The organism is Dermatophilaceae bacterium Soc4.6 (assembly GCA_039889245.1).
Lineage (GTDB): Bacteria > Actinomycetota > Actinomycetes > Actinomycetales > Dermatophilaceae > Lapillicoccus.
In genome coordinates this window covers 970,085-1,431,457 of record JAZGVH010000002.1, presented here as the reverse complement: position 1 = coordinate 1,431,457, position 461,373 = coordinate 970,085, and the positions used below count along the sequence as shown (strand labels likewise).

The following is a 461,373-nucleotide window of genomic DNA, read 5'->3' as shown; positions in this document are numbered from 1 at the left end:
CCCTGACCAGCGTGATCGCATTGGCGGCGTTCGGGTTACCGGCCGCGCCGGCGAACGCGGCGGCTCAGTCGCTGCGCCTGGCGGGCACGTCGTCGGCGCAGACGGGCAGCTTCGCCCCGGCAGGAGCCGGAGACATCACCCAGGTGGAGTTTCCCGGGCAGCTGGATTCGGCTCAGGGCCCTGCCCCATATTCGGGTTCGATCGTCAATCGGAGCAACTCGGGCGGCAGCGGGCCGGGGGTCACGGTCCACAGCGGGCAGAAGGCCAAGTCCGCGCCTCAGCTCGGGTCGAGCTTCGAGGGGCTGAACCTGTACCAGCAGCGGTTCGCCCGCGGAGGCAACCAGTTCACCGTCGAGCCCCCGGACCAGGCACTGTGTGTGGGCAACGGGTTCGTTCTCGAGGCCGTGAACGACGTCCTCAACGTGTACAGCCCGTCGGGGCAGTCCGTACTCCCGGACAACACCGCAGTCAACGTCGTCGCCGGGTTCCCGCGCGATGTGAACCATGCCGTCGACCTGAACTCCTTCTACGGGTACGCTCCCGCGATCAACCGCACGACCGGAGTCCGGGCACAGTTCGTGACCGACCCCAGCTGTCTGTACGACGCAGTGACGCAGCGGTTCTTCGTCACCGCGCTGACCTTGGAGACGAACCCCAACGGATCGTTCACCCTCGCGAACCACCTCGATATCGCTGTCAGCCAGACCTCGAACCCGACTGGATCGTGGAACATCTACCGGCTGGACGTCACCGGTGACGGGTCGAACCCCGACCCGGCCAACGCCTGCCCGTGCCTCGGCGACTACCCCCACATCGGGGCCGACGCCAACGGTTTCTACGTCACCACCAACGCCTACCCGTGGGCCGGCAGCGGGTTCGACGGGGCACAGATCTACGCCCTGTCCAAGGCCCAGCTGGCCGCGGGCGCAGCGAACGTGAACCTCGTTCATGTGAACACCTTCGGCACCGTCGCAGTTCCCAGCGACGTCGGCGCGAGCCAGCCGGGCTTCACGGTCTGGCCGGCCCAGTCCCCCGGCACCGGGTCGTTCGAAGCAGCCGCGAACGGCACCGAGTACCTCATGAGCTCGAACGCTGCCGACGAGGCGAAGCGACCGGTGGCCGGGGTCGGCGGGGACCACACCTCCCGCCAGATCGTCGTGTGGGCGCTGACGAATACCTCCTCGCTGAACACCGCCTCACCGTTGCTGAGTCTGACCAACCAGGTCATCGGCGCAAATCAGTACGCAGTACCGCCCACACAGCAGCAACCCGGTTCGGGAACGGCTCCCACCACCGCCACCCCTCAAGGGCGCTGCATCAACGACACCGCCACCGTGTTGTTCACCGGGCAGCTCGGCTGTTGGCGGCTGCTGGTCGGCGGCGAACCCGCCCACAACGAGGTCATCTCGCGCCCCGACAGCAACGACACCCGGATGCAGCAGGTGACGTACGCCAACGGCAAGCTTTGGGGCGCGCTGGACACCGCGTTGAATCCCGACGGTGGACCCCAGCGCGCTGGCCTGGCCTGGTACGTCGTCAAACCCGATGTCTCCACCGGGACACTCGCCGCGAAGATGGCGCTCCAGGGGTACCTCGGCGTCGCCGGGGCCGACCTGACCTACCCCGCCATCGCCGTTACCCCCTCCGGGCGCGGCGTTATGGGCTTCACCTACACCAGTGACAGCGTTTACCCCAGCGCCGCCTACGCCCCCATCGACGCCGTCGTAGGAGCCGGACCATGGTCGATCGCAGGCCCGGGTGGCCAAGGGGCCGCAACCCATGACGGCTTCACCGGATACCAAGCCCAGGTCGGCAACCCACCCCGCACCCGGTGGGGCGAATACGGCGCCGCTGCTGTGGATGGCAAATCCGTATGGATCGCCAGCGAATACATCGCCCACGCTTGCGACTTCCCTATCTGGGTGGTCCCTTCTTCGCCAGCGGAACCGGAGACAACGTCCTCGGCACCTGCGCCGGGCCCAACCACGGGCCGGGCACCCGGACGGCACTCGGCAACTGGTCCGCAACTGGTCCACACGGATCAGCCAGCTCACCCCCTAACCTCCGAACCCGGCTCAGGGGGCCTGAGGTGGGAGCCGGGATGACACGCGGGGAGCGGGGCGATCAGACGGGGGTCCGGGACTCGTGTCTGGCCAACACGCACCGTCCGCATTGTGCTCAGTCACCAGACTTCACTGCCGGACTGCCGGACTGCCGGACTGCCGGACTGCCGGACTGCCGGACTGCCGGACTGCCGGACTGCCGGACTGCCGGACTGCCGGACTGCCGGACTGCCGGACTGCCGGACTGCCGGACTGCCGGACTGCCGGACTGCCGGACTGCCGGACTGCCGGACTGCCGGACTGCCGGACTGCCGGACTGCCGGACTGCCGGACTGCCGGACTGCCGGACTGCCGGACTGCCGGACAGGGGACTGCCGTGGCGGTCTGGCCCCGTGTCCGCTCAGAAGGTCTGGGCGGGTCCCGCTGGGGGGCGACCGAGTGCTCAGGCGGCATCCCGGGAAGTCGTTGTTGAGTCGTCCGGTTGGAGCGCTTCCGTAGCAGCCCTGGCCAGGATCTCGGGCATGGGCAGGTAGTGGGCGCCCGTGTAGCGGTGACGGCTGCCGGTGAGTACCCACGCGGATCCGCGTCGGTTCCCGATGTCTGGGTCCAATCGAATGTTCTCTCTGACCGCGAGACGCCGAAGGATGGCGCTGATCACATCTTCGTGGGTGCAGATCACGGTGCCTCTGCCTCGGGCTCGATCGACAAGGTCCAGGCTGTCGGGCAGGCGACCGTCACTCAACGAGTCATGGACCTCGATGGCCAGGGACTGCCGGTCGGCCAACGGGCCGATGGTGTCGACACATCGTCGCGCGGGGGCGGACAGTACGCGGTCGATCTGGAACAGGGAGGATAGGCTGGTGAGCGACCGCGCGACCTGTTCGCCGTCGGCCGTGAGTGGTCGCGTGGTGTCGTTGAGCGGCCACCGTCCTCGGGGGGTAGCCGCTGCGCCTCGCACGAGCAGGACGGGCCGCGGCCGTCGCTTCGGGGTCACCTTGAGTTCTGCGTGCAGCAGCGCGGCAAGAGCGAGGGGGATGGCTCGTTCCCTGGGTTTGGTGAGGATGGCGGCGGCCTCGGGCAGGTCAAACCAGCGGACTCCGTCGATCTCTTTGTTGGCGCGAAACTTTCCTCGGGTCGGTGTGACGGCCCAGTAGTAGGTGGTTTTCGCTTCGCCGGATCGGGTGAGGTATTCGAGGGTGGGCAGTGTCCAGCTCAGGCGGCAGCCGAGGCCGGTCTCCTCGCGCAGTTCTCTGGTGGCGCAGGCCGGGGCTGACTCTCCGAGATCGAGGTTGCCCTTCGGGATTGCCCAGTCGCCCGGTTTGCGTCGGTGAACGAGCAGGACCTGGGGCTCGCCGGCGGAGTCGACGCGCCATGGCAGCGCACCAGCACTGACGTTCGGGGATGGAGCCTTCATCCGCTGGCCTCCGTCACGGTGGGCAACAACCTCAGCGAGGGGATGGGTTCGTTCGGGGTGACGTGTTGGAGACGGTCGAGCCGGCTGTAGAGCCTGCCGGCCTGGACCAGCTCGTCGTGCCGGCCGGTCTCGACGACCCTCCCGTTGTCGATGACATAGATCCTGTCGGCGCGCCGCAAGGTCGACAGGCGGTGGGCGATGATGAACACGGTGCGTCCCTTCATCAGCCGGTCCAGGCCCCGCATGACGTACTGCTCGGAGATGGCGTCCAGGCCGGACGTGGGCTCGTCGAGGAGGACGATCGGGGTGTCTCGGACGAAGGCGCGCGCGATCGCGATCCGTTGTCGCTGGCCGCCAGAAAGACTCGTGCCGCGTTCCGCGACAGGGGTGTCGTAGCCGAGGGGGAGGTTCCGCACAAACTCCTCGACGTGGGCGGCGCGAGCGGCCGTGAGTACTTGATCACGGGTCACGTTCTCCGCGCCGTAGGCGATGTTCTCGTAGATCGTGCCGCAAAAAAGGATGGAGTCCTGCAGCACGAGGGAGATTTGTTTGCGGACGGTAGCCAACTGCAGATCTCTGATATCGATGCCGTCCAGGAGGACGGCGCCTTGTGTGACGTCGTAGAGGCGGGGGATCAGGCTGATGATGGAGGATTTCCCGGCACCGGTCGGTCCGGTGATGGCGATTACCTCACCTGGCTGCGCATGAAGGTCAACGTCGCTGAGTACCGCACTGTCGGCGTCGTAACCGAAGCTGACTCCGCGCAGGCGGACCGCCCCGGTGAGGGCGGGCGCCGGCCGTGCCGAGGGAAGGTCGACGACCATAGGGGCCGTGTCGAGAATTTGGCTGAGGCGTTCAGCACTGGCCTGGCCTCTGCTGATGACCGTCGTGAGCTTGGCCAGAGCTTTCATCGGGTCATACAGCGCCTTGAGGTAGGCCAAGAACACCAGGAGCAGCCCGAGGCTCATCGTGTCGGCGAGCACCCGTTGAGCGCCCACCCATAACACCAGCACAGTGCCGGCTGCGACGATGACATCCACCAAGGGTGAGAGCGCAGACTGGAGCTGGACGACTCGTAGACCAGCATCCATGCGGGCGAGGTTCCGGAAACGGAAACCGGCCTCATGTCGGCCCTCGGTATTATAGGACTGCATCACCCGCACCGAGGAGAACGTTTCGCTGACCGTGGACGCGATGTCGCTGTCTTTGCTTCGGGCCGCCCGTGAGGCTGCCTTGATGCGGCGTCGATACAGGACCACGGTTCCGAACAGCAATGGTGCCACGGCCAGCGCGATCAACGCGAAGGTCGGGTCGACGATAAAACAGATCGTCGTGATGAAGGCAAGGACAAGCACGTTAGGAACCAGGACCGACAGCGACGAGACCAAAAGACCCTGGACGTAGTCGACGTCCGTCGTGGTGCGGGTGAGGAGGTCACCAAGGCGCTGCCGGTCATGAAAGGATAACGACAACCGCTGCAGGTGGGTGAAGACCTCGGCTCGGATCGCGGCGGTCACCCGCTCACCGACACCACCCAAGACTCGGCTTCCCCAGTACGTCGCCACGGCGTTGAGGACGGTGAAGCCCACTAGGGAGGCAAGACACAAACCCAAGAGCGCAGGTCGGCCGAGAGTCGAGAGCCCAAGGCGGTTGAGGATCGCGTCACTGTTCGCATTCGTGGGTTTTTTGAGAATGTCGTCGACGATGATTTTTAGCGGCCATGGCAACGCCACGTCCATGGCCGCAACGAGCGCCACGAGGCCCGAACCGATGACGAGCGCACGAGAATGGGGCGACATGGCGCTCCGGAATTTCCAACAAGTTCGTAGCAACGCAGGGCCTCCGTTATAGGGGTGAAGCCCTCGCGGACCCCCATGTCTGGAGGGGGTAACAGGCCCACTACATACACAAATCATACCAAAAGGGTCATGACAGGGTCGGAGGCGTCGACGATAACTGGCCGTTCGGCTATGCGGGGCTCATCTGGTCGGTGGTCTTGTTGCGACGCAGATCGGGCAATCCCGCCGGACTGGACGCTGAGGTCTTGGGCCGACAACATGGCGTCGTTGTGCGACATCGTGGGCAGACTGAGGCCCGTGGGTTCTGGGGCTGTCACGGGGTGTTGCCGTCGCGCCGACGTGGGGTAGCCGCCTGGGATAGCCCGCCAAGATGGTCCTGTGCGGCGGGGGTCACGAAGCGCCCGGGAGGGGGACCCGCGAACTTGGGGAGCGACTCTTCGCCTCACCCGGGCCCCACGAGGACACCCATGGCGCGCAGGATGCCGTTGCGCTCGGGAAGGGACCCGGGAGACCGGCGCGTGACCATGGCCCGGATCTGTCCCGGATCTGTCCCTGCGCTGCCCCGCCGTCGGACACGATGGACACGCACTTCCTTTCCCCTGATGGCGTGCACGACGAGTCACGCGCTGACCCAAAGGGTATTGCCTAAAACCTAGAGGATCTTCTAGAGTTGTGCAATGACGAGTATGAGCGTGTCTGAGGCGTCTCGGCGGCTGGGCGTTGGGGTCCAGCGGGTCCACCAGCGCATTGCCGATGGGTCGCTGCCGGCGCAGCGGGTGGGATCGCAGTGGGTCATCGAGGAGCAGGCCGTGAGCGGGCTGGACCGCCGGGGCGCTGGTCGTCCGCTGTCGCCGGCGTCCGTTTGGGCGGTGCTCGTCATGGCTGCGGCGGCCCATGCCACCGGGACGGAGGCGGACAAGAACGGGTCAGCGCAGATGGGACCGGCGCAAGTCGGTGGTGCGGAGTGCGGGCAGACACTCAGCGACGCCGTCCGCGCGCTGACTCCGACCGCGCGTTTCCGGGCGCGGGCCCGTCTGCGGGACCTGGCAGCTCGAGCCCGAGCCGCTGAGCTGGGCGACGCGGCTGCGGAGGAGACGGTGGCTGAGCTGGCCGCGGACCTGCGTCTGATGTTCCGGCGGCGGGCGGACCGGGTGGTGTACCGGGTAGCACCCGCTGACCTGGCGGACCTGCGTGCCGACGCCAGGGTCGACCTGGCGGGGGTGTCGCTGCCGGAGTCGGGTCTGGCGTCGGCCGACCTGGTGGAGGGGTACGTCGCTGATGACGAGCTGCCCGATCTGGTGGCCGAGTTCCTCCTCGTGCCCGTGTCTCCCGTGTCCCCCTCGTCCTCCGCGTCCACACGCGAGGGGAACGTGATCCTGCACGTGCGCGACAGTGGGCGCGTGCCGCGCGAGGTCTCCCGCGCCGTTCTGGTTGGTGGGGGGCTGCTGCTGGCGGTGGACCTGGCCGAGCACCGGACCCCGCGCGAGCAACTGAAGGCAGCGCAGGTCCTGCGCACGGTGAGCAAGCGTGTGGCCCAGTCGGTGGCCGCGAGCGGGCGAGCGCGGAAGCCCGACGTGGATGAGACGGGGCGGGTCGATGGCGGGGCCTGAGATTCGTGGGGTGGGCCCGGTGTCGATGCCGGTGATGTCCGCCGCGCAGTCCGCGTCGTGGCACGGGTTGATGGACGTGTACGAGCAGGTCTCGAAGGGGTGGACGCTGGTCGGTGGGCAGATGGTGCATCTGCACTGCGCCGAGCGTGGCTCGTCGCCGGGACGGCCCACGGACGACGTCGACACGGTCGTCGACGTGCGCGCCGCTCCGGGCATGCTCGAGACGTTCACCCGGGCCCTGCTCGGTCTGGGGTTCACCCCGGACACCTCAGGGGATGGGCTGCAGCACCGGTGGCGTCGAGATGCTGCGCAGCTCGACGTCCTGCTACCGGACGGCGTGGGGGAACGCGCCTCACGACGATCCGGGGCCGGAGGCGCACCGAGCCTGTCCACACCCGGTGGCACCCAGGCGTTGCACCGCAGCGAGACGGTGCGTGTCGTGGTGGACGGCAGGACGGGCACAGTCGTGCGCCCGAACCTGGTCGGAGCGCTGGTCATGAAGGCTGCGGCACACACCGCCGTCGGGGACGCGGCACGGGGCCGGCACCGCCAGGACTTCGTGATGCTGGCCGCCCTCCTGGAACGGCGCGACTTCCAAGGCGCGCAACTGGGCCACAAGGACCTGAAGCGCCTTCGTGACATGGTGGGACGCTGTCGGGTCGACCCGGTCGCCATAGCGGTAGAGCTCGCCTCAGATGGCCTCGACCGCCTCGAGATAGCGGCCGGTCTAGGCACCTGAGCCTCAGCGGCTGCGGCCAGGCGCGGAGAATGTTCCAGACCGCCGCCAGTATGGACTGGTGTGTGCCCCCGGCAAGATTCGAACTTGCGACACCCGCTTTAGGAGATCAAATCAGATCGAAGTCTGGGCCGGTACATGACCTGCCGCAATGCTCGAATCAAGCTGTGACGCAACGAATCCCGGTTCTTCAGTGGATGACACCAGCTGACTCTTATTGCCAGCGTTTTAGGTCCTCTCACGGAACATCCACGGAACGTCACCCACGAGTTCGAGGCTGGGCCACCTGACGTTGTGGGCGCCGAAAGTCACCTCGAAGCCGCCCCCAAACCACGGGGTCAGCCTGGCCGAGTGACACGCTCCTTACCCGCCGGAAGGGACGGCCCGCCCTCGTGGTGGAAGGGGACGGCCGCCCAGGCCCCACGGCGGTGTAACGGTCGCCCTCGCGTGTGTACAACGGCCACCCTCGCGGGGGTATCGAAAGGCTGCACTCGCGGCGGTGTGGGATAGCCGCTCTCGCGGCGGTGTGGGATAGCCGCACTCGCGGCGGTGTGCAGCGGCCGGCAGCTCCCCGCACTCATGCCAAGGACAGGGCGGTGATGGCTCTTGCGCCCAGGCGTCGCGGACGCCACAATTGTGTCCATGTCTGTTGAGCCCCTGCGCGACGTCCGCAACCACTTCAGCGAGGTCGTGGACCGCGTCGAGCACGAGCACGAGCGCGTCACGGTGACACGCAACGGGCGTCCCGTCGCCGTGATCATCAGCCCGGCCGACCTGGAGGAACTGGAAGAAACCCTCGCGGTCCTGAGTGATCCCGACGCCCTCGCCGACATCCGCGAAGCCGACGCGGCATATGCCGCCGGTGACGTCGTTCGCGGCTCCGAGGCCGTGCGCGCGCTGCGGTCGTGAGCGACAGCAACTACGAGCTGGTCCTGACCCCTCCAGCGACCCGGGCCATCCAGTCTGGCCTGCCTGAGGGGGTGTCGGCGGCCGTCATCGAGTTCCTCACCGGCGCCCGCGTCGACAATCCCCACCGAGTGGGCAAACAGCTGCGCGGCGACCTCGAGGGCATCCTCGCCGCACGCCGAGGCACCTACCGCGTGCTCTACCGGGTCAACGAGGTCACACGGGAAGTCGTGGTCCTCCGTATCGAGCATTGGCGCGACGCCTACCGACCCAGGTGACGGCAACGGCCGCGATGTGGGAGTACCACTCGCGGCGGTGTGGGACAGCCGCACTCGCGGCGGTGTGGGACAGCCGCACTCGCGGCGGTGTGGGTTAGCCGCACTCGCGGCGGATAGACGCAGGTTTCAACCGGCGCCAACCTCCAAGGGGCACCTACGTTGTCACACGCAGCCACACGGCTGAGCGTCCTGTGCCCTGCGGCTTGAGGCGTCCTTCGTCCTTCAGCTCATTGAGGACGAGTCGGATGGTGGGGTCGCTGATTCCGGGTAGCGCGGCCCTGATGTCGGAGATCGCAAAGAGGGGCGCCCCATGCCTCAGGACGTGCTCACGGACGCGTTCCGATTTCGTGCCTCCAGACCTATCGGCGGCCACCCCCTCAGCGAATCGGGTGTAGCCGCGAGCGAGGAGTGTGCTGAAGTACGCGAGCCAGGGCCACGGGTCGTTGGCGTGGTCGTTCCAGTCGTGGGTTGAGTCGAGCAACGCCTGGTAGTAGTCGTCGACGGATTCGGCGATGAGCTGTTCGAGCGACACGAAGCGGCCCACTCCATACCCGGCTTCGGCGAGAAGGGCGTTCGTCAGTGCGCGCGCCACCCGACCATTGCCGTCGTCGAACGGGTGGATGATGAGTAGATCCAAGACGAATATTCCGACGAGGAGCACTGGATGGTGTTGGTTTGCCTTGACGGCATCGGCGTAGCGGTCGATGAGGTCAGCAACGTAGTCCTGGGTGCGAGCTGCAGGGACGGGCTTGAACCGGACGGTTTGGACCCCGTCGGGAGACCGGTCGACGACAAGGTTGTCGTTCTGCTTGAAGGTCCCACCGGTGGTCCGGGTGTCCGCGAAAAGCAGTCGGTGCAGGTGAAGGAGCAGGCCGACGTTCAGGGGGCGCCAGTCCTCGGCGAAGAGGTAGTCGAGGGCAGCGCGGTAGCCGGCGAGTTCTTGTTCGCTGCGGGTGCGCAGCTCGATCGGCTTGTTGGCGATGATGGCGGCCGCACGGCTGCGGTTCCTGACGACGACGCCCTCAAGGGCAGACGACGCAGTGATGCTCGCGACCCGAGCGCGGTTGGCCAGCCCCGTCAGTAGGTCGGGCACCTGGTGGAGGTACAGCCCCTCGCTGCCTTGGCCCCGGTCGACGTCGCGCAACGTCATGACCACGGGCGCTGGCACAGCACCGAGGACTCGGTCCAGGTCGGCGAACGAGTGCACTAGAAGCCCTCACAGACGGTCTAAACTACCTATTGCGGCGGTCGCTTATGTAGTTTATACCCTTCATGAGGGTCTAGTGGTACCTCTCGAGCCGGCGTGCCAAGCCGCTGTCCACCCGGCTGGCTCGATGTGCTCACCGGGCGGTCGACTGGCGACGGAGTGGGTGAGCCGCACTCGCGGCGGTGTGGGACAGCCGCTCTCGCGGCGGTGTGGGACAGCCGCTCTCGCGGCGGTGTGGGACAGCCGCTCTCGCGGCGATAGGACGCAGGTCGGAGATAGCCGCGCGCAGGCAGCCTTGCGGGGGGATCCTTGAATTGTCGGTGGCCGTCAACCTCGTGCTTGGCGCGCGTTCGACCTAGCCTTGACGGCCGTGGCGATGTCTTCCGGCGACCCAATGCTGATGCGCTCGTCGATGAGGCTAAGCAGGCGGACCGGACGTCCAGCGGCCGACGCGGCTTCAATCTTGTGGTGACCGTCGAGCAAGAAGTGGCTGAGCACCCAGTGCTCGTAGTAGTCATCACCCTCCTCCATCGCGGGCTGGACCACATCGAGCAGCGAGTACGCCACAGCCGTAGGCAGCGTCGCGCCGCTCGCCCCGTACGCAGCGAGACGCCCGCTCTCGTTCCACGCGGGAGGAACCATGGGAACGACGAACTCGTAGAGATGCGCCTGATTGCCCATCGGCGTCTCGAAGGTTCGGTAGTAGAGCGAGCCCGGGCTCTCAGGCACGCCGAGAACTGGGTCGACACCCCAGGTAGCGACTTGCTCGTGGCTGAAGTAGTCGGAGGGGTCCCCGGGCGTGACGAGCTCCGGCACCACTTCGAGCAAGATCGCCGTATAACGGGACGCGGGCAGGGCCTGCCCGTAGACCCGGAGTACTTCGTCGTCGATGTCGTGCAGGCCGGTGTTGAGCCGTGCGTTGACGAGACCCAGCTCGGCGTTCTCGGGCTCGCTCAGCCTCTGGAAGATTGCCGGACACGTCCCGCACCACAGGGCGAGCTCAAACACGGGAACGCCCCGCAGGGTCAGTCGCCGGGGTGGGAACGCGGTCCCGGGCGGGGGTTTCGGTGTTGGGACGGCTACGAGGGCGAGCTCATCCTGAACCCCCAACTCAACGCCTCGCCGCACGTCGATGACCACACCCTGACCATACGGGCCGCCGCCGCGTCGCGGCGCGGATGCTGGCACTGCCGTGCCGCACACGATGGTGACATCGGCGTGGGGATGGCCGCACTGCTGGTGACTATCCCGCTCTACGCGACCTGCGGAGAAGCCGGACGAACGCACTCGAAGCCCCTCGAAGGCGAATGGATGCTCCGAAATTTGGTCGCCGCGAGCGAGACGTCCGAGCAGGATGAGCAGATGCAGACTGTCACGCTCTGGCGCCCGACGGGACCAGCCGAGCTTGCCCTCGTGGAAGCCTCCGGTTGGCGCGCCTGGCCACCGCGGCTACCGGATCAACCCATCTTTTACCCCGTCTTGAACGAGGAGTACGCGACCAAGATCGCCCGTGACTGGAACGTCAAGGCCAGCGGAGTGGGGTACGTGACGCGCTTCGAGGTCGACAGGTCCTACCTTGAGCGGTACGACGTCCACCAGGTCGGCGGCCACACCATCCTCGAGTACTGGATCCCCGCCGAGGACCTCGAGGACTTCAACCAGCACATCGTCGGCACCATCGAGCTCGTTGCCGAGTTCAGATAGCGCCCGACAGGCGGCGGAGTGGGACAGCCGCACTCGCGGCGGAGCGGGATAGCCGCACTCGCCCCCCTCTGATTGCGGTGTGATTATGAGCCCCGTCGCCCGTCCGGAGCCCGGGAGGTTGGCTTCCCACGGTCAGTGGTAGATCAGGACGTAGGTGGTCCAAAGGCCCACAGCGACGACCGTGCCGGCGGCCGCGGCCGCGAGCCGTGGCCAGCGTGGTCTGGCGGCCCCACGCCCTGCCTGGACGAGGTTCCACACGCCGTAGACCAGGAAGCATCCAATGGCCACGGCGATGCCGATGACGAGGGTGCGGTCGTGCCGCCAGCCGTAAGTGGCAGCTGCCGAGATGCCTGCCAACAGGGCCAGGCTCAATCCGACGGCGACCGCCTCGCCTACGACCTCGCCGAAGAACTCCCCAATCCCCCGGCGCACTCGATCCCCCCGGTGCGCGCGATGCTTGCGCACCGCTGGCGTTGGGCCGGGCTCCGCGGGAGGCAGCACGTCGCTCACGCTGTTCCCTCTCTCGTGTTGGCCGTACCAGGTTGGCACGCCGTCCACTGTGCCGGTACGTAATCACACTGCAATCAGAGGGCGGCACTCGCGGCTACTAGAGACTGGCGGCAGGACCGGTGTCTGGCCAGACTCGGTCTAGGTGACCGGCGGGCAGCTCTCCTTGCGGCTGCCCACTAGCGGAATCGGTGTGGCTCACCATCGGTCTGCAGCCCGCCGGTCACCGCTGACGAGGCGTGGCTCAAGAAGGGACTGCCCTGCTCGTAGTAGCTCGTAGTAGCACTGCCCACCTCGCCGTCCCCTCATCGGCACGTACAGGCGGGAGCGTCACATGGAGCACCACAGATATATCGAGGAGCACGTCGTCATCGGGGTTGACCCGCACAAGCTGTCTGCGACCATCGAGGTCGTCAACGGCCGGGAGCAGCTGCTCGGCGCCGGGCGGTTCACAACCGACGCGGCGGGATATGCGGGCATGCGCAGGTACGCCAAGGCGTGGCCCGAGCGGGTGTGGGCGGTCGAGGGCGCGAACGGCGCCGGTCGCCCGCTGGCTCAGCGGCTGCTCGAGGACGGGGAGGACGTTGTCGACGTCCCGGCCAAGCTGGCGGCTCGGGTGCGGCTGTTCGATACCGGTCACAACCGCAAGACCGACGCCCTCGACGCGCACTCGATCGCGGTCGTCGCCGTCCGCACCGAGGGGCTGCGGGTCTTGAAGGTCGACGGGGAGCTCGAGGCGCTGCGGATGCTCGCCGACCGGCGCGAGGCCCTGACCCGCCGCCGGGTGGAGACCGTCAACCGGCTCCAGGCCCTGTTGGCTGAACTCCTGCCGGGACAGGCGAAACGCGACCTCTCCACCGCCCAGGCCAAGGCCCTGTTGGCGATCGTCCGCCCCCGCGACATCGCGGGCCGGACCCGCCGGCGGATCGCCGTGGAGGAGCTGGCCGAGCTGGTCGCGGTCGAGGTCAAGATGAAGAAGGCCACCGCCGAGCTGAAGACGATCGTCCTGGCCCGCAGGTCACGCCTGATGGACCTGCACGGTGTCGGGCCCGTGGTGGCCGCGCGGGTCCTGGCCGACGTCGGGGAGGTGGCCCGGTTCGCTGACCGCAACCGGTTCGCCTCATGGACCGGGACCGCACCCCTCGACGCGTCGTCCGGAGAGCAGAACCGGCACCGGCTCTCCCGCGCCGGGAACCGGCGGATGAACCACATGATCCACATCGCCGCGGTCACCCAGCTGCGCCAGGACACCGACGGTAGGGCCTACTACCGGCGCAAGCGCGCCGAGGGCAAGAAGCCGCTCGAGGCGCTGCGGTGCCTCAAGCGCCGGATCTCCGACGTCATCTATCGCCAGCTCCTCGCCGACGCCGAACGCGACGCCGAGCAAGCCGGCGGCACGGGTCCGGGAGGGCACTGCGGGGCGTCTCAAGAATCCAGCGCGGTCGACCTACCCCCGCACATCGACACTTCGGATCAGCCACTTCCCGGACCCGCAACACCGACGCTACGCCCGACCCCAGCCCCACGGAAGACCCGCCAGCGCGCCCTCGTCTCGACCCCTTGACAACAGAAGGGAGCCGGAGTGGGACAGCCGCACTCGCGGCGGTGTTGGGCGGTCGCATTCGCGGATAGAGACGGCGCCAGCACGACGCTGTGCGCGCCTTGGACGAGGCAATGACGTCGTGCAGGCAAGCGTAAATGGAGCGCGTCGCCACTTTCCCTTCTGACCTAACTAACTAGGTCAGCGGCGGGCAAAAAAGACGTCTGGGTCGTTGCGTCCACGCGGGTGGGTGAAGTTGGTGACCCGATCACGGTTGTCACCCCAGGCGAGGTACTGGTGGGTGCCGTCGGAGACGTTGGCGATGTAGTCGCCCATGTACCCGAAGGCGATCTGCGGGTCGAACTGGGGGACGGTATGCACGCCCGGGAACGACCTCGTCGTGACCGCCTTCGCGGTGAAGTGAATGCCGCTGTCGGAGGAGTCCGCGAGGACGGTGTCGAGGGTGTTGTCAATGTTGCGCTGGTAATAGGCCAGGTGCAAACCTGCCGCGTCGACGGACAGGGCAGGCTGGATCTCGTCGCCGCTGCCGCTCGTGGCGTCGCCGGGGCGCCACGTCGCGCCGGCGTCGCTTGACGTGGCGAGACGGATGTGACTGCGACCGCTGGCTCCGTCGTTCCAGGCCGCCCACAGCGTCTTCCCGCGCAGGGCCAGCGTCGGGAACTCAACAGTGCGCACGAATTGCCCGGGCCCGAGCTGGAGCGCGCCGGTCGGTGTGGCGGGGGTGATGGAGGCGATGGTCACGGCCGGACCGAAGGTGAAGCCGCCGTCGGTGGAGGTGAAGATGACCTCCGTAAAGGTGGGGTGGCCACCGGTGCAGGTCGGGTCATCCACGACGATCTTCTCCGCGGCGACGTACAGGGTGCCGTTCGCGGGGTCGACCAGGGGCTGGGCGCCGATGTACTGGGTGAAGCCGCATGAGTTCGGGTCGTTGACGATCTTGTCGGCGTAGTGCAGCGACCAGCTCGCGCCGTGGTCGCGGGAGGTGGCCACCGGTAGCCCGGTGGATGCGCTCACGGGGCTGTCCGAGGAGAAGTCGATGGAGAAGTCGTCCCACGCCACGTACAGGTTGTCTCGAGCGGCGACCTGAGGGTCCCGTCCAGCCGTGATGGCTTCCTTGTCGCCGAAGTAGAACAAGTGGTCGTTGTTCGGCGAGGCCAGCGACGGTTCGGACCAGGTCCTGCCGCCAGTGAGAGAGCGAGCAACCCCGATCTCGAGGTTGCCGACGTTCCCTCCGAACGTGAGCGTGGAGTAGTACATCCGTCCCGCCCGGTCCGCGGTCAACCACGGGTCGCCGAAGTTGACGAAGTTCTTCGGATTGGGCAGCGTCCCGCCGTCGGTGAACGTTTTGCCGCCATCGGTGGAGTAGCCGTACCCGCTGAAGTCCAGCCCATCGGTCAGCGCTAACAGTGCCTGTTGCGAGTCGTTGAATCCGACCGCCACCTTGGTGCCGGCCACGGCGACCGCTGTCTCGCTTTGGGTGGTCTGGTCAACCTGAAACCGGTCCGCAGCAGGGTCATTGACCCGCACGTTCGCCAGGCCTGCCCGAGCCCGCACCGCCGCGGCACCCGCCGCGCGAGCACCGGCCCCGTCGGCGCCAGTGGGCATGGCCCGCCCGGGGCTCTGTTGCTCGCCCGCGGCCAGGTGCAGCGCCCGGGTGAGCGCCGGCGTCGCGAACCGGTCGCGGTGGTGGGCCAGCAACGTCTTGGCTAGCACCTCCCGGGTCGGCTTCGGGGTCGGCACGGTCGCCGAACCCAGATCAGCCGCCACCGCGAACAGGCCAGCCACCAAGGCCACCACAGCCGCACCGGACAACACCACCGACCGACGCACTCGTCGTCGACTCATCTGACACCTCACCTTAGCCAGCGAAGACCGCCGGCACGCTGTTCCACTGCGGGGATCAACCATCCCGCTCCCCCCGCCCCGACACAAGGGGCGCAACCTGTCCAATACCGGCTTCGATGCAGACCATCAAGCACAGAGGTTGCAGCCTGGCGCCTCCACGGAGGCACCCGAACGAGCGTCGGAGGCGGGCGATCCGGCTGACGCTAGAAGCGCCGAAGGACCCGACCTTGCGCTCAGGTGGGCTGGACCCTCAGGTGTCCGGATGGCGCCGTCATCTAGCACCCCCTGGGGCGAGTGCCAGACCGGGTTCGTACGACTGAGGGAACGGCATTAACAAACAGACCGGGCTGGCTGCACTCGCGGCGGTGTGGGACAGCCGCACTCGCGGCGAAAGGACGCATGGACGATCTCCCCGTCCAGCGAGCTAAGTCTTTAGAAGATTTCGGGGCACGTGGCGGTGGGCGACCAGGACCAGGCGAGCGAGGCGGCTGCGAGGGCGCCCGGAGTGTGTTCGTGGACGCGCCCGCCCAGGGCGAGATCTGCCAGCTGCGTGGCGCCGAGGTGGACCGCGCCGAGGTCGGCGATATCGAGCGACAGGTCGGCGTCGTCACGGGTGGGCCTGGCCACGCCGGGTTCCCACGCCTCGTCCACGCTCACGCGCCACCGCCCGGCGTTGTTGGGCAGCACGGTATCGGTGACCTCGAGGACCAGGTCGATGGGGGCCGCGAAGGCACGCTGTCCGAGAGCACGGGGGAGGTCGACGAGCCGGACCCACAGGGCGTCGTCGATCGTGGCGTGCAGGTGGCGCAGGTCGACGAGCAGGTGCGCCAGCGGATCGGGGAGGGGCCGGTGAGCCGACAGGGTCCGCATCAGGTCGAGTCCGAGCAGGTGGCGCCACAGCTGTGCGTGCGTCGCCGGGTCTGCTGCGCTGATCTCTTGGACCTCCACCTCGCCACCCGGCGTGTCGGGGGACTGCCCGGGCCGGATCCGGTAGGCGATGTACCCGACCGGTCCCTCGGGACCCAGGGCGACCACGACCTGCGGCTCGCCGTCCTCGAGGCGCATCATGAAGTTCCAGCGGCTCTCCGAGCGCGCCAGCACACCCGGCCTCGCGCCGACGATCGTGTCGTGGACGATGGCGAGGTGGGGCAGGGCCTCGCCCACGGACAGGTGCGTCAACCGCGCCGAGGACGACGCCGCGAGGGCCTCTGCCCGCGGCGAGAGCCTCGCCCGGGCGAGGTCGAGCGTGATGCGCGAGCGCCACGTCGCGAGCCCGTACCCGAAGCGCTGGTAGAGGGCGGGGTCAGTGGTCCATAGGGCAGCGACGGCCTCTCCACCGTTCACGAGCCCCTCCAGCTGATGACGCATCATGGAAGCCATCACGCCGCGCCGGCGATGAGTGGGCTCGACAGCCACCAGGTGCACGCCGGCGACGGGCACGAGAGCTCCTCCCGGCATAGTCATCGTCAGGGAGTAGGCACTGGTCGTCCCCACGATCTCGTCCGAGTCGGTATCGACGGTTACGACGGTGCGTTCCAGCTCGATGGCGCGATCGGCGAACACCGCGTCCGCGTCCTCGGTGCGCGCTCCCCACCCGAAAGCACGCCAGAACATGTCCAAGGCGGGTCCACGATCCCCAGGGTCCATCGGCCGCAGGGCATAGGACGACTCGGCACTTAGCCTCGGTAATTCACCGGGGTCCTCGGGTGATGGCTTCTGGCGTTGATGCCCGGTTCCGGGTTTCGGGCGTGGTGGTGTGCCGCGGTGGCGCTGCGGGGCGGGTCTCCGGGTGGTGCTTGCTCGTGGGCGGACGGGTGAGGTCCGGGCGTCAGGTCCGCAGCGGTGTGAGGCGGCCGAGGGCGGTGAAGACGGCGAGGACGTCGTGGGCCCAGGGCCAGGTCGCGGGGAACCGCAGGCGGCGTTGGCGGGCGCCGTGGGTCAGCCGGGCGGGGACGTGCAGCAGCCGGTACCGCAACGCTTTCGGCTCGCACGCCTTCAGGGTCGGGGGCAGGGCGAGCAGCCGTAGCCACGCGATGAGGTCAGCCGCGATCGAGGTCGCGAGGAGCCAGGCCTGGTTGATCGCGAACTCGCGGGAGGGGAACCGGCCGATGCCGCAGTCCTTGGCGTGCCGGATCCGAGTCTCGATCCGGGCGTGCGCCCGATGACGGGCCTCGAGGAACGACACTTGACCGCCCGCAGCGAGAGGGGTATTGGAAGCAACGGCTTGATAGCGCCACCCGTTCTCCTCCTCGAACAGCGACAGCGCGGCGCCGGGGTGGGGGTGCTCACGGCGGATGATGACCCGCATCCCATCGGGCCACTTCGTCAGGTCGAGCATCCCGGTGATCTCCACCACGTCACCGTTGAGTCGGGCCTCGCCCTCAGGGTCGACCGCGGGCGCCCACGCAGCCTCGGGGACCTGTCCGATGGCGGTGCGGACCTTGTCGGTGACGGCGAACCCGACCGAGTACTCCACCGTGCGACCGCGTTTCGCGTTCAGCTCGGTCAACCACTCGAGCAGCCCGTGGGACGCGCCGGCACCATCGGCGCGGATCAGCAGCTTCTTCCGATGGGCCGCAGGGACCTGCGCGATGGCCGTGGTCAACACCGCGACGTGATCCGCGACGGTGTTCGAGCCGGCCCTGCCCTCGCGCAGCATCAACGCCAGCGACTCCTGGGTGTTGTCGCACCAGACACTGATCGGGTGGTAGCCGAACCCTCGCTTGAACGTGGAGGTCGCTCCTTCCTTCTCCAACTCGCCCACGTTCGTTCCAAGGTGTGCAAGGTGCTGCCTGCAGTGCCCGGGTTCGCCGCGATGGGTCAAGCCGGGTTGGTGGTATGGCGGTGGAGGCGGTCGCGGGCGACGTTGTCGGCGGCGTATCGGGCGATGCCGGTGCCGTTCATGCCGAGGGCGGCTGCGGTGAGCTTGGGGTCGAGGTCGTTGACGAGTTCGGTGAGCCGGGTTTGTCGGCAGGCGGCGGGGGTGGTCCCGGCTTGGGACAGGAGGCGGGTCAGGTAGCTGCTGGCGGCGGGGGTGTCGCGGCTGGCGGTGATCCGGGTGACGATGACGTGGGGGTTGAGGGTGGCGGTGGCCTCTCGCTCGGTGAGGCAGGCCTGCAGTGCGGCCCAGGTGGGCGGGTCGAGCGGGGTGGGGAACGGTCGACGCAGCAGTGTCACGGTGCGCTGGGTGTGGTCGATGTCGGTGAGGGTTAGGAGACGGATCTCCGCGTTGGACGCCGCGTGCAGCAGGGCGAGGAGCCCGACGAGACGTTCGCTGGGTGGGGTCGTTTCGAGGGTCCAGCGGGCGAACAGTGCTCGTTGGGTTCCGACCTCGAGGACGGTGCCGGTGAACGCGGGTTGCGCTCCGAGGGCCAGCGGTCGAGTGGCGTCGGTCAGGACGATCTTGTGGGCCTTGGCCCAGGTGAAGAACCGGCGCAGGACGTAGGTCTGTTGGTGTCGCGCAGCGGGCGTGCGGGCGAGGAAGGACTCGAGGTCTTGCGTGGTGACCTCGGCCCAGCCGGTCACAGTGCGGGTCCGCAGCAGGTGGCGGGCGAGGGCTTTGACGATCCGCAGCCGGGTCTCGAGGGTGACGTCGCTCAGAGTGTGCCGCCCGGTGCGGCGGCGCCGGTCCTGCTCGTTCATCTGAGTGTCGTTAAACGCGGCGACGGCCTCGCGCAGGGGGACGTCGATGTCCGCGAGGTGCTGGGCCCGTCGGGCTGCCGCACGCTGCTGCGGGGCATCGGGCGGTAGGGCCAGCCCGCGGTCGGTGAAGTACGCGGTCAGCACCCTGACGGTCGTCGAGCTCAGCTGCGGTGGGGCCAGGTTCATCAGCTGGTGCGGGCCGAGGGCCGGGTCGGCGAGCAGTAGTCGCCCGGTCTCACGCAGGACCGTGACGGCCCCACCGGGGTGGAACCGGGCCGCCGCGAAGACGGCCAACGAGGGCCACCATGGCGGCACGGCCGCGAGCCGGGTTTCCAGTCGGGTCGCCATCGACGCGGCGTAGCGGAAGGGCCGGTCGGGGTCGGCTTGGGCGCACCGGTTACACAGTCCGTGACCGACGTTGCGTCGCTGCTGCCCGCAGCGACGGCAGACGCTGGTCTTGGGTGGCCGGGGTGGGCGGGCGGCGCGCAGGCACCCGGCGCAGCGGTCGCCCTCGCCTAGGTGGCGTGCCCGTCCACAGGTCACGCACTCTCGTTTGAGGGCGGCGCGTTCGGTGCGGCGGTGGCAGGTGTGGCACCGGATCCGGTGCCGGAGCTTCACCGGCGCGGGACAGTCCGCACAGGTGCGGTACCTGCTCATAGCGGCGGCATGGACCGGCCGCGGGCGACTTTCGGTTCGGCTTTCTTCGAGGCAGGTTTCGGGGCCGCCGGCGCCTGGGCGACGGGGGTGGTGTCGACCTCGATCAGGTCGTTGGGGGTGCACTCCAGCGCCGTGCACAGCGCCGCCAGGGTCTCGAGCTTGACCTGGCTGGGCTGCTTGCTGAACAACGCGGAGACCGACGCCGCGGACAGGTGCAGCCCGGCACGCTCCGCCAGCAGCCGCCGAAGCTGCGCCCCGGTCCAGACCTCCCGCTGCGCCGCGGCCATCCGCAGCCGCCACCTAATGTGCATCCGGATCCCCTTCCAGCCCAGACCTTCCCGGCCCAGACCCTTCCACAGCCGAAACGTGCTGGGCAGCGTCGTCCTGGCCGGTCAGCTCCGACAGTGTGCCCGAGATCGCGCGACGGTAGGCGTCCTCGATGAACGTGGCCGAGGGAGTGACGTAACGCATCGTCGTCCCGACGTGCCAGTGCCCGAGCATCTGCTGGATCGCGACGAGGTCGACGCCCCGCTCGTAGTTGCGCGTGGCGCAGGCGTGACGCAGGGTGTGGGGGCTGAACCGCACGAGGGCCGGTGCGCCTGGGCGGGCGTCACCGCGGGCTTGCTGCTCCAGGTCCAGCAGGTGGGCCAGACGGTTGCGGATCGTGCCGCGGTGGATCCGCCCGCCCCCCTCGTCGCAGAACAGTGCCGGCCCATCGCCCAGACGAGGGGCGATGTCCTGCAGATACCAGCCGAGGATGAGGTCGAGCCCGTCCAGCATCGGAACCCAGCGTGGCCGCGGGCCGGAGGTCTTGGCGCCCTTGCCGAAGCGGACATGGATCTTCCCGAAGGGCCCGCGGCCGAAGTGCACGTCGGCGCGGTCCAACGACGCCGTCTCCTCGGCTCGCAGCCCCGCGAGGTACAGGGTCCGGAACAGGGCGTAGTCGCGGCCGGCGGCCGTGTACTTACGGGCTCCCGCGACGCGGTCCTTGAGGAAGTCGAAGAACTCCTCCATCCGCTGCGGGTCCGGAGGTGCCGTCGCGGACGGCGAGCTCGAGTCGACATGCCGGGCGGCGTTGAACTCGTCGACCGGGTCGACAATCCGGATCCCGAAGGCCGCCTCGATCTCGCTGGACTTGCGCGCCGTCAGGTAGGCGTGGAAGCCCTTGAAGGTTTGGACGTAGCCGCGGCGGGTCGCCGCCGACAGGCCCTGCCCCACCAGCCCGGCCACCACCCGGTCGACATCCTCACGGGTGACCTCCCACGCTGGTCGGCCGCACGAGACGAGGAACCGCTCGAGGACGCCGGCACCGTTGTCCATGGTCGTTTGCGCGAAACCCCGAGCCACCTGTGAGGCCTCGAACGAGCGCAGGCACGCGTCCTGGAAAGCCACCGGGTCGACCTGCGGCCCCGCGACCGGTGCGGTCGGCGCACCTCCACGCAGGAGGCGGAGACCGTCAGTGACCACACACACCTTCTTCCTGGTTTGTATCCGAAGGTGTCACCTTACATACCGAGACCGAGCCTTGAACATCGCAGAACCATCAACAGCCCCATCGCCGCAGGTCGCAACACCTTTGGGGGCCTAGCAACCTGTGCCAATACCAGTTGAGTGCGCCGTGACCAACGTGGCGTCGACGTCGAGGACCACGACGTCACCCAGGTCGCTGTCCGCGACCTTGGACGAAGGCACCCCGCCCGGCAGCTGGGACCACACGTGCGCGCGGACCTTCGCCCTCGCCTGGTCGATCCGCTTCGCGACAGCCGGGGTCAGACCTTTCAAGGTGCGCCACACCGTCGGGGCCGACGCGACCGACCCGAGGGCGTCGCGTTGGTGGCGCAGGGTGTTGATGTCCGCGATCGCTTCCCCACCACCCGCGATGAGCACGGCCACGTCGGCCAGGACCCTCCCGCGGTCGTGTCCCGGGGTGAATCCCCGCCGCGCCATCGCCGTGGACAGCGCCCCGGTCAGACCGACCCGGTCGGCCATCAGGCGGGTCGCGACGTTCCCCGCGTGCGCCACGACCCCCGTACCGTCCGCGGACACCGCCAGCCCCGCCGACCACCGGCTGGCCTTGCTCCCGCCCGCGGCTCGAGCCTTCTTCCGACTCGCGCGCCGGGTCGCCTTCTTCGTCGCTGCCGCCGTTGTACGCTTCACCTGCGGAGTGCCTTCCACTCGAGCCTACTGTTCCCTAGACAAGTCCAGTATCTCGTTGTGAGACAGGCACTTTCGCGTTTTCAGACCGCGTGTCGCCTCAACCTCGGTGAACGGGCGAGGTTAGGGACATAAAGCCCTGTCTACCAGCCCCGTCCAGCAAATACCGGAAAGCAGCTGGCCGGAGAAGGGAGACCCGACCAGCCCCGCTGAATCAGCAACACGCCTATCCCGATCGGCCGCGGAGGGGGTCTCTACGCGGCCGAAGGGAACAGCCGCTCTCGCGGCGGTAGGGGGCGGCCGCACTCGTCGAAGGTTCCGGCCAGGGTGCACGTGACAAGCTTGGCCCCCCTCCCGGCAACGAGTACCCCGACGTCCTCTTCTAGGCGGAAGCTCCGTCAGTGGCCGAGGTCGCCGGGGTGGGACGGCGGGAGGGTGTGGCGGGTCCGGAGCCCGGGTAGGCACTGCCCATGACGGATGTAAGCAACGAGAACATGCCCACCGAGCCCCACAACGGCATCGACGCCGCCGCAGGCCAGGACGCCAAGGCCTTCGAGCGCAACCAGAGCAACCCCATTGCCCGGGCCTCCGACGGCGGTGCGCCGCCGTCCGAGGCTCTCCAGCTGGGCGAGCTGCCCGAGCGGGGTGGCACGGGCGCCGGCAGTCCCACCGCCGGGGTCGAGATTAGTGCCGAGGATCTGGAAGAGGCCGTGCCCGGCGACACCGGACCGGAGCACCCCGGGGTGCGCCGCCAGTCTTAACCCGGTCGTCTGGGAGTCGCCCACGCTGGTGGCATCACGGCCCTTGACTGGCGTCCCGACGTGGAGCGGCTGACGAGATTTGATTTCGCGTGTCCAGCTTGGAAAGCGAGCCTATCCACGGTTGAGCTGCTCGGGGAGTCGTGCCGCCAGTGACCGCTGATGCTCGGCTCTGACCGCAGGTTGGGGCCTGCGTCCACAGGCGGCGGTGTGGGACGGCCGCTCTCGCGGCGGTGTGGGCTAGCCGCTCTCGCGGCGGAGTGGGACAGCCGCTCACGCGGCGGTGTGGGGCACGTCGGGGGGCCCTCGCGGATCCCGGCACGGTTGAATCCGCCTCACTGACCTTGTGCGCTGACTGCACCCATGCTCCAGGGATGCGACGCTGTGGCCGTGACGGATCTCGTGGGTGACTGGCGCGAAGCTTGGGCGCAATGGGCTGCGGCAAGCGCATCGGGGGGCTCAGTCGTTGCCCGCAACCTCATGATGGATCGAATCTGGGCTTTGGGCCGGGAGATAGCCAGGAGCCCTGATCTACACGAGTCGATGGAGGGGCTGTGCGCACCGGGCCAGGAACCCGATGTCCGGCTACACGCCGCTCTCGTCCGGGAACACTGGGACTCCGGCGGTTCGGCCGAGACTCTGATCGAGATCATCAGTGACTCGGGCGCATCCGTTGAGCGGCCCGTGACCATGTCCAGTGCGCTGTCCGTCAGCACAACGACGACAGCCAGGTCGGCAGCCTTGTGCCTCTACAACATAGACCGGGGGTCCGGCAACGTGGGCGCCGCTTCGTGATCGCTCCGCCAGCGTCAACCAGACGATGGGGGGTGTCCGCAACCTTTCCGCTGATCGGCATGAACAGACATCGGCGTAGCCCTTCTTTCTGGAATGGGGGCTGGTTCCTGAGCCATGTCAGACGCCGGCGACGTAGGCGGTAAGGAAGTGGACGCCGTGGCCGGTCGAGGTTGCCGCGGGCGCGGTCGTAGTGCTCGGTCGTGCGGGGGTCGGCATGCCGGGCGAGGATCTGCGCGTCGCGGAGGGGGACGCCGGCGTCGAGGGCGTTGGTGATCGCGGCGTGCCGCAGGGAGTGGGGGCTGATGTGGCGGGGGATGCCGGCGGCAGTCGCGATGCGGGTGACCATCCGGTAGACGTCGCGCCGGTCGACGGGCCGACCTGAGAGGGGACGCAGGATAAGTGGGCCGGTGGTGCGTTGTCCGCGGCAGGCCTCGAGGACCCGCAGCACGGGGACGGTGACCGGCATGGTCGCGGGCTTGTTGCCCTTGCCGACGAGGTGCAGGACGCGGTAGCCGCGCAGGGTGTCGGCGTAGTCCTCGATCCGGACGGCGGCGGCTTCGGAGGCGCGGAGGGCGTTGATGCCGAGGAGGTAGGCCAGGGCTCCGTGGTGGACAGTGATGGTGGGGGCGACCTGGAGGAACCGGATGAGCTCGAGCCGGTCCAGGCCGTGGGTGCGGGACTCGTCCTCGTGCACCTTCGGGAGCCGGGCGTAGACGGCGGGGTCGGAGGTGATGAGGCCGTCGATGTGGGCGAAGCGGAAGTAGCCGCGGACGGCGTGCATCATCGTGTTGATCGTGGAGTCCATCAGTGGTCGCTCGCCAAGTTGGCGGATGTACAGCTCGACGTGGGCGCGCTGGATCCCCACGAGCGGGTCGAGTGCGTGGGTCTCGCACCAGGTGAACCATTCCCTCAGCTGGTACGCGTAAAGGGTGTGGGTGCGCCCGCTGTAGCGCGCGAGGTAGGACACGGCCGCCAGCTGCGCGGTTGACATCGTGGCGGGCTGAAAATGGCAGGAGGGTGGTGGGGCTGGGCATGACGTCACCTTTCGCGGCGACCCGACCGACCGCCCAAACCAGCTCGCCGCCAACACGGCCGGGCACCTGGACGAATCGACGCTAGACCCCATCCCGGTTCGTGGCCGCGTCCACACGCGGCGGTGTGGGACAGCCGCTCTCGCGGCGGTGTGGGGTCGGCCGCTCTCGCGGCGGTGTGGGGTCGGCCGCTCTCGCGGCGGTGTGGGACGGCCGCACTTCGCGTCGGTGCTCCACCTCCGGCATTGGTGACGGACTGGCATTGAACCGGTTCTATGCGTGGGTAGCAGGCATGATGTGAATATGACTAACGCTTCAGGCGACGTCGCCCGCCCGCCTTCGCATGATCATCAAGATCGGACGTTGCGGACGGCCGAGCTGGTCACCCAGCTCCACAAGATTGTGCGCGAGTTGGAGGAGATGCATCCTGGCAGGAGGTTCCCGATCGACGGCCACCTCGTGGGGTCCATCGGGGAAGCTGCGGCGGAAGCGCTCTTCGACCTCCATCTCGTCAAGCCCTCGGCGACTGGCCATGACGCGATCGCCGGGGATGGTCGCCACGTCGAGATCAAGGCGACCTACGGCACCCGGTCTGTCGCCATCAGGGAAACGTCTCACGCAGCAGCATCAGCGCTCATCGTGCTGAGACTTTCCGGCTCGCCTCAGGTGCGGCACGAGGTCGTGTTCAATGGTCCACTCGCGGTTGCGCTGCGAACCGCTGGCGCTACGCAGAGCAATGGGCAGGCGAAGATGAGCCTGTCGCGCCTACGCGCACTGGACGCCACCGTGGCCTTGAGTGAGCGGGTACCGCTTCGCCAAGACCGTTCGATTGTCTAGGACGCTGCTGAATAAGGCGTGTCGTCCTGGTCGCGCTGGTCGGGGGTTGGGATCATGTGTGGATGCAGGGTCGTCCGCTGGATGCGCGTGAGCTGTTGGATGCTGAGTCGGTCGCGGGGCATCTGATCGACAAGGGCAGTGTGTTCGGGTTGTTGGCGCAGCAGCGGCGGGTGTTGTTCCCGGAGGTGATGTTCGCTGATCTGTTCCCGACCCGGTTGGGTCGCCCGTCGGTGCCGGCGGATGTCGCGGCGTCGGTGATGGTGTTGCAGTCGTTGCATGGGCTCTCGGACCGGGAGGCGATGGCGGCGTTGCGTACGGATCTGCGGTGGAAGGTCGCGTGTGGCCTGCCGGTCGGGCATGGCGGGTTCGACCCGTCGACGTTGACGTACTGGCGGAAGCGGTTGGCGGGGAGCGCGGCGCCGCATCGGATCTTCGACGCGGTCAAGGTGGTGGTCGCCGAGACGGGGGTGTTGACGGGGAAGAACCGGCGGGCCCTGGACTCGACCGCGTTGGATGATGCGGTCGCGACGCAGGACACCGTGACGCAGCTGGTCGCGGTGATCCGTAAGGTCGTCCGGCAGGTCCCCGGCGCGGGCGAGGTCGTCGCGACGGTGTGCTGCGCGCATGACTACGACGACCCGGGTAAGCCCCAGATCGCCTGGGACGACCGCGAGGCGCGGGCGGTGCTGGTCGACGCGTTGGTGCGTGACGCCCTCGCGCTGCTGGAGGTCGTGTCCGGGTGGGACCTCGACGAGGTCGGCGCGGAGGCGGTCGCGTTGCTGGCGTTGATCGCGGGGCAGGACGTCGAACCTGCGCCCGGGTCGGACGGGACCGACGGCCGGTGGCGGATCGCGCGGAAGGTCGCCCCCGATCGGGTCATCAGCATCGTCGACCCCGAGGCCCGGCACATCCACAAGACGGTGCACCGGCGTCAGGACGGCTTCAAGGCGCACATCGCGGTCGAGCCCGAGACCGGGATCACGACCGCGTGCGAGCTGACCAAGGGCGCGGGCCCGCTCGCGCCGGACGGGGCGACCGGGATGCGGCTGATGGACGCGGACGACACCCTGCCCGCGGCGGCCGATCTCCCCGACGGGCAGGTCGTCGACGTCCTGGGGGACAGCGCCTACGCCACCGGTGACGCGCTGGAGAAGATCACCGCGGCGCGGCGGCGTCCGCTGGTCAAACCCGGCCCCCTCAAGCCCGCCGTCGAAGGCGGGTTCACCCAGGACGACTTCACCGTCGACGAGCAGGCCGGCACCGCGACCTGCCCCAACGGCCTGACCCGCCCCATCAGCAAGAGCCGGACCGTCACCTTCGGAATCGGGTGCGTCGGCTGTCCGCTGCGGGCCCGGTGCACCACCGCGAAGCGGGGCCGGATCCTGCAGCTGCACCGGCATCACACGCTGCTGCGCGAGCATCGTCAGCGCGCGAAGGACCCGGCCTGGCAAGCGGACTACCGCCAGCACCGACCGATGGTGGAACGCTCGATCTCGTGGCTCGTGGCCGGGAGGAACCGCCGGGTCCGCTACCGCGGCGTGCGGAAGAACAACGCCTGGCTCCATACCCGCAGCGCCGCCCTGAACCTACGCCGGCTGCTCAACCTCGGCCTGACCCGCACCGACGGAGCCTGGGTCCTGGCCTGAGCCCACGAACGAGGCAGAACCCCCCGTCCACCACCCCTGCAGGCCCCACACAGGCCCCGCACTCCCTCACACCAACCGGAACATCATTCTGGTCTCGCGAGGAACAAGCCCTCCGGGGTGCCCTGAGCGCCCCAGTCGGCACCCTGCCGTCCCCTGAATGACGACCGCGACCCACGAACGAGCCTTGTTCAGCAGGGTCCTAGAGCCCTAGAGCCCTAGGGCACATGCGGCGGTGCGGGAGACGGCACCCTCGGAGGTGGGACGGGCGCAGTCGAGGCCACCCAAGGCGGATAGATGTTCCGTAATCAGGTCGACGCGAACGAGACGTCCAAGCAGGATGAGCGGATGCAGACTGTCACCCTCTGGCGCCCGACGGGACCGGCCGAGCTTGCCCTCGTGGAAGCCTCCGGTTGGCGAGCCTGGCCACCTCGGCTGCCGGATCAACCGATCTTCTACCCCGTCTTGAATGAAGAGTACGCGACCAAGATTGCCCGCGACTGGAACGTGAAAGCCAGTGGAGTGGGGTACGTGACGCGCTTCGAGGTCGACCGGTCCTACCTCGAGCGGTACGACGTCCATCAAGTCGGCGGCCACACCATCCTCGAGTACTGGATCCCAGCCGAGGACCTCGACGACTTCAACCAGCACATCATCGGCACCATCGAGGTCGTCGCTCAGTTTAGGTAGCGCCCGACACGCGGCGGAGTGGGGCAGGGTCCTTGTCTGCGGACCGGGCCAGCCTTTCGAGGCAGACGGGCCGGCCCGGGTTCTTGCGAGTGGCTGCGGATCGGCTAGGTATGTTCTACCGTCCACAGGAAGGGCTCAGGGCGGACCAGACCCCGAAGATGGCCTGACTGCCCGCGCGGCAGTACCTTACGTCTCGTGGAGTCAGGAGCGCTGTGAGGGATGTCGGCTGGTTCGGCGGCAGCGAGCCGAGGTCCAAGGACGAAGATCGGTTCCTGAAGCATCTACGAATCCGCGCATCGGGTTGGTCCGTTCCTGGTTTGCTGGCTCTTCACAGTTGAGGGTGTAGGTCCCTCGCCCGGGTGGCTCGGCGCGTCGGTCCCGGGGTAGGTGTCGAGGTCTTCCGATGATGAGGGTTCCTACACACCGCATCTGGAAGACCTCGACGTGCCTGACGCTACCTTCGCTGCCCCTGACCTGACCACCTTCACCCGCTTGGACGAGCTCGGACTCGAAGTGACCGGGCAACGTCTCGAACCTGGCCGGGCGGTCCTCGCGTGCCGGGTCGTGGAACCCGACCGGTGGTGCCACCGCTGCGGGGGCGAGGGCGTAGCCCGCGACACCGTGGTGAGGCGGTTGGCGCACGAGCCGCTGGGGTGGCGTCCCACGACGTTGCTCGTGACGGTCCGCCGGTATCGGTGCACAGGGTGCGGGCAGGTCTGGCGCCAGGACACGAGCGCTGCGGCGGAGCCGCGGGCGAAGCTGTCGCGGCGGGGGTTACGGTGGGCGTTGGAGGGGATCGTGTGTCAGCACCTGACCGTGTCCCGGGTCGCGGAGGGCTTGGCGGTGTCGTGGAACACCGCGAACGACGCCGTCCTGGCCGAGGGCCGGCGGGTCCTGATCGGCGACCCGGCCCGGTTCGACGGCGTGCAGGTCGTCGGGGTCGACGAACACGTGTGGCGGCACACCCGGCGCGGGGACAAGTACGTCACCGTCATCATCGACCTCACCCCAATCCGTAACGGTACCGGCCCTGCTCGGCTCCTGGACATGGTCGAAGGCAGGTCCAAGCAGGCGTTCAAGCAGTGGCTCGCGGCCCGCTCCCAGGGCTGGCGCGACCGGGTGGAGGTGGTGGCGATGGACGGGTTCACCGGGTTCAAGACCGCCGCCAGCGAAGAGCTGCCGAAGGCGGTGGCCGTGATGGATCCGTTCCATGTCGTCCGCTTGGCCGGCGACGCACTCGACACCTGCCGTCGCCGGGTCCAGCAGGCCGTGCACGGCCACCGAGGCCGAAAGGAGGACCCGCTGTTCAAGGCCCGCAGGACCCTGCACACCGGCAACGACCTACTCACCGACGCTCAGCGGGAACGACTGACCGTCTTGTTCACGAACCGCAAGCACGTCGAGGTCGAGGCCACCTGGGGCATCTACCAGCGGATGGTCGCCGCGTACCGCGACCCCGACCGCAAGCACGGACGCGAACTGATGACGACGCTCATAGCCTCGGTCAGCGACGCCGTCCCTGAAGCGCTGACCGAGGTGAGCAAGCTCGGCCGCACGCTGGCCAGCAGGGCCGACGACGTGCTGGCCTACTTCGACCGGCCCGGGACCTCGAATGGACCTACGGAAGCCATCATTATCTGGAGCCCTCCGGAGGGTGTGTCCGACGTAGCTCACGAGGCCGATCCGGTGCGTCAGCGACACGTTATCTGGAGCATGTCTTCGACGTCCCCCACGTGGCTGGCGGGTCGGAGTAGAAGAGTAGGTATCCGGCTGGAAGCCGGTGCAGGCCGACCTCGAGGTGGCGGTGCTGGTGAAGGCGCAACGGGTGCTCATGCCGGTGACGGGGGTGGAGTCGTGGACCGTCGTCGACGACGACTTCGGTCCGGTCGAGGCGGCGGAGCGGTACCTGGCGTTCCTGTCCTCGATCGAGCGGTCGCCGAACACGGTGCGGGCGTACGCGCACAGTCTGGCGTTGTGGCTCGAGTTCCTCGCCTTGAGACGCGTCGACTGGGCCAGCGCCGGAGTCGAGGACGTCTCACGGTTCGTGTCGTGGCTGCGGGCACCGGCCGCGAACGTCATCGTGCTGGATGCTGCAACGGCCCGCCGCAGCGAGGCCACCGTCAACCGTCACCTGGCGGGCGTGTTCGGCTTCTATGACTTCCACGCCCGCACGGGTGTGGCCCTGGCTGAGTCGTTGGTCGCGTGGCGCCGTGTACCGAGGGGGTCGTTCAAGCCGTTCCTGCACCATGTCACCAAGGGACGCCCGATCGCGACCAGACCCGTCAAGCTCAAGGCACCGAGGCGGCTGCCGTCCACGCTGAGCGTTGAGGAGGTCGCGGTGATCCTCGGCGCCTGCACGCGGCTGCGAGACAGGTTCCTGCTCGCGCTGCTGGCCGAGACCGGGATCAGGGTGGGTCAAGCGCTCGGGCTGCGCCACAGCGATCTGATCTCTCGTCGGTGCGAGCTGCGGATCGTGCCGCGTGACGACAACGCCAACGGCGCCCGCGCCAAGACCAAAACCGTTGCCGTGCTGCCCGTTTCAGCGCCGCTGGTGCGCCTGTACAGCGAGTACATGCACACCGAATACGGCGACCTGGACAGCGACTACGTCTTCGTCAACCTGTTCGCGGCACCGGTCGGGCGACCCCTGCGGTACGACGCGGTCGCGAAGCTCGTGGCCCGCCTGCGGGCCGGGACCGGGATCGAGTTCAGCCCCCACATGCTGCGCCATACCCGGGCGACGGAGCTGATCCGGGCCGGTGTCCCGATCGAGATCGTCTCGAACATGCTGACCCACCGCTCGGTCGTGACCACGAGCGAAACGTACGTCCATCTCGGTGTCGAGGACGTGCGGGCCGAGCTCGTCCGCGCGGGATTCTGGGTCGAGCGGCCAGCCACTCGCCCGGTCCTGCAGGCGGACCCGTCATGACCATCGCGCTGCACGCCAACCGGGCTGGCGCGCTGAGCCTGCTGGACAAGCTGGGAGCGGCTGTCCGACCGGAGTTCGCGGTCGACCTGATCCACATCGATCCCACCCACCCCGTCTTCGCGCGCGGGCAGTGCCGCGTCACCGACTGCGAACGCGGCGCCTGGACCAAGTTGCTGTGCAACAGCCACTACGGACGGTGGGTCCACGAGGGCCGCCACGACCTGGACCTGTTCGCGGCCACGACCGGCCCGGTGGTCGGCGGTCACAGCGACCGGATCGACGCGTTCGATCTTCGCGGGTTGCCGTTGCAGCTGCGGTTGGAGGTGGCCTACTCCATTCAGATCCGCCACGATCATCGAACGATCCGCCTCGTCCCGATGATGATCAACCGCCTCGTGAGGCTGGTCAGTACCGCCAGGGTCGACTCGCTGCTGGACCACGGGCTGGAGCGCTGGACCTTGCTGGCCCTCGAGCACGGCCTGACCGACACCGGTGGCCGGGCGATGGGCCAGCTGCGTTTCGCGTGGCGGCAGGTGCTCGACCTGGACGAGGGCATCGACGCCGAGGCCGAGTTCGCTCGAGACACCTGGCGGGCAGCCGCACTCGGGGCGCGACCGTCGCCGAAGAAGGTCCCACCCATTCGGTTCGACCACATCCCACAACCGTGGCTGCGTGAGGCGATCAAGCGAGCCTGCCGCTACCGGCTCGGCGCCGGTAAAGCGTTCGGATCGGTCAGCATCGACGAGCGTGCCCTGCGCTGGTTCGCCGGGTTCCTGCATCACCATCACCCGGACGTCGATGATGCCAGCGGGATCAGCCGGCAGGTCCTGGAGCACTACCTGTCCTGGCTCACCGCGGCGCCGCAGTTGTCGGGCAACACGACGAACACCTACCTGGTCATCCTGCGCAGCTTCCTGCAGGCCTGCCACCGCCACGACTGGATGCCCGGCCTCTCCGGTCACGCCGCGCTGTACCTGGACGAGCTGCCACCGCGGCCGCGTCCCCTGCCACGGTTCATCCCCGAGTTCGTGATGGCCCAGCTCGAGGACCCCAACAACCTCGCCCTGCTCCCCGACGAGACCACCCGACACCTGCTGATCCTCATCCAGGAGACCGGCCTACGCGCCAATGACGCCTGCCTGCTCGAGTACAACCCCGTCATCGTCGACAGCGCCGGCTGGCCCTGCCTGAAGTACGTCAACCACAAGATGTCCACCGAGCAGCTCGTCCCGCTGTCGCAGCGGGCCGCCGACGCCGTCCGCGCCCAACAACTGCACCTGAGCAGCCGCTGGCCAGCCGGATGCCCGAAGCTGTTTCCCTCGCCTCACGCCAATCCCGATGGGGCCCAACCATTCTCCTACGCCACCCTGCGCCAGCGCCTAGCCGACTGGCAGGAGAAGATCAGTCTCCACGACGAAGCCGGCCAGGCCGTGTCCGTCACCGCGCACCAGTACCGTCACACCCTCGGGACCCGGTTGATCAACGCCGGTGTGCCGCAGCACGTCGTTCAGAAGATGCTCGGCCACGCCTCACCCCAGATGACCGCCCGGTACGCCACGATCCACGACGCCACCGTCCGCGCGGCCTTCGACGACTACCAGCAGCGGCGCGTGGACATCCACGGTGACCGCCTCCCGTTCGACCCCCACGGTCCCAGCGCCGACGCCGAGTGGATCAAGCACAACCTCGCCCGGGTGCAGGCCAGCCTGCCGAACGGCTACTGCGGACGACCACCGCAGCAGGACTGCCCACACCCCAACGCCTGCCTGACCTGCCCGGACTTCCAAACCACCACGACGTTCCTGCCGATCCACCGGCGCCAACACGACGACACCCTCGAACTGATCGACCTGGCCGAGCACCGCGGCAACCACCGGCTGGCCGACAACCACCGCAAGGTCGCCGACAACCTCACGAGGATCATCTCCGCGCTGGAAACCCTCGAGACCCTCGGGATCCATGACGCCCCAGCCGGACAGGACACCCCCGATGCGCGCTGACAACACCACAGCCCTCACTGCCGCGAGCCGGCACCGAGCCGAATCGGCTCGGGAGCGGGCCCGCGCGGCCATCCATACCCTCGACCACGCTGGCACCCCCATCACCTACGCCGCCGTCGCTCACACCGCCGGCGTCTCGCGGACCCTGCTCTATCGCGATCCCCAGCTCCGCGAGCAAATCAACCGGCTTCGAGCTCCCGCCACCCGCAGCCCCCGTCAACCCGCAGCCCAACGGATGAGCCAAGCCTCCCGCGACGAACAGCTGACCACCCTCCGCCAGGAACTCCACACCCTGCGAGCAGAGAACCACGCGCTCCGCCTGCAACTCGCCACCCGCATCGGGCAGGACCGCACCGCCGGCCGCGACGCCCCCGTCAGCGACATGTAGCCGACGCAGACATGCAGGTCACCGGCCACATCCGACCAAGTGCTCCAGATAACCGTCAATGGTCGACTCGAGCATCTGCGTGGCTCCGCCCTCGGGTTCCGCAACCTCACCAACTACATCGCCCGATCCCTGCTCGAGAGCGGCGGCTTCAGACCGCAACTACACCCTGCTTTGTGAAGAGCCGGTTTGCTTCCGGCGGCTTCTGGGTGCTTGGCCGTGCTGACTCCGCTCATCGTCACGGTCAGCCACCCCGCTCTTGAGGGCAGCTTCGGACTGACCGAGCTCCAGGTTGGTTACTGGTCTGCTACGTCCTGGGGACTCAAATTAGAAGGTGAATGGGGCGATGGCAGCCTCTTGGACAACGGAGGGGATGACACCGACCTCCGTGTGCAGGGTGTTCGGGAAGACCCGGAATTCTTTGCCGCACTAGCGGCGGATTGGCTCGAGGCGCAACTGCTCCGGCCGGTCGAACGTGCGGAATGGCTTAAGGGCGCGAGGGTCGTGGCTTACCGAGTTCGCTTAGCTGGCGGTGGTCAGACGCTGGCCACACAAGGATCGTGGCTGAGGACACGTCGTAGCCCCAACCGGACAGTTGCTTTGAGCTAAAGGCGGCTCCCGGGTCTGCATGGACACGGTGGGCACTCGTCCCGCCGCTCGCCCTGCACCTCGCCGGTTACCCCGGGCTGAGCTGTCGACGGGCCGCTCTCGCGACGCAGTGGGACGTCCGCTCTCGCGGCGGAAAGACACGGCCGCTCTCGCGGCGGAAAGGGGCTACCTCGACGAGCGCTTGGAGCCGGCTCTAGCGTGGCGGGGTGATGTTCAGTCGAGACCTTCGCAAGCGGGTTGCCGGCGGCGGCGTCACGGTGTCGATCCGGCTGTGGAGCAGGCCGCAGGTCAAGTTCGGTGGCCGCTACCGGACCTCCGGCGTCGTCCTCGCGATCGACTCCATCGAGGTGCTGCCCTTCTCGGCCGTCACCGACGATGATGTGGCCGCGTCAGGCGAGGCCGATCTTGAGGCTCTTCGTGACCGGGCCGCCCACTCTGGCCCGATCGGCGATGACACCCTCGTCCACCGAGTCGAGTTCCACGTCGTGTAGCGACTTCGCGGCGGCTAGACGCAGGTCCGGGTGTCCGGCTCATGCCCAAGATCGGCGGGTGCCTAGTCCGACTTACGACCCCAAAAGCGGCGCTTTGGACTTGGTGTGCCAGCGTCCGGCCACGGGCTGAGCGCTTCCGCACGTTGGCCGAGCGCGGCATCCGCGTCCTGCGAGCCCTCCAGTTCGTAGAAGCGCTCATCGAGCATCCCCAGCACGTCGTCGGCCTCGGAGGCATCGTCGAGCACCTCCGCCCGTTCATCGGCAGTCGAAGGGTTCGCAGTACCGAAGATGTCCAAGGCCTCAACCAGAACCTGTCGCCAGGGCTCACCCAGGGCGCCATCGACGATCGCAAGTGCATCGGGCGCCGTGTCTGCGCCCCAGAAGCGCAGGTAAGAGTCAAACCCTCCCGAGTTCACCGCTTGGCGAAGGTCGCACACGGCGAGCAGTTGCCGCTGTTCGTCACTGAGAGGACGATGGCAGCGGCCACGAGAAACTGCCCGGAGGCGGCCATATAACTGCCCGGTAGCGGCCACGAAAAGTGCCCACTGACGGTCACGGGATCTGCCCGACACGAGTTCGTTGGCCTCACCGCATGTAGCGGTTGAGGCCCCTCCTGGGGTGCGGTGGCGGTGCTGATGCGCCGACCGCCCCCAGGAGGGACACCATGAAGTCTGCCGAGGAGATCATGAACATGTTGGAAGCCTTCGACCTGACGGGGTCGTTGCGGGACGCCGGGGAGTTGTCCGGGGTCTCGCACCACACCGTCGGCCGGTACGTCGCCGCCCGCGAAGCGGGCGCCTTGTCTGACCGTCCCGCCGCGAGACCGCAGCTGATTGAGGAGTTCCTCCCGAAGATCGAGGAGTGGATCGAGCGGTCGAAGGGCAAGCTGCGCGCGGACCGGGCTCACGAGAAGCTGCTCGGCCTCGGGTACACCGGGTCCGAGCGCATGACCCGGCGGGCGGTCGCGGCGGTGAAGCGGGACTACCGCCTCGGCCGGGTCCGCGTGCACCGCCCCTGGGTGACGGAGCCGGGGATGTGGCTGCAGTACGACTTCGGCGACGGCCCCGTCATCGACGGCGTGAAGACCACGTTGTTCATCGCGTGGTTGGCGTGGTCGCGGTTCCGGGTGGTCCTGCCGATCCGGGACAAGACGATGCCGTCGGTGATGGCTGCGCTCGACGTGACGCTGCGCCGGCTCGGTGGGGCCCCGACGTACGTGTTGACCGACAACGAGAAGACGGTCACGACGGAGCACATCGCCGGGATGCCGGTGCGTAACCCGGGGATCGTCGCGTTCGCCCGGCACTACGGCGTCACGATTCACACCTGTGTACCGGCGGACCCCGCGTCGAAGGGTGGGTCGGAGTCGTCGGTGAAGATCGCGAAGGCCGACCTGGTCCCGAAGGACACGAACCTGCGCGAGGAGTACACCTCGTTCGCCGAGCTCGAGGCTGCGTGTGAGGAGTTCTGTGACCACGTCAACACCCGGGTCCACCGGGTCACTCGTCGGGCCCCGGTCGAGATGCTCGCCGAGGAATGCACCCGGCTGCACCCCATCCCCACCGTCCCGCACACCGTCGCGTTCGGCGTGACCCGCACGGTCCCGCCGAGCACCCCGATGGTCTCGTTCGAGGGTGGGCAGTACTCCGTCCCGGCCCGGTTGCTCGGTCAGGTCGTGTGGGTCCGCGTCCACGGGCAGGGCGCCGACGAGAAGGTCGTGCTCGTGCACGTCGGGCTGACCGGGCCGGTCGAGGTCGCCCGTCACGCCCGCGCCACTCCGGGCAGCCCGAAGATCAACGACGACCACTTCCCCCACGCCCCGGTCGGATCGCTGGAGCGGAAACCGTTGGCCCGTAACACTGCTGAGGTCGAGTTCCTCGCCATCGGTGACGGTGCCCGGCTGTGGCTGAGCGAGGCCGCGGCCGCGGGGACGACGAAGATCCGGGTGAAGATGGCCCAGGCCGTGACGTTGGCGAAGTTGTTCGACAGGAAGGACGTCGACTGGGCGTTGGGCCACGCCGCAGTCCATGCCCGGTTCGCCGAGGCCGACCTTGCGTCCATCCTTGACCACCACCAGCACACGAGCAGCGGCACGCGGAACGCTGCGGTCAGCCGCGCGGGGGAAGACGGGTCCTTGACCCAGGGCACCGCCAGCTGGGCCGCGCTCGGCGCTGCGCCGGCGTCGCTTGCGCCGACAGGCGGCGACCTCGCGAGCACGGTCGACGATGGTCGACCGGAGGTGACCTCGTGAGCCGCGCGACGACGACACCCACGGTCCCGGCGCTCGGTGTCCCGGCCCCGCCGCCACTTCCCGACGACCTCGAGACGCTGCTGCGACGGCTGCGGTTGCCGCACATCCGCCGTCACGCCCCTGAAGTCGTCGCGACCGCGAAAGCCCAACGGTGGGAACCGGTCGAGGTCCTGCGGGCCCTGCTCGGTGAGGAAGCCGCCGGCCGGGAACGCTCAGCCCTCGCGACCCGCCGCAGCACCGCCGGGTTCCCCACCGGGAAAACGTTCGACGTGTGGGACCCGCAGGCCTCCTCGATCCCGGCGCCGACCCAGCAGGCCCTGCGGACCTTGGAGTGGGTCCACCGGCGGGAGAACCTCGTCGTGTGCGGGCCCTCCGGCACGGGCAAGACGTTCCTGCTCGAGGCCCTCGGCCAGCAAGCCGTCGAGGCCGGGCTGAAGGTCGCGTGGTTCACCCTCGAGGACCTCGGGATCCTGCTGCGCCGGCACCGTGCGGACGACACGGTCACCCGTGCGATCGCCCGGGTCCTGCGAGCAGATCTCGTCGTGGTGGATGACATTGGCCTGCTCCCGGTGGCGAACGACGCCGCCGAAGGGTTGTACCGGCTGGTCGATGCCGCGTACGAGAAGCGGTCCATCGCGATCAGCTCGAACCTGCACCCGGCCTCGTTCGACGAGCTGATGCCCAAGACCCTCGCGACCGCGACCGTCGACCGGCTCCTGCACCACGCCCACATCTGTCAGACCACCGGCGACAGCGTCCGCCTCACCCAAGCCCTCGCCGGCCAGGGGGTGAACCCGCTGACCTGACCCCCAACACCGGACCGACGGTGGCCAGCACTGGGCAGATCCCATGGCCACCACCGGGCAGTTCTCGTGACCGTCACCGGGCAGGTCTCACGACCGCCCCTGGGCAGATCTCAATGGCCCTTGACACCAAAGTCGCCGGCCCTTCGGGGCCGGCCCTTCATTGAGGCACCCCGAACGCCTCCGTGCCGGTGTTGTAGAAGATGGTCGCCGGCCCTTCGGGGCCGGCCCTTCATTGAGGCTGCATCTCCTCAGCGGAGAGCTGGATGACCTGAGGTCGCCGGCCCTTCGGGGCCGGCCCTTCATTGAGGCAGGCTGTGGCACTCGGTGGGCCCGGTCCACCAGTGGGTCGCCGGCCCTTCGGGGCCGGCCCTTCATTGCGGCCGGGTCCACGTCAGCGACGCCGCGACCTGCGCGTAACCCGGTCGCCGGCCCCTCGGGGCCGGCCCTTCATTGAGGCACGATCGAGTTCATCGGGTCGTCCGTCGCCCTTGGCACGTCGCCGGCCCTTCGGGGCCGGCCCTTCATTGAGGCGTCATCTGCCGCAGGAACGTGTTCGCGGTGCCGGGGATGTCGCCGGCCCTTCGGGGCCGGCCCTTCATTGAGGCGCAGACGGGGCCGCCGCGAACGACTGGGCACGCAGGGGGTCGCCGGCCCTTCGGGGCCGGCCCTTCATTGAGGCCCGCGGCACTACGGCCTCGGTGTCCTCCTGTCCGACGACGTCGCCGGCCCTTCGGGGCCGGCCCTTCATTGAGGCCTCCTCGACCAGGTCCGTGGCCGGTGGTCCTTCACCGGTCGCCGGCCCTTCGGGGCCGGCCCTTCGTTGAGGCGCAATGGAAATGGCCGACCTCGAACGGTGGCTTATGTCGCCGGCCCTTCGGGGCCGGCCCTTCATTGAGGCCCGTCGGAGTCGACGACCTGACGACCGAACGACTTGGTCGCCGGCCCTTGTCAAGGACAGCCCTTCGGGGCCGGCCCTTCATTGAGGCCCGTGGCAGGGCACGAAGACCAGCCAGTACGGCCAGGTCGGGTCACCGGCCCTTGACACCTTCGGGGCCGGCCCTTCATTGAGGCCCCTCCTGTAGGAGACCATCGGCGTAGGCGTAGGCCGCGTCGCCGGCCCTTCGGGGCCGGCCCTTCATTGAGGCGTCGCATGGGTCACCCGGCGAGATCAGCTCAGCTGCAACGTCAAGAGCGCCGGTTCGTAGACGATCGTCTACGAGACACCCGGCTGGAGTCTTGGTGTCTGTGACTGGCAGCGGTAGGTGGCGCGCTTCTCGCATCGCTATGTGGCCGACGGCCGGTGCTGGCCTTGCAGGTGGGGGCGCAGGACCTCCCACCGTTGCTGCGCGACCGCGTGCTGCTGGGGACTGAGCCCGGTCAGCGACATGGCCTTCGCACCCCGCTCACCCAGATGGAGCCGGGACGTCGAGGCCGGCGGCTGCCAGCTTGTGGTGCTGGCGCACTGCGCGGTAGACGGTGGAGCGACCGATGCCGAAGAGCTCGGCGAGCTCGCCCGGGGAGTGCTCACCGCTGGCGTGCAGGGTCACGAGGTGGGCTTCCTGGCGGGGGCTGAGCTTGGGCTGCTTGCCCTTCAACCGGCCTTTGGCCTTGGCCACGGCCAGGCCTTCGCGGGTGCGCATCCTGATCAGGTCGGACTCGAACTCCGCGACCATCGCGAGCACGTTGAACAGCAACCGCCCAATGGGATCAGTGGGGTCGTGGCGCGCGCCACCGAGGTCGAGGGCGACCTGGCGTTCGGTGAGCTCGGCGAGGATGTCGCGGGCATCGGGCAGGGAGCGAGCGAGGCGGTCGAGCTTGGTGACGACCAGGACGTCGCCGGCACGGCAGGCAGCCATCGCCTCACGCAGACCGGGCCGGGCCCGGTTGGTGCCGGTCAGGCCGTGGTCGACGTAGATCCGGTCCGCCTCGACGCCGAAGCGGATCAGGGCCTCACGTTTGGAGGTGAGGTCCTGCCCAGGTGGTGGAGACCCGCGCGTACCCGATCTTCAGTCCCGACATGACCGCCAGTGTGTGCCGCAGGAACCCCCTCTGCGGGACTTCTCACCGGACGGGTCTTACGGGACTGTCGATGTGACCGTGTCCAGCCCGAAGCGAGGGGAGAGCCGCGGCCCGGCTCATCGTCCCGTAAGACGTTCGCCTATCGGGACAGCAGTCAGAGCTGCGACGCGTTAGGTTCCGTGAGACCCCTCGCTCCAAGGCGACCACGTCTTGGCCTGCCTGCGACCAAGGCAGTTGCCGTCGCCGCGGTGTCCCGGTTGAGTTCCCTAACTACGGCTGTGTCGGGCGGTTGGGTCTGCTTGCTTCACGACGTATCCGGATGGCTACGATCCCAAAGATCGCCGTCATCACGACCTCGATGACGGTCGTGATGACGATCCAACTCACCTTTTGGGAGACAAACGCTCCCCGTAGCATGAAGAAGGCGTTCACCTGCGTACCGGCATAGACCAGAAGGCGGCTATCTGATATGCACGGAATAGCCTTGAGAGCGCAACCCCCCAATAATAGATTCATTATTGAAGCCGCCAAAGTAGTGGCGAGCATCTCGACGGGTCACAATTTCTATTCCCGACCTGATAGTAAACCCCCTGCCACCATAAGATATTGACCGAATGTCTTCTCGATGGATAACTGCTCCCCGAAGGATAAGCCCTAGGCCGAATCTAGGTCGAAACTGAAGTTGGTCACGAGTGACTTCCAGTCGAACAAGCGGCCCGCTAAATCCTATTCCTCGCCTGAACCAACTGCCCACGAATGTGAGGGTTGGCTGGGTATTGGGAGATTCCGAGGTCATCGCACGAAACTGCCTTCGAACGTATTGCTTGAATGCATACGTGGATGTTACATCAGTCCTTGTTGTTGTGTTAGTGGCTGGCCGCTGCACTGGAGGACGCGCTGGCTTGCCTGCGCCGCGGGGACACGCTGGTTGGTCACCAAAGCTGGGCCGGCTGCGGTTCCAGGACGCCCTGCGCCGGGCAAGAACCGGTTCTACAAGCGGGTGCCGAAATTCCTCGACGAGGGACGCGCGGATCTGTTCACGACCTTCTGAGCAAGAGACACGACCCTCCTATCCATGGGCACCGCACGAACCGCGCTGACGTCCTGCTGTCCCGGTGGACGATCGCCCTACGGGACAGGCTCACTGGGCCCAGAGGGTGCCGCTAAAGGTTCCTCAGCCAGTTAGGGGAGGGCTCAGTGGAGCTGGACCGAACGGTGCAGTACTCACGAGGAAAGCAGTGCTCTCCGACTGGAGGTCGTCGTCGTGGACTACGGCGGCCGCCTGTCGTCCACCCCCGGGGGAGGATGCAGGCTGACCTCGGGGCGTGGCGTCGTGGCAATCGCAGTGCCGGTCGAGCTCGTCGTAGATGGGTCGGTCAACCAGCTGTCGTCTGAGGACCTTCGCCTTGCCGCGGTGGCTGGCGTCAGGGTGTCTCGCGTGGGGTAACCCGAGGCCGGTGAGCAGGATGACGACAAGGCGTCGGGGGTTGAACCTTGGGTCGTCGCGATCACCGATGCAGAGGTTACCGACGCCGTGGAGGAGCTCCAGCGCCCCGATGTCGGTGCGGAGCTCCCCCGCCTCGGTTGCTGCCTCGAGGAGGACGTGTTCCGGCCTGAGTGGGTCGCCCACGTCAAGCCGGTGACGGTCCTGTCCGACCTGGAACGGCTCGTCGACGAGCTGCGGGGCCTGGAGGGCCAGGTGGAAGGGGCCATCCACACGGCCCGCCGTCACGGTGCGTCGTGGAGCCAGGTCGGACGTGTCCTCGGTGTCAGCAAGCAGGCCGCCCAGCAACGGTGGGGGTAGGGGTCCAGACCGTCCGTCCAGACCGTCGACAACGCACCGCTTGCGGCTGGCCAGCGTGGCAGAGACCGACCGGTGCGGGCGGGCGCTATCCACAGCCGCCACCTTTCCTGGCGGATATCCACAGGGCACGTGAAGGTTGACGCGCGACACGGAGAGCCGGGTGCAGAATTGGTGGTGCACTAGCGCCCGGCGGCCCGCCGCTCGGGTTCACCGGTCACACCCACGGGCCGCCCCTTGACGCACTCCAGCGTCGGCCGGGGCCGGGTGGGGGGATATCGCCACCTGTCTGGCCCGCACGCCCATGTCGGCGGGGTGGACGAGAGACGGAAGGCATCTCGACCGGTGGTCCTGGCGGCGGCCCGCAGGGGAGTGCTGCGCGCCGGCCGGGTTCGGCGTCGAGGCGGGTGCCGGTGATGCATCTGGTGCAATACGCAGACTAGACAGTGACATAGTCTTGATTATCGGCACGAATTTGTTCCTCGCGCTAACGCAGTTAGTGCCCGCTTCTGATAACGCCCTGCTGGCGAGGCGGCCGGCTCACTGTTGGCGGCCACGATGTCAGCCCCAAGCTGTTCGAGACGCTCCACCCGCGCAGTGAACGGGCAGCACCTCATGGTAGGACGGGCAGTCTGTTGCGAAGTAACTGTCCACTCGGAGCGACGGGGCGGCATAAGGGAGCAAGAGGTGGCGGCGGGAAGAGGCGGCCGAGGCCTCGACCCAACTGGCCCGGAGGCAGCACCATGACCGCTAGTAACCCATCCACCTTTGAGGACGCGACGGGCGAGGCTGCCCACCTTTGGTCTGTTCAGGACCTGTCGCGCTACCTTCAGATCCCGGTCGGCACGATCTACCAGTGGCGGCATCGCGGTGAGGGCCCGCCGGCGCTGCGGTTGGGTAACCATCTGCGATGGGAGCCTGATGCCGTCTACCGTTGGGTCACGAGCAGGCGATGATCGCCCTCCCGATGTCCAGAACTTCTCAAACCGGGGGCTCGCCCTGAGGCGGTCAGAGAGGAGATTGGCGTGGCTTCGGTAGTGAGACGGCCCAACGGCCGGTGGCAGGCCACGTACCGGGTCAGGGGTCGTGAGTTCTCGCGGACGTTCGACCGCAAGTCTGACGCGACGGTGTGGGCGCAGGCTGCGACTCAGGAGGTTCTGCGTCAGTCCTGGGCAGACCCGCGGTCCTCGAAGATGACGGTCTCTGCGTGGATGAACAGATGGCTGCCCACCCGCGAGGCAGACCTGCGAACGACCTCCTACGAACGGCTGACCTCGATCTGCGAGCAGCACATTCGCCCCACGTGGGGGAACCGCGCGCTGGACGACGTGTCCAACCTGGAGATTCGCGAATGGGTGGTGACGCTGCAGCACGACCTCGCCTCCCGGACCGCCCGCAAGGTCGTCCTGGTCCTGCGTCAGCTGCTCGACGCCGCGGTCGACGACCGTCGGTTATCGGTCAATCCCGCTGCCCGCGTCCCGCTACCCCCCAACCAGGGCAGCGACCGCGACTGGATGGACCTTGGGCAGGCGGAGGCCATGCGTGACACCATTCGGCCTGAGTTTCGGGTGGTGGTCCTCCTCGGGTACTGGTGCGGGCTGCGGATGGGCGAGATCGCCGCCCTGCGTCGCAGAGACGTCGATGTCCTGCGCTCGAGGATCAAGGTGGAGCGCACCGCTCAGCAGACCGCGGACGGCGTGACCTTTGGGCCCCCCAAGACCCGCGCTGGTCGGCGGGCTGTTCCGGTCGCGCGCACCGTCATGCAGCAGATCGTGGAGCACCTGGCGCTGCACACCGGACCGGAGCCGGAGGCGTTGGTCGTGACGACGTCGACTGGGACGCCCATCCTGCGTCAGAACTTCATCCGACGGGTCTGGCAGACCGCCGTCCGCGACGCCGGGCTCCCGCCAAGCCTGACCCCGCACAGCATGCGGCACGGGTTCGCCTCACTCCTCATCGCCGGCGGTTTCTCGCTCAAGGAGGTCTCGCAGTGGTGCGGACACGCGTCCACGGGGGTCACCCTCTCGGTGTACGCGCACGTCGCTGCAGAGTCCGAGGACGACGCGCCGGACCGCCTCGAGGCGTTGATGAGCCGGGGCCCGAGGGCCCGGCCAGAGCGGGGCAGCTTGACAGACCACGGAATTTCCACGGAATCTGTCACCAGTGGGCTCTCCCTGAGCATGGTCGAGGAGATGTCCTGACCGGCATCAGTGCAGGTCAACGGCCTGCAGCAAGTGGTGCCCCCGGCAAGATTCGAACTTGCGACACCCGCTTTAGGAGAGCGGTGCTCTATCCCCTGAGCTACGAGGGCGGGGAGCGGACGGTCCGGGCCGAGAGCCCCGCGGGCTCCGGGTGCGCTGACCGCGCGAGGTCGAGGATATCCGACCGGGGCGGTCGCCGAGCCCCCGCCCCAAGCCACCGTCATGCGCCGTCACGCGAGGTCACGCCAGCCCACGGCGCCTCCACGGAGTGCGGAGAACGAGACGGGCGGGTGGGGGAGCACCCCACCCGCCCGTGCCGGCATACGGGGTCCTACTGCTTGTTCGCCGCGGCGATCGAGAGCGCCAGGGCGTCGACGACGGGGGAGCCGAGGCCGCTGGCCGCGTCCCACCCGGTGCCGGCGGTGAAGCCGCCGAGGCCGAAGTCGGAAGAACGAGTCACGAAGACCTCCCCTTGGTCAGGGCCCCGGCGTCCGGTCGGTCGGCGGTGCCACCCTGATGGGGTAGAACGACCAGAGGAATTGGCCGTCAAGAAGTTGCTTGGCAAAACCTTTGCCAAGTGCGGAGGGAGTTCGCTGACCAAGCCGGACAAACCGGCCGCATGAAGGGTGGGGACCGTGCCGGAACGCAACCGGGTCACGCCCCTCGGTGACGTCGTCGCCATCGACCTCCGCGGCGCCTGGACCGGCAACCGCGGCATCATCCACGAGGGCTCCAGTGGTTCCAGCGGTCATCACATCGTCCGCAGCCACACGACGACGGCTTGGATCGTCTGCGCCCTCAGCTACCGCGACCAGGTCGCTCCCCGCTGGGAGCCCGGCCGGTGGACCGCCCTCTTCTTCCACGACGAGGCGGTCGCCCTCGCCGCCGGGCACCGCCCGTGCGCCCTGTGTCGGCGGCCCGCCTTTACGGCCTACCGCGACGCCGTGCGCACGTCGTTGGGCGAGGCGGATCTCGCTGCGCCGCAGCTGGATCGGCACCTGCACGCCGAGCGGCGCGACCCCGCGACGAAGCAGCGCCGGCAGCACACCGAGCCGTGGGCCGGGCTGCCCGACGGTGCCTTCGTCGTCCACGAGGGGCAGCCGTCGCTCGTGCTCGGCGACGGCCTACGAGTGTGGACGACGCGGGGGTATGCCGAGCAGCAGCCTCGCCCTCGGCGCGGGCTGGCCGCGGCCGTCACGCCCCCGACCAGCCTGGCCGCTCTGCGAGCGGGCTACTCCGTGCAGATCGGCGCCTCCTGAGCGAGCGCCCTCAGGCGGCCGCCGCGAGGTCGCTGGTCAGCGTCACGTCCGAGGCTGCCGGAGCCGTGATCGTCACCGGAGCGCCCCAGCCCGAGTAGGTCGTGACGATCGACTTGCCGGCGATCGTGAGGGCCATCTTCTGGGGGAGGCCCTGGCTGTCGATGGTGTAGTCGAAGGTCACCGCCTGCCCGCCTGCCTTGGCCAGGGAGGGCTGCTTCTTGGCCAGCTCGGCGAGCTGCGCCGCGCTCAGGTCGACCGTGTAGGTCGTCGACGTGGCACTGGCCGCCGTGACCTCGGCCTTCGCGTCGGCGAGGGAGGACAGCCCGGTCGCCGGGTCGGACGACGCCGACGACGACTGCAGGCTGGTCACGAGCGGTCCGAGCTGCTTCGACAGCTTGTCGGTGCCACGGGGGTCGATCTTCAGCCACCGCGTCTTGGCGCCCAGGGTCTTGGCGACCCCTCCGCCGAGGTAGGCCTGCTCGTCGACGACGAGCACCTCGACGCTCATGCCGGCCACGTCGACCGACTCGCGCACGCTCTGCGCGTGCAGGTCGAGGTCGATCTGCACGGCGCCCATGCCGGCCACCGACGAGGTGACGTGCACGGTGCCCTTCGACGTGCTCGCTGCCGCCACCGCCTTGCTCACCACGGCGAAGTCGACGGTGTCGCCGACCGTCACCGGGGCCGTCGTCGCGGCCGTCGTCGTCGCGCCCGCGACGGGTGCGGAGGCGGAGGCGGCGAACGCCGTCGATCCGCTGCTGCTGGCCGACCCGCACCCGGCGAGGCCGATCGTGGTCAGGAGGACGGCGGCAGACAGGACGGACTGCTTCATGGGTGGCCTCGACGGTCGCAGGTGATGGCGGTGGAGCAATTCTGCCTGCCACCGCACCATCGCGTGGGAAAACCACGTCGAAGACGGCGTGCGGGCACGACAGAGCCCCGCGGTGGCGAGACCGCGGGGCTCCGGCTCGAGTCTATGGGGCGCCCGCCCCGAGCGGGCGCCGACTCAGCTCGCGGCCTGCAGGGCCTTGACCTCGTCGCGGGCAGCGACGACCTCGCCGTGCTGGCGCTGGATGACGGTGCGGAAGCCGTCGCTCAGGTCGTCTTCCTTCAGGGCCTTCTCGTACTCCGACACGGTGTGGTTGTCACCCGAGACGGCGGCGTCGAGCACACCCGAGGGCTTGTCGCCCGTGAGCGCGTCCTTCAGCGACAGCCAGCCACGGTGCACCGCGGCGACAGCGGAACCGCTCTCGTCCACGTCGTCACCGTAGGCGTGGCCCAGGCCGACGATCTCCTGCGCGAAGGCCGCGCGCTGCTGCTCGAAGCGGCGCATCGTCTCGGCCCACTCCGGGCGCTCGCTGTCGGCCAGCTTCTCCGCGGAGGCCGCGTAGCCCTTCTGGCCGTCCTTCAGGGTCTCGACGAGGTCCTTGGCGATCTTGGCGTCAGCGCTCATGTCCATCTCTCCTTCGTGCTGCCACGCGAGGTTGTGGTCAGCGTCGATGGTTCACCTACCCGGGCGGTGGGGCGGCAAACGCCCTCGGACCCGAGGCCTGGGTCACACGGGCCTCACACGCGGGCGTCAGCGCTGCGGGTGGACCCGCAGCCCTCAGGCTGCGCGACGTCACCCGTCGCGTCGGGGTCACGCCCAGGGCCGCTACCGTCCCTTCGCCGACCGCGAGAGCATCCTGTCGGCCGTCGTGGCCCGGCCCGCCCGGCCCCGACCTGCCGAGACCATTCAGCCGGCGGTCGAGCGCACCGTCGAGCGCGCCGTCGACCCGGTCATCGCCGGCGTCCTCGCCTCACGCAGAGCTGGTAGCCGGCCTCACGGTTGGCGGCGCACGGGGTTGGCTGTCGGTGGCGGGGGGCATGGTGACCGCATGACGCAGCAGACCCCCACCCAGCCCACCCCCGAGCAGCCCACCCCCGACGCGAGCACCGAGCCGGAGATGCTCGGCGCCACCGACGCCACCACGTCCACCGACGACCCCTCCCTCGAGAAGGACCCGTCCGACTGGGTCAGCGGCGGCGACCCCATCACCGAGTCGCAGAAGAGCTATCTGGACACCCTCGCCCGTCAGGCCGGCGAGGAGCTGCCCGCCGACATGACCAAGGCGGAGGCGTCGCAGCACATCGACCGGCTGCGCAGCGCGACCGGCAAGGACTGACCCGGCCCCGACGACCCGGCCTCCGGCGCGGTGCTCAGGGCAGCGCGACCCGGGCCCGCAGCACCAGCTCGAGCTCGAACCGCACCTGCGGGTCGTCGAGCGCGTCGCCGAAGAGCTCGCGCAGCTGACCGACGCGGTAGCCGACGGTCTGGGGGTGGATGCCCAGCTCGTCGGCGACGGGGGTGCGCTGACCCCAGTGCCGGAGCCACGACAGCAGCGTCGTCTCGAGCTTGTCGCGGGAGGCGCCGCGCAGGGTCGCCAACGGGGCGAGCCGCTTTGCGCCGAGGTCGTGCAGCGCCCCGGCCTCCGCGCCGAGCACGATGTCGGTCAGGTGCTCCTCGACCCACAGGGCCCGCCCGGGCTGAGTGGGGTCCTCGGCCCCGAGCACCGTCATGGCCGTCGTGGCCAACCGCAGCGACTCCGGCACGTGGCGCCAGTCCCGGGCCGGGCCGACCACCGCCAGGCGACCCTTGAGGGCCGACTCGAGCTGCCGCCGCGCCTGCGCCGACTGCGGGGCGGGCACCAGCCCGACGGCGTCGGTCTCGCGGGCCATGACGATCGAGCGCGGTCCGAGCGCGAAGCGTGAGCCGGTCGCCTCGCCCGAGGGCAGGATGACGGCCACCAGGGTCGCGGGCAGCGACCACCCGGCCGCGGTCGCCGCCTGCTGCACCGCCACCTCGTCGGCCTGCCCGCGCAGGATCAGCTCGAGCACCTCGACGCGGCGCCGGTCGGTCTCACCGGCCCGCTCCGACTGCTCGAAGGCGAAGCCCTGTGCGCTCGCGGCCGACACCTCCTCGATGTAGACCAGGATCGACTCGCTGAGCGCGATGAGCATCGGGGCGTCGTGCCCGCCGGCCATCGCCGCCTCCGAGAAGCGCCGCACCGTCACCCGCGTGCCCAACCGATAGGCCGCGAGCAGGCTGTCGAGGGTGCGGCCCTGGCGCACCTCGCCGCGCCCGAGCGCGACGTAGACGTCCCTCGCCTGCTCTGACAGCGCGTCGCGCGAGGTGCCCGGCAGGGCGAGGAAGCTGGTGAGGGCGACCTCGGTGCCCCGGCGCACGGCCTGCCCGAAGCGACCCTCGAAGGGCCTCGCATAGACCGGCACGCCGTCGCGGATCCCGGCGATGATCTCCTCCACCAGCGCGGGGAGCGTGGGGCGCAGGAGAGTAGCGATTTCAGCGGGGAGTGCCAACCATGGTGGCCGTGAAGAACCTGTGACCACGGTCTCATCCTCATTTTTATCTTCTCGAAACAGTCTAGACGTCCACACTGTATGCCGCTGCACGAGATCCACGGGCCCCTCTGCTGCGAATATTGCTATGTGAGCAGATTCCGTCCCCTAACCAGCGTCGCCCGGGTCTTCACGACCCCGCACGCCCCGGAGGACTTCCTGCGCCTGGTCAACCCCCTCTCGTCGGCCCGGCAGCTGCGGGGGGTCGTCACCCGGGTCGATCGCGAGACCCCCGACTCCGCCACCATCCACTTCCGTCCCGGCCGCGGCTGGCACGCCCACCAGGCCGGCCAGTGGGCCCGCATCGGCGTCGAGATCGACGGCGTACGCCAGTGGCGCTCCTACTCCCTGACCACCGCGGGCGGCGACGACCCCGCGATCACCGTCACCGCGATCGGCGCCATCTCGCAGGCGCTGGTGCACCGCACCCAGCCGGGTGACGTGCTCTTCCTCGCGCCGCCGCAGGGCGACTTCGTGCTCCCGGAGCACCCGCGCCCCCTGCTGATGATCACGGCCGGCAGCGGGCTCACGCCCGTCATGTCGATGATCCGCACCCTCGTGCGGCGTCGCGCCGACGCCGACGTGCAGCTCGTGCACTCGTCGCGCACCCCGCAGACCGCGCTCTTCAAGGACGAGCTCGACGAGCTCGCCGCCCTCGACCACGGCCTGACCGTCCACCACTGGACCACCGGCGAGCGCGGCCGTCTCGACCTGACGACGACCGCCGACCTCGACGCGCTCGTGCCCGACTGGCGCGAGCGGGCGACCTACGTCTGCGGGCCCACCGAGATGATCGACGCCGCCGAGCTGCTGTGGAAGGGCGCGGAGGTCGAGCACCACCTGGTCATCGAGCGCTTCGCCGCCGTGGTGGCCCCCGGCGCCGGCGGCGAGGGCGGCCGGGTCGTCTTCGAGAAGTCCGACCGCGAGATCGACGTCGACGGGTCCACGACCCTGCTCGACGCCGGTGAGGACGCCGGGCTCATCATGCCGAGCGGGTGCCGCATGGGCATCTGCCAGAGCTGCCTGGTGCCCCTGCAGTCCGGACGGGTGCGCGACATCCGCTCGGGCGAGGTGCACGGCGACCAGGGCGAGCTGATCCAGACCTGCGTCTCCACCGCGGCCGGCGACGTCTTCCTCGACGTCTAGCGCCCCCACCCCACTTCACGCCTGCCCACCCGCAGCGGCACTGACGCCGCCCACCACTCGTTCCCCCGACGTCCGATCCCCAAGGAGATCCCATGACCGCCATCGCCGAGCGACTCGACACCCCGAGCGCCACGCCCACCAGCGAGCCCAAGGTGCGTCCCCGTCGCGCCCTCTTCGAGGTCGAGGGCAGCCCCCTCATGCGCCCCACCGCCGCTGCCCACCTCAGCGACGACGACGTCGCGGCCCTCGGGGCCGAGCTCGACGCGATCAAGGAGGCCGTGATGGCCGACCGCGGCGCGAAGGACGCGGCCTACATCCGTCGCGTCATCCGCGCCCAGCGCACCCTCGAGCTGGCCGGACGGGCCAGCCTCGTCTTCGCGAGCTTCCCGCCGGCCTGGATCGCGGGCGTCGGCATGCTCTCGGTCGCCAAGATCATCGAGAACATGGAGATCGGGCACAACGTGCTCCACGGCCAGTGGGACTGGATGCGCGACCCCGACATCCACTCCACCACCTGGGAGTGGGACTTCGTGACCCCCGCCGCGTCGTGGAAGCACACCCACAACGACCTGCACCACGTGTGGACCAACGTCGTGGGCAAGGACCGCGACGTGGGCTACGGCATGCTGCGCATGAGCGAGGACCAGGTGTGGCAGCCGTGGAACCTCGGCAACCCGCTCTACAACGCCCTCCTGGCCCCCGTCTTCGAGTGGGGCATCGCCGTCTACGACCTCGAGATCGAAGAGGTCGTCAGCGGCAAGAAGTCGAAGACCGAGCTGCGCCGCGACCTGCGGGCGGTCGGCCGCAAGGTCGCCCGGCAGTTCGGCAAGGACTACTTCGCCACCCCGGCCGTCGCGGCGCTCACCGGCTCCTTCGTGCCGGCCCTGCTCGGCACCCTGACCGCCAACGCGATCCGCAACATCTGGGCGCACGCCGTGATCTTCTGCGGCCACTTCCCCGAGGGCGCCGACACCTTCACCGAGGAGATGATCGAGGGCGAGACCCGCGGTGACTGGTACGTGCGGCAGATGATCGGCTCGGCCAACATCGAGGGCTCGCAGGCCATGCACTTCATGACCGGCAACCTCAGCCACCAGATCGAGCACCACCTCTTCCCCGACCTGCCCAGCAACCGGTATGCCGAGGTCGCCCCGAAGGTGCGCGAGATCTGCACCCGCTACGGCCTGCCCTACAACAGCGGCCCCATCCACCGTCAGGTCGGCTCGACCTGGGCCAAGATCTTCCGCCTGGCCCTGCCGCCCAAGGGTCGCTTCGGCCGCCGCGCCGCCACGACCTGAACGCCGCACCCCGGGTCGTTCGTTAGCCTGCCGTGGTGAGCCCCACCGACGACGACCCCCGCCGGAGCGCCGGTGGTCCGGGTGCGCCCGGGGCACCGGCGTGGCCCGCGCCCTTCCGCACCACCCTCGTGCGCGACGCCGTACGCGGGTGGCAGCGGGCCCTGGCCGACGTCGGCGGGCCCAACACGCTGTTGTGGTTCCGGGACCTGCCGCTCGGCACCCTCGACCTGACGACCGCCCACCCGAGCGGTGTCTCCAAGCTGCTGGCCGGCCGTCCGACGACCGTCTCCGACCTCGTGCGCGAGCGCAGCGCGGTGTCCAAGGCCCGGGCCCGTGCGCGGGCCATCGCCACGACCTGTGACCGGGTGCTCGAGCAGCGAGGGCTGCACGTCGGCTTCCTCGCGCTCGGGCTGGCCACGTGGGGCACCGGGGGGCGCTCGCCGCAGGCGCCGGTCCTGCTGCGCCCGATCATCCTGCGCCCCCACGGCACCGCCCTGGTCGGGCCGCTCGACCCCGAGGTCGAGCTGCAGCTCGGCTCCGAGGTCGAGGTCAACCCCGTGCTCGTGCGAGCCCTGCGCGCCCAGGCGGGCATCGAGCTCGACGAGGCCGCGCTCGCTGCGAGCGCGGTCGCCTCGGGCGGCTTCGACCCCCGCCCGGCGTATGCCGTGCTCCAGGTCGTGTGCGCCGACCTGCCCGGCTTCGCCGTGGCGCCCCGGCTGGTGGTCGGCACCTTCCCGCACAGCAAGCTGGCCATGGTCTCCGACCTCGCCGACCACGCCGCCGACCTGACCGACCACGACGTGGTCGCCGCGCTGGCCGGCGACGGGGACGCGCGGGCGGCGGTGCGGGCCGCCACCCCCGACCCCGACCCCGATCCTGACCGCGACCCGGGCGCCGAGCGGCTCGTCCTGCCCCTCGACGCCTCACAGGGCGACGTCGTCGACGCCGTCGTGCGCGGCGCGAGCCTCGCGGTCACGACGGCGCCGGGCACCGGCGCGACCCAGACCGTGGCCGCGCTCGTGGCGGCCCTGGCCGGCGAGGGCCGCTCCGTGCTCGTCGTCTCGCCCCTGCGCCGCGACCTGACCGACCTCGTCGCTCGGCTCGGTCCGCTTGGTGACCTCGTGCTCGACGCCGCGTCGGCCGGCACCGACCGCCGGGCCACCCTCCAGCAGGTCGTCGACTCCTTCGCGAGGGTCGTTGACCGCCGCGACCGGCAGCTCGAGCAGCCGGTGCTCGCCCCCGACCCGGGCGTGCTCACGGCCCACCGTGACGTGCTGCGCGACCACGTCGCGGCGCTGCACGAGGTGCGCTCGCCGTGGGGCGTCAGCGTGCACCAGGCCCAGTGGGCCATCGCCGAGCTCGCCCTGCGCACGCCGGCCCCGTCGTCGCGGGTGCGCCTGCAGGGCCAGACGCTGCTCGAGCTGCCGCGGGCCCGGCTCGACGAGCTGGCCCAGCGTCTCACTGAGGCCGCCCTGGTCGGCGCCTGGTCCGGCCGCGCAGCCGACGACCCGTGGTACGGCGCGCACGTGGCCACCGACGTCGACGCCGAGCGCGCGCAGGAGGTCGTCACCCGGCTCGCCGGCGGGGGTCTCGACCGGGCGACCGCCGCGCTCGACGTCGTGCTGCAGGCCTCGTCGCTGCCCCGCGCGGCCACGGTCGACGACTGGGCCCACGCGCTCGGCATCATGGCCGGGGTGCGCGACACCCTCGAGGTCTTCCGCCCCGAGGTCTTCGACACCCCTCTCGACGAGCACGTCGCCGCCACCGCCTCGGCGCAGCAGCGTCGCGACGAGCCCCCGGCGGGCGCCGCGCTCGGCACCTTCACCCGCGCCCGGGTGCGGGCCCAGGCCCGTCGCCTCCTGCGCCCGGGCCGCCCACCGGCCGACCTGCACGCCGAGCTGGTCGCGGCCCGTCGGCACCGCCGGGCCTGGCACGAGCTGGTCGGCGCCGGTGGCCGCCCCGAGATCTCGCCGCAGCTCGACGAGGCCCTGCAGACCTACGAGCGGCTCCGCGCCGACCTGGGCTGGCTGGGCGAGCTGCTGTCGACGACCCGGTCGGGGGGAGTCGACCTGCTGCGCCTGACGCTGGCCGAGCTCGGCGACCGGCTGGCCGCGCTGGCCGAGCACACCGACCGGCTGCGCATCCTGCCGCAGGTCATCCCGATCGTCGACGAGCTGCGGGCCAGCGGCCTCGGCGACGTCGTCACCGACTTCGCCGCCCGTGGGGTCGGCGCCGACGAGGTCGCGGCCGAGCTCGACCACGTCTGGTGGGTCTCGATCGTGCGTCACGTCACGCGCACCGACCCCTTCTACGCCGCGCACGATGGTGAGCGCCTGCGCGCCGCGGCCACGGGCTACGTCGCGGCCGACACCGCGCACCGGGCGGCGACCGCGGCCCGGGTCCGCTCGGTCGTCGACGGGCGCACCCGTGCGGCCGTCTCGGCCGAACCCCGGGTCGCCGCCGGTCTCCTCGCCGAGGCCGACGACTCCGGTCGCCCGCGCGCGGTCCGCGACCTGCTCGTCACCAGCGGCCCGCTGCTGCTGGCCACCCGCCCCTGCTGGGTCCTGAGCCCGTATGCCGTCGCCGAGACCGTGCCTCCCGGCCCCCTCTTCGACGTCGTCGTCATCGAGTCGGCCGGGCTGCTCACGCAGCAGGAGGCGATCTCGGCGCTCACCCGGGCCCGGCAGGTCGTCGTGCTCGGCGACCCGGCCGGGCCGGCGCCGACGCCGTTCACCACCTCGCCGCCCGCGCCACCCGCCCTGCCGTCGAGTGCGTCGCAGCAGGCGGACGGGTCGACCGACGAGCCGGTCGCACCGGTGGCCCCGGTGGCCCCGGTGGCACATGCGGCCCCTGCGGCCCCGGTCGGTGCGGTCGAGCCGGTTGCCGGTGACGCGGCACACGGGATGCGCTCGGCGTTCGACGCCCTGGCCGAGGTGCTGCCCACCCGGCGCCTGGTGTGGGACCACCGCAGCACCGACGAACGGCTCCTGCGCGCTGCCGACCAGGCGGCATCCGGTGAGTGGCTGATGACCGCGCCGGGCGTGCGCGAGGAGTCACCCGTGCGGGTCGTGCGGGTCGAGGGGGTGGGGCTCGTCGTCGCCGGCAGCGAGACCGCGATCGAGTCGACCGAGGCCGAGGTGTCGCGGGTCGTCGAGCTCGTGATCGAGCACGCCCGCACCCGACCGACCGAGTCGCTCGGGGTCATCGGGGTCACGGCGGCGCACGCGGACCGGCTGCGGCTGGTGCTCGCCCACGAGCTGCGCGAGCTCGACGACGGCGAGGGCTTCTTTGCGCAGGCCGGCGGCGGGTCGTCCGAGGCCTTCGACGTGCGGGGTCTCGACGACCTGGGCCCGTCGCGGTGGGATGCGGTGATCCTGTCGGTCGGCTACGGCAAGACGCCTCACGGCCGGGTGCTGCACCGCTTCCCCGACCTGATGGCTCCCGGTGCCGACCGACTGCTCGTGTCGGCGACGTCGAGGGCCCGCACCCGGCTGACCCTGGTCACTGCCCTCGACGCCGACGACCTCGACGTCGAACGGCTGCGCGACCCGGGCCCGCTGGCGCTGCGGCGGCTGCTGGTCGACCTCGAGGCGGCCGCGACCGACCCCCGGGCAACCGGCGACCGGGCCCGTGACCCGCTGATGGCCGACCTCGGTGACCGGCTGCGGCGCGAGGGCCTGCAGGTGCTCGAAGACGTCGGCTCCGGCCGGCACGTGATCGACCTCGTCGTCACCGACCCCCGCCACCGCGACCTGCCTCCCGTCGCCGTCGAGGGCGACGGCGCCTCGTATGCCGCCATGACCGGCACCCGCGAGCGCGACCGGCTGTGGGAGGAGCACCTCACCGGCCTCGGCTGGCGCTTCGTGCGGGTGTGGTCGACGGACCTCTACCGCGACCCGGCCCGCGAGGTCGCCCGCGTGGTCGCGGCGACGAGGCCGCCCCCGCCCGGCTCGGGCGAGGGGGATCCTGGAGGGGCGCCGGGGGTGCCGTCGTGAGCGAGGAGGCGACGGGCGCGAGCGGTGACGCGGACCGGACGCTGGACGGTGCGGCCGACGGTCTGGCCGACGGTGCGGTTGCGCGGCGGCGAGGACCGCGGCGCGCGACCCGCGGGCCGACGGGGACGCCCCTCGACCAGCCGGTGACCGACGACCCCACCCTCGACGACACCGACGCCGGTTGGGGTGAGCGGGTCGACGATGCCGCCCACCAGCGTTGGCTCACCGAGCAACGCCCACCCCACTGGGGCTGACGGGCCGCCGCACACGTCGACACATGAAGCCTTGTGCGCGCCGTTCGGGGGCTGGGCGCCGCACAGGTCGACACCTGAAGATGTATGCGCGCGGGTGCTCCGTCGGCCGTCGCCGCGCCTGCCGCTCCTGGTCCCGGGCATGACAACGGGGTGGGAACGACGCTGTTCCCACCCCGTCAGTCGGGGACCGCTGCGGCGGCGTCGATCAGGACTTCGAGAGGTCCGTGCGGTCGGCGATGGTCTGGCCACGCAGCAGGTCGCGGATCTCCTGCAGGAGGATGACGTCCTCGGAGGGGGCGGCTGGCTCGGGCTCCTCGCCGCTCTTGCGCATGGACATGATGCGGTTCATCGGGACGACGATGAGGAAGTAGACCACCGCCGCGGTCAGGACGAAGACGATGATCTGGCTGATGATGCCGCCGAAGTCCATGAAGGTCTTGGGATTGCCCGCACGCAGGGTGGGGCCGAAGCCGCCGGTGCCCGAGGAGCCCACTGCCGCCAGCAGGGGGTTGATGATGTTGCTGACGAACAGGTCGACGACCTTGGCGAAGGCCCCACCGATCACGACGGCCACCGCGAGGTCGACGACGTTGCCGCGCAGGAGGAAGTCCTTGAAGCCTTTGATCATCGCTGGTGCTGCCCTTCGCTCGGGCCACCCGACGTGGGTGGTGGTCGGCCAAAGGCTAGCCCCGCTGGAGGTCCCCGGGTGACAGGCTTGACGCAACCCGTGGCTGACCACCCTTCCGTCCCGTGATGAGAGGAAGGTCCCTCGCTCGAGGAGCGACGTCACCGGCCTCCGAGTGCCACGACGAACCCGGTCAGCCCACTCGGCCCGCCCATCGCACCGGCCACGGCGCCGGCCTCCGCCCGGGTCAGGCCCACGACGAGCCGTGAGCCGGCGCCACCGGCCGAGGTGGCTCCGAGCAGGGCGCTGCCACCAGCCACGGATGGGGACTCGCCGCTCGCGGTCACGGACAGCACCGGGGCCGCCGCCGCCACGCTCGCGCCCGTGCCCGGTGCCAGCACGGTGACGGTGTCGCCCGCCCGCAGGTCGACCAGCAGCCCCTCGTCGACGAGCGGGATGCTCATCGCGACCAGCGCCGGGCTGAGCCCGGTCAGGCTCGCGGCCCCCCGGAAACGGCTCGTGGTGAGCACCTCACCCACCCCGACCGGCCCTGCAGTCACCTGACCCAGGGCGTCGGCCGGGCCGGCCAGCGCCGACGCCGGTCGTTGCGAGCCCGGCCGACTCTCGACCCGCACGTCGTCGGCCCCCACCCGGGCCCCCAGCGCGAGGTCGTGCGCCGCCACGACGACCGACACCCCGGAGTCGACCGGTCGCGGCGCCACCGCCGACACGACCAGCCAGGTCGCCGCGCCGGCCAGGACCGCCGCGACCACCCGTCGGGCCTGCGCCCGACGCCACGCCGCCCGCCGGGTGGTGCCGGCGCGCGTCCCCCCGGGCAGCCGGGGCCACCCCACACCCCGGGGCTCGGGCTCCGGGTCGAGACCGAACCGGCCGGCCGCCCGCCCGGCCTCCAGCCCCCGTAGGCCCCGCGGCACCCGCGGCACCCGTGCCAATCGCGCCATGGGAGCCACCCTCAGGGCAGCTCGAAGGGCAGCGTCAGCCCGTCGAGCGAGCGACGGCAGGCACACGTGGCCGAGGCGTCGTCCTGCGGCGGGGGCAGGGTCGGGATGGTCTGGGCCAGCACCGACTTGAGCGCCTCGATGTTCTGCCCGAAGACCTCGAGCACCTCGGCGTGCGTCACCCCGGTGTCGCCCTCGACCCCGGCGTCGTGGTCGGTGACGAGGGCGACGTGGCTGAAGCACAGGGCCAGCTCGCGCGCGATGGAGGCCTCCGGCATGCCCGTCATCCCGACGATGCTCCACCCGGCCTGCTGGTGCCAGTGGCTCTCGGCCCGCGAGGAGAACCGCGGCCCGTTGACGACCACGAGGGTGCCGGAGCCCTCGACCGGCATGCCCGCCCCCGCGGCGGTGCGGGTGACCGCCTCGCGCAGCCGCGGGCAGTAGGGGTCGGCGAAGCCGACGTGCACGACCGGACCCTCGGCGTCGTAGACCGTGTGCGCGCGGCCCCAGGTGCGGTCGACGACCTGGTCGGGCACGACGACCGTGCCCGGCCCGAGCTCGCGGCGCAGCGACCCGACCGCACACGGTGCGAGCACCTGCCGCACCCCGACCGCGCGCAGCGCCCACAGGTTGGCCCGGTAGTTGACCCGGTGGGGCGGGAAACGGTGGCCCTGACCGTGACGGGCCAGGAACGCCACCCGACGTCCCTCGACCTCACCGATGACCAGGTCGTCGCTCGGCGACCCGAACGGGGTCTCGACGCTGACCCGCTCGGCGTCGGTGAAGAACTCGTAGAACCCCGAGCCCCCGATGATGCCGATCTCGGCCAGGGGGGCGGTGGCGGTGGTGGGGGAGGCGCTCGACGTCATGGGCCGACCCTACGGCCGGTGGCGGCTGCACACGGTGGGGAGCTCGTCGCCTGTGGACGGCCGCCGGGGCGCAGGGGGCTGTGGAGGACCGGGTCAGAAGTAGTCGCGCACGTGCACCGCGCCCGTTCCACCCCAGCCGCCCGGCAGGAAGGCGTCGTCCATGGGCCCGTGCAGGAGCCCGGCGAGCCGCAACGAGGCCGGGGACTCGACGCCCGCATAGGCCAGTGCCAGGCCGCGGGGGCTGAAGGTGGGCACACCCGGGGCGGGCTGGTCGTCGAGCCGGGAGCAGGTGCCGTCGGCGACGGCATACGTGCCGTCCATGACACCGAGCCGGTCGCCGGAGACGGCGAAGCGAGCCTCGCCGCTCGGCGCGAGCGCGCTGACCGCGGCGGCGACGTCGTCGACCCTCAGCATGTAGGGGCGGGACTCGGCGACGGTGCCCATCGACCCCGGCAGGTGCCGGCGGGCCGCGTCGACGCCCGACGTGCGCACCCGCAGGGTGCCGACCACGCTGGAGAAGGACGAGAAGAACGACCAGAGGCTGACGTGCGCGCGGTCGTCGGTGGCCAGCAGGTCGTGCACCGTGATCACGGCGTGGCCGTCGTAGCCTGGACCGCGCGTCCACGACGTGTAGCCGACGACCGCGCCGCCCTCGTCGAGCGCGAGGGTCGTGCCGGTGGAGGCCGCGAGCAGCTCGCTGTCGTCGGCCCCGAAGGAGGGCCCGCGCCGGGTCAGTGGCCCGCACTGCGCCGCGGCCCACGTGTCGTAGACGGCGCGCACGGCGGCGACGTCGTCGACCTCGGCCCGCCGCACCGTGATCGCCGGGCTCGGCCGCAGCCGGTCGAGGCCGGCGACCGGCACGTCGACCAGGTCGTACGACGTCACCACCTCGTAGCCCAGCGAGCGGTAGATGCCCGTGGCGGTCGGGTAGAGCGTCGAGAGCACGCAGGTGCCCTCGGCCCGCTCGGCCTCGAGGGCCGCGCCCAGCAGACCGCCGAGCAGCCCCTGGCCGCGCCGCTCGGCGGCGACGGTGACCGAGGCGATGCCCGCGGTCGGCACCTGCGCACCGGACCACCAGGAGTCGTAGCGGCGCACGGCCAGGTGAGCGACCGGTCGGCCCTGGTCGAACGACGCCCAGCGACGGCGCCCGGGCGCCTCGAGCGGCGGCGGTGCGGCGTCGCCCGGGTAGGGGCCGAAGGCCTCCTGCGCCAGGGCCAGCAGCGGGCCCAGGTCGTCCCGGGTGACAGGCCGGATCTGCGTCATACCGCTGCCGCCCCCACCGCTCAGGAGGCGGCTGGGGTGCTGCTGGACGAGCCCGACGAACCCGACGACGCGCTCGTGGTCTCCGTCTTCTTCTCGGGCTTCTTCTCCGTCTTCGTCTCGGTCTTGGTCTCGCTCGTCGAGTCGCTCTTGCCCTCGCTCTTGCCCTCACCCTTGGGGCCGCTCCCCGAGCCGGTGCTCGCCGCGCGGGAGTCGTTGCGATAGAAGCCCGAGCCCTTGAAGGACACGCCGATCGAGCCGTAGACCTTGCGCAGGCGGTCACCGCACTCGGGGCACGCGGTCAGGGCGTCGTCGGTGAACTTCTGCACGGCGTCGAACGCGTGAGCGCAGGCGGTGCAGGAGTAGGCGTAGGTGGGCACGAGGTCCTCCGGTGATCTTGCTGGTCAGGTGCCGCGAAGCGACGACCCGAGTGTACGAGGACTCGCGTGAACACCCGACCGCTGGTCACGACCCGGGCGGCTCGGCCCACCCGGCGAGGCGGCCGGCGCGGTCGACGGCCCGCACCCGGGCCTCGGCGGCCGCCCGCGCCGACGCGGTCGCGACGATGAGCAGCTGGTCGCCGTGCCGCAGCGCGGTGCGGGGGGTGGGCGCCAGGCCGACGCCGTCGCGCACGATCAGGGTGACGGTCGCCCCGGCGGGCAGCCGCAGCTCGAAGACCTCGACGCCGTGGATCCGCGACCGCTCCCCGACCGTGACCTGCACGATGTCGGCCCCCATCTGCTCGAGCGGCGTGGTCTCCACGTGCAGCGCCCGCTGCTGCACCGACTCGACGAGCCCCAGCCGGCGGGCCACCCACGGCAGGGTGGGCGCCTGCACGAGCGTGAAGATGACGACGAGCACGAAGACGAGGTCGAAGACCCACTCGGTGCCGGGCGTGCCGAGCGTGGTCGGCACCGTGGCCAGCACGACGGGGACGGCGCCCCGCAGCCCCGCCCACGAGAAGAAGACCTGGTCGCGCCAGCCGATGCGGAAGGGCGTCAGCGACACCACCACCGACAGGGGGCGGGCGACCAGCAGCAGCACGAGGCCGACGACCAGTGCGGTCGGGATGCGCTCCACCAGCCGACCGGGCGACGCCAGCAGCCCGAGCAGCACGAAGAGGCCGATCTGGGCGACCGACCCGATCGCCGACGAGAAGGCGTGCACGGCGGGGCCGTGCGGCAGACCCATGTTGCCGAGCACGAGGGCCGAGAGGTAGGCGGCGATGAAGCCGCTCGTGTGCGCGGAGTCGGCGACGGCATACGCGAGGACCGACAGGGCGATGACCCCGATCGAGAACAGGCCCGAGGACGCGCCGGCTGCGCGGCGCAGGAACAGGCCGCCCAGCCGGCCCAGGAGCAGGCCGACCGCGGCCCCGCCGAGCAGCTCACCAACCGCCTCGAGCACGACGAGCCACCACGGCAGGGGGGTGGCCCCGGGGACCGACGCCGTCGCCAGGGTCACCACGAGGATGACGACCGGGGCGTCGTTGAATCCCGACTCGGCCTCGAGCAGCCCCGTGAGCCGCCGCGGCAACGGCACCGTGCGCAGCACCGAGAAGACGGCGGCCGCGTCGGTCGAGGTCAGGATCGCCCCGACGAGCAGGGCGACGGTCCAGTCGAGGTGCAGCAGGTAGCGGGCGGCGACGCCGACGACCGCCACCGACACGACGACCCCGACGGTCGAGAGCACCGCCGCCGGCGCCACCGACCTGCGGATGCCGGACCAGCGGGTGGTCAGGCCACCCTCGGCCAGGATGAGGATCAGCGCGGCGTAGCCCAGCACCTGGGTCAGCGAGCGGTTGTCGAAGCGGTTGCCGAGTCCGCCCTCGCCGATCGCCAGCCCGATCCCGAGGAAGAGCAGCAGCGCCGGCACGCCCGAGCGCAGCGAGAGCCGCACGGCCACGACCGCCACCAGCAGCACGATCGAGCCGAGCAGCAGCGACCGGGTCAGGTCGGGGGGACCGTACGCCCCGGGGAGCGCGGCCGGCAGCGCGCCCGGCAGCGCGCCCTGGAGCGCGACCGGGAGCGCGAGCGGGATCAGGTCGGTCACGGCAGGCCTCCTGCGTCGGTCGTCGGTCTGTCGTCGCGCCGCATTAGTCTCGCAGGGTGGAGCGAGCGAGAGTCCTGCGGAGGGTCGGCCTGGGTGTGGCCACCCTCCTCGTCATCGTGGTCGCGCTCGCTGCGGTGGCCGGCACCGCGATCGTGCGGCAGTCGTTCCCCCAGACGCGCGGCGAGATCGAGCTCAACGGGCTGGGGGCGCGGGTCAGCGTGCTGCGTGACGCGCAGGGCACCCCGCAGATCTACGCCGACTCGACCGACGACCTCTTCCGGGCGCAGGGCTTCGTCGCGGCGCAGGACCGCTTCTTCGAGATGGACTACCGCCGGCACGTCACGGCGGGCCGGCTCTCCGAGCTCGTCGGGTCGGCGGGCCTGCCGGCCGACCGGGTGGTGCGCACCCTCGGGTGGCGCACGGTCGCCGAGGCCGAGCTGCCCGGTCTGGCACCCAGCACCCGCGCCTACCTCAACGCCTACGCCGACGGGGTCAACGACTACATCGCCCGCGCGGGGGGCTCCAACGCCAACATGGCGCTGGAGTACGTCGTGCTGGGCCAGCAGATCAAGGACTACACCGTCGAGCGGTGGACCGCCGTCGACTCCCTGACCTGGCTCAAGGCGATGGCCTGGGACCTGCGCAGCAACTACGACGACGAGCTCGCCCGCGCGCGCCTCGGCACGACCTACTCCCAGGCCCAGCTGAAGGTCATCTACCCCGACTACGCGGCCGCGGGCCACGACCCGATCCTCTCCGGCGCCGACTGGGCCCCCGCCACGACCGCGGCGGGTTCGGCGGTGCCGCAGGCCCTGCGCCGGGCGACCACGACCGCGACGACGACCGCCCCCGCGGCCTACGGGCAGGTGGCGCCCAGCGTGTATGCCGGGGTGCAGCAGGCGCTCGACGCCGTGCCCACCCTGCTCGGTCACGGTGAGGGCATCGGCTCGAACTCGTGGGTCGTCAGCGGCGAGCACACGACCACGGGCAAGCCGCTGCTGGCCAACGACCCGCATCTCGCGACCTCTCTTCCCGGGGTCTGGTACCAGACCGGTCTGCACTGCCGCGTGGTGACGGCGACCTGCCCCTTCGACGTCTCGGGCTTCTCCTTCGCCGGTCTGCCGGGCATCGTGATCGGGCACAACGGCTCCATCGCCTGGGGATTCACCAACCTCGGCCCGGACGTCTCCGACTTCTACCTCGAGAAGGTCACCGACGGCACCTACCTGCGCGACGGCAAGCAGGTGCCGCTCGAGACCACGATGGAGACGATCAAGGTCGCCGGTGGCGCCGACGTGCCGCTCACCGTGCGGCGCACGGTGCACGGCCCGATCATCAGCGACGTCATCGACTCGGCGGCGCAGGTCGGGCGTCGGGCGCTGGTGCGCCTCGCCCCCCAGCAGGACACGTACGCCGTGTCGCTCGCCTGGACGGGGCTGGTGCCGTCCACCACAGCCGACGCGATCTTCGCCCTCGACCGCGCGACCGACTTCACGCAGTTCCGCGCTGCGGCAAAGCTCTTCGCCGTGCCGTCACAGAATCTCGTCTACGCCGACACGGCCGGGCACATCGGCTACCAGGCTCCCGGTCTCGTGCCCGTGCGGTCGACCTCGGTGCCCAACACCGTGCCGGGCTACTGGCCGGCGCCCGGGTGGGACAGCTCCTACGACTGGCGTGGCTACGTGCCCTTCGACCGGCTGCCGTGGTCCTACGACCCGACCGAGGGCTTCATCGTCACCGCCAACCAGCAGGTGACCGCAGCGCGCGGGGGGCCGTTCCTCACCACCGACTGGGACCTCGGCTTCCGCTCGCAGCGCATCAAGGACCTGCTCCAGGCCCGGCTCCGAGGCGGCGGCAAGGTCTCGCCCGACGACATGCGCTCGATCCAGCTCGACACCCGCAACGACTTCGCCCCGACGCTGGTCAAGGCGCTGCTGTCGGTCGACCTGCTGAGCCATGCCGGCGAGGAGCCCGGGGTCGACAACACCTCCAACGAGCAGTTCGCCCAGCAGGCCCAGGCGCTGCTCGCCGACTGGGACTTCACCGAGCCGGCCGACCGCAGCAAGGCGGGCGTGCGGGCGTCGTACTTCAACGCCGTCTGGGTGCGCCTGCTGCAGTACACCTTCAACGACGAGCTGCCCGACGGCATCCAGGCCGCTGGCGGGTCGCGCTGGATGGTCGCGGTCACCACGCTCCTCGACCAGCCCAACAACCCCTGGTGGGACGACAAGCAGACCCCGGGGGTCGTCGAGGGGCGCGACGAGATCCTCAAGAAGGCGCTCATCGGCGCGCGGCTCGACCTGACCCGGCACCTGGGCAAGGACCCCGTCACCTGGTCGTGGGGCTCGTTGCACGAGGTCACCCTGACCCACCCGGTGCTGGGTGGCCCGACGGTGCCGGCCTTCGTGCGCTCGGTCTTCAACCGAGGCCCCATCGGCCTGCCCGGCGGCACCTCGATCGTCAACGCCAACAGCTACAACGCGGCCGCCCGGGCCCCCGGCGCGGCCCCCACCGACATCAGCGGCTCCACCTTCAAGGTCACGAGTGCCCCGTCGATGCGGATGGTCGTCGACCTCGGTGACCTCGACGCCTCCACCTGGGTCAACCAGACCGGCAACAGCGGCCACCCCTACGACGCGCACTACATCGACCAGGCCGACACCTGGGCTTCTGGCGGCAGCTATGCCTGGCCGTCGACCCGGGCTGCGGTCGAGCGGGCGGCGGAGGAGACCCTCACCCTCGTGCCGAGCGGGCACCTGCAGGGGGGCTGAGACCGGCCAGCGCGGTCAGACCAGCACGCGTGAGTCGAGGGGTGGGGTGGGCCTCAGGGTGACGAAGCCGCCGTCGGCGGTGACCACGCCGTCGACGGGCCGGTCGAGCGGCGACGCCGGCAGCAGTTCGCCGGGCGCTCGCAGCTCGCCGTCGTGCAGCAGGGTGACGACCAGGGCTCCGGGCCGCCGGTGGACCAGGGCCCGGTCGTAGGAGCCGCCACCCTGCCCGAGGCGTGTCCCGACCCGGTCGACGGCCAGCCCGGGGGTCACGACCACCACCGCGGTGGCCAGGGCGTCGGCCCCCAGCAGGTGTCCGTCGAGGTCGCACCACTGGAGCGAGCGGTCCTCCAGCAGCCGGGGCAGGATCACCTCGTGCCCCACGGCCGCGAGCGCCGCGACGAGGCGCTCGGTGGGCGGCTCGACCCCGTACGACTCGTAGGCCGCGACGCGCCCCACCCGACCTGCCCCATGCCGCGCCACCAGTCCCACGACGTGCCCGGCCAGCGCCTCGGCGTCGGCGACGAGGTCGCGGGTCGACACCAGCTCGCGTCGGCGCCCCCGCGCCGTGCGACGGACCACGCTCTTGTCCGCCGCCACCTGCTCGGCCTCGTCCGCCACGCCCACGAGCCACATCGTAGGGTGGGCGCCATGAGTGCTGAGGGTCTGGCCGATGCGACGACGCGGATGCGGGAGCACGGGGAAGACGATCTCGCGGTGCGGGCCTTCGAGGCGAGCTATGTGAGGCTCGAGGAGATCCTCACGACCGGGGCGGGCGGGGTGATCCCCGAGGACACCATCGACCCGCTGACCGACGTGCCCGCGCTCGCCGACGTGGCCGACGTGGCCGACGACGACGACCTCGCGCGGGCGCTGGGCCTGGTCGCCATCGTCAAGCTCAACGGCGGCCTCGGCACCTCGATGGGCATCACCGGCCCCAAGTCGGCCCTCGAGGTCAAGGACGGGCTGAGCTTTCTCGACGTGATCTGCCGGCAGGTGCTGGCCTTGCGCGCGCAGCACGGGGTCGACCTCCCACTGGTGCTGATGAACTCCTTCCGCACGCGCGAGGCCTCCCTCGAGATCCTCGCGCGCTACCCCGACCTCGCTGTCGACGGCCTGCCGCTCGACTTCGTGCAGAGCGCCGAGCCCAAGCTGCGCTCCGACGACCTCTCGCCGGTCGACCACCCCGCCGACCCCGAGCTCGAGTGGTGCCCGCCGGGGCACGGCGACGTCTACGTCTCCCTCAAGAGCTCAGGGCTGCTGAAGACGTTGCTGGACAAGGGTTTCCGTTACGTCTTCCTCTCCAACGCCGACAACCTCGGCGCCACCTGCGACCCGCGGATCGCGGCCTGGCTGCTCGCCAACGACATCCCCTACGTCGCCGAGGTCTGCGAGCGCACGGTCAACGACCGCAAGGGCGGCCACCTCGCGGTCCGCAAGAGCGACGGCCAGCTGGTGCTGCGCGACAGCGCGATGGTCAAGGAGGGCGAGGACGAGTTCTTCCAGGACAACACCCGTCACACGACCTTCCACGCCAACAACCTGTGGGTGGACCTGCGGGCCGTCGACCGGCTGCTCGCTCAGAGCGAGGAGCACGGCGAGGTCGGTCTGGGGCTGCCCGTCATCGTCAACCGCAAGACGGTCGACCCCAGCGACCCCGACTCCACCCCCGTCATCCAGATCGAGACGGCGATGGGCGCCGCGGTCGAGCGCATCGAGGGGGCGCGGGCGCTCTTCGTGCCGCGCACCCGCTTCCGTCCGGTCAAGACGACCAACGAGCTGCTCCTCGTGCGCTCCGACATCTTCGAGCTCGCCGCCGACTCCACGGTCGTCAGCGTGATCCACCACGCCGAGCCCTACGTCGACCTCGGCCGGGCCTACAAGCTCGTGCCGGGCTTCGAGAAGCGCTTCGCCCACGGGGTGCCGTCCCTGCGGGCCGCGACGTCCTTCGTGGTCACGGGCGACGTGCACTTCGGCGCCCACGTCGTGGCCGTCGGTGACGTGGTGGTCGACGGGGCCCGGACCCCGCAGGTCGCTGACGGCACGACCCTGGGCGCCTGATGCGCTCGGTCGCGGAGCACCTGGCCACCGTGCTCGCCGCGGTGCGCCCGGGTGAGCCGGTGCGCGTGCCCATCGAGGCCTGCCTCGGCCTCGTGCTCGCCGAGGACCTCGTCTCGCGGGTCGACCTGCCCGGCTTCGACAACTCCGCCATGGACGGGTATGCCGTGCGCGCCGCCGACGTCGCGTCGGCCCACCCCGACGACCCGGCCAGCCGCGTCTCCCTGCCGGTGGTGGGTGAGGTGCCGGCCGGCGGGGTGGCCGACCGCGAGGTCGGGCCCGGCGAGGCCGTGCGCATCATGACCGGCGCGATGATGCCGGCCGGGGCCGACACGGTCGTGAAGGTCGAGGACACCGACGGTGGCACCGTGACGGTCGAGATCCGCGCGTCGGCGCCGGTGGGGCTCTCCATCCGCCCGGTGGGTGAGGACGTGCGGGCGGGCGCCATCGTGCTGCACGCCGGGGAGGTGCTCGACGCGCGCCGGGTCGCCCTGGCGGCGGCCACCGGTCACGGCGACGTGCTCGTCCACCCCCGCCTGCGGGTTGCCGTCGTCTCGACGGGGGCCGAGCTGGTGCCCCCGGGGCAGCCGCTCGCCCCGGGCCAGATCCACGACTCCAACTCGCACATGCTCGCTGCCGCGGTGGTGGAGGCCGGGTGCACTGTCGCCGAGCGCCTCAGCGTGGACGACGACGCGGCCCTGGTGCTCGCCACGGTCGACCGGCTCGCAGGCGAGGTCGACGCCATCGTCACCAGCGGCGGCGTGAGCATGGGCGCCTACGACGTCGTCAAGGAGTCGCTGCGCGCCCGCGGCGACGTCGAGTTCCTCGGCGTGGCGATGCAGCCGGGCAAGCCGCAGGGCTTCGGCCTCCTGGGCGAGCGCCGGGTCCCGATCTTCACGCTGCCGGGCAACCCCGTCTCGTCCTACGTCTCCTTCGAGGTCTTCGTGCGCCCCGCGCTGCGCACGATGATGGGGCTCTCGCCGGCGACCCGCCCGGTGCTGACGGCGCGGCTCAGCCACGACCTGCGCTCGCCGGCCGGGCGCACCCAGATCGCCCGCGCGGTCGCGACCCGCACCGCCGACGGCTGGGAGGCCGACCCCGTGCAGGGTCAGGGGTCGCACTTCGTGGGCGACCTGTCGCGGGCCAACGCCTTCGTGATCGTGCCGGCGCCGGTGAGCCGGCTGCAGGCCGGGGACGAGGTCGACCTGTGGCTGCTCGGCGGCGACGAGGGCAGGATCGGCGCGTGGTGAGCGAGCAGCCTCGCCTCACCCACGTGCGGGCCGACGGGTCGGCCCACATGGTCGACGTCAGCGCCAAGGCGGTCACCGCCCGCGAGGCGTCGGCGGCCGGCCGGGTGCTGCTGTCGCCGGCGGCGGTCGCCGCACTGCGGGCCGGCAACGTGCCCAAGGGTGACGCCCTCGCCGTCGCCCGCATCGCCGGCATCCAGGCGGCCAAGCGCACCCCCGAGCTGATCCCGCTGGCCCACCCCATCGCCGTCCACGGCGTGAGTGTCGACCTGAGCGTCACCGACGAGGGTGTCGACATCGTCGCCACCGTGCGCACGGCCGACCGCACCGGCATCGAGATGGAGGCCCTCACCGCGGTGAGCGTCGCCGCGCTCGCGCTGGTGGACATGGTCAAGGCGGTCGACAAGCACTCGCGCATCACCGACGTGCGGGTCACCGCCAAGTCCGGTGGGCGCAGCGGTGACTGGCGTGAGGAGGGGTCGTGAGCAGCGCTCCCTACGACGCCGTGGTGGTCGTGGCCTCGAACCGCGCCTCCGCGGGCGTCTACGAGGACCGCACCGGCCCCCTGATCGTCGCGGCGCTGCGCGGCTGGGGGTATGCCGTGCCCGACCCCGTCGTCGTGCCCGACGGTGAGCCGGTGGCCCAGGCCCTCGCGGCCGCGGTGGCGGGGCACCCGGCCGTCGTGGTGACCACCGGCGGCACCGGCATCTCGCCGACCGACGCGACCCCCGAGATGACCCGTCGCATCATCGAGCGCGAGGTGCCCGGGGTCGCCGAGGCGATCCGGGCGGCCGGGGTGGCGAAGGGGGTGCCGACGGCGGTGCTGTCGCGCGGCCTGGCCGGCACCGTGGGCACCACGTTCGTGGTCAACCTGCCCGGCTCCACCGGGGGCGTCAAGGACGCTCTCGCGGTGCTCGAGCCCATCCTCGGTCACGCCGTCGACCAGCTGCGCGGCGGCGACCACCGGTGAGGCGGTGGCCCGCGACGCTCGCCAGCCAGGACGGGCTGCGGCCGGCGATCGTGCTGCGCCCGCTGACCCGGCGTGACCGTCGGTCGTGGGATGCGGTGCGCCGGGTCAACGCCGAGCACGTGGGGCAGTGGGAGCCGACGATGCCCGACGGCGAGCCGCTGCGGATGACCTTCCGGCAGTATGTGCGCAGCCTCGACCGCGAGGGCCGGGCCGGGCGGATGTACCCCTTCGCCATCGAGGTCGACGGTCACCTCGCCGGGCAGATGCACCTCTTCGGCATCGTCGACGGGTCGCTGCTGTCGGGGGCGGCGGGCTACTGGGTCGCGCGCCGGTTCGGGGGCTCCGGGGTGGCGACCCGGGCACTGGCGATGGTCTGCGACTTCGCCTTCGGCGCCGCCGGCCTGCACCGGGTCGAGGTCAACATCCGGCCCGAGAACGCCGCGTCGCTGCGGGTCGTCGAGCACCTGCGCTTCCGCGACGAGGGCGTGCGCCGGCACTACCTGCACATCAACGGCGAGTGGCGCGACCACCGCACCTTCGCCCTGACCCGTGAGGACCTCGACACCGCGACGGCGATCCGCCGGTGGGCGGGAGCCTCCGAGGCCGGCCCCCCGGGTGGCTCGGACGCTGTGCAGCCCGAGTCGTCTGCGCGCCACGACTGACCAATGCGTCCCTCGGACCACGAGTCACATGGGCCACATGGGCGACACACCGGCCGGGGTCCGTCGTTGAGGCCGCCCGAGCCCCTAGCGTCGGGACCGTGCAGCCCGGCAGCCTGATCTTCCTCGTCATCGTGGCGGTGTGGGCGGTCTATCTGGTGCAGCACTGGATCCGCCGCCGCGACCACCTCGCGACCGCCCGCTCGGTCGACCGCTTCAGCGACGCCATCCGCGTCCTCGAGCGGCGGACCACACCCATGACGAGCACCACCAGCTCGTATGCCGCGTCTGCCGCCACGGGTCCCGCGCTCGTCGGACGACCCGCACCCGGCGGGCGCAGGGCTGCGGCCCGGACGCCGTCTGGGCCGCGCACACCGCCCGTGCGGCGACCCGGCCGGACCGCCGCGCGACCCGGTGTGCTGGCCCGCCGCATCCGCGGTCTCGTCGTGCTCGCGGCCCTCGTCGCGCTGCCGCTGACCGTGCTGCTGTCGGCCGTGAGCGTCCTGCCGTGGGGCTCGGTGCCCGTGGGGCTCGCCGGGCTCGCGGTCGTCGTGGCCTGGACCCGGGCGTCGGTCCGTCGCGAGCAGGCCGTGCGTCGAGCCGCCCGCGTGGGCGAGCGGCGACGCGTGCGGGCGCCGCGCCAGGCGACCGTCGACGCGGTCTCGAGCCCCACGGTGTCGCCGAGTGCTCCGGCGGTGCCCGGCGTGGTCGAGCCGGACGGTCAACAGCAGCAAGAGGTCGAGCCGGTCTCGGCGGAGCCCGCGCTCTACGACCTCATGGCCGTCGACGAGGCCGTGCGCGTCGCCGCCGCCGCCGCGGTCTTCGCTCAGGAGTGGAGCCCGGTGCCGGTGCCCACCCCCACCTACATGCTCAAGGACAGCGCACCCCGCATGCTCGACTGGGACGCCGCACCCACGATGGTGCCCGTGCCGATCGAGGTGGAGGACGACGAGCTCGAGCAGCTCATGGCCGCCCGCCACCGCCGCATCGTCGGCTAGCGGCTAGCGGCTAGCGGCTAGCGGCTAGCGGGGCTCCGCGCTCCCTCCGTGGTCAACCCGCCTCCGCGACCGCGCCCTCGGGCTCCGGGGTCGACAGCAGGTGGGTGCCGACCGCGTTGACCACGGCGGCGACGGGCACGGCGAGCAGGGTGCCGACCAGGCCCCCCACGATCGAGCCGGTCGCGATGGCCAGGATGACGGCCAGCGGGTGGATCTTGACCGAGCGGCCCATGATGAAGGGCTGGAGCACGTGCGACTCCAGCTGCTGCACCCCGATGACGACGCCCAGCATGATCAGGGCGGTCACCGGGCCCTGCGCCACGAGGGCCAGCAGCACGGCGACGCCGCCGCTCAGCAGGGCACCGACGATGGGCACGAAGGACAGCAGGAAGACCAGGACCCCGATGGCGAGGGGGAAGGGCACCCGCAGCCCGAGGGCGCCGATGGTGATGCCGACCGCGTCGACCGCCGCGACCAGCACGGTGGCGTGGGTGTAGGCGGTGAGCTGGCCCCACGCGACGTGCCCCGACGAGTCGATCCGGCTCCGCGCCCGACGGGGGAAGAGGCGCACGACCCAGGCCCAGATCGACGGCCCCTGGTAGAGGAAGAAGAAGAGGGTGAAGAGGCTGATGAAGAGCCCCGCCACGACGTGCGTGGCCGTGACCCCGGCCTTCGCGGCGTACGAGCGCAGGTCGGCGCTGCTCTGGAGCGACGACTTGAGCTGCTCGACGTAGGCGTCGAACTGCGTGTCGGTGACGTGGAAGGTGCTGCGCACCCAGTCGCGGATCTGGGTCAGTCCGCCCGCCGCCTGAGAGGCCATGTCGCCGAAGCCGCCGCTGATCTGGCTGCTGACCAGCGTCACCAGCCCGGCGATGACCAAGAGGGTGGCGAGCAGGGTCAGCCCCGCGGCCGGCCCGCGCTTCATGAAGCGGCAGAGCCAGCGGTGCACGGTGCCGAGCAGCGCCGTCAGCAGGGTCGCGACGGCGAGCGGGACGGTCACCTGGGAGAGGGTCCCCAGCACGTAGGCCACGGCGACGACCGCCACCGCGATGACCAGGCCGCGCCAGGCCCACTCACTCGCTGCTCGCACGGGTCCGGGCACGGGGGAGGGGCTCGTCGACGGCATGACCCCACCGTAGGCCGGCCCACCCCGGCGGCCCGACGAGCCGGTTTCATCGGGCCTGTCTGCCGGTGTTAGAGTTTCGGTCGCACCTCGGGGCTGTGGCGCAGCTGGTAGCGCACTTCGTTCGCAATGAAGGGGTCAGGGGTTCGAATCCCCTCAGCTCCACCGAGAGCGACGCCCACCGGACCTTGTCCGGTGGGCGTCGTCGTGTGCCTGAGCGCGGCCGTTCAGCCCTTCGGGGTGACCGGTGGAGCTCCGGCCGACGCCCGGCGACGGCGCACGACGAAGATCGGTGCGAGCAGGGCGACGAGGACGATCGCGGCCGGCAGCGCACCGAAGGGGTCGGTGGGGACGGCGGCGGTGAACTGCACCGGCTCAGCACGGCGCCAGCTCGCGGCGTCGCTGCCGCCCAGGGCGACGACCGCGCCGCCGTCGGCTCCCTTCTGGGCGGTCACCGCGCCCGGGGGCACTGCTCCACCCGGCGTGGCGCCTCCCGAGGTGGTGGTCTGCTTGCCGGTGGCCGCGGACGTCGTGGACGGGGTGGTCCGACCCTTCCCTGACGTCACGGGCGCCGTCGACCCCGTGCCCGCCGCACCGGGAGCGCTCGACCCGGTGCTCCCGCCGGTCGACGGGGCGCTGCCCTTGCCGCAGACGAAGGGGTCGCAGGGGCTGGTGGAGCCGGCTCCGAGCGAGCCCTGGAAGCGGGGGTTCGAGCAGTTGGACGCGGTGAGCGCCGTGGGTGCGGCACCGGTCAGTCGCCCGACCGAGTTCATCATCTCCTGGCTCAGGTTCGGCGGGAGTGGTGAGTAGCCCAGGGCGGCCATGCTCACCTGACCGTCGCAGGCGATGTAGCGCATCCACTTGGCGAGGGTGCCGCTCTTGCCGGCGTCGGAGTAGGGCCCCTGGCACGTCGGTCGGCTGCCGGTCACGGCGCACTGCGTCGTCATGTAGGAGTAGGCCGAGATGGGGTAGGCCTGCGGGTTGGTGCTGGCGTAGACCGCGCTGAGGTCCTGGCTGAGGTCGGGCCGCAGCTTGGCTCCCACCAGCGCCGTGGAGATGTTCTGGGCGTAGGGCAGGACGTACTTCCCGCCACCGTTCTGGATCCACGCGGTCGAGGCCCCGTAGACCTTGGCGTAGGCGAACTCGTCGAAGCCGATCGACCATTTGCCCGCCGGGCTGGAGAGGTACTGCGCGATCTGGTCGGAGTCGTTGAGGACGATGTTGTGGGGGATGTAGGCCGGGTTGGTGCAGGTGATCTGGACTGGCCGCTGGGCCACGCCGGCGCACCCGAACTGGCGGAAGCGGTTGGTGTACTCCGCGCCCAGGGTGGTCGCGTTGAAGTCGTAGAACAGGGCCGTCGTGCCCGACGGGTTGTTGCGCAGCACGACCCGGATGGGCTGGGAGGGGAAGTGGATCCCCTTGTTGGTGGCCACGATCGCCGGGTCGTCCCACGTGGTGATCTCGCCGGTGAAGATGCGGGCCACCGTCTTGCGGTCGAGGTGCAGGTAGTCGACCTTGCGGCCGGACGACTCCGAGATGTTGTACATGATGGCCACCGCACCGGCCACGTCAGGCACGTACTGGAAACCACGCGGGGGTGCGCCCACACCGATCGACGTGAACTCGGCCTCGGTGCCGGCGAAGTCGACGGTGTTCTGCGAGTAGAGGTTGAGTCCCGTGGGGGAGCCGGACGGCGTGTAACCGATCGACATGCCGAGGGTCTGGCCGTCGGCCACCCACTTGCGCATGGCGACCCCCACGTAGGTCGAGCCGGAGCCGCTGATGGGGGCCAGGGACTCGGCGTGCGAGGAGGTGGCGGGGAGGCACAGCGCCAGCCCGGCCGCGACGGCGACGATGAGTCGGCGACGGAAGCGGTGGGTTCGACTGATGGTCATGGGTGCTCAGATCCTGGGTCGGGCGGGCTGGGGTCGTGGGCGGCGGGTCAGCCGAAGCGGCCGTTGACGTAGTCGTTGGTGCGGGAGTCGACCGGTCGCTCGAAGATGTCGGTCGTGAGGCCGTGCTCGATGACCCGTCCGGGCTCGTTCTCGGCAGCGAGGAAGAAGGCGCAGAAGTCGGAGACGCGCTGGGCCTGCTGCATGTTGTGGGTGACGATGATGACGGTGACGTCGCTAGACAGCTGCTGGATGGTCTCCTCGATGCGGCGCGTCGACGTCGGGTCGAGGGCCGAGCACGGCTCGTCCATGAGCAGCACGTTGGGCCGGACGGCCAGGGACCGGGCGATGCACAGACGCTGCTGCTGACCGCCGGAGAGAGCGCCGCCGGCGGAGTCGAGCCGGTCGCGCACCTCGCGCCACAGGCCGGCCCGTTCCAGGCTCTGCTCGACCAGGGCGTCCTTGTCGGAGCACTGCATCCCTCCGAGCTTGAGGCCCGAGAGCACGTTGTCGCGGATGCTCATGGCGGGGAAGGGGTTCGGCTTCTGGAAGACCATCCCCACGCGGGCGCGCACCTGCTGGGCGCGCATCTGGCGGGCGTAGATGTCGTCGCCGTCGAGCAGCACCTCACCCGAGAGCGTTGCCGAGGGCACCAGCTCGTGCATGCGGTTGAGGATGCGCAGGAAGGTCGACTTGCCGCAGCCGGACGGCCCGATGAGCGCCGTGACCTTGTTGGTCGGCATGACGAGGTTGACGTCCTCGAGCACCAGCCGCTCGCCGAACCAGGCGCACACGTCGACCGACTCGATGCTGGCGGCCCCCTCGGGGGGTCCGCCGATGAACCGGATGGCGTCGAAGCGCTCGCGCGCGGTGGCCGGTGGGGCCGGGTCGGTGAGGGTCACGGGGGTCCTTTCGTCGGCGGACGAGGCGAGGTCGGGCGGGGCGGCGAATGCGGGCTGTGGTCGCGCGAAGGAGGGCATCGACGACCGGAGCCGGCGCAGCCGGCCGCTGCGTCCGACGGCCTGCCGGCCGAGGGAGCGCGCGATGAGGAAGAGCACGACCACGACGCCGATGAGCACGAGCGCCCCGATGTAGCCGCGGTCGCGCTCGTTCTCGGACGGCTGCTTGACCAGCCGGTAGACGTAGAGCGGAAGGCTCTCCTGCGGCCCGTTGAACGGGTTGGCGTTGATGATGGTGTTGCCGAAGGCCGTGAACAGCAGCGGTGCCGTCTCGCCGACGATGCGGGCCAGGCCGAGGACGATGGCCGTCGTGACCCCGCTGCGCGCGGTGGGGAGCACGACGCTCCATACCGTGCGGGCCCGGCTCGCCCCGAGGGCGAGGGACGCTTCACGCAGACCACCGGGCACGAGCCGCAGCACGACCTCGACGGTGCGGGTGACGGTGGGGAGCATGACGAGCGAGAGGGCCAGCGAGGCCATGAACCCGTTGAAGTTGAACAGCTCCCAGCCTCCGGGGCGGCTCACGACGAGGGCGGAGTAGATGAAGAGGCCGGCCACGATGGAGGGCAGGCCGCTCATCGCGTCGACGATGATGCGCACCCACCGGCGCATGCGGCTGCGGGTCTCGTTGAGGAAGACGGCGGTGACGACGCCGAGGGGGAGCACGAAGACCAGGGCGACCCCCGCCTGCTCGAGCGTCCCGATGATGGCGTGCAACCCCCCGCCGACCTCCGGGGGCGACTCGGGCGTCACCCCCCGCAGGTCGTGGGTGAAGAAGCTGAGCGTCAGGTGCGGCAGGCCGCGGACGGTGACGTAGGCGAGCAGGCTGATGAGCGGCACCAGCAGCAGCACGGCGCCGGTGGTCAGCACGATGGTGACGACCCGGTCGCGGGCCGCCAGCACCCCGAGCTGGTCGCGGGTGACGGCGTAGGTCATCGCCAGAGCGAGGAGGTACCAGACCACCAGGTCGGCCAGCCACCCGGGAGAGTCGACCAGCACGTGCATCAGCAGTGCCGTCAGCATGGCGGCCGACAGGGCGCAGCCCGCCACCAGCAGGATGTCGGGCGTGGTCCACAAGGCCGGCCGGACCCGGGTGCGCACCGTCGGCGGTGCGGCCCGGAGCGGTGGGCTGGGGGGCGGTGGCGCCGTGACGACCCGCGTGACGTCGGTGGTCGTCATGGCTCAGGCCTCCAGGCCGGCGCCGGAGCGGCTGCGGGCGATGATGATGCTGGCGACGAAGTTGGTGGTCAGGGTGAAGGCGAAGAGCACGAGCCCGGCCGCCAGCAACCCCGAGAGGGCCAGCCCACCCGCGCCGGCGTTGGTCGCGATGAAGCCCGCGATCGTGGAGCCGCCGTACTGGAAGATGTGGACCGCAGCGCTGGGCGCCTGCGGGAGCAGGAGCGAGACGGCGATGGTCTCGCCGAGGGCCCGGCCGAGGCCGAGCATCGAGCCACCGATGATGCCGCCGCTGCCGAAGGGGATGACCACCGCGCGCAGCATGCCCCACCGGGTCGACCCCAGCGCCAGGGCCGCCTCCTTCTCGCCCGAAGGCACCTGCATGAAGACCTCGCGCACGACCGACGTGATGATCGGCAGGACCATCAGCGAGACGACCAGGCCCGCGATGAAGTAGGACGAGATCAGGGGCGCCGTGTCATCCACCCGGAAGACCGGGATGAAGCCGAGGCGGGCCGCCAGCCACGACGTCACGGACGGCAGCAGCGGGGACAGGAAGGCGAAGCCCCAGAGCCCGTAGAGCAGGCTCGGCAGGGCGGCGAGCAGGTCGAGCAGGCCCATCATCGTGGCCCGCACCCGCCCCTGGGCCACGTCGGTGATGAACAGGGCCGTGAGGATGCTCACCGGGACGGCGATCACCACCGCGATGACGGCGACCACCACCGTGCCGATGAGCAGGCCCAGCACGCCGAGGACCGGCGGCTGCGACACCGTGAAGCTGACGGTGGAGAAGAACGACCACCCGCTGGCCGAGAGAGCCGGCCACGCCTGGCGCACCAGGAAGACCGCGATCAGGGTGAGCAGCGCGAGCACGACGACCCCGGAGGTCGTGGTGAGACCGGCGAAGACGCGGTCGGCACCCGACGGCCTGTCATCGGGCCGGCGACCGGCGTGCCTGGTGCGCGAAAACGTCCGCGAGGGAAGGGGAGTGGCAGCCACGATGGCTGAGTCTCCGGCCCTTCGAGGTCTCGCGGGGGCGTCGAAAGTGAACGCCCGATGACGTCACGGACAACCAGTGGCAACGGTGCACGCAACGTCCGGGCGCAGGGGGTCGTATGGGTCACGAGCGGCTTGACCACGTGTCGAGAACGCCCCCACCATGGCGGTGCGCCCCCTTGACGCAGGTGAGTCAGCGCGCCGTCCGACCCCTCCACGAAAGGGATCCCCGATGACACCTCGCGGTGCCATTTCTCTTGCCCGCACACGCGGCCCGAGGTCGCTCCTCGTCGTCGTGTCGCTCCTCGGGCTGGCGGCCGCGGGGGTGGTCGCACCCGTCGGTGCGGTGCACGCCGCGACGGTCGTCGCGCCCGCCGCCGCCGGCGAGACCACGACCTTCGCCGACCCCGCGAGAGGGAGCGCGCTCACGGTCGAGGTGACCCCGGGTGACTCCTCCACCTGGCGGCAGGGCGACATCATCACGGTCCACGTCAGCGGGATGACGCTCTTCTCCAAGCTGAAGATGATCGGCACGTGCCCGGCCGACATGCCCCCGGTGGGCGAGAAGCCCCCGACCGGCCGCCGGGACCAGCACGTCATCAACCCGGACCTGCTCTCCACCGCCTGCGGCAGCAGGTTCTCGACGGCCATCCCGGGCGGTGCCGACCTCACGGGTGACACTCCGGCCCTCTCGACGAGCGTCGTGGAGGCCTACGGCCGCAAGGACGGCACCCTGGACGTGAGCTTCCGGGTGGGCAGCGGCGAGCAGCAGAACACCGCCGCACCCATCTACTACTTCAACGACACCGGAGCCGAGACCCAGGGCAAGCTCACCTGCGACGAGACGCACCCCTGCGCGGTCGGGTTCGAGCTGGACCGAGGCGACGGGTCGTTCTTCTCCAACGTCTCGGACCTCGCGATCGCCCCGGCGAAGGCATCGAGCTTCGACACGGGCTCGTGCACCGGCCTGGATGCCGCGCAGACGCTGACCGCCATCGGCCCCGAGCGGTTGCAGACCCCGCTCTCGCTGCTCGACCGTGGCTTCTGCGGCACCCACACCTCACCGATCCCGGTCTCCTTCCTCTCCAGCGAGATCGGCGAGGCAGGACCCACCGGGGTCTCCACCGTGGGCACCACCGCCGACCTGGCCTTCATCGGGTCGCCAGCGCTCACCACGACACCGCTGACGGCCGGCCAGGTCGCGATCCCGATCGCCATCAACGCCGCTGCCGTCGGCCAGACGGGAGGCATCTCCTCGCCGTCGGTCACGGGGGGCCAGCTCGCCTACAACCCGGCGACGCTGCCGCGCATCAACCTGGCGCCGTCCGACGTCGCCGGGATCATCCTGCACAGCTATCCCACCGCCCCCTACGACTCCAACTCGCCGAACCCGTCCGTCAACCCGCTGGGCAGCAGCATCGCCGGGCGCCCGGGCAACGAGGGACTCGCGGGGTTCGACCCGGGCTACGCGGGCCTGCCGTTCGGTCAGGTGACGACGCCGGTCTACGGGGTCGGGCAGAACTCCGTCGCCGTCTCCCTCTCGGACTACCTGCTCTCGACGGCGGCCGGCTCCTGGGTCTACCCCGACAACGCCTACAACAGCCAGCTCAAGCGGGTGGGCAAGCCCGTGGGCGCACTGACGGCCTTCGACCCGCTCATCGACCTGGCTGACACCGCACCGCACCTGACCTCGCAGATGTCGTCCATCAACTCCGTCTACAGCGTGATGGCCACCAAGGACTCGCCGTTCTTCACGCTGCCCGAGGGCTTCACCTCGGTATGCCCGCTGTCCCTCGACCCGAGCCCCTTCGCGGGCAACCGGTGGGCCAAGAACGGCTGCGTACGCTTCGTCGTCCTCGACGCGGCCTCCGCCACCTCCGTCGGCCTCGACACCGCGGGCTTGGGGTCGGGCACCTCCGCCGACGCCTACGTCGCGCCCTCTGCCGACACCATGCGGGCCGCGGCGACCGCAGCCTCCGGCACCCTGGGCAGCAAGGGGTACTTCGAGACCACCGCCCCCGGCGCCTACCCCCTCACCTTCGTGGAGTACGCCGTGGTGTCGACCAACGCCCTCGTCGACGACGCCTGCGCGCCGCGGACCGCGCAGCAGAAGATGCTCCGGGACTTCCTGTCCTACACCACAACCAGCGGGCAGGCAGCACTGCCGGCCGGCCTGGCCGGGCTCACCCCGGACCTGGCCGCCCGGGCGAGCGCGGCCATCGCCAAGATCGGCACCACGACCGTGGCCCGCTGCACGAAGGCCCCTGCGCCGGCCACGACCCCGACACCCCGGGTGACACCGACGCCCCCGCCGCCGGTGGTCGACAACGGCGTGACCGGTGGTGGCTCCTCGGGTTCGGGGGGCGACGTGACGTCGGGCTCGCCGCCCGCGGCCGCGGGCGACGGCGCCTCGGGCGCCACCGGGAACACGGCCCTCGGCGACAACGCGAAGGAGAAGCCGGTCATCCTCGGCAGCAAGCAGGTCGCCCTCCAGGACGCCACCTTCTCCGGCGCGAGCGGCGCGTCCCCGGTGTCGGCGATGGTCGGTCTGCTCGTGCTGCTCGTGCTCGTGGGGGTGGGCGCCGCGTGGGCCGCCGGGGCCCTGGTCCTCCCTGGGCTGGGCAGCCGCGTCCCGCCGGGCTCGTCGACGGCGACCGGCGGTGGGCGATGACGATGGCCGAGGTCCGGCGCCGACCCGCCGACCACTCCGCCGACCACTTCGCCGGGGCCCGCCGCGCCCAGCCGTTGGTGGCCGCCGACGGCAGGGCACCCACCGACCTGCGCAGCTGGGCGGTCCGTGGCCTCGTGCTCCTCGTGCTGGTCGTCGCTGCCCTCGGCGTCGTGGCCTACCCGGTCGGCACGCTCTTCGAGTCGCGGTCGCAGGTGCAGCTCACCCGGGACCTCCAGCTGTCGGTCAACGAGGCCTACGGCGCCGCCAACGACAGCCTCGACGGTGCCGTGGCGCCCACGCGGGCGGTGCCGATCGGTGACCCCCTGGCCCTGCTGCAGATCACCCGGCTGCGTGAGCAGCAGGCCGTCGTCGAGGGGGCGAGCGCGTCCGTCCTGCGCGGAGGGGTCGGTCACGTGCCGGGCACTGCCGCGCCGGGGCAGCCGGGCAACGCGGTGCTCGTCGGTCGTCGCACGGCCTTCGGCGGCCCGTTCTCGTCGCTCGAGACGATGCACGCCGGCGACCCGATCATCCTGCAGACCACGCAGGGCAGGGTGGTCTACGTCGTCGAGAAGGTGACGCACGACCGGGTGTCCGACACGCTCTACGACCCCACGCCGACCGACCAGCTGACCCTCATCACGTCGGACAGCGCCCTGCCGTGGAACGCGACCCAGGCGACCATCGTCGTCGCCGCGCTGCGTGGCTCGGCCTTCGTGCCCACGCCGCAGAACGGCTTCTCGACCGAGCAGGACGGTCGTCACGGCGAGGCGTCGGCCTGGGCCCTGCTCGTGCTCGAGGCGCTCGCGCTCGTCGCCGGGGTGCTAGGCGCCGTCGTGGCCTATCGTCGCTGGTCGCGCTCGATGGCCTACCTCGTCACCACGCCCCCGCTGATCGCGCTCGTCGTCTTCACCGCGCTCACGGCCACGCGACTGCTCCCCGGGTGGGCCTGACCGGTGCGGGGGGCCGCATCCCTCCCCGGTGAGCCCGAGGTGGTCGTCGAGGGGAAGGCGCCCACGGTCTCGCCGGCCCGCTTCCAGGTCTACGTCAGCCCCACCAGGTGCTTCTGGCGTCTGATCGGGCGCAACAACCGGGCCTACGCCCGGTCGGCCGACCTGTCCGGAGCATTCGCCTCGGCGGAGGAGGTGCGGGACCTCGCCCTGCTGGCCGCACGGGTCGCGGCCGACGGGAACGTCGACCTGATGAGCACCCGCGGCCGAGAGTGGGAGTGGTCCCTCACGGTCGACGGGGTGACCCTCGCACGCTCCAACGGCACCTACGGTCGGCGGGTCGAGTGCCTGGCCAGCGTCGACCGGTTCCGCCTGGTCGCCCCGAGGGCGCCGGTGACCTTCGTCAGATTCATCAACCGGGAAGCCGTGCGCATCGCACCGTCTGCGTCGGTTGCGCGCTTTCGTCCCGGTCAGCCGCCCCAGACCAGTTGACGGACGCGACCAGGTGGCGGGGCGGCCACGGGCTGGACATCGGGCGTTAACCCTGACCGGCCAACGGAGTTCACCACTCACTGGCCCACTTGTCCCGGCGGCAGGAGCCGCCCCCACCGCGATCTTGAAGAGGAAACCCTCATGCGCTCCATTCGTATGACGATGCTGACGACAGCGGCTGTTGCGGCTGCTGTCGCCGTCGTCGGCGTCGCCCCCGCCATCGCCCTCCCGAAGTCCGACAAGGTCGCCGACACCCTGACCTTCGTCGGCTCCGACACGACCCAGTTCTTCGACGACGCCCTCTGCGCCGCGGTCAACAGCAACCTCAAGGGCGACAACCCGAAGCCCACCACGGGCACCAAGGACACCTGCGTCAACGTCCACGCCTTCGCGGCCCCCGGTGACCCGGTCACGGTCACGGCTCCCGCCGACGCCTACAGCCCGGCCTGCACGTGGTTCATCACGCCGAACCTCGCGCCGACCGGCGCCACCTGCGCCAGCGGCGGCCAGGAGACCGCGCCGACCGGATCGGGTGCCGGTGCCGCCCGCCTCGAGCTGAACCCCTCCGGCGACGCCTCGGTCGACGTCAGCCGCGCCTCGTCCTACCAGTGCAACTCGACGACCCGACCCAACCTCGAGTGCTACGATTACGGCCGTGACGCCGTCGGCTACGCCACCAAGAAGGGTGCCATCACCCTGACCACCGACCAGGTCAAGGGCATCTACACCTGCTCGATCACGAACTGGAGCTCCATCGCGGGCGCCGGCACGGGCACCATCGAGCGCTTCTTCCCGCAGGCCGGCTCCGGCACCGGGTCGTTCTTCGTCTCCAACTTCCTCGCCGGCGTCGACCCCCGCCTGAGCACCAGCTGCCCGGCCACCCAGGTCGCCGAGAACGACGGCACCCCGATCAGCGCCAACGGCATCGTGCCCTTCTCGGCCGGCGCCTTCATCGCCCAGGGCAACGCGGTCATCCCCGACTCGCGCAACGGCGTCAGCATCGGCAAGGTCAAGGTCGGCACCACCACCTACGCCCCCGTCTCCGGCAGCTCCGGCGCCTACAAGCCCAACACCTCGGCCTACAACGAGGGGTCGGCCTACCCGGGCGCCCGCTACATCTTCCACAACATCGACAAGACCGCGAAGTCCTACCTCGCGGCCAAGCGCTTCGTCGGCTTCGACGCGGCCGGCCAGAGCAAGCTCTGCGCCAACGCCTTCGCCACCACCCTGAAGAAGTACGGCTTCCTCCCGCTGGCCAAGCAGGCCACCACGGGTGCCTGCCGCCTCAACGTCGCCTTCTGAGCGCCCTCACCGGCAGCTCCCGACCCACCACGCATCGCCCCGTCCTGCCTCGGCAGGGCGGGGCGATCCGTCGTCCGGCTCTCGGCCCAGCGGTCCTAGCGGTCCTGGTCGTCCTGCCCGTCTTGCTCGTCGTCCTCCCGGTCATCCAGCCACGGCGGTGGGGGGCCGGGACTCAGGGCCGGGTCGTCCTCGGCGAGGGTCCGCACGGGGCCGGGCGTGGTCGTGGGTCCCTCGAACCGGACGGTGACGAGGCGACGACCCGAACCCCAGACCCACCCGGCCCCCAGCTCGTCGTGCACGACGTCCTGGCCCGGGCGCCACCGCCGGGTGGCCAGCGGGCCGTCGAGCGCAGCATCCGGGCTGGGGGAGGCCGGCTCGCTACCCACAGGTCTGCCCTGTTCCTCGCCCGGCGCGTCCACGACCGGGGGCTGTGGCACCGGTGGGTCGTCGGTGAAGAGCTCGGTCTGGACGAAGTCGCGCAGACCGGAGACCCCGACCCCGAGCAGGCGCACCCCGCCCTCGGTGGGGGCCAGGGCCAGCAGGCGGCGAGCGGTGGAGGCGATGACGTCGACCTCGTCGCTGGCCTGGGCGAGCGTGGCCGAGCGGGTGGCGGTGGTGAAGTCGTGGCGACGCACCTTCAGGGTGACCGTGCGGCCCGCCGTACCGGCATCGCGCAGGCGGTGCGCGACCCGGGCTGCGAGGCGGTCGATCTCGGCGTGGAGTCGCGGCACGGCGGTGACGTCGACAGCGAAGGTGTCCTCGGCCGAGACCGACTTGGCCTCGCGGTGCGGCTCGACCACCCGGTCGTCCTGGGCCCGCGCCAGCCGGTGCAGCCCGCCGCCGTGGGAGGTGCCGAAGAGCTGCACGAGGGTCGAGGGCTCGACGAGGTAGAGGTCGCCGACGGTCGCCACGGAGATGGAGCGCAGCTTCTGCTCGGTGGCCGGCCCCACGCCCCCCAGCCGGGTGACGGGCAGCGGGTGGAGCATCTCGAGCTCACCCCCCGCCGCGACCACCGTCTGGGCGTCGGGCTTGCGCAGGTCCGAGGCCGTCTTGGCCACCAGCTTGCTGGTGCCGATGCCCACCGACGCCGTGACCCCGCCGGTCGCGACCGCCACCCGTTCGCGCAGGTCGCGCGCGAGGCGCTCGAGGCCCCGTGGCGACAGGTCGTGCCCGCCGGCGGCCAGGTCGACGTAGGCCTCGTCGATGCTGACCTGCTCGACCAGGGGTGACAGCCCGGCCAGCAGCGCCATGACCACGCCCGAGGTCGTGCGGTAGGCCTCGAACCGGGGCGAGAGGTAGGCCGCACCGGCCGGCAACAGCCGCCGGGCCTGCGCGGTCGCCATCGCCGAGTGCACCCCGAAGCGTCGGGCCTCGTAGGAGGCCGTCGCCACCACCCCGCGCCCGTCGACGCCCCCGACGACCACGGGACGACCCCGCAGGCTGGGCTTGTCACGCTGCTCGACGGCCGCGAAGAAGGCGTCGAGGTCGAGGTGCAGGATGCAGGCCACCGGGCGACCCGCAGGGGTCGTGGGCACCGTCACCGCTCCACGATGCCATGCACAGGGAGGGAGAGGTAAACCACAGGTAGTTCAGATCCCGGACGACTTGTGTCGCGAAGGACAGGGCGGACATACTGGGGTCACGACGCGCTCGCTCGAGGGACCCGTGGGGGGTGCCGAAGGGCGTGGGGCCGTGGGGGCTCCGTGTGTCGTCGAGGTAGCAGCAGTGGGTGGGGTTTGGGTCCCCGTGAGGGGGGTCGGGACCCCACCCATCCCTGTCTGCGTCAAGAACGCGTGAAGACGCTGGACGGGTCATCCCCCGCGGGGCTCCCATGAGGGTATGGACCGCCTGCAGACCCGCCCCGACCGCCGCCCCTGGCTCCTGCTCCTCGCCGCCGTCACCCCGCTCGTCGTGGCTGGACTCCTCTCGCTCGTGCGCGACCAGGTGAGCGCGGCCGGAGCGGTCCTGGTGCTCGTCCTCGTCGTCGTGGGTGCGGCCAGCACCGGAGACCGGATGGGGGGCCTGCTCGCCGCTGCGTCGGCCGGCCTCTTCTTCGACACCTTCCTCACCCGTCCCTACGGCACCCTAGCGATCAGCAACCGCGACGACGTCGAGGCCTTCGTGCTGCTCGTGCTCGTCGGTGTCGCCGTGACGGAGGTGGCTCTCTGGGGTCGCCGCCAGCAGGCGCGCGCGAGCCGCATCCACGGCTACCTCGACGGCGCGCTCGCGGCCGCCGAGGTCGTCGCGGGCAGCGTCGCGAGCGACGGGAGCGGGGGCACCTCTGGCCCCGACGCCCTCGTCCGCGTCGTGACCGGCGAGCTCACCGACCTGCTCCGCCTCGACGACTGCCGGTGGGAGCCCGGGGTGGCCGTGGCCCGCCGCACGACGGTCGAGCCCGACGGCAGCGTGCTCCGGGCCGGGCGCCCCTTCGACGTGGCGCGGCACGGCCTGCCCACCGACGACGAGACCGCGCTCCCGGTGCGGGTGGGTGGCGTCGTCACCGGCACCCTGCTGCTCGTCACCGCGACCCGGGTGCGGCGTCCCGCGCCGGAGGAGCTGCGGGTCGCCGTGCTGCTCGCCGACCAGCTCGGCCGGGCCCGGGTGGGAGCCGGGCCGGCTCGGTAGCCCGGCCCGGCTCGGTAGGCTGACGGGCATGCCTGGCGCGACCGACCCACTGCTCGCGACCACCGAGGCCGAAGGGGTCCGGGCCGACCGCACGACCCGCGCGGTGAGGGCGACGTACGCCTCCTTCATCGTCTGCGGTTTCGCCATGGCGAGCTGGGCCGCCCGTATCCCGCAGGTGCGGGACGAGCTCGGCCTCAGCCCGAGCGCGCTGGGGCTGGTGCTGCTCGCCATCGCGGCCGGCTCGATCGTCGCCCTCACCGCCGCGGGCACCCTCGTCGGGCGCCTCGGGTCGCAGCGGGTCGTCGCCACCATGGCGTGGATCCTCGGTGCCGGCCTGCTCGGTGTCGCCCTCGGCTACCGCTGGGGGGTCGTGCCCCTGGTCGCCGCGCTCGTCGTCTTCGGCTTCGCCATAGGTGCGTGGGACGTCGCGATGAACGTGCAGGGCGCGCTGGTCGAGCGCGCCCTCGGCCGCTCGATCATGTCGCGCTTCCACGCCGGGTGGAGCGTGGGCACCGTCGTGGGGGCCCTGCTCAGCGCGGCCCTGGTCGCCCTGCACGTGCCGGTCTCGGTCCACCTCGCCGCGGTGGCCGTGCTCGTCGTGGCGCTGGTGCCCGTGAGGGTCCGGGGCTTCCTGCCCGACGACCACGGGGTCCCCGAGGCCACGCACGCCCAGCCCGACCGCACCCTCTGGGCGGCCTGGCGCGAGCCGCGCACGGTGCTGATCGGGGTCTTCGTCCTCGCCTTCGCCTTCGCCGAGGGCACCGGCAACGACTGGATCGCCGTGGCGGCGATCGACGGCTACGGGCTCTCGCCGGCGGTCGGCACCCTCGGATTCGCCCTCTTCCTCGCCGCGATGACGGCTGGTCGGTGGGTCGGGCCCGACCTGCTCGACCGCCACGGACGGGTGCTGATGGTGCGCGTCACGGCCGGTATCGCGGTCGTGGGGCTGCTGCTCTTCGTCTTCGCCGGGCACCCGGCGCTCGCCTTCGTCGGCGCGGTGCTGTGGGGGCTGGGTGCGTCGCTCGGCTTCCCGGTCGGGATGAGCGCCGGCGCCGACGAGCCTCAGCATGCCGCGAGCCGGGTCAGCGTCATCGCCTCCATCGGCTACGTCGCCTTCCTCGGCGGGCCCCCGCTGATCGGCTTCCTGGGCGACCAGGAGGGGGTGCTCAAGGGCCTGACCGTGGTGGCCGCCCTCATGGCCCTGGCGATTCTCGTCTCGGGGGCGATACGCCCCCCGGAGCCACGCCGCTAGACCCAGCTGGGGAACCACATGTGCGCGCGCCAGAAGTCCTGCGGCACCACCTGCGCGGTGTAGATCGGGTAGAAGAACGCGAAGAGCGAGACCGTGAGCACGCAGAAGAGCCCGGTGACGAGCAGGCCCACCTGACGGCGCTGACGGGTCGCTGTGGGCGGGCCGATGGCCAGGCCCAGCACGTAGGTGCAGGCGAGCACCACCCACGGCACGAAGGCGACGGCGTAGAAGCTGTAGATCGTGCGCTCCTGGAGCGCGAACCACGGCAGGTAGCCACCGACGAAGCCCGCGAGGATCGCGCCGGCCCGCCAGTCGCGACGGAGGGCCCACATGAAGACGAGCACCACCAGCGCGAGGGTGCCGCCCCACCAGACCGACACGGTGCCGATCGAGGTGATGGCCTTGGAGCAGACCTCGACCGTGCAGCCGTCCATGCCCTTCTTCGGCCCCTCGTAGAAGAACGAGGTCGGTCGACCCTGGATCATCCAGCTCCAGGGGTTGGTCTTGTAGGGGTGGTCGGACTCCAGGTGGATGTGGAAGTCGAGGATCTGGGCGTGGTAGTTCCACCACGAGCGCACGGAGCCCGGGATCCAGCCCCACCTCTGCGAGCCGTGGGTGTCGGCCCAGTGCCGGTTGTAGCCGGTGCTGGTGGCGAACCAGCCCCACCAGCTGAGGCCGTAGACGACCGCGGTCGTCACCACCAGCTGCGCGAAGGCCTGGGGCGCGTCGCGCACCAGCCACGCGACCTTCCAGCCGGGTATGCCGGCCGTCCGGCGGGCGCCGAGGTCCCACAGGACGGTCATCAGGCCGAAGGCCACGACGAAGTAGAGCCCCGACCACTTGGTGCCGGTCGCGAGACCGAGGCTGATGCCCGCCACCCACCGCCACGGCCGCCACCCCATCGACGGGCCGAAGCGGGTCAGCTGCGAGCGGGGGACCTGCCCCACCCTTTGCGCCAGGACGGCGCGCGAGTGGTCGCGGTCGATCAGCAGGGCGCAGAACGCGCCGAAGCCGAAGAACATGACGATCAGGTCGAGCAGCCCCGTGCGCGAGTGCACGAAGTGGTGACCGTCGAAGGCGAGCAGGATCGCGGCGACCGTGCCGAGCAGGGAGGAGCCGAACATCCGGCGGGCCGCCCGCCCGACCATCAGGATCGACAGGGTGCCGAGCACGCACACCGAGAAGCGCCAGCCGACGCTGTTGGTGATGCCGAAGAGCTGCTCGCCCCAGCCGATCAGCCACTTGCCGACCGGTGGGTGGACCACGAGGTCGCCGACCGTCGGGTCGTAGACGGTGCTGACCCGGCCGGCGGTGAAGTTCTGGTCGATCTGCTTCGCTGCCTCGAGTGCGGGGTCGTTCTTCATCTCGACGCCGAAGAGGATCATCGACCAGCCCTCTTTGACGTAGTACGTCTCGTCGAAGACCAGCTGGTGGGGGTTGCCGAGGTTCCAGAAGCGCAGGAAGCCGCCGATGGCGGCGACGACGAGCGGCCCGAGCCAGCCGAGCAGCCGGTCGCCCGGCGGGGTGCCGAGCAGGCGCGCCCGCAGGCGCGCCGTCCGGGCTGGGGGGCTGTGGCGGGAGGACCCGGCCTCCTCGTCGGGCGGCGAGGTGCGCTCGAGGGTCACTGCAGCCACGTGAGGTGGTCCTTCAGCAGGGTGTAGCCGACGAAGGCGACGACATCGAGGATGGTGTGGGCGACGACGAGGGGCCCGACGCGCCGCCACCGCAGGTAGACCAGCGAGAAGACCACCCCCATGACGGCGTTGCCGACGAAGCCGCCGAACCCCTGGTAGAGGTGGTAGCTGCCGCGCAGCAGGGACGAGGCGGCGACGACCACGGGCACCCGCCAGTCGAGCTGCCGCAGCCGGGTGACGAGGTAGCCGACCACGATCACCTCCTCGAGCACGGCGTTCTGGATGGCCGACAGCACCAGCACGGGGATGGTCCACCAGGCCCCGCCGAGGTTGGCCGCCGCGACCTGGGTGTTGAGGCCGAGGGCGCGGGCCACGACGTAGAGCCCCAGACCGGGCAGGCCGATGAGCGCGGCGAGGCCGACCCCTCCGGCGACATCGAACCGGGGGCGGCGCAGGTCGAGACCGAGGAAGCGGCTCGGTGACCAGCGACCCTCGGCGACCGCCGGAACCGGCGGCTCGGCGCGGCGCAGCAGGTAGAGGGCGGCGGCGACGGGCACGAGGGCGACGGCATACCCCGTCAGCTGGTAGGCGAGGTCGAGCCACGGGCGGTCGGGGGTGACCGAGCTGTTGAGCGTCGAGGTCTGCTGCGCCAGCGCGACGGCCTTGGTGAGCCGGTCGATGATGGCGAGCACCGCATAGACCCCCGACGCGCCGAGGGACAGGCCGAGGACGACGAGCACCTCGCGGCGCAGCAGGGGGCGGCGGGCGGCGGGCACCGGGGCCGGGCCGCGCTCGGGCAGCCCTCCGGCACCCACCTCGGGAGCCGGGTCGGCCGTGACAGACATGGGCGAGACTCTAATTGGCCGCGCTGGGTGTCGCGGGCACCGGGCCGAGCAGCAGCGGCATCAGGCCGTGGACCTGGTCGGCGAGGGTCGTCATGACGGTCTCGTCGCCCGCCGTGAAGCCCAGCAGGGCCTGCTGGAAGAGGCCGTCGAGCATCCCGTATGCCGCGTCGGGCCCGGCCAGCACCGGCCGGCCGCAGAGCTCGCCGTAGCGGCTGACCACCCGCCAGATCATCTCCTCGAGGGTGCGGTCGATCATCGTCACCGCCTCGCGCAGCGACTGCTCGAACATGCTCTGGCTGCGCAGGTCGTACCACAGCCGGTGCATCGGGGCCTCGTCGCGCAGGGTCTGCACGAGGGTGGCCGCGAAGCCGTCGAGCAGCTCGTCGGCGGTGACCGAGTCGCGCACGACAGCGTCGTAGCGGTGTACGCAGCGGGCCTTGTAGTGGCGCACGCAGTAGACGATGAGCTCGAGCTTGTCGTGGAAGTAGTAGTGGACGACACCGTGGCTGAAGGCCGAGTTGGCCGCGATCTCGCGCAGGCTGGAGCGGGCGTAGCCGAGCTCACCGAGGGTCGTCAGGGCCGACTCGGCCAGCTGGTCGCGGCGCTCGTCGAAGCGGTCGGTGGGGCGCCGGGCGCGCGCCGCTGTCGGCGCCGTGGGGGTGGCGGTCATGGGTGCTCCTCGCGGTTCGACCCCGATCGTCCCACGCCGGGACGACGTTCAGGCTGGCTCTGACAACTGTCCAGAGAAGTCTTGACACTCGTCAAGCACCCGTGCCACCGACGGTCCGGGTCCAACGGCGCAGGGCTCGCCGTCGACGGCGGGGTGGGGATGTGACGATGAGCGACACCAGCGGCGCCGGTGCTGAAGTCGCAGATCAGGGCGTCGCTGCTGGAGCCCCGGGAGGGGCCCACGGGGTGAGCCACGGCGTCGCCGGCCAGCCCTCGCGGCCGGCGAGCAGCTCGTACATGGTCGCGCCGTCGATCGACTCGCGCACGATGTCGGCGTGCCCGGCGTGCCGGGCAACCTCCTCGATGAGGTGGAACCACACCCAGCGCACCGACCACGCCTCGACGTCCCGGGGGAACCACGGGGCGTCGCGGGGCACGGGCACCGGCGTGTCGAGGTCGAGCTCGTCGACGAGGGCCTCGGTGCGCGCGGTCATCGCGTCGAAGGCGGACATCAGGTCGGAGAGGGTCTCGCCGTGCGGGTCCCAGTCGCTGCCGTAGGCGGCGGCCGCCTCCTCGAGCGGCCGGGCGTCGGACACGTGGGGTGCCGGGGCGGCAGTGGCCCGGCGCACCCAGGCGGTCTCCATGACGGTCAGGTGCCTGAGCAGCCCGGCGATGGTGATGGCGCTCGTGGAGGGAGCGCTGTGCGCCTGCTCGTCGGTGAGGCCGTAGGCGGCGCCGCGCACGCCGTCGTGCTGCTGGGCCAGGAAGGCGCGCAGGGCGGCCTTCTCGGTGGGGACGGGCGGCGGCATACCGGGCATGGCTGGTCCTTCGTCTGGAGGAGGGGCGGAGCCACCCTCCCGCACCCGCGCCTGGGTGGCCAGACAATCACCCCCTTCCGCCGCCCGGGGGTGATTCTTTGATACCTCAGGGCGCGTCCGAGCACCCGGAGGCGCGGGGATCAGCTGAGGACGTCCTTGCGCCGGAAGATCGTGTAGCCGAGGCCGACGAAGACGGTGGTCCACAGCAGCGACCACACGGTGCCGTGGCGCAGGCCCGACCAGTCGACGCTCGGTGTGAGCAGGTCGAACCAGGCGCGTTGGTAGTACATCGGCAGGCCGTTGCGCAGCGACCCGAGGTTGTCGATCTGCCCGAGGATGGCCGAGACGATCGTGACCATCACCGCGCCCCCCACGGCCCCGAGCGGGGCGTCGGTGCGCACGCCGAGGGCGAAGGCGATGGCCCCGACCTGCAGCAGGGTGATGACGAGGAAGACGGCGATGCCGACGAACCTCCAGCCCAGCACCTCCCAGCCGAGGGTGCCACCGGCCGGGTTGGTGAAGGTGCCCCAGCCGTAGAACACCCCGCCGACCAGCAGCGACCAGGCGACCAGTAGCGCCACCGCGCAGGCCGTCGTGGCCAGGGCGACGACGAGCTTGCTGGTGAGCAGGCGGGCCCGTGGCACCGGGGCGACGAGCAGGTAGCGCAGGGTCGCCCACGACGCCTCCGACGGCACGGTGTCGCCGACGAACAGCGCGGCCAGCACCACGAGCAGGAAGGAGGCCGACGCCGAGATCGCGAAGACGGCGAAGTTCGCGGCGTTCGCCGTGGCCAGCGAGACGAAGCTCGTGGTGGTGGTGGGGTTCGACGAGCTGGGGCTGGACCCGCCGATGGCGAAGGCGCCGACGACGACGAGGGGCAGGGCCAGGATGAGCGCGAAGGACCACAGCGTGCGGCGTCGGCGCAGCTGCCGACCCAGCTCGGCCCGCCAGGTCAGGGGTCGACGGGGCCGGTGGCCGGTGGTGGGTGCGGCGCTCATCGGGCCCGCACCTGACGCAGCCGGTCGGTGAGCGAGGCGGAGTCTCCGCCGTCCGGCTCGTCACCGCCCGGCACCCCCCCTGCAGCGGCCGCGATCACGCCGAGGAAGACCTCCTCGAGGTGCTTGCGGCTGCTCACCCCGACGACGTCGAGCCCGGCGTCGGTCGCGGCCCGCACGACGTCGGCCCGGGGCAGGGTCGCCGTCGTCACGAGCCGGGTGGTCGCGCCGTCGTCGGTGGCCTCGACGGTCGTCACGCCGGTGGTGGCGCGCAGCCGGGCCACGGCCTCGCGGACCGGCTCACCCGTCGGGACCCCGTCCCGGGCGGACTCGTCGTGGGACAGCACCTCGAGCACCGTGGTGTCGCTGCTGTCGACGAGCTCGGCGACGGTGCCGGTCGTCACCACGTGACCGGCGTGCATGACGACGACGTGGGTGCAGGTCATCTCGACCTCGGACAGGAGGTGGCTGGAGACGACGACGGTGCGGCCGGCGGCGGCATACCGCTGGAGGATGGGGCGCATGCCGGCGATCTGGGGCGGGTCGAGGCCGTTGGTCGGCTCGTCGAGGATGAGCAGCTCGGGCAGGCCGAGCATCGCCTGCGCGATGCCGAGGCGCTGACGCATGCCTTGGCTGTAGGAGCGCACCACGCGGTCGACGGCCCCGCCGAGGGCGGCGACGTCGAGCACCTCGTCGAAGGCGGCGTCGGCCCGGTCGCGGCCGGTCGCCGCCCAGTAGGCCTCGAGGTTCTGTCGGCCGGTGAGGTGCGGCAGGAAGCCGGGGCCCTCGACCAGCGCACCGACACGGCCCAGCACGGGCGAGCCGGCGGCGACCTGCTCGCCGAGCAGGTGCACCGTGCCGGAGTCGGCGCGGATCAGGCCGAGCACCATCCGCAGGGTCGTCGTCTTGCCGGCGCCGTTGGGGCCGAGCAGGCCCACCACCTGGCCACGCTCGGCCCGCCACGAGACGTCGTCGACGGCGCGGTGCCCGTCGGAGTAGGTCTTGACCAGGTGCTCGACGACCAGCGGGGTGTCGGCGAGGTCGGGGCGCGCGGCGACGGCGCGTCGTCGGTGGCGGCGCCACAGCGCCGATCCCGCGAGGGCCAACAGCACGACCGAGATGGCCGCCAGGACACCGACCGTCTCCGGGTCGGAGCCGGTCGACCCGCTCTGCCCGGCGAGGGGGCTGGCGGCCACCTCGGGCAGCCGCAGGTCGGAGACGCCGACCTGGTCGGTGCGCGAGACGCGGGGCGCGGCATAGGTCGAGTCGGTCGAGGTGACCAGCACGCGCAGGCTGCTGCCCTGCGGCACCACCCAGGTCGCGGCGGCCAGGGTGACGTCGACCGCGACGGCCTGGCCGGGGGTCGTCGCCACGGTGACGGGGGCCACGACCTGGCGGGGCAGCGTGACCGTGCCCCCCGTGACCTGCCACAGGCTGAGGAAGAGCGTGCTGCTCGTGCCGCTCGAGCGCACCAGCAGCCGCACCCGGGGCGACCCGACGATGGTGAGCCCCTGGGGCAGGGCGGCGGTGTCGAAGGCGGCGGACTGCCCACCCAGCGCGGCCAGCGGGTAGGACGGCAGGGTGCTGGCCAGGGCACCGCTCACCGGCAGCAGCGTCGTCGACGCCGGCTGGCCGCCGGGCGGGTTGAGCAGGGGCTTGGACGTCGCGTCGATCGGCACGGTCACCGAGGTCGCGGCCCGGTCGTATGGAGCGTCGGTCCCCGACAGCACCGCCGCCGTCTGGCGCGCCGCGAGCGGCTGGGCGAAGACGAAGGAGGGCAACGGCATGGGGCTGTCGGCGACGGGCTTGGTGGTGCCCCCGACGTAGTGGTCGAGCCAGGTGCGGATGGCGGCGGTGTCGGAGTCGGCGGTGCTGCTGATGCCGTCGTGACCGCCGTCCATCCAGCGCACCGAGACCGGGGTGCCCTGTGCGGCAAGGCTGGTGGCCGTCGCGTCGGCCTGGCCGATGCCGAAGAGGCTGTCGTGCATCCCCTGCACCAGCAGGGTCGGGGCCGTGAGGCCGGCCAGCAGCGGCTTCGGGCTGTGCGCGCGCATGAGGGCCAGCAGCTCGGGGCTGGCGTCACCCGTGGCCGAGGCCTGGAGGAAGAGCCGGCACACGGTCGGGTCGAAGCGGCCGCAGGAGGGGTCGACACCCTGGCCGGCGGCCACGGTGCCGACGAAGAACCGTGAGGCCCACAGCTGCTTGAAGGGGCCCGTCGTGGCCGACCCGGTCACGGCGGCGGGCGACGTGCCGGCGGTCGGGGCCGGGGCGGTCGAGGTGGTCGGCTGGGGAGCGGTGGCGTTCTGGGGGAAGAACGAGTCGGCGAGGTCGTTCCACGTGATGGAGGCGGCCACCGCGTCGATGCGCGGGTCGGTGGCGCCGAGCATCAGCGCGAGCGCGCCGCCGTAGGAGCCTCCGACCACCCCGACCCGGGCGTCGCCCGGTGCGTCGAGGCGCACCTCGGGCCGGGCGGCCAGCTGCGACAACAGGACTCGCGCGTCAGCGACTTCATATGCCGGGTCGTCGAGGTGGATGCGGCCGCCCGAGGCGCCGAAGCCGCGGGCGCTCCAGGTGACCGCGACGTAGCCCCCGCGGGCCAGCTCCTTGGCCTGCTCGGCGAGGTCGCCCTTGCTCCCGCCGAACCCGTGGGCGAGCAGCACGGCGGGGTGGTCGGTGCCCGCCGCGGGCTCGTAGACCGACACGTCGAGCGAGACGGTCGACCCGTCGGGCTCGGCGCCCACCGCCACCTTCGCGGTCTCGGTGCGGATCGCCGTCTCGGCCCCGGCCGGGGCGGCGGCGACGGTCACGATCGCCGTGGTGGCGAGCGGGGCGAGGAGCAGCGCCAGGGATGCCACGAGGGCCGTCCTGCGCGCTGCCCAGCTGGTCGTGCGCGCGGGTCTGGCCATGGGCAACGGTAACCCGCTGACCGAGACGTCCGCCGATGAGGTCGGGCGGCTCGGGGAGCGGGCTCAGAAGCCCGCGGCGGCGGCGATGCGGTGGGTCGTGCGGAAGGCGGCGTCGAGCTCGGCGACGGCGCCGGGCAGGATCTCGGCGATCCGCCCGGCCTCGAGCATCCGGGCCAGCCGCCGACCACCGAGGTAGGCCGCCCCGAGGTCCGCGACGTCGAGCCGCACTCCTGCCGAGTCGTCGGTGCGGGTCGCTGCGCCCACCCCGTCGTCGCCCACGGCCAGCCGCCAGCGGCCGGCGTTGGTGGGCACCCGTTCGTCGGTCACCTCGAGCACGACGTCGCAGGCGCGGGCGTAGCCGCGGGTGGCAAGGGCCGTGGTCAGGTCGGCGAGGCGCAGCCAGAGGGAGTCGACGGTGCCGCCGGCGAGACCACGGGCCGGTGCGGCCCAGTCGAAGAGCACGTCGTCCGGCCCGACGGTGCGCATCGTCAGCGTCGTCGTCAGGTCGAGGTCGAGCAGCCGGCGCAGCAGCGCGAGACGCACCGCGGGCTCGCCGTCGACCACCCAGGCGTCGACCGACCCGGCCGGCAGGTCGTGCTCCCACTTCGGCCTGCGGCGCAGGACCGCGAAGCCCACGTCGACGCCGTCGCGCACGGCGACCAGGGCCCGGCGCGGCTCGGTGTCGCGGACGGTCTGCGGGGTGTCGGTGAGGAAGTGCCTGACCGTGCGCTCGGGCAGGGCGACGGCGCCCATCGCGGTGGCCGACAGGGTCTGAAGCATCCGGTGGAGCCGGCCGGCGACGTCGACCGCGTCGTGGAGCCGGGTCTGCACGAGGGCCGCCGCCTCGTCGAGCTGGGGCGCGGTGAGGGTCGCGCCGTGAGCCAGGGTGGCCGTGAGCTGGAGGGATGCGACGCCATACCCATGACGGCCGTAGATGGCGGTCTCGCTCGCGTGCAGGGCTGACAGACCCGACCAGTCGCCCTCGCGAGTGAGCCCGAGGTGGTGGCCCATCATCGCGGTGAGCACGCCGCGACGGCGAGCGTCGGGGTGCACCCCGACCCAGGTCAGGCCGTTGACCGGCACCTGCCGCAGGGTGTCGAGCGGGCCGGGCACGGTGACCTGCAGGGGGTAGGTGCCGTAGATGCCGGCGTAGCAGCGTGGGTCGATGCCGAGGTCGCCCGGGTCGCCCGGCCCGCCTGGGTCAGGGCGCAGCTGAGCGGCGTAGCGGTCGCCCGGGGCGAGGACGGCGACCGAGTCGGCCACCGGCTCGAGCGGCGGCTCCTGGAACCAGGTCAGCAGGTCGGATCGCAGGAATCTTTCCTCGTCGTCTGCGACGTCGACGACGACGGAGGGGCGAGGCGTCGGCGTGTCCATGACCCCAGGCAAGCGGAAGTCTGGCCCGCGCGCAAAGCATTTGCGGTGGCGACGACGGAGCCCCCGCGCTGCGAGGATGGCCCGATGACCGACGCCGACCCCCGCACCCCCGGCACGCTCGTGCTCGCGGCGACCCCGATCGGCGACCCGCGCGACGCGGCTCCGCGGCTGGGTGAGGAGCTCGCGGGCGCTGACGTCGTCGCCGCGGAGGACACCCGCCGCCTGCGCCGGCTGCTCGGCGAGCTCGGCGTCGAGCCCCGCGGACGGGTCGTCAGCTATCACGAGCACAACGAGGCCGCGCGCACGCCCGACCTCGTCGAGCGGCTGCGCGCCGGCGAGCGCGTCGTCGTCGTCACGGACGCCGGTATGCCGTCGGTGTCGGACCCGGGCTACCGCCTGGTGACCGCCGCGGTCGAGGCCGGGGTGCGGGTGACCTGTGTGCCGGGGCCGAGCGCGGTGCTGATGGCCCTCGCGGTCTCGGGTCTGCCGGTCGACCGCTTCTGCTTCGAGGGCTTCCTGCCGCGCAAGTCGGGGGAGCGTGCCCGCGGGCTCGCCCAGCTCGCCGACGAGCGGCGCACGATGGTCTTCTTCGAGGCCCCCCACCGCATCGACGCCACGCTCGAGGCGATGGCGCAGGCCTTCGGGGCCGACCGGCCCGCGGCGGTCTGCCGCGAGCTGACCAAGACGTATGAGGAGGTGCGCCGCGGCGGACTGGCCGAGCTCGCCACCTGGGCGGCCGAGGGGGTCAGGGGTGAGATCACCGTCGTGGTCGCGGGTGCGACGCCGCGCGAGCGCACGGTCGAGGAGGTGCTGCCCGACATCACCCGCAGGGTCGCCGCCGGCGAGCGGCTCAAGGACGTCTGTGCCGACCTGGCGGTCGCGACCGGGCTGTCGAAGAAGGCGCTCTATGACGCGGCGGTCGTGCGGACGGGATCGCGTCGGGCCGCAGCGGCGTCGGCCACCGTGCGCCCGAGCGCCGACGCGAGGTCGTCGAGCGTGAAGGGCTTGCTGATGTAGCCGTCCATGCCCGCCGCCAGGAACCGCTCGCGGTCACCGTCGAGGGCGTTCGCCGTGAGGGCGACGATGCGGGGCGGGGCGCTCAGGTGCTCGTGGATCAGCCGCGTCGCCTCGAGACCGTCGGTCCCCGGCATGTGCACGTCCATGAGCACGACGTCGTAGGCCCCGGCCAGGGTGAGCTCGAAGGCCTCCCGGCCGTCGACGGCGACGTCGGGGTCGATGCCGAGCTGGCGCAGCATGGCCATCGCGACCAGCCGGTTGACCGGGTCGTCCTCGGCGAGCAGGACACGCAGCTCGGCGTCGAGACCGTGGGGTGTCGTGACCGGGTCGACGGGGACGGCGGGTGTGACGGCGCACTCCCCGACGGGCACCGAGAAGGTGAAGGTCGACCCGACCCCGGGCTCCGACGTGACGCCGAGCTCGCCCCCCATCTGCGCCGCGACGTGGGTGCAGATGGCCAGGCCGAGCCCGGTCCCACCGTAGGTGCGGCTGGTGGACGCATCGCCCTGTGAGAAGGGCTCGAAGATGCGCTGGAGACGATCGGCGGGGATGCCGATGCCCGTGTCGCGCACCGCGAGGGTGAGGAAGCCGGAGCGCTCCCCCTCGCGGTCGGGCCGGAACGACACCTCGAGGGAGACCTCGCCCGACGGGGTGAAGCGCAGGCCGTTGCCCACGAGGTTGATCAGCACCTGCCGCAGACGGTTGCCGTCGGTGCGGACGAGGGCGGGCACCCCGGGAGCGACGGTGTGCGAGAGCGTGAGGCCCCGCTGCGTCGCGGACGGACGCAGCATCTGCTCGACGTCCTCGAGGATCGAGACGACCTCGAGCGGGGTCGGGGCGAGCTCGACCTTGCCCGCGTCGAGGGCCGAGAAGTCGAGGATGTCGTTGAGCAGGGACAGCAGCAGCCGGCCGGAGTGGTTGGCGGTCGCGGCATACGTGCGCTGCTCGGCCTCCAGGGGCGTGCCGAGCAGCAGCTCGGTCAGGCCCAGTACCGCGTTGAGGGGGGTGCGGATCTCGTGGCTCATGGTCGCGAGGAAGCTGGCCTTGGCCCGGGCGGTCTCCTCCGCCACCTCCTTGGCGTCGCGCAGGGCGTCGGCGGCCGCGCGGCGGGTGGTGATGTCGCTCTGCACGGCGACGAAGCCGTCGACCCGCCCGGCGTCGTTGCGGATCGGACGGACCTCGAGCTGGACCCAGTAGGAGGCGCCACCCTTGGTGTAGTTGAGGATCTCGCAGGAGAAGCCCTCCCGGGCCGCCAGTCGGTCGCGGACGAGCTCGATGGTCCGCGGGTCGGTGTCGGGGCCGTGGAGCAGCTGCCCGGGGACGGTGCCGACGATGTCGGCGGTCTCCCACCCGGTGTGCCGGATGAAGGCCTCGTTGACCCACTCGGCCCGGCCGTCGGCGGCCATGATCGTCACGAGGTTGTCGATCGTCTGCAGGGCGACCGACTGACGTTGCAGGGTCGAGCGGGCGAGGTCGAGGTCGGCCGTGGCCCGGCGCCTCTCGGCGCCGGCCCGCTGCAGGACCCGCACCATCCCCGCGACCAGCACCACGAAGGACAGCAGCGTGGTCAGGAGCCCGAGCAGGAGCCAGCGCGTGCCCGAGACGATCTGCGCCGTCGCCTGGTTGGCGTCCTCGGCCTCGATCTTGCGGCGGATCTCGGCGTCGGCCACGAGCGTGTTGTAGCCCTGCTCGAGCTGCGCGATCTGCATGATCACCTGCTGCCGTGCGGCGGCGGTCGGCCGAGGCGTCGCCATCACGCGCCGCACGGCGGGCTCGACCGTGCCCTGCCAGGTGCCGGCGAGCGACCGCGAGCGCGACAGCAGCGACCCGTCTCCGAGCACCCTGCCCTGGTAGCTCAGCGTGCCCTCCTCCACCCGCTGGGCCGTGAGGGACCGGTGCAGTTCGAGGTCGGCGGTCGTGGGGCGGTCGGCGGCCAGCGAGATCTCGAGCCGCAGCAGCTCGCGCTGCGCCTGGCCCAAGGTGCGCACGTTGCCGTCGACGGCCGCCTGGGTGATCTGCACGTTGGAGCTGAGGGCGATGGTCGAGCGGGTCACGAGCACGCTGAGGAGCACGGTGAGGACCAGAAGGAACACCGCCGGGACCAGCAGGGAGGCCAGGGTGCCCCACCGCAGTCGGCCGACCGTCTCGCGCGCTTGCCAGATCGACACGTGCCCCTGCCTACTCGACCACGATGCTGGTGAGCTGCCAGATCCAGCGCGGGTCGTAGACGGTGGAATCGAGGTCGGTGCCGTCGGTGGGGTAGATCACGCGCACCGGTCCGTAGTGGTCCACCGGCATCCGGGCGCCGTCGACCCGGGTGGCCAGCAGCACGGGGTAGGCGGAGGCGTCCGAGACCGGGATGTCGACCGCGAAGTCGTTGACCGCGAGCGTGTGCAGCGTGGTCGCGCTGCCGGCCCCGACGGCGGAGAGCAGCCGGCGCAGCAGCACCCCCCGGAAGGTCGCGCGCCGCCCTTCGGCCTGCTTGTCCATGGTCGAGTACTCCACGAGGCCCAGCTGCTCCAGCCCCGCCAGGTCGAGCCGCACCGGGCCCTTCACGCCAGCGCCCAGGCGGCCGCTGATGGTGAGCACGACGGGCCCGGTGGGGACCGGCAGCGACTGGGTCCTCGTGAGCGACGACGCGGTGACCACCCGGTAGCCGGTGTCGCCGGCCGGGGGCGGGAGGGCCGTGCCGTCGCCCGGCGCCGTCCCGCACCCCGCGAGGCTGGTGAGGACAGCCACGACGGAGAGCAGGACGGCGATGCGCGCGGCCGCTGGGGGCCGCCTGCGGGCGCTCGTGTCGTCGGTCGCCCTGATGCGCATGCACCAAGAATCCCCCGTCGACCTCAGCGGGTGGTCCGGCCAGCCTCAAGATCTGCTCAAGGCGCCCGGCGTGCGACCCTGCTGGCGTCCTTGCCTGCGTCCCGGCGGATCATGGTCACCATGACGCAGACACAGCGCCCGGTGCTCGACCCGACGACCCTCGACCGGCTCGCGGCGGAGACAGGCGGGTCGGACGTGGTGCGCCAGATCGTCGGTCTCTACCTCGACGAGATGCCGGGCCGCCTCGCCGCACTGCGGCAGGGCGTCGACGGGGAGCGCGAGACCCTCCACCGGGTCGCCCACAGCCTGCGGTCGAGCAGCGCCCTGTTGGGAACCCGTGCCCTCGAGGGGCTCTGCGGGGCCCTGGAGTCCGAGGCGATGACCTCAGCCGCCGCTGACCTCGACGAGATGGTCGTCGAGCTCGCCGACTGCGCCGACGTCACCACTCAGGCGCTGCGTGAGTGGCTGGCGCAGGTGGAATGAGCCGCCCGAGACCCGCTGGGGGGCTCAGTGCTGCGGCGTCACGACCTGCAGCGAGCTGCCGCCGCTGGGGTCGAAGCGGTAGCCCACGCCGCGGACGGTGCGGATGAAGCGCTGCGTGTTGGCGCCCTCGCTGAGCTTGCGGCGCAGGTTGCCGACGTGCACGACGATCACGTGCTCGTCGCCGTGCCACTCGGTGCCCCAGACGAGGTCCATCAGCTGGGACCGCTCGAAGGTGCGGCGGGGCTCGCTCGTGAGCAGGTCGAGGATGTCGAACTCGATCTTCGTCAGCTCGACGGACTGCCCGAGGTAGCGCACCTCGCGGGCGGCGGGGTCGACCTCGAGGCCGCTGAAGGACCGGGCGCTCGGCTGCTGCTGCGTGCGCGGCCGTCGGCGCATCGCCTTGATGCGGGCGGCGAGCTCGCGGGCCGAGAACGGCTTCGTCACGTAGTCGTCGGCGCCCACGGACAGACCGAGCACGCGGTCGAACTCGTCGTCGCGCGCGGTGACCATCACGACGTAGCAGTCGGAGAACTCACGGATGATGCGGCAGACCTCGAAGCCGTCGAGACCGGGCAGGGTCACGTCGAGCAGGATCAGCTCGGGCCTGGTCTCGCGGGCCACGCTCACCCCGCGCTCGCCGTCGGCGGCCACGGTGACCTCGAAGCCCTCCGAGACCAGCAGACGTGTCGTCAGGGCGGCGAACTCCGGGGAGTCCTCCACCACGAGCGCCCTTTGCGCAGCCATCGCCCACCTCCGTCCGAAATAGTCCTCTTCGGTAGGGTAGCGAGGTTTCCGTCCCTCGTTGAGCCAAGGAGTCTCATCCGATCGGGCAGACCTGCGCTCCGAACGGCGACCGCCCCCCCGGCGCGCTCAGGCAGGGTTAGAGCGTGACGACGCCCTCGGCGGCTCGGCCCAGCGCGGTGAGCGTCAGCTCCATGCCGGCGGCGTTGCTGACCCGCCGGTCCCCCAGGGCAGCGTCGTGGAACCTCGCGAAGCGGGGGCGGCGCTCGGTCCACTCCTCGGTGACGGTGCAGCCGGCGCCGTCGGCATCCGGCTCGAGCACGTACTCCCACCGGGCGACCTTGATCGGCCCGACCGTGACCTCGAAGGCGAAGCGACGACCGCGCTCGGCCGTCACCACCTCCCCGTAGGTGAACCAGCGCACGACCCCCTTGCGGTTCCAGCCGATGAAGCGCGCGCCGACCTCCGGACCGGTGGCGTCGCCGCGCCAGAGCACCCGCTCGGTCTCGGGCGACCACTCGCCCATGCGGGGCAGGTCGGTGACCAGGTCGTAGACCACCTCGGCGGGAGCCTCGACGTGGCGGGAGATGCGCAGGTGGGTCATGCGCAGATCCAACCAGCGGGGGCGCGCCCCGGGGGGCCGGATCGCCGCAGGCGGGCTGTGGGCTATCGCATACGGTGGATCGGTGAGTGCGCGATGAGTGACGGCCCGGGCGCGGAGACGCCGCCCCGCCTGCGCGAGCCCGCCCACCTGGTCAGCCCCCGGGCGCGGCTGATGTGGGTCACCGAGTCGGCGCTGCTCGCCCTCGTGCTGCTGGCCGGGCAGGTGGCCTGGTGGCTCCTCGACGACGGCGGCTCGCGCACGCCCCACCTGCTCGTCGGGGTGGCGTGGCTGGTGGTCGCCGGGGGCTACACGGCCGTCATGCCGCTGTGGCGCTACCGCGTGCACCGGTGGGAGACGACGCCCACCGCCGTCTACACCCAGCGCGGCTGGCTCTCGCAGGAGCGGCGGATCGCCCCGATCTCGCGCATCCAGACCGTCGACCTCTCGCGCGGCCCGCTCTCCCAGCTCTTCCGCCTCGCATCGGTGACGGTCACGACGGCGTCGGCGGCCGGGCCCCTCACCATCGAGGGGCTCGACGTCGACGACGCCCGCCGCCTCGTCGACGAGCTCACCGAGGCGACGGTCGCCGAGACCGGCGACGCGACGTGAGCGGCGAGGCTCCATACGGCAGCCCGTATGGAGAGCCGCCGGAGGAAGACGCGCTGCCCGCCGACCTGCACACGCCGTGGCGCCGCCTCGACCCCCGCATGCTGCTGGTGCACCCGGTGCAGGAGGTGATCCGGTTCCTGCCCGCGCTGGTCGGCGCGGTGATCGTCGGGCAGAGCCAGGACACCGGCGGGCAGTGGTTCGAGCTCGCGGTGCTCGCGGTCGCGGTGGGCCTCGGCGTGCTGCGGTGGGCGACGACGCGCTTCCGCATCGAGGCCGACCAGATCGAGCTGCGCAAGGGGCTCTTCACCAAGCAGCTGGTCGCGACCCCGGCCGACCGGGTGCGCACGGTCGACGTCACCGCGCCGGTCTTCCACCGGCTCCTCGGGCTGGCGAAGGTCGAGATCGGCACCGCCGGCACCTCGCGCGAGCGGCTGGTGCTCGACGCGCTGCCGCTGGCGCAGGCGCGCCGGATGCGCGAGGAGCTGATCCACCGGCGCAAGGTCGCCGCAGGGTCCGACCTGCCGGCGCCGTCGGGCGAGCCGGTCGCCGACCTGCCGCCGCCCTCGTTCTCCTCGGCATCGTCGTCCTGGCCGCGGGACGAGGAGGGGAGCGAGACGCAGCTGCTGCGCCTCGACCCGCGCTGGATGCTCTTCGCGCCGCTCACCCTCACCGGGGTCTTCTCGGCGCTCGCGATCTTCGGCTTCGCCAACCAGTTCGTGCAGCGCTACCTCGAGCGCACCAATCTCGATGGCGCCGTGAGCCGCCTCGGGCAGCACCCGATCTGGCTCGACGTCGCCGCCGGGGTGGTCGGTCTGGTGGTGCTCGTGTCGGCGCTCGCGGTCATCGGCTACGCCTTGCAGTTCTGGGGCTTCCGGCTGACCCGCCACAGCGGCGGCACCCTGCACGTCACGCGGGGTCTGCTCACGACCCGCGAGACGAGCATCGAGGAGAGGCGACTGCGCGGGGTCGAGGTCGGCCAGCCGCTGGGCCTGCGGCTGGCCGGCGGCGCGCGGCTGCAGGCCATCACCACCGGTCTGTCGCGCAAGGAGGCCGACCGGGGCAGCTCGTGGCTCTCGCCACCGGCCCCGCTGGCGGTCGTCGACGCGGTGGCCGCCGACGTCGTGGACGACCACGAGGCGCTCACGGCGGCGCTGACCCCGCACGGGCCAGCCGCGCGCCGGCGTCGGTGGACCCGTGCGCTGGTGCCCGGGCTGGTCGTCGCCGCGGCCGGCTGGGGCCTGGTGGCCTGGCTCGACCTGCCGCTGTGGCTCGGGGTCGTCGCGACCCTCCCATTGCTCGCGGTCCCCCCGCTGGCCAGGGACCGGTATGCCGGGCTCGGCCACCGGCTCTTCGCCCACCACCTCGTCGTGCAGCAGGGCACCTTCGGGCGCCGGCGCGACGTCCTGGCCCGGGACGGCGTGATCGGCTGGCGGGTGCACCAGTCGTTCTTCCAGCGGCGGGTGGGCCTGGCCCACGTGCTCGCGACCACGGCCGCGGGCAAGCAGAGCTACACCGCGTACGACGTGCCGCTCGACGACGGGGTGGCGCTCGCGGTCGCGGTCGACCCCGAGCTGCTGGCGCCGTTCCTGGTGCGGCCGGTCCCGTCGCAGGTCGCGGATGGGCCGGCCACCTAGGATCGGCCCATGAGCAAGGTCTTGTCCGCCGTCGCCTGGCCCTACGCCAACGGCCCGCGCCACATCGGTCACGTCGCCGGCTTCGGCGTGCCCTCCGACGTCTTCAGCCGCTACATGCGGATGGCCGGTCACGACGTGCTCATGGTGTCGGGCACCGACGAGCACGGCACGCCGATCCTCGTCGCCGCCGACGAGCAGGGGGTCACTGCCCGCGAGCTCGCCGACCGCTACAACCGGGTCATCGTCGAGGACCTCACGGGGCTGGGGCTGGCCTACGACCTCTTCACCCGCACGACGACCCGCAACCACTACGCCGTGGCGCAGGAGCTCTTCACCGGCGACTGGCGCAACGGCTACATGCTCGAGCAGACCGACCTGGTGGCGATCAGCCCGTCGACCGGGCGCACGCTGCCCGACCGCTACATCGAGGGCACCTGCTACATCTGCGGATACGGCCAGGCGCGCGGTGACCAGTGCGACAACTGCGGCAACCAGATCGAGCCGTCGCGGCTGGTCGAGCCGCGGTCGAAGATCAGCGGCGAGACGCCGCAGTTCCGCGAGACCCAGCACTTCTTCCTCGACCTGCCGGCGCTGGCCGGGGCCATCGCCGAGTGGCTCGACGAGCGCGAGGCCAACGGCACCTGGCGCCCGTCGGTGCTCAACTTCAGCAAGAACCTCCTCGGCGACGTGCGGCCGCGGGCGATGACACGTGACCTCGACTGGGGCATCCCGGTGCCGATCGCGGGGTGGGTCGAGCAACCCAACAAGCGCTTCTACGTGTGGTTCGACGCGGTCGTCGGCTATCTGTCGGCCTCGATCGAGTGGGCGCGGCGCAGCGGTGACCCCGAGGCCTGGCGGGCGTGGTGGAACGACCCCGACGCGCAGTCGTTCTACTTCCAGGGCAAGGACAACATCACCTTCCACACCCAGGTCTGGCCCGCCGAGCTGCTGGCCTACGCCGGCAAGGGCGACAAGGGCGGTGAGCCCGGCGTCTTCGGCGTGCTCAACCTGCCGACCGAGGTCGTCGCGTCGCAGTACCTCACGATGGGCACGGAGCAGTTCTCCAGCTCGCGCGGGCACGTCGTCCTGGTGCGCGACGTGCTGGCCGACTACGGCCCCGACCCGCTGCGCTTCTTCATCTGCGCAGCCGGGCCCGAGACGCAGGACGCCGAGTTCACCTGGGCCGCCTTCGTGCAGCGCAACAACAGCGAGCTCGTCGCCGGCTGGGGCAACCTCGTCAACCGCACCGCCACGATGATCCACAAGTCGTACGGCGAGATCCCGGCCGCCGGTCCGCTCGAGCCGGTCGACGAGGGGCTGCTCGCCGCAGTGCGCGGCGGCTTCCCTGTCGTGGGTGAGCTGCTCGAGCGGCAGCGGGTGCGCTCGGCGATCGCCGAGGTCATGCGGCTGGTGGGGGAGGCCAACGCCTACGTCAGCAAGACCGAGCCCTTCCGGCTCAAGGGCGACGACCAGCGGGAGCGCCTCGGCACCGTGCTGCACGTGCTGGCCCAGGCGGTCAGCGACCTCAACACGATGATCTCCCCCTTCCTGCCCCACTCCTCCAACGCGATCCACCGGGTGCTCGGGGGGGAAGGTGATCTCGTGCCGATGCCGCGCATCGACGAGGTCGACGACCTCGATGGGGGGCCGGGCTACCCCGTCATCACCGGCGACTACGCCTCGACCCCGGCCTGGGAGCCGCGCGGCGTCGTCGTGGGCACGCCGATCGGCAAGCCCAGCCCGGTGTTTCGCAAGTTCGACCCGCCGGGTGACCCGGCGGCGGGCGCATGAGCCCCCAGCCGGCGTCGCGCACGCCGTCGGGAGACCGTCCGCCGGCCCCCGACCGCCTGCCGATCGCGGTCGTCGACAATCACTGCCACCTCGACCTCCGGCGCGACGGCTCGCCCGAGGTCGACATCGCCGAGGCGCTGGCCCAGGCCGCCTCCGTAGGTGTCGACCGGGTCGTGCAGATCGGCTGCGAGATCGAGGCCGCACGCCTGACCATCGACCTGGTGGAGGGCCACCCGTCACTGCTCGGCGGGATCGCCTTGCACCCCAACGAGATCCCGGCCCTGGCCGCCTCGGGCGAGCTGGCCGACCAGCTCGCCGAGATCGAGCAGCTGGCCCAGCACCCGCGGGTGCGGGTGATCGGCGAGACGGGCCTCGACTACTTCCGCACGGGCGACGACGGGGTGCCTGCACAGCAGGACGCGTTCCGCTGGCACATCGACCTGGCCAAGCGCACCGGCAAGGCGCTGCAGATCCACGACCGCGACGCGCACGACGACGTGCTACGGATCCTTGCCCAGGAAGGTGTCCCCGATCGCACTGTGCTGCACTGCTTCTCGGGTGACCTCGCCATGGCGCAGCGAGCGGTGGAGATGGGGATCATGCTGTCCTTCTCGGGCACGGTGACCTTCAAGAACAGCCGGGGTCTGCGCGACGCCCTGGCCGTGACGCCGCTGGAGCACCTGCTCGTCGAGACCGACGCGCCCTATCTGACCCCGCACCCCTACCGCGGCGCGACCAACGCGTCCTACCTCGTGCCGCTGACCGTGCGCTCGATGGCGGACACGCTCACCAGCGACGTGCCGACGCTGTGCGCGGCACTGTCGGCCAACAGCGAGCGGGTCTACGGGCCCTGGGCCTGACCCGGGGGGCGTCCGACGCACCTCGCCCGCCCATCGGGCGCACCATCCGTCACTCGGGTCCCACAGGGCACACTGGTCACGCCACCGACCCGTTCTCGTTACCGAAAGTTGACCTTTCCGTGTCCTTTCGGGGACAGTGAGTGCCGAAGGCCGGTGGCGACGCCACGGGCCGGGCAGCATCACGAGCAGTGGCCACTGGGGGCGCGCCGACGACGGCGACGCCCCTCACCCATGCTCCGGCAGCCCGGAACCCGTGCCTCGTACCCGGGCAGACCCATCATCGGAGCAGTGTGATCTCTCGTCCCGTCCGCCATCTCGCCCAGCTAAGTGTCGTGGCCGCTGTGGCCGCCGGCGCCTTCAGCATCGCCCACCTCGACAAGGCCGTGGCCCTGTCGGTCGACGGGAGCACCGAGTCGGTGCACGTCATGGGCAGCACCGTCGCTGACCTGCTGAGCAAGAAGGGGATCGCGCTCGGGGCGCACGACACCGTCGTGCCGGCCGCCGACCAGCCGCTCTCCGACGGGGAGACCGTCGTCGTGCGCTACGGCCGCAAGCTCACCGTCACGCTCGACGGCACGACCCGCGACTACTGGACGACCGCGACGAGCGTCTCCGACGCCCTCGCGCAGATCGGCCTGCGCGCCGACTCGGCCGCGAAGCTGTCGGTCAGCCGCGACCTGCCGCTGGGCCGCACCGGTCTGGCCATGTCGATCACCAGCCCGCACGACGTCAGCCTCGTGCTCAACGGCAAGAAGGTCGCCAAGACCACGACCGCCGCCACCGTCGCCGACCTGCTCGCCGCCTCGGGGATCAAGCTCGGTTCGACCGACCAGGTCAAGCCCGCCGCCTCCACGCCGGTGACCGACGGTCTGTCGGTCACCGTCTACCGCGTGTCGAGCAAGGGTGCGACCAGCGTCGAGAGCATCGCGTTCGCCACGACCCGGAAGAACGACCCGTCCCTGACGGTCGGCACGACGAAGACCACCACCTCCGGTGCGGTCGGCGAGCGCACGATCGTCTGGAAGGAGATCTGGATCGACGGCAAGCTGGCCAAGCGCCTGCAGGTCACCTCGTCGGTCACCAAGGCTCCGGTCTCGGCGGTCGTCGCCGTCGGCACCAAGCCCGCCCCGGTCGTCGTCGCCGCCCCCCGGGTCGCCGCTCCCCGCGCCCCGAGCGCGCCCGCCGCCCCCGCGCCCTCCGCCGGCCCGGTCTCCGGCGCCGGTCTCAACCTCGCCAACTCCGCGATGTGGGACCGCATCGCGGCCTGCGAGTCGGGCGGCAACTGGCACATCAACACGGGCAACGGCTACTACGGCGGCCTGCAGTTCGACATCGGGTCGTGGCTGGCCAACGGGGGCGCCGACTTCTCCTCCCGCGCCGACCTCGCCTCCCGCGAGCAGCAGATCACCGTGGCCAACCGCTACTTCGCCCGGGCCGGCCTCGGCCCGTGGGGCTGCGCCCACGCCGCCTGACGTCGTACGGGCTCTAGGGTCGGGGCATGTCTGACGACCTGCTGCCGGCCGCACCGGCCCTCCTGAGCGCGTCTGCGGTGCGTGAGCTGGCCACCCGGCTCGGCATCCGCCCCACCAAGCAGTGGGGTCAGAACTTCGTCGTCGACGCCAACACCGTGCGCCGCATCGTGCGGCTCGCGGGCGTCGGCGCCGACGACGTCGTGGTCGAGGTGGGCCCCGGGCTGGGCTCGCTGACGCTGGCGCTCCTGCCCCAGGTGCGCGCCGTGGTCGCCGTCGAGATCGACCCCACGCTGGCGGGCGCGCTGGCGGGCACGGTCGAGGCGCTCCAGCCGCGAAGCTCCGACCGCCTGACCGTCGTGCACGCCGACGCGATGGCGGTCACCTCGCTCGAGCCGGCCCCGACGGCGCTGGTGGCCAACCTGCCCTACAACGTGTCGGTCCCGGTCGTGCTCTCCTTCCTCGAGCGGTTTCCGAGCATCGACCGGGTGCTGGTCATGGTGCAGCTCGAGGTGGCCGATCGGCTCGCTGCACCTCCGGGCAGCAAGACCTACGGAGTGCCCAGCCTCAAGGCCGCCTGGTGGTCGTCGGTGCGGCTGGCGGGCACCGTGCCCCGCAGCGTCTTCTGGCCGGTGCCCAACGTCGACTCGGGGCTGGTCTCGCTGGTGCGGCGCGAGCCGCCCGTGACGAGCGCTCCACGGGCCGAGGTCTTCGCGGCCGTCGACGCGGCCTTCGCGCAGCGCCGCAAGACCCTGCGCGCCGCCCTCGCCGGGTGGGCCGGCTCGGCCGAGCGGGCCGAGGCCGCCCTGCGCTCGGCCGGCATCGACCCGCGCACCCGGGGCGAGCAGCTCGACATCACCGCCTTCGCCGCGCTGGCGGCCGCGCGGCGTGACCTGCCGGCGCCCGGTTAGGGTGGCGCAGTGACCTCAGCCCTCTCGGTGGACTCCTCCGTGACCGTCCGCGTCCCGGCCAAGGTCAACCTCGAGCTGGGCGTCGGCCCGCGCCGCGCTGACGGGTACCACGGCCTGTCAACCGTCTTCATGGCCGTCGGGCTGCACGACGAGGTCACGGCCACCCCGTCCGACCAGTGGCAGGTCGAGGTCACCGGCCCGTATGCCGCGAAGGTCCCCACCGATGCCACCAACCTCGCGCTCCGGGCCGCCCGTTCCCTGGCCGCAGCGGTCGGGGTCGACGAGCCGCTGGCGCTGCGCATCCACAAGGAGATCCCGGTCGCCGGCGGGATGGCGGGCGGCTCGGCCGACGCTGCCGCCGCCCTGCTGGCCTGCGACCAGCTCTGGGCGTCGGGCTTGTCGCGCGACGAGCTGGCCACGCTGGCGGCCTCGATCGGGAGCGACGTCCCCTTCTGCCTCAGCGGCGGCATCGCCATCGGCTCGGGCCGCGGCGAGCAGCTGGCCCCGGTGCTCGCGACGGGCACCTTCTACTGGGTGTTCGCCGTCAGCGACGTCGGCCTGTCGACCCCCGAGGTCTACGCCGAGTGCGACCGGCTGCGCGGGTCGTCGTCGGTCCCCGAGCCCGAGCCGTCCGCCGACATGATGACCGCGCTGCGCTCAGGTGACCCCGAGGCCCTCGGTCGTGCTCTCACCAACGACCTGCAGGACGCCGCCTTCTCGCTCCAGCCCGCGCTGCGTGACGTCGTCGACGCGGGTCTGGAGTACGGCGCCCTCGGCGGCATCGTGTCGGGCTCCGGGCCGACGATCGCCTTCCTCACCGGGTCGACCGAGCTGGCCCTCGACCTGTGCGTCTCGCTCGCCGCCTCGGGTGTCGCGGGCGAGGTCCGGCGGGCCAAGGCCCCGGTCCAGGGGGCGCACGTCGTCACCGGACCCGGCCGGCTCTGACGGGGCGGCGGACCACACCATGGCCAACCTCGTCTCGCTCGAGCGAGCCACCGTCGTCTTCGGCACCACCACCGTCCTCGACGGCGTCTCCACCGGAGTCAACACCGGCCAGCGCATCGGCGTGGTCGGTCGCAACGGCGGCGGCAAGTCCACCCTCCTGCGCGTGATCGCGGGTGAGCAGCCGCTCGAGGAGGGCCGGATCACCCGCGGGGGGACGGTCACCGTCGGCATGCTGAGCCAGGTCGACGTGCTCGACCCGACGCACACGGTGCGGCAGGCCGTGCTCGGCGACCTGCCCGAGCACGTGTGGGCGGGCGACTCGCGCATCCGTGACGTGCTCACCGGGCTGCTCGGCGGCATCGACGCCCCGGGCATCGGTGGCCTCGAGGCCGTCATCGGGCCGATGTCCGGCGGCGAGCGTCGACGGCTGGCGCTGGCCAAGCTGCTGGTCTCCGACCCCGACGTGCTGCTGCTCGACGAGCCGACCAACCACCTCGACGTCGAGGGCGTCGCCTGGCTCGCCCGGCACCTGACGACAGCGCGCACCCGGCCCGACTCGGCGCTCGTCGCGATCACCCACGACCGCTGGTTCCTCGACGCGGTGGCCACGCTGACGTGGGAGGTGGGCGACGGTGAGGTGAGCGCCTTCGAGGGCGGCTACGCCGCCTACGTGCTGGCGAAGGCCGAGCGCGAGCGGATGGCGAAGGTCACCGCCGAGCGCCGCGACAACCTCCTCCGCAAGGAGCTCGCGTGGCTACGGCGCGGGCCGCCGGCGCGCACGAGCAAGCCGCAGTTCCGCATCGACGCGGCCAACGCCCTCATCGAGGACGAGCCACCCGCGCGCGACGACGTGTCGCTGGTGCGCTTCGCGACGACCCGGCTCGGCAAGGACGTCGTCGACCTCGAGGACGCGACGGTCGACCTCGGCGGTCGGCGCGTGCTCGACCGCGTCACCTGGCGGCTCGCGCCGGGCGAGCGCGTCGGCATCGTCGGGGTCAACGGCGCCGGCAAGTCGACACTGCTGCGCACCATCACCGGCGACCTCGCCCTGACCTCGGGCAAGCGCAAGGCCGGCAAGACCATCGTCGTCGCGTTCCTCACCCAGGAGGTCCGCGAGCTCGAGAAGTTCGAGGACTGGCGGGTCATCGACGCGATCGAGGACGTCAAGAGCTACACGATGCTCGGCGACAAGGAGGTCAGTGCGAGCCAGCTGGCCAAGCGCCTCGGCTTCAGCGGCGGGCGCCAGCAGACCCGGGTCAGCGACCTCTCCGGTGGCGAGCGGCGGCGGCTGCAGCTGCTGCGGCTGCTCATGAGCGAGCCCAACGTGCTCATCCTCGACGAGCCGACCAACGACCTCGACATCGAGACGCTCCAGTCGCTCGAGGACGTGCTCGACGGCTGGGCCGGCACCCTGCTCGTCGTCTCGCACGACCGCTACCTGCTGGAGCGGGTCGCCGACCGGCAGGTCGCGCTGCTCGGCGACGGCAAGGTGCGCCAGCTGCCCGGAGGGGTCGAGGAGTACCTCCGGCTCCGCGCGGCGGCCCCCGTGTGGAGAGGCGTCGCCGACGCCGACGGCAACACCGTGAGCCGGGACGGGGCTCCCGCGCCGACGGCGGCACCGGCCGCGCCGGCGAGCGGCGCGTCGGCGGTCGAGGTGCGGGCCGCGCGCAAGGAGCTCGCCCGCCTCGAGCGTCAGCTGGGCAAGCTCGCCGACCGCGAGGCCAGGCTGCACACCCAGATGGCCGACGCGTCGTCGAACGGTGACCACACCCGTCTCACCGAGCTCGCTCGCACCCAGACCGAGGTGCACGGTGAGCGCGAGGAGCTCGAGCTGGCCTGGCTGGAGCTGGCCGAGACCGTCGACTGACCCGACCCTCCACACCGACGTGTTGCGGTGAGCGCCTCGTTTTGGCGGTGCTTTGTCCGGGTTGTCCGGCGCTCAGCGCAACAGGTGGAGTCGAATAGGGCCCGGGTCCCTCAGGTGGGGGGCTGCGGGGCGAGGCCCAGGGCGGCACGACCGGTCGCGTTGAGGTCCTCCGGCGCGAAGCGGTCGGGCCACTCGCGCTCGTAGTCCTCCTGCGGGAAGTCGCCCGGGCTGGAGCCGGAGAGGAACGCGTCGCGGACCGACGCGGCATACGCCTCGTTGCGGGGGCACCAGGGCGCGGCTGGGATGTACATCACGTTGCCCCAGCCCTGCTGGTCGGCGACCGGCGCGACGGAGTGCACCATGTCGCAGTGCCACCAGACGGAGTCGCCGGCACGCACGTCGGGGATGCCGCTGAGGGCTTCGAGCAGCAGCGGGTGCCACCGTTCGCTCACCGGGAAGGTCTGGTTGGTCGTCACGCCACACATGTCGTCGTCGGGCACGTCCGACAGCAGGGGGCGCAGCAGCAGGTAGGCCATCGCCTCGGGGATGGGCACGGTGTGCAGCACCCCCTGGTCGTGGTCCATGTCGGACAGGGCGGTCCAGCCCTGGAAGGTGCGGAAGGCCGAGCACATCGTCGTCCCGGGATACTGCGGACCCGCTGTGCGGTGAGCCGCGTCCCAGGGGTCGTAGTCCTCCACCGTGCCGTCGAAGAGGTGGTGGAAGGCCTGCTGGTAGGCCCGGGTCATCCACAGGTCGAGGGTGCCCGGGTCGCAGTGGGCGCCGAGACCGGCGGAGTCGGCGCCCGGGGGGCGGCGGCGGATGCGGTCGGGGTAGAGCGAGTCGTTCTCGGGGTCGAACCACTGCGTGCCCTCGGACTCGTGGCGCCACTGCGCGTTGAGGAAGGCCTGCACGGTGGCCATCCGCTCCGACTGGCGGGCCCCCATCTGAGCGGGCGACCAGTAGATCGGGTAGATCTCGGGCTTCGAGCCGACGCTGGCGAAGAAGTCGTCGCCCGGGCCGGTGTAGGCCTCGAAGAAGCGGTTGCCCTCGACGTAGTCCATGATGCCGGCGTCCCAGCCCCGGGCCTGCTCGTGGGGGAAGTGACCACGCACGACGAGGCAGCCGCGTCGGTGCAGGAGGTCGAGCTGCCCCGCGGTGACCGAGCCCGCCGCGATGTCGGCGTAGTCCACCACGGGCCAGACTGCTCGACCTGCAGCCCGGTCGGCGGCGATCTCGATGACCCGGGCGCGCACCCGCTCCTCGACAACCGAGAAGACCTCCTCGACGGTGCGGCCCGAGGCTGCGATGCGGGCACGGATGGCGGCCTTGACCGCGCGGATGGCGGCGGGCAGGTCGTCAGGGGTGCTCTCCCAGTGCGGGAGCGGGGTCTGCGACCGGGCGGGCGGGCTGGTCGTCGTCGTCATCGGGGTCCTCTCGGGCAAGGCCGTACAGCCTTGGTTAACACTGATTACTAAAACGGTAGCGCGGTGGAGTGTCTTTGGCAAGGACTCCTTACTAAGATGGCTCGGTGACCGCACGCCCCTCGCTCCAGCTCTTGAGGACCCTCAGCGACGAGCACGTGCTGACGGCCCTCGTCGCCCGAGGTCGTGCCACCCGGGCCGAGCTCGCGACGGCGACCGGCATCTCCAGGCCGACGGTCTCCGAGGCTGTCGCCCGACTCGAGGCAGCGGGTCTCGTCGCCGACACGGGGGAGCGCACGACCGGCCGGGGGCGGGTGGGTAGCTACTACGGACTCGGCCCTGGAGCGGGTCTCGCCCTCGTTGTCGACATCGCGCCGCAGGGGGTGACCGTCGAGGCCGTCGACGCCCTCGGTGCGGTGCGTGCGGCTGCCACGACCGCGGTGAGCGGAGGGCCGGCGGCGGCGGTGCGCCACGCCGTCCGACGGGTGGCCGCAGCCTTGGCCGCCCACGCCGCGGGTGCTTCCCTCGTCACGGCCGTGGTCAGTGCGGCCGACCCCGTCGACCGCACCACCGGTCGGCTGGTCCACCTCCCCGATGCGCCCTTCCTCGTGGGGGACCTCGACCCGGCTCGGCTGCTGCGGCGGGTGGTCGCCGGCCCCGTCGTCGTCGACAACGACGTCAACTGGGCCGCCCGGGCAGAGCTGCGACAGGGGGTGGCGCGGGGGCAGCACGACGTGTTCCACCTCTTTCTCGACGAGGGGCTCGGGTCAGCCGTGGTCAGCGACGGGGAGGTGCACCGCGGCGCCGGTGGTCTCGCCGGCGAGGTCGCTCACCTCCTCACGGTCGGACCGGGCGGGGAGGCGATGTCCTTCACCCAGGTGTTCGAGCGGCTCGGGCTGCGCCGGGCGGGCTCGACGGCCATCGACGTCGGCCGCGTCGTCGCGGGACTCGACGAGCCCGACCTGCTGGACCCCGTGGCCGACGCGGTCACGGGAGTGCTGGCTGCCGCGGTGGCCCTGCTCGACCCCTCGTGCGTGGTGCTCGGAGGTGCCTGGGGAGCCTCGGCCGCCCTCCACGCAGCGCTCCTCGCCCGGCAGGGCTCGGTCCCGCGACCAGTCGCCCTGCATCGGGCCGAGGTCGAGCAGGCCCCTCTGGTCGGCGCCCGCCTGCGGGCGGTCGACGCCCTGCTCGAGCGGTTGGTGACGCTGGTCAGGCAGGGATGACCGCGTCACGACCGCCGCGACGGTCGGCAACCGCCTGGAGTTCCAGCAGGCCGGCTGACCGCCCCACTCCCGACCAGTCCGCTTGTTGCTTCGGATGCGCCCGTTCAGGCCTCTCGGGGCTCAAAAGGGGAAGGTCCGGCGCAGGAAGGCGACTGATGGTTGGGGCGTCGGGGTCGCCCCTCAGGCGTCGAAGGGGCTCAGTAGGCCGCGGAGGGTGCCGGCGAGACGGGACTGCTCGGCGGTGGAGAGGCCGGCAAGCAGGCCGCGCTCGCGGTCGAGGAGGTCGGAGAGGGCGGCGTCGACGACCTCGCGGCCGGTGGGCGTGAGGGCGACGATGACGCCGCGGCGGTCGTGGGGGTCGGGCCGCCGCTCGACGTAGCCGCGCACGGCCAGCCGGTCGACCCGGTTGGTCATCGTGCCCGAGGTGACGAGGGTCTGGGTGACGAGCTGCCCGGGGGAGAGCTCATAGGGCTCACCCGACCGGCGCAGAGCCGAGAGCACGTCGAACTCCCACGAGTCGAGGTCGTGCTCCGCGAATGCGGCACTGCGCGCCAGGTCGAGGTGGCGCGCCAGCCGGGAGATTCGCGACAGCACGTGCAGGGGAGTGGCGTCGAGGTCGGGCCGCTCGCGGGCCCACGCCAAGACGATCCTGTCGACCTCGTCGCCCTCTGGTGCCGCCACCCCTCGAGTATACCCAGCGTCAAGTTTCTTTGGTTCGGACTTCTTGGCGTCAAGACAATGCACGGGCACGGCCGGGCGCGGTGCTCAACGCCCGCCGAGGGTCGGCTTCTTCTCGAGGTCGCTCAGGCCGTTCCACGCCAGGTTGACCAGGTGGGCGGCCACCTCGTCCTTCTTGAAGCGCCGCGACTCCAGCCACCACTGGCTGGTGAGCGCGACCATCCCCACGAGCATCTGCGCGTAGAGCGGCGCGGTCTTCGGGTCGAGCTTGCGACTCTTGAACTCCGCCTCCAGCAGGTGCTCGACGCGGGTCGCCACATCGCTGATCAGGCTCGCGAACGACCCCCGCGACGAGCCGGTGGGCGAGTCACGCACGAGGATGCGGAAGCCGTCGGTCGAGGTGTCGACGTAGTCGAGCAGCGCCAGCGCCGCCGCCTCGAGCAGCTCGTGCGAAGTCTGCCCCGGCTGCAGCGCGTGCGAGATGCCGTCGAGCAGGGTGGTGATCTCGCGGTCGACGACGACGGCATACAGCCCCTCCTTGCCGCCGAAGTGCTCGTAGACCACCGGCTTGCTCACCCGCGCCTTGGCGGCGATCTCCTCGACCGAGGTGCCCTCGTAGCCCTTCTCGGCGAAGAGCGTGCGCCCGATGACGAGCAGCTGCTCGCGCCGCTGGGGCCCGGTCATCCGGGCCCGCGGGCCGTCGTCGGAGGCGCTGCGGGGGCTCACCCTCCCATTGTGCCGTGGCGGTGATGGGCCGCCCGACGGCGCCGGGCTACCGTCGACCGGTGAGCGAGCACTGCAGACACGGTATGGCGTGACGTCGTCGCGCCTGCGGGGCCGGGCCGCCGCCGTCCTCACGGTGGCAGGCGCCGCAGCCGGGGTCGCCGCTTGCGCGCCGCCCCCGCTGGTGATCGACCACCCGGTCGCGAGGTCGACGGGCCCGCCCCGTGTGACGACCCCGACGACCACCCGGTCGGCGACGACCAGGCGCCCGGCCCCAGCGGCGAGCGGGGCCAGACCGGCGACGGTGCCGGTCGAGGCGGCATACATCCCCTTCGGTGTGGCCCGCGAGCGGGAGACCGCGGCCTACTCGCTTCGCCACTACGGCAGCGCCACCTGGCGTCTGACCCCGACGATGATCGTGCTGCACTACACGGCGGGGACCAGCTGGCAGGGGGCCCGAGACACCTTCTCGCCCGACCTGAGCAACCTCGGTGAGCTGCCGGGCACCTGCGCCCACTTCGTCGTCGACCAGGGGGGCACTGTGCACGCCCTCCTGCCCGTGACGACCCGGTGCCGGCACACCATCGGCCTCAACGACCAGGCGATCGGCATCGAGGTGGTGCAGCCCGGCCGCGCCGACCCCCGGCAGGCCGACCACGAGATCCTTGCTCGCGCGCCGCAGCGCGAGGCGCTGCTCGCCCTGGTGCGCGACCTCATGGGGCAGTACCGCATTCCTGAGACGAGCGTCATCGGTCACGCGATGGCCAACACCGACCCGCACTTCCACGACCTCATGGGCTGGCGCAACGACCACGTCGACTGGCAGCAGCCCGACGTCCTCGCCTTCCGCGCGCTGCTCTGACGGCGCGATGTCCCGCTCGATCTCCCGCCGCACGCTCCCCGGGGATGGCATGGGATGGAATCGGACCATCGTTGCTGGTCCCGATTCCCGGATCGCGGCCGGGCGTGCACCGAACTTCTCTCGCGGCCCTTGCTGCTCCGTTCGGGCCCATGTGTGGGAGAGAGAGATCAGCCGACCTGTCGCATCCACCCTGACGCACACAGATACCCGAGCGAGGTCGCCCTCTCGCTGGCAATCACGAGCTGGGCGGTGGTCGGTCAGCCGGGTCGGCGGTAGCGAATATCGTGTAGCCGACGAGCGAGACGGCGATCCCCAGGATCCCCCAGCGCGAGGAAGTCAGGAGGACCACGACGGCCCCGGCGACACCCCCCCGCATCATCAGGGCAATCCCGAGACGCTTACTGTCAGCCACTCCCATCCACCTGAATGCGGGTAGGGCTACGCTCCAGGTGAAGTTGGGCGCCAAGACGGGAGTTCGATGAGCAAGCACAGCAGCTCCCCTGTTCCTTCGGTGACATCGCGGACCATGGTCGCTCGCGAACTCCACTGGTTTGATCCAGGGGATGGCGAGGCAGGCGACCGCGAGCCTCGCCGACCGAAACCGACGGGGCCCGGATGGAATACCGCCCTGGCTTTGCCGGCGAGTGACGGGATCGCCGATCGGGGTCTTACAGGCGATGTCGACCGGGCAAGTCATCGCTGAGCCAGCGGTCGGCGGTGAGCCTTCTCCACGTCGTGCGAAAAGATTTGCTGTTCACGGGGCGTGAGCGGATCACCGCACCTGCGGACGCTGCTCGAGTCCTTGCCACGGAGAGGGGCTGGGACGGTTGCCCCAAAATAGGACCCACCCAGTCAGACCACCCACGTCTACGGCAGAGGCTTGCTGTCGGCACCTATCTGGGGAGCGTGATCGTCGCATCCGTCCCTGGAGCCGGGTGGACCGTCTGCCCCAACGGGCACCCCGTTGTCACGGTCAGCGGTGGGCGCGTGATTGACGTCGTGGCCCTTGCGGCCAGCTGTGTTGCCTCGAGGGCCCCATCGCTGACGTCAGTCCTCGAGTCGGCTGGTCGATAGGGTCGCGCGGCTGCCTCAGCCGTGACGCCGCTGAGGGCTGTGAGCCTCTCACCTGCGGCGGAGGCTCCCCGGGATGGAATCGAACCATCGTCGCTAGTCCTGATTCAAAGTCAGGCGGGCCCTGCCAGCAGACCAACCGGGGAACGACGGTGGGCGAGCCCGACCGTCCGGGGATCAGGCTAGCCGACCGGCAGGGGGGCCAGACGGGGATAGGCTCGCCCCTCGTGAGCAACCGCCCTGCCGCCGTCATCGTCCTCGCCGCCGGCGAGGGCACCCGGATGCGGTCACGCACCACCAAGGTCCTGCACCGCATCGGGGGGCTCAGCCTCGTGGGCCACGCCCTGCGGGCCGCCCGGGCCACCGGCCCCGAGCACCTCGCCGTCGTCGTGCGCCACCAGCGCGACGCGGTCGCCGCCCACGTGGGCGAGCTCGACCCGGCCGCGCTGGTCGCGGACCAGGACGCCGTCAGGGGCACGGGCCGGGCCGCCGAGTGCGGTCTCGGCGTCCTGCCGCCCGACCTCGTGGGCACCGTCCTGGTGACCTACGGCGACGTGCCGCTGCTCGCCGCAGACACCCTCACCGCCCTGCTGGAGGCGCACACCGCGACGTCCAGCGCTGTGACCGTGCTCACCTCGGTGCTGGCGGACCCCACCGGCTACGGCCGCATCGTGCGCGACCGTGAGGGCGCCGTGACGGGGATCGTCGAGCAGAAGGACGCCACGGCGCAGCAGCGGGCGATCGCCGAGGTCAACTCGGGCATCTACGCCTTCGACGCCACCCTGCTGCGCGAGGCGCTCGCCGAGGTGACCACCGACAACGCGCAGGGCGAGAAGTACCTCACCGACGTCGTCGCCATCGCCCGACGCCGGGGCCTGCCCGTGCAGGCCCAGCCCCTCGACGACACCTGGCAGACCGAGGGGATCAACGACAAGGTGCAGCTGGCGCGGCTCGGCGCCGAGCTCAACCGTCGCACCGTCGAGCGCGCCATGCGCGAGGGCGCCATCGTCGTCGACCCGGCCTCGACCTGGATCGACGTCGACGTCACCGTCGGCGAGGACACCGTCATCCGCCCGCACACACAGCTGCTCGGCGCGACGAGCATCGGGGCCGAGTGCACCATCGGGCCGGACACGACGCTCACCGACACCGAGGTCGGCGACGGCGCCCTGGTCGAGCGCACCCAGGCCCTGCTCGCCGTGATCGGCCCACGCGCCACCGTGGGCCCGTTCTCCTACCTGCGCCCCGGGACCGTGCTCGGCGAGGGCGGCAAGATCGGCGGCTTCGTCGAGACCAAGAACGCCCGCATCGGCGCGGGCGCCAAGGTGCCCCACCTGTCGTATGCCGGTGACGTCACCATCGGTGACGGCGCCAACATCGGCGCGGGCACGATCTTCGCCAACTACGACGGCGTCGCCAAGAGCCGCACCACCGTGGGCGCCCAGGCCTTCGTCGGCAGCAACAGCGTGCTCGTGGCGCCGGTGCACATCGCCGACGGGGCCTACGTCGGGGCAGGCTCGACGATCACCGGCGACGTCGGTCCCGGCGACCTGGGCGTCGGGAGGGCGCGCCAGCGCATCCTCCCGGGCTGGGTGGCGCGCACCCGTCCCGGCACGGCCACCGCAGCCGCCGCCGAGGCGGCCGAGGCGGCGTTGGCGAAGCAGGAGCATACGCACGAGTCGTCGGGAGGCGAGCGGTCATGACCGGGATCCAGAAGACCACCCAGAAGAACCTCATGCTCTTCAGCGGTCGAGCCCACCCCCAGCTCGCGCTCTCGGTGGCGCAAGAGCTGGGCACCGACATCGTGCCCACCTCGGCCTACGACTTCGCCAACGGCGAGATCTACGTGCGCTACGAGGAGTCGGTGCGCGGCTCCGACGCCTTCGTCATCCAGAGCCACACGACGCCGATCAACGAGTGGATCATGGAGCACCTGATCATGGTCGACGCGCTCAAGCGCGCGTCGGCCAAGCGGATCACGGTCGTGCTGCCCTTCTACGGCTATGCCCGGCAGGACAAGAAGCACCGCGGCCGCGAGCCGATCTCGGCCCGACTCATGGCCGACCTGTTCAAGACTGCCGGAGCCGACCGGCTCATGGCGGTCGACCTGCACACCGCCCAGATCCAGGGCTTCTTCGACGGACCCGTCGACCACCTCATGGCACTGCCCATCCTCAGCGAGTACGTCGCCCAGCAGTACGGCGACCAGCCCCTCGCCGTGGTCTCGCCCGACGCCGGGCGCATCAAGGTCGCCGAGGACTGGTCGCACCGCCTCGGAGGTGCCCCACTCGCCTTCATCCACAAGACGCGCGACACCACCCGCCCCAACGAGACGATCGCCAACCGGGTCGTCGGTGCCGTCGCGGGCCGCGTCTGCGTGCTCGTCGACGACATGATCGACACCGCAGGCACCATCACCAAGGCCGCCGACGCCCTCATGGCCGAGGGTGCGGCGGGCGTGGTCATCGCGGCGACGCACGCGATCCTCTCGGGCCCGGCGGTCGACCGGCTCAAGAACTGCTCGGCGCTCGAGGTCATCGTCACCGACACCCTGCCCGTGCCCGCCGACCGCGACTTCGACAAGCTGACGACGCTGTCGATCGCCCCCCTGATCAGCCGCGCCATCCGCGAGGTCTTCGAGGACGGGTCGGTCACCAGCCTCTTCGACGGCAAGGCCTGAGCCCGGACGCCCGATCTGCGGGTGAGTGCTCGCCGTCCGACCCCGTGACGGGCACCCGTGTCACCACCCTCGTCATCGGCTCGGCCGCAGCCTCCAGCCTGCTGCTGACCGCGGCCCGGCCCGCCTCGGCCGAGAACCGCTCCTCGATGGACGCCGGTGGTCGCTGGGCCTGCCCGGCGTCGCGCCGCTGCAGCCGCTCGAGGGTCTGCGCCGTCGCGAGGTCAGTCCCGAGAAGCGACTCGAGGGACGTGCGGCATCTGCTTCACTGTCCGACGAGCGCCCGGGCCGGTCCCGGTGACCGCCTGCCGCTGACGGTAGGCGGCCACGTTGGTGCGGTTGCCGCAGCCGCCGTCGCAGTAGCGGCGACTGCGGTTCTTCGACAGGTCGACGAGCACGTCGTCGCAGTCGTCGGCGTCGCAGACCCTGAGCCGGTCGAGCTCGCCGGCCCGGATGACGTCGACGAGAGCCATCGCGAACTCCACCGCCATCCGGGTCGCGAGCGCGGCCTCGGGCGGCGTGGCGTGCAGGTGCCACGACCACTCGTCGTGCCGCACCAGCTGGGGGAGGGCCCGCGCCTCGGTCAGCAGGGCGTTGACCTCTTCGACCGCCTCCTGCTCGCCGAGGAACCACAGCTCGCGCAGCCGCGGCCGCAGACGCCGTACGGCGCGCAGCTCTGCCGCGTCGCGTGCGCGGCTGCCGGTCCAGCGGCGCTCGACGACGAAGGCGTCGAGCTCGCCGACCGTGGTGAGCCGGTCGACGCCGTCGCCGGGCACGCCGCTCTCCATGGTGTTGACCAGCTCGGCCGCCTGCTGGAGCGAGACCTCGGTGTCATGGGCGAAAAGCAACTTGACTCCTGACGGGAAGATGTCTACCGTCATGAGCATAGGCGCTTTCACTCCTGTCAGTGGCCTTCCTGCCGAGACCACCCGGAGCACCGACGTGACCGCCCCCACCCGGCCAGCCGCCATACCGGCCGCCGCCGTGCCCGTCCCCCTGGCCCCGGGTCGCCGACTCGACGTGGGGCTGGTCGCTGCTGTGCTCACCGCCGCCTCCTTCGCGACCTCCGGTCCGTTCGCCAAGTCGCTGCTCGAGACGGGATGGAGCTCGGGCGCGATCGTCCTCCTGCGGGTCGGCGTGGCCGCTCTCGTGCTGCTGCCCGTGGCGCTCGTCTCGCTGCGCGGGCGGTGGGCGGCGGTCCGCCGGCACGCCGGGCTCGTGCTGTCCTACGGTCTGGTCGCCGTCGCGGGGTGCCAGGTCGCCTACTTCAACGCCGTCCAGCACCTGCCGGTGGGGGTGGCCCTGCTGCTGGAGTACTGCGGGACGATCCTCGTCGTGCTGTGGGTGTGGGTGCGCACCCGCCGCAGCCCCGGACGCACCACCTGGGCGGGCATCGCCGTGTGCGTGGTCGGGCTGGCTCTCGTGCTCGACGTCGCCGGTCACCTGCGTCCTGACCCGGTCGGCGTCTTCTGGGGGCTGCTCGCCGCAGTCGGTCTGGCGGTCTTCTTCGTCGGCTCGGCGAGTGAGGCCGACGACCTGCCGCCTGTGGCCCTGGCCGCGCTCGGAATGGCCGTCGGCGCCGTGGGCCTCGGCCTCCTCGGGCTGGTGCGGGTGCTGCCCATGACCTTCGAGACCCGTGACGTCGTGCTGCGCGGCGCGACGTGGCCGTGGTGGGGCGCCATCGCGGAGCTCGCCGTGATCGCCGCGGCCGCGGCATACCTGATGGGCACCTTCGCGGCCCGTCGTCTCGGGTCGACCGTCGCCTCGTTCGTCGGCCTGGCCGAGGTGCTCTTCGCCGTGCTCTTCGCCTGGCTTCTGCTCGGTGAGCTGCCCCGGCCGCTGCAGCTGGTCGGGGGCGTGCTGGTGGTCGCCGGTGTCGTGGCCGTCCGCGCGGGGGAGCTGCGCCGTCGCTGAGTCCCGCCCACCCCGACCCTGATTTCGGTGGGACGCCCCCGTCCCCTAGGATCAGGGGGTTGCCTCGGCGAGGGACGCCGCTCGGTCCGTCAGACCCGGTGAGTCCGTGATCGACAAGGTGTGTGCGCGTCTCCGCGCGACGCCCGGTCACCGGCTCCTGACAGTCTCTGTCACCCCGTGCCGCGTCCCGCGTCGAGGCCCCACCATGACCACCCCGACCGTCGTCGTCATTCCTGGAGGAACCCCATGTCCGAGACCAAGCTCATCGCCGAGACGCGCACCGCGTTCGGCAAGGGTGCTGCCCGCAAGATCCGCCGCGACCACAAGATCCCCGCGGTCATCTACGGTCACGGCACCGCGCCGGTGCACATCACCCTGCCGGGGCACGAGACCCTGATGGCGCTGAAGAACGCCAACGCCCTGCTCGAGATCGAGATCGACGGTGAGGTCCAGCTCGCGCTGGCCAAGGACGTGCAGCGCGACCCGATCAAGCCCGTCATCGACCACGTCGACCTCGTGGTCGTCAAGCGCGGCGAGAAGGTCACCGTCGACGTCGCCGTCCACACCGAGGGCGAGGCCGGCCCCGAGACCGTCGTGACCGTCGACTCCCAGACCCTCGAGCTCGAGGTCCTGGCCACCAACATCCCCGACGACGTCGTCGTCTCGGTCGAGGGCCTTCCGGCCGGCACGCAGATCCTGGCGGGCCAGGTCGAGCTGCCCGAGGGCGCGACCCTGGTCACCGACCCGGAGGTCCTGGTCGTCAACGTCACCGCGCAGGTCACCGCCGAGGCCCTCGAGTCGGAGCTGGCCGAGGCCGAGGCCGAGGCGGGCATCGAGCGCGACGAGAGCGACGAGGAGGCCGCCGAGGGTGGCGACGCCCCCGCGGGGGACACCGCCTCCGAGGGCTGAGACCTCGCTCGAGCACTCCTGACGGGCCCCGCACGACCTCGGTCGTGCGGGGCCTGTCTGCGTCCCCCCGGACGACACGGCATACTCGACGGTCGTGGACACCGGCACCTGGCTCGTCATCGGGCTCGGCAACCCCGGCCCGTCGTATGCCGGCAACCGTCACAACGTCGGGGCAATGGTCGTCCACGACCTCGCCGGACGCCACGCAGGGGGGCCGGTGACGGGGCGCGGCGCCAAGCGGGTCGCCGCCCCCGCGACGTTCAAGGCGCACAAGGCCCGCGCCTCGGTCTGCGAGACCCGGCTCGGCACCGTCGCCGGTGGGGCGCCCGGCCCGCGCGCGGTGATCGCGGTCCCCTCGGCCTACATGAACGAGTCCGGCGGGCCCGTCAAGGCGCTGGCCACCTTCTTCTCGATCGACCTCGACCACGTCGTCGTCGTGCACGACGAGCTCGACATCCCGGCGGGGGAGGTGAGGCTCAAGCGAGGCGGGGGAGAGGGTGGCCACAACGGGCTGCGCTCGATCTCGCAGTCGCTCGGCAGCCGCGACTACCTGCGGGTGAGGGTGGGCATCGGTCGCCCACCCGGTCGGATGGACCCAGCGGACTACGTGCTGCGCGACTTCTCGGGCACCGAGCGCACCGAGCTGCCCTTCACCCTCGACACCGCGGCCGACGCGGTCGAGTCACTGGTGGCGGTGGGGCTCCTCGAGAGCCAGCAGCGTTTCCACGGACCTCGGGGCTGATCTGCGCGTCAATTTCCGGTGGGTCACGCAGAAGTCGTGAAGATCTGACCCGTGACCGCCCGCGATCCACTATGGTCGTCCCGTTCGCTGGTCGTGCCGTGAGTGATCCCGTCGAGGGTCACGGGCCGGCCGGCCCCGTCGCTGCCGACGACTCCGGTGAAGGTATCCAGGTGCCCCACCCTCTCTCCTTCCTTCTGTGAGGGTTTCGCATGATCAGTCAGGGTTAGAATACGGACAAATGGGCACTTTGAGGGAGGGGGGGAGGCCGGATGATGACTCGATCGGACTATTCCTGCCACAAAACACGAGTACGGGCGCGGCCCAACCGAGAGGATGGCCACAGTTATCGAGGGTGGCGAGCCGTCGTTGCCGGACCGAGGTCGAGATCGTCTCTCCTCCGTGCGGCAGTCGCACCGGTCATGGGGAGTCAGCAGTGTCGGGGAAGAGAAGGGGCAGCAGGTGACCGAGTACGTGGGGACGTTCGAAGCAGTGCGACAGACCGACGGGGCGCCGGCGACCCGTCAGGGTGAGCTCGCGTCACCCGGCACCTGGGGCGTCCGTCGCCGCCCGCGCGGGTGGGTCCGGGGCTACCGCATGCGGCTGATCATCTGGGACCTCGTCAGCTCGATGGTCTGCGCTGCCGTCATCTACCTCGCCGAGACCGGTCTCGGCCTCAGCCGGGTCATCATCCTGGCCGTCACCCCCCTCGTCTGGGTCCTGTCGCTCGGGCTGGTGCAGAGCTACAGCAGCGCCCACCTCGGCACGGGTTCCGCTGAGTACCGCGCGGTCGGACGGGCCGCGATGCTCGTGGCCGCGACCTTCGGCCTCCTCTTCTTCGTCTCCGACGTCCGGGTGCCTCGCGAGGTCCTCGTGCCGCTCGTTCCCGCCAGCCTGCTGGCCGGTCTGATCGTGCGCTGGGCCATGCGCCGCGACCTCCAGAAGCGTCGCCGCCTCGGCAGCTGCCTGCACGACACCGTCGTGGTCGGCCGGGCCGACTCCGTCGAGGCCCTCATCAAGGAGATCGACTCGTCGCCCGAGTCGGGTATGCGCATCGTCGCCGCCTGCGTGTCCGGGCTCGACGACCCCGCCCACCGCGAGATGACCACGATCGAGGGGGTGCCCGTCTTCGGGCCCCCGGAGTCGGCCCTCGCCGCGGTCGACGCCTACAGCGCCGAGGTCGTCGCCGTCTCGAGCCACCCCGACCTCGTGGGCGCCCCCCTGCGCCGCCTCGGCTGGGCCCTGGCCGAGCGCCAGGTCGACCTCGTCGTCGCCCCCGGCATCGTCGAGGTCGCCGGTCCTCGCCTGTCGCTGCGGCCGGCCGCAGGGGTCTCGCTCCTGCACGTCGAGCGCCCCCTCGACTCCGGCGCCCGCGTGGTCGCCAAGCGGATCGCGGACGCGCTGATGACCGCCGGCATCCTCCTGGCCGCACTGCCTGTGCTGGCCGTGGTCGCCGTGCTGGTCAAGACCAACAGCGAAGGCCCGATCTTCTACCTCCAGGAGCGCGTCGGCACCAAGGGTGAGCGCTTCCGGATGGTGAAGTTCCGCACGATGGTGGTCAATGCCGACGCCATGGTCGCCTCGATGAGCTCGGGCCACGACCTGAACGCCGTCCTGTTCAAGGACCGACTGGACCCGCGCATCACGAGCGTGGGACGGGTGCTGCGCAAGTACTCCCTCGACGAGCTGCCGCAGCTGTTCAACGTGCTCGCCGGGCAGATGTCCCTCGTCGGCCCACGGCCACCGCTGCCCCGAGAGGTCGACGCCTACGAGCCCGACGCCGTCCAGCGGCTGAGGGTGCGACCGGGAATGACCGGCCTGTGGCAGATCTCCGGCCGCAGCGACCTCAGCTGGGAGCAGTCGCTACGACTCGACCTGTGGTACGTCGACAACTGGTCGCTCGTGCTCGACCTGCAGATCCTCGTGCGGACCGTCAAGGCCGTCGTCCGCCACACCGGGGCCTACTGACCGATGGAGACCACTGTGACCGAGATGACCCATGCCCTCTCCGGGCTCGACGACCACGCGGTCGCCCGATCGCTGGCCGACTCGGCCGGAGCCGTGCTGCTGCGCCTGCGCGCCGAGCGCACCGACCTGACGGGTAGCGACCTCAAGGACGAGGGGGACCGCCAGGCGCAGGCGCACCTCGCGGCCCGCCTCGTCGAGGCACGACCGCTCGACGCGGTCCTCAGCGAGGAGGCGCGTGACGTGGGCGACCGGCAGAGCGCCTCCCGGGTCTGGATCATCGACCCGCTCGACGGCACCCGCGAGTTCAGCGAGGTGCCCCGGGAGGACTGGGCGGTGCACGTGGCCCTGTGGGAGGACGGCGACCTCGTCGCGGGCGCAGTCGCCCGCCCGGCCATGGGCTCGACCCTCGCCACCGACGCCCCCCCGCCGCTACCGGCCCGCCCCGACGGCCCGATCCGCCTCGCGGTCAGCCGCACCCGCCCACCCGCGTTCGTCGTGGCCCTGGCGCAGCGCCTCGGCGCCGAGCTCGTTCCCATGGGGTCAGCCGGCGTGAAGGCAACCGCTATCCTCGACGGGACCGTGGACGCCTACGTCCATGCGGGGGGCCAGTACGAGTGGGACTCCGCCGCACCCGTGGTGGTGGCCCGGTCTGCTGGCCTCTTCACGAGCCGCCTCGACGGCTCGCCGCTGGTCTACAACCGCGAAGATCCGCTCCTCCCGGACCTCGTGATCTGCCGCCCTGAGCTCACCGCCGAGCTCCTCGCCCAGATCGCGACCATTCTCGACGAAGGGTTCTCCCAGTGACCGAGTCGCCCAACTACCAGCTCTCGCAGTTGCGGGTGCTGGAGTCTGAGTCGATCCACATCATGCGTGAAGTGGTCGCCGAGTTCGAGCGGCCCGTGCTGCTCTTCTCCGGCGGCAAGGACTCCATCGTCATGCTCCGCCTCGCGCAGAAGGCCTTCCACCCGGCACGCATCCCCTTCCCGGTGATGCACGTCGACACGGGCCACAACTTCTCCGAGGTGCTCGCCTTCCGCGACCGCCGCGCCGGCGAGCTGGGTCTGCAGCTCATCGTGGCGAGCGTCCAGGAGGCGATCGACAACGGCAGCGTCGTGGAGCCCCCCGACGGGACCCGCAACCGCATCCAGACCCCCGTTCTGCTCGACGGCCTCGACAAGCACCGGTTCAACGCCATCTTCGGCGGTGCCCGACGCGACGAGGACAAGGCGCGCGCCAAGGAGCGCATCTACTCCTACCGCGACGAGTTCGGGCAGTGGGACCCCAAGAACCAGCGTCCCGAGCTGTGGAACCTCTACAACGGCCGCGTCCACACCGGCGACAGCATGCGCGTCTTCCCTCTGTCGAACTGGACCGAGCTCGACATCTGGCAGTACATCAAGGAGGAGGAGATCGACCTCCCCGGCATCTACTACGCCCACGACCGCGAGGTCTTCGAGCGCGACGGCATGCTCTACGCCGTGCACGAGGTCTGCCGGCCCAAGCCGCACGAGCAGGTGACGGTCCAGCGGGTGCGCTACCGCACCGTTGGCGACGCCAGCCTGACGGCTGCCGTCCTGTCGGACGCCGACACGGTCGACAAGGTCATCGACGAGGTCGCGTCGACCCGCATCACCGAGCGCGGGGCCACCCGTGGAGACGACAAGTTCAGCGAGGCCTCCATGGAGGACCGTAAGCGTGAGGGATACTTCTGATGGATATTCTGCGATTCGCCACCGCCGGCTCGGTCGACGACGGGAAGAGCACCCTCATCGGTCGCCTCCTCTACGACACCAAGACGGTCTTCGAGGACCAGATCGACGCGATCGAGCGGGTCAGCAAGGACCGGGGTGAGGAGTACGTCAACCTCGCGCTGCTGACCGACGGGCTGCGCTCCGAGCGCGAGCAGGGCATCACCATCGACGTGGCCTACCGCTACTTCGCGACGCCCAAGCGCAAGTTCATCATCGCCGACACCCCCGGCCACATCCAGTACACCCGCAACATGGTGACCGGTGCCTCGACGGCCGACCTCGCCCTCGTGCTGGTCGACGCCCGCAAGGGGCTGGTCGAGCAGAGCCGTCGGCACGCCTTCCTGGCCTCGCTGCTGCAGGTGCCGCACCTCGTGCTGGTGGTCAACAAGATGGACCTCGTCGACTTCTCGCAGTCGGTCTACGACGAGATCAGCGCCGAGTTCACCCAGTTCGCCGCCAAGCTGCGGATCCCGGACCTGACCATCATCCCCGTGTCGGCCCTCGCGGGCGACAACGTGGTGCACCGCAGCGAGAACATGCCGTGGTACGACGGCACGAGCCTGCTGCACCACCTGGAGAACATCCACGTGGCGAGCGACCGCAACCTGGTCGACGTCCGGTTCCCGGTGCAGTACGTCATCCGGCCCATGAGCGACGAGTACCACGACTACCGCGGCTACGCCGGTCAGGTCGCCGGCGGTGTCCTCAAGAAGGGCGACGACGTCCTCGTGCTGCCCTCCGGCTTCACGTCGAAGATCGCCTCGGTCGAGACGGCGGACGGTGAGGTCGACGAGGCCTACCCACCGATGTCGGTGACCGTGCGCCTCGAGGACGAGATCGACATCTCGCGCGGGGACATGATCTGCCGTCCCCACAACCAGCCCACGCCGACGCAGGACATCGACGCGATGATCTGCTGGATGGACGAGACCGCCCAGCTCCAGGTGGGCAAGAAGTACTTCATCAAGCACACGTCCCGCTCGGCCCGCTGCATCGTCAAGGACCTGGCCTACCGGCTCGACATCAACTCGCTCCACCGCGACGAGTCGGCGGCCACCCTGGCCCTGAACGAGATCGGCCGCGTGCAGCTGCGCTCGACCGTGCCGCTCATGGCTGACTCCTACTCCCGCAACCGCATCACCGGTGGGTTCATCCTCATCGACGAGGCCACGAACCGGACGGTCGGCGCGGGGATGATCGCCGACACCCCACGGTGAGCCAGCACCCGGCGACCACGCTCGGGGCGATGACGTCCGGCTCGCTGGCGAGCTCTGGCACCACGGCCACCCGCCGCGGCCTGCGGATAGCCATGGTCGGACAGAAGGGGGTGCCCGCCACCATCGGTGGCGTCGAGCACCACGTCGAGCAGATCGGCTCGCGACTGGCGGCGCGCGGCCACGACGTGCTCGTCTACTCCCGGTCGTCCTACAGCGAGCTGCCCGCCGGGAGCCGCTACCTGGGGATGCAGGTCCTCTCCGCCCCCACGATCGGCACCAAGCACCTCGACGCCATCGTGCACAGCGGCGCCTCGGCGGTGAAGGCCATCGCCGCCGGCGCCGACGTCGTGCACTTCCACGCGCTCGGCCCCGGCCTGGCCGCACCACTGCCCCGCTACCTCAGCGGTGCGAAGGTCGTGCTCACGGTGCACGGCCTCGACAACACCCGTGACAAGTGGGGTCGGCTCGCGCGGACCGTGCTCGACGCGGCGCACTGGATGAGCGGGCACGTGCCCGACCGAACGGTCGTGGTGTCCCGTGAGCTCCAGGAGCACTACCGGACCCGCTTCGGCACCCAGGCGGCCTACATCACCAACGGGGTGGCGGCCTTCGACCGGGTCGCCAGCACCGACGTGGTGGAGCGGCTGGGGCTCGTCCCGGGGGGCTACACGATGTTCGTCGGCCGCCTCGTGCCCGAGAAGCGCCCGGACCTGCTCATCCGTGCCTTCCGGGCCACCGACCTCGACCAGCAGCTGGCGATCGTCGGGTCGTCGTCCTTCACCGAGTCCTTCACCGCCCACCTGCGCGACCTGGCCGGCAACGACCCGAGGATCGTGTTCACGGGTTTCGTCGGTGGCACCGACCTGCACGCGGTCTTCCAGAGCTCGGCGCTGGTGGTGCAGCCCAGCGACGTGGAGGGACTGCCCCTCACGCTGCTCGAGGCCGTCGCGCACGGCTGCCCGGTCCTGGCCAGCGACATCGGTCCGCACCGCGAGGTCGTCGGCACCGCGACCTCGGGTCTGCACCGGATCTTCCCCCAGGGCGACCAGGCGGCCCTCCAGGCCGCCCTGGTCGAGCCCGTGGTCGGTGACGGCTGGAGCGACCCGGCCCGGCAGCGGGTCCTCGACCACTACTCCTGGGACCGGGCTGCCGTGCAGCTCGAGGAGCTGTACCTCGACGTGGTCGGCACCGGTCGCCGTCACCGCAAGCCCCCTCACGGGCAGTACGCGCCGTGAGCCCCGGCTCCGCCCCGTCGATGGTGGTCGACCGTCTGGTGCTCGCCGACCTCGAGCTGGTGCTGGACGGCGTGCTCCCCGCCGGGCGTCACCTCGGCGGTCCGGTGACGGTCGCGGCAGCCCACGAGCCCGCGGTCTCCCGCACAGTCGTGCAGGTCCCGTCGGCCCTCGCGGCCACCGCCCTGGAGGCGGGCGCCCTCGTGCTCGTCGACGAGGAGCAGACCCCGCTGGCCCGGCTCACCGAGCTCACCGAGCTCACCGGCAGCGACGAGGGGACCGACCTGCTCGGTCTGCTCGGGCGCGAGCGGAGACGCGAGAGCGGGGCCGGCCGGGCCGTGGCCCTCGACCTGCGTCGGCGTCCTGAGGCCGGCACGTCGCTGGTCGTGCTCGCCCGGCCCCCCCTGGCCTCCGACCTCGATCGGGTCCTCACCCACCGCGCCGCCGCCACCCCACCCACCGCACCCACCGCCGGCCACGTCCTGCTGCTCGTGCCCGACCACCGCCAGGACACCGCGGGGGTGCCCACGCACGTGCAGCTCGCGTTGGCCTCGGCCCTGGCCGCCCGCCTCGAGGCCGCTCGTCCCGGTCTCGCCGCCTCGGTGAGCACGGCCCCACTGGCCTGGCGCGACCCGGCGAGCGACAGCGCTCTGGTGGCCCGGCTGGCCGACCACCTCCAGGTGGGGACGCCGCTGCTGCTCACGTCCGACGTCACCCTCGACCCCTCCGGGGTCGACTGGGCCACCGGTCTGCAGTCCCTCGTGGCCGGGGAGCCCAGTGCGCTCCTCGACCCCGCTGACCTCCCGGTGCTGCGCCGGTGGCGTCGCCCACGCTCCCGCTCCGGCCTCGTGGTCTTCTTCACGGGCTTCTCCGGCTCCGGCAAGTCGACGATCGCCCGGGCGCTGCACGAGCACCTGCTGGAGCAGGGCGACCGCACGGTCAGCCTGCTCGACGGCGACGTCGTGCGCCAGATGCTCTCCTCCGGGCTCGGCTTCGACCGGGCCGGCCGCACCCTCAACATCCGGCGCATCGGCTTCGTCGCGGCCGAGGTCGCGAAGCACGGCGGCATCGCCATCTGCGCACCGGTCGCTCCATACGACTCAGGTCGCAAGGAGGCCCGGTCGATGGCAGAGGAGGTCGGTGACTTCCTGCTCGTGCACGTGAGCACTCCGCTGCTGGAGTGCGAGCGCCGAGACCTCAAGGGTCTCTACGCCAAGGCCAGGGCCGGTGTCGTGCCCGAGTTCACCGGCATCTCCGACCCCTACGACGTGCCTGACGACGCCGACCTGACCATCGACACCACCGACACGTCGACCGCCGACGCCGTCGCCCGCATCGTCCACCTGCTCGCGGGTGGCGGCTGGATCAAGGAGATCTCATGACCATCGACTGGCTCCTCGTGGCTGCCTCGCTCGGCATCGGCATCGTGGTCGGCCTCACCGGAATGGGTGGCGGCGCCCTCATGACCCCGGTGCTGGTGCTGGTCTTCGGCATCCCACCGCTGACCGCGGTCTCGTCCGACCTCGTCGCGGCGGCCGTGATGAAGCCGGTGGGCGGGCTCGTGCACCTCCGGCGGGGGACGGTCAACCTCGAGCTGGTGAAGTGGCTCTGCGTCGGATCGGTCCCGACGGCCTTCGCGGGGGTCTTCGTCCTTAAGGGCCTGGGTAACGGCGAGACGATGCAGCACGGCATCCAGATCGCGCTGGGCGTGGCGCTGCTCATCGCGGCCGCCGGCCTCGCCATCCGCGCTTACACCCGCCTGCTCGAGCGCGCCCGGCGCCGCGACGGTCGCGCCGAGCCCCTGCCCCAGGACCGGCCCGAGGTCACGCTCCGCAAGGTCCCGACCGTGCTCGTGGGCGCCGTCGGCGGGCTCGTCGTCGGGATGACCTCGGTCGGCTCGGGCTCGCTGATCATCATCGCGCTCATGGCCCTCTACCCGACGCTCAAGGCCAGCCAGCTCGTCGGCACCGACCTCGTGCAGGCGGTCCCGCTGGTCGCCGCCGCGGCGGTGGCCCACGTCGTCGGGGGCGACTTCAAGCTGTCGCTCACCCTGTCCCTGCTCATCGGCTGCGTGCCCGGGGCCTGGATCGGTGCCCGGCTGTCGTCGCGGGCGCCCGGGGGCATCATCCGCCGTGCCCTCGCGTTCGTGCTGCTCGCCTCAGCCGTCAAGCTGCTCGGAGTCAGCACCGCCTGGACCGGGGTCATCCTGCTCGTCGCCCTGGCCGTTGCCCCCGTGGTGTGGATGCTGGTGCGCCGCCGCCACGGCTTCCCCGCGCTCGCTCGCCGGAGCACCCGACCACAGGGCCCCGGAGTGGTGTCCGCCGACGTTGCTGCGCGATGACGTCTGGTCGATGACGGTCGCGGGATGACCATGACCAAGGCGGGGGGAGCGGCGGCGAAGAAGGGGCGCGACCGCGAGGGGATGGCTCGCGGTGGCGGCCTCAACCTCATCGGTGCGATCGTCCAGCAGCTGAGCCAGCTGCTCATCGTCTTCGCCGTCGCCCGGTTGGCGGGCAAGGAGGACGTGGGCCGGTATGCGCTGTGCTTCGCCCTCATCTCGCTGCTGGGCCTGCTGTCGCTGGCTGGCTTCCGGGCCGGTCTGACCCGGTTCGTGGCCATGCACCTGGCCGACGGCGACTCGGCGCGGCTGCGGGGGACGGTGCGGCTCGGGCTGGGCATCACGGCTTCCGGCTCCCTGGTCATCGCCGTGGTCCTGGCGGCGATCGCGCCCCGGGTCGCCTCGTTGATGGGTGACCCGGGGCTCACCGCCGGGGTGCGCCTCGTGGCGCTGTCGCTCGTGCCGTCGTCGATGGCAGAGGCCGCGTTGGCCGCGACGCAGGGGTGGCGCAGCCAGAAGGCTTTCACCTTGATCGGCCGCATCTTCGACCCGCTCTCGAGACTGGCCCTGACCTCCGTGCTGCTCCTGCTCGGTCTGGACTACCTGGCGGCCTTGATCGCGTTCGCGGCCGTGTCCTGGGTGACCGCCGTCCTCGCCCTGGGCGCACTGGCGCGCCGGATGCGACATGTGCCCAAGGCGCGGCCCGTCCACGAGCTGGGCGACCTGATGAGCTTCTCCATGGTCAGCTGGCTGTCGGCGCTGGCCGCGACGGGGTTGATCTGGGCCGACACCCTGATCCTCGGGGCGATGACGAACGAGGGGGAGGTCGGCGTCTACAACGTCGCCACCCGCATGGTGGGCCTCGCGGTGTTCGTCCTGCCACCGATCACGGCCACGTTCTCGCCGCACATGGCGCACCTCTACCACGTGGGCGACTTCCGCGAGGCCGGCAAGGCCTACGGCTCCGCGACCCGGTGGACGCTGCTGCTCTCGATGCCGGCCTTCGTCGTGCTCGTGGTCTTCCCCGGCGACCTGCTGCACCTCTTCGGCGACGGGTTCGCGGCCGGCGCCGTGGTGACGCTCGTGCTGGCCGTCGGACAGCTCGTGGGCGCAGCGGCCGGTCCCTGCGGTGTCGTGCTCAACATGAGCGGTCGGGTGGGGCTGAGCCTGCTCGACAACGGTCTGGTCCTCGTGCTCAACATCGTGCTCAACCTGTTGCTCATCCCGCGGATGGGCATCCTCGGGGCGGCGATCGCCTGGAGCAGCTCGATCGTCGTGGTCAACCTGGTCAAGCTGGCCCAGGCACGTCTCGTGGTCGGGATCCCCCCGGTCGGGGCCATGACGGGGAGGATCGCCACCGCCGCCTTCGTCGCCGCCTGCGGTGGCGTGATCGTGCAGGATCGGGTGACCGGCTGGCTACCCGCGATCCTCATGGGGAGTGCTGCGGTGGGTGTGATCTACGTCACACTTATTGTCACTCTCGGGACCCACCCGGAAGACGCCGCTATGGCCCAGCGATTGTTCCGCCGTCGTGCGGGGAAGCGGGCCCGGAGCGCGATCTGAACGTTCTCCGGGGGTCCGCTCCAGCACCGGACACACGGTCACGGGAATGTCACTGTTGAATAACAAATGTCCTGCGCGAGCGAAAATCTTAGGGTTGTCCCCTCGCGGTGGGGTCCCTAGTCTGGTCCCGCCCAGCCCCCGACGCCTCGACCTCGGTGCTGGACGAGCCGCCGCGCTCGTCGAGTCCCGGGTCGTCATCCCCCCCACACGGCGACGGGCGGTCCAGTCAGGCAGTGCCGCCCTGGACCGCGTCGGACGGGCTCGGTGCGCACCCCAACCGGGGGACCGGGCACCGACAGCTCTGTAGTCCTCGTCCCTCCCGGCCCGGTGCCGTGAGGAACCGAAAGGAACCCGGGTGCCCCGACACCTCCTCCCCCGCCGTCCCGTCCTCGCCACCCTCCTGCTCGCCGTCGTCGTCGCACCGGCCACGGCGGTCACGGTGCAGGTCGCTGGTCGTCCCGCTCCCGCCGTCGCCGCGGAGATCTCCGGTCCGTCGCCGGATCTCTCCCCCGACGGCACCGCTTCCGCCCCGTCCGCCACAGCGCCCGTGACCTCGTCGGCCTCCCGGTCGGCGACGACCGTGGCCTCCCGACCGGCCGGCACGGCTGCGAGCTCGGCCTCGGCGAAAGCACCTGCGCCCGCAGCCGGTGTGACCCCGGCGCCCGCCGCGACCGGCCCGTCGTCGGTGACGCCGGACGCCTCCCTGACGCCGGCGTCCCCGGGACTGACCGGGGCACCACTCGCGGCCGCGCTGTCGGCCGCGCCGCTGCGGACCGTGCGCGTCTCCTCGGCCGCCGCCCTGCAGAACGCGTTCGACGCGGCGCGCCCGGGTGACCTGCTGCTGCTCGACGGGGGCACCTACCGTGGTCCGTTCCTCATCAAGTCGTCAGGGACCGGAGCCCACCCGGTGGTCGTCCGCCCGGCCAGCGGGGCCAACGTCACGTTGACCGCCACGCTGTCATCGCCCAGCTGCAACGCCACGGGCCCGGACCCGGATCGCACGCTGCGCTTCATGGACGGGGCGAGCCACTGGGTGCTGTCGACCCTGTCGATCAACGGCGGTGTGGTCATCTCGGGCACGAACGCCGACAAGACCCAGAACTGGCAGAGCAAGCTGATCAACGCCAAGAACTGGCAGGCGAGGCGCGCTGTCCCCAGCTCGGGAGCGCGCGACTCCGGGCTGCTGGTCTCGGCCACCGCCTACCTCTCCACGGTGGTCGGCTCGCCGGTCTCCTCGGCCGACGACATCCGCATCCTCAGGAGCACCATCACCGGCAAGGGCATCTTCGGGCGCCTCACCCGCTTCGGCGTCATCGCTGGCACCACCATCACCGACATCGCCTGCGGCACCGGTCCGGCGCTCTGGCTGAGCAACTTCAGCAGCGGCTGGACGATCCGCGGCAACGACGTCTCGAAGGTGGCCGACTCGTCGGCCAGCCACTACATGCACGAGGGCATCCGGATGGGCAACCAGTCCAACTACAACGTGGTGACCAACAACGCCGTCCACGACATGCCGGGCGACAGCCGGGGGATCACCACCGACCAGGACAGCTCGTGGAACCTGATCACCGGCAACACGGCGACCAAGGTCAGCCTGGGCTTCAACGACCAGCAGGCCGGTTGGGGCAACACCTGGAGCTACAACGTCGCCAGCAACGTCGGCGCCGCCGGGTTCAGCTTCCGTATGCAGGACATCGGCCTGAGCGCCCCGTCGCCCAACTCCAGCACCTTCTACGCCGTCGTCAGCTGCAACCGGGTGGTCGCCAGTGCCCCCTCGGTGCGCGGCTTCCAGGCCGGGGCCATGAGGGGCGTGACGGTGAAGAGCAACGCCTTCAGCACCGCCTACGTCGGGCGCAACCTCGCCGGCTACTGGGCCGCCCAGGGCAACACGTTCAACGGCACCAAGAAGCCACCGGTCTCGTCGGCGGCGACCACCACCGGTTGCTGACCGCGACCGCTCCCTGAGCGTGATGTGGGTGCCTCCTGTGCACGTGCCCTCATTGCCGGGTTCGGGCGGGGACGGCGCCTGACGTGGTGCACACTGGTCGGAGCCAGCCGGCTCCACCTGTCCGACCCGAGGAGAGCGCCCGTGGGGGCATCACCACAGACCCATCCACCTCGTCAGGGGCCGGCCGTCGCAGGCTCCGTCGCACGACCTCCGTCGGGACCTCTGACGCGGCTCCTCGAGGCACTCCTGGTCGTGGTGGTAGCCGGTGCGGCCGTCGTCAGCGGATACAACCTGGTCGGCGGCGACAAGAAGCTCGCGGTGCTGCCGGTCATCGCCGTGGTCGCGGTGGGTCTGGGCATCCTCGCCCTCACCCGCTTCAGCGGTTTCGTGCTGCTCATCCTCGCCGTGCGCCCTGTCCTGGATGTGCTCAAGCTGAGTGGCAGCACCACGGGGACCACGGTCGGCAACACGGCGACCAACCGGGGGCTCGACCCGTCGAGCATCGTCGGAGTCCTCTTCCTCATCGCGGCGATCCTGTGGCTGGCCGGCCGGGTCCGCACCAAGACCTTCATCGGCGGGTCGCGGGTGCAGTTGGCGATGGCCGCCTTCATCTCCGGAAGCATCATCAGCGTGGCGGGATCGGGACACGCTCAGGCGAGCGCCCTCGAGTGCCTGCGCATCGGCACCGTGCTGATGATGTTCGTCGTCCTCAACCAGATCATCACCAGCCGCGACATGCTGAACAAGGTGATCAGCGCGTGCTTCGTCGGGCTGTGCTTCCCGCTGGCCTACACCCTCTACGGGTTCGTCCTCGGCCACCCGACCTCCGAGCTCAAGGGTGGCTTCACGCGCATCACCGGTCCGTTCAGCCAGGCCAACACCTTCGCCCGGTACCTTGCCTTCCTCGTCGTCTTCGGGGTCGCCATCTACCCCTACGTCGCTCCTCGACTCAAGTTCGTGTTGGCCGGGCTGCTGGCCCTGTCCACGGTCTTCATGCTCCTGACCGTCACCCGCACCGCGATCATCGGCGCGCTGGTCGCCGTCGTCTTCCTGGCCTGGGTGCAGCGCCGAAAGGGCATCGCCCTCAGTCTCGTGGTCGTCATGGCCGGCGCTCTGCTCATTCCCGGGGTCGCCGCGCGCTTCGGTAACCTCAGCGACTCCAGCACCGCGGGCTCCGCGCCCACTGGCAACACGCTGGCGTGGCGCCTGAACTACTGGACCGAGGTCCTGCCCCTGGCCAACCGCAACCCGGTGACGGGGATCGGGCTCAACGGCACGCAGTACGAGACCGACGTCGCTAAGCAGCCCCACAACGACGTCATCCGGGCCTACGTCGAGACGGGCGTGGTGGGGCTCTTCGGATATCTCAGCATGTTGATCGCCCTGATGGGTGTGGGTCGTCGGGCCATGTCGAGATCGGTGCGGGGTACCTTCGAGCACGCGGTGGGGGCGGGGTCGCTGGCGGCGACCCTGACCTTCGTCCTCGGCAGCCTCGCCGCCAACGTCATGTCCAACGTCGTCACCCTGTTCCCGGTCTTCGCCTTTGCTGCCTGCGCCTCATACGTGTCCCGGTCGAAGGGCAGGAGCCTCAGCGACGCGCAACGCGCCGAGGTGGGCGCACCCGTTTCCTGACCGGGCGGGTCGGCTGCGGCCCGGTCAGCAGCCGGTCTTGCTTCTGACGGCGGACGCGGTCGACGTGAGTCCGCCGGCGGTGCTGCGCAGGCTCGAGGCGTTGCCGGCGAAGCCGTTGGCCGTGGCGGTGCGGTCCGTCACGGCCTTGTTGGCGGCTGCCACCGCAGCCGAGACATCCGGCAGCTGGGCCAGGGTCGAGCGTTGTGCCGCGACCGCGGCGCTGACGGCGGTGGAGGAGGCCTTCAGGGCGGTCAGCCCGGCCCGCTGGGTGGCGACCTGCGCCTCGAGCACTGCGGCCTGAGCCACGGCGGCACCCGACTGCTGCTGGACGACCGCCTGCTGCGTCGACACCGTGCTGCAGTTGCGGCTGGCGCCGTACGCCGCCGCACGCATGGCAGTGAGCGCGGTGCGCGCCCGGCTCAGGTCCTCGTTGCCGCTCTTGACCGCGGCACGAGCGGGATCGAGTGCGGGGAGGCTCCGGGTGCGGGCCGAGAGCGTGTTGAGAGCCGCGGCCAGCACGGGGCCGACAGCGGGCTTGGGGGTCGTCGTGGCAGCCGTCGTGGGCGTTGTCCCGGAGCTGCTGGGGGACGGTGAGGAGGTGACTCCCGGGAGGAACGTCCCGCCTCCTGACGGAGTTGAGGGGGAGCTTCCGCAGGCGGCCAGGAGGCCGCCGGCGGCAGCGAGAGCGAGGGCGTGACGAAGGTGCATGGTTCCCGTTCGGCGTGGGTATCGTGGGTGTCGTCCGGCGTCTGTCGTGGCCCTCGGTCTGGGCGGCTCCACGTGGCCGACAGGGGACAGGAGACGAGCGTAACGGCGTAAGCCGGGGGCTTGCTGGGAAATGTCCGAAGCCGCGGATTCTGTCTTCAAGCCCCGGTAGACTCCGAGTCGGCCCCAAGGTGCGTCCGCGCAGCCCGGCCGCCGGGCACCGACGGGGGCTGCGGGGCAAGTGACATACCGACGGGGACAAGGAGGGAGCAGGATGACGGCACCACGGATGACAGGCAGTGCCCGTGCCGCTCTCTCGATCCTGCGGGCCCGCGTCGCCCGTGGTCCGCGGATGACCCCCGGATACCTGGTCGTGGGCACCAAGCGCGGCGGGTCGACGTCGCTCGCCGACTGGATCGCCGAGCACCCTCGCGTCGGCCCCTGTGGCACGGGCAAGGGCACCCACTACTTCGATATCCACCATGGTCGGGGTCGCCGATGGTATGACGCCCAGTTCCCCCGGGTCGAGGAGGGGTATGAGCTGACCGGTGAGTCGAGCCCGTACTACATGTTCCACCCCAGTGCGCCCGCCTGGATCGCCGCCGAGCTCGCGTCGGTGAAGGTGATCGCCTGTCTGCGCGACCCCGTCGAGCGAGCCTTTTCGCACCATGCCTACGAGGTGGCCCGAGGTCACGAGACGGAGACCTTCGAGCGCGCCCTCGACCTCGAGCCGGAGCGTCTGGAGGGTGAGGCCGATCGACTGGCGGCCGACCCGACCTACCCGGCCCACCACTGGAGGTACCACGCCTACCTGCGGCGTGGCCACTACGCAGAGCAGATCGCGACCTACCAGCAGCTGCTCGGCCCCTCGCGAGTGCTGGTCGTGCAGAGCGAGACGCTCTTCGCCTTCCCCGATGCGCAGATGCAGCGCGTCTTCGACTTCCTCGATCTCCCTGCCTACGACGACCCGACGCGCCGCGCGCTCAACGCCGGGCGACCCCGGGGAGCCATGTCGTCGGCGACCCGGGCCCGCCTCGAGGCCTACTACCGACCACTGAACGCCGCCCTCTACTCACTGCCCGGCGTGGACCTGCGCTGGGACGACAGCTTGCCCGAGGTGACTACCGCTCATCCTGCCCAGGCCGCCACCGGCGCCGCCTGAGCACGTCCAGCCGTTCTCCGTCCCGCAAGGGCGTGTTCCGGTGCCCAACGAAGAAAGACACGTGTCATGGAGATCTTGGAGTACCTTCGCGTTGCCCGGCGCCGCTGGTGGGTTCTCGTCCTCGTTCCGGTGGTGGCTGCCGCGCTCGCAGCGGCGTTCATCCTCCTGCAGCCCTCGACCTTCACGGCGACGGCGACGGTCAACTCCGGTGCCCTCGTCGGCAACGACGGCAGCCCGTTCAGCGGGACGCAGGCGGCCCAGTCGTTCGTCAGTGCCTTCCAGGCTGCGTCCAGCAACCCGTCGGTCAAGGCCAAGGTCGCGACGGCCACCGGGGTGTCTCCCTCCGACCAGACCGACGGGGTGACCGTGACACCGGTCGGCTCCAGCAGCGACGTCCAGGTCGTCTACAGCGGGCTGACGGCGAAGAAGACCAGCGCTGTGGTCTCCGAGACGGCGCGCCAGTCCCTCGACCTCATCTTCTCCTCACGGGCTGCCGCAGCCACCGCCACCCGTGACCGTGCCGTTCAGGCGGCTCAGGAGGCGAACGCTGCCATCGCCGCGCTCGCGGTCAAGTACAAGATCGCCGATCCGCCCCGGGCCTACCAGGCCGCCCTCAGCCAGGTCGGCTCGCTCCAGCAGCAGCAGGCCCAGCTGCGGGCCTCTGGGAACGCCGCCGGCGCTGCGGCGATGGACGCCCCGATCGCCAGTGCCCAGTCGTCGCTCGCGCGGTACATCCCGATCCTCGCGGAGTACAACAACCTCGCTGCGACCCAGGCGGCGACGCAGCAGGACCTCGCCGCGACGCAGGCGCAGTACCGCATGGGTGTCTCGCTGCAGAGTGCGGCCCAAGGTGACAGCATCATCTACGTCGGGCAGGCGCTCCCCACGTCACGGCTGTCGGCGCTCGTGACCACCGTGATCCCCGTCTTCGGAGCCGGCATCTTCCTCGGCATCCTGCTCGTGGTGCTTCTGGAGGTCATCTCCCGCCTGCGCCAGGCCGCCCGGGCCGAGCGCACCGAGAGGGAGGCCGTGGACTCGAGCCCCGACGACGTGGGCACCCGGGTCTCCCGCCGCCCGCGTGGCACCGACACGACGGGCGACGAGCAGGCCTGGACCACCGACCCGCCTGTCGCTGAGCCGGCCAGCCGTTCGTCGTCGCGCTGACGGCCGGAAGGGACTCCCGATGACCGAGGCGTCGCCCCGGCCCATCTTCATCGTCGGTTGTCAACGGTCGGGGACGACCATGTTGCGGCTGATGCTCGACTCGCACCCTCGCATCAGCTGTGGCCCCGAGACCCGTTTCCTCGAGGACCTCGAGCGCATCGTCGGCGACGACTGGAAGCGGCTGCAGCAGTTCGGCTTCACGCAGGACGAGTGGCTCGCCCGGCTGCGGACCTTCTTCGGGGGGATCCAGGCCGACTACGCACAGTCCCGCGGCAAGGCCAGGTGGGCCGACAAGAGTCCCCGCTACGCACTGCACATCCCCTTCCTGCACCAGCTCTTTCCCGATGCCCAGTTCGTCCACGTCATCCGGGACGGCCGCGACGTGGCCGTGAGCCACCGCAAGCGCTTCGGCTACTGGTCGAGCGTCAAGTCGTCGGTCAAGTGGCCGCGTTACATCAAGGCCGCCCGCGGCGCGGGGGCGTCGCTCTCGTCGGACACGTATCACGAGCTGCGCTACGACCAGCTCGTCTCCGACCCCGAGGCGACCCTGAGGGACCTCCTGTCCTTCCTCGGTGAGGAGTGGGACCCGACCCTGCTCGACTTCACCAAGGCCAAGCACGACGTGCCCGACCGCTACGCGAAGCAGCACGCGGCCCGCAACGCCTCGGCGGGCACCGACGCCAGCGTCTACGCCTCCCGGGTCGGGACCTACCGCACCGAGCTGGACCCCGTGGTCCGCTCGCTGTTCTGGGTCACCTCACGCAGCACCCTCAAGCAGCTCGGCTACTGACGGGCTCCCCCCGACGAGGCCAGACGTGACCCGGGGCGACTGCGCTCAGGAGCGCTGGAGCCCCGCCGGCCCGTCGGGGGCGGTGAACCCGGCGAGGTCGTCGACGTCGTAGCCGAAGCGCGCCATCCGCTCGCCGTACTTCGTGGTGATCAGGCGTCGCTGCCAGCCCCCGGGGCGCCACATCGTCGAGCCGTAGTCGTCCCACTTCTGCGCGTACGAGTCGCCGTGGCTGCGGCTCAGTGCCGTGTGGTCGATCGGGGTGTCGAGCCCGAGGAACGACGAGACGCGCGCCAGCTCGGCCTCTGGCGCGCCCACGAGCTGCTCGTAGTGCACGACGAGCACCCGCTCGAGATGGGCCAGGTCGGCGCTGAGGATGTCGTGAGCGGTGAACCAGTGGTCGACCATCATCGCCAGCGACTGGAACTTGCGCGGGTTGCTCGAGGTCAGGCGCCGCCACTTCTTGTTGGACAGGGCCACGGCGACCGGGTGGCGGACCACCACGACGAAGGCCGAACCGGGGTAGAGCGCCTGCAGGAAACGACCCATGATTAGGTTGGGTGGGGACTTCTCGACGAGCAGGTCGGCCCCATCGCGCCAGAACGGCGCCCAGGCCTGCAGGATCGAGGTGGCGTTGGCCGACGTCACGAGGGGCGACGCCTCGGTCAGGTGCGCCTGCGGCGCGTAGGCGAAGCGCCCCGAGCCGCCGTACACCTTGGCCTTGGGGTAGACCGTCTGGAGGTGCTGACCCTCGTCCTCCTTGACCCCGGTGCCCGACAGGCCGCTGACCCGGGGGTGCCCGTCGAGGACGCGGGAGAAGGGGGTGGTGCCGCTGCGGTGCAGGCCACCGACGAAGACCAGTCGGGAGGGGTCAGGGGTCGTGGTCATGAGAGCGCCTTGATCAGGTCGGTCGGCGAGCCGGTGGCCTGGATCTCGCGGGGTGAGGTGGAGTCGAGCTGGCCGCCGGAGGCTGGGGGGGCCGCGGCTCCACCGTTCGAGGCGGCCGGAGCCAGGAGCTTGCCCGCCGAGGGCGAGACGGTGATGGTGGCGGCGGTGGCCCACACGAAGGCCGAGGTGCCCGTCGCACGGGTGAACATCACGCCTGACGCGCGGGGCGTCGAGATGCCCGAGATCGTGGCGCCGGCGGCAGCCTTGGCCATCGCCGCGAAGACCGTCCCGGTCGCACGGACCGAGCCGTCGGGCTCGATGAGCCCGTAGCGGGGCTCGTCGCCACCGTTGCGGCCGTTGGGGTTGACGACGAGCGGCAGCCAGAGGACCTTGGAGACCCCGCCGCCCAGCAGCAGGGCGACCGTCTTGACGAGCTGGTCGGTGCGCTCCTGGTCATTGAGCTGCTGGCTGCGCACGAACTGCCCGACCTCCCACGCCTCGATCGCCACCCCCGGAGCGGTGGTCGCCCTCAGGTAGTCGGTGAACAGGGTGGCCGAGGCATAGCTCTCGTAGAAGTGCACCTGGCGGACGTCGACCACCTTCGTCGTGGCCAGCGTGGCCGCCAGCGCGAGGTACTGCGCGTTGCGGGCGTTCTGGGGCAGGCCGAGCGCGTCACGCAGCTGGGCGGCGTCCGCGACCTGCGGGATCTTGTCGCCGCGGGTGCCGATCCGTCGCTCGTAGTAGGTGTTCCAGGCTGACACCGCCTCGGCGTCCTTGCCCTGGTCGAGCAGTCGCTGCGCGATGCCGACGCCGTATGCCGTGGAGCTGACCCCCATGTCGACGACCCTGGCCAGCGGGTCGGCGGCCCGGATGGCCGAGGAGGCCACGCCCATCAGCTTCGCGAAGTCGTCGACGCTGCCTCCCCAGAAGGAAGGGGAGTTGATCTCGTTCTCGACGGCGTACTCGTGCACGCCCCGGGGGGCGTAGCGGGCCACCGTGTCGGTGACGAACTGGCGGTACTGCGTCAGGTCGGTGGGCATCAGCGACTCGGTCTTGCGACCTCTCACCTTGGTCGCCTTCGTGTCACCCGTCGCCCAGCACGCTCCGACCCGGATCTTGAGCATGAAGTCGGCCTTGATGCTGGCCGCCTGGGTGACCACCGCGTCGAGGGTGCTCCAGTCGCGGGCACCCCGGGTGGGCTCGACATCACACCAGACCATCTCGTAGAAGGTCGGCGTCGAGGGCCCGAGACCGGTGAGGAACGGCTTGGACAGGTCGAAGCGGCTCCAGTCGAACTTCGCCCCCACGGGGAGGCTGCTGCCCGGCGCCTGCGTGATGCCCGCCCCAGCGGTGGGGGCCGGTGCGCCAGGGGTGGCCCGTGAGGTCGTGACGGCCGTCGTGGCCGGCGTGGTGGTCGAGCCGCCCGACGTGCAGGCCGTGAGCGCGGTGGACAGGACGAGCGCGGTCAGCAGGACGGGCAGCGCCGTCCGGCGCCGTCGAGTGGGGGTCATGCCCGGTCGTCCGCCGCAGCCGCGGGCGTGGGTGCGTCGTGGCTTGGCGCGCCGGTGCGGGCGAGCTCGAGCCGGGCCCCCATGGCGTCGGCGAGCTCACGCACCCTGGCGTCGATGTCGAGGCGTCCGCTGCCGTGCGAGACCCGGCGGTCGACGTGCTCGTCGAGCTCGGGCCGGTAGGGGAGCCCGACGAGCTCGCAGACCCGCCGCATCTGGGCCGACGGGTCGGCAGCGAAAGCGTCGTAGGACACGAGGCTCACGTCGTCGCGGTCGGCGAGCCCGAGCTCGAAGTAGAGGTTGTTGCGCACGACCCAGAAGAGGGCGGCCGCGCTGTGCTCGGTCATCGACTCGAGGTCGAAGGACCGGATGAGCTCGACGGACGCGGTCGGCAGGCGCTCGCCCTGCCAGCGCTGGTCGCCCAGGCCAGCCGCGATGTCGCGCAGCGCCATGAGGTTGGCCGGCCCGAACTTCGACACCTCGGAGCGGGCCCGGGAGTCGACGTCGCGGTAGACCCACAGCGCGTGCCCGGGAGCGACCCCGTCCAGGTCCAGGTAGGTGTCGACCAGGTGCGAGTCGCAGATCGGCTTGATGAACACGACCTGCTGCCGGCTGGCCCGCACGACCTCGCGCAGCACGTCGGTCGACCGGATGCGGAAGCGGTCGAACAGCCGGGAGTCGTTCTCGTTGCGCACCTCGGTCTCGGGTGCCTCGTCGAGCCCCCGCATGAGCATGTTGGTGCCCGAGCGCTGCAGGCCCACGACGTAGACCGGCGTGGCCGCACCGGGCTGGCGGGGGTGGCTGCGCCGCCACGAGGCCTTGCGCCAGGCGGCCCGTACGCGGGGACGCGGGTCGAGACGGTCTTCCTCCACGATGCGGCCGAAGCCCTCGGTGCGTGCCCAGTGGATGCGGCGGACCACCTTGCGGACGGTCTGCTCGCGCACCGTCAGCGGTCCCGGGTGGGGGGCGATCTGGCGCTCGTACCACTGCCTCACAGGCATGTCCTCAGGGTCAGGTGGGCCGCGGCCAGGGCGGTCAGCTCAGGCATGCGGTGGGGGCACTCCGCCGCGACGCCGCGATGGAGGTCGTCGAGCGAGCCCGCCGGCGCCCGCACGAAGTGCGGGGCGATGAAGTCCACCCACCGCTCCTCGGTCAGCCCCAGGGCGGGCGTCAGGAGGGCGGTGTTGTCGATGACGGCCGTCGGTCTCGGGTCCACACGGTACATCCCCGGGGCGAGGGCGAGTCCCGCCCGCATCAGCAGGGCCAGACGGTGCCCCCCGTCGCCCACGTGGGTCACGTGGCTGACCGGGACGCCGGAGTCGCTCACCTTGGGCAGCCGCACGCGGCGCAGGGTCACCGGCTGGCCGGTGTCGAACCCCCGCTCCTCGACCGACTCGAAGGTGGCGACGGCCTGGCTCACCCGCCGCACGTAGGTGCGCCGCGCGAGTTCCTCGTCGCGCAGGATCCACGGGAAGAAGCGCGCGAGCTCGACGTCGCGGTACCACACGGCATACGGGTGGTCGAGGAGCTCGAGGGCGAAGTCGTCGACCTCGTGGCCCGCGGGCCGCTGCGCCTCGATGACATCGAAGAGCTGGGCGCGGATCACCACGTCGTAGCGGAAGGGCCGGATGAGGTCGGCGATGTCGAGGGTCGCGTCACCGGGCTGCTTGGGACGCCACGTGACAGCTCGACGGATGGTCCGTCGGGCCGTGTTCGGCCATGATCGTTGCACGTTGCTGTCCTCGAGAATGGTGGCCGGATCCCGCCAAGGTGCCGGCACGGGCCCCCCGGACCCGACGGCTAATTATGTCTGACGGCGGAAGGCCCGTGGGCGGGATCGCCCAGATCCCACGTTTTCGTCGTGATCGTGCGTTGTCCGAGGCACCGGTGTGATGAACTGGACACCGGCCGTGGGGCACGGTCGGGTCCCGCCAGCCGGGATCCCCACGACGACATGGCCCGCAGGGGCAGGGGAGAGCCGTGCGGATCCTTCACGTCAACAAGTTCCTCTACCGCCGCGGGGGGGCCGAGGGCTACATGCTCGACGTCGCCGCCCTGCAGCGCTCGGCCGGCCACGAGGTCGGCTTCTGGGGAATGGACCATCCCGAGAACGACCGCCCGCAGCCGCTGGGCGACACCTTCGCGAGCCACGTCGAGCTCGAGCCCGCCCCGGGTGGCCTCGCCGGCGTCGCAGCGGCGGGGCGGATGGTGTGGTCCCGATCCAGCGCGGCCGGACTGTCGGCGGCAGTGGCCCGCTTCCGTCCTGACATCGTCCACTGCCACAACATCTACCACCAGCTGTCGCCCTCGATCCTGCGCCCGCTCGCCCGGGCCGGCGTGCCCGTCGTGATGACGCTGCACGACTACAAGCTCGCCTGCCCGAGCTACCAGCTGCTGGCCGACGGCGCTCCCTGCGAGGCCTGCGTCGGTCACGGCACGTGGCACGCGGCCGTCAAGCGGTGCAAGGGTGGCTCGCTCGCGGGCAGTGTCGTGCTGGCCGTGGAGTCGGGGCTGCACCGGGCTGTCGGTGCCTACGACTCCGTCGACCACTTCGTCTGCCCCAGCCAGTTCCTCGCCGGCGTGATGCAGCGCCAGGGCATCTCCGCCGACCGGCTGAGCGTGGTCAACAACTTCACCGACATCCCCGCCCCGCGGGAGCGCCACGACGCAGGCGAGGGCATCGTCTTCGCTGGTCGGCTCTCGCACGAGAAGGGGGTCGACGTCGCGATCCGCGCCATCGCCCGCACCAGCGCGGGACTGCTGCACATCGCCGGTGACGGGCCCGAGCGGGCCGCGCTCGAGGTGCTCGCCGCGCAGGTCGCGCCGGGGCGCGTGGTGTTCCACGGCCGGCTCGACGCCGGGCCCCTCGCCGAGCTGGTGCGTTCGTGTCGCGCCCTCACCCTGCCTGCCCGGTGGCACGAGAACCAGCCGATGACCATCCTCGAGGCGTTCGCCGTCGGTACGCCGGTCGTCGTCACCGACCTCGGGGGGCTGCCCGAGCTGGTCACGGACGCCGAGCACGGGCTCGTCGTGCGGGCGGGTGACGAGGCGGCGCTCGCCGCGGCCTTCGACGCGCTGGCGGTCGACTCCGTCGCCTCCCTGGCGATGGGGCGCAACGGGCGGGCCCGGCTCGAGCGCGACTTCGGCGCCGAGACCCACCTGCAGCGCCTTGACACGGTCTACGAGCAGGCCGCCGCCCGCCGTGGGTCCTCCCTCCCACCCTCCCCGACGAAAGGGAACTCGTGACGTCTCCGCCCGCCTCCTCAGCCCCCACCAGGGTCCTCTTCGTCGCCGGCACCGGGCGCAGCGGCACGACGATCCTCAGCTCGATCATCGGCCAGATCCCGGGTGCGATGAGCGCCGGCGAGATCCGCTACATCTGGGAGCGGGGCTTCACCGACGACCACCGGTGTGGCTGCGGGCAGCCCTTCAGCACGTGCCCCGTATGGAGCGAGGTCGTCGCCCTCGCCTACCCCGACGGACCCCCGGACCCCGGTGCGGTCTCGCGTGACCTGCTCACCCGGCTGCGGATGCTGCGGGTGCCCTCCATGGTGTGGCGTCAGCTGCGCGGCGGCACCGTCATCGTGCCCGACCCGCACGACGAGGCGCTTGCTGCCCTCTACCGCGCCGTGGCGCAGGTCGTGCGCCCGAGCGTCATCATCGACTCCTCCAAGGTGCCGCCCTACGGCAAGCTGCTCGAGCGGCTGCCCGGCATCGACCTCTACGTCATCCAGGTCATCCGCGACCCTCGCGCCAACGCGTTCTCGTGGCAGCGTCTGAAGGAGACCCGGGACCGCGAGGGCGACGACGCCACCATGGAGCAGCTCGAGCTGTGGCGCTCAGCGGCCATGTGGCTGGTCTGGAACTACCTCGTCGAGTTCTGGTGGCCGTGGAAGGCCCCCAAGCACCTGCAGGTGCGCTACGAGGAGTTCGTGGCCGACCCCCGCGCGACGGTCGACGCCGTCGCCTCCATGCTCGACCTCGACGCCTCGACGGTGCAGTTCGTCGACGAGCGCTCGATCTCGATGCACGCGACCCACACGGTCGCGGGCAACCCCAACCGGCACGACACCGGCATCGTCCACCTGCGCCGCGACGACGAGTGGCGCACGGCGATGCCGCAGTGGAAGCGGTCTCTCGTGACCCTCATGACCCTGCCGGGGCTGCGGCACTTCGGTTACGGCCTGCGCGGCTGAACCGCCCAGGGGGGCGAGGAGGTCAGGGGATGGTGACCACGACGCCGTTGGAGAACCGGGAGCTCCCGGTGCCGTTGATGGCCTTCACCTGGTAGGTGTGGATGCCGGGAGGCGGAGCCGGGTCGGTGATGGTCGTGACGGTCCCCGAAGTGGTCCCGACCCGGATGCTGTCGCGGACGACGACGTACTTCGTGATGGACGAGCCGCCGGGGTCGGCGACGGTCCAGTTGAGGGTGACGACCGCCGGGTCGGTGGTCGTGTCCCGCACGAGCAGCGGCTGGCTCGGCACCCCGCTCGAGGGGGTGGCCGTCTTCTCGGGGGTGCTGGCGCTCGGGCCGACGACGTTGAGGGCCTGGAGCGTGTAATAGTACTGCGTGCCGTCGACGATGTCGGAGTCCGCATACGACAGCGTGGTGGGCGAGACGTCGACCAGAGGGGTCTCGGTGCCGCTGCTGGTGCCGCGCAGGATGCGGTATCCGGTGATCGGGGTGCCGCCGTCGAAGCCTGGGGCCGTCCACGTGAGGTTGGCGACGTGCAAGCCGCTGGTGGCCTGGAAGCCGGTCGGGACGCCGGGTGCCGTGGTCGAGGCGGGGAGCGGCGTGGCGTCGACCGTGCTGCTGAAGGCGCTGTCGCCTGCGGTGTTGCGGGTGACCACGGCATACGTGTAGGTCGTGCCGTTTGTCACGCTGGTGTCGACGAAGCTCTCGGCCCCCGTGGTCTTGACGACGGAGTAGTCGTCGAGACCGGTGCGACGGTAGACGACGTAGGAGTGGGTGCCGTAGCCGCCGTCGGTCGACGGGATGTCCCACGTCAGGGACACGGCAGCGTCGCCGGACTGGGCCGAGACAGCCGCGGGCGCCGGAGCCGTCGTGAGGTTGGCGGCGTCGCGGAACTGGGAGAAGTAGGGCGTGATGCTGCCGTCGATGCGGCTGAAGTCACCCCCTACCAGGAGCGTGGTGGGGCTCGAGGCCATCGACCACAGCCCGAGGCTGCTGTTGACGAGCGGCGCGAAGGGTTGCGTGATGCCGGTCGCGGTCTCGACCGCCGCCAGCTTGTAGCGGTCGAGCTTGTCGAAGGAGGCCCCTCCGGAGAAGTGGCCGCCGCAGTAGGTGTAGGGACCCATCACGGCGATCGACTGGACGTCACCGTTGGAGTGCTTGCTCCAGGAGGTCGCACCCGTCGTGGCGTCGAGACGGGCGCATCCTCCACCCGATCCGGTCGCGGCCACGAGCAACGAGCTGCCGGACAAGGTCATGGCGTAGGCCGGTGAGCGGGAGTCGTTGTTGGTCGGACCACTCCTGAAGACCGGGTCGATGGTGGCGTCGCTCGTGCTGAGCAGGGTCAGCTTGCCGGCGAAGGAGAGGGCGTTGGTCGTGGTGAAGTCACCACCGACGTAGACCCCCGTTCCGGCCGCGTTGACGAGCATCGTGCGGACGCGCTTGTCGAAGACGGGGGCCCAGCCCGGGTCGATCGTGCCGGTCGTGCGGTCGACCTTGATGCCGTAGCTGCGGACCTTCCGCCCCGACCCGTCGTGGACCTGCTTGAACGACCCCCCGACGAAGAGGCTCGAGCTGGAGACCGCGAGGGTCGTGACCTCCTTGTTGGTCTTCGTCGTGAACTGGGGCAGAAAGGCCCCGCTCGAGAGCGACACCGCGCCGAGCGCGGTGTGCGGCACGTCGTTGACCATGGTGAACTGGCCCCCGATGTAGAGCGAGTCACCAGCGGTGGCCAGCGCCAGCACGGGACCGTTGGCGGATGGTGTCCACGACGTGTCGAAGGCGCCGGTCTCGGTGTCGTACCTGGCGAGCCGGGTGGCGGGATAGGTCCGCCCGCTCGGGTCGACGACCGAGGTGAAGTCCCCTCCGATGATGGCGGTGGTGCCGAGGCTCAGGATGGCGCTGACCCGACCGTTGGTGCCCCAGGTGCGCGAGGCGTTGCCGACGACACCGAGGGTGCCGCCGGCGCGGGCGGCGGCCAGGGGGATGGTGCCCAGCAGCGTGGCGGCCAGGACGGCGGCAAGGCGTGAGGTCGTGCGCATCAGTCGGGGTCTCTCGGTCGAGGAATCGCGTGGTTCGGTGGGGAAGGTGTCAGGGCAGGGTGACGGATACTCCGTTGGAGAATCGCGACGTGCCGATGCTGTTGATGGCCTTCACCTGGTAGGTGTGGGTGCCCGAGGCCGGGGCCGGGTCGGTGAGGGTGGTCGCGGGCGCCGTGACGGTGCCGACCCGCACGCCGTCGCGCACGACGACGTACTTCGTGATGGGCGTCCCGCCCGGGTCGGCGACCGTCCAGGTGAGGGTCACGACGGTGCTCGGGGTCGTCGGGTCGCGGGTGAGCACCGGTTGGCTGGGCACCCCGCTCGACGGCGTGGCCGTCTTCTCGGGCGTGCTCGTGCCGGCGCCGACCGCGTTGACGGCCTGGACGGTGTAGTAGTACTGCGTGCCGTCGACGACGGCGGAGTCGGCATACGCCAGGGTCGTGGACGAGACATCGACGAGTGGGGTCTCGGTGCCGCTGCTCGTGCCGCGCAGGATGCGGTAGCCGGTGAGGGGGCTCCCGCCGTCGAAGGCCGGAGCCTTCCAGGTGAGGTTGGCGACGTGCAGGCCACTGGTCGCGGTGAAGCCGGTCGGCACGCCGGGCGCCGTGGTCGAGGTGGAGGCCGGGGTGGCGTCGACGGTGGCGCTGAAGGCACTGTCACCCGCGGTGTTGCGGGTGACGACGGCATACGTGTAGGTCGTGCCGTTGACCAGTCCGCTGTCGACGTAGCTCTCTGCGCCCGGGGTGGCCACCGGGGCCCACGCCGCCGGGCCGATGCGCCGGTAGACGACGTAGCCGTGCGTGGCGTAGCCGCCGTCGGTCCAGGGGATGTCCCACGAGAGCGCGACCGTGGCGTCGCCCGCCTGGGCCGTGACCGCGGCGGGAGTGGGGGCGGTGCCGAGGTTGGCGGCATCGCGGAGCTGGGTGAGGTAGGGGGTGATGGTGTTGTCGATGCGGGTGAAGTCGCCGCCGACGAGCAGGGCGTTGGGGCTCGACGCCATCGACCACAGGCCGAGGGCGCTGTTGATGTTGGGGGCGAAGGGCTGCGTGGCGCCGGTCGCGGTCTCCACCGCGGCGAGCTTCTGGCGGTCGAGGCCGTCGAAGGAGGCTCCTCCGGAGAAGTGGCCGCCGCAGTAGGTGTAGGGACCCATCACGGCGATGGACTGGACGTCGCCGTTGCCGTGCTTGCTCCAGACGGTCGTGCCGGTGGTGGCGTCCAGGCGGGAGCAGGCGCCACCGGATCCGGTGGCGGCGACGAGCAGCGCGTTGCCGGAGAGTGCGAGCGCGTAGGCAGGAGCGCGGGTGTTGAGGTTGGTGGTGCCACCGCGGAAGACGGGGTCGATCGTCGCGTCGCTGGTGGTGAGCAGGGTGAGCTTGCCGGCGTAGCCGACGCCGTTGGTGCTGGTGAAGTCGCCGCCGACGTAGACCTGGGTGCCGTTGGCAGCCGGCAGCAGGGAGCGGACCCGCTTGTCGAAGACGGGGGCCCAGGTCGGGTCGATGGTGCCGGTCGTGGCGTCGACCTTGATGCCGTAGGTGCGGTTCTTGCGGCCGGTGCCGTCCCACACCTGGGCGAAGAGCCCCCCGAGGAAGACGCTGGAGCCGACGACGGTGATCGCGTCGACCTCCTTGTTCGCCGTGGTGGTGAAGGAGGGAAGGAGCGCGCCGGTGGAGAGGGAGAGGGCGCCGACCGAGGCGTGCGCCGCACCGTTGACCTGGGTGAAGGTCCCCCCGACGTAGAGCGAGTCTCCCGAGACCGCCAGGGAGAGGACCGAGCCGTCCGTCGCCGGTGTCCACGAGGTGTCGAAGGCGCCCGTGTCGACGAAGTAGCGGGCCAGGTGGGCTGCCGGGAAGGTGTGCCCGCTCGGGTCGACCACCGAGGTGAAGTCGCCACCGATGACGGCGGTCGAACCGAGGCTGAGGATCACGCTCACCCGGCCGTTGGTGCCCCAGGTGCGGGAGGCGTTGCTGACGGCGCCGAGGGTCCCGTCGGCCTGGGCAGCGGTCAGGGGGATGCCACCCAGCAGGATGGCCGCGAGAACCGTGGCGAGGCGTCGGGTCGTGCGCATGGCTGATATCTCCTGTGGTGAGGCGTGATGAGGCTGCTTCGTCAGGCGCGCTGCGGGCGCCCGGCGGCCCTCCCCGGGGCGGCCCGCCCTCGGGGCCCAATTTACCGCCGTCCGGTGGCTGGGTCTCCGGAATGGGATCGCTGGGGGTTCCTCGTTTGAGGGCGAGGGGGTGGGCCGGGGTGATGTGCCGCTTATGTCAGGGTATGGTGATGCTCACCTTGGTAGACCCCCCTGAGGTGCCCCCCGCGCTGAGCGCTCGCACCTGGTACGTGTAGGTCTGTCCCCGCACGACCATGGTGTCGAGGAGGCTGCCTCCGCTCTGGCTGGTGGCCTGGGGGGTGGCGAAGCGGACGGCGTCGCGGATGACGACGAACTTCGTGATCGGTGACCCGCTCGTGTTCGCCCCGAGGGTCCACGAGAGCGTTGCCGCCACCCCCGGGCCGGAGGTCACGGTGAGCGTGGGTGTGGGCGGTCGCGATGGCAGGGGGGTGACCGTCGCGGTCGTCGCCGGCGGGCTCTCGCCGGCGGCGTTGCGGGCCGCGATCTCGTAGCGGTAGGTGTGGGCCGTGGTGACGCTGACGTCACGGTAGGTGCCGGCCGTGGGGGCCAGCGTGGTCAGGGGCACCGGGGCGGCACCACTCACCGAGCGATACAGGACGTAGGCCGTCAGGGGAGCCCCACCAGTCGTGACGGGGGGCGTCCAGGACAGGTCGACACCCAGCTCACCGGCCAGGGCCAGGGGCTCCTGCGGCGCCGTGGGAGGGCTGGCCGCGTAGGAGGCCGGGGTCAGCAGCCCCGTCGTCACCACGGGCGCAGTGCCGAGCGCCGAGACGGCCGCGACGTCGTAGGTGTAGGTGTGGCCGTTCAGGCCGCTGCGGTCCACGAAGGTCTGCGTCTTGACCCGCCTGCCCACGATGGTGGTCTGCGTGCCCTCGTGGCGCGTGACGACGTACCACCTCACGGGCGAGCCACCGTCGGTCGACGGGGCGTCCCAGGCCAGCTCGACGCTGTGGTCGTAGGCGTAGCCCTGCAGCGAGACCACCGGACCTGCCGGTCGCTGGGCCGCAGGAGGGATGACGCTGGCCAGCCGCCCGACGCCCGACGTCGTGCCGAAGGACTCGAAGTCGCCACCGACGTAGAGGCTCTGCCCGTCGGTGTCCATGCACCAGACCCCGAGCGGGCTGCTGACCCGGGGCTGCCAGTCGATCGTCGTGGCGGTGAGCGGGTCCACCGCCGCGATCTTCTGGCGGTCGAGCCCGTCGAAGGAGCCCGACCCGCCGAAGTGCCCACCGCAGAAGGTGATCCCGTCGATGAACTCCACGCCCTGCATGTCACCGTTGCCGTGCTTGCTCCACCTGGTCTGCCCGGTCGTGGGGTCGAGACCGGCGCAGGCGCCGCCCGCTCCGCCCACCGCGAGGTAGAGCTGGCCCCCGCCGAGGGCCATCGCGGCCACCGGCCCGCGGGTGGGGCCGTTGGTGAGCCCCGAGCGGAACGCTCCGTCGAGGGCGCCCGTCGCGACGTCGACCTTGGCGCTGCGCCGGGCCGCGAGGGTGTTGCCGTCGAGCGTGGCGAAGTCTCCGCCGACGTAGATCGTGGCCTGGTCGGGGCTCGTCACGAAGGACCGCACGGTCGCGTCCGGGGTGGGGATCGGAGTGGCCGAGACCTCTCCACCGGTGGTGACCCGGGCCAGGTAGGGGCCGGAGGAGGCCGCGGCCGTGGTGCTGGCCACGGAACCGAAGGCCCCGCCGACGACCACTGACCTGCCGGCCACGGCGAGCCCGAAGACGCTGCCGTCGGCGCGTGGCGCCCACGTGGTCAGGGCGCCCGTGGCCAGTGACACCGCGGCGAGCCGCGCACGGGGCTGCCCGTTGACGGTCAGGAAGTCGCCTCCGAGATACAAGGTGGTGCCGTCGCTCGCCATCGTGTTGACGGTGCCGTCGGTCGCCGCCGAGAAGCGCAGGTCGAAGGTGCCGGTGGCGGGGTCGAACACCCCGAGGTTGCCGACCGGCACCGTGCGCCCCGCAGGGCTGACGACGGCGGAGAAGTCACCGGCGACCACGACCCGGCCGCCCACCGACAGGACCTTGCGGACCCGCCCGTTGGTGCCCCACGTGCGCGCGGAGTACGGCGGGAGCTGCGTGGTCGCTGTGGCTGGCGTCGCGGCGGTGCTGGTGGCCGCCGGCCCCCGGGGACCGGGGCCGGCGACCGAGGCGTCGGCCTCGGCAGCGATGGCCGACAGCCCGCTGAGGGCGAGCACGAGGGTCATCGTGAGCGTGGCGCGCAGGGGTGGGCGCATGTGGTGGTCCTCCGGCTCTGGTCAGCCGGACCGCTCCCCGCGGCGGGCTGGTGGGCATCGACGCAGCAGGTGCGCCGACAGGCCCATGAGAACACCACGGGGTGACAGGTGGGGCCCGATTTCCGCCACTACTCGAGGTAACCCCCGGATGGCCCATGACAGAACAGGCCGAAGGGGACGAACCTGATCGCCATGGTGCACGAGGCGGTGGGGCGTGCATCACGACCACCACCATCGCGTCGGCCGACGGTCACCGGGGGGACCCCTGTCACCCCGGTCGCCTACGATCGACGAGGCCCTGTCAGGCACCCCGACCAGAAGGCGGCGACGCCGTGAGCAGCACCACCCTTGCCCAGGCAACCGATGCGCGGCCAGCACCGCTGGCTCCGCTCGGCGCCACCTGGTCGACGTCGTCGACCGTCCGGCGGGTGCTCGCCGCCGCCGCCGAGCGTGACCCGCTCGTCGACGTGACCGTCGTCGGCGGCGCCCGGGCGCCGCTGACCGCCCTGCTCGCCGGCGCCACCACCGGGTGGGTGGCTCCGCTGCTGGTCGTCACGGCGACCACTCGCGAGGCCGAGGACCTCGAGGCGGCGCTGGCGTGCTTCATCGGGCCCGACGCCGTGGCCACGTTCCCCAGCTGGGAGACCCTGCCGCACGAGCGGCTGAGCCCGCGCTCCGACACGGTCGGCCGGCGGCTGGCCGTCCTGCGGCGACTGGCCCACCCCGATGCCGCCGACGCCTCGTACGGTGCGCTCTCGGTCGTCGTCGCCCCGGTGCGCGCACTGCTGCAACCCGTCGTCGCCGGTCTCGGCGACCTGGTGCCGGTCACCCTGCGCGCCGGTGACGAGCACCCGATGCCGGACGTCGTCGAGGCGCTCGCGGCAGCGGCCTACACCCGCACCGACCTGGTCGAGAAGCGTGGCGAGTTCGCCGTCCGCGGCGGCATCCTCGACGTCTTCCCCCCCACCGAGGAGCACCCCGTGCGGGTCGAGTTCTGGGGCGACACCGTCGAGGAGGTGCGGTGGTTCAAGGTGGCCGACCAGCGCAGCCTCGAGATCGCCGCGCACGGTCTCTGGGCTCCGCCCTGCCGCGAGATGCTGCTGACCGGCACGGTGCGCGAGCGGGCCACCCGGCTGGCCGCCGACCTGCCCGGGGTCAGCGACATGCTGCTCAAGATGGCCGAGGGCATCGCCGTCGACGGTATGGAGAGCCTCGCCCCCGTCCTCGTCGACGAGATGGTGCCGCTGCTCGACGCCTTCCCGGCCTCGTCGCTGGTCGTCGTCGCCGACCCGGAGCGCGTGCGCACCAGGGCGCACGACCTCGTGGCGACGAGCACCGAGTTCCTCGAGGCGAGCTGGGTCGGGGCGTCGGCCGGCAGTGCCGCGGCCCCCGTCGACCTGCAGTCGGTGCTGGGCGGGGCGTCCTACTGGCCGCTGGCGCGGATGCGCGAGCACGCGCTCGCGTCGGGGCGCCCGTGGTGGACCCTGACCGGGTTCGTGACCGACGACGAGCTCGGCGGTCTGGGCGAGACCGGTGACGGCGACGACGTCGTGGGCATCTCGCTCGGACTGCGCGAGGTCGAGCCCTTCCGGGGCGACACCGAGGCGGCGGTGTCCACCCTGCGCGGGTGGGTCGAGCAGGGCTGGCGGGTCGTCGTCGTGACCGATGGTGGGGGTCTGGCCCGCCGGGTGCACGAGGTGCTGGGCGACGCCGGCGTCCCCTCGACCCTCGAGCCGTTGGCGGACGGCCTGACGGCGGGCCTGGTGCACGTGACGACGGGGTCGCTCGGGCGGGGGTTCGTCGACGAGGAGCAGCGGCTGGTGGTCGTCACCGAGACCGACCTCACGGGTCAGCCCGGCCAGGCCGGCTCGACCAAGGATATGCGCAAGATGCCGTCGAGGCGGCGGGCCCAGGTCGACCCGCTCCAGCTGCGGGCGGGCGACAACGTCGTGCACGAGCAGCACGGCGTGGGGCGCTTCGTCGAGATGATGCAGCGCACGGTGGGCGGGGCGACCCGCGAGTACCTCGTGCTGGAGTACGCCCCCAGCAGGAGGGGGCAGCCGGGCGACCGGCTCTTCGTGCCGACCGACCAGCTCGACCAGGTGACGAAGTACGTCGGTGGCGAGGCGCCGACCCTCAACAAGATGGGCGGCTCCGACTGGCACAAGACCAAGTCGCGCGCCAAGCGCTACGTCAAGCAGATCGCCGGCGACCTCATCCGGCTCTACAGCGCGCGGATGGCCACGAAGGGGCACGCCTTCGGACCCGACACGCCGTGGCAGCGCGAGCTCGAGGACGCCTTCTCCTTCGCCGAGACGCCGGACCAGCTCTCGACCATCGACGAGGTCAAGGGCGACATGGAGAAGGAGGTCCCGATGGACCGCCTGATCTGCGGCGACGTCGGCTACGGCAAGACCGAGATCGCCGTGCGGGCGGCCTTCAAGGCGGTGCAGGACGGCAAGCAGGTCGCCGTCCTCGTGCCGACCACCCTGCTCGTCTCGCAGCACTTCTCGACCTTCAGCGACCGCTACGCCCCCTTCCCTGTCGTGGTGCGCTCGCTGTCGCGCTTCCAGGGTGACAAGGAGGCCAAGGAGGTGCTGGCGGGGATGGCCGACGGGTCGGTGGACGTCGTCATCGGCACCCACCGCCTGCTCTCGGCCGAGGTGAAGTTCAAGGACCTCGGCCTCGTCGTGGTCGACGAGGAGCAGCGGTTCGGTGTCGAGCACAAGGAGCAGCTGAAGTCGATGCGCACGGCGGTCGACGTGCTCTCGATGTCGGCCACCCCCATCCCGCGCACCCTCGAGATGGCGGTGACCGGTATCCGCGAGATGTCGACGCTGCTGACCCCGCCCGAGGATCGGCACCCGGTGCTGACCTACGTCGGGGGCTACGAGGAGCGGCAGATCGTGGCCGCCATCCGTCGCGAGCTGCTGCGCGACGGGCAGGTCTTCTTCGTCCACAACCGGGTCAGCTCCATCGACCGGGCGGCGTCCCGGCTGCGCGAGCTCGTGCCCGAGGCGCGCATCGCGACGGCCCACGGCCAGATGGGCGAGCACCGCCTCGAGCAGGTCGTCCAGGACTTCTGGGAGCGCAAGTTCGACGTCATCGTCTGCACGACGATCGTCGAGACGGGGCTCGACATCTCCAACGCCAACACCCTCATCGTCGAGCGCGCCGACGCCTTCGGTCTCAGCCAGCTGCACCAGCTCCGGGGACGGGTGGGCCGTGGCCGCGAGCGCGCCTACGCCTACTTCCTCTACTCGCCCGAGAAGCCGCTCACCGAGCTGGCCCACGACCGTCTGATGACCATCCAGAGCCACACCGACCTCGGCGCCGGCATGCAGGTGGCCATGAAGGACCTCGAGATCCGCGGGGCGGGCAACCTGCTCGGTGGCGAGCAGTCGGGGCACATCGCGGGGGTCGGCTTCGACCTCTACATCCGGATGGTCGGCGAGGCCGTCGCCGACTACCGGGGTGAGAGCGACAGCTCCCCGACCGAGATCAAGATCGAGCTGCCGGTCGACGCCCACCTGCCGCACGACTACCTCCCGGGTGAGCGGCTGCGACTCGAGGCCTACAAGAAGCTCGCCTCCGTCGTCGACGAGGCCCAGGTCGTCGAGATCGAGGCCGAGCTGCGGGACCGCTACGGCGCGCCGCCCAAGCCGGCCGAGACCCTGCTCGACGTGGCGCGGCTGCGCACGGTCGCGCGGGCGGCGGGCATCGGTGACATCGCCGTTCAGGGCCGCACGGTCCGTTTCGGGCCGGTCGAGCTGCGCGAGAGCCAGCAGCTGCGGTTGATGCGCCTCTATCCCGGCACCATCGTCAAGGACGCGCTGCACACGATTCTTGTGCCCCACCCGATGACGGCCCGGGTGGCGGGCAAGCCGCTGCGCGACGAGGCGATCCTGCGGTGGGCGTCCGAGCTGCTGCGGGCCGTCCTGCTCGACGACATCGGGTCCGGCGCCCGGGCCGCGTCGGCCCAGGGGGCCCGATGAGCACGGTGTCGGCCGGAGACGGCACAATGGGGCCACCTCCGGCCCACCCGGCTCCCGACCCGCCCCCTCGGAAGGTCTCCACCATGGCTCACTCGCGTTCGACCTCCGTTCGCGCCCTCGTCATCGGGCTCCTCGCCGTCGTCTGCGCCACCGGAGTAGCGAGCTGCAGCACCGTTGACAAGGTGAGCGCCGCCGCGATCGTCGACGGTGACCGGATCACCTCCGACCAGCTGGCGACGACGACCGAGCAGTTCAACAGTCACCTGACGGCGGCCCTCACCAAGGGCCAGCAGGTGCCGGAGTCAGCGATCCTCAACCAGCTCGTCCTGGGGAAGGCCCTCGACGGCTACCTGGCCATGCACGGTGGTTTCAAACAGAGCCTGGCCTACGCACAGCTGCTGGCGCTGGTGCCGAGCCCGACGGCTCGCACGCAGGACCTGGTACGCAGTGTCGTGGCTCTCGGAGACGGCAGCATCCCCCAGGCCGATCAGGCTCAGCTCTTCACCCTGGCCAAGAAGATGAAGGTCGAGCTCAACCCGCGCTACGGGACCTTCGACCCGTCACGAGTCGCCCTCGTGTCGTCGACGCCGAACTGGATCAAGCCCGGAAGCCCTGATCCCGCCGCGACGGCCCCCGCCGCACCGCAGCAGTGACGTGAGCGCGGGTCGGCTCACCCTCCTGCTGACGACCCCCCGCGTGCCCGCGGGTCTGCTCAGCCACGACGCCTGGCTGGCGATCGACGAGGCCGCGCTCGTGGTCGGCCGCGAGGACGAGCCCCAGGTGGACGCGCTGCTGACCGTGGGGGTGCCGGTGCAGATCCTCCCCCCGCAGGGTCAGGCGGCCGACGCCCGAGACCTGGTCGGGCGCGCCACGGCCCTGCGGTCCGTGGTCTGGGTCGGCTCGTCCGACGGCGACCCCGGGCTCACTGATGCCATCGCCTCCGAGGTCTCGCGCCTGCCCGACCCGCCCGAGGTCGAGGTCGTGATCGGCTCCTACGACGTGCCGGGGTCGCGACTGCTCGACGTGGTGGCCGTCATGGACCGGCTCCGATCGCCCGGCGGGTGCCCGTGGGATGCCGAGCAGACCCACGACTCGCTGGTGCCCTATCTGGTCGAGGAGGCTCACGAGGCGGTCGAGGCCATCGAGTCCGGCGACCGTGAGCACATGCGCGAGGAGCTCGGCGACGTGCTGCTGCAGGTCGCCTTCCACTCCCGGGTCGCCCAGGACGATGAGGCCTCGCCCTTCGACATCGACGACGTCGCCGCCGGTCTGGTGGCCAAGCTGGTGCGGCGACACCCGCACGTCTTCGCCGCTGACGGCTTCGGCAGCGACGCCGCAGACTCCTCCGCGGTCGAGGCGAACTGGGAGACGATCAAGGCAGCGGAGAAGGCGGCGGGCGCGGGGAGCGCGACCGCGGCCGGGGACGGCGGGCCGCTCCACGGCATACCGGTCGCTCTGCCGCCGTTGGCCCGGGCCACCAAGGTCGTGTCACGACTGCGGCGGCGCGGCCGGGCCGACCTGCTCGACGCGGCTCTGCAGGCGACGTCCGACGACCTGCCGTCCCGGGCAGGACGGCGCCTGCTCGCCCTGGTCGCCGAGCTCGAGGAGAGCGGCATCGACCCGGACCAGGCCCTGCGCAGCGTGCTGCGCGACCTGACCGCCTCCGCGGCTCCATCGGCCACCGACCACGCCACCGGCTCCGCGACCTGAGCCGCCCGAGCAGTCGGCGCCCGCGAGCGGCCCGGCTCAGGCGGGCTGGTGGTTCCAGCTCTCGGTCCAGCCGAGCAGCTGTCGCAGCCGGTCGTTGGACTCGGCGAACCGACCCTCGAGCCGGGCCCGCACCGCCGGCGTGAGCTGGGTCTCCTGGTCGTCGTCCCAGTGGTTCGTCCGGCTGAAGGTGACCCCCTCGTGGGGGCGGAGTCCGGCGCGGGTGAGCACCTCGGCGTAGGTGACGGCGGGGTCGGAGAAGAAGTCCTCGGCGCGCACCACGAGCAGCTGCCGCGGGGGGAGGTGTGCGTGCCATCGCTCGATCTGCTCGGCGTAGAGGCCCCGGGAGACGTAGGAGGCGTTGCGATAGAGCTCGATGCCGCGGCGGCTGCCCAGCCCGAGCCGGTGCGCCTCCCGCAGACGGTCGTCCTCGGCGTCGAGGGCGTCGACGAAGGACAGGGTCTCGGCGTCGTACTCGAGGTTGTGCAGGTAGTGGCTGTAGGCCCGCTCGACAGGGTTGCGCAGGAGCGCGACGAAGAGCGCGTCCGGCACCCGTTCGGCGGCGCGTGCCGGCACCCGGGGGTCGGCGAGGTAGAGCGGGCTCGCCTCCATCGCGCGCTGACCGGGCCCCGTGGCAGGGAAGTGGCCGGCATACCAGCCCGGGCCCTTGTCGTAGTGCAGGCTGAGGGCGTTGAGCTCCTTGGAGCGGGGGGTCACGACGTCGGGGTGGGCGGCGAGGTAGCGAAAGAGCGAGGTCGTGCCGCAGCGCTGGCCACCGATGACGATCACGTCGGGGAGGCTCCCCTCCACCCCGGGGGTCAGCGACCTCACCCACGCGCGCCCCGTGGTGTAGGCCCGGCGGAGGCGGGTGCGCGACTTGCGGCGGAGCGCGCCATCACGTCTGGCTGACACGGAGCCCCTTCGGAAGGTGCATGTGGGGAGGAGACCGGCTCGGGGGAGCCGGCGCAGGGCACGACGATCACCGGAACTTCCGGTATGCGTCGATGCTACAACCGTGCCCCCCCGTCGCGGGCGACGAACGGTGCGAGTCCTTGACGGGTGCACGGAGTCCCGGACGATAGGCTCGTGCACACGGTGCTCAGCACCGTCAGGCGCGTCTCTCGCTCGCCGGGCGGTGGTCGTCCGCCGTTCGGAGACCGTTCACCTGCGGCCCCGCAGGCCCGTGACCCCCCACCCCAGCAGACCAGGCAAGGAGGCCCTCCGTGGCCAGCATCGAGGCAGTCGGCGCCCGTGAGATCCTCGACTCGCGAGGCAACCCCACCGTCGAGGTCGAGGTCGCCCTCGATGACGGGACGATCGCCCGTGCCGCCGTGCCGTCCGGCGCCTCGACCGGGGCCTTCGAGGCCTCGGAGCGCCGCGACGGCGACGCCGGGCGCTACCTCGGCAAGGGGGTGCAGTCGGCCGTCGACGCGGTGCTCGACGACATCCACCCACGACTGGTCGGCTTCGACGCCAGCGAGCAGCGCCTCGTCGACGCCGAGATGATCGAGCTCGACGGGTCGGCCAACAAGTCGGTGCTCGGGGCCAACGCCATCCTCGGCGTCTCGCTCGCCGTGGCTCGCGCGGCGGCCGACTCGGCCGGTCTGCCGCTCTTTCGCTACGTGGGTGGTCCCAACGCCCACGTCCTGCCGGTTCCGATGATGAACATCCTCAACGGTGGTGCGCACGCCGACTCCAACGTCGACATCCAGGAGTTCATGATCGCGCCCATCGGTGCGCCCTCTTTCCGCGAGGCGCTGCGCTGGGGCGCGGAGGTGTACCACACGCTGAAGGGCGTGCTCAAGGAGCGTGGCCTCGGCACCGGGCTGGGCGACGAGGGCGGCTTCGCCCCGAGCCTCGAGTCCAACCGGGCGGCCCTCGACCTCATCCTCGTGGCCATCGACCGGGCGGGCTACGTCGCGGGCACCGACATCGCGCTCGCGCTCGACGTCGCGGCGACCGAGTTCCACACCGACGGCGGCTACGCCTTCGAGGGCGGCACGAAGACCGCCGAGGAGATGGTCGACTACTACGCCGAGCTCGTCGATGCCTACCCGCTGGTCTCCATCGAGGACCCGCTCGACGAGGAGGACTGGGAGGGCTGGCACGCGATGACGGTGCGCCTCGGCGCTCGCGTCCAGATCGTCGGCGACGACCTCTTCGTGACCAACCCCGAGCGCATCCAGCGGGGGATCACCGAGGGCACGGCCAACGCGCTCCTGGTCAAGGTCAACCAGATCGGGTCGCTGACCGAGACCCTCGACGCCGTCACCCTCGCCCAGACCAACGGCTACCGCTGCATGATGAGCCACCGCTCGGGCGAGACCGAGGACGTCACCATCGCCGACCTCGCGGTCGCGACCAACTGCGGCCAGATCAAGACCGGCGCCCCGGCGCGGTCCGAGCGGGTCGCGAAGTACAACCAGCTGCTGCGCATCGAGGAGGAGCTCGACTCGGCAGCCGTCTACGCCGGCGCCGGAGCCTTCCCCCGCTTCGTCGGCTGGGAGCCGGCCGCAGCGCCGGGCGACACCAGCGCCGAGCCCGACGACGTCGCCTCCCCGACGGACGACTCGTCGACCAGCGACCCGTCCTGAGGTCCGTCGCGATGACCCGCCGCACGAGCACGAGCACGGGCCCGACGAGTCGCCGTACGGTGAGTCGCGGCGAGGTGCGCTGATGGGTGCGGACCGTCGGCGGCCGGGCACCCGGCGGGCGCCCGCGCCCGCGGGGCGTCGTCCGTCCTCGGCGGCGCGCAGCCGCACCGTGCCGCCCGAGCCTCGCCAGGCGACGGCCTGGGTGCGCGGGGCCATCCTGGCCTCGATGCTCGTGATGCTCGCAGTGACGATCGTGCCGACCGCCCGGTCGGTCATCCGGCAGCGCAGCCAGATCTCGGCCCTCCACGAGTCCATCGCGGTCCAGCAGGACGACGTCGTGCAGCGTCAGGCCGAGCTGGCCCGGTGGAAGGACCCCGCCTACGTCGAGCAGCAGGCGCGTGAGCGGTTGAAGTTCGTCCGGCCGGGCGAGCGGTCCTACAGCGTGATCGACCCGTCTGCGGGCAAGGTGACCGTGCCCTCGGGGGCCACGATCGCCGCGCCCCAGTCGTCGAGCACCCGGCCGTGGTACGGCCAGATATGGCAGTCGGTGCAGCTCGCCGACCGTCCGACCGCCGGGATGGAGCCGGTCGCGCCGTGACGTCGGCGTCCACCGGGCCGATCGACGACGCCGGGCCCGTGGCGGCCGCCGACCTGGCTGCGGCGTCCCGCCAGCGCGGCCGCGAGGTGCGCGGGGTCGTGGCGGTCGCCCACCGCTGCCCGTGCGGGGAGCCCGACGTGCTGCGCACGCGGCCACGGCTGCCCGACGGCACGCCGTTCCCCACCAGCTACTACGCGACCTGCCCGCGCCTGACGGGCGCGCTGAGCACCTTGGAGAGCGACGGGGTGATGCGCGAGATGCAGGGTCGTCTCGCGAACGAGCCCGAGCTGGCGGCGGGCCATCGGGCGGCACACGACGACTACCTGCGGCGCCGGGCCGAGCTGGGCACGGTACCCGAGATCGAGGGCATCTCCGCGGGAGGAATGCCCGACCGGGTCAAGTGCCTGCACGTGCTGGCGGCGCACGCCCTCGCCGTCGGCCCCGGCGTCACCCCCCTGGGTGACGAGGCGCTGGCCCGTCTCGAGCCGTGGTGGGAGCCCACGAGCTGCGCGGCCCTCGCGGCCCTCACCGAGGGGCAGGCGCTCGATGGCTGACGTCGTGCGGGTCGGCGCCGTCGACTGCGGCACGAACTCGATCCGACTGCTGGTGGCCGATGTCATGCCCGACGGCGCGATCGTCGACGTGCTGCGCCGGATGGAGGTGGTCCGCCTCGGGCACGGCGTCGACGGCACGGGGCGCATCGACCCCGAGGCGATGGAGCGCACCCTGCGGCAGGCCCGCGAGTACGCCGCCCAGTGCACCGAGCTCGGTGTGGCGGCCGTCCGCTTCGTGGCGACCTCCGCCTCCCGGGACGCCTCCAACGCCGCCGAGTTCATCGCCGGGGTGCGCGCCGCCTTCGGCGCGTTCGACCTCACGCCCGAGGTGGTCACCGGGGCCGAGGAGGCTGCGCTGTCCTTCCGCGGAGCCACGGGTGACCTGCAGGCGGCCGGCTTCGAGGGCCCCTACCTCGTGGTCGACCTCGGCGGCGGGTCGACGGAGCTCGTGCGCGGCACCACGGTCGTGCAGGCCGCTCTGTCGACCGACGTCGGCTGCGTGCGACTCACCGAGCGGCACCTGCACGACGACCCTCCGACCGCCGACCAGGTGGACGCGGCGACGCGAGACATCGAGCAGGCCGTGCGGGCCGCTGCCGATGCGGTCGACTTCACCCCGGTGCGCACCCTCGTCGGGCTGGCGGGCACCGTGACGACGGTGACCGCGCACGTCCTGCGTCTGCCCGCCTACGACCCGGTGGCCATCCACCTGTCGGTGACCACCCCCGACGACGTACGGCGTGCTGCTCTCGACCTGCTGGCCCTCTCCCGCCCTCAGCGGGCCGAGCTCGGCTTCATGCACCCCGGCCGGGTCGACGTGATCGGCGGGGGCGCCCTGATCTGGGAGCGGGTCGTCACGGCCGTCGAGGCGGCCACCGCGCAGACCCGGGCGGGCAGACCCCTCGCCGTGGTCACCAGCGAGCACGACATCCTCGACGGGATCGCGCTCAGCGTCGCCGACGGATTGCGCCGCCCCACCCGATGAGGACTCCAGCCCCCGACAGGGAAGCGCCCCCGGTGCCGCTCTCGCTCGGGGGTCGAGTGCGGGCGCCGGGGGCGCGTGTTCCCGTGATGTGGCAGCAAGCGCGACCGGGAGTCCGGGAGTGCTCTCGGCCCTTCTTGCTGCTGAGGAGGAGCCTGTCATGCCGGCCGACCTCGGCCATCAGCCATGACGTCTGACGCGAGTAGTCCGAATAGCCACTGATGTCCGCTTTCACCCTTCGGTCGGAGGGGGCCCCGAACACGAGAGTGCCCCCGGCGCCGCTCCCGCCCGGAGGCGGTGAGAGCGGCGCCGGGGGCGTCGTGTCTCCCGGGTGAGGCAGCACGCGCGACCGCGGAGTCCGGGAGAGCTCCGAGTCCTTCGTGCTGCTGGTGATGAGACTGTCACGCCCGGATCGGGGTGACCATCGGCCGTGACGGCGGGGGTGGTCGTCCGAAAGGCCAGCCTGTCCCGACGGATGCACCAGGCCGCCGCTACGGCAGCCTGGCGTCGAGGGCGGCGATGATCTCCGGCCGCAGGGCAGCCGCGTCGACGACCTTGTCGACCGCACCCACCCGCACGGCGCGGCGGATGCTGTGGATGCCGTCGAACTGCGCCGCGACCTCTCCGAGCTTCTCGGCGCGCACCGCCGTCCGGATGTCGGTGAGGGCCACGCGTCGAGCCGCCCGCTCGTCCTCCGAGGCCTGTGCGAGCGACTGCTCCGCCGCGCTCACCCGGGGGTCTGCCGCCGTGCGCGCGTCGACGTCGGCGGTGAACACCACGGCCGCGGCGGGGGCGCCACCGAGCACCGACGCGAACGACCCGTCGACCGCGAGGACGGTCATGCTCGGGTTGAGCGCCTTGGAGAAGACCACGAAGGCCCCACCGTGGTATCGCGAGACGACGGTGAAGACGATCGGTCCGTCGAAGTTGACGATCGAGCGGCCGATCTCGGCGCCGTACTCCAGCTGCAGCGCCCGCATCGACTCGGGTGAGCCGTCGAAGCCCGACAGGTTGGCCAGCACCACGACCGGCCGGTTGCCGCTGGCGGCGTTGATGGCGCGCGCGACCTTCTTCGACGAGCGGGGGAAGAGCGTGCCCGAGGTGTAGGTGTCGGGCCCGTCGGTCGGCGGCACGCCCCGCCTCGGCACCGACTTGCTCTCGATGCCGATGAGGGTGACCGGGTGACCCCCGAGGTGCACGTCCTGCACCACGGCCGTCTCGGCGTCGGCCATCCCGGCCCAGCGCTCGAGCACCCGGTGGTCCTGGTCCGACACCGCGCGCATCAGGGTGCGGATGTCGAAGGCCTTCTTGCGGTCGGGGTTGGTCGCGGGCGAGAAGATGTCACCGACGGTGGTGAAGTCCGACCCCTCCAGCACGTGCGGGTAGGGCGACACGTCGCGGTCGGTGGGGTCGCTCGTCGCCGCCCGCCGGGGCCCGGTCTCGCCGGGGAGCACGTAGGAGTGGTCGTAGTGCTCGAGCAGGATGCCGACCGCGCCGGAGAGGTCGGGCGCCCAGTACTGTGCCTGGCCGTTGGGGCCCATGACCCGGTCGTAGCCGCCGATGCCGAAGTTGTCCTCGGCCGAGACCCCACCCGAGAAGTCGAGCGACTGCTTCCCGGTGAGCACCATCGCGCTGTCGGGCGTCATGACGAGGATGCCCTTGGTGTGCATGAGCATCGTCGCCTCGGCGTTCCAGTAGGGCTGGGCGCCGACGTTGATGCCGGCGACGACGATGTTGATCTCGCCGCCGTCCTGGGTGAACTCGATGATCCGCTTGAGCGCCCGCGCCACGGCATCCATGTTCTCCACGCCGGAGTCCATCGAGATGCGGGCGCCGGCCGAGAGGGCGTACCACTCGAGCGGCACCCCCATCTGCTGGGCGAGGTCGATGGCGGCGACGACCCGCGAGCACTCCGGCTCGGAGACGGCTCCGAGGGCCATGGTGGGATCGCCCGCGATGGTCACCCGGGTCACGCCCTCGGGGTGCAGGCGGGTGCGGGTGGTGACGACCCCGGCGACGATCCCGGCGGTGTTGAGCCCGGGCGCCCGGTCCACCGGCACGAGCCGGCCCGCGTCGTCGAGGTCGTACTCCTGGGAGGAGCCGCCGGGGCCGGCGACCATCTCCTGGACCTCGTAGGGGTAGACGAGGCCGCGACGGCGAGCGCGCAGCACCTTCTGCTGGTAGTCGTCGACGGGGGCCAGCAGCTCGGCCGGCGGCTCGCCGATGGTCGACGTGACCCCCGAGCCGGGGCTGTAGAAGAAGCGCGCCGAGATCGGGACCGTGGTGCCGTCGGGGCCGGGCACGCGGCCGTCCGCGAGGATCTCCTCGATGCCGGCCCCGGCGGTGAGGGGAGCGATCTTGTCGCGGAGGGCGGCGATCTGCTCGACGTCGGCCTCGATGACGGGCCAGACGTGCAGCCACACGAGGTTGGTGTCGAGCCGGGCGCCGGCCGCCCCGCGCGCGGCCCGGGCGCGTCGGATCGCCTCGAGGCAGCCGGCGATGGCGCGCTCGACGTGGGGGATCGAGGTGATCCGCCCGCCGTCGTCGCGCACGACGGAGAACTGCCGCACCTGGGCCATCGCGACGAGCCGCTGGTCGGCGGGGTTGTCCTTGGCGGTGGCGTGCAGCAGCAGCACGTCCTCGGGCCCGTCGACCCGGGTGAGGTCGAAGTGGCGCAGGCGCCACAGGTTGAGCCGGCGCCCCACCATCGGGTGCACGCCGCGCACCAGGTCGTCCTCGAAGAGGCCCCCGGGCGCGGGGCCCGAGGTGGCGAAGGTGGCGTCGTGGTCGGGCCGGAAGGTGAAGTAGGCGACGTCGCGCGCACCGCCGGGGGCGACGGCCAGGGCGACGCGGCGTGCGCGCTGGGTGAAGCCGAGGGAGGCCAGCCGGTCGCGCAGGGCGCCCGACGCCTCGTCGGGCTTCTCGGGCAGCCCGGGCCACGACAGGTAGAGGTCGACCACCACCTCGTGGTCGGTGGTGGCGAGCCCGACCTGGTGGTCGATGGCGGCGACGAGAGGGCTGTCCGGAGACAGCTCGTCGACCGTGCCGATGGTGGACACGAGGTGGGTGGGGCGCTCGTCCAGCACGTAGTCGGCGACGGCGAAGGGCCGGCCGTCGACCGCGAGGGAGCGCACGCCGTCGAGGGCGTACTCGCGGTAGTGCCGGCGGACCAGCACCTCGAGCATCGGCTCGGTGCCCGGCAGCTCGCCCTGGAGGCGTTCGCCGAGGAACTGCACGACCTGCTCGGGGATCGCGGCGAGGGCCTCGATGCGGGCGGCGCGGTCAGGGGCGTCGGGGTGGTCGGCGAGGTCGGCCACCTCGGTCTGCACGTGGGCGAGCACCGAGGCCCGCTCGGCGTCGACGAGGGGCTGGTCGAACCAGCGGAAGCGGACGCTGCGGGCGAGGTCGCCGACGATGGGGAACCGCAGCTGGGTGGCCAGCACGAGGCGGTCGAGCGTGTCGCGCACCACGCCGTCGAGGGGTGCGGCCGGGCGCGGCTCGGTCGTCCACCGCTGGAGCAGGGCGGTCGCGACGGTGACGTCGGGGGTCGAGCGCCGCTGGGCGAGGAAGATGCGGAAGACGGCGTCGTCGAGCTCGCGGGTGCGGTCGAAGGAGTCGACGCGGTAGTGCTCGAGCACCCGGCGCAGCTTGCTGCGGAACTCCTCGGTGAGGCCTCCGCGGTCGGGGTCGAGGGTGCGCAGGTAGGTGTGGAAGAACTCCCGCGGTGAGTGCACCGTGCTCTGGGGCGCCCGCTCGGTCGCCATCGGGCGGTTGCGTGACAGCTCGGCGAAGTCGGCGAAGACGCGCAGCAGCTCGAGCTCGTCGCCGATGGGGGCGCGGCCGTCGGCCGCCAGCTCGTCGCGGGCCCCGAGGTAGCCGCGCAGCGCGTGCCCCTCGGCCGTTGGGTCGACGTCGTAGCCGAGCAGCATGCCGCTCAGCTCGGTCAGACCCTCGCGGGCCCGCTCGTCGGCCGTGCCGTCGGGGGCGGGCAGCGGCAGGTCGAGGTCGACCGCCGAGACCGGCGCGGCTGTCTCCTGCGGGCCGTCAGCGATGGGCTCGAGCCGGATCAGCGGCGTGCCGGTCTCGACTTGGCTGCCGGCCGAGACGTGCAGCTCGCGCACGGTCGCGGCATACGGGGCGGGGAGCACCGTCTCCATCTTCATCGACTCGAGGACCAGGACGGGCTGCCCGGCCGTGACCGTGGCCCCGACGGCGACCGGCGTCGCGACCACCAGGGCGGGGGCGGGCGATCGCAGCACGCCGCCCTCGTCGCGGCTGACGCGGTGCGTCGTGCCGTTGACCTCGACGAGGTGCACGGGCCCGTGGGTGGCGGTGACGAGGCGGTAGCGCTGCCCCTCGAGGGTGAGGCGCGCGGTGTGGTCGTCGATGCGGTCGAGGTCGGCGTCGACCGGCGTGAGGTCGTCGACGCCCACACGGAAGCGCAGCGGTCCGAGGCGGTCGACCCGCACCTTGTACGACGAGCCGCGCAGCTTGAGCTCGACCGTGCGCCCACCACGGTGCTGCACCTGCGGGCGGCCACCGCTCGCGGTCTCGAGCAGTCGCGCGACCTCGACCTGCTCCTGCTCCTCGTAGGCCTCGATGCCGGCCACCACGAGCGCCACCCCCGAGTGGGCGCTGGAGACGAGGCGCCCCTCGCCGCGCACGCGGTCGATCCATCCGGTGTCACACGACCCGTCGACGACCTCGGGCTGCTCGAGCAGGTCGATGACGAAGCTCTTGTTGGTGGAGCCGCCCTCGATGACGACGGTGGTCTCCGCCATCGCCCGGCGCAGCCGCCCGAGGGCCTCGTCGCGGTCGCGGCCGTAGGCGATGATCTTGGCGATCATCGAGTCGAAGTCGGCCGGGATCACGTCGCCCTCGCCGACCCCGGTGTCGACGCGGATGCCGGGGCCCGAGGGCAGGGTGAGCAGCGCGATGCGGCCGGGGGACGGTGCGAAGTCGCGGTCGGGGTCCTCGGCATTCAGCCGGGCCTCGACGGCGTGGCCCTTCTCGGCCGGCGCGGGCCCGACCAGGCGTCCCCCGCCGGCGACGTGGATCTGCAGCTTCACCAGGTCGACGTCGGTCGTGACCTCGGTGATCGGGTGCTCGACCTGCAGGCGGGTGTTGACCTCGAGGAAGGCAAAGAAGCGGTCCTGCGGGTGGTAGAGGAACTCGACCGTGCCGGCGCCGGCATACGCGACGCGCACGGCGAGCCGCTCGGCACTGGCCTTGAGCTCGGCGACCTGCTCGGGGGAGAGGACGGGTGAGGCCGACTCCTCGATGACCTTCTGGTTGCGCCGCTGCACCGTGCAGTCGCGCACGCCGAGGGCCCAGGCGTTCTGCCCGTCGGAGATGACCTGCACCTCGACGTGCCGGGCGCCGGTGACGAGCTTCTCGAGGAAGACGACACCGCTGCCGAACGAGCGCTGGGCCTCCTCGCGGGTGCGGGTGTAGGCGTCGCGCAGGTCGTCGTCGGAGGTGATGACGCGGATGCCGCGCCCGCCGCCGCCGGCGGTCGCCTTGAGCATGAGGGGGTAGCCGATGCGGGCCGACTGCGCCAGGGCGTCGTCGAGGGTGTCGACCGCGCCACGGCTCCAGGGGGCCACGGGCACCCCGACCTCCTCGGCGATGAGCTTGCTGCCGATCTTGTCGCCCAGCTGGCGCATGGCCTCGGGGCTCGGCCCGATGAAGGTGACCCCGATGCGCGCGCAGAGCTCGGCGAAGGTCGGGTCCTCGGCGACGAAGCCCCAGCCCACCCACGCGGCGTCGGCGCCGCACTCGCGCAGCGCCCGCTCGAGCACGGCGTGGTCGAGGTAGGGGCGGGCGGAGGCGGGGCCGAGGCTGACGGCCAGGTCGGCCTCGCGGACGAACATCGCGCGGCGCTCGCCGTCGGTGTGCAGCGCGACGACCTCGATCGACGTGCCGTGCTGCGCGTTGAGGTCGCGCACGGCATGGATCAGGCGCATCGCCGACTCCCCGCGGTTGACGACTGCGATCCGCCGGAACGTCGTGGGCGCGGGACCCCCGGCCGGCTCGTCGATCCCGGCGGCTGTGGTCGTCATCAGGGTGTCCATCACCGCGAATCTGTCACACCACCGGCCTACTATCGAGTCAACCTGCCGGTGGGTCGTCGAGGTGTGCGTGGCAGGCTGGCCGAATGGAGTCGCCGGAGCCCGCCACGTCGCTCGCTCCCCACCCCGTCACGGGCCGGCTCTTCGCCTCGCCGGTCCCGCCGGGGACGGGCTGGCCGGGTGACCCGGCTGATGCCTCGACCCCGGTCGCGCGCACCGCCGCAGCCGTCGTGCGGCTGGCCTCGTCGGCGCCCGACACCGCGACGCTCGACGCCCGCATGTCAGTCTGTCGGGCCTGCCCCCGGCTGGTGAGCTGGCGCGAGTCGGTGGCGCGCACCGGTCGGCGGGCCTCCTTCGCCGACCAGCCCTACTGGGGTCGTCCGGGCCCCGGTTTCGGTGACCCCGACCCGGGGTCGGTCGAGGTGCTGGTCATCGGCTTGGCCCCAGCGGCCAACGGTACCAACCGCACCGGGCGGATGTTCACCGGAGACCGCAGCGGTGACTGGCTCTATGCGGCCCTGCACCGCGGCGGGTTCGCGAGCTCGCCGACGTCGGTGGCCAGTGGCGACGGGCAGGTGCTGCACGGCATCCGGATCGTGGCTGCCGTGCGGTGTGCGCCGCCGGCCAACAAGCCGACCCCGGCCGAGCGCGACACCTGCGGGGCGTGGCTCGACCGCGACCTCGAGCTGGTCGCCCCGCGGCTGCGCTCGATGCTGGCCCTCGGCCAGATCGGGTGGGACGCCAGCCTCGCCGCCGCCCGCCGGCAGGGGTGGGAGGTGCCCCGCCCCAAGGCCCGTTTCGGGCACGGCGCGGAGGCGGCGCTCGGCACGCCGTACGGCGTCGTGCGGCTGGTCGGCAGCTACCACGTCAGCCAGCAGAACACCTTCACCGGCAAGCTGACGGTGGAGATGCTCGACGAGGTGATCGGGCGGCTGTGAGCGTCAGGTCGGGGCGTCGTAGGCCTCGAGCAGGCGGTCCGCCGCGGCTGTCGCAGGCAGCTCGCCGGCAAGGACGGCACGTCGTACGTCGTCCTGCACCGCGCGCACCCCGGGGGAGTGGCGCAGCCGCTGGTCGAGCTCGTCGCGCACGAGGGCCCAGGTGAAGTCGAGCTGCTGCCCGGCGCGCTTGGCCGCCAGGCCCTCGACGCCAAGGTGGTCGCGGTGCTCGTGCACGTGGCGCCACAGGTCGTCGATGCCGATGTCCTCGAGGGCGGAGCAGGTGACCACGGGCGGCGCCCACTCGCCGTGACCGCGCACGAGCCGCAGCGCGGAGGCGAGCTCGCGGGCCGCCGACCCCGCCACGACCTGCTGGTCGCCGTCGGCCTTGTTGACCGCGACGACGTCGGCGATCTCGAGGATGCCCTTCTTGATGCCCTGCAGCTGGTCGCCGGTGCGGGCCAGGGTGAGGAAGAGGAAGGTGTCGACCATGCCGGCGACCGTGACCTCGGACTGCCCGACGCCCACGGTCTCGACGAGGATCACGTCGTAGCCCGCGGCCTCGAGCACCGTCATCGCCTGCACCGTCGCCCGCGCGACGCCGCCGAGTGTGCCGGCCGCGGGGGAGGGGCGGATGAAGGCGTGCGGGTCGGCCGCGAGCCGGGCCATCCGGGTCTTGTCGCCGAGCACCGAGCCGCCGGTGCGCACCGACGACGGGTCGACCGCGAGCACCCCGACCCGGTGCCCCGCGCGGGTCAGCCGGGTGCCGAGGGCCTCGATGAAGGTCGACTTGCCGACCCCGGGCACGCCCGAGATGCCGACCCGGACGGCGGCGGGGGCCACCCCCACCGCGGGGGTCGACTCAGAGTCAACCTCGGCCCCGGGCCCGGCGACGAGGGCGGTCAGCAGCTCACGCGCCGCCAACCGGTGCGACGGGCGTCGCGACTCGACCAGCGTGATCGCCTGGGCCACGGCCGCCCGACGCCCAGCCCGTATGCCGCACAGCAGCGCCGACACGTCGACCTCGCCCCCGCGACCACCAGGCACCCTCGCCGCCTCGCCCGCCTCACCCGCCTCACCCACTGCACCCGGGTCCACCGGTTCGCCCAGTGCACCCGGGGTGCTCACGGTGCTCAGTGGTCCAGCTGCTCGCGCAGCCGGGCGAGCAGGTCGAGGGCCGACTCGGCGATGACGGTCCCGGGCAGGAAGATAGCGGCCGCACCCATCTCGAGCAGACGCGGCACGTCGTCGGGCGGGATGACGCCACCGATGACGACCATGATGTCGCCGCGCCCCTGCTCGGCCAGCGCCGCGCGCAGGGCCGGCAGCAGGGTCAGGTGCCCGGCCGCGAGCGAGCTGACGCCGACGATGTGCACGTCGTTGTCGACCGCCTGCTGCGCGACCTCCTCGGGTGTGGAGAAGAGCGGGCCCACGTCGACGTCGAAGCCCATGTCGGCGAAGGCGGTGACGATGACCTTCTGCCCGCGGTCGTGCCCGTCCTGGCCCATCTTGGCCACGAGGATGCGCGGGCGTCGGCCCTCGGCCTCCTCGAACTGCGCGGTCGCGTCGACCACCTGGGTCACCAGGGTGCCGCCGGCGTGGGTGGACTCGTCGCGGTACACGCCGCTGATCGTACGGATCGTCGCCTGGTGCCGGCCGTAGACCTTCTCCAGCGCGTCACTGATCTCCCCGACGGTCGCCTTGGCCCGCGCGGCCTCGACGGCGAGGGCGAGGAGGTTGCCCTCGAGCGAGCCGGCGGGCGGGGGCCCCGCCTCGGCCGAGCGGGTGAGCGCCTCGAGGGCGGCCCGTACGGCCGTGTCGTCGCGCTCGGCCCGCAGCCGCTCGAGCTTGGCGACCTGCTGGCGGTAGACGGAGTCGCCCTCGACCCGCAGCACGTCGAGCTGGTCCTCGGTGGCCAGCCGGTAGGTGTTGACGCCGATGACCTTCTGCGACCCCGAGTCGATCCGCGCCTGGGTGCGCGCCGCCGCCTCCTCGATGCGCATCTTGGGGATGCCCTGCTCGATGGCCCGCGCCATGCCGCCGGCCTCCTCGGCCTCGACGATGTGCGCCCAGGCCTTCTCGGCCAGGTCGTGGGTCAGGCGCTCGACGTAGTAGGAGCCACCCCACGGGTCGATGGTGCCCGTCGTGCCGCTCTCCTGCTGCAGCAGCAGCTGCGTGTTGCGCGCGATGCGCGCCGAGAAGTCGGTGGGCAGCGCGATGGCCTCGTCGAGGGCGTTCGTATGGAGCGACTGCGTGTGCCCCTGCGTCGCCGCCATGGCCTCCAGGCACGTGCGGGCGACGTTGTTGAAGGGGTCCTGCGCCGCGAGCGACCAGCCGGAGGTCTGGCTGTGGGTGCGCAGGCTCAGCGACTTGGGGTTGGTCGGCTCGAACTGGCGCACCAGCCGGGACCAGAGCGCCCGGGCCGCGCGCAGCTTGGCGATCTCCATGAAGATGTTGGTGCCGATGGCCCAGAAGAACGACAGGCGCGGGGCGAACTGGTCGATCGTCATGCCGGTCGCGAGGCCCGCGCGGATGTACTCGACCCCGTCGGCGAGGGTGTAGGCCAGCTCGAGGTCGGCCGTGGCCCCGGCCTCCTGGATGTGGTAACCGGAGATCGAGATCGAGTTGAAGCGCGGCATCCGGGCGGAGGTGTAGCTGAAGATGTCGGAGATGATCCGCATCGACGGTGCGGGCGGGTAGATGTAGGTGTTGCGGACCATGAACTCCTTGAGGATGTCGTTCTGGATCGTGCCCGCCAGCTGCTCGGGCTCGACCCCCTGCTCCCCGGCCGCGGCGATGTAGAGCGCGAGCACCGGCAGGACGGCGCCGTTCATGGTCATCGACACCGACATCTCACTCAGCGGGATGCCGTCGAAGAGCGTGCGGGTGTCGTAGATCGAGTCGATGGCCACGCCGGCCATCCCGACGTCGCCGCGCACCCGCGGGTGGTCGGAGTCGTAGCCGCGGTGGGTCGCGAGGTCGAAGGCGACCGACAGCCCCTTCTGCCCGGCGGCGAGGTTGCGGCGGTAGAAGGCGTTGGACTCCTCGGCGGTCGAGAAGCCGGCATACTGCCGCACCGTCCACGGCTGGGTGGTGTACATCGTCGGGTAGGGTCCGCGCAGGAACGGGCTGAGACCCGGCCACGTGTCGAGAGCGTCGAGCCCCTCGAGGTGCTCCGGCCCGTAGACGGGGAGGATCTCGATGCCCTCCGGGGCCAGCCAGGGATCGATTGGCACCGTCGGTGTGCTTGGTGTTTCGCTCGTCCCGCCCGCGAGGGTCAGCCCGGCGAAGCTGCTCGGGACACTCATGCGGAGACCTCCGTCTGGGCGGCGGTGGGGCTCGGCGCCACCAGGTGCTCGCGGGTGCGGACGAGGAAGGCGAGGGCGTCGACGCCGGTGGCGCACGAGTCGTCGGCCCACGGCTCAGGCGTGCCGGCCACGACGACGTGGGTGACCCCGGCGGCCCGCAGGGCGGTCGCGGCCTGCTCACCCCAGGCCCTGTAGGCCGCGTCGGTCCCCGCCAGCACGGCGACGCTCTGCCCGGAGTAGGCGGAGACGAGGTCGGCGGGGCCCTCCGTGGCCCCGGCGACGTCGGCTGCGATGCCGCCGGCGGCGAGCAGGTTGGTCGCGAAGGTCGCTCTCGCCGTGTGCTGGGCGATGGTGCCGATCGTCGCGAGGAAGGCTGCCGCAGAGGGCGGGTCGTCACGCAACGCCTCGAAGGCGGCACCCCAGCGGCGCACCGGCGGGGCGAGCGGGTCGGGCTCCCGCACGAGGCGGGTCGCGGCGAGGTCGGGGTATTCGCTGAGCCCGGTGATCGGCTGCCGACGGGTAGCGACGAGCCCGTCGCGTCGCACCGCCGCCTCCTCGATCCGGGCCCGCAGGCTGCCGTCGGCCAGCGCGGCGGCAATGCCGCCGGGTCCGTCGAGGCGACCGAGCTCGGCCCAGCCGGCGACCGCGAGGTCGTCGGTGAGGCGCTCCACGGCATAGGCACCGCCGGCGGGGTCGCTGACGGCGGCGACGTGCGCCTCGTCGAGCAGCAGGGCGCTGGTGTTGCGCGCCATCCGTCGCCCGAGCGTGTGAGGGCGGCCGAGGGGGGAGTCGAAGGCCAGGACGGTGACGGCGTCGGCGCCGCCGACCCCCGCGGCGAAGGCGGCGACGGTGGTGCGCAACAGGTTGACGTGGGGGTCGTAGGCGCTCATCATCGGGCGGCTCGTCACCGCGTGCTGGCGCTGGGGCACGTTCGTGGCGCCGGACAGCTCGAGCACACGCGCCCACAGGCGCCGCGCCGCGCGGAGCTTGGCGATGGTGAGGAACTGGTCGTCGGTCGCGGCGTAGCGGAACTCCATGAGCCCCGCCGCGTCGTCGACCGCCACCCCGTCGGCGGTGAGCGCGCGCAGGTAGGCGGCGCCGACCGCCATCGAGTAGCCGAGCTCCTGGGTGTCGGTGGCCCCGAGGTCGTGGGCGGCGGTCGCGTCGACGACCACGCCGAGGACACCGGCTGCGAGGGCGAGGCGGGCCACGGCGAGCAGGTCGGGCAGGGCCTCGACGTCGGCCGACCCGCCTCGCAGGCGGGCAGAGACCGGGTCGGCACCGAGGTTGGTGCCGGGCGCGGGCTCGGTGCCGTCGAGGTGGGCGAGGAGGGCGCGGGCGGTCGCGACCGGGTCCTCGGGGGCGTCGAGCACGACGGGCGCGAGGTCGAGGAAGACGCCGTCGAGCAGCGTCGGCAGGTCGGCGTCGGTTGTCACGCGCAGCCACAGTGAGGTGACGCCGCCCTCGAGGTCGGTGAGGGCCTCGTCGTGCCCGGTGGCCGTGTGGGTGGCGTCGGCGCTGATGAGCGAGCGCACGTCCCAGGCGCCGGGGCGCTGCGGGCGCCCGCTCGTCGTGCGGGCCTCGAGGTCGCCCGGCGTGCCGAGGGGGGTGACCTCGACGCCGTCGAGGGTGGTGCGGGTGAGGGCGCTCCATACGAGGTCGTTGGGGTCGTCGTCGGCCAGGCGCCGGGCCTTGCGCAGCACGGCAGCGGCAGCAGCCTCCCACTCGGCGCGGTCGTGGGTGTCCTGCGGGGCAGACAGGGCCAGGCTGCCCTGCTCCGGCTCGAGGTCGGTGCGCTGCTCGGGGCCGCCGTCGACCTCGCTCTCCGGCCGCTCCGCGGCGATGTTGCTCATGCTCGGCAGCCTATTGACCGGGTGGGTGCGGCGCCCACTCCTGCGGGTGTCGGGCTCGTCACGGCCGCCGGTCCCACCGGTGCGAGGGCTAGTCTGGGCGACCGTGACCTCCGACCCCCCCGTCCTCGCCGTCACGGTGCTCGGCGCCGACCGACCCGGCATCGTCTCCGACGTGACGGCCGCCCTCGCCGGCCTCGGGGGCAACCTCGAGGACTCGACGATGACGCTGCTGCGCGGGCAGTTCGCCATGGTCGTGCTCGTGCGCACCACCCACCCGGTCAGCGACCTCGAGCAGGCGCTCGCCGGGCTCGTCGTCGACGGCTCGCTCGTCGTCGACGTGCGCGCGATGCCGCAGACCCCACCCTCGGGGCCCGGAGGTGCGGCCTTCACGCTGCGCGTCCACGGGGCCGACCGGCCGGGCATCGTGGCCGCCGTCACCCGGGTGGTGGCCGGCCACGGCGCGACGATCGTCGACCTCGGCACCCGGCTCTCGCGCGGGCTCTACGTGCTGACCGCCGAGCTCGTGCTGCCGGCCGACGCCACCCCGGCGCGGCTCGAGCAGGAGCTCGCCGCGGCGGCCGAGAGCCTCGGGGTCGACGTGCACCTCGACCCGGTCGACGACGACCTGCTGTGACCTGGTCGATGCCGGCCCTGCCGTCTGGCCGGGTGCTCACGGTCGTCGAGGCGCCCGACCCCGTGCTGTCGCAGCCGGGTGCCCGGGTCGACCCGACGGCGCCAGACGTGGTGCAGCTGGCCGCTGACCTGCTCGCGACCCAGGAGGTCTCGCCCGGCTGCGTCGGCCTCGCCGCCCAACAGGTCGGTGTCGCCTGGCGGATCTTCTCGGTCGACGTGACGGGGCACGGCAAGACCCGCACCTGCCACGGCTCGTTCGTGCTCGCCAATGCCGACGTCGTCACCTCGTCGCGGCGCGAGAAGGGGCGCGAGGGCTGCATGTCGGTGCCCGACCTGACCGGCGACGTCGCCCGGGCCCGGCGCCTGACCGTGCGCGGCCAGCTGCCGGTCACGGGTGAGTGGGTCGAGGTCGTCACCGACGCCTTCGAGGCCGTCGCGCTCCAGCACGAGATCGACCACACCGACGGCCTGCTCTTCCTCGACCGCGTGCCCGGCCCGGGCGCGGTCCACGCCAGACGCACCTACCTCTGACGTCCCGCGGGGGGCTGCTCGTCCCCTACGCAGGGCCGAAGGTGTGGTGAACCGCCTCCACGTTGTTGCCGTCGAGGTCCCGCACGAAGGTGGCGTAGTAGCCGGGGTGGTACTCCGGCCAGACCCGCGGAGGGTGAAGCACCTCGTAGCCAGCGGCCACCGCGGCCGCGTGCACCGCGTCGACCGCGGCACGGTCGGGGGCGGTGAAGGCGAGGTGCGCCTCGTGCCGCGTGCCGGGAGGCGCCCCGCTCAGCCAGAAGTGCGGGAAGCCGTCGGCGCCCGCGATGCCCACGACCGGCTGGTCGTCGGTGGGGGAGCGCATCGCCTCCCGCATCCCGATCGGCGCGAAGACGGTGACGTAGAACGACAGGGCGGCCTCGACGTCGCCAGCCTGCACACCCAGGTGATCGATCATGACCCCAGCGTGTCACCGGAACCCCGCTCGTGGCAGGGGGCGAGCACCTAGAGTTGGCGCGCCCCCGTAGCCCAACCGGCAGAGGCAGGCGACTTAAAATCGCTGGGTTGCGAGTTCGAGTCTCGTCGGGGGCACCCACCACCCGAGCCCACCACCAGAGGAGAGCGATGCTGCTCCCGTTCCAGGACCACACCCCCGCCGTCGACCCCGCCGCCTGGGTGGCGCCGAGCGCCACGGTCATCGGCAACGTGCGGCTCGAGGCCGACTCCTCCCTCTGGTACGGCGCCGTGCTGCGCGCGGAGTTCGAGCCCATCGTCGTGGGGCCCGGCAGCAACCTGCAGGACGGTGTGGTCGTGCACACCGACCCCGGCTTCCCGACGACGATCGGCGAGGGCGTCTCGGTGGGTCACCGGGCGGTGCTCCACGGCTGCACCGTCGGCGACGGCACCCTGGTCGGGATGAGCGCGACGGTGCTCAACGGCGCCGTCATCGGCACCGACTGCCTGATCGCCGCCGGGGCGGTGGTTCCCGAGGGGATGGTCGTGCCGCCCCGCTCGCTGGTGGCCGGCGTCCCGGGCAAGGTCCGCCGCGAGCTCGACGACGACGCGGTGGCGGGGGTGCGGGCCAACGGCGTCTTCTACGTCGAGCTCGCCCGGCTGCACCGCGAGGCCAACGAAGCCGCCGGTTGACCCGTTCGGTCGAGCCCTGTCGGCCCCGCCTGCCAGACTGCTCTCGAGACGCGGGAACACCACGGACCCGCCGTACGTAGATCTGTTGACGAGTGCTCGATCCGAGCACCTGAGCACGCGGAAGTAGGAGAAGCGATGGCCGGCAACAACCCGGTGTTCTCGCGGTTCGAGAAGAAGGTCAAGAGCGACGGGTACGCCGGGTTCGGCCGCGGCGGCACCGCGACGAGCCCCCTCCCCGGCCAGCAGGCACCGTTGTCCCCCCAGGATCTCGACACCATCTACCGGGGCGCCTCCGCCGGTCCCCGCGAGACCGGGCGCCTGACCCTCGACGACGTCGTCATGAAGACCCTCGGCCTCTTCGCCGTCGTCATGGTCAGCGCGACCACCTCGTGGTTCGTCACCCAGGGCAGCCCCGACCTGACCATGCCCGTCTGGATCGGCGGCATGCTGCTCGGTCTCGGGGTGGGCCTCGCGATCGCGTTCATGAAGTCGGTCAGCGTCCCGCTGATCGTCCTCTACTCGGTCTTCGAGGGTGCCTTCCTCGGCGCCTTCAGCCGGGTCATCGAGCAGACGCCGCAGTATGCCGGCATCGTCCCGACCGCGATCGTCGCGACGCTGGCCACCTTCGCCGGCATGTTCGTCGGCTACAAGGTCGGCCTGATCAAGGTCACGAGCAAGTCGCGTCGCATCTTCGGCATGGCGGCCATGGGCTACCTGCTCTTCAGCCTGGTCAACGTCATCGGCCTCTTCGCCGGCTGGACCGACGGCTGGGGCTTCGGCGGCTCGGGCATGCTCGGCATCGGCATCTCGATCCTCGGTGTCGGGCTCGCGTCCTACTCGCTCGCGATCGACTTCGACAGCATCGACACGGCCGTGCGCATGCAGGTGCCCGAGAAGTACTCCTGGCTGCTGGCCCACGGCCTCATCGTCAGCCTGGTGTGGCTCTACATCGAGATCGTCCGGCTGCTCGCCCGCCTGCGCGACTGACCGAGTCCGGGCGTCACACTCGTATGACCACCTCTCCGCCGAGATCGCCTGTGTCCCAGGAGGTCTCGGCGGAGCTGCGTCGGGTGCTCGAGCGGTGGCGCACGATGACACCGGTGCAGTCCGAGGTCGGTGCGCTCCCCATGCGCGCCCTGGTCGGCGATCTCGCCCGCGAGAGCGGCGCTCAGGTCCCGGTGCCGGACCTCGGGCCGCACGTCCTGCCTGACCAGCTCGCGGTCGTGGTCCACGACGCCTGTGCGGCGGCCGTGGCCGGCATCCCAGAGAGGCTCACGCAGCTGCGCCGGGCCCTGTGATGCCGGGTCGGGGTCGCTGCGGCCGGTGACTGTTCCTGCCGGCGCCGACTCCCCTGCATCGGCGTTCTACCCCGGTACGCCAGCGGAGCGGTCCGTCGCTCCACCGGGCGACGTCCTACCCCGGAACCCGTCGGGCTTCTGAGGGAAGAACCGCCAACGGGGTGATCGGTCGCGCTCTGGAGCGGGGGATCACCCCGCTACCGGCGTTCCGTCGATCGCCTCGCCCCACACGGCCGACGAACACCCAGAGCCCGCCCCCCACCCCGGGGAACGGGCCCTGCTTCAACCGGGTCGGTCAGCTGAGGCGCTCGTAGATGATGGCCATGCCCTGGCCACCACCGACGCACATCGTCTCGAGGCCGAAGGTGCCGTCGCGCTCGGCCAGGTTGTGCAGCAGCGTCGTGGTGATGCGCGCACCGGTCGACCCGAAGGGGTGGCCGAGGGCGATCGCTCCGCCGTTGACGTTGAGCTTGTCGAAGTCCATCCCGAGCTCGTCGGCGCTGCCGAGCACCTGAGCGGCGAAGGCCTCGTTGATCTCGTAGAGGTCGAGGTCGGCGACCGTCATCCCGGCGCGGGCGAGGGCCTGCCGGGTGCTGTCGATCGGGCCGAGGCCCATGATCTCGGGCGAGAGGGCCGAGACGCCGGTGGAGACGACGCGGGCGAGCGGCGTCAGGCCGAGCGCCTTGGCCTTGGTGTCGCTCATGACGACCACGGCGGCGGCGCCGTCGTTGAGCGGGCAGCAGTTGCCGGCCGTCACGGTGCCGTCGGGGCGGAAGACGGGGTTGAGGCCCTGCACCGCCTCGAGGGTGACGCCGGCGCGCGGGCCGTCGTCCTTGCTGACGACGCTGCCGTCGGGCAGCGTCACCGGGGTGATCTCGTCGGCGAAGAAGCCCTTGGCGAGGGCGGCCTCGGCGCGGTTCTGGCTGCTGACGCCCCACTCGTCCTGGCGCAGGCGTGAGATCCCACGCGAGGTGGCGACGTTCTCCGCGGTCTGACCCATGGCGATGTAGACGTCGGGCAGGAGGCCGTCGAGGCGGGGGTCGGTCCAGGTCGCGTTGCTCTGCGCCGTGGCGACCGTGCGCGCCTGCGCCTCGTCGAAAGCCGGGTTCTTGGTGGTGTCCTCGGCGCCACCGGCGCCGGAGAAGCCGAGATACTGCGAGACGCACTCGACGCCACCGGAGAGGAACACGTCGCCCTCGCCGGCCTTGATCGCGTGGTAGGCCATGCGGGTCGTCTGCACGCTCGAGGAGCAGAAGCGGTTGACCGTGGCGCCGGGGACCTGGTCGTAGCCGGCGAGCACCGCGACGACGCGCGCCAGGTTGGACCCGTGGCGGCCGGAGGGCTCCGCGCAGCCCCAGTAGAGGTCGTCGATGTCGTGCGGGTCGAGCCCCGGCAGCTTGTCGAGCGCGGCCTTGAGGACCTGCGCGGACAGGTCGTCGGGGCGGATGTCCTTCAGTGACCCCTTGAACGCGCGCCCGATGGGGCTGCGGGCGGTCGAGACGATGACGGCTTCGGTCACGGGGGTCCTCCTCGGACGACGGTGTCGGCTGTCGAGCTACTAAGCGGGCGCTTAGTGCCGACCACCGATGGTATGCCGAGCATCCCCTCCCGGGGTAGCCGTCCGGGTGTGCGCCGGGTCACCGGTCAGGCCCGCGTGCGGGCCCGGGCAGCCGGTACCCTTCGGCAACCGCCGCCAGCAGCTCAGCTAGCCGCCCGACGCTGCCGGTCCCCGGGCCTCTGAGCCCCCCGCCGTGGCCGGAGCAGGCGCGTCGACCCCGTCACCCGCGTGCGTCGGTATGGGGCGCCTCGGCCGGTGCAGCCCGATCGCCCACCGACCCCGCGGCCCACGCGCTCGGCCGCCGATCTCGGTGGCGCTGACCTCGGTGCCGGGCTCGCGCACGGCCCGGGTGGCCTCGAGCGAGACCGGACCGACCGTGTCGCCGCGACGCCAGTCGGTCCCGCTGGCGGGCTCTTCGGCCCAGAGTCCGAGCGCGACGCACACCGACGGCAGCATCGCCGAGGCGGCGCGGGCGTAGCCGGCGGGTGAGGGGTGGAAGCGGTCCTTGCTGAACATCTCTCGCGGTGCGCTGGCGAACTCGGGCCCGATGAGGTCTCCGAGCGAGACGGTGCGCCCGCCGGCTTCGACGACCGCGACGATCTGCGCGGCCGCGAGGTCGCGGCTCCAGCGCCGGACCAGCGCGCGCAGCGGCTGGCCGACCGGCTCGAGCGTGCCGAGGTCGGGGCAGGTGCCGACGACGACCTCTGCGCCCGCCTCGCGCAGGCGCCTCACGGCGTCGCCGAGGTGGCGGACAGCGACCGACTTGTCGATGCGGTGGGTGACGTCGTTGGCGCCGATGAGGATCGCTGCGGCGTCGGGGCGCGGCACCGCGTCGAGGGCGTTGATGACCTGCAGCTCGAGACCGCTGGACTCGGCACCGACGACAGCGACGTTGGTCAGGTGGACGGGCCGGCCGGAGAAGGCCGAGACGCCGTTGGCGAGGAGGGCGCCCACGGTTTGCGAGGGGTGGTCGGCGCCCTGTCCGGCCGCGGTGCTGTCACCGAGCACGAGCAGCTCGATCGGTGGTGACGAGCCGGCGCCATACAGCCCGTTGTCGTCGGGGGAGCCGTCGAAGGGCTGCCCGATGAAGCGGCGGGCCAGGGTGGCCTCGACCTTGATGACGCCGTAGCCGATCGCGCCGATGGCGCCGATGCCGGCCACCCCGAAGCCTCCACCGTAGGCCGCGACCTGGGCGATGTTCCGCGCCCTGCGTGCTCTGCCCATCGCCCCTGCCCCTTCGCTCGTGCCCGCCCGTGACCGCCCGTGACGGCCAGTCGTCGATGCCTGGTGGTCCGCGGCCGTCGTCGGCCGGTGGGGACCCGTTCTTCACGGTAGCTGGCGCCACCGACAACGAGAGTCCCTTTTGTCCACTATGGTCCGTCCAGCCGATCCCCCTCGTCTGCGAGGATGGCGTAGTGAAGTATGCAGAGCACATCTCCGAACTCGTTGGGGGCACCCCCCTCGTCAAGCTCTCCGCCGTCACGGAGGGCATCGCCGCCACCGTGCTCGCCAAGGTGGAGTACCTCAATCCCGGTGGCTCGGTGAAGGACCGCATCGCCCTGCGGATGATCGACGCCGCCGAGGCCTCGGGTGAGCTCAAGCCCGGCGGCACCATCGTCGAGCCGACCTCCGGCAACACCGGCGTCGGCCTGGCCCTGGTGGCCCAGCGGCGCGGGTACTCCTGCGTCTTCGTCTGCCCCGACAAGGTGGCCGAGGACAAGCGCAACGTCCTCAAGGCCTACGGAGCCCAGGTGGTCGTCTGCCCAACGGCAGTCGAGCCCGACCACCCTGACTCCTACTACTCGGTCTCCGACCGGCTCGTGCGCGAGATCGACAACGCGTGGAAGCCCAACCAGTACTTCAACCCCGAGGGCCCCAACAGCCACTACGAGTCGACCGGCCCCGAGATCTGGGCCGACACCGAGGGCGAGATCACCCACTTCGTCGCGGGCGTCGGCACGGGCGGCACCATCAGCGGCACCGGCCGCTACCTCAAGGAGGTGTCGGGCGGCGCCGTCCGCATCATCGGGTCCGACCCCGAGGGGTCGGTCTACTCCGGCGGCACCGGTCGGCCCTACCTCGTCGAGGGGGTCGGCGAGGACTTCTGGCCCGGCGCCTACGACCCCTCGGTCGTCGACGAGGTGATCGCCGTCTCCGACGCCGAGTCGTTCGCGATGACCCGGCGCCTGGCCCGCGAGGAGGGCCTGCTCGTCGGGGGCTCCTGCGGCATGGCGGTCGTGTCGGCGCTGCGGGCCGCGAAGGACCTGCCCGCCGAGGCGGTCGTCGTGGTCCTGCTGCCCGACTCGGGCCGTGGCTACATGAGCAAGATCTTCAACGACGAGTGGATGGCGTCCTACGGCTTCCTGCACGACACCGTCGAGACCACCGTCGGCGACGTGCTGCGCACCAAGTCCGGCGCCCTGCCGGCACTGGTCCACACCCACCCGGCCGAGACCGTCCGCACCGCCATCGACATCCTGCGCGAGTACGGCGTCTCGCAGATGCCGGTCGTCAAGGCCGAGCCCCCGGTGATGTCGGGCGAGGTCGCGGGCTCGGTGAGCGAGCGCACCCTGCTCGAGCTGTTGTTCACCTCGCAGGCGCACCTGGCCGACGCGGTGGAGACGCACATGGAGCCGGGCCTGCCCCTCGTCGGGGCCGGCGAGAAGGTCGCGGTCGCGCGGGCCGAGCTCGAGAGGGCCGACGCGATCCTGGTGGTCGACGGCGGCAAGCCGGTCGGGGTCCTGACCCGGGCCGACCTGCTCGGCTTCCTCAGCGACTGACCTCAGGTAGTCGCAGAATCACCCCTCCACGCGGCGGGAGGGGTGATTCTTCGACTACCCAGCCGGAGCGGGTGGCCCCGCTGTCGGGCTGGGCACCAGCGTCTCGGGGGCGCTCAGCCAGGGGATGACCGCCAGCAGGCTGACCACTCCGGTCAGCCCGAAGGCCCAGGCGAAGCCGGCCCGGTCGGCGACCACACCGATCAGCACCGGCCCCACGATGGCCCCTGCGTCCTGCGCCATCTGGAAGGTCGCGAGCACCGGGCCACCGCGGCGGTCCGAGCCGACCACGTCGGCCACGGTGGCCTGCTGGCCGGGGTTGACCAGGCCCGCGCCCACCCCGCTCACCGCCGACAGCAGCAGCAGCACGGCGAGGTCGCTGCTGAGGCCGATCAGGCCCAGCCCCACCGCGGTCACCAGCAGCCCGACGACCACCAGCGGGCGCCGACCGCGCGTGTCGGCCACCCGTCCGGAGACCTGCAGCGTGGCGGCAGTGCCCACCGCGGCGACCGCCAGCACGACCCCGGCGACCCAGGTGGCGTCGTAGAGGGCCACGGCGAACTGCGGCAGCACCGCTACGCGCACCCCGAAGTTGGACCAGCCGTTGGCGAAGGCGCTGGCCAGCGCCGCCCGGTAGGAGTGGTGAGCCAGCGCCTCCGACAGGCGCATCGGCGGGAGGACGGGCTGGTCCGGTGGTGGCCGCAGCGAGGCACCGTTCAGCCGGACGGCCACCAGCGCCGCCGCCAGGACCAGCGCGACGGCATACGCGATGAACGGCAGGCGCAGGCCGAAGGTCGCCAGCGCCCCACCGACCACCGGCCCCACCATGCCGCCGATGAGGAACGAGCTCGCGTAGGCCGACGAGACGCGCCCGCGAATGGCCGGTGGTGACAGCCGCACCAGGAGGGCCAGGGCCGACACGGTGAACATCGTCGAGCCGATGCCTCCGAGGCCGCGCAGCACCAGCAGCTGCGCGTAGGAGCCGGCGAACGCCGTCGCCAGGGACGATGCGGCGACGATCAGCAGGCCCGTCAGGTAGACGGGTCGCTCGCCGAGGCGGGTCACCAGCGCCCCGCCCGCGGGGGCGAACACCAGCCGGAAGAAGGCGAAGGCCGACACCACGAGGGAGGCGGCGGCCACGCCGACGTCGAAGCTGCGGGCGTAGGCGGGCAGCACGGGCGACACCAGGCCGAAGCCGATGGCGATCACGAACGCCGCTGCGACCAGGACCTTGAGCTCGCCGGGGATCGCTGGTCGCTCGGCGTCAGTGCTCACGCGGTGGCCAACAGCCACCCGCCCGCCCCTCTTCCCGCGCCGCCGACAGGGAGGGTCGGCGGAGGGAGCCGGTGCCCTGTGGGAAGGTGGCGCATGCCGACGACTCCGGACGACGACCTCGACGTCGAGGCCGCCTGGGCCCACCACGAGGGGGCGCTGGCCGGGCTGCGGGTCCTCGACCTCACCCGCATCCTGTCGGGCCCCTTCGCGTCGATGGTGCTGGCCGACCTCGGAGCCGACGTCATCAAGGTCGAGGACACCCACGGCGGTGACGACACCCGCCGCTGGGGGCCGCCGTTCCAGGGCGACGACGCGGCCTACTACCACTCGGTCAACCGCAACAAGCGCTCCCTCGCGGTCGACCTCAAGGCGCAGGTGGGGCGGGGTCTCGTGCGCCGTCTCGCGGTCAGCGCCGACGTCGTCCTCGAGAACTTCCGTCCGGGCACGGCGCAGCGTCTCGGCCTGGGGTGGCCGCAGCTGTCGGCCCTCAACCCGCGGCTGGTCTACGGGTCGGTCAGCGGCTTCGGGCAGACCGGCCCCGAGAGCACGCGGGCGGGCTACGACGCGATCGCCCAGGCCATGTCCGGGGTGATGGGCATCACCGGCCCGGCGGGCGGCGAGCCGGTGCGGTTCGGCGTGGCCTCCGCCGACCTCGGCGCCGGGATGTGGGTGACCATCGGCGTGCTCGCGGCCCTGCGGTCGCGCGAGGCCACCGGGCAGGGCCAGCAGGTCGACATCGCCCTGCTCGACGGCCAGATGTCGTGGCTGACGTATGCCGCGCAGAACTTCTTCGCGACGGGCGAGCGGCCGCACCGCCACGGCTCGGCCCACCCCAACATCGTCCCCTACCAGTCGTTCCGGACCTCGGACGGCGACCTCATGGTGGCCGTGGGCAACGACTCGCTGTGGCGTCGGTTCGCGCCGGTGGTGGGGTTGGGCCACCTCGCGGACGACCCGCGGTTCGCCACCAACCCCGACCGGGTCCGCCACCGCGACGAGCTCCTCCCGCTCGTCGAGGCGGCCTTCCTCGCCCGCTCGTCCACGCAGTGGGCGCAGCTGCTCGAGGAGGCCGGGGTGCCGGCGGGGCCGGTGCACGAGGTGCCCGAGGCCCTGGCCCAGGAGCAGGTCCTGGCGCGCGACATGGTGGTGGACCTGCCGCACAGCCGGCTCGGCCCCCTGCGCACGCTCGGATCGCCGCTCAAGCTGTCGGGCACCCCCACGACGCTGCGGCACGCCAGCCCCACGTACGGAGAGCACACGCGAGACCTGCTCGCCGCGATGGGCCTGTCACCCGAGCGGGTCGAAGCCCTCGTCTCCGAGGGGGTCGTGCGCGGCTGAGGGGGCCACCACGGAGGCCGCGTGACCGCCCGTCGTCCCGGTCCTGCCAAGATGGGGGAAACTGAAGGGCCCCGGCACGTCGCCCCGAGCCCTCCCACCCCTGTCCTGAGTCATCGGAGAATCCCGTGAGCACCCCGCAGCACGCCCCCCTCTCGCCGTCGTGCCCCCTGCCCGGGGCGGGAGTCGGGCGATGAGCCGCCGCGGGCCACGCCGGCGCAGCGGCGACACCCTCCCGCCGCTTCCGCGGGACGGCCTCCGCGTCGTGCCCCTCGGCGGGCTCGGCGAGATCGGTCGCAACATGACCGTCTTCGAGCACGCCGGGCGCCTGCTCATCGTCGACTGCGGGGTGCTCTTCCCCGACGAGCACCAGCCCGGTGTCGACGTGATCCTGCCCGACTTCACCTGGATCCGTGACCGGCTCGACAAGGTCGACGCGATCGTGCTCACCCACGGTCACGAGGACCACATCGGCGGGGTGCCCTACCTGCTGCGCGAGCGTCCCGACATCCCCGTGGTCGGCTCCCGCCTGACCCTGGCCCTGCTCGAGGCCAAGCTGGTCGAGCACCGCATCAAGCCGGTGAGCGTCGTCGTCACCGAGGGTGACCGGCGCCCGTTCGGTCCCTTCGACTGCGAGTTCGTCGCGGTGAACCACTCCATCCCCGACGGTCTGGCTGTGGCCATCCGCACCTCGGCGGGCCTCGTGCTGTGCACCGGCGACTTCAAGATGGACCAGTTCCCCCTCGACGGTCGGATCACCGACCTGCGCGCCTTCGCCCGGCTGGGCGAGGAGGGGGTCGACCTCTTCCTCGTCGACTCCACCAACGCCGAGGTCCCCGGCTTCACCGTCTCGGAGGGCGAGCTCGCCCCGGCGATCGACACGGTCTTCCGCACCACCACCGGGCGGGTCATCGTCTCGAGCTTCGCCAGCCACGTGCACCGCATCCAGCAGATCCTCGACGCCGCCCAGCGCCACCACCGCAAGGTCGCGTTCGTCGGGCGCTCGATGGTGCGCAACATGGGCATCGCCCGCGAGCTCGGCTACCTCACGATCCCCGACGGGCTGGTCGTCAAGGACCTGCGCGCGCTCGACCGCCTGCGGCCCGACCAGGTGACGATCGTGGCCACCGGCTCGCAGGGTGAGCCGATGGCAGCCCTCGCCCGGATGGCCAACCGCGACCACCAGGTCAGCATCACCGCCGGCGACACCGTGCTGATGGCCAGCTCGCTGATCCCGGGCAACGAGAACGCGATCTACCACGTCATCAACGAGCTCACCCGCTGGGGCGCCAACGTGGTGCACAAGGGCAACGCCAAGGTCCACGTCTCCGGCCACGCGAGTGCCGGCGAGCTCGCCTACTGCTTCAACATCATCCGGCCCAAGAACGTGCTGCCCGTGCACGGCGAGTGGCGTCACCTCCGGGCGAACGCCGACATCGCCATCCGCACCGGCATCGACGCCGACCGGGTGCTCATCGCCCAGGACGGCAGCGTCATCGACCTCGTCGACGGCCGGGCCACGATCACCGGCACGGTGCCCGCCGGGCTGGTCTACGTCGATGCGATGACCGTCGGGGGCGCGACCGAGGAGACCCTGCACGTGCGGCGCACCCTGGCCGAGGAGGGCGTGGTCACCGTCGTGTGCATCGTCGACCCCGACACCGGCGCACTGACCGAGCCGCCCGACTACCTGGCGCACGGCTTCCCGCCCGAGCTGATGGACTTCTCGGCGGCCACGCCGTCGATCCAGCAGGCGCTGACCAAGGCGACCAAGGACGGCATCGACGACCTCGCGCAGATCGAGGACCTCGTGCGTCGGGCGCTGTCGGGCTGGGCCAACCGCACCCATCGCCGCAGCCCGCTGGTCATCCCGGTCATCGTCGACGCCTGAGCACCCGTGCGCATCTTCTTCACCGGCGGCAGCGGCAAGGCCGGCAAGCACGTCGCGGCCCACCTCGCCGACCAGGGCCACGCGGTCACCAACGCCGACCTCGTCCCGCTGGGTCACCCGTCCGTCGCCGACCTCCGGGTCGACCTGACCGACCTCGGCGAGACCTACTCGGCGCTCGCGGGGCTGGCGAGGGCACAGGAGCTCGAGCCGGCGCAGGCGCCTTCATACGACGCGGTGGTGCACTTCGCGGCGGTGCCCGCGATCCTGCTCACCTCCGACGCGCGGACGTATGCGACCAACGTGCTCAGCACCTACAACGTCCTCGAGGCTGCGACCCGGCTGGGGGTGCGCAAGGTCGTCCTCGCCTCGTCCGAGACGACCTACGGCATCTGCTTCGCGCAGGGCGAGCGGCGACCGCTCTACGTGCCGGTCGACGAGGAGCACCCCACGGTGCCCGAGGACTCGTACGCGATGTCGAAGGTGGCGGGGGAGGTCACCGCCCGCTCCTTCCAGGCGCGCACCGGCGCCGACGTCTACGGGCTGCGGATCAACAACGTGATCGAGCCGCACGAGTATGCCGAGATGTTCCCGGCGTTCCTGGCGGACCCGGCGCTGCGGCGGCGCAACGTCTTCGCCTACATCGACACCCGTGACCTCGGCCAGCTGGTGGCTCGCTGCCTCGAGGTCGACGGTCTCGGTTACGAGGTCTTCAACGTCGCCAACGCCGACCTGTCGGTCGCGGCGACCACCGACGAGGTCCGGGCCCGCTTCTACGACGGGGTGGAGCTGCGGCGGCCGATGGGGCGCGACGAGACCTTCTACTCGATCGACAAGGCCCGCCGGCTGCTCGGCTACGAGCCGCAGCACTCGTGGCGGGACGTACTGCCCGATCCGGGGGCGGGGATCCGCTAGCACGCTGCCTGCCGCGCGGCCTCAGCGCAGCGGCGAGACCGCGAGGTAGATCGTGTTGGCCGACTCCCCACCCGTCAGCGGGTTGGCAAAGGTCACGACGCGCGCGTCTGCCTGCCCGAAGGCCTCACCCAGCCGCGAGACGACCTCCGGCACAGGTGGCTCGTCGGACCACAGCGCGAACGCGCCGCCGTCGGCGATCATCGCGGCGACCCGGACGAAGCCCTGCGCCGTGTAGAGGTCGCCGTGGTCCTCGCGGAGCAGCCAGTCGGGGGCGTGGTCGATGTCGAGCAGCACCGCGTCGTAGGTGCGGTCGGCCCGGCCCTCGCGGACCATCGCGAAGAAGTCGTCGAGCACGAGCCGCACGCGCGGGTCCGCGGCGAGCCCCTCGGTGTCGGGCAGCAGGTCGCGCTCGTGCCACGAGACCACCTGCGGCAGGGCCTCGACCACGGTCAGCTCGGTGACGCGGGCGTCCTCGAGGGCGGCTGCCGCGGTGTAGCCGAGCCCCAGCCCCCCGACCAGGACCGTCAGCGGCGCACCGGTCACTGCCGCGAGCCCGAGCCGGGCCAGCTCCTGCTCCCCGGTGGTGAACTGGCTCGACATGAGGAAGTCGTCGCCCAGCTTGACCTCGTGGACGTCCTGCTGCGTGACGGGGTCCCATCGCCGGCGAAGGCTGATGGGACCCCACGGGGTGTCGCCCCAGTCGAGCTCCTGGATCCTCATCCGTCGAGAGTAGTGGCCTTCTCGGAGTCGTCCGCGGACTGCGCGAGCGGCAACGGTCGCGTGAGGCTGAGGACGATCGAGGCGGCCAGCACCACGACGATGACGGCCAGGCTGGCCAGCGAGGGGATCTGCGGGATGGAGGTGGAGAAGTTCTCGTGGCTGGCCTGCAGGATCAGCTTGACGCCGATGAAGGCGAGGATGAGGGCCAGGCCCTTGCCCAGGTAGTGGAACCTGTCGAGCAGACCGGCCAGCAGGAAGTAGAGCGCCCGCAGGCCGAGGATGGCGAAGGCGTTCGAGGTGTAGACGATGAACGAGTCGGAGCTGACGGCCAGCACGGCGGGCACGCTGTCGACGGCGAAGACCAGGTCAGCGGCCTCGATGGCGACGACGACGGCGAGCAGCGGCGTGCCATAGCGCTTGCCGGCCTCCTTGAGGAAGAACTTCGTGCCGTGGTACTCGTCCTTCATCGGGATGACCGTGCGCATCGCCCGGAGGGCGAAGGAGGTCGACGGGTCGTAGTCGTCGTCCTCACCCTTGACCAGCTTCCACGCGCTGTAGAGCAGGACCGCAGCGAAGAGGAACAGCACCGGGGAGAAGCGCTCGACGATCTGCACGCCCAGGGCGAGGAAGATGGCCCGGAAGACCAGGGCACCGATGACCCCGAAGAACAGCACGCGGTGCTGGTACTTCGCGGGCACCCTGAAGTAGGCGAAGATCAGCGCGAAGACGAAGAGGTTGTCGACCGACAGGCTCTTCTCGAGCAGCCACGCGGTGAAGTATTGCACGCCGGCGCTCTCGGTCGTCGCGGGCACCATGGCCCCGGCGGCGTCGGTGACCATCGCCGGCTCGACGAAGATCCAGACGACGACGCCGAAGACAACCGCCAGGCCCACCCAGCCGACGCTCCAGCGGGCGGCCTCCGTGAAGCCGATGACGTGGTCGTCACGGTGGGCCACGAGGTCGATGACCAGGGCCACGGCCACGGTCGCCGCGAAGCCGATCCAGAGCCAGGTGGGGACGTCGTACACGGGATTCTCCTTGTGCGTCAGGGTCGGTGCAGGAGTGCTGCGCTCCCCTCAAGGATCACCGGCGAGGCGGCTGCCGGCAGGGTCGACGGCCGGACGCGTGCACCGGCCGATGTTGCCGACGGTCGGCAACCTGGGGGGTGGGAGTCACGACGGCTCGAGCGCGACCTCCGGCCAGCGCAGCAGCCGGGCCGCGAGCACGGCAGCCTGCAGCGTGAAGCGGTGCGCCGGGTCTGTGGGGTTGGTGCCCAGCAGCTCGCCCACCCGCTGCAGCCGGTAGGTGACGGCCCGCACGGACAGGTGCAGCCGCGCGGCCGCTGCGGTCGAGACCCCGCCGGTGGCGTAGTACGCGTCGAGAGTCTGCAGCAGCGGACCCGCCCCACCCCGAGCCGTGGTCAGCGGGCCCAGCACGGTGGTGACGAGCTCGTTGACCGCGGCCCGGTCTCGCAGCAGCACCTGGTAGATCACGAGCTCGGAGACGTCGACGACCGGCGTGGGCAGCCGCAGCCGCTCGGCGAGATCCAGCGCGCTGCACGCCTGCTCATAGGACACCCGCACCGACATGGCACCGGCCAGGCTGCGCCCCACGGCGGCCTGCCAGCTGCGCCCTGCCGTCCCACCCGGCAGGGCCTTGGCCAGCACCGTGCCCAACCGCCGGCCCACCAGCTCGGTGCTCGAGGGGTCGGGGGCGGCGAAGATGCAGACCAGCAGCCCGTTCTTCACCGCCACAACGGGATTCGCGTCGCCGTGCCGGCCGGCCAGCGCGCGCTCGAGCTGGCGTGGCACCGACACGGCGGACGGGTCGTCGAAGGTGCGCTCGTGCCGCGCTACGAGCACGGCGTGCGGGCTGGTGAGGTCGAGGCCGAGGTCGGCGGCACGCCCGGTGACGGCGGCCGCGGCCGGTCCGCCGGCGAGCAGCGTGTCGAACAGCTCGCGACGGGTCGACTCCTGCTGGCGGGAGAGGTCGTTGCGGGCCAGCTGGAAGCCCTCGGCGAGCGCGGCGACGGCGTCGTCCGAGGCCCGGAGGACGGCGAGCCCGGCGGCCCGCACCTGCGCGGCGTCCCCCTCGAGCACCACGTCGAGGCGCTCCCACAGCCGCCAGCACGCAGAGAGGTAGAGGTCGATGAGTGCGCGCAGCGGCACCCCGGCCTGGGCGGCCGCCGACCCACGCTCCCCGCAGGCCCGCAGCTCGCCGGCGCGCAGCCGCCGCCCCGACGTGGCCGCCTCGACGACGATGGTGAGGAACGAGCCGAGCAGGCCCTCGTCGATGCCTCCGGCGTCGTCGGCTGCGCCGGCGGCGACAGCCTGCACCGTGTCGGGTTCCATGTCTCCTCCTGCCGGACCCGGGCAGTCTCCGGGTCTGGCCTCCAGTGTCGCAGTCGCGAACCACGCAGAGGTGTCGAGGCAGGGGGAGGGCGGTCGCCCGTCCTTCACCGAGCTCGACGCCGACTCGCGCGCCTCCGCCGTGGCCGTCGCCATCCGACGAGGGCTGATCCGCCGCAGCCGCTCCACCCCGTGGGCATCCAGGTCGGCGGGTCGTGTCGACGGCAGCGTCAGGGGTCGGCACTACAGTCGCTCTGGTGATCCGACGATGAGCAAGGCCGATGACACGCGCGCGATGCGCGAAGCACGACACGCCGCCTTCCGGGCCAGGGCCGCACAGCCCACTGCGACGCCCAAGGCATCCCCGAAGGCTCCGGGCCGGGCCGCGACCGCCGAGGCCGCCGAGGTCTCCGAGCCCTCCGTGACGGTGCCCCCGGCCGCACCCGTCGCCCCGGACGAGCAGGCTGGGCTCTGTGGTCACCGCGCCATGAGCGGCCGCACGTGCACGCGTGAGCAGGGCCACGCGGCCAAGAGCCACCGCTACTCGTAGGCGACGGGCGATAATCAGGGACACCGAGCGCGTAGTCCTACGGCCCACTGGGCCGGACCACGCCCCTGCAGCACCCGACGAGGAGCCCCATGACCATCGAGTCGACCGCACCGATCTTCGCCCCCACCCCGACGGGCGAGCTGCCGGTCGACGAGCGGGCACGGCTCGACGCCGTGGTGGCGACCGTCAAGGAGGGTGAGTCGCGGTGGGCCGCGATGAGCCTGGCGGCCAGGGTCGACCTGCTGGCCGATGTGCACCGGAGCGTCGCGGCCGCTGCCGACGAGTGGGTCGCCGGTGCGGTGCGCGCCAAGGGCCTCGACCCTTCCTCGCCCCTGGTCGGGGAGGAGTGGATCTCGGGTCCCTACTGCACGCTCACCGCGCTGCTCGCCCTGCAGCAGTCGCTCGGGGCCGTGGCCGCCGGCGCCAGCCCCGTCGACGGGAAGAAGCTGGGCTCGGCTCCCGGTGGCCGCGTGACCGTGCCCGCCCTGCCGTCGAACCACTTCGAGTACCTCCTGCTCCACGGCTTCTCCGCCGACGTGTGGATGACGCCGGGAGTCACCGCCGAGCAGGTGCGGTCGCGAGCCGGGCTCGGGGCGCGCACCCCGTCCGAGACCGGTGGGGTCGGCCTGGTCCTCGGGGCGGGCAACATCACCTCGATCGCCCCGCTAGATGTCATCTACGAGCTGGTGGCGCACAACCGGGTCGTCGTCCTCAAGCTCAACCCGACGCTCGACGAGCTGCTGCCGGCCTACGAGGCCGCCTTCGCGCCGCTCATCGACCTCGGGTTGCTCGCCATCGTCGCCGGTGGCGGCGACGTGGGCGCCTACCTCGCTTAGCACGACGGCATCTCGCACGTGCACATCACCGGCAGCGCAGCCACCCACGACCTGATCGTCTGGGGCATCGGCGAGGACGCCGTCGAGCGCAAGGCGGCGGGGACGCCGCTGCTGCAGACGCCGATCACGAGTGAGCTGGGTGGGGTCTCGCCGATCATCGTGGTGCCCGGATCCTGGTCGGACGCCGACCTCACCTTCCAGGCCCAGCACGTCGCGACCCAGCGTCTGCACAACGGCGGCTACAACTGCATCGCCGGGCAGGTGGTCGTGCTCAGCAGTGACTGGCCGCAGCGCGAGGCCTTCGTCGAGCAGCTGCGCATCGCGATGGACACGGCGCCCGGACGCGAGCCCTGGTATCCCCGCAGCGGGGAGCGGGTCGAGGCGGCGGCCGCGGCATACGGGGATGCGCAGCGGCTGGGGCCGGACGGCGGGCGGCTGCTCATCGACGCCCGCGGGTCCCACAAGGCGTCGGTGGTCGAGACCACCGAGTACTTCTCGCCCGTGCTCGGGGTCGTCGACGCGCCGGGCACCGGTCAGGCCTTCCTCGACGCTGCCGTCGAGCTCGTCAACCGCGACTTCGTCGGCACCCTCGGGGCCAACGTCCTGGTCGACCCCTCGACCCTGAAGGCCCTCGGTCAGGGGTTCGAGGAGGCGATCGCCCGGCTCGAGTACGGCACCGTGGCCATCAACGCGTGGACGGGCGTCGGCTTCCTCACCGCGAACGCCTCGTGGGGCGCCTTCCCGGGGCACACGCTCGACGACGTGCAGAGCGGAATCGGTGTGGTGCACAACGCGATCCTGCTCGCCGACATCGAGCGCACCGTCGTGCGAGGCCCCTTCCGTCCCTTCCCCCGGTCGGCCCTCGGTGGCGAGTTCGCCCTCACCCCCAAGCCGCCGTGGTTCGTCTCCGCCCGCAGCGCACGCAAGACCGGCGAGCTGCTGACCCGGTTCGCCGCCGACCCGTCGTGGGCCAAGCTGCCCGGCATCTTCGGGTCGGCGTTCAGGGCCTGAGCGCGGCTCGGTAGCGTCTCCAGGGTGACGGAAGAGCTGGCCTACGAGGTCGTGCAGGCGTACGAGGGCTTCGAGCTGCGTCGCTACCCCGCCTACGTGGTCGCGGAGGTCGTGGTCGGCGGCGACTTCGAGGAGGCGGGCGGCGCCGCCTTCCGCACCCTCTTCGGATACATCAGCGGCCAGAACCGGTCGACGACCAAGCTCGCGATGACCTCGCCGGTCATCCAGCGCGACTCCCAGCCGATCGCGATGACCACGCCCGTCCAGCAGCGCGCGACCCACACGGGCGAGTACGCCGTGGCCTTCGTCCTGCCCTCCTCGCTCACCCTGGCCGACGCGCCGGTGCCCATGAGCCCCGAGGTGACCCTGCACGAGCGCGCAGAGGTGCTCGCAGCCGCCCACCGGTACCGCGGCCGGTGGACCGAGGTCTCGTTCGAGCAGCACATCGAGCAGCTGCGGTCCGCGGTGACCGGTGCCGGGCTGACCCTGGTCGGCTCGCCACGGTGGGCGCGGTTCGACCCGCCCTACGTGCCGTGGCTCCTGCGGCGCAACGAGATCGTCCAGGATGTGGGCGCAGACGCTGGGGGCCTCACCCGGCCCGACCCGTCCACCCCGACCCCGACCTGACGCAGCGTCACGTCCACGACGGTTCCCACTCGAGAGCAGTGTCCTCGGCGGGCAGCAGGACCCCGGCGGGGGCGCGTGAGGCCCCTCCACTGGACACCCTCGATGGAGCCGCTGATGGAGAACACCTGGGGCATCGTGGCGTAGGTCATCGGCCAGCTGCTGTAGCCGTCGCCCTGCTCGCAGCGGATGGCTGTCCGCTGGCGGTCGATGTAGCCATAGCGCAGCTGGCCCGCTGACGATGGTCTCGCAGCTGCTCTGCACCTCGACGCCCACGCAGGCGTCGCCGCCGCTGCCGGTGCCGGCGTCGTCGGTACCGGCACCGCCGTTGAGGTAGTCGTTGCCGCCGCCGCCGATCAGCCGGTCGTTGCCGCCGCCACCCAGCGGCAGGTTGTTCCCTCCGACGCCGGTCAGCGTCGAGCTGTCGTTGCCGGCCAGCAGAGCCTCGATGTTCACCGGCCTGTCGGTGCCCTCGCCGGTGGTCCTACCGGTGGGCTCGGGACCGAGCTGGTGCGCCGGTCGCGGGCGGGCTCGCCCGCCTACACCCGGCGAGCCACCGCCGCGTCGGGCGCTCCGAGCTGGTCAGGGTGCAGGATCGCCGCCAGGGCCTCGATACCGTCGACCAGCCGCGGCCCGGGTCGGGCGAAGCAGGAGTTGGCGTCGACCGCCCACACGGGCACGTCGGGTAGCGTGCCGCTCGCGACCAGCTCCGCCGCCAGCGCGCTCGACTCGTCCAGCCCGAAGCCGCACGGCGCGCACACGACGACCTGGGGGTCACCCGCCAGCGCGTCCTCCCACGTCACCCGCACCGACTTCGCGCCCGGCTGCCCGACGGTGGGCGTGCCACCGGCGAGGGTCACCATCTCGGGCACCCAGTGGCCGGGGGCGTAGGGCGGGTCGGTCCACTCCAGCAGCAGGGTCCGCGGGCGCTCCAGGCCTGATACGGCCCGTCGTACGGCGTCCAGTCGGTCCCGGAGCTCCGCGAGCAGCGACACCGCCGCCTCCTCGCAACCGGTGCGACGCCCGAGGGTGAGCACCGACTCGAGCACCTCGTCGAGGGTGTGGGGGTCGAGGGTGACGACGTCGGCGGTGGCGCCCAGGTGGGCGAGAGCCGCATCGACGTCGGCCACGTCGACCGCGCAGACGGCACAGAGGTCCTGGGTGACGACGAGGTCGGCGTCGATCTCGGCCAGGGCCCCGACGTCGAGGTGGTAGAGGTCCTCGCCGGCCTGCACCCGGCGGCTGACCTCGTGGTCGATCTCGGCGGGGGACAGGCCCGCGGGCAGGGAGGTGGTCGAGACGATGCGGCGGGTGCGGGCCTCGGTGGGGTGGTCGCACTCGTAGGTCACCCCCACGACGTGCTCACCCGCCCCGACGGCGAAGAGGATCTCGGTCGACGACGGCAGGAGCGAGACGATGCGCATCCTCCGAGCCTAGGTCGGCGGGGCCTGCCCCGTCCCCCGCAGCACGTCCTGGAACCAGCCGACCCCCGTGTCGAAGGCCTTGCCGCCCTTGATCCGGTCGAACTCGATCGCCCGCAGCACGTCGCCGCGCTCCTCGTCCTGCCCGACCACGCCGGGGGTGCCGGCGATCGCGGAGTCGACCGCGACGAGCACCATCCGCCGGATGAGGGCGAGGTCGGCCGCGTTGGCCGGGGCCGAGCGGGCGAAGTAGCCGCTCTTCTGCACCATGGTCTTCTCCGCGCCGATCCGCGAGGCGAACTGCTGGGCGAACCAGGCTCCGGGGTTGACCGCGTCGAGCTTGACGTGACCGAAGGCGTCACGGGGCACCTGCTCGCCCGCCGCCTCCATCTGCTCGACGATCTCGCCGACGCCGGCGCCCTCGGAGACGAAGAGGTTGACGCAGCCGATGTCGTCCATCACGGACTGCAGCCGCGTCGCCTCGGCGTCGAGGTCGATCGGCAGCTCGGGCACGTAGACCGCGTGCACCCCCCAGCGCTCAGGGGTCAGGCCGAGCGACGGCACCCACTCCTGCTGCGCGTGCCAGGCCTGGTAGGCCCGGGCGGTGGCGGCGGTGAGCCAGCCGCAGCCGCGGCCCATGACCTCGTGCACGATGAGCATCCGCGGGTTGGCGCCGTGCTCGGCCAGCACGTTCTGCGCGAACCGCGAGCCCTGCTCAGCGGCGGTCAGGGCCCCCAGCGACTGCCGGATCGGGATGACGTCGTTGTCGACCGTCTTGGGCAGCCCGACGACGGTGAGCTCGTGGCCACGCTCGTGCAGGAAGGCGGCGAGGCCGGCAGCGGTGATGTTGGTGTCGTCGCCGCCGATGGTGTGCAGCACGTCGATGCCGTCGTCGGCGAGGCGCTGCGCGGCGACCTCGAGCGGGTGCTGCCCCGGCGCGACGAGCCCTCGCGCCACGAGGTCGTCGACGTTGGTCAGCTTGACCCGGCTGTTGCCGAGCGGGCTGCCGCCGTAGCCGTGCAGCAGCGGGGCGTTGCGACGTCCCTGGTCGTCCACCACGAAGGAGTCGCCGCTCAGCACCCCTTGGTACCCGTGGCGGTAGCCGACGATCTCGACCTGCGGCATCAGCTCGGTGTAGCGCTCGATGAGGCCGCCGACGGCGGACGACAGGCAGGGAGCGTAGCCCCCGGCGGTGAGGAGAGCGACACGGTGGATGGCCATGAGTCCAACCTACGACCCGTACGCCGTGCCCCACCCCCGGTGGGTCACCCACCGGACACCCACCGGACACCCGGCGGCCGCCCGTGAACGCCCCCGGTGAGCCCGCGTCAGCCCTTGTCGCTGTTGTGGTGCTGCACGACCTGCCGGGCCACCTCGGCGATCTTGATGTTCATGTCCTGCGACGCCTTGCGCAGCACGTCGAAGGCGGCGTCGTCCGAGATCTTGTGGAAGGCCATCATCAGGCCGATCGCCTTGCCGATCTCGCGGTTGCTGTTGAGGCCCAGCGCAAGTGTCTCGGCCTGGTCGCGGTTCTGCACGGCCGCGATCACGACCGAGGCGAAGGCCGCGAGGATGATGCCCTGGTCGACGGACCTCTCGTCGAGGGCGCCCGCCTCGTCGGAGAAGAGGTTGAGGGCCCCGATCTTCGAGTGTCCCACGATGATGCGGAACCCGGCGCCGCCGCGCACCGGCGTCTGGGCCACGATCGCGCGCGACAGCGTCGGCCACTGGCTGGCGTGGCCGAAGTCGGGCTCGAGCTGCGGACGCTCCTCCTCGATGGCGTCGAGACAGGGCCCCTCGTTGTGCAGCCGTTCCAGGTCGTCGACCGCCATGGCCACGTCGTCGCTCGACGCGATGGTGTCGTAGACACCGGAGCGACCCTGCAGCATGAGGCTCGCGTGGTCGCAGCCGTCCACCAGCGTGACCGCCGAGCGCACGAGCGCCTCATAGATCTCGGTGAACCCTCCCGCACCGTAGATCAGGGTCGCGAGCTGGTCGAACATCGCCGCCGGGCGGGAGGCGCCTGCGGTGTCCACGGTGACGACCTCGGCCAAACCGGGGGAGTGGGCGGCGGGATTCAAGACGGCCTCCTCAAGACGATCTCGTGGTGACGACCTGGTGACGTGACACCCCATTGTGACCCGCGGGGCGGTCCGCTCCCAAGCCGGTGGGCGATCGCCCGGTGCGGTAGGGGCGTCGGTGCGGAGGCGGCGCTCAGACGGCGCTCAGACGGCGCGGCCGGCCTCCTGCGTCTCGAGCTCGCGGCGCAGCTGGTCCAGCAGTCGGGTCAGGATGCGGGAGACCTGCATCTGGCTCACTCCGAGCCGGTCGGCGATCTGCGACTGGGTGAGGTCCTGGTCGAAGCGCAGGCTGACCACCAGGCGCTCCCGGGGCGTCAGGGACCCGATCGCGGCGTGCAGGGCGACCCGGTCCTCGACGTGCCCGATCTCGTCGTCCTGGGCCGGCAGCTGCTGCTCCAGGCTGGGCGCGTCGTCACCGGGGTGGTGGTCGAAGGACAGCGTGGTGAACCCGGTCGCAGCCTCGAGGGCCAGCTGCAGCTCACCGACGGCGACCTCCAGCTCGGCGGCCAGCTCCTCGGCGAGAGGGGGACGGTGCAGCCGCTGCTCGAGGTCGCGGCTGGCCGGACCCACCCGGGCATGCAGCTCCTGGAGCCGACGTGGTGGCCGCACGGCCCACCCGTGGTCGCGGAAGTGCCGCTTGACCTCACCAGTGATCGTGGGCATGGCGAAGGCGGGGAAGATCACGCCGCGCTCGGCGCTGAAGCGGTGCACGGCCTTGAGCAGACCGAGCCGGGCCACCTGCACGAGGTCGTCCCGCTCGATCCCTCGACCGCTGTAGCGGCTGGCGATGCCGTCCGCCAGCGGCAGGTGGAGCGCGACGAGGCGCTCCTCGAGCCGATGGCGTCGGTCCTCGTCGTCGCTCGCGTCGCGCTCGGCGAAGAGTGCCGTGGTGCGCGAGGAGAGGTCGTCGCGCACCTCGTCGCGAGCGGTTCCGAGTCCGCTGGGGTGGTGGCGCAGAGCCCTGCGGGAGACGTGATGAGGGGTGGCGGGGCGCATCGGCGCCCGCACGGTGGCCAGAGTCGACATGTCGACCTTCCGTGAAGGTTTCGAATGGCACTCTGCTGGACCATCTACCTGACCAAACCACTAACTGGCCGTCATGGCAACCCTGATGCCGTTTGGGCCGGGCCGAGGAGGGTAAATACCTGGCGTTCCGGGCCACGAGACGGCCGCTTGCCGACAACGGCGGCGAGGCCCCGGCCCGGGCGCACTCGACGACGAGGAGGTCGGCATGGGGGGTGGGGCACGTGACGGACGGTCGCACGGTGGACACCGGAGCGCCGACGTGATGTCGGTGCGCGAGCTGATCGGTGCGCTGTCGGCGCTGGAGGACGCGCGTCGACAGTACGAGGGCCGCAGCGTCGCCGAGCGGAGGGTGGCGAGGGAGATCGCCGCCCGCGAGGCCGAGGTCCTGGACGAGCTACGCCGACGTCGCGGTGACCACGGTGAAGCGGCCGTCATGACCCCGGCGGCCGACCTGCCGACCCTCGACCCAGACCCCGGCGGTGTCAGCGGTGCCTCCGAGCGCGAACGCCGCGGCGAGGGCTGACTCCGGGTCGGGTGCGTGGCGCATCACCAGCTCGGCGGTGGTGCCGTCGGCGGGGCGCACCCACACGGCGTCGAAGCGGCGCCCCACATCGAGGTCACCGGTCACGTCGCCGAGGCCGAGCGCCAGCGCGCCGGCACGGGTAGCGAGGTGCAGCAGGTGCGCCGGGTGCAGGGCAAGGCCGCCCGGGCCGAGCAGCTGCTGGTGGAAGAGGGCCTGCAGACCCTCCTTCAGCAGCGAGAAGCCCGTGCCGGCCCCCACGTCCGAGCCCAGGGCGACGGCCACCCCCGCCTCCACGTGCCTGCGCAGGGGGAAGAGTCCGCTGCCGAGGGCGGCATTGCTCGTCGGGCAGTGCGCGACCGCAGCCCCGCGGGCGGCCAGCACCGCCAGCTCGTCCTCGCGAGGGTGCACGTCGTGGGCGAGCACGGTGTGGGGCCCGACCAGCCCGTGTCGGTCGTAGGAGTCGAGGTAGTGGCGGGCGGTGGGGAAGGCGCGCCCCACCGCGGCGATCTCCTCGGTGTTCTCGTTGAGGTGCGAGGTGACCAGCGAGCCGGGCACCTCGCGGGCGACCTGCGCGCAGGCGGCGAGCAGCGCGTCGGAGGCCGACAGGCTGAAGCGGGGGGTCACGGCATACCGCAGACGGCCGTGGCCGTGCCACCGCGCCGCGAGCTCGAGCGACTGGCCGAGGGCTCGCTCGGGTGTCGTCAGCAGGTCGTCGCGCAGCACGCGGTCGGCGACGACCAGCCCTGCGGTGACTCGCAGCCCGACCTGGTGCGCCCGGGTGAAGAGGGCGTCGACCGCTGGCGCGAAGTGGCTGCCGAAGACGAGGGCAGTGGTCGTGCCGGCCCGCACCAGCCCCGACACCAGGTCGTTGGCCACCCCCTGCCCGTATGCCGCGTCGTCCAGGCGCGCCTCCTCCGGCAGCGCCCAGCGCTCGAGCCACTCCAGCAATGGCAGGCCGAGCCCACCGATGACGCGCACCTGGGGGAAGTGGACGTGCGTGTCGACGAACCCGGGGAGGACGAGCCCCCCGCTCAGGTCGAGCTGGTCGACGTCGGGGTGCCTCGCGGAGAGGGTCGTCCACGGACCGCGCTCGCGGATGACACCGTCTTCGACCAGCAGCCCCCCGTCCTGCTCGTGGCGGAGCGTGCCACCACGGAAGGGGTCGTCGGGGGTGTCGAGCAGCGTGCCCCGCACGAGCATCGCGCCCACCGCGGACTGGGCCGGGACGGTCGTCACCGGGCGCCCTCGCGCCGGGCGTCGGCGCGGGCCAGCAGGCCGAGCAGCTCGACCGCGACCCCCAAGGCGATCGAGGCAGGGTCCTTTCCCGAGACGAGGTCTCCTCCGACGGGAGTTCGCACGCGGGCGACGGCAGCGTCGTCGTGTCCCTCGTCGCGCAGCCGCCGCTCGAAGCGGCGCCACTTCGCGGTGGAGCCGATCAGACCGATCGAGCCGAGGTGCGCGCTGCGCAGGGCGACGTCGACCAGCGCGATGTCCTCGGCGTGGTCGTGGGTCATCACGAGCACGTGGGTCCCAGAGGGCAGCTCGCCGAGCACGAGCTCGGGCACCGGGCTGTGGTGCGGTCGGAGGGTGGCGCGCCCACCAGCCAGGGCGGCCAGCCGGGCCGGCTCGATGTGAGCCGGGCGCGAGTCGACGAGGTGCAGCTCGAGGTCGTGCCGCGACAGGATGCGGGCGAGCTCGGTGCCCACGTGCCCGAGACCGAAGACGGCGACCGCAGGCACCACCGGCAGCGGCTCCAGCAGCAGGGTCACCTCGCCACCGCAGCACTGGATGCCGTGCTGCGTCGGAGCGTGCTCCGTCAGGGCGCTGGTGGTCAGCTCGGGGGTGCGGCGGTCGTCGGCGAGCAGGCGCCGCGCGGTCTGGATGGCCGTGGCCTCCAGGTTGCCGCCACCGATGCTGTCCCACGTCTCGTCGGCGGCGACGACCATCTTGGCGCCGGCCTCGCGCGGGGCGTGGCCCCGCACGACGGCCACGGTCACGAGCACCCCGGCCCGGCGCTCGCGGCGCAGCAGGGTCAGGGCCGTCAGCCAGGTGCCGGCGGTGGCCGTCACCGGGTCACCGGCTCGGCGTCGGACTCTGTCCGCGGATGGAGCGGGGGCGCACTGGCGGGTGGCTGCTCGGGCTCGACACCCGACGACCCTTGTGCCGCAACGGTTACCGATCCTCGATTGGTGCCCGCGCGGGCCTGCTCGAGGGCCCACCACACCGCCTCCGGCGTCGCCGGGGAGGCAAGGTCGACGCTCGTGCCCTCGGGCCCGAACGCGGCTGCCGCCTGGCGCAGGGCCTCGCGCACGCAGAAGGCGAGCATGAGCGGGGGCTCACCGACCGCCTTGCTGCCGTAGACGACACCGTCCTCGTGGGCGTCCTGCATGAGGGTCACCCGCAGGTCGTCGGGCATCTCCGAGAAGCTCGGCAGCTTGTAGGTGCTGGCCGCCTGGGTGGCGAGCCGGCCGCGGGTGGGTCCGTCGCCCTCGTCCCAGCGCAGGTCCTCGAGGGTGAGCCAGCCGGCGCCCTGCACGAAGCCGCCCTCGATCTGGCCGATGTCGAGCATCGGCGAGAGGCTGTCGCCGACGTCGTGCACGATGTCGACCCGGCGCGTGCGGTAGGCGCCGGTGAAACCGTCGACCTCGACCTCGGCCGCCGCGACGCCGTACGCGTAGTACTTGAAGGGGGTGCCGTGCATGCGGGTGGAGTCCCAGTGCAGCCCCTCGGTGCGGTAGAAGCCCGCTGCCCACAGCTGCACCCGCTGCGCGTAGGCGGTGCGCACCAGGTCCTCCCAGCTGAGCGACTCGCCGCCGACGACGCCGCGCAGGCGTGCCGTGATCTGGTCGCAGGCGTCCTTGATGGCCCCGCCGTTGAGGTCGGCGCCCGAGCTCGCCGCTGTCGCACTGGTGTTGGGCACCTTGTCGGTGCGGGTCGGGGCGAGACGCACCTGGGCCAGCGGCACCCCCAGAGCGGTGGCCGCCACCTGCAGCATCTTGGTGTGCAGGCCCTGACCCATCTCGGTGCCACCGTGGTTGATGAGCACCGAGCCGTCCTTGTAGACGTGCACGAGCGCCCCGGCCTGGTTGAAGGCCGTGAGGTTGAAGGAGATGCCGAACTTCACGGGGGTGATGCCGATCGCCCGCCGCGAGTGCTCGTGCGTCGCGTTGTAGGTAGCTACCTCGGCCCGCCGCCGCTCGAGCTCGCCGGTGGTCACGACCTGCTCCCACGCCCGGCCGAGGCGTTCGGGGTGACGCACCTCCTGCCCGTAGGGCGTCGCCTGCCCGGCCTCGTAGAAGTTGCGCCGACGCAGCTCGTGCGGGGCGACGCCGAGGAGGGGAGCGCAGCGGCCGAGGACGTCCTCGATGACGAACATGCCCTGCGGCCCGCCGAACCCGCGGAACGCGGTCTGCGAGGTCTTGTGGCTCTTGGCGATCCGGCCGTTCACCCGCACGTCAGGGATCCAGTAGGCGTTGTCGATGTGGCACAGGGCCCGGGCGAGCACCGGCTCGGAGAGGTCGAGGCTCCACCCGCCGTCGGCGGTGAGGGTGGCGTCGAGGGCCTGGAGACGCCCGTCCGCGTCGAAGCCGACCCGCCACCGGGCGTGGAAACCATGTCGCTTCCCGGTCATCGTCATGTCCTGCGTGCGGGTGAGCCGCACGCGCACCGGACGGCGGGTGAGGGTCGCCCCGAGGGCCGCGACCGCGGCGAAGCCGTGAGGCTGCATCTCCTTGCCACCGAAGCCGCCTCCCATCCGCAGGCACTGCACGGTGACGGCGTGGCTCGGCACCCCGAGCACGTGCGCGACGATCTCCTGGGTCTCGCTCGGGTGCTGGGTCGAGCTCTGCACGAAGACCTGGCCGGCCTCGTCGACCAGTGCCAGCGAGGCGTGGGTCTCGAGGTAGAAGTGCTCCTGGCCCGCGATGTCGCTCTCGCCGCTGAAGACGTGCGCCGACCGGGCCAGCCCGGCCTCGACGTCGCCCCGCACGAGCTGGGGCTGACCGCCCTGGAAGCTGCCCGCCGAGATCGCGTCGTGCACGCTGACGAGTGAGGGCAGCGGGTCGTAGTCGACCTCGACGGCGGCGGCGCCGAGCCGGGCGGCCTCGAGGGTCTCGGCGAGCACCCAGCACACGGCGTGCCCGACGAACATCACCTCGTCGGGGAAGAGCGGCTCGTCGTGCTTGACGCCCGCGTCGTTGGTGCCCGGCACGTCGGCGGCGGTCAGCACGCGCACGACACCCGGCACGGCGAGGGCAGGTGACGGGTCGAGCCGGGTCACGCGGGCGTGGGCGTGCGGCGAGCCGACCGGGTGGCTGTGGAGCACCCCGGAGGTCCGGCCGACGAGGTCGTCGGTGTAGAGCGCCTCGCCGGTCACGTGCAGAGCGGCCGACTCGTGCGGGATCGCTTCTCCGACAACGGGGTTCGCTGGTCGTTCGGAGAGGGTGCTCATGCGCCGTCGCCGTTCGAGTGGTTGGTGCGGCCGGCGCTGTCGCCGGCGGTGTCGCCGGTGGTGTGGGCGCCGAAGAGCCGGGGGAGTGACGTGCCGAGCATGGCCGCCCGGTAGCGCGCGCTCGCCCGGTGGTCGTCGAGCGGTGTCCCCTCGCCCCGGAGCACCGCCGCCGCGGTGAGGACGGTCTCGCGCGACCAGGGGCGGCCCTGCAGGGCCGCCTCGGTGGCGACGGCCCGCACCGGGGTGGCCGCCACGCCGCCCAGGCCGATGCGCGCCCGGGTGACGAGCCCACCGTCGAGCCGCACGGCATACGCGATCGCGACGGCGGAGATGTCGTCGAAGCGGCGCTTCGCGATCTTGTGGAAGGCCGTCACCTCGGCCAGGGGCAGGGGGATGCGCACGGCGCGGATGAGCTCGTCGGGTGCGCGGACGCTGCGCCGGTAGCCGGTGAAGTAGGTGTCGAGCGGGACCTCGCGCTCACCCTGCGGCCCGGTGAGGACGAGGCTGGCGTCGAGGGCGAGCAGCACCGGCGAGGCGTCACCGATGGGTGAGCCGGTGCCGAGGTTGCCGCCCAGGGTGGCACCGTTGCGGATCAGCCGTGAGGCGAACTGCGGGAAGAGGCTGTCCAGCAACGGGATCCGGCCCCCCAGTCGTTCCTCCACCTCGGAGAGCGTGAGGCCCGCACCGATCTCGATCACGTCGTCGCTGACCGTCAACGCGCGCAGCTCGGGCAGCCGGTCGATCGCGACCACGAGGGAGGCGCGGGTGCCGTGCAGGTTGACGGCGACGCCCCAGTCGGTGGAGCCGGCGACGACGACCGCGTCGGGGCGCTCGGCGAGCAGGGCGGTGACCTCGTGGAGCGTCGGCGGGCGCACGAAGTCGGCGACGCCGTGGGTGAGCCGGGTCGGGCGGGCGTCGGGGGCCGGGGTCGACGTGCGGGCGACCAGGGGGTCGTCGAGGGCCGGGTGGCCGAGCGCCCAGGCCGCGTCGCGGATCGGTCGGTAGCCGGTGCACCGGCAGAGGTTGCCCGACAGCGCGTGCAGGTCGAAGCCGTTGGGCCCGTGCTCGGTGTCGGCTGGGGTGTCGTCCTCGGGGTGGGGTGACCGACCGGGCCGGTAGTACTCCGCCGCCATGCTGGCGACGAAGCCCGGGGTGCAGTAGCCGCACTGGGAGCCGCCCCGGACGGCCAGCTCGTGCTGCACGGGGTGGAGAGCGCCGCTCGTGCCGAGCCCCTCGGCCGTGACGACCTCCTGCCCGTCGAGGCCGGCCGCTGGCACGAGGCACGCGTTGAGAGCGGTCCACCGGCTGGTCCCGCCGTCCGCTCCCGGGCGCAGGACCAGCACCGAGCAGGCCCCGCACTCGCCCTCGGCGCACCCCTCCTTGGCCCCGGTCAGGCCGACCCCGCGGACGAAGTCGAGGGCCGAGGTGTGCAGCGGGACACCCGTCAGCGGGTAGGTCGTGCCGTTCACCGTCACGGCGGCCGCGTCGGCCGGGACGGACCCAGGGGTCGGGCCCGGGGAGACCTGCACGCTCATGTCCGCTCCTTGTCGCCGTGAGGGCCGAGGATATCCCCGCGGTGTCACAGGCGTGTGGCGGCACGGCGTGACGCGGCCGGAGCGGCGGGCGCGGGTGCGGACGTGCACAACCCTTCACGTGAAGCCGTGTGCGGGTCGCGTGACCTGAATCGCCGCCATCACCCTTCACGTGAAGCCGTGTGCGGGCCGGCCGCGGCCTGCGGGGGACTCAGCGTGACCACCGTGGCCAGCGTGATCACTGACTTGAGCGCCTCGTCCGGGAGCAGGTCGCGGACGATCGCCTCGACCTCGGCTTTCGTGAGGTGGAGCGAAGAGCTCCGTTCTGCCACAGTCGGATACCGGAGCGCACGACGTCCGCGTCGAGGAGGGGGTGAGGCCTCGTCGACGCGGACGTGTGGGTGGTGCGGGTCAGGCGGCAGCGATCACGTGGGGGGCAGGACGTCGACCTGGGCCGGCACGCCGTCCTTGCTCAGCAGCCCGACGGGGCAGGTCATGCCGTTGGGGCCGTGGTTGCAGTAGCCGCCAGGGTTCTTGTGCAGGTAGCCCTGGTGCAGGTCCTCGGCGAGGTAGTAGGGCCCGGCCTGCGAGGCGGGCAGGATCTCGGTCGAGATCTCGCCGTGCCCGGCCTCGGTGAGCACCTGCTGAAAGGCGTCGCGGGTCGCGGCCGCCGCCGCCTCCTGGCCTGGGGTCGTGTAGTAGATCGCCGAGCGGTAGGCCGTGCCGACGTCGTTGCCCTGCCGGTTGGCGGTCGTCGGGTCGTGGTTCTCCCAGAACTGCTTGAGCAGCAGCTCGGGGGTGGTGACTGACGGGTCGTAGACCACGTGCACGGTCTCGGCGTGCCCGGTCAGCCCGGTCGTCGACTCGTTGTAGGTCGGATGAGGCGTGTAACCGCCCATGAAGCCGACCGACGTCACGTAGACGCCCGGCTGCTTCCAGAAGATGCGCTCGACGCCCCAGTAGCAGCCCATGGCGACATAGATGCTCTCGAAGCCGTCGGGGTAAGGGCCCTCGAGCGGCGTCCCGAGCACCACGTGGGTGGGGGCGACCGCGAAGGGCCGGGTCTCGCGGCCCGGGAGGGCGTCCTCGCGTGCGACCATCGTCGACTTCTTGCCGAAACCGAACATCTGCTCCACCTGTCCTCACGTGCGTCGCGGCCAGCACCTCCGGCCTCACTGTGGGCAACGACCGGCCCGGCGCCACCATTCCGGTGGCCCACCTAGACTTCAGCAGGTGCCCGTCACCTCTGCGCCGCTGGACACCCTGCGCACCGTCTTCGGCTACGACGCCTTCCGCGGCGACCAGCAGGAGATCGTCGAGCACGTCGTCGCCGGTGGGGACGCACTGGTGCTCATGCCGACCGGTGGTGGAAAGTCGCTCTGCTACCAGATCCCGGCCTTGGTGCGGCCGGGCACCGGCATCGTCATCTCGCCGCTCATCGCGCTGATGCAGGACCAGGTCGACGCCCTCACGGCGCTCGGGGTGCGGGCCGGCTTCCTCAACTCCACGCAGGACCTCGGCACCCGTCGCGAGATGGAGCGGGCGTACACCGACGGCGAGCTCGACCTGCTCTACCTGGCGCCCGAGGCGCTACGCAGCCAGTTCACCCTCGACCTGCTGGGGCGCGGCGACATCGCCCTCTTCGCGATCGACGAGGCGCACTGCGTGGCGCAGTGGGGGCACGACTTCCGGCCCGACTACCTCATGCTGACCGTGCTCAAGGAGCGCTGGCCGCAGGTCCCGCGCATCGCGCTGACCGCGACCGCGACGGCCGCCACCCGCACCGAGATCGCGACCAACCTGTCGCTCACGGGCGCGCGGCACTTCGTCGCCGACTTCGACCGGCCCAACATCCAGTACCGCATCGTGCCCAAGGCCGAGCCGCGGGTGCAGCTGCTCGACCTGCTGCGCACCGAGCACCGGGATGACGCGGGGATCGTCTACTGCCTGTCGCGGGCATCGGTCGAAGCGACCGCGGAAGCCCTTGCCAAGCAAGGCATTCCGGCCCTGCCCTACCACGCGGGGCTCGACGCGTCGGTCCGGTCTCACCACCAGAGCCGCTTCCTGCGCGAGGAGGGGCTGGTGATGGTCGCGACGATCGCCTTCGGGATGGGGATCGACAAGCCCGACGTGCGCTTCGTCGCCCACCTCGACCTGCCGAAGTCGGTGGAGGGCTACTACCAGGAGACCGGCCGAGCCGGGCGCGACGGGCAGCCCGCGACGGCGTGGCTGGCCTACGGCCTCGCCGACGTCGTGCAGCAGCGGCGGATGATCGACACCTCACCGGGTGACCTCGCGCGGCGCCGTGCCCAGGGCGCTCACCTCGACGCCATGCTCGCGCTCTGCGAGACGACGCTGTGCCGCCGCGGGCAGCTGCTGCGCTACTTCGGTCAGGAGCCCGGCGAGCCCTGCGGCAACTGCGACACCTGCCTCGTGCCGCCGACCGTGTGGGATGCGACCATCGCGGCGCAGAAGCTGCTGTCGACCGTGGCGCGGCTGGCCTCCGAGCGCAACCAGCGCTTCGGGGCCGGCCAGAGCATCGACATCCTGCTCGGTAAGCGCACCCCCAAGGTGGCCCAGCACCACCACGACGGCCTCTCGACCTTCGGCATCGGCACCGACCTCACCGAGCAGCAGTGGCGGGCAGTCACGCGCCAGCTGCTGGCTCGCGGACTGCTCGCCGTCGAGGGCGACCACGGCACGCTCGCGCTCACCGAGGGCAGCGGCGAGGTGCTCGGGCGCCGGCTCGAGGTCGAGCTGCGGGTCGACCCGACGCCCGCGAAGGGCCGTCGCGGCTCGGGTGGTGGGTCGCGCTCGTCGCGGGCGGCGGCCGCTGTGGCCGACCTGTCACCGGAGGCCCAGCCCGTCTTCGAGCGGCTGCGGGCCTGGCGGGCGGCCACCGCCAAGGAGTCAGGTATGCCGGCCTACGTGATCTTCCACGACGCGACCCTGCGCCAGATCGCTGGCGACGCACCGGCCGACCTCGCCGCGCTCGGACAGGTCAGCGGGGTGGGGCAGGCCAAGCTCGAGCGCTACGGCGAGCAGGTGCTCGAGGTGCTCGCGGCGGAGTGAGCCAGCCGGTCGGTCGCATCGTGCCCCGGGGTGGTCATCTCGACACCTACCCGTCCGGTTTGCCCGCGCCGGTGAGGGAGGAAGTGGACAGGGGGGTGTCGACCAGACCACCACCACCCCGAACCCGTGGGTGCCGGGCGATGCCTCGGCCTGTGGACAGGTGCGGCCCAGCCGACGCCCCTGGCGGGCGGATAGCCTGACCCGTATGACGACCCCCACCCCCGGCTTCTCCACCCGCGCGATCCACGCCGGTCAGGATCCCGATGCGGGCACCGGTGCCGTCGTCACCCCCATCTACCAGGTCTCGACCTACAAGCAGGACGGCGTCGGCGGCTTCCGCGGCGGCTACGAGTACTCCCGCTCGGCCAACCCCACCCGCACCGCGCTCGAGGAGTGCCTCGCGGCCCTCGAGGGCGGTGAGCGTGGCTTCGCCTTCGCCAGCGGCCTGGCCGGGCAGGACACCCTCATCCGGGCGCTGCTCACCCCGGGCGACCACCTCGTCATGCCCAACGACGCCTACGGCGGTACCTACCGGCAGGTGGCGCGCGTGGCCGGCCCGCAGGGCATCGCGCACACGGTCGCCCCCACGGCCGACGTCGACGCCGTGCGCGCCGCGATCGAGCCCGGCCGCACCCGGCTCGTGTGGGTCGAGACGCCCAGCAACCCGCTGCTCGGGGTCTCCGACATCGCCGCCCTCGCCGAGGTCGCCCACGCCGCCGATGCGCTGCTGGTCGTCGACAACACCTTCGCCACCCCCTACCTGCAGAACCCTCTCGCCCTCGGCGCCGACATCGTCACCTCGTCGACGACGAAGTACCTCGGCGGTCACAGCGACGTCGTCGGCGGTGCCGTCGTCGTGCGCCACGACGTCCCGGTGGCTGAGCTGAAGGACGCCGCCGACCGCATCGCCTTCCACCAGAACGCGATCGGCGGCGTGGCCGGGCCCTTCGACTCGTGGCTCGTGCTCCGGGGGCTCAAGACCCTCGCCGTCCGCATGGAGCGCCACTGCGACAACGCCGAGGCCGTCGTCGCCTACCTGCAGTCGCACCCCGCCGTCGAGAAGGTGCTCTACCCCGGCCTGCCCGACCACCCCGGCCACGCCGTCGCGGCCCGCCAGATGAAGCGCTTCGGTGGCATGGTCTCGGTGCTGCTCAAGGGTGGCGAGGACGCCGCCGTCGCCGCGTGCGGAGCGACGACGGTCTTCACCCTCGGTGAGTCGCTGGGTGGGGTGGAGTCGCTGATCGAGCACCCCTTCCGCATGACCCACGCGTCGGTCGAGGGCACCGCGCTCGAGGTGCCGCGCGGGCTCATCCGGCTCTCGGTCGGTATCGAGGACGAGGCCGACCTGCTGGCCGACCTCGACGTCGCCCTCGCCGTCCGCGGCTGAGCGAGTCGACCCCGGCGGCCGACCGACGTGACCCCCCCGGTGCCCACCGTCCCTTCCCGACTGCTCTGCGTCGACGTCGGCTCGACGTGGACCAAGGCGGCGCTGGTCGACCTCGGTGAGGCCCGGATCGTCGCGACGGCCGCGGTGCCCACCACCCTGCGGCCCGACGTGATGGTCGGCGTGCAGGCGGCCCGCGCGGCGGTCGGCGCCGCTGACGACACACCGGCTCTCGCCTGCTCCAGCGCCGGCGGCGGCCTGCGGCTCGCGGTCGTCGGCTACGAGCGCAGCGTGACCGCCGAGGCCGGTCGCCGGGTCGGCCTGAGCGCTGGCGCCCGGGTCGTGCACGTGGCCGCCGGCGAGCTCGACGGGCAGGGGGTGCGTGACCTGCGCGCGGCGCGACCCGACCTCGTGCTCCTGGTGGGCGGCACCGACGGAGGCAACGCGGATGTGTTGCTGCACAACGCCGCTCGCCTCGCGGCGGCCCGGCTCACCGCGCCGGTCGTCGTCGCCGGCAACCGCGAGGCAGGCAGTCAGGCCGCCGGCCTCCTCGCCGCCACGGGCCGACGTCACGTCGTCACCGACAACGTCGTCCCGCAGATCGGCGTCATCGACCCCGAGCCGGCGCGCACCGCGATCCGCGCCGTCTTCCTCGAGCACGTCATCGGCGGCAAGGGTCTGTCGCGAGACAGGGCCTTCGCGACGATGGTGCGGGCCGCCACCCCCGACGCAGTGCTCGCGGGCGCCGAGGTGCTGAGCGCCGCCACCGGCACCGACGTGCTGCTCGTCGACGTGGGAGGCGCCACGACCGACGTCTACTCCTGCCTCACCCCCGAGGGCGAGGACGCCAGCCTGCGCAAGGAGGTCGTCGGGCGCCTCTGGCACGCCCGCACCGTCGAGGCCGACCTGGGCATGCGCTGGAACGCCGACGGCGTCGTGGAGGCCGCCGCCCGCGAGCACCTGCCCACCAGCTCGGGCCTCGTCCCGTATGCCGCGTCCCTCGCCGAGCGGCCCGACCACCTGCCGGTCGACGCCCACGAGCAGACCCTCGACCTCGAGATCGCCCGGCTCGCGGCGACCGTCGGCGTGCGTCGTCACGCCCGCCCGCAGGCCCCGGGCGAGGGGCCCCGCCCGCTCGCCGACGTCGGTCTCGTCATCGGCTCGGGCGGGGTGCTGCGTCATGCCCCCGCGGGCGGTGCAGCCGGGGTGCTCGAGGCGGTCACGACCGACCACGGCGGCGGGTGGCGCGTGCCGGTGGCTGCGCGCACGGCGGTCGATGCGGCCTACGGGCTCTTCGTCGTCGGGTTGCTCGCGCGCGAGCAGCCGGACGCGGCACTCGCGCTCGCACGCAGACTCGGGGCCTCGATGGGGGTTGGTGCATGACCACCCTCGACGAGGTCGGGTCCGTCTCGGCCGTCACGGCCATCTGCCTGCTGCTGGCGCTGCTCCTGCGTGAGCGGGCACCGGCGACCTGGCCGCGCAGCGCCCTCGGCCTGGCGCCCGTCGCCCTGGTCGGCTCGTTCTTCGCCATCGCCGGCGGCGGCAGCCGCTACCTGCTGCGCTTCGCCGCCGTCGACGGCGTGATGGTGCTCGCGACCGTCGCGCTCGCCGTCGCACTCGCAGTGGTGCTCCGCGGGCGGGGGTTCACGTGGCCGATGACGCTGTGGTTCGCCGGGTGCGTGCTGCTGGTCGGGGTGACGACCCTGCCGTCGGGCAGCGGGCCGCCCGCCCTGCGCGCCGACGCCGTGGACTCCCTGCGCACCTGCGTGACCGACCCCGGCCGCTGGCTGCCGCCCGGCCTCAACAAGGTGGCCCGCAGCCAGGTCAGCGCCGAGTTCGTGCCCAACATCGCGCTGTTCATACCTCTCGGCCTGGGTCTCGTCCTCGCCCTGGCCGGTCGCGGCGAGGCGCCCCTGTCCACCCGGCGCGGGCGGCTGCTCGTCGTGCTGCTGCCCCTGGCCGTGTCGGTGTCGATCGAGACCTACCAGGCCGTCCTGACGACCCGCGTCTGCGCGCCCATCGACGTCATGAGCAACACCGCCGGAGGCGTCCTCGGGGGCCTGCTGGCCTCCGGGCTGCTGCTGTCACTGCCCCGCGCGGCTCGGAGCGGGCCCGTCGCGGCGACGTCGCCCCCACCGGCTGAGTAGCCTTCTCGTCATGCCCACAGGCCCTCAGCTGCCCGTCACCGCGGACGACATCCTCGCCGCCCGCGACATCCTCGACGGCGTCGTGCGCCCGACCCCGCTGGAGTACTCCCGGGCCCTCAGCGAGCGGGTCGGCCAAGAGGTCTGGCTGAAGTGCGAGAACCTCCAGCGGGCCGGCTCGTTCAAGATCCGCGGTGCCTACACCCGCATGGCCCGGCTCTCCCCGCAGGAGAAGGCGGCCGGCGTTGTCGCCGCCTCGGCCGGCAACCACGCGCAGGGGGTCGCCCTCGCCGCCCAGCTGCTCGGCATCCAGGCCAAGGTCTACATGCCGGTCGGTGCGCCCATGCCCAAGCTCGTCGCCACGAGGGCCTATGGCGCCACGGTCGAGCAGGTCGGCACGACGGTCGACGAGTGCCTCGTCGAGGCCGCCGCCTGGTCTGCCCAGACCGGCGCCGTGCTGGTCCACCCCTTCGACCATCCCGACATCGTCGCCGGCCAGGGCACGTGCGGTCTCGAGATCCTCGAGCAGTGCCCCGAGGTGCGCACCGTCGTCGTGTCCACCGGGGGCGGTGGCCTGCTCGCCGGTATCGCCACCGCTGTGCGGGCGCTGCGCCCCGAGGTGCGGGTCATCGGCGTGCAGGCGGAGATGGCTGCGGCCTACCCGATGTCGTTGCGGGCCGGGCGCCCGGTGGCCCTCGAGCGGATGGCGACCATGGCCGACGGCATCGCGGTCGGCCTGCCCGGCGCGGTCCCCTTCGCCATGGTGGCCGAGCTCGTCGACAGCGTCGAGACCGTCGACGAGTCGGCACTCTCGCGCGCCCTGCTCTTCCTGCTGGAGCGGGCCAAGATGGTCGTCGAGCCGGCCGGTGCGGCGTCGGTCGCCGCCCTGCTGGAGCCGTCGGGCCGACGGCTCGAGGGGCCCGTCGTGGCCGTGCTCTCGGGAGGCAACATCGACCCGCTGCTGCTGCTGCGCATCATCCGGCACGGGATGGTGGCTGCCGGGCGCTATCTGTCCTTCGCCGTGCAGGTGCCCGACCGCCCCGGCACGCTGGCTCGGCTGCTCGCCGACCTCGCCGCGGCCGACGCCAACGTCGTCGAGGTGCGCCACGGCCGGTCGGAGGCGGGGTTGAGCTACGACGAGGTGGAGATCGCGGTCGAGTGCGAGACCAAGGGCCCCGAGCACCGTGAGGAGCTGCTGCGGGCCCTGCGCACCGACGGCTACCGGCTGATGTTCCGGTGATGGCGCACCGGTGACCGCTCAGCCCTGGTAGCGCTCGACGTTGAGCACGGTGACCTCGATCGTCTTGCCGGCCGGCGTGAGGTACTTCGACGTCGTGCCGACCTTGGTGCCGTTGATGGCCTTGCCGAGGGGCGACTGCTCCGAGAAGACCTCGAGGTCGCTGCCCTCCTGCTTGATCTCGCGGTGACCGAGCAGGAAGGTCTCCTTGTCACCGAACATCTCGACGGTCACGAGCATGCCGGGGCCGACGACGCCCTTGGGGGTGGCCGGAGCCTCGCCGACGGTGGCCTTCTCGAGCAGCTGCGTCAGCTGGCGGATGCGGGCTTCCATCTTGCCCTGCTCCTCCTTGGCCGCGTGGTAGCCGCCGTTCTCCTTCAGGTCACCCTCCTCGCGCGCCGCCTCGATGCGCTTGGCGATCTCGGAGCGACCCTCGCCGGAGAGCTGGGCCAGCTCGGCCTGCAGGCGCTCGAACGCGTCCTGGGTGAGGTAGTTCGTCGCGGTGTCAGTCATGAGCGGTGCTCCTTGATCGGGTCGGCCTGCGCGGGAGGCCGCTGGGCCGGGTGGTGGCGCACCCTCAGCAAAAGGTCCGGACCGAGACGGTCCGGACCCGCGTGGTGTCGCTGTGCCAGTGTACCGACTCCCCGTACGCGGAGTGCCCGGGCGTGCCCCGGGAGTGCGGCCTGCGCTGCCGCGACGGTCGGGGTCCGGCCCCTGTCGTGCGGGCCGGACCCCGACGGTGCGGGCTGATCGGCCGCCCCCACGGCGGCCTGACCTACCCCGGCGAACGAACCCCCACGGCCCGCTCAACCATCGTGGTTCCTAGTATGTACGTATTGTCCTCCGTAGTACAAGTGCCCTAGTCCCCTCCTTTGTGGGCGTTACGAGTAGGAGTAGAAGGCACGCCCGGTCTTGCGCCCCAGCAAGCCGGCGTCGACCATCCGGTTGAGCAGGGGAGGCGCGGCATACAGCGGCTCCTTGAACTCCTCGTAGAGCGACTGGGCCACGGCCTGCGTGGTGTCGAGCCCGATGAGGTCGGCCAGCGCGAGCGGGCCCTGTGGGTGGGCGGCGCCGAGCACGAGACCCTGGTCGATGTCCTCGGCGGTCGCGAATCCCGACTCCATCATGCGAATCGCACTGAGGATGAAGGGGATCAGCAGGGCATTGACCACGAAGCCGGCCCGGTCCTGGCAGTCGATCGCCTGCTTGCCGAGGCTGCCCTCGACGAAGGCGCGGGCCCGCGCGGTCGTCTCGGGCGCGGTGAGCAGGCTCGGGACGAGCTCGACGAGGGCCAGCACGGGCACGGGGTTGAAGAAGTGGATGCCGAGCACCTGGCTGGGCCGGCCGGTCACGACGGCGAGCTTCATCACCGGGATCGACGAGGTGTTGGAGGCCAGGATCGCATCGGGCGCGGTCACGATCCCGTCGAGGCGGCGGAAGAGGGTCGTCTTGGCGTCCTCGTCCTCGACGATGGCCTCGATGACGAGCTCGCGGTCGGCGAGGGCCTCGAGGTCGGTGACCACCCGGAGCCGCTCGAGCACCGGCTCGGCGTCGGCCAGCTTGCCGCGCTCCTGGGCGCGGCGCAGCGAGCGCTCTATCCGGGCTCGACCGTCGCGGGCCCGGCCCTCGTCGGACTCGACCACGACGACGCCGTGACCGGCGCGGGCGCAGACCTCGGCGATGCCGGCTCCCATGAGGCCGCAGCCGACGACGCCGACCGACATCGGGGCGGTCTCGCCGTCGCCGGTGGCTGTCGAGAGGGGGGGACGGGTGCTCATGAGGGTCCTTGCGGTGGGAGGGGTGGTGAGCTCAGGTCGGCCCGGTCAGGTCAGCGCGTGCGGACGCAGTCGGTGACGTTGCCCGTCACGGCGCGCGACGCCGTGCGCACGGTGATCTCGTGGTGGGTGGTGCGCTCACCACCGGTGGGGATGACCAGCTGGGCGCTGCCGACGGCGGCGAAGGTCCCGTCCTGCGCGGTGACCGTGCAGGTGACCGGCTGCGTCGGGGGCCGCGTCACGTCGAAGCTGACCGAGACCTGGCGGTCGCTGTCGACCTTGTAGCCGACCGTGGTCGCGGTGATCCGGTCGGGTGAGTCGGCGGCGGTCCACCAGATGATCACGCCGGCGACGAGCACGGCGACGGCGCCACCGATGACGCCCCACCACCGGCTCGGTCGGCCGGGGCGGGGGGTGGGCTCTCCGGAGGTGCGGGTGCCCGCGGGCGGCAGTGTCGGTGACATGATGGTCCACGGTAGAACGCCAGCGACACACGCACAGAGCCGGGAGCGGGATCAGGTATGCCGGGTGGTCCGGAAGACGGTCTGGAGACGGGCCGAGCACGCGCAGCATCGAGCGACGGGATCAGCGCGGACGGGTGGCGGCTGATGGCCGTCCACGCCCATCCCGACGACGAGTCGAGCAAGGGCGCGGCGACCATGGCGAAGTACGCCGCGCAGGGCGCGCGGGTGCACGTCGTCTCCTGCACCGGCGGCGAGCGGGGCGACATCCTCAACCCGCGCCTCAAGGAGGACGTGCACATCCTGCGCGACCTCGCCCAGGTGCGCCGCGACGAGATGGCGGCCGCCCAGGCCGTGCTGGGTGTCGAGCACACCTGGCTGGGGTTCGTCGACTCCGGCCTGCCCGAGGGCGACCCGCTGCCATCGCTGCCTGACGGGTGCTTCGCCCTCGAGCCGATCGAGGTCACGACCGAGGCGCTCGTGCGCGTCATCCGCGCCTTCCGCCCGCACGTCCTGACCACCTACGACGAGGTCGGCGGCTATCCCCACCCTGACCACATCAACTGCCACGTGGTCTCCATGGCCGCGGTCGCCGCGGCCGCCGACCCGACGGCCTACCCGCAGGCGGGTGAGCCGTGGCAGCCGCTGAAGGTCTACTACAACCACACCTTCACGCGCTCGCGCGTCGAGACGTTCCACCACGCGATGCTCGAGGCGGGCCTCGAGTCGCCCTACGCCGACTGGCTCAAGGACTGGAAGCGCCCCGACCGCCGGGTCACGACCCGAGTCGAGTGCGCCGAGTTCTTCGATGTGCGCGACCGGGCCCTGCTGGCCCACGCCACCCAGGTCGACCCCGACGGCAACTGGTTCAAGGTGCCGCTCGACCTGCAGCGCCGGATCTGGCCGACCGAGGACTACGAGCTGGCCCTCTCCTTCGTGCCGTTCACCGACGGTGAGGACGACCTCTTCCTCGGGCTCGGGGCAGCACACGAGGCCGACGCGCTCGGCGCCCGCGGCGGCCTCGACGTCGCCTACGACGGCCGCACCTCGGTCGAGCCGGTGGAGAGGGTCGACGCCTGATGGGCGGCGGCACCCCGAGCACCGACATCGGTCCCGGCCTCGGGGCCTTCGTCGCGTTCTTCGCCCTCGCCCTCCTGCTCTGGCTGCTCATGCGCAACATGAACGGCCGGATGCGTCGGATGGCCTACGTCGAGCGGGAGCGGGTGACCCGTCTCCAGGAGCGGGACGCCGAGCTGCGCGGCGAGACGCCGGCGGTCGGCGGTGCGGCAGGCTCGACCACCGGCTCCGGCGACTCGCCCGAGCCCGGGCCCGGGAGCGAGCCCGTCCCGGGCCGATCACCCCACCGACCACCGAGCCCACGAGGCGATGACGATGAGCACGAGCCCTCCGCAGTCCTCGACCGCTGACGCCGTCATCGATGCCCTCGCGGCCGGCGCCGACGAGCTGGTGCCCGTCGCGGAGGGCCTGACGGCGCAGCAGCTGCGGGCGCACACCCGCCCGGGCGAGTGGTCGAGCGCCGCGGTGCTCAGCCACCTCGGCAGTGGTGCGGTGATCGCGCTGGCCGGGCTCGAGGCCGCGCTCACCGGCGAGGCCTACGCCGGGTTCGCCGGCAACCAGCCGGTCTGGGACGAGTGGAACGCCATGGAGCCCGAGGAGCAGCGCGACGGGTTCGTCGAGGCGAACGCCACCCTGCAGAGCCGCTATGCCGCGATCGACCCCGACACCAGGCGGACGCTGCGCGTCGACCTGGGCTTCCTGCCCGCGCCGGTCGACCTGGCGACCGCAGCCTGCTTCCGGCTCAACGAGCTGGCCCTCCACTCGTGGGACCTGCGCGTCGCCCGCGACCCCGAGGCGCAGGTGCAGCAGGACGCCGTGCCGCTGCTGCTCGAGAGCCTGCTCCCGATGATGGTCGGCTGGCTCGGGAAGGGCGAGCGTCACGCCGGGCCCGCGGTCTCGCTGGCCGTCTCCCTCGTCGACCCCGAGGGTGAGCTGGGCCTCGAGATCGCGCCGGGTGGGGTGACCCTGGGCGTGGTGCCCGAGGCTCCCGACGGCGTGCTGACCATCCCGGCTGAGGCGTTCCTCCGGCTGCTGACCGGGCGGCTCGACGCCGCTCACACCCCGGCCGGCATCGGGGTCATCGGGCCGGTCGACCTCGACGCGCTCCGGGCGGTCTTCCCCGGGTTCTGACCCGGGTCGCCGCCCCGGGTTCACACCCTCTACGGCCTGACCTGGACGTTGGTGGCCGTGTCGACCGGGGTGTTCGTGTCCGGGTTCATGGCGCCGTCGCGCGAGGTGTCGGCGGTGTCGTAGCGCGTCCTGCCGGGCGTGGGGTCACCGCTGTTCAGGCCGGTGACGACCTTCGAGCCTGGGACCATGCCACGGTTGGCCCCCGGTCAGCCCGGTCAGCCCGATCAGCTGACGGGGGAGGCGCCGACGCCGTAGAGCGCGAGCGACGCCGCGATGTAGTGGACCACGAAGGCCGCCACGGTGAAGGCGTGGAAGATCTCGTGGAAGCCGAACCAGCGGGGGAACGGGTTGGGGTGCTTGGTGCCGTAGACGACGGCGCCCAGCGTGTAGAGCAGACCGCCGACGGTGAGCAGGGTCATGACCACCGGGCCACCGAACTGCAGCAGCGGGCCGAAGTAGAAGACCGCGACCCATCCGAGCGCCACGTAGATCGGGGTGTAGAGCCAGCGCGGGGCGCCGACCCAGAAGACCCGGAAGAGCACGCCACCGATGGCTCCGGCCCACACGATCAGCAGCAGGGTGCGGGCCTGCTCCCACGGCAGCAGCGCCAGGGCGAAGGGCGTGTAGGAGCCGGCGATGATGAGGAAGATGTTGGAGTGGTCCATCCGCTTGAGGATGACTTGGACCCGGGCCGACCAGGTGCCCCGGTGGTAGACCGCCGAGGTCGCGAAGAGGAGCACCGCGGTGACGGTGAAGACGACCGCGCCGACCTTCGCCCGCCCGGCGGGGGCGAGGCAGATCAGCACGATGCCGGCCGCCAGCGCCAGCGGGGCCGTGCCCGCGTGGAACCAGCCGCGCAGCTTCGGCTTGACCGCGGCGACGAGGTCGCTGACGGTGCCGGTGTCGGGGGTGCTGGGCGAGGTCTCCATACGGACCACTATAACCTACGCAACCGTAAGTTACGGAAGCGTAGGTTCTGGATTCGTCGGGAGCGGAACGGCCCGGTCCGGGTCGTCGGGGTCAACCGGGGGGTAGCCTCGGCTTCGGTATGAGCCGACCGTCGTCGAGGAGGGGTCCGTGGGTCTGACCGACCTGGTCTACGGCGCCTACGAGCGCCGCCTGGTGCGACGACTGGACCGCACGAGCGTGCCTCGACACGTCGGGGTCATGCTCGACGGCAACCGCAGGTGGGCCCGCGCCAACGGTTTCGAGACCCACGACGGCCACCAGGCCGGGGCCGACAAGATCAAGGACCTGCTCGACTGGTGCGAGGGCGCGGGGGTCGAGGTCGTGACGCTCTGGCTGCTGTCGACCGACAACCTTGACCGCCCCAGCGCCGAGATCGTGCCCCTGCTGCGGATCATCGAGACCGCGGTCGCCGACCTCGCCGACACCGGCCGGTGGCGGCTGCACCCCATCGGCGCGCTCGACCTGCTGCCCGCCGAGACCGCCCAGAGCCTCAAGGCCTCGGCCGAGGCCACCCGTGACGTCGACGGCCTGCACGTCAACGTCGCGGTCGGCTACGGCGGGCGTCGCGAGATCGCTGATGCGGTGCGCAGCATGCTGCTGGAGTCGGCGGCGCAGGGCAGCTCGCTCGAGCAGGTGGCCGAGCAGGTCAGCGTCGGGCAGATCGAGGCCCACCTCTACACCAGGGGCCAGCCCGACCCCGACCTCGTCATCCGCACCTCGGGCGAGCAGCGGCTGGGGGGCTTCTTGCTGTGGCAGAGCGCCAAGTCGGAGTTCTACTTCTGCGAGGCCTACTGGCCCGACTTCCGGCACGTCGACTTCCTGCGCGCGCTGCGCTCGTACGCCGACCGCGAGCGCCGCTTCGGGCGCTAGGTGTACTAACCACGGACGTTGGTGACGGACGAGCCTGCTGGACATGAACAGGACCTCCGTGTTGGAGCTGTCTGACGGCAACAACCACACCACGGAGGTCCTCATGTCCCACCGCTCACGCCTCGCTGGCCCCGACCGGACGGCTACGCCTCGCCCGCAGCGTCGTCGACGACGGCTGGCCGCTACGGCGGGCCGCGGACCGGTTCGCGGTCTCGGTCACCGCGGACCAACGGTGGGCCACCTGCTACCGCCTCGACGGCCGGGCCGGGATGCAGGACCGCTCCAGCCGCCCGACCTACAGCCTCCGCCAACTGGCCCGCCGGCTGGCCCGCCGGATCACTGGGGTGCGGGTCTTCCGGCGCTGGGGGCCCGCGCGGATCGCGTACCGGCTACGGCTGAACGCGGCCACCGCCCACAAGGTGTTAACCCGCTACGGAGTCCCGCCGTTGTCGTGGACCGACCCCGCGACCCTACCGGCCCCAGACCAACGGCAAGGTCGAACGGTTCAACCGGACCCTCGAGCAGGAATGCGCCTACGCCCGGCCCTACCGCTCCGAGGCCGAGCGTGTCACCGCTTTCCCGCAGTTCCTAGACACCGACATCACCACCGCGGCCACACCGCACTCAAGGGCGCCTCACCAGCCGAGCGTACCCAACCTCCGTGGGCTCAACAGCTAGATCACTCGTTTCCACAGCCTGGATCGTTCCTTGAATCCAGCGCTCGAGGCGCCTATAATCGAACACATGTTCTACTGGAGAGTGGCCGCGGACGGGGTGACGGAGGGATCCGTGTCACCCCTCGCCCTCGTGGCTGACCTCGAGGAGCTGGACGACGTGGGCGCGCTGGGCCTGGACCTGTCGGACGCCGTCGCCGTGCTCGAGGTCGTGACAGCCGCGTCCGCAGCACTCTCGGCGGTCTCTGCGCTCGCGGCGGAAGCGGTTGCCCGCCGCACCCAGGAGGAAATAACCCGTCGACGCGAGGAGCAACGTCAGCGGGGAGAGAAGGTCTCTGCCCTCGGTGCCGCACAGGCCGCTGCCCAAGCCGCTGACGTTGCGGAAGCAACGCTCGCGCCAGTGCTGCACCTGACGCCTCGTATGACCGGTAGGCACCTGGAGCAGGTCCGGGTCCTGGTCAACGACCTGCCGGGGACCTTCGCGCTGGTCCGCGCCGGCCGCCTCGACCTCCACCGGGCCACCGCGGTCGCCGCCGAGGGCTCTCTCGTCACCCCCGAACGACGTGACGCGTTCGACCGCGAGGTTCTCCACGTCGGGGGGCGGGTCCGGTCTCCGCTGACCGACCTGACCCCCGGATCGGTCCACCGCCGTGCCGCAGCCGCTGCGGCACGGATCGATCCCGACGCCGCTGCCACCCGCGCCCAGGCCGCCCTGGACGGCAGGCACGTGCGGGTCCGGCCCGGGACCGACCCCGGCGTCTCGTCCTGGTCGGCGGTCCTCCCGTCGGACACCTCCTTCAAAGCCTGGGCCGCGGTCGACGCCCTCGCGTCGCAGTACGCCGCCGCGACCCCCGGGATGCTCATCGGGCAAGCCCGCGCCGACGCCATGGCCGACCTGATCCTGGCCCAAGCCACCATCCGCACCCAGATCGAGCTGCTGGTCCCCTACCCCCCCACCACCCCGGCAGACGCTGCCGATGCTGAGGGGAGCGACGCCGAGGGGAGCGCCGCGCAGGTGGTTGGCGCAACACCTGAGCTGGGTGCGATCACGAGGGTCACGATCCGCCCCGGCGGCCGCCCCGCGCCGAGCTGCCCCGCCGACGACGACCCCGACGCGACCTGCTCCATCTGCGCTCCACCCCCACCAAAGGACACCGTCTACGAACGTCACCTGCACCTCATCGTCGCGAACGGCGTCGCGATCACCACCGAGAGCATCACCCCCCGCGACCGACGACCCGACTGCGCGCACGATGACGCCCAGAACACAGCCCACGTGTGGGGTACCGAGCTGGACGAGCTCGATCAGCCCGACGAGCTCGACCGGCCCGATCCGCTCGGGGACGTCTTCAGCGATCCCCTCGATGAACTGCTCTTCGGCCCCGCCGACTGGGCCCCGCTGGCCCGCCCCCCGCTCTTCCCAGCCACCACCGACACCGCCGCTGTCACGGGCGGCACCGGCCCCGCCGCTGTCGCTAGCTACCCATCAATAGGCGTGGCCACCTGCGTGATCGGCGTCCGCCATCACCGCGTCGGGATCATCCTCAACGCAGCCGTCACGACCTGGCTCGCTGACCCCGACACCCGCATCCGCCTGGCCGCCTGCGATGTGGCCTCCGGCACCCTCCGCGGACACGACCCCACCATCTACCGCCCGGGAGCAGCGCTCGCCCGGGCCGTGCGCTCCCGCGACGGCCACTGCCGCTTCCCCGGCTGCACCACCGACGCCGCCCGCACCGACCTCGACCACGTCATCGCGTTCCCCGTCGGCCCCACCGCTGTCACCAACCTCGCCTGCCTCTGCCGCAAGCACCACACCTTCAAACACCACGCCGGCTGGACCCTGACCATGACCCCCGACGCCACCTGCACCTGGACCACCCCCCACGGCCGCACCTACACCACCCACCCCCGCACCACCCAGGACATCGCCGCGTGACGACGTTCCGCCCGCCGACCCACCGCCCGCCGACCCACCGCGCCCGGTCGCCGTCGTCACCCTCCGGGGGGCGCGGACGTTTCAGGCAGGTGAACTCTCGCCGACACGGGCTGCACGGGTGGCGAATAGTGCCTCCGGAGCGCTCTCGACGTCGTACGGTCGTGAAGACGCAGGGCACCCGTCCGGCGTTCGGGAGGCCCTGCATGGAGCGATGTCAGCTCTGGGTGGAGGGCCGGACCCGGCCCCTGCACCTCGTGGGAGCCCGGTCCCGGCACCTCACCCGCGAGTAGCCACGATCCGCTCGCGTGCGCGCCCTCAGGGAGTCGTCATGGCCTCGACCCGCAGCTCGTCACCCTCGACCAGCACCCGCGCCCCATCCAAGACGTTCGTGCTCGACACCTCGGTCCTGCTCTCCGACCCGCGGGCGATGCTCCGCTTCAAGGAGCACGAGGTGGTGCTGCCCGTGGTGGTGGTCACCGAGCTGGAGGCCAAGCGCCACCACCCCGAGCTGGGCTACTTCGCCCGTCAGGCGCTGCGCCTGCTCGACGACCTGCGGGTGAGCGAGGGTCGGCTCGACCGGCCGGTCGCCGTCGGTGACGACGGCGGCACCCTGCGCGTCGAGCTCAACCACACCGACCCCCTGGCGCTCCCGGCCGGCTTCCGCCTCGGCGACAACGACACCCGCATCCTCGCGGTGGCCAAGAACCTCGCCGACGAGGGATTCGACGTGACGGTCGTCAGCAAGGACCTGCCGATGCGGGTCAAGGCGTCAGCGGTCGGCCTCGCGGCCGAGGAGTATCGCGCCGAGCTCGCCGTCGACTCCGGCTGGACGGGCATGTCCGAGCTCGACGTCACCGTCGACCAGATGGACTCCCTCTACGAGCACGGCCGGATGGAGCACCCCTCGGCGGCCGAGCTGCCCTGCCACACCGGCCTCGTCCTGCTCTCGCCGCGGGGAAGCGGCCTGGGCCGGGTCGGCGCCGACAAGCAGGTGCGGCTGGTGCGCGGCGACCGCGACGCCTTCGGCCTGCACGGGCGCAGCGCCGAGCAGCGGATCGCCCTCGACCTGCTGCTCGACCCCGACGTGGGCATCATCAGCCTCGGGGGGCGCGCCGGCACCGGCAAGTCGGCGCTGGCCCTCTGCGCCGGCATCGAGGCCGTCATGGAGCGCCGCCAGCACCGCAAGGTCATCGTCTTCCGCCCCCTGTATGCCGTGGGCGGCCAGGAGCTCGGCTACCTGCCTGGTTCCGAGGCCGAGAAGATGGGGCCCTGGGGCCAGGCCGTCTTCGACACCCTCGGTGCGCTGGTCTCGACCGAGGTGGTCGAGGAGATCATGGACCGCGGCATGCTCGAGGTGCTGCCCCTGACGCACATCCGCGGCCGGTCGCTGCACGACGCCTTCGTGATCGTCGACGAGGCCCAGTCGCTCGAGCGCAACGTGCTGCTGACCGTGCTCTCGCGCATCGGGCAGAACTCCAAGGTGGTCATGACCCACGACGTCGCCCAGCGCGACAACCTGCGCGTGGGGCGGCACGACGGGGTCGCAGCCGTCATCGAGGCCCTGAAGGGGCACCCGCTCTTCGCCCACGTCACCCTCAACCGCAGCGAGCGCAGCCCCATCGCGGCCCTGGTCACCGACCTGCTCGAGGGGCTCGAGCTGTGACCACAGCTGCCTGAGACCGCGGGGTGTCCGGCCCGCTCCCGTGCGCCACGCACTCGGTGGGGTGCCCGGCGTTCGCGACGATGCACCCCACCACCACGTACCGGCTCCCATCCCGGGCCGCCTCAGAGCAGCAACCGGGGCACCGGAACGGGTCGTGTCTGTCGGGATGGGGGCCAGTGGGGCTCGCACTGGCTCGGTTCGTGACTCTCTGGTCGGCGCACGGATTTGATCCGGTGCCTCTGTCCATGTCAGAGTCTTCCCAACATCTCGGTTTGATAACGCCGCCCGACGGGGGTCGACGGCTGACCGACGACTTCTTCACGCCCCCGAGCCCTTGGGGAGCGACCCGAACCCCAGGAGCAGGCACACGTGGCGAACGCCTACGCAGGACGACACCGCACCCCGGGTCGTCATCGGGCACCCCTCATCTCTGCGAGGCACCGGCTGCCGGCCAAGGTCGTGCGCCGCCCGCTGCTCACCGCGGGCGCGATGATGGCGCTCGTGGGGGCCTCCGCCGCGGGCTACGCCAAGGCCGGCGACGTCGCGAACTCGGCGCAGATCCTCAGCCTCCCCGCCGCGGCGATCGGGCAGGCCACCGCGGCCAACAACGCCCAGCTGGAGGAGGACGCCAACCTGCGCGCCTCGGCGTCCTCGGCGGCACTGAACGCCTCCGTGATCGCCCAGCAGCGCAATGCCGACGCGGCAGCGGCCGCGCAGAAGGCGAAGGCCGCCGCGGTCGCGTCCGCCGCCCGCCTCGCGGCCGAGCGCCGGGCTCAGGCCGATCGGGCAGCCCGTGCCGCGCAGCGTCAGGCCATCGTGGCCAACGCGCAGAAGGACCCGAAGTCGGTCGCCCGGCTCATGCTGGCCGACTACGGGTGGAGCACGAGCCAGTGGAGCTGCCTCGAGCAGCTGTGGATCGGTGAGAGCGGCTGGAACTTCCGGGCGAGCAACTCGTCCTCCGGCGCCTATGGCATCCCGCAGTCGCTCCCGGCCTCGAAGATGGCGTCCGTGGGTGCCGACTACCGCACCAACCCGGTCACCCAGATCACCTGGGGCATGCAGTACGTCAAGAGCAGCTACGGCACCCCCTGCAACGCGCTCTCGCAGTGGCAGAGCCGCTCACCGCACTGGTACTGACCGCCCCCGCACGAATCTGGCGGAGCGCACGAGGCTCCTGACTGTCCGCAGCCGCAGGTTGCCGACCTCGTCCTCGTGATCGGAGCTCCTCATGTCTCGTGAGCAGTCGACGCTCGCCCGCCCCTGGTCAAGACCTACAGCCAGGTCGCCTCCGCCCCCTTCGTCGACCCCGCCGGTACCGAGACCCTCGTGACCGTGGCCTGCCCCACGGGCACCCTGCCCTTCGGCGGCGGCGCCCTGTCGAGCTCGGGCTCGGTCCTGGTCCACCTCAACTCCAGCGGCCCCTCGTCCTCAGGGTGGAGGGCCTACGAGAACAGCTCGACCACCATCTCGACCAGCCTGACCCCCTACGTGGCCTGCGGCAAGGTCCTGGTCTGACGGCTGACGCCACGTCAGCGAGGTGCGGTACGGCGCAGGCCCTTGGGTCTGCGCCGTACGGGCCTCAGAGCTTGCGCAGGCGCACGTGCCGCACGGTGTGGTTGGTGCCCTTGGTCAGGACCAGGGAGGCCCGCGACCGGGTCGGGACGATGTTCTCGACGAGGTTGGGACCGTTGATCTCGCGCCAGATCCGCTCGGCCGTCGCGACCGCCTGCTCGTCGTCGAGCACGGCGTAGCGGTGGAAGTAGGAGTCGGGGTCGGCGAAGGCGGTCTCTCGCAGGGACAGGAAGCGCTCGACGTACCACCTCTGCACGTCCTCGGCCCGCGCGTCGACGTAGACCGAGAAGTCGAAGAAGTCGCTCACCGCCATGCCGGTGCCGCGGTCGGCGCGCACGACCGGGCCCTGGAGCACGGTGAGGCCCTCGACGATCAGCACGTCCGGCTGGCGCACGACCACCCGCTCACCCGGAACGATGTCGTAGACGAGGTGCGAGTAGACCGGAGCGCTGACCTCGGCCTTGCCCGCCTTGACCTCGGCCACGAATCGCAGCAGCGCCCGCCGGTCGTAGGACTCGGGAAAACCCTTGCGCGAGAGCAGCCCTCGCCGCTCGAGGATCGCATTGGGGAAGAGGAAGCCGTCGGTCGTGACCAGCTCGACGCGGGGGGTGCCGGGCCAGCGCGACAGCAGCTCGCGCAGGATGCGCGCGGTCGTCGACTTGCCGACCGCGACGGATCCCGCGACCCCGATGACGAAGGGGGTGCGCGGCGGGCGCTCGCCGAGGAAGTTGCTGGTGATGCGGTGCAGCTGCCCAGTGGCGGCGACGTAGTAGTTGAGCAGTCGCGACAGGGGCAGGTAGACCTCCTCGACCTCACGCAGGTCGATGCGGTCGCCGAGCCCCCGGAGGCGGGCCACGTCCTGCGCGGTGAGGCTGAGGGGGTGGTTCTCCCTCAGGCGCGACCACGCTGCGCGGTCGAGCTCGACGTACGGCGACGGGAGGCTCGCCTTCTCGGCGGCCCGCTCGGCTGCTGCCCGCCTGAGGGCCGTCGACTGCGTCACCCGCCACATTGTGTCCCATCGACCCCGAACGGACCCGATCTTCCGCGAGCCGCGGGCGGCGAGCCGGGATAACCGGCATACCGGGCGCAGCCGGTGCCTGCGCCTAGGCTGGTGGCCATGTGCGGAATCGTGGGGTACGTCGGCCGGACCCTCGACGGTCGGGCGCTGGAGGTCGTGATGGAGGGCCTGGCCCGCCTGGAGTACCGCGGCTACGACTCGGCGGGAGTGGCCCTGGTGGGGACCACCGCGGACGGCAGCGCGCCCCCCGTGGCCGTGGCCAAGAAGGCCGGCAAGCTGGTCAACCTCGTCGACCTGCTCGCGGCGGCCCCGCTCGCGCCGGCGACGACCGCCATCGGGCACACGCGCTGGGCCACCCACGGTGGCCCCACCGACCGCAACGCCCACCCGCACGTCGGCGGTCCCGACGGTCGCCTGGCCCTGATCCACAACGGCATCATCGAGAACTTCCACTCCCTCAAGCTCGAGCTGCTCGCCGAGGGCGTGGAGTTCCGCTCCGAGACCGACACCGAGGTCGTCGCCCACCTGATGGCGGCGTCATTCACCCGCACCGGTGACCTGACGGCCGCGATGCTCGAGACGGTGTCGCGGCTCGACGGCGCGTTCACCCTGCTGGTCGTGCACGCCGACGCGCCGGGGGTCGTCGTCGGCGCCCGCCGTAACAGCCCGCTCGTGGTCGGTCTGGGCGAGGGGGAGAACTTCCTCGGCTCCGACGTCGCCGCCTTCATCGGCTACACCCGTGAGGCGATGGAGCTCGGGCAGGACCAGGTGGTGACGATCACCGCCGACTCGGTGTCAGTCGTCGACTTCGACGGAGAGCCGGCGCAGGGCCGCCGGTTCTACGTCGACTGGGACGCCGAGGCCGCCGAGAAGGGCGGATACGCCAGCTTCATGGACAAGGAGATCCACGACCAGCCGCAGGCCGTGGCCGACACGCTGCTGGGGCGCACCGACGCCTCCGGCGCCCTGGTGCTCGACGAGCTGCGGATCAGCGAGGACGCCCTGCGCGCCATCGACAAGATCGTCGTCGTGGCCTGTGGCACGGCGTCCTACGCCGGCATGGTCGCGAAGTACGCCATCGAGCACTGGACCCGCATCCCGTGCGAGGTCGAGCTGGCCCACGAGTTCCGCTACCGCGACCCGGTGGTGAACGAGCGCACGCTCGTCGTGTCGATCTCGCAGTCGGGCGAGACCATGGACACCCTGATGGCGGTCAAGCACGCGAGCTCGCTCGGGGCCCTGACCATCGCGATCTGCAACACCCACGGCTCGACCATCCCGCGCGAGTCCGACGCGGTGCTCTACACCCACGCCGGGCCCGAGATCGCGGTCGCGTCGACCAAGGCCTTCCTGGCTCAGATCACCGCGGTCTACATCCTCGGGCTCTACCTCGCGCAGCTGCGCGGCGGCACGTATGCCGATGAGGCGCAGGCGGTGATGAAGGAGCTCCACGAGGTGCCGGGCAAGATCCGCGCGGTGCTCGACTCGATGGACCGGGTGCGTGAGGTGGCCCGCTTCATGGCCGACAGCCGCGCCGTGCTCTTCCTCGGCCGCCACGTCGGCTACCCCGTCGCCCTCGAGGGCGCGCTCAAGCTCAAGGAGCTGGCCTACATCCACGCCGAGGGCTTCGCCGCCGGCGAGCTCAAGCACGGCCCGATCGCGCTGATCGAGCCGGGTGTGCCGGTGTTCGTCATCGTGCCGTCGCCGGCCACGGAGCACGGGCTGCACGGCAAGGTGGTCTCCAACATCCAGGAGATCCGAGCCCGGGGTGCGCGCACGATCGTCATCGCCGAGGAGGGTGACGAGGAGGTCGTGCCCTTTGCCGACGAGATCATCCGGGTGCCCGCGGTGCCGACCCTGCTCGCGCCGCTGCTCACCGTCGTGCCCCTGCAGGTCTTCGCCTGCGAGCTGGCGACGGCCAAGGGCCTCGACGTCGACCAGCCACGCAACCTCGCCAAGTCGGTGACCGTTGAGTAGGTGCGGGTGATCGTCGGGCTCGGCATCGACGTCGTCGACATCGAGCGCTTCGGCGCCACGCTGGCGCGCACCCCGGCGCTGCGAGAGCGGCTCTTCACCCCGGACGAGCGCTCGCTCGGGCTGGCCTCGCTGGCCGCCCGCTTCGCGGCCAAGGAGGCGCTGGCCAAGTCGCTCGGCGCGCCGGCCGGCCTGTCGTGGCTGGACGCCGAGGTCGAGAAGGACGCCGACGGCAAGCCCTCCCTGCTCGTGCGGGGCTCAGTGGCAGCCAGGGCGCAGCAGCTCGGCGTCGCGCACTTCCACCTGTCACTGTCGCACGATGCCGGTATCGCGTCGGCGGTCGTCGTCGCGGAGTCCTGACCCACCTATACCACCCGTACAACCGAAGGGGATCGTCGATGATCGAGGCGTATGCCGTGCCGGACGTGCGGGCGGTCGAGGATCTCGCCCGCGCCGAGCTGCCGGAGGGTGAGCTGATGCAGCGCGCCGCCCGCGGTCTGGCCGAGGTCGTGCTGGCCCGGCTCGACGACGACCCCGAGGGGGGCCCGGGTGAAGCAGGTGGGTCGGTGGTCGCACTGGTCGGCCCCGGAGACAACGGGGGGGACGCGCTCTACGCCACCCTGCTCCTGGCCCGGGCCGGGGTCTGCGTCGCCGCCATCACCTCGGGCCGCGCCGACGACGAGGCGCTCGACCTGGCGCGCGAGGTCGGGGTCGTGGTCGTCAGCGGTGACGAGACCCAGGACGAGCCCCGAGACGAGCCGGAAGGCGAGCCCGAAGACGTCGCCTGGCGCGACCTGCTCGCCGAGGCTGCCGTGGTGGTCGACGGCCTGCTCGGTATCGGGGGTCGGGCCGGGCTGCGCGCACCCGCCCGCGCCCTCGTCGACGCCATACCGGCGCCGGCCTGGGTGGTGGCGGTCGACCTCCCCTCAGGGGTCGACCCGGCGGGGGAGGTCCTGCCGGACGACCTCGCGGCCCAGGTCGTGGCCGACGAGACCGTGACCTTCTCGCTGGTCAAGCCCTGCCACCTGCTGCCGGCGAGCGAGCCCGCCGTCGGGCGGCTGACGGTCGTCGACATCGGTCTCGACGGCGCGCTCCGCAGCAGCGGGGTGCGCCCGGTCGTCGAGCGGCTGACCTTCGCGGACGTGCACCGCCTGTGGCCGGTGCCGGGTGCGAGCAGCGACAAATACTCCCGCGGCGTCGTCGGCATCGTGGCCGGGTCGCTCGCCTACCCCGGCGCGGCCGTGCTCAGCGTGCTGGGTGCTCTCGGCGCCGGCCCCGGCATGATCCGCTACCTCGGCCCGCGCGACGTGCAGTGGCTCGTGCACCAGGCCGCCCCCGAGGTCGTCACCGCCCCCGGTCGGGTGCAGGCCTGGGTGATCGGGTCGGGCTTCGAGGTCGCTGACGACGGCGACGAGACGGATGACGCGCGTCAGCAGCGCGACCGGGCGCTCGAGGCGCTGGCCAGCGACCTGCCCGTGCTCGTCGACGCTGGCGCGCTCGACCTGGTCGACCGGCGCGATGCGCCGACCCTGCTCACGCCCCACGCGGGCGAGCTCGCCCGCCTGCTCACCCGGCTCGGGGTGTCGGTGGACGACGACGGCACCGCGCGTGACGGCATACGGGACGGGGGGGTGACGCGGGAGCAGGTGATGCGGGCGCCGCTCGCGCACGCGCGGGCCGCGGCCGGGCGCACCGGCGCCACCGTGCTGCTCAAGGGGTCGACGACCCTCGTGGTCGACCCCGACCCCGACGTGCCGGTGCGCTCGCAGCACGACGCCCCGGCCTGGGTCGCCACCGCGGGCGCCGGCGACGTGCTCGGCGGCCTCTGCGGCACCCTGCTCGCCGCCGGCCTGAGCCCCCGCGACGCCGGCAGCCTCGGCGCGCTGGTCCACGGCGTGGCCGCCGACCGCGCCAGTGCGGGTGGGCCGCTGCGCGTCCGCGACGTGGCGCAGCAGGTCGGCCCCGCCGTCCGCGCCCTCCTGCTCAGACCCTGACCCGCCCCCTCGCGTTCCGCACCGGGGTTTGCATTTCGGGTGGAGTTAGGTAAGGCTTACCTCATCAGGTCACCTCACCTCAGTCGAAGGATCCTCCATGCGTCTCCCGGCCCGGACGGTCGCGCTCGCCGCCGTCCTCGCGACCACCCTCACCGCCTGCGGTACGACGACCTCCGGGTCCGGTTCGTCCGCCAGCGCCGGCTCCGCCGGGTCGATCGTGGTCTACAACGCGCAGCACGAGGATCTCGTGCAGGAGATGGTCGCCGGCTTCACCAAGGCCACAGGGGTCGCGGTGACGCTGCGCAACGGTGACGACGCCGAGCTGGGCAACCAGATCGTGCAGGAGGGCAAGGCCTCGCCGGCCGACGTCTTCCTCACCGAGAACTCGCCTGCGATAGCGCTGGTCGACCGGGCCGGTCTCTTGGCCAAGGTGTCGACCACGACCACCGCCAACGTGCCAGCGGCCTATCGTCCCTCGACCGGTGACTGGACCGGCTGGGCCGCCCGCGCCACGGTCTTCGCCTACAACCCGAGCAAGGTGGCGGCCTCGGCCCTGCCCGCCTCGATCCTCGACCTGGCCCAGCCGCAGTGGAAGGGTCGCGTCGGCATCGCCGCCGGTGGAGCCGACTTCCAGGCCATCGTCAGCGCCGTCCTGTCGATCGAGGGCGAGTCGGCCACGATGACCTGGCTCCAGGGTCTGAAGACGAACGCCAAGGTCTACCAGGGGAATACGGCGATCATGAAGGCTGTCGACGCCGGAGAGGTCGCCTCCGGCGTGATCTACCACTACTACTGGGCCAAGGACCGGGCCGAGTCCGGAGCCAACAGCAAGAACGTCGAGCTGTACTACGTCGGCAAGCAGGACCCGGGCGCCTTCCTCAGCGTCTCCGGCGCCGGCGTGCTCGCCAGCTCGACGCACCAGGCCGATGCCCAGAGGTTCGTTGACTACCTCACGAGCAAGGACGGTCAGGAGATCCTCGCCGGGAGCAGCGCGCTGGAGTACGCCATCGCCAGCGGCGTCGCCCCCAACGCGGCCCTGCGGCCGATCACCGACCTCCAGGCCCCGACGGTCGACCCCGCCTCGCTCAACAGCGCTACGGTCGTGACGATGATGCAGCAGGCCGGCCTGATCTGAGTGGCTACCACCACCGCCCCACCTCGGGTGGCCCGCCGACCCCGGGTCGGCGGGCCGTCCGTCGTCGGTCTCCTCGCGACCGTGGTGGCGATGGTCACGCTCGTGCCCCTGGTCGTGATCACCGTCGACACCGTGCGCACCCCCTGGGCCCAGACGTCGGCGCTCGTCTTCCGCCCGCGCACGGTCGAGCTGCTCTCCAACACGGCCCGCCTCGTCGGCGGCTCGGTGCTGCTCTGCATCCTGCTGGGGGTCGGCGCCGCCTGGCTGGTGACCCGCACGGACCTGCCGCTGCGGCGCGCTGCGCACGTCGCGATGGTCGCGCCGCTCGCCGTCCCGGCCTTCGTCAACGCGTATGCGTGGTCGTCGCTCGTGCCCGGCGCCGACGGCTACTCCGGCGCCCTCGTCGTCGTCACGCTCTCCTACTTCCCGCTGGTCTACGTGCCCGTCGCGGCGGCCCTGCGCGGACTCGACCCCGCGCAGGGCCAGGCCGCGTCCGCGCTGGGGCTGACCCCGGCCGCGGTGTTCCTGCGGGTCACGCTGCCCCAGCTGCGGCCGGCGGTGCTGGGGGGCAGCCTGCTCGTGGCCCTGCACCTGGTGGCAGAGTTCGGAGCCCTCGCCCTCGTGCGGTTCCCGACGCTGAGCACCGCGGTCTACGACCAGTTCCGCTCGTCGTTCAGCGGGCCCGCGAGCAACGCGGTCGCGAGCGTGCTCGTGCTGGTCTGCCTGGTGCTGCTGGCGGGCGAGCTGGGACTGCAGGGACGAGCGGCCTACGCCTCGGTGGGTGGCGGTGCCGCTCGCCCACCGGCTCGCACCCCGCTGGGCGTCTGGACGGTGCCCGCGGTGCTCGTCCTGGCCGGGCTCGCCCTGCTCGCGGTCGCCCTACCCGTGGGCAGCGTGCTGCGGTGGTGGCTCGACGGCTCGTCGGCCACCGCGCAGGTGCCTGCCCTGCTCTCGACCACGGTCTCGACGCTCGGGCTCGGGCTCGCGGCGGCCGTCGCCGTCACGGTGCTCGCGCTGCCCGTCGCCTGGCTGTCGGTCCGGCGCCGCGGGGTGCTCGCCACCCTCGTCGAGCGCACCACCTACCTGGGCACGGGGCTGCCGGGCATCGTCGTCGCGCTCGCCCTGGTCACGGTCGGGCTGCGGGTCGTGCCCGCCCTCTACCAGAGCGCCGTCATGCTCGTCGTCGCGTACGCCGTGCTCTTCCTCCCGCGCGCCGTCGTCAGCCTGCGCACGGGTCTGCTGCAGCTGCCCCGGGGCGTCGAGGAGGCCGCCGCCACGCTGGGGCTGGGGCCGGTCGCGGTGCTCACCCGCGTCGTCGTCCCCGTGCTCGCGCCCGCCCTCGGGGCCGGGGCGGCGCTCGTCTTCCTCGGCGCCGGCACCGAGCTGACCGCCACCCTGCTGCTCTCCCCGCTCGGCACGCAGACCCTGGCCACGCAGTTCTGGAGCCACAGCAGCGCGGTCGAGTACGGCGCCGCGGCCCCGTATGCCGCCCTGCTCATCCTCGTCTCCGCCCCCGCGGCCTGGCTCGTGAGCCGTGGAGAGGGCACGGTGCCCGCGTGAGCTCCCCGACCCCCGCCATCGAGGTGCGTGGCCTGACCCACCGCTACCCAGGCGGTGAGCCGGTGCTGCGGGGACTCGACCTCTGCGTCGAAACCGGTGACGTGACAGCGGTGCTCGGCCCTTCGGGGTGCGGCAAGACGACCTTGCTGCGTGCGATCGCCGGCTTCCTCGTCCCCGACTCCGGCACCGTGGATCTCGCCGGCACGACGGTCTCCGGTGCCGGCCGCCCGGTGCCGCCCCGGGCCCGCCGCATCGGCTACGTCGCCCAGGAGGGGGCCCTCTTCCCCCACCGCGACGTCGCCGGCAACATCGCCTTCGGGCTCTCGGCCTCCGGCCTGCAGCCGCGCGCCCACCGGCACGCGGCCCGGGTCGACGAGCTGCTCGAGCTGGTCGGGCTCGACCCCTCACTGCGCGACCGGATGCCGCACCAGCTGTCGGGCGGCCAGCAGCAGCGGGTCGCGCTGGCCCGTGCGCTGGCTCCGGGCCCGTCGGTGATCCTGCTCGACGAGCCCTTCTCGGCGCTCGACACCGACTCGCGCCGCGAGACGAGCGCGGCGACGGCGGCGGCGCTGCGAGCCGGGGGAGTGACGGCCCTGCTCATCACGCACGACCCTGCCGAGGCCATGACGCTCGCCGACCGCATCGCCGTCCTCCAGGACGGACGGGTGGCGCAGCACGGCGCCCCGCAGGAGGTCTACGCGCGACCGGTCAGTGCCCGGGTCGCGACCACCCTCGGCGCAGCCAACCTCGTGACCGGCCGCGTCGTCGGCGGCCGGCTCGAGTGCACCCTGGGGTCGCTGTTGCTGGCCGCGGGAGCCGACGACGCGGCATACGGGACCGCGGTGGTGCGGCCCGAGGGTGTGGTCGTGCAGGCCGACCCGGTCGGCCGCGCCGTGGTGGTGTCGTCGACCTTCCACGGTCACGACCACGTGCTGCTGGTGAGGTTGGAGGGCGGTGAGGTCGTCACGGTGCGCGGTGCCTCCGTGGGGGCACCACCGGCGGGGGCGGCGGTGAGTCTCGCGGTGCCGGATGCCGTGCACCTCCTGCCCGGGGTCTGAGCCCTCGGGCCCGGTCGGATGCCGCCGAACGGACGCTTCCGTCGGCCCGTGCGGCTCGATCGGGCGAGGCGGCGCACGAGGTCACCGGGTCACCTGACAAAATCGGGCTGTGAGTGCTCTTCCCACCGCGCCGGTGACCGCCGTCGTCGACGCCGCCGCCCTGCGGGACAACGTCGCGGCCCTGCGGGCGCGCAGCGGGAGCGCCGACGTGATGGCGGTGGTGAAGGCCGACGGCTACGGGCACGGGCTGCTCACCGCAGCGACGTCGGCCCTGGCCGGCGGCGCGACCTGGCTCGGCGTGGCGCAGCAGTCCGAGGCCGTCGCGCTGCGCGACGCGGGTGCGGGCGGACGGGTCTTCACCTGGCTGCACGTGCCGGGCACCGACTTCGGCGCCGCGCTGTCCCGCGACATCGACCTCAGTGCCTCCGCTCGGTGGGACCTCGACGAGATCGCGGCCGCGGCCCGCGGCACCGGCCTGGCCGCCCGCGTGCACCTCAAGGTCGACACCGGGCTGGCCCGGGGCGGCGCCTACGGCGACGCCTTCACCGACCTCGTGCACCGCGCCCGCGCGCTCGAGGCGGAAGGCGCAGTCACCGTCGTCGGGGTGTGGTCGCACCTCGCGTGCGCCGACGAGCCCGGCTCGCCGGTCACCCGCCTCCAGCAGGAGGTCTTCGACGACGCCGTGCGGCGGGCCGAGGGTGCCGGGTGCCGCCTCGAGGTGCGGCACATCGCCAACTCGGCCGCCGTCGTGCTCGACCCGAGCCTGCACTACGACCTCGTGCGCCCCGGGATCGCCTGCTACGGGCTCACCCCCGCGCCCACCGTCGCGTCGTCGACCGACCTCGGGCTGGTGCCCGCGATGACGCTGACCGCCCGGCTCGCCCTGGTCAAGCGCGTGCCGGCCGGGCAGGGCGTCAGCTACTCCCACCTCTACACGACGGCCACCGAGACGGTGCTGGGCATCGTGCCGATGGGCTACGCCGACGGGCTGCCGCGGGCCGCGAGCAACGTCGGCCCGCTGTCGGTCGCAGGCCGACGCCACACGATCGCCGGGCGGGTCTGCATGGACCAGGTCGTCGTCGACCTCGGCCCCGACAGCGACGCCCGGGCCGGTGACGAGGTCGTGCTCTTCGGCGCCGACCCCACCGGGCCGACGGCTCAGGAGTGGGCCGACGCCACGGGCACCATCAGCTATGAGATCGTCACTCGGGTCGGGCCGCGAGTGCCCCGCCTGGTGACGAACCCCCTTGTCGCGTCAGTAGTGCGAGCCACGAGCACATCAGGAGCAGCGCCATGAGCCCGAGCACCCGAGGTCTCGTCGGCTGGGGGGTCGGGGCCGGCCTGGCCGTCTCGGCCACCGCCGTCGGCGTCGTCGCCGAGCAGATCCACCGTCGTCGAGGGCGTGCCCTCGAGACGGGTGAGAGCCTGGTCGCCGAGCCGTCGTCCGAGCTCGCGGTGCTCGCGTCGGACGGAGTGCCACTCCACGTCGAGGTCGACGACCCCGCCCCGGGGAGCGCGACGACCCGTGAGGTCGACGGTGTCGCCCACCCGCTTCCCACCGTGGTCCTCAGCCACGGCTACTGCCTGACCAGTGCGTGCTGGGTCTTCCAGCGCCGGGCGCTGACCCGGGCAGGCTACCGCGTGGTCGTCTGGGACCAGCGCGGCCACGGGCGCAGCGAGAAGGGCGATCCGGCGTCCTACACGATCGACCAGCTCGGCGACGACCTGCTGCACGTGCTCGCGCAGGCGGTGCCCGAGGGCCCGCTGCTGCTGGCCGGGCACTCGATGGGCGGGATGACCTTGCTGGGTCTCGCCCAGCACCAGCCCGACCTGGTGCGCGACCGCGTGGTGGCCGCAGCCTTCGTCTCGACCTCGCCGGGCGGGATGCCCCTGGCCGGCGGCGACCTCGCGACCTCGGTGGGTCGCGTGCTGCTCGAGCGGCTCGGCCCGAGCACGGCCGGCCTGTTCGCCGACCGGCCCCAGCTGCTGCACGGCCTGCTGCGGGCCAACCGCGACCTGTCGGAGTTCCTCGTCGAGCGCTACTCCTTCGCGTCGCCGGTGCCCCGCAGCATCGTGCGGCTGGCGGCCACGATGCTGCTCGGCACCGACCTGCGGGTCATGTCGTCCTTCACGCCCGCGTTCAGCGCCTACGACAAAGTGGCCTCGCTCGCCGCCTACCGCGGCGCGGAGGTGCTCGTCTTCAACGGCGAGAACGACGTGCTGACGCCGCCGAGCCACAGCGAGGCGATCGTCGAGGCGATCCCCGGCGCGGAGCACCTGGTGCTGCGCAACGCCGGTCACGTCATCATGCTTGAGCACCCCGACGTGCTCAGCCAGCAGCTGGTGACGCTGGGGGAGAGGGCCGTCCGGGCCGCGGCAGCCGGTCTGCTCACCACCGACAGGCCGCGCACACGTCAGGTCGTGACCAACGTCGACAAGCGGCGCCGCATCGACAAGGCCCGTGGTGACCGCCGGAGCCGGCGGGTCGGTGGGTCGTCGGATCGGAAGACGGCCCGGGCGCAGCAGGCCGAAAGTGGTTGAGCCGCAAGGGAACACGGTCGTTCTCTCTCTCGACCTGCCCAGTGCCGAGGCCACCCGCGAGCTGGGCCGAGCCCTCGGCGGCGCCCTGGGTGCGGGTGACCTCCTGGTGCTCACCGGTGACCTCGGCGCGGGGAAGACCACGCTCACCCAGGGCCTCGGCGAGGCGCTCGGAGTGCGCGGCCCGGTGACCTCTCCGACCTTCGTCATCGCGCGGGTGCACCCGTCGCTGGTCGACGGGCCGGCGCTCGTGCACGTCGACGCCTACCGACTCGGCGGCGCGCTCGAGCTCGACGACCTCGACCTGGACGCGTCCGTCGAGGAGTCGGTGACGGTCGTCGAGTGGGGCCACGGCCTCGCGTCGCTGCTGTCGCCCGACTACCTCGAGCTCGTGCTGCGCACCACCGCGGACCCGACCGATCCGCCCGAACCGAGCGACGAGACCGACGAGACCGACGAGACCGACGAGACCGACGAGACCGACGAGACCGACGAGACACCGCGGACGGCGACCCTCATGGCGGTCGGACCCCGGTGGGGGAGCCCGCCGGCCCGCGCTGCCCTCGAAGCCCTCGTCGCCCTCCAGGCCCTGGTCGCCCTCCAAGCCCCCGTCGTCCTGCCGCCCGCCCGAGGCTCGTGATGGCCCCGTGGAGCCCGCGCGGGCTCGTCGGGCTCGGGGTGGGGGTGGGTCTCGCGGTGTCCTCGACCGCGGTGGGCGTGGTCGCCGAGCGGGTCAACCGCCGCCGGGGCGAGGCGCTCGAGACCGGAGCCGACCTCGTGGCGGTGCCGACCCGCGAGGTGGCCGTCGTCACCGGCGACGGGGTGCCACTGCACGTCGAGATCGACGACCCGGTGGACGGCGCGAGCACCCACGTGCAGGTGAACGGCGTGAGCCAGCCTCGCCCCACGGTCGTCCTCACCCACGGCTACTGCCTCACGAGCGAGTGCTGGGTCTTCCAGCGACGGGCGCTCACGCGGGCCGGCTACCGCGTCGTCGTGTGGGACCAGCGTGGCCACGGGCGCTCCGAGAAGGGTGACGCGGCGTCCTGCACCCTCGAGCAGGTCGGCGACGACCTCGCGCGGGTGATCGCCAACGTCGTCCCCGACGGACCCCTGCTGCTCGGCGGGCACTCGATGGGTGGCATGACCATGCTGGCCCTCGCCGAGAGCCACCCCGGCCTGGTGCGCGAGCGCGTCGTCGCTGCCGCCTTCGTCGCCACCTCGGCAGGCGGGGCCCTGGCGAGCGCAGACCTGACCGCCAGGGTCGCACGCAGCCTGATGGAGCGCCTCGCGCCGGGCGCGGTGGCCCTGCTCGCCGACCGGCCCCAGCTGCTCCAGACCCTGCGGCGGGCCAACCGCGACCTCGCCGACCTCGTGGTCGAGCGCTACTGCTTCGCGTCGCCCGTGCCGCACCGCATCGTGCGTCTGGCGGGCCGGATGCTGCTGGGCGTCGACCTGCGGGTGATGTCGTCCTTCGCCCCCGTCTTCGACGACTACGACAAGGTCGCGGCGCTCGGCGCATACGACGGGGCGCAGGTGCTGGTCTTCAACGGCGAGAACGACATCCTGACCCCGCCGTCGCACAGCCAGGCCATCGTCGCAGCCGTGCCGGGGACGCAGCACGTCGTCCTGCGCCAGGCCGGGCACATCATCATGCTCGAGCACCCCGAGGTGCTCAGCCAGCAGCTGGTGGCCCTCGGGGAGCGGGCCGTGCGGGCGCCGGCCCCACCGACCGCCACTCACCGACTGCCCACGCTCCAGGTGGTCACCGATGTCGGCAAGCGGCGGCGCATCGAGCAGGCGCGGGTGGAACGCCGGCCCCAGCGCGCGCGATAGCCTTCCTCCCGTGCTCCTGCTCGCCCTCGACACGTCGACCACGGCGATCACCGTGGCCCTGCACGACGGGTCGGCGGTGCTCGCCGAGGTCACGACCCTCGACGCCCGCGGCCACGCCGAGCACCTGGCCCCGGGGATCGCGCGGGCCCTCGCGGAGGTCGGCGCGGCATCGACCGACGTCACCGACGTCGCGGTCGGTCTCGGTCCGGGCCCCTTCACCGGCCTGAGGGTGGGGGTCGTCACGGCCCGCACCTTCGCCCTCGCCGTCGGCGCACGGGTGCACGGCCTCAGCAGCCTCGACGCCCTCGCTCACGCCGCCGTGGCCGGGGGTGAGGTCCGGGACGGTGAGCTGCTGGTCGCCACCGATGCCCGGCGCAAGGAGGTCTACTGGGCGACGTACGGGTTCGCACCGTCGAGCGCGGGTGGGTTCTCCCGCCTCACGGACCCCGCTGTGAGCCGCCCGAGCGACCTGCCCCCCGAGGTCGCGAGGCTGCCCACCGTGGGTCGCGGACCGCAGCTGTACCCCGATGTCCTCGGCCGCGGCATCGCCGCGCTCCTCGACGTGTCGGGGGCCGCCCTCGCTGAGCTGGTCGTCGCCCGGCTGGCCGCGGCCGACGCCGTCGACGAGCAGGAGCCGCTCTACCTGCGACGCCCGGACGCGGTGCCGTCGGTGCCGTCGGTGCCGTCGGTGCCGTCGGTGCCGCTGGTGTCCGCCGTGCCGCCGGGGCCCTCGGGGTCGGCATGACGATGGTGACCGCTCGGCCCGCCGTGAGCCTGCGGCCGATGTCCTGGACCGACATCCCCGTGCTGACCGTCCTCGACGCCGAGCTCTTCGCCGCCGACGCCTGGCCACCGGCGACGTGGTGGGCCGAGCTCGCCGGTCGCCCACGTCGCGTCTACGTCGTCGCGACCGCCGCCGAGGGCGCGGTCGTGGGCTATGCCGGGCTGGACCTCGGCGGTGACGTCGCCGACGTGATGACCGTCGCCGTCGCCCCGCCGGCTCGGGGGACCGGGCTCGGCGACCTGCTCGTCACGACCCTGCTCGACCGGGCGGCGAAGTCGGGGGCGCAGGCCGTGATGCTCGAGGTGCGGGCCGACAACGAGCCGGCGCTGCGGCTCTACGAGCGGCACGGCTTCGACCGGCTCTCCATACGGCATCGCTACTACCAGCCCGGTGACGTGGACGCCGTCGTCATGCGGGCCCTGCTCGACCGGAGGACGCCGTGACCAGCCCATCGCCCGACGGGCCGCTCGTGCTCGGCATCGAGACCTCGTGCGACGAGACCGGCGTGGGGATCGTGCGCGGGCAGACCCTGCTCGTCGACGCCATCGCCAGCAGCGTGGAGGAGCACGCACGCTTCGGCGGCGTGGTCCCCGAGGTCGCGAGCCGGGCGCACCTCGAGGCGATGGTGCCCACGATCGAGCGGGCCTGCCGCGACGCGGGGGTGCGCCTCGCCGACGTCGACGCGATCGCCGTGACCGCCGGGCCCGGGCTGGCGGGCGCGCTCCTGGTGGGGGTCGCTGCCGCGAAGGCGCTGGCCGTCGCGCTGGGCAAGCCGCTCTACGGCGTCAACCACCTCGCCGCGCACGTCGCCGTCGACGTCGTCGAGCACGGCCCGCTCGCCGAGCCGACGATGGCCCTGCTCGTGTCCGGCGGCCACTCGAGCCTGCTGCTCGTGCCCGACGTGACCGCCGACGTGCGCCCCCTCGGGGCGACCATCGACGACGCGGCGGGCGAGGCCTTCGACAAGGTGGCTCGCGTGCTCGGTCTGCCCTTCCCGGGGGGACCTCACATCGACCGCGCCGCGCGCGCGGGTGACCGGGTGGCGATCACCTTCCCGCGGGGGCTCACCGCGGGCAAGGACCTGGTGCGGCACGAGTTCGACTTCTCGTTCTCGGGACTGAAGACCGCGGTGTCGCGCTGGGTGCGCGCGCGCGAGGAGTCGGGCCAGCCGGTGCCGGTCGCGGACGTCGCCGCGTCGTTCCAGGAGGCGGTGGTCGACGTGCTCACCCGCAAGGCGCTGCGGGCCTGTGCCGAGCAGGGCGTCGACGACCTGATCATCGGCGGGGGGGTCGCGGCCAACTCCCGGCTCCGTGCGCTGGCCCAGGAACGCTGCGACGCGGCCGGCGTCCGCCTCCGGGTGCCCCGACCGGGACTGTGCACCGACAACGGGGCGATGGTGGCGGCGCTCGGCGCCCAGATGGTCGCCCGCGGGCGGGCACCGTCCCTGCTCGGGCTCCCGACCGACAGCTCGATGCCGGTGCAGCAGGTGCAGGCATAGCAGGTGCAGGTGCAGGCGTAGCGGGTGCGGCGCCTCGGCAGTCGGCAGCGGGGTAGGACGTCGCTCCGGGCGGCGACCGTTCACCCCACCTGGTCGGGGTGAGACGTCGCTCAGCCGCAGGGGAGCAGCCCCAGGCCCTGCTTGAGCGCGAGCACCCGGCCCACTGCGGCCTCCACCTTGGCGGCGAAGGCGCGGTCGGCGGCATACCGGGTCGTGAGGGCCGACGCCATCACGGGGGCGGTCGCGCCGGAGGCGGTGAGCACGATGTCGCCGCCGGCGTCGACGAAGCGCGTGGCCCGCTCGCCGACCGGCACCGCTGACACCGCGCGGGCGGCGCCGACGTCGTCGGTGATCACGACGCCCTTCCAGCCGAGCCGTCCGCGCAGCAGGTCGGTGATGATCGGACGCGAGAAGACGGCCTGCGACTGCGCGTCGATGCGGGGATAGCGTGCGCTCGAGACCATGACCATCCCCGCGCCCGCTCGCATGCCGCTGACGAACGGCTGGAGGTAGGCGTCGGTCACGGTCGTCGTCTCGTCGGTGATGCCGGTGCTCGAGGTGTCGGTGTTGGCGACGATCCGGCCGATGCCGGGGAAGTGCTTGACCGTGGCGACGACCCCGCTGGAGCGCAGCCCGCTCGTGAAGGCGGCGACCGCGCGAGCGACGACGGCGGGGTCCGAGCCGAACTGCCGGTCGTAGCGCCCGATCGGCCCGTTGCCGCGGCCGAGCGACGCGGGCACCGTGTCGGAGACGGGGGCGAGGTCGACGTTGACCCCGGCCGCCAGCATCTCGCGCCCGGCCAGGGCGCCCACGGCCGTGATCTCGCCCGTCGACCGGGTGCCCGTGGACAGGGCCGAGGCCAGGGTCGAGAAGCCCGTTCCCTTGAGCTGCTGCACCTGCCCGCCCTCCTGGTCGGCGGCCACGAGCAGTCGCACGTCTCCGGTGCCCTGCGGCCCCGTCGCGTCCTGCAGGTGCGCCGAGGTGGCGTCGACCGTCTGCGCCCCGATCCAGCCACCGAGGTAGATCACGCCACCGAGGTGCTCACGGGTGATCACCGTGTCGAGCCCCGACGGCGCCGCTGACGGCTGGATGCCGACCATGAGCAGCTGGCCGACCCGCTGCGCGACGGTGAGCCGCTGCTGCACCCGAGCGGCGCAGGTGCCGGTCGACGTGGGCGTCGTGGGCGTCGTGGGCGACGTGGGCGACGTGGGCGACGAGGGCGACGAGGGGGACGTGCTCGGGGCCGCCGAGGTGGTGGGGCTCGCTCCGGTCGTGGGGGTCTCGGTCGTGCTCGCGGGCGCCGAGGTCGTCGGGGTGCCCACGGCCGTCGGCCCCGCCGCCTGCTCCGGCGGCGCGGCGCACGCGCCCACGACGGCGAGCACGGCAGCCCCGAGCGCCAGGCGGGCGAGGGTGCGCGAGGGGGGAGTCCGCATGGCCCGACGCTAACCGGCAGGGCTACCCGTGACAAGACGAGCGCGGACGGCCGGGCCACGGCATACGGTGGGGCGATGGGTCGTGTCGTCGTCGTCGGGTCGCTCAACATCGATCTCGTCATCCGCGTCGAGCGCATGCCGTCGCCCGGTGAGACCGTGCTCGGTGAGGACCTGCGGCGACTGGCGGGGGGCAAGGGGGCCAACCAGGCCGTCGCCGCAGCCGAAGCGGGCGCCGAGGTCGTGATGCTCGGGTGCATCGGGGGTGACGAGGCTGGTCAGGCCTACGCGCGCCGGCTCGTGGCGCGCGGCATCCGGCCGGCGTTGACCGTGGTCGACGACGAGACTACGGGCCACGCGATCGTCACGGTCGACGGGGGCGGCGAGAACGCCATCGTCGTCGTGCCCGGCGCCAACGGCCACCTGGGCGTCGACCAGCTCGGGCCGCTCGACGACGTCGGTCCGGGCGACGTCGTGCTGCTGCAGCTGGAGGTGCCGCTGCCGACGGTCGTCGAGGCCGCCCGCCGGGCCCACGCGCGCGGGGCGCGGGTGGTGCTCAACGCCGCCCCGTATGCCGCCCTGCCGGGTGACGTCGTCGCCCTCGCCGACCCGCTCGTCGTCAACGAGTCGGAGGCCGCGATGCTGGCCGACGGCGAGGGCCTGCCGAGCTCGCTTCTGGTGACCTTCGGGGGCGCCGGGTCGGTCTGGGACGGAGAGCGCGTCTACGCCCCGAGCCTCGAGCGCGTCATCGACACGACCGGCGCCGGAGACGCCTACTGCGGCGCGCTGGCCGCCGCCCTCGCGCGAGGGGCCGGCCGGTCGGAGGCGCTGCAGGCGGCCACCGACGCCGGGACGGTGGCGGTGCAGCGAGTCGGGGCCCAGACCGACCCTGCTCTTCGTTGAAACCGAATAAAACTGTCTAAAAGCGTTTAATATGGACAGGTGCGGCGCACCCGGTGCTGCGCCTCCTGACGAGGGAGCGTGGGCTCACAAGGGGGCGCCATGACGACGTATGCCACGGGCCGGCAGGCAGTCGAGCCGTCCGAGACGCCCCTGAGCGACCGGATCGCCGCTGGATTCGCCGCCCTGCCGAGCGCTGAGCGCGGCACCGAGGCCGCTCCCTACTGGACCACCTCGCTCGACCGGCCGACCGGGTTCACCCCGGTCGACCTCGGCGGCCCCAGCCCGGAGCGCATCGCCCACGGACTCTTCCTCGCGCCCGCCGCGGTGCCCGTCGGGGTGGCGATCGCCTTCACCACGGGACGCTCCGGCTCGGTCACCGTGCTGGCCGCCGTGGGTCTGGCGCTCGGTGCAGCGGTGCTCTACCGTCTCGGTGCCCAGACGATCAGCCGCCGTGGGGTGACCGCCGTCAGTGCGGTGGTGCTCGTCGGCGTGCTGCTCGAGGTCGTGGCCGTTGCCGCATCCGAGACGGCCACCCTCACCGGCGAGCGGGAATCCGGCCCCAGGGGTTTCGGCCTCGCCGTCGTGCGGCGGCTCGGTGACCCGACCCAGACCGGGCGGTTCCTGGGGGCGACCGCGATCCTGCTGCTCGTCGGGCTCGCCGTCACCGCAGGCATGCTGCTCTGGCTCAGTGCCGACGGTCTGGACGGGCGCGAGGACGACGAGGCCGACGACGTCGATACCGACGGTGACCACGACGCGAAGGAACAGGCCCATGCCACTGACGACTGCCACCTCCTGGCGGCGCTGCGTCTGCTGCGCGCCACGTCTCGGGCCGACCGGGCTGGCTGGCCCGGCCTCAGGACGGACGAACCAGCACGGCATACGGCTGACCGGCCAGCCGGGTGAGCACCAGGGTGCCCTCCTCGTCGCCGCGCAGCCGCAGCTGGCGCCGGACGGCGTCCGGCTCGAGTGAGACCCCGCGCTTCTTGATCGTCAGGCGCCCGATCCGGTGGTCGCGCAGCAGTGCTCGCACGGCCTTGAGGTTCCACGGCAGGGTTTCGATCACCGCGTAGCGATGGGCCCACGGCACCTCGACGACGGTGTCTCCGGTGACGTAGCCGACGCCCGCGTCGAGCTCCTGCCCGTCGACGAGGTGCGCCAGCGCCCCGGTGAGCCCGGCGCGGATGACGGCACGGTCGGGCTCGTAGAGCCAGGCCCCCAGGCCGGATCCGGTGCCCAGACCCGGCCCGGCGCGCAGCGGAGGGGGCGCACCGACGGCGTCGACCTCACCCAGCGAGACGGGGGCGACCCCGGGGCGGCAGATCAGGGCGGTGCGGCCGACGTTGCGCACCAATGGTCCCCACCACACGGCGCACTCGAGCACCTCGCCCGCCCACGAGGTCCACTGGGCCTCGGTGCCGTCGGGGACGGCGTGGTGGGCGAACGACGGTGACAGCTTGACCCCGGTCGCCGGCACCTGAGCGGCGAGCTCCTGCACCTGCGACCACGATGGCGAGATCGCCTCGAGGCTGAAGACCCTGCGTGAGCGGCCCTGCGCGTCGGCGGCACCCCGGGTGCGTCGGGCCGGGTCGAGCCAGAGCCCGGTATCGGTCAGCGCAGAGCCGCTGGGGAGCGCGACGTCCTCGACCCGGCCGTGCACGACCGTGGCGTCGGGCCAGTGGCGCAGGTTGACGCCGGCCACGACCGCGGTGACGTCGTCGCTCTCGATCGCGCGCACGCCGAGGTCGAGCCCGGCGAAGCCCATGGCGTCAGCGCCGATGCCGCACCCGAGGTCGTGCACCGTGCCGATGCCGGCACCGAGGTAGCGCGAGGCGTGGTGCGCGGCGACCTCGAGGCGGGTCGCCTGCTCGAGCCCGTCGGGGGTGAACAGCATCTCCGAGGCGAACTCGCCGAGCTTGTCGGTCGCCTTGGCCCGCAGTCGCGACTGGGTCAGCGCGGCAGCGACGAGCTCGGGTGCGAAGCCCGCGTCGCGCAGGCGCGTCTGGAGCGCGAGCTCGGTCGAGGCGTCGTACGGAGGGAGCGACTGCAGCAGCCCCCACCCCTCGCCGCCGACGAGCAGGCTGATCGAGGCGAGGTCCATCCGCCCATCCTCCCGTATGCCGTGCCCCGCCGAACCCAGTCGACGCAGCGTCCACGCACTCGGGCTCGTGGATCTCCTTGAGTCACGTCCGTCGACGCAGCGTCGAGTCGGGTCAGGTCAGGTCGTGCCGGTCAGCGGTGGCCGGCGACGGCGTGCGGGAGGTAGCCCGCCGACAGCTCCTGCAGCTCGTCGTCGCTCAGCTCGAGGTCGACCGCGGCGACGGCGTCGGCCAGGTGCTCCGGCTTCGTGACCCCGACGATGGGCGACGTGACGGCCGGCTGGGCCATCACCCAGGCCAGCGCGACCTGGGCCGGTGAGACGCCCCGGCGCTGCGCCACCTCGAGCACCGTGGCCACGACGTCGGCGTCCTCGTCGCGGTAGAGCGACCCACCGAACTCGTCGGTCTCGGTGCGGGACGTCTGCGTGTCCCACGCCCGGGTGAGGCGGCCGCGGGCGAGGGGGCTCCACGGGATGACACCGACGCCCTGGTCGAGGCACAGCGGCAGCATCTCGCGCTCCTCCTCGCGATAGATCAGGTTGTAGTGGTCCTGCATCGAGACGAAGCTGGTCCACCCGTTGACCTCGGCGACGTGCTGGGCCTTGGCGAACTGCCACGCATACATCGACGACGCCCCGATGTAGCGCGCCTTGCCGGAGACGACGACGTCGTGCAGCGCCTCCATCGTCTCCTCGATCGGGGTCTCAGGATCCCACCGGTGGATCTGGTAAAGATCGACGTAGTCGGTGCCCAGGCGGGTGAGCGACTGCTCGACCTCGTGCAGGATCGCGACCCGCGACAGCCCGGCACCGTTGGGGCCCGGGCGCATCCGGCCGTGCACCTTGGTCGCGATGACCACGTCCTCGCGCGGTGCGAAGTCGGCCAGCGCGCGCCCGGTGAACTCCTCCGACGAGCCACCGGAGTAGACGTTGGCCGTGTCGAAGGTGGTCACCCCGGCGTCGAGGGCGGCCTTGATGGTGTCGCGGGCAAAGGTCTCGTCCTTCACCCAGGGGTGGCCACCGCGGGCCGGGTCGCCCCAGCTCATGCACCCGACTGTGACGGCCGAGACCTTCAGGCCGGTGGCGCCGAGGTTGACGTAGCGCATCAGCTGCCTGCCGTCGCGGCGGCCTGACCGAGCGCCTCGAACTCGTCGTCGGTCAGCTCGATCGACGCGGCGGCGGTGTTGCTCTCGAGGTGGTCGATGCTCTTGGTGCCGGGGATCGGCAGCACGACGGGCGAGCGCCGCAGCAGCCACGCGAGGGCCAGTTGCGACGGGGTGGCGTCGTGGGCACGGGCCGCCTCGGCGAGCGGCCCGTCCTGCTTCGACAGCGCGCCGGTGGCGAGCGGGAACCACGGGATGAAGGCGATGCCCTGCTGGGTGCAGTGGTCGAGCAGCTCCTCGGAGGAGCGGTCGGTGAGGTTGTAGAGGTTCTGCACCGAGACGATGGTCGCGACCTCCTGGGCCTGCTTCAGCTCGGCGACGCTGACCTGCGACAGGCCGATGTGGCGGATCTTGCCCTCGTCCTGGAGGGCCCTCAGCTCGCCGACCTGGTCGGCCATCGGCACCTCGGGGTCGATCCGGTGCAGCTGGAGCAGGTCGATCCGCTCGAGGCCCAGACGGCGCAGGCCGAGCTCGACCTGCTGGCGCAGGTACGCGGGTCGGCCGACCGGGGTCCAGATGCCCGGGCCCTGCCGGGTCAGCCCGACCTTGGTCGCGATGACGACGTCGTCGGAGTAGGGGTGCAGGGCCTCGCGAAGCAGGTCGTCCGCGACCTCGGGGCCGTAGGCGTCGGCGGTGTCGAAGAGCGTGACGCCGATCTCGACGGCCCGGCGCAGCACGGCGACCGCGCCGTCGTGGTCGGCCGCAGGCCCCCAGACGCCCTCGCCCGGCAGCTGCATGGTGCCGTAGCCGAGGCGGACGACGGGCAGGTCGCCGCCGAGCGAGAAGGTGCCCGACGGGGCGGCGAGGTTCGTGGTGGTCGTGCTCATGGGTGGCTCCTTCGATCGTGGTCCCGGGGGCGGTCGTCACCCGGGTAGGTCCTCGTGCGTCAAGTCCCAGCGCCTCTCGGCTGTTCCCCGCGCCGCTCCTGAGGGCCGCTCGCCACGCTCGATCTGGCACTCGACTTGACCGAGTGCTAACTCGGCTCCTAGATTTGGGCTAGTTGGCACTCTCCCTGTGGCAGTGCTAATCAGCTCGATGGGTCGACCCCCGCGACGGCGACCCCCGAGCACCAGCCATCCATCCGTTTTCGACATTCCCGAAGGGGAGGTCAGCATCGTGTCGGTTTCCATCAAGCCGCTCGAGGACCGCATCGTGGTCAAGTCGCTCGAGGCCGAGCAGACGACCGCGTCCGGCCTCGTGATCCCGGACACCGCCAAGGAGAAGCCCCAGGAGGGCGAGGTCCTGGCAGTCGGCCCCGGTCGCATCGACGACAAGGGTCAGCGCGTTCCGCTCGACATCACCGTGGGCGACCGCGTGATCTACAGCAAGTACGGCGGCACCGAGATCAAGCACGGTGGCGAGGAGTACCTCATCCTCTCCGCCCGCGACGTCCTCGCCGTCGTCGCCTGACGATCGCCCTGGGCTCCGCCCACCGCACCACCTTCGTATGCCGGGTGCTCGCCTCTCGGCGCGCACCCGGCATACGTGTCTCACCCGTTACCCGCGTGCCGGCGTGCCCCGGCACTCCCGCACCGCACGAAACATGAAGAGGGACATCCATGGCCAAGACGCTGGAGTTCGACGACTCCGCCCGCAAGTCGCTGGAGCGCGGCGTTGACGCGCTCGCCAACGCGGTCAAGGTGACGCTCGGCCCGAAGGGTCGCAACGTCGTCATCGACAAGAAGTGGGGCGCTCCCACGATCACCAACGACGGTGTCACCATCGCCCGCGAGATCGAGCTCGAGGACCCGTACGAGAACCTCGGCGCGCAGCTCGCCAAGGAGGTCGCCACCAAGACGAACGACGTCGCCGGAGACGGCACGACGACCGCGACCGTGCTCGCCCAGGCGATGGTCAAGGAAGGCCTGCGCAACGTCGCGGCCGGAGCGGCCCCCTCGGCCCTCAAGCGCGGTATCGACAAGGCCGTCCAGGCTGTCAACGACCGCCTGCTCGAGAACGCCCGTGAGGTCGACGGTACTGCCGAGGTCGCGGCGGTCGCCTCGCTCTCGGCCCAGGACGAGACCATCGGCAAGCTCATCGCCGAGGCCTTCGACAAGGTCGGCAAGGACGGCGTGATCTCGGTCGAGGAGAGCTCCTCCACGGTCACCGAGCTCGAGTTCACCGAGGGCATGCAGTTCGACAAGGGCTACATCTCGGCCTACTTCGTCTCTGACCCCGAGCGCATGGAAGCCGTGCTCGAGGACTGCTACATCCTGATCAACCAGGGCAAGATCTCGTCGATCTCCGACGTGCTGCCGGTCCTCGAGAAGGTCGTGCAGTCGGGCAAGCCGCTGCTCATCGTGGCGGAGGACGTCGACGGCGAGGCCCTCTCGACCCTCGTGGTCAACAAGATCAAGGGCACCTTCAACGTCGCGGCCGTCAAGGCTCCCGGCTTCGGTGACCGCCGCAAGGCCATGCTGCAGGACCTCGCCATCCTCACCGGTGGCCAGGTCATCGCCGAGGAGGTCGGGCTCAAGCTCGACCAGGCCGGGCTCGAGTCCCTCGGACAGGCCCGCCGCGTCGTCGTGACCAAGGACAACACCACGGTCATCGAGGGCTCCGGCGACAAGGCCGAGGTCGACGCCCGCGTCGGCCAGATCAAGGCCGAGATCGAGCGCACCGACTCCGACTGGGACCGCGAGAAGCTCCAGGAGCGGCTCGCCAAGCTCGCCGGTGGCGTCTGCGTCATCAAGGTCGGCGCGCACACCGAGGTCGAGCTGAAGGAGAAGAAGCACCGCATCGAGGACGCCATCTCAGCGACCCGCGCGGCCATCGAGGAGGGCATCGTCGGTGGTGGCGGTTCCGCCCTCATCCACGCGGTCTCCGCGATCGACGCCCTCGAGCTCGAGGGTGACGAGGCGACCGGTGCCTCCATCGTGCGCAAGGCCGCGGTCGAGCCGCTGCGCTGGATCGCCGAGAACGCCGGTGTCCAGGGCTACGTGGTCACCTCCAAGGTGGCCGAGCTGACGCCGGGTCACGGCTACAACGCCGCGACCGGCGAGTACGGCGACCTGATCAAGGCCGGCGTCATCGACCCGGTCAAGGTCACCCGATCGGCACTGCGCAACGCCGCGTCGATCGCCTCGATGATCCTCACGACCGACACCCTGGTCGTCGAGAAGCAGGAGGACGCGCCGGAGCCGTCAGGCGCCGGCGGCCACGGCCACGGGCACGGTCACTGACCGGTCGGTAGCACCCAGCAGAACCCGCAGCACCCTCACCACGACGGCCCCATCCGGATCTCCGGGTGGGGCCGTCGCGGTGCGGGCGAACGGGGCGAGAAGGGGCCGTGCCCGCCGCTGAGCAGCAGACGGCCGACGCGGCCCCTTCCCACGGTGCCCTGCATCACCCGACCTGCGTGCAGCTCGCCGGTCGGGGGGACCCCTCACCCCCGGTCCAAGAGGGTGCGAGCCTGCTCCCCGCAGGGCGGGGGAGCGCCGCGCGTCGTCGTCGTGGAGCGTGACGGCGACGGCGGGGTCGGGGCTACGGGACGGGTCCCGGAGCGGTCAGCAGGTGGTCAGGACGCGGCGGCCACCCGGTCGGACCCCACGTAGATCTCCTCGCGGTCGTCCTGGGTGAGGCCACCCCAGACGCCGTAGGGCTCCTTGACGCGCAGGGCGTGCTCGCGGCACATCGAGAGCACCGGGCAGGAGTCGCAGACGGCCTTGGCGGCGCTGTCGCGGTCGCGGCGAGCAGGCCCGCGCTCGCCCTCGGGGTGGAAGAAGACCTCGGGGTTGACGCGGCGGCAGGAACCGTCGAGCTGCCAGTCCCACAGGTCGGCGACCGGGCCGGGTAGTCGGGAGATCTCAGCCATGGGTGTGCCCTTCGAGGTCTTCGGCCGTGCGCCCGAGGCGTGGTCGGCGTGAGCGGTGCCGGGGGGTGGACGACGCTGACCGCCCCCCCGGCTGGGCCGCCCCGGTGAGAGGACGGCCGATGGGATGACGCTAACGAGCAGATCCTCCGGCGCTGGTCGGGTGCAGGTAAGGATTTGACCAAGAAATGAGCCGGGAACCACTCAGGTTGCCCGTGGGAAGCTGCGGCGGACGACGTACGAGGGGGTGTCGGTGCGGCTCTAGAATCGGGCCATGACTATCGGCGCGTCTGACGTCCCCGCCCCGTTCGCCACGCTCGGGCTGACCTACGACGACGTGCTGCTCCTGCCCGGCGAGACCGACGTCATCCCGAGCGAGGTCGACACGACCAGCCGCCTGACCCGCGAGATCTCGCTGCGCATCCCGCTGGTGTCGTCGGCGATGGACACCGTCACCGAGTCGCAGATGGCGATCGCGATGGCCCGTCAGGGTGGCATCGGGGTGCTGCACCGCAACCTCTCGATCCAGGACCAGGCCTACCAGGTCGACCTCGTCAAGCGCACCCAGACCGGCATGATCTCCAACCCCGTGACGATCGGGGCCGACGCGACCCTCGAAGACCTCGACACCGTCTGCGGGCAGTACCGCGTGTCGGGTCTGCCCGTGGTCGACGGCGACAACCGGCTGCTCGGCATCATCACCAACCGCGACCTGCGCTTCACGCCCGTCGCGGAGTGGGCGACGACCAAGGTCGACGAGGTGATGACGCACATGCCGCTGATCACCGCCCCCGTCGGCACCAGCCGCGAGGACGCCACCGCCCTGCTGCGTCAGCACAAGCGCGAGCGGCTGCCGATCGTGGACGAGCAGGGGCGCCTCGCGGGCCTGATCACGGTCAAGGACTTCGTCAAGAGCGAGCAGTTCCCCCTGGCCAGCAACGACGGACACGGGCGTCTGCTCGTGGCGGCCGCGATCGGCTACTTCGGCGACGCGTGGGAGCGGGCCACGACGCTGGTCGAGGCCGGGGTCGACGTGCTCGTGCCCGACGTGGCCAATGGTCACGCCCGCCTGATGCTCGAGATGATCAGCCGGCTGAAGTCCGACCCGGCCACCCGCCACGTGCAGGTGCTCGGCGGCAACGTCGCCACGCGCGAGGGTGCGCAGGCGCTGGTCGACGCGGGGGCCGACGGGGTCAAGGTCGGCGTGGGCCCGGGCTCGATCTGCACCACCCGCGTCGTCGCGGGCGTGGGGGTGCCGCAGGTGACGGCCATCTACGACGCGTCACTGGCCACCAAGCCGGCCGGCGTGCCCCTGGTCGGTGACGGGGGGCTGCAGTACTCCGGCGACATCGCCAAGGCCCTTGTCGCCGGCGCCGACACCGTGATGCTCGGGTCGCTGCTGGCCGGCTGCGAGGAGTCGCCGGGCGAGCTGGTCTTCGTGAACGGCAAGCAGTTCAAGACCTACCGAGGTATGGGGTCGCTGGGCGCCATGGCCTCGCGGGGCAAGAAGTCGTTCTCCAAGGACCGCTACTTCCAGGCCGACGTCGAGAGTGACGACAAGATCGTGCCCGAGGGCATCGAGGGACAGGTCGCCTTCCGCGGCTCGCTGTCGGCGGTCGCCCACCAGCTCATCGGTGGGCTGCACCAGTCGATGTTCTACGTCGGTGCCCGCACCGTGCCCGAGCTGCAGCAGAAGGGCCGGTTCGTGCGCATCACCGCGGCCGGGCTCAAGGAGAGCCACCCCCACGACGTGCAGATGACGGTCGAGGCGCCGAACTACGGCTCGCGCCGCTGAGCGGGCCGCCCGCACCGGCGCCGGTGGGCCTCGAGCGGGCGCTGGCGCTCTTCGCCGTCCCCGTGGGCGACCGGGTGGCAGTGCGCGCCGCCGACGACGCCGTACGTCGTGACGCCGCCCTCGCGGCCTGGGTCGCGCAGGCGGCTGCCGCGCTCGTCGCGGCGATGGGCAACCCGTCGCCCGGCCCGTCCCTGCCGCCCCGCCCGCTCCATCTCCCGGGGGTGGCTGCCTACCTCCCGGTCGTGGCCTTCGTCCGGGTGCTGCCCGAGCTGTTGGCGGAGCACAAGCGGCGGGGAGTCACGCCCCAGGTCACCGCCGACACGCTGGCCGACGTCGGGCGGATGCTCGTGCGCAATCGGGCGTGGTGCGGTGAGGTGGGGCTCGGGGACGAGCTCACCAGCTGGCTGACGCGTCACGGGCACGGGGCGATCGTGCAGCTCGGGCGGCTGCAGTTCGAGCGGCGACGTCTCGTACCGGGGCCGGGCCTCGAGCTGCGACAGGCCGGGTTCCCCTGTGGGCCGGGTGATCTCGTGCTCGACCTGCACATCCCGGGTAATAGTGGACGCCTGCTGCCCGGAAGCGTCGACGCGTCGCTCGCGGCGGCGCGCACCTTCTTCCGCAAGCGCTACGGCGAGGAGCGGTATGCCGCCCTGGTCTGCCACTCGTGGCTGCTCGACCCCCAGCTCGTGGCGATGCTGCCCCCGTCGTCCAACCTGGTGGCATTCCAGTCGCGCTTCACCCTCGGGGGCGAGCCGGGAGACGGTGACCGGTCGGTGCGCCGGTTCCTCTGGGACGACGCGGCGACCCCATGGGCGCAGCTGCCCCGTGACTCGACCCTGCGACGCGCCGTCCTCGACCTGTGGGCCGGTGGCGGGCACTGGCACGAGCGCGGCGGCTGGCTCCCCTGGCGCTGACGCCGGGGGCGTCCGCGTCCCGGCGGGCAAGAGCCCACCCCGACGCGGACGCAAGGGTGGCACCCGCGGGCCGATAGCCTGTGCTCGTGACTGAGATCGAGATCGGGCGCGGCAAGCGCGGACGCCGGGCGTATTCCTTCGACGACATCGCCGTCGTCCCGAGCCGCCGCACCCGCGACCCCGAGGAGGTCTCGGTGGGCTGGCAGATCGACGCCTACCACTTCGACATCCCCGTCATGGGCGCCCCGATGGACTCCGTGATGTCGCCGGCGACCGCCATCGAGCTCGGCCGGCTCGGTGGGCTGCCGGTGCTCGACCTCGAGGGCCTGTGGACCCGCTACGACGACCCCGAGCCCTACCTCGCCGAGATCGCTCGGCTCGACCCCGCGACCGCCACCGCGCGGATGCAGGAGATCTACGCCGAGGAGATCAAGCCCGACCTGATCACGCAGCGGCTCCAGCAGCTGCGACAGGCGGGCATCACCGTCGCCGGTGCCCTGTCACCCCAGCGCACGCAGCAACACTGGAAGTCGGTCGTCGACGGTGGCTGCGACCTCTTCGTCATCCGCGGCACCACGGTCAGCGCGGAGCACGTCTCCGGCCGCGCGGAGCCCCTCAACCTCAAGCGCTTCATCTACGAGCTCGACGTGCCGGTGATCGTCGGGGGTGCGGCGGGCTACACCGCAGCGCTGCACCTGATGCGCACGGGTGCGGCCGGCGTGCTCGTCGGCTTCGGCGGCGGCGCGGCGCACACGACCCGCCAGACCCTCGGCATCCACGCCCCGATGGCCTCGGCCGTCGCCGACGTGGCGGCGGCCCGGCGCGACTACCTCGACGAGTCGGGGGGCCGCTACGTGCACGTCATCGCCGACGGAGGGGTCGGCAGCTCGGGCGACATCGTCAAGGCCGTCGCCTGTGGCGCCGACGCCGTCATGCTCGGCGCCGCCCTCGCCCGCGCGTCCGAGGCTCCCGGGAGCGGATTCCACTGGGGCCCGGAGGCGCACCACGGCCTGTTGCCGCGCGGCGAGCGCATCGAGATGAGCACCCAGGGCACGCTCGAGGAGATCCTCTTCGGCCCGAGCCACCTCGCCGACGGCACGACCAACATCATCGGGGCACTGCGCCGGGCGATGGCGACGACGGGCTACTCCGACGTCAAGGAGTTCCAGCGGGTCGAGGTCGTCGTCGCACCGTACGAACGCGCCTGACCCCACCCGGCGCAACGAGCGGACGTCAGTCGCGCCCGTAGATGTCGCGGGTGTAGACCTTCTCGGCCACGTCGGCGAGGTCGTCGGTGTGGCGGTTGGCGACGATGACGTCGCTGATGCGCTTGAACTCGTCGAAGTCGCGGACGACCCGCGAGTGGTAGAAGTCCTCGTCGTCGAGGGCCGGCTCGTAGACGACGACCTCGACGCCCTTGGACTTGATGCGCTTCATGATCCCCTGGATCGAGCTCGACCTGAAGTTGTCCGACCCCGACTTCATCACGAGGCGATACATCCCCACGACCTGCGGCTCCCGGCGCAGGATGTCGGTGGCGACGAAGTCCTTGCGGGTCGTGTTGGAGTCGACGATGGCGTGGATGAGGTTCTGCGGGACCTGGTCGAAGTTGGCCAGCAGCTGCTTGGTGTCCTTCGGCAGGCAGTAGCCGCCGTAGCCGAAGGACGGGTTGTTGTAGTGCGACCCGATCCTCGGGTCGAGACCGACCCCCTCGATGATGGAGCGGGTGTCGAGGCCGTGCATCGCGGCATACGTGTCGAGCTCGTTGAAGTAGGCGACCCGCATGGCGAGGTAGGTGTTGGCGAAGAGCTTGATCGCCTCGGCCTCGGTGGGGTCGGTCAGCAGCACGGGCACGTCGTCGTCGAGGGCACCCTCGACCAGCAGGTCGGCGAAGAGCTTCGCCGCGGCGGCGTCGCCACCGACGACGACCCGGCTGGGGTGCAGGTTGTCGTGCAGCGCCCGGCCCTCGCGCAGGAACTCGGGGGAGAAGAGCAGCGTCAGGCCGGGGTGGGTCTCCATGCGCGAGCGGGTGAACCCGACGGGGATCGTCGACTTGACCACGACGGTGGCCTGCGGGGCGATGCGCGCGACGGCGTCGATGGTCTCGTCGACCGACGAGGTGTCGAAGAAGTTGCGGTCGACGTCGTAGTCGGTCGGGGTGGCGACCACGACGACGTCGGCGCCGGCGCAGGCCTCGTCGCGGTCGGTCGTGGCCCGCAGGTCGAGCTCGTGGTTGGCCAGGTAGTCCTCGAGCTCGGGGTCGACGATGGGGGAGCGCCGCTCGTTGACCAGGGCCACGCGGCCGGCGTCGATGTCGAAGGCGACGACCTCGTGGTGGGCGGCGAGCAGGACGGCGTTGGACAGGCCCACGTAGCCGAGCCCCGCGACAGCGATCTTCATACGGGCATCCTAGGGGATACCGACAATTCGCCCAGTGAGACGAAGGTTACCGACGGTAGTGAGCGGGCCGTCGACGCCCTCACCGCCCGCGCGGTGTGCGCCCCCCGCCCCGAGTGGCCCACGACCACGACGCCGGCAAGAACTCCCTCTACGTGCGCGCCGACGCCAACCTCGACCGTGCGGTCAGCGTCGCCCTGCGCTGGGGCTTCGACATGGGCAGCCTGCTGTCGATGGACCAGGCCCATCGGGTGGCCGAGCACGTCGAGGACGCGCGCGCCAAGGGTGCCCGGGTCCTCACTTCCTCGGCGGGGCACCGATCTCCGACAGCCGCAAGACGGGGGTCATCGACGCCTACCAGCGCGTAGGGGGCTACCCCGGCATCCACGTGACCGACGGCGCCGCGGTGTCGGCCAATCTCGGGGTCAACCCGTCGCTGACGATCACGGCGCAGGCCGAGCGGGCCATGTCGCTGTGGCCGGTCAAGGGCGAGCCCGACCGCCGGCCGGTGCAGGGTGACGACTACGTGCGGCTCGAGCCGGTCGCCGCGAGCGAGCCGGCGGCGGTCGCGGGCTGACCCGTGGGCTCCGCGGCGGAGGTCGGGTCCGCGACGCCGACGGGAAGCGGACGGCGCCGACGGGAAGCGAGGCCCGGAGCGGGAGCTGCCGTCCTGCAGACCCCCTGGGCCCGCGGCTGCTCGTCTCCTGCTCCGGTCCTCGCCTCCTGATCCTCGAGCCGTCCTCCCTCCCCGGGTGCAACGGCCGTGGGACAGCGAAGGTCTCCCACCCCAGCCCCTGTGTGGGGCGGGACCAGGGGCCAGGTCCTCGTCTGGTGAGACGCGGGTCCGACTCCTCCTCCGACAGGAGTCCGCCGAGGCGGCGGAGGCTGATCGGGCGGTTGCGACCCGGTCGGCGTCCATCCTGTTGCCCAGTCATTCGGAGCCAACTGGCGCCCGGGTTGTGGGCAGGGACAGAAACGTTCATAACGGCGCAGGGAGGGGACCTGGGGTAGCGCAGGGGAGACCCGGCCTGTGACCGCTGGGTGCGTCAACGGGGTGATCCTTCGCTCCGGGGGGCGACGTTCTACCCCGGAACAGTGGGGTAGAACGTCGCGGGTCAGGGCGTGGCGGGAGCGGGCGCGGGCTCGTCGCGCCACGACCGCCACAGGGCGGCATACGCTCCGTCGGCGGCGATGAGCTCGTCGTGGGTGCCGATCTCGGTGACCACGCCGCCGTCGACCACCGCGACCCGGTCGGCGTCGTGGGCCGTATGGAGCCGGTGCGCGATGGCCACGACCGTGCGCCCCTCGACGACGGCCGCCAGCGAGCGCTCGAGGTGCCGGGCCGCCCGCGGGTCGAGCAGCGAGGTCGCCTCGTCGAGCACCAGCGTGTGCGGGTCGGCCAGGACCAGCCGGGCCAGGGCCAGCTGCTGCGACTGGGCCTGGGTGAGGGGCCGGGCGCCGCTGCCTACCCGGGTCGCGAGCCCGTCGGGCATCCCGAGGGCCCACTCGTCGGCATCCACTGCCGCGAGCGCCCCGACGAGGGTGTCGTGGTCGGCGTCGGGCCGGGCCAGCAGGAGGTTGTCCTCGAGGGTGCCGACGAAGACGTGGTGCTCCTGCGTCACGAGCGCCACCTGACCTCGCAGCTGCTCGAGCTCGAGGTCGACCAGCGGCACCCCGCCGACGTCGACGCGGCCCTCACGGGGGCCGTCGATCCCGGCCAGCAGCCGGCCGAGGGTCGACTTGCCGGCGCCCGACGGACCGACGACGGCGAGACGCTCGCCGGGACGCAGGTCGAGGCTGAGCCCGTGCAGCACGTCGCGGCCGGGTCGGTAGGAGTAGCGCACATCGCGCACGGCCAGCCGGTCGTCGGTGGGCGTCCGCCCGCTCGCGGCGCGGTCGGGTGGGACATCGGCGATGCCGATCACCCGGGCCAAAGAGGTGGCGCCGACCTGGATCTCGTCGAGCCACATCAGCAGCTCGTCGAGGGGCTCGCTCAGGGCCTGCACGTAGAGCGCGATGGCGGTCACCGTCCCGACGGTGGTGTGACCGCGGAAGACCAGCCAGCCGCCCCAGGCGAGGGTGGCGGCCACGGGCAGCAGGTAGGCGACCTCGACCTGCGGGAACCAGATGGTGCGCAGCCGCAGGGTGTAGACCTCGGCATCGAAGCAGTCGCGCAGGGCGTCGTCGGTGCGGGCGCGGCGGCGTCGTGACAGCCCCAGCGCGTCGACGGTGCGGGCCCCGTCGACGGTCTCGCTCACGACCCCGTTGAGCACGGCGTAGGTGGCGCGCTCGCGGAGGTATCCGTCGGGGGCCAGCCGCAGGTAGCGCCGGGTCGAGACGACGAGCAGCGGCACCCCGATGAAGAGCGGCAGGGCCACCAGCGCGTCGGTGAGCAGCGCGGCGACGACGGTGATGGACACCGTGACGACGGCGACGAAGATGGAGGGCACGCCGTAGCGCGCGACCTGCGAGAGCGCCTCGACGTCGTTGGTCGTGCGGGAGACGAGGTCTCCGGTGCCCGCGCGCTCGACGGTCGACAGCGGCAGCGACACCACCCGGCTCATGAACTGCTCTCGCAGCTCGGCGAAGACGTCCTCACCCATGCGGAACGACGCCCGCCGGGCGAACCACGTGACGACGGTCTGCACCACGGTCGCCACCGCCAGCACGACGGCCAGCCGGTCCACCGACGCGAGCGTGGTCGTGCCGCTCGTGACCCCGTCGACGAGCAGCCCGAGGATGCGCGGCGCAGCCAGCGCCGCGACGGCGGCCAGCGCGTGCAGGCCGACGACCGTGCCGAGGCTGCGCCGATGGCGGCGCATCAGGGCCACCGCGTGGGTGCGCACGGCGGCCGGCCCCGCGATCGGGAGCGCCCGCCCGGTCGGCGCCGGGCCAGGAGGGGCGGTGCTCACGCCGGCTCCCCCTCACCGCGGACGACGACCGCCCGGTAGGCCGGGTGGCTGCGCATCAGCTCGCGGTGCAACCCGCTGGCGGCGACCCGACCCTCGTGCAGCAGCACCACCCGGTCGGCGTGGTCGAGCACCAGCGGGCTCGAGCTCATGACCACCGTGGTGCGACCGCGCCGGGCGTCGGCGAGGCGCCCGGCGATGCGGGCCTCGGTGTGCGCGTCGACGGCGCTCGTCGGCTCGACGAGGACCAGCGTGTCGGCACCGGTGAGCAGTGCGCGGGTCAGCGCCAGGCGCTGGCGCTGACCGCCGGAGAACGACCGGCCTCGCTCCTCGACCTCGGAGTCGAGACCGTCGGGCAGGGCCTCGAGCACGTCGTCACCGCTGGCCACGGCCAGCGCGGCGAGGAGTGCCGCGTCGTCGTGCGTGCCGACCGGGTCGAGCTCGTTGCGCAGCGTGCCGCTGAACAGGCGTGGGTCGGTCTCGCTGACCACCACGCGTCGACGCACCGTCGCGACGGGCAGGTCGGTGAGGGCCACGCCGCCGAGGCGGACGCCGGCGGCGTCGAGGCCGAAACGGCCGAGGCGGTCGGCGAGGGCGGCGCTGTCCTCGGGGCGGGCCGAGACGACCACGGTGAGCAGCCCGGGGTCGACGACCAGACCGGTGCGCTCGTCGTGCAACCGGGCGTCGGGCCCCGGCTCGACGGCGGCCGCGGCCGCCGTCTCGCTCGCGCCCGTGCCCGTGCCGTGCTCCGGGTCGAGCTGGTCAGGCCCGACGGAAAGGATCGCGATCGTCTTCCGGGCCCCGATGCGGGCGCGGGTGTAGCGGTCGAGGAACTCGGTGGCCGTGCGGAGCGGGATGACGAGGAAGGCGGAGTAGCCGTAGAACGCGACCAGCTCGCCGACCGAGATCTCGCCCTCGACGGCGAACCGAGCCCCGAGCCAGGTGACGAGCAGGACGAAGAGGCTCGGCAGCAGCACCTGGGCGGCATCGAGCGCGGCCTGCATGCCCGCCACGCGGTAGCCGCTGGCGCGGACCGCCTGCGACTGCGCGGCATACCGGCGCAGGTAGGTCTCCTCGCCGCCGATGCCGCGCAGCACGCGCAGGCCGGCCACGGTGTCGGCGCCGAGGCCGATGAGGCGACCCGACTCCTCGCGCTGCTGCTCCTGGCGTCGCTGCAGCGGGCGCACCACGAAGCCGAGCAGCCCCAAGAGGGTGGGCACCCCGATCAGCACCAGCAGCCCGAGCGGGGCCGACGAGGTGAGCAGCAGGACGGCCACGACGACGAAGCTGACGATGGCACCGGCGAAGCGGGCCAGCACGTCGTAGACCCCGCCGACGCGCATGGCGTCGGAGGCCACGACGGCCACGACGTCACCGGCCGGGCGCTCGCGGAGCAGGGCCTCACCGGTGTCGGCGGCGTGCCAGCCGATGAGCTGGGTGGTGCGGAAGGCTGCGCGCATCCAGTTGGTCACGGCGAGCCGGTGGCGCATCACCCCGGCGAGGGCCGACGTCAGGCCCAGGCCGAGCAGCACGAGGCTCCACCGGGTGAGGGCGGCGCCGTCGCGCGCGACGATGCCCTGGTCGACCGCACGGCTGATGGCAGCCGGGAAGAGCGCCTGCCCGACCATCCAGACGACGCCGAAGCAGATGGCGACGACGAGCGTGGCCCACTGACCCCGGCCCACCCACACGAGGTAACGGAGGGGGCTGCGCAGGTCAGGGGCCCCGGGGTCGTCGTACGGAAGCCTCTGCACGGTGACTGAGGCTACGTCGGCCCACCGACAGGGCGAAAGCGGTTTTCCGGGGCCGGCCCGGCGGGGGCGTCAGAAGATGAAGAAGGTGTCGCGCGCGAGGAAGAAGCCCTTGCCGGTCGAGGCGTCGACGCAGGTCATCCCGATGCTCTCGCTGATGCACCCGACACTGCCGGACTGCGTGCGTGAGCCGTAGTCGAGCACCGTCGCGCCCTTCACCGCCGTGACGTCCTTGTTGCAGACCGCGACCGGCCCCGAGGCCGAGAACTGCACCCGCCCGATGTCGGTGGCGCCGCCCCCGGCCCCCGCACAGAAGGTGGGGGTCGGCGCGGCGATGCGCCCCTTCTGCAGCTCGCAGCCGCGCACCGTGCTCCCGGCGACGATGGAGCAGACGATGTTGCCGGTGGGGCTGGTGAAGGAGGTGGGGGCCGCCGGGTCGGCCGCGCCCGTCGCGAGGTGCCGCAGCCCCTCGTCATAGGTCATGGGAGGCACGAGGCGCGCCGGCGTCGTGCTCGGCGTCGGCGTCGGCGTCGGCACCACCGTGGGGGTCACCGTCACCGTCCCGTCGCCGCTCGGTGTGGTGGAGGTGCACGCCCCCACCCCGGACGCCACGACCAGCGCCAGGAGCGCGGGCGCGAGGCCGCGGCGAGGCAGGATGCTGCGGGGGCGGCGCTGGTCCCCGCTGGTGTCGGCCGTCATCCCCCCGAGGATTCCACAACCGGGTCGCCTACCCTGAACGGTGTGCTCCACACGATGCTCCGACCCCGCTGGCTGGGGCTGCTCGTCGTGCTCATCGGCATCATCGTCAGCTTCACCCTGCTCGGCCTCTGGCAGCTCTCGGTCGCCCGTGACGACGCCGCCAAGCAGGCGGTGGCGCAGGCGCCCCGGCAGCCTGTCGTGGCGCTGAGCGCACTGCTCCAGCCGCACTCGGGCTTCCCGGCGGTGGCGTCCAACCGGCGCGTCTCGGCCGTCGGCCACTACGACCCGTCGGGTCAGGTGCTCGTGCCGGACCGGCGGCTCGACGGGGCGACCGGCTCGTGGGTGGTCACCCCCCTGGTGGTGGACGAGACCGGCGCCCGGCTACCCGTCGTCCGCGGTTTCGTGCGGGGCACCAGCGCCCCTGCTCCCACCACGACGGGGCTGGTGACGGTCGTCGGCAGTGCCGCGCCGGGTGAGTCGCCCGACCCGACGACGCCGTCACTGCCCCCCGGCCAGCTGGGCTCGGTCGACCTCGGGCGCCTGGTCAACCTGTGGCCGGGCGACATCTACAACGCCTTCGTCTTCGCGATCTCCGAGACGCCCGACGCCAGCGCGGTCAGCACGGCCGCCGCTGACGGGGGAGCGGTGGCGGCGGCAGCGATCGTGCGCATCCCCCCGCCACCGGCGCCGAGCGGCCTCACCCTCCGCAACGCCGCCTACGCGCTGCAGTGGTGGGTCTTCGCGCTCTTCGCCGTCTACATGTATGTCCGCATGGTCCGCGAGGACCACCAGATGCGCCTCGCCGAGGCGACGCCCCCGACCCCACCCGCCAGCGCACCCACCACCGCACCCACCACTGCAGGAGCGTCCCGCCCGTGACCACCGTCCCCCACCGCACGGCACCCCCGGCCGCCATCCGCTCCGGCCTGAGGGCCTACCGGGTCCTGGCTGTGGCCTCCGGTGTGGCGCTCTTCGTCCTGGCCCTCGAGATCGTCCTGAAGTACGGCTTCGGTCAGAAGAACCTGCTCACGGAGTACTGGAGCCCGATCCACGGGCTGATCTACTTCGCCTTCGCCGTCTCGATCGCCAACCTCGGGCTGAAGGCGCGGTGGTCGATCGGCCGGATCGTGCTCAACCTGCTCTCCGGCTTCGTCCCCTTCGTGCCGTTCGTCGCCGAGCGACGTGTCACCGCGAGCACCGAGGCGCTGCTGGCCGCGCTCGAGGGCCCTGCCCACCCGTCCGGCGGCACGTCGGGGACCACCGTCCCGGGTCGGTAAACTCGCCGGGTGAGTGATGCCCTGCAGGCCAGTCCCGTCCTCGTCGTCGACTTCGGCGCTCAGTACGCCCAGCTGATCGCGCGCCGTGTGCGCGAGGCGAAGGTCTACAGCGAGGTCGTGCCGCACACGATGCCGGTCGAGCAGATGCTCGCGCGCAACCCCCGCGCGGTGATCCTCTCGGGTGGGCCGAGCAGCGTCTACGCCGACGGCGCCCCCTCGCTGGACCCGGCGCTGCTCGAGGCAGGCGTGCCCGTGATGGGCCTCTGCTACGGCTTCCAGGCCATGGTGGCGGCCCTCGGTGGCCGCGTCGCCCACACCGGCCGCGGGGAGTACGGCCAGACACCCGCGACGATCACCGACACGGGCTCCACCCTCTTCGACGGGCAGCCCGAGAGCCAGTCGGTGTGGATGTCGCACGGCGACGCCGTCAGCGAGGCACCCCCTGGTATGCGGGTCACCGCCTCCAGCGACGGTGCGCCCGTAGCGGCGTTCGAGGACGACGAGCGACGGCTCTACGGCGTGCAGTGGCACCCGGAGGTGCTGCACACGGCCTTCGGGCAGCGCACCCTGGAGGCGTTCCTCACCAAGGGCGCCGGCATCGCCGCCGACTGGACCCCGGCCAACGTCGTCGACGAGCTCGTCGAGCGGGTGGCCCGGCAGGTGGGCGCCGACCGGGTGCTCTGCGCGCTCTCCGGTGGGGTCGACTCCTCGGTCGCGGCCGCGCTGGTGCAGCGCGCGGTCGGCGACCAGCTGACCTGCGTCTTCGTGGACCACGGGCTGCTGCGCGAGGGCGAGGCGCAGCAGGTCGAGCAGGACTTCGTCGCAGCGACCGGTGTCGACCTCGTGGTCATCGACGCGCGCGAGCAGTTCCTCACTGCGCTCGCCGGGGTCACCGACCCCGAGGAGAAGCGCAAGATCATCGGCGCGCAGTTCATCCGCACCTTCGAGCAGGCGGCGCGCGACGTCGTGGCTGATCGGGGCGACGAGGAGCACCCGGTCAAGTGGCTGGTGCAGGGCACCCTCTACCCCGACGTCGTCGAGTCGGGCGGGGGTGAGGGCGCGGCCAACATCAAGAGCCACCACAACGTCGGCGGGCTGCCCGACGACCTGCAGTTCGGCCTGGTCGAGCCGTTGCGCGCGCTCTTCAAGGACGAGGTGCGTGCCGTTGGCCTCGAGCTGGGGGTGCCCGAGACGATCGTGTGGCGCCAGCCCTTCCCGGGGCCGGGCCTCGGCATCCGCATCATCGGCGAGGTGACCGCCGAGCGGCTCGAGATCCTGCGTCGCGCAGACGCGATCGCCCGCGCCGAGCTGTCGGCCGCCGGTCTCGACCGCGACATCTGGCAGTGCCCGGTCGTGCTGCTGGCCGACGTGAGATCCGTTGGTGTGCAAGGTGATGGCCGCACCTACGGTCACCCGGTCGTGCTGCGCCCGGTGTCGTCGGAGGACGCCATGACCGCCGACTGGACCCGCGTCCCCTACGAGACGCTGGCGAAGATCTCGACCCGCATCACCAACGAGGTGCGCGAGGTCAACCGGGTCGTGCTCGACGTGACGAGCAAGCCGCCGGGCACGATCGAGTGGGAGTAGGCCGCTCCCTACCGGCCGGTCGTCGGCTGGGTTCGCCGACGACGGGGGTTTTGCTCGGACCCTCCGAACGGCGTGCCGATAGGCATCGCGGGAGTGCGGGGGGACCGAAGGCGAAGGCGGCCCGATCCTGCTGGCGTACGAGCGCGACCTGTAGGTCTCCCAGTGGCGCGTCCGTACGCCGCCTGCGGGGGCTCCTGGATCCGGTGACGGCCTCGGTGAGGGAGACGGTGTGTCGGGTCCTGTGGGACGTCGTAGAGGGAGTGCTCTGCGTCGGTCCTCGTTCGGTCATCCAAAGCTGGCCCACCATCGGCAGGTGGGCCTTCAGCTTGGACACTCAGTGGATGTCGAGACGGCGGAACGTCAGGACCGTCGCACCGGTGAGGACGAGGCCCACACCGGTCAGCGCCCCCAGCTCGCCGACGCTCACCCCGTGGCTCAGCTGGCCGTCGCCCACCGCCCAGACGAAGGGCGAGAGCCACCGGATGCGGTGGACCACGTCGACCACCGGCGACAGCGAGCTGATGAGGTAGGCGCAGGCAGCGACTGCTCCCGCAGCGCCCATGGCGGCTGCGCGACCTCCGGTGACCGCGCCCACGAGCAGGGCGACGGCGCCGAGGTCGAAGGCCAGCAGCGTGAGCGCGATACTGAGCCCGAGCAGGTCCCCCCATGCGGGGTGCAGCCCGAAGTGCGGACCAGTCAGGCACACGGCGAACGAGACCACCGGGACGACGAGCGCGGCCAGCAGGAGGGTCAGCGCCTTGGCGGCGACGATGCGGGGGCGCGTCACCGGAGCGGTCGCCAGCAGGCCGAGCAGACCGTCGCCGTCCTGTCCGGCGACGGCCGCGGCCCCGTAGCCGATCGTGAGCAGGAGGGCCAGTAGGGGCCCGATGTTGGCGTACATGTTGGCGCTGAGCCAGCCCTCGGGTGAGGTGATCGACCCGGAAATCCCGAAGGCCGCCGCAGCACCCGGGTTTGCGGTGATGAGGGCGTCGAAGGCCGTGTCGTGCTTGAACGTCGGATAGACCGCGACGACGAGGAACAGGTATGCCGCCGTCCCGACGGCCGTGCCGAGGAGCATCCGGCGTCGGAGCCGCAGGTCGAGACGAACGAGCTCAGTGGGCATCGGAGTCCTTTCCGTAGAGCTGGAGGAAGAGCTTCTCGAGGTCTGCGGGCCGCGCGGTGATCGTGTCGGGCAGTAGCGCCGCGATGGCGGTCAGGACCGGCCCGGCCGCTCCGGTATGGGTGAGGTTGACCTGCCGCGGCGTGTTCACGTGCAGTGAGACCCCCGGTACGGACGCGAGCGGGCTCGCGTCGACGTCGTGGTCGAACGTGAGGTCGATGGTGCGCGGGGCGGCGGCGCGCAGCGCGGCGACGGTGTCGTCCACGACGATGCGCCCCGACCTGATGATGGCCACGTGCTGCACGACGCGCTGGACCTCGTCGAGGTCGTGCGAGGAGAGCAGGACCGTGCGTCCGTCGGCGACGGTCTCGCGCAGGAGTGGCGCGAACTCGTCCTGGACCAGCGGGTCGAGGCCCGAGGTCGGTTCGTCGAGGACAAGCAACCGGGGCCGGTGCATGAAGGCCAGGACGAGGCCGAGCTTCTGCTTGTTGCCCTTGGACAACGCCCCGACCGGGCGGTCGAGCACGGCGCCGAGACGCTGGACCAGCTCGTCGCCGTACTCCGTGTCGTGGCGCCGACGCATCCGGCGGAACGTCGCCAGCACCTGCGCCCCGGTCAAGCGCTCGGGCAGGCGCAGCTCGCCGGGGAGGTAGCCGACCTCGGCGAGGAAGGATGCGGAACCGGCCGCGGTGTCGTGGCCGAACACCCGGCACCGGCCACGGCTCGGGCGGTAGAGGCCCAGCAGGCAGCGGATCGTCGTCGACTTGCCGGAGCCGTTGGGTCCGAGGAACCCGAAGACCTGGCACGGCTCGACGACGAGGCTGACGTCGGCGACCCCGCGGTCCGCGCCGAACGTCTTCGAGAGGTGCTCGATGACGACAGGGTCCGCGGTCATGCTGAGCTCGCCGCCTTGGCGACGTCCAGGAAGCCCCGGACGAACTCGCGGTACACCGGAGAGGGGTAGGCGAGGTGGACCGCCGCGCGCACCGCGGGGCGGTCCAGCTCAGCGGCATACCGGAGCAGGCGGAGGCTCGCATCGGGCTCGATCCGGATCGCGAGGTCGACCGTACGGCGCACGAGGTCGCCGACCCGCTGGCGCACGACCTCCCACGGTCGCGGTTCCGAGTCGACGGCGAGCTGGTGACACTCCTCCCAGAGACGGCAGAGCTCGTCGAGGTCGTCCTCCGTCACCGCGTCGAGCAGGGCCGTGAGATCCGATGGCATCGCTCCGCGGTAGCACGCGAGCTCGAGCAGGTCACGCTCACGCGACATCGCCTCGTGCATCCCCGCGGGGAGCGGCCGCTCGATCAGAGCGGCATACACCCGCACGACGGGCGGCGGTAGCGGCGACAGCCTTCCGTGTCTCCTGACCCTCTCCAGCAGGATCTCGACCCGCTCGCGCTGGGCGGCCAGGACGGCTGTTTTCGCGTCGATCGATGAGAGCACGGCAGCAAGGTCCTCAATGACGAGGCTGCGTTCGTCGGTGCCGTCCGGCGGCATGAGCATGTGTGCCACCTCGGCCAGCGGTACCCCGGAGTCGACGAGCCACCGGATACGCATGAGCCGGGTGAGGTGACCGAACCCGTAGGCGCGCCAAGTGGTGGTCGAGGGAGGCACGGCTAGCAGTCCGAGCTGGTGGTAGTAGCGGATCGTTCGGACGGTGGTGTCCGAGAGGATGGCCAGGTCCTTGATGCGCATGACGACATCATCCGGTGTGACGTCGCGTCGCAGTCAAGGCTCTGATGAGGCCCGTCGTCTTCACCCGAGGCATCGCCGCCGCAGTGTGCCACCGGCTGAGTCGACGCAGGTCGAGGTCCGCCCAACCCCGACGGCGACGACTGGGTCGTCGAGCCGGTCTACGGCGCCCCCGGCGGCACGGGCCGAACCCCCTGGGCGGGCTGCACCGCGTCCTGACTCGCCACGGGTGGGTCCGGTCAGGCCGCCGCTCGAGAGAAGCTCCGCCCCGACCAGGTTTCCGCGGGCAGAACGGGTCTGAGCCACGCAGACCTGCGCCAGTCCCTGCCACAGGTCACCCTCCTCGGTCGGTGCCGCTTTCCACCGCGCCTCGAGGACCTCGTGGGCCGCGAAGGGGCGGCCGGCGTCGATGAGCTCTCTCGCCTTCTTCAGAGCCTCGTTCGGCGGCAGGGGTTTGCTCCGACACCGGCTCGACACCCTCAGCGCCACAGGGCAGCGGCCGACCCAACGCGTCACGAGGCCTCGCCTGACGAGCACGACCCTCAGTGTCCCGATCCCGCTCTGTCTCCGTCACCTCATCAGCCTGAGAAGAAGTGCAGATCAGGACCGGTATGTCTCCCGCGTGCGTCTCTTGGCCGCGTCAGCGGCCGTGTTGTGCCGCCGCGTCGGCCCGTCACTGACGCGTACCGATCTGCGTGGGTACGGAGAGCTGGGCTCACGGCAGGTGGCGGCCAAGCCACCGCAGTCCGGGGCCGACGACCGGCCGGTTGTCCCGGCCGGGGTCAACAACAGCACTGCGCACGCGCCGCACGATGTCGCGAGCTAGCCCGGCGGGACCGGTGCGTTGTCGGTCCTCGATCTCATTGGCCTGGCGTGCCACGAACCAGCCTTCGCTTTGGCCGGACTCTTCGTCTTGTACCGTGTCTCGGACGTCATCGGTTGCCTTCGCCCTGGTTCTGCTGTGCGATTCGCGCCAGCACATGCTCGCGTGGTGGCTGGTGGGCATGGACCTCGTGAAGGTGCGCCAAGATGTCGTCGGCCAGCGCTTCTGGGTCGTTGGCGACCAGTGGGTGCTTGCATCTGGGGCAGTGCATCGAAACGGGCACGTCCAGATCGTTGCACCCAGACGTGCCAGCTGCCAGGAGTGTCGGGTCGCCGGGCCGTACGCCGACAGAGATCCCGCCCTTGGCGTAGGACCCTGGACGGAAACCCGCTCAACTGCGCATTCCTGGGCCGAGGTCCGGTCGGCCCACAACGTGTGTCCGACCGGCCGCGAGTGCGGCCGTCCCCTTCTGCCGCGAGCCGACCGCCTTGATCGGGGCATTCAGGATGCGTTGTTGGAGGCGACGTACGACGTACTGGTTCAGGCTGAGGTGTTCTTCGGCGGGCTCGATGACGAGCTTGCACCGTTCCGGTGCGTCGGGTCATGTGGAGGGCGTTCAGCCGCGGGCGACGATGATGCCCAACACGACGAGCACCATGACGAGGACGAGCACCCCCAGGACGCCCACCATCATGCCGACACCGGGCCGCTTCTGCTTCTCGAAGCCCATGGCGCCCCGGTTGAACTGGCTCCACGCCGCCGCGCCGTCGAGGCTCTCGTCGCTCATTCGGGCCACGGCAGGGCGCCGCGCACCGCCCGGGATCCGGCCACGGCGGCCCCGTACGGTGTCGCGGCACGGGCCGACCGGCCGCGCCCCGTAGGGTTGGGCTCGTGCTGAGGACGACTGCTGCCGTGCTGGCGGGCAAGGCCGCCCGGGTCGCGACCCGCCTACGCGGTGGTGGCTCGGCGATGCCGGGGCTGGTGGCCGAGCGGGTCGACCCGCACTTCCTCACCCACGCGCTGTCCCGCATCCCCGGTGGTGTCGTGGTCGTCACCGGCACCAACGGCAAGACGACGACGACCAAGATGCTCGCCGCGATCATCGCGGCTCACGGACGCACGGTCTTCAGCAACCCGACCGGCTCCAACTTCACCCGCGGCGTCATCTCGTCGATGCTCGGCGAGATCCCGCTGTCGGGCCGCCTGCGAGCCGACGTCGCCGTGCTCGAGCTCGACGAGTGGCACGCGCTGCAGTTCGCCAAGGTCGTCACCCCCACGCACGCGTTGCTGCTGAACGTCGCTCGCGACCAGCTCGACCGCTTCGCGGAGATCGACACGACGGCCAGGCTGCTCGCCTCGCTCGCGTCGCAGACCAGCCGGGGCGTCCTGCTCAACCGCGACGACTCCTTCGTCGCCCGAGTCGACGGCACCCTCGCACGGGACGTCGAGATCCGCTGGTTCGGCATCGACCCGGCCGTCGCCGACGACCTGCCCCCCCTGCACGAGGCCGACGCTCGATTCGACGAGGCGCACGCGGTGCCCGACGTCACTGAAGCCGACGGACTGCTCCACCCGCACGACTCCCGGTCCTTCTCCGTGCTCTTCGGCGGGCAGGAGGTGGGTCCGGTCGAGCTGAAGCAGCGCGGGCTGGCCGCGATGATCAACGCGACCGCGGCGCTCACGACCGCGCGCATGGTGCTGGGCGCCGAGTTTCGCCCCGAGACCGCGCTCGCCGCCCTGCGCGCGGTCACCCCACCCTTCGGCCGCGGCGAGGTCATCGACGCCGACGGTCAGCCGCTCGAGCTCGTGCTGGTCAAGAACCCCGCCGGCTTCACCGTCGCCCTGGGCACCTACGGCGCCGAGCCGGTCACCACCATGATCGCGATCAACGACGACTACGCCGACGGTCAGGACGTGTCCTGGCTCTATGACGTGAGCTTCGAGTCGTTGCGCGGCAAGGGAGTTGCCCTCACGTCGGGCGTGCGCGGCTACGACATGGCCCTGCGGCTGCAGTACGACGACGTCGAGGTCGCCGAGGTGGAGCTCGACCTCGAGGCGGCCCTCGACCGGCTGCTGCGGGAGCACCCCGACGAGCCGCGGCGGATCTTCTGCACCTACACCGCGATGATGCGGCTGCGCCGTCTGCTCGCGGCCCGCTACGCCTTGGCGAACTTCGGCGAGGAGGCACCGGCATGACCAGCAAGGGACTGATCAACCTCGTCCACCTCTACCCCCGCGAGATGTCGATCTACGGCGACCTGGGCAACACCCGGTGTCTCGCCGCGCGGATCCGGCGTCACGGCTACGACGTGCGGGTGTGGGACCACCACCCGGGCTCGACGCTGCCCGACGAGCCGCACCTCTTCATGGGCGGCGGCGGCCAGGACTCCGGCCAGGGCCGGGTCGAGGCCGACCTCGTGGTGATCGCCGACCGGCTCCGGGGGCTCGCCACCGACGGCGCCCCGATGATCATGATCTGCGGGATGTACCAGCTCTTCGGCAACGCCTTCATCACCGTCGACGGGCAGGAGCTGCCCGGCCTCGGCATCCTCGACGTCACCACCCGCGGCAACGCCAAGCGGATGATCGGCGGGCTCGTGGTGCAGACCCAGTGGGGTGAGGTCGTCGGCTTCGAGAACCACTCGGGCTCAACACTGCTCGCGCCGGGCCAGGCACCCCTCGGCACCGTCCGGGCCGGCAACGGCAACAACGGCACCGACCAGACGGAGGGTGCGATGACCGGCAACGTCATCGGCTGCTACCTGCACGGCCCGGCTCTGCCGGCCAACCCCCGCCTCGCCGACCACCTCATCGGTGCGGCCGCCGAGCTCGCCACCGGTCGCCCCTTCGAGCCGGGTGAGATCGACGACCGGATCGCCGACGAGGCGCGCACCCGACAGGTGCGGCGGCTGCTCAAGACCTCGTGAGACCGGTCGCGCCGGGGCCTACGACTTGCCCATCCGGCTCTTGGTGACGGCGCCGATGAGGCGCTGGTAGCCGGTCGGGGCCAGGCGGGGCATCGCGTCGAAGACGCGGGCGTCGGCCCCGATCAGCACCCGTCGCCGGTTGCGCTTCACGCCCGCCACGATGACCTTGGCGGCCGAGTCGGCCGAGGTGAAGAACAGCTTCTCGAAGTCCTTGGCCGACGCCTCGGCGCTCTGCCCGGTGGCGGACACGAGGCTGTCGCTCATGCGAGCCGCCCTCGCGATGTTGGTCTTGATGCCTCCGGGGTGAACGCACGTGGCGGTCACCGGCGAGTCGGAGATGTCCAGCTCCTGGCGCAGCGACTCGGTGAAGCCGCGAACGGCGAACTTGCTGGCGTTGTAGCCGCTCATGAACGGCTGCGCCGTCAGCCCGAAGACGCTCGAGATGTTGACCACGTGCCCCTCACCGGACGCCTCGAGGTGAGGCAGGAAGGCCTTCGTCCCGTGCACGACACCCCAGAAGTTGATACCCATGATCCACCGGTAGTCGGTCATGGAGATGCCGGCAACCGTGCCCGAGAGCGCGACGCCGGCGTTGTTGACGATCACGTTGACCCGTCCGTGGTCGGCCACGACGGCGTCGGCCCAGTCGAGCACCGACTGCTCGTCGCTGACGTCGACGACCGCCGTCGTCACCCGCACGGGCAGGTCGGTCAGCAGCCGCCCGGTCTCGGCCAGCCCATCGGCGTTGACGTCGGACAGCGCGAGGTGCGCGCCCTCGAGCGCGAAACGTCGGGCCAGCGCCCGTCCGATGCCGGAGCCGGCCCCGGTGATGGCGACGACCTTGTCGGTGAGGTGCTGCACGAGGGCCTCCTGGGTGCGATGGGGCGGCGGCGCCCGGTTCGACAGCCGCATCTGATGACGGACGTCGTCAGAGTAGGGGGTGCGGTCAGGCCGCCCGCCCGGGTGTGAGCGAGGTCGCCGATCCGCCGGACCCATCCGGGCGCATCCAGGCCCGGAGGGGAGTCACAGGCCGTCGAAGACGTCGCGGGCGACGGCTCGGCCAGGCGGGCGGGACGGGTCGACGAACCACTCCCGCCCGAAGACCAGGTCGTAGAGCGGGCGGGGGATGCGCAGGAACGCCGCGAGGGTGCGGTCGGCGCCGCCGTCGACGGCGGCCTGCGACGCGTGGGCCCGCATCGACGCGCGTTTCTGCCCGGCATACCGGCGCACGGAGATGCGGTGGGTGATCTCGGCCCGCGGGCTGTAGGCCCGCTCGAAGGACGTGATGTCGAAGTCGGGCGGGAAGTGGTAGACCCTCGCGGCCAGCCGGATGCCGCGCAGGATCTCGTTGCGGGGCACGGTGGCCTGGAGCACCCGCCGCGTGCCGGCCAGCTCGGCCGCCCGCGCCCCGACCTCGTGCACCCGCACGTGGTCGCGGTGGCCGTAGCCGCCGTTGCGGTCGTAGGTGAGCAGCACGTCGACCGACTCCTCGCGCAGCAGCGCCGCGAGCCGGTCCGCCGCCTCGTCGACGTCGGCGGCGATGAACCGCTGCTTACCCGGGGGGTCGGGCAGCATCTCGGGGCCCATCCCGCTGTCGGCGTAGCCGAGGTACTCCACCCGGTGCACCCCGAGCGCCCTGGCGCTGGCGTGCAGCTCGTCGAGGCGACGGCTGCCGAGCCCCTCGGGCGCCTCGCGGAAGTCGGCCGACGTCAGCCCCAGCTCGCCGTCGGTCGCCACGACGACCACGACCCGGTGCCCCTCCGCGGCGGCCCGGGCCAGGGTGCCCGCGGTGAGCAGGGCCTCGTCGTCCGGATGGGCGTGGAAGGCGAGCAGGGTGTGCGGCACCCGCCTCATCCTGCCGCATGACCTGCCCGTCATATGCTCGACGCGTGAAGGTCGCCCTCCTGTCGGACTGCTTCCTCCCGCGCCTGGGGGGCATCGAGGTGCAGGTGCACGACCTCGCCGTGCACCTGGTCGAGCGCGGTCACGAGGTCGAGGTCTTCACCGCCACCCCCGGCACGCACGGTGAGAGACGAGGGCGCACGGCGGTCGTCGACGGGCTCACCGTGCACCACCACGCCCTGCGTCTGCCGTGGGATCTGCCCGTCAACCCGTTGGCACCGTGGGCGATGCGCGGTGAGCTCGCCGGCTTCGACGTGGCCCACGTCCACATGGGGGTGGTCTCGCCCTTCGCCGTCGACGCTGCGTTCCTGACGATGCGGATGGGCCTGCCGACCGCGATGACCTGGCACTGCATGCTCGACGCGATGACCCCGGTCGTGCGCCGCCTGGGCGTCGTGCGACGGTGGGCCGCCGCCGGTCTCGCCATGAGCGCGGTCTCGGACGTCGCGGCCGCACCCCTGCGTCGCATCCTCGGTGACACCGCACCGGTCGCCCTGCTGCCCAACGGGATCGACGTCGCTGCGTGGACGCCGCGACGCACCGCTCCGGGAGACGGCGTGGTGCGGGTGGTCACCGCCATGCGCCTGGCCCGCCGTAAGCGGCCGGTGCCCTTCGTGCAGCTCCTGCGACGGGTGCGCGACCTCGTGCCCGCCGACGTGCGCCTCGACGTCGAGGTGCTCGGTGAGGGCCCCGACCGCGCCCCGGTCGAGCGCTATCTCGCCGAGCACGGCATGACCTCGTGGGTCCACCTGCCCGGCCGCGTCTCCCGCGACGAGCTCAGGACGCGGTATGCCGCCGCCGACGTCTACGTCTCGCCCGGCGCGCTCGAGTCCTTCGGCATCGCCGCCCTCGAGGCCCGCACGGCGGGTCTGCCCGTGGTCGGTCGGCAGGGTTCTGGCCTCGGCGAGTTCGTCACCGACGGGGTCAACGGCTACCTCACCCGCGACGACGACGACTTCGCCGCCGCGCTGGCGAGGCTGGCCTCGGATCCCGCCCTGCGGGAGCGGATGCTTCGCCACAACCTCGAGCACCCGCCGGCCCAGGGCTGGGCCAGCGTGGTCGACGCCGCCGAGGGCGAGTACGCCCGCGCGGTCGCGGGGGCTCGTCGATGACGATCCTCCCCCGGGTCCCGCAGGCCGAGATCCATGTCGACGGACTGCTCGACGGCGAGGGGGCCGTCACCTTCAGGCTCGCCCACGGCGAGCTGCCCGACGTGGGGCTGCGCTCCCGCGGCTGGGAGCCGGTCAGGCCGAGAGACGTTGTGGGGCAGGCTGATCCACACGAGCTGCGACTGGTCTACGACGTGCGTCCGCGTGGGCCCGAGACGACGGGGGCAGGGCCGGACTCGGCCTCGGTCTCGGTCTCGGCCTCCGAGGTGACCTCGGCGCGGGCGATCGCTCGCGACGCCGACCTCGTGGTCGCACCGGGCGAGGCGGCCGTGCCCTACCAGCGGGTGGCGGCCTACGCCATCGTGACGAGCGCCCGGGGGGTGCTGCTCGCCCGGTTTGCCGGCTCCACCAACGCGGCGGGGGAGTGGGGTCTGGTCGGGGGTGGTGTCGACCCGGGCGAGCTGCCGCTCCAGGCGCTGCACCGCGAGGTGTGGGAGGAGAGCGGGCAGGTCGTCGAGGTGACCGGGCTGGCCACCATCACCAGCAGCCACTGGGTGGGCCGAGCGCCGCACGGGCGGCTCGAGGACTTCCACGCAGTGCGGATCGCCTACTGGGCCAACTGTGCCGAGCCCACCGACCCGGTCGTCCACGACGTCGGTGGCACCACCGCCGAGTCGGCCTGGGTGCCGGTCGCCGACCTCGACTCCGTCGGGCTGGTCACGAGCTGGGCGGTCGAGCTGCCGCGGCTGCTCGCCTCGCGGGCCTGAGCACGGCCACGCTCTCAGGGTCGACGTCGAGCCATCCCGATGACCCCGACCAGGGCGCAGGCCACACCCACGGCCACGAGCAGGAGCGGGCCGTGGCGCTCGAGCGAGGTCACGGAGGCGACGCCCGTCAGCTGCTCGACCACGACGACCGACGCGACGCCCATGAGCAGCAGCCCGAGCAGTGCCAGCCCCCAGTTGGGTCCGGTGGGGCGGGCCCCGGCCTCACGGTGCGGCGGGTGGGTCGGCTCGGATCCCGGGGGCGCTGCCCACACCGGTGCGTCCTGCGGCCCGTCGGCAGGACCGCCCCAGGCCCTCGGTCGCTCGCTCATGTCGCCCCTCCGGTCGGTGTCGGCCCGGGGGCCGGCACCACGGTGATCTCGAGGTCGCCGGCCATGAGGTCCGCGACGATCGTCACCGACGTCGGCCCCTTGCCCACCTCGATGCTCGACTGCTGCCCGACCTTCTCGCGCACGCCGTTGACGGCCAGGTCGCCCATGCCGAGGCTGGGCTTGATGGTGGCCCTCACGCCCGCCGGCACAAGCACCGTGAGGTCGCCGAGCCACACCTTCACCTCGAACTGCTGACCGGCGGTGGCTCCCCGAAGGTCGAGGCGCCCGTCACCGAGCCCGACGACATAGCCTCCAGCCGGCTCGGGCTCGCTCGCCCTCCAGCTGCGGTCGTCGGCGCCGGTCGAGAAGACGAACGGGGGCACGGACGCCGACGCGACGGTCGCCGCGGTCAGCGCGACGGCCAGCAGCCCGGTGACACCGGCCCGCCGTCCGAGCAGCCCGATGAGCAGCAGGGCGAGGCCGACCCCGGCCAGCGCACAGCCCAGGGTGAACGGCACCTGACCCAGCCCCGCCGGCACGCTCCCGCTGGATCGCAGGTCACCGTGCACCTCGGTCGCCACCGCAGCACCCGCGATCCCGAGACCGACGGTGAGCAGCAACCCCAGCACCCCGGCCCGCCGACGCTGGGCCCGCGGTGGCGCCAGCGCCCCGGTCGGGGGCGACACGGCTCCGGTGCGCCCCGGCCCCATGCCGTATGGAGTGCCGTGGGCCGCCGCGGCGGCCGGGTCACCATAGGCCGGCACGGGTGCAGCCAGGGTGGGCGCCGGTGGGGGCGCGGCATACGGGGTGGTGGTCGTCGGCGGGGTCCAGACGGGGATGCTGCCGGTGGTGCGTGTCGCGGTCCTGCGCCGGGAGCGGTAGAACCAGTAGAGCAGCGCGGCGACCGGCAGCACGGACCACCAGGCCCGGCCCCCGTCGAGGTTGCCCAGCACGAGGGCGGCGACGAGCACGAGGAGCCCGACGCTGCGCTTGTCGCGCTGTCGCACCGCCCGCTCGGCGAGGATGCTGCCCTGGGCGTCGGGCAGGAGGGCCCACGCGAGCGCATAGAGCGGCACGCCCAGACCGCCGAAGATCGCGAGGAGCACGAAGCCCGCTCGCACGAGCACGGGGTCGACGCCGAAGCGCACGGCGAGGCCCCCGGCGACACCGGTCAGCCACCGGTTCTCGTCGGAGCGCGCGATGCCGAGCCCGCGCAGCCACGCCCACAGCCCCTCCTGGCCCCTGCGGCCGGGAGCAGCCGCCGGGTCGGGGGGAGGCTGGGGTGGCGAGGTCACGTTCCCATCCTGCGGGACGCGTGGCCTCCGGACGATGCGGGTCGACCCTGAACCCACCCTGATGCCACCCCGGAAGACGGGCTGCCGGGGCCGCTGCGGGCCCCTGATGGGTCAGGATGGAGGGGTGAGCCAGACCGAGCACCTCCCTGGGGTCCCACCGACCCCTGGGCCGGTGCACGCGCCGGGCGCTATGGGCGCTCCGGGCGCTCCCGCGGCTCCCCTCCCCGGCCTGGCCCCCGCGCCGCCCCCGCCCGCCCGGCTCTACCGCTCGACGTCGGACCGCTGGCTGGCCGGGGTGTGCGGAGGCGTCGGTGCCCACCTCGGCATCGAGCCCGGTCTCGTGCGGCTCGTGATGGTGGTCGCGGTCATCGCCGGCCCGGGCCTGCCCGTCTACGCCTTCCTGTGGGTGATGACGCGGCCCGACACCCGCGCCCCGGGTGGGCCCGCGGCCGCGGTCCGGACCGACCGGCGCCCGCTGGGCTACGGCCAGGTGCTCGTCGTCGTCGGCGTGCTGCTCGGGCTGGTCGGGCTCAGCTGGGGCGGGCCCCTGGCTGCGGCGGCCTCGCACCTCAGCCTCGTGGTCCCTGTCGTGGCCGTGGCTGCCGGGGCCTTCCTCGCGTGGTCCCAGCTCGACGACACCGAGCGGGTGGGCTGGCGTCGCCGGTCTCGTCGCGGCAAGGTGCTCGCCGTCGTCCTCCCCGCGGTCGGCGTGTCGCTCGTGCTGGTCGGGGTGGTCGCGCTCTTCACGCAGGGACAGGGGCTCGCGGCCGCGACGACCAGCGCCGTGGCTGCGCTCGCCGTGCTGCTCGGGGCCGTGGTCGTCGCGGCCCCGTGGGTGCTGCGGCTGGCCCGGGGGCTGCAGCGTGAGCAGAGCGAGCGGATCCGGGCCACCGAGCGCGCCGACATCGCCGCCCACCTGCACGACTCGGTCCTGCAGACCCTCGCGCTCATCCAGCGCCGCTCGGACGACCCGGCGACGGTCGTGCGGCTGGCCCGCTCGCAGGAGCGCGAGCTGCGCACCTGGCTGTATGCCGATCGCGTGCAGTCGGGCGACACGATCGCGGCGGCGGTCGCGGCGGTGGCGCACGAGGTCGAGGACGACCACGGGGTGCCGATCGACCTCGTCGTGACTGGCGACCAGCCGCTGGACGAGGGCGGCTCGGCCCTGGTCAAGGCCGCCCGCGAGGCGATGCTCAACGCCGTGCGCCACGGCGCGCCGCCGGTCTCGGCCTACGTGGAGGTCGGGCCCCACGGGGTGGAGTGCTTCGTGCGCGACCACGGCGAGGGCTTCGACCTCGACGAGGTCGGTCCCGACCGCCTCGGCGTGCGCCAGTCCATCCTCGGCCGGATGGAGCGTCACGGCGGCTCCGCCCGCATCCGCCACCTCGAGGGCGGCACGGAGATCGAGCTGACCCTCCCGCCGCACCCGCAGACCTCCGGCGACCACGCCGGACGACCCGAACCCGAAGGAACCCCCTGATGCCGCAGCCCATCCGTCTCGTGCTCGTCGACGACCACCGGATGTTCCGCTCCGGGGTCAAGACCGAGCTCGACCTCGCCGTGACCGAGGTCGTGGGCGAGGCGCCCGACGTCGACTCGGCCATCACGGTGATCAAGGACGTGCGTCCCGACGTCGTGCTGCTCGACGTGCACCTGCCGGGTGGCAACGGCAACGGTGGGGTCGACGTCATCGGCGGCTCGCGGGGGATCGAGACGGCGAGCGGGCAGCCGGTGCGCTTCCTCGCCCTGTCGGTGTCGGACTCGGCCGAGGACGTCATCGCCGTGATCCGGGCCGGGGCCCGGGGCTACGTCACCAAGACGATCAGCGGCAACGACCTGATGACGGCCATCACCCGGGTGGCCGACGGTGACGCGGTCTTCAGCCCGCGCCTGGCCGGCTTCGTGCTCGACGCGTTCGGGGCGGCTGCGGGCGAGATCGCCGAGGTCGACGAGGAGCTCGACCGGCTCTCCACCCGCGAGCGGGAGGTCATGCGCCTCATCGCCCGCGGGTACCAGTACAAGGAGGTGGCCAAGGAGCTCTTCATCTCGGTGAAGACGGTCGAGACCCACGTCTCGGCGGTGCTGCGCAAGCTGCAGCTCTCGAGCCGTCACGAGCTGACGGCCTGGGCCATGCACCGCCGCATCCTCTGACCGCCTCCTGCCCGTCGGCCGGTCGTCAGCCGGGTGGTGGGCACCTTCTGCGTCTCCAACGACGTCGTCACCACCATCGACAAGAGCTGCTGACGGCGGCCCGGCGCCGGGCGCGGAGGTCCTCGTGCCCGGCGCCCTAGGCTGAGGCCATGTCGGTCGCCACGAACCTCGTCCTCGTCCTCCACCTGCTCGGCATGGCCGCGATCCTCGGTGGCTGGTTCGCGACCCGCTCGTCGCCGCGGCTGCACCCCGCGGTGCTCTGGGGTGCGCGCGCGCAGCTCGTGACGGGCCTGGTCCTGGTGGGCCTCGTCGAGGCGGCGAACGACCCGACCGACCCGCCGAACCACCCCAAGATCGGGGTCAAGCTGCTCGTCGCCCTCGGCGTGCTCGCCTGCGTCGAGATCGCCAACGCCCGCCAGAAGCGGGCCGGGCTCGAGGTCTCCCCGGGGGCCGCGACCGGGGTCGCGACGGGAGCCACCGCGACCACCACGATGGCGGCGGTGGCCGCTCCCCTCGTGCAGGCCGCGGCCGGCCTCACCCTGCTCAACGTGCTCGTCGCAGTCCTCTGGACCTGACCCTTCACGATCACCGCGGTGTGGTGGCCGACGGCAGCAGCAGCAGCTTGCCCGTCGTGCGGCGCCCCTCGAGGTCGTCGTACGCCGTGGCCGCCTCGGCCAGCGGGTAGCGTCCGCCCACCTCGATGCCCAGGTCGCCGGACGCGAGCGCGCCGAGGACCTCGCCGGCGCGCCAGGTCAGCTCCTCACGGGTCGCGATGTAGTCGCCCATCGTCGGGCGGGTGAGGAAGAGCGAGCCGCCGGCGTTGAGGCGCTGGATGTCGAAGGCGGGCACCTGGCCCGACGCACCACCGAAGAGCACGAGCATCCCGCGGAGGCGCAGCGCCTTCAGCGAGGCATCGAAGGTCGTGCGCCCGACGCCGTCGTAGACCACGTGCACGCCCTCACCGCCGTTGGCCTCGCGCACCGCGGCCGCGAGGGACGCCGAGTCGAGGTCGGTGTAGTCGATGACGTGGTCGGCGCCGAGGTCGAGCGCCTTCCGGGCCTTGGCCGCCGAGCCGGCCGTCCCGATCAGCCGGGCTCCACGGGCCTTCACCAGCTGCACGAGCAGCTGCCCGACCCCGCCGGCCACGGCGTGGGCGAGCACGGTGTCGCCGGGCTGCACGGCATACGTGCTCGTGACGAGGTAGTGGGCGGTGATGCCCTGGAGCATCGCGGCGGCGGCCGTCTCGAGGGCGAGACCGTCGGGGACGGGCACCGCGACGGCCGCGGGCATGCGCACGTGGCCGGCGGCGCTGCCGGGAGCCGCCGCCCAGGCGACGTGGTCGCCGACCCGGAGGTCGACGCCGTCGCCGACCGCCTCGACGGTGCCGGCCCCCTCGCTGCCCAGCACGAAGGGGAGCGGGAGGGGGTAGACCCCCTGACGCTGGTAGACCTCGATGAAGTTGACCCCCGTGGCGGCCACCTCGACCCGGATCTCGCCGGGGCCGGGCGCGCCGACCTCACGCTGCTCCACGGTGAGCACGCTGGAGTCACCGGTGCGGGGGACGACGAGGGACGGGGTGCGGACGGCAGCGGTCATACCCGTGACCCTAGGTCCGCCGGCGACATAACTCTATGTTTGGTGTCCCATAACGTAAGACGCGCACGGAAAGGCCTTGAACCAGAAGGCCCGGCCTGTTGCACTGGAGCCATGCAGACGGTCACGAGGCGAATGCGCGAGGGGTATGCCGCCACCCCCGCCATCTCGTGTCGCCCCCGGCGTCGCTGCTGTCGCGGCTGACCCCACCCTCGGCCCGCTTCCCTGCGCCCCCGCGCCCCGACCGCCCACGGACACCCGTGGATGCCGGTCCGCCCCCTGACCTCGCGTCTCGATCCTCCTGCCTGACAAGGAACGTCGCTCATGCCGACCAGCACGCGCCACCGCGCACTCGTCCATTCCTCCGCCCCCGACCTCGAGCGGCTCGCTCGTCGCTACGCGCTGAACCCCAACCTCGGTGTCCTGCTCCCCGACGAGGGTGAGCGCACCTGGGCCCGCCTGGCCGACCACGACGGCGCCGAGGTCTGGCTCATCTCGTGGCCGGAGGGGGGCGAGACCGGGTGGCACGACCACGACGGGTCGCTCGGGTCCTTCGCCGTGGCGTCGGGGGCGGTCGTCGAGCAGACCTGGGGCGGCGGGCGCGTGCACGCGCGTCGCCTGGTCGACGGCGAGTCCCGGGCCTTCGGGGAGTCGCACGTGCACAACGTGCGTGGCGCCGCCGCCGGCCGCTCGCTCACCGTCCACGCCTACGCCCCGAGGCTGACGACCACGACGTCGCACGAGCTGGCCGCCGACGGTCCACGGGCCGTCTCCGCGACGCACGAGGGAGCGGACTGGTGACCGTCGTCGCCGCGCTCGGCTCGTCGACAGACCGTCGTCGATCGAGTGCGATCGCCTGGGAGACAGGCCTCTTCGCGTCACCGGCCGCCGTCGCCCCGGTTGCGCCGACCGGCCCGGACGTCACCGTCGACGACCTGGTGGACGAGGCCCGGCACGCCTACGAGCGGGTGTCGGCGCGCGCTGCCTACCAGGCTGTGCTGCACGGGCGGGCCGTGATCGTCGACATCCGGCCCGCGGCCCAGCGTCGAGCACAGGGGGAGGTCCACCCCGACCTGGGGCCCGTCGTGATCGAGCGCAACGTGCTCGAGCGGCGCCTTGACCCCCGCAGCCCGGCCCGGCTGCCGTGGGTCGAAGACGAGACCCGGGTCGTCGTGCTCTGCCAGGAGGGCTACGCCTCGTCGCTGGCCGCCACCAGCCTCGCCCGGCTCGGGCTTCGGCACGTCACCGACGTCGAAGGCGGGCTCGCGGCCTGGCGCGGGGCCGGGCTGCCGGTGGCGTGACCCGGGCCCGGGTCGCCAGACCCCGAAGATCGTCGAGAAGTGGTGAGCGGCCCGGCCGCCGACGGCTGGTCGGCCTCTCCGCCCTGGGGTGGAGACGGCCCGCTAGCCCCCCACGCGCACGAGCCCCGCCTCGTAGGCGAGGACCACCATCTGCACCCGGTCGCGCAGGTCGAGCTTGCGCAGCACGGCGCCGATGTGGGTCTTGACGGTGGCCTCGGCGACGAAGAAGCTCGCGGCGATCTCCTGGTTCGTCAGCCCCTGGCCCACGGCCACGAGCACCTCGCGCTCCCGCTCGGTCAGCGGCTCCAGCCGTCTCAGCGCCGAGGCGTATGCCGTGTCGTCACCCCCCGGTCCCGGGTCGCCGCCGCCTGCACCAGGGAGCGCGTGGACGAAGGTGTCGATGAGTCGCCGCGTCGTGCTCGGAGCCACCACGCTGTCGCCCCGGTGGACCGCGCGGATGGCGGCGAGCAGGTCGGTCGGCCCGGCGTCCTTCAGCAGGAAGCCGGATGCCCCGGCCTGCAGGGCAGCGAAGGCGAACTCGTCGAGATCGAAGGTGGTGAGCACCAGGACCCGTGGCGGATCCGGTTGCGTCAGTAGACGTCTCGTGGCCTCGACCCCGTTGAGGCGGGGCATCTGGATGTCCATCAGCACCACGTCGACCACCAGGGCCCCGGGGCCGGTCAAGGCGTCGAGGGCGGCCTGGCCGTCGGCGGCCTGACCGACGACCTGCATGTCGGCGGTGGCGTCGAGCACCATCGCGAAGCCGGCGCGCACCAGGGCCTGGTCGTCGACGAGGAAGAGCCGCACCGGCGGCGCCGGGCTGTCGGTCACGGACGTGCTTCGGACCAGTGCAGCGGGAGCGTCGCCACCACGCTGAAGCCACCCTGCGGTCGACTGCCGACGAGGAGGGTGCCCCCCGACGAGGTGACCCGCTCGCGCATGCCGACGATGCCGTGGCCGTCGCCGTCGTCGCGGGAGGCCCCCCCGACCCCGTCGTCGGTGACGACGACGCGAAGCAGCCCGGGCAGGCTCAGCACCTCCACGTCGGCCGTCGCGTCGGGGCCGGCGTGCTTGAGCACGTTGGTGAGCGACTCCTGGATGACGCGGTACGCCGCGAGGTCGACGTCGCGGGGGAGCACTTCGAGCAGGGCGGGCGGTGGCACCTGCGTCGTGACGGCGAGCCCCGAGGAGCGCACACCGTCGACGAGGGAGTCGAGGTCGGCCAGGCCGGCCAGGGGGCTCAGGTCGACCGCGGCGCCGTCGTCGCGCAGCACCCCGACCAGGCGGCGGGTCTCGGCCAGGGCCGACCGGGCGGTGCCGGCGATGGTCTCGAGGGTGACTGCGGCGTCGGCGCGCTCCCAGCGGGAGGCGTGCTCCGCGGCATACGCTCCGCCGTCGGCCTGCACCACGACGACCGAGAGGGAGTGGGCGACGATGTCGTGCATCTCGCGGGCGATGCGGGCCCGCTCGTGCTGGGCGGCGATGAGGTCGCGCTGGTCGCGGTCTCGCTGCAGCAGGGCGTTGCTCTCGCTGAGCTGGGCGATGATGCTCTCCCGGCCCCGGATGATGTTGCCCACGACCCAGGTGAGCATCACGAGGGTGGCCAGGGCGAGCGCCGAGAAGGCCTTCGCGCCGAGCGTGGCGTCGGACCCACCGAGGCGCAGGGCACCGAGGGCGGCGCCGAGCAGCCCGCACGCGAGGGCCACCAGCCGGGTGCGGAACGACGCGACGTGGGCGGCGACCGTGTAGACGACGTAGACCTCGGCCACGTTGGCGGGAAGCAGCGTCCCGACCAGGGTGAACTGGGCCAGGCCGACGACCACCATCGCGCCGAGGACGGCGACCGGCCACCGCCGCCGCACCACGAGCAGGGCGAGCGAGACCAGGCTGAAGACCTCCGCCGCCAGCCCGAGCCCGGCCGCCGTCGAGACCAGGCCGAAGGACAGGTAGAGGGCCACCGCGAGGGCCGAGTCGACGACGGTGGGGTGCGCGCGGGTCCAGGCGTAGAGCCGCGTCGTCAGCATGGACCCAGCGTAGGCGCGTGGCCCCGTGCTGTCGGCCGCCGGTCGTAGGCTGCAGGGGAGATGAGCACCCTCTTCGACGACCTCGGCCTGCCTACGCCTTCCGCGCCCCCTCGATCAGCCGCGCGCCGCGCGCCCTCCGAGCCTCCGGCCCGGGGGGGCCTGCACGACGTCGACGACGCCGGGCTGCCGCTGTGGGCGACCGGCGACGGGGAGGCGCCCGACGCGGCCGGCGACGCGCGGGCCCGGGCCGAGGAGCTCCTCGAGGGGCTCAACGACCCGCAGCGAGAGGCGGTCGTCCACGAGGGCCCACCGCTGCTGATCGTGGCCGGCGCCGGGTCGGGCAAGACGCGGGTGCTCACCCACCGCATCGCCTGGCTGCTGGCGGCACGCGGGGCCCGGCCGGGCCAGGTCCTCGCGATCACCTTCACCAACAAGGCCGCCGGTGAGATGAAGGAGCGGGTCGCGCAGCTGGTCGGCCCGGCGGCCAAGGCGATGTGGGTGCTGACCTTCCACTCGGCCTGCGTGCGCATCCTGCGTCGCGAGGCCCACCGGCTCGGGCTCAAGTCGACCTTCTCGATCTACGACGCGGCCGACAGCCAGCGGCTGATGGCCCTGGTGCTGCGCGACCTCGACCTCGACGCCAAGCGCTACCCCCCACGATCCTTCTCGCACGCGGTCAGCAACCTCAAGAACGACCTCGTCGACGAGGAGACGTATGCCGCCCGGGTCGCCGAGGACGGCAGCCACCACGACCAGCGCGTGGCCGAGGCCTACACGGACTACCAGCGGCGGCTGCGGCAGGCCAACGCGATGGACTTCGACGACCTGATCATGTCGACGGTGCACCTTCTGCAGGCCTTCCCCGAGGCCGCCGAGCACTACCGCCGACGCTTCCGCCACATCCTCGTCGACGAGTACCAGGACACCAACCTCGCGCAGTACCAGCTGGTGAAGGAGCTGGTCGGACCTGCGCTGCCCGACGACGCCCCGGCCTATGCCGTGCCGCCCGGTGAGCTGTGCGTGGTCGGCGACGCCGACCAGTCGATCTACGCCTTCCGCGGCGCGACCATCCGCAACATCGTCGAGTTCGAGCAGGACTACCCCGACGCGCGCACCATCCTGCTCGAGCAGAACTACCGCTCGACCCAGACGATCCTGCGCGCCGCCAATGCGGTGATCGCCCGCAACGAGAACCGGCGGGCGAAGAACCTGTGGACGGCTGCCGGCGACGGGGCGCAGATCATCGGCTACGTCGCCGACAGCGAGCACGACGAGGCGGCCTTCGTGGCCCGCCAGATCGACGACCTGGGCGACAAGGAGGGGGTGCGCCCCAAGGACGTCGCGATCTTCTACCGCACCAACGCGCAGTCGAGGGCCTTCGAGGAGGTGCTGGTGCGGGTCGGCATGCCCTACAAGGTGGTCGGCGGCACGCGCTTCTACGAGCGCAAGGAGATCAAGGACGCGCTCGCCTACCTGCGGGTCGTGTCCAACCCGCTCGACACCGTCAACCTGCGGCGCATCCTCAACACCCCCCGGCGCGGCATCGGCGAGCGCGCCGAGGCCTGCGTCGCGCAGCTCGCGGAGCGCGAGCGCATCCCGTTCGTCGCGGCCCTCGGGCGTCCGGAGGACGCCCCGGGCATCGCCACCCGCTCGGTGGCGGCGATCAAGGTGTTCACCGGGCTGCTCGAGCAGCTGCGCGAGGTCTACGACACCGGCTCCGGGGTGGCCGGTCTGATCGAGGCGGCCGTCGAGCAGAGCGGCTACCTCTCCGAGCTGCGGCGCAGCCCCGATCCGCAGGACGAGGGACGGGTCGAGAACCTCGCCGAGCTCGTCGAGGTCGCGCGCGAGTTCGACGAGGAGCGGCTCGAGACGGGTGAGGAGGCCTCGCTCGAGGACTTCCTCGAGCGGGTCTCGCTCGTGGCCGACGCCGACCAGATCCCCGACGGCGCGCCCGGTGCCGACAACGGCGTCGTCACGCTCATGACCCTGCACACCGCCAAGGGGCTGGAGTTCCCCGTCGTCTTCCTCACGGGGATGGAGGACGGCACCTTCCCTCACCTGCGTTCGCTGGGTGAGCCACGCGAGCTGGAGGAGGAGCGGCGCCTGGCCTACGTCGGCATCACGCGAGCCCAGCAGCGCCTGCACCTGTCGCGGGCCGCGGTCCGCTCCGCGTGGGGCTCGCCCCAGTACAACCCCGCCTCCCGGTTCCTCGACGAGATCCCCGACGGCCTCGTCGACTGGCTGCGCACCGACACGGCGATCGACGCGGCGCGCACGAGACGACCGATGCCGGGCTCGGCGATGTCGTCGCTGGCCGCCCGACGGGAGTCCTCGAGGGCGGGCAGCAAGACGGTCGTCCTCGTCGCTGCCGGTGACCGGGTCTCGCACGACTCCTTCGGCCTGGGCACCGTGCTGCGGGTGGAGGGTGAGGGTGACAAGGCCATGGCCCATGTCGACTTCGGTGACGAGACGGGCACGAAGCGGCTGCTCCTGCGCTACGCCCCGCTCGAGAAGCTGTGACCCACGGCGGCTGAGCCGCCGTCAGTCCGTGGCGGTCGTCGGGCCTGTCGACGAGCGGTGGCCGGGCATGTTGCCGTGTGCGGTCAACCACGGGACGGGGGACACGGCCGATGCCGGGGTGTTGTCGCTGCGCAGGTGGATCTCGATGTGCGCGTGCGGGCCGGTGGAGTGACCCGTGTTGCCAGAGCTGGCCACCACCTCACCCGGCGTGACCGCGTCGCCCGTACGCACGGTCAGTCGCGAGTTGTGGGCATACCAGCTGATCGTGCCGTCCCAGTAGCGGATCTCGACCTTGTTGCCGTAACCACCGGACCAGCCGGCGAAGATGACGGTACCGCTCGACATGGACTTGACGGGGCTGCCCACGGGCAGGGCGAAGTCCTGGCCCGCGTGCATCGTGCCCCACCGCATCCCGAAGCCGGACGTGAGCGTGAAGCGCACGTCGACCGGCGTGACCCAGCGGTGCGCCGTGGCCAGAGCGGTCGCGGCCTTGGCCGCAGTGGCCGCCCTCGCGCGGGCGGTCACCTGCGCCGCAGGGGGAGGCGAGGTGCGGGTGCTGCTCCGGGCGGCGCGCTCGGCGGTGGGGCGTTGCAGGGCGAGCAGTCGGGTCTTCGCCTCGAGGACGCCCTGCTGGGCCGTTGGCTCGCTGGGCCCACCGGGCACCTGCTCCGTGGTGGCCGCGACCACCGGCAGGGGGGACACCGGCGCCGGCGCGGCGCCCAGGTGCGCGCCCGTCGTGGTCAGCACGATGGTCGCGGTGGTCGCGGTCGGGAGCAGGACGCCCGTGCCGATCAGACGGGGCACGGGGTGCGTGCCCGGTGCCCGATGTCGGCCGCTCGCACCTGGAGTCGCGCGCACCGACGAGGTGCCCTGCCCGCGGTGTCGGCCGGAGTGCTTCTGCTTCGTCACGTTCGGGAGGACCTCGGCCTGGGGAGGGGGGTCGGCCAGAGCGCGCTCGGCCGGGGGACGGTGGTGAGAACCTATCGTGATCGATTCGTGATCACAATAAAGCAGCAGCGAAAGTCGCCCGTGCTCCGGTGGATGTCACCCACCGCAGCGGAGCTCTGCGGGTCTCAGCGTCGTCACGGGGTCCGCGACGGTCGCACCGTCCTCGTCGAGGTGGGCCAGGGCCTGCGAGATGCCGCGCACCACCGACGACATGATGGGGATGCTCGTGTGCCCCACCCCCCGCAGCAGGATGTTGGTGACGGTGAGGTCCGGGTGGTCGAGGGCAGCCGTCCGCTGGGGGAACATGATCTGGTCGAGGTCGGACCAGTAGCAGATGAAGCGCGTGCGGCACCCGGGAGCGGGCAGGGCGAGCTCCTTCATCAGGGGGCTCCCCGGCCGCAGTTGGCGGGTCAGGGTGCCCGGCCAGGCATAGGCCGACAGCGTCCCGGCGTGGGGGCTCCCGAGCGTGACGAGGGTGTGCACGCGCTGGTCACCGCCGAGTCGGGTGACGTAGTAGCGGGCGATCAGCCCGCCCATGCTGTGGCCGACGACGTGGATCCGCTCGTAACCGGTCCGGGCGACGATGGCCTCCACCTGCTCCGCGAGCCGGGCGGCCGCCACCCGCACGTCGCCGGTGAGGATCGAGTAGTTCATCGTCGACACCTGGTCGAAGCCCCGGTGCCGCAGGCCGCGCCGCAGCAGGGTGAAGACGGACTGGTTGTCGATGATGCCGTGCACGAGCAGGATCGGGGTGCCGGCCGCCTCGACGTCGTTGACCAGTCGCCCCCGCTGCAGAGGGGCCAGGTGCTCGATGCGGTAGCCCGAGCCCCGCTCCTGGCGCCGTTCGGCGGCGAGACCGAAGGGGTAGAGCGCCATGTGCGTCGAGATCCACAGGCCCTCGACGACGACCCCGGCCAGCCCCGTGGGCGTGCACAAGGTGCGCACCGCCCCCTCCACCACCGCTTGCACGACGCCGACGGTGCTGAGCGCGGCGCCGCCTGCGCGCCGGACCACGGATCCTGCCCCGGTCGCGGCGCCCACCAGACGGTCGAGCAGCCCCTGGTCCGGGCTCGACGAGCCCCCTCCGTCGGTCATCGAGGCGTCGTCCTCCCGAGGGCGCAGGGGGAGGTGGTCGAGGGCCGACATGGTGCATCGAGCGTAACGGCGAGTCATCGCGCCCACACGAGATCTGCTGGCTCTCCCGTCGGTCAACCGAGAGCGGGAGGTGGATCCTCGGCCACCCGACAGGTGCTCAGGTCGCGTCCGGGCTGCACACAGGCTGGGTCGGCCGGACGGAGCCCACTGGTCGCCGTGAAGCAAGCAGTGGCTAGTCATCGCAAACGGCCGTCAGTGGACGAGTGGATTGTTCGCGCATCGTAAAGTCTTGGCAAAGTCCGTTGGTGCCCACGGATTAAGCAGACACGATGGTCATACACCGAGCGGCCCATCCCCCCAGTGGGCCGACGGTGGAGTCGGACAGCTGGACCGGTCCGTCACCCCGCCTCCCCCCCGACGGTGTGACGGCGCCGCACAGATCATGTGCCGCGGTGGTGGCAGCCACCCGCAGCGTCCGACGTCACGCGGTGTGGGGTGGGCCCAGGGCCCACCCCACACCGAGGCTTTCTCCCTGACTGTCGGGCCGGACGCCTCGAGAGCCACCGAGAGCCTCGAGAGCCCCCGAGATCGCGCAGAGCCCTGCGTGTCTGCGGGCCTCTTCAGGCGCCTGGCCTACCCTCACGACATGCCCCACCCTCGGCCGTTCAGACCGCTCGCTGCTGGTGGGGGTCCGGCCGCCTGCGCCGTCACGCTCGCAGTGCTCCTGGTGGCCGCCTGCACCGGCAGCGCCCCGGCTCCAGGGGCGGGATCCTCGGCGTCCTCGGGGAGCTCGGCAGCCGCGTCGACCTCTGCCCCCCCGACGAGCTCTTCACCGTCCCGCCCGACGACCGCCGCGCCCACCCGGCTGGGTGGTGGGCCGGTCCTCGCGGCGAAGATCGACAACACCAGCGCGTCGCGCCCCCGGGTCGGCGTCGGTCGGGCCGACGTCGTCTACGTCGAGCCGGTGGAGGCGGGGCTGACCCGGCTGCTCGTCGTCTGGTCCTCGTCGATGCCGCCGCAGATCGGCCCTGTGCGCAGCGGCCGCGAGACCGATGTCGACCTGCTGGCCAACTACGGCCGGGTGGCGTTCGCCTTCTCGGGTGCGTCCGCGGGGACGCTCGCGACCCTCGGGCGTGGGCGTCAGGTCAACCTGTCCAACGACGCGTCTGCAGTCGGCTTCTTCCGCGCGGGCAACCGCTATGCCCCGTACAACGTCATCGGGGACACGCGTGCGCTCCTCGCCCGGGCCGGTGGCAGCGTGCGACCGGTCGACCCGGGTTTCCGGTACGGCGCCGCAGCGGCCGGCGGGGCCCGGGGGAGCGTCGTGCGCACCGCGTGGGCCGCGTCGCGGATCGAGCTTCGCTACGACCCCGCCCGCCACCGATACCTCGTCACCACCGACGGCCGCGCCGACATCGACGCGGACGGGTCGCAGCACTCGGCGGCGACAGTCGTGGTGCAGCACGTCTCGACGACGCTGTCGGCCAACACCGACGTCAACGGCGTGCACAGCCCGCTGGCCACGGTCGTCGGTCGGGGTGCGGTCGACGTGCTGCGCGACGGGCGGGTGTGGCACGGCACCTGGAGCCGGTCGTCGGCGGCCGCACCCACCGCGTTCGTCTCGGGCACCACCACCCTGACGATGGCGGCCGGCCCCGTCTGGGTGCTGCTGGTGCCGACAGGCCAGGCCGTCACCATCGGCTAGTGCCGCTTGATCCCGGTGCTCCTGGCCGGGCAGCGACTACCGGCGGGTAGGGGTGAGATTGGTCCCACCGGCCCCCCGTGGCTCGCCAGGCTGGTCCCGGTGGCCGATAGGGTCGCAGGGTTCAGGGGCGCGGCCCGGATCAGGGCCCGGCGCCCCCCTCTCCCGATTTTGTCGATGATGGGACGTTGATCCGTGGATCTCTTCGAGTACCAAGCGCGCGACATGTTCGAGGCGCACGGGGTGCCTGTGCTGGCCGGTGTCGTCGCCGACACCGTCGACGGCGTCAGGAAGGCGGCCGAGGACATCGGCCCCCTCAGTGGCGGGGTCGTGGTCGTCAAGGCCCAGGTCAAGACCGGTGGCCGCGGCAAGGCCGGCGGCGTCAAGGTGGCCAAGAACCCGGACGAGGCCGCCGCCGCCGGTGAAGCCATCCTGGGGATGGACATCAAGGGCCACACCGTCCACCGCGTGATGATCGCGCAGGGCGCGCAGATCGCCGAGGAGTACTACTTCTCGGTGCTGCTCGACCGGGCCAACCGCAGCTACCTCGCGATGTGCAGTGTCGAGGGGGGTGTGGAGATCGAGCAGCTCGCGGTCGAGCGCCCCGAGGCCCTGGCCCGCGTCGCCGTCGACCCCAACACCGGCATCGACGAGGCCAAGGCCCAGGAGATCGTCGACACGGCCGGCTTCGACGCGGAGACCGGCGCCAAGATCGTGCCGGTGCTCCAGCGCCTGTGGGACGTCTACCAGCAGGAGGACGCGACCCTCGTCGAGGTCAACCCCCTGGTCAAGACCACCGACGGCGACATCATCGCCCTCGACGGCAAGGTGACGCTCGACGAGAACGCCGGCTTCCGGCACGCCGACCACGCCGCTCTCGAGGACGTCGCCGCGGCCGACCCGCTCGAGGCGGCGGCCAAGGCCAAGCACCTCAACTACGTCAAGCTCGACGGTGACGTCGGCATCATCGGCAACGGTGCGGGCCTGGTGATGTCCACCCTCGACGTCGTCGCGTACGCCGGTGAGTCCGTGGCGGCCGACCAGGGCCTGTCGACCCCTCCCAAGCCGGCCAACTTCCTCGACATCGGTGGTGGCGCCTCGGCGCAGGTCATGGCCGACGGCCTGGGCATCATCCTCGGTGACGAGCAGGTCAAGTCCGTCTTCGTCAACGTCTTCGGCGGCATCACCTCGTGCGACGCCGTCGCCAACGGCATCGTCGGCGCGCTCGACACCCTCGGTGACTCGGCCACCAAGCCGCTCGTCGTGCGCCTCGACGGCAACAACGTCGAGGAGGGTCGCCGCATCCTTCAGCGACGGAACCACCCGCTCGTCACCATCGAAGAGACCATGGACGGCGCGGCCCGCAAGGCCGCCGAGCTCGCCGCAGCGGCGAAGTAAAGGGCAGGGACCAGTAACCATGGCAATCTTCCTCACCAGTGACTCCAAGGTCATCGTCCAGGGCATGACCGGCTCCGAGGGCATGAAGCACACCCAGCGCATGCTCGCCTCGGGCACCCAGGTCGTCGGCGGTGTCAACCCGCGCAAGGCGGGCGACAAGGTCGACTTCGACGGCGGTGTCACCATACCCGTCTTCGGCTCGGTCGCGGAGGCGATCGAGGCCACGGGGGCCGACGTCACCGTCGTCTTCGTGCCCCCGGCCTTCGCCAAGGCCGCTGTCGTCGAGGCGATCGACGCGGCCATCCCGCTCTGCGTCGTCATCACCGAGGGGATCGCGGTCAAGGACACGGCCGAGTTCTTCGCCTTCTCGAAGGACAAGGGCACGACCCGCATCATCGGCCCGAACTGCCCGGGCCTGATCAGCCCCGGCGCCTCCAACGCGGGCATCATCCCCGCGTCGATCGCCGGGCCGGGTCGCATCGGCCTGGTCTCGAAGTCGGGCACGCTGACCTACCAGATGATGTACGAGCTGCGGGACTTCGGCTTCTCGTCGGGCGTGGGCATCGGTGGCGACCCGATCATCGGCACGACGCACATCGACTGCCTCGAGGCCTTCCAGAACGACCCCGACACCGACGCGATCGTCATGATCGGCGAGATCGGGGGCGACGCCGAGGAGCGGGCTGCGGCCTACATCAAGGAGCACGTGACCAAGCCGGTCGTCGGCTACGTCGCCGGCTTCACCGCCCCCGAGGGCAAGACGATGGGCCACGCCGGTGCCATCGTCTCCGGCGGGTCCGGCACGGCCGCGGGCAAGAAGGAGGCCCTCGAGGCCGCCGGGGTCAAGGTCGGCAAGACGCCGTCCGAGACCGCCGACCTCATGCGCGAGATCATGAAGGGCATCGGCGCGACCGCGACGGCCTGATCGACGCCGCGCCAGCCGCCAGCAGCGGCCAGCGTCCGCGTCCCGGTGCGGAAGAACCCGCCGGGACGCGGACGCAGTTGTGTGCGGGCGGCGCGTCGGCTCGGCTTCATGCCGACCAGCGGCGACGATGGAGACCTCATGAGCCTCCTCGACCGCGCCCTGACCCGCCGACCCGGATCCGTCGGTGGCGACGGTGGCGCCGACCGGCCACGGGTGAGCGGTCTCGCGGTGGAGCTGCTCCTGCCCGGAGCCCGGACGGCGCTCGCGACCTGGCTGCTGCTGGCCCTGCCGGCCCTGCTCGCGTGGGTGGTGGCCCCGCTCTCGAGCGTGTCGTGGCTCCAGGCCCTCGGGGTCGCCTCGGCTGGCTGGTACCTCGGGCACGGTCTGCCCGTCTCGGTGGGCGGCACCTCGGTCGGCCTGGCCCCCCTGGGCCTGACCGCCCTGCTGCTGCTCATGACCACCCGCTCGGTGCGGCGGCTGCTCGACGAGAGCGAGGCTGCCGCTCGGGGGACCACCTGGCCTCGGCTGCTGGTGCGCCGACTGCTGCCGGGCTACGCGCTCGGCTACCTCGCGGTGGCAGTGACGGCCTGGCTCACGACCCTGGCCGGCTCGGCCCGCCCGTCGGTGCTCGTCGTCCCGGCCGCGCTCGGGGTGCCGCTGGTCGCGACCCTGGTCTGCCTGGTGCGCCGACACGGTCGTGGGGAGGCAGCCCCGGTCATCGGTCCACTGCTCGACCGGGCCCCGCGGTGGGTCACCCGGGCCATCGGGCCCGGGGTCTGGGGGGCCGTGCTGCTCGGAGCCGCTGGGCTCGTCACGGTGGTCGTGGCCCTTGCCGCGCGGTGGGGGACGGTGACGGGGCTCCATACGGCCCTCGATGCGGGCGTCGTCGGCGGTGCGGTGCTCGTCGTCGGGCAGCTGCTCGTCGTGCCCGACCTGGCGGTGTGGGCGACGGCCTGGCTCGTTGGGCCCGGCTTCTCGCTCGGCGAGGGGGCGTCCGTGACCCTCTCGGGGGCCCAGCCCGGACTCCTGCCCCTCGTGCCGGTGCTGGGGGCGCTGCCTGCTGGCGGTGAGCTGCCCGGTTGGGTCGTGGGCCTGCTCGCGCTACCCGTGGTCGTGGGCGCCCTCGTGTCCTGGCTGGCCTGCCGCCGCCTGGCTCGGCTCTCGGGCTGGCGCACCAAGCTCGAGACGGCGGTGACGGCCTGTGTCGTCACCGCGCTCCTCGTGCTCGTCGCCAGCTCGCTGGCCAGCGGGTCGCTGGGCGTGCAGCGGCTGCAGCACGTCGGTCCGAACCCGTGGCTGGTCGCTGCCTGTGTCCTCGGCGAGCTGCTCGTCGGCGCCCTGGCCCACCTCGGCGTAGACCGTCTCCTTCAACGCCGCTGACCCGATCCACTCGACGCGGCGTCGACCTACCCGACTCAGGGTGCGCGGGGCGTCGACGCCGTCGACGCCAGTCCGGGATGTCCGTGGGGTGGGCACTCACACCCGACGGGTGCCGGTCGGGCGGCGCAGCCCGGGCTCGCACCGGCCCTCGTGGCTAGTCTCTTCGGTATGCGGGTGACGGCGGTGAGCGCGGATCCCCGCCGGACTGGTGCCCGAGACGTCTGGGCGAGGGCGTTGCTGGGCCCCGCGCTCCTCGGTGTCGCTCTCGGGGCCGTGAACTCGCTGAGCAACGTCTTCGGGTCGGCCTACAGCCCGCACAGCCTCAGCTCGGACGGCATCCCGCCCCTCGAGGTCCTCGGCGCCCTGCTCGGCACCCAGTGGGCGTGGCCGGTGGCGGCCTTCGGCATCGGGTGGTGGACCCGTCGGTCCCTGCTCGGCAGCCTCGCCGGGGTCGTCGGTCTGGTGGCGGCAGACGTCACCTACTACTGGTCCGATGCCGTCAGCGGCTTCAGCGGCGGTCTGGACGTCTTTGCCATGCGCTACTACGCGGTCCTGGCCGTCCCGGCCGGGCGGGTGATGGGCCTGCTGGGTGCCCTGGCGCGACATGAGCACGGATGGAGCCTCGTGCCGGGCCTGGCGGCACCGGCCTTCGTGATCTGGTTCGGCACCCAGACCGGGCCGCTCGTCGTCCTGCCCTGGCCGGAGCGGATCACCGGCGCATTCGTGGTCGTGCTGACGGTCCTGCTGCTCGGGCGCTGGCTGCGTCTCCCCTGGGTCCGCCGGTCGGCTCAGAGCCGCTGAGGTCGACTGCTGTTCTCACGTCGGCCGAGCCCACCGACTCCGAGTCGACCGGGGGGAGGGGCGCCGGTGACCAGGGATGCGGTTGGTCGGGCACGCGTCTGCGGCTCGGTAGGCTGAGGTCCCGTGAGCGCCGAGCACCCCACCCCCCCCGCGCGAGCGGTCGTCGTGCTCGTCTCGGGCTCGGGCACCCTGCTGCAGGCGCTCATCGACGCCACCCACGACCCGTCCTACGGGGTGACGATCGCGGCGGTGGGCGCCGACCGCGAGGGGATCGAGGGGCTGGCCCGCGCGACCCGCGCCGGCATCCCGACCTTCGTCACGAAGGTCGGCGACTACGCCACCCGCGACGAGTGGGACGTGGCGCTCACCGCACAGGTGGCGGCCCACGACCCGGTGCTCGTCGTCTCCGCCGGCTTCCTCAAGCTCGCCGGACCAGCGTTCCTGGCCCGCTTCGGCGGTCGCTTCCTCAACAGCCACAACGCCCTGCTGCCGGCCTTCCCCGGCATCCACGGGCCGCGTGACGCACTCGACCACGGCGTCAAGGTCGCCGGCGCCACCCTCTTCGTCGTCGACGAGGGCATCGACACCGGCGCGATCGTCGCGCAGTGCGTCGTGCCCGTGCTCGACGACGACACCGTCGACACCCTCACCGACCGCATCAAGGACGCCGAGCGTCCCCAGCTCGTCACCTGCGTGGGCCGGATGGTCCGCGACGGCTTCACCATCCGCACGCGAAAGGTCACCATCCCGTGAGCACCCCCGTCCCCTCCTCCGGCGAGACGACCGGCCAGACCACCGACGGCCGCCGCCCGGTCCGCCGGGCCCTCGTGTCGGTCTACGACAAGACCGGCCTGACGGACCTCGCGCTCGCGCTGCACGAGGCCGGCGTCTCCATCGTCTCCACCGGCTCGACCGCCGGCGTGATCGCGGGCACCGGCGTGCCCGTGACGACGGTCGAGGAGCTCACCGGCTTTCCCGAGTGCCTCGACGGCCGGGTCAAGACCCTGCACCCGCGCGTGCACGCCGGCATCCTCGCCGACACCCACAACCCCGACCACCTGCGCCAGCTCGACGCGCTCGGGATCGAGCCCTTCGACCTCGTCGTCAGCAACCTCTACCCCTTCCTCGAGACGGTGCAGTCCGGAGCCACCCCGGACGAGTGCGTGGAGCAGATCGACATCGGCGGGCCGTCGATGGTGCGCGCCGCAGCCAAGAACCACGCCAGCGTCGCGATCGTCACCAGCCCCGAGGCCTACGCGCAGGTGGTCGAGGCGCTCGGCGCCGGCGGCTTCACGCTGGGCCAGCGCCGGCGGTTGGCCGCCGAGGCCTTCGTGCACACGGCGACCTACGACGTGGCGGTGGCCAGCTGGATGGGCAGCGTCCTCACCGACACCGGCGACGGCGCCGCTTTCCCGGCCTGGGTCGGTGCCACGTGGGACCGCCAGTCGGTGCTGCGCTACGGCGAGAACCCGCACCAGCAGGCCGCGCTCTACCGTGGCTGGCGCACCGGCATCGCCTCGGCCGAGCAGCTGCACGGCAAGGAGATGTCCTACAACAACTTCGTCGACGCGGACGCCGCCGTGCGCGCCGCCCACGACCACGGTGACCTCCCGACGGTCGCGATCGTCAAGCACGCCAACCCCTGCGGCATCGCCGTCGGTGACGACGTCGCCGACGCCTATGCGAAGGCACACGCCTGCGACCCGGTCTCAGCCTACGGCGGCATCATCGCCACCAACCAGACCGTCACGCTGGCCATGGCCCGGGCCGCGCAGGACGTCTTCACCGAGGTCGTCGTCGCGCCCGACTACGAGCCCGCCGCGCTGGAGCTGTTGCGGGAGAAGAAGAACCGCCGCCTGCTGCGCCTGCCTGCCGGTATGGAGAGCCAGCGCGACCACATCGAGATGCACCCCATCAGCGGTGGCATCCTCGTGCAGACGGCCGACCGCATCGACGGCGTGAGCGAGGGCGGCGGCGACGACCCGACGCGCTGGCTGCTGGTGAGCGGGGCGGTCGCCGACGAGTCGCTCCTCGCCGATCTCGTCTTCGCCTGGCGCTCGGTGCGCGCCGTGAAGTCCAACGCGATCCTCCTCGCGAAGCACGGCGCCTCGGTCGGTGTCGGCATGGGCCAGGTCAACCGGGTCGACTCCTGCCGGCTCGCGGTCTCCCGGGCCGGGGCCGAGCGGGCGGCCGGATCGGTGGCGGCGTCCGACGCCTTCTTCCCCTTTGCCGACGGGCTCGAGATCCTGCTCGAGGCCGGCGTGCGGGCGGTCGTCGCCCCGGGTGGCTCCATCCGCGACGACGCGGTGATCGCCGCTGCCGACGCGGCGGGCGTGACGATGTACTTCACCGGCACCCGGCACTTCTTCCACTGACCGGCCGCTGCCTGTCCTGGCGCGGGGCGCGGGCGTGGCAGGATGCGCGGGTGACGGCACAGATCCTCGACGGTGCGGCGACCCTCGCGACGATGAAGCAGGAGCTGCGTCGGCGGGTGGACCGCCTGGTCGAGGTGGGGGTGGTGCCCGGCCTGGGCACCGTGCTCGTCGGAGACGACCCCGGCAGTGCGTGGTACGTCGGGGCCAAGCACAAGGACTGCGCCCAGATCGGCGTCGCCAGCCTCCGGTACGACCTGCCCGCCACGGCCACCCAGTCGCAGGTGGAGGCCGTCATCGACGACCTCAACGCCGACCCCGCCTGCACGGGGTTCCTCGTGCAGCAGCCGACCGGCCTCGACGAGATGGCCCTGCTGTCGCGGGTCGACCCGGCCAAGGACGTCGACGGGCTGCACCCCACCAACCTGGGCTGGCTCGTGCTCGGTAAGGACGCGCCGCTGCCCTGCACCCCGATGGGGTGCCTCGAGCTGCTACGCCGTTACGACGTGCCGCTGGCGGGGGCCGAGGTCGTCGTCATCGGTCGCGGCCTGACCGTCGGCCGCCCGCTCGGCCTGATGCTCTCGCGCCGCTCCGAGAACGCGACGGTGACCCTCTGCCACACCGGCACCCGCGACCTCGCGGACCACGTGCGTCGGGCTGACGTCGTCATCGCCGCCACGGGCGTCCCCGGCCTGGTCACGGCCGACATGGTCAGGCCCGGGGCCGCCGTCCTCGACGTCGGCGTCTCGCGGGTCGACGGCAAGGTCGCCGGTGACGTGGCTGCTGACGTCGCCGAGGTCGCAGGGTGGCTCAGCCCCAATCCCGGCGGAGTCGGCCCGATGACCCGGGCGATGCTGCTGCGCAACGTCGTGGCCGCCGCCGAGAGGCAGGCCGGGCTCGCGTGAGGAAGTGGCGCGCCCTGACGGGCCTCGGGCCCTGGTGGCTGGTGGCCCTCGTCGTCGCGGGCGGACTGACCGCGGTCGCGATGGGCCACATCCGCAGCGGAGGCTACGTCGCCGCTGGTGGAGTCGCCCTGGCGGCCGTGCTGCGGGCCGTGCTGCCCGCCCCCCGCGGCGGTGGGCTCGAGATCCGCTCCCGCTGGCTCGACGTGCTCATGCTCGTCGTCGCGACGGCAGCCCTCGTCGCCGTCTTCACCCTCGTGCGGATCAGGATCCCGCCCGTCTGACCAGGGACGGCCGACCATGCGTCGATCCCCTGCCGCGAAGCGCACGGCAGGGGATCGACGACGGTGTGTGGGGGCCCCTGAGGCCTCAGCCCAGGAGACTCAGCCCAGGAGACTCAGCCCAGGAGGCCGAGGCCGCGCACGGCCTCGCGCTCCTCCTCGAGCTCCTTGACGGTGGCGTCGATGCGGGCGCGCGAGAAGGCGTCGATCTCGAGACCCTGCACGATGCTCCACCGTCCGTCCTTCACGGTGACGGGGAAGGAGGAGACGATGCCTTCGGGCACGCCGTACGAGCCGTCGGACAGGACCGCCATCGAGGTCCAGTCGCCCTCGGCGGTGCCCTCGACCCAGGTGCGGGCGTGGTCGATGGTGGCCGACGCCGCCGAGGCGGCGGACGAGGCACCGCGGGCGGCGATGATGGCGGCCCCGCGCTTGGCGACGGTCGGGATGAAGTCGTTCTCGAGCCAGGCCTGGTCGTCGACGGCCTCGGCGGCGTTGCGGCCACCGACCTCGGCGTGGAAGAGGTCGGGATACTGCGTGGCCGAGTGGTTGCCCCAGATGGTCATCTTGCGCACCTCGGTGACGGGCACGCCGAGCTTGGCCGCGAGCTGGCCGATGGCGCGGTTGTGGTCGAGCCGGGTGAGGGACGAGAAGCGCTCGGACGGGATGCCGGCCGCGTTGGTGAGGGCGATGAGGGCATTGGTGTTGGCCGGGTTGCCCGTGACGGTGACGCGGATGTCGTCGGCGGCCACATCGGCGAGCGCCTTGCCTTGCGGGGCGAAGATGCCGCCGTTGGCCTCGAGCAGGTCACTGCGCTCCATGCCGGGACCGCGAGGGCGTGCACCGACGAGCAGGGCGTGGTTGACACCGTCGAAGACCTTGGTCGGGTCGTCACCGATCTCGATGCCCGCGAGGGTCGGGAAGGCGCAGTCGACGAGCTCCATGACGACGCCCTCGAGGGCGGACAGGGCAGGGGTGATCTCGAGCAGTCGCAGCTCGACCGGGGTGTCCGGGCCGAAGAGGTCGCCGCAGGCGATCCGGAAGAGGAGGCTGTAGCCGATCTGGCCGGCTGCGCCGGTGACGGCGACCTTGACGGGTGTGGTGCTCACGGGGTGGGACCTTTCGCACGGGCTGGGGGACCGGCTCGCGCCGGCGCGCATCGAGAACCGTTCGAAACTATCAGCCCAGGTCAGCCCCGCGCGGTGGGGCCCGAGGTGGCGGGCGCTCGATCACTCACCCGGGCCGCCGCCGACGTCGACGTTGCTGCGGTCGATGCCCGTCATGGCCTCGAACGACCACCCGGCGAGCACCGCACCCACCACGGGGGCGACCCAGAAGAGCCAGAGCTGCCCGGGGGCGCCGTCGCCGTTGAAGAACGCGACCGCGGTCGAGCGGGCAGGATTCACGCCCGTGTGCGACAGCGGCAGCGAGACGAGGTGGATGACGACGTAGGCGAACCCGATGGCAAGCGGCTCGAATCCGTTGGGAGAGTAGGAGGTCGTGGCCCCGAGAACGACGATCACCAGCAGGGCGGTCAGCAGGATCTCGGCGAGCAGCACCGCCCCGAGACCTGCGCCGACGGGGGAGTGCTCGCCGAAGCCGTTGGCGTCGAGCTGCCCCGTCGCCTGCGCACTACCGAGGATGCTGCGGGCCATCCCCCACACCACGGCCCCGGCGAGCGCGCCACCAACCACCTGGGCGGCGATGTAGAGCGCGACCTCGCGCAGGTCGTCGAAGCGTCGGGCCGCCCAGAGGCCGAGCGTCACGGCAGGGTTGAAGTGGCCGCCGGAGACGCTCCCGACGGCATACGCCATCGCGACGAACGCGAGGCCGACCGCGAGCGCGATGCCGAGGTTGCCGACCCCGACCTGGGCCGGGGCCGGGTCGGTGATCCCCCCGGAGTCGGTCTGCCGCAGCCCGAAGACGGCGGTGCCGACCCCGGCGAAGACGAGGAAGAAGGTGCCCACGGCCTCGGCGCCGAGGCGCTTGCCGAGGGGGCGGACCAGGGTGGCGGGCGACGTCGGCGTCGCCGCGGCCGCGGGGGGCGCGAGGCTCATGCCGGGAGGCTATCGCCCGCGGACGCCGTGACGGTCGACACGGGTCAGGCGGATCCGACAACTATCTTGACGTCAAGATAGACGATAGGCTGCGACCCTGGACGTCGGCGCCCCCGCGGGCGCGGCCACCACCCGAGATCCCCGCGAGAGCAGGAGCGACACCACCCATGAGCACGATCATCTACACGCTCACCGACGAGGCGCCGCTGCTGGCGACGTACTCCTTCCTGCCGGTCATCGAGGCGTATGCCGCGGCCGCCGGCGTCGAGGTCGAGACCCGTGACATCTCGCTCGCGGGACGCATCATCGCCACCTTCTCCGACCTGCTGCCGCCCGAGCAGCGAGAGGCCGACGCGCTCGCCGAGCTCGGCCGCCTGGCGACCACGCCCGAGGCCAACATCATCAAGCTGCCCAACGTCTCGGCCTCGACCCCGCAGCTCAAGGCTGCTGTCGCCGAGCTGCAGTCGCAGGGCGTCGCGCTGCCCGACTACCCCGACGAGCCCACCACCGACGTCGAGCGCGACGTGCGCGCCCGCTACGACCGGGTCAAGGGCTCTGCGGTGAACCCCGTTCTGCGCGAGGGGAACTCCGATCGTCGTGCTCCAGCCTCGGTCAAGGGCTACGCCCGCAAGCACCCTCACTCGATGGGTGCGTGGAGCGCCGACTCGGCGACCAACGTCGCGACCATGGGCAGTGACGACTTCGCGTCGAGCGAGCAGTCGGTCACCCTCGCGCAGGACGACACCCTGACGATCCGCTTCGTCGGGGCCGACGGCACGACGACGTCGCTGAGGCCGGACCTGCCGGTCCTGCGCGGCGAGATCGTCGATGCGACGGTCATGCGGGCCGCGGCCCTCGACGCCTTCCTCCAGCAGCAGGTGGCGCGCGCGAAGGCCGAGGGAGTGCTCTTCTCCGTGCACCTGAAGGCGACGATGATGAAGGTCTCCGACCCCATCATCTTCGGCCACGTCGTGCGCGCCTACTTCGCCGACGTCTTCGCCCAGTACGGCGCCGAGCTGCTCGCCGCCGGCCTCGACGGGAGCAATGGCCTCGGGGTCGTCCTCGACGGGCTCGCCGGGCTGGAGCACGGAGCCGAGATCAAGGAGGCGTTCGACCGTGGGCTCGCACAGGGCCCGGCCCTCGCGATGGTCAACTCCGACAAGGGGATCACCAACCTGCACGTGCCGAGCGACGTCATCGTGGACGCCTCGATGCCGGCCATGATCCGCACCTCGGGCCACATGTGGGGCGCCGACGGAGCCGAGCACGACACGCTCGCCGTGCTGCCCGACTCCTCCTACGCGGGGGTCTACCAGGTCGTCATCGACGACTGCCGCGCCCACGGCGCCCTCGACCCGACGACGATGGGCTCGGTGCCCAACGTGGGCCTGATGGCCCAGAAGGCCGAGGAGTACGGCTCGCACGACAAGACGTTCGAGATCACCGCACCCGGTCGGGTCGAGGTCGTCGACTCCGCCGGCACCGTGCTGATGACGCACGACGTGCAGCCCGGCGACATCTGGCGCGCCTGCCAGACCAAGGACGCACCCGTGCGCGACTGGGTCAAGCTGGCGGTCACCCGCGCCCGCGCCTCGCAGACCCCGGCGATCTTCTGGCTCGACTCCTCGCGGGCCCACGACGCGCAGGTGATCGCCAAGGTCAACGCCTACCTGCCCGAGCACGACACCGAGGGTCTCGACATCAGCATCCAGACCCCGACCGAGGCGACGGCGACGTCGTTGGAGCGGATCCGCCGGGGCGAGGACACGATCTCGGTCACGGGCAACGTCCTGCGCGACTACCTCACCGACCTCTTCCCGATCCTCGAGCTCGGCACGAGCGCCAAGATGCTCTCCATCGTGCCGCTGATGAACGGGGGCGGCCTCTTCGAGACGGGGGCCGGCGGGTCTGCGCCCAAGCACGTGCAGCAGCTCGTCGAGCAGGACTACCTGCGGTGGGACAGCTTGGGCGAGTTCCTCGCTCTCGCAGCGAGTCTCGACCACCTCGGCACGGCCGAGGGCAACGACCGGGCTCGGCTGCTCGGAGCCGCGCTCGACCGGGCGACCGCGACGTTCCTCGACGACAACAGGTCGCCCGGGCGACGGCTCGGCACGCTCGACAACCGGGGCAGCCACTTCTACCTGGCGCTCTACTGGGCCCAGGAGCTGGCCCGACAGGACGAGGACGCAGCGCTCGCAGCGGCGTTCGCCGAGGTGGCCAACTCGCTGGCCGCACAGGAGGACACCATCACCGGTGACCTGCTCGCGGTGCAGGGGCACCCCGCCGACATCGGTGGCTACTACCGGCCCGACCCGGTGAGGACCGCGGCCGTCATGCGCCCCTCGGCGGCCTTCAACGACGCACTCGACGAGCTCAGGGCTCGCAGCGCCACGCTCTGACCGGGGTCGCCGCTGACCGTCGGCGCACCCGCCTGACCGAGGGCCCATCACGTCGACGGACGTGGTGGGCCTCTCGGCATCGTGCCGGCCGGTGTCTCGGTAAACGAGATACGCGCCCGTCGAGTGGTGCTGGTGGACGGATAGAACCAACTAATTCTTTTTTTCCTACTGATGGCGCTATGCCCGTTATTGAAGTAACGTCCGCGTTACACCCAAGACGGGAGCTCATAGACAATGTTCAAAAAGCTCATGGTGACGGTCACGGCGCTCGCTGCGGCCATGCTCACCCTCACCACCACGGCCGGGACGGCACAGGCAGATCCTGCGATCCCCGGCACCTACAACACGGTCCGACCCACGCGTCTGCTCGACACGCGGGCCGGCCTGGGCACCACGAAGATGCCGCTGGCGGCGGGGGGCACGCTGTCGTTCGACGCCGTCTCCGGCCTTCCCGGCCCGGTCGGCTCGGTCGCCCTCACGGTCACGGTCGTGCGGCCGGCAGGAGGCGGCTTCCTCACCGTCTACCCGACGGGAGTGACGCGACCGCTCGCGTCCACCATCAACTTCGTGCCCACCCGCACGCTCGTCAACTCGACCGTGGTCCCCGTCGGGACCGGCGGCAACGTGAGCGTCTACAACGGGTCCAACGGCACCGTCGAGGTCATCGCTGACATCACCGGCTGGTGGACCGCGGGCACTGTCGACCCGGGCACCGCCGGTGCGGTCAACACGATCTCGCCCGCGAGGCTCTACGACTCCAGGATCTCGCCGGGAGTCCCCGCACGGGCGCGGGTCACCACCAAGGTGCCGGTGCTGGGGCACGGCGGCGTGCCGTCGAGCAACGTCTCGGCCGTGGTCGTCAACGTCACGGTGACCTCACCGAAGGCCGCCGGCTACCTGACCGGTGGCTCCGAGGCCCCGCAGGCCGGCTCCCTCCTGACCGCGACGCTCAGCTTCCAGGCCGGTGCGACCCGCGGCAACATGGCGGTGCTCCCGCTCAACCCTGACGGCACGGTCGCGATCTACAACGGCTCCTCCGGCACCAGCCACATCGTGGTCGACGTCATGGGCTACTTCAACGACGGCCCTCCCGCCGCCGACGGCGCCCTCGTGCCGACCACGGTCTACCGGGCGGCCGACACCCGTCGGGAATCGGCCGGCCCGATCCCCGCGCTGACCACCCGCACGATCCAGCTCCTGCCCAACGACGGCACGGCCCTGATCTTCAAGGCCCTGGCGGTCAACATCACCGTGACCCGCCCGCAGTCGGCGGGGTTCATCACGGCCTGGGACGGTGCGACCCCCCTGCCGCCGACGGCAAACAACAGCTTCCGCTTCGGTGAGGACGCCGCCTCGGCCACGCTCGTGCCGATCAACCCCGACGGCACGATCACGGTCTACAACGGCTCCTTCGGCACCCTCGACGTGGTCGTCGACGTGAGCGGCTTCGTGCTCACCGACCTCACGCTCAACGTGGCCAAGACCGGCGTCGCCAAGGCGAGCACCGCGTCCGTCCTCGCTGACGCGATCGCCCGGGCCAAGGCCTTCGCGGCTCGCCACTGAGCCCTCGCACCACTGCCCGCGGCTCGCTCCCGATCCGCGCGGCCTCGCACCCCAAGCAGGAGGAAACCCATGTATGAAGCTCCTCGTCGAGGATTCCTGAAGGTCGCCGGTGCCGGCGTCGCCGCCGCCGGGGCCGCCTCGGTCACCGCGGCCTCCGCCTCGGCCGCCACGCCCATGACCGTCCCGGCCGGCGCCGAGGGCGCCCTGGTCGCCTACATCACCGACGTCAAGCGGGGCGAGATCTCCGTGATGGTCGAGGGTCGCGAGGTGGTCATCACCGACCACGACCTCGTGGCGCGCCTCGCTCACGCCATCCACGCCCGCACAGGCCACAACCCGGCCTGACCGGTCCTCTTCCCACGACGCGAAAGGCTCCAACCAGCATGTCCTCGCACCGCGAAGCACCAGAGATCTCCAAGGACCCGGCGGCCGACAACACGGACGTCTACGCCTTCGTCGACACCTCGGACCCCACCAAGGTCAACCTGATCGCGAACTTCAACCCCTTCGAGCTGCCGTACGGCGGGCCGAACTTCAGTGAGTTCTCCGACGACATCCTCTACACGATCAACATCGCCAACCGGGGTACCGCCCTCCCCGACATCAGCTACCAGTTCCGGTTCACCACCACGATCCGCAACCCGGCGACGTTCCTCTACAACACCGGTCCCATCACCAGCATCACGAGCACCGCCTGGAACCGGCCGCAGACCTTCACCCTGACCAAGGTGGTGCGGGCCAGCAACGGCGCCGTCACCTCGTCGGTCCTGGGCACCAACCTGCTGGTGCCGCCGTGCAACGTCGGTGAGCGCAGCACGCCCAACTACCAGTCGACCTACGGGTCGGCTGCCGTGCAGAACCTCGGTGGTGGCCGCAAGGTCTTCGCCGGCCCGCGGTCCGACCCGTTCTGGGTCGACCTCGGCAGCATCTTCGACCTCGGTGGGCTGCGACCCCTGAATGCGAACCACCTCATCCCGTTGCCGGTCATGGCGGGGATGAACAACCTGCAGGGGCTCAACGTCCACACCATCGCCCTGCAGCTGCCCATCACCGACCTGTCGCTCGGAGGGACCGTGCCGTCGGACAAGACGGCCCCCACCTCGGTGATCGGCGTCTGGTCGAGCACCTTCCGCAGCCGCGGCCGGCTCTTCGACTCGACGACGGCGAAGTACAAGCCCTTCGGTGACAACGTGCAGGTCTCGCGCCTGGGCAACCCCCTGTTCAACGAGGTCCTCAACCCGATGGCCGTCAAGGACAAGTGGAACACCTCGGTGCCCAGCGCCGACGCGACCTACGTCAACAACGTCGACCAGCCCGAGCTGGCGCGGCTGCTGCCCGTGCTCTACCCCGGGGCCTTCCCGAACCTCGATAACTACAACGGCACTGCGCGGGCCGACCTCGACGCGATCCTGCTGACGGGCATCCCGGCCTCGGTGCTGGGCGGGGCCTTCACGACGTACACCGGCCCGACGAAGGCCGACATGCTGCGGCTCAACCTCGCCGTCCCGCCCACGGCGGCGGGCAGCGAGAACCCCCTCGGGGTGATCGCCGGAGACAACGCCGGCTTCCCCAACGGGCGCCGACTCATCGACGACGTCGTGACGATCGAGCTCCGGGCCGTCGCGGGAGCGACGATCCCGCTGGTCGACCCGACCTACACCGTCGACACCGTCGTCGCCTCGGTGGGTGACGGGTCGAGCTACACCAATGCTCCACTGCTCAACAACTTCCCGTACGTCGCACCGCCGGCCAGCGGCTACCTGACCACCCCGGGCACGCCCGCGGTGAGCGGGTCCCTCCGGGCCCGCAAGGGGGTCCGCGGCTGACCCACCCGCTCGTTGCGTCCGCGTCCCGGTGGGTAACAACCCGCCGGGACGCGGACGTCTGCGGTGACGAGGCGGCGCCGCTGCCCGGGAGATCACGCCCTGAGAGACTGCTGTCGTGAGCGATGCAGCCCCCACGACCGATGCCGACGTCCCGGCCTACTGGCGCTCGTTGGGGCTGCCCGGGCTGGCCGACATCCACGTGCACTTCCTGCCGCCCTCGATGATGGCCAAGGTCTGGGCCTACTTCGACGACGCCGAGCGTCACTACGGCCAGGCCTGGCCGGTGCACTACCGGCTGCCGGAGGACGAGCGGCTCGCTCGCCTCCGGGCGCTGGGTCTGCGCGGCATCCCGTCGCTCACCTATCCCCACAAGCCCGGGATGGCGCGATGGCTCAACGGCTGGTGCGCCGACTTCGCGGCTCGCGTGCCCGATGCCGTGCCCAGTGCCACCCTCTACCCGGAGGACGACGTCGCGGCCTACGTCGCGCAGGCCCTCGCCGGGGGTGCCCGCCTGTTCAAGATGCACGTGCAGGTGGGCGTCTTCACCCCCGACGACCCACGCCTCGACGCCGCCTGGGAGCTGCTCGAGCAGGCGCAGGTCCCCGTGGTGGTGCACGCCGGCTCGGCGCCCAAGCCGGGCGAGCACACCGGTCCGGCGCCCATCGCGAGGGTGCTGCGGCGCTTCCCGCGCCTCGTGCTCGTCATCGCCCACCTCGGGATGAGCGAGTACCACGCCTTCGCCGACCTCGCCGAGGCCCACGCCGGGGTGCACCTCGACACGACCATGGCCGGGACGGACTACGTCGAGGCCATCGCCCCCATGCCCCGCGACTACGTGCCGAGGCTGGCCGGTCTGCGGGACAAGGTCGTCCTCGGTTCCGACTTCCCCAACATCCCCTACCCCTACGCGCACCAGCTCCGGGCGCTCGACCGGCTCGGGCTCGGGGACGACTGGCTCCGAGCGGTGCTGTGGAGCAACGGGGCCCGCCTCATGGGGCTAGACACCGGTGGCACGGCCGATATCGGCGAATCCCCCCCCATTTCCTGACCAAACCTTTACCTTTGACACAGGAGCCGAGAGGGGTCGGCGCCACTGTGTCCACGTCGTGAACGCAGACATCGCCGTCGGCGTGGGGCCGAGGCCGGTAGTGGGAGAGACCATCGTGCGCAGCGCAGCTGGGCGAGGTGCCGCAGGGGCGGCACTCGTCGGAATGACCTTGTCGATCTTCGGGGCCATCGCCCCCTCCGTGGCCGCACCGGCCACGACGACCTTGCCGGCGGGGCCAGCCCTGTCGCTGACCGCTGACACCTCCTGGTGGGGGACCAACGGGCGCGTCGACGACATCGTCTCCGACGGATCGTCCGCCTGGATCGCGGGTGGCTTCGACTACGTCGGGCCCACCACGGGCCGCGGTGTCCTCGTCGACACCGCGACCGGCGCAAAGCTCTCCGGCGACTCGGTCCGGGTGGACGACCCCGTCCGGGCCGCGGTGCCCGACGGCGTCGGCGGCTACTACCTCGCCGGGTCCTTCGTCCGGGTCGGCACGGTGCGTCGCGACGGCCTGGTGCACATCGCCGCCGACGGCAAGATCGACCGCTCCTTCGCCCCCAAGCTGACCGGCTCCGTCTTCACCATGGCGCGCGTCGGTGACGTGCTGGTGGTGGGTGGCGACTTCACTGCGGTCAACGGCACCACCGCGAGCCGGCTCGCCGCGATCGGGTCGGACGGCCAGCTCGTGCCCGGGTGGTACGGCGCGACGAACGGTCCGGTCTACTCCCTGGCCGTGGCCGGTGACTCGGTCTACGCCGGAGGCTCGTTCAGCACGGCCGACGGCGCGAGCCGGGGCAACCTCGCGCGCTTCACGCTGAGCAACGGCGCCCTCGAGTCCTTCAACCCCCGCACCAACGCCGCCGTGCGGGCCATCGACCTGATCCCGGGATCCTCCCGTGACTCCGACAGCATCATCGTCGGCGGCGACTTCACCAGCGTCTCCACCTGGTTGGGTTACCCGCGCAACCACGTCGCCGTCGTCAGCGGCAACAGCTCGCTCAGCTCGTGGGCCCCCGACGTCAACGGCGCCGTGAGCTCGCTGCAGCTGACGCCCGACGGCACCTCGTTCGCCGTCGGAGGATCCTTCACCTCGGTCGACAACACGTCCCGCACCGGGGTCGCGCAGATCGCCACCGGCGGCTCGGTCCTGCCCTTCGACGCTCAGCTGGCCGGGTGCCAGCTGCCGCACGTCACCAAGAACGCCAACCAGTACGTCCCCTGCAGCACCGACGTCTCGACCGTCGGCTTCTCCGACGACGGATCCACCCTCTACGTCGGCGGGCTGTTCACGACGACGCAGGGCGTGGTGCGTCACGACGCGGCGTCCTACGACCTGACCTCGGGCGCGGTCACCGCGTGGGCACCGATGCCCTCGGCCCGGGTCCGCGCCATGCTGCCCCTGCCGGGTGGCGTGGTGCTCGGGGGTGACTTCACCAGCGTGGGGGGGCTCTACCGGCAGGGACTGGCGAAGATCGACCTCGCCACGGGTCAGGCCGACCCGTCCTTCCGCGCCGACACCGACAACCTCATCGTCGACATCGAGCTCGACGCGACCAAGCAGTCGCTGTATGCCGGTGGCTCCTTCCGCACGGTCAACGGACTCGCGCGCAACAAGGTCGTCAAGGTCTCGGCTGCCACCGGGGCCGTCGACCCCGCCTTCCGTCAGGGCGCGAACAAGGACGTCTACTCGCTCGCCGTGCGCGGCGACTCCGTCTACCTGGGCGGCATCTTCACCAAGATCGGACAGGTGACCCGGATGCACGCGGCGAAGGTCAGCGCGGTCACCGGCGCGGCCGACCCCTCCTGGGTCGTCAACACGACCGGGGGTGGGGGCGCCGCCAAGGGCGGTGGCGTCTTCTCGGTCGCCGTGACCGCCGACGCGTCCCGCGTCTTCCTCGCGGGTGGCTTCAACAACGTCAACGGGAGCGGCACGACCGGCGGGATCATCGCCGTGGACGGCGCGACGGGCGCGGTGAACCCCTCTCGGCTCGGCGGGGTCGAGGGCTGCGCCTCGACCGGCACCTTCATCATCCGCCTCTATCTCAGCGATGACGGTCAGCGCCTCTACGGCGGCGACATCTGCCCCGACCGCATCTACCAGTGGGATGCCGTCAACCTGGCCGCGTCGCGCACGGACGGGCTGCTGTGGAAGTCGTGGTGCAACGGCGGTATGCAGGGTCGTCTCGAGGTCAACGGCCACTTCTACTACGGCTCCCACGGTGGGGACAAGGGCAGCGGTGGCCGCTGCTGGGCCTCACCCGCCAATCACACCGACGTCGCCCAGCAGCGCTACATGGTCTTCGACGCGGCCGGCGGCTCGCTGCTCGACTACGCCCCGACGTTCGACACCCCGATGGGGGTGTGGGCCTTCGCGAGCGTGCCGGGCGGGATGCTCGTCGGTGGTGACTTCTTCATCGCCGGTGACCGCCACACCCAGCAGCAGGGGCTGGCCTTCTTCCGGGGCACCCCCTGACGGACGCGTCTCGTCGTCGGGGTGGTGTGGTTTGATCGGCTCTCGAGTGGCAACGGCGCACGTCGAGGAGTGAAGTGGACACTGTGGTCTGGAGCGCTGTCGGCCGGGGGACGGCAACCATGGTTCTCGCCACCGCCGTGGTCGTGGTGGCAGCGATGGTCGGTCCGTCGCGGTCCGATGCCGTCAGCCTGCCGAGCCTCCCGGCCGGCCCTGCGCTGGCCGCCACCGCTGACCCCTCCTGGTGGGTGACCAACGGGCGTGTCGACGACATCGTCACCGACGGCCAGTCCGCCTGGCTCGCCGGAGGGTTCGACTACCTCGGGCCCACCACGGGCCATGCCGTGGTCACCGACCCCTCCTCGGGGCGGCGCACCTCTCCGGCCGGGCTGCAGGTGGACGGCGTCGTCGAGGTGAGCGTGGCCGACGGGGCCGGCGGGTACTACCTCGCGGGCTCGTTCGCTCGCGTCGGCGACCTGCGCCGCGACGGTCTGGCCCACGTGCTGCCCAACGGTCGCCTCGACCGGGCCTTCAACCCCAAGGTGGTGGGCGGCATCCACGCCATGGTGCTGTCGGGGGGCCGGCTGGTCATCGGCGGGGACATCACCAGCGTCGGGGCCACGCCGGTGACCCGTCTGGCCGCGGTCGACACCTCGGGGCAGCTCGTCGCGGGGTGGAGAGCGACTGCCGACGGCTCGGTGCGCGCGCTGAAGCAGGTCGGCGCCAGCCTCTACGTAGGTGGCTCCTTCTCGACCGTCGACGGTGTGCCCCGAGCCAACCTCGCTCGGCTGACCCTGGCCTCCGGTGCCCTCGAGGCGTTCGCTCCGCGGACCAACGGGCCGGTCCGAGCCATCGACGTCGTAGTCGGCTCGACCCGTGACAGCGACGTCGTCGGGGTCGGCGGAGACTTCACCACCATCGCCACCACGGCCGGCACCGCGTCCCGGTCGCGCCTCGCCAGCGTCACCGGGGCGGGCTCGGTGCTCGCCTGGGCTCCGTCGGTCTCCGGCACCGTGTCGGCGCTGGCCTTCTCGCCCACCGGTCAGCAGGTCGCCGTGGGTGGTGGCTTCACCTCGATCGCCGGCGTCCCGCGCACCGGAGTGGCGGTGCTCGGCCTCGACGGCTCCGTCGGTCTCTTCGACGCCCGGCTCGTCGGGTGCCAGCTGCCCCACACCGTGAAGAACACCAACCAGCTGGTGCCGTGCCCCACCGGGGCGACCACTGTCGCCTGGTCGGCCGCGGGCAGCACGCTCTACCTCGGTGGGCTCTTCACCACCACCCAGGGTGCGCTGCGACACAACGTTGCGGCCTACGACGTCGCGTCGGGCGCCGTCACCGCGTGGAGCCCCATGCCGTCGGCGACCGTCCTGACCGTGAACCCGATGCCGCAGGGCGTCGTGGTCGGGGGGAAGTTCACGAGCACCGGCGGCGTCTACCGGCAGAGCGTGGCCAAGATCGACCTCTCGACCGGGCGGGCCGACCCATGGTTTGCTGCCGACACCGACAACATGGTCCTCGACCTCGAGCTCGACCCCGCGCGCACCTCCCTCTTCCTGGCCGGGTCGTTCCGCACGGTCGACGGCGTGACCCGCAACAAGGTGGCCAAGGTCTCGGCCAGGACCGGGGCCCTCGACACGTCCTTCACGGTGGGCGCCAACAAGGACGTCCAGTCGATCGCCGTCCGAGGCGACTCCCTCTACCTCGGAGGCCTCTTCACCAAGATCGGTCAGGATCCGCGGTCGCATGCAGCCAAGGCCAGCGCCGTGACGGGCGCGGCCGATCCGACCTGGCGGGCCGACACCAGTGGTCCAGGCGGAGTGTGGAAGGGCGGGGCGGTTTTCAGCGTCGCCGTCTCCGCCGACGCCTCGCGGGCCTTCCTCGCCGGCGGTTTCACGACCGTCAACGGGCAGTCGGTCGACGACGGGATCATCGCGGTCGACGGTCTCACGGGAGCGGTCAACCCCTCGCGGCTCGGGGGTCTGCTCCAGCTGCCCACGGTCAGGTGCGCCAGCTCCTTCATGACCAACCTCCAGCTGAGCGACGACGGGAAGCGGCTCTACGGGGGCGACCTGTGCCCCGACGGGATCTATGCCTGGGACGCCGTCGGCCTGGCGACCACCCGCCCCGACGGCCTCCTGTGGACCACGTGGTGCAACGGCGGGATGCAGGGCAAGCTCGAGGTCGGCGGCCGCTTCTACTTCGGGTCGCACGGTGGCGACCGTGGGCGAGGGGGCTTCTGCTGGGTCTCCCCGTCCAACCGCACGTCCGTGGTCGCCTCGAGGGCCATGGCCTTCTCGACGGGCTCGGGCGAGCTGGAGGACTGGGCTCCCTTCTTCGACAGCCCCATGGGCGTCTGGGCCTACGCCGTCGTCCCGCAGGGGCTGCTCGTCGGGGGCGACTTCACCGTGGCGGGCGACCGCAGCTCACCGCACCAAGGTCTGGCGCTCTTCCGCGGCACCCCCTGACGTCATCGGGTTCGGCGGACCCGCATACCGTCGGGGGGTGAGCGACCCCGCGGCCGTCGACGCCCTGCCCCACCCGGCCGCCAGCGGCACGTCCGGGGTCGGCAGTGGCGTGGTGCTGGCGGCCTCGAGCGCGGCGTCGGTGCAGTTCGGTGCGGCCCTGGCCGCTCGGCTCTTCCCGGTCGTCGGTCCGCTCGGCACCGTCGGCCTGCGTCTGTCTGCGGCGGGGATGGTGCTGACCCTCGTCATCCGGCCGTGGCGTCGTCGCTGGAGCCGGGCCGAGCTGGGGGCGGCGGCCGTCCTCGGGCTGGTCTTCGCCGCGATGAACACCTCGCTCTACCTCGCCCTCGACCGGCTGCCCATCGCCACCGTGATCACCCTGGAGTTCCTGGGGCCGCTGACCCTGGCCATCGTCACCGCCGGCGGGTGGGCGGTGCGGGTCTGGGCCCTGCCCGCCGCAGGCGGGGTGGCGCTGCTCGGCGGTGGTCTCACGGCGGGCGACCTGGTCGGGGTCGTCCTCGCCCTCACCGCAGCAGCCTGCTGGGCGGCCTACATCGTGGTCAACGGACGGATCGGCCGCACCGGCACCGGCCTGGCGGGCCTGACCGTCGGCACCCTGGTGGCAGCCCTCATCGTGGTCCCGGCCGGGGTGGCGTCGGCCGGCACGGCGCTCCTGCACCCGGCCGTGCTGGCGACCGGGCTGGCCGTCGGCGTCCTCTCGAGCGCGCTGCCCTACAGCTTCGACCTGCTCGCGCTGCGCCGCCTGCCCACTGCGGTCTTCGGTGTGCTCACCAGCCTGAACCCCGGGATGGCCGCGCTGGCAGGGTTGCTCGTCCTGAGGCAGGCCCTGGCGTGGCCGTCGCTGCTCGGCATCGGGTTGGTGACCGTCGCCAGCGCAGGAGTGACCCTCGCGCCCCTCGCACGACGCTCCGGCCCTCCGGGCTGAGGCGGCTCAGCCGAGGCCGCGCACGCGCCGCAGAGAGGTCTCGGGGTTCACCGTGCGGGGTCAGGACTCGCGCCCTGCCGGCGGGCCGGCGGTGACGGTGAAGCAGTCGGGTTCGCGCAGGTCGCGGGCCACGAAGGCGGCGGTCACCGCAGCCTCGACGGCCTCCGCGGCGTCGGCCCGCACGAGAGCGATCGCCGAGCCGCCGAAGCCGCCCCCGGTCATCCGGGCGCCCAGCGCGCCTGCCGCGACCGCGGTCTCGACGACGAGGTCGAGCTCGACGCACGACACCTCGTAGTCGTCGCGCAGGGAGGCGTGCGAGGCGAGGAAGAGCTCACCGACTGCGGCGAAGTCGTCGGCGCGCAGCGCGGCGACACACTGGTGGACGCGCTCGATCTCGCGCACGACGTGGCGCACCCGCGCCCGGGCGACGCCGTCGGCCAGCCGGCCCAGGGCGTCGTCGAGGGTGGAGGGGTCGACCTCGCGCAGGGTCTCGACGCCGAGGGTCGAGGCTGCGGCCTCGCAGGTGGCCCGGCGGTCGGCGTACTGGCCGTCCACGAGGGCGTGCTCGGCCCGGGTGTCGACCACCACCAGGGACAGCCCGTGGGCAGCGAGATCGAAGGGCACCGGGGTCACCTCACCGGTGCGGCAGTCGAGCAGGGTGGCGTGCGCAACGACCGAGCGCAACGAGGCTGCCTGGTCCATGCCGCCGGTGGGCGCGAGGGCGATGTCGTTCTCGGCCCGCTGGCACCACGACGCCAGGGTGGCGCGGCCAGCGTCGTCGGCGAGCAGCCCGAGGCCCAGCAGGTCGCTCGCGGCGGCGGCCACGCAGCACTCGAGGGCTGCCGAGCTCGACAGCCCCGAGCCCAGGGGCACGTCGCTGGTGAGGTGCACGTCGGCTCCGGGGAGGGGGTGCCCCGCCTGGCCGAGCGCCCAGGCGACGCCGGCGACGTAGGACGCCCACCCACCCGGGCGCTCGGGGGAGATGTCGTCGACGCGCACCTCGACCACCTCGAGGGTGTCGACGCCCGGCAGGGGCTGGCCCGGTCGGTCGCTGCTGACGCGCAGGAGGCCGTCGTCTCGCAGGCGGACCGCAGCCCGGGTGCGCTGCGGGAGGGCGATCGGCAGCGCCAGCCCCCCGTTGTAGTCGGTGTGCTCGCCGATGAGGTTGACCCGCCCGGGGGCGCCCCACACCCCGGACGGCTCGCCGCCGACCACCGATCGGAAGCGCGCGGCAGTCGTGGGGGCGTCAGGCACGGGCCCCACGCTACCGACCGTGGGCCCCGCGTCGGGCGAGCTGCCCGCCCCGCGGCGCGTCGGTCGGGCGTCGGTGTCCGGCCAGACCCGTGTTGTCCCCCTCTGGCCACCTGACACAATGGCCGCCATGTCTGCAGCCCGGGTCGACGTCGACTCCGACCCCGACTCCAGTCCCGGCTCCGGCGCCCAGGTGATGGGGGTGTCCATACCGGTCCCCGCGCCCTGGGGCGAGCACCTGCAGGCCAAGCGCGCGTCCTACGGTGACCCGCTGGCGGGGCTCGTGCCGACCCACGTCACCCTCCTCGGGCCGACCGCCGTGGCGGCGCAGGAGATCGACGACCTCATCGCCCACCTGGTCGCGGTCGCCGAGTCGGTCGAGCCGTTCACCATGGTGCTGCGCGGCACCGGCACCTTCCGCCCGGTCTCCGACGTCGTCTTCGTGCAGGTGGCCCGGGGCATCTCGGGGTGCGAGCTGCTGCAGCAGGCGATCGCGACCCCACGCTGGGCCGGCGAGCACCTCACCTACCCCTACCACCCGCACGTGACCGTGGCGCACGACGTCGACGAGCGTGCCCTCGACCTGGCCTTCGACGACCTGGGCGACTGGTCCGCAGCCTTCGAGGTGACGAGCTTCCACCTCTATGCGCGAGCGGTCGACGGCACCTGGACGTCACGTCGCCGGTTCGGCCTGGGCGGGGTCCCGGACACCTCCGCGTCGGAAGCGAGCACCCCCCGATGAAGAGCCTCCTGAAGCCGATCATGGCCGTGTGGACCAGGATCCAGGCCACGAAGGGGTGGAAGGCGTGGAGCCGCTTCGGTGAGTCGCGGGGCAACCTGCTGGCGGCCGGCATCGCCTTCTACGGCTTCTTCTCCGTCTTCCCGGCGGCCGCTCTGGCGGCCGCGGTCTTCGGTCTCGTGCTGCGTGGGCGTCCCGACCTGGTCGCCAGCCTCACCACCGCAGCCAGCTCGTCGCTGCCCGGGGTGATCAAGACCAGTGCGCGCCCCGACGGGCTGATCGCGCTGTCGGCTCCGTCGGTCTCGGTGGTGACGGTCAGCGGTCTCGTCGGTCTCGTGGGCCTGGTCCTCGCGGGCACCGGCTGGGTCGGGGCGCTGCGCGACGGCATCCGCACCGTGTTCGGCATGTCGGGCGCCCCGGGCAACGTCGTCACCGTCAAGCTGCGCGACCTCGGTGTCTTCGCCTCCCTCGGTCTCGCGGTCGTGCTCTCGGCCGTTCTCACGAGTGCGAGCGGTGCGCTCGGAGGCATCTTCGAGGGGGTGCTCGGCGCCACCCTGAGCAGGCTCGTGGTCGGGGCGGTCGGCATCCTGGTCGGGCTGGCCGTCGACTTCGGCGTGATGCTCGTGCTGTTGCGTGTGCTGTCCGGTGTGCCACTGTCCTATCGCGACCTGCGGGCGGGCGCCCTCGTCGGGGCGGTCGGGCAGGGCATCGTCAAGATCTTCGCCGTGGCCCTGATCGCCAACGCCACCAAGAACCCCCTCCTCGGCTCGGTGACCCTCGTCATCGGCTTGCTCTTCTGGCTCAACCTCATCGCCAAGCTCATCCTCGTCGGGGCGGCCTGGGCCGCCAACGACGCCGAGGTCGAGCTCTCGCGGCTCGAGGCGCTGACCGGTGAGTCGGTCAGTGACGACGAGGTGCGTGCCTATGCCGTGCGCACCGGTCGCGACGCCGCTCTCGGCTCGCTCGCCCCGGCTCCGCCACCCCGGGGCGCCCTGTCGGTCGTCACCCCGACGGGGGCCCCGGCCATCGCCGCCCGCCGGGGTCAGCTCCCCCGCGGGCGCGAGGCCAGGATCGCCGCGGCCGACGCCCGCGCGTCCGAGCGGCTGGCCGCGGCCGACACCGCCTCGAGGCGCGGCCGGGCGACGGCGGGGCTGCCCGACTTCGGTCAGCGGGCCCAGGACCGTACGACGATCACCGCGGGCGCGGTGCTCGGGGCGACGGTCGCGATCGCGCTCGCCTCGGCGGGTCGCACGCTGCGCGCCGTGACGAGTCGCCGGGACTGACCCGGCGGTCGGCGGGCGAAACCCGCTGGAAACAGGGCCCTCGTATGCTCCGGGGCAACGGCGACGCGGGGAGGTCCGATGGTCCACGACAGCCGAGAGCCCGAGTCGTCCACCCCGGACGACAGCACGTCGTCACCGCTCGCGGGCTTCCGCATCGCGGTGACGTCCGACCGGCGCAGCGCCGACCTCGTGTCGGCGTTCGAGCGGCGGGGAGCCTCGGTCCTGCACGCGCCGGCGCTGCGGATCGCGCCGGTCGACCACGACGACGTCCTGACGCAGGACACCCGGGCGGTGATCAAGGCCCGCCCCGACCGCGTGGTGGTCACCACGGCGTACGGCATGCGCCGCTGGATGGAGGCGTCCGATGCGGTCGGGCTCGGCGACGAGCTGATGAAGGTGCTCGCCGCCTCGCGGATCATCGTGCGCGGGCCGAAGGGGCGGGGCGCCGTGCGGGCTGCCGGGCTCGACGACGACGGAATCGCGGTCGACGAACGCACCTCCACCTGCGTCGACATGCTGCTCGAGCGTGGCGTGCAGGGGCTGACCGTCGCGGTGCAGCTGCACGGCTACGCAGACGTGGACCAGCTGCGGCGGCTCGAGGCCGGTGGTGCGCGGGTCATCACCGTGGCGCCCTACCGGTGGATGCCGCCGCACGACAGTGAGCGGCTCCAGCGGCTGATCGAGGCGGTCTGCGCCCGCCAGGTCGATCTCGTCACCTTCACCAGTGCGCCGGCGGTCGACGCCCTGGTCAGCACGGCCGGCGAGCTGGGCTGCGCCGACGAGCTCGTCGACGCCATGCGGGTCGACGTGGTCGCTGCGGCAGTGGGCCCGGTGACGGCACTCCCGTTGCAGGAGCTGGGTATCGAGCCGATCGTGCCCGAGCGCTTCCGCCTCGGCGCGCTCATCAGGATCGTCTCCGAGCACCTCTGCACCGAGCGGGTGATGAGGGTCGAGACGGCCCTCGGGCCGGTGCAGCTGCGCGGGTGCTCCGTGGTGCTGGGTGACCAGTCGGTCACCCTGGCCCCGGGGCCCCTGGCCATCTTCAAGGCCCTCGCCGTCGCGGGGGGCGCGGTGCGCTCCCGCGACCAGCTGATGGCGACCATGCCCGCCGCGGCCGGGGCCGGGGCCGAGCACGCGCTCGACGTGGCCATGTCGCGGCTGCGGCAGTCGTTGCCCGACGCCGGCCTGGTGTCCACCGTGATCAAGCGCGGCTACCGGCTGACGGTCTAGCAGCTCGGGCCCGGTGACGGCCCAGGGCGCCCGCCACACCTCGAAGATCTTCGAGCGGGGGCGATGTTTGGGCGGGAACGGTCGCCACAACTCGAAGATCTTCGAGCGGGGGCGATGTTTGGGCGGGAACAGTCGCCACAACTCGAAGATCTTCGAGCGGGGGCGATGTTGGTCGGGAACGGTCGCCACAACTCGAAGATCTTCGAGCGGGGGCGATGTTGGTCGGGAACGGTCGCCACAACTCGAAGATCTTCGAGCGGGGGCGATGTTGGGGCGGGAACGCCCGCCACAACTCGAAGATCTTCGAGCGGGGGCGACCTAGCCACCGGTATCGCCCGCTCCCTAGGCCTGTTCGGACCAGCCGACCTGCACCAGACCCTCCTCGACCCGGACGGCATACGTCGGCAGGGTGATCCGCTCGTCGTCGAGCGCGCGCCCGTCACGCAGCGAGAAGACCTGCTTGAGCAGGGGTGAGGCGATCGTCGGCTCACCGGCGCGGTCTCCGGTCAGACCGCGCGACATCACGGCCGCTCCGGTGTAGGGGTCGAGGTTGCCGACCGCCTGCAGCGTGTCGTCGTCCAGCAGGAAGAGCGCGACCTGGCGCCCGTCGGGCAGCAGCACCGCGACCCCTCGTCCGGGCACGAGCGCCGCGAAGGCGCACGCGGGCACCCAGTAGGCAGATTCGTCGGACGTCGCCGTGCGGCGGTCCTGGTCGATGATGGTCACGGAGTGCTCCTTCGTCGGATGCGCACGGGGTCGTCGGGTCGGGGTCGTCGGGACGGGACAGGTGGTCAGGTGTCGTCGCGGGGTGCCGGCATCCCCAAGAGCACCGGCACCCGGCGACCACTGCTGTCGTCGAAGGCGATGGTCGGGTCGGGCTCCTGCGGGGCGTTGATGAAGGAGACGAAGCGCGAGAGCTTGACCGGGTCGCGCAGCACAGCGGCCCACTCGTCCTCGTAGCCCTCGACATGTCGGGCCATGGTCGCCTCGAGGTCGTCGGCGATGTGCAGCGAGTCGTCGCAGACGACGGCCTTCAGGTGCTCGAGCCCGCCCTCCATCGCCTCGAGCCACGCAGCCGTGCGCTGCAGTCGGTCGGCGGTGCGCACGTAGAGGATGAGATAGCGGTCGATGTAGCGCACGAGCGTGTCGTCGTCGAGGTCGGAGGCCAGCAGCACCGCGTGCTTCGGGGTCGTGCCGCCGTTGCCGGCGACATAGAGGTTCCAGCCCTTCTCGGTCGCGATGATGCCGACGTCCTTGCCGCGGGCCTCGGCGCACTCGCGGGCGCAGCCGCTCACGCCGAACTTGATCTTGTGCGGCGATCGCAGCCCCCGATATCGGTGCTCGAGCGCGACGGCCATCCCGACCGCGTCCTGCACGCCGTAGCGGCACCACGAGGAGCCGACGCACGACTTCACCGTGCGCAGCGACTTGCCGTAGGCCTGTCCCGACTCCATGCCGACGTCGACGAGGCGCTGCCAGATCGCCGGCAGCTGCTCGACCCTCGCGCCGAACAGGTCGATGCGCTGGCCCCCGGTGACCTTGACGTAGAGCTCGAAGTCGCGGGCGATCTCACCGATGACGATGAGCTGCTCGGCGGTCACCTCGCCACCAGGCATCCGCGGGACGACCGAGTAGGTGCCGTTCTTCTGGATGTTGGCCAGGAAGTGGTCGTTGCTGTCCTGCAGCGCGGCCTGCTCACCGTCGAGCACGTGGTCGCTGCTGGTCGAGGCCAGGATGGAGGCGACGGTGGGCTTGCAGATCTCGCACCCGGTGCCGGTGCCGTAACGGGCGACCAGACCGGAGAACGTGCGGGTGCCGGTGGACGCGACGATCTCGAAGAGCTGGGCCCGCGACTGGCTGAAGTGCTCGCACAGGGCCGTCGAGAGCTCGACGCCGGCGTCGACGAGCAGCTTCTTGACCGTCGGCAGGCATCCGCCGCAGGTGGTGCCGGCGGTGGTGCAGCCCTTGAGCTCGGCCAGGTCGCAGGCCCCGTCGGCGATCGCCGCGCAGAGTGTGCCCTTGCTGACCCCGTTGCAGGAGCAGATGATCGCGTCGTCGGACAGCGACCCCGTCAGGTCGACCCCGCCCCCGTCGGGTGAGATCAGGACCGCGGGATCGCCGGGCACCTCTCGCCCGACGAAGGAGCGGAGCGTCGTGTACGCCGCCGCGTCACCGACGAGGATGCCGCCCAGGAGCGTCCTGGTGTCGTCCGAGAGCACGAGCTTGGCGTAGGTGCCACGGGCTGCGTCGCTGTGCACGATCTCCAGGGCGCCGGGCGTCACGCCCATGGCGTCGCCGAAGGAGGCGACGTCGACCCCGAGCAGCTTGAGCTTGGTGGACAGGTCGGCTCCCGGGAAGGTGGCCTCGCCGCCCAGCAGGCGGTCGGCGACGACCTCGGCGGTGGAGTAGCCGGGGGCCACGAGGCCGTAGCACCGGCCCTCGACGGCGGCGCACTCGCCGACAGCCCAGATCGCGGGATCGTCTGTCGCACAGCCGAGGTCGGTGAGGATGCCGCCGCGCTCGCCGACCGCGAGCCCCGACTCGCGGGCCAGCAGGTCGCGGGGGCGGACCCCGGCGGAGAAGACGACGAGGTCGGTGGCGATGGTGCTCTCGTCGGAGAGACCCACGAGCAGACCGTCGCCGTCGGGAGCCTGCGTGATGGACGACGTGCCGACGCCGGTGTGGACGTGCACGCCGAGGTCACCGATGAGCCTGGCCAGCACCGCGCCACCGCCGCTGTCGACCTGCAGCGGCATCAGCCGGGGCGCGAACTCCACGACGTGCGGCTCGAGGCCCATCAGCAGCAGGGCGTTCGCGGCCTCGAGCCCCAGCAGTCCTCCTCCGACGACGACACCGGTGGCGGTGCGACCGTCGGCGGCTGCCCTCAGGGCCGCGCCATCGGCGGCAGCCCGGATGCCGTCGAGGTCGTCGAGCGTGCGGTAGACGAAGCAGGCCGGGTGGTCGTGCCCCGGCACGGGCGGCACGAAGGGGGCCGACCCGGTGGCGAGGACCAGGGCGTCGTACGGCACGGTCTCGTCGCCCGTCGCGGTGGTCACGACGACCTCGCGGGCCTGCCGGTCGATGCGTGAGGCGCTGGCCCCGAGCCGGAGCTGCACGTGGGGGTCGCCCGCGTAGTCGTTACCGGCGAGCGCCAGGAGGGAGCGGTCCCACGCGCCGACGTAGGACGACAGCCCCACGCGGTCGTAGGCCGGGTCGCCCTCCTCACAGAGCACGACCACCCGCCACCGTGCTTCGGCGTCACGCGAGCGCAGGGCCTCGACGAAGCGGTGCCCGACCATGCCGTGGCCAACGAGGACCGCTGTGCGCTGGGCGTGCTCGCCAGAGGTAGGGGTGGGGGGCGGGGCGTGGGACATCACGCGGCTCCTTCGCAGGGGGTGGGCTCGGGTCGGGTGGCGGTGGCTGAGCTCGAGGACGCGGCGGAGCTGGGTGACTCGTCGGGCTCGCTGCTGAGCAGCCACGAGCAGAGGCCGTCGACGGCACTGGAGCAGCTGCCGCAGCCGGTCGTCGCCCGGGTGGCGGCGGCGATCTGCGGGCGGGAGGTCGCTCCGGCGCGCCAGGCGCCGACGAGGTGCGCCTTGGTGACGGTGTTGCATCGGCAGATGACGACCGAGCCGGGCATCTGGGCCAGGCTGGCCGCATCGAGGACCGGCCCGAGGGCGGATCGGCCCAGCAGGAGGGCGACCCGGTCGACGGGCACCGGGTCGCCGGTGTCGAAGAGCTGCGTCACCGCCCCGGTCACGTCGCCGCCACCGAGCAGCACGGCGCCGACCACCCGGTGGTCACGCACGACGAGCTTGGCGTAGTGCCCGCGCCGGGGGTCGGCGACGGTGACGACCTCGTGCTCGTCGTCGTGCAGGTCGGCGCCGACCTCACCCATGCAGGTGAGGTCGATGTCGTGGACCTTGAGCCGGGTCAGCGCGGCGGTGCCGTCGTAGCGGGCGGTGACGTCGGCTCCCGACAGCACGTCGGCCAGCACCCGGGCCTGGTCCCAGCCGGGCTGCACGAGCCCGTAGACCTCGCCGCGGTGCTCCACGCACTCGCCGACTGCGTGCACGTGCGGCACGCTCGTCGCGAGCCGGTCGTCGACGACGATCCCGCGGGCGATCTCGGCACCGAGGGAGGCCGCGAGGTCGGTGCGCGGGCGCACGCCGGCGGCGAGCACGAGCAGGTCGCAGGGCAGTGCGGAGCCGTCGTCGAGCACGAGGCGGCGTCCGTCGGGCGTCACCTCGAGGGAGGCGGCCCGGCGCCCGAGCACGAGCTCGGCACCGGTGCGGCGCAGCACGGTGGCGAGGATGCGTCCCCCGTCGGCGTCGACCTGACGCTCCATCGGGCGGCTGCGGGGGTGGACGACGGTCACGCGCAGGCCGCGCAGGAGCAGGCCCCTCGCGGCCTCGATGCCGAGCAGGCCGCCGCCGACGACCACGGCGTGGGTGGCGCTGGCGGCGGCGGCGACGAGGCGCTGGCAGTCGTCGAGCGACCGGAAGGCGACGACGCCGGGGGCGCGCAGGTCGGCGCCCGTCACCGGCGGCACGTGCGAGGTGCTGCCGGTGGCGAGCACGAGCTCGTCCCAGCGGAGCAGCTCCGCGCTGTCGGCGAGGGGGAGACCGTCGGGGGTGACGCAGCACACGGTAGCGGTGCGGTGGGTCGGGTCGACCGCCGTGACCCGCCAGCCGGGGCGGACGTCGATGCGGTGGGCCGCCCACCAGCCGTCGGGCTTGAGCCGGGTCTCGCGCGGCGTGATCGTGCCGGCGACGACGGTCGAGAGCAGGATGCGGTTGTAGGCCGCGTGCCTCTCCTCCCCGATGACGGTCACCCGCAGGGCGGCGGCCTCGGGGTCGCGCTGGCGGAGCTCCTCGGCGAGCCGGGCGCCGGCCATGCCGTTGCCGACGACGAGGACGTGACGGGGGGTCATGAGGCGCGCTCCAGTCGCACGGCGCAGACCTTGAACTCCGGCATCCGGCTCGTCGGGTCGAGCGCGGGGTTGGTGAGGTGGTTGGCGGTGTGCTCGCCGCTCCAGTGGAAGGGCAGGAAGACGGTGTCGGCGCGAATGTCGTTGCTGCACCTCACTCGAGCGAGAGTGCTGCCCCGGCGGCTCACCACGCGCGCGGGGTCTCCATCGGCCAGTCCGTGGCGGACTGCGGTGTCGGGGTGCACCTGCACGAACATCTCCCCGGCCGCGGCGTCGAGCTCGGCGACCCGGCGGGTCTGAGCGCCCGACTGGTAGTGCTGCAGCACCCGGCCCGTCGTGCCGATGAGCGGGTAGGCGCTGTCGGTCACCTCGGCGGGGTCGCGGGGCACGGTGGCGACGAAGCGGGCCCGGCCGTCGGGGGTGTGGAAGGCGTCGAGGAAGAGGCGGCGGGTGCCCTCGGGGCGGGCCGTCGAGCAGGGCCAGTGCAGGGTCTCCCCGTCGTCGAGGCGCTCCCAGGTCACGGCTGAGTAGTCGGCCGGGCCGCCGGCGGAGGCCCGGCGCAGCTCGTCGAAGACGGTGCGGGGGTCGGTGGGGAACCGCTCACCGGGCTGGCCGAGACGCACGGCGAGGTCGTGCCAGACCTCGAGCTCGCTGCGCGCCTGACCCGCGGGCGACAGGGCGCGGCGCCGGCGCATCACGCGCCCGTCGAGGCCCGTCATCGTGCCCTCCTCCTCGGCCCACTGCAGGACCGGCAGCACGACGTCGGCGAGGGCGGCGGTCTCGGAGAGCACGAAGTCGCACACCACGAGCAGGTCGAGCGCAGCGAGGCGCCCGGTCACGTGGGTGGCGCGGGGGGCGGAGACGACGGGGTTGCTGCCGTGCACCATCAGCACGCTGGGCCCGTCGTCGGTGCCGAGGGCGTCGAGCAGCTCGTAGGCGCTGCGGCCGGGACCCGGGAGGTCGTCGGGGTCGATGCCCCAGACCTCCGCGACGTGTGCGCGGGCCGCCGGGTCGTCGATCTTGCGATAGCCCGGCAACTGGTCGGCCTTCTGGCCGTGCTCGCGGCCACCCTGGCCGTTGCCCTGGCCGGTCAGGGTGCCGTAGCCGGAGCCCGGGTTGCCGGGCAGGCCGAGCGCCAGCGCCAGGGCGATGAACGCCGTGACGGTGTCGGTGCCCTGGGCGTGCTGCTCCCCACCCCGGGCACTGAGCACGTAGGCGCCCCGCCCGGTGTCACGTGCCTTCGCCAGTCGCTCGACCGTGTGCCGCATACTGGCCACGGCGACGCCGGTGACGCGCTCGGCCCGGTCGGGGGTCCATTCCTGGGCAAGGGACCAGACGTCCTCCCAGCCGGTGGTGCGGGCCTCGATGAACGACCGGTCGACGTGGCCGTCGACGACGGCGAGGTGGATCAGGCCGTAGGCCAGGGCGGCGTCCGTGCCGGGCCGCACGGGCAGGTGCAGGCCGCCGCCGCCGAGCGCCCGGGCGGCCGTGGCGGTCAGGCGGGGGTCGGCGACCACGAGACCACCGGCGTCGGCAGCCCTCGACAGGTGGGTGAGGAACGGCGGCATGGTCTCTGCGGGGTTGGCCCCGAAGAGCAGCACCGCGTGGGCCGATCCCAGGTCGGTGACCGGGAAGGGAAGCCCACGGTCGAGGCCGAAGCAGCGGATGCCGGCGGCCGCGGCAGCGCTCATGCACCAGCGGCCGTTGTAGTCGATCTGGCTGGTGCGCAACGCTACCCGTGCGAACTTGCCCAGCTGGTAGGCCTTCTCGTTGGTGAGGCCACCGCCACCGAAGAGAGCCACCGCGTCGGCGCCCCGGGTGGCCTGCGCCGCTCGCACACCGTCGGCCACGAGGTCGAGGGCCTCGTCCCACGTCGCCTCGACGAGCCTGCCGTCGCGCCGGACGCGCGGCGTGGTGACCCGACCGCGGTGGCGCAGCAGCTCGGGGCTGCTCCAGCCCTTCTGGCAGAGGCCGCCCCGGCTGTTGGCGAAGCGGCGTGGGGTGACGGTGAGGTCACCGGGGGTGGAGCCGGTGAGGGTGATCGCGCACTGCAGGCCGCAGTAGGGGCAGTGGGTCGCGGTGGTGGGTGACGGCATATGGGCTGTGCTCCTCGCTCAGCTGGTGCTGCGGGCCGGTGCCGGTGCCTCGACGAGGTCGCCGTGCGACTGGCGCACGTAGCGCACGTAGGTGATGACCGCGGCCAGCACGTAGAAGGCCAGGAAGATCCAGAAGGCCGTGGTCGCCGACGTCGACGTGAGGTAAGACTGGCGCAGGACGATGTTGATGACGAAGCCGCCCAGGGCTCCGACCGCGCCGGCGATGCCGATGAGGGCGCCCGACATCGATCGGGACCAGTGCGTGCGCTGCTCGGGGGAGCGTCCGGGGAGCATGCGCGACTTCCGCTCGAAGATGCTGGGGATCATCTTGTAGACCGAGCCGTTGCCGACGCCCGAGAGCAGGAAGAGCGCGATGAATCCGGCGATCAGCGCGGTGAGCTGGGCGTCGTCGGCCGCACCCGTGGTCGCGTCGTCCGAGACGCCCGCGGCCACGAGCACACCGGCGGAGACCACCATGCCGACGAAGGTCCAGAAGGTGACGCGGCCACCACCGACGCGGTCCGCGAGCTTGCCGCCGGCGATACGTGAGACCGAGCCGAGCAGCGGCCCGACGAAGGCGATCTGGGCCGCGTGCAGGCTGGCCGCACCGGACTGGGCTGCCGTGGGGGCCGCGCCGCCGGTGAGCTGGGCCGTGAAAACGATGTTGAGCACCTGGGCGAAGGCGAAGCCGAAGCCGATGAACGAGCCGAAGGTGCCGATGTAGAGCAGGGAGATGAGCCACGAGTCGCCATGGGCCAGCACGTCCTTCATGGCGCGGCCGTTCGACGTCTGGTGGTCGAGGTTGTCCATCTTGAGTGCGGCGCTGATGCTCACGGCGACCAGCAGCACGAGGTAGACCGCGCAGACGACCTCGGGGCGGCGGTTGCCCAGCGAGGCGATGACCAGGAGGCCGACCAGCTGGACGGCCGGGACCCCGATGTTGCCGCCGCCGGCGTTGAGGCCGAGGGCCCAGCCCTTGAGCCGCTGCGGGTAGAAGGCGTTGATGTTGGTCATCGACGACGCGAAGTTGCCGCCGCCGAGCCCGGCGAAGGCCGCCACGACGCAGAAGGTCGTGAGCGAGGCGCCCGGGTGCGTCACCAGCCACCACGTGCCGAGGGTCGGCACGAGCAGGGCGATCCCGCTGAAGACGGCCCAGTTGCGGCCACCGAACCTCGCCGTCGCGACGGTGTAGGGGATGCGGAGCAGGGCCCCGACGAGGGTCGGGGTGGCCACGAGCACGAACTTGTCGGCGGCGGTGAAGCCGTAGACCGCCTGCGGCATGAAGAGCACCATCACCGACCAGATCGACCAGATCGAGAAGCCGACGTGCTCGGTCGCGACCGACCAGATGAGGTTGCGCCGGGCGATGTCCTTGTTGCCGGCCTCCCAGGCGATCGTGTCCTCGGGGTCCCAGTCGGTCAGGTGGTGCGAGCGGTTGGGGCGAGTCAGGAGGGACGGCGCGGGCGCCGTGGTCTGGGGGCTGTCGTCCACCGCGGTCACGGGGAGTCTCCTTTGTTGGCAGAGGTCAGGGGCGAGCTCTGGCACCACCTTGACCACCCCGTGTTTCCGCCGCGGGCTGGCGTCGTAACGCTCCGCGCACGTTCCCCTCACCCGGCGCGGGCCTCACCGTGAGGTCGGGGGAGGGTGAGGCGGGGGAGCGGATGACGCCCCCGGGCGTCAGATGGCGCCGATGAAGCCGCTCCACGACCAATCACCCCGGTGTGGCACGGGAGGGTCCGGCAGTCAGCCGGATCGGGGCCGTCGGGCCCGCAGGACGAGCCCCCCGACGCCGAGGAGGGCGGCGAGGGCGGCCAGCCCTGCGGCATACGGGAATCGGGTGGTGGGGTCGGCCGAGGGGACCGGCCCGCGGGCGCTCACCGGCACCTCGGCGGGATCACTGGTGGGGGTGCTCGTCGTGAGGGGGGTCGGTGCAGCCGCGGGGGATGGCGTCACGGGGTCGCGCCACTCCGGGGGTTGCGGGACGCCGGGGTCGACGAGGGTCCCGACCGGTCGCAGGGCGGTGCGGTGGGCGAAGGCCCAGTCGAGCAGGGCGGCGGTGGGCTTCCAGCTGGGCACCGTGACGCCGCCCATCTGCGTCACGAGCAGGGTGCGGCCGCCGCGGGTCGCGGTGCCGACGAAGGTGTGGCGGGCGCCGGTGGTGTAGCCGTTCTTGACTCCGGAGACGCCGGGATAGTGCTCCATCAGCGGGTTGTGGTTCTGGATCTGGAACGGCGTCTGCTTCTTGCCCCGCGGGTCGGTGCCCCCGGGAAAGAGGTAGCTGCGGGTGGTGGCGACCCGCCGATAGTCGGGGAGCTTCATGACAGCTCGACCGATGAGCGCGAGATCGTAGGCGCTGGAACGCTGCCCGACCGCATCGAGACCCGAGGGATCGACGGCGACGGTGTCCCAGGCGCCGAGCCCGGCGGCCGCCGCGTTCATGGCCGCGACCGTCTTGGCCCGCCCCCCGTAGGCGTCGGCCAGCGCGTAGGCCGTGTCGTTGCCGCTGACCATCACGAGCCCGAGGAAGAGCTGCCCGACGCCGTATGAAGCTCCCTCGACGAGCCCCACCCGGGTCCCCTCGGCCAGCGTGGCGGCCTTCGAGGCGCGCACGATGCGACCGGGTGGCAGCGCGGGCATCGTCACGAGGGCGAGGAGGGTCTTGATGGTGCTGGCGGGCAGGAGCAGGGCGTGCGGGCTCTTGGCGGCGAGCACCTCACCGGTGTCGAGGTCGCTGACCGTCCAGGCGACGTCGGTCGTCGCCGGCGGGTCGGGCACCGTCGGTGGGGCGTCGATGACGAGGCCGGTCGCAGCCAGGGCTGGGCCACCCACCGTGTGCTCGGGGGCGATGACCGGCCCGGGCTGTGGGGTGGGGGGGACGAGCTGGCAGACCGGGGTCACCGGAGCAGCCGGTGTGCGACCCAGGGCGCTCGGGTGTGGGGAGGGCACCGACGGCGTGGTCGGGGTCGAGCCCGACGGACAGCTCAACGGCGTCGGGTCCGCAGCCCGGGCGGGCTGCATACCGGCTGGGGCGAGGGCGAGAGTCACCACCAGGGCGGCGCCCGTTGCCGTCAGGCGGGGTCGGGCTGCGCGGGGCGGACGACGCGTCATGGTTCCCCCACCCTCGACAGCGCAACACGACGCGGCCGGGGAAGGGGGAACCTGCTGGGGGCAGGTGGTCAGCGGCCGTGACGCATGGCCGTGCGGAGGTCCTTGTTGAGCGTCGAGATGACGTCGAGCGGGATCTCCTTGGGGCAGGCGCCGGCGCACTCGCCGATGTTGGTGCAGCCGCCGAAGCCCTCGTGGTCGTGCTGGCTGACCATCTTGACCACGCGGGCGTCCCGTTCGGGCTGACCCTGCGGGAGCAGGCCGAGGTGGGTGACCTTGGCGCCCATGAAGAGCATTCCGGAGGCGTTGGGGCAGGCGGCGACACACGCGCCGCAGCCGATGCAGGCGGCGGAGGCGAAGGCCTTGTCGGCGTCGTCCTTCGGCACCGGCACCGCGTGCGCGTCGGGGGCCGCACCGGTGTTGACCGAGACGAATCCGCCGGCCGCGATGATGCGGTCGAAGGCGCTGCGGTCGACGACGAGGTCCTTGAGCACCGGGAAGGCGTCGGCGCGCCACGGCTCGACGGTGATCGTGTCGCCGTCCTTGAAGGTGCGCATGTGCAGCTGGCAGGTGGTGGTGACCTCGGGGCCGTGGGCCTGGCCGTTGATCATCAGCCCGCACATGCCGCAGATGCCCTCACGGCAGTCGCTGTCGAACGCCACCGGCTCCTCGCCCTTGAGGATGAGGTCCTCGTTGAGCACGTCGAGCATCTCGAGGAACGACATGTCCTCGGAGACCTCGTCGAGCTGGTAGCCGTGCAGGCCTCCGGGGTCCTGGGGGCCGTCCTGGCGCCAGACCTGAAGGGTGATCTTCACTTGTAGCTCCGCTGCTTGAGGTGGACGTAGTCGAAGACGAGGTCTTCCTTGTGGAGGACGGGGGCGCCGTCGTCGCCGCCGAACTCCCAGGCCGCGACGTAGGCGAAGTTGACGTCGTCGCGCAGCGCCTCGCCCTCCTCGGTCTGGCTCTCCTCGCGGAAGTGCCCACCGCAGGACTCGCGGCGGTGCAGCGCGTCGATGCACATCAGCTCGCCGAGCTCGATGAGGTCGGCCACGCGGCCGGCCTTCTCGAGGCTCTGGTTGAGGGTGTCGGCCGCGCCGAGCACCCGCACGTTGCGCCAGAACTCGTCCTTGAGGCCGCGGATGAGGTCGATGGCCTTGAGCAGGCCGGTCTCCGACCGCTCCATCCCGCAGTACTCCCACATGACGTGGCCGAGCTCCTTGTGGAAGGAGTCGACGGTGCGCTCGCCGTTGATCGACAGGAGCGTCCGCAGGCGGTCGTCGACCGAGGTCTTGGCGGCGACGACGTCGTCGTGCGTCTCGGTCACGGTGGGGTAGGGCCCGTGGCTGAGGTAGTCGCGGATCGTGTTGGGCAGGACGAAGTAGCCGTCGGCCAGACCCTGCATGAGGGCCGAGGCACCGAGGCGGTTGGCGCCGTGGTCGGAGAAGTTGGCCTCACCGGCGACGAAGAGCCCCGGGATGCTCGACTGCAGGTCGTAGTCGACCCAGAGGCCACCCATCGTGTAGTGCACGGCGGGGTAGATGCGCATCGGCACCTCGTAGGGGTTCTCGCCCGTGATCCGCTGGTACATGTCGAAGAGGTTGCCGTACTTCTCGGCCACCCAGGCCTGGCCCTGACGACCGATGACCTCGGCGAAGTCGAGGTAGACGCCGCGGCGGAAGTCGCCGACGACCGGGCCGACGCCGCGACCCTCGTCACAGACGTTCTTGGCCTGGCGCGAGGCGATGTCGCGAGGCACGAGGTTGCCGAAGGCGGGGTAGATGCGCTCCAGGTAGTAGTCGCGGTCCTCCTCCTTGATCTCGCGGGGGTCCTTGTCGCAGTCCTCGCGGTTCTTCGGCACCCAGATGCGGCCGTCGTTGCGCAGCGACTCCGACATCAGTGTCAGCTTGCTCTGGTGCTCTCCCGAGACCGGGATGCAGGTCGGGTGGATCTGCGTGTAGCAGGGGTTGGAGAAGTAGGCGCCCTTGCGGTGGGCCCGCCAGGTGGCCGTGACGTTGCAGCCCATCGCGTTGGTCGACAGGTAGAAGACGTTGCCGTAGCCGCCGCTGGCCAGCACGACCGCGTCGGCGAGGTGGGTCTCGACCTCACCGGTGACCATGTCGCGCACGATGACGCCACGGGCCCGGCCGTCGACGACGACGAGCTCGAGCATCTCGTGGCGGGTGTGCATCTCGACCGAGCCGGCAGCGACCTGGCGCTCGAGGGCCTGGTAGGCGCCGATCAGCAGCTGCTGGCCCGTCTGGCCGCGGGCGTAGAAGGTGCGCGAGACCTGCACGCCACCGAACGAGCGGTTGTCGAGCAGGCCGCCGTACTCGCGGGCGAAGGGCACACCCTGCGCGACGCACTGGTCGATGATGCTGGCGCTGACCTCGGCGAGGCGGTAGACGTTGGACTCGCGGGAGCGGAAGTCACCCCCCTTGACCGTGTCGTAGAAGAGGCGGTAGACCGAGTCGCCGTCCTCCTTGTAGTTCTTCGCAGCGTTGATGCCGCCCTGGGCCGCGATGGAGTGCGCGCGGCGCGGGGAGTCCTGGTAGCAGAAGGTCTTGACGTTGTAGCCCGCCTCGCCGAGGGTCGCGCTCGCGGCGCCACCGGCCAGGCCGGAGCCGACCACGATGACCGTCAGCTTGCGGCGGTTGGCCGGGTTGACCAGGGCAGCCTCGAACTGCCGCGTGCGCCAGCGGTCCTGGACCTCGACCTTGGGCGCCTTCGTGTCGGCGATGGCCTCGCCGTCGCGGTAGAGGCCGTGGGCGATCCCGGCGTTCTCGAGCGTCTCGGGCGAAAGAGTGTCAGTCATGGTGCGGTTCCGATCCATGTGCCGTGTGTGGAGGACGACTACTTGATGACGCCGACGAGGACGAAGACGGCCGGGAGGATGAAGCCTCCGGCGATGACGACCGCCAGGGTCTGGCCGAGGAGGTTGGCGTTACGGCGGGCCTTGGCGGTGCCGGTGAGGCCGAGGGTCTGGCTGGCCGACCACACGCCGTGACGCAGGTGCATGAAGAGGGCGACCATCGCCAGCGCGTAGATCACGAAGCACCACCAGACGCTGGGCTGGAAGGCCGACACGTAGCGGTCGTAGGGGGAGGCCTTGCTGCCGTTGACGTTGATGGTCTGGGTCGTGAACTGCAGGATGTGCCAGACGATGAAGAGCAGCAGCGTGACGCCGCCCCAGCGCATGAAGCGCGACGAGACGGTCGCGACGACAGCCTTCTTCACCTGGTACTTCGTGGTGCGGGCGTTCTGCGCACGGCTCCACAGGTAGAAGGCGGAGTAGACGTGCGCGACCAGCGAGCCGATGAGCACGGCGCGGGTGATCCAGAGGAAGCCGCTGTACGGCAGGATCGGCGTCAGCAGCGTGCGCAGGTGCTCGGCGTAGTCGTCGTAGGCGGCCCTGCCGGCAAACATCTTGAGGTTGCCGTACATGTGCACCAGCACGAAGGCGACGAAGACGAGGCCCGTGACCGCCATGACCAGCTTCATCGCGATGGTCGTGCGCCGGGCGGTCGTCGTCGGAGTCGTCCGGGCGGTGCGCGTCGTGCGGGGGGGAGTCGAGGTGGCCACCCACCTACTTTAGTTCCTGCCGTGTGGGACGGCTTGTCGGGTGGCCCACCTCGATCCTGTGCCATTTATCTCGTTACCCGCGCGTAGGCGCGGGCCCGAGCAGGCTCAGGTGAACAGCTTCACCGCCGTGGTGAGGGTCTGCACGACGCCGTAGGCCAGGGCACCCACGACGAGCACCCACGAGAGCGCCAGCCGAGCCGTGCCGGGGACGGCTCCTCGACCCGCGACGTCGACGGCGGCAGCGCTGCTGGCGTGCACGTCGGCCGAGGCGTGGAAGCGCTCCGCAACGGGCCGGATGAGCAGGTTGGCGACGAAGCCGACGGCCAGCACCCCGACCATCGTGAGCAGGGCCGGGCGGTAGGCGTCGGCGGTCAGCGTCCCCGGCTTGCCCTCGGCGTCGAGGAAGCCGTTGACGATCAGCGGGCCCACCACACCGGCGGCCGACCACGCGGTCAGGAGACGTCCGTGGATGGCGCCCACCTGGAGGACGCCGAAGAGGTCGCGCAGGAAAGCCGGTGCCGTGGCGAACCCGCCGCCGTAGAACGAGATGATGAGCGCCGCGAAGAGCACGAAGAGCCCTGTCGCGCTCGGCCCGACGAAGGCCAGCAGCAGGTAGAGCACGATGCCGCCGCCTAGGTAGAGCACGTAGATGTTCTTGCGCCCCACGAGGTCGGAGGTCGTCGACCAGGCGAAGCGTCCGGCCATGTTGAACAGCGAGAGCAGACCGACGAACCCGCCGGCCGCGGCCACGGCGACGGTGGACTTGCCACCCGCGCCCCGGAAGAAGTCCTGGATCATCGGGCTGGCCTGCTCGAGGATGCCGATGCCGGCCGTGACGTTGCAGAAGAGCACGACCCACAGCAGCCAGAACTGCGGCGTGCGGATCGCGTTGGCCGCGGTGACGCCGGCGGTCGTGACCATGGCGTCACTCCGCACGGCTGCGGGCTCGAAGCCGTCCGGCTTCCAGTCGCTCGCCGGGACGCGGATGTTGGCGACACCGAACATCATGACCAGGAAGTAGATGACGCCCAGGGTGACGAAGAGCAGGGTGAGGGCGTGCCCGCTGGCCAGGGACGACGAGACCGACGGCTTGTAGGCCGGGTCGTAGGCCGACAGCAGCTGCCGCGACAGCGGGCTGGCGATGAGGGCCCCGCCGCCGAAGCCCATGATGGCCAGACCGGTGGCCAGGCCCGGCCGGTCGGGGAACCACTTGATGAGGGTCGAGACCGGCGAGATGTAGCCGATGCCGAGACCGACACCGCCGATCACGCCGTAGCCGAGGTAGACCAGCCACAGCTGCGTGGTGGCGATGCCGAGTGACCCGACGAGGAAGCCGAGGCCCCAGGCGCAGGCGGCGACGAACATCGCCTTGCGGGGGCCGTTGCGCTCGACCCACGTGCCGAGCACGGCAGCCGAGAGGCCGAGCATGACGATGGCGATGGAGAAGATGACGCCGATGGCGGTCTGGCTCGCGCCGAAGTGGGCGACGAGCGAGGTCTTGTAGACGCTGGTGGCGTAGACCTGCCCGATGCACAGGTGCACCGCGAGGGCCGCCGGTGGGATGAGCCAGCGGCTGTAGCCGGCAGGAGCGATGGTGTGGCGCCGGTCGAGGAAGGCGAGCGGGCCCGAGGGGCCGTCGTCGGTGGGGCTCGGTGTGGGGCCGGTGGCGGTGGTGCCGCGACTCATGGGGTGTCCGTCCTGGGTGGGGTGCGACCGGAGTGGGGTCGACGCGCCATATGGGAGGACGGGGCGTCGTCGCCGGTCGGGACACGCTAACCCCAACCCGCCGCCTTCGCCGACCTGCGTGGCCTAGCGTGAGGGCATGACCATCAGTGGGGGAGCAGACGGTACGTCGTCCGAGCAGCACGCGGTGGGAGCGATCGACGGGTTCTGGGCCGTCGTCCCTGCGGGCGGTGCCGGCACGCGCCTCTGGCCGGTCTCGCGCCGCACGTCACCGAAGTTTTTGCGCGACCTCACGGGCGCGGGGCGCACGCTCCTGCAAGGCACCTACGACCGGCTCGCTCCACTGGCCGGCGAGCACGTCGTCGTCGTGACCGGGGTCGCGCACGCCGAGGCCGTGGGGGCCCAGCTGTCCGGTGCGGTCGAGCTCGTGGCCGAGCCCACCCCGCGTGACTCGATGCCGGCGATCGGGCTCGCCGCAGCCATCGTCGAGCGACGCGACGCCGACGCGGTGATCGGTTCCTTCGCCGCCGACCACGTCATCGGCGACGTGGACGACTTCCACGCCGCGGTGCGGGAGGCGGTCGCCGTGGCCCGCACCGGCAAGGTCGTCACGATCGGGATCACGCCGACCGAGCCGGCCACCGGCTTCGGCTACATCCGCGAGGGCGACCTGCTCGGGGTCGACGGGGCACCGAGTGCCCGAGCCGTGGCCGAGTTCGTCGAGAAGCCTGACGCCGAGACGGCTTCTCGCTACCTCGCCGAGGGCGGGTTTCGTTGGAACGCAGGCATGTTCGTCGTGAAGGCATCGGTGCTGCTCGACGTGCTGGCGTCGGGGCACCCGCAGATGGCCGCTGACCTGCGGGCCATCGCGGCCGAGCCCGAGCGGCTCGCCGAGCTGTGGCCCGGCCTGACCAAGATCGCCATCGACCACGCGGTGGCCGAGCCGGCGGCCGCCGCCGGTCTCGTGGCCGTCGTGCCGGCGGCGTTCTCGTGGGAGGACGTCGGCGACTTCTCCGCGCTCGCGCAGATGCTGCCCGAGGCGACCGACCGTCCCGGGCTGCGGGTGGTCGGCGAGGCCGCCGACGTGCTCACGGTCGACGGTGGGGGTCTCGTCGTCACCGGCGGCCGGGTCGTCGCCGTCGTCGGGCTCGACGACGTCGTCGTCGTCGACACGCCCGACGCGCTGCTCGTGATGTCGCGCGAGCGGGCCCAGGACGTCAAGAAGGTCGTCGAGCAGCTGACGGCACAGGGGCGCACCGACCTCACCTGACCGAGAACGTGAGGGTGTCCGTCGGCTATCCGTTGACGAGATCGCGTCGCCGGAATGCACCGTCTGCGGCGAGACACAGGCCACCAGCGAACAGCAGCAGCAACCCGATCGGCGTCGTCGGCACGGTGCCACCAGGTGGGGGGGACACGTGCACGAAGGGTGACAGCCCGATCACCGGCTGCGGCACCCGCAGCAGCGGGCCGAGCTCGCCGAGGACCAGGAAGACGGCCAGCAGCGCCCACGCGGCGACCGTGGCGCGGGGCAGTGCCGCATACAGGAGCAGGGCGAGTCCGCAGGAGACCCACACCGCCGGGACCGGGGCCAGAGCGGCCGGCAACAGACGGCTGAGCGCGGTCCCGGGGCCACCGCTCGTCGTCGTCGCGAGCCCCGTGCCGACGACGAGCAGCAGCAGTGCGCTGCCACCGAGCGAGACGGTGGCGTGGGAGACGAGCAGCGCCCGCCGGGTGACACCGGTGGCGATCAGCTGCTCCGCGTGCTGCTCGACCTCCTCGGAGTGCAGGCGCAGGGCGGCGGCGAGGCCATAGGCCGCAGCACCGATGGCGAGGAGGTGCAGCTCGACGCCGACGAAGACGTCAGCGAGGCTCGACGCACTGCCCCCGAGCTGCTCGAGCACCTGACGGACGGAGTCGTCGGTGACGAACGAGTCGGCGCTGCCGGCGACCGCCCCGAGCACCACCCCCAGCACCCCGTACGCCACCACCCACCCGAGCAGCAGGCCGCGCTGCAGCCGCCAGGCCAGGGCGAGGGGGGTGCGCAGGGAGGCGGCGGCAACGACCGGCCCGGGGCGGGTGGGCAGCAGCCCTGCTCCGAGGTCGCGGCGCTCCAGCAGCCCGACGGCCACCGCCACCAGCGCTGCTGACCACGTGACGCCGAGCAGCAGGACGCCGACGCGATCGTCGCCGAAGGCGCCCACCTCCTGCGCCCACCCGACGGGTGAGACCCACACGAGCCAGTGCAGTGGTGTGGTGTCGCCGACGGCGCGCACGAGGTAGGCGCCGCCGAGCACGGCGTACGCGAGGCCGGCGCAGCCGCGGGCGGTGCCCGCGACCTGCGCCGCCACCGCTGTGACTCCGACGAAGGCCACGCCGGTGGTCGCCCACGCGGCACTGAAGGCGAGCGAGCCCCGCAGGCCCAGACCGGCGCTCGCCATGGAGAGCCCGGCGGCGAGCGAGACGGCGGCGACCACCGCGGTGGCGAGCAGCACCGCAGCCGTGAGCGGTGCGCGGCGGCCGATGGCGCCCGCGCCCAGCAGCTCGGTGCGACCTGCCTCCTCGTCGGCGCGGGTGTGCCGGGTGACGAGGGTGACCGCCAGAGCGGCGACCAGCATCGCGCCGATCGTCAGCGTCTTGAAGGCCGCGATCGAGTCGGGGTTGGTGGCGTCGATCGGCCCGTACATCGCGAGGACGGCGGGGCTCGCGACGACCGCCCGCGCCGCAGCGAGGGCGGCGGCGGGCTCGGGGTAGAGCGCCACCGTGGCGCTCGCTGAGCCTCCGGCGAGGGCGACGAGCAGCACGGCCGTCACCGGCACGAGCACCCGGTCGCGCCGCAGGGCGAGGCGCGCCAGGGCGACCGTCCCCGCGTAGGTGCTCACGACCCCTCAGGCTCTCGGTAGCGTTGCAGGAACAGGTCCTCGAGCGTCGGCGGCTGCGCCACCAGCGTCCGTATGCCGCGCCGGCCCAGCAGCTCGAGCAGCCCACCGAGGTGGGTCGTCTCGACGGCACACTGCAGGCGCTCGCCGTCGACGACCACGCCGATGACGCCGGGACGGGTCTGCACGATCGCGACCTCGCCCGGCGTCAGGGCCCGCTCGAGCGTGGCGTCGAGGGTGGTGCGGGTGAGGTGGCGCAGGTCGCCCAGCCGCCCGGTCAGGACGGTGCGTCCGGCGCGGATGATGCTCACCCGCTCGCACAGGGCCTCGACCTCGCCGAGGATGTGGCTGGACAGGAGCACGGTGCGGCCGCGCGCCCTCTCCTCGCGGATGCACTCTCGAAAGACGTTCTCCATCAACGGGTCCAGGCCGGTCGTCGGCTCGTCGAGGATCAGCAGCTCGACGTCAGAGGCGAGGGCTGCGACGAGGGCGACCTTCTGGCGGTTGCCCTTGGAGTAGGCCCGGCCGCGCGTGCCCGGATCGAGCTCGAAGCGCTCGAGCAGGTCGGCGCGTCGGGTCTGGTCGAGGCCCCCTCGGAGCCGACCGAGCAGGTCGATCACCTCCCCACCAGAGAGGGTCGGCCAGAGCGTCACGTCACCCGGCACGTAGGCGAGGCGTCGGTGCAGGGTCGGGGCCTCCGCCCACGGGTCGCCACCCAGGAGTCGGACGGTGCCGCCGCCGGCCCGCACCAGGCCGAGCAGGATGCGGATCGTGGTGGACTTGCCCGACCCGTTGGGCCCGAGGAAGCCGTGGACCTCGCCCTGCTCGACCCGCAGGTCGAGGGCGTCGAGGGCCACGCTGCGCCCGAACGACTTGCGCAGTCCCTCGACCTCGATGGCGGTCATGTCTCGGACCCTAGACCCGGTGGTCTGCTCGACTCCATGCTGTCCGTTTTGCTCCCCTCGGTGGGTGAGGAACCGGTCAGGTGGGTGCCGGGAAGACCAGCTGACGCGGCATACGACGGCGGAGCTCCACCGCGTCGGCGATGAGCTGGCGCACGAGGTGGGGTTCGGTCATGACCATCTCCCAGCTGAAGCGCAGCACGAGCCACCCGTCGACGACGAGCCGGTCATACCGGCGGCAGTCGCGGTCGAGGGCCTTCCGCTTGCCGTGAAACTCGAAGCTGTCGGCCTCGAGCACGATGTGCAGGTCCTCGTCGGCCAGATCGACCGCGAAGTGCGCCCGCCCCGCGCGGCCCCGAGTGGTGATGCCGAGCTGGGGCACGGGCGCCCACCCCGGGACCGTCGTGGCGATGGACCGCAACACGCTCTCGAACGGGTTGGCGGCCCGGGGGTCGGCGGCACGGGCGACCATGAGCACCCGCCGCCGCTGTTGCACAGGTAGCCGTCGGGTGGCGAGCTGGACCTCGCGTGGCGTGAGACCGGCGCGCCACGACGAGTCGAAGACCGTGAGCGCCTCGTCCCACGGCAGGTCGAGGCAGCAGTCGATGACGGTGCGTACGGGGGAGGTGACCCAACCGTCGACCACCTCGTCCGCCATGAGGTCACGTCGGTGCGAGATGGCCTGCGAGCGCTGGCTCGTGGTCAGGCGCCGAGCCCGGTGCACGGTCACGTGCGGCCGGTCCGGCACGATCTCGAGCGGCCAGCCCCAGTGGCTGGCGGCTGAGGTGTGGCTCGCGACCGCGGTCAGCCCCGCCGCGGTGCGTCGCGCGGTCTCGGCAGTGGGGAGGGCGTAGCGGCCGCCTCCGACGCGCAGGACCAGGGACTCGGCCACGGCGGCGTGGATGTGTCGCGAGTGCACGACCGACCGCAGGTCGCGCCACCGCATCACTCCGCCGGCACGTGTGAGGGCTTCGACTGCGTCCATCCGGCGAGCGTGCCGCAGGTCGGCGGACCGCCGGTCCGGATATCCACAGGGCTGGTCTCCCTGACACCCACCTGTCTGACTTGTCCGGGTGCGACCGGGGAGGAAGTGGACAGGGGGGTGCCGGGAAGACCGGCGCGGGTCGGACGGGCGGGTCGGGCGGCGCGGGTCAGGCGGGGCGGGCCCCGTCGGAGGTCGCCGCGGTGCTCCCGGCGGCGACGCCGGCCGCGAGGGCGTCGCGCGGGGTCGCGAGCGAGAAGCGCGTCGCCAGCAGGCCGGCGTTGAACGCGTCACCTGAGCCGGTGGAGTCGCGGCACTGCACCGGCGGGGCGGGCACGTGCAGGGGCTCGGCGCCCCGGGAGAACCAGCGGGCGCCGTCGGCGCCGTAGGTGGCCGCCACCGCGCGGACGTGGCTCAGCGCGAGGTCGGCCCCGCCGAGGGCCTCGAGCTCGATCTCGTTGGGCAGCAACAGGTCGACGCCCTCGACCCACGACCAGAACGTCTCGACCCCGGCCTCCAGCACCATCTCGGCCGACTGCGGGTCGACCGACGTCGTCCACCCCCGGGCCCGGGCCTGCTCCAGCGCGGCCAGCCCGGCCGCGCGGGAGGAGGGGGCCAGCAGGACGTAGCCGCTGAGGTGCAGGTGGGGACGGTAGAGGGGTCCGGCCTGCGGTCCGGCGAGCGCCTCGGGTGGTGGCGTCAGGTCGAGGTCGCCGACGGCGAGGACGGCCGCCGCCCCCCGGTCGGAGAGCATGGTCCGCCCGCCCTCGGCGTCGACGAGCACGACGACGGTGCACGTCGGCAGGGTGGCGTCGACGGCGAAGCGGCAGGTGACCCCGGCGGCCTCCAGAGCCGCGCGGGCGGCGCCGCCGGCGACGTCGTCGCCCACGCGCGAGACGAGGGCCACCGGCACGCCGTGCGCCGCGAGCCAGGCCGCGGTGTTGGCCCCGGCTCCGCCGGGAACCAGCCGGATGTCAGCCGGAGACTCGCCCCCGTCGGCGACCGTGGACCGCGGCCGGGTCAGGACGTCGACGCCGGTGTCGCCGACGACCACGAGCGCGCTCACGACATCGCCGCCAGCTCGACCGCCACCTCGCCGGCCAGGCCCGCGTTGGCCAGCACCAGCTCGATGTTGGCCCGCAGGCTCTCGCCTCCCGAGTGGTCGTGGAAGAACTCGAGCAGCCGTGGGGTGACGTCCTTGCCGGTCACCCCCTCGCTCGCGAGCAGCGCCAGGCCCTCGGTGACGAGTCGGTCGTGCAGCACCCGGTCGACCTGCCGGTCGACGGGCAGCGGCTGCGCCAGCACGACCCCCGCGGAGTCGGTCGCGAGCAGGCTGCGGGCATGGGCGACCGCGGCCGCCTCATGGGCGGACTCCACCCGCCACGGAACGGTGTGGCCCGAGTCGGCCAGATAGAATCCTGGGAATTGATGAGTGCGAAAGCCCAGCACTGGCACCGACATCGTCTCCAGCGTCTCGAGGGTGCCGGCGACGTCGAGGATCGACTTCACACCAGCGCAGACCACGAGCACCGGTGTCGAGGCGAGCACGCCCAGGTCGGCCGAGACGTCGAAGGTCTCGGCGGCGCCCCGGTGCACACCCCCCAGGCCACCGGTCGCGAAGACCCGGATCCCCGCCCGGTGCGCGAGGGCGGCGGTCGACGCGACGGTGGTGGCGCCGGTCAGCCCCATCGCCACCGCCACCCCGACGTCGCGCACGCTGAGCTTGAGCACGTCGTCGTCCCCGCAGATCCGGTCGAGCGCCGCCTCGTCGAGGCCGATGTGCACCCGGCCGTCGACGACGGCGACGGTCGCGGGCACCGCACCGGCACCGCGTACGGCGTCCTCGATCTCACTGCCCACCCGCAGGTTGTCGCCTCGGGGCAGGCCGTGGGCGAGGATCGTGCTCTCGAGGGCGACCACCGCTCGCCCTGCGGCGAGGGCGTCGGCGACCTCGGGGGTGAGGGTGGCGGGCAGGGGGCTCGTCATAGCCGGAGCGTATGCCGTGCCGACCCCGACGCTAGCCTTGGCTGCGTGACCCGACCGGAACCTCGCCCCACCCTCCCGGCCACCGTCACCCCGACGATGCCGCCCGCTGACGACCTCGAGACCGCCCTGCTGGCGCTGCGACGCGACCTGCACGTGCACCCCGAGCTCTCGCGGCAGGAGACCCGCACCACCCGGCTCGTCGCGGAGCACCTCGAGGCGGCGCGGATCCCCGTGCGCCTCCTGCCCGGCACCGGACTGACCGCCGACATCGGGCCGGCCGACGCGGCGTACCGGGTGGCGCTGCGGGCCGACCTCGACGCGCTGCCGCTGACGGAGGCAACCGGCCTGCCCTGGACCTCGCAGGTGGCCGGCGTCTGCCACGCCTGCGGTCACGACGTGCACACGGCCGCGGTGCTCGGCGCGGGGCTGCTGCTGGCGGCGCAGGCCGACGAGCTCGCCGGCCGGGGGCTCGCGGTGCGTCTGGTCTTCCAGCCCGCCGAGGAGGTCATCCCCGGCGGGGCCCACGACGTGATGGCCGCGGGCGCGCTCGAGGGGGTCGACCGCATCCTCGCCGTGCACTGCGACCCCACCATCGACGTCGGCGAGGTCGGCCTCAAGGTCGGCGCGGTCACCGCCGCCGCCGACGCCGTCGAGGTCACGCTCACCGGGCGCGGTGGTCACACCTCGCGTCCCCACCTGACCCAGGACCTGACGTATGCGCTGGGCAAGGTCGTCACCGACGTGCCGGCCGCGCTGTCGCGCAGGCTCGACCCGCGCGCCGGTGCGGCCCTCGTCTGGGGGGCGGTGCACGCCGGCGGTGCGGCCAACGTCATCCCCTCGACGGGCACCGCCGTCGGCACCCTGCGGATGCTCGACGCGCAGGTCTGGACCGGGGTCGGGCCGCTGCTGGAGGAGATCGTGCACGCCGTGGTCGCGCCGTACGGCGTCACGGCTCGGGTGAGGCACACGCCCGGAGTGCCGCCCGTGGTCAACGACGTGGGTGCCATCGAGGCCCTGCGGGCCGGCGTGCTCGCGGCCGGTGCAGCCGAGACGCACACCGCGCAGTCGCTGGGCGGGGAGGACTTCGCGTGGTATCTGGGGTCGGTGCCCGGGGCGATGGCCCGGCTCGGCACCCGCGCTCCGGGGGGCCCGACCTACGACCTGCACCAGGGGGACATCGTCGTGGACGAGCGGGCGGTGATGCTCGGCGCGAGGCTGCTCGCCGGGGCGGTGCTGGCGGGGCGCTGACCCCGCACGCCCCCGCGCCCCCGCGCCCACCCCCTGCCGCCCCCTGTAACGGTTGGGTGAACGGAGCCGAGACCGGCTCGTGGGGCCTGGTCGCTCCGGTAGTGTCGCGACGTCCGGGCGCCTCGTTGGTGCTCTTCAGATCGTGGAAAAAGGAGAGCGCTTTGCGTTCATCGATGAAGGTTGTGGCGGGAGCATCGCTCCTGGCGATGGGTCTTACGGCGTGCGGGAGCAGCACGTCCACCGGGACGGGCAGCGCCTCGGGCACCGGGGCCCCGGCGGCCGGTGGCCTCAAGGTCGGCATGGCCTACGACGTGGGCGGGCGCGGCGACCAGTCGTTCAACGACGCCGCCGCGGCGGGCCTCGACAAGGCCAAGACCGAGTTCGGCGCCGACTCCAAGGAGGCGGCCGCCACCAACGGCGAGTCCGCCTCGGCCCGGCAGGAGCGGCTCCAGCAGCTCGTCGACGCCGGCTACACCAACATCGTCGCCGTGGGCTTCGCCTACGCCCCGGCCGTGGGCAAGGTCGCCAAGGCCAACCCCGACGTGAAGTTCGCCATCGTCGACGACGCCTCGCCCGACTCGGCCGGGGCCAACGTCGACCAGATCACCTTCGCCGAGAACGAGGGCTCGTTCCTCGTCGGTGCGGCGGCCGCGCTCAAGTCGACGACGGGCAAGATCGGCTTCGTCGGTGGCGTGCAGACCGACCTGATCAAGAAGTTCGAGGCGGGCTACGAGGCCGGTGCCAAGGCGGTCAACCCGGCCATCAAGATCGACGTCAAGTACCTCACCCAGCCGCCGGACTTCTCCGGCTTCTCGTCGGTCGACAAGGGCAAGGCTGCGGCCGACGGCATGTACCAGGGCGGCGACGACATCGTCTTCCACGCGGCTGGAGGCTCCGGTGGTGGCGTCTTCACCGCGGCGAAGAACGCCGGCAAGCTCGCCATCGGCGTCGACTCCGACCAGGCGCTCACTGCTGCTCCCGACGTCCGCGACGTCATCATGACCTCGATGATCAAGAAGGTCGACGTCGCGGTCTACGACTTCATCAAGTCGGTCAAGGACGGCTCCTTCAAGGCCGGCAACAACGTCTACGACCTCAAGGCCGGCGGTGTGGACTACTCCACGACCGGTGGCAAGGTCGACGACATCAAGGCCAAGCTCGACGCCTACAAGGCCCAGATCATCGCCGGCACGATCAAGGTCCCGGTCACGCCCGGCTCCTGATCGCTCTCGGGCAGCCGTCCGCGAGGCCCGGGCTCGACACACTCCGTGTCGCCCGGGCCTCGCGCCGTCCGCCCGGCCACCTCTAGGTTGGAGAACGTGTTGACGCCCAAGTCGCCTGCCGTCGAGCTCACCGGGATCACCAAGCGCTTTCCCGGCGTGGTCGCCAACAAAGACATCGAGATGTCGGTCGCGCGAGGCACGGTGCACGCCATCGTCGGTGAGAACGGCGCGGGCAAGTCGACCCTGATGAAGATCCTCTACGGCGTGCAGCAGCCCGACGAGGGCACCATCGCCGTGGACGGCACGGTGCTCACCCTGCGCAGCCCCACCGACGCCATCAGGGCCGGCATCGGGATGGTCTTCCAGCACTTCATGCTGGCCGACAACCTCACGGTGCTCGAGAACGTCGTGCTCGGGGCCGAGAAGCGGCACGGCATCGGTGACGCAGCGCGCGCGGAGATCTCGCGGATCAGCGCGTCGTACGGGCTGGGGGTGGACCCCGACGGGCTGGTCGCCGACCTCGGCGTCGGCCATCGTCAGCGCATCGAGATCCTCAAGGTGCTCTATCGCGGCGCGCACATCCTCATCCTCGACGAGCCGACGGCGGTGCTCGTGCCGCAGGAGGTGGACGAGCTCTTCGGCAACCTCGCCGCCCTCAAGGCCGAGGGCCTGACCGTCATCTTCATCTCGCACAAGCTCGACGAGGTGCTCAAGGTCGCCGACGAGATCACGGTGATCCGCCGTGGCACGACCGTGCGCACCGTCGACCCGGCCACCGTCAACGCCCGTCAGCTGGCCGAGCTCATGGTCGGCTCCGAGCTGCCGTCGCCGAGCACCGAGGAGTCGACGGTCACCGACCGGGTCGTGCTGTTGCTCGAGCACGTCTGCCTCGCAGGGGCCCTCGGCAACCGGGCCCTCCTCGACGACATCAGCCTGACCATCCACGCCGGCGAGGTGCTCGGCATCGCCGGGGTCGAGGGCAACGGCCAGGCCGAGCTGGTCGAGGTCGTCATGGGGATGCGCGACGCCTCCTCGGGCACGGTCTGCCTCGAGGGCACCGACATCACCCACTGGGCCGTGCGCGAGATTCGCGAGGCCGGCGTGGGCTACATCCCCGAGGACCGGCAGCGTCACGGCATGCTGCTCGAGGCGCCGCTGTGGGAGAACGTCATGCTCGGTCACCAGACGCAGAAGCCCGCCCTCGGCGCCGGGGGAGTCCTCGTCGACGTCAAGGCGGTCCAGCGCGAGACCGACGAGATCGTGCGCGACTACGACGTGCGCACCCCGTCGATCTACGTCTCCGGCGAGTCGCTCTCGGGCGGCAACCAGCAGAAGCTGATCATCGGGCGCGAGATGCGCCAGCACCCTCGCGTGCTGCTCGCGGCCCACCCCACGCGCGGGGTCGACGTGGGCGCGCAGGCCGCGATCTGGGGTCACATCAAGCAGGCCCGGCGCGACGGGCTGGCCGTGCTGCTGATCTCGGCCGACCTCGACGAGCTGATCGGCCTTTCCGACACGGTCCGGGTGATGCTGCGGGGGGCGCTCAGCGGCGACTTCGACCCCGACACCGTGACCCGTGAAGAGCTCGGGGCCGCCATGACCGGTGCCGCCGGCGTCGACGCCCCGGCCGACCAGCCCAGCACCGGCAAGGACCTCGGATGAAGCGCCTCGACTGGCGTCGGGCGGGCCTCGGGCTCGCGGCCCCCGTGCTCGCCATCGTCGTCGCCTTCGTCGTGACGACCGCGATCCTCCTGCTGGCGCAGGACCCCGTCGGGGCGGTCTGGGGACAGCTGCTCAAGGTGCCGCTGCCGCGCCAGATCGTATCTGTCGTCAACGCCGCGACGGTCTACTACATCTCGGCCGTGGCGGTGGCCATCGGCTTCCGGATGAACCTGTTCAACATCGGGGTCGACGGGCAGTATCGCGTGGCGTCCTTCGCTGCCGCCGTCTTCGCGGGCCAGGGCTGGCTGCCCGGCTGGCTGAACATCGCCGTCGCGCTGCTCGTCGCGATGGCGTCGGGCGCCATCTGGGCCGGCATCGCGGGGCTGCTCAAGGTCGGCCGTGGGGTCTCCGAGGTGATCGCGACGATCATGCTCAACGCCATCGCCACCTACCTCGTCTCCTTCCTGCTCGGCAAGACCGCGGTGAAGGTCCAGGGCAGCAACGCCACGAACACCAAGGCCCTTCCTGCGGACTCGCGGGTGCCGGGGATCTCGGTGGACGGGCTGCTCGCGACGCCGAGCCAGGTCTACGGGCTCATCGTGCTCGCGGTCGTCGTCGGCCTCGCCTACTGGTTCGTGCTCGAGAAGACCCGCTTCGGCTTCGACCTGCGTGCCACCGGGCGGTCGGAGACGGCGGCCGTGGCCAGCGGGGTCAACGTCAAGAGGATGGTGCTGACCTCGATGATGCTCTCCGGAGCGGTGGCGGGGCTGGTCGGGATGCCGCTGCTGTTCGGGCAGGACTACCTCTACGGCGACACGGTGCAGTCGGGGCTGGGCTTCGCCGGCATCGCCATCGCGCTCCTCGGCCGCAACAACCCGGTCGGCATCGCCTTCGCTGCCCTCCTGTGGGGTTACCTCGACCAGCAGAGCAACGGGCTGCAGATCGCGGCGGGGGTCTCCGACCGTCTCGTGCTCGTCATCCAGGGGGTCATCGTGCTGTCGGTCGTCATCGCCTACGAGCTGGTGCGGCGGGCGGGCATCCGGATGGAGCAGCGACGCGTTGCCCGCGAGCTGGCCGCCGGTGACGGCCTCGCCCCCGCCACCCAAGGAGTCCCGGCATGAGCACGACCACGCGGCCGGAAGCCCCCGCCACCGGGCCGACCTCGGCTCGCGTCACGACTGGTCGCCATCCCTGGTGGTTCTGGCTGGCCGTCGTCGGTGGCGCAGTGCTCGTGCTCGCGACGGTGCGGGTCATCACGGGAGCCAACGACATCGACTCGGCCGGTGCGCTGGCGGCGGCCATCGCCCTCGCCATGCCGATCGGTCTCGCCGGGCTCGGCGGCCTCTGGAGCGAGCGCGCCGGCGTGGTCAACATCGGTCTCCAGGGGATGATGGTCCTCGGCACCTGGGGCGGCGCGTTCTTCGGCTACCACTACGGCCCGTGGGTCGGCATCCTCGGGGCGATCCTGCTCGGGGTCGCCGGCGGGGCGGTGCACGCACTCGCCACGGTGATCGTGGGCGTCGACCACATCGTCTCCGGGGTGGCGCTCAACCTCCTCGGCCCCGGGGTGGCGTCCTACCTCGCGGTGCGCACCTTCAGTGACCTGCCCGGTGGCGGTCCGACCCAGTCGCCCCCCCTGGAGAAGCTGCCCGCGCTCAGCATCCCGGGCGTGGGTGACGCGCTCACGTCGCTCGAGAGGTCGCACACCTGGCTCGTCGCCGACCTCGCCGGCATCCTGCGCGCGCTGACGACCAACGTCAACGTGCTGACCATCATCGCCATCGTGCTGCTCGTGGGCACGTGGTACATCCTGTGGCGTACCCCCTTCGGTCTGCGGCTGCGCTCGTGCGGCGAGGCCCCCGAGGCCGCCGAGACCCTGGGGGTCGACGTCGTCCGCTACAAGTTCGTCGCGGTCCTCATCTCCGGGGGGATGGCGGGCCTGGCCGGCGGCTTCCTCGTGCTCGTCGCCTCGAACCTCTACCGCGAGGGGCAGGAGGGTGGGCGCGGCTTCATCGGCCTCGCCGCGATGATCTTCGGCAACTGGCGTCCCGGCGGCCTCGCCGGTGGGGCGGTGCTCTTCGGCTACACCGACGCGATCCAGCTGCGAGGCAGCGCCGACGTCATCCGCGCCTTCCTGCTGCCCGTCGGGATCGGCCTGATCCTGTGGGGGGCCTGGCAGCTGTGGCGCCGCCGGCAGGGCAAGCCGGTCACCGGTGTGGTCACCGTCGTCATGGGCGTGCTGGCGATGGTGTGGTTCCTGCTCACCTCGCGCGTGCCTGACGAGTTCACCGGCATGACGCCCTACGTCGCGACGCTGCTCGTGCTCGCCTTCGCCTCGCAACGGCTGCGGATGCCCGCGGCCGACGGCCGGGTCTACCGCAAGGGAGAGGCCGGATGACGTCGCACCCGGAGCACGCCTTCGGCATCGTGCCCGACGTCGACTGGGAGTCGTTGCGGCAGCAGGCGATCGAGGCCATGGGTCATGCCTACGCCCCCTACTCCGACTTCCCCGTGGGGGTCGCCGGGCTGGTCGACGACGGTCGGGTGGTCGTCGGGTGCAACGTGGAGAACGCGGCCTACGGCGTGGCGCTGTGCGCCGAGTGCGGCATGGTCTCGCAGCTGCACGTCGGGGGCGGCGGACGGCTCGTGGCCGTCGCCTGCGTCGGCCGTGACGGCGAGCCGCTGATGGCCTGCGGCCGGTGCCGCCAGCTGCTCTGGGAGCACGGTGGGCCCACGTGCCTGGTGCTCACCCCCGAGGGGGTCCTGCCGATGAGCGACCTGCTGCCGCAAGCCTTCGGCTCGCACGACCTCGACGCGGCGCGGCGCGACGACGCCTGACCCGCGGTGGTCGTGGTGCGTGCGGCGCCCGCGCCTCCGCGGCTGCGTCGGCGATGATGGGGTCATGAGCGCACAACCGTATGAGGCCTTCGACGCTGTCGACGTCATCGTCACCAAGCGCGGCCGGGGCGAGCTGAGCGACGGCCAGATCGACTGGGTCGTCGACGCCTACACCCGCGGGGTCGTCGCCGACGAGCAGATGTCGAGCCTGGCCATGGCCATCCTGCTCAACGGCATGACGCGGCGGGAGATCGCCCGGTGGACAGCGGCGATGATCGCGTCGGGTGAGCGGATGGACTTCTCGTCGCTGTCGCGCCCGACCGCAGACAAGCACTCGACCGGCGGCGTCGGCGACAAGATCACCCTGCCGCTGGCGCCGCTCGTGGCGGCCTGCGGCGTCGCGGTGCCGCAGCTGTCGGGTCGGGGTCTGGGCCACACCGGGGGCACGCTCGACAAGCTCGAGTCGATCCCCGGGTGGCGCGCCGGGCTCACCAACGCCGAGATGATGGCCCAGCTCGACGGTGTCGGCGCGGTGATCTGCGCGGCCGGCGACGGCCTGGCCCCGGCCGACAAGAAGCTCTACGCCCTGCGCGACGTGACCGGCACGGTCGAGGCGATCCCGCTGATCGCCAGCTCGATCATGAGCAAGAAGATCGCCGAGGGCACGGGCGCACTGGTGCTCGACGTCAAGGTGGGGTCGGGCGCCTTCATGAAGGACGTCGCGATGGCCCGTGAGCTCGCCGAGACGATGGTGGCGCTCGGCACCGATGCGGGCGTGCGCACGGTCGCGCTGCTGACCAACATGCAGACCCCCCTGGGGCTCACGGCCGGCAACGCCCTCGAGGTGCGCGAGTCGGTGGAGGTGCTCGCGGGCGGCGGCCCGCCCGACGTCGTCGAGCTGACGCTGACGCTGGCCCGCGAGATGCTCGCCGCAGCCGGTCGCGCCTACGTCGACCCGGCCGACGCACTCGCCGACGGACGGGCGATGGACGCGTGGAAGGCGATGATCCGTGCTCAGGGCGGCGACCCCGACGCGGCGCTGCCGACCGCCCGCGAGACCCACGTCGTGCTCGCCCCGGCCGACGGGGTGCTCACGCGGCTCGACGCCCTGCAGGTGGGCGTCGCGGCCTGGCGGCTCGGGGCCGGGCGGGCCCGCAAGGAGGACCCGGTGCAGGCCGGCGCAGGGGTCGAGATGCACGCCAAGCCGGGGGCGACCGTGCGCGGGGGCGAGCGGTTGCTGACGCTGCACACGGACACACCGGAGCGCTTCGCCCGCGCTCTCGAGGCCCTCGACGGCGCCTTCACCATCGCCCCCGACGGGTCGCGCCCCGACCTGCTCCCGCTCGTCATCGACCGCATCAGCTGAGGGGCGCGCACTCGACGGCAGCGTCGACGCGCTCGACGTGAGGCCAGCGCTGATTCAGGTCCGTCGACGCTGCGTCAGCTGGGCCCGGGGCGCCTCACCGGCGGGGATAGGCTGACGTCGTGATGCCTGACCTGACCGACGACGTGCTCCGACGGGCTCCCAAGGTCGTGCTCCACGACCACCTCGACGGCGGGGTGCGGCCCGAGACGGTCGCCGACCTCGCCGGGCAGGTCGGCTGGCAGCTGCCCGTCGAGGGGGCCGACGCACTCGCGGCCTGGTTCCGCGACAGCGCCGACAGCGGCTCGCTCCCGCGCTATCTCGAGACCTTCGACCAGACCCTGGCCGTGATGCAGACCCGCGAGGGACTCTTTCGCATCGCCTCCGAGACGGTGCAGGACCTGGCGGCCGACGGAGTCGTCTACGCCGAGAGCCGCTACGCGCCCGAGCAGCACCTCATGACCGGGCTCACCCTCGACGACGTCGTCGAGGTCGTCAACGCGGGCTTCCGCGACGGTGAGGAGCGTGCGGCCGCGGCCGGGACGCCCATCCGAGTGATGGCGCTGCTGACGGCGATGCGTCACGCTGCCAACAGTCGCGAGATCGCCGAGCTCGCGGTGCGCTACCGCGACGACGGCGTCGCCGGCTTCGACATCGCCGGCGCCGAGGCGGGCTACCCTCCCACCCGCCACCTCGCGGCCTTCGAGTTCCTGCGCCGAGAGAGCGCCCACTTCACCATCCACGCGGGCGAGGCCTTCGGCCTGAAGTCGATCTGGGAGGCGCTGCAGTGGTGCGGCGCCGACCGCCTCGGCCACGGCGTACGGATCATGGACGACATCACCATCGAGGGGCTGCCGTTCGACCAGTGGCTCGCCGCGGCGGTGGCGGGCGGCGTGACGTCCTACGACGGGGTGGACCTGGGCAGCGTCTACCTCGGCCTGCTCGCCGCCTACGTGCGCGACCGACGGATCCCGCTCGAGATGTGTCCGAGCAGCAACCTGCAGACCGGCGCCGCCCACTCGATCGGCCTGCACCCCATCACGCTGCTCAAGCGGATGCGCTTCCGCGTCACCCTCAACACCGACAACCGGCTGATGAGCGGCACGACGATGACCCGCGAGGCGAGCCTGCTCGCCGCCGAGGCCGGCTGGGACCTCGCCGACCTGCGTTGGGTCACGGTCAACGCGATGAAGTCGGCCTTCCTGCCCTTCGACGAGCGCCTCGCGCTCATCGAGGACACCATCAAGCCGGGGTATGCCGCGTTGGGCCTGCCGGCCTGAGACCAGCGACTACCTCAAGCCCCTCAGCGCCAGGGGGTGGGCGACAGCGGGTCGGGCACGAGCAGCCGGCGCCGCAAGAGGTCGTCGCGCTGGAGCCGGTCGAGGTCACGACGGCGGCGGTCGGCGACCACGGCGGCCAGGACGTACTCCTGGTGGTTGCCGGGTGGGGGTGGCGGGGACACGTAGAGAGCGACCTCGTCGAGCAGCGACGACCCCATGGCCTCCCGGGCCTGCGGCGTCATCGAGGACGCGGCGGGCAGGAACGTGCGGATGGACATCGCCAGCGGATCGGGCAGCGCGCCGATGTCGGCGTTCCACGCCCAGTGCGCCAGCTGCGGGGGCATCGGCACCGGCGGGGCGAGCTGGGCGCTCACCCGGTCGCGGACGACGTAGGTCCCGGCGACGAGGTCACCGATCCGCTTGCCCCGCTTGCTGATCACGCAGCAGATGACCGCCGGGACCCCGTAGAAGAGATAGACCTCGAGATAGCGCAGCAGCCCGCGGGCCACCGCGTGACGGAAGGAGATCGGCCCGCCGTCGTCGCGCACTGCCCGCAGACCCACGGCCATCTTGCCCGGCGTCCGCCCGCGGGTGACGGCCTCGAAGCCGATCGGCAGGGCCACGAGCACCAGCACCGTCGAGACAAGGACGACCGCCGACGTGAGGGCGTCGTCGATCTGAGCGGTGAGCGCGCCGACGAGGGTGAAGACGCCGAACGTCAGGCCGAGGACGATGACGTAGTCGATGATGCCCGCGAGGATCCGCGGCCCGATGGAGGCCGGGGGCAGGTCGATCGCGACGGCCTCGCCGGTCACGAGGTCGTCCTCGCCCACGCCGACGGTCAGGCTCGTCTGGTTGTTCGTGCTCATGACACCCCCTCGCCGGTCGCGACGCAGCGGCCGCGAGACCCTCCCGAGGATAACGTGCACCACCCCCACGGGGGGGTGGCGGCATACAGTGTGGTCGTGGACCTCGACGCCTATGTCGTCGCGCACCAGCACGAGTGGGCGCGTCTCGACCAGCTCACCTCGCAGCGCGGCAAGCTGTCGGGGACCGAGGCCGACGAGCTGCTCGACCTCTACCAGCGGGTGGCGACCCACCTGTCGGAGATCCGCACCCGCTCACCCGAGCCGACCCTCGTGGGCCACCTGTCGTCGCTGCTCGCGAAGTCACGGCTGCGCTCGGCCGGCACGCGCACCTTCACCTGGGGCGAGGTCGTGCGGTTCGTCACCACCACCTTCCCGGCGGCGCTCTACCGCACGCGGCGCTGGTGGGTCACGACGCTCGCGGTCAACGTGGTGCTGGCCTTCGTCATGGGGTGGTGGTTCGTCGCCCACCCCCAGCTCGAGCAGTCGCTGATCTCGCCGCAGGAGGCCGACCAGCTCGTCAACAGCGACTTCGCCAGCTACTACTCCGAGTATGCCGCGGGCTCCTTCGCGCTGAAGATCTGGACCAACAACGCCTGGGTCGCCGCCCTCTGCATCGCCTTCGGCGTCTTCGGCGTGCCGGTGATCTACCTGTTGTTCACCAACCTGCTCAACGTCGCGGTCATCGGGGGGCTGATGTGGAGCCGCGGGCGGGCCGACCTCTTCTTCGGGCTGATCCTGCCGCACGGGATGCTCGAGCTGACCTCCGTCTTCGTCGCCGCCGGGGTGGGGCTGAAGATCTTCTGGGGCTGGGTCGAGCCCGGCGCTCGCACGCGGGGGGAGGCCATCGCGCAGGAGGGGCGGGCGGCGATGTCCGTGGCGCTGGGTCTGGCGCTCGTGCTCTTCGTGACGGGCATCATCGAGGCCTTCGTGACACCCTCACCACTGCCGACGTGGGCCCGGATCGGCATCGGGGCGGTCGCCGAGACCGCCTTCTTCACCTACGTCTTCACGCTGGGCCGCTGGGCGGTGCGCCGGGGTGAGACCGGTGACGTGGCTGCGGCCGACCGCGGCGCGAGCGTCCCGGTCGTCTGACCCCCCGCTCTCGCGTTCCGAACGAGGGAAACCCGCCGTTTCGGCACCTCGGGGGCGTCAGTAGGGCGGGTTTCCCTCGTTCGGAACGGCACGGGGGGGCACGGTCTCCGGCTACAGGAGGCCTTGGCTCTTCAGGAGCAGGTAGTGGTCGGCTAGGCGGGGGGGCAGGTGCTCGGGGTCGGCGTCGATGACGGTGACGCCGAGGCGGCCCAAGGTGGCGGCGGTGCGCTGACGCAGGGCGAGGGTCCGCTCGGCGGCGGCGGCGTCGTAGGCCTCGGCGTGGGTGCCGCGGCGGGCCGCCATCGCGGTGAGCTCCGGGTCGCCGACGGACGCGACGACGACGCGGTGGTGGGTCGTCAGGGAGGCCAGCGTCGGCAGCAGCGTCTCCTCGACGGCCGACGGCTCGAGCGCGGTGAGCAGCACGACGAGGGCCCGACGGCGGCTGGTGTCGGCGACCGCAGCGGCCAGGGTGGGCCACGACGCCTCGAGCAGCGCCGGCTCGAGCGGCGACATCGCCTGCACCATCTCGGCCAGCAGCGACGTGCGGTTGGTCGACCCCACCCGGGCGCGCACCCAGCGGTCGCCGGCGATGAGGTCGACGCGGTCGCCGGCGCGGGACGCGAGGGCCGCGAGCAGCAGCGCGGCGTCCATGGCGCTGTCGAGCCGGGGCATGTCGTGGACGCGGCCGGCCGAGGTGCGTGACGTGTCGAGCACCAGGATCACGCGCCGGTCGCGCTCGGGCTGCCAGGTGCGCACGACGGTCTGCTGCCGCCGGGCGGTGGCCCGCCAGTCGATGGAGCGCACGTCATCGCCCTCGACGTAGTCGCGCAACGAGTCGAACTCCGTCCCCTGGCCACGGATGCGCACGGCCGAGCGCCCGTCGAGCTGGCGCAGCGCGGCCAACCGCGAGGGCAGGTGCTTGCGGGAGCCGAAGGGAGGCAGCGCCCGGATGGAGCCACTGACGTCGAGCGACCGCTGACGGGCACCGAGGCGCAGCGGGCCGAAGCTGCGGATCGTCACCCGGTCGGCCAGCCGGTCGCCGCGCCGGGTCGGGGTGAGCGTCGTGGTGAGGCGACGGCGCTCGCCGCCGGCGAGCGAGACCCGGTGCCGGTCGACCACGACCCCGGCCGACGGCTGCCACGCGTCGCGCACGACCGCCCTCAACCGCCGTCGCCCGGGGTTGGTCAGCAGCAGGCTCGAGGTGCCGCTGTCGCCGAGCCGCACCTGGGTGGCGGCCTCGCGCACGATGCCGAGCCGGCGCGGGCTGACGGCGAGCACGATGTCGACGACGGTGAGCACCAGCGTGAGGGCGACCCAGGCCAGCACGACCTGCCGGGTGGGCTGCACGACGACCGCGACGACGCCGAGCAGCAGCAGCACGGGGAAGCGCCAGCTCACCGCCACGGGCGGACCTCCGGACGGTGGCGGCTCATCGCGGGACGGGTCATCGGGGGACGGGGACCGAGCCGATGGCGCTGGTGAGCACCGATGCGACGCTGACCCCCTCGAGCTCGGCCTCGGCCCGCAGGGAGAGCCGGTGGGCCAGGGTGGCCTGGGCGAGGGCCTTGACGTCGTCGGGGGTGACGTAGGACCGGCCGTTCATCCAGGCCCAGGCCCGCGAGGTCGCGAGCAGGGCGGTGGCGCCGCGGGGTGAGACCCCCAGCGAGAGCGACGGGGCCTGCCGGGTGGCCCGGGCGATGTCGACGATGTAGGCGGCGACCTCGGGAGCGACCTGCACCCGACGCACCGCCTCGACGCCGGCCGCGAGGTCGTCGGGCCCGGCGACCCGCTGGATGCCGGCTGCACCGAGGTCACGCGGGTCGAAGCCGCGGGCGTGGCGCTGCACGACCTCGATCTCGTCGTCACGGCCGGGCACCTGCAGCACCACCTTGAGCATGAAGCGGTCGAGCTGGGCCTCGGGCAGGGTGTAGGTGCCCTCGTACTCCACGGGGTTCTGGGTGGCGGCGACCATGAAGGGCGACGGCAGCAGACGGGCGGATCCCTCGACCGAGACCTGCCGCTCCTCCATCGCCTCGAGCAGCGACGCCTGCGTCTTGGGGGGCGTGCGGTTGATCTCGTCGGCCAGTAGCAGGTTGGTGAAGACCGGCCCCTCACGGAAGACGAAGTCGCTCGTCTTGCTGTCGAAGATCAGCGACCCCGTGATGTCGCCGGGCATCAGGTCGGGGGTGAACTGCACCCGCTTGGTGTCGATCGCCAGCGCCGTGGCCAGGGTGCGCACCAGCAGCGTCTTGGCCACCCCGGGCACGCCCTCGAGCAGGATGTGGCCGCGGGTGAGCAGGCAGATGATGATGCCCGAGATGGCGGCGTCCTGCCCGACGACGGCCTTGCCGACCTCGCGGCGCACGGCCAGCAGGGCCTCGCGGGCCTGGTCGCCGCGGGGTTCGGGGCCCCCGGCAGGAGCCGTCTGAGACGTCGGGGCCGGGGCGTCATACGGCTGCGGCACCTGGCCGTAGGGCTGCTGGTCGCTCATGTGCGGCGTACTTCCTTCTCGAGGGTGGCGAGCTGCCCGGCCAGGCCGACCAGCTCGTCGTCGGTGACGGGTGGGGGTCCGGCCAGCAGGTAGCCCACCTCGGGCTCCGGCCGGCCGGTGGCGACGGCGGTGGCCCGCACGAGCACGCCGACCTGGGCCCCGGGGGGTAGGCCGAGGTAGCCGGCGAGCCGACGCCGGGTGGCTTCCTGCAGCACCTGACCCGCGCGACCGCTGTCGCGCGCCTTGCGGTAGAGACGGCCGCGGCTCTGCGTGGTCTCGATGGCCTGCACGACCACCGGCAGCGGCTCGCGCACGAGGCGACCGAGACGTCGGCCGCGCCAGAGCATGAGACCGAGCACCGAGACCGCGACGAGGGCGAGGGCGGGCCCGAGCCACGGCGGCAGCAGCTGACCGGTGCGCGAGCGGTCGGTGGTCGGGATGTCGCTGGTCGACGGGACGTACCAGACCACCCGGGCCGAATGACCGAGCGTGCGCAGCACCACGGCGGCGGCGTCGGCCTGGTCGATCTCGTCGTTGCTGATCGCGGTCCGTGAGCCGAGCAGCACGAGCGGTGCGTGCTCTTCGGTCGCGGGCACCGAGAGGTAGGTGGAGTAGCCCTCGGGGTCGGTCCAGCAGCCGCTCGCCGACACGTGGACGGCGTCGCCAGCGGCCGGCCGGTAGCGGTAGCCGGCCTCGGAGTGGGCCAGCTGCTCGTCTCGGCGCACGTCGCCCCCGTCGCAGCCCGTGGGCAGGTCACCGGCCTGGTGCAGCGTCGTCGTCGAGCCGATGGCGGGGTCCAGGTAGCGCAGCACGAAGGGCTCGGGTGCGACCAGCACCACGCGCTCGGCGTCGATGCTGGCACCGGCCAGGATCTCGACGGTCTCGCGCGCGAGGTCGTCGGTGCGGGTGAGCAGCACGGTCGTGTCCTGGTCGATGCCGGCGGACTCGAGCTCTTGCTGGCCGCGGGCGACGTCGACCCGCACGCCCTGCTCGACCAGGACCCGCGCCAGCGCCTGGGCACCGTTCACGGTCGGGTTGCGCGGGTCGAGCGGCACCGTCGTGGGCGCCGTCTCGGCCCGCGAGGTCATCAGCACGCCGACGAGCACGACGAGCAGCGCCACACCGCTCCACACCAGCAGCCGCCGGCGGGTCGAGGCCCTGGGGGCGGGCGGTGCGGCGGGCGACAGGTCGGAGGGAGCGCCACCGCCGACACCCTCGGCGGCGGGTGCCGACACCCCCGGCGGGGTGCGGAAGAGCGCGCTCACGCGCCACCCCCGGTCGTCCAGACCGAGCCGGGACCGTCGTCGGAGGAGGGCCGCCCCGGCGCGGGACGACCGGCAGCCGCCCCGGATCCGGTCCCGGCACCGACGAGCTCACCCGGGGCGAGCGGTGAGGAGGGCGCGCCGGGGACGGAGCGGTCACCGGGCAGGGTGGGGTCCGGCCCGGCCGCCCGGGGCCGGTCGGGGAGCACCGGCCGCGCCCGCCGCAGCGCCTCGTCGGTGGCGACCACGTCGTCGGCGTCTGCCCGAGTGGCGGACAGGTGCCCGTAGGCGACGGCGTCGAAGCGGTTGGTCGCCCGCGTGACGGCATCGGCGTGGCCGGGGAAGACCGCCCGCAGCTGCTGACCGATCTCGTGGGCGGTCAGGGCCGGAGCATCGGTGAGCAGGGTGCGCGCGTCGGCCTCACGGGCGATGGCGCGCACGGTGTCGAGGACGGCGTCGTCGTGGCGCCCGTCGCGCAGCGCCTGGGCGACGCGGGCGCGCAGCTGGGCAGCCGTGAGGGTCGAGTCGCCGAGCACGGCGGTCGAGGCCGACCCGACGCGTCGCTCGCGCCGGACCCTCGTGGCGAGGACGACGAGCCCGGCCACGACGAGCACGGCGAGGCCGGCGATGACGAAGGGTGGAAAGCTGAGGGTGCCGCCGCCCTGCGGGTTCTGCAGGTCGGTGAGTCGCCGGCGCAGCCAGTCGACCAGCTGCTGGAGCAGCGAGCGTCGGTCGCGGTACTCGTCCTTGGCCAGCTCCTGCTCGACCCAGCGGCGCGCCTGGCCGGGGTCGGGGTCGAGGCCGGTGGGGCGCAGCGGTAGGAGGCCGAGCACCCCCACAGACCCCAGCACGCCCACAGACCCCAGCGCCCCGACGGCCCTGACCTGCGCGACGTGGCCGGCGGTGCTGACGCGGGCGGCGAGGCAGGCGCCCAGACCTCGGGGGTGGAGGCCGCTCACGGGCGCAGCCCCGGCGCGCCCGAGGCGGCGCGCTGCAGGGTGACGTCGAAGCCCTCACGACGCATCCGGGCGTCGACGTAGAGCAGGGCGACGGCGCTGCCGACGAACGGCGTGACCACTGCCGACGCCACCAGCGTCGTGAGGTTGGTGCCGAGCAGGAGGGCGACGTCGAAGGCGGTGTTGTCGTAGCCCACGACGGCCACGACGGCCACGGTGACCAGGCCGAGCACGAGGCCCAGCACGCCGAAGACGAGCCCGGCGATGGCGCTGACCACCGTCATGGACCCGGCGATGCGCCAGAAGCCCCGGCGCGAGAGGCTCCAGCTGCGGCGCAGCGCAGCCCGCACGCCCCGTCGCTCGAGCACCAGCACCGGACCGGCGAGACCCGTGCGCCAGACGACGAGCGCGACCCAGCCCAGCGTGGCCACGAGGGCGAGCACCCCGCTGGCCACGACCACACCACCTGGTGCGTCGGCCACCAGCGTGAGGGCGACGACGGCGCCGAGCCCGGGCAGGACGGCGACCACGAGCAGCATCGCGTCGAGCACGAGCAGCCGCCACAGGCGGGGCCGCACCTCCGTCCACGTCTCGCGGGTCGTGGTGGGCTGCCCCATCACGGCCCGGGACACGGGGACCGCCAGGGCGCCGCAGAGGACGAGCACGGCATACGACACTCCGAGGAAGAGCAGGAGGCCGGCGGCCTCGGGGGCGGACGCGACGCTGCCCAGGCCCGCCCCGGAATACCACGAGCCGCTGGAGACCAGGCCGGCGACGATCACCGCAGGGGCGCACGCGAGGGCGACCGTGACGAGGGTGGCGCCGAGGATCGGGCCGGGGCTGCGGCGCACGTGCTTGGCGGCGCCGTCGAGCAGGTCGGCGACCGACAGCGGCCGCAGCGGGATGATGCCGGGCTTGTGAGCGTTGGTGAGGAGCGGACGCTGCGCGCCGGGGTGGCGTGAGCTCAGGCCACCGGGAGGCAGGTAGCTGGGCGGCCGCGACGGACCCGTGTCGGTCGGCGGACCCGGCGGGGGACCGAACCCGCTCACGAGCGGCACCCCCGAGGTCGTCGCGACACCGTCCCCCCTGTCATCGGGCTGGCCACCGCCTGACGCGCTGCCCCCGCCACGCCGTCAAGGTATCAGCGCCCACCGACACCGGCCGGTCGGAGGCCCGCAGCGTCAGGCACGGGCGCCCGACGCGGCGGGCAGGAGGGCCGCCTGCGTCTCGTGCGGGGTGGCGCAGACGGCGCCGAGCGACTCCATGCGGGCCACGACCGCGGGCTCGGCCCGACACAGGGCGAGGCCCCGACGCACGAGCACGTGGGGGGCCTTGCGCCGCTCTGAGAGGTCACGGACCAGCCGCAGCACGAAGGTCACCCATCGCCCCCGACGCACGCACCATGCCGTGTGCAGCAGCCCCGCCTCCCGCAGCGGCGCGATCGCCTCGGCGGCGAAGATGCCCTCCGCGACGACGAGGGCGCCCGGCGGCAGTCGCACCGTGCCGCCACCGACCCGGCGGGAGGTGGCGATGTCGTAGGACGGCACCGCCGCCTCACCCGTCTCGACCAGCTGCTGCAGCGCGCGGACGGCGGCCTCGCCGTCCCAGGAGGCGGGGTCGTCCCAGTCGACGAGCCGGGCGCCGCCGCCGAGGTCGACGACGGGCAGGGCCGGGTCGTCGCCGTCGCGGTAGAAGTCGTCCAGCCGCACGATCGGCCACCCGTGGGCCTCGAGCAGGCGTGCGGCGAGACGGGACTTGCCCGCGCCGGAGGGGCCGGCGAGCACGACGACCCGCGCGGTCACCGTCACCGGCCCTTGGGGTGCCAGACGGTCTTCGTCTCGAGGAAGGCGCGCACCCGTGACAGCCCCGGGTCGTCGGCCCAGTCGGGCTCGAGCGCGGCCGCTCCGGTGCCGGCCGGGCGCAGTACGCGCTTGAGGTTGTCGGCGGCTGCGGCCTCGAGGTCGCCCCACGTCACCCCGGCCGCGTCGGCTGCCCCGGCCAGGTCGATCGCGTTGACGTCACGGTGCGAGGCCAGGGTGGGGGCCAGCTCGGCGGTGCGGCCGGTGACGAGGTTGACCACGCCGCCGGGCACGTCGCTGGTGGCGAGGCACTCCGCGAGGGTGACCGCAGGGAGCGGACGCTCCTCGCTGGTGGCGACGACGACGGTGTTGCCCGAGCAGATGGCCGGCGCCACGACGCTGACAAGCCCGAGGAGCGAGGAGCCCTGCGGCGCGAGGACGCCCACGACCCCGGTGGGCTCGGGAGCGCTGATGTCGAAGTAGGGACCCGCCACGGGGTTGAGGCCACCGAGCACCTGGGCCAGCTTGTCGGTCCACCCGGCATACCAGACCCAGCGGTCGACGGCGGCGGAGACGACGGCGCGGGCCCGCGCCGGGGTGAGGCCCTCGGCGGCGGCGACCTCGACGGCGAGCTGGTCGGCCCGCCCCTCCATCACCTCGGCGACGCGGTAGAGCACCTGCCCGCGGTTGTAGGCCGAGGCGCCGGCCCAGCCGGCGAAGGCGCCCCGGGCGGCGACGACCGCGTCGCGGACGTCCTTGCGCGAGCCCTGCGCGGCGTGGGCGAGGAAGTGGGGGGCGCGGCGGCCTGCGGGCGCCGAGTGGACGGCATACGAGCGGCCCGACTCGCTCCTCGGGAAGGCCCCACCGATGTAGAGCTTGTAGGTCTTGCGTACGTCGAGGCGCGAGTCTGCCTGTCGTGCAACGGTCTTGGTGGGGGTGACACTCATGCCTGGTCTCCGGTCGTGACGTAGCCCTCGAGCCCGTGACGGCCGCCCTCGCGGCCGTAGCCCGACTCCTTGTAGCCGCCGAAGGGTGACGTCGGGTCGAAGCGGTTGAAGGTGTTGGCCCAGACGACACCGGCGCGCAGCTGGTCGGCGGTCCAGAGGATGCGTGACCCCTTCTCGCTCCACACCCCCGCCGACAGTCCGTAGGGGGTGTTGTTGGCCTTGGCCACCGCCTCCTGCGGGGTGCGGAAGGTGAGCACCGACAGCACGGGCCCGAAGACCTCCTGCTGGGCGATGGTGTGCGCCTGGGCGACACCGGTGAACACTGTGGGGGGGAACCAGAACCCGCGCTCGGGTAGCTCGCACTCGGGGCTCCAGCGCTCGGCCCCCTCGCGCTCGCCGATGTCGGAGAGCTCGCGGATGCGCGCCAGCTGGGCGGCGGAGTTGATCGCGCCGAGGTCGGTGTTCTTGTCGAGCGGGTCGCCGACGCGCAGGGTCTGCAGCCGCCGCTTGAGACGGCGGACGACCTCGTCCGCGACCGACTCCTGCACCAGCAGCCGCGACCCGGCGCAGCAGACGTGACCCTGGTTGAAGAAGATGCCGGTGACGATGCCCTCGACGGCCTCGTCGATCGGGGCGTCGTCGTAGACGATGTTGGCGGCCTTGCCACCGAGCTCGAGGGTGGCCCGCTTGCGGGTGCCGGCGATCGAGCGGGCGATCTGTCGGCCCACCGCGGTCGAGCCGGTGAAGGCGACCTTGTCGACGCCGGGGTGCTCGACGAGGGCCTGGCCCGTGGTCCCCGCGCCGGTGACGATGTTGACGACTCCCGCTGGCAGGTCGGCCTGCTGGCAGATCTCGGCGAAGAGCAGGGCGGTCAGCGGGGTGGTCTCGGCCGGCTTGAGGACGACGGTGTTGCCGCACGCGAGCGCAGGTGCGATCTTCCACGCGAGCATCAGCAGCGGGAAGTTCCACGGGATGACCTGCCCGACGACACCGACCGGGCGGGGGTCCGGGCCCAGCCCTGCGTAGCCCAGCTTGTCGGCCCACCCCGCGTGGTAGAAGAAGTGCGCGGCGGCCAGGGGCACGTCGACGTCGCGTGACTCCTTGATGGGCTTGCCGTTGTCGAGGGTCTCGAGCACCGCGAGCTCGCGGGACCGCTCCTGGATCAGGCGGGCGATGCGGAAGAGGTACTTGCCGCGGTCGGCGCCCGACATCCGGCCCCACACCCCGCGGTAGGCCGCCCGCGCGGCGCGCACGGCCCGGTCGACGTCGGCGGCGCCGGCGTCGGTGACCTCGGCCAGCACCTCCTCGGTGGCGGGGTTGACGGTGCTGAAGCTGCCGCCGCCCTGGCCCTCGACGAAGACGCCGCCGATGAAGAGCCCGTAGGAGGCCTGCAGGTCGACGACGGCACGCGACTCCGGTGCCGGTGCGTACTCGAGCTTGCCCATGGTGTCCCTTGCGTCCTAGCGTCGGTCAGTCGGTCGACACGTCGTCGGTGCCGGCGTAGACCCCGGTGGTGAGCTTCTGTCGCTGCCGGAGCAGGTCGGTGAGCAGGCCGGAGGCGCCGAAGCGGAACCAGGCGGGATCGAGCCAGTCGTCGCCGGCGATCTCGCTGACCAGGACGAGGTGCTTCATCGCGTCCTTCGTGGTGCGGATGCCGCCGGCCGGCTTGACGCCGACCTGCGTGCCGGTGAGGTCGCGCCAGTCGCGCACGGCCTCGAGCATCACCAGCACGACCGGCAGGGTGGCGGCCGGGGCGATCTTGCCCGTCGACGTCTTGATGAAGTCGCCACCCGCGAGCATGGCCAGGTAGGAGGCCCGTCGCACGTTGTCGTAGGTCACGAGCTCGCCGGTCTCGAGGATCACCTTGAGGTGGGCCGACGTGCCGTCGTCGCGCACGCAGGCCGCCTTGACGGCGACGATCTCGTGGAAGACCTCGAGGTAACGCCCCGAGAGGAACGCCCCACGGTCGATCACCATGTCGATCTCGTCGGCTCCCGCGCGCACGGCGTCGCGGGTGTCGGCGAGCTTGACCGGCATGCTGGCCCGGCCCGAGGGGAAGGCGGTCGCGACGGCGGCGACGTGTATGCCGCTGTCTCCCAGGGCCGCTCGCGCGGTGGCGACCATGTCGCCGTAGACGCAGACGGCGGCAGGGTGCGGGGTGGCGCGGTCGCCCGGATCGGGCACGAGGGCCTTGGCACACAGCGAGCGCACCTTGCCGTGGGTGTCGTTGCCCTCGAGGGTGGTCAGGTCGATCATCGAGATGGCGGTGTCGATGGCCCAGGCCTTGGCGGTGGTCTTCAGCGAGCGGGTGCCGAGACCAGCCGCGCGGGCCTCGCACCCGACCTGGTCGACCCCGGGCAGGCCGTGGAGCCAGCTGGTGAGCGCGGCCCCGGTGAGCCTCGAGACACCGAGCACCTCGCGCGCAGTGGCGGTGGCGTCACCCCGGGCGGGAGCCGGGGCGTCGTCCTCGACGTTGCCCTTGACGGTGGTGGTCACCGGGTGAGTCTATGGCGCGTGAGACGATGGCCGGACCGACGCCTCCGTCGAGAAGCGGCTGCGCGCCGCCGAGAACCACAGAGCACAGACCCTCCTGGAGCGACCCGAATGGCCAGCAACACCGCCTCGACGCACGCACTGCGCACGCTGCGTCAGCGCGGTTCGATCGTGCTCGGCGTGGTCGCGATGGTGTGCGGCTACGGCCTCGCGCTGTGGTCGCTCGTGGGGGGCGAGCCATCGGCGGTCTTCATCGCCGCGATGGCCCTCGTCGGCAGCGGCGGCTGGGTCTTCTTCGTCCGGCCCGCCCTGGTCATCAGCCTGCACGGTCTGCACGTCAACAACCCGCTGCGCCGCACCGTGGTGCCGTGGGCACAGGTTGCCGACGTGGGCACGCGGTGGAACCTCGAGATCTACCACGGGGAGCGACGCACCGCGGCGTGGGCGATCGCGTCGCACGTCGAGCGACCGCGCGGCTCGGGTCTGCTCAGCATGGTCAACAGCCGGCTGGCCGGCGCCGACACGGCGCCCCCGCCCTCGAAGGGCGTGACCGTCCACACGGCTGCCCAGTCGGTCGAGGTGGCCCGGCAGGAGTGGACCGAGATGGTGCTCGATCGGCGGCCGGAGGTCTCCGCCGAGGGGGAGGTCGAGCGGTCGTGGGACTGGGTCGACCTCGCGCTGCTCGCGGTGCCGTTGGCGGTGCTCGTGGTCGCCCTGGTGGCCTGATCTCTGTCGACACCGGTGTTGGTGCCCTGCATGGGCCCCATATCGCCCGGTCTCGGACAGAATGGTGGGCATGTCGAAGACGCCCCATGACAACCCGGACCAGCTGGCCAGGATCCAGCTCGTCCTCCTGCCCGGCGAGCTGATCCTCGCCGTCTACGACGGGTCGGGTGGCAGCACCGGGATGGTGGGCCTGACCGACCGGCGGGTCATCGTGCAGGACAACACGTTCGTCGGTGGCAAGTCGGGCATCACGAGCCTGCCCTACAGCCGCATCCAGAGCGTCTCGTTCATCCTCGACCGGGCCACCGCGCTCAGGGCGGCGTCGAGCTCGGTCGTCTCGATCCAGGTGCCCGGCCAGGCCTTCGAGATCCAGTTCCGGGGTGAGGAGCAGGCGCGGCACACGCACGACGTCGTGCTGACGCACCTCGTGCACGGCTGAGCAAACGGCTGCGGTGAGGGCGGCCCGGCCCGTAGCCTGCCGGTGGCCTGGTTGACGACCGCCGATGAGCGGCGGGTGTTGGGTGACCGCTCAGGGGATCGAGGGGGAAGTGACCATGGCGTGGTTCAGGAGCGACCGGTGCGCCGGCGGCCACCGGGCCCCTGCTGGTCGTCCCCACCGTGACCGGCACGGACTGCGGTCACGGTCTCTACGCCAGCTCGTGGGAGATCCCGCCGTGCGGGCGTCCTTCACCAGCGCCCCGGCACCGGGCCGGACGGTCGTGGTGCAGGAGCAGCGGCTCGTGCTCGACGACCCAGCGGGCACCCAGGACTCCGGTGTCGTCGCCACGATCGGGGCGTTCGTCCCGGTGTGGTCGACGTCGTACCCGGCGGGGCACAGCACGGGTGAGCCGCTGGTCGTGGATCTCTACCAGCCGGTCGCCACGCACACGGAGTCGTTCCTGGCCGGGATGCCGCTGACCGCAGGCCCGCACACGGTGACCCTGGTGACGACCACGCCGAACCCGGCCAGCCGCGACGTCGTCGACCACGGCGTGAACGACCACGGGAGCTCGATCGGGATGGACTTCGTGCGAGTCACCTGGCTGGGGGCATGACCAGGGCATGACCGTGGGACCCCGCGCACCGAAGCGCCGACCCAGCCGGAGGCCGCGGACGAACCTGCTGGTGTCCGGCCCCCCACCCCCACCGGTCGCGTCCACGACTACCTTCACCGTTCTGGTGTCCCTGTGCGCTGCGCCGGGGTGCTTCATCCCGGTTGTGGCCCAGATCGCTCGCCACAAGTCGAAGATCTTCGAGTTCTGTCCAACCTGGGACGACGTCGTCCGCCCCTAGACGGCGCAGGAGTCCCCGTCGCAGGCCCCGGCGTCGGACGACCCACCTGCGGTCACCGCAGACCCGGCCAGCACGGTCAGGGGCGAGCGCTCCACCCACGCGCGGTCGAGGGCGTCGAGCACGACGTCGGACGACTGCGCCCCCGAGATGCCGTACTTCCCGTCGATCACGAAGAACGGCACACCGTTGATGCCGTAGGCCCGCGCCTGCGCCTCGTCGGCGCGGACCGCGTCGGCATACCGGTCGGAGGAGAGGACGGCAGCGACCTCGTCGGCGGGCAGGCCGATCTCGACGGCGTGCGCGGTCAGAGCCGCGTGGTCGGACGGCGGCGACCCCTGGGTGAAGGTGGCGTGGTCGAGGCGCTCCTTGAGCGCGTCCTGCACCCCGTGCTCTCGCGCGAGGTGGAGCAGGCGGTGGGCGTCGAAGGTGTTGCCGGGGCGGGCCAGCTCGAAGTGGAAGTCGAGGCCCTCGGCGGCCGCGGTCTGCGTCATCCCGTCGATCGCCTCCTGCGCCTGCGCCAGGGGCATCCCGTACTTCGAGGCGAGCCGCTCGACGTAACGACCCGGCTCCGACCCACTCGGCGCAGCCGACGGGTCGAGCTCGAAGCTGCGCCACACCAGCTCGATGTCGTCACGATGGTCGAAGCGCGCCAACGCGCCCTCGAAGCGGCGCTTGCCGATGTAGCACCAGGGGCACACCACGTCGGACCAGATCTCCACAGTCATCGTCACGAGCGGTGCAACCGCGCAGGACACCCGGCCATTCCGATGCGTCAGGGTTCCTGGCTGGAGGACAGTGGTCGGTCGGCGGCTGCCGGTCGTGCGGCCTACGAGAACGGGGGGCCTCGTGGTCGACGTGATCATCAGTGGCGGAGGCCCCACCGGGCTGATGCTGACGTGCTCAGCCTCACCCGTGTCCCGAGCGAGCTGCTCGCGCGCGGGCCCGGTCCGCAGGCCGTGCGCCGGCTGCTGACCGAGCTGATGGACCTCGAGGACGTCAGTCGTCTCCTGGCCGAGAAGATCACCGGGATCGGGGTCCGCTACGACGTCGGCGACGCTCCCGCGCTGCTCGGCAGACGGTTGCGTGACCTCCCCCTGTCTCGGGGACGCCTCTACGAGCTCGGTCGCGCAGGCTGCGGGCTCCTGCTCGACCAGACCGGCGAGCTGTCCGTGACCGCCTGGACGGGTCGGGTCGACCTCGTCGTCGACGTGAGCGGTGAGCTGGACCCGCCCGCGGTCCTGCGACGCCCGGACGGACGTCGTCTGGGCCGGCGAAGACCAGGACGACCTGCTCTGCCACCTGCCGACGTGGTTCGGGGCCGCGTCCGGGGGGTCAGGACTCGACCAGTCCCTCCAGCACCCCGCGCACTGCGGCGAGCCGGTCTGATGCCGTACGCCGTGCTGCGGCGAGGGCCGTTGCGCGGTCAGCAGGACGGAGGTCGACGGCTTCGACGCACTCGAGGTAGACCTTGACCTTCGGCTCCGTGCCGGAGGGGCGCACGATGACGCGGGAGCCGTCGGCGAGCCACCAGCGCAGGCCGTCGGTGGGCGGCAGCCCGCCGTCGCCGCGGGCGAGGTCGTCGACCTGGGTGACGGGGGAGTCGCCGACCTCGGTGGGCGGCGCGGCCCGCAGCCGCCCCATCAGCTCGTCGGTCTGCGCGAGGTCGGTGACCCGCACCGAGAACGAGTCGGTGGCGTGCACGCCGTGCGCCACCGCGAGGTCGTCGAGCACGTCGAGCAGGGTGCGGCCGTGCGCCTTGAGGGTCGCGGCCTGCTCGGCCAGCAGGAGGGCGGCGCTGACGCCGTCCTTGTCGCGCACCGTGTCGGGGGCGACGCAGTAGCCGAGCGCCTCCTCGTAGCCGTAGGCCAGCCCGGGCACGCGGGCGATCCACTTGAAGCCGGTGAGGGTCTCCTCGTGGGCGACGCCAGCGGTGGCGGCCATCGCGGCGAGGAGGCGGGAGGAGACGATCGAGTTGGCGAGCACCCCGCCCTCGGGGATGCCCCGGGCGAGCAGGTGGGCGCCGAGCAGGGCGCCGACCTCGTCACCGCGCAGCATCCGCCAGTCACCGACCGAAGGGTCGAACACCGCTGCCGCACAGCGGTCTGCGTCGGGGTCGTTGGCGATGACCAGGTCGGGTGAGACCTCGCGGGCCAAGGCCAGTGCGGCGTCGATCGCACCCGGCTCCTCGGGGTTGGGGAAGGCCACGGTCGGGAAGTCGGGGTCGGGCTCGGCCTGGCTCGAGACCGCCTGCGGCACAGGAAAACCGGCGCGCTCGAACGCGGCCAGCACGACGTCGTTGCCCACTCCGTGCAGTGACGTGTGGACGAGCGTGAGGTCGCGGGGGGAGTCGAGGGAGACGACGCGGCACACGGCATCGAGGTAGTCGTCGACGACGTCGTCGCCCAGGGTGTCCCACCCGTCGTCGGTGAGGGCGATGTCGGCAGTCATCTCGATCACGTCGATGTGCGCGGCGATCTGGGCGTCGACGGGCGGCACGATCTGGCTGCCGTCGCCGAGGTAGACCTTGTAGCCGTTGTCCTGCGCCGGGTTGTGGCTGGCCGTGACCATGACGCCGGCGTCGGCGCCGAGGTGGCGGATGGCGAAGGCCAGCAGGGGTGTCGGCAAGGGGTGGGGGAGCACGTCGGCCCGCCCGCCGGCCGCGACGACGACCGCCGCGGTGTCACGGGCGAAGACGTCGGAGCTGTGGCGCGCGTCGTAGCCGACCACCACCATCGGCTCCGCCATGCCACCCTCGGCCTGGAGCCACGACACGAGGCCCGAGGCCGCGCGCAGGACGACCGCGCGGTTCATCCGGTTGGGTCCGGCACCGAGCGCGCCTCGCAGGCCTGCGGTCCCGAACTCGAGCATTCCTGAGAAACGATCAGCGAGGTCGGCGGCGGCGGCCGCGTCGCCGGTCCCGGCGTTGCTCAGCACGTCGCTCAGCTCGGCCCTGGTGGCCGGGTCAGGGTCGTCGTCGATCCAGGCGCGGGCGCGGTGCAGCAGGTCGCTGAGGTCGGGGGTGGACGGCATGCGGGGGGCTCCTGGATCAGACGAGGCGCAGGACGACCTGCGCCAGCAGGTCTCCGCAGCGCTCGGCGGCGGCCTGCCCGGCCTCGAGGACCTCGGCGTGCGACAGGGGCTGGTCGGAGATGCCGGCCGCGAGGTTGGTGACCAGCGAGATGCCGAGCACCTCGAGACCGGCGTGGCGGGCGGCGATGGCCTCGAGGGTCGTCGACATGCCGACCAGGTCGGCGCCGAGCACGCCGGCCATGCGCACCTCGGCCGGGGTCTCGTAGTGCGGCCCGCAGAACTGCGCGTAGACCCCCTCGTCGAGGCTCGGGTCGACCTCGTGCGCGATCGCCCGCAGCCGCGGGGAGTAGAGGTCGGTGAGGTCGACGAAGGTCGCGCCCTCGAGCGGCGAGGTCGCCGTCAGGTTGAGGTGGTCGCTGATCAGCACCGGGGTGCCCGGGCCCCAGGCCGGGTTGAGGCCGCCGCAGCCGTTGGTGAGCACCACGGTGGAGCAGCCGGCGGCCTTCGCCGTGCGCACCGCGTGCACGACCGCCCGCACCCCGCGGCCCTCGTAGTAGTGCGTGCGGGTGCCGAACACGAGCGCGCGCTTGCCGGTGTCGCCGATCGCGACCGAGCGCATCTCGCCGGAGTGCCCGGCGACGGCCGCCTTGCGGAAGCCCGGCACCTCGTCGTTGGGCACGGTCGCGAGGGTCGCACCGATGCGGTCCGCGGTCTGGCCCCAGCCGGAGCCCAGCACGAGGGCGACGTCGTGGCTGGCTGCGCCCGTCCGCTCGGCGATGACGGCGGCGGCGGCGGCAGCGACGGTGAAGGGGTCGGTCGCCGGGTCGTCGAGGTCGGGGGTGCTCACGGGAGGCGACTCTAGTCGGGGCGGCGCGCGCGGAACGGCATACGGGCTGGTGGGGGCGGGGCTGGTGCGTCAAGTGGACCCGCCCGCCCCGCCCCACCGCGTGACCGGCTCCTCGGCCGGCGGTGGTTGGATGGATGGGTGAGCTCACACAGTTCGACGGTCGTCATCCTCGGCGGAGGTCCCGGGGGCTATGAGGCCGCGCTGGTCGCCGCCCGCGCCGGTGGGCAGGTCACCGTGGTCGACCGGGACGGGCTCGGCGGTGCGTGCGTGCTCACCGACTGCGTGCCGAGCAAGGCGCTTGTCTCGACCGCGGCCTTCATGGGTGGGCTGCGCACCGGTGACGCCCTCGGCGTGCGCGACGCCGCCGAGGCCCGGGTCGACCTGCGCGCCGTCAACCACCGCATCCTCGCTCTCGCCAGCAGCCAGAGCGGTGACATCCACCGCAAGCTCGCCGCCGACGGGGTGCGCATCGTCACCGGCAGCGCGACCCTCCTGGAGCCCGGCCGGGTGCGGGCGCAGTCCGCCGACGGCACCACGGAGGACATCGCCGCCGACGTCGTGCTCGTCGCCACCGGCGCCACGCCGCGGGTGATGGCGAGCGCCCAGCCCGACGGTGAGCGCATCCTCACCTGGCAGCAGATCTACACCCTCACCGAGCTGCCGCGCCACCTCGTCGTCGTCGGCTCCGGCGTCACGGGCGCCGAGCTCGCCCATGCCTACACCGGGCTCGGCGTGCCGGTCACGTTGGTCTCCTCGCGCGACCGGGTGCTCCCGGGGGAGGACGCCGACGCCGCCGGCGTCATCGAGGACGTCTTCCGCCGCGACGGGATGACCGTGCTCGGGCGCTCGCGGATGGCCTCGGTCGAGCGCACCCACGACGGGGTGCGGGTCACCCTCGAGGACGGCCGCACGGTCGACGGCTCCCACGCCCTGCTCGCCGTCGGCTCCGTGCCGCAGACCGCCGGCCTCGGTCTGGAGGAGGCGGGCGTCGAGCTCAGCCCGTCGGGCCACGTCGAGGTCGACACCGTCTCGCGCACGTCGGTGCGCGGGGTCTACGCCGCCGGCGACTGCACCGGGGTCCTGCCGCTCGCCTCGGTCGCGGCGATGCAGGGCCGCATCGCGATGTGGCACGCCCTCGGAGACGCCGTCGCCCCGCTGCGCCTCAGCCACGTGTCGGCCAACATCTTCACCTCGCCCGAGATCGCCACCGTCGGCATCAGCCAGCAGCAGATCGACGAGGGCGCGACCGACGTGGTGGTCAACACGATGCCGCTGTCGACCAACGCGCGGGCCAAGATGGACTCCTTCGAGGACGGCTTCGTCAAGGTCTTCTCGAGCAAGGGCAGCGGCATGGTCGTCGGCGGGGTCGTGGTCGCGCCCCGCGCCTCCGAGCTGATCTACCCCATCGCCATCGCGGTGCAGAACCACCTCAACGTCGACCAGGTCGCCTCGACCTTCACGGTCTACCCGTCGATGAGCGGCTCGATCGCCGAGGCGGCGCGCCGCCTCCACTGACCACCCGACCCTCCGGTACGGAGTGCCGTCCGCCGGGTTGGCGCGCTCAGGGCCCGGTCGGTGGGTCGCCGGGCGGCTGACGCCGCAGGTCGGGGTCGTTGTCGGGGGTGAACTCGGTCCGGTCGGCCCAGCCCTCCTCACGGGCCCATCGCTCGCGCCGCTGGCGGGAGAGGCTGGAGCGCAGCCGACGCCACAGCGGCCACGCCACGGCCACGAGGGCGACCAGGACGACGAGCCCACCCCAGTTGAAGCCGGACGACGCGGTGGTCGCCGTCGGCAGCAGGGCGGCGGCGGTCATGGTCAGGAGTGTAGGCAGGGAACCGCGGGTGAGTACGGTGCGGGGATGAGCACGGAGCCTGCGACCGGTCCTGACGTCCCCGCCTCCAGCCCACCCGACCTGCGGGCCCAACCTGACCTGCCCGACCCGCCGGAAGAAGCCGACCCGCCGGAAGAAGCCGACCCGCCGGAAGAGCCCGCGGCACCCCCGTTCGACCGGGTGCGCGACTTCCTGCTCGGCTACCCGGCGCGCCCGGACGCCCCCGACCCGCAGGGCTGAGCGCCTCACGCGACCCCCTGCGTCCGCTGCGAGGAGGGTTCTGACCCACCTCGAAGCGGACGCAACGAGGGTCAGGCGTCGACGGGGGCCGCGTCCTTGATCTCGGCGATCACGGCGCCGCTGGTGACGGTGGCGCCGACCTCGGCGCTGAGTCCGGTGACGATTCCGGCCTTGTGGGCGTTGATGGGCTGCTCCATCTTCATCGCCTCGATCACGACGACGGTCTGGCCCTCCTGCACCGTGTCGCCCTCGGCGACGGCGATCTTCACGACGGTGCCCTGCATCGGTGCGGTGAGCGCGTCACCGGAGGCGGCGGCCGACGAGCCTGACCCGCCCGCGCGGCGCGGCGCCTTCTTCCGGGCGCCCGAGCTGCCACCGCTGGCGCCGCCAGTGAGCGACAGGCCGCCCGGCAGGGACACCTCGAGACGGCGGCCGCCGACCTCGACGACGACGGTCTGGCGCTCGTCGGCCTCGGCTGCGGGAGCAGCCCCCCCGGCATACGCCTCGATCTGGTTGTCGAACTCGGTCTCGATCCACCGCGTGTGGATCGTGAAGGGCTCGTCGGGGTCGGCCGGTGCGAAGGCCGGGTCGCGCACGACGACGCGGTGGAAGGGCAGCACGGTGGGCATGCCCTCGACGACGAACTCGTCGAGTGCCCGTCGGGCCCGCTCGATCGCCTGCTGGCGCGTGGCGCCCGTGACGACGAGCTTGGCCAGCATCGAGTCGAACGCGCCACCGATGACGTCGCCCGACACGACACCGGAGTCGACGCGCACGCCGGGGCCGGACGGCTGCACGTAGCGCGAGACGGTGCCCGGGGCGGGCAGGAAGCCGCGCCCGGCGTCCTCGCCGTTGATGCGGAACTCGATCGAGTGCGCATGCGGCGTCGGGTCGTCGTAGCCGAGCGCCTCGCCGTTGGCGATGCGGAACTGCTCGCGCACGAGGTCGATGCCGGTGACCTCCTCCGAGACCGGGTGCTCGACCTGCAGCCGGGTGTTGACCTCGAGGAACGAGATGCGCCCGTCGACCCCGATGAGGAACTCGCAGGTGCCCGCACCGACGTAGCCCGCCTCGGTGAGGATGTCCTTGCTCGCCTTGACCAGCTCGGCGTTCTGCGCGTCGGTGAGGAACGGCGCCGGCGCCTCCTCGACGAGCTTCTGGTTGCGGCGCTGGAGCGAGCAGTCACGGGTCGAGACGACGACGACGTTGCCGTGCGTGTCGGCGAGGCACTGGGTCTCGACGTGCCGCGGGTGGTCGAGGAAGCTCTCGACGAAGCACTCGCCACGCCCGAAGGCGCTGATCGCCTCGCGCACGGCCGAGTCGAAGAGCTCGGGGATCTCGTCCATGGTGCGAGCGACCTTGAGGCCGCGCCCGCCGCCACCGTAGGCCGCCTTGATCGCGACCGGCAGACCGTGCTCCTGCGCGAAGGCGATGATCTCGTCGGAGCCCTCGACGGGCTCCTTGGTGCCCGGCACCAGCGGGGCCCCGGCCTTGGTGGCGATGTGGCGCGCCTTGACCTTGTCGCCGAGCGAGTCGATCGCGCCGGCGCCCGGGCCGATCCAGATCAGCCCGGCGTCGACGACGGCCTGGGCGAAGGAGGCGTTCTCCGAGAGGAACCCGTAGCCCGGGTGCACCGCGTCGGCGCCCGAGCGCCTGGCGACGTCGAGCAGCTTCTCCTGCACGAGATAGCTGTCGCCGGGGGTGCTGCCCCCCAGGCTGAAGGCCTCGTCGGCCTCGCGGACGTGGAGCGCGTCGCGGTCGGGCTCGGCGTAGACGGCCACCGATGCGTAACCCGCGTCCTTGCACGCGCGGGCCACACGGACAGCGATTTCGCCTCGGTTGGCGATCAGCACCTTCGAGATCTGCGACATGCTCCGGACTCTAGCGTCGAGTGGGCCGGCGGCGGAGTCGAGCCCGGTCGGGCCAGGCGCGAGCCTCGTCACACCCCCGTCACGCACTCAGGCGAGGACCTCGGTCACGACCACCCAGAACCCTTCCCGCAGCGCGCTGCGGGCCTCGTCGGGCACGTCGTACTCGCCGATTCGCGCCGAGAGGTCGGTAAGCAGCGTGCGGTCGAGGTCGGGCGGGATGAAGGGCCGTCCGTCGAGCAGGCGCCGGCGGTCGTCGGCGCTCGCCGTGGCGGCCCAGGTGCCGACGACCTTGCGGCACACCGACTCCACGACCTCGGGGTCGTGAGCCGGAGGGCCGAGCAGGTAGCCCGACGAGCCGTTGCTGGAGCTGGAGTAGACGACCGGCGGACGCTCCGGCGCCGCTGACGCCGCAGGCACCACCGGCGTCCGGGGTCGCGGCCGCGCCAGGTCGGCCGGCGACGGCACCGGCGACCCGGGTGGCGCGGGGGCCGGGGTGGGGCGGGACGGCGCGGGGTCGGCGCCGCCGTCGGCCACCGGTGCCGAGACCTGGTCGCCGCTGCCTCCGGGCATCCCCGGGGCCTCCCCTGGCTCCTCGGCCCGTCGGCGCACGTGCACCGTCGCGTCGAGCAGGGCGGCGTCGACGATGTCGATGCCGTCGGACTCGCGGATCAGGTGGTGCGAGACCCCGTGGGGGCGCCCGTTCGCGTCCGGGACCGCGAGCACGACGACCTGCACACCGTGCGACTGCGCCTCCTCGACGGCCTCGGTGAGGTCGTCGTCGCCGGAGACGAGATAGGCGACGTCGACGACCCGCCCGCGGCTGTGCGAGGCGAGGTCCAGCCCGATGCGCAGGTCGACGCCCTTCTGGTCGCCGTTGGGCGAGGTGCGACCCAGCCGCAGCTTGACCCGGGGCAGCATGCCGATCGCGTTCTGCTCGGGGCTGGGCCCGCCCGAGCCGCGCAGGCCGGCGTCGTACCAGTGGATGCGCAGCACCGGCAGACCGCTCAGCCGCTCCGCCTGGGCGATGAGACCGGGCACGAGGTCGGGATAGGAGACGACCACCGCACTGCGCAACGACGTGCCGGTCACTCGCGTCGCGAGCGAGGCCACGAGATAGCCCACGTCGACGTAGATGGCGCAGTGGGACCTCATTGCCACACACTGCCATGTCGGGCGCGCTGGCGAGGGGATCTGGCGCTACCCCGGTCCACCGGCCGGCTGGGCCGGCGCGCGCCGGGCCGCCGGGTGCACCTTGTCGAGGGTGATCGGCAGGTCGGTGACCCGCACCCCGGTCGCGTCGAAGACGGCGTTGGCTACGGCCGCCGCGGTGTCGATGCCGGTGATGCGCGCCCGAGCTGGGGGCGGCACCGGCGGGAGCGGGCGAGTGGTTGCGCGACCAGCTCGAGCCCGTGGTGGCCGCGCTGCTGCGGGGTTTCCGGTCCGACTGAGCCTGCTCGGTGTGGGGCGTTGAACGCACCCAGGGGTGAGGAAATTTCCCGTCGTCTCGTGAGGCGGTCGCTGCCGACGCGCGGGCGTCAGCGGCATACGGTGAAGTAATGACTTCAGTCCCCACCGTCCCGCTCAAGACCCCCACCGGCACGCTCGACATCCCGCAGCTCGGCTTCGGCGTGTGGCAGGTCGACACCGGTGACGCCGTCCCCGCCGTCACCGAGGCGCTCAAGGTCGGTTACCGGCACATCGACACCGCCGCGGCCTACCAGAACGAGGCCGAGGTCGGCCAGGCCCTCGCCGAGAGCGACGTCGAGACCTCCGAGGTCTTCGTGACCACGAAGCTGTGGAACGACAAGCAGGGCTTCGACTCCACGCTCGCCGCCTTCGACGAGTCGATGACGAAGCTGCGGCTCGAGACGCTCGACCTCTACCTCATCCACTGGCCGGTGCCGAAGAAGGACGCCTTCGTCGACACCTGGAAGGCGATGCAGCAGCTGCGCGACGAGGGCCGCATCAAAGCCATCGGCGTCTGCAACTTCCAGGTGCCGCACCTGCAGCGGCTGCTCGACGAGACCGGCGAGCTGCCCTCGATCAACCAGATCGAGCTGCACCCGCACCTGGTGCAGCAGGAGCTGCGCGACTTCCACGCCGCCCACGGCATCGTCACCGAGGACTGGAGCCCGCTGGCGTCCGGTGGCGACGTGCTCACCGACGAGACGATCGCCGCCATCGCGACGGCCCACGACGTGACCCCGGCCCAGGCCATCCTGCGCTGGCACCTGCAGATCGGCAGCGTCGTCATCCCCAAGTCGGTGACGCCCAGTCGCATCGCCGAGAACTTCGACGTCTTCGGCTTCGAGCTCACGAGCGACGAGGTCGAGCAGATCACGGGGCTGGACAAGCACTTCCGCACCGGGCCCGACCCCGACGAGTTCAACCTGGGCGCCTGACCCCTCCCGCGTTCCGAAGTAGGGAAACCCTGCGTCCTGGCCCTCCACGAGGCCCGGACCGCAGGGTTTGCCTACTTCGGAGCACAGTGGGGGCGGGCCTAGGCTGCGGGGCATGGCCAACCAGTGCGAGATCGAGCCCGCCGTGCAGCGCGACTTCAGCACGAGCATGTCGTACAGCGACTACCTCGGCCTCGACACGCTGCTGGCGTCGCAGCACCCGCGCAGCGACCCGCCCCAGCACGACGAGCTTCTCTTCATCGTGCAGCACCAGACCTCAGAGCTCTGGCTGAAGCTGCTGCTTCACGAGCTGCGTTCTGCCCGTAATCTGCTCGCGTCCGACGACCTCCCGCCCGCGCTGAAGCGACTGGCCCGGGTCAAGCGCATCCTCGAGGTGCTGACCGAGCAGTGGGCGGTGCTGGCCACCCTCACCCCGAGCGAGTACGCGCAGATCCGCCCCTTCCTGGCCACCAGCAGCGGATTCCAGTCGTGGCAGTACCGCGCGGTGGAGTTCCTGCTCGGCAACAAGAACGCCGAGATGGTGACGGTCTTCGATCACGACCCGTCTGCGCACGCGCTGCTCACCCAGCTGCTGCACGAGCCCAGCCTCTACGACGAGTTCCTCGCGCTCCTGGCGCGCCGCGGTTACGTCGTTCCGGCTGCCGTGCTCGACCGGGATCGGTCGCTCGCGCACATGCTGGACGAGCGGCTGGTCGAGGTCTTCGGCGCGGTCTACGCCGACCCCGCAGCCCACTGGGGGGTCTACGAGACCTGCGAGGAGCTCGTCGACGTCGAGGACCTGGTGCAGCAGTGGAGGTTTCGCCACCTACAGGTCGTGCAACGCACCATCGGCCACCAGCGCGGCACCGGCGGCAGCAGCGGGGTCGACTTCCTGCGCCGCGCCCTCGACCTGACCTTTTTCCCCGAGCTCTACGCGGTCCGGTCCCGCATCGGCACCTGACCCCGCCTGACCCCTTATTGCGCTCCAAACTAGTGTCCTGCACCTGAAATTCGCAAGATAAGTAGTAGACTTGTTCTCATGGCGAGAACGGGCCGACCCATGACCGAGCTGACCCTGGCGCAGGACGAGCGTGAGCAGCTGGTGCGATGGTCACGGCGGGCGAAGTCGTCCCAGGCGTTGGCGTTGCGATCCAAGATCGTCCTGTCCTGTGCGGGTGGCGCGAACAACAAAACCGTTGCGGCACAGCTGAACTGCTCGGAAGCGACGGTCGGGAAGTGGCGTCGCCGTTTCGTCGCGGAGCGCCTGGACGGGCTGGGAGACGAGCCGCGACCGGGTCGACCACCCTCGATCAGCGTCGATCAGGTGGAGGAGATCGTGGTCGCCACGTTGGAGTCGACCCCGACGAACGCGACGCACTGGTCGCGGGCCTCGATGGCCCAACGCTCAGGCCTGTCCAAGACCACGATCGGGCGGATCTGGAAGGCCTTCGAGCTCAAACCCCACCGGGTCGACGGGTTCAAGCTCTCCAAGGACCCGTTGTTCGTGGAAAAGGTCTACGACGTGGTCGGCCTCTACCTCGACCCGCCGGAGAGCGCGGTCGTGCTGTGCGTCGACGAGAAGAGCCAGGTCCAAGCCCTGGCTCGCAGCAGCCCGGTGCTGCCGATGATGCCCGGGATGCCCGAGCGCCGCACCCACGACTACGTCCGTCACGGGGTGACCAGCCTGTTCGCCGCGTTCAACATCGCCGACGGCACCGTCATCACCTCGATCCACCGACGCCACCGGGCGATCGAGTTCAAGAAGTTCCTGGCCAAGATCGACACCGAGATCCCCGACGACCTCGACGTGCACGTGGTCTGTGACAACTACGGCACCCACAAGACACCAGCCATCACCGCCTGGCTGGCCCGGCATCCCCGCTTCCACATGCACTTCACCCCCACCAGCTCCAGCTGGCTCAACCAGGTAGAACGCTGGTTCGGGTTCATCACCGACGAACTCATCCGCCGCGGCAGCCACACCTCCGTCCACGCCCTCGAGGCCGACATCCGCGCCTGGGCCACGGCATGGAACGACAACCCCCGCCCCTTCATCTGGACCAAACCCGCCGGAGAGATCCTCGAATCCATCGGACGACTTCTCACACGCATTTCCGGTGCAGGACACTAGGGAAACCCTTGGTTCTGTGAGCCTCGGACTCACAGAACCAAGGTTTTCCCTAGTTTGGAACGCGGTCAGGGCGGTGGGGGGTGGGGGGTGGGCGCCGGGGTCAGTCCCGGTCAGGGACTCGCAGCAGGAGGTTCCGCACCGTCCACCGGCCGATCTTCAAGCCCTCGTCTGTGCCCAGCTGCGTGGCGTGGCGGAAGTGGAAGCCGATCCAGATCCGAGACTCGGCGTTCTCCTGCGCCGCCTGGGTGAACGAGGTGAAGTGGTGCAGGATCGGGTGGGCGGAGCCGCAGGTCCCGGCACCGGTCAGGGGGTGGCTGCGGCGGAGGCGGCGGACTTGAGGCGGACCTGGCGCTTGATCCGGCTGAGCATGGCGACCATGCCCCGCAGACGCAGGGGGGAGACGGCCTCGGCGAGGCCGAAGCGGTACGGAGCGTCGTCGGGCACCGCGAGCACCTCGGCGGCGGTCAGCCCGTCGAGCCCCTCGTGGAGGATGCCCGCGAAGCCGCGCGTCGTCGGTGCCTCGGGCGGCGCCTGGAAGAACAGGTTGACCACGCGGTCCTCGTCGGACCCGCCCTCGCCGACCTCGACCAGGAGGAACAGCGGCGACTGGCACTCGTCGACCCGCTCGAGCCGGTCGGGCTGGTCGCAGTAGCGCGCGGGCAGGTCGGGCAGCCCGTCGCTGAACTCCAGCAGGAGCTGGAGCCGGTCGCGCGCGGTCACGGCGCCGAAGTCCTCCGCGATCTCGGCCAGCGCCGTTGGTAGCGGGGCCTGCTCGCTCACATCCGTCACCTCACTCACCTACCGGTCACTTCTCGACGGGCACGCGCACGGCGTTGCCCCACTCGGTCCACGAGCCGTCGTAGTTGCGCACCTTGTCGAAGCCGAGCAGGTGGGTCAGCACGAACCAGGTGTGCGACGACCGCTCACCGATGCGGCAGTAGGCGACCACCTCGTCGCCCGGCTTCAGGCCCTGCTCGTCCTGGTAGAGCGTCTCGAGCTCGGCGCGGGACCGGAAGGTGCCGTCCTCGTTGGCTGCCTTCGCCCATGGCACCGACTTCGCGCCGGGGATGTGCCCGGCGCGCATCGCGCCCTCCTGCGGGTAGTCGGGCATGTGCAGCAGCTCACCGGAGAACTCACCGGGGGAGCGCACGTCGACCAGCGGCTGACCGAGGTGGGCGAGCACGTCGTCCTTGAAGGCGCGGATCGGTGCGTCGTCGCGCTCGACCACGGGGTAGTCGACCACCTCGGGCGTCGGCACCTCGCGGGTCATCTCGCGACCCTGTGCCACCCAGGCCGCCCGACCGCCGTCGAGCAGCCGCACGTCGGCGTGACCGAAGAGGCTGAACACCCACAGCGCGTAGGCCGCCCACCAGTTGCTCTTGTCGCCGTAGATGACCACGGTCGTGTCGCGGCCGATGCCCCGCTCGCCGAGCACGCGGGCGAACTGCTCGCCACCCACGTAGTCGCGCACGAGGTCGTCGTTGAGGTCGGTGTGCCAGTCGATCTTGAGCGCCCCGGGGATGTGGCCGGTGTCGTAGAGCAGCACGTCCTCGTCGGACTCCAGCACCACGATCCCCCCGGGGGCACCGACCGCGCCGGCTGCGACCTGCTCGGCCAGCCAGTCGGTCGTCACCAAACGCTCGGGGTGGGCGTACTCGGCGATCTTGGGGTCGCTGCTCGCAGTGCTCATGGCCGGTCACCTTCAGGTCAGTGGATCAATCGGGTCGTCAGGTCCCAGCCTCGCACGCCCGACTTCGGCGCCCGCGGCGGCTCCTGCCGAGGCCAACACCCCACGCCCGTCCCGTATGCCGCGCCCCCGCACCTCAGCCCCGGCAGCCGTCGCGGCCGTGGGCAAAAGCACCGGCGTCCGGGCCCTATGCGGTGCGCGCCCGTCGGTCTAGCGTCGGTGGTGCCCGCCATCCACGCCGTCTCGCAGAGGAGCCTCATGCCTGCTCGGTCCCGCCGTTCCGTGTTGTCGACCGTGGCCTCCGGAGCCGCCCTGGCGGCGGCCGCTGTGGGAGCGGGCGGGCCAGCCGCGGCGGCCGCGTCCGGCAGCGGGCACCGCCGGATCTCGTTGGTCGGGCGCGGGTTGCGGCGCCTCGACGTCCGTCCCGCGACGGTGCCCGGCCCGCAAGGGCACGCGGTGGCCGCCGTCGAGCTGCCCCGGGCCGGCGACCGCTGCGTCGTCACCGCAGTCGTCACCACAGCGACCGGTGACGCCGGCACCTTCCATGCCGACGTCGTCGCGCTCGTCGACCACGGCCGGTCACCCGAGCTCGGCGCCGCGATGACCTACGAGCAGCACCTGCTGACGCTGCCTGACGGGACCATCGCCGGCACGGGCACCACCGACCGCCGCGGCCGCGGCACGTATGCGGTCGTCGGTGGCACCGGCACCTACGCCGCGGCCCGCGGCACCTACCGCGTCGAGCTGCGCCGCCTCGACCTCGGCGGCGACGGGCACGCCCACTTCGACCTCGCCCTCGACACCCCCGACACCCCGCACAACCCCGACCAGTAAGGACCGCACCGTGTCCGTGACCATGAGCCTCAAGCTGACCGGGATCCCCGGAGGCTCGACGACGATCCCGGGCTCGATCGACGTCCTCGCCTTCTCCTGGGGGGCGTCCTCCCCGTCGTCGGCGGTCGGCGGGGCTGGCAAGCCCAGCATCCAGGACCTCAGCGTCACGGCCTACATCGACCAGGGCACGGCGGTGCTGACGCAGAAGATGCTCCTCGGCGCGGCCGTCACGAAAGCCGTGCTGACCGTGGCCCCGTCGACCCTGAGCCAGCCGACGGACACCTACACGATGACGACCGTCTACGTCACCTCGGTGAGCCTCGGCGGCTCCGGCGGGGAGGACCGGCTCACGGTCAACTACTCCTTCGACTTCGGCCAGCTCGACTTCCTGCTCGCAGGCAAGCACGTCACCTGGAACCTCGTCACCAGCACCCCCTGACGGGTCAGCGCATGTTCCCCGTGTGCCCGAGCGAGAACCGGCCCGGCTGCGGCCACACGAGCAGCCCGTGCGGGCCGGCGTCGACCGGGATCTCGTGCGTCACGGCCCCCGTCGTCGTGTCGAACACGTAGACCATCGAGCTGTAGCGACCCGAGAGCCACAGCTCGCTGCCGTCGGCGGAGACGCCCCCCATGTCGGGCGATCCCCCGCCGGGGATGTGCCACAGCGCCTTCTGCTTCAGGGTCGCGGCGTCGAGCACGGACACGCTGCCCTCGTCGCGGTTGGACACGTAGACCTCGCGGGCGTCGCGGGAGACGTAGATGCCGTGGGCACCCTTGCCCGTGTGCACGAAGCCGGTGACGGTCAGGGTGGTCGCGTCGACGACCCAGATCCCGTTGCGCAGCATGTCGGCCGCCAGGAAGTGCCGCCCGTCGGGGGTGAGTCGCACGTCCTGCGGCATCGCCGTCGCCCCGGGTCGGAGGAAGCCGGCCGGCCCCCCCATCGCGCGGGCCGTGCCCGCGTCGGTCGCCCCGGGGGTGGCGACCAGGTTGAGGTCGATCGTCTTCACCACGTGCGTCAGGCCGGGGTCGATGACCACGAGCACCCCGGAGAACTCGCAGCTGGCGACCATCGTGCGCAGGTCGGCGGTGAAGTCGGCGTGGTTGACGCCGTAACAACGGACCGGCACGTCGCGCACGGCCGCCATCGTGTGGGCGTCGCGGACCTCGAGCGCCCGCGCGCGCTCGGCCATCACGATGGCGTACCTCCCGTCGGGTGAGAAGTAGAGGTTGTAGGGGTCGAAGACGTCGACCGGCGTGCCGAGCCGGCCGGTCCGCGGGTCGATGGGCGTCATGATGTTGCCGGTGTCGCTGTTGACCCACAGCGTCGTGAGGTCGTGCGACGGCACGACGTGCTCGGGCGAGCGGGCGACCGGGTATCGGGCGATGACCCGGTAGGTGCCCGGGTCGATGACCTGCACGGTGCTGGCGACCTGGCTCGGCACGTAGACGAGCGGCCGGGCCGAGCGAGCCGGCCCGGTGAGCAGTCCGGCGCGGTCTGCCGCATAGGGCAGAGGGGTGGTGGGGGTGACGACTGCCGCGGTGGCGGGGGCGCTCAGCTCCGGGAGGGTGGTGGTCGGGCCGAGGGCCGGGGACTGCGCCGGCGACCCGGTGGAGCAGGCTGCGAGGCCCAGGGCCACGAGCGCGGCGACCGCCCAGGTCGTATGCCGCCACCCGGCTGCCGTCGTCACGCCGATCCACCGAGCAGCTCGGTCACCGTGACCGCCCGCAGCCCGCGTGCCGCGAGCGAGTCGAGCAGCCGGGGTAGTGCCGAGAGCGTGCCCGGGTGGCCGAGGTGGAGGCTGACGATCGCGCCGGGGTGCAGCGCCGCGGTGACGGTCGAGACGACGGCGTCGGCACCCGGGTCGGTGTAGTCGAGCGAGTCGATGTCGTAGGAGACGCTGCGGTGGTAGCCGACGGCCGCCGCCGCGGCGCGGATGGTGGGCGTGCTCGTCGGCGTGCCCGAGGGGCGGAAGAGCAGCCCGGGCCGTCCGACGGCAGCGCTCACGGCGTCAGCCCCCCGGCGCACCTCGTCGGTGGCGGCGGCGAGGTCGAGCCGGGTGAGCACGGGGTGGCTCCATGTGTGGTTTCCCAAGGCGTGTCCCGCCGCGACGATCTCGTGGCCCAGCGACGGCGTGGCGCTCAGCCACGTGCCGACGGCGAAGACTGTGACGCGCGCTCCCCGGGCGTGGAGCAGGTCGAGCACGGCCTGCGTGGTCGAGACGTCGCCGGCACCGTGGAAGGTGAGGGCGGCGCCGGTGCCGGTCGTCGGTCCGGAGGTGATGTCGCCCCCGGGAGTGAGCAGGAGCGACGGGGGTGTGCTGCGCGGTGACGGCGGCGCGCTGCTGGCGGTGGGTGGGGGCGCGGCGCTGCGTGACGGGTGCGTCGTCGTGAGCGTCGCCGACCCCTGCTCACCCGCTGCGGCGCAGCCCCCGGCCACGAGCGCTGTGCCGGCGGCGATGCCGGAGACGAGTGCTCGGCGGGTCAGGCTGGCGTCGCGTGGGTCCACGAACCGAGCATCGCACCCGCACCCCCTCGGATCGGGCCCCCGGGGGAAGTGCTCGTGAGGTTGCCAGCAACCTCACGGCTGGCCGGGAGGTGCCCGACCGGGTCCGTCAGCCCAGCCGCCCAAGGTCGTCGCGGCACCGCGTCTCGAAGGTCTCGAGCTCCGCGAGGGCCTCGTCGAGGTCGCGCCGGCGCTGCTCGAGGTCGGCCCGTCGGTCGTCGATCTGGGCGAGGACGTACTCCAGCTGCGAGCGGCGGCCGCGGGGGGCGTCGTACAGGTCGATGATCGTGCGGATCTGCTCGAGCGGGAAGCCGAGGCGCTTGCCGCGCAGGATGAGCGCGAGTCTCGTGCGGTCGCGGCGGCGGTAGACCCGCTGGGTGCCACGGCGCTCGGGGGTGAGCAGCCCGAGGTCCTCGTAGTGGCGCACGGTGCGGTGGGTGACGTCGAAGTCGTCGGACACCTGCGCGATGGTCCATGTCTTCTCGCCCCGACGGCCGGTCGTGGTGGACGTAGTGGAGGCGTGGGTCGCAGCAGTGGCGGTCGCCGGACTTGTCATGAGGGCGATTCTGCTTTACGTTGACGTCAACGTCAAGATTGACGTCCACGTCAAGCAGAACGGGTGAGGGACCGCATGTTCGAGCTGAGCAAGGACCACGAGGACTTCCGGGCGGTGGTGCGAGAGTTCGCGCAGGCCGAGATCGCGCCCCACGTCGGCGACTGGGACCGCGACGCGCACTTCCCCGCCGACCTCGTGCCCAAGATGGGCGAGCTCGGCCTCTTCGGCCTTGTCGTGCCGGAGGAGTACGGCGGCTCGGGCGAGGGTGGCGGCGGCGACTTCACCGCCCTCTGCGTGGCCATCGAGGAGCTGGGCCGGGTCGACCAGTCGATCGGCATCACCCTGTCGGCGGGCGTGGGCCTGGGCATCAACCCCATCCTCAGCTACGGCAGCGAGGAGCAGAAGCAGCGCTGGCTGCCCGACCTCGTCGCGGGGCGGACCCTCGCCGGCTTCGGGCTGACGGAGCCGGGCGCCGGCTCGGACGCGGGCCACCCCCGCACCCGGGCGACGCGCGACGGCGACCACTGGGTCCTCAACGGCGCCAAGGCCTTCATCACCAACAGCGGCACCGAGATCACCTCGGTGGTCACCGTCACCGCCCGCACCGGGGAGAACCCCGACGGCTCGCCCCAGGTCTCGGCCCTCCTCGTGCCCGCGGGCGTCCCGGGGTTCATCGTCGAGCCGCCCTACCGCAAGCTGGGCTGGCACATCAGCGACACCCACGGCCTGACCTTCGAGGACTGCCGCGTGCCGGCCGACCACGTGCTCGGTGAGCCGGGGCAGGGCTACCGGCAGTTCCTCAAGACCCTCGACGACGGCCGCATCGCCATCAGCGCGCTCGCCCTCGGCTGCGCGCGGGCCTGCCTCGAGCTGGCCACCGACTACGCCGGCACTCGTACGGCCTTCGGCCGTCCGATCGGCGCCAACCAGGGTGTGTCCTTCCCGCTCGCCGACCTCGCCGTCGACGTCGAGGCTGCCCGCCTGCTCACCTACAAGGCCGCGTGGCTCAAGGACGAGATGGTCGCCGGTCGCCGCTCGGTCGGAGAGGTCAAGCAGGCCGCGTCGATCGCCAAGCTGCACTCCACCGAGGCCGCGATGCGCGCGACCCGCGTCGCCACACAGGTCTTCGGCGGCAACGGCTTCATGGAGGAGTACCCCGTGGCCCGCTTCTACCGCGACGCCAAGATCCTCGAGATCGGCGAGGGCACCTCCGAGGTGCAGCGCATGCTCATCGCCCGCGGCCTCGGGCTCACGGCGTGAGCGCCGCCCCCACCCCACCCCGCCCTGCCGGTATGCCGGGGGGCCCCGACCCGCGCGTCGGGGCGGTCCGCGAGCGTCTCGCAGCGGCCTACGAGGCCTCGGCCAAGCCGAGCGACACGGCCCGGGCCAAGCTCGACAAGCAGGGCAAGATCGCCGTGCGCGAGCGGGTCGACCTGCTCCTCGACGACGGCTCGTTCGTCGAGGACGGACGTTACGCCAACAGCCGCAGCCCGGGCCTGCCGGCGGACGGCGTCGTCACCGGCCGCGGCACGGTCGACGGTCGGCCGGTGCTGGTCATCGCCAACGACCCGACCGTCAAGGCGGGGTCGTGGGGGGCGCGCACGGTCGAGAAGATCGTGCGGGCCACGGAGACAGCACTGCGCGAGGAGCTGCCGGTCTTCTGGTTCGTCGACTCCGCGGGCGCGCGGATCACCGACCAGGTGGAGATGTTCCCCGGGCGCCGCGGGGCCGGTCACATCTTTCACAACCAGGTCGCGCTGTCGGGGCGGGTGCCGCAGGTCTGCTGCCTCTTCGGCCCGAGCGCGGCCGGCGGCGCCTACATCCCGAGCTTCACCGACATCGTGATCATGGTCGAGGGCAACGCCTCGATGTATCTCGGCAGCCCCAGGATGGCGCAGATGGTCGTCGGGGAGACGGTCTCGCTCGAGGAGATGGGCGGTGCGCGGATGCACTGCACCGTCTCCGGCTGCGGCGACCTGCTGGCCCAGGACGACGTCGAGGCGATCGAGCTGGCCAAGCTGTACTTCTCCTACCTGCCCTCGACCTGGCGCGAGAAGCCCCCGTCCTACGGGCCGGAGCAACCGGCCACCGAGCTGACCCGCGAGGTCGTGCCCGAGCGCGAGTCGGTCCCGTTCGACGTGCACGAGGTCATCGACGGGCTCGTCGACGACGAGTCGTTCTTCGAGATCAAGCCGCTCTTCGCGCCCGAGCTGGTCATCGGTCTCGGCCGGATGGCCGGCGAGAGCGTGGGCATCGTCGCCAACAACTCGATGGTCAAGGGCGGGGTGCTCTTCACCGACAGCGCCGACAAGGCGACCCGCTTCATCTGGCTCTGCGACGCCTTCAACATCCCGCTGGTCTACCTCTGCGACGTGCCGGGCTTCATGATCGGCACCGAGGTCGAGCGGCAGGGCATCATCCGCCACGGCGCGAAGATGGTCTCGGCCGTCGCGTCGGCGACCGTGCCGCAGTTCTGCGTCGTCGTGCGCAAGGCCTACGGCGCCGGCCTCTACGCCATGGGCGGTCCCGGCTTCATGCCCGATGCGACCATCGCCCTGCCCACCGCCCGCATCGCGGTCATGGGGCCGGAGGCCGCGGTCAACGCCGTCTACGCCAACAAGATCGCCGAGATCGAGGCGGCGGACGGGCTCGAGGCGCGCGACGAGTTCGTCGCCCGGATGCGGCGGGAGTACGAAGAGGACGTCGACCTCGAGCGCCTCGTCGCCGACCTCGTCGTCGACCAGGTCGTCGAAGCCGAAGAGCTTCGCGGCGAGCTGCTGCACCGGCTGAAGTACGCCGCGGGGCGCGACCGCAGCTTCTCCGACAAGCGGCGCGCGGTCACGCCAGTCTGACCGCGGGCCCGGCGCACCGTAATCTGGGGGCAGCGGTCGAGCCGGGGGCCGTCCGTCCGTCGCCTCAGGAGCTCAGTCATCGCCACCGCCACCAGCACGCTCGACCGGGTCACCCACCGCCTGCCCCGACCGGTGCAGGCGGGAGTGCGCGCCTTCCGGCGGGTCACGCCCGGGCCCTCGCCGACGCCGGCGCCCACCGTGGCCGCGCTCGAGGACGACCAGCCCTGGTGGCGCCGCTTCGGCATGTGGTTCCCGCTCGCCGTCTGGCTCGCGACGCGGCTGACCACCGCGGTCATCGGCGTCGTCGCGGCCCGCAGCGAGATCTCGCTCCCGGCCTCCAACGGCATCCTGCGCATCATGTTCCCCGTCGACACCGCTCCGGGCTACTGGACGGTGATGAGCAACTGGGACGGGCAGTGGTACCAGCAGATCGCCACCCACGGCTACCCCCAGGTGCTGCCGCGCACCGACGACGGCCTGGTGGACATGAGCGCGTGGGCGTTCTACCCCGTCTACCCCGGCATCGTGGCCGGGGTCATGCGGCTGACGGGTCTGCCGTTCGCGGTCGCCGGTGGGCTGGTCAACGTCGTGATCGGGGGGGCGGCGATGGTGCTGCTCTTCCGCCTGGTCGACCGGGCCGTCGGCCGCTGGGAGGCGGTCGTCGCGGTCGTCGGGGTCTGCACCTTCATCTCGGCGCCCATCCTGTCGGCCACCTACACCGAGTCGCTCGCCATCCTCGTGGTCGTCTCCCTGCTCATGCTCCTGCGGGCCCGGCGCTACTGGTGGGTCGCGGTCGTGCTCGTCGTCCTCGCCCTGAGCCGCAACATCGTCGCGTCGATGGCGCCCGTCATCATCACCCACCTCGTCGTGCGGTGGCGCAGCGAGACCGACGAGACCCTCCCGCGTCGCACGAAGGTGGGGCTCGGCCTGCTGGCGCTCTGGGCCGGGGCGCTCGCGGCGCTGTGGCCCGCCATCATCGGCGTCGCCACCGGGGTACCGACCGCCTACACCCAGACCCTCGCGGCGTGGAAGGTCGGCAGCGACCTCAAGCTCTACTCTTGGTGGACCTACCTGGTGCTCGCCTACGGGTGGATCGGGCCGGTCTTCGGCCTCGTGGCCGTGGGCGTCTTCGCGTGGTTCATGCTGACCCACCGCACCTGGCGCTGGGGCCCCGAGATCTGGGCCTGGGCCGGGGCCTACCCGGCCTACCAGCTGCTCGTGACCAACAGCGGGCCGTCGCGGCTGCGCTACGCGATCCTGGCCTTCCCCTTCACCCTGCTCATCGCGTGGTTCCTCCAGGTGAGGTGGTGGCGGCGCTGGCGGGTGCTGTTGCTGTGCCTGGTCGCCCTGCTCGGAGTAGGACAGCAGGCGTGGTACGTCGGCAACTACCTCGTCGTGAGCCACCTCGACGGCAACATCTACTACCCCTGACCCGGGATCGCCGCCCGGCTCTAGCGAGCCGGGCGGCCGACCGCTCGCGACCACGACGTGAACGACCGCACCGGAGCTGGTCGCGGCCGCACCAGCCACGGCCACGGGTGCACCTCGACCGGCCGGACCGCGCGGGCGCGGGTGGCGAACCCGGGCACGGGCGCGTGCGTGACGGCGAGCGACCGGCCGGCGAGCTCGTCGGCCACGGCGCCGCGACGCACCTCGACGTCGCGTCGGGTGGCGAGGTCGCCGAGGGTGTCGGCGAGGAAGACCAGCCGCTTGCCCGACAGCCGCAACCGGGTGAGGAGCGGCTCGTCGAAGACGAAGACGACCGGGCGGTCGTCGTCCGCAGCGAGGGCGGGGTCGCCGTCGCCGAGCGACTCGGCGGTGAGCCAGACCTGATCGGCGCCCGAGCCCTCGACGGTGGAGGGGCCCGCAGGGATCTCGCCCTTGCCGAGGTCGGGCCCGTCGGCGGCGGCGAGCTCGCCCGTCGGCGGCCAGTCCTGCACCGGGCAAGCATCCGCCAGCGGGCACTCGCGGCAGAGCTGGGGTGCGCGCTTCTCGACCTGCCAGCGGCTGAAGCCGTAGGGCTTGCCCGAGCCGGTGCCGACGGTCCACTGCCAGCCGAGGCGGTTGGCCGCCCGCGACCCGTCGACCAGGTGGGCGAAGAACCGGTCCTCGCCCTCGCGCCAGTCCGCCCCGGCGCGCACGGCCCACTGCGACGCCATCCACATCCGCGTCTGGTTGACCAGCCAGCCGTCGGTGGTCAGCTCGGCGGTGGTCGCCTGCATGCAGCGCATCCCGTCGGGCCACGGGTCGTCCCACTGCTGCGCCGCCCGCGGCTGCTCGTGGCGCAGGGGGGAGGCGAGGGCTGGGCCCGTGCGCGCGTAGAGGTGCCGGGCATACTCCTGCCACAGCAGCTCGTCGCGGTAGCGGTCGCGGTCGGCCGCCGGCGCGTCGGCGACGGCATCCCAGGCCTCGCGCAGGGTGACGAGGTGGTGCCGCAGGTAGGGCGACATGCGGCTGGCGCCGCGGGACCCGACCGGCAGGACGTTGCTGCGGCGGCGGGCGTAGCCGGTGACGTCGAGGCTCGCGAGCGCCGAGTCGGCGGCGGTCTGGCCACCGAAGAAGGCGCTCCTGGCGACACCCTCCGCGCCCTCCAGCGTCAGGTCACCGAGGTGCTCGGCGACCCAGGTGGGGGTCTCGTCGCCGGGCGGGGGCGGGGGAGGTAGGCGCATGAGTCTGTTCTACCCGCCGGCAGCGAGCGGGTCATGTGTGGTGCGGCACCGGCCGGACCCCGATCCCCCAGGTGTGCCGACCCTGGGGGGCACTGCGGTGACGCTCGGTACCGTGGCCGTGGCCGGCACATAGCCGGACCCGGCTGCCGTGCGGTCGGCATCACCGACGCCGTCGTCATCGCCGTCGTGGTGGCCGGGTCGCCTCGATCGTCAGCGGCAACGTCTCCGGTCCACTCGTGCTCGCCACTCCCACCCTCTTAGCGCTGGCCGTCGGTCTGGTGATGGTCCACGTCCTCGTCCCACGGCGATCACCGTCTTCGCGACCGATGTGGTCGTGGTCGGCCAGCGCAACCGGACGCAGCGGGCTCAGGTCGAGACCGGGGCCGAGCAGGTCCTGAGCACCGACGCGGACCGGATCTCGACGCTCGTCGCGGCCCTGCAGGAGGCGGGCAGCGGTACCGCCGAGGTCTGGATCACCGACTCGGCCACCGGCGACCGTGTGCGCTCGGCCCTGCGCGCGGCCGGGATCGAGGTGACCGCGAGGCGTGACCGTGCCACCGCCGAGGCCCAGTTCGACAACTGCGCCTCGGCGTGGGGTCTCGAGATGGCGCTGACACCGAGGTGAGGCTCGACGAGGGCCACCTCACGGTCGTCCGTGAGGGACCGCAACGCCCCTGACTGGCAGGGCCTGCGTCACGAGCCGTCGCGCAGGTCCCCGAGCGTCGTGGGCGTGAACCGCACCTGAGCGAAGGTCGCCGTGCAGCCGTCGCCGGTCGGGGCCTGGACCTCGAGCCCGAGCCGGTGCCCGGTGACCCCGTCACTGCCCTGCCCGAGCGCGAAGACGCGGACCAGCTCCCAGACCTGCCCGTCGAGCGAGGCGTGGAAGGCGTGGACGCGGCCGATGCGCGAGATGCGCAGCCACACCTGCTCGCCCTCGACGACGAAGCCGTTCGCGTCGTCGGACGTGCCGCGGGTGACGACGGAGACGACCATCGGCGCCCCGGAGGGGGACTGCTCGAAGCAGAGCTTGGCCCAGTGGGTCTCGTCGAGCCAGACCAGCAGCACCCCGGCGTCGAAGCGGGCGACGAAGTCGACGCCGACCCGGGCGCTCAGCTGGAAGTCACCGGCCGGCGGGTCGCCCAGCAGGGTCACCGCGTTGAGCATCGACTCGGCGCCCACGGTGTGCTCGCCGCCGGGGTCGACGAAGAGGTCGGTGTGGCCGGGCGCCGTGGCGACGACGACGCCGACGTCGTCGACGCGCCACGCGTCGACGGCCGAGGGCGTGAGGACGAACGGCACGCCGGGCAGGTCGATGACGGTGCTCATGCCGACGCGGCCACGACATCGGCCGGGCCCACGACGTCGAACCAGCCGACGCCGACCTCGAGCAGGAGCTCGCGCAGCAACGGGAGCGAGAGCCCGACGACGTTGTGGTGGTCACCCTCGACCGCGGTGACGAACGCCCCGCCCAGCCCGTCGACGGTGAAGGCGCCGGCGACCAGCAGCGGCTCGCCGGTGGCGACGTAGGCGTCGATCTCGTCGTCGCTGAGGTCGGCGAAGTGCACTGTGGTGGAGGCGGTCGCGCCCATCGTCGCGCCGGTGCCGCCCTCGTCGGCGTCGCGCTCGTCGCGCAACCAGTGACCCGTATGGAGCACCCCGCTGCTGCCGCGCATCTGCCGCCACCTCTGCACCGCCTGGGCCGCGTCGACCGGCTTGCCGTGCACCTCACCCTCGAGCTCGAGCACGGAGTCGCAGCCGAGCACGAGGGTGGAGGTCTCGACGTCGGCGGCGACGGCCTCGCACTTCGCGCGGGCCAGGAGGAGGGCGACGTCGGCGGGCTCGAGCTCTCCATACGTCAGGCGGGCGCTGGCGACGGCGGCGTCCTCGTCGACGTCGCTGACCACGACGGTCGGCTCGATCCCGGCAGCGCGGAGGGTGGCGAGCCGGGCGGGAGAGGCGGAGGCGAGGATCAGGGGCGTACGGGCGCTCATGCCCCCGACCCTACGACTCCACCCTGCGTCAAGTCGGCGAGGTGGGGGGAAGGGGGGCAGCGTCAGGGCTCGTCGAGGAAGGCGTCGACGACGGGAGCGAGCTCGCCGGCCTCGGTGATCAGGCCGAGGTGGCCGCCGGAGTAGACGTGCAGCCGGGAGTGCGGGATGAGGGCGGCCTGCATGCGGGGGTTGGCCACCGGGATGATCGGGTCGTCGTCGCCGCCGACCACCAGCGTCGGCTGCCGGATGAGGCCGAGGAAGGGCAGGCTCGCCCAGCCGTACATCGCCGCCAGCTGGTAGTAGTAGCCCGTGCGCGGTCCCGACCGCGAAACGCCGTGGAGCAGGGCCTCGCCGGTGCCCGGGTTCTTGCGGGCCGACCCGCCGTAGATCGTCGAGGCGACCTTGGCGGCATATCCGGGGTCGCGGTGGCGTCGCGGCGTCGACATGATGCGCAGCACCTTCGGGCTGGCCGGCACCATCATCCAGCCGGTGCCCGTGGCGACCAGGACGACCTTGCGCACGCGGCGCGGCGACTGCGCAGCCAGCTGCTGGGCCAGGCCGCCGCCCCACGAGAAGCCAAGCACGTCGAACTTCTGGTGACCGAGCTTGGCCATCATCGCCGTGACCCACGACGCCAGCTGCGCGATCGTGTAGGGGAACGGCGGCAGGGCGCTGCCCCCGACTCCGGGCACGTCGAAGCGGATGACCCCGCGCTCGGGGTCGAGGGCGTCGACGAAAGGCTGCATCGCCTCGAGGCTGACCCCGATCCCGTTGCACAGCAACAGCGGTGGGGCGTCGGTGAAGCGGCCGACCCCAGGGCGTACGGAGACGCGCGCGGTGATCGTGCGCACCGTCACGTTGCGCATCGTGTCAGGAGCTGACGCGGACACGGGCGCCTCAGCGGTCATGGACGTAGGTGCCGGGCGCGGCGCACAGCGGCTCGTGGGTGGCGTTGCCCAGCTTGCGCGGACGGCGCCGCTCACCGCCTGCGCGGTCGGCGAGCCAGGCCGCGTAGTCGTCCCACCAGGTGCCCTTGACCTTCGTGGCGCCCTCGAGCCAGGCCTGCGGGGTGGACGGGTTGTCGGTGGCCGTCTGGTAGCTCGCCTTGGGGTTGCCGGGCGGGTTGACCATGGCGGCGATGTGCCCGCTGGTCGACAGGATGAACTTCGTGGTGCCGCCGAAGAGCTGCGTGGTGGCGTAGCACGACTCCCACTTGCAGAGGTGGTCGGCGATGCCGGCGACGACGTAGGCGTCGACCTCGATCCGGCCGAGGTCGACCGGGGTGCCCAGCATGGTGGCGGCATCGGGGTGGACGAGGGCGTTGCGCAGCGCGAGGTCCATGAAGTCGCGGTGCATCGCCGCGGTCATGCGCACGGGGTCGGCGTTCCAGTAGAGGATGTCGAAGGGCTTGGGGGCGTGACCCATGAGGTAGTTGTTGACCCAGTAGTTCCAGATCAGGTCGTTGGGTCGCAGCCAGGCGAAGACCTCGGCCAGGGCCCGCCCGTCGAGGTAGCCCTTGTCCTTCGACGCCTGCACCCCGGCGGCCGCCGTCTTGTGCGACAGCAGCGCGCTCGTCACCCCCGCCCGCTCCTGGTCGATCACCGTGACCATGAGGCTGAAGGCGGCGACCCGGTGCAGCTGCCCGGTCGCGGCGAGGTGGGCCAGGAGCATCGACGAGATCATGCCGCCGGAGCAGATGCCGAGCACCGAGGTGCGGTCCTGCTTGGTGATCTCCTCGCACGCGGTCATGGCCTCGAGGATGGCTTCGCCGAAGGTGTCGAGTCCCCAGTCGGCGTGCCGCACATCAGGATTGCGCCACGAGATGCAGAAGACCTGCTGCCCGCTGGCGACCAGGTGCTCGACCAGGCTGCGCTGCGGGGCGAGGTCGATGATGTAGTACTTGTTGATCGTCGGCGGCACGATCAGCAGCGGCACCTGGTGGACCATCGGCGTCGACGGGGTGTACTGGATCAGCTCGAAGACGCTGGTGCGGAGCACGACCTGGCCCGGGGTGACGGCCAGGTCGTCCCCCACGGAGAACGCGTCGGCCTCCACCATGGACGGCACCCGTGGCGGCGTCGCGAAGTCACGGACCAGCCGCCGCGAGCCCTCCAGCAGGTTGCCCCCGCCGGTGTCGAGGGTGCGCTTGAGCACCTTCGGGTTGAGCAGCGGGTTGTTGGTGGGGGCCGCCGCCTCGACGAGGTTGTCGACGATGAAGCCCATCTTCTCGCGGTCGGTCCAGCCCAGGCCGGCGTCCTGGACCAGGCCGCGCGCCGCCTCGCCCACCGCGAGGTAGCTCTGCATCCCGCGCTTGAAGAGCGGGTTGCGCGACCACGCCTCCTCGGCGAACCGCCGGTCCTTCGCGGTGGGGGCCAGGCGCGAGGCGCCCCGGCCGATCCGGGCGAGCTCGGTGCCGAGGGTCAGCGACCGCTTCGCGACCGCCCGAGGGTGGCGGACCAGGCCCGCACCCAGCTTCAGCGCCGACAGGCCGGGCACGAAACGCCGCACCGGGCTGCTGGCCGCGTCGGTCAGCAGCATGTCGAGCGGGGTGGACAGAGCCGCCGAGACGGCCCCGTCGTCGTCCGGGTCCTGATCCGTCGCACCGGCCCGCTCGTCTCGGGTCGCCGCACTCATACCGTGGTCCCGGACGGCGCGTCGGACGGCGTCTCGGACGCTGGCGCCGAGACCTCACGACGCAGGATCTTGCCCGTCGGCCCCTTGGGCAGGGCGTCGACCAGCCAGACGTGACGGGGGTACTTGTAGGCCGCCAGCCGCTCCTTGGCGAAGGCCTTGATCTCGTCGGGCGTGACCTGGTGCCCCTCCTTGAGGGTCACCGCGGCCGCGACCTCCTCACCGAGGCTGTCGTGGGGGACGCCGACGACGGCGACCTCGGCCACCGACTCGTGCTCGTAGATCGCCTCCTCGACCTCGCGCGGGTAGACGTTGTAGCCCCCGCGGATGATGAGGTCCTTCTTGCGGTCGACGATGTAGAAGTAGCCGTCCTCGTCGGTGCGGGCCATGTCGCCGGAGCGGAACCACCCGTCGACGATCGCCTCGGCCGTGGCCTCCTCGCGGCCCCAGTAGCCGCGCATCACGTTCTCACCCTTGATCGCGATCTCGCCGACGGACTCGGGCGTCCCGCCGGTGACGTCGTTGCCGTCGTCGTCGATCAGCTTCATCTCGACCCCGCGCACGGGCACCCCGATCGAGCCGGGCCGGCGCTCGATGTCGGGGCGGTTGAATGACGCGACCGGCGAGGTCTCCGACAGTCCGTAGCCCTCGAGCACGATGCAGCCAAAGGCCTCCTCGAAGCGGCGCATCACCTCGACGGGCATCGCCGACCCTCCCGAGATGCAGGTCCGCAGGCTTGCCATGTCGGCGGTCGACGCACCGTCGGAGTGGAGCATGCCGGCATACATGGTGGGCACCCCCTCGAAGACGGTGACCCGGTCGCGGCCCACGACCTCGAGCGCCTTGCCCGCGTCGAAGCGGGGGATGAGGGTCAGGCAGGCTCCGGCGAGCACGGCGGCGTTGAGCCCGCAGGTCAGGCCGAAGCAGTGGAACAGCGGCAGGCAGCCCATGACGACGTCGTCGGGCGTCAGCTCCACGAGGGTGTCGCGGGTCACCGCAGCGTTGCTGCGCATGTTGGCGTGGGTCAGCTCCGCGCCCTTGGGCTGCCCGGTCGTGCCCGAGGTGTAGAGCAGCACGACGGTGTCCTCGTCGTCGCGCTCGACCATCCGCTCGTCGGGCTCCCAGTCGGCCAGCAGCTCGGTGAACTGGTGCAGCCCCACCGTGATGCACTCGATGCCCACGGTCTGCGCGGCCGCGGCCGCCTCGGTCGCCATGTCCTCCCACGCGAAGATGAGCTTGGCTCCGGAGTCCTCGAGGTAGTACTGCACCTCGCGGGCCTTGAGCAGGGGGTTCATCGGCACGACGACCGCGCCAGTGGCCAGCGCGCCGTAGAAGGCGATGGGGTAGCCCGGCACGTTGGGCAGGACGAGCCCGACCCGGTCTCCCGGCTCGATGCCGCGGTCGACCAGCAGGGCGGTCACCCGTCGGGCCGCGTCCTGCAGCTGCGTGTAGGTGAGCGTCGTGTCATCGAGGCGCACCGCCGGACGGTCGCCGTGCTCCTGGGCCGTCGTGGTCAGGTTGGTGGCCAGGTTGGTCACGAGGAGCCTCTCGTCGATGAGTAAGCGCAGCCTGCCGTACGGCGGGACGCCCTCCCACCCTATGTCTCGGTCGGGGACGGAGGCGAGAGCAGGAGGTCCTGACCGCTAGCCCAGCAGCTCGTCGGCGTAGCACCAGCGCCAGGCCTCGCCCGGCTCGATGCTGCGCATGACCGGGTGGCCCTCCTGGTGGAAGTGCCGCTCGGCGTGGCGCCCGATCGAGGAGTCGCAGCAGGCGACGTTGCCGCAGGCCAGGCACATCCGCAGGTGCACCGGCTGCAGTCCCTCGCGCAGGCAGTCCTCGCAGCGGTCGGGGTGCTTCGGCCCGACCCGACTGGTGGCCTGCGCCAGGTGCTCGCAGTCGCCTCGTTGGGGCTCCGGCGTGAGGATCGTGCGGTCCTGGAGCCGCTCGTCACGGGCCTCGCTGCCGGCGAGCATCGACTCCTCGAGGTCGAGGCTGCGCATCACCTCGTCGAGCACCTCGTGGTCGATGGTGCCGGTGCCGCGCAGGTCGAGCACCTCCTCGCGCTCGGCGACGAGCATGGTGCGCCGCAGCCGGCGATAGGTCTCGTTGGGGCTGGGCTCGTCCTCGCGGTCGACCCCGAGCCGTTCCCACGCGAGGTCGGTGCGGCGGCGCCCCTGGGTGCGCAGCTGGTCGACGATCTCGTCGGGGGTGGTGGGGTCGATGCACTCGTCGAGGGCGGCCTGCCCACGGGCCACCGCCTTCTGGATGACCGTGGCCGCCTGGAGGGCGTCCTCGCGCGGGTCCGGCCCGTAGACGCCGAGCGCCCGGGCGAGCAGGGGAAGCGTCAGCCCCTGGATCGACAGGGTGCCGACGGTGACGACGAGGGCGATGAAGACCAGCAGCTCGCGGTGCGGTGTGGTCGACGGCAGGAGGAAGGCCGCGGCCAGCGTCACCACCCCGCGCATCCCCGCCCACGACAGGATCAGCCCGGCCTTGAAGGAGCCGCGACGGGCGCCGGTCGAGGTGAGCCGCAGCAACACGCTGACCGACAGGATCCAGACGGGGCGCAGCAGCATGACCGTGACCAGCACGAGCAGGGCCAGCAGCACCGAGCGGCCCAGGCCGAGGGTCGAGTCGGCGACGGCCACGATGATGGCGTGGCTCTGCAGGCCGATGAGCAGGAAGACCGCGTTCTCGAGGAGGTACTGGATGGTCGTCCAGTTGAGCCGCTCGGCTGTGCGCGACTGCGCGGTCTGCACGAGAGGCGCCTTGTGCCCGAGCAGGATCCCCGCGACCACGACCGCCAGCACGCCCGAGGCGTGCACCGACTCGGCGGGCAGGTAGGCGATCCACGGGATCATGAAGGACAGGGCCACGTCGGTGGTCGTGTCGGTGATCCGGCGGCGGACCCAGGCGAGGGCGTAGGCGACGACCAGCCCGATGGCGATGCCACCGACCGCGGCGACCAGGAAGTCGCCGCCCACCTCCGCGAGGCTGACCGAGCCGGCGATGCCCAGGATCGCGGCCCGCACCGTGACCAGGGCCGTCGCGTCGTTGAAGAGCGACTCACCCTCGAGGATCGTGACGATGCGCCGGGGGAGCCCGATGCGCCGCGCGACCGCCGTCGCCGCCACGGCGTCGGGCGGGGCGACGATGCCCCCGAGGGCCAGGGCCGCGGCGAAGGGCACGTCCAGCAGGCGCCAGCTCACCAGCGCGACGCCGAAGGCGGTGAAGACCACGAGACCGACCGAGAGCAGGCCGATGACCCGCTTGTTCTCGCCCAGGTCCACCAACGACGTGCGGATCGACGCGGCATACAGCAGGGGCGGCAGGATGCCGAAGAGGATGACCTCGGGGCCGACCTCGATCTCGGGCACCCACGGCACGAACGAGGCCAGGATCCCGACGCCGGTCAGGACCAACGGGGCCGACAGCTCGAACCGCCGGGCTCCAGCGGCCACGACGATGACGGTCGCCGCGAGGGCGAGCAGGACGAGGGCGGGTTCCACGGGGTCAGTGTGTCAGCCGAGTGTGACGCCCCGGCTCGTCAGGCTTCGTGCTGGGCGCGGTGGATGCCACTGAAGACCTGGGCCACGGCGGGCGGTGCCGACCTCGGCACGTGGTCCATGAGGTGCCGGCGCACCGACGCCACGTGAACCGCGGTTGCGGTGGCGGACGGCCAGGCCTCGGCGCTCCCTCGGCTGGATGCGGTAGGTGATGACGCTGGCCCCGGTGCCGAGCTGCGGCGCGAGGTGCCCCCTCGACAGACCGTGGGGTCGGTGACCGCTCGGGCCGGCCCTCAGATCTCGCCCAGCACCGCCTCCCGCAGCGTCTCGAGCCCGACGCTGCCGACGTCGAGGGCCCGGCGGTGGAAGGCCTTGGGGTCGAAGGCGTCTCCCTCGCGGGTGCGGACCTCGTCGCGCAGCTGCAGCCAGAGGCGCTCGCCGATCTTGTAGGACGGCGCCTGCCCGGGCCAGCCGAGGTAGCGGTCGAGCTCGAAGCGCAGCCAGGCCTCGCCCTGGTTGGCGTGCGCCTGCAGGTAGGCCCAGGCCTTGTCGTAGGTCCAGTCGCCGCCGCCGACCTCGGCAGGCGCCTCGAAGCCGCAGTGGACGCCGATGTCGATGACGACGCGGGCGGCGCGCAGCGACTGCCCGTCGAGCCAGCCCATCCGGTTGCCCGGGTCGTCGAGGTAGCCCAGCTCGGCCATCAGCCGCTCGGCGTAGAGCGCCCAGCCCTCGCCGTGACCCGAGATCCAGCACTCGAGCCGCCGCCACCTGTTGAGCAGCGCGGAGCGGTAGATGGTCTGGGCGACCTGGAGGTGGTGGCCGGGGACGCCCTCGTGGTAGACGGTCGTGAGCTCCTTCCACGTGCCGAACGAGGTCTCGCCCCTCGGCACCGACCACCACATCCGCCCCGGCCGGCTGAAGTCGTCGCTCGGGCCGGTGTAGTAGATGCCGCCGGTGTCGGTCGGTGCGATCATCCCCTCGATGGTGCGCACGGGCTCGGGGATGTCGAAGTGCGTGTCGGCGAGGTCGGCGATGGCCCGGTCGGCCGTGGTCTGCATCCAGGCCCTGAGGGCCGGCTTGCCCTCGAGGCGGTAGGCCGGGTCGGCGTTGAGCAGCCCGATGGCCTCCTGGATGCTGGCGCCGGGGCGGACCCGGTCGGCGACCTCGCGCATCGCGGCGTCGAGCGTGGCGACCTCCTCCTGCCCCCAGCGGTAGGTCTCCTCGAGGTCGACCTGCGCCCCCACGAAGTGCCGCGACACCAGCCGGTAGCGCTCGATGCCGCAGGCGTCGGAGGCCGGAGCGGCGGGCAGTAGCTCGTCGCGCAGGAACACCCCCAGCTCGTCGTATGCCGCCGCCGACGAGGCAGCCGCGACCCTGACCGCCTCCGCGGTGGTGGACCTCGCACCGCCGGCCACGGCCATCGTGGGCTGCCGGGCGAACCACCCGTCGGCACCGACCAGCTCGGCGACCTGCGCGAGGCAGGCCTCGACCTGGCGGACGGGGGTCACCAGGCCCCGGGCCTTGGCGGCGGCGAGCGACTCGCGGTAGCCGGCGACGGCGCCCGGCACCGAGAGCAGGCGCGCGGCGATGGTGACCCACGCAGCGTCTCCGTCCTGGGGCATCAGGTCGAAGACGTCGCGGATCTCCTGCAGGGGCGACGCGAGGACGTTGAGCGACATGGCCTCCACCCCGGCGGCGTGCAGCTCCTCGGCGAGGCCGAGGCGCTCGCGCATGGCCGCGACCGTCACGCGGTCGATGTCGTCGACCGGCGTGGCGAGGTCGAGCTGCTGGAGCGTCGCCTGCCGCAGGTGCGAGCGGGCTTCCTGCCCGGCCGGCGAGAAGTCGTCGATCTCCTCGTCGTGGCCCGGGATGCCGAAGGTGGTCGCGGCGATGGGGCTCAGGGCCACCACGGCGTCGAAGTAGGCGTCGGCGACGGCGTCGACCGCGGTCGAGGCACGGGTGGTGGCGGCAGACGGGTCGGCGGGGGCGGTGGAGGCAGTCGTCTCGGTCACGTCGGGAACGTATCGCAGCCGTTCCCGCCGTGTCCGCCGTTGCCGCGGACCGACACCCAGCGCAGCTGCTCCTGCTCCGGCGCACGTCGGCGCGCTCCGCTCCCGGCCCTACCGGCGCGACCACCGTCACGTTGTTGGCCTGCGCCGACGACGCCTGCCCGGTCTAGGGCGGCGGGAGGTCGTCGCTCATCGGCGTCGAGGTCGGGTCGCCGACGACCTCCGGCACGATGAGGTAGCCGCCCTCCGTGCGCTCCACGCGCAGGAGGGTGCCGGGCGGCAGCTCGTCGCGCAGGTGCACGGGGAGGGGGACGGACCCGTCGGCCGTGACGACGGCATACTCCTGACCGCTGCGTCCCTCGCCGCCGATACGGCCGTCGCGGATGGTCACGGTGCGGGGCAGACGGTCGGCCACCTCGGGGTCGTGGGTGACGACCACCACGGTCGTCCCCTGGGTCGCGTTGACCTGCAGCAGCGCGTCGAGGACCCGCTCGCGGGCGACGTGGTCGAGGGCGCTGGTGGGCTCGTCGGCGAGGAGGACCGCGGGCGCCGGGGCGATGGCCACCGCCAGGGCGGCCAGCTGCAGCTGACCCTGCGAAAGACGTTGGGGGCGTATATCGCCGAGCTCACTGGCCCCCACGAGGTCGAGGACCTCCTCGACCCCGGGGACCTGCGCCCCGGCTCGGGCGGCCTGCGCCCGCGCGAAGGCCAGGTTGTCGCGGACGGTGAGGTAGGGCAGCAGGTTGCGCCGGGCACCCTGGAGCAGGAGCGACGTCTCGCCGGCCTGGTAGGCGTCGAGCTGACCGGCGGTGAGCGCCGACAGCTCGTGGTCACCGACGAAGATCTTGCCGGCGCTCGGGCGGAAGAGACCGGCGAGCAGCGAGAGCAGGGTCGACTTGTCGGAGCCCGAGGGGCCGAGCAGGCCGACCACCTCACCGGCCGCGACGCGCAGGTCGACCCCCGTCAGGGCGGCGACGTCGTGCCCCTCGGACCGGTAGAGGTGCACGAGCCCGACGGTCGTGATGGCACTGGCGCGGCTCATCCGTCCCCCCGCAGCGTCTGGGGGTCGGCCCGTCGGGCGGCCCGGTGGCTGGTGACGACTCCGACGGCTGCGAGGGTCGCCAGCCCCACGACCGTGGTGAGGAGCGAGGGGCCCCAGGCCGTGGACAGGTCGACCGGGTAGGTCGGCGGCGTCGAGGTGAAGAGCGGCACCAGACCCACGGCGGCCGGCGCCGACCACAGGCCGACGGCGGCTCTGAGCAGCCCCGAGACGACGATCACCGGGGCGGTCTCGAGCTGGGCGAGCAGCGCCGTGCTGCGCGGGTGCTGGCCCACGAGCCGCAGGGCCGCGTAGTCGCGGCTGCGCGCACGCGCCGACGTCGAGGCGAGCACCACGAGTCCGACGGCGGCGACGAGCAGCGCGAGCAGGCCCACGGCGAGGGCGAGCTGGAGGCTCCTGGCGGCAGCCGTGCGCCCGTAGGCCGCGCCGACGGCCCCGGCCTGTCTCGTCGAGACGACGGAGAGGCCCCGCTCACGCAGGCTGGACGCCAACCCGGCGAGGGCGACGACGTCCGTGGTGTCGACATAGGCCTCGAGCACCGCCGACCCCCCGCCCCGCCACCCCTGGGTGAGGAGGTTGTCGAGGTTGACCAGGCTGGCCGCCGCCGGGCCCCCCGGCACGAAGCTCACCTGTCCCTGCGAGCTCAGCAGGAGGGCGCTGCCGTCGACGTAGCTGCCGGCGAAGGTGGCCCCGGGGCTGCTCGGGGAGGACGAGCGCGTCGTGAGGGCGGGCACGACGTCGGGCACGGACGCGTGCGTGAGGAAGGAGCTGTCGAAACCGTTGGTGGTGTAGACGAGTCGCAGGGCGCTGTCACCGCTCGGACCTCCGGTGACAGCGGCGTCGTCAGGGCTCGCGTCGCGCCACGAGCCGGCCCCGCCGACGTCGACCGGTCGGCCGTCGACCGTGAGCCGGGTGAGCGTCAGCCGTCCGGTGACCGAGGCCGAGCCGCGTGGGGTGAGCACACCGACACCCGTCACGCGGCACCCCGTCGCGCAGTCGAGCGTCGCCACCTGGTCGGCTTCCACGCCTGCAGCGGGGAGGGTGCCCAGGCCCAGGGACGCCACGGTGCCGTCGGCGTGCACGACGCGGAGCCCGACGACCAGGTCGGTCGGGGCCGCCTGCAGCACAGGTGGCACCAGGCGTTGCGCAGACGCCTCGACGTGGTAGGCGATGCGGCTCCCGGTGACGACGAGGGGCGGGACCGTGGGCGCAGTCAGCCGGTCCAGGGGCAGGGCGGCGGGCGCCACACCCGGCCACAGGGCGATGCGACGAAAGGCGGCGGGCACCACGCCCATCGTCGTGGTGGCCCCCTGCGCCGTGGGGGAGAGCACGGCCACCGGCGTCAGGTGGGCACCCGTCGGGTCGATCGCGCGCAGGGCCGACGTCACGGCGGTGAGGTCGCCTGAGTCGAGCGTGAGCAAGCTGGCCGCGCCCACCTCGGCGGCACCCCGTCCGGTCCAGCTCCGCGAGCCGACCGCGAGCGCGTCGGCCGAGACGACGGCGATGCTGAGGGCGACCGTGACGACGGGGACGAGCCACCGGGTCGTCGCCCGGCGACTCGAGGTGAGCAGGGCCACGCCGGCGGTGGCCCGGCCGTGCCGCAGCAGCCACCGGCCGGCCGCGGCGAGGGCCCGCACCAGCACCCTGGCCGCCACGACGCCGACGGACAGGGCCAGCAGGCTGGGTGCGACCTGACCGACGGCCCCACCGACCGAGCCCGTGACCAGGGCGACGAAGGCGGACAGCGCCGCGGCGACGAGCATGGCCTCGAGGATCCCGAGACGCACCGCCGTCCGACGCGGTGGGACGCTGCGCAGCAGGGCGGCGACGGGCTCGAGGCTGACCCGTCGGACCGAGAGCACGGCCAGACCCGTCATGAGGACCAGTGCCGCGCCGAGGGCGACGACGGCCCCGACCGGCATCTCGTACGGAGGGTCGCCGGAGAGCACCGTGTGCCGCGCGACAGTGGTGCCCACGACCGCGAGCAGGGCCCCGAGAGGGGCGCCGAGGAGGACTGGTGGCAGCGTCTCGCCGAGGAGCAGCCGACGGGCGCCGCCCGCCCCCCGACCGCGCAGCCGCGCGACGGCGACCTCGGCTCGTCGCTGGTCCGCCGCCGCGACGAGGACGAGCCAGAGGACGCACCCGATCAGCAGGGCGATCTGGGCCATGAGCAGGGGCACGGTGACCGCAGCCTGGGCGGTGCCGACGGCCACCTCGTCGGCGATGACCGGCAGACCGGTGCTCGCGGACACCGTCCGGGCGACCTGGGTCTCGGCGCGCTCGGCACCGAGGGGGTAGCGCACCAGGTCGCGCACGGTCGAGGCGAGCGGCCCGATCGTGTCGACGTCGACACGACCGGTGACGAGGGACAGGTCGACGGCATACCGGGGCTCGAACCAGGGTGTCGGACGGCCGTCCGGCCCCGCGACCGTGTCGGTGAGGGTCGCCCTAGGGGTGAGCATCGTGTCGTAGCCGGCTCGCTCGGCAGCCGGCCCGGTGAGGGCGTCGTCGGGGAAGGTCGGCCCGGCGAGGGGCTGGTAGACCCCGACGACCCGCGGCTGGAGGGAGCGCAGAGGTGCCGACCGACCACCCTGTCGCGAGCCTCCGCGGTCCGGACGCCCGCGGCGGTCCGCCCCCGGCGCTCGCGGCCAGCGGCATCGTCGTCGACACGGCGGAGCGTCGGGTCCTGGCGGGTGTGGGCCTCGTCCTGGCGCCCGGGTCGTTCACAGCGCTCACCGGGGCGTCAGGGGCGGGCAAGTCGACGCTGCTGTGGGTGCTCGCCGGGGCGCTGCGCCCCACGAGCGGCACGGTGTCGTGGGCCGGGAGGGCGGTGGGCGACCACGATGCGGCCACGCGCGCCGGGGTCCAGCTCGTGCCCCAGGGAGTCGCGCTCGTGACTCCCCTCACGGCCCGGGAGAACCTCGTCGCCCCGCTCCTGCTGCAGGGGGTGCCCACCGCCCAGGCGTATGCGCGGGCCGACCTGGTGCTCGAGCAGATCGGGCTCGGCGACTGCGGCGACCGCCTCGCCGAGGAGCTGTCGGGTGGCCAGCAGCAGCGGGTCGCCGTGGCGCGTGGCCTGGCGCTGCAGCCCGATGTGCTGCTGGCCGACGAGCCGACGAGCGAGCTCGACGCGGCCACCCGCGATGTCGTCGTCGCGCTGCTGGCCGCTGCGGCCACGGCCGGGGCCGTCGTCCTCCTCGCGACCCACGACCCGTGGTGCGCCGACCAGGCCGAGGCCGAGTACCACCTCGACGACGGTCGGCTGCGTCGGGTGCGCTGACCGCGAGGTCAGACGACCGGGTGACCGTACGCCGTGGCGAGCGCCTCGAGGTCGGGCACCCCGAAGCGCTCGATCGCCGCGCGGAAGTGCAGCGCCTGCGTCGGGGACCGCCGCTCGAGTCCGGCGGCGAAGCGCTCCGGGTCGTTGATCTGGGGGACCTTGGAGTGGAACCGGTCGGCGTAGCAGAGGATCTGCGCCTCGATGGTGCGTGGGAGGTAGTCGCGGTGGGGCAGGGGCCACGGGGTGCCGCCGTCCTCGCCGGTGATCTCGGCACGGCTGAGCCCCATCAGCACGTGGGTCTCGACCGCCTGCCACAGCGGCTCGGGCAGCCCCTCGTCGGCGAGCAGGCGTGCGCCGATGAGCGCGTGCAGCGGGTAGACGCGTGGGCTCGGGATGGTGCCGTCCGGCTGGTAGAGGACGTAGGTGCCGATGTCGTGCAGCAGGCAGGCCGCCCGCAGCAGGGCGCGGTCGACCGGCTCGTCGATCCGGCCCGCGCACCAGTCGGCGACGTCGGCGACGACGTGGCCGTGGGTGAGCACGAGCTCGAGCACCGGCTCGCTCGGGGCATAGCGTGCGTGGAGCGCCCGCACCGTCGCGTCGTCGGGGACCCCCGCCGCCCGACCGGCAGCACAGTCAGCACCGGCAGCACCGGCGCTCAACGAGCCTGGCTCGTGCTGCTCATGTTGAAGTCGGCGACGCGCACAGGCGGCATCACGGCCCGGGTGAAGTAGTCGCCCCACTCGCGCGGGTAGCACCGCTCACTCCTGCCGACCTCGGTGATCCGGTCGAGGACGTCGAGCGGCGACTCGTTCCACCGGAAGTTCGTCACCGTGCCCACCACCTCGCCGTCCTCGACGAGGTAGACGCCGTCTCGGGTGAGGCCGGTCTGCAGCAGCGTCTGGGGGTCGACCGTGCGGATGTACCACATCGTCGACAGCAGCAGCCCGCGCGAGGTCGACGCCACGAGGTCCTCGAGCGACACTGTGGCGCCTGGCTGCTCGAGCACGAGGTTGTCGGTGGCGACGCCCATGGGGGTCTGGTGCCCGGCGGCCGCCGAGCGGGCGGCATACGCACGGCTGCCGGCGAGGGAGGTGAGGACGCCGCCGCGGAGCCAGTCGTGCCGCCCCAGGGCCAGGCCGTTGTCGAAGACCGACTCCGCGCCCGTGGAGGCCGGCACCACGGCGAAGGGGGCGGCCTCGATGCCAGGGTGGTGAGGGTCGGCATACAGGTCGAGCGGCAGGCGGGCGAGGCGGTCGCCGACGCGCGAGCCACCACCCTTGCGGGAGAACGCCGACCGGCCTTCGTCGGCGGCCTTCGCTTCGGCCTCCCAGACGGCGTAGACCAGCAGGTCGGCGATGCAGGTGGGCGGCATGACCGTCTCGTAGCGGCCGGCCGGCAGGTCGATGCTGCGCGCGGCCCAGCCCAGCCGCTTGGCCAGCTCGGCGTCGGCGCCGAGCACGTCGGCCTCCGAGGGGTCGCGCAGGGTGAAGCCGAGATAGCTCGAGGCCGACCAGTCGGCGTTCTTGGCGTTCATCTCGAGCCGGCCGGTCGGCTGCACGTGACGCAGCCGCAGGCCGGTGGAGGTGCCGAGGTAGGTGGTGTCGACGACCTGCTCGGCAAAGCCGAAGTGTTGTCTGCCGGCTCCTCCGGCACGGAAGACCTCGCCGAGGTCGCGGGCGACGGCGTCGAAGGCGCCGATGCTCGTGGGCTCGGGCCCGAGCGTGAAGTCCGATCCGGCGCCCGCTTCGGCAGGCGTCACCAGGGGGGCCGCATCGGTGGCGGGGTCGCCGGCGCGGGCGGCGGCCTCGGCCACCGCGACGAGCGCGACCACGTCGGCGACGTCGACGACGGTGCGACCGACGACGCCCGAGGCGGTACCGCCGGCGCCCCCGCTCACTGCGGCAGTCGCGACGACCGTGACCGAGCGCGAGCCCATCTCGCCGTTGGTGGTGAGCGAGGAGTTGCCCCAGCGCAGGTTGGCCTCGGAGCGGTCGGTGACGATGACCACTGTGCCCTCGGTGGTCGCCGCGGCGAGGGCTCGCTCGACGATCTCCTGAGGGCTGCTCAGTGGGCTCGAGGTGCTCATCAGTGACCCGCCTCCTGCACGGTGTTGAGGATCCGCACGCCGCGGAAGAGGGCCGCCGGCGTCCCGTGGCTGGCGGGGGAGACCTGGCCCGGCTGGGCCTTGCCACAGTTGAGCACACCCCCCCGGTAGAAGGTGCTGGGGCCGCCGACCGCCTCCATCGAGCGCCAGAAGTCGGTCGTCGTCGCCTGGTAGGCGACGTCGCGCAGCTGCCCGGCGAGGACGCCGCCCTCGATGCGGTAGAACCGCTGCCCGGTGAACTGGAAGTTGTAGCGCTGCATGTCGATCGACCACGAGTTGTCGCCGACGACGTAGATACCGTCCTCGACCCGGGAGACGAGGTCGTCGACCGTGCCGCCCTGGGGGTCGGGCTGGAGGCTGACGTTGACCATCCGCTGCAGGGGCACGTGTCGGGCGCTGTCGGCATACGACGAGCCGTTGCTGCGGCCGAGGTCCTTGAGGGCGGCCATCGCCCGGTCGGTCTGGTAGCCGACGAGCACGCCGCCCTTGACGATGTCCCAGGACTGGGCCTCGACGCCCTCGTCGTCCCACCCGACGCTCGCCAGGCCCCAGTCGGTGTTGCGGTCACCCGTGACGTGCATCGCGGGGGAGCCGTAGGCGAAGTGGCCGAGCTTGTCGAAGGTCGCGAAGCTCGTTCCGGCGTAGGCGGCCTCGTAGCCGAGCACCCGGTCGAGCTCGGTGGCGTGACCGACCGACTCGTGGACGGTGAGGAAGAGGTTGGACCCGTCGATGACGAGGTCGTAGTCACCCGCTCGCACCGACGGCGCCTTGACCTTCTCGGCCAGCAGCCCGGGGATGCTCGCCACCTCGTCGGCGAGCCCGGCCTGCGCCGAGAGGACGTACTCCCAGCCTGCCGCCGCGGGGGGCGCCAGGGTGCGCATCGACTCGAAGCCGCCGGTGGCGCGGTCGAGGGCCGTCGCCGACAGGCTGGGCTGCAGCCGCACCCGGGTCTGCGTGGTGCTCGTGCCGAACGAGTCGGCGTAGAAGACGTTCTCCCGCGCGCTCTGCACGCTGGCGCGGGTGAAGTCGACCCCGTCCCCTGCGGCGAGCCGCTCGGACAGGTCGACGAGGGTCGCGACCTTGTCGCGGTCGCTGACGGTGAAGGGGTCGATCTCGTAGGGCGAGCTCCACTGCACGTCGGCGTGCACGGGCTCGTCGGCCAGCACGACGCGCTCGGTCGAGAGCGGTCGGCTCACCTGCGCCACGGCCACTGCCCGCTCGGCCAGTCGGGCCGCCTCCTGAGCCGTCAGGACCAGCCCGGCGGCGAAGCCCCAGCTGCCGTCGTGCACGACCCGCACCGCCAGCCCGACGTCGTCGGACGTCGACGACGTCTCGAGCTCGAGATCCGACAGCGCGAGGTACTGCGACCGCTGCGAGACGACCCTCAGCGCGGCGTACTCCGCCCCCAGCTCGCGCGCCCGGGTCAGCGCCGCGTCAGCCAGCGCCGACAGCGGCAGCGCCAGGAACTCCTCGTGCACACCAGGCATGTCACTCCTTCGGGTCCGAAGCACCCAACCTATCCGGCTGACTGGCCCCGGCACCCATAGCCACGGCGTCGCCGCGGGGATGATCACATCGGGCGGAGCGGTGGGTCCGGCGGTCGCGACCGCCGGGATCTTCGCCCGCCTCCGGGAGCGGCGCCGCAGCCGCTCCTGACCGGCTCGTTCGGCCACCGTGCGGCGTGGCGACGGTCGGTGTGGGTGCGGCCCGGCCGTCAGAGCCGGGGCGGCTCGATCGTGCGAGGCGTGAGTCCCAGCCCGCGCACGTGCGCGGCGATCTCGCCGAGCGACGCGACCCATGACGAGGGGTTCGCGACGACATGCTCCATCAGCGCCTCGAGCGCGCGGGCCCGCGCCGGGCGACCACTCAGGAAGGGGTGGTTGGTCAGCACCCAGCACCCGCCTTCGGCGGTCATCGCGTCGTACTCGCCCTGCCAGAGCTCGCGCGCCTTGGCCGGGGTCTCGATCAGTCCGCTGCCAGAGATCTCGGGCAGGTAGCAGTACTGCTCCCAGTCGTCGAGGGCCCACTGGATGGGGATCTCGACGAGCGACTGCTGCGCCCCTGGCCGGATCGCCAGCTCGTAGGGCACGTCGGCGTCCATCAGCGTCGAGTCATAGAGGAACCCGCGCTCAGCGAGGAGGGCAGGGGTGCGCCACGAGAGGTCCCACATCGGAGCGCGGTAGCCGACGGGGCGGACGCCCGCGACCTGCTCGAGGGCCGCGAGGCCGCGGTCGAGGGCGGTCTCCTCCTCCTGCTCGGTGAGCCCCGACGGCTGCTCGTGCAGGTAGCCGTGGTGGCCGATCTCGTGACCCGCGGCGACGATGTCGCGCACGACGTCGGGGTAGCGGTGGGCCGTGTACCCAGGCACGAAGAAGGTCGAGCGCACCCCGTGCCGCTCCAGCATCCGCAGCAGACGCGGCACACCGACGAGCGGTCCGTAGGCCTGATGGCTGATGATGCCCATTCGCTGCGCCGTCTGCGGGGCCCCCCACAGGACGGCCGACTCGGCGTCGAGGTCGAAGGTGAACGCCGCTGCGGCAGAGTGACCGTCGGGCCACTCAAGTGGTCCGGCGGGCACGCTCACGAGCGGCCCCCGGGTGGCTGCTGCTTCAGGGCGAGGATGGTCACGAGCTCGTAGGCGACGTTCGCGGCCGCCACGGCTGTCACCTGCGCGTGGTCGTAGGCCGGTGACACCTCGACGACGTCGGCGCCGACCAGGTCGAGGGAGCTCATTCCGCGCAGCACCGCGAGCAGCTCGCGGCTGGTCATGCCCCCGGCCTCCGGTGTCCCGGTAGCGGGGGCGAATGCGGGGTCGAGCACGTCGATGTCGATGGAGACGTAGACCGGCGAGTCACCCACGCGTTCCAGCACCCGCTCGAGCACCCCCTGCACACCGATCTGCTCGATGTCGCGGCAGTGCACCACGGTGAAGCCCAGCTCCTCGTCGTCGAGCAGGTCCTGCCGGTCGTAGAGCGACCCGCGGATGCCGACGTGGGCCGAGCGGCCCTTGATGACGAGCCCCTCCTCGGAGGCCCGGCGGAACGGTGTGCCGTGTGTGTAGGGCGCACCGAAGTAGGTGTCCCAGGTGTCGAGATGGGCATCGAAGTGCACGAGAGCCACCGGGCCGGCGACCGAGTGGACGGCTCGCAGGGCGGGGAGGGCGATGGTGTGGTCACCACCCAGTGCCACGAACGAGGACCCCTCTGCAAGAAGCCCCTTGAGGCCCTCCTCGATCTGCGTGAGCGCCTCGGTGACGTCGAAGGGGTTGCAGTCGACGTCGCCGGCGTCGACGACCTGGGCCAGCTCGAACGGCAAGGCGTCGAGGGCCGGGTTGTAGGGGCGCAGCAGCCGGGAGGCCTCGCGGATGGCCGCCGGGCCGAACCGCGCGCCGGGCCGGTAGGTGACCCCTGCGTCGAACGGCACCCCGACGACGGCGACGTCGTAGCGCTCGACGTCCTCGAGGCGTGGCAGCCGCGCGAAGGTGGTCAGGCCGGCATACCGCGGCACGGTCCGGGCGTCGACCTGGCCGAGGCCGCCGTGGGGCTGTCTGACGTGTGGTTCCACCACGATGTGGCTCCTTGGTGTCGTTGGGTCAGGGCTGGGTCGGGGCTGGGCGGGGGCGTCAGGCGCGCGACCGGGTAGACCCGCCGTTGGCCTGGAGCACCTGGCCGACCATCGAGGACATCGACGGGTCGGCCAGCAGTGCGACCACGGCCGAGATCTCGTCGGGACGGCCGATGCGCCCCAGCGGGATCTGCGCGCCGTAGACGGCGTGCATGGCCTCGAGCGTGAGGCCCGCGTCCCGGGCATCCACCTCGAGCTGCGGCGTGTCGACCACGCCGGGCGCGATGGCGTTGACCACGATGCCCTCGGGAGCGAGCTCGCGCCCCAGGGTCTTGACCAGGGAGATCAGCCCGGCCTTCGAGGCCCCGTATGCCGTGGCCCCCGGCCAGCCGGTCACACCCCACTCGCTGGAGATGACGACGATGCGCCCCGCGCCGCGCCGGCGCATCCCCGGGAGCACCGCCTGCACGAGCCAGAGGGTGCCACCGAGGTTGGTGTCCACGACCTTCCACCACTGCTCGAGGTCGGCGTCGACCAGGGGGCCCATGGTCATGAAGGCGTGGTTGGCGACCAGGACGTCGACGTCACCCACCCGCTCGGAGACGTGGGCGACGAGGGCCAGCGCCTGCTCACGGTCGGACACGTCACCCGGGGCAGCGATCCCGCCGATCTCCTGCGCCAGCGCGGAGAGGGCGGGCGATGCCTCGCGGTCGTTGACGGCGACCACGGCACCGTCGGCGGCGAGCCGCCGGGCATGGGCTGCGCCCATGCCCTGGGCGGCGCCGGTGACGAGGGCGACCTGCCCGTGCAGTCGGCCGGTGCTCGTCGAGGGTGCGGGAGCCACTCAGATCACCGCCCCGGCGTTGACGTTGACGACCTCGCCGACACAGAAGGTGCCCTCGTCGACGAGGAAGGTGACGCAGCGCGACACCTCGTCGGGTCGCACCAGCCGGCCCGCCGGCAGGGTCCGTAGGTAGGAGGGCTCCCGCCACGGCGAGTCCGGGGCGAGCAGTGGGGTGTCGGTCGGGCCGGGGGCCACGACGTTCACCCGAACGCCGGAGGGGGCGACCTCGGCGGCGAGGCTGCGCGCCAGGCCGATGACGGCGCCCTTGGCGGCTGCGTAGTGCGCGTCGTCCGCCCCGCCCCCGACCGCGAGCTCGCTGGAGACGGCCACCACGGAGCCAGCGCCACGCGCGATCATGCCGGGCAGCACGGCTTTGGTCAGGTGCAGCAGGCCGCCGACGTGCACCCTCACCATCCGGTGCCAGGCCTGCGGCGTGATGTCGCTGACCGGAGCCATCTCGTAGTGACCGGCCACCGATACCGCGGCGCCGACCGGCACACCGAGGCTGACCTCGGCCTGTCGAACGGCCTGCGCCACGGCGGCGCCGTCGGTCATGTCGACCACCGCCGAGAAGGCGCAGCCGTCGACCGGAGCGAGGTCGAGACCCGCGACGAGCCAGCCGAGGGTGGTGAGGTCGTGCGCCACGGCGCGGCCGATGCCGCTGGCGGCGCCCGTCACCACGGCCAGGCCCGCCGGGACCGGCGCGTGAGTCGAGGCTGCCGGCGTCGTCATCGCGGCGTCGCGGTCAGGGCGTCGGCGGCCTCGTCCTGCGCCTCGTCGTCCTCGACGACCGACGCGGCGCTGATACGACCTCGCACCGAGGCGTAGATCGCCCCGCCGACGACGGCCAGCACGCCGATGATGACGAACACCGACCAGTCGAGGTAGCGCTGGTCGTAGACCAGCCGCGGCCAGGCGATGTTGAGGAACTGCAGCAGGGCCCAGACGGTGGCGACGGCGGTGACGGGCACCGTGGCCCGGCCGAGGCTGAAGGGCCCGGCCCGCCACCCTCCCCGCAGCTGGACCACGAGCGAGCCGACGAGCGGGAAGAGGAAGGCGAAGAAGAACCCGCCGGCCGAGAAGTTGACCATCAGGGTGTAGACGTTGGACGCGAGGTTGCTCAGCAGGAAGAGCGCCGCGCCGATCACGGTCGTGACGAGCAGGGCGGCCACGGGGATGCGCTGGCGCTCGCTCAGGCGCGTCAGCAGCGACGACGCGGGCAGGGCGCCGTCGCGGGCGTAGGACCAGATGATGCGCGAGGCCGAGGTCTGCAGGGCGAGGAAGCTGGCCAGGAAGCCGATGACGAAGAGGACCTCGACGGGCTTGGCGATGCCGGTGCCGAGCTGGGAGGTGAGCGTCGACGTCACGGGGTCGGCGTCGGCACCGCTCGTGACCGCTCCGAGGTCGGGGATGGCCAGGATGATGGAGAGGCTGGCGTACATCACCACCGCCGCGATGATGGTCAGCGAGAGGATGACCGCCTTGGGCAGGTTCTTGCGGGGCTCGTGGACCTCCTCGGCGATGGCACCGGCGCTCTCGAACCCGACGAACGAGAAGCCGACGAACGCGAGCGCGACGAGGAAGGGGCCTGAGAGCGACAGGTATCCGGGGGTGTCACCTCCACCGCTGGTCAGCACGCTGATCGGGTTGTGGCGGTGGAAGAGCAGGAGCCACGTGCCCAGGCCGATGGAGCCGACGACCTCGGCGATGATGCTGCCGGTCATGAAGACCTTCAGCGCCGTGCGGCCGACGAGGTTGAGCACCGTGCCGAGCACGAGGATCACGAGAGCGATGAGGGCCTTCTGGCCGGCGCTGGCGTTGTCGATGCCGATGATGCTGGCCAGGAACCCGGCGGCACCGAGGGCCACGGTGGCCATCGCGATGACGAGCGTCCACAGGTATGCCCAGCCGGCGAACCAGCCGTAGCCGGTGCCGATGAGGCGCCGCGACCACTGGTAGATGGAGCCCTCGAAGGGCCAGCGGGAGACCAGCATCGCGAACACGAGGGCCACGAGCATCTGCCCGAGGAACACCACCGGGAAGGCCCACCAGAACGACGGGCCGGCGGTGCTGATGGCGAGCGCGAAGATGCCGTAGAGCGCCACGATCGGCGAGATGAAGGCAAAGGCGAAGGTGAAGGACGACCACAGCGAGAACTCGCGCTTGAGGGTGTGGTCGGTCAGTGGCAGCGGCGGGGCGGTCGACACGGGGGTCCTCCTGGGCTGGGTTGGGCCATGGTGTCAGCGGGGGGGTGGCCGTCCACAAGGTCTGCGCCGATATTCGGGGGCCTTGCACGGGGCTCGTCGGTCCTCCTTGTGGGAACCTCCAACGACGGCGGTCCGGTCGGGGTAGTTTCTGGCCATGACGACCCCCCTCACGCTGCGCGTCCTCGTGGCGGTGGCGGGTCTGCGGCTCGGGGTGGACGTCGGCGGCCCGTCGCTCGAGCGGGAGGTCCGGTGGGTCCACGCGACCGAGCTGCCCGAGCCCGGCCCCTACCTGCGGGCCGACGCCCTGGTCTGCACCGTGGGTCTGTCGTTGACCTCCGTGGGAGCCTGTCGGTCCTTCGCCTCCGCCGTCGCGGCGGCGGGCTGCGCCGGCATCTGCTTCGGCACCGGCGATGTGCACGACTCCATACCCCACGCCCTGCTCGAGTCGTGCCGCACGCACGGTCTCGCGCTGCTGGACCTGCCGCCGGGTGTGCCCTTCCATGCCGTGGCGGAGCACGTCGAGCAGTGGCGGACGACGGCCGCCGACCGTGACGTGGCCCGGGTGCGCGAGGTCGAGCAGGTCGGGCAGCTGATGGCGCTCGTGGCCGAGGGCCTCGCCGACCCCCGCGCGCTGCAGCCGGCGCTGGGGCGGGCCGGGCTGGCCGAGGCGGTCACGCTGACCGTCTCGGCGTGGCCGGCGGGCAGTGTCACCCGGCTGCTCGAGCACCTGCCCACCGCGGTGCTCGGTGACACCGGGACGCTGGTCTTCGCCGTCACGGCGACGCCGCAGTCGGCGCGGGCCGCCGCCGAGTCAGCCCGGCTGCCCTGTGGGCTGAGCGGCGAGGTGCCCGCGCGGTCGCTCTCCCGGGCCCTCGCCGACAGCCGGGCGGCACTCGACCTGACCCACCGCGGTCGTCGGGTGGTGGGGGCCGAGGAGCTCGCGACGTTCGAGGGGTTGATGGAGCAGCTCCCGGCCGCCGTGCTCGCACCGTTCGTCGACCAGGTCGTGCGCCCGCTGCTCGAGTCGGATGCCCGCCACGGCACCAGCCAGGTCGAGACCCTGCGAGTCTTCCTGAGCAATGACGGGTCACTTCAGCGCACAGCGAGCGAGCAGTTCCTGCACGTCAACACCGTGCGCCACCGGCTGCAGCGGGTGCACGAGATCACGCACCGCAACCCGCTGCGGTTCGCCGACCGGGTGGCCCTGGCCGTGGCGCTGTGGGCGGCTGACCACCCCGAGCGCCCCTAGCCCGAGGTGCGCCCGCGTGTCTGCGGTCAGGACAGGTCGGTGGGGAGGGGGGCTCGCTCAGCTCGGCAGGCCGGAGGCGCGCCAGCCGCCGCGGGACGGACCGTAGGCGCTGCGGAGCCGCCCGCTCGGCGAGCTCCACCGCGACCCCACCGGGGGTGGCGCCGGCTCGTTGCCGGACGCCGCCGCCGTGAGGACCGCGACGAGGGCGGCCAGCTCATCGTCGGTCGGCCATCCGGAGACCACTCGGATCGCTGGGGCCACCGCCACAGGTGACTCGGGCTCCGTTGCGGCAGAGTCCTGCTCGCCCTCCCCGGTCACAGCGGGATGTTCCCGTGCTTCTTGGGCGGAAGCGTCTCGCGCTTGGTGCGCAGCGCGCGCAGGGCCCGGGTGACGTTCATCCGGGTGTTGGACGGCGTGATCACCGTGTCGACGTAGCCGCGCTCGGCCGCGATGTAGGGGTTGGCCAGGTGCTCCTCGTACTCGCGGACGAAGGCCTGGCGGGCCTTCTCGACGTCGCCACCCGCAGCCTCGGTGGCGGCGATCTCCTTGCGGTAGAGGATGTTGACCGCCCCCTGCGCGCCCATGACGGCGATCTGGGCGGTGGGCCAGGCGAGGTTGATGTCGGCGCCGAGGTGCTTGCTGCCCATGACGTCGTATGCGCCGCCGTAGGCCTTGCGGGTGATGACCGTCACCATCGGCACGGTCGCCTCGGCGTAGGCGTACAGGAGCTTGGCCCCGCGGCGGATGATGCCGTCCCACTCCTGGTCCGTGCCCGGCAGGAAGCCCGGCACGTCGACGAAGGTGAGCACCGGCACGTTGAAGGCGTCGCAGGTGCGCACGAAGCGGGCGGCCTTCTCGGAGGCGTCGATGTCGAGGCATCCGGCGAACTGCATCGGCTGGTTGGCCACGACCCCGACCGACATGCCGTCGACCCGGGCGAAGCCGATGAGGATGTTGGGTGCGAAGAGCGGCTGCACCTCGAGGAACTCCTCGTCGTCGACGATGTGGCGGATGACCTCGTGCATGTCGTAGGGCTGGTTGGGTGAGTCGGGGATGCAGGTGTCGAGCCACCGGTCCTCGTCGGTCACCTCGAGCACCTCCTCGCCGCCGCCCTCGTAGGCGGGGGGTGCGTCGAGGTTGTTGGACGGCAGGTAGGACAGCAGCGCCTTGACGTAGTCGACGGCGTCCTGCTCGTCGGAGCCCATGTAGTGCGCGACCCCTGACTTCGAGGTGTGCGTGCGGGCCCCACCGAGCTCCTCCATGGTCACGACCTCGCCGGTGACCGTCTTGATCACGTCGGGGCCGGTGATGAACATGTGCGAGGTCTGGTCGACCATGACGGTGAAGTCGGTGATCGCGGGGGAGTAGACCGCGCCACCGGCGCACGGCCCCATGATCAGCGAGATCTGCGGGATGACACCCGAGGCGTGCACGTTGCGGCGGAAGATCTCGGCGTAGAGGCCGAGGGCGACGACTCCCTCCTGGATGCGCGCGCCGCCCGAGTCGTTGAGGCCGACGACCGGGCAGCCGATCTTCATCGCGAAGTCCATGACCTTGGTGATCTTCTCGCCGAAGACCTCGCCGAGCGACCCGCCGAAGACCGTGAAGTCCTGGGCGAAGACGGCGACCTGGCGACCGTCGACCAGCCCGTACCCGGTGACCACGCCGTCGCCGTACGGCCGGTTCTTCTCCTGGCCGAACGCGGTGGAGCGATGGCGGGCGTACTTGTCCATCTCGATGAAGGTGCCCTCGTCGACGAGCATCGCGATGCGTTCGCGCGCGGTCTTCTTGCCGCGTGCGTGCTGCTTCTCGACGGCCCGCGTGCTCCCGGCGTGCGCGACCTCGGCCACCCGGCGCTTGAGGTCGGCCAGCTTGCCGGCGGTGGTCGTGAGGTCGACATCGGTCATGGCGGGCAGCCTAGCCTTGGGTCCCATGACTCGACTGGTGGAGCCGGACCGTCTGCGTGCGTCGTTGGTCACGTCGTCAGGCGGGCCTGCAGGCAGCCCCTGGGTCGAGCTCGAGCACCACCGCACGACCGCGTCGACGAACGCCCGCGCGCTCGAGCTCGCCCGGCCCGGCCTGGTGGTCCTCGCCGACCACCAGAGCGCCGGTCGCGGACGGATGTCCCGCGCCTGGGAGTCCCCGCCCGGCGCCTCGCTGCTGCTCACCGCCACCGTGCCGCTGCCGGCGGTCGGTGCGGGCTGGCTGCCGCTGCTCACCGGGCTCGCCGTGCAGCGGGCCGTGCGCGGGGTCTGCGGGCTCGAGGCCGTGCTCAAATGGCCCAACGACGTGCTGCTGCCTGCCGAGGACGACCGCAAGGTGTGCGGCATCCTCTGCGAGGTCGGTGGGGCCACCGACTCGGCCCGGGGCGCGGTCGTCGCCATCGGCATCGGCCTCAACGTCGCGCAGGGTCGCGACGACCTCCCCGTCCCGACGGCCACCTCGCTGGCGCTGGCCCGGTCCGCCATGGGCGGCACCGACAGCACCGACGGCACCGACGGCACCGACGGGATGGACCTGACCGACCTCGCCGCTGCCGTCCTCACCCACCTCGGCCAGGCCTACTCAGCGCTGACGGGGGGTGGGCCGGCCGTCGCTGGTGAGCGGGCGGCCTACCGGCAGGCCTGCTCGACCCTGGGCCGGGAGGTGCGGCTGCACCGGCTCGGGGCGCCCGACGTCGTCGGCACCGTCGTCGAGGTCGACGACGAGGGCCGCCTGGTCATCGACGTCGGTGGGGTGCGCACCGCCTGGGCCGCGGGTGACGTCGTGCACGTGCGGCCCGCCCGGTGAGCTCCCGGTGAGAGCCCGGTGAGCTCCCGGTGAGCGCACTCAGCACCCCGTACGGAGCACGGGGGGCGGGGGAAGGTGACCGCGGCCACTCGCGGTTGGCATCATGGGGCCCGTGAGCGACACGTCGGGCACCGAGGGCGAGGAGAGTCGGTCCCTGGGTCGGCGACGCCCCTCGGACTCGCTGCCGGCCGACCCGGACGCCGACGACATCGCCGCCGCCCTGCTCGGGCGGCCGCGGACCCTCGCCCGTCGCGACGTCAGCTCGGGGGCCAACGTCTCGCTGCTGAGCGCGCGGAAGATGTGGCACGCGCTCGGGTTCCCCCTTGTCACCACCGACGACCCGCTCTTCACCGAGGCCGACCTCTATGCTCTGCGCAGCGTGGCCCGCATCGTGCGCGAGGGCGACATGGACGAGACGATGGTGCTCAGCCACGCGCGTGCCTTCGCCCGCACCGCTGACCGGCTCGCGGCGTGGCAGGTGCAGCTGGTGGCCGAGTCCCTGGCTCCCCCGGGGGAGCGGGAGGACGACGCCGACGCGGTCGGGCCGCTGGCCGTGCCGGACGTGGCGAGCGCGAAGGCGGTGGCCGTGCGGGTGGTCGACCTGGTCGACGAGCTGGAGCCGCTCCTGGTCTACGCCTGGCGCAGGCACCTGACCGACGCGATCTCGCGGATGCTCTCCGACGCCGAGCCGAGCGTCGACGAGCACGGGATGTGGCGCCACATCGGTTTCGCCGACCTCGTGAGCTTCACGTCGCTGGTGCGGCGGCTCTCCGAGCGCGAGCTCGCCGAGCTGGTCAAGCGCTTCGAGGTGCTGACCTCCGACATCGTCACGGCGCACGGGGGCCGGGTCATCAAGACCGTGGGCGACGAGATCCTCTTCTCCAACCGCGAGGCCGCCCCTGCTGCCGCGACCGCCCTCGACCTGGTGGACGCGATGACCGGCGACGACGTGCTGCCCGAGGTGCGCGTCGGCCTGGCCGCGGGGCCGGTGCTCTCGAGGCTGGGAGACGTCTTCGGGGTGACCGTCAACCGCGCGGCGCGGCTCACCTCGATCGCCCACCCGGGGGGCGTCGTCATCGACAGCCAGATGGCGACGGCCCTCGACAGCGTCTCGGGCTTTGCGCTGCGCCCGATGCGTCGGCGGGCGCTGCGGGGGGTCGGCCAGGTCAAGCCCTACGTGCTCGGCCGCTCCAGTGGTGAGACCCGGCGGTTCGGCGTGGACGACGAGCGCGGCGCGGCGGCGACCGACCGGTCAGCGGGCAACCCCAGCGCCAGTCACCTAGGCTCTGGCCCATGACCCGAGTCTTGCTCGCCGAGGACGACCCGGCGATCTCCGAGCCGCTGGCGCGCGCCCTGCGACGAGAGGGCTACGAGGTCGACGTCCGGCCCGACGGCAACGCGGCGCTCGAGGGCGCGCGTGACAACCCCGACCTCGTGGTGCTCGACCTCGGGCTGCCCTTCGTCGACGGGCTCGAGGTCTGTCGACGCCTGCGCTCCGACGGGCGCACCTTTCCCGTGCTCATCCTCACCGCCCGGGCCGACGAGGTCGACACCGTGGTCGGGCTCGACGCGGGAGCAGACGACTACGTCACGAAGCCCTTCCGGCTGGCCGAGCTCCTGGCTCGCGTGCGGGCGCTGCTGCGGCGCACCCCGACCGACGTGACCTCCACCAGCGACCTGCTGCGCATCGACCCCGAGGCGCGGCGGGCGTGGTTCGACGAGGAGGAGCTGCACCTGACCGCCAAGGAGTTCGACCTCCTGCGGGTCCTGGTGCGCGAGCAGGGCAAGGTGGTCTCGCGTGAGCAGCTGATGCGCGAGATCTGGGACACGGCGTGGTTCGGGTCGACCAAGACCCTCGACATGCACATCAGCGTCCTGCGCAAGAAGCTGCACGACGACGCCGCGTCGCCGCACTTCATCTCCACCGTGCGCGGCGTGGGCTTCCGCTTCGAGCGGCCCGAGGGCTGACGGCGTGAAGCGCCTACTGCTGCATACGTCGCTGGTCGCCGTCGTCGTCGCCGTGGTGGTGACCGCCGCCCCGCTGATGGCCTTCGGGGCGTGGTTCGTCGGCTCCGACGCCGCGCTGACCAGCTGGGGCGAGAAGTCGAGCGGGGTGCGGGTCCTCGAGCTGCTGGGGGTGCTGCTGCTGCTCGCCGTCGTCTGCGTGGGCGTCACCCTGGCCCTGGTGGCGCGGTCGGCGGGCTCGCTCACCGGGCCCATGGAGCTGCTCGTCGAGTCGGCCGAGCGGCTCGGGCAGGGGCGGCCGGACGTCAAGGCGTTGGAGTCGGGCATCCCCGAGATCGACCGTGTCGGAGCAGTGCTCAGCCGCAGCGCGCGCGACGTGACCAAGTCCCTGGCGGCCGAGCGCGACTTCGCGTCCGACGCCTCGCACCAGCTGCGCACCCCCCTGACCGCGCTGCTGATGCGGCTCGAGGAGATCTCCGAGACGGCTGACCCCGAGGTCGTCAAGGAGGAGGCCAACATCGCCATCGACCAGGTGGAGCGCCTCACCAAGGTCGTCGACGACCTACTCATGCGCAGCCGCCGCAGCAACGACGCACCGCGCCCGGAGGTCTCCCTCGACTCGGTGATCGCAGCGCTGCAGCGCGAGTGGCAACCGGCGTTCGAGCAGGCCCGGCGCAGCGTGCGCGTGCACGGCGAGCGCGGGCTCGTCGTCAAGGCCACCCCCGTGGCCCTCAGCCAGGTGCTGAGCACCCTGCTGGAGAACTCCCTCGTTCACGGGCGCGGCACCGTCGAGGTGCAGGCCCGTCGCAGCGGCCCGTCGGTCGTCGTCGAGGTGTGTGACCAGGGCGAGGGGGTGCCAGCGACGATCGCCCCGCACATCTTCGAGCGCTCGGTGAGCAGCGGCCGGGGCGACAGCACCGGCCTCGGACTGGCCCTGGCCCGCGACCTGGCCGAGTCGAACGGCGGGCGCCTCGACCTGATCTCGGCCCGCCCGGCCCGCTTTGCCCTGTTCCTGTCCGAGGCCGAGCAGCGCTGAGTCGACCCGGCCGTGTGCCGCCTCCCGGCTCAGGTCCCCCGAGTCGCCGTCAGCGGTCGCCCGGCGCCACGTCTCCCGGCTCCTCGGCGACGAACACGAACCGGCGGTAGGCCCAGAAGCGCAGCAGCGTCGCGATCCCGATCCCGATGATGTTGTTGACGTTGACCGCCAGCCGCGACGTCCAGTCGAGCAGGTCGTGGGTGGCGTTGAGGTAGCCGGTCGAGATCAGCAGCCCCACGGCGTTGACCGCGAAGAACAGCAGGGCCTCATGGTGGGCCGCTCGGTTGCGACGGTGCCGGAAGGTCCACATCCGGTTGCCCACCCACGCGAACGACGTCGACACGACGCCCGAGATGATGCGCGAGGTCGCGAGGTGCCCCGCCATCGGCCCGTAGAAGAGCATGTTGAACAGCACGAGGTCGATGGTGAACGCCCCGGCACCGATCACCCCGAACTTCGCGACCTCGCGCCAGAAGATCGACGCCAGCTGCCGTACCCGGCCGACGAGACCCGGCCGGGCCGCGACCGGGGGCACGGTCTGTGCGTCGCCGCCGGCGATGCGCTGCTCACTCACCCCCCGAGCGTACGGGGCCAGCCTGCGAGCCGTCTGCTTCGCGGCTCTGGCTAGGCTGCTGTCCCGTGAGCGCCCCTCCCGACCAGCCCATGCGTACCCCCGGCGGCTTCCCGGTGGTAGGTGTCATCGGCGGCGGCCAGCTGGCCCGGATGATGCAGGGCCCGGCCGCCGAGCTCGGTGTGCAGCTGAGCGTCCTGGCCGAGGCCGTCGACGCGGCCGCCGCGCTCGTCGTGCCCCACTCACCGGTCGGCGACCACACCGACATCGAGACCGTGCGAGCCTTCGCCGCCACCTGCGACGTCGTCACCTTCGACCACGAGCACGTGCCCGCGGCGGTCCTCGCCGCGCTGCAGGCTGACGGGGTGGCCCTCCATCCGCGGCCCGAGGCCCTGCACTTCGCCCAGGACAAGCTGGCCATGCGCGAGCGGCTGACCGCCCTCGGCATCCCCTGCCCGCGCTGGGCCAAGGCGACGAACGTGGCCGAGGTCGAGGCTTTCGCGGCGCAGGTGGGCGGCCCGTTCGTGGCCAAGACCCCCCGCGGCGGCTACGACGGCAAGGGCGTGCGGGTCGTCGACGACGCGGCCGAGCTCGAGGACTGGCTCGCCCTGGTCGGCCAGCCGGGCGGTCTGCACGAGGGCATCCTGCTCGAGGAGCGGGTCGCGTTCGCCCGCGAGCTCGCCGTCCTGGTCGCCCGCAGCCCGATGGGCCAGGCCGCTGCCTGGCCGGTCGTCGAGACGGTGCAGACCGACAGCATCTGCACCGAGGTGCTCGCCCCCGCGCCCGACCTCGACCCCGACCTCGCCGCCCGGGCCACGGCCGCCGCCCTGAGGATCGCCGGTGAGCTCGACGTCACCGGAGTGCTGGCGGTCGAGCTCTTCGAGGTCGCCGACGCCACGGGGGCCCCGGCCTTCGTCGTTAACGAGCTCGCCATGCGACCGCACAACAGCGGCCACTGGTCGATGGACGGCGCGGTGACGGGCCAGTTCGAGCAGCACCTGCGGGCCGTGCTCGACCTGCCGCTCGGCGACCCCCGCAGCCGCTCCCCGTGGACGGTGATGGCCAACGTGCTCGGCGGCACCCGCGAGGGCGACGAGGAGCTCTACCCCGCCTACCTCCACGTCATGGCCCACGACCCGGCCGTGAAGGTCCACCTCTACGGCAAGGCAGTGCGGCCCGGCCGCAAGATCGGGCACGTCAACGTCAGCGCCACCACCGCCGACGGCCTCGCCGACGCCCGCGAGCGCGCGACCCACGCCGCCGACTACCTCGGAGGAGCCATCCGTGAGTGAATCCCCAACTGTGGCAGCGACACCCGTCGTCGGTCTCGTCATGGGTAGCGACAGCGACTGGCCGGTGATGCAGCTCGCCGCTGCCGCGCTCGACGAGCTGTCCATCCCGTACGAAGCCGACGTCGTCTCGGCCCACCGGATGCCCGCCGAGATGCTCGCCTACGGCCAGCAGGCCCACGAACGCGGGCTGCGCGTGATCATCGCGGGCGCCGGCGGGGCAGCCCACCTGCCCGGCATGCTCGCCGCGGTCACCCCGCTGCCGGTCATCGGCGTGCCCGTCCCGCTGGCGTACCTCGACGGCATGGACTCGCTGCTCTCCATCGTGCAGATGCCCGCCGGGGTGCCGGTCGCGACGGTGTCGATCGGCGGCGCGCGCAACGCGGGGCTGCTCGCCGCCCGCATCCTCGGGGCCGGAGAGGGACCCGAGGCGGCCCGGCTCCGCGAGGCGATGCTCGCCTTCCAGGCCGACCTGCGCGACCAGGCGCACGCCAAGGGAGCCGCGCTGCGCGAGCGGGCGCGCCGCACCTGACGCAGGGGCCCGTGCGCGACATAGTGTGGAGCGCGGCTCACCCGCCACCCTCGACGACCAAGGAGATCCCCGTGCGTTTCGGTCTGTTCATCCCGCAGGGCTGGCGGTTCGACCTCGTCGGCATCGACCCCGGGCAGCACTGGGGCACGATGCTCGGCCTGGCCACCCGCGCCGACCGCAACCGCGAGTGGGAGTCGATCTGGGTCTACGACCACTTCCACACCGTGCCCGTGCCGTCCGACGAGGCGACGCACGAGGCGTGGTCGCTCATGGCGGCGTATGCCGCCGCCACCTCGCGGGTGCGCCTCGGCCAGATGTGCACGTGCATGGCCTACCGCAACCCGGCCTACCTCGCGAAGGTCGCCGCGACGATCGACGTCATCTCTGGCGGTCGCGTCGAGATGGGCATCGGCGGCGGGTGGTACGAGCACGAGTGGCGCGCCTACGGGTACGGCTTCCCGTCGGCCGGCGACCGGCTCGGCGCCCTGCGCGACGGCGTCGAGATCTTCCGCCAGATGTGGACGTTGGGCAAGGCGACCCACGACGGGAAGCACTACCAGGTCGACGGCGCGATCTGCTCGCCGCGGCCGCTGCAGGGCACCGAGGTCGCCGGGTCCGCCGAGAACGGCATCCCGATGTGGGTGGCCGGCGGTGGCGAGAAGGTCACGCTCAAGATCGCGGCGAAGTACGCCGACTACACCAACTTCGACGGCACCCCCGAGACGTTCGCGCACAAGAGCGAGGTGCTCAAGGGTCACTGCGACGCGATCGGCCGCGACTTCGGCTCGATCGTGCGCAGCGCCAACTACAACGTGATCATCGGCCACAGCGAGCGCGAGGTGCAGGACCGGCTCGACTGGCTCGTCGACCACTACCTGCGCGCGGGCGTCCCCGACGAGATCGTGCGCGGCCAGATCGAGGGCATGAAGTCCAGCCCCACGGTGGGCACGCCCGAGCAGATCCTGCACAACCTCACGGCGCTGGAGAAGCAGGGCATGACGTACGCCATCACGTACTTCACCGAGGCGGCCTACGACACCAGCGGCATCGACCTCTTCGAGAGCGACGTCATCCCCCACCTGCAGCCGCGCCGGTGAGCACGGCGACGCAGAAGTGGTCACCGACGGCGGTGCCCGACCAGTCGGGCCGCACGATCGTCATCACCGGGGCCAACTCCGGCATCGGTCTCGAGGCGGCGAAGGTGCTCTCCCACAAGGGTGCTCGCGTCGTGATGGCCTGCCGCAACCCCGGCAAGGCCCAGGCCGCGCAGCGGGAGGTGGGCGGCGCCTCCGAGGTCGCCCAGCTCGACCTGGCCGACCTGGCGTCGGTGCACGCCTTCGCCGACGGCCTCGACGGCGGCACCGGGTCGATCGACGTGCTCGTCGACAACGCCGGTGTCATGGCGCCGCCGCTGTCGCGCACCGTCAACGGCTTCGAGTCCCAGCTGGGCACCAACGTCATCGGCCACGCCGCGCTCACCGCGCTGCTGCTGCCGCGCGTGACCGACCGGGTGGTCTGGCTGTCGTCGCAGGCGCACCGCATGGGCTCGATCGACCTCGCCGACCTCAACTGGGAGCACCGCGCCTACCGCCGGTGGCCGGCATACGGGCAGAGCAAGCTCGCCGACCTGATGCTCGCCTACGAGCTGCAGCGGCGCCTCACGCTGGCCGGATCTCCGGTGCGCTCGGTGGCCGCCCACCCCGGCTACAGCTCGACCAACCTGCAGAAGGGCATGGGCGGGTCGTTCCTCAAGCCCCTCCAGGATCTCGTGGCCAAGGCGGGGATTTTCGTCCAGACCGCCGAGGCCGGCGCATGGCCGACCCTGATGGCGGCCACCGACCCCGACCTGCCCGGCGGCTCCTACGTCGGTCCGTCGGGGCCCGGTGAGATGACCGGTGGGCCCCGGCTGGTGGGGTCGAGCGCGGCGTCGCGTGACGCCGGCGTGCAGCAGGCGCTCTTCGACCAGGTCGAGGAGCGCTCGGGAGTCTCGTTCGGGCTGAAGGGCTGACGCGGGCGTCCCGCGCCGGGGTGAGACGACGCACACCCGCGTGGTGGGTCCGCCAGGAGGTCCCCGGCGTAGCCTGCAGGGGTGAGCACAGCTGCGCAGGACATCTACCCCCTCTTCGCCATCTCCGAGGACCACGAGGCCATCCGTGAGGCCGTCCGAGCGGTCGCGGAGAACAAGATCGCGCCGTATGCGGCAGCAGTCGACGAGGACGCGCGCTACCCGCAGGAGGCGCACGACGCGCTCGTCGCGAGCGACTTCTTCGCCCCGCACGTGGGCGAGGAGTACGGCGGCGTCGGGGCCGACGCGCTGGCGACGTGCATCGTCATCGAGGAGGTCGCTCGGGTCTGCGCGAGCAGCTCGCTCATCCCGGCGGTCAACAAGCTCGGCTCGATGCCGGTCATCCTCGGCGGCAACGATGCCATCAAGAAGAAGTACCTCACGCCGCTCGCTGCCGGGACCACCAGCTTCTCCTACGGCCTGTCCGAGCGCGAGGCCGGCTCCGACACTGCGGCCATGAAGTGCAAGGCTGTGCGCGACGGCGACGACTGGGTGCTCACGGGGCAGAAGTCCTGGATCACCAACGCCGGCATCTCGGAGTACTACACCGTGCTGGCCGTCACCGACCCCGACGGTCGCCGCGGGGCGAACATCTCGGCCTTCGTCGTCGAGAAGTCCGACGAGGGCTTCACGTTCGGCGAGAAGGAGCGCAAGCTCGGCATCAAGGGCAGCCCCACCCGCGAGCTCATCTTCGACCACGTGCGCATCCCCGGCGACCGCATCGTCGGTGTCGAGGGTGAGGGCCTCAAGATCGCCCTGCGCACCCTCGACCACACCCGCATCACCATTGGTGCGCAGGCCGTCGGTATCGCCCAGGGCGCGCTCGACTTCGCGCTGGGCTATGTCAAGGAGCGCTCGCAGTTCGGCAAGCACGTCTCGGAGTTCCAGGGCATCCAGTTCATGTTGGCCGACATGGCCATGCACCTCGAGGCTGCCCGCCAGCTGGTGTACGTCGCGGCCGCCAAGTCGGAGCGCAGCGACGACGACCTGACCTTCTTCGGCGCCGCAGCCAAGTGCTACGCCGCCGACATGGCGATGCAGGTGACCACCGATGCGGTGCAGCTGCTCGGTGGTGCCGGCTACACCCGCGACTTCCCCGTCGAGCGGATGATGCGCGACGCCAAGATCACCCAGATCTACGAAGGCACCAACCAGGTGCAGCGCATCGTGATGGCCCGCCAGCTCCTCACGTAACGCCGCCTGGGTTCGGGGCGCGGCTCGGCCCTGTCCGGCTCGTGGACACGGCCCGTCCGGCTCCCGGGCACCAGGTGACATCCGTGCCTCCCGGTGAGAGGGTGAGGTCACAGGGCGTGGCGGGTCGGGGAGTCTCCCCGGATGTCGGGCGCCGCTCGAGGCAGGGATGCGTCGCTCGACGCATCGCTGCACAGGGAGTGGCAGATCCAGTGGTCGTGTTCTTCGTCATCGGGGGCGTCGGGGTCGCCGTTCTGCTCCTGTCGCTGGTCGCCGGCGACGTGCTACCCCATCACCTGCTCGACGCGGTCGAGGGTGCCGACGGCTACCTGTCGACCGCCGCTCTCGGCGGCTTCGCCGGAGCGCTCGGTCTCGGAGGGGCCACGACGCTCGCCGCCGGCGGACCCACGTGGCTCGCCGTGGTCGTCGGGGTCGTGATCGGGCTGGCCGTCGGCGCCGGCGCCGCCGCCCTCGTCCGATCCCTGCGCGGGGAGCCGGAGGAACGCCCCGGCAACACCGCCGACCTCGTCGGCGCCTCCGGCACCGTGGTCTCGGCGATCCCCGCTGGTGGCTACGGCGAGGTCTCGGTGACCGTGCGCGGTTCCCGCCGCAAGCTGAGCGCCCTCGCCGACCTCCCGCTCGGCGCCGGCGCCTCGGTGCAGGTCACCCACGCACTGTCGTCCAATGCCGTTCGCGTGGCCCGGTCCGGGCCCCAGGACGCGCCCCGTTCCTGACGCCCTGACCGCTTCGGCAGGGCTCCGCTCAGACAAGAAGGTATCCCGTCATGCCCGTCTCACCGCTCGTCATCGGAGTGGCAGGACTCGTCGTCCTGCTGGTCCTCGTCGTCCTCGTCGTCGTCAGCCGCTACAAGGTGGCCGGTCCCAACGAGGCGTTCATCGTCACCGGTCGCCGGGGCAAGACCTCACAGGACCTGTCCGGCCAGAAGGTCGTCACCGGCGGCGGCGTCTTCGTCGTCCCCTTCGTGCAGCAGCTCAGCCGGATGGACCTCTCCAGCCGGCGCATCACCGTCAACATCCGCGGCGCGGTCAGCCGGCAGGGCATCAAGCTCAACGTCGACGGCATCGCCATCGTCAAGGTCGGCGGTGACGAGGACGCCATCCGCGCTGCGGCGCAACGCTTCCTGTCGCAGCAGGGCCAGATCGAGGTCTTCACCACCGAGGTGCTCGCGGGCGCCCTGCGATCGATCGTCGGCACGCTCACGGTCGAGGAGATCATCCGCGACCGGGCCAGCTTCGCCACCCAGGTCGCCGACGTCACCGAGTCGGCCCTCACGGGTCAGGGCCTCGTGCTCGACACCTTCCAGATCCAGGACGTGACCGACGACGGCACCTACCTGCAGGACCTCGGCCGGCCGGAGGCCGCGCGGGTGCAGCAGGACGCCACCATCGCCGAGGCCGACGCGCGACGCACCGCCGAGCAGCGCAAGATCGCGGCGGAGCAGGACGTCGTCGTGGCCCAGCGGGTGCTGGCGCTCAAGCGCTCCGAGATCCAGGCCGAGACCGACGCAGCGGCCGCCCAGGCGGCCGCCGCCGGCCCGATCGCCGAGGCGGCCAAGCAGCAGGAGGTGCTGACCGCGCAGGAGCTCGTGGCCCAGCGCCGCGCGGTGCTCACCGAGCGTCAGCTCGACTCCGACGTGCGCAAGCCCGCCGACGCCGCCCGCTACCGGGCCGAGCAGGAGGCCGAGGCCAAGCGGGTCTCGAGCATCGCTGCGGCACAGGCGTCCTCGGAGTCGGCTCGCCTCGAGGGCGAGGGCGAGCGGGCCCGCCGTGCGGCCCTGGCCGACGCCACGCGCCTCGAGGGTGAGGCCACCGCCTCGGCGACGCTCGCCACCGGTTCCGCCGAGGCGGAGGCGATGTCGAAGAAGGCCGACGCCTACCGGGAGTACTCCCAGGCCGCCATCCTGCAGATGGTCGTCGACAAGCTGCCGCTCGTGGCGAAGGAGCTGGCCGCGCCCATGGCCGCCATCGACAAGCTCACCGTCATCTCGTCGGAGGGAGCAGCCGCGCTGCCCAAGGCCGTGGTGTCGAACTTCGCGCAGGTGCAACAGCTGGTCAAGGACGTCTCGGGCGTCGACCTCGCCGGTCTCGTCGGGTCGCTCGTGTCCGGGGCGGGCTCCACGCCTCGCCCGCGCGCCGCCCGGCCCGAGCTGCCACCGCGCACCAACGGCAGCCAGCCGGCCGTGGCACCCCGTACCGAATCGGAGACCGAGGCCGACGCGGACCCCCGCCCCTGACCCCCTGACCCCCTGACCCCCTGACCCCGTGACGGCCTCGACCGTCACGGGGCTGCCGGGCCACGGTGGGGGACCAAGGTCCCGTGCCACCGGTGGGAGGTCGCGAGAGGGTCGGGTGACCCACGTCCTCTTTCGGTAGATGGAGCCCCCAGACATGACCGGTCCCACCCTCGAGCCCGACCTCCTGCAGCGGATGGACCGCTACTGGCGGGCCGCGAACTACCTCTCCGTCGGCCAGCTCTACCTCTACGACAACCCCCTGCTGCGCCGCCCGCTCGCCCTCAGTGATGTCAAGCCGCTCACCGTCGGGCACTGGGGCACGACGCCGGGGCAGAACTTCGTCTACGTGCACCTCAACCGCGTCATCCGCGAGCGCGACCTCGACATGTTCTACGTCGCCGGCCCGGGTCACGGCGGCCCGGCGCTCGTCGCCCACACCTACCTCGAGGGCTCCTACAGCGAGCTCTACCCCGACATCAGCCAGGACGAGGCCGGTATGAAGAGCCTCTTCACCCAGTTCTCCTTCCCCGGCGGGATCTCGAGCCACGTGTCGCCCTCGACCCCCGGCTCCATCCACGAGGGCGGTGAGCTGGGCTACTCGCTCAGCCACTCCTTCGGTGCGGTGCTCGACAACCCCGACCTCGTGGTCGCGTGCGTCGTCGGTGACGGTGAGGCCGAGACCGGCCCGCTCGCGACGTCGTGGCAGTCGACCCGCTTCCTCAGCCCCGCCACCGACGGTGCGGTGCTGCCGATCCTGCACCTCAACGGCTACAAGATCGCCAACCCGACGATCCTCGCCCGGATCAGCCACGACGAGCTGGTGGCCTACTTCCACGGCAACGGGTGGGAACCGATCTTCGTCGAGGGCGACGACCCGGCGACCATGCACGAGCTCATGGCCAGCGCCCTCGACCTCGCGCTCGACCGCATCACCGCCATCCAGGGCGCGGCCCGCGAGCCCGTGGCCGGGGCCACCCCGACCGGGGAGCGGTGGCCCATGATCGTGCTGCGCTCACCGAAGGGCTGGACCGGGCCCAAGCTCGTCGACGGTCTGCGCAACGAGGGCAGCTTCCGCTCGCACCAGGTGCCGCTGCTGGTCGACGCCGACCACCCCGAGCACGTGGCCCAGCTCGAGGAGTGGCTGCGCAGCTACGGCCCCGAGGAGCTCTTCGATGAGGGCGGCACGCTGCTGCCCGAGCTGGCGCAGCTCGCGCCGGAGGGCACCCGGCGGATGGGATCGAACCCGCACACCAACGGCGGCCTCCTGCTGCGGCCGCTGCGGATCCCCGACTACCGCGTCCACGCCGTCGACGTGCCGGCGCCCGGGTCGGTCGAGGCGCACGACACGGCGGTGCTGGGGGAGTTCCTGCGGGACATCATGGCCGCCAACCTCGAGACCTTCCGGGTCTTCGGCCCCGACGAGACGCAGTCCAACCGGCTCGGCGCCCTCTTCGAGGTGACCGACCGGCAGTGGGAGCCACGGCTGCAGGAGGGTGACGAGCAGCTGGCTCCATCCGGCCGGGTGCTCGACTCCATGCTGAGCGAGCACCAGTGCGAGGGCTGGCTCGAGGGCTACCTGCTGACCGGTCGGCACGGCCTGTTCAACTGCTACGAGGCCTTCATCCACATCGTCGACTCGATGTTCAACCAGCACGCCAAGTGGCTCAAGGTCACCAAGGAGCTGCCGTGGCGGCGCGACATCGCCTCGCTGAACTACCTGCTGTCGTCGCACGTCTGGCAGCAGGACCACAACGGCTTCACCCATCAGGACCCGGGCTTCCTCGACCACGTGGTCAACAAGAAGGCCGACATCGTGCGGGTCTACCTGCCGCCGGACGCCAACACCCTTCTGTCTGTTGCCGATCACTGCCTGCGCAGTCGGCACTACGTCAACGTGGTCGTCGCCGGCAAGCACGCCATGCCGCAGTGGCTGACCATGGAGCAGGCGCAGGTGCACTGCGCCCAGGGCATCGGCATCTGGGAGTGGGCCGGCAACGACAAGGGCGTCGAGCCCGACGTCGTGCTCGCCGCATGCGGTGACACGCCGACGCTCGAGGTGGTCGCCGCCGCAGCCATCCTGCGCGAGCACCTGCCCGAGCTCAAGGTGCGGGTCGTCAACGTCGTCGACCTCATGCGGCTGCAGTCCGAGAGCGAGCACCCGCACGGGCTCTCCGACGCGGAGTACGACTCGATCTTCACCCGGGACAAGCACATCGTCTTCGCCTTCCACGGTTACCCGACGCTCATCCACCGGCTGACCTACCGGCGCACCAACCGTCACCTGCACGTGCGCGGCTACGTCGAGGAGGGCACGATCACCACCCCCTTCGACATGCGGGTGCAGAACAGGCTCGACCGCTTCCACCTCGTGCAGGACGTCATCGACCGGCTGTCGCAGCTCGGTGCGACCGCAGACCACCTGCGGCAGACCATGTCCGACAAGCTCGTGCAGCACTCGCGGTACATCAACGCGCACGGCACCGACCTGCCGGAGATCCTCGACTGGGAATGGAGCGCCTCTTCCTGACCGCCCGCAGGGACACAGACGGGTCCACGTCGTCCGGCTCCGAGCCCGGGCGACGTGGACCGTTGGTCCTGAAGGGGTCGGGGGTTCTCAGCCGACCTCGACCCCAGGCCCCGTCGCGACCCCGCCGAGTGGCGCCGGGGTGAGCGCGGGCCCGGGGGCAGCCTGCGCTGCGGCGGTCTCGCGGGCGAGGAAGGCTCCGAGCCGAGGATCGCGCGGATGTCGAGGTTGATCCGGTCGGTCTCCGAGAGCGTCTGGTCGAGAGTGTGCTGGCCGACGACCTTGCGCAGGGTCGTCTGGGCGACCTGGTCGATCGCGCTGCAGACGTTCTCGATGGCGACGACCGACCTCTCGGCATCGACCACCTTGAAGCAGGCGACCGCCGAGACGTCCACGCTGACGTCGTCCTGGGTGTTGATGCCCTGTGACTGGGTCGGCATCGTGACGATGCACAGCGAGACACGGTGGAGCACCTCGATGAAGGGGATGATCAGCCGCAGGCCGAGCCCGCGCTCGCCGACAACCCGGCCGACGAGCGGTGTGGTCACGGGCCGGCGTGCGCGAGAGGGGGAGGTGGTGTCGTGCCGTGGATGACGAGCACCGGGCAGGTCGCGTGCTGCGTGCACGCGGCGCTGACCGACCCCAGCAGGAGGCTGGTGAACCCGCCATGGCCACGGCTGCCGACCACGAGCATCCGGGCGGGGGCGCTCAGCTCGAGCAGGACCTGGGCGGTGTTGCCCTGCACGACGCGGGACTCGCACCAGACGGGGAGGTCGTCGCCGAAGACCCGCTTGAGGGCCCGGTCGAGCGCCTCCCGGGTCAGGGCATCAGGGTCGTAGTCGGTGGGCAGGGCACCCCATCCCTCGCCCATCAGCCCGAACGCGGTCGTCGGCTGCCAGACGGCGACGACGTCCAGCGTGCTGCCGGTCGCCTCGGCAACGAAGCGCGCCCACTCCAGCGCAGCCAGGCTGGGATCGGACCCGTCGACCCCGACGACCACCCGGTCGTCGACGACCGTCGCGGCGGTCATGCCGACACCAACGGCTGTGGCGAGAGAGACGCCAGAGCCCGTCCGCGGTCCTCCGGCTGCCGGGCGAGGACCCTGATCCGGTGACGCCGGGTGCACGCGTTCACCCTCTGGAGGAGGTGGTGCACCGACATCGTGTCGGCCGCGGGCGCGGTGTCGACCACGACGAGCGACGAGTCGCGTCGGCGACCGTGACGGGCGAACCAGACGGTGCCCATTGCGGGGTCGGAGGCGGCGGGACAGCTGTCAGCGCACTGGTGTCCGAGCTGCTGCAGGACAGAGAAGAGCGTGGTCGATGAGGCGAGGGCGGGGGGTGTGGGCAGGAAGGCGGTCGTCGACATGGAGGCTCCTTCAGGAGGCGCACGCACAGCTGAGCCCGGCACGGAGCAGTGGCTGCTCCCGGGCTCGGCGGCGGGCGGCCGAGCTTCTCCGGATTGGCTGTGTTCCCAGCAGGGCCAGGGTACGACAAGCCGTCGCCACGCACCCGGGACCAATGTCCCCCTATCGCTGGCGACCTCCTCGCGATCAGGACAGGACGGTCCAGGGGGTCGGGCCGGACGACCGGGCCAGGCCCCGCTCGTTCGGATGGCGCGCGAGGACCCGGATCCCGTCCTTCCTGGTGCACTGGTTGACGCTCTGCAGCAGGCTCTGCGCCGGCGCCCTGGCCACCCCGGGGCCGAGGTCCACCACGAGGAAGGACGACGCCCGTCGCGGGTTGCGCCAAGCGAACCGGACGGCGCCCACAGCGGGGTCGGACGCGGCGCAGTCGCTGACGCACGGGTGGCCGAGCTGCCCGAGGACGGCGCACAGCAGGGTGGCCGATCCGGGAGCAGAGGCCAAGAGAGGGCGGGGGTCCGGGCTCAGAGCTCGGACAACAGCCGCTCGGCCGCCGCCGCCAGGTCACCAGGTGCTCCCGCGGCTCGCTCCAGGAGCTCAGCCGCCGCCTTCTCGGGTGTGAGTCCCTGCGCGAGCAGGGCGCCCATGGCCTGGTCGACCGATGACGCCCGCGCGATCGAGCTGCCCTGGAGCTCGTCGGTCCGGCCGAGCCCCAGGTGCTGGTCGACCTCCACCTCCCCGAGGGGCGTGCCCGCGAGCCAGGCCAGGTCGGCGGCGAGGTCGACGAAGGCTCCGGCGTTGGAGGCATACAGCACGATGTCCACGTCCCACCCGGGGAGATCAGGCCCGTCCGTCGTCCTCGACCCGGCCGGCGGGCGCAGCGGGAGCAGCAGCGAGGAGCCGATGAGGAGGTCGTCCGCCGTCCGGCCATCACTCCCGGGGAGCGTGCTCATCGTGAGTGATGGGGTCGCGCGCACCCCTGGGGAGGACGGTCCCTGCAGGACGAGGCTGAGGCCGAGGTACGACGTCACCGAATCGGCTGCACTGACCTCGAGCGCGGTCACGGCACCGACCAGGTCGTGCCCCACCGGGTCGACGGGATCCTCGAGGGTCCGCGACAGCCAGATCAGGTCGCGGGCGAAGCCTGGGGTGCTCACGGGCTCGCCTCCACCGGCGCTCCCGAACGCGGGGTCGACTCGCCTGGTCCTCGGGCAGCGGGGTTGCCGTCCATAGCGAGAGCCGGTGGGCAGGGGTCAGGACCCGTGCAGGGGAGGGCTCTCGCGGCTCACCGTACGGCATGGGCGGTCGCCGACCGGCCGCTCACCCGTCGGCGTCGCGGGCGCGGGCGCGGCCGACGGCCTCGTCGACGATGCGCTGCGCCACGTCGACGAGCTTGGTGTGCTCCCGCTGGCTGATCTCGCGCAGCCGCGCGAACGCCTCGTCGCTGGTGCCTCCGCGGCGCGCCCGCAGGACCCCGATGGCCTGGTCGATGACGGGACGGCTGGCCAGCGCGGTCTGCAGCTGGAGCGTGAGGGCCTGCGCCTGGGCGAGCACCTGGGCGTTGTGCACGGCCACCGCGGCGGGGCGGGCGAAGTGCTCACCGATGTCGGTCGCGAGGTCGTCGAAGACGTCCTTCGCGCGGGCGTAGACGTTGATCGCGCCCACGACCTGCCCCGGGAGCAGCAGCGGCAGCGACAGCGCGCTGTTGATGCCCAGGCGGCCGACGCGAGGGCCGAAGCGTGGCCACATCTTCTCGCCGCCGAGCGAACCCGAGCGCACGGTGCGCCGCTCGAGGGCGGCGGTGATGCACGGGCCCTCGTTGAGGGTGACGTACTGGATCCGGTCGATCTCGGCGACGAACGGGTGGCTCGCGGCCAGCGCCTCGACCCGGTTGTCGGTGCGGTCGACCCGCAGCAGGGTCACGCCCGCACCGTCGGCTCCCGGGATGGCGTTGGCGGCGAAGGTCGCCACCTGCTCGAGCACGCCATCGAGACCGGTCGCCCCGCTGACCAGTCCGGCGAGGTTGGAGAGGCTGACCGCGAGGTCCTCGTCGTCATGCACCCGTTGTGAGCGCTGGGGATCGGCGGAGCCGTCGTCATCGGCGCGATGGTCCGTCATCTCGTGAGGCTCCTCAGCAGGGGACCCGGTCGGTGCGAGCCCTGATGGCGCTCACGGACCCCGTCCATACCCCGAGAGTAGCCCGCCGCGCGTAACCCACGGTCCCGCGGCCGGGACCTTCGCCCCTACCGCCGCCCCGCGCGGGGGGGCAATCGTCGGGAGGGGACCCATCCACCGCTCCATGAGCGCACCACGAAGGACCACCATGCACGTCGGCGTCCACACGGACAACCACATCACCGGCCACGAGGGGCTCATCGCGAGAGTGGCGTCCGAGGTCGACTCGGTGCTCGCTCCCCACGAGTTCCCTCTGACGAGTGTCGAGGTGCACCTCGCCGACGAGAGCGGTGGGCGGGAGACTGCACACGACATGAGGTGCATCATCGACGCGGTCCTCGAGGGCCAGCCCGCGGTGGTCGCCACCCACCATGCCGACACCCTGGACGAGGCGGTCAGTGGTGCGGCCCACAAGCTGGCGCACGTGCTGGAGAGCCGCCGGGGCCGGCGGAGCGGGCAGGCGGCGCGTCGACATGCCTGACGCGCCGACGGAGCCGACCCCGCCGACCCTCTGCCTGCTCAGCGAGGTCGGCGAGACCGTCGACCATCGGGAGAACGACGTGTATTCACCGTTTCTCGCCGAGGACTTTCACTATGCACTCGCCGAGGACTTTCACTATGCACAGGTCCCGTACGTGCGGTGGACCCTGTAGTCTCGACGTGCTGGAGATCCAGCAGGTCCGGAAAGGGACCGGCCGTCCGCTGCCGGTCCCAGGAGCACTCGCCCCGAGCCGGACACCTCGGTGATCATCTGTCGACAGGATCACCATGCACCCTCCTACCTCTTCCTCGTGGGCCGTCCACGGAGCGCGTCCCAGCCTCGCCGGCAGGCGCCGGGCGTCGGTCCGGTTCGCCTCCGCGCCGGTCATGGTCTGCGCGCTGCCCGATCTGTCGCTGGTGGAACCGCACTCGGGGCGGGCTCCCCGGACCGCCGCCTGGCTCAGCTTCGACGACTGGATGGGGGGCGAGGGTCTCCTCGAGATCTGAGCGACGACGCACCGTCCCCACGGTCGCAGACGGGGTCGGCGGCTGCGCCCAGACAGTTGTCGTCACCGCAGGAAACCGGGTCGCCACCGTGGGTGGGCACTCCTACAGTGGTGTAGCCATGCAGGACTTTCCGCCCGTCGTCCGGGCCTACCTCGACCCTTCTGCCAACCCCTCGGCAGAACCCTCGGCAGAGCCCGCTCCTGATACCCCCGCGACGCGCAGCCCAGGGGCGTTCCTGGTGTGGATGGCCGGCCTGCAGGGCCGCCTCTTCATCGTCGGACTGGGTGTCGCGCTGGTCTGGATGGTGCCGCAGGCGCTCGGTCCCTGGCTGGTCGGCAAGGCCATCGACTCCGGCATCGCGGCGGGTGACCCCGGCGGTGCCACCCGATGGGTCGTCGTCCTCGCCGCGGTGACCGTCGTCGGCGCGGCGAGCGGCGTGGTCTACCACACCCTCATCGTGCGGCAGTGGCTCGTGGCGCTCTACGGCACGACCCTGCTCGTCACCCGCAAGACCCTCCAGCTCGGTCACGTCTCGTCCCGGCGCACGCCTACGGGCGAGGTGCTCTCGGTCTCGGGCAGCGACAGCGACCAGTTCGGGGCCTTCTTCGAGGTCAGCTCGCGGGCGTTCAGCCAGCTCGTGGCCTACCTCGCCGTCGCGGGCATCGTGCTGGCGACCTCGGTGCGGCTGGGCCTGCTGGTGCTGCTGGCGGCGCCCCTGCTCGTGCTGCTCGGCGCCCCGCTGCTGCGGCCGATGCAGCGCTGGCAGCAGGTCGAGCGCACCCGCTCCTCCGACCTGACCTCGCAGGCGACCGACATCGTCGCGGGCCTGCGGATCCTGCGCGGCATCGGCGGCGAGGACACCTTCGGCGACGGCTACGCCCAGCAGTCCCAGTCCGTACGACGGGCCGGCGTCGCCGCCGGCTGGTGGCAGGCCGCCGTCGACGCCGTCGGGGTGCTCCTCTCGGGCGGGTTCGTGGTCGCCCTGATGGTGCTCGGCACCCGCGAGGTCGTGGCGGGCCGGCTGAGCGTGGGCCAGCTCGTGAGCTTTCTCGGCTACGGGCTCTTCCTCATCCAGCCGATGCGCACCTTCGTCGAGTTCGCCCAGAAGTGGACGCGCACGATGGTGTCGGCCCGCAAGGCGGTCGTGGTCCTCGGCCAGGAGACGCCCTGGCAGGAGCCGGCCGCGCCGCGCGAGCTGCCCGTCGGCGGCGAGCTCGCCGACGAGACCTCGGGGCTCGTCATCGCCCCCGGGCGCCTGACGATGGTGGTCTGTGCCGACCCGGACGTCTCCGCGGCCCTGGCCGACCGGGTCGGCCGCTACCTCGTCCGCGACGTCGACGCGCGGGTCACCCACGACGTGCCCGAGGGGCTGTCACGTCGAGCGGCCCGCGACGAGCGACGTCGCCGAGACACCGCCCGCGCCGAGCAGGTGCGGCGGGACGAGGCCCAGGCCCGCGGTCACTGGGGGGTGAGCATCGGCGGCGTCGACCTCTCGCAGGTCCGGCTCGCCGACGTCCGACGCCACGTGCTGGTCAGCGACGCGTCCCCCCACACCTTCGCCGGCACGCTGCGCGAGGCAGTGGACCCGCACGGTCGGCTCACCCGCGAGCAGGCCGAGCATGCCCTGCACACCGCCGCGGCCGAGGATCTCTTCAGCGCCCTGCCCGGCGGGTGGCAGGGCGAGATCGACGAGCGCGGGCGAGGGCTGTCGGGTGGCCAGCGCCAAAGGCTGGTGCTGGCCCGGGCGCTCGCCGCCGACCCCGACGTGCTCGTGCTCGTGGAGCCCACCTCGGCGGTGGACGCCCACACCGAGGCCCGCATCGCGACACGGCTCGGAGCCCACCGCCTCGGTCGCACCACCGTGGTGATGACGGCGTCGCCGCTGCTCCTGCACCACGCGGACGACGTCGTCCTGCTCGACGAGAGCGGGGCCGTGCGTCACCGGGGCACCCACGACGACCTCATGGCGAGCAGCTCCGACTACCGCTCGGTCGTCGTGCGCGGCGACGACGTCCCGGACGGACCCTCGCCTCGTCACCGCGTGGAGGTGTCGTCGTGACGGCCCGGTCGCCGCTGCCTCCCGACCTGGCCGCCGAGTCCCTGCGCACCTGGGACACCGGGCCCGTGGCGCCCGCCGTCCCCCCGCAGCTGGAGCCGCCGCAGGACGCCTCCGCTTCCGAGCGCGTCGAGGCGCTGCGGGCCCGGCACGCCCTGCGCGAGCGCCGGGCCCGTGACTTCGTGGCCGACTCGATGAACCCCCGCAAGGGGCTGCCCGTCGCGCCCGCCCGCGCCGTCATCGCCTTCCTCGGGGGGCTGCTGCGCGACCGGCGCGGTGCGGTGGCGCTGGTCCTGCTCGGCAACGGGCTGGCCGCGGTGTGTGCGCTGCTGGTGCCCCGCCTGCTCGGAGCCCTCGTCGACACCACGGTGTCGGGTCTGCGCGACGGCACCGGCGAGGCCACCCTGACGGCCGCCACCTCGACGGCCGTGGTCGTCGCGGCCCTCGTCGTGGCGCAGTCGGTCCTCACCCTGCTCGCGACCGGCTTCAGCGGCGTGCTCGGTCAGGGGCTCCTCGCCGCCGCCCGCGAACACGTCGTGCGGGCGATCCTGCGGCTGCCGCTGTCGCGGGTGGAGGCCGCGTCGTCGGGTGACCTCGTCACGCGGGTCACCCGCGACGTGGGCACGATGAGCGACAGCGTGCGCTGGGCCCTGCCCCAGACCGTGGTCGCGGGCACCACCGTCGTGCTCACGCTCGTCGCCATGGTCACCAGCTCGTGGCTGCTGTCCCTGCCGTCCCTCGTCCTGATGTCGTTGTCGCTCGTCTCGATCCGGCGCTACCTCGTGCGGGCTCCACGGGGCTACCTCACCGAGGGAGGCACCTACTCACGGATCAACTCCACCCTCACCGAGACGGTCGAGGGCGCCCGGACGGTCGAGGCGCTGGGGCTGCAGGGTGCCCGCCTGCGTCGCGGTGAGGACGACATCGCCGTGTCCTCCCAGGCCGAGCGCTACACCATGAACCCTGCGCAACCTGATGTTCGCCGTCATGGACCTCGCCTTCAGCCTGCCCCGGGTGCTGGTGCTCGTGATCGGTGCGGCAGGGGTGCCCGCAGGGTGGGTCACCATCGGGCAGGTCACGACAGCCGTCCTCTACGTCGAGGCGCTGTGGGGTCCCTTCGACCTGCTGGTGCACACCGTCGACCGGGTCCAGGTCGGGGTGGCCTCGACCACCAGGCTGCTCGGCATCGCCACGGTGCCACCCGACCGGGTCGAGGGACCCGACCGCCCCGAGGGTGCCCACCTCGTCGGCGAGGACCTGCGCTACGCCTACCGCCCCGGGGTCGACGTGCTCCACGGCATCGACCTCGCGCTGCGGCCCGGTGAGCGGCTCGCCGTCGTGGGGCCCAGCGGGTCGGGCAAGTCGACGCTGGGGCGGCTGCTCGCCGGCATCCACGGGCCCCGCACCGGGTCGGTCACCGTGGGCGGTGTCGAGCTCACGGCGCTGCCGCTCGACACCCTGCGGGCCGAGGTCGCCCTCGTCACGCAGGAGCACCACGTCTTCATCGGCACGCTGCGCGACAACGTCGCCCTCGCCCGCGGCGACAGCGATGACGCGCAGATCTCCGCGGCGCTGCGGGCGGTGGGCGCCTCGACCTGGGTCGACGGCCTCGCTGGCGGGCTGGCGACCAGGCTCGGCTCCGGCGGGCTGGAGCTGACGCCGGCCCGGGCGCAGCAGGTGGCGCTCGCCCGGCTGGTGCTCGCCGACCCCCACACCATCGTGCTCGACGAGGCGACCTCGCTCATCGACCCTCGCACGGCCCGCCAGCTCGAGGGGTCGGTCAACGCCCTGCTGGTCGACCGCACGGTCGTGGCGATCGCCCACCGGCTCCACACGGCCCACGACGCCGACCGCATCGCGGTGGTCATCGACGGTGCGGTCGCCGAGCTGGGCAGCCACGACGAGCTCGTGGCCCAGGACGGCGAGTATGCCGCGCTCTGGCGGGCGTGGACCTCGTAGGCTCGAAGCTGCCCTGCCGTACCCGCGCACCCCGAGGGGCCCGCTACCGACCCGTGGTCCCCGCGGGCGCGACGGTGAGGGGCTTGTCGTTCTTGAGCATCGTGAAGAGGGCGAGGGCCCGGGGGGTGTCCCACTTGACCGCCAGCCCGGCGTTGGGGGTCTGGTAGCCGGGGTCGGCGACGGGCACGACGAGGGACAGCGTGTCCCCGCCGTCGACCCCGCGCAGCGCCTGCAGCACGCGTACGGCGTCGGTGAGCTGGGTGTCCTTGCCCACGACGAGACCGGAGGCTGCCGCGTCGGCAAAACCCTTGTAGCGCCACGGGATCAGCACGGTCGAGGGCGTGACGGCCTTCTTCATGATGGCGCCAAGGAACTGGCGCTGGCGCTCGGCCCGGCCGATGTCTCCGCGGGGGTCGGACTTGCGGGCGCGCACGTAGCCGAGCGCGGTGGCGCCGTCGAGGGTCTGGCAGCCCTTCTTGAGGTTGATCGCGGCGTCCTTGTCTTTCATGTCGAACGGCACGCACACGTCGACCCCCCCGAGGCTGTCGACCACGCCCGCGAAGCCACCGAAGCCGATCTCGACATACCCGTCGAGGTGGATACCCGTGACCTGCTCGATGGTCTGCTCGAGCAGCTTCGGGCCGCCGAACGCGTAGGCCGCGTTGATCTTGTTGCTGCGGTAGCCGGGGATCGGCACGTAGGAGTCGCGGGGGATCGAGATGAGCGCCGACTTCCCGCCGTCCTGCGGCACGTGCACCAGGATGATCGAGTCGGTGCGCTGCCCCTCGACGGCTCCGCCGGCGTTGAGCGCCTTGACCTGCTCGGCGCTCAGGCCCCCGCGGCCGTCCGACCCGACGAGCAGGTAGTTGTAGCCGGCGGTGTCTGCCGGTCGGTCACCGGCGGGGGTGTCGTCGGCGCGGGTGACGTGGCCCCAGGCGGTGAAGGGCACCCACACCATGAAGGCGACCCAGGCGACGAGCAGGAGCAGCACGAGCATGACGAGCGCCCGGGTCCGGCGACGACGTCGGGACGGCCCGCGTGGCGCGGGGGGCTGGCTGGGGGGCGGGCCCGTGGGTGCCGCGCGGGGATCGGGCCGGGTGGCGCGGGTGGGGCGGGCGGCGCGCGGGGGGCGGGGGTCGGCGTCTCCCCGGTCGTAGCCGGCGTCCTCGGGGTAGAGGGTCCCCGCCGGTGCCCGTCGCACGGCACGACGGGGGTCAGGACGACGGGGCGCGTCCGCGGGCCGGCCCGGTCGCCGGGTGTCGACGACGAAAGGCTCGTCGGCCCCGCGTCGGGGCACCTCGGCAACGAGGTCGTCGTCCCACTCCCGCTGCTGGGGGATGGGGCGAGCCTCGTCGTGGCCACGGTCGCGGCTGCTCACGGGCGATCGGGTTCCTTCGTCGGCGACGGGTGGGCAACCCCGCCATGGTGCCATGCCCAGCGGTGAGTCTGCGCCGCCCCGCGCCCTGACGGCGCGCCGCGCCGGCCCCGCTAGAGTCGCCGTCATGGACAAAGTCGTTCCCGATGCCGCGGCCGCCCTCGACGGGCTCACCGACGGCTCCTCGCTCTCCGTCGGCGGCTTCGGCCTGTGCGGCGTGCCCAGCGTGCTCATCGCGGGTGTGCTCGACTCGGGGGTGACCGACCTCGACGTCTTCTCCAACAACTGCGGCGTCGACGACTGGGGCCTGGGGATCCTGCTGCGCGCCAAGCGGATCCGCCGGATGGTCGCCTCCTACGTCGGGGAGAACAAGGAGTTCGAGCGCCAGTACCTCAACGGTGAGCTGGAGGTCGAGCTGTGCCCCCAGGGCACGCTCGCCGAGCGGCTGCGTGCGGGCGGCTCCGGCATCCCGGCCTTCTTCACCCCGACCGGCGCCGGCACCCAGGTGGCCGAGGGCGGCATGCCCTGGCGGTATGCCGCGGACGGATCGGTCGCGATCGCGTCACCCCCCAAGGAGACCCGCGAGGTGATGTGGATGGGCCAGAGCCGCACCGTCGTCCTCGAGCACGCGATCGTCGCCGACTACGCCCTGGTCCGCGCCTGGAAGGGCGATCGGCACGGCAACCTCGTCTTCCACAGCTCGGCCCGCAACTTCAACCCGCCAGCGGCGATGGCCGGGCGACTGACCGTCGCCGAGGTCGAGCACCTCGTCGAGCCGGGCGAGATCGCCCCGGACGACGTGCACCTGCCCGGCATCTACGTGCAGCGCGTGCTCGAGCTGACACCGGAGCAGGCCCAGGACAAGCGCATCGAGAAGCGCACCGTGACGGCGGCGCCCGCCGGTGTCGGACAGGAGGTCTGAGTCATGGCGCTCACACGAGAGCAGATGGCCGCCCGAGCGGCCGCCGAGCTGCACGACGGCGACTACGTCAACCTGGGGATCGGGCTGCCCACCCTGGTGCCCAACTACGTGCCCGACGACGTCGAGATCGTGCTCCAGTCGGAGAACGGCCTGCTCGGGGTCGGGGCCTACCCCGCCGACGCCGATGTCGACCCCGACCTGGTCAACGCCGGCAAGGAGACGGTCACCCTGCGCCGGGGGGCCTCCGTCTTCGACTCCACGACGTCGTTCGGGATGATCCGCAGCGGCAAGGTCGACGCGGCCATCCTCGGTGCCATGCAGGTCTCCTCCGCCGGTGACATCGCCAACTGGATGATTCCTGGGAAGATGGTGAAGGGGATGGGCGGCGCGATGGACCTGGTCCACGGGGCCCGTCACGTGATCGTCCTGATGGAGCACGTCGCCCGCGACGGGTCGCACAAGATCCTCGACGAGTGCACCCTGCCCTACACGGGCCGCCGGGTGGTCCACCGGATCATCACCGACCTCGCGGTGCTCGACGTCACCCCTGACGGCCTGGTGCTGCGCGAGCTGGCCCCGGGGGTCGACGAGGCGCAGGTGCGCGCCAAGACCGGGCCCGACTTCACGGTCGACCTGACCTGACCCCTGCGTCCGCGTCGTGGTGGGCAAGAACCCTCCGCGACGCGGACGCAGTGGTGGGGGTCGGTCACGACCGTGCGTCGACGGTCACTCCCTCGGAGGTGCTGCGGGCGGTCTGGTCGGCAGCGCCACCGCGCAGCAGCACCACGGATCCCTCCGCCGCCCAGGCCGAGAGCGCGAGGGGCAGCACCTGCGACAGGGGACCGTCGAGCAGGACCCGGGGGCGTGACCCCCACTGCGGTGCAGCCGTGACCAACCCCCCGTGGGGGGTGCTCACGTCACGGACGAGCAGGCCGGCGTCGTCGGGCTCGGCTGCGTCCCACGGGTCGAAGACGTCGCCGTAGGTGGCCAGCTCGCGGGCCTCGTCCACCGCGCCCGTCGGCGTGTCGGGGTGGCTGCGGGACAGCATCGGCAGGGACACCAGCACCGAGGGCCCCTGCGCCGCGGCGACGACGGAGACCTCGTCGGAGACCACCACGTCGCAGTCGGCAGCGAGAGGGAGCGCTTCGCCACTCGGGGCAAGGCGCACCGTGGCACCGACGCTCCATACGGCGAGAGCCCAGTAGAACGCACGCCAGTGCGTCGGGAGGGCCAGCAGCACACGTGTCCCACGCCCCGCGTCGAGCTCGTCCTGCAGGCAGTTGCCGGCCTTCGCGACCCAGTTGCCGAGGACCCGCGCCGAGAGCTCGACGCGCTCCCCGGCGCTCGGCCCGGGCCCGTCGTCGTAGCACGTCAGGCGCGGACGGGTGCTGTCGGAGCGCAGCATCGCGGCCAGGAGACCGGGCGGCAGGAGAGCGGGGGGAGAGGGTGGCACCCTGCGAGCGTAGGGGGCCTGACCGTGGGGCGCGGCCCGGCGGGTCGCAGCAGCTGGGGACCGGCCTTCGCAGGTGGCGGGGTTAGGCTCCGGCCATGCGATCGACCGGCGGTGATCTCGTCTCCTCGGCCTTGCTGCGGGTCGTCGTCGCGAGCCCCTCGCAGTCCCGGGGGGGTGCGGCCGCGGCCCACGCCCGGAGGCTCGTCGCGACCCTGCGTGATGCCGGCCACGAGGTCACCGTGGTCTCGCCCGCGAGCCGGCACCTCGCCTCGGGCCCACCCGGTGCCCGGGGCGCACGGGGTGCCACCTGGGCGCGCACCCTGCGGCGGCTGCGCGAGGCCGACGCGATCCTGCTCGTGCACGCCGGCGCCTCCTCGGTGCCCGGCCAGCTCGCGCTCGTGCGGGGGCTGGGCGCACTGCTCGGGTCTGACGGGGACGGGCCCGGGTCGGCGGCGCTGGTGCTGGTGGCCGGTGAGCCCCTCACGCGCTCGTCCCACGGAGCAGCTCGTCGCCTGACCGAGTCGCTCGTGCGCCGGTGCGACGCCGCCTTGGTCCACGACCACGAGCAGGCTTTCGCCGCAACGGCGCTCGGGGCCCGTCGGGTCTGTATGGTGCCGCTGCCCGGCGGGACGTCGCCCTCGGCTCCGGCCGACCTGTTCTCCCCCGGCCGTTCCGCGCCCGTCGGCGTCGGGGTCGCCGCGGGTCGCTCGGGCCCGGTGTCGAGCTGGCGGCGCCCCGGGCGTGGAGTCGGTGGCACCGGCGCCCAGTCGAGCGACACCGGAGCTGACCCGGCCGACTGGCCGGTGCTGCCGGCCGACTGGGCGCGCTACGTCGGTGCCATCGAGACCCTCGCTGCCCCCCTGCCTCCGGTCGAGCCGCTCGAGGGCGCCGACGAGCCGTCATCCTCCGCGAGCCTGACCGGGGGGCACCCGCGCCGGGGTAGGGGGGTGTCGGGTGCCTCGGGCACTGCCCGGGCCACCGCCCGTGCGATGGGCGCCGCGGTCGTCGCCCGCGTCCGGCTCGCCCGGGCCGGGAGGGTGGCCGCGCGCCCGGTCGTGGCCCTGGCCCGTCTCGACCTGCCTGACTGGGTCGTGCCGACCGACGTCCTGCTCGACCCTCTCGACGCGGACGACGCCCGGGGGGTGGCCGTCGGCCTCGGCCTGCCCACGGTCGCCGACACCACCAGCGCCTGGGCGGCGCTCGGCGCCCTGGTGGCGGTGGTTCGCCTCGTCGACGACGGACGGCGCTCTGCGGTCATCGTGCACGAGAGCGCCAGGAGCGGCGCTCCGGGCGAGGGCACGAGCGACGACACCGGAGACGACACGAGCGCCACGTCGCCGTTCGGTCGGTGGGCGGCCGCGGCCGGGTTCGCGCCGGTCGCGCTGGGGCTGACGGACCCCGACGCCCCACTGGCCGACCTCGACCTCGACCTGGCGTCGCTCGATGCCGTCGTGCGGATCCACCCGGACGGCTGCGACGCCGACGACGTCGACGAGGCCGTGGGTCAGGCCGCGTGGGCCCTGCGCCGGGGCGGGATCCTCGTGGTCACGGTGCCGCTGGCTCGCGCGGGGGTGGCGGGCGCGCTGACCCCGGCCGACCTGCGTGGGGTCGTGGCGCGGGCCCACGCCTGCGGCCTCGCCCTCGTCGGAGACCTCGACGGAGATCTCACCGCACGACTGTCCACCGCCGCGTCGGCGGCGAGGACGACCGCGGGAGCGGACGACACGGCATACGGGTTGGCGCGGCTGGTTCTTCGTCGTGCCTGAGGGTCGTCGGGCCCGCGTCGTCGCCGTTGCCCGGGTCGTCATCGCCGTCGTCGTGCTCGCGGTGGTGGTCTGGGGGGTCGTGCGCAGCCGCGACGAGATCGTCGTCGCCCTGCGGCGGGTCGACGCGCTCTCGGTGGTGCTGGCCACCGGGTTGGCCGCCGCGGGCACCGGGCTGACCATGGTGGGCTGGCGGGTGCTCCTGGCTGACCTCGGGTCGCCGCTGCACCCCGCGCCGGCGGCGAGCATCTTCTTCGTCGGCCAGCTGGGCAAGTACCTCCCCGGCTCGGTGTGGACCGTCGTCGCCCAGGCCGACATGGCCGCGCGGCTCGGGGTGCCCCGCCGCCGCACCGGGGTCGCCGGGCTGGTGGCGCTCGGCATGTCCGTGCTCACCGGGCTGCTCGTGGCCGTGCCCGCCGTGCCCTACCTCGTACGCGGGTCCGGACTCGGTCTCGAGATCGTGCTCGGGGTCGTGGCCGTCCTCCTGCTCGGGGTCTGTTGGCCGCCCGTCCTGGGCCGGCTGGTCGCCGTGGGTCTGCGTCTGCTGCGCCGCGAGCCCCTCGAGCACGAGCTGTCGGCACGGGCGGTGCTGCTCACCCTCGGGTGCTACGCCGCCAGCTGGCTGTGCTTCGGTCTGCACACGCTGGTCCTGGCGCGGGCTGTCGGCCTGCGGGGCGGAGCAACGGCCGCGCTGACCGGCTACGCGCTCGCGGGTGTCGCCGGCATGGTCGCGGTCGTGCTGCCCGCCGGGCTCGGTGCGCGCGAGGGTCTGCTGACGCTGCTGCTAGGGCCGTGGCTGCCGGCGGGCGGGGCGGTGGCGGTGGCCATCCTGTCGCGGTTCGTCGTCACGGTGGTCGACCTGGCGGTGGCGGGCCTCGGCTGGGGCTACGGGCGGCGGCACCGGCTGCTGACCGACGAGCACACCGACGAGCACGACGACCCGATGGCCTCGGGTGCGGCCCCGGTCCAGCCCGGTCGCTGAACCCGCCGCTGAACCCGGCCGCTGAACCCGGCCGCTGAACCCGGCCGCTGAACCCGGCCGCTGCGGCGGGTCGCTGTGCCGGATCGGGAGCCGGATCGGGGGACCGCTGTCGGTGGGGCGGGGCAGACTGGCGTGGTGACGCCACACCGACCCGCGCCGCCCTCGGCTGCGGAGCCGCCGGTCACGCCGGTCGCGCCGCTCGCGCCGGTCGCGCCGGTCGCGCCGGAGCTGACCCGTGACTGGGTCTCGCCGCGGGCGGTCGCGCTGGGCCAGCTGGTGGGCACCTTCCGACGAGGGGCCGGCGACCCCACGTGCGTCCTGGGCGCCGGAGGGCTCGTGCGCGCCTTCCAGACGCCGCAGGGGCCGGCCACGCTGGCGCTGCGGGCGCGGGCGCCGCTCGGACTCGTCGAGGGGCGGGCGTGGGGTCCCGGCGCTCAGTGGTCGCTCGACCAGCTGCCGACCCTGCTCGGTGACGACGACGACGTCGAGGGCTTCGTGGCCCACCACCCGCTGGTCGCCGAGGCCTGGCGCCGGCACCAGCACTGGCGGGTGCCGCGCAGCGGGCTGGTGGTCGACGCCCTCGTGCCGGCCGTCATCGAGCAGAAGGTCACGGGCAAGGAGGCGTTCGGCGGCTACCGCGCCCTGGTGACGCGGCACGGCGCCCCCGCCCCCGGCCCGTATGCCGCCCACGGCCTGCGCGTGCCCCCCACCGTCGGGCAGTGGCTGGCCATTCCCTCGTGGGAGTGGCTGCAGGCCTCGGTCGACCACCAGCGCTCACGCACCGTCATGGCGGCGCTCCGGGTGGCCGGTCGGCTCGAGCAGTCGGTGGGCCTGCCGCCCGAGCAGGCGCGCGCGAGGCTGCGGGTCGTGTCGGGCGTCGGCGTCTGGACGGCGGCCGAGGTCGCGCAACGGGCGCTCGGCGACCCCGACGCGGTGAGCTTCGGTGACTACCACGTCGCGAAGAACATCGGCTGGGCCCTCACCGGCAGCGAGGTCGACGACGCGGGGCTCGCCGAGCTGCTCGAGCCCTATGCCGGCCACCGCTACCGCGTGCAGCGCCTGCTCGAGCTCGCCGGGGCCTTCCGCCCCCGCCACGGCCCCCGGATGGCGCCGCGCACCCACCTGCCGCGTGCCCCGGGGGCGCGCCGCGCATGAGCGGGCGTCTGCCCGCGTGCGCGTCCCTCACCCCTGGCGGTCGACGACCTCGAGGGTCAGGCTGCCCTCGGCCCGTGCCCCCAGCTCGCCGTGCAGCCACTCGCCGTGGAGGGCCACGAGCAGGCGGCCGACGACCAGGCCCAGCTCGACCGGGTCGTGGTGCGAGACGATGACGCGGTAGGTGACCGAGCCTGTGGGGAGGGCCGACGACGCGGAGACCTGCCCGACGTCGACGCCGGCGTCGGCCGACGCCATCAGGGCCACGGCCACCGCCCGGCCGACCCGCGTGCCGACGTCCTCGGGCAGCGCGGAGGCGATGCCGACCATCGCCGCCTCTGGGCTGCCGGGGGTCACCCCCAGTGCAGCCCGCACGGCCTCGGCCCGGCCGAGACCGAACCAGTCGCTCGGCCCGGTGCGCACCAGCGAGCCTGCACCGGCTGCCGTCCCAGCCGCCGTACCCTCACCACCGGCCCCGTCCTGCCCCTGGTCCGGATCCGGCACCAGCGACGCCACCAGCCCGCGCACGTGGGCGACCGGCACGGCATACGTCTTGCCCTTGACCAGGTCTGCCGCGGACGCGACCTCGTCGGCGACCGCCCGGCTCGTGACCTCGAGCGGCCGCCCGTCGGCGTCGGTGCCGCCGCGCAGGTCGTCGGCCACGACGAGGCCGTGGGCTCCGAGCGCGAAGTCGGTCTGTCCCACCCGCCAGGCCCGTCCCGCGGTGTCGCTGAGCACCACCCCGAGCCGACGCACCCCGCTCGCGTTCACGAGCGCCGCGTGCAGGTCGCGGCACACCGCATCGGGGTCGTGGGGGAGCACGAGCAGCAGGTCGAGCCCACCCGTGTTGGACGCGTCGACCCCGGCGGCCGCCATCACGGGACCCGACCGCGCCTTGACGACCTGGGTCGTGCGGCCCGCGGTGCGGCGCTCGGCGACGACCCACTCGCTCTCCGCGGCGACGAGCGCCTCCCTGGCCCCGTCGGCGTCACCCGAGCCGCTGGGCACGCTCAGGCCCATCGCCTTGGAGGCGACCTTGCTCGACACCACGAGCACGTCACCGTCCTGCAGCGCGAGGCCGTTGGCCGTCAGGGCCCCGAGCACCAGCAGTGCGAGGTCGTCGCCGGTCGCCACCTCGGGCATGCCCGTCAGCGGGGTGACGACCAGGGCGGTCATCGGGTCGACGACAGGCGGGCGCCGAGGTCGATGGCGGCCGCCGCGATGTCGGCGGTGTCGTCGACGCTGGTCATCAGCAGCGGCCTGGCCTCGACGGTCAGCCGCGGGGTCGAGGGCACCGTGCCCTCGTCCTCCTTCGCGACCAGCCAGCCGTCGAGGAAGTCGGCGTAGAGGCCGGCCACCGCGGCCGTCGTCGACTCGACGCCGATGGCTGCGAGGCAGGCGTCGGCGTGACCGCGCACGGGGGCACCCGAGATGAGGGGGGAGACCCCGACGACGGGCGCCCGGCACCCGCGCAGGGCGTCACGCACCCCCGGCACGCCGAGGATGATGCCGATGGAGACCACGGGGTTGCTCGGGGGCAGCAGCACGAGGTCGGCGTCGCGGATCGCGTCGAGCACGCCCGGGGCGGGCGTGGCGGCGTCCATGCCCGCGACGACGAACTGCGAGGCGGGCACGGCAGCCCGCATCCGCACCCACCACTCCTGGAAGTGCACGGCGCGTCGCCCCTGCTCGTCGTCGACGACGACGTGGGTCTCGACCGGCGTGTCGGTCATCGGCAGCAGCGTGACCCCCTGCTCGGGCAGCCCCCACCGCTGCGCCAGCCGAGCCGTCACCTGCGAGAGGGTCAGCCCCTGCCCCAGCCACAGCGAGCGGGTGACGTGCGTGGCGATGTCGCGGTCGCCCAGCCCGAACCACTGCGGCTCGACGCCGTAGGCCGCGAGCTCCTCCTGCACGGAGTGCGTCTCGTCGGCTCGTCCCCAGCCCTGCCCCTCGTGGATGCCGCCGCCCAGCGTGTAGAGCACGGTGTCGAGGTCGGGGCAGACCCGTAGCCCGAAGAGCGTGATGTCGTCGCCGGTGTTGCCGACGACCGTGACGGTGCTGCCGGCGAGGTCGGGGGTGCGGTCGAGGTGGCGGAGCAGGCCGCGGATGAAGCGGGCTCCGCCCACCCCGCCGGCCAGGGCGGTGATGCGCATACCCCGAGTCTGTCAGCCGCGTCCACCAGCCCCGGCAGCGGACCTCGGCGTTATCAGGGGGACTCTGTGGTTGGCAAATATCAGATCTCGCCTTGACAGGGGGGCAATGACACGCGTGTAATTTCACTCAGGTCCCGCACCGATCAGGCATAACCGGTCGAACAGGACAGTCACACTACGTGCAAGTGCAGGCACAAACAGGGTCGAGGAGGTTGCCGTGCACGAGCTGATGCTCATCACAGAACGATCACCATCCACACCGCTCACGGCGGTCATGTCATTCACGCAGGACGCGCTGGGTCAGGACACTGACGAGGGGCTCACCTGGCAGGAGAGGTCGCTCTGCGCGCAGACCGACCCGGAGGCGTTCTTCCCGGAGAAGGGCGGCTCGACCCGCGAGGCGAAGAAGGTCTGCGTCGGCTGCGAGGTGCGGGCCGAGTGCCTGGAGTATGCCCTCGAGCACGACGAGCGCTTCGGCATCTGGGGCGGTCTGTCGGAGCGCGAGCGCCGCAAGCTCAAGAAGCACGCGGTCTGAGCGCGCCGCCGGCGCGCTCCCGTCTCCCGTGACAACCATCGCTCCTCCGCCGCTGCCCGCACCCGCACGCACCCCGGTCCCCCCGGCCGGGTCGCGGGTCGTGGCCGTGCTGGTGCTCGATGCCACGGCCGCCGACCCCGGGCGACTCGAGTCGGCGGTCGACGCGCTCGTGGGTCAGGACCGCCGGCCCGACCGGCTGGTCGTCGTCGCCGCGCCCTCGGCTCCGGTCGACGCGCTGGACCGCGTCCTCGCTGACCCGGTCCTGCAGGCGGCGTTCGCAGACCTCGAGGTCATGGGGCAGGGCGCCGCCGGCGAGGGAGTCGTAGGGGCCTTCGTCCGGGCGATCACGGCCCACGCGGGCCGCACCGACGGCGAGTCGACGAACGAGGGGGCAGTCCTCTCCGACCCCGAGACCGGTCCCGCCACCTGGTGGTGGCTCCTCACCTCGGCCTGCGCCCCGCTGCCCGGGGCCCTGGAGGCGCTGCTCGGGGGAGCCCGCAGCTCCCGTACGGCGGGCATCGTGGGACCCAAGCTGCTCGACTGGGACGACCCGCGCCGGCTCGTCGAGATGGGGCAGCAGCTGACCCGTGGCGGCCGTCGCGTCGACCGGCCGGCCCACGGTGAGCCCGACCAGGGCCAGTACGACGAGCGCACCGACGTGCTCGCGGTCTCGCTGCCCGGGATGCTCGTGCGCAACGACGTGCTCACCCAGCTGCAGGGGCTCGACCCCCACCTGGGCGAGGCCGGCGCCGGGCTCGACCTCGGGTGGCGAGCCCAGCTCGCGGGCCACCGCGTCGTCGTCGCCCCCGCGGCCCGGGTGCGGCTGGCCATGCCCGGTGGCGCCCTGCACCCGAGCGTCGAGGCCGACCGCACCCGTTCCGACGAGGACCTGGTCCATCCCCCTCCCGCGGGCGACGACACCGGCCGGGCGACGACCACCGGCGTCCCCACCAGCACACCCCGCTGGCTGGTGGCTCGTCGCGGAGCCGCCCGGCGGGCGGCCCGCCGGGTCGCCCTCACCCAGTGCGCCTGGTGGGCTGCACCCTTCCTCGCCGTCTGGGTGGCGGTCAGCAGCGTCGTGTCGGCCCTCGCCCTGCTGCTGCTCAAGCGGCCCGCCCACGCGTGGCTCGAGCTCGGTGACCTCGGCGCCCTCGGGCACCCGGTGAGTGGCCTGCGCGCCCGCTGGCGAGGGCGGCGCACGCGCCGGGTGCGCCGCAGCGACCTCGACCCCGTCTTCGTCGGCACCCGGGCATCGCTGGCCCACACCTGGGACGCCGTGCAGGACGCGGTCACCCTCGAGCGCTCGCGCCGGTCGGCCTCGACGACCACCGTCCAGACGGGGAGCGAGGCGACGGAGACCGGACCGGTCTCGGAGGAGGCCGAGGACCTCACGGTCCTGCCCGCCTCCGTCCCCCAGCGTCTGGCCACGCACCCCGGCACGCTGGCGGTGCTGCTGTCGGCGGCCGCCGCTGCGGTGGGCCTTCGCGACGCCGTCGGGGGCGGCCTGCTCGACGCTCGCGGGTCCGGACTCACCGGGGGTGAGCTGCTGCCGGTCACGACGGGCTCGTCCGGCCTGTGGCACCTGTGGCGCGACTCGTGGCACGGTGCGGGTCTCGGCACGGGTCAGGACGCCGGGCCCGGTGTCGGCGTGCTGGCCGGCCTCACCTGGCTGACCGAGCACCTGCCGTATGTCGCCCAAGGTCGCTCGTCGGCCTCGGTGACCCTGGCCTGGCTCCTGCTCGCCGCGATGCCGCTGTCGGCCCTCACCGCCTACCTCGCCGGTCGTGTCGTCACGCGGCGACAGTGGCTGCGCGGGCTCCTGGCCCTGGCCTGGGGGGTGAGCCCGGTGCTCACCGCCGCCGTGGCCGGTGGCCGGCTCACGGCGGCCCTGGCCCACGCGCTGCTGCCGCTGGTGGTCGCCGGCTTCGCGGCCGCCGCCACCCGCCGGGGGTCGTGGACCTCCGTGTTCGCCACCGCCCTCGCGACCGCCCTCGTCGGGACCCTCGTGCCGTTCGACCTCGCCGTCGCCAGTCTCGCCGGACTGGTCCTGGCCCTGGCCGGACGCGGGGGCCGCGCCCGGGTCAAGGGCCTGGTGCTCGCCGTCCTGCCCGTCGCGCTGCTGGGCCCGTGGGTGATGCAGGTGGTCGACGACCCCCTCGTGCTCCTGTCGGGTGCCGGTCTGCTCGACCCCGGTCTGTCCCCGGCCCCTGCGGCCGACCCGTGGCTGGTGGCGCTCGGCTTCGCCCAGGGTGGGGTGGGAGTGGTCCACGCCCTCCTGCTCGCTCCGCTGGTGCTCGTCGCGGTCGCCGGGCTGGCCCGCCCGCCCCGCCCCGGGCGCAGCGGGGCGCTGGCCGCCCTGACCGTGCTCGCCCTCGTGGGTCTGGCCGCTGCGCTCGGCGCCCCCCGGCTCGTGGTGGGCGCCGCCCTCGATGGCCAGGGCGCACCGGTCGCCGTCACGCCGTGGGCCGGCATCGGCACCGACCTGTATGCCGTCGCCCTCCTCGCTCTGACCCTCACGGCCTGGCGCGTGGTGCCCACCCCGCGCGACCGCCGCGACGTGCGGGCCCTGGTCGCGGTCGCGGTAGCGGTCGTCGTGGCCACCGGGGTCGTCGGCGTCGGCGCCCTGGCGGCCCGCACCGGTGTCACGAGCCTGGCCGTCGGCAGCGACGGCCTGCCGGCCGTGGCGGTCGAGCAGGCGCAGGGTCCCGACGCCAGCAGGCTCCTCGTGGTCAGCGCCGACGGCGCCGGCGTCACCTTCTCGGTGGTCGGCAGCGAGCCCGGCCCCCCGCTGCGCGACCTCGTCCCTGCCCCGACGAGCGCCGGTGGTCCGGCTGTCGCCGCCGCCACCGATCCCGGCATCGGTGACGTCGTCGGGGGCCTGGCCTCCGGCACCATCGACGACGTGACCGGCCCCGGTCTGGGCACGTTGCTCGCCGACGTGGGCGTCGGCTTCGTGTCGCTGCGCTCCGACCCCTCGGGCACGCTGGCCCGCACGCTCGACGCCGCACCCGGCCTCGCTCGGCTCGGCACCACCGACGGTCAGACCCTGTGGCGGGTGCAGCCGCAGGAGCCGGCGACCGCACCAGGCCGGTCGGCGTCCGCCCCCCGGGCGCCGGTCGCTCCGGCCCGGGTGCGGATCACCACGTCCGCCGGCGACCCCCTGCTGGCGGTGCCCGTCGACGGCCCGCACGCGGCCGTCGACACCACGGTCGCCGCAGGACCGGCCGGACGGCGCCTCGTGGTCGCCGAGTCGGTGGAGTGGTCACGCGCCGCCGTGGTGCGGATGGACGACCGGGTGCTGTCACCGCTGCGCGGCGTCGACACCCCCACCTACGACCTGCCCCCCGCCGGTGGGCACCTCGTGGTCGACCTGCCCGCGGCCCGCGCGCGCTGGTCCATGGGTCAGCTCGTGCTGCTGCTGGTCGTGCTCTTCCTCGCCATCCCGTTCGGCACCCGTCGCTCGAGGAGCCTGACGTGACCCCCGACCAGACCCCCGATCAGACCGTCGCCCGGGCCCCCGGCACCCCCGTGGCCCACCGCCCGCACCGGTGGGTCGGCCTGGTGCGCGCCGTGGTCGTGATGGGCGTCGGCGCGGGACTGGTCGTCGGTGCCAGCCGGGTGCCGGGTGTGGCCCAGCTGGCGCCCGTGGCGGTCGCCGCCGCGGCCGGCACCGCGCGGGAGCGTCCGGTCGCGACCGCGTCCCTGACCTGTCCCGGCCCCGAGACCGAGGGCGTCGCCGAGGTCCCGGCGGCGTCGGGCACCACGACGGTCTACGCCGCCACGGCCCCTCGTGAGGCCCTCGGCGATGTGGCTCCCAGCGCCGGCGCGGGCCGCCTGCAGCTGACGCCGGCCGGCAACGACACGGCTGCCGCCCCGGAGGCCGCCGCGGTCGCGGCCGCCCGCGGCGGTGGGGTGCGTCAGACGGTCTCTGGGGCCACGTCCGTGCAGGTGAGCGCCAGCGGCTCGCTCGCGCCGGGTGCCGTGGCCCTGCAGACGTGGCTGAGCGAGTCGGGTGACCAGCGCGCTCTCGTGGCGACCCCGTGCCTCGCCCCCCGGGCCGACCTCTGGCTGGTGGGCGGCGGTGGCGAGACCAGCCGTCGCGAGCGCATCGTGCTGGTCAACCCCGGCGCCAACACGGTCACCGCCGACGTCAGCGTGCTCGGCACCGACGGTGAGCTGCAGACCTCGGGCGGGCGCGACGTCGCGGTGCCACCCCGGGGGCGCACGACCCTCGTGCTCGACGCGCTCGTCGGTGCCGAGGCGACCCCCGTCGTGCACGTGACGACCACCGGCGGCACCGTCGCCGCGGTGCTGTCCGACAGCTGGGTCGACGGGGCCGTCGGCCGCGGCAGCGACGACGCGGTGCCCAGTGCCGCCCCCAGCACCGAGCAGGTCATCCCCGCGGCGGCCATCGCCGGGCCGGCGATGCTGCGCATCGCCGTGCCGGGTGAGCAGGAGGCCGTCGTGCAGACCCGCCTGCTCACAGCCGACGGGCCGCGCCCGCTGCCCGCATCAGCGGTCGTGCGCGTCCCGGGCCGACACGTCATCGACATCGACCTCTCGGCGCTGCCGGCCGGTCGCGACGCCATCCAGGTGCGGGCCGACCAGCCCGTCGTCGCCGGCCTGATGACGCAGCGCCGAGCCGCGGCAGCCACGTCGCAGTCCGACTTCGCGTGGACGACCTCGACCCCACCGATCTCGGCCGTCGCCGGCACCTTGGTGCCGCCCGGTCTCGACGGGGGGCTCACGCTCGCCGCCACCGGGGCGGCGGCCACCGCGACGGTCACGGTGGTGAGCGCAGCCGGGGCGGTCACGCGTCGTGCGGTGACAGTGCCCGCAGACAGCACGCTCTCGCTGCCGCTCGCGGGGCCGAGCCAGGTCTGGGTGACGCCGCAGTCCGGCACCCTCCGCGCGGGCGTCGACCTCGTGGCCCGCGTGGCCGCAGGCGCACCGGGGCCGCTCTACACGGCCTACGGGCTGCCGTCGGCCGTCGTGACGGCCACCCAGGTGCCGGTCCGCCGCATCGGCTGACCCGCACCGAGTGATCGGCTGACGGCGTCAGTCCTCGGGGCCGAGCTCGGGGTCGAGCTCGTCGGGGCGCACCCCGAGGAGCGCGGCGAGCTGCTCCGTGACCACCTCGGCCACGAGCGCGGTGAGCTCGCGCTGCCCCTGCACCCGGGTCTCGACGGGCCGGCGGTAGACCACGACCCGAGCCGGTGCCACCTTCGACGCGGGGAACAGACGGCCGAGCGGCACCTCGGCGTGCTCCCAGGGGGCAGGGTCCGACGGCGGCACGTCCTCGACCGCGAGCTCCACCGCCGGGAAGGGCGCGCCCCAGCGCTCCTCGAGGCGGGCGGCCGCGTCGATGACGAGGTCGTCGAAGCCCTCGGCCCGGGTCGCCATCGCCGGCACCGGTGGCCACGCCAGCGGCCCCCGGCGCCCGCGCCCGTGCCGGTCGCGCCCGGCCTTCCGGGATGCCGGCCCGCCGGACCGACGACGGTCGGGAGGCGCGGCGTCGCTGCGAGGAGAGCCCACACCTTTAGCCTACGGCGTGGCCCGGCGGGATCGTCGCAGCGACGAACTACAGTCAGCACGTGGGTGTGTCGCGACAGTGCAGCAAGACCGGGTGCGCCGGGCCGTCGGTGGCGACCCTGACCTACGTCTACCGCGACTCGACCGCGGTGCTCGGCCCGCTCGCGACCTACGCCGAGCCCCACACCTACGACCTGTGCGCCCGGCACGCCGAGCGACTGACGGCCCCGCGGGGCTGGGACGTCGTGCGCCTGCAGGGTGACTACTCACCCCCGCCACCCAGCACCGACGACCTGCTGGCCCTGGCCGACGCCGTGCGCGAGGCCGGCCGACCTCGCCGCGGCGACCGTGCCGGCGGGGTCGCCACGGCGTCGGGTGAGACCGCCGCCCCCGGCACCCAGCGGCGCGAGGCCGACTCCGGTGCCGTCGAGGTGCACCGCCGAGGCCACCTGCGCGTGCTGCGAGACCTCTGAGCGAGCCACCGACCGTCCCGCATCCCGGGTCGTCACCTCGGGCCGACCCACCTCGCCTAGGCTCGGGGTCGTGACCTCCCGACGCCTGTCCGACTTCATCAAGGCCTACGACGTGCGCGGCCTCGTGCCCGAGCAGCTCGACGCGGTGGTGGCCCGGGCGATCGGGTCGGCCTTCGCCGAGGTCGTCGCCCTGCCCGACGGGGCCGAGGGCATCGTGATCGGTCACGACATGCGCCCGAGCTCGCCCGAGCTGAGCCGGGCCTTCGCCGAGGGCGCCGCGGCCCGCGGCCTCGACGTGACCCTGATCGGACTGTGCTCCACCGACGGGCTCTACTACGCCAGCGGCGCGCTCGACCTGCCCGGCGCGATGTTCACCGCCAGCCACAACCCGGCGCAGTACAACGGCATCAAGCTCTGCCGCTCAGGCGCCCGGCCGGTCGGTCAGGACTCCGGTCTGCGCGAGATCACCGACCTGGCCCAGTGGAGCCTCGACCGCGGCGACCTGCACGAGGGCGTCCGCCCCGAGGAGAGCGCGACCCCCGGCACGATCCGCGAGCACGACCTGCTCGGCGACTACTCCACCTTCCTGCGCGGACTGGTCGACCTGGGCGGCATCCGACCGCTCAAGGTCGTCGTCGACGCCGGTAACGGCATGGGCGGCCACACCGTGCCGGCCGTGCTCGGCACCGGGGCGGGCCTGCCGCAGCTGCCGCTGACGATCGAGCCGCTCTACTTCGAGCTCGACGGCACCTTCCCCAACCACGAGGCCAACCCCCTCGACCCCAAGAACCTCGTCGACCTGCAGAAGGCCGTCATCGAGCACGGCGCCGACATCGGTCTGGCCTTCGACGGCGACGCCGACCGGTGCTTCGTCGTCGACGAGCGCGGTGAGCCGGTCAGCCCCAGCGCCATCACCGGGCTCGTCGCGGAGCGGGAGATCGCCCGTGCCGTGGCCGACGGCGCCGACGCCGCCGACGTCGCGGTGGTCTACAACGTCATCTCGTCGGTCGCCGTGCCCGAGGTCATCGCCGAGCAGGGTGCGCGCGGGGTGCGCAGCCGGGTCGGCCACTCCTTCATCAAGGCCACGATGGCGACGCAGGACGCCGTCTTCGGCGGTGAGCACTCCGCGCACTACTACTTCCGCGACTTCTGGTTCGCCGACACCGGCATGCTCGCGGCGATGCACGTGCTCGCCGCGCTCGGCGAGCAGGCAGGCCCGCTCAGCGCGCTCACGGCCTCATACGACCGGTATGCCGCCTCCGGCGAGATCAACTCGACCGTCACCGACGCGCCGGCGGCCACCACGCGGGTGCGCGAGATGGCGGTGTCGCGCGGCGGGACGACCTTCGACGAGCTCGACGGCCTCACCGTGACCCACGCGGGGACCGACGGCGAGCCGATGTGGTGGTTCAACGTGCGCTCGTCCAACACCGAGCCGCTGCTGCGGCTCAACGTCGAGGCTGCCGACCGTGGCACGATGGAGACGGTCCGCGACGCCGTGCTCTCCATCATCCGCGCCGGCTGACCCCACCCGCACCCCCCCTCCCGAAGCAAGGAACTCATGAGCTCCCCGACCACCGACTGGCCGCGCTCGATCCTGCGCTGCCCCGCGTGCCACTCCGAGCTCGCCGACGGCACCGGCCCGCAGGGGCCCGAGCTGCAGTGCCTCGACACGACCGGCGGCGACTGCGCGCTGGCCTACCGCATCGACGACGGCGTCCCGGTCCTGCTCGTGCACGAGGCCCGCGCCACCAGGGCCTGAGCTCACCAGGGCCCACCCGGACCCACCCAGCCGTCCACGCACCCCCAGCAGGAAGGCGAGCGCCGTGCCCCACTTCGACGACAACCTGGTCGACGACGAGGCCGCGGTCGCGCGTCTCGACTCGCGCGGCACCCTGCGGGCGCTGGCCGGTGCCGGCGCCCAGGTGCGCCACGCGCTGGCGCTGGCCGAGGAGGCCGGCATCGAGCAGGTCGCCGGCGGCGACCGACCCCGCTCGGTCGTCGTGGCCTCCCTCGGCGGCTCCGCGATCGTCGCCGACGTGCTCGAGCTGCTGGCCGAGCCGGGGTCACCGGTGCCGGTCAGCGTGCGACGCAACGTGCCCCTGCCGGGGTGGGTCGGCTCGCTCGACCTCGTCGTCGCCGTCTCCCAGTCGGGGCGGGCACCCGGCCCGCTGGCCCTGGCCGCCGAGGCGGCGCGTCGCGGTGCGTCGCTGCTCACGGTGGGGGCGCCCGACTCACCCCTGTCCGACGTGTGCGCCCGCGCCCGGGGCATCCACGTGCCCACCCCGCCCGGCCTCACGTCGTCGCGCACCGCCCTCTGGGCGATGCTGACCCCGGTGGTCCTGGCCGCGCACCGACTGGGCATGCTCGAGGCGCGTCCGGCGGTGCTGGGCGCCGTGGCCGACCGGCTGGACGAGCAGGCCGAGCTCTTCCGCCCCAGCAGCGACACCTTCGTCAACCCGGCCAAGTCGCTGGCCCTCGAGCTCGCCGACGGGGTGCCGCTCGTGCTGGGCGACGGTCCGCTCGCCGGTGTCGCCGCCGCCCGGTGCGCCTCGATGCTCGCACGCACCTCACGGGTGCCGGCGACCTACGGCGAGCTGCCCGATGCCGCGTCGCAGGTGGTCGCCTGCTTCGACGGGCCCTTCAGCGACGCGGGGGTGGCCCGGTCGGCGGGCCTCGGTGCCCGCGGGGTCGGTGACATCTTCGCCGACCCGTTTCTCGACGGCCCGCCGACGCCCCGGCTGCGTCTGCTGATGCTGCGCGACACACCCGCCGACGCCATCCTGCAGCCGGGGGAGCGCTCCGCCGTGCGTCGCCTCGCCGACGCGGTGGTGCGCACCGCCTCCGACGCCGGGGTGCGGGTGAGCCAGCACGACACCGCCCCCGGCCACCCGCTCGAGCGGCTCGCGGGACACATCGCACTCACCGACTTCGCGGCGACCTACCTCGCCCTCGGGCTCGGCGCCGACCCCGGGCTCTCGCCGCACGTCGCCGACCTGCGCGACCTCACCCGCGAGTAGCACCCTTGCGTCCGCGTCGCGGAGGGTTCTTGCCCACCTCGACGCGGACGCCGGCGCTCGAGATCAGGCCGGCTGGGCCAGGCGCAGCACGCGGGCGCCGCGCAGGGCCGCGAGGTCGGCCCCCGACACGAGCAGCTTGCTCGTGCGCCGGCCGCTACCGACGACGACCAGGTCGGTGGCGGCCACCGCGTCGTCGACGAGCACCGGCCAGTCGCTCGGCAGGCCGACGGGGGTGATCCCACCGAACTCCATACCGGTGAGTGAGACGGCGTCGTCGTGCGGGGCGAAGGAGCACTTGCGCACGTCGAGCGTCTTGCGCACGACGCCGTTGACGTCGGCGCGCGTGGTCGCGAGCACCATCACCGCGGCATACGACGTGCGCTCGCCGCGTCTCCCGGCGACGACGACGCAGTTGGCGCTCGCCTCCGGCGACACGTCGTAGGTCGTGCAGAACATCGCGGTGTCGGCCATCGCCCCGTCGATCACGGCGACGCGGGCTGACGGCAGTGTGGCGGCCACCGCCGCGACGGGAGCGGCCACGAGGTCGAGGTGGTCGAGCAGAGGCAGCCACTCGAGGATGCCGGTCGCAGAGCTCATGGGTCGACGCTAGCCGACGGCGCTGCTCAGCCGGTGAGGTTGGTCGCGCTGGCGGGGGCACCCAGCAGCCGGGTCTGCGGGGTCGCGCCGACGACGGTCCAGCGCAGCTGGTGGATCAGCGCGTCACCGAGGGGGCTCTGCGTCGGCAGCAGGGCGAAGCGGGCTCCGGACCGGCTCAGGGCGTCCTGCCACCCCGGGCGCGCGTCGAGGGTGTCGACGTAGGTGCGCACGTAGTCGACCGTGTAGATCTCGGTGCGCCCGTCGATCGCTGGGCGGAGGTTGGGGTGGGCCCAGAGCAGCCACCCCCCGAGCGCGTAGGCGTCGTAGACGACGGTGCCGTCGGGCAGGGCCGCCAGCTGGCGGTCGAGGCCGACGGGCACCTGCTGGGCGACCCCCGAGCCGGTGGCCAGCACCAGGACGACGGAGGCCAGGCCTCCGGTCGCTGCTGCGCTCGCGAGCGCACGGCGGCTGACGCGACGCGTCGGCACCACCGACTGGAGGGTCTCGGCGACGAGGGGGGCGATCACGAGCGCGCCGAGCGCGATGGTGCGGCCGTAGAGGAGGGTGAAGAAGAGCGCGACGCACCACAGGAGCACCCGGGTGGCTCGGACGGGCGCCGGACCGACGGCCCAGCCCACGGCGACCGCCACGATCGCGAGCAGGGTGACGGCGTATGCCGGGGAGCTGAGCGGGGTCGGGAGGTACTCGCTGACGAACTGGGCATAGTCCGAGACCTGGAAGGGCACCAGGAGCAGCCGGGGGCCGACGGGCGTCACGAGGGAGATGACCAGGCTCGCGACGGGGACGGCGATCAGCCGAAGCAGCTCCCGTCGCGACAGCGGCGACGTGCGGCGACGCTCGACGCCGATGCCCAGGACGACCACGAGGCCGATGGCCGGCCCGAGGAACCAGAAGCCGTGCGAGCAGGCCCACGCCCAGGTCAGGGGGATCAGCCACCACCGCGGTCGGCCGTCCTCCGCCGTGTCGAGCCAGGCGCCGAGGGTGGCGACGACGAGGATGAACGACACCAGCTGGGGTCGCGGGCCGAGTCCTCCGCTGGCACCGACCACGGCCAGGGCGACGGCCACCGCGGTGGGCAGTGCGCTGGCCCGACGACTCGTCGTGGCGACGAGGGTGACGACCAGGACGACGAGCGTCGCCTGCCACAGCGCGACGACGGCGACCAGCCCGGCTCGGGCCGCCAGCGCCAGCGCCACCTCGGGGGCCCACTCGTGCAGCACCCAGGGATTGCTGCTGAAGGGTGTCCCGCTCGCGGCCGAGGTGAAGCTGCCCGAGGCGAGCAGCTGCTCACCGGCGCGGATGTGCCAGAACGTGTCCGGGTCGGAGACGCCCGCACGGGTCTGGGTGGCCAGCGTCAGCGACACCCCGGCGAGGACGACCCAGGGGACCCAGCGGGTGATGCGGTCGCTGTCCTCGAGCGGCGTCATGGACCCAGACCATAGCGAGCCACGCTCTAAACTCCTCCCATGTCGACGCAGGGCGGGACCAGGGCCATCTACGCAGCGCTGGGGGCGAACGCGGGCATCGCCGTGACCAAGTTCGTGGCCTTCGCCCTCACGGGCAGCAGCTCGATGCTCGCCGAGGGAATCCACTCGGTGGCCGACTCCGGCAACCAGCTGCTCCTGCTGCTGGGGGGCAAGCGGGCGCGGCGTCAGGCGACCCCGGAGCACCCCTTCGGCTACGGGCGGGAGCGCTACTTCTGGGCCTTCGTGGTCTCGATCGTGCTCTTCAGCGTCGGTGGTCTCTTCGCCCTCTACGAGGCGTGGCACAAGTTCCAGAACCCTGAGGGCATCGAGAGCTGGGTGTGGGTGCCCTTGGTGGTGCTCGTCGTGAGCATCGGGCTCGAGGGCAACTCGTTCCGGACGGCGATCCGCGAGGCGAACCCTCTGCGGGGCGGCCGCAGCTGGCCGCAGTTCGTGCGCAGCGCGAAGGCCCCCGAGCTGCCCGTGATCCTCCTCGAGGACCTGGCTGCCCTCGTCGGGCTGGTCTTCGCCCTGCTCGGGGTGGTCCTGACGATCGTCACCGGCAACGGTCGGTGGGACGCCGCCGGCACCGGCCTGATCGGGCTGCTGCTCGTCGTCGTCGCAATCGTCCTGGCCGTCGAGATGAAGTCGCTCCTGCTCGGTGAGGCGGCCTCGCTCGAGCACGTGCGGGCCATCGAGGCGGCCGTCGTAGGCACCGACGGGGTCGACCGGCTCATCCACCTGCGCACCCTGCACGTCGGTCCGGACGAGCTGGTCGTCGCGGCGAAGGTGGCCGTGACCGCCACCGACACCGCGCAGTCCGTGGCCACGACCATCAACCGGGCCGAGCTGCACGCGCGGCAGGCGGTGCCCGACCTGACGCTGCTGATGTACCTCGAGCCCGACATCGACCACGGCGCCGACGCCGAGCGGCCGAGCTGGGACCCCGACGCCCCCTCGCAGGGGTGACGACGCCGAGCCCGGCGCGCCGGGCTGGTGCGACATCTTGCCGGACCGGCGGTAGACTGGGTCTGCCGGCGTGGGTGATACCCCGCGAGTACGCAGTGCCCAGATGGGCTACGCCGGGTCAGCACACCTCACTCAATCGCAACGGAAGCAGTTTTCCCATGTCCTTTGACTTCAAGGTTGCCGACCTGAGCCTCGCCGAGGCCGGCCGACACCAGCTCCGACTGGCCGAGCACGAGATGCCCGGTCTCATGGCCCTCCGCGAGGAGTACGGCGACGCGCAGCCGCTGAAGGGTGCCCGCATCGCCGGGTCCCTCCACATGACCGTGCAGACCGCCGTCCTCATCGAGACGCTCACCGCCCTCGGCGCCGACGTGCGCTGGGCCTCCTGCAACATCTACTCCACCCAGGACGAGGCGGCCGCCGCGGCCGTCGTCGGCCCGCACGGCACCGTCGACGACCCCCAGGGCGTCCCCGTCTTCGCCTGGAAGGGCGAGACCCTGCCCGAGTACTGGTGGTGCACCGACCAGATCCTCGCGTGGCCCGGTGGCGGTGGCCCCAACATGATCCTCGACGACGGTGGCGACGCCACGATGCTGGTCCACAAGGGCCGCGAGTGGGAGATCGCCGGCCTCGTGCCGGCCACCACCGACGAGGACTCCGAGGAGTTCGGCGTCTTCAAGGAGCTCGTGCGGGCCACGATGGCGCTCGATCCCACCCGGTGGACCAACGTCGCCAAGGACATCAAGGGCGTCACCGAGGAGACCACGACCGGTGTTCACCGGCTCTACCAGCTCGCTGAGACCGGCGAGCTGCTCTTCCCGGCCATCAACGTCAACGACTCGGTCACCAAGAGCAAGTTCGACAACACCTACGGCTGCCGCCACTCGCTCATCGACGGGCTCAACCGCGCCACCGACGTGCTCATCGGCGGCAAGGTCGCCGTCGTCTGCGGCTACGGCGACGTGGGCAAGGGCTCGGCCGAGTCGCTGCGCGGCCAGGGTGCGCGCGTCATCGTCACCGAGATCGACCCGATCTGTGCGCTGCAGGCGGCCATGGAGGGCTTCCAGGTCGCCCGTCTCGACGACGTGATCGGCCGCGCCGACATCTTCGTCACGACGACCGGCTGCTACGACGTGATCAGCGCCGACCAGATGACCAAGATGAAGAACAAGGCCATCGTCGCCAACATCGGTCACTTCGACAACGAGATCGACATGGCCGGTCTGGCCAAGGTCCCCGGGGTCACCAAGACCGAGATCAAGCCGCAGGTGCACGAGTGGACCTTTGCGTCCGGCTCGTCGATCATCGTGCTGTCCGAGGGACGCCTGATGAACCTCGGCAACGCCACGGGTCACCCGAGCTTCGTGATGAGCAACTCGTTCTCGAACCAGACGATCGCCCAGATCGAGCTCTTCACCAAGACGGCCGACTACGACAAGCAGGTCTACGTGCTGCCGAAGCACCTCGACGAGAAGGTCGCCCGGCTCCACCTCGAGGCCCTCGGCGTCGAGCTCACGGAGCTGAGCAAGACGCAGGCCGAGTACCTCGGCGTCGACGTGGCCGGGCCGTACAAGCCGGAGCACTACCGCTACTGAGCGCGACCTGACTCGCGCTCGACGCGATCGCGTTCATACTGTTGGTGATGGCGTCCTCCACCCCCTGGGAGGGCGCCATCGCCGCGTCCCGCTGAGCCCGAGGATCGCCCGTGTCGGGCGGACCCTCGTCCGAACGGCCACGATCTGCCCTGGATCTGGGGGTCGGGCCCTGTGCTTCACGTGTCGGTCCTACTGTGGAAAAGACCTGTGACGGCTCCTGACCCCCGAGGACCTCGTGCTCTCCCTCCGCACCGCGACCGCGCACTCACGTCCCACGGCGCGAGGGCACCTGCTGCGCGGTGAGCGGACCCGCGGCGCGGCGGCCGTCGAGGCCGCCCTCGTGCTCCCCGTGGTCATCGCCCTCTTCGTCGGCATCGTCGAGTTCGGGCTCATCTTCAAGGATGCGCTGGCCATCTCCTCCGCCGTGCGAGCGGGCGGTCGGATGGCCTCGGCCGAGCCGTTGAAGAGGGCCTTCGCCACCGATGCGGCTACCCAGGTCGGCCTCTCGATGGCCGCGGTCAACACCACAGGAGCGGCGACCCTCTACGTCTACGACCCGGACCTGTTTCCCGAACCGCTGAAGAGCTGCAACGGCAGCAGCTCGGGCTGTCTGACGTTCTCCTGGAGCGCCGCGGCGGGGAAGTTCGGGATCCCGAGCGGCGCCTGGGACAAGTGCAACTCCCTCTCGACCAAGGTGGCTCTCCTGTTGTCCGTCCAGCACAAAGGGATGACCAGCGTGCCCTACGCGTCACCGACGCTGACCGAGAAGGCGGTCTTCGCCTTCGAGCCGACCTCGACGACGGCCCTGTGCCAATGACGCGGCTGCCGTCACGTCGTCGCGACAGCGGCGTGGTGGCGATCCTCACCGCCCTGCTCATGACGACCTTCATCGGCTTCTGTGCCATCGCCGTGGACGTCGGGCACTGGTATCTCGTCAAGCTGCAGACCCAGAAGGCCGCAGACGCCGCAGCGCTCGCTGGTGTGGTCTACCTGCCCGACAACGTCGCCGGCGCCATGACCGTGGCGACCCAGTATGCGCAGGACAACGGCTTCGGGGTGTCCGCCACGACGAGTGTGACGACGACGCGGGTCCCCGGCGACCCGGGTCGGCTCTCGGTGACCGTGTCGACGACGGTGACGAACTTCTTCACCGGGCTGTTCGGCCTCCCGACGTCGACGATCTCGAGCAGGGGGGACGCCGCCTACGCGGGCCCCGTCTCGATGGGCAGCCCGTGCAACCGGATCGGCAACGACCCCGATGCCACGCCTGCCACCGGGTCATCCGCCTGCTCGGGTCTCGGCACCGGCCGGTTCTGGGCCGGTGTCAGTGGTGAGCGGACCGACAAGCAGAACGGCGATCCCTACCAGTCGACGCTCTGCACCGGAGCCACGTCCGACAACTGCCCGGCGGGCACCAACACCGACTACACGGCGGAGGGCTACCTCTACAACATCACCGTGAAGACCGCGGGGGCCACGCAGATCGAGATCTTCGACCCGGACTTCGTGGCCACCGGCAACCAGTGCGACTCGACCAACCTCGATGGTGCGACCGCGGCAAGAAACCCGTTCGTCAAGGACGCAACCGACGCAAACAACCGCTACGGCAAGGGCAACTCGGCAAACAGCGGCTGGTGCACGGGCGACACCAACAACCTGATCGGGGGAGCCACCAAGGAGGTCATGCAGACCAGCTACTCGGTCCTCGGCACCCAGGGGGGCGCCAACATCGCCGACCACACCCCCATCGACAAGTGCACGAGGACCTGGACGGGCTTCGACGGGGCACTGTCCGCCGCCCTCGACCAGAAGAGCCCGGGCTACAACGTGGGCGTCGCCGAGAGCTTCCGCCGCTGGGTCCCGCTCTGCACCGTCAGGGGAGCGGGGACCTACATCCTCAAGGTCAACGGAGCCGGCGGCAACGCACAGAACCACTTCTCGATCCGCGCGGTGGGTGGCGACGTGGAGACCACCACGGTCTCGGGCCGGCAGCGGCTCGGTATCTTCACCAGCGACGACAGCCCCGGGACGACGTTCTACCTCGCCCGGGTGCCCAGCACCTCCGCCGGTCAGACCCTGGTCGTGCGCTTCTTCGACGTGGGCGACGCCAAGAACGCCGGGAAGATGACCATCAAGCCCCCCTCGGGCAGCGTCGGCTGCCGTCAGTACGACGTCAGGGACGCCCCGATCGGCAGCCTCGACCCCTGTGCGATCACCACGTCCACGTCGCTCAACGGTCGCTGGATCACGCTACGGGTCCCGATCCCCGCGACCTATGACTGCAACGACTCCAACAACGCCGCGTGCTGGTACACCGTGTCCTTCGACTACAAGGGTGCCGTGCCGACGGACACCTCGGCCTGGACGGCCGCGATGGACGGGCAGGCCGTCCGTCTGGTCAAGTGAGATCGGCAGCCCTCGGCACCGTCTGCACCCTCCCGCCGCCGGGCTGTGTGAGGATGGCACGGTGGTCCCGGTGCCGGTGCCGGGGCCGGTGCTAGGCAGAGGAAGGGTCCTGACGTGAAGGGTCGCGTACTGGTCGTCGACGACGACCTCGCCCTGGCGGAGATGCTCAGCATCGTCCTGCGGCAGGAGGGTCTCGAGGTGTCCCACGTGGCCGACGGGTCGTCGGCCCTGGCCGCCTTCCGCGAGGCCCGTCCCGACCTCGTGCTGCTCGACCTCATGCTGCCCGGCATCGACGGTATGGAGGTCTGTCGCCGCATCCGCGCCGAGTCGGGCGTGCCCATTGTCATGCTCACCGCCCGCACCGACACCGTCGACATCGTCGTGGGGCTCGAGTCGGGCGCCGACGACTACGTCGTCAAGCCGTTCAAGCCGCAGGAGCTCATCGCGCGGGTGCGCGCACGACTGCGCCGGGGCGACGAGCCCGAGCCCGAGCGCCTCGACATCGGTGACCTGTCGATCGACGTCGCGGGTCACTCGGTCAAGCGGGGCAGCGAGCCACTCTCGCTCACCCCGTTGGAGTTCGACCTGCTCGTCGCGCTGGCCCGCAAGCCG

Annotated in this window: 399 protein-coding genes, 4 tRNA genes, 6 pseudogenes and 1 CRISPR repeat array (2 of these 410 only partly in view); of the genes and pseudogenes, 226 read left to right on the top strand and 183 right to left on the bottom strand. The window is 72.2% G+C overall.

Annotation, left to right across the window (positions count from 1 at the left end):
- Nucleotides 1-2,105: the 3' portion of a hypothetical protein gene (locus tag V3N99_06555; protein ID MEO3936404.1), read on the top strand. 13 nt of this gene lie to the left of the window's left edge; only the last 2,105 of its 2,118 coding nucleotides appear in the window; its start codon lies beyond the left edge, outside the window; the stop codon is at nucleotides 2,103-2,105.
- Between the two features lie 400 nt (nucleotides 2,106-2,505).
- Here the strand turns inward: V3N99_06555 and V3N99_06550 are convergent, their stop codons facing one another.
- Both V3N99_06550 and V3N99_06545 read right to left on the bottom strand, forming a co-directional pair.
- Nucleotides 2,506-3,477, bottom strand: coding sequence for an NUDIX domain-containing protein (locus V3N99_06550; protein ID MEO3936403.1), 972 nt, complete (start codon nucleotides 3,475-3,477; stop codon nucleotides 2,506-2,508).
- The gene (locus V3N99_06545; GenBank protein MEO3936402.1) at nucleotides 3,474-5,276 is read right to left on the bottom strand and encodes an ABC transporter ATP-binding protein; all 1,803 of its coding nucleotides are present in this window, start codon (nucleotides 5,274-5,276) and stop codon (nucleotides 3,474-3,476) included. The genes V3N99_06550 and V3N99_06545 overlap by 4 nt, the downstream gene beginning before the upstream one ends.
- 692 nt (nucleotides 5,277-5,968) lie before the next feature.
- On the opposite strand from V3N99_06545, the gene V3N99_06540 reads away from it, so the two are divergent.
- From V3N99_06540 to V3N99_06525, 4 genes are all read left to right on the top strand, one after another.
- Entirely contained in the window at nucleotides 5,969-6,886 is a 918-nt protein-coding gene (locus V3N99_06540) for a helix-turn-helix domain-containing protein (protein MEO3936401.1), read from the top strand.
- A 10-nt stretch (nucleotides 6,887-6,896) separates the two neighbouring features.
- A complete protein-coding gene (locus tag V3N99_06535; GenBank protein MEO3936400.1) occupies nucleotides 6,897-7,625 on the top strand; it encodes a hypothetical protein in 729 nt (242 codons plus the stop codon).
- Between the two features lie 639 nt (nucleotides 7,626-8,264).
- Nucleotides 8,265-8,531 (top strand): type II toxin-antitoxin system Phd/YefM family antitoxin, encoded by a 267-nt coding sequence (locus V3N99_06530; GenBank protein MEO3936399.1) that lies wholly within the window; start codon nucleotides 8,265-8,267, stop codon nucleotides 8,529-8,531.
- Nucleotides 8,528-8,806, top strand: a complete 279-nt coding sequence (locus V3N99_06525) for a type II toxin-antitoxin system RelE/ParE family toxin (GenBank protein MEO3936398.1) — start codon at nucleotides 8,528-8,530, stop codon at nucleotides 8,804-8,806. The genes V3N99_06530 and V3N99_06525 overlap by 4 nt, the downstream gene beginning before the upstream one ends.
- Before the next feature lie 154 nt (nucleotides 8,807-8,960).
- On the opposite strand, the gene V3N99_06520 is transcribed toward V3N99_06525, so the two are convergent.
- Entirely contained in the window at nucleotides 8,961-9,956 is a 996-nt protein-coding gene (locus V3N99_06520) for a Fic family protein (protein ID MEO3936397.1), read from the bottom strand.
- Nucleotides 9,957-10,340: 384 nt separating this feature from the next.
- Nucleotides 10,341-11,153, bottom strand: a complete 813-nt coding sequence (locus V3N99_06515; GenBank protein ID MEO3936396.1) for a hypothetical protein — start codon at nucleotides 11,151-11,153, stop codon at nucleotides 10,341-10,343.
- A gap of 222 nt (nucleotides 11,154-11,375) precedes the next feature.
- Between V3N99_06515 and V3N99_06510 the strand changes: the two genes are divergently transcribed.
- Nucleotides 11,376-11,717 (top strand): hypothetical protein, encoded by a 342-nt coding sequence (locus V3N99_06510; GenBank protein MEO3936395.1) that lies wholly within the window; start codon nucleotides 11,376-11,378, stop codon nucleotides 11,715-11,717.
- 132 nt (nucleotides 11,718-11,849) lie between these two features.
- Here V3N99_06510 and V3N99_06505 read toward each other — a convergent pair whose 3' ends face one another.
- Nucleotides 11,850-12,227, bottom strand: coding sequence for a hypothetical protein (locus V3N99_06505; GenBank protein ID MEO3936394.1), 378 nt, complete (start codon nucleotides 12,225-12,227; stop codon nucleotides 11,850-11,852).
- Nucleotides 12,228-12,558: 331 nt separating this feature from the next.
- Between V3N99_06505 and V3N99_06500 the strand changes: the two genes are divergently transcribed.
- Complete coding sequence (locus V3N99_06500) at nucleotides 12,559-13,788, top strand: IS110 family transposase (GenBank protein ID MEO3936393.1); 1,230 nt, start codon at nucleotides 12,559-12,561, stop codon at nucleotides 13,786-13,788.
- A gap of 177 nt (nucleotides 13,789-13,965) precedes the next feature.
- On the opposite strand, the gene V3N99_06495 is transcribed toward V3N99_06500, so the two are convergent.
- The 7 genes from V3N99_06495 to V3N99_06465 all read right to left on the bottom strand — a co-directional run bounded on the left by V3N99_06495 (nucleotide 13,966) and on the right by V3N99_06465 (nucleotide 22,086).
- The gene (locus V3N99_06495) at nucleotides 13,966-15,693 is read right to left on the bottom strand and encodes a sialidase family protein (GenBank protein ID MEO3936392.1); all 1,728 of its coding nucleotides are present in this window, start codon (nucleotides 15,691-15,693) and stop codon (nucleotides 13,966-13,968) included.
- A gap of 369 nt (nucleotides 15,694-16,062) precedes the next feature.
- Nucleotides 16,063-17,277 (bottom strand): GNAT family N-acetyltransferase, encoded by a 1,215-nt coding sequence (locus V3N99_06490; GenBank protein ID MEO3936391.1) that lies wholly within the window; start codon nucleotides 17,275-17,277, stop codon nucleotides 16,063-16,065.
- A gap of 181 nt (nucleotides 17,278-17,458) precedes the next feature.
- Nucleotides 17,459-18,394, bottom strand: a complete 936-nt coding sequence (locus tag V3N99_06485; protein ID MEO3936390.1) for an IS1380 family transposase — start codon at nucleotides 18,392-18,394, stop codon at nucleotides 17,459-17,461.
- Nucleotides 18,395-18,450: 56 nt separating this feature from the next.
- The gene (locus V3N99_06480) at nucleotides 18,451-19,815 is read right to left on the bottom strand and encodes a hypothetical protein (protein MEO3936389.1); all 1,365 of its coding nucleotides are present in this window, start codon (nucleotides 19,813-19,815) and stop codon (nucleotides 18,451-18,453) included.
- Nucleotides 19,816-19,925: 110 nt separating this feature from the next.
- On the bottom strand, nucleotides 19,926-20,216 hold the full coding sequence (locus tag V3N99_06475; GenBank protein ID MEO3936388.1) for a helix-turn-helix transcriptional regulator: 291 nt from the start codon (nucleotides 20,214-20,216) through the stop codon (nucleotides 19,926-19,928).
- Nucleotides 20,217-20,229: 13 nt separating this feature from the next.
- The gene (locus V3N99_06470; GenBank protein ID MEO3936387.1) at nucleotides 20,230-21,396 is read right to left on the bottom strand and encodes a tyrosine-type recombinase/integrase; all 1,167 of its coding nucleotides are present in this window, start codon (nucleotides 21,394-21,396) and stop codon (nucleotides 20,230-20,232) included.
- Between the two features lie 117 nt (nucleotides 21,397-21,513).
- Nucleotides 21,514-22,086, bottom strand: coding sequence for a transposase (locus tag V3N99_06465; protein MEO3936386.1), 573 nt, complete (start codon nucleotides 22,084-22,086; stop codon nucleotides 21,514-21,516).
- Nucleotides 22,087-22,553: 467 nt separating this feature from the next.
- Here V3N99_06465 and V3N99_06460 point away from each other — a divergent pair, with 467 nt between their 5' ends.
- A complete protein-coding gene (locus V3N99_06460; protein ID MEO3936385.1) occupies nucleotides 22,554-22,844 on the top strand; it encodes a hypothetical protein in 291 nt (96 codons plus the stop codon).
- A gap of 706 nt (nucleotides 22,845-23,550) precedes the next feature.
- Here the strand turns inward: V3N99_06460 and V3N99_06455 are convergent.
- Nucleotides 23,551-24,627, bottom strand: a complete 1,077-nt coding sequence (locus V3N99_06455) for a tyrosine-type recombinase/integrase (protein ID MEO3936384.1) — start codon at nucleotides 24,625-24,627, stop codon at nucleotides 23,551-23,553.
- A gap of 343 nt (nucleotides 24,628-24,970) precedes the next feature.
- On the opposite strand from V3N99_06455, the gene V3N99_06450 reads away from it, so the two are divergent.
- The 9 genes and pseudogenes from V3N99_06450 (at nucleotide 24,971) to V3N99_06410 (ending at nucleotide 34,251) form a co-directional block, all read left to right on the top strand.
- Nucleotides 24,971-25,504, top strand: a complete 534-nt coding sequence (locus V3N99_06450; GenBank protein MEO3936383.1) for a hypothetical protein — start codon at nucleotides 24,971-24,973, stop codon at nucleotides 25,502-25,504.
- A gap of 62 nt (nucleotides 25,505-25,566) precedes the next feature.
- A complete protein-coding gene (locus tag V3N99_06445) occupies nucleotides 25,567-27,150 on the top strand; it encodes an IS1182 family transposase (protein MEO3936382.1) in 1,584 nt (527 codons plus the stop codon).
- A gap of 294 nt (nucleotides 27,151-27,444) precedes the next feature.
- Nucleotides 27,445-27,837, top strand: a complete 393-nt coding sequence (locus V3N99_06440) for a hypothetical protein (protein ID MEO3936381.1) — start codon at nucleotides 27,445-27,447, stop codon at nucleotides 27,835-27,837.
- 444 nt (nucleotides 27,838-28,281) lie between these two features.
- A pseudogene (locus tag V3N99_06435) lies at nucleotides 28,282-29,469 on the top strand (ISL3 family transposase).
- Nucleotides 29,470-29,617: 148 nt separating this feature from the next.
- Nucleotides 29,618-30,766 carry a tyrosine-type recombinase/integrase gene (locus tag V3N99_06430; protein MEO3936380.1) on the top strand — a complete coding sequence of 383 codons (1,149 nt, stop codon included), beginning with the start codon at nucleotides 29,618-29,620 and terminating at the stop codon, nucleotides 30,764-30,766.
- Nucleotides 30,763-32,766: a tyrosine-type recombinase/integrase gene (locus tag V3N99_06425; protein ID MEO3936379.1), complete on the top strand. Its 2,004-nt coding sequence runs from the start codon at nucleotides 30,763-30,765 to the stop codon at nucleotides 32,764-32,766. The genes V3N99_06430 and V3N99_06425 overlap by 4 nt, the downstream gene beginning before the upstream one ends.
- Nucleotides 32,756-33,154: a DUF6262 family protein gene (locus tag V3N99_06420; GenBank protein ID MEO3936378.1), complete on the top strand. Its 399-nt coding sequence runs from the start codon at nucleotides 32,756-32,758 to the stop codon at nucleotides 33,152-33,154. The genes V3N99_06425 and V3N99_06420 overlap by 11 nt, the downstream gene beginning before the upstream one ends.
- A 39-nt stretch (nucleotides 33,155-33,193) precedes the next feature.
- Nucleotides 33,194-33,331 (top strand): hypothetical protein, encoded by a 138-nt coding sequence (locus V3N99_06415; GenBank protein MEO3936377.1) that lies wholly within the window; start codon nucleotides 33,194-33,196, stop codon nucleotides 33,329-33,331.
- Between the two features lie 635 nt (nucleotides 33,332-33,966).
- Complete coding sequence (locus tag V3N99_06410; protein ID MEO3936376.1) at nucleotides 33,967-34,251, top strand: hypothetical protein; 285 nt, start codon at nucleotides 33,967-33,969, stop codon at nucleotides 34,249-34,251.
- Nucleotides 34,252-34,313: 62 nt separating this feature from the next.
- Here the strand turns inward: V3N99_06410 and V3N99_06405 are convergent, their stop codons facing one another.
- Nucleotides 34,314-34,784, bottom strand: coding sequence for a DUF4375 domain-containing protein (locus tag V3N99_06405; protein MEO3936375.1), 471 nt, complete (start codon nucleotides 34,782-34,784; stop codon nucleotides 34,314-34,316).
- A 131-nt stretch (nucleotides 34,785-34,915) separates the two neighbouring features.
- On the opposite strand from V3N99_06405, the gene istA reads away from it, so the two are divergent.
- On the top strand, nucleotides 34,916-36,502 hold the full coding sequence (gene istA / locus V3N99_06400) for an IS21 family transposase (GenBank protein ID MEO3936374.1): 1,587 nt from the start codon (nucleotides 34,916-34,918) through the stop codon (nucleotides 36,500-36,502).
- Entirely contained in the window at nucleotides 36,499-37,308 is an 810-nt protein-coding gene (gene istB / locus V3N99_06395; protein MEO3936373.1) for an IS21-like element helper ATPase IstB, read from the top strand. Before istA ends, istB begins: the two co-directional genes overlap by 4 nt.
- A 131-nt stretch (nucleotides 37,309-37,439) precedes the next feature.
- A CRISPR array of direct repeats spans nucleotides 37,440-38,453; the repeat unit is 27 nt; unit sequence CCTTCGGGGCCGGCCCTTCATTGAGGC.
- Between the two features lie 258 nt (nucleotides 38,454-38,711).
- Here the strand turns inward: istB and V3N99_06390 are convergent.
- Nucleotides 38,712-39,327, bottom strand: a pseudogene (locus tag V3N99_06390) (recombinase family protein).
- Between the two features lie 1,534 nt (nucleotides 39,328-40,861).
- On the opposite strand from V3N99_06390, the gene V3N99_06385 reads away from it, so the two are divergent.
- From V3N99_06385 to V3N99_06375, 3 genes are all read left to right on the top strand, one after another.
- Complete coding sequence (locus V3N99_06385; GenBank protein ID MEO3936372.1) at nucleotides 40,862-41,131, top strand: hypothetical protein; 270 nt, start codon at nucleotides 40,862-40,864, stop codon at nucleotides 41,129-41,131.
- 740 nt (nucleotides 41,132-41,871) lie between these two features.
- Nucleotides 41,872-42,084, top strand: coding sequence for a helix-turn-helix domain-containing protein (locus tag V3N99_06380; GenBank protein ID MEO3936371.1), 213 nt, complete (start codon nucleotides 41,872-41,874; stop codon nucleotides 42,082-42,084).
- A gap of 237 nt (nucleotides 42,085-42,321) precedes the next feature.
- The gene (locus V3N99_06375; protein MEO3936370.1) at nucleotides 42,322-43,329 is read left to right on the top strand and encodes a tyrosine-type recombinase/integrase; all 1,008 of its coding nucleotides are present in this window, start codon (nucleotides 42,322-42,324) and stop codon (nucleotides 43,327-43,329) included.
- Nucleotides 43,330-43,363: 34 nt separating this feature from the next.
- Here the strand turns inward: V3N99_06375 and V3N99_06370 are convergent.
- Nucleotides 43,364-43,439 (bottom strand) — tRNA-Arg (locus V3N99_06370).
- A gap of 221 nt (nucleotides 43,440-43,660) precedes the next feature.
- A complete protein-coding gene (locus V3N99_06365; protein ID MEO3936369.1) occupies nucleotides 43,661-43,789 on the bottom strand; it encodes a hypothetical protein in 129 nt (42 codons plus the stop codon).
- A 175-nt stretch (nucleotides 43,790-43,964) separates the two neighbouring features.
- Here V3N99_06365 and V3N99_06360 point away from each other — a divergent pair, with 175 nt between their 5' ends.
- Complete coding sequence (locus V3N99_06360) at nucleotides 43,965-44,588, top strand: hypothetical protein (GenBank protein ID MEO3936368.1); 624 nt, start codon at nucleotides 43,965-43,967, stop codon at nucleotides 44,586-44,588.
- Between the two features lie 10 nt (nucleotides 44,589-44,598).
- Here V3N99_06360 and V3N99_06355 read toward each other — a convergent pair whose 3' ends face one another.
- Both V3N99_06355 and V3N99_06350 read right to left on the bottom strand, forming a co-directional pair.
- Nucleotides 44,599-45,420: a hypothetical protein gene (locus V3N99_06355; GenBank protein ID MEO3936367.1), complete on the bottom strand. Its 822-nt coding sequence runs from the start codon at nucleotides 45,418-45,420 to the stop codon at nucleotides 44,599-44,601.
- Nucleotides 45,421-45,594: 174 nt separating this feature from the next.
- Nucleotides 45,595-46,041, bottom strand: coding sequence for a PA2169 family four-helix-bundle protein (locus V3N99_06350; protein ID MEO3936366.1), 447 nt, complete (start codon nucleotides 46,039-46,041; stop codon nucleotides 45,595-45,597).
- Between the two features lie 493 nt (nucleotides 46,042-46,534).
- Here V3N99_06350 and V3N99_06345 point away from each other — a divergent pair, with 493 nt between their 5' ends.
- Nucleotides 46,535-46,753, top strand: a complete 219-nt coding sequence (locus tag V3N99_06345; GenBank protein ID MEO3936365.1) for a DUF3072 domain-containing protein — start codon at nucleotides 46,535-46,537, stop codon at nucleotides 46,751-46,753.
- A 34-nt stretch (nucleotides 46,754-46,787) separates the two neighbouring features.
- Here V3N99_06345 and V3N99_06340 read toward each other — a convergent pair whose 3' ends face one another.
- Nucleotides 46,788-47,891 carry a helix-turn-helix domain-containing protein gene (locus V3N99_06340; GenBank protein ID MEO3936364.1) on the bottom strand — a complete coding sequence of 368 codons (1,104 nt, stop codon included), beginning with the start codon at nucleotides 47,889-47,891 and terminating at the stop codon, nucleotides 46,788-46,790.
- 183 nt (nucleotides 47,892-48,074) lie between these two features.
- On the opposite strand from V3N99_06340, the gene V3N99_06335 reads away from it, so the two are divergent.
- The 4 genes from V3N99_06335 (at nucleotide 48,075) to V3N99_06320 (ending at nucleotide 54,677) form a co-directional block, all read left to right on the top strand.
- Nucleotides 48,075-49,130, top strand: coding sequence for a ferredoxin reductase (locus V3N99_06335; GenBank protein ID MEO3936363.1), 1,056 nt, complete (start codon nucleotides 48,075-48,077; stop codon nucleotides 49,128-49,130).
- Between the two features lie 197 nt (nucleotides 49,131-49,327).
- Nucleotides 49,328-50,428, top strand: coding sequence for an acyl-CoA desaturase (locus V3N99_06330; GenBank protein MEO3936362.1), 1,101 nt, complete (start codon nucleotides 49,328-49,330; stop codon nucleotides 50,426-50,428).
- A gap of 35 nt (nucleotides 50,429-50,463) precedes the next feature.
- Entirely contained in the window at nucleotides 50,464-54,423 is a 3,960-nt protein-coding gene (locus V3N99_06325; protein MEO3936361.1) for a DNA helicase, read from the top strand.
- Nucleotides 54,420-54,677, top strand: coding sequence for a hypothetical protein (locus tag V3N99_06320; GenBank protein MEO3936360.1), 258 nt, complete (start codon nucleotides 54,420-54,422; stop codon nucleotides 54,675-54,677). Before V3N99_06325 ends, V3N99_06320 begins: the two co-directional genes overlap by 4 nt.
- 205 nt (nucleotides 54,678-54,882) lie before the next feature.
- Here V3N99_06320 and mscL read toward each other — a convergent pair whose 3' ends face one another.
- The 6 genes from mscL to V3N99_06290 form a co-directional block, all read right to left on the bottom strand.
- Complete coding sequence (gene mscL / locus V3N99_06315) at nucleotides 54,883-55,305, bottom strand: large conductance mechanosensitive channel protein MscL (protein MEO3936359.1); 423 nt, start codon at nucleotides 55,303-55,305, stop codon at nucleotides 54,883-54,885.
- A gap of 158 nt (nucleotides 55,306-55,463) precedes the next feature.
- The gene (locus V3N99_06310) at nucleotides 55,464-56,264 is read right to left on the bottom strand and encodes an SAF domain-containing protein (GenBank protein MEO3936358.1); all 801 of its coding nucleotides are present in this window, start codon (nucleotides 56,262-56,264) and stop codon (nucleotides 55,464-55,466) included.
- An 11-nt stretch (nucleotides 56,265-56,275) separates the two neighbouring features.
- Nucleotides 56,276-57,130, bottom strand: a complete 855-nt coding sequence (locus tag V3N99_06305) for an S-methyl-5'-thioadenosine phosphorylase (GenBank protein ID MEO3936357.1) — start codon at nucleotides 57,128-57,130, stop codon at nucleotides 56,276-56,278.
- A 93-nt stretch (nucleotides 57,131-57,223) separates the two neighbouring features.
- Entirely contained in the window at nucleotides 57,224-58,393 is a 1,170-nt protein-coding gene (locus V3N99_06300; GenBank protein ID MEO3936356.1) for a GNAT family N-acetyltransferase, read from the bottom strand.
- Between the two features lie 20 nt (nucleotides 58,394-58,413).
- Complete coding sequence (locus V3N99_06295) at nucleotides 58,414-58,770, bottom strand: FmdB family zinc ribbon protein (protein ID MEO3936355.1); 357 nt, start codon at nucleotides 58,768-58,770, stop codon at nucleotides 58,414-58,416.
- An 85-nt stretch (nucleotides 58,771-58,855) separates the two neighbouring features.
- Entirely contained in the window at nucleotides 58,856-60,442 is a 1,587-nt protein-coding gene (locus V3N99_06290) for a potassium/proton antiporter (protein ID MEO3936354.1), read from the bottom strand.
- Between the two features lie 95 nt (nucleotides 60,443-60,537).
- On the opposite strand from V3N99_06290, the gene V3N99_06285 reads away from it, so the two are divergent.
- Nucleotides 60,538-63,213: a penicillin acylase family protein gene (locus tag V3N99_06285; GenBank protein MEO3936353.1), complete on the top strand. Its 2,676-nt coding sequence runs from the start codon at nucleotides 60,538-60,540 to the stop codon at nucleotides 63,211-63,213.
- Between the two features lie 15 nt (nucleotides 63,214-63,228).
- On the opposite strand, the gene V3N99_06280 is transcribed toward V3N99_06285, so the two are convergent.
- Nucleotides 63,229-63,837, bottom strand: a complete 609-nt coding sequence (locus tag V3N99_06280) for a 5-formyltetrahydrofolate cyclo-ligase (protein MEO3936352.1) — start codon at nucleotides 63,835-63,837, stop codon at nucleotides 63,229-63,231.
- A gap of 24 nt (nucleotides 63,838-63,861) precedes the next feature.
- Between V3N99_06280 and V3N99_06275 the strand changes: the two genes are divergently transcribed.
- The 6 genes from V3N99_06275 (at nucleotide 63,862) to V3N99_06250 (ending at nucleotide 69,142) form a co-directional block, all read left to right on the top strand.
- The gene (locus V3N99_06275) at nucleotides 63,862-65,271 is read left to right on the top strand and encodes a UTP--glucose-1-phosphate uridylyltransferase (GenBank protein ID MEO3936351.1); all 1,410 of its coding nucleotides are present in this window, start codon (nucleotides 63,862-63,864) and stop codon (nucleotides 65,269-65,271) included.
- Nucleotides 65,271-66,518 (top strand): gephyrin-like molybdotransferase Glp, encoded by a 1,248-nt coding sequence (gene glp, locus V3N99_06270; GenBank protein ID MEO3936350.1) that lies wholly within the window; start codon nucleotides 65,271-65,273, stop codon nucleotides 66,516-66,518. The genes V3N99_06275 and glp overlap by 1 nt, the downstream gene beginning before the upstream one ends.
- Before the next feature lie 47 nt (nucleotides 66,519-66,565).
- The gene (moaC, locus tag V3N99_06265) at nucleotides 66,566-67,000 is read left to right on the top strand and encodes a cyclic pyranopterin monophosphate synthase MoaC (GenBank protein ID MEO3936349.1); all 435 of its coding nucleotides are present in this window, start codon (nucleotides 66,566-66,568) and stop codon (nucleotides 66,998-67,000) included.
- Nucleotides 66,997-67,485: a MogA/MoaB family molybdenum cofactor biosynthesis protein gene (locus V3N99_06260; protein ID MEO3936348.1), complete on the top strand. Its 489-nt coding sequence runs from the start codon at nucleotides 66,997-66,999 to the stop codon at nucleotides 67,483-67,485. Before moaC ends, V3N99_06260 begins: the two co-directional genes overlap by 4 nt.
- The gene (locus tag V3N99_06255) at nucleotides 67,482-68,147 is read left to right on the top strand and encodes a GNAT family protein (GenBank protein MEO3936347.1); all 666 of its coding nucleotides are present in this window, start codon (nucleotides 67,482-67,484) and stop codon (nucleotides 68,145-68,147) included. The genes V3N99_06260 and V3N99_06255 overlap by 4 nt, the downstream gene beginning before the upstream one ends.
- 98 nt (nucleotides 68,148-68,245) lie before the next feature.
- Nucleotides 68,246-69,142: a hypothetical protein gene (locus tag V3N99_06250; GenBank protein ID MEO3936346.1), complete on the top strand. Its 897-nt coding sequence runs from the start codon at nucleotides 68,246-68,248 to the stop codon at nucleotides 69,140-69,142.
- A gap of 52 nt (nucleotides 69,143-69,194) precedes the next feature.
- Here the strand turns inward: V3N99_06250 and V3N99_06245 are convergent, their stop codons facing one another.
- Nucleotides 69,195-70,268 carry an AI-2E family transporter gene (locus V3N99_06245; protein ID MEO3936345.1) on the bottom strand — a complete coding sequence of 358 codons (1,074 nt, stop codon included), beginning with the start codon at nucleotides 70,266-70,268 and terminating at the stop codon, nucleotides 69,195-69,197.
- A gap of 89 nt (nucleotides 70,269-70,357) precedes the next feature.
- On the opposite strand from V3N99_06245, the gene V3N99_06240 reads away from it, so the two are divergent.
- Nucleotides 70,358-70,430: transfer RNA gene (locus V3N99_06240), tRNA-Ala, on the top strand.
- A gap of 62 nt (nucleotides 70,431-70,492) precedes the next feature.
- On the opposite strand, the gene V3N99_06235 is transcribed toward V3N99_06240, so the two are convergent.
- The 4 genes and pseudogenes from V3N99_06235 to pstC all read right to left on the bottom strand — a co-directional run bounded on the left by V3N99_06235 (nucleotide 70,493) and on the right by pstC (nucleotide 75,291).
- Nucleotides 70,493-72,160, bottom strand: coding sequence for a substrate-binding domain-containing protein (locus tag V3N99_06235; protein ID MEO3936344.1), 1,668 nt, complete (start codon nucleotides 72,158-72,160; stop codon nucleotides 70,493-70,495).
- Nucleotides 72,161-72,207: 47 nt separating this feature from the next.
- On the bottom strand, nucleotides 72,208-72,966 hold the full coding sequence (locus V3N99_06230) for a phosphate ABC transporter ATP-binding protein (GenBank protein ID MEO3936343.1): 759 nt from the start codon (nucleotides 72,964-72,966) through the stop codon (nucleotides 72,208-72,210).
- Between the two features lie 225 nt (nucleotides 72,967-73,191).
- Nucleotides 73,192-74,052: pseudogene (gene pstA, locus V3N99_06225) on the bottom strand (phosphate ABC transporter permease PstA).
- 246 nt (nucleotides 74,053-74,298) lie between these two features.
- Nucleotides 74,299-75,291 (bottom strand): phosphate ABC transporter permease subunit PstC, encoded by a 993-nt coding sequence (pstC, locus tag V3N99_06220; GenBank protein MEO3936342.1) that lies wholly within the window; start codon nucleotides 75,289-75,291, stop codon nucleotides 74,299-74,301.
- A gap of 229 nt (nucleotides 75,292-75,520) precedes the next feature.
- Between pstC and V3N99_06215 the strand changes: the two genes are divergently transcribed.
- The 4 genes from V3N99_06215 to V3N99_06200 all read left to right on the top strand — a co-directional run bounded on the left by V3N99_06215 (nucleotide 75,521) and on the right by V3N99_06200 (nucleotide 80,700).
- On the top strand, nucleotides 75,521-77,959 hold the full coding sequence (locus tag V3N99_06215; protein ID MEO3936341.1) for a hypothetical protein: 2,439 nt from the start codon (nucleotides 75,521-75,523) through the stop codon (nucleotides 77,957-77,959).
- 2 nt (nucleotides 77,960-77,961) lie between these two features.
- The gene (locus tag V3N99_06210; protein MEO3936340.1) at nucleotides 77,962-78,909 is read left to right on the top strand and encodes a class E sortase; all 948 of its coding nucleotides are present in this window, start codon (nucleotides 77,962-77,964) and stop codon (nucleotides 78,907-78,909) included.
- A 3-nt stretch (nucleotides 78,910-78,912) separates the two neighbouring features.
- Nucleotides 78,913-79,398 (top strand): hypothetical protein, encoded by a 486-nt coding sequence (locus V3N99_06205; protein MEO3936339.1) that lies wholly within the window; start codon nucleotides 78,913-78,915, stop codon nucleotides 79,396-79,398.
- Nucleotides 79,399-79,539: 141 nt separating this feature from the next.
- Nucleotides 79,540-80,700 carry a substrate-binding domain-containing protein gene (locus V3N99_06200; protein MEO3936338.1) on the top strand — a complete coding sequence of 387 codons (1,161 nt, stop codon included), beginning with the start codon at nucleotides 79,540-79,542 and terminating at the stop codon, nucleotides 80,698-80,700.
- A gap of 95 nt (nucleotides 80,701-80,795) precedes the next feature.
- On the opposite strand, the gene V3N99_06195 is transcribed toward V3N99_06200, so the two are convergent.
- Nucleotides 80,796-82,241 carry a DNA polymerase IV gene (locus tag V3N99_06195; GenBank protein ID MEO3936337.1) on the bottom strand — a complete coding sequence of 482 codons (1,446 nt, stop codon included), beginning with the start codon at nucleotides 82,239-82,241 and terminating at the stop codon, nucleotides 80,796-80,798.
- A gap of 298 nt (nucleotides 82,242-82,539) precedes the next feature.
- Here V3N99_06195 and V3N99_06190 point away from each other — a divergent pair, with 298 nt between their 5' ends.
- Nucleotides 82,540-83,325, top strand: coding sequence for a DUF4118 domain-containing protein (locus V3N99_06190; protein MEO3936336.1), 786 nt, complete (start codon nucleotides 82,540-82,542; stop codon nucleotides 83,323-83,325).
- A gap of 28 nt (nucleotides 83,326-83,353) precedes the next feature.
- Nucleotides 83,354-84,577 carry an MFS transporter gene (locus tag V3N99_06185; protein MEO3936335.1) on the top strand — a complete coding sequence of 408 codons (1,224 nt, stop codon included), beginning with the start codon at nucleotides 83,354-83,356 and terminating at the stop codon, nucleotides 84,575-84,577.
- Here the strand turns inward: V3N99_06185 and V3N99_06180 are convergent.
- From V3N99_06180 to V3N99_06150, 7 genes are all read right to left on the bottom strand, one after another.
- Entirely contained in the window at nucleotides 84,574-86,211 is a 1,638-nt protein-coding gene (locus V3N99_06180) for a phospholipid carrier-dependent glycosyltransferase (protein ID MEO3936334.1), read from the bottom strand. The two genes, V3N99_06185 and V3N99_06180, sit on opposite strands and share 4 nt — an antisense overlap.
- Nucleotides 86,199-87,056 (bottom strand): type II CAAX endopeptidase family protein, encoded by an 858-nt coding sequence (locus tag V3N99_06175; GenBank protein MEO3936333.1) that lies wholly within the window; start codon nucleotides 87,054-87,056, stop codon nucleotides 86,199-86,201. Before V3N99_06175 ends, V3N99_06180 begins: the two co-directional genes overlap by 13 nt.
- A gap of 10 nt (nucleotides 87,057-87,066) precedes the next feature.
- On the bottom strand, nucleotides 87,067-87,726 hold the full coding sequence (locus V3N99_06170; protein ID MEO3936332.1) for a TetR/AcrR family transcriptional regulator: 660 nt from the start codon (nucleotides 87,724-87,726) through the stop codon (nucleotides 87,067-87,069).
- A 205-nt stretch (nucleotides 87,727-87,931) separates the two neighbouring features.
- On the bottom strand, nucleotides 87,932-88,543 hold the full coding sequence (locus V3N99_06165) for a DinB family protein (GenBank protein ID MEO3936331.1): 612 nt from the start codon (nucleotides 88,541-88,543) through the stop codon (nucleotides 87,932-87,934).
- Nucleotides 88,544-88,683: 140 nt separating this feature from the next.
- Nucleotides 88,684-89,541 carry an ABC transporter permease gene (locus tag V3N99_06160; protein MEO3936330.1) on the bottom strand — a complete coding sequence of 286 codons (858 nt, stop codon included), beginning with the start codon at nucleotides 89,539-89,541 and terminating at the stop codon, nucleotides 88,684-88,686.
- On the bottom strand, nucleotides 89,538-92,444 hold the full coding sequence (locus tag V3N99_06155; protein MEO3936329.1) for a CocE/NonD family hydrolase: 2,907 nt from the start codon (nucleotides 92,442-92,444) through the stop codon (nucleotides 89,538-89,540). Before V3N99_06155 ends, V3N99_06160 begins: the two co-directional genes overlap by 4 nt.
- Before the next feature lie 63 nt (nucleotides 92,445-92,507).
- Nucleotides 92,508-93,818 (bottom strand): GNAT family N-acetyltransferase, encoded by a 1,311-nt coding sequence (locus tag V3N99_06150; GenBank protein ID MEO3936328.1) that lies wholly within the window; start codon nucleotides 93,816-93,818, stop codon nucleotides 92,508-92,510.
- Between the two features lie 84 nt (nucleotides 93,819-93,902).
- Here V3N99_06150 and rsmI point away from each other — a divergent pair, with 84 nt between their 5' ends.
- Entirely contained in the window at nucleotides 93,903-94,835 is a 933-nt protein-coding gene (rsmI, locus tag V3N99_06145; GenBank protein ID MEO3936327.1) for a 16S rRNA (cytidine(1402)-2'-O)-methyltransferase, read from the top strand.
- On the opposite strand, the gene V3N99_06140 is transcribed toward rsmI, so the two are convergent.
- Both V3N99_06140 and V3N99_06135 read right to left on the bottom strand, forming a co-directional pair.
- Nucleotides 94,724-97,003, bottom strand: a complete 2,280-nt coding sequence (locus V3N99_06140) for an ATP-binding protein (protein ID MEO3936326.1) — start codon at nucleotides 97,001-97,003, stop codon at nucleotides 94,724-94,726. The genes rsmI and V3N99_06140 overlap by 112 nt on opposite strands.
- Nucleotides 97,004-97,013: 10 nt before the next feature.
- The gene (locus V3N99_06135) at nucleotides 97,014-97,655 is read right to left on the bottom strand and encodes a molybdopterin-dependent oxidoreductase (protein MEO3936325.1); all 642 of its coding nucleotides are present in this window, start codon (nucleotides 97,653-97,655) and stop codon (nucleotides 97,014-97,016) included.
- 120 nt (nucleotides 97,656-97,775) lie between these two features.
- Here V3N99_06135 and V3N99_06130 point away from each other — a divergent pair, with 120 nt between their 5' ends.
- Complete coding sequence (locus V3N99_06130) at nucleotides 97,776-98,138, top strand: Hpt domain-containing protein (protein ID MEO3936324.1); 363 nt, start codon at nucleotides 97,776-97,778, stop codon at nucleotides 98,136-98,138.
- A gap of 24 nt (nucleotides 98,139-98,162) precedes the next feature.
- On the opposite strand, the gene V3N99_06125 is transcribed toward V3N99_06130, so the two are convergent.
- Both V3N99_06125 and V3N99_06120 read right to left on the bottom strand, forming a co-directional pair.
- Nucleotides 98,163-98,882, bottom strand: coding sequence for a response regulator transcription factor (locus V3N99_06125; GenBank protein MEO3936323.1), 720 nt, complete (start codon nucleotides 98,880-98,882; stop codon nucleotides 98,163-98,165).
- 136 nt (nucleotides 98,883-99,018) lie between these two features.
- Nucleotides 99,019-99,483: an SRPBCC family protein gene (locus V3N99_06120; protein MEO3936322.1), complete on the bottom strand. Its 465-nt coding sequence runs from the start codon at nucleotides 99,481-99,483 to the stop codon at nucleotides 99,019-99,021.
- A 93-nt stretch (nucleotides 99,484-99,576) separates the two neighbouring features.
- On the opposite strand from V3N99_06120, the gene V3N99_06115 reads away from it, so the two are divergent.
- The 8 genes from V3N99_06115 to V3N99_06080 all read left to right on the top strand — a co-directional run bounded on the left by V3N99_06115 (nucleotide 99,577) and on the right by V3N99_06080 (nucleotide 109,569).
- Complete coding sequence (locus tag V3N99_06115) at nucleotides 99,577-100,092, top strand: PH domain-containing protein (protein MEO3936321.1); 516 nt, start codon at nucleotides 99,577-99,579, stop codon at nucleotides 100,090-100,092.
- Nucleotides 100,089-101,726 (top strand): PH domain-containing protein, encoded by a 1,638-nt coding sequence (locus tag V3N99_06110; protein ID MEO3936320.1) that lies wholly within the window; start codon nucleotides 100,089-100,091, stop codon nucleotides 101,724-101,726. The genes V3N99_06115 and V3N99_06110 overlap by 4 nt, the downstream gene beginning before the upstream one ends.
- A 9-nt stretch (nucleotides 101,727-101,735) precedes the next feature.
- A complete protein-coding gene (gene metG / locus V3N99_06105) occupies nucleotides 101,736-103,517 on the top strand; it encodes a methionine--tRNA ligase (GenBank protein MEO3936319.1) in 1,782 nt (593 codons plus the stop codon).
- On the top strand, nucleotides 103,514-104,377 hold the full coding sequence (locus V3N99_06100) for a TatD family hydrolase (protein MEO3936318.1): 864 nt from the start codon (nucleotides 103,514-103,516) through the stop codon (nucleotides 104,375-104,377). The genes metG and V3N99_06100 overlap by 4 nt, the downstream gene beginning before the upstream one ends.
- Before the next feature lie 332 nt (nucleotides 104,378-104,709).
- A complete protein-coding gene (locus V3N99_06095) occupies nucleotides 104,710-105,849 on the top strand; it encodes a ubiquitin-like domain-containing protein (protein MEO3936317.1) in 1,140 nt (379 codons plus the stop codon).
- Nucleotides 105,850-105,875: 26 nt separating this feature from the next.
- Complete coding sequence (gene rsmA / locus V3N99_06090; GenBank protein MEO3936316.1) at nucleotides 105,876-106,757, top strand: 16S rRNA (adenine(1518)-N(6)/adenine(1519)-N(6))-dimethyltransferase RsmA; 882 nt, start codon at nucleotides 105,876-105,878, stop codon at nucleotides 106,755-106,757.
- Nucleotides 106,758-106,766: 9 nt separating this feature from the next.
- The gene (locus tag V3N99_06085; GenBank protein MEO3936315.1) at nucleotides 106,767-107,702 is read left to right on the top strand and encodes a 4-(cytidine 5'-diphospho)-2-C-methyl-D-erythritol kinase; all 936 of its coding nucleotides are present in this window, start codon (nucleotides 106,767-106,769) and stop codon (nucleotides 107,700-107,702) included.
- A gap of 19 nt (nucleotides 107,703-107,721) precedes the next feature.
- A complete protein-coding gene (locus V3N99_06080) occupies nucleotides 107,722-109,569 on the top strand; it encodes an ABC-F family ATP-binding cassette domain-containing protein (protein MEO3936314.1) in 1,848 nt (615 codons plus the stop codon).
- Nucleotides 109,570-109,679: 110 nt separating this feature from the next.
- On the opposite strand, the gene V3N99_06075 is transcribed toward V3N99_06080, so the two are convergent.
- The gene (locus V3N99_06075; protein ID MEO3936313.1) at nucleotides 109,680-110,993 is read right to left on the bottom strand and encodes a YbiU family protein; all 1,314 of its coding nucleotides are present in this window, start codon (nucleotides 110,991-110,993) and stop codon (nucleotides 109,680-109,682) included.
- A 104-nt stretch (nucleotides 110,994-111,097) separates the two neighbouring features.
- On the opposite strand from V3N99_06075, the gene V3N99_06070 reads away from it, so the two are divergent.
- The gene (locus V3N99_06070; GenBank protein MEO3936312.1) at nucleotides 111,098-112,213 is read left to right on the top strand and encodes an ROK family transcriptional regulator; all 1,116 of its coding nucleotides are present in this window, start codon (nucleotides 111,098-111,100) and stop codon (nucleotides 112,211-112,213) included.
- Nucleotides 112,214-112,393: 180 nt separating this feature from the next.
- Here V3N99_06070 and V3N99_06065 read toward each other — a convergent pair whose 3' ends face one another.
- Both V3N99_06065 and V3N99_06060 read right to left on the bottom strand, forming a co-directional pair.
- Nucleotides 112,394-112,894 (bottom strand): MarR family transcriptional regulator, encoded by a 501-nt coding sequence (locus V3N99_06065; GenBank protein ID MEO3936311.1) that lies wholly within the window; start codon nucleotides 112,892-112,894, stop codon nucleotides 112,394-112,396.
- Nucleotides 112,895-112,978: 84 nt separating this feature from the next.
- A complete protein-coding gene (locus V3N99_06060; protein ID MEO3936310.1) occupies nucleotides 112,979-113,575 on the bottom strand; it encodes a TetR/AcrR family transcriptional regulator in 597 nt (198 codons plus the stop codon).
- A gap of 130 nt (nucleotides 113,576-113,705) precedes the next feature.
- On the opposite strand from V3N99_06060, the gene V3N99_06055 reads away from it, so the two are divergent.
- On the top strand, nucleotides 113,706-114,476 hold the full coding sequence (locus tag V3N99_06055) for a peptidoglycan recognition family protein (protein MEO3936309.1): 771 nt from the start codon (nucleotides 113,706-113,708) through the stop codon (nucleotides 114,474-114,476).
- A gap of 235 nt (nucleotides 114,477-114,711) precedes the next feature.
- Here the strand turns inward: V3N99_06055 and V3N99_06050 are convergent, their stop codons facing one another.
- Together V3N99_06050 and V3N99_06045 are read right to left on the bottom strand one after the other, a co-directional pair.
- Nucleotides 114,712-114,888 (bottom strand): hypothetical protein, encoded by a 177-nt coding sequence (locus tag V3N99_06050; protein MEO3936308.1) that lies wholly within the window; start codon nucleotides 114,886-114,888, stop codon nucleotides 114,712-114,714.
- A 726-nt stretch (nucleotides 114,889-115,614) separates the two neighbouring features.
- A tRNA-Gln gene (locus V3N99_06045) sits at nucleotides 115,615-115,693 on the bottom strand.
- A gap of 81 nt (nucleotides 115,694-115,774) precedes the next feature.
- On the opposite strand from V3N99_06045, the gene glmU reads away from it, so the two are divergent.
- Together glmU and V3N99_06035 are read left to right on the top strand one after the other, a co-directional pair.
- Entirely contained in the window at nucleotides 115,775-117,250 is a 1,476-nt protein-coding gene (glmU, locus tag V3N99_06040) for a bifunctional UDP-N-acetylglucosamine diphosphorylase/glucosamine-1-phosphate N-acetyltransferase GlmU (protein MEO3936307.1), read from the top strand.
- A complete protein-coding gene (locus V3N99_06035; protein ID MEO3936306.1) occupies nucleotides 117,247-118,227 on the top strand; it encodes a ribose-phosphate diphosphokinase in 981 nt (326 codons plus the stop codon). The genes glmU and V3N99_06035 overlap by 4 nt, the downstream gene beginning before the upstream one ends.
- Nucleotides 118,228-118,448: 221 nt before the next feature.
- Here V3N99_06035 and V3N99_06030 read toward each other — a convergent pair whose 3' ends face one another.
- On the bottom strand, nucleotides 118,449-119,072 hold the full coding sequence (locus V3N99_06030; GenBank protein MEO3936305.1) for a CGNR zinc finger domain-containing protein: 624 nt from the start codon (nucleotides 119,070-119,072) through the stop codon (nucleotides 118,449-118,451).
- Nucleotides 119,073-119,166: 94 nt separating this feature from the next.
- Here V3N99_06030 and V3N99_06025 point away from each other — a divergent pair, with 94 nt between their 5' ends.
- From V3N99_06025 to V3N99_05965, 13 genes are all read left to right on the top strand, one after another.
- The gene (locus tag V3N99_06025) at nucleotides 119,167-120,138 is read left to right on the top strand and encodes a DMT family transporter (GenBank protein ID MEO3936304.1); all 972 of its coding nucleotides are present in this window, start codon (nucleotides 119,167-119,169) and stop codon (nucleotides 120,136-120,138) included.
- Nucleotides 120,139-120,384: 246 nt separating this feature from the next.
- Nucleotides 120,385-121,047 carry a 50S ribosomal protein L25/general stress protein Ctc gene (locus V3N99_06020; protein MEO3936303.1) on the top strand — a complete coding sequence of 221 codons (663 nt, stop codon included), beginning with the start codon at nucleotides 120,385-120,387 and terminating at the stop codon, nucleotides 121,045-121,047.
- A gap of 94 nt (nucleotides 121,048-121,141) precedes the next feature.
- A complete protein-coding gene (gene pth, locus V3N99_06015) occupies nucleotides 121,142-121,789 on the top strand; it encodes an aminoacyl-tRNA hydrolase (protein MEO3936302.1) in 648 nt (215 codons plus the stop codon).
- Between the two features lie 459 nt (nucleotides 121,790-122,248).
- Nucleotides 122,249-123,754 carry a sugar transferase gene (locus V3N99_06010; protein MEO3936301.1) on the top strand — a complete coding sequence of 502 codons (1,506 nt, stop codon included), beginning with the start codon at nucleotides 122,249-122,251 and terminating at the stop codon, nucleotides 123,752-123,754.
- Between the two features lie 24 nt (nucleotides 123,755-123,778).
- On the top strand, nucleotides 123,779-124,558 hold the full coding sequence (locus tag V3N99_06005; protein ID MEO3936300.1) for a 3'(2'),5'-bisphosphate nucleotidase CysQ: 780 nt from the start codon (nucleotides 123,779-123,781) through the stop codon (nucleotides 124,556-124,558).
- Between the two features lie 62 nt (nucleotides 124,559-124,620).
- Nucleotides 124,621-125,466, top strand: coding sequence for a sulfate adenylyltransferase subunit CysD (cysD, locus tag V3N99_06000; GenBank protein MEO3936299.1), 846 nt, complete (start codon nucleotides 124,621-124,623; stop codon nucleotides 125,464-125,466).
- Entirely contained in the window at nucleotides 125,466-126,722 is a 1,257-nt protein-coding gene (gene cysN, locus V3N99_05995; GenBank protein ID MEO3936298.1) for a sulfate adenylyltransferase subunit CysN, read from the top strand. Before cysD ends, cysN begins: the two co-directional genes overlap by 1 nt.
- Nucleotides 126,719-127,957: a glycosyltransferase family 4 protein gene (locus V3N99_05990; protein MEO3936297.1), complete on the top strand. Its 1,239-nt coding sequence runs from the start codon at nucleotides 126,719-126,721 to the stop codon at nucleotides 127,955-127,957. The genes cysN and V3N99_05990 overlap by 4 nt, the downstream gene beginning before the upstream one ends.
- Nucleotides 127,954-129,336 carry an adenylyl-sulfate kinase gene (cysC, locus tag V3N99_05985; protein MEO3936296.1) on the top strand — a complete coding sequence of 461 codons (1,383 nt, stop codon included), beginning with the start codon at nucleotides 127,954-127,956 and terminating at the stop codon, nucleotides 129,334-129,336. The genes V3N99_05990 and cysC overlap by 4 nt, the downstream gene beginning before the upstream one ends.
- Nucleotides 129,333-130,295, top strand: coding sequence for a sulfite exporter TauE/SafE family protein (locus V3N99_05980; protein MEO3936295.1), 963 nt, complete (start codon nucleotides 129,333-129,335; stop codon nucleotides 130,293-130,295). The genes cysC and V3N99_05980 overlap by 4 nt, the downstream gene beginning before the upstream one ends.
- Before the next feature lie 24 nt (nucleotides 130,296-130,319).
- Nucleotides 130,320-131,855 (top strand): oligosaccharide flippase family protein, encoded by a 1,536-nt coding sequence (locus tag V3N99_05975; protein ID MEO3936294.1) that lies wholly within the window; start codon nucleotides 130,320-130,322, stop codon nucleotides 131,853-131,855.
- A gap of 355 nt (nucleotides 131,856-132,210) precedes the next feature.
- Nucleotides 132,211-133,806 carry a hypothetical protein gene (locus V3N99_05970; GenBank protein ID MEO3936293.1) on the top strand — a complete coding sequence of 532 codons (1,596 nt, stop codon included), beginning with the start codon at nucleotides 132,211-132,213 and terminating at the stop codon, nucleotides 133,804-133,806.
- Nucleotides 133,807-134,058: 252 nt separating this feature from the next.
- Complete coding sequence (locus V3N99_05965; GenBank protein MEO3936292.1) at nucleotides 134,059-135,438, top strand: O-antigen ligase family protein; 1,380 nt, start codon at nucleotides 134,059-134,061, stop codon at nucleotides 135,436-135,438.
- A gap of 24 nt (nucleotides 135,439-135,462) precedes the next feature.
- Here V3N99_05965 and V3N99_05960 read toward each other — a convergent pair whose 3' ends face one another.
- Nucleotides 135,463-136,146: a hypothetical protein gene (locus tag V3N99_05960; GenBank protein ID MEO3936291.1), complete on the bottom strand. Its 684-nt coding sequence runs from the start codon at nucleotides 136,144-136,146 to the stop codon at nucleotides 135,463-135,465.
- A gap of 271 nt (nucleotides 136,147-136,417) precedes the next feature.
- Between V3N99_05960 and V3N99_05955 the strand changes: the two genes are divergently transcribed.
- The 3 genes from V3N99_05955 (at nucleotide 136,418) to V3N99_05945 (ending at nucleotide 139,259) form a co-directional block, all read left to right on the top strand.
- Nucleotides 136,418-137,305: a sulfotransferase domain-containing protein gene (locus V3N99_05955; protein MEO3936290.1), complete on the top strand. Its 888-nt coding sequence runs from the start codon at nucleotides 136,418-136,420 to the stop codon at nucleotides 137,303-137,305.
- A gap of 66 nt (nucleotides 137,306-137,371) precedes the next feature.
- The gene (locus tag V3N99_05950; GenBank protein ID MEO3936289.1) at nucleotides 137,372-138,469 is read left to right on the top strand and encodes a Wzz/FepE/Etk N-terminal domain-containing protein; all 1,098 of its coding nucleotides are present in this window, start codon (nucleotides 137,372-137,374) and stop codon (nucleotides 138,467-138,469) included.
- 19 nt (nucleotides 138,470-138,488) lie between these two features.
- A complete protein-coding gene (locus V3N99_05945; GenBank protein ID MEO3936288.1) occupies nucleotides 138,489-139,259 on the top strand; it encodes a sulfotransferase in 771 nt (256 codons plus the stop codon).
- Between the two features lie 45 nt (nucleotides 139,260-139,304).
- Here V3N99_05945 and V3N99_05940 read toward each other — a convergent pair whose 3' ends face one another.
- From V3N99_05940 to V3N99_05925, 4 genes are read right to left on the bottom strand one after another with little or no spacing between them, the layout of a single operon-like run.
- Entirely contained in the window at nucleotides 139,305-140,144 is an 840-nt protein-coding gene (locus tag V3N99_05940) for a sulfotransferase (GenBank protein MEO3936287.1), read from the bottom strand.
- Nucleotides 140,141-141,655, bottom strand: a complete 1,515-nt coding sequence (locus tag V3N99_05935; protein ID MEO3936286.1) for a hypothetical protein — start codon at nucleotides 141,653-141,655, stop codon at nucleotides 140,141-140,143. The genes V3N99_05940 and V3N99_05935 overlap by 4 nt, the downstream gene beginning before the upstream one ends.
- A complete protein-coding gene (locus tag V3N99_05930; protein ID MEO3936285.1) occupies nucleotides 141,652-142,653 on the bottom strand; it encodes a sulfotransferase in 1,002 nt (333 codons plus the stop codon). The genes V3N99_05935 and V3N99_05930 overlap by 4 nt, the downstream gene beginning before the upstream one ends.
- Nucleotides 142,644-143,384: a hypothetical protein gene (locus V3N99_05925; GenBank protein ID MEO3936284.1), complete on the bottom strand. Its 741-nt coding sequence runs from the start codon at nucleotides 143,382-143,384 to the stop codon at nucleotides 142,644-142,646. Before V3N99_05925 ends, V3N99_05930 begins: the two co-directional genes overlap by 10 nt.
- A 248-nt stretch (nucleotides 143,385-143,632) precedes the next feature.
- On the opposite strand from V3N99_05925, the gene V3N99_05920 reads away from it, so the two are divergent.
- Nucleotides 143,633-144,898, top strand: coding sequence for a glycosyltransferase family 4 protein (locus tag V3N99_05920; GenBank protein MEO3936283.1), 1,266 nt, complete (start codon nucleotides 143,633-143,635; stop codon nucleotides 144,896-144,898).
- The gene (locus V3N99_05915; protein ID MEO3936282.1) at nucleotides 144,895-145,848 is read left to right on the top strand and encodes a sulfotransferase; all 954 of its coding nucleotides are present in this window, start codon (nucleotides 144,895-144,897) and stop codon (nucleotides 145,846-145,848) included. Before V3N99_05920 ends, V3N99_05915 begins: the two co-directional genes overlap by 4 nt.
- A 22-nt stretch (nucleotides 145,849-145,870) precedes the next feature.
- Here V3N99_05915 and V3N99_05910 read toward each other — a convergent pair whose 3' ends face one another.
- From V3N99_05910 to V3N99_05900, 3 genes are all read right to left on the bottom strand, one after another.
- Nucleotides 145,871-147,886 (bottom strand): fibronectin type III domain-containing protein, encoded by a 2,016-nt coding sequence (locus tag V3N99_05910; GenBank protein MEO3936281.1) that lies wholly within the window; start codon nucleotides 147,884-147,886, stop codon nucleotides 145,871-145,873.
- A 49-nt stretch (nucleotides 147,887-147,935) separates the two neighbouring features.
- A complete protein-coding gene (locus V3N99_05905; protein MEO3936280.1) occupies nucleotides 147,936-149,951 on the bottom strand; it encodes a fibronectin type III domain-containing protein in 2,016 nt (671 codons plus the stop codon).
- Between the two features lie 196 nt (nucleotides 149,952-150,147).
- Nucleotides 150,148-152,247 (bottom strand): fibronectin type III domain-containing protein, encoded by a 2,100-nt coding sequence (locus V3N99_05900; protein MEO3936279.1) that lies wholly within the window; start codon nucleotides 152,245-152,247, stop codon nucleotides 150,148-150,150.
- 428 nt (nucleotides 152,248-152,675) lie between these two features.
- Between V3N99_05900 and mfd the strand changes: the two genes are divergently transcribed.
- The 3 genes from mfd to V3N99_05885 all read left to right on the top strand — a co-directional run bounded on the left by mfd (nucleotide 152,676) and on the right by V3N99_05885 (nucleotide 157,952).
- On the top strand, nucleotides 152,676-156,242 hold the full coding sequence (gene mfd / locus V3N99_05895) for a transcription-repair coupling factor (GenBank protein ID MEO3936278.1): 3,567 nt from the start codon (nucleotides 152,676-152,678) through the stop codon (nucleotides 156,240-156,242).
- 83 nt (nucleotides 156,243-156,325) lie between these two features.
- Nucleotides 156,326-156,895, top strand: a complete 570-nt coding sequence (locus V3N99_05890) for a hypothetical protein (protein ID MEO3936277.1) — start codon at nucleotides 156,326-156,328, stop codon at nucleotides 156,893-156,895.
- Between the two features lies 1 nt (nucleotide 156,896).
- A complete protein-coding gene (locus V3N99_05885; protein ID MEO3936276.1) occupies nucleotides 156,897-157,952 on the top strand; it encodes a MazG family protein in 1,056 nt (351 codons plus the stop codon).
- Nucleotides 157,953-157,988: 36 nt separating this feature from the next.
- Here V3N99_05885 and V3N99_05880 read toward each other — a convergent pair whose 3' ends face one another.
- Entirely contained in the window at nucleotides 157,989-158,861 is an 873-nt protein-coding gene (locus tag V3N99_05880) for a sulfotransferase (protein ID MEO3936275.1), read from the bottom strand.
- 311 nt (nucleotides 158,862-159,172) lie between these two features.
- Here V3N99_05880 and eno point away from each other — a divergent pair, with 311 nt between their 5' ends.
- The 4 genes from eno to V3N99_05860 all read left to right on the top strand — a co-directional run bounded on the left by eno (nucleotide 159,173) and on the right by V3N99_05860 (nucleotide 162,680).
- On the top strand, nucleotides 159,173-160,543 hold the full coding sequence (eno, locus tag V3N99_05875) for a phosphopyruvate hydratase (GenBank protein ID MEO3936274.1): 1,371 nt from the start codon (nucleotides 159,173-159,175) through the stop codon (nucleotides 160,541-160,543).
- Nucleotides 160,544-160,625: 82 nt separating this feature from the next.
- Nucleotides 160,626-161,141: a septum formation initiator family protein gene (locus V3N99_05870; GenBank protein ID MEO3936273.1), complete on the top strand. Its 516-nt coding sequence runs from the start codon at nucleotides 160,626-160,628 to the stop codon at nucleotides 161,139-161,141.
- Nucleotides 161,138-161,695, top strand: coding sequence for a DUF501 domain-containing protein (locus V3N99_05865; protein ID MEO3936272.1), 558 nt, complete (start codon nucleotides 161,138-161,140; stop codon nucleotides 161,693-161,695). Before V3N99_05870 ends, V3N99_05865 begins: the two co-directional genes overlap by 4 nt.
- Nucleotides 161,688-162,680, top strand: a complete 993-nt coding sequence (locus V3N99_05860) for a Ppx/GppA phosphatase family protein (protein ID MEO3936271.1) — start codon at nucleotides 161,688-161,690, stop codon at nucleotides 162,678-162,680. The genes V3N99_05865 and V3N99_05860 overlap by 8 nt, the downstream gene beginning before the upstream one ends.
- Before the next feature lie 488 nt (nucleotides 162,681-163,168).
- Here V3N99_05860 and V3N99_05855 read toward each other — a convergent pair whose 3' ends face one another.
- Complete coding sequence (locus V3N99_05855; GenBank protein ID MEO3936270.1) at nucleotides 163,169-168,739, bottom strand: carboxyl transferase domain-containing protein; 5,571 nt, start codon at nucleotides 168,737-168,739, stop codon at nucleotides 163,169-163,171.
- A 95-nt stretch (nucleotides 168,740-168,834) separates the two neighbouring features.
- Between V3N99_05855 and V3N99_05850 the strand changes: the two genes are divergently transcribed.
- Nucleotides 168,835-169,686, top strand: coding sequence for a uracil-DNA glycosylase (locus V3N99_05850; GenBank protein ID MEO3936269.1), 852 nt, complete (start codon nucleotides 168,835-168,837; stop codon nucleotides 169,684-169,686).
- 3 nt (nucleotides 169,687-169,689) lie between these two features.
- Here V3N99_05850 and meaB read toward each other — a convergent pair whose 3' ends face one another.
- The 3 genes from meaB to V3N99_05835 form a co-directional block, all read right to left on the bottom strand.
- Entirely contained in the window at nucleotides 169,690-170,730 is a 1,041-nt protein-coding gene (gene meaB, locus V3N99_05845; protein MEO3936268.1) for a methylmalonyl Co-A mutase-associated GTPase MeaB, read from the bottom strand.
- An 86-nt stretch (nucleotides 170,731-170,816) separates the two neighbouring features.
- Complete coding sequence (gene scpA / locus V3N99_05840) at nucleotides 170,817-172,919, bottom strand: methylmalonyl-CoA mutase (protein ID MEO3936267.1); 2,103 nt, start codon at nucleotides 172,917-172,919, stop codon at nucleotides 170,817-170,819.
- A gap of 68 nt (nucleotides 172,920-172,987) precedes the next feature.
- Nucleotides 172,988-174,844 (bottom strand): methylmalonyl-CoA mutase family protein, encoded by a 1,857-nt coding sequence (locus tag V3N99_05835; protein MEO3936266.1) that lies wholly within the window; start codon nucleotides 174,842-174,844, stop codon nucleotides 172,988-172,990.
- Nucleotides 174,845-174,947: 103 nt separating this feature from the next.
- Here V3N99_05835 and V3N99_05830 point away from each other — a divergent pair, with 103 nt between their 5' ends.
- Both V3N99_05830 and V3N99_05825 read left to right on the top strand, forming a co-directional pair.
- Nucleotides 174,948-175,478 carry an ACT domain-containing protein gene (locus tag V3N99_05830; GenBank protein ID MEO3936265.1) on the top strand — a complete coding sequence of 177 codons (531 nt, stop codon included), beginning with the start codon at nucleotides 174,948-174,950 and terminating at the stop codon, nucleotides 175,476-175,478.
- A complete protein-coding gene (locus V3N99_05825; GenBank protein MEO3936264.1) occupies nucleotides 175,475-176,008 on the top strand; it encodes a peptide deformylase in 534 nt (177 codons plus the stop codon). Before V3N99_05830 ends, V3N99_05825 begins: the two co-directional genes overlap by 4 nt.
- A gap of 25 nt (nucleotides 176,009-176,033) precedes the next feature.
- Here the strand turns inward: V3N99_05825 and V3N99_05820 are convergent, their stop codons facing one another.
- Nucleotides 176,034-176,423 (bottom strand): VOC family protein, encoded by a 390-nt coding sequence (locus V3N99_05820; protein MEO3936263.1) that lies wholly within the window; start codon nucleotides 176,421-176,423, stop codon nucleotides 176,034-176,036.
- 60 nt (nucleotides 176,424-176,483) lie between these two features.
- Here V3N99_05820 and V3N99_05815 point away from each other — a divergent pair.
- The 4 genes from V3N99_05815 to V3N99_05800 all read left to right on the top strand — a co-directional run bounded on the left by V3N99_05815 (nucleotide 176,484) and on the right by V3N99_05800 (nucleotide 178,410).
- A tRNA-Leu gene (locus V3N99_05815) sits at nucleotides 176,484-176,557 on the top strand.
- 33 nt (nucleotides 176,558-176,590) lie between these two features.
- A complete protein-coding gene (locus V3N99_05810) occupies nucleotides 176,591-177,112 on the top strand; it encodes a gamma carbonic anhydrase family protein (protein MEO3936262.1) in 522 nt (173 codons plus the stop codon).
- A gap of 135 nt (nucleotides 177,113-177,247) precedes the next feature.
- Nucleotides 177,248-178,099, top strand: coding sequence for a Bax inhibitor-1/YccA family protein (locus tag V3N99_05805; GenBank protein ID MEO3936261.1), 852 nt, complete (start codon nucleotides 177,248-177,250; stop codon nucleotides 178,097-178,099).
- A 23-nt stretch (nucleotides 178,100-178,122) separates the two neighbouring features.
- Nucleotides 178,123-178,410: a hypothetical protein gene (locus V3N99_05800; GenBank protein MEO3936260.1), complete on the top strand. Its 288-nt coding sequence runs from the start codon at nucleotides 178,123-178,125 to the stop codon at nucleotides 178,408-178,410.
- 295 nt (nucleotides 178,411-178,705) lie between these two features.
- Here V3N99_05800 and V3N99_05795 read toward each other — a convergent pair whose 3' ends face one another.
- Nucleotides 178,706-179,929 (bottom strand): acetyl-CoA C-acetyltransferase, encoded by a 1,224-nt coding sequence (locus V3N99_05795; protein ID MEO3936259.1) that lies wholly within the window; start codon nucleotides 179,927-179,929, stop codon nucleotides 178,706-178,708.
- A gap of 186 nt (nucleotides 179,930-180,115) precedes the next feature.
- The gene (locus tag V3N99_05790) at nucleotides 180,116-181,192 is read right to left on the bottom strand and encodes an SGNH/GDSL hydrolase family protein (protein ID MEO3936258.1); all 1,077 of its coding nucleotides are present in this window, start codon (nucleotides 181,190-181,192) and stop codon (nucleotides 180,116-180,118) included.
- Nucleotides 181,193-181,383: 191 nt separating this feature from the next.
- Here V3N99_05790 and V3N99_05785 point away from each other — a divergent pair, with 191 nt between their 5' ends.
- On the top strand, nucleotides 181,384-182,748 hold the full coding sequence (locus V3N99_05785) for a cystathionine beta-synthase (GenBank protein ID MEO3936257.1): 1,365 nt from the start codon (nucleotides 181,384-181,386) through the stop codon (nucleotides 182,746-182,748).
- A gap of 54 nt (nucleotides 182,749-182,802) precedes the next feature.
- Here the strand turns inward: V3N99_05785 and V3N99_05780 are convergent, their stop codons facing one another.
- Nucleotides 182,803-184,020: an MFS transporter gene (locus V3N99_05780; GenBank protein MEO3936256.1), complete on the bottom strand. Its 1,218-nt coding sequence runs from the start codon at nucleotides 184,018-184,020 to the stop codon at nucleotides 182,803-182,805.
- 93 nt (nucleotides 184,021-184,113) lie between these two features.
- Between V3N99_05780 and V3N99_05775 the strand changes: the two genes are divergently transcribed.
- The 3 genes from V3N99_05775 to V3N99_05765 all read left to right on the top strand — a co-directional run bounded on the left by V3N99_05775 (nucleotide 184,114) and on the right by V3N99_05765 (nucleotide 188,158).
- The gene (locus V3N99_05775) at nucleotides 184,114-185,358 is read left to right on the top strand and encodes a CaiB/BaiF CoA-transferase family protein (GenBank protein MEO3936255.1); all 1,245 of its coding nucleotides are present in this window, start codon (nucleotides 184,114-184,116) and stop codon (nucleotides 185,356-185,358) included.
- A gap of 190 nt (nucleotides 185,359-185,548) precedes the next feature.
- A complete protein-coding gene (locus V3N99_05770) occupies nucleotides 185,549-187,246 on the top strand; it encodes a ribonuclease J (GenBank protein MEO3936254.1) in 1,698 nt (565 codons plus the stop codon).
- A gap of 6 nt (nucleotides 187,247-187,252) precedes the next feature.
- Nucleotides 187,253-188,158, top strand: coding sequence for an NAD(P)-dependent oxidoreductase (locus V3N99_05765; protein ID MEO3936253.1), 906 nt, complete (start codon nucleotides 187,253-187,255; stop codon nucleotides 188,156-188,158).
- Nucleotides 188,159-188,179: 21 nt separating this feature from the next.
- Here V3N99_05765 and V3N99_05760 read toward each other — a convergent pair whose 3' ends face one another.
- The 3 genes from V3N99_05760 to V3N99_05750 form a co-directional block, all read right to left on the bottom strand.
- Complete coding sequence (locus V3N99_05760; protein MEO3936252.1) at nucleotides 188,180-188,878, bottom strand: spermidine synthase; 699 nt, start codon at nucleotides 188,876-188,878, stop codon at nucleotides 188,180-188,182.
- Nucleotides 188,875-189,906: a TerC family protein gene (locus V3N99_05755; GenBank protein ID MEO3936251.1), complete on the bottom strand. Its 1,032-nt coding sequence runs from the start codon at nucleotides 189,904-189,906 to the stop codon at nucleotides 188,875-188,877. Before V3N99_05755 ends, V3N99_05760 begins: the two co-directional genes overlap by 4 nt.
- A 144-nt stretch (nucleotides 189,907-190,050) precedes the next feature.
- Nucleotides 190,051-191,229 carry a helix-turn-helix domain-containing protein gene (locus V3N99_05750; GenBank protein ID MEO3936250.1) on the bottom strand — a complete coding sequence of 393 codons (1,179 nt, stop codon included), beginning with the start codon at nucleotides 191,227-191,229 and terminating at the stop codon, nucleotides 190,051-190,053.
- A 265-nt stretch (nucleotides 191,230-191,494) separates the two neighbouring features.
- Between V3N99_05750 and V3N99_05745 the strand changes: the two genes are divergently transcribed.
- The 4 genes from V3N99_05745 to V3N99_05730 all read left to right on the top strand — a co-directional run bounded on the left by V3N99_05745 (nucleotide 191,495) and on the right by V3N99_05730 (nucleotide 194,250).
- Nucleotides 191,495-191,776, top strand: a complete 282-nt coding sequence (locus tag V3N99_05745; GenBank protein ID MEO3936249.1) for a hypothetical protein — start codon at nucleotides 191,495-191,497, stop codon at nucleotides 191,774-191,776.
- Nucleotides 191,777-191,865: 89 nt separating this feature from the next.
- Nucleotides 191,866-192,612 carry a hypothetical protein gene (locus tag V3N99_05740; GenBank protein MEO3936248.1) on the top strand — a complete coding sequence of 249 codons (747 nt, stop codon included), beginning with the start codon at nucleotides 191,866-191,868 and terminating at the stop codon, nucleotides 192,610-192,612.
- Nucleotides 192,613-192,621: 9 nt separating this feature from the next.
- Nucleotides 192,622-193,623: an aldehyde dehydrogenase family protein gene (locus V3N99_05735; protein ID MEO3936247.1), complete on the top strand. Its 1,002-nt coding sequence runs from the start codon at nucleotides 192,622-192,624 to the stop codon at nucleotides 193,621-193,623.
- A 24-nt stretch (nucleotides 193,624-193,647) separates the two neighbouring features.
- Nucleotides 193,648-194,250 (top strand): heme-binding protein, encoded by a 603-nt coding sequence (locus tag V3N99_05730; GenBank protein ID MEO3936246.1) that lies wholly within the window; start codon nucleotides 193,648-193,650, stop codon nucleotides 194,248-194,250.
- 536 nt (nucleotides 194,251-194,786) lie between these two features.
- Here V3N99_05730 and V3N99_05725 read toward each other — a convergent pair.
- The 9 genes from V3N99_05725 to msrA all read right to left on the bottom strand — a co-directional run bounded on the left by V3N99_05725 (nucleotide 194,787) and on the right by msrA (nucleotide 206,407).
- Entirely contained in the window at nucleotides 194,787-195,671 is an 885-nt protein-coding gene (locus tag V3N99_05725) for an ABC transporter substrate-binding protein (protein MEO3936245.1), read from the bottom strand.
- 9 nt (nucleotides 195,672-195,680) lie between these two features.
- Nucleotides 195,681-196,889, bottom strand: a complete 1,209-nt coding sequence (locus V3N99_05720) for a pyrophosphate--fructose-6-phosphate 1-phosphotransferase (GenBank protein MEO3936244.1) — start codon at nucleotides 196,887-196,889, stop codon at nucleotides 195,681-195,683.
- 107 nt (nucleotides 196,890-196,996) lie between these two features.
- Nucleotides 196,997-197,749 carry a GAF and ANTAR domain-containing protein gene (locus V3N99_05715; protein ID MEO3936243.1) on the bottom strand — a complete coding sequence of 251 codons (753 nt, stop codon included), beginning with the start codon at nucleotides 197,747-197,749 and terminating at the stop codon, nucleotides 196,997-196,999.
- Nucleotides 197,750-197,893: 144 nt separating this feature from the next.
- Complete coding sequence (locus tag V3N99_05710; GenBank protein MEO3936242.1) at nucleotides 197,894-198,775, bottom strand: SigB/SigF/SigG family RNA polymerase sigma factor; 882 nt, start codon at nucleotides 198,773-198,775, stop codon at nucleotides 197,894-197,896.
- Between the two features lie 394 nt (nucleotides 198,776-199,169).
- Complete coding sequence (locus tag V3N99_05705; protein MEO3936241.1) at nucleotides 199,170-200,534, bottom strand: guanine deaminase; 1,365 nt, start codon at nucleotides 200,532-200,534, stop codon at nucleotides 199,170-199,172.
- A complete protein-coding gene (xdhC, locus tag V3N99_05700; protein ID MEO3936240.1) occupies nucleotides 200,531-201,367 on the bottom strand; it encodes a xanthine dehydrogenase accessory protein XdhC in 837 nt (278 codons plus the stop codon). The genes V3N99_05705 and xdhC overlap by 4 nt, the downstream gene beginning before the upstream one ends.
- The gene (gene xdhB / locus V3N99_05695; protein ID MEO3936239.1) at nucleotides 201,364-203,748 is read right to left on the bottom strand and encodes a xanthine dehydrogenase molybdopterin binding subunit; all 2,385 of its coding nucleotides are present in this window, start codon (nucleotides 203,746-203,748) and stop codon (nucleotides 201,364-201,366) included. Before xdhB ends, xdhC begins: the two co-directional genes overlap by 4 nt.
- Nucleotides 203,745-205,283 (bottom strand): FAD binding domain-containing protein, encoded by a 1,539-nt coding sequence (locus V3N99_05690; protein MEO3936238.1) that lies wholly within the window; start codon nucleotides 205,281-205,283, stop codon nucleotides 203,745-203,747. Before V3N99_05690 ends, xdhB begins: the two co-directional genes overlap by 4 nt.
- A 422-nt stretch (nucleotides 205,284-205,705) precedes the next feature.
- Nucleotides 205,706-206,407 carry a peptide-methionine (S)-S-oxide reductase MsrA gene (gene msrA / locus V3N99_05685; protein ID MEO3936237.1) on the bottom strand — a complete coding sequence of 234 codons (702 nt, stop codon included), beginning with the start codon at nucleotides 206,405-206,407 and terminating at the stop codon, nucleotides 205,706-205,708.
- A gap of 106 nt (nucleotides 206,408-206,513) precedes the next feature.
- Here msrA and recQ point away from each other — a divergent pair, with 106 nt between their 5' ends.
- The 5 genes from recQ to ilvA all read left to right on the top strand — a co-directional run bounded on the left by recQ (nucleotide 206,514) and on the right by ilvA (nucleotide 213,120).
- A complete protein-coding gene (gene recQ / locus V3N99_05680; GenBank protein MEO3936236.1) occupies nucleotides 206,514-208,352 on the top strand; it encodes a DNA helicase RecQ in 1,839 nt (612 codons plus the stop codon).
- A 205-nt stretch (nucleotides 208,353-208,557) separates the two neighbouring features.
- Nucleotides 208,558-209,739 (top strand): cystathionine gamma-synthase, encoded by a 1,182-nt coding sequence (locus V3N99_05675; GenBank protein MEO3936235.1) that lies wholly within the window; start codon nucleotides 208,558-208,560, stop codon nucleotides 209,737-209,739.
- Between the two features lie 39 nt (nucleotides 209,740-209,778).
- The gene (locus V3N99_05670) at nucleotides 209,779-211,119 is read left to right on the top strand and encodes a glutamate mutase L (protein MEO3936234.1); all 1,341 of its coding nucleotides are present in this window, start codon (nucleotides 209,779-209,781) and stop codon (nucleotides 211,117-211,119) included.
- A complete protein-coding gene (locus V3N99_05665) occupies nucleotides 211,116-211,883 on the top strand; it encodes a VanZ family protein (protein ID MEO3936233.1) in 768 nt (255 codons plus the stop codon). Before V3N99_05670 ends, V3N99_05665 begins: the two co-directional genes overlap by 4 nt.
- Before the next feature lie 10 nt (nucleotides 211,884-211,893).
- Nucleotides 211,894-213,120 (top strand): threonine ammonia-lyase, encoded by a 1,227-nt coding sequence (gene ilvA / locus V3N99_05660; GenBank protein ID MEO3936232.1) that lies wholly within the window; start codon nucleotides 211,894-211,896, stop codon nucleotides 213,118-213,120.
- Between the two features lie 18 nt (nucleotides 213,121-213,138).
- Here the strand turns inward: ilvA and greA are convergent, their stop codons facing one another.
- The 3 genes from greA to V3N99_05645 form a co-directional block, all read right to left on the bottom strand.
- Nucleotides 213,139-213,630, bottom strand: coding sequence for a transcription elongation factor GreA (gene greA / locus V3N99_05655; GenBank protein MEO3936231.1), 492 nt, complete (start codon nucleotides 213,628-213,630; stop codon nucleotides 213,139-213,141).
- Between the two features lie 368 nt (nucleotides 213,631-213,998).
- Nucleotides 213,999-214,895: a 3-hydroxybutyryl-CoA dehydrogenase gene (locus tag V3N99_05650; protein MEO3936230.1), complete on the bottom strand. Its 897-nt coding sequence runs from the start codon at nucleotides 214,893-214,895 to the stop codon at nucleotides 213,999-214,001.
- A gap of 50 nt (nucleotides 214,896-214,945) precedes the next feature.
- Complete coding sequence (locus V3N99_05645; GenBank protein ID MEO3936229.1) at nucleotides 214,946-215,356, bottom strand: DUF4307 domain-containing protein; 411 nt, start codon at nucleotides 215,354-215,356, stop codon at nucleotides 214,946-214,948.
- Nucleotides 215,357-215,500: 144 nt separating this feature from the next.
- On the opposite strand from V3N99_05645, the gene mca reads away from it, so the two are divergent.
- The 3 genes from mca to V3N99_05630 are packed head-to-tail and all read left to right on the top strand — an operon-like array spanning nucleotide 215,501 to nucleotide 217,561.
- Complete coding sequence (gene mca, locus V3N99_05640) at nucleotides 215,501-216,433, top strand: mycothiol conjugate amidase Mca (protein MEO3936228.1); 933 nt, start codon at nucleotides 215,501-215,503, stop codon at nucleotides 216,431-216,433.
- Nucleotides 216,433-216,780: a hypothetical protein gene (locus V3N99_05635; protein ID MEO3936227.1), complete on the top strand. Its 348-nt coding sequence runs from the start codon at nucleotides 216,433-216,435 to the stop codon at nucleotides 216,778-216,780. The genes mca and V3N99_05635 overlap by 1 nt, the downstream gene beginning before the upstream one ends.
- A complete protein-coding gene (locus V3N99_05630; protein MEO3936226.1) occupies nucleotides 216,746-217,561 on the top strand; it encodes a maleylpyruvate isomerase family mycothiol-dependent enzyme in 816 nt (271 codons plus the stop codon). Before V3N99_05635 ends, V3N99_05630 begins: the two co-directional genes overlap by 35 nt.
- A 29-nt stretch (nucleotides 217,562-217,590) precedes the next feature.
- Here V3N99_05630 and V3N99_05625 read toward each other — a convergent pair whose 3' ends face one another.
- Together V3N99_05625 and V3N99_05620 are read right to left on the bottom strand one after the other, a co-directional pair.
- On the bottom strand, nucleotides 217,591-217,749 hold the full coding sequence (locus V3N99_05625) for a hypothetical protein (GenBank protein ID MEO3936225.1): 159 nt from the start codon (nucleotides 217,747-217,749) through the stop codon (nucleotides 217,591-217,593).
- Between the two features lie 36 nt (nucleotides 217,750-217,785).
- Entirely contained in the window at nucleotides 217,786-218,490 is a 705-nt protein-coding gene (locus tag V3N99_05620) for a hemolysin III family protein (GenBank protein MEO3936224.1), read from the bottom strand.
- Nucleotides 218,491-218,638: 148 nt separating this feature from the next.
- On the opposite strand from V3N99_05620, the gene V3N99_05615 reads away from it, so the two are divergent.
- The 6 genes and pseudogenes from V3N99_05615 to V3N99_05590 all read left to right on the top strand — a co-directional run bounded on the left by V3N99_05615 (nucleotide 218,639) and on the right by V3N99_05590 (nucleotide 225,191).
- Entirely contained in the window at nucleotides 218,639-219,400 is a 762-nt protein-coding gene (locus tag V3N99_05615; protein MEO3936223.1) for an isoprenyl transferase, read from the top strand.
- A 71-nt stretch (nucleotides 219,401-219,471) separates the two neighbouring features.
- A pseudogene (locus tag V3N99_05610) lies at nucleotides 219,472-220,078 on the top strand (leucine zipper domain-containing protein).
- Between the two features lie 66 nt (nucleotides 220,079-220,144).
- The gene (locus tag V3N99_05605; protein MEO3936222.1) at nucleotides 220,145-222,013 is read left to right on the top strand and encodes an HNH endonuclease signature motif containing protein; all 1,869 of its coding nucleotides are present in this window, start codon (nucleotides 220,145-220,147) and stop codon (nucleotides 222,011-222,013) included.
- Nucleotides 222,014-222,341: 328 nt separating this feature from the next.
- Nucleotides 222,342-223,676 carry a PhoH family protein gene (locus tag V3N99_05600; GenBank protein ID MEO3936221.1) on the top strand — a complete coding sequence of 445 codons (1,335 nt, stop codon included), beginning with the start codon at nucleotides 222,342-222,344 and terminating at the stop codon, nucleotides 223,674-223,676.
- 369 nt (nucleotides 223,677-224,045) lie between these two features.
- Nucleotides 224,046-224,813, top strand: a complete 768-nt coding sequence (locus tag V3N99_05595) for a hypothetical protein (protein MEO3936220.1) — start codon at nucleotides 224,046-224,048, stop codon at nucleotides 224,811-224,813.
- A gap of 195 nt (nucleotides 224,814-225,008) precedes the next feature.
- Nucleotides 225,009-225,191: a hypothetical protein gene (locus tag V3N99_05590; protein ID MEO3936219.1), complete on the top strand. Its 183-nt coding sequence runs from the start codon at nucleotides 225,009-225,011 to the stop codon at nucleotides 225,189-225,191.
- Nucleotides 225,192-225,255: 64 nt separating this feature from the next.
- Here V3N99_05590 and coaA read toward each other — a convergent pair whose 3' ends face one another.
- Nucleotides 225,256-226,257, bottom strand: a complete 1,002-nt coding sequence (gene coaA / locus V3N99_05585; protein MEO3936218.1) for a type I pantothenate kinase — start codon at nucleotides 226,255-226,257, stop codon at nucleotides 225,256-225,258.
- A gap of 108 nt (nucleotides 226,258-226,365) precedes the next feature.
- Between coaA and glmS the strand changes: the two genes are divergently transcribed.
- From glmS to tsaD, 13 genes are all read left to right on the top strand, one after another.
- Nucleotides 226,366-228,243 carry a glutamine--fructose-6-phosphate transaminase (isomerizing) gene (glmS, locus tag V3N99_05580; GenBank protein ID MEO3936217.1) on the top strand — a complete coding sequence of 626 codons (1,878 nt, stop codon included), beginning with the start codon at nucleotides 226,366-226,368 and terminating at the stop codon, nucleotides 228,241-228,243.
- 6 nt (nucleotides 228,244-228,249) lie between these two features.
- Complete coding sequence (locus V3N99_05575; protein ID MEO3936216.1) at nucleotides 228,250-228,600, top strand: holo-ACP synthase; 351 nt, start codon at nucleotides 228,250-228,252, stop codon at nucleotides 228,598-228,600.
- 38 nt (nucleotides 228,601-228,638) lie between these two features.
- A complete protein-coding gene (locus V3N99_05570) occupies nucleotides 228,639-230,234 on the top strand; it encodes a bifunctional ADP-dependent NAD(P)H-hydrate dehydratase/NAD(P)H-hydrate epimerase (protein ID MEO3936215.1) in 1,596 nt (531 codons plus the stop codon).
- Between the two features lie 97 nt (nucleotides 230,235-230,331).
- The gene (locus V3N99_05565; GenBank protein MEO3936214.1) at nucleotides 230,332-231,369 is read left to right on the top strand and encodes an iron ABC transporter substrate-binding protein; all 1,038 of its coding nucleotides are present in this window, start codon (nucleotides 230,332-230,334) and stop codon (nucleotides 231,367-231,369) included.
- Nucleotides 231,370-232,929 (top strand): iron ABC transporter permease, encoded by a 1,560-nt coding sequence (locus tag V3N99_05560; GenBank protein ID MEO3936213.1) that lies wholly within the window; start codon nucleotides 231,370-231,372, stop codon nucleotides 232,927-232,929.
- Nucleotides 232,926-233,987, top strand: a complete 1,062-nt coding sequence (locus tag V3N99_05555) for an ABC transporter ATP-binding protein (GenBank protein ID MEO3936212.1) — start codon at nucleotides 232,926-232,928, stop codon at nucleotides 233,985-233,987. Before V3N99_05560 ends, V3N99_05555 begins: the two co-directional genes overlap by 4 nt.
- A 109-nt stretch (nucleotides 233,988-234,096) precedes the next feature.
- Nucleotides 234,097-235,284, top strand: a complete 1,188-nt coding sequence (gene alr, locus V3N99_05550) for an alanine racemase (GenBank protein MEO3936211.1) — start codon at nucleotides 234,097-234,099, stop codon at nucleotides 235,282-235,284.
- A complete protein-coding gene (locus V3N99_05545) occupies nucleotides 235,281-236,528 on the top strand; it encodes an alpha/beta hydrolase (protein ID MEO3936210.1) in 1,248 nt (415 codons plus the stop codon). The genes alr and V3N99_05545 overlap by 4 nt, the downstream gene beginning before the upstream one ends.
- Nucleotides 236,521-237,165 (top strand): tRNA (adenosine(37)-N6)-threonylcarbamoyltransferase complex ATPase subunit type 1 TsaE, encoded by a 645-nt coding sequence (gene tsaE / locus V3N99_05540; GenBank protein ID MEO3936209.1) that lies wholly within the window; start codon nucleotides 236,521-236,523, stop codon nucleotides 237,163-237,165. The genes V3N99_05545 and tsaE overlap by 8 nt, the downstream gene beginning before the upstream one ends.
- Entirely contained in the window at nucleotides 237,165-238,361 is a 1,197-nt protein-coding gene (locus V3N99_05535) for an alpha/beta hydrolase (protein ID MEO3936208.1), read from the top strand. Before tsaE ends, V3N99_05535 begins: the two co-directional genes overlap by 1 nt.
- 10 nt (nucleotides 238,362-238,371) lie before the next feature.
- Nucleotides 238,372-239,106, top strand: a complete 735-nt coding sequence (tsaB, locus tag V3N99_05530) for a tRNA (adenosine(37)-N6)-threonylcarbamoyltransferase complex dimerization subunit type 1 TsaB (protein MEO3936207.1) — start codon at nucleotides 238,372-238,374, stop codon at nucleotides 239,104-239,106.
- Between the two features lie 38 nt (nucleotides 239,107-239,144).
- Complete coding sequence (rimI, locus tag V3N99_05525; GenBank protein ID MEO3936206.1) at nucleotides 239,145-239,588, top strand: ribosomal protein S18-alanine N-acetyltransferase; 444 nt, start codon at nucleotides 239,145-239,147, stop codon at nucleotides 239,586-239,588.
- Complete coding sequence (gene tsaD, locus V3N99_05520) at nucleotides 239,585-240,643, top strand: tRNA (adenosine(37)-N6)-threonylcarbamoyltransferase complex transferase subunit TsaD (GenBank protein MEO3936205.1); 1,059 nt, start codon at nucleotides 239,585-239,587, stop codon at nucleotides 240,641-240,643. Before rimI ends, tsaD begins: the two co-directional genes overlap by 4 nt.
- A 110-nt stretch (nucleotides 240,644-240,753) precedes the next feature.
- Here tsaD and V3N99_05515 read toward each other — a convergent pair whose 3' ends face one another.
- Nucleotides 240,754-242,076, bottom strand: coding sequence for a glycoside hydrolase family 3 N-terminal domain-containing protein (locus V3N99_05515; protein MEO3936204.1), 1,323 nt, complete (start codon nucleotides 242,074-242,076; stop codon nucleotides 240,754-240,756).
- 75 nt (nucleotides 242,077-242,151) lie between these two features.
- Between V3N99_05515 and V3N99_05510 the strand changes: the two genes are divergently transcribed.
- Together V3N99_05510 and V3N99_05505 are read left to right on the top strand one after the other, a co-directional pair.
- Nucleotides 242,152-242,976, top strand: a complete 825-nt coding sequence (locus V3N99_05510) for a PfkB family carbohydrate kinase (protein ID MEO3936203.1) — start codon at nucleotides 242,152-242,154, stop codon at nucleotides 242,974-242,976.
- Nucleotides 242,977-243,075: 99 nt separating this feature from the next.
- Nucleotides 243,076-243,882 (top strand): hypothetical protein, encoded by an 807-nt coding sequence (locus V3N99_05505; protein MEO3936202.1) that lies wholly within the window; start codon nucleotides 243,076-243,078, stop codon nucleotides 243,880-243,882.
- Here the strand turns inward: V3N99_05505 and V3N99_05500 are convergent.
- From V3N99_05500 to V3N99_05490, 3 genes are all read right to left on the bottom strand, one after another.
- Nucleotides 243,833-245,077, bottom strand: coding sequence for a class I SAM-dependent methyltransferase (locus V3N99_05500; GenBank protein MEO3936201.1), 1,245 nt, complete (start codon nucleotides 245,075-245,077; stop codon nucleotides 243,833-243,835). The two genes, V3N99_05505 and V3N99_05500, sit on opposite strands and share 50 nt — an antisense overlap.
- 131 nt (nucleotides 245,078-245,208) lie before the next feature.
- On the bottom strand, nucleotides 245,209-246,180 hold the full coding sequence (locus V3N99_05495) for an aldo/keto reductase (protein MEO3936200.1): 972 nt from the start codon (nucleotides 246,178-246,180) through the stop codon (nucleotides 245,209-245,211).
- Nucleotides 246,180-247,064 (bottom strand): aldo/keto reductase, encoded by an 885-nt coding sequence (locus V3N99_05490; protein ID MEO3936199.1) that lies wholly within the window; start codon nucleotides 247,062-247,064, stop codon nucleotides 246,180-246,182. The genes V3N99_05495 and V3N99_05490 overlap by 1 nt, the downstream gene beginning before the upstream one ends.
- 289 nt (nucleotides 247,065-247,353) lie before the next feature.
- Here V3N99_05490 and groES point away from each other — a divergent pair, with 289 nt between their 5' ends.
- Complete coding sequence (groES, locus tag V3N99_05485) at nucleotides 247,354-247,647, top strand: co-chaperone GroES (GenBank protein MEO3936198.1); 294 nt, start codon at nucleotides 247,354-247,356, stop codon at nucleotides 247,645-247,647.
- Between the two features lie 149 nt (nucleotides 247,648-247,796).
- Nucleotides 247,797-249,419 (top strand): chaperonin GroEL, encoded by a 1,623-nt coding sequence (groL, locus tag V3N99_05480; GenBank protein MEO3936197.1) that lies wholly within the window; start codon nucleotides 247,797-247,799, stop codon nucleotides 249,417-249,419.
- 335 nt (nucleotides 249,420-249,754) lie between these two features.
- Here the strand turns inward: groL and V3N99_05475 are convergent, their stop codons facing one another.
- A complete protein-coding gene (locus V3N99_05475) occupies nucleotides 249,755-250,051 on the bottom strand; it encodes a WhiB family transcriptional regulator (protein ID MEO3936196.1) in 297 nt (98 codons plus the stop codon).
- A gap of 271 nt (nucleotides 250,052-250,322) precedes the next feature.
- On the opposite strand from V3N99_05475, the gene guaB reads away from it, so the two are divergent.
- The 3 genes from guaB (at nucleotide 250,323) to V3N99_05460 (ending at nucleotide 253,965) form a co-directional block, all read left to right on the top strand.
- Entirely contained in the window at nucleotides 250,323-251,843 is a 1,521-nt protein-coding gene (gene guaB, locus V3N99_05470; protein MEO3936195.1) for an IMP dehydrogenase, read from the top strand.
- Nucleotides 251,844-251,866: 23 nt separating this feature from the next.
- Nucleotides 251,867-252,757 carry an acyltransferase domain-containing protein gene (locus V3N99_05465; protein ID MEO3936194.1) on the top strand — a complete coding sequence of 297 codons (891 nt, stop codon included), beginning with the start codon at nucleotides 251,867-251,869 and terminating at the stop codon, nucleotides 252,755-252,757.
- Between the two features lie 86 nt (nucleotides 252,758-252,843).
- Nucleotides 252,844-253,965 (top strand): GuaB3 family IMP dehydrogenase-related protein, encoded by a 1,122-nt coding sequence (locus V3N99_05460; protein ID MEO3936193.1) that lies wholly within the window; start codon nucleotides 252,844-252,846, stop codon nucleotides 253,963-253,965.
- Nucleotides 253,966-253,990: 25 nt separating this feature from the next.
- Here the strand turns inward: V3N99_05460 and V3N99_05455 are convergent, their stop codons facing one another.
- The gene (locus V3N99_05455) at nucleotides 253,991-255,157 is read right to left on the bottom strand and encodes a nucleotide sugar dehydrogenase (GenBank protein ID MEO3936192.1); all 1,167 of its coding nucleotides are present in this window, start codon (nucleotides 255,155-255,157) and stop codon (nucleotides 253,991-253,993) included.
- Nucleotides 255,158-255,270: 113 nt separating this feature from the next.
- On the opposite strand from V3N99_05455, the gene V3N99_05450 reads away from it, so the two are divergent.
- Nucleotides 255,271-255,522, top strand: a complete 252-nt coding sequence (locus V3N99_05450) for a hypothetical protein (GenBank protein MEO3936191.1) — start codon at nucleotides 255,271-255,273, stop codon at nucleotides 255,520-255,522.
- A pseudogene (locus V3N99_05445) lies at nucleotides 255,453-255,731 on the top strand (GMC oxidoreductase). Before V3N99_05450 ends, V3N99_05445 begins: the two are co-directional and overlap by 70 nt.
- Before the next feature lie 538 nt (nucleotides 255,732-256,269).
- Here V3N99_05445 and V3N99_05440 read toward each other — a convergent pair.
- The 3 genes from V3N99_05440 to V3N99_05430 all read right to left on the bottom strand — a co-directional run bounded on the left by V3N99_05440 (nucleotide 256,270) and on the right by V3N99_05430 (nucleotide 260,513).
- Nucleotides 256,270-257,976: an ABC transporter ATP-binding protein gene (locus tag V3N99_05440; GenBank protein ID MEO3936190.1), complete on the bottom strand. Its 1,707-nt coding sequence runs from the start codon at nucleotides 257,974-257,976 to the stop codon at nucleotides 256,270-256,272.
- An 86-nt stretch (nucleotides 257,977-258,062) separates the two neighbouring features.
- Nucleotides 258,063-259,817 (bottom strand): ABC transporter ATP-binding protein, encoded by a 1,755-nt coding sequence (locus V3N99_05435; GenBank protein MEO3936189.1) that lies wholly within the window; start codon nucleotides 259,815-259,817, stop codon nucleotides 258,063-258,065.
- Between the two features lie 69 nt (nucleotides 259,818-259,886).
- Nucleotides 259,887-260,513 carry a hypothetical protein gene (locus tag V3N99_05430; protein MEO3936188.1) on the bottom strand — a complete coding sequence of 209 codons (627 nt, stop codon included), beginning with the start codon at nucleotides 260,511-260,513 and terminating at the stop codon, nucleotides 259,887-259,889.
- A gap of 42 nt (nucleotides 260,514-260,555) precedes the next feature.
- Between V3N99_05430 and V3N99_05425 the strand changes: the two genes are divergently transcribed.
- Genes V3N99_05425 through guaA form a run of 3 tightly spaced genes read left to right on the top strand, consistent with a single transcriptional unit; the run spans nucleotide 260,556 to nucleotide 263,377 of the window.
- Nucleotides 260,556-261,392, top strand: a complete 837-nt coding sequence (locus V3N99_05425) for an SURF1 family protein (GenBank protein ID MEO3936187.1) — start codon at nucleotides 260,556-260,558, stop codon at nucleotides 261,390-261,392.
- Nucleotides 261,389-261,790: a DUF3817 domain-containing protein gene (locus V3N99_05420; GenBank protein ID MEO3936186.1), complete on the top strand. Its 402-nt coding sequence runs from the start codon at nucleotides 261,389-261,391 to the stop codon at nucleotides 261,788-261,790. Before V3N99_05425 ends, V3N99_05420 begins: the two co-directional genes overlap by 4 nt.
- A 9-nt stretch (nucleotides 261,791-261,799) precedes the next feature.
- Nucleotides 261,800-263,377 carry a glutamine-hydrolyzing GMP synthase gene (gene guaA / locus V3N99_05415; GenBank protein ID MEO3936185.1) on the top strand — a complete coding sequence of 526 codons (1,578 nt, stop codon included), beginning with the start codon at nucleotides 261,800-261,802 and terminating at the stop codon, nucleotides 263,375-263,377.
- 334 nt (nucleotides 263,378-263,711) lie between these two features.
- Here the strand turns inward: guaA and V3N99_05410 are convergent, their stop codons facing one another.
- From V3N99_05410 to V3N99_05385, 6 genes are all read right to left on the bottom strand, one after another.
- Nucleotides 263,712-264,500 carry an ABC transporter permease subunit gene (locus V3N99_05410; GenBank protein ID MEO3936184.1) on the bottom strand — a complete coding sequence of 263 codons (789 nt, stop codon included), beginning with the start codon at nucleotides 264,498-264,500 and terminating at the stop codon, nucleotides 263,712-263,714.
- Nucleotides 264,490-265,392: an ABC transporter ATP-binding protein gene (locus tag V3N99_05405; GenBank protein ID MEO3936183.1), complete on the bottom strand. Its 903-nt coding sequence runs from the start codon at nucleotides 265,390-265,392 to the stop codon at nucleotides 264,490-264,492. The genes V3N99_05410 and V3N99_05405 overlap by 11 nt, the downstream gene beginning before the upstream one ends.
- Entirely contained in the window at nucleotides 265,389-266,195 is an 807-nt protein-coding gene (locus V3N99_05400; protein ID MEO3936182.1) for a MerR family transcriptional regulator, read from the bottom strand. The genes V3N99_05405 and V3N99_05400 overlap by 4 nt, the downstream gene beginning before the upstream one ends.
- 60 nt (nucleotides 266,196-266,255) lie before the next feature.
- Nucleotides 266,256-266,669: a DUF309 domain-containing protein gene (locus V3N99_05395; protein MEO3936181.1), complete on the bottom strand. Its 414-nt coding sequence runs from the start codon at nucleotides 266,667-266,669 to the stop codon at nucleotides 266,256-266,258.
- A gap of 238 nt (nucleotides 266,670-266,907) precedes the next feature.
- Nucleotides 266,908-267,198: a hypothetical protein gene (locus tag V3N99_05390; GenBank protein ID MEO3936180.1), complete on the bottom strand. Its 291-nt coding sequence runs from the start codon at nucleotides 267,196-267,198 to the stop codon at nucleotides 266,908-266,910.
- Between the two features lie 433 nt (nucleotides 267,199-267,631).
- Nucleotides 267,632-267,802 carry a hypothetical protein gene (locus V3N99_05385; protein ID MEO3936179.1) on the bottom strand — a complete coding sequence of 57 codons (171 nt, stop codon included), beginning with the start codon at nucleotides 267,800-267,802 and terminating at the stop codon, nucleotides 267,632-267,634.
- A gap of 104 nt (nucleotides 267,803-267,906) precedes the next feature.
- Between V3N99_05385 and V3N99_05380 the strand changes: the two genes are divergently transcribed.
- Together V3N99_05380 and V3N99_05375 are read left to right on the top strand one after the other, a co-directional pair.
- On the top strand, nucleotides 267,907-269,211 hold the full coding sequence (locus V3N99_05380; protein ID MEO3936178.1) for a MurT ligase domain-containing protein: 1,305 nt from the start codon (nucleotides 267,907-267,909) through the stop codon (nucleotides 269,209-269,211).
- Nucleotides 269,208-269,942, top strand: a complete 735-nt coding sequence (locus V3N99_05375; protein ID MEO3936177.1) for a cobalamin biosynthesis protein CobB — start codon at nucleotides 269,208-269,210, stop codon at nucleotides 269,940-269,942. Before V3N99_05380 ends, V3N99_05375 begins: the two co-directional genes overlap by 4 nt.
- Nucleotides 269,943-269,960: 18 nt before the next feature.
- Here V3N99_05375 and V3N99_05370 read toward each other — a convergent pair whose 3' ends face one another.
- On the bottom strand, nucleotides 269,961-270,803 hold the full coding sequence (locus V3N99_05370) for an SDR family NAD(P)-dependent oxidoreductase (GenBank protein ID MEO3936176.1): 843 nt from the start codon (nucleotides 270,801-270,803) through the stop codon (nucleotides 269,961-269,963).
- Nucleotides 270,804-270,965: 162 nt separating this feature from the next.
- Nucleotides 270,966-271,796, bottom strand: coding sequence for a PIG-L family deacetylase (locus V3N99_05365; protein MEO3936175.1), 831 nt, complete (start codon nucleotides 271,794-271,796; stop codon nucleotides 270,966-270,968).
- A 35-nt stretch (nucleotides 271,797-271,831) separates the two neighbouring features.
- Here V3N99_05365 and V3N99_05360 point away from each other — a divergent pair, with 35 nt between their 5' ends.
- Nucleotides 271,832-272,956, top strand: a complete 1,125-nt coding sequence (locus V3N99_05360; protein MEO3936174.1) for a glycosyltransferase — start codon at nucleotides 271,832-271,834, stop codon at nucleotides 272,954-272,956.
- Nucleotides 272,953-273,720, top strand: a complete 768-nt coding sequence (locus V3N99_05355) for an NUDIX domain-containing protein (GenBank protein MEO3936173.1) — start codon at nucleotides 272,953-272,955, stop codon at nucleotides 273,718-273,720. The genes V3N99_05360 and V3N99_05355 overlap by 4 nt, the downstream gene beginning before the upstream one ends.
- Nucleotides 273,721-273,734: 14 nt before the next feature.
- Here V3N99_05355 and V3N99_05350 read toward each other — a convergent pair whose 3' ends face one another.
- Nucleotides 273,735-274,049: a hypothetical protein gene (locus V3N99_05350; protein MEO3936172.1), complete on the bottom strand. Its 315-nt coding sequence runs from the start codon at nucleotides 274,047-274,049 to the stop codon at nucleotides 273,735-273,737.
- A complete protein-coding gene (locus V3N99_05345) occupies nucleotides 274,046-275,344 on the bottom strand; it encodes a PspC domain-containing protein (protein MEO3936171.1) in 1,299 nt (432 codons plus the stop codon). The genes V3N99_05350 and V3N99_05345 overlap by 4 nt, the downstream gene beginning before the upstream one ends.
- Before the next feature lie 124 nt (nucleotides 275,345-275,468).
- Between V3N99_05345 and V3N99_05340 the strand changes: the two genes are divergently transcribed.
- From V3N99_05340 to V3N99_05330, 3 genes are all read left to right on the top strand, one after another.
- Nucleotides 275,469-276,824 (top strand): PspC domain-containing protein, encoded by a 1,356-nt coding sequence (locus V3N99_05340; protein ID MEO3936170.1) that lies wholly within the window; start codon nucleotides 275,469-275,471, stop codon nucleotides 276,822-276,824.
- Nucleotides 276,824-277,495 (top strand): response regulator transcription factor, encoded by a 672-nt coding sequence (locus V3N99_05335; GenBank protein ID MEO3936169.1) that lies wholly within the window; start codon nucleotides 276,824-276,826, stop codon nucleotides 277,493-277,495. Before V3N99_05340 ends, V3N99_05335 begins: the two co-directional genes overlap by 1 nt.
- A gap of 149 nt (nucleotides 277,496-277,644) precedes the next feature.
- Entirely contained in the window at nucleotides 277,645-278,070 is a 426-nt protein-coding gene (locus V3N99_05330; protein ID MEO3936168.1) for a hypothetical protein, read from the top strand.
- A gap of 10 nt (nucleotides 278,071-278,080) precedes the next feature.
- Here the strand turns inward: V3N99_05330 and V3N99_05325 are convergent, their stop codons facing one another.
- Entirely contained in the window at nucleotides 278,081-279,091 is a 1,011-nt protein-coding gene (locus V3N99_05325; GenBank protein ID MEO3936167.1) for a quinone oxidoreductase, read from the bottom strand.
- 321 nt (nucleotides 279,092-279,412) lie between these two features.
- Here V3N99_05325 and V3N99_05320 point away from each other — a divergent pair, with 321 nt between their 5' ends.
- Together V3N99_05320 and V3N99_05315 are read left to right on the top strand one after the other, a co-directional pair.
- Nucleotides 279,413-279,889, top strand: coding sequence for a cysteine dioxygenase (locus V3N99_05320; protein ID MEO3936166.1), 477 nt, complete (start codon nucleotides 279,413-279,415; stop codon nucleotides 279,887-279,889).
- On the top strand, nucleotides 279,886-280,389 hold the full coding sequence (locus V3N99_05315) for a rhodanese-like domain-containing protein (protein MEO3936165.1): 504 nt from the start codon (nucleotides 279,886-279,888) through the stop codon (nucleotides 280,387-280,389). Before V3N99_05320 ends, V3N99_05315 begins: the two co-directional genes overlap by 4 nt.
- A gap of 102 nt (nucleotides 280,390-280,491) precedes the next feature.
- On the opposite strand, the gene V3N99_05310 is transcribed toward V3N99_05315, so the two are convergent.
- Together V3N99_05310 and V3N99_05305 are read right to left on the bottom strand one after the other, a co-directional pair.
- Nucleotides 280,492-281,220, bottom strand: a complete 729-nt coding sequence (locus tag V3N99_05310) for a response regulator transcription factor (protein MEO3936164.1) — start codon at nucleotides 281,218-281,220, stop codon at nucleotides 280,492-280,494.
- Entirely contained in the window at nucleotides 281,217-282,413 is a 1,197-nt protein-coding gene (locus V3N99_05305; protein ID MEO3936163.1) for a sensor histidine kinase, read from the bottom strand. The genes V3N99_05310 and V3N99_05305 overlap by 4 nt, the downstream gene beginning before the upstream one ends.
- Nucleotides 282,414-282,473: 60 nt before the next feature.
- Between V3N99_05305 and pcrA the strand changes: the two genes are divergently transcribed.
- Entirely contained in the window at nucleotides 282,474-284,933 is a 2,460-nt protein-coding gene (gene pcrA, locus V3N99_05300) for a DNA helicase PcrA (GenBank protein MEO3936162.1), read from the top strand.
- Between the two features lie 21 nt (nucleotides 284,934-284,954).
- On the opposite strand, the gene V3N99_05295 is transcribed toward pcrA, so the two are convergent.
- Nucleotides 284,955-285,842 carry a M23 family metallopeptidase gene (locus tag V3N99_05295; protein ID MEO3936161.1) on the bottom strand — a complete coding sequence of 296 codons (888 nt, stop codon included), beginning with the start codon at nucleotides 285,840-285,842 and terminating at the stop codon, nucleotides 284,955-284,957.
- A gap of 135 nt (nucleotides 285,843-285,977) precedes the next feature.
- The gene (locus V3N99_05290) at nucleotides 285,978-287,027 is read right to left on the bottom strand and encodes an alpha/beta fold hydrolase (protein ID MEO3936160.1); all 1,050 of its coding nucleotides are present in this window, start codon (nucleotides 287,025-287,027) and stop codon (nucleotides 285,978-285,980) included.
- A 595-nt stretch (nucleotides 287,028-287,622) separates the two neighbouring features.
- Between V3N99_05290 and V3N99_05285 the strand changes: the two genes are divergently transcribed.
- The 9 genes from V3N99_05285 to V3N99_05245 all read left to right on the top strand — a co-directional run bounded on the left by V3N99_05285 (nucleotide 287,623) and on the right by V3N99_05245 (nucleotide 296,740).
- On the top strand, nucleotides 287,623-288,681 hold the full coding sequence (locus V3N99_05285) for a DUF3048 domain-containing protein (protein ID MEO3936159.1): 1,059 nt from the start codon (nucleotides 287,623-287,625) through the stop codon (nucleotides 288,679-288,681).
- Nucleotides 288,682-288,873: 192 nt separating this feature from the next.
- Entirely contained in the window at nucleotides 288,874-290,076 is a 1,203-nt protein-coding gene (sucC, locus tag V3N99_05280) for an ADP-forming succinate--CoA ligase subunit beta (protein MEO3936158.1), read from the top strand.
- Nucleotides 290,077-290,095: 19 nt separating this feature from the next.
- Complete coding sequence (sucD, locus tag V3N99_05275) at nucleotides 290,096-291,001, top strand: succinate--CoA ligase subunit alpha (protein MEO3936157.1); 906 nt, start codon at nucleotides 290,096-290,098, stop codon at nucleotides 290,999-291,001.
- A gap of 138 nt (nucleotides 291,002-291,139) precedes the next feature.
- Nucleotides 291,140-292,381 (top strand): DUF6350 family protein, encoded by a 1,242-nt coding sequence (locus V3N99_05270; GenBank protein MEO3936156.1) that lies wholly within the window; start codon nucleotides 291,140-291,142, stop codon nucleotides 292,379-292,381.
- Nucleotides 292,382-292,531: 150 nt separating this feature from the next.
- The gene (locus tag V3N99_05265; GenBank protein ID MEO3936155.1) at nucleotides 292,532-293,182 is read left to right on the top strand and encodes a DUF6518 family protein; all 651 of its coding nucleotides are present in this window, start codon (nucleotides 292,532-292,534) and stop codon (nucleotides 293,180-293,182) included.
- Nucleotides 293,183-293,305: 123 nt separating this feature from the next.
- Nucleotides 293,306-293,935 carry a phosphoribosylglycinamide formyltransferase gene (gene purN / locus V3N99_05260; GenBank protein MEO3936154.1) on the top strand — a complete coding sequence of 210 codons (630 nt, stop codon included), beginning with the start codon at nucleotides 293,306-293,308 and terminating at the stop codon, nucleotides 293,933-293,935.
- Nucleotides 293,932-295,557, top strand: a complete 1,626-nt coding sequence (gene purH / locus V3N99_05255) for a bifunctional phosphoribosylaminoimidazolecarboxamide formyltransferase/IMP cyclohydrolase (protein MEO3936153.1) — start codon at nucleotides 293,932-293,934, stop codon at nucleotides 295,555-295,557. The genes purN and purH overlap by 4 nt, the downstream gene beginning before the upstream one ends.
- A gap of 50 nt (nucleotides 295,558-295,607) precedes the next feature.
- Entirely contained in the window at nucleotides 295,608-296,459 is an 852-nt protein-coding gene (locus V3N99_05250) for a bifunctional methylenetetrahydrofolate dehydrogenase/methenyltetrahydrofolate cyclohydrolase (GenBank protein MEO3936152.1), read from the top strand.
- The gene (locus V3N99_05245) at nucleotides 296,456-296,740 is read left to right on the top strand and encodes a DUF3017 domain-containing protein (protein MEO3936151.1); all 285 of its coding nucleotides are present in this window, start codon (nucleotides 296,456-296,458) and stop codon (nucleotides 296,738-296,740) included. Before V3N99_05250 ends, V3N99_05245 begins: the two co-directional genes overlap by 4 nt.
- Before the next feature lie 113 nt (nucleotides 296,741-296,853).
- On the opposite strand, the gene V3N99_05240 is transcribed toward V3N99_05245, so the two are convergent.
- Together V3N99_05240 and V3N99_05235 are read right to left on the bottom strand one after the other, a co-directional pair.
- Nucleotides 296,854-297,846 carry a malate dehydrogenase gene (locus tag V3N99_05240; protein ID MEO3936150.1) on the bottom strand — a complete coding sequence of 331 codons (993 nt, stop codon included), beginning with the start codon at nucleotides 297,844-297,846 and terminating at the stop codon, nucleotides 296,854-296,856.
- Between the two features lie 120 nt (nucleotides 297,847-297,966).
- Nucleotides 297,967-298,794 carry an aquaporin gene (locus V3N99_05235; GenBank protein ID MEO3936149.1) on the bottom strand — a complete coding sequence of 276 codons (828 nt, stop codon included), beginning with the start codon at nucleotides 298,792-298,794 and terminating at the stop codon, nucleotides 297,967-297,969.
- A gap of 167 nt (nucleotides 298,795-298,961) precedes the next feature.
- Between V3N99_05235 and V3N99_05230 the strand changes: the two genes are divergently transcribed.
- The 8 genes from V3N99_05230 to V3N99_05195 all read left to right on the top strand — a co-directional run bounded on the left by V3N99_05230 (nucleotide 298,962) and on the right by V3N99_05195 (nucleotide 311,511).
- Nucleotides 298,962-301,193: an NADP-dependent isocitrate dehydrogenase gene (locus V3N99_05230; GenBank protein ID MEO3936148.1), complete on the top strand. Its 2,232-nt coding sequence runs from the start codon at nucleotides 298,962-298,964 to the stop codon at nucleotides 301,191-301,193.
- 249 nt (nucleotides 301,194-301,442) lie between these two features.
- On the top strand, nucleotides 301,443-302,756 hold the full coding sequence (locus V3N99_05225; protein MEO3936147.1) for a hypothetical protein: 1,314 nt from the start codon (nucleotides 301,443-301,445) through the stop codon (nucleotides 302,754-302,756).
- Nucleotides 302,757-302,825: 69 nt separating this feature from the next.
- The gene (locus V3N99_05220) at nucleotides 302,826-303,101 is read left to right on the top strand and encodes a hypothetical protein (protein MEO3936146.1); all 276 of its coding nucleotides are present in this window, start codon (nucleotides 302,826-302,828) and stop codon (nucleotides 303,099-303,101) included.
- A gap of 38 nt (nucleotides 303,102-303,139) precedes the next feature.
- Complete coding sequence (locus tag V3N99_05215; GenBank protein MEO3936145.1) at nucleotides 303,140-304,582, top strand: DUF4331 domain-containing protein; 1,443 nt, start codon at nucleotides 303,140-303,142, stop codon at nucleotides 304,580-304,582.
- Between the two features lie 115 nt (nucleotides 304,583-304,697).
- A complete protein-coding gene (locus V3N99_05210) occupies nucleotides 304,698-305,630 on the top strand; it encodes an amidohydrolase family protein (protein MEO3936144.1) in 933 nt (310 codons plus the stop codon).
- A gap of 163 nt (nucleotides 305,631-305,793) precedes the next feature.
- Entirely contained in the window at nucleotides 305,794-308,106 is a 2,313-nt protein-coding gene (locus V3N99_05205) for a hypothetical protein (GenBank protein ID MEO3936143.1), read from the top strand.
- A gap of 119 nt (nucleotides 308,107-308,225) precedes the next feature.
- The gene (locus tag V3N99_05200; GenBank protein ID MEO3936142.1) at nucleotides 308,226-310,568 is read left to right on the top strand and encodes a hypothetical protein; all 2,343 of its coding nucleotides are present in this window, start codon (nucleotides 308,226-308,228) and stop codon (nucleotides 310,566-310,568) included.
- 37 nt (nucleotides 310,569-310,605) lie between these two features.
- Nucleotides 310,606-311,511, top strand: coding sequence for an EamA family transporter (locus tag V3N99_05195; protein MEO3936141.1), 906 nt, complete (start codon nucleotides 310,606-310,608; stop codon nucleotides 311,509-311,511).
- A gap of 60 nt (nucleotides 311,512-311,571) precedes the next feature.
- Here V3N99_05195 and galK read toward each other — a convergent pair whose 3' ends face one another.
- Nucleotides 311,572-312,765, bottom strand: coding sequence for a galactokinase (gene galK / locus V3N99_05190; protein MEO3936140.1), 1,194 nt, complete (start codon nucleotides 312,763-312,765; stop codon nucleotides 311,572-311,574).
- 127 nt (nucleotides 312,766-312,892) lie between these two features.
- Here galK and V3N99_05185 point away from each other — a divergent pair, with 127 nt between their 5' ends.
- The 3 genes from V3N99_05185 to V3N99_05175 all read left to right on the top strand — a co-directional run bounded on the left by V3N99_05185 (nucleotide 312,893) and on the right by V3N99_05175 (nucleotide 316,014).
- Nucleotides 312,893-313,504: a 2'-5' RNA ligase family protein gene (locus V3N99_05185; GenBank protein MEO3936139.1), complete on the top strand. Its 612-nt coding sequence runs from the start codon at nucleotides 312,893-312,895 to the stop codon at nucleotides 313,502-313,504.
- Complete coding sequence (locus V3N99_05180) at nucleotides 313,501-314,784, top strand: YhjD/YihY/BrkB family envelope integrity protein (protein MEO3936138.1); 1,284 nt, start codon at nucleotides 313,501-313,503, stop codon at nucleotides 314,782-314,784. Before V3N99_05185 ends, V3N99_05180 begins: the two co-directional genes overlap by 4 nt.
- 78 nt (nucleotides 314,785-314,862) lie before the next feature.
- Entirely contained in the window at nucleotides 314,863-316,014 is a 1,152-nt protein-coding gene (locus tag V3N99_05175; protein MEO3936137.1) for a uroporphyrinogen-III synthase, read from the top strand.
- Nucleotides 316,015-316,356: 342 nt separating this feature from the next.
- On the opposite strand, the gene nirD is transcribed toward V3N99_05175, so the two are convergent.
- The 10 genes from nirD to V3N99_05125 all read right to left on the bottom strand — a co-directional run bounded on the left by nirD (nucleotide 316,357) and on the right by V3N99_05125 (nucleotide 331,410).
- A complete protein-coding gene (nirD, locus tag V3N99_05170; protein ID MEO3936136.1) occupies nucleotides 316,357-316,740 on the bottom strand; it encodes a nitrite reductase small subunit NirD in 384 nt (127 codons plus the stop codon).
- Between the two features lie 65 nt (nucleotides 316,741-316,805).
- Nucleotides 316,806-319,388 carry a nitrite reductase large subunit NirB gene (gene nirB / locus V3N99_05165; protein ID MEO3936135.1) on the bottom strand — a complete coding sequence of 861 codons (2,583 nt, stop codon included), beginning with the start codon at nucleotides 319,386-319,388 and terminating at the stop codon, nucleotides 316,806-316,808.
- On the bottom strand, nucleotides 319,388-320,947 hold the full coding sequence (locus tag V3N99_05160) for an FAD-dependent oxidoreductase (GenBank protein ID MEO3936134.1): 1,560 nt from the start codon (nucleotides 320,945-320,947) through the stop codon (nucleotides 319,388-319,390). Before V3N99_05160 ends, nirB begins: the two co-directional genes overlap by 1 nt.
- Nucleotides 320,944-323,040: a molybdopterin oxidoreductase family protein gene (locus V3N99_05155; GenBank protein MEO3936133.1), complete on the bottom strand. Its 2,097-nt coding sequence runs from the start codon at nucleotides 323,038-323,040 to the stop codon at nucleotides 320,944-320,946. Before V3N99_05155 ends, V3N99_05160 begins: the two co-directional genes overlap by 4 nt.
- Before the next feature lie 18 nt (nucleotides 323,041-323,058).
- Nucleotides 323,059-324,540 carry a nitrate/nitrite transporter gene (locus V3N99_05150; protein MEO3936132.1) on the bottom strand — a complete coding sequence of 494 codons (1,482 nt, stop codon included), beginning with the start codon at nucleotides 324,538-324,540 and terminating at the stop codon, nucleotides 323,059-323,061.
- Nucleotides 324,541-324,783: 243 nt separating this feature from the next.
- Nucleotides 324,784-326,148, bottom strand: coding sequence for a hypothetical protein (locus V3N99_05145; protein ID MEO3936131.1), 1,365 nt, complete (start codon nucleotides 326,146-326,148; stop codon nucleotides 324,784-324,786).
- Between the two features lie 68 nt (nucleotides 326,149-326,216).
- A complete protein-coding gene (locus V3N99_05140) occupies nucleotides 326,217-326,960 on the bottom strand; it encodes a succinate dehydrogenase/fumarate reductase iron-sulfur subunit (protein MEO3936130.1) in 744 nt (247 codons plus the stop codon).
- Entirely contained in the window at nucleotides 326,957-328,957 is a 2,001-nt protein-coding gene (locus V3N99_05135; GenBank protein MEO3936129.1) for a fumarate reductase/succinate dehydrogenase flavoprotein subunit, read from the bottom strand. The genes V3N99_05140 and V3N99_05135 overlap by 4 nt, the downstream gene beginning before the upstream one ends.
- Nucleotides 328,958-328,995: 38 nt before the next feature.
- A complete protein-coding gene (locus V3N99_05130; GenBank protein ID MEO3936128.1) occupies nucleotides 328,996-329,724 on the bottom strand; it encodes a succinate dehydrogenase cytochrome b subunit in 729 nt (242 codons plus the stop codon).
- Nucleotides 329,725-329,829: 105 nt separating this feature from the next.
- Nucleotides 329,830-331,410 (bottom strand): OFA family MFS transporter, encoded by a 1,581-nt coding sequence (locus V3N99_05125; GenBank protein MEO3936127.1) that lies wholly within the window; start codon nucleotides 331,408-331,410, stop codon nucleotides 329,830-329,832.
- Nucleotides 331,411-331,546: 136 nt separating this feature from the next.
- Between V3N99_05125 and V3N99_05120 the strand changes: the two genes are divergently transcribed.
- On the top strand, nucleotides 331,547-332,677 hold the full coding sequence (locus V3N99_05120) for a sugar phosphate nucleotidyltransferase (GenBank protein MEO3936126.1): 1,131 nt from the start codon (nucleotides 331,547-331,549) through the stop codon (nucleotides 332,675-332,677).
- Between the two features lie 25 nt (nucleotides 332,678-332,702).
- Here the strand turns inward: V3N99_05120 and V3N99_05115 are convergent, their stop codons facing one another.
- The 5 genes from V3N99_05115 to V3N99_05095 form a co-directional block, all read right to left on the bottom strand.
- A complete protein-coding gene (locus V3N99_05115) occupies nucleotides 332,703-334,289 on the bottom strand; it encodes a polyketide antibiotic transporter (protein ID MEO3936125.1) in 1,587 nt (528 codons plus the stop codon).
- The gene (locus tag V3N99_05110) at nucleotides 334,286-335,191 is read right to left on the bottom strand and encodes an ABC transporter ATP-binding protein (protein ID MEO3936124.1); all 906 of its coding nucleotides are present in this window, start codon (nucleotides 335,189-335,191) and stop codon (nucleotides 334,286-334,288) included. The genes V3N99_05115 and V3N99_05110 overlap by 4 nt, the downstream gene beginning before the upstream one ends.
- A gap of 76 nt (nucleotides 335,192-335,267) precedes the next feature.
- A complete protein-coding gene (locus tag V3N99_05105; protein ID MEO3936123.1) occupies nucleotides 335,268-336,173 on the bottom strand; it encodes a DUF559 domain-containing protein in 906 nt (301 codons plus the stop codon).
- Between the two features lie 166 nt (nucleotides 336,174-336,339).
- On the bottom strand, nucleotides 336,340-337,236 hold the full coding sequence (locus V3N99_05100; GenBank protein ID MEO3936122.1) for a PfkB family carbohydrate kinase: 897 nt from the start codon (nucleotides 337,234-337,236) through the stop codon (nucleotides 336,340-336,342).
- A complete protein-coding gene (locus V3N99_05095; GenBank protein ID MEO3936121.1) occupies nucleotides 337,233-338,156 on the bottom strand; it encodes a pseudouridine-5'-phosphate glycosidase in 924 nt (307 codons plus the stop codon). The genes V3N99_05100 and V3N99_05095 overlap by 4 nt, the downstream gene beginning before the upstream one ends.
- A gap of 96 nt (nucleotides 338,157-338,252) precedes the next feature.
- On the opposite strand from V3N99_05095, the gene V3N99_05090 reads away from it, so the two are divergent.
- From V3N99_05090 to V3N99_05055, 8 genes are all read left to right on the top strand, one after another.
- Nucleotides 338,253-339,404, top strand: coding sequence for an amidohydrolase (locus V3N99_05090; protein MEO3936120.1), 1,152 nt, complete (start codon nucleotides 338,253-338,255; stop codon nucleotides 339,402-339,404).
- Nucleotides 339,405-339,610: 206 nt separating this feature from the next.
- Nucleotides 339,611-340,627: a BMP family ABC transporter substrate-binding protein gene (locus V3N99_05085; GenBank protein ID MEO3936119.1), complete on the top strand. Its 1,017-nt coding sequence runs from the start codon at nucleotides 339,611-339,613 to the stop codon at nucleotides 340,625-340,627.
- Between the two features lie 96 nt (nucleotides 340,628-340,723).
- A complete protein-coding gene (locus V3N99_05080) occupies nucleotides 340,724-342,289 on the top strand; it encodes an ABC transporter ATP-binding protein (protein MEO3936118.1) in 1,566 nt (521 codons plus the stop codon).
- Complete coding sequence (locus tag V3N99_05075; GenBank protein ID MEO3936117.1) at nucleotides 342,286-343,410, top strand: ABC transporter permease; 1,125 nt, start codon at nucleotides 342,286-342,288, stop codon at nucleotides 343,408-343,410. Before V3N99_05080 ends, V3N99_05075 begins: the two co-directional genes overlap by 4 nt.
- Nucleotides 343,407-344,687 carry an ABC transporter permease gene (locus V3N99_05070; protein ID MEO3936116.1) on the top strand — a complete coding sequence of 427 codons (1,281 nt, stop codon included), beginning with the start codon at nucleotides 343,407-343,409 and terminating at the stop codon, nucleotides 344,685-344,687. The genes V3N99_05075 and V3N99_05070 overlap by 4 nt, the downstream gene beginning before the upstream one ends.
- Nucleotides 344,684-345,127 carry a cytidine deaminase gene (locus V3N99_05065; protein ID MEO3936115.1) on the top strand — a complete coding sequence of 148 codons (444 nt, stop codon included), beginning with the start codon at nucleotides 344,684-344,686 and terminating at the stop codon, nucleotides 345,125-345,127. The genes V3N99_05070 and V3N99_05065 overlap by 4 nt, the downstream gene beginning before the upstream one ends.
- A 64-nt stretch (nucleotides 345,128-345,191) precedes the next feature.
- Entirely contained in the window at nucleotides 345,192-346,493 is a 1,302-nt protein-coding gene (locus tag V3N99_05060) for a thymidine phosphorylase (protein ID MEO3936114.1), read from the top strand.
- Between the two features lie 122 nt (nucleotides 346,494-346,615).
- The gene (locus tag V3N99_05055) at nucleotides 346,616-347,770 is read left to right on the top strand and encodes an adenosine deaminase (GenBank protein MEO3936113.1); all 1,155 of its coding nucleotides are present in this window, start codon (nucleotides 346,616-346,618) and stop codon (nucleotides 347,768-347,770) included.
- Nucleotides 347,771-347,793: 23 nt separating this feature from the next.
- Here V3N99_05055 and V3N99_05050 read toward each other — a convergent pair whose 3' ends face one another.
- On the bottom strand, nucleotides 347,794-348,639 hold the full coding sequence (locus V3N99_05050; protein MEO3936112.1) for an RDD family protein: 846 nt from the start codon (nucleotides 348,637-348,639) through the stop codon (nucleotides 347,794-347,796).
- Between the two features lie 96 nt (nucleotides 348,640-348,735).
- Between V3N99_05050 and V3N99_05045 the strand changes: the two genes are divergently transcribed.
- Nucleotides 348,736-349,731 (top strand): stage II sporulation protein M, encoded by a 996-nt coding sequence (locus tag V3N99_05045; protein MEO3936111.1) that lies wholly within the window; start codon nucleotides 348,736-348,738, stop codon nucleotides 349,729-349,731.
- Nucleotides 349,732-349,842: 111 nt separating this feature from the next.
- On the opposite strand, the gene V3N99_05040 is transcribed toward V3N99_05045, so the two are convergent.
- From V3N99_05040 to deoC, 9 genes are all read right to left on the bottom strand, one after another.
- On the bottom strand, nucleotides 349,843-351,135 hold the full coding sequence (locus tag V3N99_05040; GenBank protein MEO3936110.1) for a DUF58 domain-containing protein: 1,293 nt from the start codon (nucleotides 351,133-351,135) through the stop codon (nucleotides 349,843-349,845).
- Between the two features lie 40 nt (nucleotides 351,136-351,175).
- On the bottom strand, nucleotides 351,176-352,222 hold the full coding sequence (locus tag V3N99_05035) for a MoxR family ATPase (GenBank protein ID MEO3936109.1): 1,047 nt from the start codon (nucleotides 352,220-352,222) through the stop codon (nucleotides 351,176-351,178).
- Nucleotides 352,219-353,487, bottom strand: a complete 1,269-nt coding sequence (locus V3N99_05030) for a DUF4350 domain-containing protein (GenBank protein ID MEO3936108.1) — start codon at nucleotides 353,485-353,487, stop codon at nucleotides 352,219-352,221. Before V3N99_05030 ends, V3N99_05035 begins: the two co-directional genes overlap by 4 nt.
- Nucleotides 353,484-354,443, bottom strand: a complete 960-nt coding sequence (locus V3N99_05025; GenBank protein MEO3936107.1) for a DUF4129 domain-containing protein — start codon at nucleotides 354,441-354,443, stop codon at nucleotides 353,484-353,486. Before V3N99_05025 ends, V3N99_05030 begins: the two co-directional genes overlap by 4 nt.
- Nucleotides 354,440-355,489 carry a glycerophosphoryl diester phosphodiesterase membrane domain-containing protein gene (locus V3N99_05020; protein MEO3936106.1) on the bottom strand — a complete coding sequence of 350 codons (1,050 nt, stop codon included), beginning with the start codon at nucleotides 355,487-355,489 and terminating at the stop codon, nucleotides 354,440-354,442. The genes V3N99_05025 and V3N99_05020 overlap by 4 nt, the downstream gene beginning before the upstream one ends.
- A 132-nt stretch (nucleotides 355,490-355,621) precedes the next feature.
- Nucleotides 355,622-356,248: an AAA family ATPase gene (locus V3N99_05015; protein MEO3936105.1), complete on the bottom strand. Its 627-nt coding sequence runs from the start codon at nucleotides 356,246-356,248 to the stop codon at nucleotides 355,622-355,624.
- A complete protein-coding gene (locus tag V3N99_05010) occupies nucleotides 356,245-357,186 on the bottom strand; it encodes an aldehyde dehydrogenase family protein (protein MEO3936104.1) in 942 nt (313 codons plus the stop codon). The genes V3N99_05015 and V3N99_05010 overlap by 4 nt, the downstream gene beginning before the upstream one ends.
- Entirely contained in the window at nucleotides 357,183-358,631 is a 1,449-nt protein-coding gene (locus tag V3N99_05005; GenBank protein MEO3936103.1) for an aldehyde dehydrogenase family protein, read from the bottom strand. Before V3N99_05005 ends, V3N99_05010 begins: the two co-directional genes overlap by 4 nt.
- Before the next feature lie 25 nt (nucleotides 358,632-358,656).
- The gene (gene deoC, locus V3N99_05000; GenBank protein ID MEO3936102.1) at nucleotides 358,657-359,601 is read right to left on the bottom strand and encodes a deoxyribose-phosphate aldolase; all 945 of its coding nucleotides are present in this window, start codon (nucleotides 359,599-359,601) and stop codon (nucleotides 358,657-358,659) included.
- 189 nt (nucleotides 359,602-359,790) lie between these two features.
- Between deoC and V3N99_04995 the strand changes: the two genes are divergently transcribed.
- From V3N99_04995 to V3N99_04985, 3 genes are all read left to right on the top strand, one after another.
- Nucleotides 359,791-360,405 carry a PH domain-containing protein gene (locus tag V3N99_04995; protein MEO3936101.1) on the top strand — a complete coding sequence of 205 codons (615 nt, stop codon included), beginning with the start codon at nucleotides 359,791-359,793 and terminating at the stop codon, nucleotides 360,403-360,405.
- Nucleotides 360,406-360,475: 70 nt separating this feature from the next.
- The gene (locus V3N99_04990; GenBank protein MEO3936100.1) at nucleotides 360,476-360,844 is read left to right on the top strand and encodes a PH domain-containing protein; all 369 of its coding nucleotides are present in this window, start codon (nucleotides 360,476-360,478) and stop codon (nucleotides 360,842-360,844) included.
- 220 nt (nucleotides 360,845-361,064) lie between these two features.
- A complete protein-coding gene (locus tag V3N99_04985; GenBank protein MEO3936099.1) occupies nucleotides 361,065-361,460 on the top strand; it encodes a hypothetical protein in 396 nt (131 codons plus the stop codon).
- Nucleotides 361,461-361,694: 234 nt separating this feature from the next.
- On the opposite strand, the gene V3N99_04980 is transcribed toward V3N99_04985, so the two are convergent.
- The 3 genes from V3N99_04980 to V3N99_04970 all read right to left on the bottom strand — a co-directional run bounded on the left by V3N99_04980 (nucleotide 361,695) and on the right by V3N99_04970 (nucleotide 365,575).
- Entirely contained in the window at nucleotides 361,695-362,423 is a 729-nt protein-coding gene (locus V3N99_04980) for a DsbA family oxidoreductase (GenBank protein MEO3936098.1), read from the bottom strand.
- A gap of 607 nt (nucleotides 362,424-363,030) precedes the next feature.
- Nucleotides 363,031-364,728 carry a phospho-sugar mutase gene (locus tag V3N99_04975; protein MEO3936097.1) on the bottom strand — a complete coding sequence of 566 codons (1,698 nt, stop codon included), beginning with the start codon at nucleotides 364,726-364,728 and terminating at the stop codon, nucleotides 363,031-363,033.
- A 16-nt stretch (nucleotides 364,729-364,744) separates the two neighbouring features.
- On the bottom strand, nucleotides 364,745-365,575 hold the full coding sequence (locus V3N99_04970; GenBank protein MEO3936096.1) for a purine-nucleoside phosphorylase: 831 nt from the start codon (nucleotides 365,573-365,575) through the stop codon (nucleotides 364,745-364,747).
- A 138-nt stretch (nucleotides 365,576-365,713) separates the two neighbouring features.
- Between V3N99_04970 and V3N99_04965 the strand changes: the two genes are divergently transcribed.
- Nucleotides 365,714-367,090, top strand: coding sequence for an NAD(P)H-quinone dehydrogenase (locus V3N99_04965; GenBank protein MEO3936095.1), 1,377 nt, complete (start codon nucleotides 365,714-365,716; stop codon nucleotides 367,088-367,090).
- Between the two features lie 46 nt (nucleotides 367,091-367,136).
- Here the strand turns inward: V3N99_04965 and V3N99_04960 are convergent, their stop codons facing one another.
- Nucleotides 367,137-367,388 carry a hypothetical protein gene (locus V3N99_04960; protein MEO3936094.1) on the bottom strand — a complete coding sequence of 84 codons (252 nt, stop codon included), beginning with the start codon at nucleotides 367,386-367,388 and terminating at the stop codon, nucleotides 367,137-367,139.
- Nucleotides 367,389-367,433: 45 nt separating this feature from the next.
- Between V3N99_04960 and V3N99_04955 the strand changes: the two genes are divergently transcribed.
- Nucleotides 367,434-367,646 carry a hypothetical protein gene (locus V3N99_04955; GenBank protein ID MEO3936093.1) on the top strand — a complete coding sequence of 71 codons (213 nt, stop codon included), beginning with the start codon at nucleotides 367,434-367,436 and terminating at the stop codon, nucleotides 367,644-367,646.
- A 71-nt stretch (nucleotides 367,647-367,717) separates the two neighbouring features.
- On the opposite strand, the gene V3N99_04950 is transcribed toward V3N99_04955, so the two are convergent.
- The 3 genes from V3N99_04950 to V3N99_04940 form a co-directional block, all read right to left on the bottom strand.
- Complete coding sequence (locus V3N99_04950; GenBank protein ID MEO3936092.1) at nucleotides 367,718-369,517, bottom strand: biotin carboxylase N-terminal domain-containing protein; 1,800 nt, start codon at nucleotides 369,515-369,517, stop codon at nucleotides 367,718-367,720.
- A gap of 87 nt (nucleotides 369,518-369,604) precedes the next feature.
- The gene (locus tag V3N99_04945; protein MEO3936091.1) at nucleotides 369,605-370,669 is read right to left on the bottom strand and encodes an NYN domain-containing protein; all 1,065 of its coding nucleotides are present in this window, start codon (nucleotides 370,667-370,669) and stop codon (nucleotides 369,605-369,607) included.
- 45 nt (nucleotides 370,670-370,714) lie between these two features.
- Nucleotides 370,715-370,885 (bottom strand): hypothetical protein, encoded by a 171-nt coding sequence (locus tag V3N99_04940; GenBank protein MEO3936090.1) that lies wholly within the window; start codon nucleotides 370,883-370,885, stop codon nucleotides 370,715-370,717.
- 188 nt (nucleotides 370,886-371,073) lie between these two features.
- On the opposite strand from V3N99_04940, the gene V3N99_04935 reads away from it, so the two are divergent.
- From V3N99_04935 to V3N99_04925, 3 genes are all read left to right on the top strand, one after another.
- Nucleotides 371,074-371,919, top strand: coding sequence for an aldo/keto reductase (locus tag V3N99_04935; protein MEO3936089.1), 846 nt, complete (start codon nucleotides 371,074-371,076; stop codon nucleotides 371,917-371,919).
- Nucleotides 371,920-372,031: 112 nt separating this feature from the next.
- Nucleotides 372,032-372,877, top strand: coding sequence for a tryptophan 2,3-dioxygenase family protein (locus tag V3N99_04930; protein ID MEO3936088.1), 846 nt, complete (start codon nucleotides 372,032-372,034; stop codon nucleotides 372,875-372,877).
- A 78-nt stretch (nucleotides 372,878-372,955) separates the two neighbouring features.
- Nucleotides 372,956-374,047 (top strand): IS630 family transposase, encoded by a 1,092-nt coding sequence (locus tag V3N99_04925; GenBank protein MEO3936087.1) that lies wholly within the window; start codon nucleotides 372,956-372,958, stop codon nucleotides 374,045-374,047.
- A 303-nt stretch (nucleotides 374,048-374,350) separates the two neighbouring features.
- Here the strand turns inward: V3N99_04925 and V3N99_04920 are convergent, their stop codons facing one another.
- Nucleotides 374,351-374,827 (bottom strand): SufE family protein, encoded by a 477-nt coding sequence (locus V3N99_04920; GenBank protein MEO3936086.1) that lies wholly within the window; start codon nucleotides 374,825-374,827, stop codon nucleotides 374,351-374,353.
- Between the two features lie 25 nt (nucleotides 374,828-374,852).
- Entirely contained in the window at nucleotides 374,853-375,737 is an 885-nt protein-coding gene (locus tag V3N99_04915; protein ID MEO3936085.1) for a sulfurtransferase, read from the bottom strand.
- Between the two features lie 255 nt (nucleotides 375,738-375,992).
- Here V3N99_04915 and V3N99_04910 point away from each other — a divergent pair, with 255 nt between their 5' ends.
- Nucleotides 375,993-376,568 carry a hypothetical protein gene (locus V3N99_04910; GenBank protein MEO3936084.1) on the top strand — a complete coding sequence of 192 codons (576 nt, stop codon included), beginning with the start codon at nucleotides 375,993-375,995 and terminating at the stop codon, nucleotides 376,566-376,568.
- 10 nt (nucleotides 376,569-376,578) lie between these two features.
- Nucleotides 376,579-377,007: a type VI secretion system tube protein Hcp gene (locus V3N99_04905; GenBank protein MEO3936083.1), complete on the top strand. Its 429-nt coding sequence runs from the start codon at nucleotides 376,579-376,581 to the stop codon at nucleotides 377,005-377,007.
- Between the two features lie 4 nt (nucleotides 377,008-377,011).
- On the opposite strand, the gene V3N99_04900 is transcribed toward V3N99_04905, so the two are convergent.
- The 3 genes from V3N99_04900 to V3N99_04890 form a co-directional block, all read right to left on the bottom strand.
- On the bottom strand, nucleotides 377,012-378,256 hold the full coding sequence (locus V3N99_04900; protein MEO3936082.1) for a hypothetical protein: 1,245 nt from the start codon (nucleotides 378,254-378,256) through the stop codon (nucleotides 377,012-377,014).
- On the bottom strand, nucleotides 378,253-379,074 hold the full coding sequence (locus tag V3N99_04895; protein MEO3936081.1) for a polysaccharide deacetylase family protein: 822 nt from the start codon (nucleotides 379,072-379,074) through the stop codon (nucleotides 378,253-378,255). Before V3N99_04895 ends, V3N99_04900 begins: the two co-directional genes overlap by 4 nt.
- Before the next feature lie 106 nt (nucleotides 379,075-379,180).
- Entirely contained in the window at nucleotides 379,181-379,531 is a 351-nt protein-coding gene (locus tag V3N99_04890; GenBank protein ID MEO3936080.1) for a MerR family DNA-binding transcriptional regulator, read from the bottom strand.
- A gap of 7 nt (nucleotides 379,532-379,538) precedes the next feature.
- Here V3N99_04890 and V3N99_04885 point away from each other — a divergent pair, with 7 nt between their 5' ends.
- The 4 genes from V3N99_04885 to V3N99_04870 all read left to right on the top strand — a co-directional run bounded on the left by V3N99_04885 (nucleotide 379,539) and on the right by V3N99_04870 (nucleotide 383,910).
- Complete coding sequence (locus V3N99_04885; GenBank protein ID MEO3936079.1) at nucleotides 379,539-379,694, top strand: hypothetical protein; 156 nt, start codon at nucleotides 379,539-379,541, stop codon at nucleotides 379,692-379,694.
- Nucleotides 379,695-379,702: 8 nt separating this feature from the next.
- A complete protein-coding gene (locus V3N99_04880; GenBank protein MEO3936078.1) occupies nucleotides 379,703-380,887 on the top strand; it encodes an acyl-CoA dehydrogenase family protein in 1,185 nt (394 codons plus the stop codon).
- Nucleotides 380,888-380,919: 32 nt separating this feature from the next.
- Nucleotides 380,920-382,479 (top strand): acyl-CoA carboxylase subunit beta, encoded by a 1,560-nt coding sequence (locus V3N99_04875; GenBank protein MEO3936077.1) that lies wholly within the window; start codon nucleotides 380,920-380,922, stop codon nucleotides 382,477-382,479.
- Nucleotides 382,480-382,611: 132 nt separating this feature from the next.
- Nucleotides 382,612-383,910, top strand: a complete 1,299-nt coding sequence (locus V3N99_04870) for a hypothetical protein (protein ID MEO3936076.1) — start codon at nucleotides 382,612-382,614, stop codon at nucleotides 383,908-383,910.
- 20 nt (nucleotides 383,911-383,930) lie between these two features.
- Here the strand turns inward: V3N99_04870 and V3N99_04865 are convergent, their stop codons facing one another.
- Entirely contained in the window at nucleotides 383,931-385,148 is a 1,218-nt protein-coding gene (locus tag V3N99_04865; GenBank protein MEO3936075.1) for an FAD-binding domain-containing protein, read from the bottom strand.
- 334 nt (nucleotides 385,149-385,482) lie between these two features.
- On the opposite strand from V3N99_04865, the gene V3N99_04860 reads away from it, so the two are divergent.
- Nucleotides 385,483-385,773 (top strand): hypothetical protein, encoded by a 291-nt coding sequence (locus V3N99_04860; protein ID MEO3936074.1) that lies wholly within the window; start codon nucleotides 385,483-385,485, stop codon nucleotides 385,771-385,773.
- Between the two features lie 68 nt (nucleotides 385,774-385,841).
- Here the strand turns inward: V3N99_04860 and V3N99_04855 are convergent, their stop codons facing one another.
- The 9 genes from V3N99_04855 to V3N99_04815 form a co-directional block, all read right to left on the bottom strand.
- A complete protein-coding gene (locus V3N99_04855; GenBank protein MEO3936073.1) occupies nucleotides 385,842-386,474 on the bottom strand; it encodes a DUF1349 domain-containing protein in 633 nt (210 codons plus the stop codon).
- Nucleotides 386,471-387,139, bottom strand: a complete 669-nt coding sequence (locus V3N99_04850) for a Maf family protein (GenBank protein ID MEO3936072.1) — start codon at nucleotides 387,137-387,139, stop codon at nucleotides 386,471-386,473. The genes V3N99_04855 and V3N99_04850 overlap by 4 nt, the downstream gene beginning before the upstream one ends.
- Before the next feature lie 62 nt (nucleotides 387,140-387,201).
- Entirely contained in the window at nucleotides 387,202-387,996 is a 795-nt protein-coding gene (phaZ, locus tag V3N99_04845; GenBank protein MEO3936071.1) for a poly(3-hydroxyalkanoate) depolymerase, read from the bottom strand.
- Nucleotides 387,997-388,036: 40 nt separating this feature from the next.
- Nucleotides 388,037-389,773, bottom strand: coding sequence for an alpha/beta fold hydrolase (locus tag V3N99_04840; GenBank protein MEO3936070.1), 1,737 nt, complete (start codon nucleotides 389,771-389,773; stop codon nucleotides 388,037-388,039).
- Nucleotides 389,770-391,308, bottom strand: coding sequence for a long-chain fatty acid--CoA ligase (locus V3N99_04835; protein ID MEO3936069.1), 1,539 nt, complete (start codon nucleotides 391,306-391,308; stop codon nucleotides 389,770-389,772). Before V3N99_04835 ends, V3N99_04840 begins: the two co-directional genes overlap by 4 nt.
- Before the next feature lie 105 nt (nucleotides 391,309-391,413).
- Nucleotides 391,414-393,279, bottom strand: a complete 1,866-nt coding sequence (locus V3N99_04830) for a Na+/H+ antiporter (GenBank protein MEO3936068.1) — start codon at nucleotides 393,277-393,279, stop codon at nucleotides 391,414-391,416.
- Between the two features lie 290 nt (nucleotides 393,280-393,569).
- Nucleotides 393,570-395,288, bottom strand: a complete 1,719-nt coding sequence (locus tag V3N99_04825) for a DUF885 domain-containing protein (GenBank protein ID MEO3936067.1) — start codon at nucleotides 395,286-395,288, stop codon at nucleotides 393,570-393,572.
- A 163-nt stretch (nucleotides 395,289-395,451) separates the two neighbouring features.
- Nucleotides 395,452-396,327 (bottom strand): ATP-binding cassette domain-containing protein, encoded by an 876-nt coding sequence (locus V3N99_04820; protein MEO3936066.1) that lies wholly within the window; start codon nucleotides 396,325-396,327, stop codon nucleotides 395,452-395,454.
- A complete protein-coding gene (locus V3N99_04815) occupies nucleotides 396,324-398,807 on the bottom strand; it encodes an FtsX-like permease family protein (protein ID MEO3936065.1) in 2,484 nt (827 codons plus the stop codon). Before V3N99_04815 ends, V3N99_04820 begins: the two co-directional genes overlap by 4 nt.
- A gap of 113 nt (nucleotides 398,808-398,920) precedes the next feature.
- Here V3N99_04815 and V3N99_04810 point away from each other — a divergent pair, with 113 nt between their 5' ends.
- Nucleotides 398,921-399,625: an ATP-binding cassette domain-containing protein gene (locus V3N99_04810; protein MEO3936064.1), complete on the top strand. Its 705-nt coding sequence runs from the start codon at nucleotides 398,921-398,923 to the stop codon at nucleotides 399,623-399,625.
- Nucleotides 399,626-399,633: 8 nt separating this feature from the next.
- Here the strand turns inward: V3N99_04810 and V3N99_04805 are convergent, their stop codons facing one another.
- From V3N99_04805 to V3N99_04770, 8 genes are all read right to left on the bottom strand, one after another.
- Nucleotides 399,634-400,284: an HD domain-containing protein gene (locus V3N99_04805; GenBank protein ID MEO3936063.1), complete on the bottom strand. Its 651-nt coding sequence runs from the start codon at nucleotides 400,282-400,284 to the stop codon at nucleotides 399,634-399,636.
- On the bottom strand, nucleotides 400,281-401,711 hold the full coding sequence (locus V3N99_04800) for a metallopeptidase TldD-related protein (GenBank protein MEO3936062.1): 1,431 nt from the start codon (nucleotides 401,709-401,711) through the stop codon (nucleotides 400,281-400,283). Before V3N99_04800 ends, V3N99_04805 begins: the two co-directional genes overlap by 4 nt.
- A complete protein-coding gene (locus V3N99_04795; protein MEO3936061.1) occupies nucleotides 401,711-403,216 on the bottom strand; it encodes a TldD/PmbA family protein in 1,506 nt (501 codons plus the stop codon). Before V3N99_04795 ends, V3N99_04800 begins: the two co-directional genes overlap by 1 nt.
- 227 nt (nucleotides 403,217-403,443) lie before the next feature.
- Nucleotides 403,444-404,313, bottom strand: a complete 870-nt coding sequence (locus V3N99_04790; protein ID MEO3936060.1) for a polysaccharide deacetylase — start codon at nucleotides 404,311-404,313, stop codon at nucleotides 403,444-403,446.
- Nucleotides 404,310-405,293, bottom strand: a complete 984-nt coding sequence (gene speB, locus V3N99_04785) for an agmatinase (GenBank protein ID MEO3936059.1) — start codon at nucleotides 405,291-405,293, stop codon at nucleotides 404,310-404,312. The genes V3N99_04790 and speB overlap by 4 nt, the downstream gene beginning before the upstream one ends.
- 58 nt (nucleotides 405,294-405,351) lie before the next feature.
- A complete protein-coding gene (locus V3N99_04780; protein MEO3936058.1) occupies nucleotides 405,352-406,137 on the bottom strand; it encodes an SDR family oxidoreductase in 786 nt (261 codons plus the stop codon).
- Complete coding sequence (locus V3N99_04775) at nucleotides 406,138-406,869, bottom strand: SDR family oxidoreductase (GenBank protein ID MEO3936057.1); 732 nt, start codon at nucleotides 406,867-406,869, stop codon at nucleotides 406,138-406,140.
- Nucleotides 406,866-408,344 (bottom strand): amino acid permease, encoded by a 1,479-nt coding sequence (locus tag V3N99_04770; protein MEO3936056.1) that lies wholly within the window; start codon nucleotides 408,342-408,344, stop codon nucleotides 406,866-406,868. The genes V3N99_04775 and V3N99_04770 overlap by 4 nt, the downstream gene beginning before the upstream one ends.
- Nucleotides 408,345-408,498: 154 nt before the next feature.
- Between V3N99_04770 and V3N99_04765 the strand changes: the two genes are divergently transcribed.
- On the top strand, nucleotides 408,499-409,593 hold the full coding sequence (locus tag V3N99_04765) for a PucR family transcriptional regulator ligand-binding domain-containing protein (protein ID MEO3936055.1): 1,095 nt from the start codon (nucleotides 408,499-408,501) through the stop codon (nucleotides 409,591-409,593).
- A 57-nt stretch (nucleotides 409,594-409,650) separates the two neighbouring features.
- Here the strand turns inward: V3N99_04765 and V3N99_04760 are convergent, their stop codons facing one another.
- The gene (locus tag V3N99_04760; protein ID MEO3936054.1) at nucleotides 409,651-409,854 is read right to left on the bottom strand and encodes an acyl-CoA carboxylase epsilon subunit; all 204 of its coding nucleotides are present in this window, start codon (nucleotides 409,852-409,854) and stop codon (nucleotides 409,651-409,653) included.
- 53 nt (nucleotides 409,855-409,907) lie between these two features.
- Entirely contained in the window at nucleotides 409,908-411,500 is a 1,593-nt protein-coding gene (locus tag V3N99_04755; GenBank protein ID MEO3936053.1) for an acyl-CoA carboxylase subunit beta, read from the bottom strand.
- Between the two features lie 25 nt (nucleotides 411,501-411,525).
- Between V3N99_04755 and V3N99_04750 the strand changes: the two genes are divergently transcribed.
- The 4 genes from V3N99_04750 to V3N99_04735 all read left to right on the top strand — a co-directional run bounded on the left by V3N99_04750 (nucleotide 411,526) and on the right by V3N99_04735 (nucleotide 415,384).
- Complete coding sequence (locus tag V3N99_04750; GenBank protein ID MEO3936052.1) at nucleotides 411,526-412,383, top strand: biotin--[acetyl-CoA-carboxylase] ligase; 858 nt, start codon at nucleotides 411,526-411,528, stop codon at nucleotides 412,381-412,383.
- Between the two features lie 112 nt (nucleotides 412,384-412,495).
- Nucleotides 412,496-413,680, top strand: a complete 1,185-nt coding sequence (locus tag V3N99_04745; GenBank protein ID MEO3936051.1) for an adenylate/guanylate cyclase domain-containing protein — start codon at nucleotides 412,496-412,498, stop codon at nucleotides 413,678-413,680.
- Nucleotides 413,677-414,351: a response regulator transcription factor gene (locus V3N99_04740; GenBank protein MEO3936050.1), complete on the top strand. Its 675-nt coding sequence runs from the start codon at nucleotides 413,677-413,679 to the stop codon at nucleotides 414,349-414,351. The genes V3N99_04745 and V3N99_04740 overlap by 4 nt, the downstream gene beginning before the upstream one ends.
- A gap of 4 nt (nucleotides 414,352-414,355) precedes the next feature.
- The gene (locus V3N99_04735; GenBank protein MEO3936049.1) at nucleotides 414,356-415,384 is read left to right on the top strand and encodes a HAMP domain-containing sensor histidine kinase; all 1,029 of its coding nucleotides are present in this window, start codon (nucleotides 414,356-414,358) and stop codon (nucleotides 415,382-415,384) included.
- A gap of 49 nt (nucleotides 415,385-415,433) precedes the next feature.
- Here V3N99_04735 and V3N99_04730 read toward each other — a convergent pair whose 3' ends face one another.
- The gene (locus V3N99_04730) at nucleotides 415,434-415,958 is read right to left on the bottom strand and encodes a GtrA family protein (protein ID MEO3936048.1); all 525 of its coding nucleotides are present in this window, start codon (nucleotides 415,956-415,958) and stop codon (nucleotides 415,434-415,436) included.
- A gap of 89 nt (nucleotides 415,959-416,047) precedes the next feature.
- Here V3N99_04730 and V3N99_04725 point away from each other — a divergent pair, with 89 nt between their 5' ends.
- The 8 genes from V3N99_04725 to V3N99_04690 all read left to right on the top strand — a co-directional run bounded on the left by V3N99_04725 (nucleotide 416,048) and on the right by V3N99_04690 (nucleotide 425,813).
- Nucleotides 416,048-417,247 carry a 5-(carboxyamino)imidazole ribonucleotide synthase gene (locus V3N99_04725; protein MEO3936047.1) on the top strand — a complete coding sequence of 400 codons (1,200 nt, stop codon included), beginning with the start codon at nucleotides 416,048-416,050 and terminating at the stop codon, nucleotides 417,245-417,247.
- 40 nt (nucleotides 417,248-417,287) lie between these two features.
- A complete protein-coding gene (purE, locus tag V3N99_04720) occupies nucleotides 417,288-417,776 on the top strand; it encodes a 5-(carboxyamino)imidazole ribonucleotide mutase (GenBank protein ID MEO3936046.1) in 489 nt (162 codons plus the stop codon).
- Between the two features lie 71 nt (nucleotides 417,777-417,847).
- Complete coding sequence (locus V3N99_04715) at nucleotides 417,848-418,873, top strand: LLM class F420-dependent oxidoreductase (GenBank protein ID MEO3936045.1); 1,026 nt, start codon at nucleotides 417,848-417,850, stop codon at nucleotides 418,871-418,873.
- Entirely contained in the window at nucleotides 418,870-419,784 is a 915-nt protein-coding gene (locus V3N99_04710) for an oxidoreductase (protein ID MEO3936044.1), read from the top strand. The genes V3N99_04715 and V3N99_04710 overlap by 4 nt, the downstream gene beginning before the upstream one ends.
- A gap of 81 nt (nucleotides 419,785-419,865) precedes the next feature.
- On the top strand, nucleotides 419,866-421,035 hold the full coding sequence (locus V3N99_04705; GenBank protein ID MEO3936043.1) for an acyl-CoA dehydrogenase family protein: 1,170 nt from the start codon (nucleotides 419,866-419,868) through the stop codon (nucleotides 421,033-421,035).
- A 215-nt stretch (nucleotides 421,036-421,250) separates the two neighbouring features.
- Nucleotides 421,251-421,766, top strand: coding sequence for a hypothetical protein (locus V3N99_04700; protein ID MEO3936042.1), 516 nt, complete (start codon nucleotides 421,251-421,253; stop codon nucleotides 421,764-421,766).
- Between the two features lie 50 nt (nucleotides 421,767-421,816).
- A complete protein-coding gene (locus V3N99_04695) occupies nucleotides 421,817-423,286 on the top strand; it encodes an SPFH domain-containing protein (GenBank protein ID MEO3936041.1) in 1,470 nt (489 codons plus the stop codon).
- A gap of 154 nt (nucleotides 423,287-423,440) precedes the next feature.
- Nucleotides 423,441-425,813 (top strand): phosphoketolase family protein, encoded by a 2,373-nt coding sequence (locus tag V3N99_04690; protein MEO3936040.1) that lies wholly within the window; start codon nucleotides 423,441-423,443, stop codon nucleotides 425,811-425,813.
- Between the two features lie 257 nt (nucleotides 425,814-426,070).
- Here the strand turns inward: V3N99_04690 and V3N99_04685 are convergent.
- The 6 genes and pseudogenes from V3N99_04685 to V3N99_04660 form a co-directional block, all read right to left on the bottom strand.
- Nucleotides 426,071-426,283, bottom strand: a pseudogene (locus V3N99_04685) (SPFH domain-containing protein).
- Nucleotides 426,284-426,354: 71 nt separating this feature from the next.
- A complete protein-coding gene (locus V3N99_04680; GenBank protein MEO3936039.1) occupies nucleotides 426,355-426,840 on the bottom strand; it encodes a universal stress protein in 486 nt (161 codons plus the stop codon).
- Nucleotides 426,837-427,178 (bottom strand): hypothetical protein, encoded by a 342-nt coding sequence (locus V3N99_04675; protein MEO3936038.1) that lies wholly within the window; start codon nucleotides 427,176-427,178, stop codon nucleotides 426,837-426,839. Before V3N99_04675 ends, V3N99_04680 begins: the two co-directional genes overlap by 4 nt.
- A 184-nt stretch (nucleotides 427,179-427,362) precedes the next feature.
- Complete coding sequence (locus V3N99_04670) at nucleotides 427,363-427,677, bottom strand: hypothetical protein (GenBank protein ID MEO3936037.1); 315 nt, start codon at nucleotides 427,675-427,677, stop codon at nucleotides 427,363-427,365.
- A gap of 20 nt (nucleotides 427,678-427,697) precedes the next feature.
- Complete coding sequence (locus tag V3N99_04665; GenBank protein MEO3936036.1) at nucleotides 427,698-428,330, bottom strand: hypothetical protein; 633 nt, start codon at nucleotides 428,328-428,330, stop codon at nucleotides 427,698-427,700.
- A 163-nt stretch (nucleotides 428,331-428,493) separates the two neighbouring features.
- Nucleotides 428,494-429,291, bottom strand: a complete 798-nt coding sequence (locus tag V3N99_04660) for a GAF and ANTAR domain-containing protein (protein ID MEO3936035.1) — start codon at nucleotides 429,289-429,291, stop codon at nucleotides 428,494-428,496.
- A 181-nt stretch (nucleotides 429,292-429,472) separates the two neighbouring features.
- Here V3N99_04660 and V3N99_04655 point away from each other — a divergent pair, with 181 nt between their 5' ends.
- The 5 genes from V3N99_04655 (at nucleotide 429,473) to V3N99_04635 (ending at nucleotide 434,350) form a co-directional block, all read left to right on the top strand.
- Complete coding sequence (locus V3N99_04655) at nucleotides 429,473-429,829, top strand: HPF/RaiA family ribosome-associated protein (protein MEO3936034.1); 357 nt, start codon at nucleotides 429,473-429,475, stop codon at nucleotides 429,827-429,829.
- 287 nt (nucleotides 429,830-430,116) lie between these two features.
- Nucleotides 430,117-430,335, top strand: a complete 219-nt coding sequence (locus tag V3N99_04650) for a hypothetical protein (GenBank protein ID MEO3936033.1) — start codon at nucleotides 430,117-430,119, stop codon at nucleotides 430,333-430,335.
- Between the two features lie 118 nt (nucleotides 430,336-430,453).
- Complete coding sequence (locus V3N99_04645; protein ID MEO3936032.1) at nucleotides 430,454-432,394, top strand: ABC transporter ATP-binding protein; 1,941 nt, start codon at nucleotides 430,454-430,456, stop codon at nucleotides 432,392-432,394.
- Nucleotides 432,391-433,716, top strand: a complete 1,326-nt coding sequence (locus V3N99_04640; protein MEO3936031.1) for an ABC transporter transmembrane domain-containing protein — start codon at nucleotides 432,391-432,393, stop codon at nucleotides 433,714-433,716. The genes V3N99_04645 and V3N99_04640 overlap by 4 nt, the downstream gene beginning before the upstream one ends.
- Entirely contained in the window at nucleotides 433,679-434,350 is a 672-nt protein-coding gene (locus V3N99_04635; GenBank protein ID MEO3936030.1) for an ABC transporter ATP-binding protein, read from the top strand. The genes V3N99_04640 and V3N99_04635 overlap by 38 nt, the downstream gene beginning before the upstream one ends.
- Nucleotides 434,351-434,393: 43 nt before the next feature.
- Here V3N99_04635 and V3N99_04630 read toward each other — a convergent pair whose 3' ends face one another.
- A complete protein-coding gene (locus tag V3N99_04630; protein MEO3936029.1) occupies nucleotides 434,394-435,728 on the bottom strand; it encodes an LCP family protein in 1,335 nt (444 codons plus the stop codon).
- A gap of 124 nt (nucleotides 435,729-435,852) precedes the next feature.
- Here V3N99_04630 and V3N99_04625 point away from each other — a divergent pair, with 124 nt between their 5' ends.
- Together V3N99_04625 and V3N99_04620 are read left to right on the top strand one after the other, a co-directional pair.
- Nucleotides 435,853-436,647 (top strand): CoA transferase subunit A, encoded by a 795-nt coding sequence (locus tag V3N99_04625; protein ID MEO3936028.1) that lies wholly within the window; start codon nucleotides 435,853-435,855, stop codon nucleotides 436,645-436,647.
- Between the two features lie 3 nt (nucleotides 436,648-436,650).
- The gene (locus V3N99_04620) at nucleotides 436,651-437,289 is read left to right on the top strand and encodes a CoA transferase subunit B (GenBank protein MEO3936027.1); all 639 of its coding nucleotides are present in this window, start codon (nucleotides 436,651-436,653) and stop codon (nucleotides 437,287-437,289) included.
- Nucleotides 437,290-437,353: 64 nt separating this feature from the next.
- On the opposite strand, the gene V3N99_04615 is transcribed toward V3N99_04620, so the two are convergent.
- Nucleotides 437,354-438,100 carry a TIGR03089 family protein gene (locus tag V3N99_04615; GenBank protein MEO3936026.1) on the bottom strand — a complete coding sequence of 249 codons (747 nt, stop codon included), beginning with the start codon at nucleotides 438,098-438,100 and terminating at the stop codon, nucleotides 437,354-437,356.
- Nucleotides 438,101-438,195: 95 nt separating this feature from the next.
- Here V3N99_04615 and V3N99_04610 point away from each other — a divergent pair, with 95 nt between their 5' ends.
- From V3N99_04610 to V3N99_04600, 3 genes are all read left to right on the top strand, one after another.
- Complete coding sequence (locus tag V3N99_04610) at nucleotides 438,196-439,866, top strand: hypothetical protein (protein ID MEO3936025.1); 1,671 nt, start codon at nucleotides 438,196-438,198, stop codon at nucleotides 439,864-439,866.
- A complete protein-coding gene (locus V3N99_04605) occupies nucleotides 439,859-440,845 on the top strand; it encodes a lysylphosphatidylglycerol synthase domain-containing protein (protein ID MEO3936024.1) in 987 nt (328 codons plus the stop codon). The genes V3N99_04610 and V3N99_04605 overlap by 8 nt, the downstream gene beginning before the upstream one ends.
- 228 nt (nucleotides 440,846-441,073) lie before the next feature.
- Nucleotides 441,074-442,000 (top strand): DNA-3-methyladenine glycosylase 2 family protein, encoded by a 927-nt coding sequence (locus V3N99_04600; GenBank protein MEO3936023.1) that lies wholly within the window; start codon nucleotides 441,074-441,076, stop codon nucleotides 441,998-442,000.
- A 27-nt stretch (nucleotides 442,001-442,027) separates the two neighbouring features.
- On the opposite strand, the gene V3N99_04595 is transcribed toward V3N99_04600, so the two are convergent.
- Nucleotides 442,028-443,173 (bottom strand): coenzyme F420-0:L-glutamate ligase, encoded by a 1,146-nt coding sequence (locus V3N99_04595; GenBank protein ID MEO3936022.1) that lies wholly within the window; start codon nucleotides 443,171-443,173, stop codon nucleotides 442,028-442,030.
- A complete protein-coding gene (gene cofD / locus V3N99_04590) occupies nucleotides 443,170-444,150 on the bottom strand; it encodes a 2-phospho-L-lactate transferase (GenBank protein ID MEO3936021.1) in 981 nt (326 codons plus the stop codon). Before cofD ends, V3N99_04595 begins: the two co-directional genes overlap by 4 nt.
- Before the next feature lie 274 nt (nucleotides 444,151-444,424).
- On the opposite strand from cofD, the gene V3N99_04585 reads away from it, so the two are divergent.
- The 3 genes from V3N99_04585 to V3N99_04575 are packed head-to-tail and all read left to right on the top strand — an operon-like array spanning nucleotide 444,425 to nucleotide 449,716.
- The gene (locus V3N99_04585) at nucleotides 444,425-444,685 is read left to right on the top strand and encodes a WhiB family transcriptional regulator (GenBank protein ID MEO3936020.1); all 261 of its coding nucleotides are present in this window, start codon (nucleotides 444,425-444,427) and stop codon (nucleotides 444,683-444,685) included.
- 28 nt (nucleotides 444,686-444,713) lie between these two features.
- The gene (locus V3N99_04580) at nucleotides 444,714-448,163 is read left to right on the top strand and encodes a glycosyltransferase (GenBank protein ID MEO3936019.1); all 3,450 of its coding nucleotides are present in this window, start codon (nucleotides 444,714-444,716) and stop codon (nucleotides 448,161-448,163) included.
- On the top strand, nucleotides 448,160-449,716 hold the full coding sequence (locus tag V3N99_04575) for a DUF5719 family protein (protein MEO3936018.1): 1,557 nt from the start codon (nucleotides 448,160-448,162) through the stop codon (nucleotides 449,714-449,716). Before V3N99_04580 ends, V3N99_04575 begins: the two co-directional genes overlap by 4 nt.
- 27 nt (nucleotides 449,717-449,743) lie before the next feature.
- Here the strand turns inward: V3N99_04575 and V3N99_04570 are convergent, their stop codons facing one another.
- Entirely contained in the window at nucleotides 449,744-450,220 is a 477-nt protein-coding gene (locus V3N99_04570; GenBank protein MEO3936017.1) for a metallopeptidase family protein, read from the bottom strand.
- 59 nt (nucleotides 450,221-450,279) lie between these two features.
- Between V3N99_04570 and V3N99_04565 the strand changes: the two genes are divergently transcribed.
- From V3N99_04565 to V3N99_04550, 4 genes are all read left to right on the top strand, one after another.
- Nucleotides 450,280-450,690, top strand: a complete 411-nt coding sequence (locus V3N99_04565) for a DUF3499 domain-containing protein (GenBank protein MEO3936016.1) — start codon at nucleotides 450,280-450,282, stop codon at nucleotides 450,688-450,690.
- A gap of 70 nt (nucleotides 450,691-450,760) precedes the next feature.
- Complete coding sequence (locus V3N99_04560) at nucleotides 450,761-452,215, top strand: phosphomannomutase/phosphoglucomutase (protein MEO3936015.1); 1,455 nt, start codon at nucleotides 450,761-450,763, stop codon at nucleotides 452,213-452,215.
- Between the two features lie 36 nt (nucleotides 452,216-452,251).
- Complete coding sequence (locus tag V3N99_04555; protein MEO3936014.1) at nucleotides 452,252-452,452, top strand: hypothetical protein; 201 nt, start codon at nucleotides 452,252-452,254, stop codon at nucleotides 452,450-452,452.
- Between the two features lie 64 nt (nucleotides 452,453-452,516).
- Nucleotides 452,517-453,710: an SIS domain-containing protein gene (locus V3N99_04550; GenBank protein ID MEO3936013.1), complete on the top strand. Its 1,194-nt coding sequence runs from the start codon at nucleotides 452,517-452,519 to the stop codon at nucleotides 453,708-453,710.
- 63 nt (nucleotides 453,711-453,773) lie between these two features.
- Here V3N99_04550 and V3N99_04545 read toward each other — a convergent pair whose 3' ends face one another.
- Together V3N99_04545 and V3N99_04540 are read right to left on the bottom strand one after the other, a co-directional pair.
- Nucleotides 453,774-454,307: a YbaK/EbsC family protein gene (locus tag V3N99_04545; GenBank protein MEO3936012.1), complete on the bottom strand. Its 534-nt coding sequence runs from the start codon at nucleotides 454,305-454,307 to the stop codon at nucleotides 453,774-453,776.
- Between the two features lie 26 nt (nucleotides 454,308-454,333).
- Entirely contained in the window at nucleotides 454,334-455,755 is a 1,422-nt protein-coding gene (locus V3N99_04540) for a hypothetical protein (GenBank protein ID MEO3936011.1), read from the bottom strand.
- 39 nt (nucleotides 455,756-455,794) lie between these two features.
- Between V3N99_04540 and V3N99_04535 the strand changes: the two genes are divergently transcribed.
- The 5 genes from V3N99_04535 to mtrA all read left to right on the top strand — a co-directional run.
- Nucleotides 455,795-456,760, top strand: coding sequence for a cation diffusion facilitator family transporter (locus V3N99_04535; GenBank protein ID MEO3936010.1), 966 nt, complete (start codon nucleotides 455,795-455,797; stop codon nucleotides 456,758-456,760).
- Between the two features lie 158 nt (nucleotides 456,761-456,918).
- The gene (gene ahcY, locus V3N99_04530) at nucleotides 456,919-458,355 is read left to right on the top strand and encodes an adenosylhomocysteinase (GenBank protein ID MEO3936009.1); all 1,437 of its coding nucleotides are present in this window, start codon (nucleotides 456,919-456,921) and stop codon (nucleotides 458,353-458,355) included.
- Nucleotides 458,356-458,590: 235 nt separating this feature from the next.
- Nucleotides 458,591-459,172 (top strand): TadE/TadG family type IV pilus assembly protein, encoded by a 582-nt coding sequence (locus V3N99_04525; protein ID MEO3936008.1) that lies wholly within the window; start codon nucleotides 458,591-458,593, stop codon nucleotides 459,170-459,172.
- Nucleotides 459,169-460,761: a pilus assembly protein TadG-related protein gene (locus V3N99_04520; GenBank protein ID MEO3936007.1), complete on the top strand. Its 1,593-nt coding sequence runs from the start codon at nucleotides 459,169-459,171 to the stop codon at nucleotides 460,759-460,761. The genes V3N99_04525 and V3N99_04520 overlap by 4 nt, the downstream gene beginning before the upstream one ends.
- Nucleotides 460,762-460,875: 114 nt before the next feature.
- Nucleotides 460,876-461,373 carry the 5' portion of an MtrAB system response regulator MtrA gene (gene mtrA, locus V3N99_04515; protein MEO3936006.1) on the top strand. 180 nt of this gene lie beyond the right edge of the window, so the window shows 498 of its 678 coding nt (coding positions 1-498); the start codon lies at nucleotides 460,876-460,878; its stop codon lies off the right edge, out of view.

Excerpts from the sequence above, each read along its gene's own strand:
- V3N99_06545 (MEO3936402.1), bottom strand. The coding sequence starts at position 5,276 with ATGTCGCCCCATTCTCGTGCGCTCGTCATCGGTTCGGGCCTCGTGGCG.
- V3N99_04980 (MEO3936098.1), bottom strand. The coding sequence starts at position 362,423 with ATGACTGTGGAGATCTGGTCCGACGTGGTGTGCCCCTGGTGCTACATC.
- istA (MEO3936374.1), top strand. The coding sequence starts at position 34,916 with ATGAAGTCTGCCGAGGAGATCATGAACATGTTGGAAGCCTTCGACCTG.
- V3N99_05625 (MEO3936225.1), bottom strand. The coding sequence starts at position 217,749 with ATGGTCCCAGGCTCGAAGGTCGTCACCGGCCTGAACAGCGGTGACCCC.
- V3N99_05430 (MEO3936188.1), bottom strand. The coding sequence starts at position 260,513 with ATGACGGCCGACACCAGCGGGGACCAGCGCCGCCCCCGCAGCATCCTG.
- V3N99_05505 (MEO3936202.1), top strand. The coding sequence starts at position 243,076 with ATGACGACGTATGCCACGGGCCGGCAGGCAGTCGAGCCGTCCGAGACG.
- V3N99_04750 (MEO3936052.1), top strand. The coding sequence starts at position 411,526 with ATGACTCGACTGGTGGAGCCGGACCGTCTGCGTGCGTCGTTGGTCACG.
- V3N99_04915 (MEO3936085.1), bottom strand. The coding sequence starts at position 375,737 with ATGAGCACTGCGAGCAGCGACCCCAAGATCGCCGAGTACGCCCACCCC.
- V3N99_05890 (MEO3936277.1), top strand. The coding sequence starts at position 156,326 with ATGGCTCACTCGCGTTCGACCTCCGTTCGCGCCCTCGTCATCGGGCTC.
- V3N99_05070 (MEO3936116.1), top strand. The coding sequence starts at position 343,407 with ATGAGCACGACCACGCGGCCGGAAGCCCCCGCCACCGGGCCGACCTCG.
- V3N99_05630 (MEO3936226.1), top strand. The coding sequence starts at position 216,746 with ATGAGCACGAGCCCTCCGCAGTCCTCGACCGCTGACGCCGTCATCGAT.
- V3N99_04945 (MEO3936091.1), bottom strand. The coding sequence starts at position 370,669 with ATGAGGTCCCACTGCGCCATCTACGTCGACGTGGGCTATCTCGTGGCC.
- V3N99_04820 (MEO3936066.1), bottom strand. The coding sequence starts at position 396,327 with ATGAGCCGCGCCAGTGCCATCACGACCGTCGGGCTCGTGCACCTCTAC.
- V3N99_04540 (MEO3936011.1), bottom strand. The coding sequence starts at position 455,755 with ATGACGCCGCTCGAGGACAGCGACCGCATCACCCGCTGGGTCCCCTGG.
- V3N99_06550 (MEO3936403.1), bottom strand. The coding sequence starts at position 3,477 with ATGAAGGCTCCATCCCCGAACGTCAGTGCTGGTGCGCTGCCATGGCGC.
- V3N99_06375 (MEO3936370.1), top strand. The coding sequence starts at position 42,322 with ATGACGGTCTCTGCGTGGATGAACAGATGGCTGCCCACCCGCGAGGCA.
- V3N99_04520 (MEO3936007.1), top strand. The coding sequence starts at position 459,169 with ATGACGCGGCTGCCGTCACGTCGTCGCGACAGCGGCGTGGTGGCGATC.
- V3N99_04795 (MEO3936061.1), bottom strand. The coding sequence starts at position 403,216 with ATGCCTGGTGTGCACGAGGAGTTCCTGGCGCTGCCGCTGTCGGCGCTG.
- V3N99_05635 (MEO3936227.1), top strand. The coding sequence starts at position 216,433 with ATGGGCGGCGGCACCCCGAGCACCGACATCGGTCCCGGCCTCGGGGCC.
- V3N99_05870 (MEO3936273.1), top strand. The coding sequence starts at position 160,626 with ATGGGTGCGGACCGTCGGCGGCCGGGCACCCGGCGGGCGCCCGCGCCC.
- V3N99_05720 (MEO3936244.1), bottom strand. The coding sequence starts at position 196,889 with ATGGCCATCCACCGTGTCGCTCTCCTCACCGCCGGGGGCTACGCTCCC.
- xdhB (MEO3936239.1), bottom strand. The coding sequence starts at position 203,748 with ATGAGCACCCTCTCCGAACGACCAGCGAACCCCGTTGTCGGAGAAGCG.
- V3N99_05050 (MEO3936112.1), bottom strand. The coding sequence starts at position 348,639 with ATGAGCACGAACAACCAGACGAGCCTGACCGTCGGCGTGGGCGAGGAC.
- V3N99_04855 (MEO3936073.1), bottom strand. The coding sequence starts at position 386,474 with ATGAGCACCGTCATCGACCTGCCCGGCGTGCCGTTCGTCCTCACGCCC.
- cysD (MEO3936299.1), top strand. The coding sequence starts at position 124,621 with ATGCGTGAAGTGGTCGCCGAGTTCGAGCGGCCCGTGCTGCTCTTCTCC.
- V3N99_04545 (MEO3936012.1), bottom strand. The coding sequence starts at position 454,307 with ATGAGCTCTGCGACCGGCATCCTCGAGTGGCTGCCTCTGCTCGACCAC.
- V3N99_05975 (MEO3936294.1), top strand. The coding sequence starts at position 130,320 with ATGACCATGACCAAGGCGGGGGGAGCGGCGGCGAAGAAGGGGCGCGAC.
- V3N99_05490 (MEO3936199.1), bottom strand. The coding sequence starts at position 247,064 with ATGAGCACGACCACCACGAACCTCGCCGCCCCGTCGGGCACCTTCTCG.
- V3N99_04775 (MEO3936057.1), bottom strand. The coding sequence starts at position 406,869 with ATGACGACGCCGGCAGCCTCGACTCACGCGCCGGTCCCGGCGGGCCTG.
- V3N99_06165 (MEO3936331.1), bottom strand. The coding sequence starts at position 88,543 with ATGCCCGGTATGCCGCCGCCCGTCCCCACCGAGAAGGCCGCCCTGCGC.
- mca (MEO3936228.1), top strand. The coding sequence starts at position 215,501 with ATGGCCGTCCACGCCCATCCCGACGACGAGTCGAGCAAGGGCGCGGCG.
- rimI (MEO3936206.1), top strand. The coding sequence starts at position 239,145 with ATGTCCTGGACCGACATCCCCGTGCTGACCGTCCTCGACGCCGAGCTC.
- V3N99_04955 (MEO3936093.1), top strand. The coding sequence starts at position 367,434 with ATGAGCACGGAGCCTGCGACCGGTCCTGACGTCCCCGCCTCCAGCCCA.
- V3N99_05935 (MEO3936286.1), bottom strand. The coding sequence starts at position 141,655 with ATGACCCCCACTCGACGGCGCCGGACGGCGCTGCCCGTCCTGCTGACC.
- rsmI (MEO3936327.1), top strand. The coding sequence starts at position 93,903 with ATGACCGACGCCGACCCCCGCACCCCCGGCACGCTCGTGCTCGCGGCG.
- V3N99_05535 (MEO3936208.1), top strand. The coding sequence starts at position 237,165 with ATGGCCCCGTGGAGCCCGCGCGGGCTCGTCGGGCTCGGGGTGGGGGTG.
- V3N99_05105 (MEO3936123.1), bottom strand. The coding sequence starts at position 336,173 with ATGGACGCAGTCGAAGCCCTCACACGTGCCGGCGGAGTGATGCGGTGG.
- V3N99_05675 (MEO3936235.1), top strand. The coding sequence starts at position 208,558 with ATGACGACCCCCACCCCCGGCTTCTCCACCCGCGCGATCCACGCCGGT.
- V3N99_04535 (MEO3936010.1), top strand. The coding sequence starts at position 455,795 with ATGTCGACGCAGGGCGGGACCAGGGCCATCTACGCAGCGCTGGGGGCG.
- V3N99_06020 (MEO3936303.1), top strand. The coding sequence starts at position 120,385 with ATGTCCGAGACCAAGCTCATCGCCGAGACGCGCACCGCGTTCGGCAAG.
- V3N99_06035 (MEO3936306.1), top strand. The coding sequence starts at position 117,247 with ATGACCGGGATCCAGAAGACCACCCAGAAGAACCTCATGCTCTTCAGC.
- pcrA (MEO3936162.1), top strand. The coding sequence starts at position 282,474 with ATGAGCACCCTCTTCGACGACCTCGGCCTGCCTACGCCTTCCGCGCCC.
- V3N99_05605 (MEO3936222.1), top strand. The coding sequence starts at position 220,145 with ATGTTCTACTGGAGAGTGGCCGCGGACGGGGTGACGGAGGGATCCGTG.
- V3N99_06380 (MEO3936371.1), top strand. The coding sequence starts at position 41,872 with ATGACCGCTAGTAACCCATCCACCTTTGAGGACGCGACGGGCGAGGCT.
- V3N99_05545 (MEO3936210.1), top strand. The coding sequence starts at position 235,281 with ATGAGCCCGAGCACCCGAGGTCTCGTCGGCTGGGGGGTCGGGGCCGGC.
- V3N99_05500 (MEO3936201.1), bottom strand. The coding sequence starts at position 245,077 with ATGGACCTCGCCTCGATCAGCCTGCTCGTCGGCGGCGAGGGGTGGGGG.
- V3N99_05805 (MEO3936261.1), top strand. The coding sequence starts at position 177,248 with ATGGCCGGCAACAACCCGGTGTTCTCGCGGTTCGAGAAGAAGGTCAAG.
- V3N99_05855 (MEO3936270.1), bottom strand. The coding sequence starts at position 168,739 with ATGACGACCACAGCCGCCGGGATCGACGAGCCGGCCGGGGGTCCCGCG.
- V3N99_05055 (MEO3936113.1), top strand. The coding sequence starts at position 346,616 with ATGCCTGACCTGACCGACGACGTGCTCCGACGGGCTCCCAAGGTCGTG.
- V3N99_04625 (MEO3936028.1), top strand. The coding sequence starts at position 435,853 with ATGGACAAAGTCGTTCCCGATGCCGCGGCCGCCCTCGACGGGCTCACC.
- V3N99_05980 (MEO3936295.1), top strand. The coding sequence starts at position 129,333 with ATGACCATCGACTGGCTCCTCGTGGCTGCCTCGCTCGGCATCGGCATC.
- V3N99_05060 (MEO3936114.1), top strand. The coding sequence starts at position 345,192 with ATGAGCGCACAACCGTATGAGGCCTTCGACGCTGTCGACGTCATCGTC.
- V3N99_06235 (MEO3936344.1), bottom strand. The coding sequence starts at position 72,160 with ATGACCATCAGTCGAACCCACCGCTTCCGTCGCCGACTCATCGTCGCC.
- V3N99_04655 (MEO3936034.1), top strand. The coding sequence starts at position 429,473 with ATGAGCGCACCACGAAGGACCACCATGCACGTCGGCGTCCACACGGAC.
- V3N99_06115 (MEO3936321.1), top strand. The coding sequence starts at position 99,577 with ATGAGTGACGGCCCGGGCGCGGAGACGCCGCCCCGCCTGCGCGAGCCC.
- V3N99_05375 (MEO3936177.1), top strand. The coding sequence starts at position 269,208 with ATGACCAGCAAGGGACTGATCAACCTCGTCCACCTCTACCCCCGCGAG.
- V3N99_05365 (MEO3936175.1), bottom strand. The coding sequence starts at position 271,796 with ATGAGGCGGGTGCCGCACACCCTGCTCGCCTTCCACGCCCATCCGGAC.
- V3N99_04765 (MEO3936055.1), top strand. The coding sequence starts at position 408,499 with ATGACGACCCCCCTCACGCTGCGCGTCCTCGTGGCGGTGGCGGGTCTG.
- V3N99_05390 (MEO3936180.1), bottom strand. The coding sequence starts at position 267,198 with ATGCCCACCAGCCACCACGCGAGCATGTGCTGGCGCGAATCGCACAGC.
- V3N99_04690 (MEO3936040.1), top strand. The coding sequence starts at position 423,441 with ATGACCGGTCCCACCCTCGAGCCCGACCTCCTGCAGCGGATGGACCGC.
- V3N99_05145 (MEO3936131.1), bottom strand. The coding sequence starts at position 326,148 with ATGACGCGTCGTCCGCCCCGCGCAGCCCGACCCCGCCTGACGGCAACG.
- V3N99_06125 (MEO3936323.1), bottom strand. The coding sequence starts at position 98,882 with ATGGCTGCGCAAAGGGCGCTCGTGGTGGAGGACTCCCCGGAGTTCGCC.
- V3N99_05790 (MEO3936258.1), bottom strand. The coding sequence starts at position 181,192 with ATGGGCAGAGCACGCAGGGCGCGGAACATCGCCCAGGTCGCGGCCTAC.
- V3N99_05775 (MEO3936255.1), top strand. The coding sequence starts at position 184,114 with ATGCCGACGACTCCGGACGACGACCTCGACGTCGAGGCCGCCTGGGCC.
- glmS (MEO3936217.1), top strand. The coding sequence starts at position 226,366 with ATGTGCGGAATCGTGGGGTACGTCGGCCGGACCCTCGACGGTCGGGCG.
- V3N99_06190 (MEO3936336.1), top strand. The coding sequence starts at position 82,540 with ATGGACCGCCTGCAGACCCGCCCCGACCGCCGCCCCTGGCTCCTGCTC.
- V3N99_05850 (MEO3936269.1), top strand. The coding sequence starts at position 168,835 with ATGGAGTCGCCGGAGCCCGCCACGTCGCTCGCTCCCCACCCCGTCACG.
- V3N99_05285 (MEO3936159.1), top strand. The coding sequence starts at position 287,623 with ATGCCCCACCCTCGGCCGTTCAGACCGCTCGCTGCTGGTGGGGGTCCG.
- V3N99_05945 (MEO3936288.1), top strand. The coding sequence starts at position 138,489 with ATGACCGAGGCGTCGCCCCGGCCCATCTTCATCGTCGGTTGTCAACGG.
- V3N99_06520 (MEO3936397.1), bottom strand. The coding sequence starts at position 9,956 with ATGACGTTGCGCGACGTCGACCGGGGCCAAGGCAGCGAGGGGCTGTAC.
- V3N99_05665 (MEO3936233.1), top strand. The coding sequence starts at position 211,116 with ATGACCACCCTCGACGAGGTCGGGTCCGTCTCGGCCGTCACGGCCATC.
- V3N99_05185 (MEO3936139.1), top strand. The coding sequence starts at position 312,893 with ATGTCTGCAGCCCGGGTCGACGTCGACTCCGACCCCGACTCCAGTCCC.
- V3N99_05690 (MEO3936238.1), bottom strand. The coding sequence starts at position 205,283 with ATGAGCGTGCAGGTCTCCCCGGGCCCGACCCCTGGGTCCGTCCCGGCC.
- V3N99_05335 (MEO3936169.1), top strand. The coding sequence starts at position 276,824 with ATGCCGCAGCCCATCCGTCTCGTGCTCGTCGACGACCACCGGATGTTC.
- V3N99_05515 (MEO3936204.1), bottom strand. The coding sequence starts at position 242,076 with ATGCGGACTCCCCCCTCGCGCACCCTCGCCCGCCTGGCGCTCGGGGCT.
- V3N99_06445 (MEO3936382.1), top strand. The coding sequence starts at position 25,567 with ATGCAGGGTCGTCCGCTGGATGCGCGTGAGCTGTTGGATGCTGAGTCG.
- V3N99_06490 (MEO3936391.1), bottom strand. The coding sequence starts at position 17,277 with ATGGACCCTGGGGATCGTGGACCCGCCTTGGACATGTTCTGGCGTGCT.
- V3N99_05860 (MEO3936271.1), top strand. The coding sequence starts at position 161,688 with ATGGCTGACGTCGTGCGGGTCGGCGCCGTCGACTGCGGCACGAACTCG.
- V3N99_05350 (MEO3936172.1), bottom strand. The coding sequence starts at position 274,049 with ATGAGCGAGCGACCGAGGGCCTGGGGCGGTCCTGCCGACGGGCCGCAG.
- V3N99_06350 (MEO3936366.1), bottom strand. The coding sequence starts at position 46,041 with ATGAGCGCTGACGCCAAGATCGCCAAGGACCTCGTCGAGACCCTGAAG.
- V3N99_06200 (MEO3936338.1), top strand. The coding sequence starts at position 79,540 with ATGCGCTCCATTCGTATGACGATGCTGACGACAGCGGCTGTTGCGGCT.
- V3N99_05475 (MEO3936196.1), bottom strand. The coding sequence starts at position 250,051 with ATGGCTGAGATCTCCCGACTACCCGGCCCGGTCGCCGACCTGTGGGAC.
- V3N99_05035 (MEO3936109.1), bottom strand. The coding sequence starts at position 352,222 with ATGAGCGACCAGCAGCCCTACGGCCAGGTGCCGCAGCCGTATGACGCC.
- V3N99_06510 (MEO3936395.1), top strand. The coding sequence starts at position 11,376 with ATGCAGACTGTCACGCTCTGGCGCCCGACGGGACCAGCCGAGCTTGCC.
- V3N99_04585 (MEO3936020.1), top strand. The coding sequence starts at position 444,425 with ATGTCATTCACGCAGGACGCGCTGGGTCAGGACACTGACGAGGGGCTC.
- V3N99_06245 (MEO3936345.1), bottom strand. The coding sequence starts at position 70,268 with ATGCCGTCGACGAGCCCCTCCCCCGTGCCCGGACCCGTGCGAGCAGCG.
- V3N99_04755 (MEO3936053.1), bottom strand. The coding sequence starts at position 411,500 with ATGACCGATGTCGACCTCACGACCACCGCCGGCAAGCTGGCCGACCTC.
- cysN (MEO3936298.1), top strand. The coding sequence starts at position 125,466 with ATGGATATTCTGCGATTCGCCACCGCCGGCTCGGTCGACGACGGGAAG.
- V3N99_06345 (MEO3936365.1), top strand. The coding sequence starts at position 46,535 with ATGCTCGGCGCCACCGACGCCACCACGTCCACCGACGACCCCTCCCTC.
- V3N99_05120 (MEO3936126.1), top strand. The coding sequence starts at position 331,547 with ATGACCATCAGTGGGGGAGCAGACGGTACGTCGTCCGAGCAGCACGCG.
- V3N99_05270 (MEO3936156.1), top strand. The coding sequence starts at position 291,140 with ATGAGCCTCCTCGACCGCGCCCTGACCCGCCGACCCGGATCCGTCGGT.
- V3N99_05180 (MEO3936138.1), top strand. The coding sequence starts at position 313,501 with ATGAAGAGCCTCCTGAAGCCGATCATGGCCGTGTGGACCAGGATCCAG.
- V3N99_06120 (MEO3936322.1), bottom strand. The coding sequence starts at position 99,483 with ATGACCCACCTGCGCATCTCCCGCCACGTCGAGGCTCCCGCCGAGGTG.
- guaB (MEO3936195.1), top strand. The coding sequence starts at position 250,323 with ATGACTATCGGCGCGTCTGACGTCCCCGCCCCGTTCGCCACGCTCGGG.
- V3N99_05510 (MEO3936203.1), top strand. The coding sequence starts at position 242,152 with ATGGGTCGTGTCGTCGTCGTCGGGTCGCTCAACATCGATCTCGTCATC.
- V3N99_05930 (MEO3936285.1), bottom strand. The coding sequence starts at position 142,653 with ATGCCTGTGAGGCAGTGGTACGAGCGCCAGATCGCCCCCCACCCGGGA.
- V3N99_06275 (MEO3936351.1), top strand. The coding sequence starts at position 63,862 with ATGAGTGCTGAGGGTCTGGCCGATGCGACGACGCGGATGCGGGAGCAC.
- V3N99_05220 (MEO3936146.1), top strand. The coding sequence starts at position 302,826 with ATGTATGAAGCTCCTCGTCGAGGATTCCTGAAGGTCGCCGGTGCCGGC.
- moaC (MEO3936349.1), top strand. The coding sequence starts at position 66,566 with ATGGTCGACGTCAGCGCCAAGGCGGTCACCGCCCGCGAGGCGTCGGCG.
- V3N99_05155 (MEO3936133.1), bottom strand. The coding sequence starts at position 323,040 with ATGCCGTCACCCACCACCGCGACCCACTGCCCCTACTGCGGCCTGCAG.
- V3N99_05645 (MEO3936229.1), bottom strand. The coding sequence starts at position 215,356 with ATGTCACCGACACTGCCGCCCGCGGGCACCCGCACCTCCGGAGAGCCC.
- V3N99_06075 (MEO3936313.1), bottom strand. The coding sequence starts at position 110,993 with ATGACGACGACGACCAGCCCGCCCGCCCGGTCGCAGACCCCGCTCCCG.
- V3N99_06175 (MEO3936333.1), bottom strand. The coding sequence starts at position 87,056 with ATGTCTGTCACGGCCGACCCGGCTCCCGAGGTGGGTGCCGGAGGGCTG.
- V3N99_04725 (MEO3936047.1), top strand. The coding sequence starts at position 416,048 with ATGCGTACCCCCGGCGGCTTCCCGGTGGTAGGTGTCATCGGCGGCGGC.
- V3N99_05800 (MEO3936260.1), top strand. The coding sequence starts at position 178,123 with ATGACCACCTCTCCGCCGAGATCGCCTGTGTCCCAGGAGGTCTCGGCG.
- V3N99_06135 (MEO3936325.1), bottom strand. The coding sequence starts at position 97,655 with ATGCGCATCAGGGCGACCGACGACACGAGCGCCCGCAGGCGGCCCCCA.
- V3N99_05900 (MEO3936279.1), bottom strand. The coding sequence starts at position 152,247 with ATGCGCCCACCCCTGCGCGCCACGCTCACGATGACCCTCGTGCTCGCC.
- V3N99_06155 (MEO3936329.1), bottom strand. The coding sequence starts at position 92,444 with ATGGCCAGACCCGCGCGCACGACCAGCTGGGCAGCGCGCAGGACGGCC.
- V3N99_06310 (MEO3936358.1), bottom strand. The coding sequence starts at position 56,264 with ATGGCGCGATTGGCACGGGTGCCGCGGGTGCCGCGGGGCCTACGGGGG.
- V3N99_06170 (MEO3936332.1), bottom strand. The coding sequence starts at position 87,726 with ATGACCGCCACCCCCACGGCGCCGACAGCGGCGCGCGCCCGGCGCCCC.
- V3N99_05065 (MEO3936115.1), top strand. The coding sequence starts at position 344,684 with ATGACGTCGCACCCGGAGCACGCCTTCGGCATCGTGCCCGACGTCGAC.
- V3N99_04660 (MEO3936035.1), bottom strand. The coding sequence starts at position 429,291 with ATGACGGACCATCGCGCCGATGACGACGGCTCCGCCGATCCCCAGCGC.
- V3N99_05355 (MEO3936173.1), top strand. The coding sequence starts at position 272,953 with ATGACGATCCTCCCCCGGGTCCCGCAGGCCGAGATCCATGTCGACGGA.
- V3N99_04850 (MEO3936072.1), bottom strand. The coding sequence starts at position 387,139 with ATGAGCGCCCGTACGCCCCTGATCCTCGCCTCCGCCTCTCCCGCCCGG.
- V3N99_05400 (MEO3936182.1), bottom strand. The coding sequence starts at position 266,195 with ATGCGCATCAAGGACCTGGCCATCCTCTCGGACACCACCGTCCGAACG.
- V3N99_05200 (MEO3936142.1), top strand. The coding sequence starts at position 308,226 with ATGGTTCTCGCCACCGCCGTGGTCGTGGTGGCAGCGATGGTCGGTCCG.
- V3N99_05085 (MEO3936119.1), top strand. The coding sequence starts at position 339,611 with ATGGGTCTTACGGCGTGCGGGAGCAGCACGTCCACCGGGACGGGCAGC.
- V3N99_04885 (MEO3936079.1), top strand. The coding sequence starts at position 379,539 with ATGGTCCATGTCTTCTCGCCCCGACGGCCGGTCGTGGTGGACGTAGTG.
- V3N99_05940 (MEO3936287.1), bottom strand. The coding sequence starts at position 140,144 with ATGACCACGACCCCTGACCCCTCCCGACTGGTCTTCGTCGGTGGCCTG.
- coaA (MEO3936218.1), bottom strand. The coding sequence starts at position 226,257 with ATGTGGCGGGTGACGCAGTCGACGGCCCTCAGGCGGGCAGCAGCCGAG.
- sucD (MEO3936157.1), top strand. The coding sequence starts at position 290,096 with ATGGCAATCTTCCTCACCAGTGACTCCAAGGTCATCGTCCAGGGCATG.
- V3N99_05320 (MEO3936166.1), top strand. The coding sequence starts at position 279,413 with ATGCCGACCAGCACGCGCCACCGCGCACTCGTCCATTCCTCCGCCCCC.
- V3N99_04995 (MEO3936101.1), top strand. The coding sequence starts at position 359,791 with ATGGCCAGCAACACCGCCTCGACGCACGCACTGCGCACGCTGCGTCAG.
- V3N99_05175 (MEO3936137.1), top strand. The coding sequence starts at position 314,863 with ATGGTCCACGACAGCCGAGAGCCCGAGTCGTCCACCCCGGACGACAGC.
- V3N99_04595 (MEO3936022.1), bottom strand. The coding sequence starts at position 443,173 with ATGACCGCCCTGGTCGTCACCCCGCTGACGGGCATGCCCGAGGTGGCG.
- V3N99_05725 (MEO3936245.1), bottom strand. The coding sequence starts at position 195,671 with ATGCGCATCGTCTCGCTCCTGCCGTCGTCGACCGAGATCCTCTTCGCC.
- V3N99_05770 (MEO3936254.1), top strand. The coding sequence starts at position 185,549 with ATGAGCCGCCGCGGGCCACGCCGGCGCAGCGGCGACACCCTCCCGCCG.
- V3N99_06300 (MEO3936356.1), bottom strand. The coding sequence starts at position 58,393 with ATGACGCAGATCCGGCCTGTCACCCGGGACGACCTGGGCCCGCTGCTG.
- V3N99_05090 (MEO3936120.1), top strand. The coding sequence starts at position 338,253 with ATGCCGCCCGCTGACGACCTCGAGACCGCCCTGCTGGCGCTGCGACGC.
- V3N99_05125 (MEO3936127.1), bottom strand. The coding sequence starts at position 331,410 with ATGAGTCGCGGCACCACCGCCACCGGCCCCACACCGAGCCCCACCGAC.
- V3N99_04650 (MEO3936033.1), top strand. The coding sequence starts at position 430,117 with ATGCACCCTCCTACCTCTTCCTCGTGGGCCGTCCACGGAGCGCGTCCC.
- mscL (MEO3936359.1), bottom strand. The coding sequence starts at position 55,305 with ATGATCAAAGGCTTCAAGGACTTCCTCCTGCGCGGCAACGTCGTCGAC.
- V3N99_06440 (MEO3936381.1), top strand. The coding sequence starts at position 27,445 with ATGTTCCGTAATCAGGTCGACGCGAACGAGACGTCCAAGCAGGATGAG.
- V3N99_05905 (MEO3936280.1), bottom strand. The coding sequence starts at position 149,951 with ATGCGCACGACCCGACGCCTCGCCACGGTTCTCGCGGCCATCCTGCTG.
- V3N99_06495 (MEO3936392.1), bottom strand. The coding sequence starts at position 15,693 with ATGGTTGATCCCCGCAGTGGAACAGCGTGCCGGCGGTCTTCGCTGGCT.
- V3N99_06185 (MEO3936335.1), top strand. The coding sequence starts at position 83,354 with ATGCCTGGCGCGACCGACCCACTGCTCGCGACCACCGAGGCCGAAGGG.
- V3N99_06420 (MEO3936378.1), top strand. The coding sequence starts at position 32,756 with ATGCGCGCTGACAACACCACAGCCCTCACTGCCGCGAGCCGGCACCGA.
- V3N99_06210 (MEO3936340.1), top strand. The coding sequence starts at position 77,962 with ATGGCCGAGGTCCGGCGCCGACCCGCCGACCACTCCGCCGACCACTTC.
- V3N99_05095 (MEO3936121.1), bottom strand. The coding sequence starts at position 338,156 with ATGACGAGCCCCCTGCCCGCCACCCTCACCCCCGAGGTCGCCGACGCC.
- V3N99_05405 (MEO3936183.1), bottom strand. The coding sequence starts at position 265,392 with ATGACCGCGGACCCTGTCGTCATCGAGCACCTCTCGAAGACGTTCGGC.
- V3N99_06330 (MEO3936362.1), top strand. The coding sequence starts at position 49,328 with ATGCGCCCCACCGCCGCTGCCCACCTCAGCGACGACGACGTCGCGGCC.
- V3N99_04675 (MEO3936038.1), bottom strand. The coding sequence starts at position 427,178 with ATGTCGACGACCGCCTTCCTGCCCACACCCCCCGCCCTCGCCTCATCG.
- V3N99_05740 (MEO3936248.1), top strand. The coding sequence starts at position 191,866 with ATGACCATCGAGTCGACCGCACCGATCTTCGCCCCCACCCCGACGGGC.
- V3N99_04815 (MEO3936065.1), bottom strand. The coding sequence starts at position 398,807 with ATGCTCACCCCTAGGGCGACCCTCACCGACACGGTCGCGGGGCCGGAC.
- V3N99_05010 (MEO3936104.1), bottom strand. The coding sequence starts at position 357,186 with ATGAGTGTCACCCCCACCAAGACCGTTGCACGACAGGCAGACTCGCGC.
- V3N99_05600 (MEO3936221.1), top strand. The coding sequence starts at position 222,342 with ATGGCCTCGACCCGCAGCTCGTCACCCTCGACCAGCACCCGCGCCCCA.
- V3N99_05835 (MEO3936266.1), bottom strand. The coding sequence starts at position 174,844 with ATGAGCAACATCGCCGCGGAGCGGCCGGAGAGCGAGGTCGACGGCGGC.
- V3N99_05205 (MEO3936143.1), top strand. The coding sequence starts at position 305,794 with ATGACCTTGTCGATCTTCGGGGCCATCGCCCCCTCCGTGGCCGCACCG.
- V3N99_06475 (MEO3936388.1), bottom strand. The coding sequence starts at position 20,216 with ATGGCCGCGGCGCAGCGGGAGGTCTGGACCGGGGCGCAGCTTCGGCGG.
- V3N99_04740 (MEO3936050.1), top strand. The coding sequence starts at position 413,677 with ATGACCCGAGTCTTGCTCGCCGAGGACGACCCGGCGATCTCCGAGCCG.
- V3N99_06150 (MEO3936328.1), bottom strand. The coding sequence starts at position 93,818 with ATGGACACGCCGACGCCTCGCCCCTCCGTCGTCGTCGACGTCGCAGAC.
- V3N99_04935 (MEO3936089.1), top strand. The coding sequence starts at position 371,074 with ATGACTTCAGTCCCCACCGTCCCGCTCAAGACCCCCACCGGCACGCTC.
- V3N99_05005 (MEO3936103.1), bottom strand. The coding sequence starts at position 358,631 with ATGGGCAAGCTCGAGTACGCACCGGCACCGGAGTCGCGTGCCGTCGTC.
- V3N99_05330 (MEO3936168.1), top strand. The coding sequence starts at position 277,645 with ATGTCGGTCGCCACGAACCTCGTCCTCGTCCTCCACCTGCTCGGCATG.
- V3N99_04950 (MEO3936092.1), bottom strand. The coding sequence starts at position 369,517 with ATGTCGCAGATCTCGAAGGTGCTGATCGCCAACCGAGGCGAAATCGCT.
- V3N99_05710 (MEO3936242.1), bottom strand. The coding sequence starts at position 198,775 with ATGTCGACTCTGGCCACCGTGCGGGCGCCGATGCGCCCCGCCACCCCT.
- cofD (MEO3936021.1), bottom strand. The coding sequence starts at position 444,150 with ATGCGCATCACCGCCCTGGCCGGCGGGGTGGGCGGAGCCCGCTTCATC.
- V3N99_05650 (MEO3936230.1), bottom strand. The coding sequence starts at position 214,895 with ATGAGCACCCGTCCCCCCCTCTCGACAGCCACCGGCGACGGCGAGACC.
- V3N99_05215 (MEO3936145.1), top strand. The coding sequence starts at position 303,140 with ATGTCCTCGCACCGCGAAGCACCAGAGATCTCCAAGGACCCGGCGGCC.
- V3N99_06215 (MEO3936341.1), top strand. The coding sequence starts at position 75,521 with ATGACACCTCGCGGTGCCATTTCTCTTGCCCGCACACGCGGCCCGAGG.
- V3N99_05225 (MEO3936147.1), top strand. The coding sequence starts at position 301,443 with ATGGTGACGGTCACGGCGCTCGCTGCGGCCATGCTCACCCTCACCACC.
- V3N99_05325 (MEO3936167.1), bottom strand. The coding sequence starts at position 279,091 with ATGACCGCTGCCGTCCGCACCCCGTCCCTCGTCGTCCCCCGCACCGGT.
- V3N99_04975 (MEO3936097.1), bottom strand. The coding sequence starts at position 364,728 with ATGCCGTCCACCCCCGACCTCAGCGACCTGCTGCACCGCGCCCGCGCC.
- V3N99_04555 (MEO3936014.1), top strand. The coding sequence starts at position 452,252 with ATGAGCTCCCCGACCACCGACTGGCCGCGCTCGATCCTGCGCTGCCCC.
- V3N99_05750 (MEO3936250.1), bottom strand. The coding sequence starts at position 191,229 with ATGGAACCCGACACGGTGCAGGCTGTCGCCGCCGGCGCAGCCGACGAC.
- greA (MEO3936231.1), bottom strand. The coding sequence starts at position 213,630 with ATGACTGACACCGCGACGAACTACCTCACCCAGGACGCGTTCGAGCGC.
- V3N99_06005 (MEO3936300.1), top strand. The coding sequence starts at position 123,779 with ATGACCCATGCCCTCTCCGGGCTCGACGACCACGCGGTCGCCCGATCG.
- groL (MEO3936197.1), top strand. The coding sequence starts at position 247,797 with ATGGCCAAGACGCTGGAGTTCGACGACTCCGCCCGCAAGTCGCTGGAG.
- V3N99_05820 (MEO3936263.1), bottom strand. The coding sequence starts at position 176,423 with ATGATCGATCACCTGGGTGTGCAGGCTGGCGACGTCGAGGCCGCCCTG.
- V3N99_04680 (MEO3936039.1), bottom strand. The coding sequence starts at position 426,840 with ATGACCGCCGCGACGGTCGTCGACGACCGGGTGGTCGTCGGGGTCGAC.
- ahcY (MEO3936009.1), top strand. The coding sequence starts at position 456,919 with ATGTCCTTTGACTTCAAGGTTGCCGACCTGAGCCTCGCCGAGGCCGGC.
- V3N99_05135 (MEO3936129.1), bottom strand. The coding sequence starts at position 328,957 with ATGACTGACACTCTTTCGCCCGAGACGCTCGAGAACGCCGGGATCGCC.
- V3N99_05305 (MEO3936163.1), bottom strand. The coding sequence starts at position 282,413 with ATGCTGACGACGCGGCTCTACGCCTGGACCCGCGCGCACCCCACCGTC.
- V3N99_05290 (MEO3936160.1), bottom strand. The coding sequence starts at position 287,027 with ATGTCGGCCCTCGACCACCTCCCCCTGCGCCCTCGGGAGGACGACGCC.
- V3N99_05810 (MEO3936262.1), top strand. The coding sequence starts at position 176,591 with ATGCTGCTCCCGTTCCAGGACCACACCCCCGCCGTCGACCCCGCCGCC.
- V3N99_06500 (MEO3936393.1), top strand. The coding sequence starts at position 12,559 with ATGGAGCACCACAGATATATCGAGGAGCACGTCGTCATCGGGGTTGAC.
- V3N99_05230 (MEO3936148.1), top strand. The coding sequence starts at position 298,962 with ATGAGCACGATCATCTACACGCTCACCGACGAGGCGCCGCTGCTGGCG.
- V3N99_04865 (MEO3936075.1), bottom strand. The coding sequence starts at position 385,148 with ATGCGCCTACCTCCCCCGCCCCCGCCCGGCGACGAGACCCCCACCTGG.
- V3N99_06160 (MEO3936330.1), bottom strand. The coding sequence starts at position 89,541 with ATGAGCGCCGCACCCACCACCGGCCACCGGCCCCGTCGACCCCTGACC.
- glp (MEO3936350.1), top strand. The coding sequence starts at position 65,271 with ATGCGCTCGGTCGCGGAGCACCTGGCCACCGTGCTCGCCGCGGTGCGC.
- V3N99_05410 (MEO3936184.1), bottom strand. The coding sequence starts at position 264,500 with ATGCCCACTGAGCTCGTTCGTCTCGACCTGCGGCTCCGACGCCGGATG.
- V3N99_04925 (MEO3936087.1), top strand. The coding sequence starts at position 372,956 with ATGGCGAGAACGGGCCGACCCATGACCGAGCTGACCCTGGCGCAGGAC.
- V3N99_04880 (MEO3936078.1), top strand. The coding sequence starts at position 379,703 with ATGTTCGAGCTGAGCAAGGACCACGAGGACTTCCGGGCGGTGGTGCGA.
- V3N99_04645 (MEO3936032.1), top strand. The coding sequence starts at position 430,454 with ATGCAGGACTTTCCGCCCGTCGTCCGGGCCTACCTCGACCCTTCTGCC.
- rsmA (MEO3936316.1), top strand. The coding sequence starts at position 105,876 with ATGTCTGACGACCTGCTGCCGGCCGCACCGGCCCTCCTGAGCGCGTCT.
- V3N99_04930 (MEO3936088.1), top strand. The coding sequence starts at position 372,032 with ATGGCCAACCAGTGCGAGATCGAGCCCGCCGTGCAGCGCGACTTCAGC.
- V3N99_06305 (MEO3936357.1), bottom strand. The coding sequence starts at position 57,130 with ATGACGTCGAGCGCCTCCCCCACCACCGCCACCGCCCCCCTGGCCGAG.
- V3N99_05960 (MEO3936291.1), bottom strand. The coding sequence starts at position 136,146 with ATGCACCTTCGTCACGCCCTCGCTCTCGCTGCCGCCGGCGGCCTCCTG.
- V3N99_05955 (MEO3936290.1), top strand. The coding sequence starts at position 136,418 with ATGACGGCACCACGGATGACAGGCAGTGCCCGTGCCGCTCTCTCGATC.
- V3N99_04620 (MEO3936027.1), top strand. The coding sequence starts at position 436,651 with ATGGCGCTCACACGAGAGCAGATGGCCGCCCGAGCGGCCGCCGAGCTG.
- V3N99_04695 (MEO3936041.1), top strand. The coding sequence starts at position 421,817 with ATGCCCGTCTCACCGCTCGTCATCGGAGTGGCAGGACTCGTCGTCCTG.
- V3N99_05620 (MEO3936224.1), bottom strand. The coding sequence starts at position 218,490 with ATGGAGACCTCGCCCAGCACCCCCGACACCGGCACCGTCAGCGACCTC.
- V3N99_05950 (MEO3936289.1), top strand. The coding sequence starts at position 137,372 with ATGGAGATCTTGGAGTACCTTCGCGTTGCCCGGCGCCGCTGGTGGGTT.
- V3N99_05110 (MEO3936124.1), bottom strand. The coding sequence starts at position 335,191 with ATGACCGCCATCGAGGTCGAGGGACTGCGCAAGTCGTTCGGGCGCAGC.
- V3N99_04840 (MEO3936070.1), bottom strand. The coding sequence starts at position 389,773 with ATGAGTGCGGCGACCCGAGACGAGCGGGCCGGTGCGACGGATCAGGAC.
- V3N99_04875 (MEO3936077.1), top strand. The coding sequence starts at position 380,920 with ATGCCGGGGGGCCCCGACCCGCGCGTCGGGGCGGTCCGCGAGCGTCTC.
- V3N99_04990 (MEO3936100.1), top strand. The coding sequence starts at position 360,476 with ATGTCGAAGACGCCCCATGACAACCCGGACCAGCTGGCCAGGATCCAG.
- V3N99_04960 (MEO3936094.1), bottom strand. The coding sequence starts at position 367,388 with ATGACCGCCGCCGCCCTGCTGCCGACGGCGACCACCGCGTCGTCCGGC.
- V3N99_04910 (MEO3936084.1), top strand. The coding sequence starts at position 375,993 with ATGCCTGCTCGGTCCCGCCGTTCCGTGTTGTCGACCGTGGCCTCCGGA.
- V3N99_06100 (MEO3936318.1), top strand. The coding sequence starts at position 103,514 with ATGAGCCCCCAGCCGGCGTCGCGCACGCCGTCGGGAGACCGTCCGCCG.
- V3N99_06460 (MEO3936385.1), top strand. The coding sequence starts at position 22,554 with ATGACGGATGTAAGCAACGAGAACATGCCCACCGAGCCCCACAACGGC.
- V3N99_06530 (MEO3936399.1), top strand. The coding sequence starts at position 8,265 with ATGTCTGTTGAGCCCCTGCGCGACGTCCGCAACCACTTCAGCGAGGTC.
- V3N99_05760 (MEO3936252.1), bottom strand. The coding sequence starts at position 188,878 with ATGAGGATCCAGGAGCTCGACTGGGGCGACACCCCGTGGGGTCCCATC.
- V3N99_05385 (MEO3936179.1), bottom strand. The coding sequence starts at position 267,802 with ATGAGCGACGAGAGCCTCGACGGCGCGGCGGCGTGGAGCCAGTTCAAC.
- V3N99_05160 (MEO3936134.1), bottom strand. The coding sequence starts at position 320,947 with ATGACCCCCCGTCACGTCCTCGTCGTCGGCAACGGCATGGCCGGCGCC.
- V3N99_05075 (MEO3936117.1), top strand. The coding sequence starts at position 342,286 with ATGAAGCGCCTCGACTGGCGTCGGGCGGGCCTCGGGCTCGCGGCCCCC.
- V3N99_06130 (MEO3936324.1), top strand. The coding sequence starts at position 97,776 with ATGACGCAGACACAGCGCCCGGTGCTCGACCCGACGACCCTCGACCGG.
- V3N99_04800 (MEO3936062.1), bottom strand. The coding sequence starts at position 401,711 with ATGAGCACCTCGAGCCCACTGAGCAGCCCTCAGGAGATCGTCGAGCGA.
- V3N99_05565 (MEO3936214.1), top strand. The coding sequence starts at position 230,332 with ATGCGTCTCCCGGCCCGGACGGTCGCGCTCGCCGCCGTCCTCGCGACC.
- V3N99_05455 (MEO3936192.1), bottom strand. The coding sequence starts at position 255,157 with ATGAAGATCGCTGTCGCGGGGCTCGGCTACGTGGGCCTGTCCAACGCC.
- ilvA (MEO3936232.1), top strand. The coding sequence starts at position 211,894 with ATGCCCACAGGCCCTCAGCTGCCCGTCACCGCGGACGACATCCTCGCC.
- V3N99_06080 (MEO3936314.1), top strand. The coding sequence starts at position 107,722 with ATGGCCAACCTCGTCTCGCTCGAGCGAGCCACCGTCGTCTTCGGCACC.
- V3N99_05910 (MEO3936281.1), bottom strand. The coding sequence starts at position 147,886 with ATGCGCACGACCTCACGCCTTGCCGCCGTCCTGGCCGCCACGCTGCTG.
- V3N99_05440 (MEO3936190.1), bottom strand. The coding sequence starts at position 257,976 with ATGCGCCGCCATCGGCGCAGCCTCGGCACGGTCGTCGGCCTGCACGCG.
- V3N99_04610 (MEO3936025.1), top strand. The coding sequence starts at position 438,196 with ATGCGATCGACCGGCGGTGATCTCGTCTCCTCGGCCTTGCTGCGGGTC.
- V3N99_05235 (MEO3936149.1), bottom strand. The coding sequence starts at position 298,794 with ATGAGCCTCGCGCCCCCCGCGGCCGCGGCGACGCCGACGTCGCCCGCC.
- V3N99_06355 (MEO3936367.1), bottom strand. The coding sequence starts at position 45,420 with ATGAAGCAGTCCGTCCTGTCTGCCGCCGTCCTCCTGACCACGATCGGC.
- metG (MEO3936319.1), top strand. The coding sequence starts at position 101,736 with ATGAGCAAGGTCTTGTCCGCCGTCGCCTGGCCCTACGCCAACGGCCCG.
- V3N99_05495 (MEO3936200.1), bottom strand. The coding sequence starts at position 246,180 with ATGCGCTACGTCAACCTCGGCGCCACCGGCCTGAAGGTCTCGGCCGTC.
- V3N99_06425 (MEO3936379.1), top strand. The coding sequence starts at position 30,763 with ATGACCATCGCGCTGCACGCCAACCGGGCTGGCGCGCTGAGCCTGCTG.
- V3N99_05570 (MEO3936215.1), top strand. The coding sequence starts at position 228,639 with ATGATCGAGGCGTATGCCGTGCCGGACGTGCGGGCGGTCGAGGATCTC.
- V3N99_05745 (MEO3936249.1), top strand. The coding sequence starts at position 191,495 with ATGAGCAAGGCCGATGACACGCGCGCGATGCGCGAAGCACGACACGCC.
- purE (MEO3936046.1), top strand. The coding sequence starts at position 417,288 with ATGGGTAGCGACAGCGACTGGCCGGTGATGCAGCTCGCCGCTGCCGCG.
- V3N99_06060 (MEO3936310.1), bottom strand. The coding sequence starts at position 113,575 with ATGACCGGGCCCCAGCGGCGCGAGCAGCTGCTCGTCATCGGGCGCACG.
- V3N99_06450 (MEO3936383.1), top strand. The coding sequence starts at position 24,971 with ATGACTAACGCTTCAGGCGACGTCGCCCGCCCGCCTTCGCATGATCAT.
- msrA (MEO3936237.1), bottom strand. The coding sequence starts at position 206,407 with ATGTTCGGTTTCGGCAAGAAGTCGACGATGGTCGCACGCGAGGACGCC.
- nirB (MEO3936135.1), bottom strand. The coding sequence starts at position 319,388 with ATGTCCCACGCCCCGCCCCCCACCCCTACCTCTGGCGAGCACGCCCAG.
- V3N99_06455 (MEO3936384.1), bottom strand. The coding sequence starts at position 24,627 with ATGTCAACCGCGCAGCTGGCGGCCGTGTCCTACCTCGCGCGCTACAGC.